The organism is Marinobacter flavimaris (assembly GCF_045057155.1).
Lineage (GTDB): Bacteria > Pseudomonadota > Gammaproteobacteria > Pseudomonadales > Oleiphilaceae > Marinobacter > Marinobacter manganoxydans.
Genome location: NZ_CP171359.1, coordinates 913,161 through 1,374,533, shown reverse-complemented (window position 1 = coordinate 1,374,533; position 461,373 = coordinate 913,161). Strand labels below are relative to the sequence as shown.

General features: G+C 55.9%; 396 protein-coding genes, 8 tRNA genes, 8 pseudogenes and 1 riboswitch (2 of these 413 running past the window's edge). Of the genes and pseudogenes, 176 read left to right on the top strand and 236 right to left on the bottom strand.

Annotated elements, in window-relative coordinates:
* Positions 1-1,401: the 5' end (the start) of a Tn3 family transposase gene (locus ACGK9W_RS06360; protein ID WP_405419755.1), read on the bottom strand. It extends 1,572 nt beyond the left edge of the window; only the first 1,401 of its 2,973 coding nucleotides appear in the window; the start codon lies at positions 1,399-1,401; its stop codon lies beyond the left edge, outside the window.
* Positions 1,402-1,667: 266 nt separating this feature from the next.
* Positions 1,668-2,132 carry an Hg(II)-responsive transcriptional regulator gene (gene merR / locus ACGK9W_RS06355; protein ID WP_194855907.1) on the bottom strand — a complete coding sequence of 155 codons (465 nt, stop codon included), beginning with the start codon at positions 2,130-2,132 and terminating at the stop codon, positions 1,668-1,670.
* A gap of 73 nt (positions 2,133-2,205) precedes the next feature.
* Here merR and merT point away from each other — a divergent pair, with 73 nt between their 5' ends.
* The 9 genes from merT to ACGK9W_RS06310 all read left to right on the top strand — a co-directional run bounded on the left by merT (position 2,206) and on the right by ACGK9W_RS06310 (position 8,835).
* A complete protein-coding gene (merT, locus tag ACGK9W_RS06350; RefSeq protein WP_194855908.1) occupies positions 2,206-2,568 on the top strand; it encodes a mercuric ion transporter MerT in 363 nt (120 codons plus the stop codon).
* Positions 2,569-2,605: 37 nt separating this feature from the next.
* Complete coding sequence (merP, locus tag ACGK9W_RS06345) at positions 2,606-2,881, top strand: mercury resistance system periplasmic binding protein MerP (RefSeq protein WP_202348814.1); 276 nt, start codon at positions 2,606-2,608, stop codon at positions 2,879-2,881.
* A gap of 23 nt (positions 2,882-2,904) precedes the next feature.
* Complete coding sequence (gene merF / locus ACGK9W_RS06340; protein ID WP_202348815.1) at positions 2,905-3,153, top strand: mercury resistance system transport protein MerF; 249 nt, start codon at positions 2,905-2,907, stop codon at positions 3,151-3,153.
* Positions 3,150-4,553 (top strand): mercury(II) reductase, encoded by a 1,404-nt coding sequence (gene merA, locus ACGK9W_RS06335; RefSeq protein ID WP_202348816.1) that lies wholly within the window; start codon positions 3,150-3,152, stop codon positions 4,551-4,553. The genes merF and merA overlap by 4 nt, the downstream gene beginning before the upstream one ends.
* 11 nt (positions 4,554-4,564) lie before the next feature.
* The gene (gene merB, locus ACGK9W_RS06330) at positions 4,565-5,188 is read left to right on the top strand and encodes an organomercurial lyase MerB (protein ID WP_202348817.1); all 624 of its coding nucleotides are present in this window, start codon (positions 4,565-4,567) and stop codon (positions 5,186-5,188) included.
* 1 nt (position 5,189) lies between these two features.
* Positions 5,190-5,621: a MerR family transcriptional regulator gene (locus ACGK9W_RS06325; RefSeq protein ID WP_202348818.1), complete on the top strand. Its 432-nt coding sequence runs from the start codon at positions 5,190-5,192 to the stop codon at positions 5,619-5,621.
* Positions 5,622-5,719: 98 nt separating this feature from the next.
* Positions 5,720-6,442, top strand: coding sequence for a cytochrome c biogenesis CcdA family protein (locus ACGK9W_RS06320; RefSeq protein ID WP_202348819.1), 723 nt, complete (start codon positions 5,720-5,722; stop codon positions 6,440-6,442).
* 671 nt (positions 6,443-7,113) lie between these two features.
* Positions 7,114-8,418, top strand: a complete 1,305-nt coding sequence (locus ACGK9W_RS06315; RefSeq protein WP_288944747.1) for a Glu/Leu/Phe/Val dehydrogenase — start codon at positions 7,114-7,116, stop codon at positions 8,416-8,418.
* A 51-nt stretch (positions 8,419-8,469) separates the two neighbouring features.
* Positions 8,470-8,835, top strand: a complete 366-nt coding sequence (locus tag ACGK9W_RS06310; protein ID WP_194855916.1) for a group III truncated hemoglobin — start codon at positions 8,470-8,472, stop codon at positions 8,833-8,835.
* A gap of 337 nt (positions 8,836-9,172) precedes the next feature.
* Here ACGK9W_RS06310 and ACGK9W_RS06305 read toward each other — a convergent pair whose 3' ends face one another.
* Positions 9,173-10,162: a site-specific integrase gene (locus ACGK9W_RS06305; protein ID WP_405419745.1), complete on the bottom strand. Its 990-nt coding sequence runs from the start codon at positions 10,160-10,162 to the stop codon at positions 9,173-9,175.
* 195 nt (positions 10,163-10,357) lie between these two features.
* On the opposite strand from ACGK9W_RS06305, the gene ACGK9W_RS06300 reads away from it, so the two are divergent.
* Complete coding sequence (locus ACGK9W_RS06300) at positions 10,358-11,413, top strand: DNA-binding protein (RefSeq protein WP_202348823.1); 1,056 nt, start codon at positions 10,358-10,360, stop codon at positions 11,411-11,413.
* A gap of 150 nt (positions 11,414-11,563) precedes the next feature.
* Here the strand turns inward: ACGK9W_RS06300 and ACGK9W_RS06295 are convergent, their stop codons facing one another.
* Positions 11,564-12,232, bottom strand: coding sequence for an AAA family ATPase (locus tag ACGK9W_RS06295; protein ID WP_288367513.1), 669 nt, complete (start codon positions 12,230-12,232; stop codon positions 11,564-11,566).
* Positions 12,233-12,424: 192 nt separating this feature from the next.
* Between ACGK9W_RS06295 and ACGK9W_RS06290 the strand changes: the two genes are divergently transcribed.
* Both ACGK9W_RS06290 and ACGK9W_RS06285 read left to right on the top strand, forming a co-directional pair.
* Positions 12,425-13,324, top strand: coding sequence for a DNA replication terminus site-binding protein (locus ACGK9W_RS06290; protein WP_058341907.1), 900 nt, complete (start codon positions 12,425-12,427; stop codon positions 13,322-13,324).
* A complete protein-coding gene (locus ACGK9W_RS06285) occupies positions 13,305-13,781 on the top strand; it encodes a hypothetical protein (RefSeq protein ID WP_288367494.1) in 477 nt (158 codons plus the stop codon). Before ACGK9W_RS06290 ends, ACGK9W_RS06285 begins: the two co-directional genes overlap by 20 nt.
* Before the next feature lie 248 nt (positions 13,782-14,029).
* Here the strand turns inward: ACGK9W_RS06285 and ACGK9W_RS06280 are convergent, their stop codons facing one another.
* Together ACGK9W_RS06280 and ACGK9W_RS06275 are read right to left on the bottom strand one after the other, a co-directional pair.
* Complete coding sequence (locus tag ACGK9W_RS06280; RefSeq protein ID WP_228704081.1) at positions 14,030-14,470, bottom strand: acetyltransferase; 441 nt, start codon at positions 14,468-14,470, stop codon at positions 14,030-14,032.
* Positions 14,471-14,549: 79 nt separating this feature from the next.
* Positions 14,550-14,852 (bottom strand): DUF1778 domain-containing protein, encoded by a 303-nt coding sequence (locus ACGK9W_RS06275; protein ID WP_072678555.1) that lies wholly within the window; start codon positions 14,850-14,852, stop codon positions 14,550-14,552.
* A 525-nt stretch (positions 14,853-15,377) separates the two neighbouring features.
* Here ACGK9W_RS06275 and ACGK9W_RS06270 point away from each other — a divergent pair.
* From ACGK9W_RS06270 to ACGK9W_RS06250, 5 genes and pseudogenes are all read left to right on the top strand, one after another.
* Positions 15,378-15,602, top strand: coding sequence for a hypothetical protein (locus ACGK9W_RS06270; protein ID WP_273134862.1), 225 nt, complete (start codon positions 15,378-15,380; stop codon positions 15,600-15,602).
* Between the two features lie 32 nt (positions 15,603-15,634).
* Positions 15,635-16,852 (top strand): BCCT family transporter, encoded by a 1,218-nt coding sequence (locus tag ACGK9W_RS06265; RefSeq protein ID WP_405419737.1) that lies wholly within the window; start codon positions 15,635-15,637, stop codon positions 16,850-16,852.
* A 402-nt stretch (positions 16,853-17,254) separates the two neighbouring features.
* Positions 17,255-17,365 (top strand): annotated as a pseudogene (locus tag ACGK9W_RS06260) (IS5/IS1182 family transposase); the annotation flags it as partial.
* A 347-nt stretch (positions 17,366-17,712) separates the two neighbouring features.
* The gene (locus ACGK9W_RS06255) at positions 17,713-18,705 is read left to right on the top strand and encodes a TolC family protein (protein WP_049756875.1); all 993 of its coding nucleotides are present in this window, start codon (positions 17,713-17,715) and stop codon (positions 18,703-18,705) included.
* On the top strand, positions 18,662-19,276 hold the full coding sequence (locus ACGK9W_RS06250) for a substrate binding domain-containing protein (protein WP_227716182.1): 615 nt from the start codon (positions 18,662-18,664) through the stop codon (positions 19,274-19,276). The genes ACGK9W_RS06255 and ACGK9W_RS06250 overlap by 44 nt, the downstream gene beginning before the upstream one ends.
* 15 nt (positions 19,277-19,291) lie before the next feature.
* Here ACGK9W_RS06250 and ACGK9W_RS06245 read toward each other — a convergent pair whose 3' ends face one another.
* The 4 genes from ACGK9W_RS06245 to ACGK9W_RS06230 form a co-directional block, all read right to left on the bottom strand.
* Positions 19,292-22,342, bottom strand: a complete 3,051-nt coding sequence (locus ACGK9W_RS06245) for an efflux RND transporter permease subunit (protein WP_008172293.1) — start codon at positions 22,340-22,342, stop codon at positions 19,292-19,294.
* A 1-nt stretch (position 22,343) separates the two neighbouring features.
* Positions 22,344-23,498: an efflux RND transporter periplasmic adaptor subunit gene (locus ACGK9W_RS06240; protein WP_008172291.1), complete on the bottom strand. Its 1,155-nt coding sequence runs from the start codon at positions 23,496-23,498 to the stop codon at positions 22,344-22,346.
* A gap of 23 nt (positions 23,499-23,521) precedes the next feature.
* Positions 23,522-23,836, bottom strand: a complete 315-nt coding sequence (locus ACGK9W_RS06235; RefSeq protein WP_405420975.1) for a hypothetical protein — start codon at positions 23,834-23,836, stop codon at positions 23,522-23,524.
* A 75-nt stretch (positions 23,837-23,911) separates the two neighbouring features.
* Positions 23,912-24,058 carry a TetR/AcrR family transcriptional regulator gene (locus tag ACGK9W_RS06230; RefSeq protein ID WP_264752498.1) on the bottom strand — a complete coding sequence of 49 codons (147 nt, stop codon included), beginning with the start codon at positions 24,056-24,058 and terminating at the stop codon, positions 23,912-23,914.
* 454 nt (positions 24,059-24,512) lie between these two features.
* On the opposite strand from ACGK9W_RS06230, the gene ACGK9W_RS06225 reads away from it, so the two are divergent.
* Positions 24,513-25,595: an alkene reductase gene (locus tag ACGK9W_RS06225; RefSeq protein ID WP_405419730.1), complete on the top strand. Its 1,083-nt coding sequence runs from the start codon at positions 24,513-24,515 to the stop codon at positions 25,593-25,595.
* 144 nt (positions 25,596-25,739) lie between these two features.
* Here the strand turns inward: ACGK9W_RS06225 and ACGK9W_RS06220 are convergent, their stop codons facing one another.
* From ACGK9W_RS06220 to ACGK9W_RS06190, 7 genes are all read right to left on the bottom strand, one after another.
* The gene (locus ACGK9W_RS06220; protein WP_053115241.1) at positions 25,740-27,143 is read right to left on the bottom strand and encodes a TolC family protein; all 1,404 of its coding nucleotides are present in this window, start codon (positions 27,141-27,143) and stop codon (positions 25,740-25,742) included.
* The gene (locus ACGK9W_RS06215; protein ID WP_008172276.1) at positions 27,136-30,327 is read right to left on the bottom strand and encodes an efflux RND transporter permease subunit; all 3,192 of its coding nucleotides are present in this window, start codon (positions 30,325-30,327) and stop codon (positions 27,136-27,138) included. The genes ACGK9W_RS06220 and ACGK9W_RS06215 overlap by 8 nt, the downstream gene beginning before the upstream one ends.
* 10 nt (positions 30,328-30,337) lie before the next feature.
* Positions 30,338-31,513 carry an efflux RND transporter periplasmic adaptor subunit gene (locus tag ACGK9W_RS06210; RefSeq protein WP_008172274.1) on the bottom strand — a complete coding sequence of 392 codons (1,176 nt, stop codon included), beginning with the start codon at positions 31,511-31,513 and terminating at the stop codon, positions 30,338-30,340.
* Positions 31,514-31,789: 276 nt separating this feature from the next.
* On the bottom strand, positions 31,790-32,122 hold the full coding sequence (locus ACGK9W_RS06205) for a tRNA-binding protein (protein ID WP_008172270.1): 333 nt from the start codon (positions 32,120-32,122) through the stop codon (positions 31,790-31,792).
* 16 nt (positions 32,123-32,138) lie between these two features.
* Positions 32,139-33,038, bottom strand: a complete 900-nt coding sequence (locus ACGK9W_RS06200) for a DMT family transporter (RefSeq protein ID WP_008172268.1) — start codon at positions 33,036-33,038, stop codon at positions 32,139-32,141.
* 89 nt (positions 33,039-33,127) lie between these two features.
* A complete protein-coding gene (locus tag ACGK9W_RS06195; RefSeq protein ID WP_273073374.1) occupies positions 33,128-33,766 on the bottom strand; it encodes an AraC family transcriptional regulator in 639 nt (212 codons plus the stop codon).
* Positions 33,767-33,923: 157 nt separating this feature from the next.
* On the bottom strand, positions 33,924-35,087 hold the full coding sequence (locus ACGK9W_RS06190) for an iron-containing alcohol dehydrogenase (protein WP_008172264.1): 1,164 nt from the start codon (positions 35,085-35,087) through the stop codon (positions 33,924-33,926).
* Between the two features lie 166 nt (positions 35,088-35,253).
* Here ACGK9W_RS06190 and ACGK9W_RS06185 point away from each other — a divergent pair, with 166 nt between their 5' ends.
* A complete protein-coding gene (locus tag ACGK9W_RS06185; RefSeq protein ID WP_008172262.1) occupies positions 35,254-36,141 on the top strand; it encodes an AraC family transcriptional regulator in 888 nt (295 codons plus the stop codon).
* 14 nt (positions 36,142-36,155) lie between these two features.
* On the opposite strand, the gene ACGK9W_RS06180 is transcribed toward ACGK9W_RS06185, so the two are convergent.
* The 4 genes from ACGK9W_RS06180 to ACGK9W_RS06165 all read right to left on the bottom strand — a co-directional run bounded on the left by ACGK9W_RS06180 (position 36,156) and on the right by ACGK9W_RS06165 (position 38,708).
* Positions 36,156-36,884 (bottom strand): LysR substrate-binding domain-containing protein, encoded by a 729-nt coding sequence (locus ACGK9W_RS06180; protein ID WP_405419722.1) that lies wholly within the window; start codon positions 36,882-36,884, stop codon positions 36,156-36,158.
* Between the two features lie 12 nt (positions 36,885-36,896).
* Complete coding sequence (locus ACGK9W_RS06175) at positions 36,897-37,106, bottom strand: LysR family transcriptional regulator (RefSeq protein WP_405419719.1); 210 nt, start codon at positions 37,104-37,106, stop codon at positions 36,897-36,899.
* A 134-nt stretch (positions 37,107-37,240) separates the two neighbouring features.
* A complete protein-coding gene (gene trxA / locus ACGK9W_RS06170) occupies positions 37,241-37,564 on the bottom strand; it encodes a thioredoxin (RefSeq protein ID WP_008172259.1) in 324 nt (107 codons plus the stop codon).
* 118 nt (positions 37,565-37,682) lie between these two features.
* Positions 37,683-38,708: a lipid A deacylase LpxR family protein gene (locus ACGK9W_RS06165; RefSeq protein WP_053115234.1), complete on the bottom strand. Its 1,026-nt coding sequence runs from the start codon at positions 38,706-38,708 to the stop codon at positions 37,683-37,685.
* A 292-nt stretch (positions 38,709-39,000) separates the two neighbouring features.
* Between ACGK9W_RS06165 and ACGK9W_RS06160 the strand changes: the two genes are divergently transcribed.
* Positions 39,001-39,252 carry a hypothetical protein gene (locus tag ACGK9W_RS06160; RefSeq protein ID WP_008172254.1) on the top strand — a complete coding sequence of 84 codons (252 nt, stop codon included), beginning with the start codon at positions 39,001-39,003 and terminating at the stop codon, positions 39,250-39,252.
* An 88-nt stretch (positions 39,253-39,340) separates the two neighbouring features.
* Here ACGK9W_RS06160 and ACGK9W_RS06155 read toward each other — a convergent pair whose 3' ends face one another.
* Entirely contained in the window at positions 39,341-40,450 is a 1,110-nt protein-coding gene (locus tag ACGK9W_RS06155) for an alcohol dehydrogenase family protein (protein ID WP_008172251.1), read from the bottom strand.
* Positions 40,451-40,610: 160 nt separating this feature from the next.
* Here ACGK9W_RS06155 and ACGK9W_RS06150 point away from each other — a divergent pair, with 160 nt between their 5' ends.
* The gene (locus ACGK9W_RS06150) at positions 40,611-41,477 is read left to right on the top strand and encodes a LysR family transcriptional regulator (protein ID WP_008172249.1); all 867 of its coding nucleotides are present in this window, start codon (positions 40,611-40,613) and stop codon (positions 41,475-41,477) included.
* Positions 41,478-42,142: 665 nt separating this feature from the next.
* Here the strand turns inward: ACGK9W_RS06150 and ACGK9W_RS06145 are convergent.
* Positions 42,143-42,631: a DUF6560 family protein gene (locus ACGK9W_RS06145; RefSeq protein ID WP_008172247.1), complete on the bottom strand. Its 489-nt coding sequence runs from the start codon at positions 42,629-42,631 to the stop codon at positions 42,143-42,145.
* Positions 42,632-42,795: 164 nt separating this feature from the next.
* Here ACGK9W_RS06145 and ACGK9W_RS06140 point away from each other — a divergent pair.
* Positions 42,796-43,319, top strand: a pseudogene (locus ACGK9W_RS06140) (transposase); the annotation flags it as partial.
* 225 nt (positions 43,320-43,544) lie between these two features.
* Here the strand turns inward: ACGK9W_RS06140 and ACGK9W_RS06135 are convergent.
* Positions 43,545-44,861 carry an IS1380 family transposase gene (locus ACGK9W_RS06135; RefSeq protein ID WP_104272564.1) on the bottom strand — a complete coding sequence of 439 codons (1,317 nt, stop codon included), beginning with the start codon at positions 44,859-44,861 and terminating at the stop codon, positions 43,545-43,547.
* Between the two features lie 98 nt (positions 44,862-44,959).
* Here ACGK9W_RS06135 and ACGK9W_RS06130 point away from each other — a divergent pair.
* The 4 genes and pseudogenes from ACGK9W_RS06130 to ACGK9W_RS06115 all read left to right on the top strand — a co-directional run.
* Positions 44,960-45,160, top strand: a pseudogene (locus ACGK9W_RS06130) (IS3 family transposase); the annotation flags it as partial.
* A gap of 660 nt (positions 45,161-45,820) precedes the next feature.
* Entirely contained in the window at positions 45,821-47,344 is a 1,524-nt protein-coding gene (gene ltrA / locus ACGK9W_RS06125) for a group II intron reverse transcriptase/maturase (RefSeq protein ID WP_405416933.1), read from the top strand.
* Between the two features lie 80 nt (positions 47,345-47,424).
* Positions 47,425-47,901, top strand: a pseudogene (locus tag ACGK9W_RS06120) (IS3 family transposase); the annotation flags it as partial.
* A gap of 16 nt (positions 47,902-47,917) precedes the next feature.
* Positions 47,918-48,127, top strand: a pseudogene (locus tag ACGK9W_RS06115) (IS110 family transposase); the annotation flags it as partial.
* 531 nt (positions 48,128-48,658) lie between these two features.
* Here ACGK9W_RS06115 and ACGK9W_RS06110 read toward each other — a convergent pair.
* The 13 genes and pseudogenes from ACGK9W_RS06110 to ACGK9W_RS06050 form a co-directional block, all read right to left on the bottom strand.
* Entirely contained in the window at positions 48,659-49,117 is a 459-nt protein-coding gene (locus ACGK9W_RS06110; RefSeq protein ID WP_008172243.1) for a hypothetical protein, read from the bottom strand.
* A gap of 207 nt (positions 49,118-49,324) precedes the next feature.
* A complete protein-coding gene (locus ACGK9W_RS06105) occupies positions 49,325-51,832 on the bottom strand; it encodes a heavy metal translocating P-type ATPase (protein ID WP_405419712.1) in 2,508 nt (835 codons plus the stop codon).
* A complete protein-coding gene (locus ACGK9W_RS06100; RefSeq protein WP_405419709.1) occupies positions 51,832-52,059 on the bottom strand; it encodes a hypothetical protein in 228 nt (75 codons plus the stop codon). Before ACGK9W_RS06100 ends, ACGK9W_RS06105 begins: the two co-directional genes overlap by 1 nt.
* A gap of 27 nt (positions 52,060-52,086) precedes the next feature.
* Positions 52,087-53,442, bottom strand: a complete 1,356-nt coding sequence (locus tag ACGK9W_RS06095) for an APC family permease (protein WP_104272405.1) — start codon at positions 53,440-53,442, stop codon at positions 52,087-52,089.
* A gap of 23 nt (positions 53,443-53,465) precedes the next feature.
* Positions 53,466-53,750: pseudogene (locus tag ACGK9W_RS06090) on the bottom strand (hypothetical protein); the annotation flags it as partial.
* 165 nt (positions 53,751-53,915) lie between these two features.
* Complete coding sequence (locus ACGK9W_RS06085) at positions 53,916-55,019, bottom strand: ABC transporter permease (RefSeq protein ID WP_008172526.1); 1,104 nt, start codon at positions 55,017-55,019, stop codon at positions 53,916-53,918.
* A complete protein-coding gene (locus tag ACGK9W_RS06080) occupies positions 55,019-56,113 on the bottom strand; it encodes an ABC transporter permease (RefSeq protein ID WP_008172528.1) in 1,095 nt (364 codons plus the stop codon). Before ACGK9W_RS06080 ends, ACGK9W_RS06085 begins: the two co-directional genes overlap by 1 nt.
* A complete protein-coding gene (locus tag ACGK9W_RS06075) occupies positions 56,110-57,840 on the bottom strand; it encodes an ATP-binding cassette domain-containing protein (RefSeq protein WP_104272407.1) in 1,731 nt (576 codons plus the stop codon). Before ACGK9W_RS06075 ends, ACGK9W_RS06080 begins: the two co-directional genes overlap by 4 nt.
* A gap of 6 nt (positions 57,841-57,846) precedes the next feature.
* The gene (locus tag ACGK9W_RS06070) at positions 57,847-58,809 is read right to left on the bottom strand and encodes an HlyD family secretion protein (protein ID WP_405419704.1); all 963 of its coding nucleotides are present in this window, start codon (positions 58,807-58,809) and stop codon (positions 57,847-57,849) included.
* Between the two features lie 175 nt (positions 58,810-58,984).
* Positions 58,985-60,340: an MBL fold metallo-hydrolase RNA specificity domain-containing protein gene (locus ACGK9W_RS06065; protein ID WP_405419702.1), complete on the bottom strand. Its 1,356-nt coding sequence runs from the start codon at positions 60,338-60,340 to the stop codon at positions 58,985-58,987.
* Between the two features lie 188 nt (positions 60,341-60,528).
* Positions 60,529-60,769 (bottom strand): annotated as a pseudogene (locus tag ACGK9W_RS06060) (MarR family transcriptional regulator); the annotation flags it as partial.
* Between the two features lie 406 nt (positions 60,770-61,175).
* Positions 61,176-61,808, bottom strand: a complete 633-nt coding sequence (locus ACGK9W_RS06055; RefSeq protein WP_008171127.1) for a protein tyrosine phosphatase-like domain-containing protein — start codon at positions 61,806-61,808, stop codon at positions 61,176-61,178.
* A 47-nt stretch (positions 61,809-61,855) separates the two neighbouring features.
* Entirely contained in the window at positions 61,856-62,011 is a 156-nt protein-coding gene (locus tag ACGK9W_RS06050) for a hypothetical protein (RefSeq protein ID WP_008171128.1), read from the bottom strand.
* Between the two features lie 197 nt (positions 62,012-62,208).
* On the opposite strand from ACGK9W_RS06050, the gene ACGK9W_RS06045 reads away from it, so the two are divergent.
* The gene (locus ACGK9W_RS06045) at positions 62,209-62,802 is read left to right on the top strand and encodes a Spy/CpxP family protein refolding chaperone (protein ID WP_139043662.1); all 594 of its coding nucleotides are present in this window, start codon (positions 62,209-62,211) and stop codon (positions 62,800-62,802) included.
* 405 nt (positions 62,803-63,207) lie between these two features.
* Here ACGK9W_RS06045 and ACGK9W_RS06040 read toward each other — a convergent pair whose 3' ends face one another.
* The 3 genes from ACGK9W_RS06040 to ACGK9W_RS06030 form a co-directional block, all read right to left on the bottom strand.
* On the bottom strand, positions 63,208-63,618 hold the full coding sequence (locus ACGK9W_RS06040; protein ID WP_008171134.1) for an ACT domain-containing protein: 411 nt from the start codon (positions 63,616-63,618) through the stop codon (positions 63,208-63,210).
* 196 nt (positions 63,619-63,814) lie between these two features.
* Entirely contained in the window at positions 63,815-65,551 is a 1,737-nt protein-coding gene (locus tag ACGK9W_RS06035) for an isocitrate/isopropylmalate family dehydrogenase (protein WP_008171135.1), read from the bottom strand.
* 29 nt (positions 65,552-65,580) lie between these two features.
* Entirely contained in the window at positions 65,581-67,050 is a 1,470-nt protein-coding gene (locus ACGK9W_RS06030) for a malate:quinone oxidoreductase (protein ID WP_405419695.1), read from the bottom strand.
* Between the two features lie 277 nt (positions 67,051-67,327).
* On the opposite strand from ACGK9W_RS06030, the gene ACGK9W_RS06025 reads away from it, so the two are divergent.
* From ACGK9W_RS06025 to ACGK9W_RS05990, 8 genes and pseudogenes are all read left to right on the top strand, one after another.
* Positions 67,328-68,512, top strand: a complete 1,185-nt coding sequence (locus ACGK9W_RS06025) for a thiamine pyrophosphate-dependent dehydrogenase E1 component subunit alpha (RefSeq protein WP_008171137.1) — start codon at positions 67,328-67,330, stop codon at positions 68,510-68,512.
* Between the two features lies 1 nt (position 68,513).
* Positions 68,514-69,491: pseudogene (locus ACGK9W_RS06020) on the top strand (alpha-ketoacid dehydrogenase subunit beta).
* A 26-nt stretch (positions 69,492-69,517) separates the two neighbouring features.
* The gene (locus ACGK9W_RS06015; RefSeq protein ID WP_405419692.1) at positions 69,518-71,128 is read left to right on the top strand and encodes a dihydrolipoyllysine-residue acetyltransferase; all 1,611 of its coding nucleotides are present in this window, start codon (positions 69,518-69,520) and stop codon (positions 71,126-71,128) included.
* Positions 71,129-71,137: 9 nt separating this feature from the next.
* Entirely contained in the window at positions 71,138-72,976 is a 1,839-nt protein-coding gene (locus tag ACGK9W_RS06010; protein WP_405419689.1) for a protein kinase domain-containing protein, read from the top strand.
* Positions 72,977-73,264: 288 nt separating this feature from the next.
* Complete coding sequence (locus tag ACGK9W_RS06005; RefSeq protein ID WP_008171143.1) at positions 73,265-74,230, top strand: ABC transporter substrate-binding protein; 966 nt, start codon at positions 73,265-73,267, stop codon at positions 74,228-74,230.
* 256 nt (positions 74,231-74,486) lie between these two features.
* Positions 74,487-76,352, top strand: coding sequence for a methyl-accepting chemotaxis protein (locus ACGK9W_RS06000; protein ID WP_405419684.1), 1,866 nt, complete (start codon positions 74,487-74,489; stop codon positions 76,350-76,352).
* Between the two features lie 116 nt (positions 76,353-76,468).
* A complete protein-coding gene (locus ACGK9W_RS05995) occupies positions 76,469-77,347 on the top strand; it encodes a peptidoglycan-binding protein (RefSeq protein ID WP_227507772.1) in 879 nt (292 codons plus the stop codon).
* Between the two features lie 288 nt (positions 77,348-77,635).
* On the top strand, positions 77,636-78,961 hold the full coding sequence (locus ACGK9W_RS05990) for an IS1182 family transposase (protein ID WP_053112091.1): 1,326 nt from the start codon (positions 77,636-77,638) through the stop codon (positions 78,959-78,961).
* A gap of 462 nt (positions 78,962-79,423) precedes the next feature.
* Here ACGK9W_RS05990 and ACGK9W_RS05985 read toward each other — a convergent pair whose 3' ends face one another.
* Together ACGK9W_RS05985 and ACGK9W_RS05980 are read right to left on the bottom strand one after the other, a co-directional pair.
* Positions 79,424-79,576, bottom strand: a complete 153-nt coding sequence (locus ACGK9W_RS05985) for a hypothetical protein (protein WP_008171150.1) — start codon at positions 79,574-79,576, stop codon at positions 79,424-79,426.
* 171 nt (positions 79,577-79,747) lie between these two features.
* Entirely contained in the window at positions 79,748-79,999 is a 252-nt protein-coding gene (locus ACGK9W_RS05980) for a YdcH family protein (RefSeq protein WP_008171152.1), read from the bottom strand.
* Between the two features lie 167 nt (positions 80,000-80,166).
* On the opposite strand from ACGK9W_RS05980, the gene ACGK9W_RS05975 reads away from it, so the two are divergent.
* Both ACGK9W_RS05975 and ACGK9W_RS05970 read left to right on the top strand, forming a co-directional pair.
* Complete coding sequence (locus tag ACGK9W_RS05975) at positions 80,167-81,135, top strand: beta-ketoacyl-ACP synthase III (RefSeq protein ID WP_092032703.1); 969 nt, start codon at positions 80,167-80,169, stop codon at positions 81,133-81,135.
* A gap of 147 nt (positions 81,136-81,282) precedes the next feature.
* Complete coding sequence (locus ACGK9W_RS05970) at positions 81,283-81,555, top strand: YebG family protein (RefSeq protein WP_008171158.1); 273 nt, start codon at positions 81,283-81,285, stop codon at positions 81,553-81,555.
* A 30-nt stretch (positions 81,556-81,585) separates the two neighbouring features.
* Here ACGK9W_RS05970 and ACGK9W_RS05965 read toward each other — a convergent pair whose 3' ends face one another.
* The gene (locus tag ACGK9W_RS05965) at positions 81,586-84,042 is read right to left on the bottom strand and encodes a YbcC family protein (protein ID WP_008171160.1); all 2,457 of its coding nucleotides are present in this window, start codon (positions 84,040-84,042) and stop codon (positions 81,586-81,588) included.
* The gene (locus ACGK9W_RS05960) at positions 84,039-85,658 is read right to left on the bottom strand and encodes an NADH-quinone oxidoreductase subunit L (protein ID WP_008171162.1); all 1,620 of its coding nucleotides are present in this window, start codon (positions 85,656-85,658) and stop codon (positions 84,039-84,041) included. The genes ACGK9W_RS05965 and ACGK9W_RS05960 overlap by 4 nt, the downstream gene beginning before the upstream one ends.
* Positions 85,659-85,758: 100 nt before the next feature.
* Here ACGK9W_RS05960 and ACGK9W_RS05955 point away from each other — a divergent pair, with 100 nt between their 5' ends.
* From ACGK9W_RS05955 to ACGK9W_RS05940, 4 genes are all read left to right on the top strand, one after another.
* On the top strand, positions 85,759-86,670 hold the full coding sequence (locus ACGK9W_RS05955; protein WP_014577006.1) for a LysR family transcriptional regulator: 912 nt from the start codon (positions 85,759-85,761) through the stop codon (positions 86,668-86,670).
* 84 nt (positions 86,671-86,754) lie between these two features.
* Positions 86,755-88,245 carry a flavin-containing monooxygenase gene (locus ACGK9W_RS05950; RefSeq protein WP_405420973.1) on the top strand — a complete coding sequence of 497 codons (1,491 nt, stop codon included), beginning with the start codon at positions 86,755-86,757 and terminating at the stop codon, positions 88,243-88,245.
* A gap of 87 nt (positions 88,246-88,332) precedes the next feature.
* Entirely contained in the window at positions 88,333-89,010 is a 678-nt protein-coding gene (locus ACGK9W_RS05945) for a FadR/GntR family transcriptional regulator (protein ID WP_405419674.1), read from the top strand.
* A 3-nt stretch (positions 89,011-89,013) separates the two neighbouring features.
* Positions 89,014-90,009, top strand: a complete 996-nt coding sequence (locus ACGK9W_RS05940) for a bile acid:sodium symporter family protein (RefSeq protein WP_053115301.1) — start codon at positions 89,014-89,016, stop codon at positions 90,007-90,009.
* A 14-nt stretch (positions 90,010-90,023) separates the two neighbouring features.
* On the opposite strand, the gene ACGK9W_RS05935 is transcribed toward ACGK9W_RS05940, so the two are convergent.
* On the bottom strand, positions 90,024-90,668 hold the full coding sequence (locus ACGK9W_RS05935) for a J domain-containing protein (protein WP_405419670.1): 645 nt from the start codon (positions 90,666-90,668) through the stop codon (positions 90,024-90,026).
* Between the two features lie 131 nt (positions 90,669-90,799).
* Between ACGK9W_RS05935 and ACGK9W_RS05930 the strand changes: the two genes are divergently transcribed.
* From ACGK9W_RS05930 to ACGK9W_RS05920, 3 genes are read left to right on the top strand one after another with little or no spacing between them, the layout of a single operon-like run.
* Positions 90,800-92,950, top strand: coding sequence for a TonB-dependent siderophore receptor (locus ACGK9W_RS05930; protein ID WP_039881866.1), 2,151 nt, complete (start codon positions 90,800-90,802; stop codon positions 92,948-92,950).
* A gap of 32 nt (positions 92,951-92,982) precedes the next feature.
* Positions 92,983-93,975, top strand: a complete 993-nt coding sequence (locus tag ACGK9W_RS05925) for an ABC transporter substrate-binding protein (protein WP_405419667.1) — start codon at positions 92,983-92,985, stop codon at positions 93,973-93,975.
* Positions 93,968-95,911, top strand: coding sequence for an ATP-binding protein (locus tag ACGK9W_RS05920; RefSeq protein WP_273082285.1), 1,944 nt, complete (start codon positions 93,968-93,970; stop codon positions 95,909-95,911). The genes ACGK9W_RS05925 and ACGK9W_RS05920 overlap by 8 nt, the downstream gene beginning before the upstream one ends.
* 38 nt (positions 95,912-95,949) lie before the next feature.
* On the opposite strand, the gene gorA is transcribed toward ACGK9W_RS05920, so the two are convergent.
* The 11 genes from gorA to gspE all read right to left on the bottom strand — a co-directional run bounded on the left by gorA (position 95,950) and on the right by gspE (position 105,845).
* Positions 95,950-97,311 (bottom strand): glutathione-disulfide reductase, encoded by a 1,362-nt coding sequence (gene gorA, locus ACGK9W_RS05915; protein WP_104271022.1) that lies wholly within the window; start codon positions 97,309-97,311, stop codon positions 95,950-95,952.
* Positions 97,312-97,337: 26 nt separating this feature from the next.
* The gene (locus ACGK9W_RS05910; RefSeq protein WP_008171182.1) at positions 97,338-98,009 is read right to left on the bottom strand and encodes a GNAT family N-acetyltransferase; all 672 of its coding nucleotides are present in this window, start codon (positions 98,007-98,009) and stop codon (positions 97,338-97,340) included.
* A gap of 56 nt (positions 98,010-98,065) precedes the next feature.
* Complete coding sequence (gene gspM / locus ACGK9W_RS05905) at positions 98,066-98,596, bottom strand: type II secretion system protein GspM (protein WP_008171183.1); 531 nt, start codon at positions 98,594-98,596, stop codon at positions 98,066-98,068.
* 3 nt (positions 98,597-98,599) lie between these two features.
* Positions 98,600-99,904, bottom strand: a complete 1,305-nt coding sequence (gene gspL / locus ACGK9W_RS05900) for a type II secretion system protein GspL (protein ID WP_405419661.1) — start codon at positions 99,902-99,904, stop codon at positions 98,600-98,602.
* A 2-nt stretch (positions 99,905-99,906) separates the two neighbouring features.
* The gene (gene gspK, locus ACGK9W_RS05895) at positions 99,907-100,911 is read right to left on the bottom strand and encodes a type II secretion system minor pseudopilin GspK (protein WP_405419658.1); all 1,005 of its coding nucleotides are present in this window, start codon (positions 100,909-100,911) and stop codon (positions 99,907-99,909) included.
* A 6-nt stretch (positions 100,912-100,917) separates the two neighbouring features.
* Positions 100,918-101,697, bottom strand: a complete 780-nt coding sequence (gene gspJ / locus ACGK9W_RS05890) for a type II secretion system minor pseudopilin GspJ (RefSeq protein ID WP_008171186.1) — start codon at positions 101,695-101,697, stop codon at positions 100,918-100,920.
* Positions 101,694-102,068: a type II secretion system minor pseudopilin GspI gene (gene gspI, locus ACGK9W_RS05885; protein ID WP_008171187.1), complete on the bottom strand. Its 375-nt coding sequence runs from the start codon at positions 102,066-102,068 to the stop codon at positions 101,694-101,696. Before gspI ends, gspJ begins: the two co-directional genes overlap by 4 nt.
* Positions 102,065-102,595, bottom strand: coding sequence for a type II secretion system minor pseudopilin GspH (gspH, locus tag ACGK9W_RS05880; RefSeq protein WP_053115299.1), 531 nt, complete (start codon positions 102,593-102,595; stop codon positions 102,065-102,067). Before gspH ends, gspI begins: the two co-directional genes overlap by 4 nt.
* A gap of 6 nt (positions 102,596-102,601) precedes the next feature.
* The gene (gene gspG, locus ACGK9W_RS05875; protein ID WP_008171190.1) at positions 102,602-103,054 is read right to left on the bottom strand and encodes a type II secretion system major pseudopilin GspG; all 453 of its coding nucleotides are present in this window, start codon (positions 103,052-103,054) and stop codon (positions 102,602-102,604) included.
* Between the two features lie 67 nt (positions 103,055-103,121).
* Positions 103,122-104,333, bottom strand: coding sequence for a type II secretion system inner membrane protein GspF (gene gspF, locus ACGK9W_RS05870; RefSeq protein ID WP_008171191.1), 1,212 nt, complete (start codon positions 104,331-104,333; stop codon positions 103,122-103,124).
* Between the two features lie 3 nt (positions 104,334-104,336).
* On the bottom strand, positions 104,337-105,845 hold the full coding sequence (gspE, locus tag ACGK9W_RS05865; protein WP_053115298.1) for a type II secretion system ATPase GspE: 1,509 nt from the start codon (positions 105,843-105,845) through the stop codon (positions 104,337-104,339).
* A 166-nt stretch (positions 105,846-106,011) separates the two neighbouring features.
* Between gspE and ACGK9W_RS05860 the strand changes: the two genes are divergently transcribed.
* The 5 genes from ACGK9W_RS05860 (at position 106,012) to ACGK9W_RS05840 (ending at position 112,235) form a co-directional block, all read left to right on the top strand.
* Complete coding sequence (locus tag ACGK9W_RS05860) at positions 106,012-106,662, top strand: type II secretion system protein N (RefSeq protein ID WP_053115297.1); 651 nt, start codon at positions 106,012-106,014, stop codon at positions 106,660-106,662.
* Positions 106,663-106,670: 8 nt separating this feature from the next.
* Positions 106,671-107,333: a transglutaminase-like cysteine peptidase gene (locus ACGK9W_RS05855; RefSeq protein WP_008171198.1), complete on the top strand. Its 663-nt coding sequence runs from the start codon at positions 106,671-106,673 to the stop codon at positions 107,331-107,333.
* A 123-nt stretch (positions 107,334-107,456) separates the two neighbouring features.
* The gene (locus ACGK9W_RS05850) at positions 107,457-109,061 is read left to right on the top strand and encodes an FAD-binding oxidoreductase (protein WP_273045255.1); all 1,605 of its coding nucleotides are present in this window, start codon (positions 107,457-107,459) and stop codon (positions 109,059-109,061) included.
* A 26-nt stretch (positions 109,062-109,087) separates the two neighbouring features.
* Positions 109,088-110,686, top strand: coding sequence for a glycerol-3-phosphate dehydrogenase/oxidase (locus tag ACGK9W_RS05845; RefSeq protein ID WP_405419650.1), 1,599 nt, complete (start codon positions 109,088-109,090; stop codon positions 110,684-110,686).
* Complete coding sequence (locus tag ACGK9W_RS05840) at positions 110,676-112,235, top strand: FGGY-family carbohydrate kinase (protein ID WP_405419647.1); 1,560 nt, start codon at positions 110,676-110,678, stop codon at positions 112,233-112,235. The genes ACGK9W_RS05845 and ACGK9W_RS05840 overlap by 11 nt, the downstream gene beginning before the upstream one ends.
* Here the strand turns inward: ACGK9W_RS05840 and ACGK9W_RS05835 are convergent.
* A complete protein-coding gene (locus tag ACGK9W_RS05835; RefSeq protein ID WP_008171203.1) occupies positions 112,216-113,436 on the bottom strand; it encodes a D-amino acid dehydrogenase in 1,221 nt (406 codons plus the stop codon). The genes ACGK9W_RS05840 and ACGK9W_RS05835 overlap by 20 nt on opposite strands.
* Positions 113,437-113,599: 163 nt before the next feature.
* Positions 113,600-113,692, bottom strand: a riboswitch (glycine riboswitch).
* Positions 113,693-113,797: 105 nt separating this feature from the next.
* Here ACGK9W_RS05835 and ACGK9W_RS05830 point away from each other — a divergent pair.
* Together ACGK9W_RS05830 and ACGK9W_RS05825 are read left to right on the top strand one after the other, a co-directional pair.
* On the top strand, positions 113,798-114,895 hold the full coding sequence (locus tag ACGK9W_RS05830) for a DUF3336 domain-containing protein (protein ID WP_405419644.1): 1,098 nt from the start codon (positions 113,798-113,800) through the stop codon (positions 114,893-114,895).
* Between the two features lie 124 nt (positions 114,896-115,019).
* A complete protein-coding gene (locus ACGK9W_RS05825) occupies positions 115,020-116,726 on the top strand; it encodes a bifunctional diguanylate cyclase/phosphodiesterase (protein ID WP_092032665.1) in 1,707 nt (568 codons plus the stop codon).
* Between the two features lie 11 nt (positions 116,727-116,737).
* Here the strand turns inward: ACGK9W_RS05825 and ACGK9W_RS05820 are convergent, their stop codons facing one another.
* Genes ACGK9W_RS05820 through ACGK9W_RS05805 form a run of 4 tightly spaced genes read right to left on the bottom strand, consistent with a single transcriptional unit; the run spans position 116,738 to position 122,407 of the window.
* Entirely contained in the window at positions 116,738-117,307 is a 570-nt protein-coding gene (locus ACGK9W_RS05820) for a condensin complex protein MksE (protein ID WP_092032662.1), read from the bottom strand.
* On the bottom strand, positions 117,300-118,700 hold the full coding sequence (locus tag ACGK9W_RS05815) for a hypothetical protein (protein ID WP_405419639.1): 1,401 nt from the start codon (positions 118,698-118,700) through the stop codon (positions 117,300-117,302). The genes ACGK9W_RS05820 and ACGK9W_RS05815 overlap by 8 nt, the downstream gene beginning before the upstream one ends.
* A complete protein-coding gene (locus ACGK9W_RS05810; RefSeq protein WP_405419636.1) occupies positions 118,693-121,632 on the bottom strand; it encodes a hypothetical protein in 2,940 nt (979 codons plus the stop codon). The genes ACGK9W_RS05815 and ACGK9W_RS05810 overlap by 8 nt, the downstream gene beginning before the upstream one ends.
* Positions 121,625-122,407 carry a hypothetical protein gene (locus ACGK9W_RS05805; protein WP_104271080.1) on the bottom strand — a complete coding sequence of 261 codons (783 nt, stop codon included), beginning with the start codon at positions 122,405-122,407 and terminating at the stop codon, positions 121,625-121,627. Before ACGK9W_RS05805 ends, ACGK9W_RS05810 begins: the two co-directional genes overlap by 8 nt.
* Before the next feature lie 112 nt (positions 122,408-122,519).
* On the opposite strand from ACGK9W_RS05805, the gene ACGK9W_RS05800 reads away from it, so the two are divergent.
* The 5 genes from ACGK9W_RS05800 to ACGK9W_RS05780 all read left to right on the top strand — a co-directional run bounded on the left by ACGK9W_RS05800 (position 122,520) and on the right by ACGK9W_RS05780 (position 124,811).
* Positions 122,520-122,744 (top strand): addiction module protein, encoded by a 225-nt coding sequence (locus tag ACGK9W_RS05800; protein ID WP_008171217.1) that lies wholly within the window; start codon positions 122,520-122,522, stop codon positions 122,742-122,744.
* Positions 122,744-123,034, top strand: a complete 291-nt coding sequence (locus tag ACGK9W_RS05795; protein WP_008171220.1) for a type II toxin-antitoxin system RelE/ParE family toxin — start codon at positions 122,744-122,746, stop codon at positions 123,032-123,034. Before ACGK9W_RS05800 ends, ACGK9W_RS05795 begins: the two co-directional genes overlap by 1 nt.
* Before the next feature lie 85 nt (positions 123,035-123,119).
* Positions 123,120-123,380: a hypothetical protein gene (locus tag ACGK9W_RS05790; RefSeq protein WP_008171221.1), complete on the top strand. Its 261-nt coding sequence runs from the start codon at positions 123,120-123,122 to the stop codon at positions 123,378-123,380.
* Between the two features lie 79 nt (positions 123,381-123,459).
* Entirely contained in the window at positions 123,460-123,996 is a 537-nt protein-coding gene (locus tag ACGK9W_RS05785; RefSeq protein ID WP_008171223.1) for a CIA30 family protein, read from the top strand.
* Positions 123,993-124,811: an SDR family oxidoreductase gene (locus ACGK9W_RS05780; protein WP_008171225.1), complete on the top strand. Its 819-nt coding sequence runs from the start codon at positions 123,993-123,995 to the stop codon at positions 124,809-124,811. The genes ACGK9W_RS05785 and ACGK9W_RS05780 overlap by 4 nt, the downstream gene beginning before the upstream one ends.
* On the opposite strand, the gene ACGK9W_RS05775 is transcribed toward ACGK9W_RS05780, so the two are convergent.
* The 10 genes from ACGK9W_RS05775 to ACGK9W_RS05730 all read right to left on the bottom strand — a co-directional run bounded on the left by ACGK9W_RS05775 (position 124,804) and on the right by ACGK9W_RS05730 (position 143,495).
* On the bottom strand, positions 124,804-126,126 hold the full coding sequence (locus tag ACGK9W_RS05775; RefSeq protein WP_405419629.1) for an NADH:flavin oxidoreductase/NADH oxidase family protein: 1,323 nt from the start codon (positions 126,124-126,126) through the stop codon (positions 124,804-124,806). The genes ACGK9W_RS05780 and ACGK9W_RS05775 overlap by 8 nt on opposite strands.
* 4 nt (positions 126,127-126,130) lie before the next feature.
* Positions 126,131-127,246: an FAD-dependent oxidoreductase gene (locus ACGK9W_RS05770; RefSeq protein WP_273082249.1), complete on the bottom strand. Its 1,116-nt coding sequence runs from the start codon at positions 127,244-127,246 to the stop codon at positions 126,131-126,133.
* A gap of 55 nt (positions 127,247-127,301) precedes the next feature.
* On the bottom strand, positions 127,302-127,928 hold the full coding sequence (locus ACGK9W_RS05765) for an SOUL family heme-binding protein (protein ID WP_405419626.1): 627 nt from the start codon (positions 127,926-127,928) through the stop codon (positions 127,302-127,304).
* Positions 127,929-128,187: 259 nt separating this feature from the next.
* The gene (locus ACGK9W_RS05760) at positions 128,188-132,036 is read right to left on the bottom strand and encodes a DUF3427 domain-containing protein (RefSeq protein WP_273045274.1); all 3,849 of its coding nucleotides are present in this window, start codon (positions 132,034-132,036) and stop codon (positions 128,188-128,190) included.
* A gap of 139 nt (positions 132,037-132,175) precedes the next feature.
* A complete protein-coding gene (locus tag ACGK9W_RS05755; protein WP_349677125.1) occupies positions 132,176-134,560 on the bottom strand; it encodes a DNA/RNA helicase domain-containing protein in 2,385 nt (794 codons plus the stop codon).
* Positions 134,561-134,569: 9 nt separating this feature from the next.
* Complete coding sequence (locus tag ACGK9W_RS05750; RefSeq protein ID WP_273045276.1) at positions 134,570-134,917, bottom strand: nucleotide pyrophosphohydrolase; 348 nt, start codon at positions 134,915-134,917, stop codon at positions 134,570-134,572.
* A 107-nt stretch (positions 134,918-135,024) separates the two neighbouring features.
* Positions 135,025-137,664 (bottom strand): AAA family ATPase, encoded by a 2,640-nt coding sequence (locus tag ACGK9W_RS05745; RefSeq protein ID WP_405419621.1) that lies wholly within the window; start codon positions 137,662-137,664, stop codon positions 135,025-135,027.
* Positions 137,661-138,782, bottom strand: a complete 1,122-nt coding sequence (locus ACGK9W_RS05740) for an exonuclease SbcCD subunit D (RefSeq protein ID WP_405419618.1) — start codon at positions 138,780-138,782, stop codon at positions 137,661-137,663. Before ACGK9W_RS05740 ends, ACGK9W_RS05745 begins: the two co-directional genes overlap by 4 nt.
* Positions 138,783-138,897: 115 nt before the next feature.
* On the bottom strand, positions 138,898-141,768 hold the full coding sequence (fdhF, locus tag ACGK9W_RS05735; protein ID WP_405419615.1) for a formate dehydrogenase subunit alpha: 2,871 nt from the start codon (positions 141,766-141,768) through the stop codon (positions 138,898-138,900).
* An 11-nt stretch (positions 141,769-141,779) separates the two neighbouring features.
* A complete protein-coding gene (locus tag ACGK9W_RS05730) occupies positions 141,780-143,495 on the bottom strand; it encodes an NADH-ubiquinone oxidoreductase-F iron-sulfur binding region domain-containing protein (protein WP_405419612.1) in 1,716 nt (571 codons plus the stop codon).
* 212 nt (positions 143,496-143,707) lie between these two features.
* Here ACGK9W_RS05730 and ACGK9W_RS05725 point away from each other — a divergent pair, with 212 nt between their 5' ends.
* Positions 143,708-144,691 carry a ribose-phosphate diphosphokinase gene (locus tag ACGK9W_RS05725; RefSeq protein ID WP_405419609.1) on the top strand — a complete coding sequence of 328 codons (984 nt, stop codon included), beginning with the start codon at positions 143,708-143,710 and terminating at the stop codon, positions 144,689-144,691.
* Between the two features lie 64 nt (positions 144,692-144,755).
* On the opposite strand, the gene ACGK9W_RS05720 is transcribed toward ACGK9W_RS05725, so the two are convergent.
* A complete protein-coding gene (locus tag ACGK9W_RS05720) occupies positions 144,756-145,262 on the bottom strand; it encodes a hypothetical protein (RefSeq protein WP_405419607.1) in 507 nt (168 codons plus the stop codon).
* A gap of 245 nt (positions 145,263-145,507) precedes the next feature.
* Between ACGK9W_RS05720 and ACGK9W_RS05715 the strand changes: the two genes are divergently transcribed.
* The 10 genes from ACGK9W_RS05715 (at position 145,508) to ACGK9W_RS05670 (ending at position 161,057) form a co-directional block, all read left to right on the top strand.
* Positions 145,508-147,004: a DUF3375 domain-containing protein gene (locus ACGK9W_RS05715; RefSeq protein ID WP_405419604.1), complete on the top strand. Its 1,497-nt coding sequence runs from the start codon at positions 145,508-145,510 to the stop codon at positions 147,002-147,004.
* A gap of 6 nt (positions 147,005-147,010) precedes the next feature.
* A complete protein-coding gene (locus ACGK9W_RS05710; protein ID WP_008174489.1) occupies positions 147,011-147,754 on the top strand; it encodes a DUF4194 domain-containing protein in 744 nt (247 codons plus the stop codon).
* Positions 147,751-151,074, top strand: coding sequence for an ATP-binding protein (locus ACGK9W_RS05705; protein WP_008174487.1), 3,324 nt, complete (start codon positions 147,751-147,753; stop codon positions 151,072-151,074). Before ACGK9W_RS05710 ends, ACGK9W_RS05705 begins: the two co-directional genes overlap by 4 nt.
* The gene (locus ACGK9W_RS05700; protein WP_092032614.1) at positions 151,058-152,212 is read left to right on the top strand and encodes a Wadjet anti-phage system protein JetD domain-containing protein; all 1,155 of its coding nucleotides are present in this window, start codon (positions 151,058-151,060) and stop codon (positions 152,210-152,212) included. Before ACGK9W_RS05705 ends, ACGK9W_RS05700 begins: the two co-directional genes overlap by 17 nt.
* Before the next feature lie 139 nt (positions 152,213-152,351).
* On the top strand, positions 152,352-152,588 hold the full coding sequence (locus tag ACGK9W_RS05695) for a type II toxin-antitoxin system Phd/YefM family antitoxin (RefSeq protein WP_053115272.1): 237 nt from the start codon (positions 152,352-152,354) through the stop codon (positions 152,586-152,588).
* On the top strand, positions 152,588-153,022 hold the full coding sequence (locus tag ACGK9W_RS05690; RefSeq protein WP_053115271.1) for a type II toxin-antitoxin system VapC family toxin: 435 nt from the start codon (positions 152,588-152,590) through the stop codon (positions 153,020-153,022). Before ACGK9W_RS05695 ends, ACGK9W_RS05690 begins: the two co-directional genes overlap by 1 nt.
* Before the next feature lie 670 nt (positions 153,023-153,692).
* Complete coding sequence (locus ACGK9W_RS05685; RefSeq protein WP_405419598.1) at positions 153,693-156,749, top strand: hypothetical protein; 3,057 nt, start codon at positions 153,693-153,695, stop codon at positions 156,747-156,749.
* A 271-nt stretch (positions 156,750-157,020) separates the two neighbouring features.
* Positions 157,021-157,971 carry a hypothetical protein gene (locus tag ACGK9W_RS05680; protein WP_405419595.1) on the top strand — a complete coding sequence of 317 codons (951 nt, stop codon included), beginning with the start codon at positions 157,021-157,023 and terminating at the stop codon, positions 157,969-157,971.
* On the top strand, positions 157,961-159,625 hold the full coding sequence (locus ACGK9W_RS05675; RefSeq protein ID WP_405419592.1) for a S8 family peptidase: 1,665 nt from the start codon (positions 157,961-157,963) through the stop codon (positions 159,623-159,625). The genes ACGK9W_RS05680 and ACGK9W_RS05675 overlap by 11 nt, the downstream gene beginning before the upstream one ends.
* Positions 159,626-159,647: 22 nt before the next feature.
* Positions 159,648-161,057, top strand: a complete 1,410-nt coding sequence (locus tag ACGK9W_RS05670) for a hypothetical protein (protein WP_405419589.1) — start codon at positions 159,648-159,650, stop codon at positions 161,055-161,057.
* Positions 161,058-161,087: 30 nt separating this feature from the next.
* On the opposite strand, the gene ACGK9W_RS05665 is transcribed toward ACGK9W_RS05670, so the two are convergent.
* Both ACGK9W_RS05665 and ACGK9W_RS05660 read right to left on the bottom strand, forming a co-directional pair.
* On the bottom strand, positions 161,088-161,339 hold the full coding sequence (locus ACGK9W_RS05665; protein ID WP_405419586.1) for a hypothetical protein: 252 nt from the start codon (positions 161,337-161,339) through the stop codon (positions 161,088-161,090).
* A 106-nt stretch (positions 161,340-161,445) separates the two neighbouring features.
* Positions 161,446-161,940 carry a hypothetical protein gene (locus ACGK9W_RS05660; RefSeq protein ID WP_405419583.1) on the bottom strand — a complete coding sequence of 165 codons (495 nt, stop codon included), beginning with the start codon at positions 161,938-161,940 and terminating at the stop codon, positions 161,446-161,448.
* Positions 161,941-162,493: 553 nt separating this feature from the next.
* Here ACGK9W_RS05660 and ACGK9W_RS05655 point away from each other — a divergent pair.
* From ACGK9W_RS05655 to ACGK9W_RS05630, 6 genes are all read left to right on the top strand, one after another.
* Positions 162,494-162,868 (top strand): DUF4870 family protein, encoded by a 375-nt coding sequence (locus ACGK9W_RS05655; protein WP_405419580.1) that lies wholly within the window; start codon positions 162,494-162,496, stop codon positions 162,866-162,868.
* Positions 162,869-162,880: 12 nt separating this feature from the next.
* Positions 162,881-163,276 (top strand): hypothetical protein, encoded by a 396-nt coding sequence (locus ACGK9W_RS05650; protein WP_405419578.1) that lies wholly within the window; start codon positions 162,881-162,883, stop codon positions 163,274-163,276.
* 73 nt (positions 163,277-163,349) lie between these two features.
* Positions 163,350-164,453 carry an ankyrin repeat domain-containing protein gene (locus ACGK9W_RS05645; protein ID WP_405419575.1) on the top strand — a complete coding sequence of 368 codons (1,104 nt, stop codon included), beginning with the start codon at positions 163,350-163,352 and terminating at the stop codon, positions 164,451-164,453.
* A gap of 114 nt (positions 164,454-164,567) precedes the next feature.
* Positions 164,568-166,073: an IS21 family transposase gene (gene istA / locus ACGK9W_RS05640; protein ID WP_082640780.1), complete on the top strand. Its 1,506-nt coding sequence runs from the start codon at positions 164,568-164,570 to the stop codon at positions 166,071-166,073.
* Positions 166,060-166,800, top strand: a complete 741-nt coding sequence (istB, locus tag ACGK9W_RS05635) for an IS21-like element helper ATPase IstB (RefSeq protein ID WP_053112996.1) — start codon at positions 166,060-166,062, stop codon at positions 166,798-166,800. Before istA ends, istB begins: the two co-directional genes overlap by 14 nt.
* 10 nt (positions 166,801-166,810) lie before the next feature.
* Positions 166,811-167,743 (top strand): hypothetical protein, encoded by a 933-nt coding sequence (locus tag ACGK9W_RS05630; RefSeq protein ID WP_405419572.1) that lies wholly within the window; start codon positions 166,811-166,813, stop codon positions 167,741-167,743.
* Positions 167,744-167,810: 67 nt separating this feature from the next.
* Here the strand turns inward: ACGK9W_RS05630 and ACGK9W_RS05625 are convergent, their stop codons facing one another.
* Positions 167,811-168,305, bottom strand: coding sequence for a hypothetical protein (locus tag ACGK9W_RS05625; protein ID WP_405419569.1), 495 nt, complete (start codon positions 168,303-168,305; stop codon positions 167,811-167,813).
* Between the two features lie 282 nt (positions 168,306-168,587).
* Here ACGK9W_RS05625 and ACGK9W_RS05620 point away from each other — a divergent pair, with 282 nt between their 5' ends.
* Entirely contained in the window at positions 168,588-168,809 is a 222-nt protein-coding gene (locus tag ACGK9W_RS05620) for a hypothetical protein (protein WP_405419566.1), read from the top strand.
* 42 nt (positions 168,810-168,851) lie between these two features.
* Here the strand turns inward: ACGK9W_RS05620 and ACGK9W_RS05615 are convergent, their stop codons facing one another.
* From ACGK9W_RS05615 to ACGK9W_RS05520, 20 genes are all read right to left on the bottom strand, one after another.
* A complete protein-coding gene (locus ACGK9W_RS05615; protein ID WP_405419564.1) occupies positions 168,852-169,469 on the bottom strand; it encodes a hypothetical protein in 618 nt (205 codons plus the stop codon).
* A gap of 583 nt (positions 169,470-170,052) precedes the next feature.
* A complete protein-coding gene (locus tag ACGK9W_RS05610; RefSeq protein WP_405419561.1) occupies positions 170,053-171,027 on the bottom strand; it encodes a hypothetical protein in 975 nt (324 codons plus the stop codon).
* 86 nt (positions 171,028-171,113) lie between these two features.
* Positions 171,114-171,923, bottom strand: a complete 810-nt coding sequence (locus ACGK9W_RS05605; RefSeq protein WP_405419558.1) for a hypothetical protein — start codon at positions 171,921-171,923, stop codon at positions 171,114-171,116.
* Positions 171,920-172,888, bottom strand: coding sequence for a hypothetical protein (locus ACGK9W_RS05600; RefSeq protein ID WP_405419556.1), 969 nt, complete (start codon positions 172,886-172,888; stop codon positions 171,920-171,922). The genes ACGK9W_RS05605 and ACGK9W_RS05600 overlap by 4 nt, the downstream gene beginning before the upstream one ends.
* A complete protein-coding gene (locus ACGK9W_RS05595; protein WP_405419553.1) occupies positions 172,885-175,626 on the bottom strand; it encodes a hypothetical protein in 2,742 nt (913 codons plus the stop codon). The genes ACGK9W_RS05600 and ACGK9W_RS05595 overlap by 4 nt, the downstream gene beginning before the upstream one ends.
* Entirely contained in the window at positions 175,623-175,946 is a 324-nt protein-coding gene (locus ACGK9W_RS05590; RefSeq protein ID WP_405419550.1) for a hypothetical protein, read from the bottom strand. The genes ACGK9W_RS05595 and ACGK9W_RS05590 overlap by 4 nt, the downstream gene beginning before the upstream one ends.
* 58 nt (positions 175,947-176,004) lie before the next feature.
* Positions 176,005-176,874, bottom strand: coding sequence for a glycerophosphodiester phosphodiesterase (locus ACGK9W_RS05585; protein ID WP_405419547.1), 870 nt, complete (start codon positions 176,872-176,874; stop codon positions 176,005-176,007).
* A 210-nt stretch (positions 176,875-177,084) separates the two neighbouring features.
* Positions 177,085-177,987, bottom strand: a complete 903-nt coding sequence (locus tag ACGK9W_RS05580) for a hypothetical protein (RefSeq protein WP_405419544.1) — start codon at positions 177,985-177,987, stop codon at positions 177,085-177,087.
* 361 nt (positions 177,988-178,348) lie between these two features.
* Positions 178,349-178,882, bottom strand: coding sequence for a hypothetical protein (locus tag ACGK9W_RS05575; protein ID WP_405419541.1), 534 nt, complete (start codon positions 178,880-178,882; stop codon positions 178,349-178,351).
* Positions 178,882-182,376, bottom strand: coding sequence for an AAA family ATPase (locus tag ACGK9W_RS05570; RefSeq protein WP_405419538.1), 3,495 nt, complete (start codon positions 182,374-182,376; stop codon positions 178,882-178,884). Before ACGK9W_RS05570 ends, ACGK9W_RS05575 begins: the two co-directional genes overlap by 1 nt.
* 38 nt (positions 182,377-182,414) lie before the next feature.
* Positions 182,415-182,591 (bottom strand): hypothetical protein, encoded by a 177-nt coding sequence (locus tag ACGK9W_RS05565; protein ID WP_405419535.1) that lies wholly within the window; start codon positions 182,589-182,591, stop codon positions 182,415-182,417.
* Positions 182,592-182,860: 269 nt separating this feature from the next.
* On the bottom strand, positions 182,861-184,177 hold the full coding sequence (locus ACGK9W_RS05560; RefSeq protein WP_104272564.1) for an IS1380 family transposase: 1,317 nt from the start codon (positions 184,175-184,177) through the stop codon (positions 182,861-182,863).
* Between the two features lie 78 nt (positions 184,178-184,255).
* Positions 184,256-184,510: a hypothetical protein gene (locus ACGK9W_RS05555; RefSeq protein WP_405419533.1), complete on the bottom strand. Its 255-nt coding sequence runs from the start codon at positions 184,508-184,510 to the stop codon at positions 184,256-184,258.
* An 81-nt stretch (positions 184,511-184,591) separates the two neighbouring features.
* On the bottom strand, positions 184,592-189,799 hold the full coding sequence (locus ACGK9W_RS05550) for a tetratricopeptide repeat protein (protein ID WP_405419530.1): 5,208 nt from the start codon (positions 189,797-189,799) through the stop codon (positions 184,592-184,594).
* 26 nt (positions 189,800-189,825) lie between these two features.
* Positions 189,826-190,245, bottom strand: a complete 420-nt coding sequence (locus ACGK9W_RS05545) for a hypothetical protein (protein WP_405419528.1) — start codon at positions 190,243-190,245, stop codon at positions 189,826-189,828.
* 118 nt (positions 190,246-190,363) lie between these two features.
* Positions 190,364-192,595: an ATP-binding cassette domain-containing protein gene (locus ACGK9W_RS05540; RefSeq protein WP_405419525.1), complete on the bottom strand. Its 2,232-nt coding sequence runs from the start codon at positions 192,593-192,595 to the stop codon at positions 190,364-190,366.
* On the bottom strand, positions 192,592-196,167 hold the full coding sequence (locus ACGK9W_RS05535) for an AAA family ATPase (protein ID WP_405419522.1): 3,576 nt from the start codon (positions 196,165-196,167) through the stop codon (positions 192,592-192,594). The genes ACGK9W_RS05540 and ACGK9W_RS05535 overlap by 4 nt, the downstream gene beginning before the upstream one ends.
* A gap of 16 nt (positions 196,168-196,183) precedes the next feature.
* Positions 196,184-196,354 carry a hypothetical protein gene (locus tag ACGK9W_RS05530; RefSeq protein ID WP_405419519.1) on the bottom strand — a complete coding sequence of 57 codons (171 nt, stop codon included), beginning with the start codon at positions 196,352-196,354 and terminating at the stop codon, positions 196,184-196,186.
* Positions 196,354-197,358, bottom strand: a complete 1,005-nt coding sequence (locus ACGK9W_RS05525; RefSeq protein ID WP_405419516.1) for a phage regulatory CII family protein — start codon at positions 197,356-197,358, stop codon at positions 196,354-196,356. Before ACGK9W_RS05525 ends, ACGK9W_RS05530 begins: the two co-directional genes overlap by 1 nt.
* 8 nt (positions 197,359-197,366) lie before the next feature.
* Positions 197,367-197,867, bottom strand: a complete 501-nt coding sequence (locus ACGK9W_RS05520; RefSeq protein ID WP_405419513.1) for a hypothetical protein — start codon at positions 197,865-197,867, stop codon at positions 197,367-197,369.
* Positions 197,868-198,272: 405 nt separating this feature from the next.
* Here ACGK9W_RS05520 and ACGK9W_RS05515 point away from each other — a divergent pair, with 405 nt between their 5' ends.
* Complete coding sequence (locus ACGK9W_RS05515) at positions 198,273-198,575, top strand: hypothetical protein (protein ID WP_405419510.1); 303 nt, start codon at positions 198,273-198,275, stop codon at positions 198,573-198,575.
* 349 nt (positions 198,576-198,924) lie between these two features.
* Here ACGK9W_RS05515 and ACGK9W_RS05510 read toward each other — a convergent pair whose 3' ends face one another.
* Genes ACGK9W_RS05510 through ACGK9W_RS05495 form a run of 4 tightly spaced genes read right to left on the bottom strand, consistent with a single transcriptional unit; the run spans position 198,925 to position 202,357 of the window.
* Positions 198,925-199,710, bottom strand: coding sequence for a hypothetical protein (locus ACGK9W_RS05510; protein ID WP_405419507.1), 786 nt, complete (start codon positions 199,708-199,710; stop codon positions 198,925-198,927).
* A gap of 14 nt (positions 199,711-199,724) precedes the next feature.
* Positions 199,725-200,897: a hypothetical protein gene (locus tag ACGK9W_RS05505; protein ID WP_405419504.1), complete on the bottom strand. Its 1,173-nt coding sequence runs from the start codon at positions 200,895-200,897 to the stop codon at positions 199,725-199,727.
* A 3-nt stretch (positions 200,898-200,900) separates the two neighbouring features.
* On the bottom strand, positions 200,901-201,755 hold the full coding sequence (locus tag ACGK9W_RS05500; protein ID WP_405419501.1) for a hypothetical protein: 855 nt from the start codon (positions 201,753-201,755) through the stop codon (positions 200,901-200,903).
* A complete protein-coding gene (locus ACGK9W_RS05495; RefSeq protein ID WP_405419499.1) occupies positions 201,752-202,357 on the bottom strand; it encodes a hypothetical protein in 606 nt (201 codons plus the stop codon). The genes ACGK9W_RS05500 and ACGK9W_RS05495 overlap by 4 nt, the downstream gene beginning before the upstream one ends.
* Before the next feature lie 261 nt (positions 202,358-202,618).
* On the opposite strand from ACGK9W_RS05495, the gene mobI reads away from it, so the two are divergent.
* On the top strand, positions 202,619-203,053 hold the full coding sequence (mobI, locus tag ACGK9W_RS05490) for a conjugative transfer protein MobI(A/C) (protein WP_405419496.1): 435 nt from the start codon (positions 202,619-202,621) through the stop codon (positions 203,051-203,053).
* Between the two features lie 114 nt (positions 203,054-203,167).
* Here the strand turns inward: mobI and ACGK9W_RS05485 are convergent, their stop codons facing one another.
* From ACGK9W_RS05485 to ACGK9W_RS05460, 6 genes are all read right to left on the bottom strand, one after another.
* A complete protein-coding gene (locus tag ACGK9W_RS05485; protein ID WP_405419493.1) occupies positions 203,168-206,509 on the bottom strand; it encodes a DEAD/DEAH box helicase family protein in 3,342 nt (1,113 codons plus the stop codon).
* A 10-nt stretch (positions 206,510-206,519) separates the two neighbouring features.
* Complete coding sequence (locus ACGK9W_RS05480; protein ID WP_405419490.1) at positions 206,520-209,903, bottom strand: site-specific DNA-methyltransferase; 3,384 nt, start codon at positions 209,901-209,903, stop codon at positions 206,520-206,522.
* Between the two features lie 45 nt (positions 209,904-209,948).
* Positions 209,949-210,539 carry a DUF4276 family protein gene (locus tag ACGK9W_RS05475; protein WP_405419487.1) on the bottom strand — a complete coding sequence of 197 codons (591 nt, stop codon included), beginning with the start codon at positions 210,537-210,539 and terminating at the stop codon, positions 209,949-209,951.
* Positions 210,539-211,639 (bottom strand): AAA family ATPase, encoded by a 1,101-nt coding sequence (locus ACGK9W_RS05470; protein WP_405419484.1) that lies wholly within the window; start codon positions 211,637-211,639, stop codon positions 210,539-210,541. Before ACGK9W_RS05470 ends, ACGK9W_RS05475 begins: the two co-directional genes overlap by 1 nt.
* A 143-nt stretch (positions 211,640-211,782) precedes the next feature.
* Positions 211,783-214,656 carry an SNF2-related protein gene (locus ACGK9W_RS05465; protein ID WP_405419481.1) on the bottom strand — a complete coding sequence of 958 codons (2,874 nt, stop codon included), beginning with the start codon at positions 214,654-214,656 and terminating at the stop codon, positions 211,783-211,785.
* Between the two features lie 85 nt (positions 214,657-214,741).
* Positions 214,742-217,075: an AAA family ATPase gene (locus ACGK9W_RS05460; protein WP_405419478.1), complete on the bottom strand. Its 2,334-nt coding sequence runs from the start codon at positions 217,073-217,075 to the stop codon at positions 214,742-214,744.
* Between the two features lie 538 nt (positions 217,076-217,613).
* On the opposite strand from ACGK9W_RS05460, the gene ACGK9W_RS05455 reads away from it, so the two are divergent.
* The 10 genes from ACGK9W_RS05455 (at position 217,614) to ACGK9W_RS05410 (ending at position 230,097) form a co-directional block, all read left to right on the top strand.
* On the top strand, positions 217,614-218,687 hold the full coding sequence (locus ACGK9W_RS05455) for a hypothetical protein (protein WP_405419475.1): 1,074 nt from the start codon (positions 217,614-217,616) through the stop codon (positions 218,685-218,687).
* Positions 218,688-219,801: 1,114 nt separating this feature from the next.
* On the top strand, positions 219,802-222,054 hold the full coding sequence (locus ACGK9W_RS05450) for a hypothetical protein (RefSeq protein WP_405419472.1): 2,253 nt from the start codon (positions 219,802-219,804) through the stop codon (positions 222,052-222,054).
* Between the two features lie 219 nt (positions 222,055-222,273).
* Complete coding sequence (locus tag ACGK9W_RS05445; protein ID WP_405419469.1) at positions 222,274-222,534, top strand: hypothetical protein; 261 nt, start codon at positions 222,274-222,276, stop codon at positions 222,532-222,534.
* Position 222,535: 1 nt separating this feature from the next.
* Positions 222,536-223,807 (top strand): hypothetical protein, encoded by a 1,272-nt coding sequence (locus ACGK9W_RS05440; protein ID WP_405419467.1) that lies wholly within the window; start codon positions 222,536-222,538, stop codon positions 223,805-223,807.
* 93 nt (positions 223,808-223,900) lie between these two features.
* Complete coding sequence (locus ACGK9W_RS05435; protein WP_041333254.1) at positions 223,901-224,137, top strand: type II toxin-antitoxin system Phd/YefM family antitoxin; 237 nt, start codon at positions 223,901-223,903, stop codon at positions 224,135-224,137.
* Entirely contained in the window at positions 224,137-224,571 is a 435-nt protein-coding gene (locus tag ACGK9W_RS05430) for a type II toxin-antitoxin system VapC family toxin (RefSeq protein ID WP_405419463.1), read from the top strand. The genes ACGK9W_RS05435 and ACGK9W_RS05430 overlap by 1 nt, the downstream gene beginning before the upstream one ends.
* Before the next feature lie 5 nt (positions 224,572-224,576).
* Positions 224,577-225,851, top strand: a complete 1,275-nt coding sequence (locus ACGK9W_RS05425; RefSeq protein WP_405419460.1) for a hypothetical protein — start codon at positions 224,577-224,579, stop codon at positions 225,849-225,851.
* Complete coding sequence (locus ACGK9W_RS05420) at positions 225,844-226,437, top strand: condensin complex protein MksE (RefSeq protein ID WP_091848202.1); 594 nt, start codon at positions 225,844-225,846, stop codon at positions 226,435-226,437. The genes ACGK9W_RS05425 and ACGK9W_RS05420 overlap by 8 nt, the downstream gene beginning before the upstream one ends.
* A complete protein-coding gene (locus ACGK9W_RS05415) occupies positions 226,434-229,205 on the top strand; it encodes a hypothetical protein (RefSeq protein WP_405419456.1) in 2,772 nt (923 codons plus the stop codon). Before ACGK9W_RS05420 ends, ACGK9W_RS05415 begins: the two co-directional genes overlap by 4 nt.
* Positions 229,206-229,215: 10 nt before the next feature.
* Positions 229,216-230,097, top strand: a complete 882-nt coding sequence (locus ACGK9W_RS05410; RefSeq protein WP_405419453.1) for a hypothetical protein — start codon at positions 229,216-229,218, stop codon at positions 230,095-230,097.
* A gap of 153 nt (positions 230,098-230,250) precedes the next feature.
* On the opposite strand, the gene ACGK9W_RS05405 is transcribed toward ACGK9W_RS05410, so the two are convergent.
* Both ACGK9W_RS05405 and ACGK9W_RS05400 read right to left on the bottom strand, forming a co-directional pair.
* A tRNA-Cys gene (locus ACGK9W_RS05405) sits at positions 230,251-230,324 on the bottom strand.
* A gap of 60 nt (positions 230,325-230,384) precedes the next feature.
* Positions 230,385-230,460: transfer RNA gene (locus ACGK9W_RS05400), tRNA-Gly, on the bottom strand.
* Between the two features lie 224 nt (positions 230,461-230,684).
* Between ACGK9W_RS05400 and ACGK9W_RS05395 the strand changes: the two genes are divergently transcribed.
* From ACGK9W_RS05395 to ACGK9W_RS05380, 4 genes are read left to right on the top strand one after another with little or no spacing between them, the layout of a single operon-like run.
* Positions 230,685-231,851: an MlaE family ABC transporter permease gene (locus tag ACGK9W_RS05395; protein ID WP_405419451.1), complete on the top strand. Its 1,167-nt coding sequence runs from the start codon at positions 230,685-230,687 to the stop codon at positions 231,849-231,851.
* 11 nt (positions 231,852-231,862) lie between these two features.
* Entirely contained in the window at positions 231,863-232,687 is an 825-nt protein-coding gene (locus ACGK9W_RS05390; RefSeq protein WP_405419448.1) for an ABC transporter ATP-binding protein, read from the top strand.
* A 2-nt stretch (positions 232,688-232,689) separates the two neighbouring features.
* Complete coding sequence (locus ACGK9W_RS05385; protein ID WP_405419445.1) at positions 232,690-233,628, top strand: MlaD family protein; 939 nt, start codon at positions 232,690-232,692, stop codon at positions 233,626-233,628.
* Positions 233,625-234,278 carry an ABC-type transport auxiliary lipoprotein family protein gene (locus tag ACGK9W_RS05380; protein WP_405419442.1) on the top strand — a complete coding sequence of 218 codons (654 nt, stop codon included), beginning with the start codon at positions 233,625-233,627 and terminating at the stop codon, positions 234,276-234,278. Before ACGK9W_RS05385 ends, ACGK9W_RS05380 begins: the two co-directional genes overlap by 4 nt.
* On the opposite strand, the gene pgsA is transcribed toward ACGK9W_RS05380, so the two are convergent.
* From pgsA to ACGK9W_RS05355, 5 genes are all read right to left on the bottom strand, one after another.
* The gene (gene pgsA / locus ACGK9W_RS05375) at positions 234,211-234,789 is read right to left on the bottom strand and encodes a CDP-diacylglycerol--glycerol-3-phosphate 3-phosphatidyltransferase (protein ID WP_405419439.1); all 579 of its coding nucleotides are present in this window, start codon (positions 234,787-234,789) and stop codon (positions 234,211-234,213) included. The two genes, ACGK9W_RS05380 and pgsA, sit on opposite strands and share 68 nt — an antisense overlap.
* Positions 234,790-234,796: 7 nt before the next feature.
* Positions 234,797-236,659, bottom strand: coding sequence for an excinuclease ABC subunit UvrC (gene uvrC / locus ACGK9W_RS05370; RefSeq protein ID WP_405419436.1), 1,863 nt, complete (start codon positions 236,657-236,659; stop codon positions 234,797-234,799).
* Positions 236,643-237,305, bottom strand: a complete 663-nt coding sequence (gene uvrY, locus ACGK9W_RS05365; protein ID WP_008174467.1) for a UvrY/SirA/GacA family response regulator transcription factor — start codon at positions 237,303-237,305, stop codon at positions 236,643-236,645. Before uvrY ends, uvrC begins: the two co-directional genes overlap by 17 nt.
* Positions 237,306-237,404: 99 nt before the next feature.
* Entirely contained in the window at positions 237,405-237,656 is a 252-nt protein-coding gene (locus ACGK9W_RS05360) for a hypothetical protein (RefSeq protein ID WP_008174466.1), read from the bottom strand.
* An 84-nt stretch (positions 237,657-237,740) separates the two neighbouring features.
* Positions 237,741-239,360: a methyl-accepting chemotaxis protein gene (locus ACGK9W_RS05355; RefSeq protein ID WP_405419432.1), complete on the bottom strand. Its 1,620-nt coding sequence runs from the start codon at positions 239,358-239,360 to the stop codon at positions 237,741-237,743.
* A 168-nt stretch (positions 239,361-239,528) separates the two neighbouring features.
* On the opposite strand from ACGK9W_RS05355, the gene ACGK9W_RS05350 reads away from it, so the two are divergent.
* Positions 239,529-240,233, top strand: coding sequence for an AzlC family ABC transporter permease (locus ACGK9W_RS05350; RefSeq protein WP_273018066.1), 705 nt, complete (start codon positions 239,529-239,531; stop codon positions 240,231-240,233).
* The gene (locus ACGK9W_RS05345; protein ID WP_273069343.1) at positions 240,226-240,555 is read left to right on the top strand and encodes a branched-chain amino acid transporter permease; all 330 of its coding nucleotides are present in this window, start codon (positions 240,226-240,228) and stop codon (positions 240,553-240,555) included. Before ACGK9W_RS05350 ends, ACGK9W_RS05345 begins: the two co-directional genes overlap by 8 nt.
* 11 nt (positions 240,556-240,566) lie before the next feature.
* Here ACGK9W_RS05345 and ACGK9W_RS05340 read toward each other — a convergent pair whose 3' ends face one another.
* A complete protein-coding gene (locus ACGK9W_RS05340; RefSeq protein WP_014576954.1) occupies positions 240,567-240,971 on the bottom strand; it encodes a DUF1330 domain-containing protein in 405 nt (134 codons plus the stop codon).
* Positions 240,972-241,132: 161 nt separating this feature from the next.
* Between ACGK9W_RS05340 and ACGK9W_RS05335 the strand changes: the two genes are divergently transcribed.
* From ACGK9W_RS05335 to ACGK9W_RS05325, 3 genes are all read left to right on the top strand, one after another.
* Entirely contained in the window at positions 241,133-241,594 is a 462-nt protein-coding gene (locus ACGK9W_RS05335) for a 2Fe-2S iron-sulfur cluster-binding protein (protein ID WP_273157321.1), read from the top strand.
* A complete protein-coding gene (locus ACGK9W_RS05330; RefSeq protein ID WP_273082221.1) occupies positions 241,591-243,924 on the top strand; it encodes a molybdopterin cofactor-binding domain-containing protein in 2,334 nt (777 codons plus the stop codon). The genes ACGK9W_RS05335 and ACGK9W_RS05330 overlap by 4 nt, the downstream gene beginning before the upstream one ends.
* A 152-nt stretch (positions 243,925-244,076) precedes the next feature.
* Positions 244,077-245,024: an AEC family transporter gene (locus tag ACGK9W_RS05325; RefSeq protein WP_053115083.1), complete on the top strand. Its 948-nt coding sequence runs from the start codon at positions 244,077-244,079 to the stop codon at positions 245,022-245,024.
* Here ACGK9W_RS05325 and ACGK9W_RS05320 read toward each other — a convergent pair.
* Entirely contained in the window at positions 245,021-245,794 is a 774-nt protein-coding gene (locus tag ACGK9W_RS05320; protein WP_405419425.1) for a fructosamine kinase family protein, read from the bottom strand. The genes ACGK9W_RS05325 and ACGK9W_RS05320 overlap by 4 nt on opposite strands.
* Before the next feature lie 85 nt (positions 245,795-245,879).
* Here ACGK9W_RS05320 and ACGK9W_RS05315 point away from each other — a divergent pair, with 85 nt between their 5' ends.
* Complete coding sequence (locus ACGK9W_RS05315) at positions 245,880-246,155, top strand: acylphosphatase (protein ID WP_008174451.1); 276 nt, start codon at positions 245,880-245,882, stop codon at positions 246,153-246,155.
* Here ACGK9W_RS05315 and ACGK9W_RS05310 read toward each other — a convergent pair.
* Positions 246,152-246,745: a GNAT family N-acetyltransferase gene (locus tag ACGK9W_RS05310; RefSeq protein ID WP_405419422.1), complete on the bottom strand. Its 594-nt coding sequence runs from the start codon at positions 246,743-246,745 to the stop codon at positions 246,152-246,154. The genes ACGK9W_RS05315 and ACGK9W_RS05310 overlap by 4 nt on opposite strands.
* Positions 246,746-246,773: 28 nt before the next feature.
* Between ACGK9W_RS05310 and ACGK9W_RS05305 the strand changes: the two genes are divergently transcribed.
* Positions 246,774-247,376 (top strand): DUF938 domain-containing protein, encoded by a 603-nt coding sequence (locus ACGK9W_RS05305; protein ID WP_405419419.1) that lies wholly within the window; start codon positions 246,774-246,776, stop codon positions 247,374-247,376.
* A 77-nt stretch (positions 247,377-247,453) separates the two neighbouring features.
* Here ACGK9W_RS05305 and ACGK9W_RS05300 read toward each other — a convergent pair.
* Positions 247,454-247,544, bottom strand: a tRNA-Ser gene (locus tag ACGK9W_RS05300).
* 205 nt (positions 247,545-247,749) lie between these two features.
* Between ACGK9W_RS05300 and ACGK9W_RS05295 the strand changes: the two genes are divergently transcribed.
* Positions 247,750-248,280, top strand: coding sequence for an isochorismatase family protein (locus ACGK9W_RS05295; protein WP_008174446.1), 531 nt, complete (start codon positions 247,750-247,752; stop codon positions 248,278-248,280).
* Positions 248,281-248,346: 66 nt separating this feature from the next.
* Complete coding sequence (locus ACGK9W_RS05290) at positions 248,347-249,006, top strand: cupin domain-containing protein (RefSeq protein ID WP_405419416.1); 660 nt, start codon at positions 248,347-248,349, stop codon at positions 249,004-249,006.
* A 28-nt stretch (positions 249,007-249,034) separates the two neighbouring features.
* Here the strand turns inward: ACGK9W_RS05290 and ACGK9W_RS05285 are convergent, their stop codons facing one another.
* From ACGK9W_RS05285 to ACGK9W_RS05260, 6 genes are all read right to left on the bottom strand, one after another.
* Positions 249,035-249,400 (bottom strand): hypothetical protein, encoded by a 366-nt coding sequence (locus tag ACGK9W_RS05285; protein WP_104271048.1) that lies wholly within the window; start codon positions 249,398-249,400, stop codon positions 249,035-249,037.
* A gap of 110 nt (positions 249,401-249,510) precedes the next feature.
* On the bottom strand, positions 249,511-250,410 hold the full coding sequence (locus tag ACGK9W_RS05280; RefSeq protein ID WP_405419413.1) for a LysR family transcriptional regulator: 900 nt from the start codon (positions 250,408-250,410) through the stop codon (positions 249,511-249,513).
* A 20-nt stretch (positions 250,411-250,430) separates the two neighbouring features.
* Positions 250,431-251,048 carry a flavin reductase family protein gene (locus ACGK9W_RS05275; protein WP_405419411.1) on the bottom strand — a complete coding sequence of 206 codons (618 nt, stop codon included), beginning with the start codon at positions 251,046-251,048 and terminating at the stop codon, positions 250,431-250,433.
* Entirely contained in the window at positions 251,048-252,244 is a 1,197-nt protein-coding gene (locus tag ACGK9W_RS05270; RefSeq protein ID WP_405419408.1) for an MFS transporter, read from the bottom strand. Before ACGK9W_RS05270 ends, ACGK9W_RS05275 begins: the two co-directional genes overlap by 1 nt.
* 3 nt (positions 252,245-252,247) lie before the next feature.
* Positions 252,248-253,075: a protein-glutamate O-methyltransferase CheR gene (locus ACGK9W_RS05265; protein WP_405419405.1), complete on the bottom strand. Its 828-nt coding sequence runs from the start codon at positions 253,073-253,075 to the stop codon at positions 252,248-252,250.
* A 37-nt stretch (positions 253,076-253,112) separates the two neighbouring features.
* Positions 253,113-254,042: a chemotaxis protein CheV gene (locus tag ACGK9W_RS05260; protein ID WP_405419402.1), complete on the bottom strand. Its 930-nt coding sequence runs from the start codon at positions 254,040-254,042 to the stop codon at positions 253,113-253,115.
* A 188-nt stretch (positions 254,043-254,230) separates the two neighbouring features.
* On the opposite strand from ACGK9W_RS05260, the gene flgA reads away from it, so the two are divergent.
* The 3 genes from flgA to ACGK9W_RS05245 all read left to right on the top strand — a co-directional run bounded on the left by flgA (position 254,231) and on the right by ACGK9W_RS05245 (position 255,910).
* Positions 254,231-254,932 (top strand): flagellar basal body P-ring formation chaperone FlgA, encoded by a 702-nt coding sequence (gene flgA / locus ACGK9W_RS05255; RefSeq protein ID WP_008174432.1) that lies wholly within the window; start codon positions 254,231-254,233, stop codon positions 254,930-254,932.
* Between the two features lie 173 nt (positions 254,933-255,105).
* A complete protein-coding gene (gene flgM, locus ACGK9W_RS05250) occupies positions 255,106-255,432 on the top strand; it encodes a flagellar biosynthesis anti-sigma factor FlgM (protein WP_008174429.1) in 327 nt (108 codons plus the stop codon).
* 7 nt (positions 255,433-255,439) lie between these two features.
* Positions 255,440-255,910, top strand: a complete 471-nt coding sequence (locus ACGK9W_RS05245) for a flagella synthesis protein FlgN (RefSeq protein WP_008174427.1) — start codon at positions 255,440-255,442, stop codon at positions 255,908-255,910.
* A gap of 38 nt (positions 255,911-255,948) precedes the next feature.
* On the opposite strand, the gene ACGK9W_RS05240 is transcribed toward ACGK9W_RS05245, so the two are convergent.
* Positions 255,949-256,698, bottom strand: a complete 750-nt coding sequence (locus ACGK9W_RS05240; RefSeq protein ID WP_053115040.1) for a hypothetical protein — start codon at positions 256,696-256,698, stop codon at positions 255,949-255,951.
* A gap of 227 nt (positions 256,699-256,925) precedes the next feature.
* On the opposite strand from ACGK9W_RS05240, the gene ACGK9W_RS05235 reads away from it, so the two are divergent.
* The 3 genes from ACGK9W_RS05235 to ACGK9W_RS05225 all read left to right on the top strand — a co-directional run bounded on the left by ACGK9W_RS05235 (position 256,926) and on the right by ACGK9W_RS05225 (position 260,146).
* On the top strand, positions 256,926-257,537 hold the full coding sequence (locus ACGK9W_RS05235) for a peptidylprolyl isomerase (RefSeq protein WP_405420970.1): 612 nt from the start codon (positions 256,926-256,928) through the stop codon (positions 257,535-257,537).
* A 4-nt stretch (positions 257,538-257,541) separates the two neighbouring features.
* Entirely contained in the window at positions 257,542-259,440 is a 1,899-nt protein-coding gene (mnmC, locus tag ACGK9W_RS05230) for a bifunctional tRNA (5-methylaminomethyl-2-thiouridine)(34)-methyltransferase MnmD/FAD-dependent 5-carboxymethylaminomethyl-2-thiouridine(34) oxidoreductase MnmC (protein ID WP_405419398.1), read from the top strand.
* 73 nt (positions 259,441-259,513) lie between these two features.
* Positions 259,514-260,146, top strand: coding sequence for a CBS domain-containing protein (locus tag ACGK9W_RS05225; protein ID WP_405419395.1), 633 nt, complete (start codon positions 259,514-259,516; stop codon positions 260,144-260,146).
* Positions 260,147-260,158: 12 nt separating this feature from the next.
* Here ACGK9W_RS05225 and ACGK9W_RS05220 read toward each other — a convergent pair whose 3' ends face one another.
* From ACGK9W_RS05220 to ACGK9W_RS05200, 5 genes are all read right to left on the bottom strand, one after another.
* The gene (locus ACGK9W_RS05220) at positions 260,159-262,909 is read right to left on the bottom strand and encodes a hypothetical protein (protein ID WP_405419392.1); all 2,751 of its coding nucleotides are present in this window, start codon (positions 262,907-262,909) and stop codon (positions 260,159-260,161) included.
* 144 nt (positions 262,910-263,053) lie between these two features.
* Positions 263,054-265,090: an NAD-dependent DNA ligase LigA gene (gene ligA / locus ACGK9W_RS05215; RefSeq protein WP_405419389.1), complete on the bottom strand. Its 2,037-nt coding sequence runs from the start codon at positions 265,088-265,090 to the stop codon at positions 263,054-263,056.
* 73 nt (positions 265,091-265,163) lie between these two features.
* The gene (gene zipA / locus ACGK9W_RS05210; protein WP_104271056.1) at positions 265,164-266,177 is read right to left on the bottom strand and encodes a cell division protein ZipA; all 1,014 of its coding nucleotides are present in this window, start codon (positions 266,175-266,177) and stop codon (positions 265,164-265,166) included.
* Between the two features lie 122 nt (positions 266,178-266,299).
* Entirely contained in the window at positions 266,300-269,794 is a 3,495-nt protein-coding gene (smc, locus tag ACGK9W_RS05205) for a chromosome segregation protein SMC (RefSeq protein WP_405419386.1), read from the bottom strand.
* A 1-nt stretch (position 269,795) separates the two neighbouring features.
* A complete protein-coding gene (locus tag ACGK9W_RS05200) occupies positions 269,796-270,479 on the bottom strand; it encodes a GntR family transcriptional regulator (protein ID WP_008174408.1) in 684 nt (227 codons plus the stop codon).
* Between the two features lie 284 nt (positions 270,480-270,763).
* Between ACGK9W_RS05200 and ACGK9W_RS05195 the strand changes: the two genes are divergently transcribed.
* A complete protein-coding gene (locus ACGK9W_RS05195; protein WP_405419381.1) occupies positions 270,764-271,690 on the top strand; it encodes a GGDEF domain-containing protein in 927 nt (308 codons plus the stop codon).
* Between the two features lie 3 nt (positions 271,691-271,693).
* Here ACGK9W_RS05195 and rluB read toward each other — a convergent pair whose 3' ends face one another.
* The 13 genes from rluB to sdhC all read right to left on the bottom strand — a co-directional run bounded on the left by rluB (position 271,694) and on the right by sdhC (position 286,794).
* Entirely contained in the window at positions 271,694-272,680 is a 987-nt protein-coding gene (rluB, locus tag ACGK9W_RS05190; protein WP_288367413.1) for a 23S rRNA pseudouridine(2605) synthase RluB, read from the bottom strand.
* Between the two features lie 39 nt (positions 272,681-272,719).
* Positions 272,720-273,358, bottom strand: coding sequence for an SMC-Scp complex subunit ScpB (gene scpB / locus ACGK9W_RS05185; protein ID WP_286804031.1), 639 nt, complete (start codon positions 273,356-273,358; stop codon positions 272,720-272,722).
* A gap of 42 nt (positions 273,359-273,400) precedes the next feature.
* Positions 273,401-274,234, bottom strand: a complete 834-nt coding sequence (locus tag ACGK9W_RS05180) for a ScpA family protein (protein WP_092032874.1) — start codon at positions 274,232-274,234, stop codon at positions 273,401-273,403.
* A gap of 59 nt (positions 274,235-274,293) precedes the next feature.
* Positions 274,294-275,469, bottom strand: coding sequence for a tryptophan--tRNA ligase (locus tag ACGK9W_RS05175; protein ID WP_008174397.1), 1,176 nt, complete (start codon positions 275,467-275,469; stop codon positions 274,294-274,296).
* Between the two features lie 159 nt (positions 275,470-275,628).
* On the bottom strand, positions 275,629-276,501 hold the full coding sequence (gene sucD / locus ACGK9W_RS05170; protein WP_008174394.1) for a succinate--CoA ligase subunit alpha: 873 nt from the start codon (positions 276,499-276,501) through the stop codon (positions 275,629-275,631).
* Positions 276,501-277,667 carry an ADP-forming succinate--CoA ligase subunit beta gene (sucC, locus tag ACGK9W_RS05165; RefSeq protein ID WP_008174392.1) on the bottom strand — a complete coding sequence of 389 codons (1,167 nt, stop codon included), beginning with the start codon at positions 277,665-277,667 and terminating at the stop codon, positions 276,501-276,503. The genes sucD and sucC overlap by 1 nt, the downstream gene beginning before the upstream one ends.
* Positions 277,668-277,703: 36 nt before the next feature.
* Entirely contained in the window at positions 277,704-279,146 is a 1,443-nt protein-coding gene (lpdA, locus tag ACGK9W_RS05160) for a dihydrolipoyl dehydrogenase (RefSeq protein WP_008174390.1), read from the bottom strand.
* Between the two features lie 35 nt (positions 279,147-279,181).
* Complete coding sequence (odhB, locus tag ACGK9W_RS05155) at positions 279,182-280,411, bottom strand: 2-oxoglutarate dehydrogenase complex dihydrolipoyllysine-residue succinyltransferase (protein ID WP_405419376.1); 1,230 nt, start codon at positions 280,409-280,411, stop codon at positions 279,182-279,184.
* A 25-nt stretch (positions 280,412-280,436) separates the two neighbouring features.
* Positions 280,437-283,274, bottom strand: a complete 2,838-nt coding sequence (locus ACGK9W_RS05150) for a 2-oxoglutarate dehydrogenase E1 component (RefSeq protein ID WP_008174385.1) — start codon at positions 283,272-283,274, stop codon at positions 280,437-280,439.
* A gap of 312 nt (positions 283,275-283,586) precedes the next feature.
* Positions 283,587-284,291 (bottom strand): succinate dehydrogenase iron-sulfur subunit, encoded by a 705-nt coding sequence (locus tag ACGK9W_RS05145; protein WP_008174383.1) that lies wholly within the window; start codon positions 284,289-284,291, stop codon positions 283,587-283,589.
* 14 nt (positions 284,292-284,305) lie between these two features.
* Positions 284,306-286,078, bottom strand: coding sequence for a succinate dehydrogenase flavoprotein subunit (gene sdhA, locus ACGK9W_RS05140; RefSeq protein ID WP_008174382.1), 1,773 nt, complete (start codon positions 286,076-286,078; stop codon positions 284,306-284,308).
* 3 nt (positions 286,079-286,081) lie between these two features.
* Complete coding sequence (gene sdhD, locus ACGK9W_RS05135; protein WP_008174380.1) at positions 286,082-286,426, bottom strand: succinate dehydrogenase, hydrophobic membrane anchor protein; 345 nt, start codon at positions 286,424-286,426, stop codon at positions 286,082-286,084.
* Positions 286,420-286,794, bottom strand: a complete 375-nt coding sequence (gene sdhC / locus ACGK9W_RS05130) for a succinate dehydrogenase, cytochrome b556 subunit (RefSeq protein WP_008174377.1) — start codon at positions 286,792-286,794, stop codon at positions 286,420-286,422. Before sdhC ends, sdhD begins: the two co-directional genes overlap by 7 nt.
* Positions 286,795-287,271: 477 nt before the next feature.
* On the opposite strand from sdhC, the gene gltA reads away from it, so the two are divergent.
* Both gltA and ACGK9W_RS05120 read left to right on the top strand, forming a co-directional pair.
* Positions 287,272-288,546 (top strand): citrate synthase, encoded by a 1,275-nt coding sequence (gene gltA, locus ACGK9W_RS05125; protein ID WP_008174375.1) that lies wholly within the window; start codon positions 287,272-287,274, stop codon positions 288,544-288,546.
* A 116-nt stretch (positions 288,547-288,662) separates the two neighbouring features.
* The gene (locus ACGK9W_RS05120; RefSeq protein ID WP_008174372.1) at positions 288,663-289,535 is read left to right on the top strand and encodes an NAD(P)-dependent oxidoreductase; all 873 of its coding nucleotides are present in this window, start codon (positions 288,663-288,665) and stop codon (positions 289,533-289,535) included.
* 60 nt (positions 289,536-289,595) lie between these two features.
* Here ACGK9W_RS05120 and topA read toward each other — a convergent pair whose 3' ends face one another.
* The 3 genes from topA to fadB form a co-directional block, all read right to left on the bottom strand.
* Positions 289,596-292,238 (bottom strand): type I DNA topoisomerase, encoded by a 2,643-nt coding sequence (topA, locus tag ACGK9W_RS05115; RefSeq protein ID WP_405419369.1) that lies wholly within the window; start codon positions 292,236-292,238, stop codon positions 289,596-289,598.
* A 272-nt stretch (positions 292,239-292,510) separates the two neighbouring features.
* Positions 292,511-293,686, bottom strand: coding sequence for an acetyl-CoA C-acyltransferase FadA (fadA, locus tag ACGK9W_RS05110; RefSeq protein ID WP_062784509.1), 1,176 nt, complete (start codon positions 293,684-293,686; stop codon positions 292,511-292,513).
* Between the two features lie 33 nt (positions 293,687-293,719).
* On the bottom strand, positions 293,720-295,867 hold the full coding sequence (fadB, locus tag ACGK9W_RS05105) for a fatty acid oxidation complex subunit alpha FadB (RefSeq protein WP_008174367.1): 2,148 nt from the start codon (positions 295,865-295,867) through the stop codon (positions 293,720-293,722).
* Positions 295,868-296,303: 436 nt separating this feature from the next.
* Here fadB and ACGK9W_RS05100 point away from each other — a divergent pair, with 436 nt between their 5' ends.
* Positions 296,304-297,122, top strand: coding sequence for a hypothetical protein (locus ACGK9W_RS05100; RefSeq protein ID WP_008174364.1), 819 nt, complete (start codon positions 296,304-296,306; stop codon positions 297,120-297,122).
* Between the two features lie 152 nt (positions 297,123-297,274).
* Positions 297,275-297,706: a universal stress protein gene (locus ACGK9W_RS05095; RefSeq protein ID WP_008174363.1), complete on the top strand. Its 432-nt coding sequence runs from the start codon at positions 297,275-297,277 to the stop codon at positions 297,704-297,706.
* 61 nt (positions 297,707-297,767) lie between these two features.
* Here the strand turns inward: ACGK9W_RS05095 and ACGK9W_RS05090 are convergent, their stop codons facing one another.
* From ACGK9W_RS05090 to ACGK9W_RS05065, 6 genes are all read right to left on the bottom strand, one after another.
* Positions 297,768-298,436, bottom strand: coding sequence for a DUF6901 family protein (locus tag ACGK9W_RS05090; protein WP_108018886.1), 669 nt, complete (start codon positions 298,434-298,436; stop codon positions 297,768-297,770).
* Positions 298,433-300,385: an ATP-binding cassette domain-containing protein gene (locus ACGK9W_RS05085; RefSeq protein WP_273083763.1), complete on the bottom strand. Its 1,953-nt coding sequence runs from the start codon at positions 300,383-300,385 to the stop codon at positions 298,433-298,435. Before ACGK9W_RS05085 ends, ACGK9W_RS05090 begins: the two co-directional genes overlap by 4 nt.
* A gap of 8 nt (positions 300,386-300,393) precedes the next feature.
* Entirely contained in the window at positions 300,394-301,188 is a 795-nt protein-coding gene (locus tag ACGK9W_RS05080; RefSeq protein WP_273157390.1) for an MOSC domain-containing protein, read from the bottom strand.
* 135 nt (positions 301,189-301,323) lie between these two features.
* A tRNA-Gly gene (locus ACGK9W_RS05075) sits at positions 301,324-301,399 on the bottom strand.
* A gap of 58 nt (positions 301,400-301,457) precedes the next feature.
* A complete protein-coding gene (locus ACGK9W_RS05070; RefSeq protein WP_008174355.1) occupies positions 301,458-302,174 on the bottom strand; it encodes a murein L,D-transpeptidase catalytic domain family protein in 717 nt (238 codons plus the stop codon).
* A gap of 145 nt (positions 302,175-302,319) precedes the next feature.
* Entirely contained in the window at positions 302,320-302,922 is a 603-nt protein-coding gene (locus tag ACGK9W_RS05065) for a DUF924 family protein (RefSeq protein ID WP_008174353.1), read from the bottom strand.
* A gap of 103 nt (positions 302,923-303,025) precedes the next feature.
* On the opposite strand from ACGK9W_RS05065, the gene ACGK9W_RS05060 reads away from it, so the two are divergent.
* The 3 genes from ACGK9W_RS05060 to ACGK9W_RS05050 all read left to right on the top strand — a co-directional run bounded on the left by ACGK9W_RS05060 (position 303,026) and on the right by ACGK9W_RS05050 (position 304,571).
* On the top strand, positions 303,026-303,400 hold the full coding sequence (locus ACGK9W_RS05060; protein WP_008174352.1) for a sirohydrochlorin chelatase: 375 nt from the start codon (positions 303,026-303,028) through the stop codon (positions 303,398-303,400).
* Positions 303,401-303,453: 53 nt separating this feature from the next.
* The gene (locus ACGK9W_RS05055) at positions 303,454-304,380 is read left to right on the top strand and encodes a TIGR01777 family oxidoreductase (RefSeq protein ID WP_008174349.1); all 927 of its coding nucleotides are present in this window, start codon (positions 303,454-303,456) and stop codon (positions 304,378-304,380) included.
* 115 nt (positions 304,381-304,495) lie between these two features.
* Positions 304,496-304,571: transfer RNA gene (locus ACGK9W_RS05050), tRNA-Glu, on the top strand.
* A 51-nt stretch (positions 304,572-304,622) separates the two neighbouring features.
* Here the strand turns inward: ACGK9W_RS05050 and ccoM are convergent.
* A complete protein-coding gene (gene ccoM / locus ACGK9W_RS05045; protein WP_405419359.1) occupies positions 304,623-304,775 on the bottom strand; it encodes a cytochrome c oxidase subunit CcoM in 153 nt (50 codons plus the stop codon).
* 239 nt (positions 304,776-305,014) lie between these two features.
* Between ccoM and ACGK9W_RS05040 the strand changes: the two genes are divergently transcribed.
* Genes ACGK9W_RS05040 through pta form a run of 3 tightly spaced genes read left to right on the top strand, consistent with a single transcriptional unit; the run spans position 305,015 to position 310,839 of the window.
* Positions 305,015-307,426, top strand: a complete 2,412-nt coding sequence (locus tag ACGK9W_RS05040; RefSeq protein WP_405419356.1) for an EAL domain-containing protein — start codon at positions 305,015-305,017, stop codon at positions 307,424-307,426.
* Between the two features lie 26 nt (positions 307,427-307,452).
* Entirely contained in the window at positions 307,453-308,649 is a 1,197-nt protein-coding gene (locus ACGK9W_RS05035) for an acetate/propionate family kinase (RefSeq protein WP_273018099.1), read from the top strand.
* 27 nt (positions 308,650-308,676) lie between these two features.
* Positions 308,677-310,839 (top strand): phosphate acetyltransferase, encoded by a 2,163-nt coding sequence (gene pta, locus ACGK9W_RS05030; RefSeq protein ID WP_041645185.1) that lies wholly within the window; start codon positions 308,677-308,679, stop codon positions 310,837-310,839.
* Between the two features lie 21 nt (positions 310,840-310,860).
* On the opposite strand, the gene der is transcribed toward pta, so the two are convergent.
* The 13 genes from der to trmJ all read right to left on the bottom strand — a co-directional run bounded on the left by der (position 310,861) and on the right by trmJ (position 323,581).
* Positions 310,861-312,282 carry a ribosome biogenesis GTPase Der gene (der, locus tag ACGK9W_RS05025; RefSeq protein ID WP_296934690.1) on the bottom strand — a complete coding sequence of 474 codons (1,422 nt, stop codon included), beginning with the start codon at positions 312,280-312,282 and terminating at the stop codon, positions 310,861-310,863.
* A gap of 9 nt (positions 312,283-312,291) precedes the next feature.
* On the bottom strand, positions 312,292-313,464 hold the full coding sequence (bamB, locus tag ACGK9W_RS05020; RefSeq protein ID WP_405419351.1) for an outer membrane protein assembly factor BamB: 1,173 nt from the start codon (positions 313,462-313,464) through the stop codon (positions 312,292-312,294).
* Positions 313,464-314,120 (bottom strand): YfgM family protein, encoded by a 657-nt coding sequence (locus ACGK9W_RS05015; RefSeq protein ID WP_405419348.1) that lies wholly within the window; start codon positions 314,118-314,120, stop codon positions 313,464-313,466. Before ACGK9W_RS05015 ends, bamB begins: the two co-directional genes overlap by 1 nt.
* Before the next feature lie 52 nt (positions 314,121-314,172).
* Positions 314,173-315,426 (bottom strand): histidine--tRNA ligase, encoded by a 1,254-nt coding sequence (hisS, locus tag ACGK9W_RS05010; protein ID WP_008174334.1) that lies wholly within the window; start codon positions 315,424-315,426, stop codon positions 314,173-314,175.
* A 76-nt stretch (positions 315,427-315,502) separates the two neighbouring features.
* Positions 315,503-316,621 carry a flavodoxin-dependent (E)-4-hydroxy-3-methylbut-2-enyl-diphosphate synthase gene (ispG, locus tag ACGK9W_RS05005; RefSeq protein ID WP_008174332.1) on the bottom strand — a complete coding sequence of 373 codons (1,119 nt, stop codon included), beginning with the start codon at positions 316,619-316,621 and terminating at the stop codon, positions 315,503-315,505.
* A 35-nt stretch (positions 316,622-316,656) separates the two neighbouring features.
* Complete coding sequence (locus ACGK9W_RS05000; RefSeq protein WP_273083747.1) at positions 316,657-317,664, bottom strand: RodZ domain-containing protein; 1,008 nt, start codon at positions 317,662-317,664, stop codon at positions 316,657-316,659.
* 19 nt (positions 317,665-317,683) lie between these two features.
* Complete coding sequence (pilW, locus tag ACGK9W_RS04995) at positions 317,684-318,445, bottom strand: type IV pilus biogenesis/stability protein PilW (protein ID WP_405420967.1); 762 nt, start codon at positions 318,443-318,445, stop codon at positions 317,684-317,686.
* Between the two features lie 86 nt (positions 318,446-318,531).
* Positions 318,532-319,644, bottom strand: coding sequence for a 23S rRNA (adenine(2503)-C(2))-methyltransferase RlmN (gene rlmN / locus ACGK9W_RS04990; RefSeq protein ID WP_405419343.1), 1,113 nt, complete (start codon positions 319,642-319,644; stop codon positions 318,532-318,534).
* 63 nt (positions 319,645-319,707) lie between these two features.
* A complete protein-coding gene (gene ndk, locus ACGK9W_RS04985) occupies positions 319,708-320,136 on the bottom strand; it encodes a nucleoside-diphosphate kinase (RefSeq protein ID WP_069184985.1) in 429 nt (142 codons plus the stop codon).
* Between the two features lie 68 nt (positions 320,137-320,204).
* Entirely contained in the window at positions 320,205-321,353 is a 1,149-nt protein-coding gene (locus tag ACGK9W_RS04980) for an IscS subfamily cysteine desulfurase (protein WP_405419340.1), read from the bottom strand.
* A gap of 22 nt (positions 321,354-321,375) precedes the next feature.
* The gene (iscR, locus tag ACGK9W_RS04975; protein WP_405419337.1) at positions 321,376-321,873 is read right to left on the bottom strand and encodes a Fe-S cluster assembly transcriptional regulator IscR; all 498 of its coding nucleotides are present in this window, start codon (positions 321,871-321,873) and stop codon (positions 321,376-321,378) included.
* 78 nt (positions 321,874-321,951) lie between these two features.
* Positions 321,952-322,725 (bottom strand): serine O-acetyltransferase, encoded by a 774-nt coding sequence (gene cysE, locus ACGK9W_RS04970; RefSeq protein WP_273072528.1) that lies wholly within the window; start codon positions 322,723-322,725, stop codon positions 321,952-321,954.
* Complete coding sequence (gene trmJ / locus ACGK9W_RS04965; RefSeq protein ID WP_075267705.1) at positions 322,718-323,581, bottom strand: tRNA (cytosine(32)/uridine(32)-2'-O)-methyltransferase TrmJ; 864 nt, start codon at positions 323,579-323,581, stop codon at positions 322,718-322,720. Before trmJ ends, cysE begins: the two co-directional genes overlap by 8 nt.
* Positions 323,582-323,764: 183 nt before the next feature.
* Between trmJ and ACGK9W_RS04960 the strand changes: the two genes are divergently transcribed.
* Positions 323,765-324,565 carry an inositol monophosphatase family protein gene (locus tag ACGK9W_RS04960; RefSeq protein ID WP_053115017.1) on the top strand — a complete coding sequence of 267 codons (801 nt, stop codon included), beginning with the start codon at positions 323,765-323,767 and terminating at the stop codon, positions 324,563-324,565.
* 83 nt (positions 324,566-324,648) lie between these two features.
* Here ACGK9W_RS04960 and secF read toward each other — a convergent pair whose 3' ends face one another.
* The 18 genes from secF to ACGK9W_RS04870 form a co-directional block, all read right to left on the bottom strand.
* On the bottom strand, positions 324,649-325,602 hold the full coding sequence (gene secF / locus ACGK9W_RS04955) for a protein translocase subunit SecF (protein ID WP_053115016.1): 954 nt from the start codon (positions 325,600-325,602) through the stop codon (positions 324,649-324,651).
* The gene (gene secD, locus ACGK9W_RS04950) at positions 325,595-327,469 is read right to left on the bottom strand and encodes a protein translocase subunit SecD (protein ID WP_092032821.1); all 1,875 of its coding nucleotides are present in this window, start codon (positions 327,467-327,469) and stop codon (positions 325,595-325,597) included. The genes secF and secD overlap by 8 nt, the downstream gene beginning before the upstream one ends.
* 95 nt (positions 327,470-327,564) lie before the next feature.
* Positions 327,565-327,927 (bottom strand): preprotein translocase subunit YajC, encoded by a 363-nt coding sequence (gene yajC / locus ACGK9W_RS04945; protein ID WP_053115014.1) that lies wholly within the window; start codon positions 327,925-327,927, stop codon positions 327,565-327,567.
* A 29-nt stretch (positions 327,928-327,956) separates the two neighbouring features.
* Positions 327,957-329,078 carry a tRNA guanosine(34) transglycosylase Tgt gene (gene tgt / locus ACGK9W_RS04940; protein WP_053115568.1) on the bottom strand — a complete coding sequence of 374 codons (1,122 nt, stop codon included), beginning with the start codon at positions 329,076-329,078 and terminating at the stop codon, positions 327,957-327,959.
* Positions 329,079-329,092: 14 nt separating this feature from the next.
* Complete coding sequence (queA, locus tag ACGK9W_RS04935) at positions 329,093-330,196, bottom strand: tRNA preQ1(34) S-adenosylmethionine ribosyltransferase-isomerase QueA (RefSeq protein WP_053115013.1); 1,104 nt, start codon at positions 330,194-330,196, stop codon at positions 329,093-329,095.
* Between the two features lie 35 nt (positions 330,197-330,231).
* A tRNA-Leu gene (locus tag ACGK9W_RS04930) sits at positions 330,232-330,318 on the bottom strand.
* Between the two features lie 82 nt (positions 330,319-330,400).
* Complete coding sequence (flgL, locus tag ACGK9W_RS04925; protein WP_405419331.1) at positions 330,401-331,639, bottom strand: flagellar hook-associated protein FlgL; 1,239 nt, start codon at positions 331,637-331,639, stop codon at positions 330,401-330,403.
* Positions 331,640-331,657: 18 nt separating this feature from the next.
* On the bottom strand, positions 331,658-333,730 hold the full coding sequence (gene flgK, locus ACGK9W_RS04920; RefSeq protein ID WP_273083738.1) for a flagellar hook-associated protein FlgK: 2,073 nt from the start codon (positions 333,728-333,730) through the stop codon (positions 331,658-331,660).
* Positions 333,731-333,735: 5 nt separating this feature from the next.
* Positions 333,736-334,722 (bottom strand): flagellar assembly peptidoglycan hydrolase FlgJ, encoded by a 987-nt coding sequence (flgJ, locus tag ACGK9W_RS04915; RefSeq protein ID WP_273083736.1) that lies wholly within the window; start codon positions 334,720-334,722, stop codon positions 333,736-333,738.
* An 8-nt stretch (positions 334,723-334,730) separates the two neighbouring features.
* Positions 334,731-335,828 (bottom strand): flagellar basal body P-ring protein FlgI, encoded by a 1,098-nt coding sequence (locus ACGK9W_RS04910; RefSeq protein ID WP_405419327.1) that lies wholly within the window; start codon positions 335,826-335,828, stop codon positions 334,731-334,733.
* The gene (gene flgH / locus ACGK9W_RS04905) at positions 335,825-336,526 is read right to left on the bottom strand and encodes a flagellar basal body L-ring protein FlgH (protein WP_008174297.1); all 702 of its coding nucleotides are present in this window, start codon (positions 336,524-336,526) and stop codon (positions 335,825-335,827) included. The genes ACGK9W_RS04910 and flgH overlap by 4 nt, the downstream gene beginning before the upstream one ends.
* 19 nt (positions 336,527-336,545) lie before the next feature.
* Complete coding sequence (flgG, locus tag ACGK9W_RS04900) at positions 336,546-337,334, bottom strand: flagellar basal-body rod protein FlgG (protein WP_008174295.1); 789 nt, start codon at positions 337,332-337,334, stop codon at positions 336,546-336,548.
* Between the two features lie 86 nt (positions 337,335-337,420).
* Positions 337,421-338,173, bottom strand: coding sequence for a flagellar basal body rod protein FlgF (locus ACGK9W_RS04895; RefSeq protein WP_273083732.1), 753 nt, complete (start codon positions 338,171-338,173; stop codon positions 337,421-337,423).
* Between the two features lie 76 nt (positions 338,174-338,249).
* Positions 338,250-340,139 (bottom strand): flagellar hook protein FlgE, encoded by a 1,890-nt coding sequence (locus tag ACGK9W_RS04890; RefSeq protein WP_117616909.1) that lies wholly within the window; start codon positions 340,137-340,139, stop codon positions 338,250-338,252.
* A gap of 27 nt (positions 340,140-340,166) precedes the next feature.
* Positions 340,167-340,844 carry a flagellar hook assembly protein FlgD gene (locus tag ACGK9W_RS04885; protein WP_117616908.1) on the bottom strand — a complete coding sequence of 226 codons (678 nt, stop codon included), beginning with the start codon at positions 340,842-340,844 and terminating at the stop codon, positions 340,167-340,169.
* A gap of 18 nt (positions 340,845-340,862) precedes the next feature.
* Positions 340,863-341,312: a flagellar basal body rod protein FlgC gene (flgC, locus tag ACGK9W_RS04880; RefSeq protein WP_117616907.1), complete on the bottom strand. Its 450-nt coding sequence runs from the start codon at positions 341,310-341,312 to the stop codon at positions 340,863-340,865.
* Between the two features lie 34 nt (positions 341,313-341,346).
* The gene (gene flgB, locus ACGK9W_RS04875) at positions 341,347-341,745 is read right to left on the bottom strand and encodes a flagellar basal body rod protein FlgB (RefSeq protein WP_405419321.1); all 399 of its coding nucleotides are present in this window, start codon (positions 341,743-341,745) and stop codon (positions 341,347-341,349) included.
* Between the two features lie 238 nt (positions 341,746-341,983).
* Entirely contained in the window at positions 341,984-342,535 is a 552-nt protein-coding gene (locus ACGK9W_RS04870; RefSeq protein WP_014576882.1) for a nitroreductase family protein, read from the bottom strand.
* A 155-nt stretch (positions 342,536-342,690) separates the two neighbouring features.
* Between ACGK9W_RS04870 and ACGK9W_RS04865 the strand changes: the two genes are divergently transcribed.
* On the top strand, positions 342,691-343,002 hold the full coding sequence (locus tag ACGK9W_RS04865; RefSeq protein ID WP_053115004.1) for an Mpo1-like protein: 312 nt from the start codon (positions 342,691-342,693) through the stop codon (positions 343,000-343,002).
* Position 343,003: 1 nt separating this feature from the next.
* Entirely contained in the window at positions 343,004-344,443 is a 1,440-nt protein-coding gene (locus ACGK9W_RS04860) for an adenylate/guanylate cyclase domain-containing protein (protein WP_053115003.1), read from the top strand.
* Between the two features lie 30 nt (positions 344,444-344,473).
* Here the strand turns inward: ACGK9W_RS04860 and queF are convergent, their stop codons facing one another.
* Genes queF through ACGK9W_RS04845 form a run of 3 tightly spaced genes read right to left on the bottom strand, consistent with a single transcriptional unit; the run spans position 344,474 to position 347,027 of the window.
* Positions 344,474-345,292, bottom strand: a complete 819-nt coding sequence (gene queF, locus ACGK9W_RS04855) for an NADPH-dependent 7-cyano-7-deazaguanine reductase QueF (protein WP_053115002.1) — start codon at positions 345,290-345,292, stop codon at positions 344,474-344,476.
* Positions 345,293-345,306: 14 nt separating this feature from the next.
* Positions 345,307-346,080 (bottom strand): ABC transporter permease, encoded by a 774-nt coding sequence (locus ACGK9W_RS04850; RefSeq protein ID WP_014576878.1) that lies wholly within the window; start codon positions 346,078-346,080, stop codon positions 345,307-345,309.
* On the bottom strand, positions 346,077-347,027 hold the full coding sequence (locus tag ACGK9W_RS04845) for an ABC transporter ATP-binding protein (RefSeq protein ID WP_014576877.1): 951 nt from the start codon (positions 347,025-347,027) through the stop codon (positions 346,077-346,079). The genes ACGK9W_RS04850 and ACGK9W_RS04845 overlap by 4 nt, the downstream gene beginning before the upstream one ends.
* Before the next feature lie 261 nt (positions 347,028-347,288).
* On the opposite strand from ACGK9W_RS04845, the gene ACGK9W_RS04840 reads away from it, so the two are divergent.
* Positions 347,289-348,404, top strand: coding sequence for an organic solvent ABC transporter permease (locus tag ACGK9W_RS04840; protein WP_405419314.1), 1,116 nt, complete (start codon positions 347,289-347,291; stop codon positions 348,402-348,404).
* Here ACGK9W_RS04840 and ACGK9W_RS04835 read toward each other — a convergent pair.
* From ACGK9W_RS04835 to ACGK9W_RS04825, 3 genes are all read right to left on the bottom strand, one after another.
* The gene (locus ACGK9W_RS04835) at positions 348,394-349,701 is read right to left on the bottom strand and encodes an HD-GYP domain-containing protein (RefSeq protein ID WP_053114999.1); all 1,308 of its coding nucleotides are present in this window, start codon (positions 349,699-349,701) and stop codon (positions 348,394-348,396) included. The genes ACGK9W_RS04840 and ACGK9W_RS04835 overlap by 11 nt on opposite strands.
* 176 nt (positions 349,702-349,877) lie before the next feature.
* Positions 349,878-350,333 (bottom strand): hypothetical protein, encoded by a 456-nt coding sequence (locus tag ACGK9W_RS04830; protein WP_273156565.1) that lies wholly within the window; start codon positions 350,331-350,333, stop codon positions 349,878-349,880.
* A 211-nt stretch (positions 350,334-350,544) separates the two neighbouring features.
* Positions 350,545-350,823: a PilZ domain-containing protein gene (locus ACGK9W_RS04825; RefSeq protein ID WP_008174275.1), complete on the bottom strand. Its 279-nt coding sequence runs from the start codon at positions 350,821-350,823 to the stop codon at positions 350,545-350,547.
* Positions 350,824-351,010: 187 nt separating this feature from the next.
* On the opposite strand from ACGK9W_RS04825, the gene ACGK9W_RS04820 reads away from it, so the two are divergent.
* Together ACGK9W_RS04820 and ACGK9W_RS04815 are read left to right on the top strand one after the other, a co-directional pair.
* A complete protein-coding gene (locus tag ACGK9W_RS04820) occupies positions 351,011-352,027 on the top strand; it encodes a Fe(3+) ABC transporter substrate-binding protein (RefSeq protein WP_039882044.1) in 1,017 nt (338 codons plus the stop codon).
* A 155-nt stretch (positions 352,028-352,182) separates the two neighbouring features.
* The gene (locus tag ACGK9W_RS04815; RefSeq protein ID WP_008174273.1) at positions 352,183-353,871 is read left to right on the top strand and encodes an iron ABC transporter permease; all 1,689 of its coding nucleotides are present in this window, start codon (positions 352,183-352,185) and stop codon (positions 353,869-353,871) included.
* A 5-nt stretch (positions 353,872-353,876) separates the two neighbouring features.
* Here the strand turns inward: ACGK9W_RS04815 and ACGK9W_RS04810 are convergent, their stop codons facing one another.
* Together ACGK9W_RS04810 and ACGK9W_RS04805 are read right to left on the bottom strand one after the other, a co-directional pair.
* A complete protein-coding gene (locus ACGK9W_RS04810) occupies positions 353,877-354,362 on the bottom strand; it encodes a thioesterase domain-containing protein (protein ID WP_008174272.1) in 486 nt (161 codons plus the stop codon).
* A gap of 131 nt (positions 354,363-354,493) precedes the next feature.
* The gene (locus tag ACGK9W_RS04805; protein ID WP_288367919.1) at positions 354,494-356,161 is read right to left on the bottom strand and encodes an AMP-binding protein; all 1,668 of its coding nucleotides are present in this window, start codon (positions 356,159-356,161) and stop codon (positions 354,494-354,496) included.
* A gap of 241 nt (positions 356,162-356,402) precedes the next feature.
* Here ACGK9W_RS04805 and ACGK9W_RS04800 point away from each other — a divergent pair, with 241 nt between their 5' ends.
* The 12 genes from ACGK9W_RS04800 to ACGK9W_RS04745 all read left to right on the top strand — a co-directional run bounded on the left by ACGK9W_RS04800 (position 356,403) and on the right by ACGK9W_RS04745 (position 368,021).
* The gene (locus ACGK9W_RS04800; RefSeq protein WP_008174270.1) at positions 356,403-357,377 is read left to right on the top strand and encodes an ABC transporter substrate-binding protein; all 975 of its coding nucleotides are present in this window, start codon (positions 356,403-356,405) and stop codon (positions 357,375-357,377) included.
* Between the two features lie 66 nt (positions 357,378-357,443).
* Positions 357,444-358,346, top strand: coding sequence for an ABC transporter permease (locus tag ACGK9W_RS04795; protein WP_008174269.1), 903 nt, complete (start codon positions 357,444-357,446; stop codon positions 358,344-358,346).
* A 9-nt stretch (positions 358,347-358,355) separates the two neighbouring features.
* On the top strand, positions 358,356-359,150 hold the full coding sequence (locus tag ACGK9W_RS04790) for an ABC transporter ATP-binding protein (RefSeq protein ID WP_092032790.1): 795 nt from the start codon (positions 358,356-358,358) through the stop codon (positions 359,148-359,150).
* 402 nt (positions 359,151-359,552) lie between these two features.
* Positions 359,553-361,691, top strand: coding sequence for an adenosylcobalamin-dependent ribonucleoside-diphosphate reductase (locus ACGK9W_RS04785; protein ID WP_405419306.1), 2,139 nt, complete (start codon positions 359,553-359,555; stop codon positions 361,689-361,691).
* A 27-nt stretch (positions 361,692-361,718) separates the two neighbouring features.
* Positions 361,719-362,414 carry an NrdJb gene (locus tag ACGK9W_RS04780; RefSeq protein WP_273045864.1) on the top strand — a complete coding sequence of 232 codons (696 nt, stop codon included), beginning with the start codon at positions 361,719-361,721 and terminating at the stop codon, positions 362,412-362,414.
* A 271-nt stretch (positions 362,415-362,685) separates the two neighbouring features.
* Positions 362,686-363,060 (top strand): hypothetical protein, encoded by a 375-nt coding sequence (locus ACGK9W_RS04775; RefSeq protein WP_273045861.1) that lies wholly within the window; start codon positions 362,686-362,688, stop codon positions 363,058-363,060.
* A gap of 148 nt (positions 363,061-363,208) precedes the next feature.
* Positions 363,209-363,487 (top strand): type II toxin-antitoxin system RelE/ParE family toxin, encoded by a 279-nt coding sequence (locus ACGK9W_RS04770; protein ID WP_405419302.1) that lies wholly within the window; start codon positions 363,209-363,211, stop codon positions 363,485-363,487.
* Between the two features lie 10 nt (positions 363,488-363,497).
* Entirely contained in the window at positions 363,498-363,785 is a 288-nt protein-coding gene (locus ACGK9W_RS04765; protein ID WP_036148342.1) for a HigA family addiction module antitoxin, read from the top strand.
* Between the two features lie 173 nt (positions 363,786-363,958).
* Positions 363,959-365,827, top strand: coding sequence for a phospholipase effector Tle1 domain-containing protein (locus ACGK9W_RS04760; RefSeq protein WP_405419167.1), 1,869 nt, complete (start codon positions 363,959-363,961; stop codon positions 365,825-365,827).
* On the top strand, positions 365,817-366,434 hold the full coding sequence (locus tag ACGK9W_RS04755) for a DUF2931 family protein (RefSeq protein ID WP_075267703.1): 618 nt from the start codon (positions 365,817-365,819) through the stop codon (positions 366,432-366,434). Before ACGK9W_RS04760 ends, ACGK9W_RS04755 begins: the two co-directional genes overlap by 11 nt.
* Positions 366,435-366,573: 139 nt before the next feature.
* Positions 366,574-367,506 carry a hypothetical protein gene (locus tag ACGK9W_RS04750; protein WP_141201878.1) on the top strand — a complete coding sequence of 311 codons (933 nt, stop codon included), beginning with the start codon at positions 366,574-366,576 and terminating at the stop codon, positions 367,504-367,506.
* 23 nt (positions 367,507-367,529) lie between these two features.
* Positions 367,530-368,021 (top strand): ATP-binding protein, encoded by a 492-nt coding sequence (locus tag ACGK9W_RS04745; protein ID WP_008169492.1) that lies wholly within the window; start codon positions 367,530-367,532, stop codon positions 368,019-368,021.
* Positions 368,022-368,143: 122 nt separating this feature from the next.
* On the opposite strand, the gene ACGK9W_RS04740 is transcribed toward ACGK9W_RS04745, so the two are convergent.
* Positions 368,144-368,623 carry a nucleoside deaminase gene (locus ACGK9W_RS04740; RefSeq protein ID WP_008169494.1) on the bottom strand — a complete coding sequence of 160 codons (480 nt, stop codon included), beginning with the start codon at positions 368,621-368,623 and terminating at the stop codon, positions 368,144-368,146.
* Positions 368,616-369,422, bottom strand: a complete 807-nt coding sequence (locus ACGK9W_RS04735; protein ID WP_254775473.1) for an FMN-dependent NADH-azoreductase — start codon at positions 369,420-369,422, stop codon at positions 368,616-368,618. The genes ACGK9W_RS04740 and ACGK9W_RS04735 overlap by 8 nt, the downstream gene beginning before the upstream one ends.
* A gap of 42 nt (positions 369,423-369,464) precedes the next feature.
* On the opposite strand from ACGK9W_RS04735, the gene ACGK9W_RS04730 reads away from it, so the two are divergent.
* The 16 genes from ACGK9W_RS04730 to ACGK9W_RS04655 all read left to right on the top strand — a co-directional run bounded on the left by ACGK9W_RS04730 (position 369,465) and on the right by ACGK9W_RS04655 (position 378,790).
* The gene (locus ACGK9W_RS04730; RefSeq protein WP_254775482.1) at positions 369,465-370,310 is read left to right on the top strand and encodes a LysR family transcriptional regulator; all 846 of its coding nucleotides are present in this window, start codon (positions 369,465-369,467) and stop codon (positions 370,308-370,310) included.
* Positions 370,311-370,369: 59 nt separating this feature from the next.
* A complete protein-coding gene (locus ACGK9W_RS04725; RefSeq protein WP_053114986.1) occupies positions 370,370-370,657 on the top strand; it encodes a DUF1330 domain-containing protein in 288 nt (95 codons plus the stop codon).
* Between the two features lie 63 nt (positions 370,658-370,720).
* On the top strand, positions 370,721-371,200 hold the full coding sequence (locus tag ACGK9W_RS04720; protein WP_008169502.1) for an acyl-CoA thioesterase: 480 nt from the start codon (positions 370,721-370,723) through the stop codon (positions 371,198-371,200).
* A gap of 150 nt (positions 371,201-371,350) precedes the next feature.
* On the top strand, positions 371,351-371,671 hold the full coding sequence (locus ACGK9W_RS04715) for a hypothetical protein (protein ID WP_014576852.1): 321 nt from the start codon (positions 371,351-371,353) through the stop codon (positions 371,669-371,671).
* A gap of 1 nt (position 371,672) precedes the next feature.
* The gene (locus tag ACGK9W_RS04710) at positions 371,673-372,170 is read left to right on the top strand and encodes a hypothetical protein (RefSeq protein WP_053114985.1); all 498 of its coding nucleotides are present in this window, start codon (positions 371,673-371,675) and stop codon (positions 372,168-372,170) included.
* A gap of 29 nt (positions 372,171-372,199) precedes the next feature.
* Positions 372,200-372,520 (top strand): DUF2834 domain-containing protein, encoded by a 321-nt coding sequence (locus ACGK9W_RS04705; protein WP_008169507.1) that lies wholly within the window; start codon positions 372,200-372,202, stop codon positions 372,518-372,520.
* Positions 372,521-372,618: 98 nt separating this feature from the next.
* Positions 372,619-372,885: a DksA/TraR family C4-type zinc finger protein gene (locus ACGK9W_RS04700; RefSeq protein WP_008169508.1), complete on the top strand. Its 267-nt coding sequence runs from the start codon at positions 372,619-372,621 to the stop codon at positions 372,883-372,885.
* Positions 372,882-372,974, top strand: a complete 93-nt coding sequence (locus ACGK9W_RS04695) for a ChaB family protein (protein WP_075267801.1) — start codon at positions 372,882-372,884, stop codon at positions 372,972-372,974. Before ACGK9W_RS04700 ends, ACGK9W_RS04695 begins: the two co-directional genes overlap by 4 nt.
* Before the next feature lie 37 nt (positions 372,975-373,011).
* Entirely contained in the window at positions 373,012-373,464 is a 453-nt protein-coding gene (locus ACGK9W_RS04690; RefSeq protein WP_008169509.1) for a GNAT family N-acetyltransferase, read from the top strand.
* Positions 373,465-373,509: 45 nt separating this feature from the next.
* A complete protein-coding gene (locus ACGK9W_RS04685; RefSeq protein WP_008169510.1) occupies positions 373,510-374,106 on the top strand; it encodes a glutathione S-transferase family protein in 597 nt (198 codons plus the stop codon).
* A gap of 100 nt (positions 374,107-374,206) precedes the next feature.
* Positions 374,207-374,539, top strand: a complete 333-nt coding sequence (locus tag ACGK9W_RS04680) for a YnfA family protein (RefSeq protein WP_288365739.1) — start codon at positions 374,207-374,209, stop codon at positions 374,537-374,539.
* Between the two features lie 219 nt (positions 374,540-374,758).
* Complete coding sequence (locus ACGK9W_RS04675; RefSeq protein ID WP_405419291.1) at positions 374,759-375,670, top strand: serine hydrolase domain-containing protein; 912 nt, start codon at positions 374,759-374,761, stop codon at positions 375,668-375,670.
* 75 nt (positions 375,671-375,745) lie between these two features.
* Entirely contained in the window at positions 375,746-376,165 is a 420-nt protein-coding gene (locus tag ACGK9W_RS04670; protein WP_405420962.1) for a DUF4399 domain-containing protein, read from the top strand.
* 113 nt (positions 376,166-376,278) lie between these two features.
* Entirely contained in the window at positions 376,279-377,025 is a 747-nt protein-coding gene (locus ACGK9W_RS04665; protein ID WP_008169520.1) for an SDR family oxidoreductase, read from the top strand.
* 22 nt (positions 377,026-377,047) lie between these two features.
* The gene (locus tag ACGK9W_RS04660) at positions 377,048-378,367 is read left to right on the top strand and encodes a serine hydrolase (protein WP_039881762.1); all 1,320 of its coding nucleotides are present in this window, start codon (positions 377,048-377,050) and stop codon (positions 378,365-378,367) included.
* A 30-nt stretch (positions 378,368-378,397) separates the two neighbouring features.
* Positions 378,398-378,790 (top strand): hypothetical protein, encoded by a 393-nt coding sequence (locus ACGK9W_RS04655; RefSeq protein WP_008169524.1) that lies wholly within the window; start codon positions 378,398-378,400, stop codon positions 378,788-378,790.
* 88 nt (positions 378,791-378,878) lie between these two features.
* On the opposite strand, the gene ACGK9W_RS04650 is transcribed toward ACGK9W_RS04655, so the two are convergent.
* The 6 genes from ACGK9W_RS04650 to ACGK9W_RS04625 all read right to left on the bottom strand — a co-directional run bounded on the left by ACGK9W_RS04650 (position 378,879) and on the right by ACGK9W_RS04625 (position 385,408).
* Positions 378,879-379,601 (bottom strand): amino acid ABC transporter ATP-binding protein, encoded by a 723-nt coding sequence (locus tag ACGK9W_RS04650; RefSeq protein WP_008169527.1) that lies wholly within the window; start codon positions 379,599-379,601, stop codon positions 378,879-378,881.
* On the bottom strand, positions 379,598-380,251 hold the full coding sequence (locus ACGK9W_RS04645; protein ID WP_273083696.1) for an amino acid ABC transporter permease: 654 nt from the start codon (positions 380,249-380,251) through the stop codon (positions 379,598-379,600). Before ACGK9W_RS04645 ends, ACGK9W_RS04650 begins: the two co-directional genes overlap by 4 nt.
* Entirely contained in the window at positions 380,251-380,916 is a 666-nt protein-coding gene (locus ACGK9W_RS04640; protein ID WP_008169533.1) for an amino acid ABC transporter permease, read from the bottom strand. Before ACGK9W_RS04640 ends, ACGK9W_RS04645 begins: the two co-directional genes overlap by 1 nt.
* Positions 380,917-381,069: 153 nt before the next feature.
* Positions 381,070-381,888: a transporter substrate-binding domain-containing protein gene (locus ACGK9W_RS04635; protein ID WP_008169535.1), complete on the bottom strand. Its 819-nt coding sequence runs from the start codon at positions 381,886-381,888 to the stop codon at positions 381,070-381,072.
* A 309-nt stretch (positions 381,889-382,197) separates the two neighbouring features.
* On the bottom strand, positions 382,198-384,765 hold the full coding sequence (locus ACGK9W_RS04630) for an ABC transporter permease (RefSeq protein WP_053114981.1): 2,568 nt from the start codon (positions 384,763-384,765) through the stop codon (positions 382,198-382,200).
* Positions 384,755-385,408, bottom strand: a complete 654-nt coding sequence (locus ACGK9W_RS04625) for an ABC transporter ATP-binding protein (RefSeq protein WP_206076561.1) — start codon at positions 385,406-385,408, stop codon at positions 384,755-384,757. The genes ACGK9W_RS04630 and ACGK9W_RS04625 overlap by 11 nt, the downstream gene beginning before the upstream one ends.
* A gap of 165 nt (positions 385,409-385,573) precedes the next feature.
* Here ACGK9W_RS04625 and ACGK9W_RS04620 point away from each other — a divergent pair, with 165 nt between their 5' ends.
* Both ACGK9W_RS04620 and ACGK9W_RS04615 read left to right on the top strand, forming a co-directional pair.
* Positions 385,574-386,770 (top strand): CoA transferase, encoded by a 1,197-nt coding sequence (locus tag ACGK9W_RS04620; RefSeq protein WP_273083692.1) that lies wholly within the window; start codon positions 385,574-385,576, stop codon positions 386,768-386,770.
* 39 nt (positions 386,771-386,809) lie between these two features.
* Positions 386,810-387,721, top strand: coding sequence for a histone deacetylase (locus tag ACGK9W_RS04615; RefSeq protein WP_405419284.1), 912 nt, complete (start codon positions 386,810-386,812; stop codon positions 387,719-387,721).
* Positions 387,722-387,747: 26 nt separating this feature from the next.
* Here the strand turns inward: ACGK9W_RS04615 and ACGK9W_RS04610 are convergent, their stop codons facing one another.
* Both ACGK9W_RS04610 and ACGK9W_RS04605 read right to left on the bottom strand, forming a co-directional pair.
* A complete protein-coding gene (locus ACGK9W_RS04610; protein ID WP_405419281.1) occupies positions 387,748-388,851 on the bottom strand; it encodes a histone deacetylase in 1,104 nt (367 codons plus the stop codon).
* Between the two features lie 16 nt (positions 388,852-388,867).
* Entirely contained in the window at positions 388,868-389,410 is a 543-nt protein-coding gene (locus ACGK9W_RS04605) for a GNAT family N-acetyltransferase (protein ID WP_405419279.1), read from the bottom strand.
* A gap of 177 nt (positions 389,411-389,587) precedes the next feature.
* On the opposite strand from ACGK9W_RS04605, the gene ACGK9W_RS04600 reads away from it, so the two are divergent.
* The 3 genes from ACGK9W_RS04600 to ACGK9W_RS04590 all read left to right on the top strand — a co-directional run bounded on the left by ACGK9W_RS04600 (position 389,588) and on the right by ACGK9W_RS04590 (position 393,579).
* Entirely contained in the window at positions 389,588-390,712 is a 1,125-nt protein-coding gene (locus ACGK9W_RS04600; RefSeq protein WP_405419276.1) for a hypothetical protein, read from the top strand.
* Between the two features lie 13 nt (positions 390,713-390,725).
* Entirely contained in the window at positions 390,726-391,391 is a 666-nt protein-coding gene (locus tag ACGK9W_RS04595; RefSeq protein WP_405419273.1) for a DNA-3-methyladenine glycosylase I, read from the top strand.
* 88 nt (positions 391,392-391,479) lie between these two features.
* A complete protein-coding gene (locus ACGK9W_RS04590; RefSeq protein ID WP_405419270.1) occupies positions 391,480-393,579 on the top strand; it encodes a TonB-dependent siderophore receptor in 2,100 nt (699 codons plus the stop codon).
* Between the two features lie 51 nt (positions 393,580-393,630).
* Here the strand turns inward: ACGK9W_RS04590 and ACGK9W_RS04585 are convergent, their stop codons facing one another.
* A complete protein-coding gene (locus ACGK9W_RS04585; protein ID WP_230706904.1) occupies positions 393,631-393,867 on the bottom strand; it encodes a DUF1289 domain-containing protein in 237 nt (78 codons plus the stop codon).
* Positions 393,868-394,156: 289 nt separating this feature from the next.
* Here ACGK9W_RS04585 and ACGK9W_RS04580 point away from each other — a divergent pair, with 289 nt between their 5' ends.
* The 4 genes from ACGK9W_RS04580 (at position 394,157) to ACGK9W_RS04565 (ending at position 399,871) form a co-directional block, all read left to right on the top strand.
* Complete coding sequence (locus ACGK9W_RS04580; RefSeq protein WP_273083684.1) at positions 394,157-395,176, top strand: sodium:calcium antiporter; 1,020 nt, start codon at positions 394,157-394,159, stop codon at positions 395,174-395,176.
* 14 nt (positions 395,177-395,190) lie between these two features.
* Positions 395,191-395,886, top strand: a complete 696-nt coding sequence (locus ACGK9W_RS04575) for an aspartate/glutamate racemase family protein (RefSeq protein WP_008171988.1) — start codon at positions 395,191-395,193, stop codon at positions 395,884-395,886.
* A 93-nt stretch (positions 395,887-395,979) separates the two neighbouring features.
* Positions 395,980-398,172: an OsmC domain/YcaO domain-containing protein gene (locus ACGK9W_RS04570; RefSeq protein WP_008171990.1), complete on the top strand. Its 2,193-nt coding sequence runs from the start codon at positions 395,980-395,982 to the stop codon at positions 398,170-398,172.
* 139 nt (positions 398,173-398,311) lie between these two features.
* Positions 398,312-399,871, top strand: a complete 1,560-nt coding sequence (locus ACGK9W_RS04565) for a glutamate synthase-related protein (protein ID WP_008171991.1) — start codon at positions 398,312-398,314, stop codon at positions 399,869-399,871.
* Here the strand turns inward: ACGK9W_RS04565 and ACGK9W_RS04560 are convergent.
* A complete protein-coding gene (locus tag ACGK9W_RS04560; protein ID WP_008171993.1) occupies positions 399,841-401,919 on the bottom strand; it encodes a hypothetical protein in 2,079 nt (692 codons plus the stop codon). The two genes, ACGK9W_RS04565 and ACGK9W_RS04560, sit on opposite strands and share 31 nt — an antisense overlap.
* A gap of 162 nt (positions 401,920-402,081) precedes the next feature.
* On the opposite strand from ACGK9W_RS04560, the gene ACGK9W_RS04555 reads away from it, so the two are divergent.
* A complete protein-coding gene (locus ACGK9W_RS04555) occupies positions 402,082-403,095 on the top strand; it encodes a class I fructose-bisphosphate aldolase (protein ID WP_008171996.1) in 1,014 nt (337 codons plus the stop codon).
* A 30-nt stretch (positions 403,096-403,125) separates the two neighbouring features.
* Here the strand turns inward: ACGK9W_RS04555 and ACGK9W_RS04550 are convergent, their stop codons facing one another.
* The 9 genes from ACGK9W_RS04550 to ACGK9W_RS04510 form a co-directional block, all read right to left on the bottom strand.
* Complete coding sequence (locus tag ACGK9W_RS04550; RefSeq protein WP_008171998.1) at positions 403,126-404,118, bottom strand: MBL fold metallo-hydrolase; 993 nt, start codon at positions 404,116-404,118, stop codon at positions 403,126-403,128.
* Positions 404,119-404,244: 126 nt separating this feature from the next.
* Entirely contained in the window at positions 404,245-405,216 is a 972-nt protein-coding gene (locus ACGK9W_RS04545) for a tRNA-dihydrouridine synthase (RefSeq protein WP_008171999.1), read from the bottom strand.
* 137 nt (positions 405,217-405,353) lie between these two features.
* Complete coding sequence (gene katG, locus ACGK9W_RS04540; RefSeq protein WP_008172001.1) at positions 405,354-407,525, bottom strand: catalase/peroxidase HPI; 2,172 nt, start codon at positions 407,523-407,525, stop codon at positions 405,354-405,356.
* Between the two features lie 365 nt (positions 407,526-407,890).
* On the bottom strand, positions 407,891-408,109 hold the full coding sequence (locus tag ACGK9W_RS04535; protein WP_092031786.1) for a DUF2835 domain-containing protein: 219 nt from the start codon (positions 408,107-408,109) through the stop codon (positions 407,891-407,893).
* Positions 408,110-408,115: 6 nt separating this feature from the next.
* On the bottom strand, positions 408,116-410,008 hold the full coding sequence (htpG, locus tag ACGK9W_RS04530; RefSeq protein ID WP_405419262.1) for a molecular chaperone HtpG: 1,893 nt from the start codon (positions 410,006-410,008) through the stop codon (positions 408,116-408,118).
* A 248-nt stretch (positions 410,009-410,256) separates the two neighbouring features.
* A complete protein-coding gene (locus tag ACGK9W_RS04525; protein WP_008172009.1) occupies positions 410,257-410,691 on the bottom strand; it encodes a PaaI family thioesterase in 435 nt (144 codons plus the stop codon).
* Complete coding sequence (locus ACGK9W_RS04520; protein ID WP_014576817.1) at positions 410,688-411,158, bottom strand: PaaI family thioesterase; 471 nt, start codon at positions 411,156-411,158, stop codon at positions 410,688-410,690. The genes ACGK9W_RS04525 and ACGK9W_RS04520 overlap by 4 nt, the downstream gene beginning before the upstream one ends.
* Before the next feature lie 18 nt (positions 411,159-411,176).
* A complete protein-coding gene (locus tag ACGK9W_RS04515; RefSeq protein ID WP_053114965.1) occupies positions 411,177-411,917 on the bottom strand; it encodes a DUF599 domain-containing protein in 741 nt (246 codons plus the stop codon).
* Between the two features lie 47 nt (positions 411,918-411,964).
* Positions 411,965-412,090 (bottom strand): hypothetical protein, encoded by a 126-nt coding sequence (locus ACGK9W_RS04510; RefSeq protein ID WP_008172013.1) that lies wholly within the window; start codon positions 412,088-412,090, stop codon positions 411,965-411,967.
* A gap of 25 nt (positions 412,091-412,115) precedes the next feature.
* On the opposite strand from ACGK9W_RS04510, the gene ACGK9W_RS04505 reads away from it, so the two are divergent.
* The 4 genes from ACGK9W_RS04505 to ACGK9W_RS04490 all read left to right on the top strand — a co-directional run bounded on the left by ACGK9W_RS04505 (position 412,116) and on the right by ACGK9W_RS04490 (position 416,253).
* Positions 412,116-413,393 (top strand): M48 family metalloprotease, encoded by a 1,278-nt coding sequence (locus ACGK9W_RS04505; protein WP_405419257.1) that lies wholly within the window; start codon positions 412,116-412,118, stop codon positions 413,391-413,393.
* Positions 413,394-413,566: 173 nt separating this feature from the next.
* Complete coding sequence (locus tag ACGK9W_RS04500; RefSeq protein ID WP_008172020.1) at positions 413,567-414,112, top strand: hypothetical protein; 546 nt, start codon at positions 413,567-413,569, stop codon at positions 414,110-414,112.
* The gene (locus tag ACGK9W_RS04495; RefSeq protein WP_014576813.1) at positions 414,112-415,299 is read left to right on the top strand and encodes an iron-containing alcohol dehydrogenase; all 1,188 of its coding nucleotides are present in this window, start codon (positions 414,112-414,114) and stop codon (positions 415,297-415,299) included. Before ACGK9W_RS04500 ends, ACGK9W_RS04495 begins: the two co-directional genes overlap by 1 nt.
* A 171-nt stretch (positions 415,300-415,470) precedes the next feature.
* Positions 415,471-416,253, top strand: coding sequence for a substrate-binding periplasmic protein (locus ACGK9W_RS04490; RefSeq protein ID WP_405419253.1), 783 nt, complete (start codon positions 415,471-415,473; stop codon positions 416,251-416,253).
* 12 nt (positions 416,254-416,265) lie between these two features.
* On the opposite strand, the gene ACGK9W_RS04485 is transcribed toward ACGK9W_RS04490, so the two are convergent.
* Positions 416,266-418,752: an ABC transporter permease gene (locus ACGK9W_RS04485; RefSeq protein WP_405419251.1), complete on the bottom strand. Its 2,487-nt coding sequence runs from the start codon at positions 418,750-418,752 to the stop codon at positions 416,266-416,268.
* Positions 418,752-419,471: an ABC transporter ATP-binding protein gene (locus tag ACGK9W_RS04480; RefSeq protein ID WP_041645164.1), complete on the bottom strand. Its 720-nt coding sequence runs from the start codon at positions 419,469-419,471 to the stop codon at positions 418,752-418,754. The genes ACGK9W_RS04485 and ACGK9W_RS04480 overlap by 1 nt, the downstream gene beginning before the upstream one ends.
* A 62-nt stretch (positions 419,472-419,533) precedes the next feature.
* On the opposite strand from ACGK9W_RS04480, the gene ACGK9W_RS04475 reads away from it, so the two are divergent.
* Entirely contained in the window at positions 419,534-420,163 is a 630-nt protein-coding gene (locus ACGK9W_RS04475; protein WP_008172029.1) for an arylesterase, read from the top strand.
* 7 nt (positions 420,164-420,170) lie between these two features.
* Here ACGK9W_RS04475 and ACGK9W_RS04470 read toward each other — a convergent pair whose 3' ends face one another.
* Positions 420,171-421,040, bottom strand: coding sequence for a YheT family hydrolase (locus tag ACGK9W_RS04470; RefSeq protein WP_227507749.1), 870 nt, complete (start codon positions 421,038-421,040; stop codon positions 420,171-420,173).
* A gap of 168 nt (positions 421,041-421,208) precedes the next feature.
* Between ACGK9W_RS04470 and ACGK9W_RS04465 the strand changes: the two genes are divergently transcribed.
* Positions 421,209-421,284, top strand: a tRNA-Asn gene (locus tag ACGK9W_RS04465).
* 56 nt (positions 421,285-421,340) lie between these two features.
* Here the strand turns inward: ACGK9W_RS04465 and ACGK9W_RS04460 are convergent.
* Complete coding sequence (locus ACGK9W_RS04460; RefSeq protein ID WP_219119869.1) at positions 421,341-422,630, bottom strand: M18 family aminopeptidase; 1,290 nt, start codon at positions 422,628-422,630, stop codon at positions 421,341-421,343.
* 121 nt (positions 422,631-422,751) lie between these two features.
* Between ACGK9W_RS04460 and ACGK9W_RS04455 the strand changes: the two genes are divergently transcribed.
* Positions 422,752-423,237 carry a hypothetical protein gene (locus ACGK9W_RS04455; RefSeq protein WP_014576806.1) on the top strand — a complete coding sequence of 162 codons (486 nt, stop codon included), beginning with the start codon at positions 422,752-422,754 and terminating at the stop codon, positions 423,235-423,237.
* Between the two features lie 107 nt (positions 423,238-423,344).
* Positions 423,345-423,953, top strand: coding sequence for an outer membrane beta-barrel protein (locus ACGK9W_RS04450; RefSeq protein WP_014576805.1), 609 nt, complete (start codon positions 423,345-423,347; stop codon positions 423,951-423,953).
* Between the two features lie 50 nt (positions 423,954-424,003).
* Here the strand turns inward: ACGK9W_RS04450 and rlmKL are convergent, their stop codons facing one another.
* Positions 424,004-426,178, bottom strand: a complete 2,175-nt coding sequence (gene rlmKL / locus ACGK9W_RS04445; RefSeq protein WP_053114959.1) for a bifunctional 23S rRNA (guanine(2069)-N(7))-methyltransferase RlmK/23S rRNA (guanine(2445)-N(2))-methyltransferase RlmL — start codon at positions 426,176-426,178, stop codon at positions 424,004-424,006.
* Between the two features lie 319 nt (positions 426,179-426,497).
* Here rlmKL and rmf point away from each other — a divergent pair, with 319 nt between their 5' ends.
* Positions 426,498-426,710 (top strand): ribosome modulation factor, encoded by a 213-nt coding sequence (gene rmf / locus ACGK9W_RS04440; protein ID WP_008172042.1) that lies wholly within the window; start codon positions 426,498-426,500, stop codon positions 426,708-426,710.
* A gap of 136 nt (positions 426,711-426,846) precedes the next feature.
* On the opposite strand, the gene ACGK9W_RS04435 is transcribed toward rmf, so the two are convergent.
* Positions 426,847-427,902 (bottom strand): quinone-dependent dihydroorotate dehydrogenase, encoded by a 1,056-nt coding sequence (locus tag ACGK9W_RS04435; protein WP_405419245.1) that lies wholly within the window; start codon positions 427,900-427,902, stop codon positions 426,847-426,849.
* 409 nt (positions 427,903-428,311) lie between these two features.
* Here ACGK9W_RS04435 and ACGK9W_RS04430 point away from each other — a divergent pair, with 409 nt between their 5' ends.
* A complete protein-coding gene (locus ACGK9W_RS04430; protein WP_008172046.1) occupies positions 428,312-429,472 on the top strand; it encodes a cation diffusion facilitator family transporter in 1,161 nt (386 codons plus the stop codon).
* Positions 429,473-429,491: 19 nt separating this feature from the next.
* Here the strand turns inward: ACGK9W_RS04430 and ACGK9W_RS04425 are convergent, their stop codons facing one another.
* Positions 429,492-430,991: a RimK family protein gene (locus tag ACGK9W_RS04425; protein ID WP_405419241.1), complete on the bottom strand. Its 1,500-nt coding sequence runs from the start codon at positions 430,989-430,991 to the stop codon at positions 429,492-429,494.
* 201 nt (positions 430,992-431,192) lie between these two features.
* On the opposite strand from ACGK9W_RS04425, the gene rimI reads away from it, so the two are divergent.
* Positions 431,193-432,311, top strand: coding sequence for a ribosomal protein S18-alanine N-acetyltransferase (rimI, locus tag ACGK9W_RS04420; RefSeq protein WP_008172052.1), 1,119 nt, complete (start codon positions 431,193-431,195; stop codon positions 432,309-432,311).
* Here rimI and uvrB read toward each other — a convergent pair whose 3' ends face one another.
* Complete coding sequence (uvrB, locus tag ACGK9W_RS04415; protein ID WP_053114954.1) at positions 432,312-434,372, bottom strand: excinuclease ABC subunit UvrB; 2,061 nt, start codon at positions 434,370-434,372, stop codon at positions 432,312-432,314. It lies immediately after the preceding gene.
* 183 nt (positions 434,373-434,555) lie between these two features.
* Here uvrB and ACGK9W_RS04410 point away from each other — a divergent pair, with 183 nt between their 5' ends.
* Positions 434,556-435,740, top strand: coding sequence for a pyridoxal phosphate-dependent aminotransferase (locus ACGK9W_RS04410; protein ID WP_008172055.1), 1,185 nt, complete (start codon positions 434,556-434,558; stop codon positions 435,738-435,740).
* 70 nt (positions 435,741-435,810) lie between these two features.
* Positions 435,811-435,886: transfer RNA gene (locus ACGK9W_RS04405), tRNA-Asn, on the top strand.
* A 651-nt stretch (positions 435,887-436,537) separates the two neighbouring features.
* Here the strand turns inward: ACGK9W_RS04405 and ACGK9W_RS04400 are convergent.
* From ACGK9W_RS04400 to purU, 14 genes are all read right to left on the bottom strand, one after another.
* The gene (locus ACGK9W_RS04400; RefSeq protein WP_008172057.1) at positions 436,538-437,572 is read right to left on the bottom strand and encodes an IS110 family transposase; all 1,035 of its coding nucleotides are present in this window, start codon (positions 437,570-437,572) and stop codon (positions 436,538-436,540) included.
* A gap of 469 nt (positions 437,573-438,041) precedes the next feature.
* Complete coding sequence (locus ACGK9W_RS04395; protein WP_053112091.1) at positions 438,042-439,367, bottom strand: IS1182 family transposase; 1,326 nt, start codon at positions 439,365-439,367, stop codon at positions 438,042-438,044.
* Between the two features lie 95 nt (positions 439,368-439,462).
* Positions 439,463-440,173, bottom strand: coding sequence for an orotidine-5'-phosphate decarboxylase (pyrF, locus tag ACGK9W_RS04390; protein WP_405419235.1), 711 nt, complete (start codon positions 440,171-440,173; stop codon positions 439,463-439,465).
* Positions 440,174-440,205: 32 nt separating this feature from the next.
* Positions 440,206-441,375: a lipopolysaccharide assembly protein LapB gene (gene lapB, locus ACGK9W_RS04385; RefSeq protein WP_288365754.1), complete on the bottom strand. Its 1,170-nt coding sequence runs from the start codon at positions 441,373-441,375 to the stop codon at positions 440,206-440,208.
* Complete coding sequence (locus tag ACGK9W_RS04380; RefSeq protein ID WP_008172060.1) at positions 441,375-441,677, bottom strand: LapA family protein; 303 nt, start codon at positions 441,675-441,677, stop codon at positions 441,375-441,377. The genes lapB and ACGK9W_RS04380 overlap by 1 nt, the downstream gene beginning before the upstream one ends.
* Before the next feature lie 59 nt (positions 441,678-441,736).
* Positions 441,737-442,033, bottom strand: coding sequence for an integration host factor subunit beta (locus ACGK9W_RS04375; protein ID WP_008172061.1), 297 nt, complete (start codon positions 442,031-442,033; stop codon positions 441,737-441,739).
* Between the two features lie 134 nt (positions 442,034-442,167).
* Entirely contained in the window at positions 442,168-443,862 is a 1,695-nt protein-coding gene (gene rpsA, locus ACGK9W_RS04370; RefSeq protein ID WP_008172063.1) for a 30S ribosomal protein S1, read from the bottom strand.
* 130 nt (positions 443,863-443,992) lie between these two features.
* Complete coding sequence (gene cmk, locus ACGK9W_RS04365) at positions 443,993-444,673, bottom strand: (d)CMP kinase (RefSeq protein ID WP_008172064.1); 681 nt, start codon at positions 444,671-444,673, stop codon at positions 443,993-443,995.
* Positions 444,673-446,901, bottom strand: a complete 2,229-nt coding sequence (locus ACGK9W_RS04360; protein WP_008172065.1) for a bifunctional prephenate dehydrogenase/3-phosphoshikimate 1-carboxyvinyltransferase — start codon at positions 446,899-446,901, stop codon at positions 444,673-444,675. The genes cmk and ACGK9W_RS04360 overlap by 1 nt, the downstream gene beginning before the upstream one ends.
* A 1-nt stretch (position 446,902) precedes the next feature.
* Complete coding sequence (hisC, locus tag ACGK9W_RS04355; RefSeq protein ID WP_405419228.1) at positions 446,903-448,027, bottom strand: histidinol-phosphate transaminase; 1,125 nt, start codon at positions 448,025-448,027, stop codon at positions 446,903-446,905.
* Positions 448,028-448,072: 45 nt separating this feature from the next.
* On the bottom strand, positions 448,073-449,170 hold the full coding sequence (gene pheA / locus ACGK9W_RS04350; RefSeq protein WP_008172067.1) for a prephenate dehydratase: 1,098 nt from the start codon (positions 449,168-449,170) through the stop codon (positions 448,073-448,075).
* A 2-nt stretch (positions 449,171-449,172) separates the two neighbouring features.
* Positions 449,173-450,255, bottom strand: a complete 1,083-nt coding sequence (gene serC / locus ACGK9W_RS04345) for a 3-phosphoserine/phosphohydroxythreonine transaminase (RefSeq protein ID WP_008172068.1) — start codon at positions 450,253-450,255, stop codon at positions 449,173-449,175.
* 51 nt (positions 450,256-450,306) lie between these two features.
* Complete coding sequence (gyrA, locus tag ACGK9W_RS04340) at positions 450,307-452,937, bottom strand: DNA gyrase subunit A (RefSeq protein WP_008172069.1); 2,631 nt, start codon at positions 452,935-452,937, stop codon at positions 450,307-450,309.
* Between the two features lie 126 nt (positions 452,938-453,063).
* The gene (gene purU, locus ACGK9W_RS04335; protein WP_008172070.1) at positions 453,064-453,918 is read right to left on the bottom strand and encodes a formyltetrahydrofolate deformylase; all 855 of its coding nucleotides are present in this window, start codon (positions 453,916-453,918) and stop codon (positions 453,064-453,066) included.
* Positions 453,919-454,061: 143 nt separating this feature from the next.
* Here purU and ggt point away from each other — a divergent pair, with 143 nt between their 5' ends.
* Genes ggt through ftsH form a run of 3 tightly spaced genes read left to right on the top strand, consistent with a single transcriptional unit; the run spans position 454,062 to position 458,024 of the window.
* Positions 454,062-455,825 (top strand): gamma-glutamyltransferase, encoded by a 1,764-nt coding sequence (gene ggt, locus ACGK9W_RS04330; RefSeq protein WP_008172072.1) that lies wholly within the window; start codon positions 454,062-454,064, stop codon positions 455,823-455,825.
* Between the two features lie 40 nt (positions 455,826-455,865).
* Positions 455,866-456,114 carry a thiamine-binding protein gene (locus ACGK9W_RS04325; protein WP_014576785.1) on the top strand — a complete coding sequence of 83 codons (249 nt, stop codon included), beginning with the start codon at positions 455,866-455,868 and terminating at the stop codon, positions 456,112-456,114.
* Positions 456,111-458,024: an ATP-dependent zinc metalloprotease FtsH gene (ftsH, locus tag ACGK9W_RS04320; protein ID WP_104271406.1), complete on the top strand. Its 1,914-nt coding sequence runs from the start codon at positions 456,111-456,113 to the stop codon at positions 458,022-458,024. Before ACGK9W_RS04325 ends, ftsH begins: the two co-directional genes overlap by 4 nt.
* Positions 458,025-458,039: 15 nt before the next feature.
* Here ftsH and ACGK9W_RS04315 read toward each other — a convergent pair whose 3' ends face one another.
* The 3 genes in view from ACGK9W_RS04315 to ACGK9W_RS04305 are tightly spaced (at most 35 nt apart) and all read right to left on the bottom strand, a layout consistent with a single transcriptional unit that may run on beyond the window.
* Positions 458,040-458,759: a ZIP family metal transporter gene (locus tag ACGK9W_RS04315; RefSeq protein WP_062784806.1), complete on the bottom strand. Its 720-nt coding sequence runs from the start codon at positions 458,757-458,759 to the stop codon at positions 458,040-458,042.
* Between the two features lie 35 nt (positions 458,760-458,794).
* Positions 458,795-459,661: a universal stress protein gene (locus ACGK9W_RS04310; RefSeq protein ID WP_405419219.1), complete on the bottom strand. Its 867-nt coding sequence runs from the start codon at positions 459,659-459,661 to the stop codon at positions 458,795-458,797.
* Positions 459,654-461,373 carry the 3' portion of a Lon protease family protein gene (locus ACGK9W_RS04305; RefSeq protein ID WP_405419216.1) on the bottom strand. The gene runs 680 nt beyond the window's last position, so 1,720 of the gene's 2,400 nt are visible here — the last part of the coding sequence; the start codon falls outside the window, past its right edge; it ends in the stop codon at positions 459,654-459,656. The genes ACGK9W_RS04310 and ACGK9W_RS04305 overlap by 8 nt, the downstream gene beginning before the upstream one ends.

Here is a 461,373-nt window from a genome sequence, read left to right as displayed (position 1 = left end):
GCCCAGCTCGAAATACTTCCGGTAGACCATGCCGGGCGGTAGCTGGCTTGGCCCCGCCCCCAATACCAAACGGCGCCAACGCTCCGGTAGCCAGGACACGTCGACGGGTTGAGTGCTGAGCACAAGGCATTCCTTACGGCTGTGCCGGTGCTTTTTCAGAGTCGCAATCGCCTCAATCAAGGATTGATCGTGGCTGGTTGCCGCCAGATCCAGTAGTTCAAGGCAATTGAATAACAGGGGGCGTAACGGGCGGTAGGGTTGCAGCATGAACGGGATGAAGTTATTGCCAGCATAGGCCATGTGTTCCTCACACTCGGCCAGTAATTCATCAGGATCACTCTGGATGGCAGCCGCCACTCGGGCACCTCGCTCAGAATCCGTTGGCGCTTCCTGGACGGCGGTCAGTACGTCACGCAGTTGAGCCACCAGCTTGTCCATGCGCTTCATATGATCCAGGTGATATTGGTTCAGGTTGGCTTCTGCCTTGGTCTTGATGTTGCGCATCTTGCGGACAAAGATGTCGACCGCATCGTCCATCGCGCGACGCAATTGGGCATGGACCAGCAGAACCATCAAGGCATAGCGTTTGGTGCTTTGCATGGCCTTGATGTTGGCCGCGCCCAGCGCTCGTGCTTCCAGTATGAAGTGGTGATACTTGCCGGCAGGAATGTGATCAACAGCGGGCAATCGTTGACACCAGCCCTGAAGCCATTCCAGATGCTGAAGATACTTCTTCACTTCTGTATTGGTCGGTTTTTTGGGTTCTTGTTTCAACATATGCCAACTGGTGTGAGGGGAATCGTCCGGCACGTGCAGCAACTGGTCAAATTCGTTTTTTTGATGCGCTGTCAAACCCGCATTGAGCGTCCGGAAGTAACTGGTATTAACAGTGCTGCGAGCCTGACGCGCGGACCTTTGCAGCGTTGAAAAACCCGGTAGCTCAAAACGTTGGCGCACCAGCTCTTCGATCACCACATTGATGATGTCCGCCAGGTCCTGCTTGGTGGTGGCCGCTTCACGCGCCAGTTCCCGTACAATTGCCTTGCCTTCAACGGTGAACGCCTTGATGTTCACCTGTTGACGAACCGTGTCCAACATCCGCTGACGGGCGCCGCCATTGCGGTCGTAGACCCTGAGCTGGCTCGCTGCGAGATGTGAAAGGTCGTCGCACGCCAGAATGTGCGTTGTAATGGATTGGGGAACGGCTATGAGGTGGACAAAGTAGCCCAGGCGCTGCACTGTTTTCAGGAGAATGAGCAGGGCGCCACGAGCAGCCGGAGTTCGACCGTGCTTTCGGGCAAAGGATCGTTCCTGGGCAGAGGGTGTATAAATTTCTGCCAGTTCTTGATCCGAGACCTCCGCCTTCAATCGCGGATAGGCGGTTTCATGGAGACTACTCATACGCAGTCCTTTGCTATGGGGTTCCAGTGAGAGGCGTTAACTCACAGTACGTTCGCTCTTGAAGGAGGCATTGCTTATAGTAGGCAGCAATTCGTCAAGACCAAAGGAACCGCCCCTTATTTCGTGAACGCCACGGTCCCGATCGTCGCTCGCTACGTGCTAATAGCGCCTCTGTTTGGGGCTGTTACCCAAAAACTTCCCCGCCGTACTCTGCTGGTCACACTGGACATTCTGAGGGCCTGCGTGGTTGCTATTCCGCCCTTTTGTCACTGAGGTTTGGCAGGGGTCCCACTCTGGCTAGGGTAGGTACTGACTTTTCGCCCAACTCCTTCATGTAATGACGCAATTAAGGGGCACGAGATATTGCCCTCGTAGGCGCAGCACCGATCAACCATGTCGCTCAGCAAAGCCTCAATTTGCTGTAGCTTTTCGAGCTTCCCACGTACGTCGTGCAACTTACGCTCCGCGAGAGTGCTGGCTTCCAGGCAGTGAGTACCATCATCCAATTGAAGCAAGTCGTGTATCTCATCGAGACTAAAGCCTAACTGCTGCGAGGTTTTCACAAAGCTCAACCTGCCAATATCGCTGGCACCGTAGCGCCGAATACCCCCGAGAGGACGCTGGGGCTCAGGTATTAACCCACGTCGCTGGTAGTAGCGGATGGTCTCAACTGAGACGTTCGTCGCCTTAGCCAACCCCCCGATGGTCAATGAGTTCATTTCATCCGACATTCACCTTGACTCCGTAGTTGACTACGGCTTTAAGCTTAACTTATCGAACAAGGCCATAAAAGGTGCAATCGCAATGTCAGAGTTGAATTCAGAGTCAAAATCCGGTCGCGGGTCGTTAATCGCAGGCGGGGTTGCAGCGCTGCTCGCGTCGGCCTGCTGTCTGGGTCCCCTGGTCCTGATCGCCCTAGGTGTTTCCGGTGCCTGGATCGGCAACCTGGCCGCCCTGGAGCCCTACCGTCCGTGGTTCATTGGTGCTGCGCTGGTGGCCATGGTGTTTGCCTGGCGCCGGATATACCGGCCCGCGCAGGACTGCGAACCGGGCGAAGTCTGCGCGGTACCGCAAGTGCGCACTGCTTATAAAGTCGTGTTCTGGATCGTTGCGCTGCTGATACTGACGGCGTTGGCGTTCCCTTTCGTCTTACCGCTGTTTTACTGAAACCTGATCCACCCTATTGACTGAGAGGCACTACACCATGAAAAAGTCCCTGATTGCTGCCGTACTGTTTACGCTGTTCAGCCTGCCTGCCCTGGCGGCGCAACAAACGGTGACCTTGTCCGTTCCAGGCATGACCTGTTCGGCCTGCCCGATTACGGTTAAAGCTGCCCTAAAGCGGGTCGACGGCGTGAGCGCTGTGGATGTCCGATATGAGGAACGTGATGCGACGGTTACCTTTGACGATGAGAAAACCTCCGTTGAGGCGCTGACTCAGGCCACCACCAACGCGGGTTATCCGTCCACCCTGAAATAAACCGGGACGACAAACGAGTAACCATGAAAGATCCCAAGACCCTGTTGCGAGCGAGTGCAATTGGCACGGTCGTGGTCGCGCTGTGCTGCTTCACGCCGATTCTGGTGGTTTTACTCGGATCCGTCGGTCTGGCCGCACTGACCGGCTACCTGGATTACGTGCTGTTGCCCACGCTCGCCATTTTTATCGGCCTGACCTGCTACGCCGTATGGCGCAAAAAGAAATACGACGCCTGCTGCGATAGCCCATCTACCAAGGAGTCACATGAATGAGTAACGACAACCTGCATATTGCTGTGATTGGCAGTGGCGGCGGAGCCATGGCCGCCGCTTTGAAGTCGGCGGAACGCGGAGCCCGGGTAACGCTGATCGAACGTGGCACCATCGGTGGCACTTGCGTCAATGTCGGCTGCGTGCCCTCGAAGATCATGATCCGCGCCGCTCACGTGGCCCATCTGCGCCGCACCAGTCCGTTCGACGAGGGCATTGCGGCGGTCGAGCCTTCTATTAACCGGCCCCGGTTGCTGTCCCAGCAGCAGGCCCGGGTTGATGAACTTCGTCACGCAAAATATGAGGGGATTCTCGAAGACAATCCGGCGATCACTGTCCTGCAGGGTGAGGCCCGTTTTACCGATGCCAATACGCTGACAGTGACGGGAGCCGACGGCACGGAACGCGAAGTACGCTTTGACAGAGCATTCATTGGTACCGGTGCGCGGCCTACCATCCCCCCGGTTCCGGGCCTGTCCGATACGCCGTACTGGACGTCCACCACGGCACTGGCCAGCGACACCATTCCAGACCGGCTGACTGTCATCGGGGCGTCCGTCGTGGCCGTGGAGCTGGCACAGGCGTTTGCCCGGCTGGGCAGCGAGGTGACCATCCTGGCGCGTAGCCGGCTGTTTTCCCGTGAAGACCCGGCTGTTGGCGAGGCCATTGAAACCGCGTTCCAGGCCGAGGGCATCAAGGTTCTGAATAACACGCAGGCGAGCCAGATCCGCTATACCAATGAGGAGTTCGTTCTCGCTACGAACGCGGGGGAACTGCGGGCCGATCGGCTGCTGGTGGCCGTGGGACGCACACCGAACACAGACAGACTGAACCTGGAGGCTATCGGCGTCGAGACTGCACGCGGGGCGATTTTAGTCGATGACTGTCTGCGTACCACCGTGCCCGACATCTATGCTGCTGGGGACTGCACCGACCAGCCGCAGTTCGTTTATGTCGCCGCTGCCGGTGGCAGTCGGGCAGCGGTCAATATGACCGGCGGCGATGCCCGCCTGGATCTCAGTGCCATGCCGGAGGTGGTCTTTACCGAGCCACAGATTGCGACCGTCGGTTTATCCGAAGCTGACGCCGAGGCAAGAGGCTACGTCACCGACAGCCGTACCCTGACCCTCGACAACGTGCCACGGGCCCTGGTCAACTTTGATACCGGAGGCTTCATTAAAATGGTCGCGGAACGGGAAAGTGGACGGCTACTGGGTGTGCAATCCGTCGCGGGTGAGGCCGGCGAACTGATCCAGACTGCGGTGATGGCGCTACGCGCCCGCATGACCGTCAACGAGATTGCCGATGAGCTGTTCCCGTACCTGACGATGGTTGAGGGTCTGAAGCTGTGCGCTCAAACCTTTACCAAGGATGTCAAACAACTATCCTGCTGCGCGGGATAAGGCAAGGCCCCATGAATGATGTGCGAGAAATCGTGAATCGGCTGGGCCTGACCAGAGAAGCGGAGGCCGCGCTTCATGTGGCGCTATTGCGTGAGCTGGTCCAGGGTCGTTCGGTCACTCTTGAGCGGCTTGCAGCGTCGCTCAACTGGACGACGGACCAGGTGGTGCAGGTGCTGGAACAGCTGCCTTGCGGAACCGTCGAGTATGACGGTCAGGGACGGCTGGTCGGCTCCGGCATCACCCTGCGTGAAACGCCGCATGCGTTTGTGGTAAACGATCAGCCGCTCTACACCTGGTGTGCACTCGACGCTTTGATGTTTCCCAGTGTCATTGGCGAACCCGCACAGGTTCGGTCGCGTTGTCCCCACACCCACAAGCCGGTCACCTTGACGGTCACGCCACAGGAGGTGCTTTCGCTTCAGCCAGAAGACGCGGTTCTCTCGCTGGTGTCCGTGGCCACGGAGGGCGACATTCGCAGTGCCTTCTGTTGCGATGTCCACTTTTTTGCTTCTCGATCTGCCGGGGAGGCGTGGTCCCGGGACAAACCGCACGCAAGCATTGTGGCTGTCCAGGAAGGTTTCGAACTGGGTCAGGGTATTGCCCGGCAATTGCTCGACAAAGCAGGGAGCGACTGACATGACGGTGAATACCCTAATAGCGGAACCTGACGTTGAACGCGGGCCGGAAACACAAAGCCAAGGCTATGTCATTTCCGAGGCGGCCCGTCGCTGTGGTCTGTCGGTGCCTCAGATTCGGACATACCTGGATATGCGACTGGTGCACGCCTGCGGAAAAACCTCGGGGGGCTTTCGCTTGTTTGATGACCGCTGTCTGGAACGGCTGAAGTTCATTGGGGCTTGTCGTGAGGCAGGCCTGGGGCTTCCGGAGATCGCCGAGTTTGTTCATTCGCTCGACAACGGGGATGAGCAGCAGTGCCGCACAGCAAAGCGGCAAATACAGGATACGATTGCCGTTAAGAGGGCGGCGCTGAATCGCTGTACCCAAGTGCTGACAAAGGCAGAGCGTGGAACCGGGAGATCTGAGAGTGGCGGTCCAGGGATTCGGTAACGGTGCCCTGGTGGCTATCACAGCCGTTATGCCAGCTCTTTTACCAGAGGAGTATCACCCGGCAGGAGTGCGCTACTGGCAAAATGCCAGGAGGCTAAATGCTTGATCTTCCAACCTGGGGAATTGCCGCGGCGTTTGCCGGTGGTCTCGTGTCGTTCTTCTCACCCTGCACTTTACCCTTGGTTCCCGGCTACCTGTCGGTCGTTACCGGAGGCGCTCTAACCGAGGCTTCGAATCGATTGAAGGCGTTCTGGTTGAGCCTGTGTTTTGTGATGGGGTTCAGTCTGATCTTTGTTGCCTTGGGGGCAAGCGCCAGTGTCCTCGGGCAATGGTTGATGGCTTATCGTGAAGAGGCCAACCGGGTAGCTGGCGTACTCATCGTGCTGATGGGGTTGTTTATGCTGGGCTGGTGGAGCCTGCCGGCTTTACAGAGGGACTGGCGTATTGGGCAGTCACTTGAAGGTGGGCGCCCCACTGCCTCATTTATGCTGGGCATAGCGTTTGCCATTGGCTGGACACCCTGCATAGGCCCCATACTCGGGGCCATATTGGCGCTCAGTGCCACACAGGCCAGTGCTGAAGCGGGCATGCTGTATCTTGCGGTTTATTCGCTGGGATTAGCTCTCCCCTTCCTCGCAACCGCTCTGTTCATTGAACACTTTCGCCAACGAGTACGCTGGCTAAGTCGCTGGAGTCGATGGCTGAGAGCGTTTGCAGGCCTGCTGCTCGTTGTCATGGGAGTGTTGGTGCTCACCGGCCAGATGACTCTATTCACGTCATGGATGTTGTCGATGTTTCCAGTTCTCGGAAAGCTTGGTTGAGTTACCGCAGCCAAACTATAGGGAATGGTTCATGGATTTATTCTCAAACACTGCATATGAACAGGCTTCATGAACAGAAGAAGCAGCCTCGCCAGTTAACGCATTGTTTTTAATTGGTGCGTAGCTCAGCACATTTGATGAACTGAAGACACAGCGCATAAGTTAAACGTCACGCACTGTATCTGTTCGTGTCAGTCTTCGATTACCTCTTGACTCTTTTGCCCAACACCTTCATGCAATGACTGAATTAGAGGACAAGAGATGCGGATGGTTTCGACTGGGACGTTAGCCGCCTTGGCCAGGCTCCAGATGGTAAATGAATTCGCTTCCTCCGACATTTGCCTTGACTCCGTAGTTGACTACGGCTTTAAGGTTAGTCTATCGAACAAGTTCATAAAAGGTGCTATTGCAATATGAGCTGTTTCCGTACCTGACGGTGGTTGAGGATCTGAAGCTGTGTGCTCAAACCTTTACCAAGGATGTCAAAAAACTATCCCGCTGCGCGGGATAGGCAAGGCAGCCGGGAATGGCTTGCGCGACAGCATGAAGCGGCTGAATCTGAACGGATAACTGAATGCTACAGCCATTTTGCCGGTTTTCGAAACGAGCACCACTTATCAAGTCAGAATTGAAAGCATAGTAACTTTCCCTATCGAGACATTGAGGTAACCATGAGCAGCAATACCCATCACTTACTCGAAGATGCCCAATCCCGAATGGCTGACATTTACGAGTGGCTGGAGGTGGCGGACGATAGTCGCCACCGCCTGGGGCAACCTAAACGCATCCATCAGGCCAGTTTATCGGTGCGCATGGATGATGGCTCGCTGCGTGTCTTTCCCGCCTGGCGCGTGCAGTACGACGATACCCGCGGACCCACCAAGGGTGGCATTCGCTTCCACCCCGATGTCACCGAGGATGAGGTCGCGACACTGAGTTTCTGGATGACGTTGAAGTGTGCTGCGGTCGACCTGCCGTTTGGTGGTGCCAAAGGGGGTATCTGTGTCGATCCGAAGACCCTCTCCCGTATGGAGTTGGAGCGATTGTCCCGTAGCTATATCCGTGCTTTTCACGATGTAATTGGTCCCGAACGCGATATTCCGGCCCCCGACGTCAACACTAACGCCATTGTCATGGGCTGGATGGTGGACGAATACGCCCAGATCGAACGTCGGCACGTGCCTGGAGTTATTACCGGTAAACCCCTGGGACTGGGAGGCTCCATCGGCCGTGAGGAAGCCACTGGTGCAGGCGCGTTGCAGGTGTTGGACCTGTGGGTAAAACGGCAGCACCAGGAACCGGGAGATCTGAGAGTGGCTGTCCAGGGATTCGGTAACGCTGGCCAGCATTTTGCGCGCCTGGCGCACCATGCCGGTTACAATATTGTCGCGTTGTCCGACTCCCGGGGCGCCATCTACAGTGAAGAGGGATTGAACCCTGGGCCCATCCTGCGTCACAAGAACCGTACCCGTGAACTCAAGGGCATGGTCTATTGCGACGATTCCGTGTGTGACGCCGCGCAGACGCAGCCCCTTAATGGCGATGAGTTGCTGGAACTGGACGTCGATGTTCTGGTGTTGGCCGCGCTGGAAAACCAGATAACGGACGCCAACGCGGACCGGGTCCGGGCCAGGGCGATCATGGAGATCGCGAATGGCCCCATCAGCACCGGCGGTGACCGCGTCCTGCAGGATCGTAATATCCCCGTGATTCCTGACATCATCGCCAATGCCGGCGGCGTGATAGTCAGCCATCTGGAATGGGTTCAGAACCGGATGGGCGATTACTGGTCAGGCGAAGCCGTGGAAAAGCAACTCAGGCAGCGTCTTGAGCGTGAAGCGAATGCCTGTTTCAACCTGGCGGAGGAGAAAGCCATACCCTTACGCACAGCCGCCTATATCCAGGGTGTCGGGCGGATTGTGGATGCCATGGCACAACAGGGCACCCAGGGCTATTTCAATGATCATCACGGGTAAAGTGCAAAACAACCGTGGCGATCATCTCTTGATTGCTGGAGTGTCCTCCGCATGCGTGAACTGAACTCGCCCGATGCCATAACCGAACTCGTCGATGCCTTCTATGGAAAAGTCTTGGCTGACGACGTACTGGCGCCGGTGTTCCAGGGCATCGATCTGCCCCGCCACAAACCAAAGATTTACGCCTACTGGCGGAAGATGTTGCTCGGCGAGCATGACGCGTACCGACGTAATATGATCGCCCGGCACCAGGCGCTCCATAGCCGGCACTCCTTGCAGCATCAGCACTTTCAAAGATGGTTAGCGCTGTTTCTCGACACCGTGGACGAGCGCTTCAGCGGAACCATCGCCGATCGGGCCAGACGCCTCGCGCCTATGATCACCACCAACCTGCAAAAAACCCTGCTGAGAACCTGACTATTAGTATTTTTGGGTATCCGGTTGTTGAGTGTCTGGAGTATCTGGTTGATTTCGAGGGTTGGCAGACAAACGTGGAAAATCCGCCACATGCCATCCAACCCTAATTCTCACAAAGCGTGGGCCGAAGTCGATGTTTGCGAGCTCATTGGCATCAGAGGTGAGCCGGTTCGCAGCTAATCTGGGCCCAACCGGGTGCCCGTTCTCACCCAATGTGGTCCCACTGCTCGGGGTAATTGCGGGCCCGACAGATTAGCTTTGTGAGCCACTACAGATACCTGTCCATCGTGCTCTGAGTGCTTCCGGGCAGCGTAGCCAGCCGCGACCACGCTAACCATTAGTCGGTGTCCCGGATCAACCTGGCGACTTTGGTCAGTAGAGTGCTTGCGGCGTTGTCCGTAAATTGCTGCCCTTCCTCGATGTAGCCCCGCACCGTTCCGTCATGCTTCCAGCCGCCCTGGCGCTTGATCTGCGCAAAGTCGACCTTCTCCCGCGCGGCGGCGGTGGATAGACCGCGCCGGAAGCTGTGACTGCTCAGGGTCGGCACGAAGTCCAGGCCGCAGGTTCCCCCGAGCGCCTTCAGGATACGGTTCACCGACCCGCCTGAGAGGGCGTGGGGTTGCAACCGATCCCAGCGGTTGACGGCTCGAAAGACGGGGCCTTCATGAATATCGGCATGCTGTAGCCAGTTTTCGAGGGCACTGACCGGGCAGACCGGTCCGTTGCCCCGAGGCAGGGCCCGCTTCAGGCCTTCACCGTGAGGGTCTGTTTTGGAGCGTGGCAGAGTCACCACCAGTCCTTCCGGCTCCCACGACAAGTGCTTCACCTCAATCGTCACCAATTCACTGCGGCGAAACGCCCCAAAAAAACCGACCTGCAGCAGGGCCCAGTCGCGATGCTTCTTGAGCGAGTCAGGCTGCTGCTGGAGCGTTTGCAGGAAGGCCGCAATGTGTTCGAGGCGCAGCGCCCGGGCTTGCCGTTTCGGCCGGCCATGGGCGCGACGAATCCCTTCCAATGTTTTGCGCACGCCAGGGTCCCTAGCGGGATCACGCAATCCCTGAGTCTGGTGCCAGCGCCCCAGGGCTGTCAGGTAGACATCCAGCGTGCGAGGATTAAGCGCGGCGGCCTGATCGGACAGGTAGGCCGCCAGGGTCGCCGGCTGTGTCGGGAGGCGTCCGCCCCAGCGCTCAATGCTGCGAATGGCCGCACGGTAGGTCCGGCGCGTGTTGTCGGTGGTGGCCATGTGGATGTACCGATTAGCCGAATCGGCCAACACGGTCTTGTCCGCATTACGTAATGGGGACCTGGCGGTGGGTTTTGGATCCATGACCGCTCCAATTCGAGGCGTGCTTTCAAGAGCCGCTGATGTACCGGCGTTACAGGGGCAGGATAGAACAGACCACACACTAACGCACGTTAATGCTCTTTAACGTGCGTTATGTTTCTTAAATTAACTTTGTTAATTATCTCATAAATAACGTAATATTACATATCACGTTATATGAAAAAAATGAGGCATGTCATGGCCCGCGCCGGAATTACCTACCAGGATGTCGCCAACGCTGCGCAACGCGTCCGCCAACGCGGTGACGAGCCTACTGTCGACCGGGTGCGATCGGAACTCGGTACCGGCAGTCGCAGCACGCTTGGGCCAATGCTGAAACGTTGGAAAACAGGCAGCGAAGCCGCAGCGCATCTGAACGGACTCCCGGCTGACTTGGTGGCCGCCGTGAAAGCCCTGCATGAGCGAGCTCAATACGCGGCCGATGAACGTATTACGCAGGAGCGCGAAGCGCACCAGACGCTGGAACAGCAATGGCGCACCGAGCTGGAAGAGGTGCGGCAGCGGTGCGAGTCACTGGAAGAGCAACGCTGCGGACTGGAGAAGGCCAATGAAGCGCTTCGCAACGAAAGCGATGCCCAGGCCCACGCTCTGCAACAGGAACAGCACCGGGCGGCCTCACTCACGTCCAAACTGGAGGCAAGTCAGGAGAAACTCAGTGAGACCACTGCAACCGTCCAAGAGATGAAGCAGGAAAACCGCGATATCCGCAGCCATTTCGAGCACTACCAGCAGGAGATTGCCGAGGATCGCCGTCATGAACGGGATCAGTTTCACAGGACCCAGTCAGGACTGGAGGGTCAGGTGGATCAGCTGACGCAGCAGCTCCGTTCCAGCGAACAGGACCGCGACACGCTGAGACAACATCGCGACCAAATAAACCAGCGCTATGAGGCCAGTCAGGATCACGCTGAAAACTTGAAAGAAAAGTTGCACGCGAGCCAGGCCGTCATAACACAATGGGCAACGCGAACAGAAACGCTGGAAGCGACAGTCGACCGCCTCCAGCTGGAGCGAGATAGCGACGCCGAACACCGGGAGAAGCTTGGTGCGGCCCTAACGGATTCTGAAAAACATCTCGCGGCCTGCCAGCAGCGGATCTCCGACCTCAGAGAGCGCGTGGCGGCGGTTGACGACCGAAACCAGTTCCTCAACGATCAGAATCGCGAATTACTGCAGGAAAAAGCTGTCCTCCAGGGTCAGTTGAAACAACTACAAACAAGCCTGGCTAAATAGCCCGCTATTGTCTCGGCCTGATCATCCCTGAGAGTTGCGAGTAATGCCAATCGCGCAAGGAGAAGTTAGATGTCTACAGTGATCTTTAGCAGGCTGCGATAGTTTAGGGTTTGTAAAACAGATGGTTAACGGGCTTTTTGGAGGATTTCGTCAGAATCGTTGCCGTTCCTGCAATTCCGCTAACGTCAATCCCCGAACGGCTTGCGTGCGTTCCATGAGCGCTGTGAGTTGCTGACGGGTGTGAGCCAGAGCTACAACAGAGAGACCTTTGGCGCTCAAGGAGGCCGCAAGAGTTGTGATGAGGTAAGTCTTACCCACGCCGGCAAAGCCTTGAATGGCCATGGGTTCGTCCGGCTCGGCCTCGATGGCTCGAATCAAACGGTCGTGCTCAGTCGACAGTGACACATTCCGCTGCAGACCTAGGATGTTACGTTTGATGAACACCTGGTTGAACTCTTTCGAGCAACCGTAACGCCATCGGTTTTTTTGTTCCAGGTAACTTTTGTTGGCAACGTCCGAGACTGACATGAGAAAGAACATGTCGCTGTTGCCCGGAGCCAGGTCAGAAAAGTGCTCCACTCGATCCTGTACCAGGTCCTCAATTTCTGATCTGGCCTCTTGAGAATCACCAATCAGCTGGAGGCTTTCCGCAAGGAGACGTTCACTCGCAGGGCCATTAAAGGGTTTTGATGAGTTGGCCAGTTTAAACAGGGTAAACAAACCCGCCAGCTCAGCATTGGTTAAGCCGGAGAGTCTTGTCCGGTCTTTATCCATCTCTTGTAACGTCTCAAGGCTTAGTGGGATCGCAAGTTTCGTCATGGTGTCCAATTCGTGAGTTCAGGCAATCTCAAGGATCTTTTGCTTAGGTGCAACCAAGATACCGTCAGAGTCTGGTATTGGCTAATGAAGAGATTCGTCTGCAGGAATATATGGTATAATAAATCAGGTCTTTGATTTTGTTTGTGTTCACATAGTGTCCGTGCCGTACTCTGATATTGGGAGATCCAAAACATGTTGAACTCTGATGTTGGCGATGTCCCTGTCCCGCGTGACTTGATCGAGGAGCTTTCGACTGCTTATCAATCCCTCGTCGATCATTGTGAGGGGCTAAAGAAGCTATCAGAAGCGGATCATGCCAGAAATTTTGAAGTGTATATCCCAACTTTTGGCGCCACTGAAAAACAGCGCTATACCGCGGATGCGCGCAGAGCTGCGATTATAGATGCGGTTGGGCTGACCATTGACGATACTCACAACAGGAAATACGAAGCGGGCATTATTTGTGCTTCAGATGCGACAGTGTCGGCGGTCGAGCAGCTAAATGCAGCTAAAAGTCACTTCAAGGAAACTGTTCTGAAAATCCGGAACCTTTCCCTTGAGAAGCGCGGGGTATCACGAGAAACGGTGCTAAAGAACGCTCTGAAAAGTGCCGGAATTCAGACGCTTGATCTGCGGGAGTGTTACCGACAGATCCGGATCATGCCTCGTAATTTGGATTCAATCTCCTGGACCTGGGCAACCAGTCACGCCCGGATCCAGAAACTCAGCTTTGATGAGGCCATGGCGCTTGCCGAAGGACTCAGGGATCGCGATGTGGAGTTGGCAGACACCGCCGTAGATGTCCTGAGGCGAAAATGTTCACCCGATCAGCCTTTGGTCCGCCGAATCACTCTGCCGAATCAATTGCGAGCAAACTACGCCTATCGCGAGGCGGGCAAGGTCCTCCGGAAGAGTTGCCCGATTTCGGGAGTAGTTATTGCACAGCAGGAGACTCTCCCGAGGTTGGCTTGGCGTGAAAATCCAGCATTTCGTAATGAGGTTCCAGTTCGACTCCAGCGCGAATCCAAGATAGAGCCAGAACCTGTCATTCAAGCATTGAGCATTCATCGCTATGTCGACGGTCAAGCCTGAACACCCTGCTCTCCAGGCAAAGGTACGCTGTTTCGGTTCAAAGGCGGCTCTCACTGCAGAGGCGACCTACATCACCCAAGAGGGTGGCGTGCCGCTGGCTGCACTGAATTTGGAAGTCGCACCACGCCAAGGTGAACGCGTTGAATGGAAGAGGAAGATTGTTCTCCAATTGGGCGAGGACGACCTACCACTTCTTTGTTGTGTGTGTCTGGGCTATCTACCCAAGGCCGAGTTTAAGAGGCCAACAAAGGGGATAACGATTGAGCGCCAGCCCGGCAGGATTTACCTGACTGCAAGCCAAGGATCAGGCACCGGATACGCCCTACCCCTGCCCATTTCACAAAGTTTTCGGCTTGGCGCACTGGCTCTCGCACAATTAAAGAAACAGTCCGTTTGTGACGACGAGCAATTGGTATTGGCAGCGCTAAGAGGGGCGGCAGCACTGTATAAAGGTTAGGTAGAATGCCACCTGCAGCTCTCTTGGGGCTTGACTCACCCGCCAGAGATCGCGGACTCGGCGGTTTGGTATGTGGAAAGGAGCTCCAGCCCTGCCTGAGAGCACCGCCAGACTTCATACCCCTTATGCTGATGACGGACTGGCAGCGAGAGCATTCATTTTATGAATGGAACCAAAATCTCACTACAGGCCCGTTATCCAAAACTTTGAACGCTCGTTCGGGCGACAATTCCTGGTTGCGACCATTCTCAAGATGGAAGATCAATCAGCTGACCAATTGTACCCATAGGCAAGTAAAGCGACTGCAGATCTCCGAATTGCCTTCCCATAGGCAGGAAGCCGTAGCGCTTAAAAAAACGATCACTGCTCTGGGTAAGAGGGTCCGTTACAACCGCTATTCCCATGCCAGTGTATTGAACAATCCGATACGCCTCTTCCAACGCCTCAAGAACTATCGTTTCACCGTATCGGTGCTCGGATCCGTGTAGTTTGCTATCCACACCCAGCCACGCAAGCTTGATCACTGGAATGGGATAGGCCGGGTATCGGCTACGGGTCTCCTGATCTGGCAGCTCATCACGCACTACGGTTGCGCTGGTCAGGGTGAAATACCCCAGGACCGGAACTGGCAACACATTTGTAGGTTCATCATCCACCAGCACCCAGGTGCGATTAATTTTCTTGTCCATCTGCTTGCGAGCTTCTCGCCTAAGGAACTCATTTACCCGTTCCAGCCCACAATCAAACGATTTCCGGTCATGCGACTTCTTATCTAATGGCTCTAACCTCAAGGTCACCGTTTTCCATCCTTTTACTCCGGCGACGTTTCGCCCTCAGCAATGCCTCGTTCGGTGCTGGAGCTGCTTCGCAGGCTGCTACAAAAGCATCAAACGACTGGCTGTTCAGGCGATACACCTCAGCCTCCTCGATCACGCGAACCGACTTCTCCCGGATTGCCTGGATGACAAACTCTGAGAGACTGTGACTCCCGGTCAGAGCTGAAGCGCGCGCCGCCAATTCTTTAATAGCCGGATCAATTCGTAAATCCAGCCGCGCGCTTGTCTTTGACATGCGGTGTTCCTCTTTCAACTGGCTGGCCAATCGGCCAGAACCTCTGTTTTGGTGTTTTCCATTATGCTGCACTACTGGCTTAAACCTAGAAGCCATAATGTACGGAAAATAACCGTACATTAACTATCGGCTAAAGCTATCCCAATGTCAACGGGGCTTAATCCACTGAAACGCCGTATTGTAGAACAATTACAAAAAGTGTGATCACAGAAGAAACCGCTCATATGCTATGAGCAAGTCTGTATAGCTGCCCAACCGCTATCCTGGAACGCACTTCGCAAGGTGAAACATTGGGATACGAATCATTACATCGATTAAGCCTGGCCCCGGCGGGTGCGGAAGGTTTAACTGGTTGGCAGAAAATCGCACCCTGTCCGCAAAAAACCAGCGACTGATTTCACGACCCCTCGCCCATTCAACGGAACAACGTATTTGTTCCGCAAAAGAGTGACCGTTCGATGAGCCCCCTTTGGATGAGATCGGAACAAGCTATTGGTACTCGGTATGGTCGCAAAGCGAACATTCATGCCGCTGCTACTCACCGACGTGTATGCCATCCACCGTGATTTCGGCACGGCCAGCGCCGAACCCATACCTAAACTGACCGTCGCCGAAGTTGGCGGTATTTGTGGCAAGTTCGAAGATTTCTTGGCAATTCTCAACGGAAGGTCTGGCACAAGAGTCGTAAGTGGTGACGGCAAGCGCGCCCGCTATGAACTTATTAAGGTCTCGAACCAGGCTACGAAGTAAACCGGGGTCGATGACTTCCTCTTCCACGATTTTTGCCTAACCGGCCATCAGGCTTTCATCAGTGGGCGAACTTCGCAATCGTTGGGTTGGCTATTGCCTACGTACGGTTTCGAATGCAACGCCCGGGCTTGATCAGCGAGACCTTCCGCTCATCAATCGGTCACCACGTGGATGGTGGCATCGGACATGGCATCAATATCCTGGCCGTTGTTTCGACAGTGTTTGGTGTTGCGACGACATTGGGGCTCGGGGTTATCCAGATAAATAGCGGGTTGGTATACGTGGGCGACATTGGTTTTGGAGCCGATCAGCAACTTTTCATTCTCGGCCTGACCGCTGTCGTTTTCCTACTCTGCGCCTTAGTTCCACTGGAAAGTGGCGTGCGCTACGTCAGCGACGCCAATATGGCGCTAGCCGCTTTCCTGCTCATCTACGTATTTTTCTTTGGCCCCACCGACTTCATTACCGCAGCCATGACCAACGCTATCGGCGACTATTTCGCCAATGTGATGGGTATGAGTTTGGTAATGACGCCCTATACTGGCGACGATTGGGTCGAGCGTTGGACCATATTCTACTGGGCATGGGGACTTTCCTGGGCTCCATTTGTAGGCAGTTTCATCGCACGAATCTCCAGGGGCAGAACCATCCGTGAGTTCGTCCTCGGCGTGATTGGAACACCTGTACTACTGAGTACTTTGTGGTTTTCCACTTTCGGCGGCTCAGCGCTTTACTTCGAACTCTTTGAAGGTGCCGCTCTTGGCGAAGCTGTTAGCAAAGAGATGAGCTCTGCTCTCTTCGCCACCTTGGATTTCCTGCCGGGTGCAAACATAATCAGTATCCTCATGCTGGTATTGATCGTGTTATTCGTCATCACCTCAGCCAACTCAGCAACCTTTGTACTTGGAATGTTCACCAGCAAGGGGGTACTTACCCCGAAAAACTGGCTGCGGATAGTCTGGGGCCTGGTGCAAGTCATGGTTGCAGGGGTGCTGCTGATGAGCGGCGGTCTGGCTGCACTCCAGACTATTTCAATTTTGGCTGCGTTTCCATTCATGGTGCTGATGATATTCATGGCGATATCCCTTCTAAAATCATTACGCGATGAGCAGCGACAGATAGAACTCCATGAGGCCCTTACCCGTGGACGCATCATGCGGTTGCTGGAGGAAAACGATAAGAGGCAAGCCGATCAGATAGATGAAGAAGGGCCTGCTAGGTCCAAACTTGAAGATCATGAGAGTGGTTAATCACCCTACCCAACTCCCCACTGCTGGTATAATTCGACAGCTTTCCTCCGGACATCCATGGCGTCTCCTGTGTAGTGGTCAACTAATCCCGGACACATCCTAAGGCTTTTCTCAGCTGCGGCGGGAGGAATTCCATCGCTGAATGTGTGAGGTCGCTGCCGGTTGTAATAGTCCATCAGATAGCCACCAACACCTTTTTGGCCACAGGCAGCTTCCTATATCCCATGCCCGGTATCCATTGGAAGTGCGCATCTTTAGAGGTAGATCGCGAACGTTCGCTTTTGTTTAGCTGCTACGGTCGCAAAGCGAACATTCAGCTTGGAAGATAGCGCCAGCCTAACGGGCCGATTCGTGGAATTGCACTGGAACACTCTGGTCCAGTTGACGGACTTTTTGAACTCGGAGCATCCCTTTCGCACCATCAAGCGGCAGTTAAGTTATGCCAAAGTCCGCGATCGCAGCCTGTCGAAGAACACCAACCTGTTCTACCTGTTCGCGGCGCTCAGCAACATGCGGAGTGACAGGTTCGCCGTTTTTAAGCCATTTTATGCGTCCTTCACCGCAGTAGTTCTTGTACTCTTCCGCCACGTCGGGGCGGCGGCTGCTTCGAATGCTTCTTTGGTCTTCGTGACACGCGCATGGCCCTGTTCTTCATGGAGCATCCATTGGTCGTCGCCGTAGATAATAGGCAGGTCCATGAAGGTCTTAACCCTCCATTAACCACCTCCTAGATAGTCTGTATCCCGTCGTTTACCGCAGATTTGACCGCGCCCGAATGGACTTTACCTATGTATCGCTTGCCCTGCTCGAAAGTAGTGCTGACTGCTTTATGCTGCCTGGTTATTGCAGGCTGCAGTTCGTTGTCCACGAGAACGGACTATCTCGCTCAGGCCGATTCCGAGCGTCAGAACGTCGTCTCCAAGTTTGAGATGGAGGTTGGTCTCGAAACAGCCTACCTGAATGAGCTGGTCAACAGCCATGACCTGGACGCGCTTATTGTCGAAGCGCGCGCGGCCAATCCTGATTTCCAGCAAACACGGCTTTCACTCCAAATTCTCCGTGCTCAATACCGAGCGACTCAGGCGGATCAACTCCCCGACGTCGAGGCTGGATTCGTCGCGAATAACACTGACGGTCTAGATACTGCCTACACCGGCACCGTCAGCATCAGCTGGGAGCTGGATTTGTGGTCGAAGATTTCTGATGAGGCGTCGGCTGCCGCCAGTGACGTTGCTGAACAGCTGGCTCTCTACCAAGCTGCGCGGGATACGCTCGCAGCCGAGGTCATGCAGGGCTGGTTGAAACTGGTGAATCTGAATCGCTCCGTTGCCATCGAAAAGCAACGCGCGGAGCTATTGGAAAAAAACGAACAGTGGATTCTTCAGCGTTACCGCTCGGGACTGGGTGACCTTGAAGATCTGGACAGCGCCCAAAGCTCTGCGGCCAGTGCCAGGGCGACATTGATTGCAGTTCAGGAATCCCTGCAGCAACAGCAAAGGGCGTTGAACCTGTTGCTCGGGCGAAGCCAGGCTAGCACGGTCATTTCCGCCGACTATCCGCAGGTTCTTTTACCCCTGTCCGACCTTGCAGAGCAAACATTGCAGCGTCGCCCGGACCTTAAAGCGGCCTATATGGCTATCAGGGCAAATGATTTTCGAACGTCCGTTGCCTACAAGGACATGCTGCCATCCATCAACCTGGAAACAGCGCTTAGCGAAACAGGCACATCGCCCAGTGACGCCCTATTGCGCAACCCGGTGTGGTCATTGCTCGGTCAGCTACCGCGTTGTGCCCTGGATCGACGAATTGATGGCAACGCATCCAGGTTTGAATCTCAGAGTTCAGATTACTGACACCAACGTGGACTTTTACCGGGATTCGGTCGACATGGCGCTTCGCTACGGCGCGCCCAGTGACACCAACCTGTATGGCTTCAAAATTTGCGATGTGCCGCGCCTGCTTTGCGCATCTCCTGATTACCTTTCGCGTCATGGTCGCCCCATTCATCCTGATGACCTTGAGAACCACAACGGACTGTTCTATCAGTTGCAGGACATCCCATTTGACCTCTGGACGTTCAAACGGGGAGACGAGGAATATCGAGTCAAAATGACGGGCGATCGCGCCTCAAACGATGGCGATCTGGTTCGCCGGTGGTGCGTCGCTGGTCGCGGTCTTGCGATAAAATCGTGTCTTGATATGTCGGATGATCTGCTTGCAGGCCGTGTCACCACAATCATGCCGGACTATGCGCCGCCGGTATCCGAGCTGTGGCTGATTTGTCCTACCCGACAGTCAATAACGCCGGCAATGAGGTTGTTGAGGGATGACCTGCGTGCAAAAGTAGGCGAACTGATGAATGCAATGATTGCCGGAGGCTTTTTTCCTCCGGATCGCTTGTCCGGAGGAAAAAAAGACGCCTGAAAAACAGCGGGTGCGTTATTGATGATAAGAAATTCTCATTAACGTGCAGTACACCACTGGCAGCACCACTAACGTCAATACCGTTGCAACACCCAAACCGAACACGATAACCACCGCCATGCTCGCGAAGAAGGCATCGCTGAACAGAGGAATCATTCCCAACATGGTGGTTACGGCCGCCATAAGCACAGGTCGTACCCGGCTTACCGCGGCCTCAACCACCGCAGTGAATGCATCATCCTGCTGTTCTAACTGAATATTGATCTCCTCAACCAGCACAATGGCATTCTTCAGTACCATACCGATCAGACTCAGAGTCCCGAGCAGCGCCATGAATGTAAAAGGCGCGCCGAGCAATACCAGTCCACCAATGATTCCAATCATCATGAGAGGAACAATCATCCAGATAGACAGAGCCTGTCGGAAGCTACCGAACAACAGCATCGAAATAATGAACATCCCCAGCAGTCCAAGAGGCAGCGAGGAGAAAAGCGAAGTCTGAGCTTCGGATGAGGTCTCGTACTCTCCACCCCACTCAATCGAATAGCCGTGGGGAAGCTCCAGCGCGTCGACCTGCGGGCGGATCCTCTCCAGCACACTCGCCGCCGTCTCCCCCGACAAAGGCATGGGTTCGGCATAAACCGCCAACATCCGCTCCCTGTTTCTGCGTTTTATCAACGGATCCCGCAGTTCCGTATTGATGGCATTGATGACGTTGCCCGCGCTGACATAGCGGCCCTGCTCTTCACTCCAGACATTGATCGAGGTAAGGTTTTCGATGTCAAAACGCTGCTCCTCTCTTGACCGCATAATGATCGGAATGAGGTCGCTCCCCTCACGGTACACTCCAACCTGCTGCCCCTGATTATTCAGCAACAACGCCTGGTGCAGTGATTCGCGAGATACGCCAAGGCGCCGGGCCTGTTCTTCGAGGAACTCCGGTACGATCACGGCTTCCCGGTTACCCCAGGACAAGCGCACGCTGTCGGCCAGAGGTTCATTTTCAAAAATTGCCTGCACGCGCACACCGATTTTCCGGAGTTCTTCGGGATCTTCTCCAAAGATACGAGCTTCAAGACTGGCTTTGGCTGAGGGCCCCACCTGCAAAGCCTGCACTTTGTAATGCACGTTCGGGAAGTCTGTACGCAGTTGCTCAATGACTTCCTCCATACGGGCCTCTCTCGACGCCTTATCCCGGGTCTCTACGATCAATTGGCCAAAACTGGCGTATCGCTGCTCCGGTGAATACGTCAACGTAAAACGCTGGGCTCCGCCACCGGTGACACTGGTCACCTGAACGACCTGGTCCATGTCATTCACGCGCGATTCCAGCCGCTTTACGGTCTCTTCGGTTTGCAAGATGTCGGCGCCCTCGGGCAACCAAAGGTCAACAAAGAAGAGTGGCGTTGTGGCATTCGGGAAGAAAGCATTCTTAACCTGTCCCGAGAACGATAGAACCCCAGCCAGAAGCGCGATCGCAAGTGTTAATGTCACGAAGCGATAATGAATCGCGTAGGTCAGCAGGCGGCGGAAGACGACGAAAACAATTCCCTTATAGGGGTCGTTATCGGATGACTGCCCGACACTCTCGAGCTTGTCGGGATAGAACATATCAAAGAAAAACGGGGTCAGAGTGAGTGCCGTCAGCCAGCTCAGGAAAAGCGAGTAGCACAGAACCCAGAACAGGGAGCCAATGAATTCTCCGGTGGTGTCTGGTGAAAGGCCGATAGGAGCAAAGGCCGTAATGGCAATCACGGTAGCGCCGAGCAGCGGGTACCGGTTCTGCGAGACCACTTCTTTGGCTGCCTGCCTTTTGGACTTGCCCTTGGAAAGGCCAATCATCATGCCCTCGGTGACGACGATGGCATTATCGACCAGCATCCCCAGCGCAATGATCAGCGCACCCAATGAAATCTTCTGGAGCTGAATACCGTGTATTGCCATAAGCACGAATGTACCCATGATGGTAATCAGCAGGATCAGCCCCATGAGCAGGCCACTTCGCAGCCCCATGAACAGCAAAAGCACAATAATGACAATGCCCACCGCCTGAGCAAGGTTCATGAGAAAAGCAGATACTGCCTCCTCGACTACTTCAGGCTGGTTATACACTGTGTTCAGTGTCATGCCGATGGGTTGCTGTTTTTCCAGGCGTTTCAAAGCCTCATTGAGACTCTCACCTACATCAACAACGTTGGTGCCCTCTGCAAATGACACGCCGATGGTCAAAGCAGGCAATCCGTCAGAGTGGTAAAGCAAGGCGGGTGAGTCATTGGTCACCCTGCGAACTTCGGCCAGATCGCTGAGCCGGATAATACCCGAATCAGCGCTTCCAACTGCCAGTTGCTCAAGTGCCTGAACGGAATCAAGCTGACCGGTTGGCTGAACGGATAACGACAGCCCTTCACTGCGCAGGTGGCCAGCGTTGCCCACCGTATTCTGCGCATTCAGAAGGCTTGCCAGGTATTCTGGCGAGATGCCAAGAGCACGCATACGGTCACGGTCCAGTGACACGATCATCTGCTCGTCGACACGACCACCGATACTGACTTTTGCGACGCCCTCCAACAATCGCAGTTCTCGCTGAATGAGATCCGCATGGTCACCAAGATCTTTCAGCGAGTAGCCGTCACCACGCAACGTGAGCAGCAGGCCGAAGACATCGCCAAAGTCATCGTTCACGATGGACGTGTTCACGCCTGGTGGCAGACCAGGCTGGGCATCATTAATCTTTCGCCGAAGGATATCCCAATACTGGTCTAACTCCCCTTCTCTGACCGTCTTCTTGAGTTGGACAGTAATCTGCGACAAGCCGTCCGAGTTCACCGAAGTAATGTCATCGATGCCCGGCATCTGCTGGATCGCTTTTTCCAGAGGCAGCGTAACCTCCTCCTCGACTTCAAGAGGCGTTGCTCCGGGATATTGGGTGGTCACCAAGGCGGAACGTAACGTGAACTCCGGGAATTCAAGCTGGCCAAGACCCAGAAACGCGAACATGCCCCCAACCCCAAGCAACAGCGTGACCATCCAGCTGATGGACTTCCGATCAAGAAAATAATCGACCATCTCAGAGCCCGCCCTCTTTTTCCCAGGGACGGACCGAACGATCCCTGTTCATCCGGTGAGCGCCGGCAACCACGATTCTGTCGCCCGGGCTGAGCTCTCCCCGAACAAGCACGCCATCGTTCATTTTCTTACCCGGCTCGACATCCACCGGCTCGACGCTGCCCGTGTTATCGCCATTCTCACCATCGGCAGCAGCCACGTATCGCCAAACCACGCTAGTGCCGGGTTCTGCGTCAGGTGTTACAAGCGCCGCGGTTGGTATCAGCCACGACGGGGCGCTCTCTCCAGCCAATGTGCCGTAATCAAGCAGAACGGTCGCGCTCATCCCCGAAAGCACTGTGATGTCCTCGGGTTCAGGGAGCGTTACGGTAACCTCATAACTGAGCGACCCCTGAGAGGCATTGCTGTCATGCTCTTTGTAGCTCGCGGCGTAGCGTTTATCGGGAAGCTCGGGAAACTGTACCCACGCGATAGTGTTGCCATTGGCGCGAACGTTCCTGGATCTCTGTGGTTGAAGGCGGCGGACCTGTTGTTCAGGCATCTGGAACGAGACGTCGATAGAGCCGGGCCGTTGCAGTTCGGCAATGGCCTGCTGCGCTGATACAACCTGAAAGACATCCACCGGCACCCGTGAAATGACGCCATCAAATGGCGCTTTGAGAACGGTATAGGAAAGTTGGTCCTCCGCGCTGGCCAGTTGCGCTCTGGCAGAGAGGTACTCGGCCTCGGCCTCATCGAAACGGGCCTGACTGATGGCCTGGCGCTCCAACGATATTCGCATTCGCTCGAAGGTGGCCTGTGCCAGATTGAAATTTGACCGGGCGTTTTCCAGGCGGGTTCTTGCGTCCCGATCGTCCAGGCGGGCAACGACCTCCCCTTTTTCCACAGTGTCGCCTGCTTTAACGGCCAGCTCCGTCAGCTCTCCTCCCACTCTGAAAGAGAGTTCTGAATGGTCAGACGCCGAGACTCTGCCCGGATACTGATTGAGCGTGCCTGACTGCGCCTGCTCCAGCGTCATGAGCTTTACCGGGTAGACAGTTTGCTGTGTCAGAGGGGGCGCCTCCGCCGAACATCCCATCACCAGGAGGCTCGAAAGCATTGCAAGCGCTTGTAGGCCTCTCAAGGGCATGGCGGTACTGACCATCTTGAATTTCATAACGCGTCACTCTCCAGAAAAAATTAGGTATTCCGACGATCGGCAACCGCATCCCAAGCCATATTAAACGCTAATTCGATATGCTCATCGGTACCTTCGAACGACCCTTGCAGGCATCGTTGAACGAGGTGGTAAATCGGGCGGAACATAAACGTTTCGAGAAGTGGAAAAGGTACCGGTTTGATCAGCCCGGATTGCTTTCCCTGATCAACTGCATTCAAAAGATTTGCGGCTCGGCTTTCGTTTCGTGCCTGGATCTCGGGAGTCATCCAAGCAGAATGCGTGAACGTCTCGTGGTAGCGGAATAGTTCCGGACGCTCAAGGCCGATCCGGAACAGTGTGTGCCACTGGCGTCGCAGTCCTTCACGCAGATCTTTCCCGCGAGAAAAACTGTCCAGCGCCGCATCAATGACCTAATCGCTGACGTAATAAAATGTCGCCAATAAAAGCTGTTCTTTATCTTCGTAATAGATGTACAGCGTGGCTGGTGACAAACCCGCAGCCTTGGCTATCTTGCCAACCGAGGTTGCTGAAAAACCGTGATCTGCTACTTCCCTCACGGTAGCTTCCAGGAAGGCTATTCGTTTCGAGTCGTCTCTTTGCCGCATTTGTCTGCTCAACGCTTCAAATTGGTCGGCCTAAAATAAATGAACGTTCACTTATTTTCAAACCGAAAATATAGGCGTATACCGAAGTAGGTGCCCTACTGAAGTGCGCGGGGTTCAGGCAAAAATCAGGTTGGTCTGCAGGCTCTTTGCAACCAGCCGACCACGAAAACCCATCACAGGCTCTAGCCAGGTCCCGAACGCAATAGACGCAGATCGAGCAGGATTTCGAGACGATGATGCGCGATGGCTACGTCATCATCGAACCTGTCCCCAAGGGAAACTTGCGAAGGCGGATTCCAGCCTGTCGCATCAGCCAGGATGATGATTGATATATCTCATCCGAATTAGTCCGCCCGGCCCACGGGCGGATAGTTTATGGTTTTGCACAATATTTCCCGAGGATGCTATGAACACACTTTTTACTCCCCTGAAAATGGGCGCCAGTGAATTGGCCAATCGGGTCTTCATGGCCCCCCTCACCCGCGTCCGTGCCGACGCTGATCACGTTCCCACGGACATGATGGTTGAGTATTACGCTCAGCGTGCGTCTGCCGGCCTGATCATCGCCGAGGCGACCATGGCCATCGAAGGCAATTCAGCCTTCTGGCGCGAGCCTGGCATCTATTCCGAGGCGCAAGTTGAAGGCTGGAAGAAAGTCAGTGATGCGGTACACGCTAAAGGTGGCAAGATTTATCTGCAGATCTGGCACGGCGGCCGCGCCTGTCACCCGGTGTTAAACAACGGGAAGGATCCGGTAGCGCCCAGCGCCATTGCCATCACCAGCGATGAAGTGCACACACCGGAAGGCAAGAAGTCCTACACGGTTCCCCGCGCACTGGCTGACAACGAAATCCCGGCCATCATCGACGGTTTCCGCACCGCCGCCGAGAATGCCAAGCGCGCCGGCTTTGACGGTGTTGAGGTTCATGGCGCCAACGGCTACCTGCTGGACCAGTTCCTCCGTGATGGTTCCAACCATCGAGAAGGCCCTTACGGTGGCCCGATCGAAAATCGCGCCCGACTGCTGCTGGAGGTGATTGAAGCCGTATCCGGAGTGTTCGGTTCCGAGAACGTCGGTGTTCGACTGAGCCCGCTCAACAGTTTCCAGAGCATGAAGGACAGTGATCCGGTCGGCCTGGTCACCTGGCTCGCCAAGCGTCTGAACGACTACGGCCTGGCCTTTGTTCATTTAATGCGCAGCGACTTTTTTGGGGAGCAGCAAGCAGACGTGATTACCCCGGTCCGCGAGCACTTCAAGGGCAAGTTGATCCTCAACATGAGCTACACCGGTGAAGAAGCAGAACAGGCCATCGAATCCGGATTGGCCGACGCTGTCGCCTTTGGTGTGCCCTTCATTGCCAACCCGGACCTTCCGGAGCGCCTGAAGCTTGGGGCCGAGCTTAATGAAGCAGATCCCTCGACTTTTTACACCCAGGGAGCGGAGGGGTATATTGACTACCTTTACCTCGAAGAAATAGCCGAAGCATAGTATTGAGTCGGAGCATAGTATAGAAAGGGGGCTTTTAGCCCCCTTTTTCGTTGCGGAGAAAACATGACCTTTGAAAGCGCCATTTCCTTTCTTGCCGCTAAAGCCCGGAACTTCCCCTTTTTCAGCTAAACCATACCCTCTTCCTCAAGACTCGCCACCCGTTGCCTTCAGCATTCGCCGGTGCGCCTCCGACGACCAAACCCCACTGAATTCCTCAATCACCCCAAGCTGGGCCGCCGCATAGGACAATCTGGCGGAAAGCCGGTCCTGCTGAGCGGAAATGAAGGTTCGGTTGGCGTCCAGTAAATCCAGATAGCCGATGGCACCCTCACGATGCATAGTTCTGGCGATGGTGAACGATTCGTTGGCTGCCTCAAACGCCCTGCCCGTTGCCTGATCAGCCTCCAAGGCCCGCCCGTAAGCAAAGATCGCAACCCGAGCACTGGCGACCGCATCAATGATGGTTTGGCGATAACGGATGTAACTTTCTTCCGAGACTGCATTCTGGCTTTCGACCCGTTGCAGTATCACCGGATAACTCAACAGAGACCAGGAGATGCGAGGAGCGATGCTGCCGGTACCCTCAAAGCCATCGGACACTTCCGCCACGTTGGTCAAGCCCAGAAATCCCTCGACCGAAAACTGGGGATAGAGTTCTGCCCGAAGGGCGTTGCCAACCGCCACATCCCGGGCCAGTGCTGCGAGCGCACCGCCGATATCCGCACGCAACTGCATGGCTTCGTTCGCCCGCCCGGCCGCCGGCACGCCAAAGGAGGCGGCCAGTGCACCTGAGGCAGGCTTCAGGACCAGCGATTCGGAATCTTCATTGACGAGCACGGACAGCACCGCTTTGGCCCGATAGAGCTGGGCTCGCGCGTCAGGAAGCTTGGCACGCTGCTGTTCCAGCAGCGTGTCTGCGCGGGCGAGATCAAGATTCGGCGAAATGCCTTCCTCCACGCGCAGGGCCATGACTTCCCGAGTGTCTTCCAATGCCCGGATGTCCGCCTTGATCAACTGGACCCGCTGGCGAGCGGCTTCCCACTCCAGATAGGCTCGGACAACGCCAACGGTGACTTCTTTCAACACCGCTCGTTGGTTGTTCAGAGCAACCTCAAGATTGGCTTCACCGGCATCGATCAGCGCTCTCAGCCGGCCAAACAAGTCCACTTCCCAGGTGCCCGCCAAACCGACGGCAGAGGATTCCTGAACACTGTTTCGATCGATCGCCTCGTATTCGCCGGTTACTCCGCCCTGAGGGAGCAACCGTTTCTCGTCCGCACCCAGGTCCGCAAGCGCCTGACGGACCCGTTGCCGGGTTGCCAACAGATCGAGGTTAGCGGCCTGCGCAACCTCGACCAGTTGATTGAGTTGGTCATCCTCGTAGCTCTTCCACCACTCCGCTGTGGTGGCGTCTGTGCTCTGAACACCGAAACTGAGGCTGTCGAGGTAACGTTCGTTCGCCTCCTGTTGGGGCTCATAATCCGGGGTTGCAGCGCAGCCAACCAGCAGCGCAGACCCCAGCAAGACACTAACCGCCCGTTTATGCATGGTCATTCTCCGTGATCTGTTCAGGTATTTCCTTGGTGTTGGCGGGCGTCCTGGTATCGGCCTTGGCACGCTGAATCACCGCGTAAAACACCGGGGTGAACAGCAAGCCGAACACGGTGACACCAATCATTCCCGAGAACACCGCTATCCCCATGGCGTGACGCATCTCCGCACCCGCTCCGGTCGCAAGCACCAGCGGTACCACACCTGCAGTGAAGGCAATCGAGGTCATCAGGATCGGCCGTAAACGCAAACGGCAGGCCTCGACAATGGCCTGATAATGACTGTGTCCCTGGAGATTGAGGTCACGGGCGAACTCCACCATCAGGATGGCGTTTTTACTCGCCAATGCCACCAGAACAATCAGACCAATCTGGGTGAACATGTTGTTATCACCATCGGTCACCCATACCCCGGCCAGAGCCGACAGCAAGGTCATCGGCACAATCAGAATAATTGCAAACGGCAGTCGCAGACTCTCGTACTGAGCGGCCAGCACGATGAATACCAGCAAGATAACCAGTGGGAACACATAGACCATGGTGTTGCCGGCGAGTTTTTGCTGATAAGTCACCTCGGTCCACTCAAACGCCATGCCCTCGGGCAGAGTCTGTGCTAGAACCTCTTCGATAGCAGCCTGAGCCTGGTCCGAACTGAAGCCCGGGGCCGGAGACCCGTTGAGCTCGGCCGTTGGATAGCCGTTGTACCGCATCACACGATCCGGGCCGATGGTCGATTCGACACTCATCACCGCGGACAGCGGGATCATCTGGCCCTGCTGGTTGCGAACCTTCAGATTCAGAATGTGCTCCGGATCAAGGCGCTTGTCGGACTCGGCCTGGGCAATCACCTGATAGGTGCTGCCGAACATGTTCACGTCATTGACGTACACCGACCCCAGATACACCTGCAGTGTGTCGAACACGGACTCCAGCGGAATGCCAAGCAGCATTGCTCGCTCCCGATCTATATCCAGGTCAAACTGGGGTACCTGAACCCGGAAGCTGGAGTAAAGACCCGTCAATGCCGGATGCTTGCGAGCTTCGTTGATGGTGGTTTGCAGGGTATCGAACAAGGCTTCAAACCCTTTGCTGCTTCGATCTTCGATCTGCAGCTTGAACCCACCCGTGGTGCCCAGGCCCAGGATCGGTGGTGGTGGGAACACCGCCACAAACCCTTCGTCGATGCTTGAAAAGGCGCCGTTTAACTTGCCTGCAATCGCACCCGCACTGAGTTCCGGGGACGTGCGCTCGGTGAAATCGGTCAGCGGCAGGAACACGATGCCGCTGTTCGGACTGTTGGTGAAGCCGTTCACGGACAGGCCCGGGAACGCAATGGTGTTTGCCACGCCCTCGGTCTCCAGCGCGATCTGCTGCATTTCGTTGACCACGTCCACGGTCCGGTCAAGGCTCGCCGCATCCGGCAGCTGGGCAACTGCGACCAGGTATTGTTTGTCCTGCTGCGGAATGAAACCACCCGGTACCGCGTTGAACAGGCCTCCGGCGAAAACGGTCAATCCGACATACACCACGCCAACGATGGCGCTGTAGCGGATCAGCTTCTTGACCAGGACTTCATAGGCATTACCTGTGCGGTCAAAGAACCGGTTGAACGGCTGGAACACAAAGCGACCAAACACCTTTTCCAGGCCGCGGGAAAGCCGGTCGGGCTTCTCGTCGTGGCCCTTGAGAAGCAACGCGGACAGCGCCGGCGACAGGGTCAGCGAGTTCAAGGCGGAGATCACGGTTGAAATCGTGATGGTCAATGCGAACTGCTTGTAAAACTGACCGGAAAGACCAGAAATGAAGGCCGTCGGAATGAAGACCGCACACAACACCAGTGCAATGGCAATGATCGGGCCGGTTACTTCGTTCATGGCCACTTTGGTGGCTTCACGAGGCGATAGCCCCCGATGAATGTTCCGCTCCACGTTTTCGACCACCACGATGGCATCATCAACCACGATACCGATCGCTAGCACCATTCCGAACAGCGACAGCGTGTTGATGGAAACACCCAACCACTGCATCACGGCGAAGGTGCCCACCAGTGATACAGGCACCGCAACGAGCGGAATAATGGACGCCCTCCAAGTTTGCAGGAACAGCACCACCACCAGCACAACCAGTAAAATCGCCTCCAGCAAGGTGGTGATAACCGCGTCGATGGAACCGCGAACAAACACGGTGGGGTCGTAGGCAATTTCATACTCGACGCCCTGCGGGAAATCCTGGGACAACCGCGCCATGGTTGAACGAACATCGTCAGAAAGCTGGATAGCGTTAGCCCCAGGGCGCTGGAAAATCGGCATGGCAACCGCCGGCTTTCCATCGAGACCCGCTTCAAGGGCGTAAGTGTTCTGGCCAAGCTCGACTCTCGCAACGTCAGAGAGCCGCGTGATGGCCCCGTTATCACCAATTTTCAAAACAATGTCCCGAAACTCATCCAAGGAGGTCAGGCGCCCGCGGACGTTCAGCATCAACTGGAACTGGTTGTCGTTCGGTGCCGGCTGTGCGCCAAGGGTACCGGCCGCAATCTGACGATTCTGGGCACGCACGGCGTTCACCACATCCGAGGCGTTGAGATTCCGGGCGTCCAATTCATCCGGCTGCAGCCAGAGACGAACCGCAAATTCACCGCCACCGAACAACTGAACGTCACCAACGCCGCCAAGGCGGGAGAGTTCATCTTTCAGATTCAGCTCGGCGTAGTTGGCCAGATAGGTAATGTCCCGGCTCTCATCCGAAGAATGAACGTGAACAACCATGCTCAGGTTAGGGGATGATTTCTCAGTCACCACTCCCAGGCGCTGCACCTCTTCCGGCAAACGCGGCAGCGCAATATCAACCCGGTTCTGGACCTGAACCTGGGCTTTATCGAGATCAGTACCCAGCGCAAACGTTACTGTGAGGGTCATGCGGCCATCGGCCGTTGCCTGGGACGACATATACAGCATGTTTTCCACGCCGTTGATCTCATCCTCAATCGGCGACGCGACCGTTTCTGCAATCACCTTTGGGTTTGCGCCCGGGTAGTTGGCCGTGACCACCACTGTGGGCGGGACCACTTCCGGATACTCACTGATCGGCAACTGGAACAGAGAGATGCCACCCCCGATCAGAATGATCAGAGACAGCATGGAGGCGAATATTGGCCGGTCTATAAAAAAATGGGGAAATTTCATCACTCAGGCCTCAGAACTTTACGACAGCGGTCTGCTGGACTTCTGGTGCGTGTTCTTCAAGCGTGAAGGCCACGTCGGACGGTGCCTCTGACAGCATGACCGGAGCGATGGTCATGCCCGGACCTACCTTGGCCGTCCCGTTCGCCACCAGTACATCGCCTTCGGCAATGCCCTGCTCAACCACACGGAAGGTACCGAAACGCTCACCGACGGTTACCGGGGTGTAGCTCGTCTCCCCCTGCTCGTTGACCGTCAGCACGAAGCGGCTGTCGAGATCGGTTGCGATGGCACGATCAGGAACCATGATCTTCTGCTCGGTTGCGGCCACGGCAATTTTCACACGGGCAAAGGCACCCGGTACCAGAGCCTCTCCGGAATCGGCCAATACCGCGCGCAGACGCAGGGTGCCCGTGTTGGTATCGATGGTGTTATCAACGAAGTCGATCTCGCCCACGTGGGGGAAGTCCTGCTCTCCGGTGAGCTGAATACGCACCGGCGAGCCCAGGGCGTGATCGCGGGCGCGGAAGAATCGATACCAGGTGCCCTCATCCATATCGAAGTAGGCGTACCGGTTCTGATTCGAGGCGATGGTGGTCAACCGGCTTTGGTTCGCGGTTACGGTATTTCCCGCGGTAATGTTTGCCCGGGAAATAACCCCGTCAATTGGCGAGCGGATCGTGGCATAGCTCAGCTGCAGTTCCGCCTCCTTGAGCTGGGCGTTGAGTGAGGAAACCTCGGCCTCGGCCTGCTGGCGCGCGGAATCCCGCAGCTCAGCCTGTTCTTCAGAAATGGCGTTGCTCCGCAGCAGGCGCCCTGCCCGTTCGGCTTCCGCCTTGGCCTGATAGAGGGCCGCTTTTGCGCGGGACAGTTCGGCATTAAGTTGCTCCACTCGGGCTGTCAGGTGACGGTCATCCAGCTGGAACAGGATGTCGCCTTTGCTCACCTTCTGACCTTCTACGAAGCGCACCTCATCAACCACACCGGACAGTCGGGGCCGCAGCTCGACGTTTTCTGGGGCTTCAATACGGGTGGTGTAGGTTTTCTGGGGCTGAACCCGGGCACTGGCGGCGGCAACCACCTCTACCGAAGGCGGCTCCGGCTGGCTCGCGGTGCCCTGAGCTGCGCTTTCGCAGCCGGCAAGAACAAACACGGCCGCGCTGAGCACGGCAAGAATTCGATAAGCCATGAGCTTGATCCTTAATCGTTCGTGATGGGGACTTCCGAGCCGGCGCGGTGAGGTTGGACCTCGGACCCGCGCCGGAGTGGTTCGTGGAGGGAATTATCTTTGCTCAAGCAGGGTAAATATAATCACCATGCGGTATTGCACTCATCATCACTGGTGATAATGCTCAGGATTCATGCAGGAGGGGGATTTGGAGAGCCAGAACGTCCTCAGAGTCAGGGCGCTGATCGACTCTCTAGGAGAGAAAGCCCGGGAACGCAGCGAACCGCACTCTTTAGATTAAAACAGCCGTTCCCCATTCTCGACCTCAGAATCAGGGCTTACCAGCGTTACCACGCCTGTTTCGGTTTTGAACCCGGTTACGAGACACTCAGAGACGAACGGACCGATCTGCTTCGGAGGGAAGTTCGTGACAGCCAATACCTGCTTGCCCAGCAGGTCCTCCTTCGAATACAGCTCCGTAATCTGGGCACTGGACTTTCGCACGCCCACTTCCGGGCCAAAGTCCACTTTCAGTTTGTAGGCCGGTTTTCTAGCTTCAGGGAACGGCTGCACTTCAATAATGGTGCCAACTCTTAATTCCACTTTTTCAAAATCTTCCCAGGAAATCATTCTTCATCCTCCGTTGTTACACAGCTTCATGATTTACAGTTTTGGCAGTCTCTGTGTTTCGGGTTTTTCCAGCTACCAGTGATCCGGACACAATCAGCGTGCTGGCACCTGCGACGGCCATGGTTGCCTCGCCGAAGCCAAAAACGATGAGCAAGATGACCGAAATGAGGGGTGCGCTGTATGCCAGGGTTCCCAGCAGCTGGATGTTCCCGTGTTTTACCCCGTAATCCCAGGTGAAAAAGGCTATGCCCACGGGACCAAGGCCCAGCCCGACCACTCCGACCCATTGGCTTGCGCCATCCGGCCACACCGTTTGCTCCCACATCAGGTGGCACATCCAAGCCAGGACCGCGGTAACACCACAAAACCAGCCAACAGCATCGGTAGGCACAGATTTTACCAGACGGCTGAGCACCGAATAGGACGACCAGATCAAGGCGCAGGCGAACGCCACTAAGTAGCCATCCAGATTCTGGGCACTGAAGCCGCTGCTATTCCGACCGATCAGCAACCAGCAGCCAACCAGTGCCATCACCGCCCCGGCGATGTGCTGTGCCCGCAAGGACTCGCCCGGCAAGAGCGCCGAAAACAGGACAATGAACAGCGGCCAGAGATAGGCCAGCAGGCTGACCTCGACCGCCGGTGCCAGGGTCATGGCCTTGAAGTAGGCAAAGTGATAGCCGAACAGGCCCACCACACCGATGGTCCAGGCAAATGCGGATTGCTTCGCGAAGCGGATGCCCGAGTGCCCGCCCTTGAACCAACGGACACACATCAGTGCAAAAGCCAGTGTAAAGGTCATGGCCATGAGCTGAAATTCCGGAATCTGCCCGCCGGTAAGCTTGGTCAGCAAAGCCAGGGTGCCCCATAAAAGCACAGATATTGAGCCAATCCAGGTGGCGGATGCCGCGGTCATAGTTGCGTCCCTCTAAGTCAGAGATCAATCAGTTCAGACGCAACAGCTTATTGAGCCGGTGATGGGCAGGCTTCCAGAATTCGGAAGGGTTATTTAGAAAGTCGGCGAAAATGACTGGGAGAATGCCCGAAATGTTGGGCGAATCTATCACTGAAGGCTGACAGTGAGCTGTACCCGACGGCGTCGGCGATATGCTGGATCGACAGGTCACCCCGCTCGAGAAGTTGCCACGCCGTCTGCATGCGCAACTCCGTCAGGTAATGATGGGGGGGCAAGCCCACCTGCTCCCGGAACAGCTGGTTCAGTTGCCGCACACTCAGGTGCGCGATGGTGGCCAGTTGATTAACGGTGATCTTTTGGTGGAAATGCTCGTCGATGAAGCGTTTCGCCACGTCCACTCGACGATCCAGCCGTAAACGGTCTCCAAAGCGCTCCTGCAGCAGCTGGATCAGCAACAGCAACATCTGGTGCTGAGTCTGGGAGCCTTCCGCGCCCTGTTGCAACTGGGCATGGAGAAACTGCACGTAATGCTCCAACCCGGCATCGAGCTGCACGAAACAGGGCAGCCGGTCCAGCATCGGAGCCAAGCCATCTGGAACGTCTGCGACCACAAACCGGTTGTCATCCCGGGCTTCGAAATCGTGATCCTGACCGGCGGCGATGATCGCCGCTCTGCCCTCAGCCACTTCCCCGGCCCGACTATTTACCGACAGAGAAAGTTTTCCCACCAAGGGCAGCACCAACTGATGATGATCATGGGCGTGTGTTTGCCCATGATCGCTGTAACTCTTCAGTTGGATTTTTGATCGCGCGTTCTTCATGGTTTCGCATCATACAGAACAGCGTTCACTTCGGGCAGGTTATCGATCGATGCTCCGGGATTTCTCACTCACTGAAGGCATCGATCAAAACCTGGTGGCTGATCTCTGGTGTCATGTCGCCCCGCTCCGAGAGCTCGGTCATACCATGGGCTTTCAACGCCTCGACGATGTCGGCCACCTGATTTTCTTTGACCCCGTATTGATCCAGTCGCGTTGCAACTCCCAGACTTTCGAAAAAGGCTCTGGTCTGGGCGATGGCCTGATTGATGCGCTCTTCCTCAGAGCCGTCGACGATGCCCCATACTCGCTCGGCGTACTGCAGGAGTTTTTCCCGCTTCTGCTCTTTACGGAGTTTCCAGACCGACGGCAGGATAATGGCGAGACTCTGCCCGTGATCGATGCCGAACATGGCGGTCAGTTCGTGCCCAATCATATGGGTACTCCAATCCTGGGGAACGCCCACGCCAATGTAGCCATTCAGCGCGGAGGTAGCCGCCCAGACCAGATTTGCACGGGCATCGTAGTCCTCCGGGTTGGCCAGGGTGACCGGGCCCACCTCGATCAGGGTCTTGAGAATACCTTCAGCGGTGCGGTCCTGAATCTGCGCGTTGACCGGATAAGTTACATACTGTTCAACCACGTGCACGAAGGCGTCGACCACGCCGTTGGCGACCTGCCTGGTGGGCAGGGAGAAGGTCAGCGACGGGTCCAGGAACGAGAACGTCGGATACAACAGCGGGCTCATTACCGGCCATTTCCCACCCTTATGGGAGACGACGGCGCCCATGTTCATTTCAGAGCCTGTCGCCGGCAGGGTGGCGACGGTGCCGAGTGGCAGTGCCTGTTCCACTGGAAGGCCGGCAAAGCCATGCTCCAGCAGACTTTCCTCGTCGCCCTCAAACGGCGCAGCCGCGGCCACGAACTTAGTGCCGTCCATCACCGAGCCACCGCCAACGGCCAGCAGGAAATCGACGCTTTCACGGCGGACAAGATCCACCGCTTCCATCAGGGTTTCGTAGCGCGGGTTGGGCTCAATGCCGGCAAACTCGAACACCGTCCGATTACCCAGGCCGGCCAGAACTTTATCGAGGGTACCGAACCGCTTGACGCTGCCGCCACCGTACAGAACCAGCACCCGAGAATTCTTGGGAATGAGCTGATCCAGCTCCTGCAGACGGTCTTTGCCGAAAACAATACGGGTTGGATTGTAGAAATCGAAATTTTGCATAATCCTCTCTCCTCATCAAAGCGTGGAGAGATTGTATCGCCGCAAGACCAAATCAGAATGGGCATTTCGATCACTGGCATGCCTTTTCCTATCATTAACGACACGACTAGGCATTTTAATGCATCGCAGGTAAGATGGCGTCTTCACCCATTCAGGAGACCGACCGATGCCCACACTCGCCCAACTGCTGGCCCCACTTGCAGCGACCGAGGGCTACAACCCAACACCGATTGAGGGCGTCGGGGTCTACCGAAGCAACGAAACCACGGGCAGAGAGCCGCTCTGTTACAGCCAGGGCATCATTATCATGGCCCAAGGCACCAAACGGGTGTTTCTCGACAACCAGGTGTACGAGTACAACCCCGACAACTACCTTGTGCTGACCCTACCCACGCCCGCTGACTGCGAGGCAATCACGCCACCCGACGGTCCCCTGCTCTCCCTGGTCATGGACCTGGATCTGTCGGCATTGCATGAGCTGGTGCGGATTTTTGATGAGTGCCGGCAGACCGGCGGCGCCAACGCTCCTTCGTTGAATGCGCACACCTTGTACGTGGCTCCGGCCACTCGCGCCTTCAACGCCAGCGTGGTGCGGCTTGCCGAGGCGCTGAATGACCCGCTGGCGGCCAAGGCCCTCGGACCGGGCCTGAAAAAGGAACTGTTGCTGCACGCGCTCCGGGGCCCGAACGGCGCCTCGCTGGTAGATCTGGTGCGGCATAACACCCAACTTTCCCGACTGGAGCCGGTGCTCAAGCACGTTCATGCGCACTTTTCGGAACCGCTGGATGTCGAACAGCTGGCCGCTCTTGCCAACATGAGTCCGGCGACCTTCCACCGCAATTTTCGGCAGGTGGCTGCGCAGTCCCCCATCCAGTACATCAAACGCATCCGGCTCACCCGAGCCCGGGAGTTGCTTTCAGATCAGGGTGTGAAGGTGAGCCAGGCCGCATCCCTGGTGGGCTACGAAAGCGCGAGCCAGTTCAGCAGGGAATTCAAGCGGTTTTACGGGCAGCCACCACAAGCGGTCACTATGGCGCTGCAAACCACCGCCTGAAACGCTGCATCGACTCAGACAGCCTTCAGCTGGTGCCGTCCACAGGGAGAATTGACCATAATGTCATGCCACCGTTCCTGGAGCAGATTCTCCATCTTCTCCCGGAGCCAAACGACTCCGGGGTCGCGGTCATGACGGGCGTGCCAGATCAGGTATAGACTCGTCGGATCGACGTCGAAGGGAAGCTCACCCATCCATAGGCCGTTCACGAAACCACAATCCTGGCTGATCAATTCTGGGACAGCAGCAATGAGGTTGGTTTCTCTGAGTACTACCGGAACTGTTGAGAAATGATTAACAGTCGCCGCTATCCGGCGGCTCATACCCTTCTGATCGAGATAGCTGTCCACGAAGCCATGGGCATCGCCTGACATACTTACCAGAAGATGTCGCGCCTCAAGGAATTCTTCCATGGTAATCTGTCGACCGGCCAGCGGATGGTCGGCGCGCATGGCGAGCACGTAGCCCCCCTCGAAAAGCCAGGTGCTTCGCAGGCTGTAATCGTGTTGAGATAAAACGCCCACCGCCACATCAACATGGGCTTCTCTCAGATCGGCGTGGGTGCCTTCGGGTGTGTAAGGCACCGCGTGTACATCAACACCGGGCGCTTCGCTTTCAAGCATTTGCACCAATTGACGCCAGATCATTTCAACAATGGCATCCGTGACCGCAACACGAAAGGTGCGGTTTGACGTGCTCGGATCAAACTGGGTTGCGCTGACCGCGTTGGTCAGTGCAAACATGTGATCGCTGACCTAGTCCCAGAGGCTTAATGCATAGGACGTGGGTTCAATCTGACGCCCTTTTCGCACAAAAAGAGGATCGTTCCAGATCTGACGCATTCGCGATATAGCATTGGAAACCGCCGGCTGCGTCATGGCGAGCCGGTCTGCTGCGCGTGTCACCGACCGCTCGGTCATGATGGCGTCAAAAATATACAACAACTGTAGTTCTTGTGTTTTCATTCCATATACCTGGGGCGATTGAACCGGCATAAGTCTGGCCCGGATTACACACAACCGCAATTGCGGTATTCCTGTAGACCTTTTGCCGCCCACAGAACGCAGAAAGCCTCCGCTAGGGAGGCTTTGGTTCCGGTTTACAGATGTCCTTTTACAAAGGTTCTCAGTTCACCCAGGCTTCCGGCTCCGGTTTTCTGGGCGATCATTCCGCCGTCATCAAAGAGAGCCAGCGTCGGAATGCTCCGGATACGCATTCTTGCAGTAATCTCGGGGCTGTCGTCCACGTTGACCTTGGCGATGGTTAGCGCCTCGCCGAACTCATCGGCGATCTCCTCTAGCATTGGTGCAACAGTTTTGCATGGCCCACACCACGGTGCCCAGAAATCCACCAGCACCGGCTGCTCGCTTTGCTCGACCGCTTCTTTAAAGTTTGTATCGGTTACTTCGATGATCTTGCTCATTTCACAGTCTCCTTTGCCCTGTGGGTTAGTGAAAGAATGAGGCCTTCACGGGGTTAAAACTAATTCCGGTGCGGTATATGTTCCATTCAGTGATCTGATGAATGGTCACCGGCGGCCTTCACAGCCGCTTGCTAAACACAATGCCACCCCAGGCGAGCGTGCGGTTTCCCGTACCAGATTTAATTTCGGAGCTTTGAACTCGCAGCACGTAACTGATTTCGCTGCCGCCGAGAAAACTGTGGGTGTAGCCTCCCCAGACTTCAGCCAGCAGAATGTTCAGATCATTGGCGGTCAGCTCGTGGTCTGAATCGCGAAACTGCCCCTGAAGAAATGCGTTGTACGCCCGCGCTTTTACGGACAAACCGCCCCAGAAATAGCTCTCACGGCCACCTGGTGCCGAAACACCCGGCGCTCGTTCGCCATAAGCCATCAGCTCAGGGTTAAAACGGTTGTCTGGCGAGGAAATCAGTCCATCACGGAACACCAGCGCCGCGCCGAATTCCGTCAAATAGCCCACTGATCCAAAATAGGTCACTTTGTATTGCTGATCGGGTTGGCTGGCGTCCAGGTACTGGTGATACGCCGCTGAGTATCGGAACGTCGGCTCACCGCCCTCCGAGATCTGATGATCCCATCCGTTTGCGCGATCGCTACCCACCACCTTGTGCACAGCATTTTGCCCGGCTTTGAACGCGTCGAGCCCGAGAATCCCGACGGTCATCGACGTTGTCCAACCGGAGCCTGCACCGGGGGATTCATAACTCTGGCTAGACGACATATAGACCAGGCTGCTGTATGGCCGATCACTTCGATCAATGTCCGATGCGCTGATCTCCTCAGGGGTAAAACCATAAGCACCGAATTCAAGCGCGGCGCTTTCGGGGATTTCGACGCTGCCCCCCACAATAGGTAGCAACAAACCGTCCAAGCCTTGGCTCACCTGGGACACGGGGTTATCAATGAATTCTTGTGAGTTGGATGAATAGGTAATGGCGAGACCCGCTGTATAGTCTCTGTCTGTTTGTGTCGGCGCAAACAGGTCATTGTCTGTCGAAAGCGCAAGTACCGAGTCGCCAGGCTCTGCGTGCGCAAAAGGAGCGAATACAACTGTTGCGAGGGAAGCAATTAGTAAACGACGAAACATAGCCAACTCCGAATTCAGATCGGTCGAAAAGTTGGCTGCTATTTTTCAAGTAGCGGGCTGGCAGGACTAATTATGGATTGATATTCAAAACATCATTGAGGGTTATGTATAAGCATAAATACGGCCACTAAATGTGCGGTTGCCCGTTAGTTACATCACGGAAAATGATGTTAGCCATACCGTTTAAGAATTATTCCTTCGGCAGCCTTCGCCTCCATAATTCTCCCATCTGATGCCCGAACAGCTTTTGCCGCGGGATCAGCTGAACCCACTCAATGTTTGGAGAATTGAAATGCGTAAAGCTGCACTGATTACCCTGGCTTCACTCATGGCTGCGACTGCCCTTCCCGCTCACGCAACTCTGGCAGACCGAAAGTCAGACCAGCCGAGCACCGAAGAGGCCCATCCCGCGCCCTACAGCGGCCAGGTCGTTATTCGTGGTGAAATTCAGGACCGGAACGCGAACCATGAAAACGCAGAGCCGGCCCCTTACAGCGGTCAGGTTGTTATCCGTGGCGAGGTGCGCTCCGAAAGCCACGGTTGAGGCATTCCTGTTTCAGAAGTTTCATTTGCGTCTTGGCACCAGGGACGGTGCGTTTTTATCAGCTTTCTCTTCCTACCTGCTCTCTTGTTCAGTGATTCTGTTCGGCAACTTCAATCGCGAGTTTGCCGGAGAAGCGCTTGGTCATAAAATCTTGCTGAGCCGTTACCACATCACGCAGAGCGTATCTTTTCGCTACTACGGGCCGGATTACATCCCGCTCAATGTAGCCAATCAGATTCTCGAACACCTTTTTGGGCTGCCAGGTGGAACCCAACAGGCTCAGATCTTTCAGGTACAGAGTACGAACATCCAGCTCCACCATTGGCCCTGCAATGGCCCCCGAGGCGACGTAACGACCGCCTCGGCTAAGCACCTCCAATAACTCCGGCCACTGCGGGCCAGCGACCAGATCCGCCACTACCTGAACGCTGTCCTGCTCCAGTACTTCCAGCAGCGATTCCCCCCTGGGAACGACCTGGTCAGCGCCCAGCAAACGCACCTCGTCGAACTTGGATTCACCGCACACGGCGATGACCTCGGCACCCCGGCGTTTCGCCAGCTGAATTGCTGCTGATCCAACGCCGCCGGAAGCGCCTGTGATTAGAATCCGTTCTCCGGCTTTCAGGTCGGCTCTGTCCAGCATGCCTTCAGCGGTTGAGTATGCACAGGGAAAAGACGCCAGCTCGGTGTCGCTCAGTGTGCTGTTAACCGCAAACACTTCGCTGGATCTCGCCACGGCATACTCGGCGTAGCCGCCATTGCACTCGGAACCAAATGTGATGAGGTTGTAGGAGGACGGGTTATCAGGCGACTGTTGCATGGGGCGAACCAGCACTCGCTCGCCGATCCGTCCCCGGTCCACTGCCTCACCGACCGCAACGATGGTTCCGCACACATCGGCTCCCTGAATACGCGGAAAGCTCAAGGGCTTTCCGGACCAGGTACCGTCTTCCTCGCTGGCCGTCTCAAATCCGGATGCCGCTCCTTGATCCGTTCCCGTTGTCACGCCCTTGGAATACCAGCCTGTGCGGGTATTTATGTCGGTGTTGTTAATGGCACTAGCACCGACCTTGATAAGCACCTCTCCCACCCCGGCCTTGGGCACGTTAAGGTTCTCCCGGAATTCGAGTTTATCCAAACCGCCATGCCCGGTGAGAACAACTCCTGTCATGGTCTCAGGGATATCGATGTGATTCATGGTGTCATCTCCTCGTTCGTGCCAGACCCATTGGCCTGATCACTAAATCGTCAATTGCAATGAATATGGCGACATCATAAAAGTGCAGAGTAGTTCAATCAAACGAATATTGCTGATATGATAATTTAGGTTTTGTGATACATGAACGAAGACGAATCCTATGAAACCCTTACTGGATCTGGACCTATTGAACACCTTCGCCGCCGTGGTAGAGGCAGGCGGTTTTAAAGAGGCATCGAGTCGCTTGTACCGCTCGCAAGCAGCTGTCAGCATGCAGATCAAGCGCCTGGAAGAACAGCTGGGGCAGCGACTTCTTGAACGGAGTAACCAGGGCATCAAGCTTACGGAGCCCGGTAAAACGTTGCTGAGTTACATTGACAGACTGCTGCGTCTGAACAATGAGACGCTGAGTGCGCTTAGCGCGGAGCCCCTGCGAGGGCCGGTGCACTTCGGAATACCCACAGATTATGCCCACCCGTTCCTAAAGCAGTTCATTCCTCGCATTCGGAAGGCCTTTCCCGAGCTGGTGCCCCGGATTACCTGTGGCCGCAGCCGTAAACTCCGGGAACTGGTAACCACCGGGGATCTGGATGTGGCCATTGTTACGGGCGAGCCTCAGTTCTCCCCGGAGAAAAACTTGTGGTCGGAAGCTCTGTACTGGTATGCCCCGGCCGGGCTACCGATCAATACAGAGGAGGCACTCCCGGTTGCCTTGCTGGAAAGCGACTGCGCGTTGCGGGATCTCGCTGCCTCGGATCTGAGGCAGTCCGGCTTGGACTATCATCCGGTACTGACCAGTTCGGACATGGCAAACCTATACTCGGCGGTCGAATCTGGACTGGCAGTGGCCCTTTTGCCAGAGTCGTCGATTACGTCCTCAAGGGTTCGCCCTTTCCAAATCGATCAGCTACCCGGGCAAAGGCTGCTGACCATGAATATAATTGACGCAGGCACCCTGAGCCCCAATTTCATGCAGCCCCTTCAGGAATGCGTCTTGTCGGCTGCCCGGGCCCTTGTCAGAGGTTGATGACCAGGCACACAGACCAAGCCGGTATGACTGAAAAAACCAGGGCACACCCCGATATTCTTTAAATACTTCGCCTCTCCGCGATCAGTAGGAACGGATCATTGGACATCAGGTGCCAATGTTATTAGATGATCGCGAGGAGGAGGCATCGAGAATCCTTTTATTTAGAGTAGTTGGGAAGGCGTAGGCGGTCGCAAAGCGAACATTCGGATAAGGCGACCAATGCCAATGGAGTTGTCTCCGTTTTGGACTTACCGCGATGCATATGACACACCTCAGCCTCAAACGGAGGCCTTTTCAAAGGCCTCGGGACTAACGGGATTGGTTAAGTGACAGCACTGCTGAACATTCCGTACGACGAGAGACCAAATAACGTGAGTGGTAGGACAATATATGCAACTGCATCAGAATACCCCCAACGAGACTCGCGCTTGCGTTTTGAACGCAGCTTGCAAACGGAATATCCGAATAAGGCAAATATGCACGCCCCAGCGTAAGGCATCCAAACTACCTCCTCAGAAGCCAGCAACGACACCGGAATTAGGGGAGACAAGCACCATAGAGTTGCTACGAAATGGGCTCCATCTACCAACTCAACGACTCTGCTCATGTCAATTAACGCCTTGCGCATCAGTTGGAAGTCCATGGCGAGGTTGATGCGTTGGTTAGGTTTGGTCATTTCTTGATATTGAGCGAACATAATTATAAAACTCAATGCTACCCGCCATATGAAGGAAGCATTCAACTTTTTGTCCCTTCGCCCCGACTATTTTAAACGAGGACCCATACCGGCCACGGCTTATGGACACGACTTCCGAAAGCGGTAATCTGACTCTTTTGCCGAAAGCTGATTGGTAGTAAATCATCTTTTCATCGAACCAAATTTTTCGACGAAAGACCTCATTCAAGCTCACTAGCCCTACTCCGACGATAGAGAAAAGAAACCAGTAAACTACTTGAATAACTCTCTCTTCTTGAATTGCAGAATATAAAACAAGGGAGAAAAACAAAGTGAATACGATCACAACTACCTTGAGTACCCAGCCATATTGAACAACCAGCCAACTTCTATCTATCGAAACCTTACCGCTAAGTATAATCCAAAAGAACACAATTTGAGCAAGGAATAGAAGTACATTGTAGAGATACTCCATTAAAACACCTAACGAATGATATAAGCTTCCCCTGCTCCCCAGGCATCGATGTGCCACATTGAAGGTGTCTGACGTCTTCAGCCAGAGCAGGAGGGGTTGTAGTGGTTCAATGATTCCGGACACCAACGTAGGTGGTAATATCGCCACCATAAACGAGGTGTCTGATGACCAGAAAGCGACGTTCTTTTTCTCCTGAGTTCAAACAGGAAGCAGCCAGCTTGGTGCTGGATCAAGGTTACACGATTCCCCAGGCGAGCGTGTCTCTGGGAATTGGTGAAAGTGCTATCCGGCGCTGGGTTAACCAATTGACCGAGGAGCGTGACGGTGTCACCCCGAAGGGCAAGGCGTTAACCCCGGAGCAGCGCCGTATTCAGGAGCTGGAAGCCCGCTGCAAGCGCCTTGAACAGGAGAAAGACATACTAAAAAAGGCTACCGCTCTCTTGATGTCGGACGACATGAATCGTACGCGCTGATAGACCAGTTGAGTGAGCGAATACCTGTTGAAATGGTCTGCAATGCGTTTGATATCAGTCGTTCTAGTTACTACGAATACCGCCAACGGCGGAACCGTGTGGATGTTGAGCGTCTGGCCCTGAAGGCCCAGGTAAACCGGCTGTTCACGAAGAGCCGCAGCTCTGCCGGCAGCCGGACAATAAAGGGCTTACTCAGCGAAGAACCTGAATCAGTGACTCCGCTCGAATATAGCACCCTGAGCCTTGGTTGGCTCACGCCTAACTCATTTTTGAAGCCAGTCCGGTTATGTTGAGAGCACGACTGTCAGTTTACCGATTGAAACACCTGCAAACCGGTCTTGCTTTGGCCGAATATTGATCAAGCTGTAACTCTCAGGCACGGGCGATCTGCCCAACAAGATGATCGGGGTGAGATCAAGCAACGAAGCGATCCGGGTTGTCTACCCGGGAGACGCAAGACCGCGATAGAGGTCACGGTAAACGGCAAAACCCGGGCAATGGCGGCCAAAGCGCAGGAACCGTTGCCTACTGCTGTGGATCAGGCGACAGGCCATGTACATCAGCTCCTGCATCACGGTTCTCAGGCGGCGGCGCTTGGCCGGGTGGCGCACAGGTGCATCGGGGCCGGTGAGCCTCAGTCCCATCCAGCGCAGTACGTTGTAGCCCAGCGTTGCAAACGTCATCACCAAGTTGTTGGTGGCGAATTTGCCTGAAGGCAAGCGCTCCAGATCCAGATCGGTTTTGAACTCACTGTGGAACTGCTCACTGGTGGCATGATCGCAATACAAGTCTATAACCTGCTGGTTGCTGGCAACACTCACTGGCAGCGATGTCACCCAGCCTTCCAGGCTGACGTCCGGTTCCAGATATAACTGGCCCTGCGCATCACTGGTACGGACCGTCACTTTGACGATCCGGCGAATGCCGGGTTCGTCCGGTAGCTCTTCCGACAGAACCGCTTCCATTTTGCCGTAGCGGCCCAGCGTCCAGACTTGCTGCTCCTGAGCTTTGTCGGCCCAGACCAGAGGGTCTTGTTTACGAGGATTCCACTTGATCAGGAAATCCACTTGTTCTTGCTGACTCAGAAAATCCCGGTTGTCGCGGGCATCGTGGGCACTGTCCAGACGCAGCAGGATGGGCGAACCAGTCAGTGACCGGGCCCGGGGTAAGACGCGTTTCAACGTTTCCAAAAAACCGTTATTGGCGTGTTGGCTGCCGGGGCGCAGTTCACACCCTAGACACCAGCCTTCCTGACCAAGGTAAGCAGCAATGGGCGCATAGCCGTCGTGCCCCTTGTAGGTGTAACTGACGCCTTCCTTGCTCGTCTGGCTGTTATCCATAGGGAAAACGTCCATGTCTAAGGCCACATGCCCCATCTTCAGGGGAGAAACCGGCGCTTCGACGGACGTCAAAAACTCACAACTGGCATCCTCCAATAAGGGCGTGAGCGCCTGGGCATCTTCATCAAATCGCTGCCGTAATCGGGCCGAGGAGGGCGATTGTTTGATCCCCATGGCGGATTTAAAAAAGGGATCTGTACGCGCTGACTCCACGGCCTCGAAATCGCTCTTGCCGAGCGTGATCAAGCCCAGATAGGTCCGGATCAGGTCGATGTTCGGAATACCGTGACGCTTGACCACGGTGCGGGCGGTTTGGGGCAGCGACGTGTGCCGATTCAGGCAGTGGCCCACCAGAGCCAGTCCGCCGTGGGGAGTGTAGACTTCGGTCTTTGATTGCTGGAGGGTGAAGGTACGCATGGGCCGGTGCACTGACTGGGTGAATGGATGTCAGGTGCGATTATATCGCCTCAGGCCTTGCGGTTGCAGGTCTGGGGATTAAATTAGACCGTGTGAAGTCACGGATTCAGGAAGAAGGCATTGTCGTCGGGCGCTTCAAGGTTCGACGTCTGATGAGCGAGTTGGGGCTGATCTGTAAGCAGCCAGGCCCTCACGCTTACAAGCAGGCCACGGTCGAACGACCGGATATCCCGAACCACCTGGCCCGCGAGTTCACGGTAGACCGGCCCAATCAGGCTTGGTGTGGTGACATCACCTACGGTGTGCCCGGAGTCCAGGGCGAGCATGGAAGCTCAAATGGACCACGAGTCTATCTGGAATATTGAACCGGTAATTCAGGAGGAAGTAACCAATCAATCCCACCCACTGTGAGGGTGGTGAGCCTGAGCGGCAGTGACCTGCGGTATGCCCGCAGGGTGATGTAACCCGCTGACAACGGGGATTGAGGCGAGGTCACTAAGCCAAGATGATCCTCAAGGCTGAGTACTGAAAGGCTGAAGAACATGAACCCATTCATCCGCCTCTGTGGGTTGAAATGTCACCACGGCTTACGTGACCTGATAAGCCGTACGGGAAGGTTGGGCAGCATGACGCATAGGCGCTGCCAAACGAAGAAGTCCAAATTGGTAGCTCGGGCTTCGGTTCAGCAGTATCCATCACAGATTGGACTGCTGCTTCCTGTCAACTTGCGGCAAGCAAGGGTAAAGAGTGCGATGGGCAGCCTCCTCAGCATGCTGGAGTCCAGATAGGTAAACCGGGGAAGGTCAATATTGGATGCCAAGGGGGCATGACCCCGATGCCAAGTTGACTGGCGGAGCTCCCGTAGTAGTCCGCGATGGGGAAAGCCCATTACATGGCGAAGGGGAGCAGTTTAAACGTGTTTGCCAAGCAAACTACCTGACCAAACAAGGTGAAGACCTTTGATAATCAGCGAAATGCAACGCAAGCTAGCGACCTGGACAACAACCGACCCCACCCGCCGGGTGGACAGGTTGTTGCGCCTGATAGCACAGCCTGACTGGCTCGCAGAAGCGGCTCGGGTCACTCTGTCTTCCAAAGGGGCAAACACGCCCGGGATAGACGGAGAGATCAAGCTGACTGTGCAGGACAGGCTGCCGGCTATTCTTCAACAGATCAGGAGTGATTTACTCTCCGATGTTTACCAGCCGTTACCGGCCCGAAGGGTGTATATCCCAAAGGCCAACGGCAAGCAACGACCACTGGGTATCCCGACCCTACGCGACCGCATCGTTCAACGGGCCATGTTAATGGCGATGGAGCCCATGTGGGAGAGCGACTTCCATACGCTCTCCTACGGGTTCCGACCGGAGCGGAGCGTTCATCACGCGATCCGTACAGTGAAACTGCAACTGACGGACAATAAGGAAACGCGCGGACGCTGGGTCATTGAAGGGGATCTGTCCAGCTACTTTGATACCGTGCATCACCGGCTTCTGATGAAAGCTGTACGTCGCAGAATCAGGGACCGACGGTTCCTGAACCTTCTCTGGCGATTCATAAAAGCCGGTCATATTGATGCAGGTCTTTTCCGGGCAGCAAGTGAGGGCGTACCTCAGGGCGGTGTTATATCGCCACTGCTATCGAATATCATGTTGCATGAGTTCGATCAGTACCTGAATAGGCGCTACCTCGGCAAAAAGGCCCGAAAGGATCGATGGTACTGGAACCACAGTATCCGAATCGGTCGAAGCTCAGCCATCCGAGAGAACCGACAATGGAAGCCAGCCGTCGCCTACTGCCGCTATGCCGATGACTTTGTGGTTATCGTCAAGGGCACCAAAGCCCAGGCAGAGGCGATTAGAGAAGAATGCCGGGAGATGCTGGAAGGAACTCTCAAGCTGACACTGAACATGGATAAGACCAAGATTACCCATGTGAATGACGGCTTCGTGTTCCTGGGGCATCGCATCATCCGCAAGCGGAGCCGCTATGGCGACATGCGGGTGGTGACGACAATCCCCCGGGATAAGGCACGTAACTTTGCAGCATCTTTAACCGCCAAGCTGTCAGGCAATTATAGTGAAAGCAAAATCGACATGGTCGAATCCATCAACCGAAAGCTGAAAGGCTGGGCGGCGTTCTACCAGTTCGTCGATTACAAAGCGAAAGTCTTCAGCTACATCGATGGTGTCGTGTTCTGGAAACTGGCCCATTGGCTGGGCCGCAAATATCGCTCCCGGCTCAAACCGCTGATGCGTCATTGGTTCAAAGCCCCGGCTTCAGGTCAAAGTAAGACTTGGGTGCTGTATGGCAAAACCAATCAGGGGCTATTCAGTGGCGCCATCCTGTACCGACTCGTCGGTCACGGGAAAAAGCGATTCCGTTGGCGTCTTCCAGAGGGTAATCCCTACCTGAGGACAGAGTCCAGAAACACGTGGACCTCTCGCTTTCCCGAAGTTGCTATGGCCTTCGCCAGCGTTTAAGCGGAGAGCCGGATGCGCTGAAAGGTGCACGTCCGGTTCGGAGAGGAGAGGCAGGGAGATAGTTCGACTACGCCCTGCCTCTTACTCTACTCTGGAGCGGCCAGCGGTGGAGTTATCTGGCTGTCGTGCTGGATCTGTATGCTCGCCGCGTTGTTGGTTGGGCGTTGTCATCCAGTCCGGATGCAGATCTGGTCGTCAAAGCTCTGGACCACGCCTGGGAACTGCGCGGTCACCCAGAGAAAGTTATGTTCCATTCGGACCAGGGAAGCCAGTATGCAAGCCGTAAGTTCCGTCAGAGACTATGGCGCTATCGAATGACACAAAGCATGAGCCGACGTGGCAACTGCTGGGACAACGCACCGATGGAGAGGCTGTTCAGGAGCCTGAAATCTGAGTGGATACCGGCCTTGGGATATCGGAACCTGCCTGAGGCCAAAAAAGATGTTGGTGGCTATCTGATGGACTACTACAACCGGCAACGACCTCACACGTTCAACGGTGGTATTTCTCCCGTTGCCGCTGAGGAAAACCTTAAAATACTGTCCGGGATTAGTTGACCACTACAGGGTCATCATGAATGTTACAACCATTGGCATTGATCTGGCGAAAACTGTGTTCAGTATTCACGGCACCAATCAAGACGGCAAGGCCGTGGTTCGTAAACGGCTCAATCGCCCTAAGCTGCTGGCGTTCTTCGCGTAACTGCCACCGTGCCTGATCGGCATGGAGGCCTGTTCCGGTGCCCATTACTGGGCTCGGGAGTTAACCAAACTTAGCCACGATGCTTGGATCACGTACTCACCAATGTTCGCTATTGTTTAATTGCGTCCCCTGCTTACAAGGCTTGTTGTTTGCCTCCAATCTTTCCGTTCCAGCGAGACTATTCCAAACTCCGAGTCGGACGCCGAATTTAGCACTTTGTGTGGAAGCCCAGGCCAGCGCCCTATTCTAGAATCAACTTTAAGTTTGTTTAGCACTTTGTGTGGAAATCGTGCCGTAACCCTCTGATTCTCTGTTTCACGGGTTTAGTACTTTGCTTGGTCGTCTATTCGGCCAACAAGGAACCCGCCGCACGCGGGTCCCCCCCTTGTTTAGCCACTGGCTATGACACAGCCTGTAATGCCATGCGTTCGCCCGTATCCCTTGTGCCACGTGGCTTTCAGGGGTTTTCAGGCTTGAATACTGGGCCGTAATTTAAGGGGGGCGGCCGATTTTGGAGTTTGTACCCCCCCCTATTAGACGGAGGGTGGTTGGCCGAGATTCAGTGTTAACAAGTGGTACTGAGCTGCGCACTGTCGCAGATATCAAACACAGTCAGAAATCATCCATACGGCCAATCTGGCGGGCCAGGCGCTTGGTTTCATTCTCTCCCAAGGTCAGGAGCGACTGGAGCAGCTCCCGTGCTTCGGGAATTTCGGCTTTTTCGACAAGGGTCTGATAGAGATCAAGAATTTGCTCGTGGACGTCGAACACTTCACGGCAGATGCCAGCAATATCAAGCCTCACGTATGGCTCGTCGCAGGTCCGATGGGTTTTTATGGGATCATGAGATAGATAATCGTAAACGCGACTCTCCAATGCCTTCGCATCTCCCTGGCGCTCAAACTCCCTCACAATGCGCTCGATTTCAGATTCATGGGTGGCCAGATAGTCCAACAGGGCCCTTGCCTGCTTGTCTTCGTGCTTTGTTTCACAATGGGACAGACACCGCGCCAAGTGCGAGTGGAGCTTGCTCGTCCAGTCAATTAGCTCTCCGAGTGTTTTGATATCCATACGGGCTCATCCCTCGCGGAAGGTATACTTTAAAAAATACACTTAAACGCTGTTTCCGAACAGGGGCCTTTACTCGACTCCAATGCACTCCACCGGGCATAGCGAACGCAATGACCCCCGCACCCAGGCCGATGCAGCCAATGGCAAATTGTTCGCTCATCACCGCGCTTTGCACTGCGTCCGGCCCAGCAGCAGAGCTCATCCGGCCTACCGGTGATCCTTCTCGTAACGCCGACGCAGTAACATTGAGTTACCAATGACCGAGAGCGAGCTGACAGTCATCGCCACTACACCAATCATCGGATGCAGCAGCCCCGCCGCAGCTATAGGAATAGCCGCAGCGTTGTATCCACTGGCCCATAGGAGGTTCTCAACGATCTTTTTGAAGGTCGCACGTGACAGCACCATGGCGTCAACAACACCAGATAATTCGCCACGGACCAGGGTAACGTCAGCAGCTTCGATAGCCACATCCGCACCAGCGCCTATGGCAATGCCTACGTTAGCCTGTTTGAGTGCCGGGGCGTCGTTAATGCCATCACCCACCATGGCAACATGATTGCCGTACTTTTCCTGCAGTTCCCGAATGGCATCCACCTTACCTTCCGGCAACACCCCGGCGCGAACCTCGTCGATGCCTACTTCGCGGGCAACCGCGTTGGCTGCACGCTCGTTGTCACCAGTAATCATCACAACATACAGTCCTTGCTCGTGCATGGCCCGAATGGCGGCCACCGATTCGTTCTTGAGCGTGTCGGCTACCGCGACAATGCCGTAGGCCTTGCCGTCACGGGCAACAATAACGGCAGTTCTGCCCTGATCCTCAAGGTCGGAAAGACTCTTGTCCAGGGCCTCCAGTCCATTAACGCCCTGCTCTTCCAGCAAGAGGCGGTTACCAATCAGCACGGTGCTCTCACCGACCCTTCCCGAAACACCTCTGGCGCCGGTGGAGCGGAAATCAACAACGTTCCCGGGTTTGATTCCACGTTCCCGGGCACCGTCCACAATGGCACGGGCGATGGGATGCTCAGAAGCATTTTCTACCGCGGTGGCAAGCTCCAGCAGTTCGGTCTCCGAAACGCCGTCGGCGGGTACTACATCGGTAAGCTTCGGCTCACCCCTGGTAATGGTGCCCGTTTTATCGAGGACCATTACCTTGACGTCCTTGAAGGTCTGAATGGCCTCTCCAGAACGAATCAGGATGCCCCGCTCGGCGCCGACGCCCGAACCCACCATCAGCGCAGTCGGCGTTGCCAACCCCAATGCACAGGGGCAGGCAATTACCAGCACAGCAATAGCCGCCAGGATAGCCAGCACCGGCGTGGCCGCCGTCGGGTCTACCCACGGCAGGAAAGCGGCGCCCCATTCAAGGATTGGTCGGAGTGTATCGCCTGCAAACAGCCAGACCACAAGACTGCCCAGGGCAATAACAAGAACCAGCGGCACGAAGCGACCGGTCATGCGGTCAGCAAACTCCTGGATTGGCACCCTGGAGCCCTGAGCCTCGTCGATCAGTTTCACCACCTGGGCCAGAAAGGTATCACCACCAACACGGGTAGCCTTGACTCTCAGGCGACCTTCCTTGTTGATGGTGGCACCAATAACCGTGTCTCCCGTGCTTTTGTATACCGGGACAGACTCGCCAGTGGCAATGGATTCATCCAGATGACTCTCACCATCCACCACTTCACCATCAGTGGGCACCTTGTCACCGGGCCGGACAATCATGATGTCGCCTGGAGCCAAATCCTTCACGGGAATTTCGACCTCTTCCCCTTCCCGTTCCACGCGGGCGGTCTTAGCGCCGAGGGTGAGCAATTTCCGGATGGCCTCCGAGGCCTTGCCCTTGGCTTTTGCTTCCAGGTACCGACCAAGCATATGGAAGGTCATGATGGTAACGGCCATTTCGATGAAAGAGGTCATCGGATAGACAAAGCCCACCAGACCAATCAGGTAGGGGGGAAGGCTGCCCATGGAAATGAGCACATCCATGTTGAAGGTGCCATTCTTCAGTGAACGCCAGGAAGCCTTGTGGGTAGCGGCACCGCCATAAAAAAACACTACCGGGAAGCCGAGCACTGCAATAATAGCCAGATACCCCGGAATGGGCTGCCAGAACATATGAAACATCATCAACACCATGATCAGTGTTGTCGGTACCGCAGCGATCCAGAACCTGCGTAATGCAAGCTTCAGATAGGCCTCTTCAACGGCCGAGTCCTCCTCCTGACTGGCATCTCCCTCAAGAGCGACAGCAGCAACATCATATCCGGCGCCCTCTATCAGCTCTTTCAGCTCATTTTCTGTCGGCCCATCCGAGCCGACTACCACGCTCACTGTGTGATTGGCTATGTTGGTTGACGTCGTCTGCACGCCGTCGTGTCGCGCAAGCGTACTCTTGATAATACCCGCACAATGGTCGGACCCCATTCCGGGTACCGTGACCCTGAAAGTCCTGCCACCCACTTCCCTCACGGAGGCCACATCGTAACCGGCACCCTCCACAGCGTGTTTTAAGGCTTCCCCGTCAGGCCCCGACGCAAGGGAGCGAACACTCACCTTATGTTTGGCAATGTTAGTCTCTATCTGGTCGATTCCGTCCAAGCGGCCAATCGTTTTGTTGATAATGCCGGCGCAGTGGTCTGACCCCATTCCCGGCACAATCAGCTCAAGGTCCCTTTGCCTTTGCGGTGCCTGTGTTTTCGTACTGTTCATCAAGATCTCCCGTCATTGTTTCTGTTGCTTGGCCAGTCACTGAACGCTATGAAATAAAGTAATACGAGATTGACGACGGGAATCAGTATCAGGAAGCCCATCCAGCCCGGATACCCGGTACGCTGGCAAATACGCCAGGCCGGAATCACAACTACAATGGCAATCACCAGCATCCACAGCCAGTGCCCTGCCCACATGGTGTTGCCAAACATATTATCTTCCATCATAGCACTGCCCTCCACGTCGAATGCCGGTTAATGGTGATCATGAGCATGAGATTCCTCATCTCCCGATTGCCGGGAATTCTCGGACTTTTTCAAAAAAATCTGCTCTGCCACTGCAATAACGATCATGGTGGCCACCGCAACACCGATGACAAACGGGTCCGTATTCAGCTTGACCCACACAAAGCCCCCAAGAACGAGCAAATCCAGCAAAATGGCCATGACTGGCACCCAGGCGCTGGCCTTCACGTCTTCGCGTAGATAACGAAGAACACCCCAGTGAATCGCAACATCCATTACCAGGTAGAACACGATACCCAGCGCAGCAATCCGGGAGAGGTCAAAAAAGGCCGTCAGGACCAGCCCCAGGACCACTGTATAAACCAGGGTGTGCTTCTGAATACTGCCTGGCATGCCGAAATGCCGGTGGGGGACCAGTTTCATTTCCGTCAGCATCGCCAGCATCCGGGACACCGCAAAAATGCTGGCCAGAATGCCTCCGGCAGTAGCCATCATGGCAATGGCAACGGTGAACCACACGGCGTACTCCCCCAGTGCCGGGCGGGCGGCGGCGGCAAGGGAGTAGTCCTGTGTCTCGATAATCTCGGCCAGGGACAAGTTGCTGGCAACAGCAAAACCAACCAACGTATAGATCACCACGCAGGCTGCAATGGAAATAATGATCGCCCGTCCTACGTTCCGCTTGGGGTCTATTACTTCGGAGCCGCTGTTGGTAATGGTGGTGAAGCCCTTGAAAGCTAGAATTCCGAGCGCGGTTGCTCCAAGGAAGTTGCCCACAGTTCCGGCCTCTCCGGGATTCGAGAAGTCAACCGATATGGAGTCGGCGACCCATACCCCCACCAACCCGAAAATCAGTATGCCGCCGATTTTCAGGACGCCGATAAAGGAAGCCACACCCTGAATCATCCGGTTACCCAGCAGATTTATGAGAAACGCTGCCAGGATCAGTGACACCCCGAGAATGGGCACCATTCGCCCGCTTTCGTCGCCACCGAAGAGCTGCATGGTGTAGGAGCCGAACGTGCGGGCCAGAAAACTCTGGGCGATCACCATGGAAAAGTACATCAGCAAGGCGTTAAATGCGGTCGGCAGCCGGTTTCCGTAGGCCTTGTGTAAGTACATGCCGATACCGCCCGCAGACGGGTACGCATCGGAAATTTTGATGTAGGAATAAGCACTGAAGCTGACGATCACGGCGGCCGCCAGAAACGCCAGGGGGAACAGAACGCCCGTCATCTGTGCCATCTGTCCGGTCAACGCAAAAATACCAGCGCCTATCATGACGCCGGTACCCAGCATGACGGTTCCTGGCAGGGTGAGACTGCCTTCCTGATAGCGAGTGGTTCTGTCTTGCTCCCTGCTCATTCAACCTCCGGTTATTGTCGTTTCTATTTACGCTTCATAGGTGGGATTTTGGAACAGCAAAACGGATCATGTTTTGCGTTGGCCCGAACATTGTCGTCTGTAAACCGACACCACGCCAGTTTCCGCTGGGTCCACCACCCGGCCTGCAACCCGCCTCCGTGGGTTTTGATCAGTTCCATTAACTCGTCAAGAGACCAATGGGTTCCATCGTAGACGACATGCAGCTGGTTGTTCGGTTTGCGCTCGGCAAAATCAACACAGGGATGATGGTTGAGTTCATGGATGAAATCGCCCCACTGACTCTCGCCAAATCACTCACCATTTTGGCACGTAGATGCCGGTGAGGTGAGGAGGAGTCCATCCCATTGATTCAGGTTACTGATGAAAATGAATAATCACGGTAATCCTGATGCCTATGCGCCGTATCCTCTTGGCCGTGTAGCGACAAACGTCAGGCACTCACCCAACCGATCTCATTGTACCCGGCGTCGAAAGACCCAAAGGGAGAAAATAAACAGCGTGACACCGATTACCAGCAAGGCGAGAGCCTCATCCCAGAGAACCGCCAGGCCGGCGCCTTTGAGGAAAATACCGACGATGATATCCATGTAATAACGCAGTGGACTCAGCAGGGAGAGGCTTTGCAGGAAAGGCGGCATGGCTTCTACCGGCGTCAAACTGCCCGACAGGAACATCAGCGGGAAAAGTCCGAAAAAGGAGAGCAGCAACGCCTGCTGAAGGGTCCGGCTGTAGGCGGCAATCAGTACGCCCAGCGCAATCGCACTGAGCAAAAAGATGGCGGTCAGCACCAGAAATAAAAGCAGACTGCCCTGAAGGGGCACATCAAAGACTCTGACAATCACCAAACTCGGAAAGATGGACAGTACGCCCATGATCAGCGTGGGTGTGACCTTGGCCAGGAACAGTTCCAGGGTGGAAATGGGCGTCACCAGCAGCTGCTCGATAGTGCCTCGCTCCTTTTCCCGGACAATAGAGGCGGCCGGGTGAATAACGCCCACCATCATACCGGCCAGAGCAATCATCGATAACACGATAAAACCCGATGTTGTCAGATCGGGGTTATACCAGATACGGATCAGGGGTACCGCGACCCCCTTCTTCCCGGCAGCAGGGAGCGCTTCGCGCTCCTGGCGCTGGACGATCTGCAGAGCATCATTGACGGCATTGGCGGCAATGTTGGAATTGGTGCCGTCCTGGAGCAACTGGAGCTGAGCACTCTTGCCAGCGAGAAGAGCACCTTCGAACCCGGCGGGAACGACCAACACCATGGTGGCATCGCCTTTCTCCAGGAGGTCAGTGGCGGTTGCCACACGGGTTTCCTGAAATTTCAGGTCGAAGGTTTCGCTCACCGCAAATTTCTGGATCAACGAGCGACTCAAGGCGCTGCGATCCTCGTCCACCACCGCCAGGGGCAGGTGGCTTACATCAAAACTGAGCGCAACGGCACAAATGACGACTTCAATGGTGTAAAGCCAAAGTATCAGGGTCAGTATCAACCGGTCACGAAAGAACTGCACGAGCTCCTTGCGCAACAAACCAAATAAGGCAATTCCCATCAGGCCACCTTCTGCTTCATTCGCCAGGCCGCGAAGACAAATACCAGGACCGTATAGACGATCAACATCATCAGATTTGGCAGAACGGCTTCAAGGCCGGCTGATTTCAGTACGATGCCCCGGGAGATTTCCATAAAATAACCGGCAGGGAAAAGCCAGCTATACAGTTGCAGGGCAAGAGGCATGGTGAACAGAGGGAACAGAAAACCGGAAAACAAAAACGACGGCATCAAGGTGACAATCAGCGTTATCAACATGGCCGCCAACTGGGTACGGACCAGGGATGAGACCAACAGGCCGATACCCACCGTGGTCAGCACATAAACGAAAGCGGACGTCAGCAGCAGTATCGGGCTGCCGGCAATGGGGACCTGAAACCAGGCAAACCCCACCACCATGACCATAAGAATCTCCAGGAAAGCCACCAGACCGTAGGGCACCAGCTTGCCGACAACAAACTCGGTTGAGGTGACCGGCGATGCATAGATCTGCTCAATCGTACCGGTCTCTTTCTCACGCACGATCGCCAGGGCGGTCAGCAGGGGTGGGAACGCCATCAGGATCACGGCAAATAACCCGGGGATGACGAAATTGACGCTGCGCAGGGAGGGATTGAACCAGACCCTGGCCTGGACCCGGACGGCGCTCTGACGCGGGGCGGGGAAATTTGCGATTACCGCCTCGGCATAGGCCGATGCCAATCGACCCAGAACAGGATAGCCGCCGTCCACGATCACCTGGACAGGCGCCTCGTCGCCTCTGAGCAGTTGCCGGGCCAAGCCGGCTGGAATCACCACGCCCATGCTGATGGTCGAGCTTTGCAGTGCCGACTCCAGATCGCGGAGATCGGTCGTTTTCTGCTCTAATTGAAAATACCGCGAGCTGTCGAAACGGGCTGACAGGTCGCGGCTTGCCGGCGTGTTGTCCAGATCGTAAATGCCCACGGCAACCTGTTCCACATCCAGATTGACCGCATAGCCGAACAGAAAAAGCATGATCAGCGGCATGATCACGGCCAACGCAATGGTAACCGGGTCGCGAATCAGCTCGCGACTTTCCTTGACGATGAGGGCTCCAAGCCGATGAGCCTTCATGGTCCCAACGCCCGGGAATTGGCCGTTCCCGCCTGTTCTATGGCCGCCGTGAAGAGCATCTCCACCGTGGCGTCGGCTTCGAGGCCGAGCGAATGATTCAGCGATGATCGGCTACCGTGTGCAAGCAGCCGCCCGTCCAGCATTAACGCCAAACGATCACAATAGGCCGCTTCCTCCAGGTAGTGGGTAGTGACCAGCACGGTCATACCGCTGGCGGCCAGCTCACGGATAACCCGCCAGAAAAGGTACCGGGCGACGGGATCGACACCCGAGGTGGGCTCATCAAGGAACAAGACCCGGGGCCGGTGAAGCAGGCTGCAGGCCAGCGCCAGACGCTGGCGCAAGGCACTTGAAAGATCACCGGTGAGCTTGTCGGGAATATCTGTCAGCCCCGTTACTTCCCTGGCCCAGTCGATCGCAGCCCGCGCCGCGCCTCCGGCCAGGCCGTAGGCATTGGCAAAGAAGCGGAGATTCTCCCAGGGGGTCAGTTCCAGATAGAGTGAAAACCGTTGTGACATATAACCAATTTGCCGGCGCAATGCGGTGCTACCCCCGCCGGAGCTCACCCCGGCCACCCGGGCGTTGCCCTCATCGATGGCCACCAGCCCGCACAAGGCCCTGATCAGGGTTGTCTTGCCCGCCCCGTTGGGCCCCAGCAGCGCAAGCAGTTCGCCAGATGGCGCCTCGAAACTCACCCGGTCAACGGCCTTGAAATGTCCGAAGCGGACGCTCAGGCCGGTGGCCACCAGCCCTTCCTCTTTTCCCCTGTCTTGCCGGGCCAATTCCGGAAACTGCTGCTCGCCGGCCCTCCTGTCCGTCCGCAGCACAAACAGATCCTCGAGCCGGGGCTCGGCCGCCGCCAGGTGGGTTCCCTCGGGCAATAACTCGGCGAGCTGGTTTTCAGCGATGTCCGCGTTCATCACCAGTCGCAGGTGATCCGGCAACCACTGCACTGAATGGACGCTGTCAATTTGAGCCAGGATGCCGGACAACTCCCGCAAGCCTCGTCCGGTATCTCCAGCATTTACAGTGAACACCCTTCCGGCGGCGGGCCTCAGCAGCTCTTCCAGCGACCCATCCGCAAGAACGCGGCCCTGTTCCAGCAGCAGTATCCTGTCGCAGCGCTCCGCCTCGTCCATGTAGGAGGTAGCCACAACCATGGTCAGGCCCTGCGACCGGAAGCGGTCGAGCATGGTCCAGAGATGGCGCCGGGACAGGGGGTCGACGCCGAGCCCCGGTTCGTCAAGGATCAGCAGCTCCGGTTCATGGACCAGATTGGTACATAGCGACAACTTTTTCCGCATGCCACCGGACAGTTTGGCGGCGGGCCTGTCAGTAAAGCGGCCAAGCCCCGACATGGATAGCAACCTTTCTGAACGCTCCCGATAGAGTTCGTCGGGCACATCCCGGATGCGAGCGGCAAAGCTCAGGTTTTCCTTGACGCTGAGTCGATCGTAAAGCGTAAATCCCTGGGACATATAGCCAATCCGGGCAGCAACCTGCTTGGCCTCACGACGGGTATCGAAGCCCAGGACCCGGCATTCCCCCACAGTGGGGTCCAGGATGCCAGCCAACATCTGTAACAGCGTCGTCTTGCCAGCGCCATCAGCACCGACAATGCCCACTCGTTGGCCGCGATCAACGGAAACATCCAGTGGCTCGATGACAACATTGTCTCCGAATTGGCGGCCAAGGCCTTTGGCGACGATGGGTTCCGGGGAAGACATGACGGCTCAGCGCGCCGGAACCGAGAGGGTCGCTGGCCACTCGGCGTCCGGATCCCAGCGAATCCAGGCATCTGCCGGCATACCCGGTTTCAGAGCATCGGCCGGATTATCCAGCACCAGGGTAACGCCATAGACCATCCGAACTCTCTCGTCGGGCATGTGGACATCGCGGGGGGTGAACTGGGCGAAATCGTCAATCCTGCCGACTTTGGCGGAAAAGTCCCCGGGCAAACCGTCCACGCGGATTCTGGCGGGATCCCCCAAGCTGATCCGGTTGAGGATATCACCGGGGACATAGACCTTGAGTTCGAGCTGCTGCAGATTCACCATCGTGGCCAGCGGCTGGCCGGTATCGACAACCTCTCCCGTCTCCACCGCCCGGATCAGGATGGTTCCGGAGAGCGGCGCGGCAACCTCCGCTTTGTCCAGTTGCGATTCAGCCAGTGCCACCTGCGCCGCCCTTGCAGCCACCTGTTCTTCGGCGGCATCCTTCTGCCGCTGGAGAGACTCAAGTCGGCCCCGGGCCTCACTGACGGCATTTTCCGCCTGATCCAGATCACTCGAGCTGGCCAGATTGCGGGACCGCAAGTCCCGGATCCGCTGCCGTTGTTTCTCGGCATTCTTGAGATGATGATGCCAGGTGGTGATTTGGCTGTCGAAGCCGTCACGGACTTCCCGCGCCGAGGCCAGCTCGGCCTGTGCCGAGCGCAGGCGGTCTCTGGCATCGGCGGGGTCGATCACGGCTACCGTGTCGCCAGCCGAAACCTTGCTGCCTTCCGCGAGATGGTGCTCGATGACCCGACCGGCCACTTCGGCCGCGATCCGCACTTCCCGCCCCTCGATATGGCCATTGCCATAGACGATTCCCTGCGGCAAGGGCTCTTCCCCAAACAGAACAAAAACCCCATAAGAACCGCCGGCGAGCACCAACACCGCTATCAGAGACCAGAGCCAGGATTGGGATTTCACCAAACACTCCTTATGACATTACTGTTCAGGTTGGAGCCGGGATCAGGGCCACTGCCTCTCACTCCAGCCAATGAGATCGCCCACTCTAGCACTCGGCAGCCGCCGCGAGCAAGGTCGTTGCCGGATCTTAAGCGGCTCATTCAGGTCGCCCTCGAAGATGGCCGTCAGGGCATCGTCAAAGACGCAAAATGGATTGGTAGCCTGCCACATCCACCTCAAACCGGGTGTTCTGACGCAAGTGATCCCTCAGCGCCTCCAGCGCCTCCGGATCACCGTGGATCAGGTTGATCGGCGTTTCGGGGGCCAGGTGACTCTGAGCAAGCCACTGTTCAATCTCTGCGAAATCCCCGTGCCCGGAAAGCCCACTCAACACTTCCAATCTGGCTTTGACAGGAAACCAGTCACCGTGGATCTTGATCCTTTCCGCTCCGCCAATCATCTTGGCCCCTCGTGTTCCCCCGGCCTGATAGCCGGCGAAAATAACAGTTGTGCGGTGCTGGCCCAGGAGGCGCTTGAAATGATGAAGTATGCGTCCACCTGTTGCCATGCCACTGCCGGCAATAATTACGTGGGGGTATGCCTGGCCAGCCAGCGCCTTGGAGTCCTGAACACTGCGACTGTAATGAACGGTGCTACACATTTCGTGGCACTCGGAACTGCTCAATCGGTGCTGATCCTCGTAGCGGCAGTAAATCTCGGAAACATCGATTGCCATGGGACTATCGAGGTAAATTGGAAGCACTGGAATTCGCCCCGCCTTCATCAGGGTAGTGAACATATGCTGTAAAACCTGCGCCCTGCCCACAGCAAAGGCCGGAATCAATATATTGCCCCCTTTGTCGACGGTTTCATTAACGATGTCTGCCAACTGCGACAACGGGTCCGCATCGTCGTGGCGACGATTGCCATACGTTGACTCCAGCATCAGCATGTCCAGAGCTGGCAGAGGCGCAGGTGGCCTCATGAAAATATCGTTGAGGCGCCCAACATCGCCGGAAAAACCGATGCGTTTACCTTCCGTCTCAATAATGATGCAGGCAGCACCGAGAATGTGCCCAACCGGCCGAAGATGGAAGCGTATATCACCGAGCTGGACTTCTTCGTAAAAGTCTACCGGCTGAAACAACTCCATACAGGCGTCCGCATCATCCTGGTCATACAGAGGCTCCGGAGTTTCATGTTTACTCAGTTTATGGCGGCCGAGGTAATGCGCCTCCTCTTCCTGGAGATGGCCGCTATCAGCCAGCAGTATTTCACTCAAATCACGGGTAGCGTGGTGGGTATAAACCGCCCCTCGAAACCCCTGCTTGTACAACACAGGTATATAGCCCGAGTGATCCAGGTGGGCGTGGGTCAGAAGCACTGCGTCCAGTGATTCTATATCCAGCGGCAATGGCTGCCGGTTGCGCTTTCTCAGCCACTTGTAACCCTGGAACAAACCACAATCAACCAGAACCCGCGTCTCCCCCGCTTCAATCAGGAACTTGGATCCGGTAACCGTCTCTGCGCCACCAAGGAATGTAATATTCATCGACTCTTACTCCTGTCCTGATTGAGAAAATGCCTGATCGGTGGCGCCAGCAACTCACTGACATCAATACCGTTGGTACTGTGTGGAATGGTGTTGGTGGTCACCAGAGACTGTAAACCCGCAGCCAAAAGATACTGATCCGAAGCCTCGGCAAAGATGCCGTGCACCGCAGCACAGAGAATAGCCTCCATACCCTGCTCCTCGAGGCTGTCAAGCAGGCGGACCAATGTCGGATTCTCGATGGTCATCAAATGGGCTAACTCCCGCTGGGTCAATCCTCCACCACCACGCTGCAGGCAGACCATGGTGAACCATCGAGCCTGGGTAACCCCAAGGTCTTTCAAGCGCTCATCCAGTAAACTTGCGCCAGCGCCTTGCCACCCGAGCACTGGTGAAAGGAAACTGATCTCGAGGGATTTGTGGGTCCATATCGCTGTCCTGCTATTGCTGACTCAGTAACAGTAAATCGTAAGCTAATCATTGAGGCCAACATAAGTCACACATTGATCTGGGATCAGGCTTGCGCCAGATCAATATGCAACATCACGCGGATTCCGAGGCCAGCTAAGGAACTTCTCCTTCCAGTGAGACAGGTAACTCCTCACTTTTTCAGAGACAGGAGGCCTTCAGCGTATTGTCGCCCTGGTAGACACCCTTGCACCGTGACCGGCAACCGGCTTAAAAAAGCTGGCGCCGAGCGCTCCACAACGCTGTAGCATCTTCACTCGAAACCAGCCCGGTCTTCGGCACGACGTCTTCCAGGCAATCCGCATCCGCTAAGGTCAGTCCCCAGTCGGGTAGAGTATGCGGGGTCGACAACAAGGCCAAGTTCCGCTTATCGGCCAGAATGGCATGTACTCGGGAGGTTGGGTGACCAAAAAATCAGTAGTTCAATAGGTTGAGAGTGTTTTTGCGCTATTTTTCGCGTTTGTCTGCCAGCCCTCATATAGAGATACATCTGTACGGCAAAGACGAGGTAGATGGATAAGAACGGCAGAAAAAACCACAACGGCTCGTTGAGATAGTGCTGCATCAAGCGCCAGACTATCATGTTTTCCAGCGCCATACCCATGGGATAAAGCACGATGAAGCCGCTGTAGCGTGCCCAGGCCAGCAAAGGGTTCGCTTTCTCAAGGTAATACAGATACCTCAAGGTATCCGCGCCGACCCAGGCCACGCCCAAAATCACAATCATCCACTGTGGGCCGAGAGGCAGGAATAAAAATAAGAGAACAGATACTGCGATCCGCGCACCGACCTGGATGAGGCTTGGGACAAACGTTGACCCGGTGTTGCCTCTGGCAGCCGACCACACCTCAATCACAGCCAACCCTTGCGACAGGCCGATCGCGGTCACCAAAGCGGAAACGTTAACCGTGCCGGTGACTGATAAGATCAAAACCAGCGAGATCAGTCCCTGCAAACAGAGCTGAACGATGTTGTAGCAATTCATTGCGCTTGGCTGCATGAGATAACCCAGGAACCCTTCCCTCTAATCCAACATAAGATATTCGGCTACCGCCTGGTGTATACATCACCTGTCGGACAGTTGCTGATCCAAATGCACTTGTCCGCAAACTCTGGAACGATGGAGGAGACCAGCGCATTGTCGTCCAGCTTTCCTTCAGCCACGAGTATATCGGTAAGCAGGCCCGTCATCGACTTGGTCATAGACATAGCTCCGTGATTGCCGGCCTCGTCGAGGTATTGACGGGTGCAGACTCGCAGTAAACGATACTGCGCCCAATACGTTTTTACAAAACGACGGCGCGAGACACATCAGCCAATCCTGGAATCAACTCGTATGAACTAGACTCGGGATATGGAATGGGTCCCTCAGTTCATTCACAAAACAGCGAGAACAAAAAATGAAATTCCAGAAAACTTCGCGCAATTGGCTTGCCCTGGCTCTCTCTCTGGGTCTTTCTGCCACCGCTTTTACGGCGCACGCCCACGAAGGCCCGGCTCCGTCTTCATCGGGCCCTGACACTAGCCAACCGAATGGAGGCACCGCGCAGGGAATGCAGCACCACTACTCTCATAAAAATGGTTATCAAGGACACCATGGCAACAGCGCTCACTCGCGCCATCATGGCATGCACAATCAAGGTGGGATGCATCATGGTATGAACGGCTATCAGGGCACGCCTCGTGGCCCTTCGATGGAGCTTGATCTTGACGATGGCCAACTTGAAGAGATTGCTGGGATTGAAAAGGAGCTGCGATCAGATCTTCAGGAACTGAAGGTCCAAAGGTACGAGGAATCGCTCAAGTTACAGGAGCTTTACGCCGAAGATGAGCTCGATGCGGGCGATATCAATGATCAACAGCAAAAGGTTTTCGACGTCATCAAGGAAATAACGGAATTACAGGTTGAAGCCCAACAGGACATTCGCGACCTGTTGACCTCCGAGCAGAGAACTCAGCTTCAGCGTTCAGGTGGCTGGCTCATGTTGAATTGATCTCACTTTTTCAAGCAGAACACTCAGATAATCAACCCGGGGCAGCGTCGCGGGTTGAGAAGTTTCTAACGTCGTCTACGGGTATTTGCATACGTGCAGTAATGGTTTCTGCATACGTCCGTGAAAGCCTCTTTCAAGTACACTAATCATTAGCTTGAACACAATGCATCGACAAACGATGTTTGCCCGCTGCAACTGATCGATGGGAGAAGCCTCTGCAAAACGGAAGCAGGATCCATCGAAAAACCATTGGAGGTTTTCAAACTTATGAACGTCATCCCTGTGATCACCCTATTTGGCGGCTTGGCTGCATTTTTCGCTCTGGCCGTAACACTGAGATACGCCGCCTGCAAAACTCAGGTGGTTGATAAGCAGAACGACAACCAACTCGCTGGCTCATAAAAGCTAGCCACCCGGATTACTGGCAAGCTCTTTAAGCGCTCTCATCGCCTCATCAATGCGATCGCTAGGCACAAACATGTGATCGTGATAGAACCCTGCTATCACGTTAGTGGTAATGCCCCGTTCAGCCAATAGGCTTGTGACGACAGATGTGAGCCCGAGAGCTTCAAGGCTGGAGTGGCCCTCCAGAGTGATGCGACGGAATACTCTGTAGTAGTCCAGGCCTTCGGTCTTGGCCTCATCTAGAGGAATGACCAGGGTAAGGCCTTCCAGTTCGGCAATGCTGACAATGGGCTTGAGGTGTTCCAGTTCACCGTACTTTGCCTTTGGCACCGTGCAGTAGACATAAGTTGTCGAATCCAGTGTTGGCGAGAGCTGCTTGATCAATTCCTGAAGAAATTCGCTTCGCATCATGTTTACTATCCTTTATCGAAAGGTCATGGTCATGGTCATAACAAAAACTTAGCACTTTCTGCAGGCTACCAAAGCAGAATACTCGTTTTTCCTCCCCATTAACTTTTTCAGGGCACCGTTAAGCTTGGCGGCATGCTGATTCAGGGCAATATCGTCAAATACGGTTGGAAAGCCGGCGCTCCGATGATTCAGACGCTCACTGGAGCGCTTTTTCCACCGCCTCCAGAAAGCCAATCATATCCACCACTTGTTCAGACTCCGGATCAACGGTTTTTCCTTTCAGATCGGCAGTAACGATGCCGCTGTCCACCGTGTCGGTTAATGCCGCTTTCAATTGAACGGCGTATTGGCTCAAAGGCTCGTTGCCTTCCCGCTCACCCAGGGTTTCCAGAGCGTTGCCCAGCGCAAAAATCAGGGCCGACGGGTTGAAATGAGCTACCTTACCGTCGCTCTCGAGATACTTCAGGTAAAGATCATGGGCGGTGCCATGGGGCGCCTCGAACAGCATGGTTCCGTCTTTGCTCTCGATGATTGAACTGGCCGTCGCCAGGCTTCCCCCGAGAGCGGCGGAAATGTCCGAGAAGATATCGCCGTCGAGGTTCTGGGAGGGATAAAGCGCATTTCTCGGTGGATCCGTGATCATCTTTTTAAGCTGGCTGGACGGCCGCATGATCATGAACGAGGGCGGCGGTGTATGCTCGCTGGCCAGTTCCCTACGCACTTCGGTAATGACCTCACTGTAGACTTCGTCGTACTCCATGTACTCGCGCTTAAGACCAAAATACACCTCTTTGTCCTTGCGCGAGGCATCCCGAAAGACTTGCAGAACCCAGTCCTTGATGGCTTCACGGTCATTGGACATAAGCAACATTGGATCGCCTTTCCGAACCCGGCGGGCATGCTTCTCGTCTCCGTCGACGATCACCTTGAGAATGCCATCCTCCTTGGCCGCCATGTTAAAGCTACCATACTGGTCGCCGCCGCCAGCGCTCATCCGTGAGATGGACACATGAGCCCCGCGGCCTGGAATGCCGAATTCCTTAAGTTGGTTCACCAGCTTGAGCAGTTTGCGCCCGGTGGTGTTATCCGGCACGCCCCAGAGCGCACGCTCCGGCGGATTGGAAACAATGCGGGCTGCCTGGGCATCAATCAGTTCGTAGTAGTAATTCAGCCCCAGGTCTTCAATCTGCTTCTTGTAGTCACTGTGATAGATGTCCTCGATCACCGAGCGCATGGCCCCATCGTAGCCGGGGATCACCGTATCCTTGAGGCCGAGGTATACGTCTCGTTTTTCTGCGATTGCACGCTGGAAAAAGCGATGCGCCCAGGCTTTCACATCCTCGATGTCATTCGTCGCAAGCAGCCACGGATCGCCTTTGCGAATCTCTCGCCGATGAAGCTCTACCGGGTCGCCGCTACTGCCCACAAACATCAGCTTGACCACGCCGGTTGCCAGGGAAAGCTGGTTAAAGCTGTCCTTGATGCCGCCGAATTCCATGGTATCCACCTCAATATCACGCCCGACCCACTGGGGACGGCGGATGTTGAGGTTACGGAACTGGATGTCCTCGCGGGTAATATTGCCACTGATGCCCTTGCGGATCGCACCATTGGGGGACTTGGTCGCCAGCGGGTGCAGATTTTCGCCATCCACATCCGGGTGTTTCCTGAGCAAGTCCTCCAACTGCTGGCGGTTTACCGTCATGCCAGCGTTCTTTACACCCACTCCGTGGCGTTGGAGCGAATCGATGGCATCAATAACCACCTGGCCATTGGTCAGCAGCCGGTTTTCCGCAGACAGATCGATTTCCTCAAGCTGAATATCAAGCCGTGAGCTCACAAACTTCTTGAGAATGTGTTCAAACGCAACCTGAGCCATCTCGTCGCCGTGAAGGATTACAAGGGGCGAGGTCACACTGATTCTACTGTCCATGAAAATCTCCCTGCTGTTTGTTGGCCTGGTCAGTCCTGCTGCGATGCCGACTGCTTGATCCCTAGCCGTTCATTGACGGCATCCCGGATCTCCCGGTAACGCTCGGGATTTTTCGCCAGGAAATCCAGATTGTCCTCGGGGAATATCTCTTTTTTCTTTTTGCCGGCTTCATCACTGTTAAAAATAGACGGCAAAAGCTGTTCAAGGCAACGTAGCATGACTTCCGGCGATACCGACGCACCAGGCGATGCACCCAGGAGCGTGCCGTAGGTCTTGTCTTTCGAGACGAGGATCTCTGTACCCATTTGCAGATCTCCATCGCGGATGATCTGAACCCGCTGCCCGGCCTCAACCGCTTTCCAGTTGAACTTCTTGCTCATGCCCGGTGCGAAACTGTCCAGCTCCTCGAACATGCTCTTTTCACCCTTGAAGGTCTCTGAAACCAGATATTTGACCAACGGGAAGTGCTCAATGGCGACATTCAGCAAGCTCGGGATATCGTGGAGGCGCATGGATCGGAGGTAGTCCAGGAACCCCCGGCCCCTCTCCAGCACCGGTTTAAACGAGGCAAAAGGACCAAACAGAAGATAATACCTATCATCCGAAACCCGCAGGTCCAGATGGGGAACGGACATCGGAGGCGCACCCACTTTCGCCTTTCCGTAAGTTTTCGCTCTGTACTGCTCGGCCTGTTCGGCGGTGATCTCGGCCTGCAGGAACCGTCCGCCGACGGGAAAACCGGTGAAGCGGCGCGCGAAAGGCAAGTGACTCTTTTTCAGGATCGGGAAGGCACCGCCGCCGGCACCGACGAAAAGAACGTCGGCCTTGTAGCGGCGATCAACGCCCCTGCTCTGGGTTTCCACAAGCCAGCTTCCGGCGGGGCTGCGATGCACTCGCTTGACGTGCGTCCCGTATTCAATTTTCACCCCAAGATCGTCAACAGCATGCTTGGCCATTTGCTCTGTGAGGGCGCCAAAGTTGACGTCCGTGCCCGTCTCGATAACGGTCGCCGCCATTTTCTCGTGTCTGGGCCGCTCCTCCATGGTGTATGGAATCCAGCTCTTGATCTCGTCGAAATCCTCGGAGTAACGCATCTGTTCGAAGAAATGGTGGGACGACATCTCATTGAACCGGAGCTTCAGTTCCTGAATAGACGGCTCGGAGACGATGGTGCAGTGCTTGGTCTGGTTGATAAACGATTTGGGGTCTTTGATGGCCCCTTTCTGGATCAGGTACGCCCAGAACTGCTTGGCCACATTGAACTGAGCGTGAATCTTCACCGCCTTTTCGACTGAAATAACCTCTTCGTCCACCGGCGTATAGTTCAGCTCACAATTCGCCTCGTGCCCGGTTCCGGCGTTATTGAACACCCAGGAGTTGCCTGCCCCGGGGCCGTCCAGTCTTTCGAGAATGGTGATATCCAGTTCCGGTGCCAGTTCTTTCGCGAGGGTCGCGAAAGTTGTGCCCATGATCCCTGCGCCAATGATGATTACGTTCATTAAAACCTACCCACGTGAGTCGAATGTCTGAACAAGGTTGGAAAAGTGTGTGTATTGACGGTAGCACGCTTCGGCAGACACGGAAAACGCGTGCCGAGCGTTCATTAACAAAGGAAATTTCTGAACAGAAGGGTCTACCCCTGTTTCGCAGTTTACGTTAAGGTAAACATGAACTGGCGGGAATCACACCAGATTTCGCCAGGCTGTCTACAATGACATTAACTACACTCCCACAAGGAGTGTTTGTTCCTCAGGCCACTACCCCAGGAAGAGGATTATGACAACAACAAAGTCCAAAGTTGTGTATTCCCCAGTGTTTACCGACGGTGCGGAGTTCCGGATTCCCACCTTCAAACTCCTGAAACAGGACGGCAAGCTCTACAAGAGCGCCAAAGCTCCTGATCTCGACAAAGACAAGGCCCTCCGTATATACCGGGCCATGGTCACTACCCGAATTCTTGACGAGCGAATGCTTGCTGCCCAACGGCAGGGCCGCTTGAGCTTTTACATGCAGTGCACGGGCGAAGAAGCTGCCGTGATCGGCAGTGCCGCAGCACTGGATGATGGCGACATGATCATGGCGCAGTACCGGGAGCAAGGTGCCCTGGCCTACCGCGGCTTTACCATTGATGAATTCATGAACCAGTTGTTCGGCAACGAGATGGACTATGGCAAGGGCCGCCAGATGCCGGTCCACTATGGCTCGAAGAAGCTGAACTACATGACCATTTCCTCGCCGCTGGCCACCCAGATTCCCCAGGCCGCAGGCTATGCCTATGGTCAGAAACTGCGAGGCGAAGGCCTCTGCACGGTTACCTATTTTGGTGAAGGCGCCGCCTCCGAAGGCGACTTTCATGCTGCCCTGAACATGGCTGCGGTTCATCGGGTACCGGTGATCTTCCTGTGCCGCAACAACGGGTATGCCATTTCTACGCCGGCCGCCGAACAGTTTGCTGCCGACGGCGTTGCACCCCGGGCCTACGGCTACAAGATGGACGTGATCCGGGTGGATGGGAACGACATTCTTGCGATGTATCAGGCCACGCAGGAGGCCCGAAAGCTCGCCGTGGAACACAACCGCCCCGTATTGATTGAGGCCATGAGTTATCGCCTGGCTGCCCACTCCTCCTCCGACGATCCATCCGGCTACCGGAGCAAGGATGAAGAAGCCGTGTGGCGCGAGAAAGATCCGATTCTGCGTATGCGCCTCTGGCTGGAAAGCAAGAAATGGTGGAGCGAGGACGACGAAAAGCAGCTCCAGGAAAACATGCGCCGGGAAGTGCTCGAAACCATGAAGCGAGCCCAGAAACGGCCACCACCGCCGCTTGAATCATTGGTGAGCGATGTCTACGACGAGGTGCCACCTGCCCTGGCTGAGCAGTTCGACAAACTAAAGGCGCATATCCGCCGGTACCCGGACGAATACCCGAAGAGTGCCGAACACGCCAAGGGAGGGGCCTGAGATGACCAAGATGAATATGCTCCAGGCCATCAACAATGCCCTCGACACCGCAATGGCGGAAAACGAGCGAGTGCTGTGTTTCGGTGAGGATGTCGGCGTCTTTGGCGGTGTTTTCCGTGCCACCAGCAACCTGCAACAGAAATACGGCAAGGCCCGCTGCTTCAACACGCCTCTAGTAGAGCAAGGCATCATCGGGTTTGCCAACGGCCTTGCGGCCCAAGGGTCGGTGCCGGTGGCCGAGATCCAGTTTGCCGACTATATCTTCCCGGCATTCGATCAGATCGTGAACGAATCCGCCAAGTTCCGCTATCGTTCAGGCAACCTGTTCGACGTGGGTGGGCTGACCATTCGCGCGCCTTACGGCGGCGGCATTGCCGGCGGCCTGTATCACTCACAATCACCGTAAGCCTACTTTGCCCACACCCCGGGTTTGAAAATCGTGGTGCCGCGCAACCCGCATCAGGCCAAAGGGCTGTTGCTCGCAGCTATCCACGATCCCAACCCTACCCTGTTCTTCGAGCCCAAGCGCCTGTACCGGGCCTCGGTGGGTGAGGTGCCAGATGAAGACTACCGCCTGCCTCTGGGCGAGGCCGAAGTCACCAAGGAAGGCACGGATGTAACGATTCTGGGCTGGGGCGCCCAGATGGAAGTGATTGATCAGGCCGTGGAACGGGCCGAGAAAGATGGCATTTCCTGTGAGGTCATCGACCTCAGGACCATTTTGCCCTGGGATGTGGAAACCGTCGCCAACTCCGTGTTCAAGACCGGAAGGCTGGTGGTCACCCACGAAGCTCCCCTGACCGGCGGATTCGCCGGTGAAATCGCCGCCACGATTCAGGAGCGCTGTTTCCTGTATCTGGAGTCTCCGATCGCTCGGGTAACCGGGATGGACACCCCCTTCCCGCTGGTGCTGGAAAAAGAGCACCTACCCAACCACCTGAAGGTCTACGAGGCCATCAGGGCGAGCGTTGAATTCTAGGCTGATATCAGGACAGGAGAGCGACTATGAGTGATTTTATACTGCCCGATATCGGCGAAGGTATCGTGGAATGTGAACTGGTCAAATGGCTGGTGAGCGAAGGCGATGTCATCGAGGAAGATCAGCCAGTGGCCGAGGTAATGACCGACAAGGCCCTGGTGGAAATTCCGGCACCCTACAAGGGCCGTGTGACCCGCCTTTATTACAAGGAAGGCGATATCGCCAAGGTCCACGCCCCGCTGTTTGAGCTGGTGGATGAGAGCGAAAGCGATGGCCAGGCGCCGGCGGCCAGTTCTCCGGAGCCTGCCGAAGCAAAGCCGGCTCCCGAGGCGGAAAAACAGCCGGCCTCCGGCGCCGAATCGGACGATAACGCCACCGAAGACTTTATCCTGCCGGATATCGGCGAAGGCATCGTTGAGTGCGAGGTGGTGGAATGGCGCGTTGCCGAAGGTGACGAAATCGAGGAAGACCAGCCTGTTGTGGACGTTATGACCGACAAGGCCATGGTCGAGATTACCGCACCCAAAGCCGGGCGTGTGACCAAGCTTTACCATCAACAGCAGGCTATGGCCAAGGTTCATGCCCCGCTGTTTGCGTTCATTCCCCGGGATCGTGAAGAGCCGGAGGAAGCTAGAACCAAACCGGAGCCCGCGGTTCAACTCTCAACCGCGACAGCCTCGCCTGTCGCTACGGCCAGCCGACAGCGTATTCCGGCCAGCCCTGCCGTTCGCCGTCTGGTTCGGGAGCATGAGCTCAACCTCTCGGATATTCAGGGATCCGGCAAAGATGGCCGTGTTCTGAAAGCCGATGTACTGGCTCATATCGAGGAAGGCCCGAAACAGGCCCACGTCCAGGCACAGAACCAGGCTCCCGCCGACGATGCGCAAACTGCCACCACCAGCAGTGCCCGCAGGGTGCCTGCCGCCGAACAGGAAGCGCGAGTCGAACCCATCCGCGGAATAAAAGCTGCGATGGCGAAAAGCATGGTCAAATCGGCCACCACCATTCCTCACTTTATCTACAGCGAGGATATTGATGTCACCGATTTGCTCAAGCTGCGGGAACAACTGAAACCGGAGGCAGAAGCGCGGGGCTCAAGGCTGACGCTCATGCCCTTCTTCATGAAGGCCATGGCCCTGGCGGTTCAGGAATTCCCGGTTCTCAACAGCCAGCTCAACGATGACGTCACGGAGATTCACTACCTGCCCCAGTGCAATATCGGTATGGCGGTGGATGGCAAAGCCGGCCTGACGGTGCCGAACATCAAAGGCGTGGAAAGCCTCTCGTTGTTGGGCATTGCCGACGAGGTTGCGCGCCTGACCGAGGCAGCCCGATCTGGCCGCGTCAGCCAGGAAGACCTCAAGGGCGGCACCATTACGATCTCCAACATTGGCGCATTGGGCGGAACTTACACCGCGCCAATTATCAACGCGCCGGAAGTGGCCATCGTTGCCCTTGGGCGCACCCAGAAACTGCCCCGGTTTGACGCCAACGGCCAGGTGGTGGAGCGCGCCATCATGACCGTGAGCTGGGCCGGCGACCATCGCATTATCGACGGCGGCACCATCGCCCGGTTCTGCAACCGCTGGAAGGGCTACCTCGAATCGCCCCAAACCATGCTCCTGCATATGGGCTGACGTTTCATCATGGCGCAGAAGACGCAACTGCAGCAGTTCTACATACCCGAAGAGCAGTCGATCTACCTGCTCAGCCATGATGATGCCAAAAAGCTCAAAGACTGGGTGGCGCTCTGCGCCGCCCAGCTCCGCCAACTCGGCTACCAGAACATAGAGCTGATTGGCAAGGGTGCTTACGGCTTTGTATTCTCAGGCCGTCTGCCCGGCACCGCAGCCGGGGGCCCGGAACATGTTTTCAAATTCACCCGCATCAACCTGCCTCGGCATCTTCAGGACCGGCTTGAAGATGAAGCCTACATTCTGGAGCAGGTCCGCCATCCCAGGGTGCCACGGCTGATTTCCTACCAAAGAGCCAATAACCAGCCGATTCTGGTGATGGAGCGTGCTGCCGGATTAAATCTGGAAGAGGTTTCCCTGCGTGATGGTCGTCTGAAACCACGGCTCATCATGCGCATCGCGGACCAGCTGGCCGACACCCTGCGAAACCTTCGCCGTGAAAATGGACCGGCTGGCAGACCAATCGTTCATGGCGACATCAAACCTTCCAATCTGGTCTTCGACGCCAGCACCGAAAACATTGCCCTGATTGACTGGGGCTCTTCCGTGTTTGCTCAGTTGGACGCCAACCAGCAATTCATCACCGCCAACGTGATGGAGCTGATGTCCGACAACCTCCAGCAAACAAACGCACGGCTCGGGGATGTGTATTTTATCGGCGAGGAACAGCTCAACGGCGGGCTGTCGTCTCCCCGTTTCGATGAACAGGGAGCAGCCGGCACGCTCTATGCCCTGGCGTCAGCCCAATCCTGCCGCTTTGGCCATCGGGCCATCCCGGCCACCTCACTGGGCCTGCCCATGGAATTCGCGCGCATGCTGGATGGCATGCTGTCACCGGATCCGGAAACTCGCCGTAAGGCCGGCGATTACTATCTGACAGAGATGCCGCGTATGGCCCGCACGGTGATGATCGATCTGCCGGAAACCCCGGTCGCGGCCCAGGTACCCGTGTGGGTGCGTGCCTCTGACCAGGAAATTGACACCGTGGTTTACAGCTCGCGTAAATCCTTTCTCAGGGAGGAAGGCGCACCGGAAACCCTCAACGACGTCAATGACGTACAGCTGGACCGCTACTACAAGAATTTCATGCAGGGCATGGGCGAAACCGAAAAGGCGTTTCTGGCAGCCGTGAGCCGGCTCGGGCGCTACCCGGTGGAAGGTGGACTGGCCGTGCGCTGGGAAACCGATGGCATCTACATCGACACTTCCCTGAATCTGCACGATCCTGCCTTGAAGTCGGCGTTTGTGCAGGCCGTCAACAATATGGTTTTCCTGGCCCAGGCCATTTACCGCAAGGGGATTTTCAAAAGCTGTCTGTTCAACGCCCGCAATACCTTGCACGTTGATCGCGATGAACCAACCCACCCCTTTGTTGTATCACCCGATATGAAATTGCACTACGAGGTAAGCCCCGCGCCTGAGGTTGAAGACGAAAGCCGGGTCCACTCTTACTTCGAGGACGGCCCGGACCCGGAGGAATTCCTGGTGTTACCCGACACCATTATTCACGCCCTCGAAGAACTCAACGCTATTCACCACACTGGCATGATCATCTTCGAAGCCCTGCCCCGCCATCTTAAAATCCACAGCCACTATCGGCTACTTGATCCGGACCGGGAACAGGAGTTCCGCCGATTGTTGGACGTAATCCTGTCATCGGTGGAGCAGATTACCGGCCTGGGCGTTTCCGGGTTCACGAAGATGCCCTACAAGGACACCCGCTTCTTCCCTCACATCGAACGCCTCCCTGAGCGGTATTACCCACGCAATCCAAGGACCGAGATCGCGTAAACCTCGGCCCAGACTCGCTTTTCCATGTCCGATTTTTCGGACGCAATTGTCCGGCAAATCAAACACATTCAGCCCAGCACGCCGCCAACTGTCCAGTACACCGGACACTTCACGCTAAAAACGGGAAAGCAAACCCTCCATATCATTAAAAAACTCTTATTTTCAGTGAGTTGGCTAACTGGCACGGTTTCTGTATTCAAGCCGGTCACAATTATAAAAACTGCCTGAAGAACAAATCGTTAAGTATTCGGTTTTTCAACCTTGCTCGGACAATAATAAGGAACAACTATGCGTTTACTCTTCCTGGCTCTTTTGCTGGTCAGTCCCCTGTGTTTTGGCAAAACCGTCGTCGTCATCCAGAGTTACCACCTCGAGTACAAATGGGACGCGGACTATATCGACGCGGTCCGGTCCGTGCTCGGGCAGGATCACGACCTTCACGTGTTCGAACTCGACACCAAGCGCCTGTCGAAACCGGAATGGCCACAGAAAGTGGCTGAAATCCAGAGCAAAATTGCAAACGTTAATCCCGACGTTGCCATTCTGGGTGATGACAACGCCTTTACGTTGATGGCTGACCACCTGGTCGCCCAAAAGATTCCCGTGGTCTTTCTTGGTGTGAATGGTGGCCCCGTTCAGCACCCTACCCTTGAACACCCGCTGGTCACTGGCATCCTCGAACGCCCGTTCTTCTCCGAGAGTATCCGTCACCTGAGAAAGATACTCCGGCAGAAAGAGCGTTTCCTGGTTCTGATGGATGACTCACCTACCATGCGTAATGCGGTGAACGAATACTTTGGTGACAAGCGCCAGGCCACGATCTACGGTTCCGAACTGGACATCGTTCTGACCAACGACAGGGACACCTGGTTGGACACGGTCGTAAATGCCCACGAACGTTATGATGCTGTTGTGTTGGGCACCCACCACACCATCCGTGACAAAGATGGCGAGTACGTCATACCCTACGATCTGCTGAAGGAAGCATTTTATCGGGCTCAGCTCCCACTGTTTTCATTCTGGGATATCTTTGTTGGCGAAGAACAAAGCATCGGCGGATTCACTATCTCGGCCAAACAAGAGGGGCTCACCGCAGCCAGGCTGGCCTCGTTGATCCTCAATGGCATGAGACCCGATCAGATACCGCAGCTTAAATCCCTAAGTGGGCATTACGTGTACAGTGCGAGCGGCCTTGAACACTGGAATCTTGATCTCTCCCCCATGATTGCGAGCCAGGCCAACTTTGTCGAGTAACCGGGGCGCCGCTCAACCAGAGACGGCTGCGCCCAAATGAAACACCGGCCTTAAGGCTTCAGGTTTCAGTAGCGCTGCCGATAATCACTAAAACAACTTACTGAAGGATGACGTTTTGGCTTCCTCTGTCCTCTCATCTATAGAGCGTAAATTGGGTGTCCCAGGGAAACTGTTGATTGCGCCGGTATTCATTCTTTTGCTCTTTGCCTCGGTAACTTTTTTCAGTGTTTATGAATTCCAGGAACTAGACCGTCGAATGAACACCGTCGCCAGGGACTTGGCACCGGACACCTCTATTGGGACCGAATCGGTCATCAGCGTCTATCGGATGCGCCTGCGTGTTTTCGACTATTTCACCACTGGCGATGAAGAAACCCTTGCCCACTTCGGCGAGCTAGAAGCCGAGTTCAATGAGGTGATGGCGAGAGCGCAGGAGAACATCCAGGACCCTGGTGCGGCCAAACTGGTGGATCGGATCAAGACCACCACCGATGAATACATCAAGGCATTCCGGAACGAGCTGGTTCCGGCCAAACGCCAGGTCCTGAAAATTATCAAGGATGAGCTGGACGTATACGGTCCAAATGCCACCAAGGCATTGCGGATGGCCCTTAACGGGGTTGCCAACAGGGAACCCGAAAGCGATTTGAGGGCCGGCCTCGAGCAACTGCTGAACGATGCCATGGTCATGCAATTGACCGCCCAACGCTACCTGACCAACGGCGATGAGGATTCCCGCAAGGCTCTCGGTTGGGCCATCGAAGACCTGACCGATGCACTGGAGCTGCTGCAACCTGAAAATGGCCCGGACTTTGTGCAGGTGTACATGCAAACCGTTGTCGAAGAGCTGGCAAACTATCAGGCTGCAGTTCAGAGAATGGTGGAACAGCAGAATATCGTCGTCAGCGTCAAGGCAGACCGACTCGATGTACTCGGGCCCGAAATCGCCCGCATGGCGCGCGAGTTGGAGGCCAGTATTTTCGCGTCTCTCGAGATGGAAGCGGATGAGGCAACGGCTGCCACTGATCTTGCACTCAAATTCACGCTCATCGCATTTGTGGCTTCTGCGGTTCTCGGATTGATCGTTGCGGTATTGATGAGTCGCTTGATGGGCTCAAGCGTGAAGCGTGCGAAAACAGAAATTCTGGGCTACCTCGACGACATCGCCAACAATAACGGCGACTTGTCCACCAGGCTGACCCCGGGTCGCCCAGACGAAATCGGTGACTTCATCGACGCAGTCAACACCTTCCTGCAAACGCTCGAGGAAACGATTTCCCGAATTGTGACGGCGTCTCGCCAACTGACAGGCGAGTCCGAATCACTCTCCGGCATCACAGAGCGTACAACCGCCAATTCGGAGCAACAGCGCGACCAGATCACGCAGGTGTCTGCCGCCATGCAGGAAATGGTGTCCACCTCCGAAGAGATCGCCTCGAACACCAGCGAAACTGACGAATCGGCCCGTAAGGCCTCATCGCTTGCGGATTCCGGACAGGAAACCGTTGGCTCAGCCATTCGGGCGGTTACCAACCTCGCCAATCAGGTTGAGAAAGGGTCTACCCGGATCCAACAACTGGAGAACGAATCGGCCGAAATCGGCAATGTGCTGGCTGTTATCCAGAGCATTGCTGAGCAAACGAACCTTCTGGCGCTAAATGCCGCCATTGAGGCGGCTCGAGCCGGTGACGCCGGGCGGGGATTTGCCGTGGTTGCCGATGAAGTTCGAGGACTGGCCAAGCGCGTTCAGGAATCGACCGTCGATATCGAGCGGATTGTGTCCCAGCTCCAGAGTGGCGCGGCCGGCGCAGTAGTGGACATGAGCAAGGCCAAGCAGATGGCCGAAGAGGCCAGCGAGGAGGCAAGCAAGTCGGGCGAAGCCTTGACGGATATTCTCGCGGCGGTCAACAGCATCGTTGAAATGACCACCCAGATTGCGAGTGCAACCGAGCAGCAGAGAGCGACCGCCGCGGAGATGACCCAGAACGTGGAAATAAGCAGTGGCGCAATTGAGGAACTGGCCGGAGACATTTCCCAGGTGAATCACTCAAGCCGCTCTCTGGCGAACATGGCTGATGAATTGAATACGCTCGTGCGACGCTTCAGGGCCAGTGAATCCTGAACAGACAATGGTTGCAGATGTTAACCAATTCACGAGAGCGCAGATGATTACCTGATACCTTTGGGTTTCAAGTTACACAATGTAACCGGAAACGGACTGCCCGGAGGTATCCCGCCATGACGCGCTCTCAATCACCCAAGAGGCAAGGCGTTCGCGGCCCTGTCATTGCCATGCTGACAGCGGCTGCCTGCCTCGGCACTGCCCAAGCCGCCGAACCCGAAAAAGTCATTTTCGCCGCCGAAAATGCTCTTTACGGTGCCGGTCATGACATCGGACGCGCGGATGGCTGGATTGATGAGCAACTCCGAGCTGCCATACGCGCCTATCAAGCTCAAAATGGGCTCCAAACCAACGGCAACCTGGATACGGCAACACTGAAAGCGCTCGGCGTGACCAAAACATCCAGCGCAACCATCACTGCAAATTCAGTCGGCAGTCGAAAGGCGTCATTGGCACAGCTCGGTTTGTCCCTCCCCGAGCCCGCGCCCAATACCCCGACCATTGCCAGGGCTGAACCAAAGCCTTCGCCAGAACCTACCCCGGCCCCCATTCAAAAATCTTCCGAACAGGGCGAGCCAACAACTTCGCTCGATGCCGAACCTGATGAAAACCAGATAGATACTGAGGGAACTTCGAAAAAACCTGAAGTGAAGGCACAAGAAAAAGTGGCGGAAGCAGCCCCGACAACACCCGAACCGGTAGCTTCAGAGCCCCCTGCTCCCATTTCAGCTCCAGCTCCCGTGCCGGAACCTGCGGTCGCCGAGGAAACTTCACCAGAAGCCACCAAAGAACCAGCCCCGGTGCTGGCCCAGCTCCCTTCAGAGCCCACCAGTGCGGGCCCTACCGAACCGAAAGCAACGGAAATGAAGAAAGCCCAGCCAGTCGAAGGAGAAAACACTGCATCGAAAAATTCCGCGGTTGCCGATAATTCTCAGAGCACCGGCGGCGGGTTTTTCAGCGTCTTGTTCGATTTCTTTTTTGGCTGGCTGGTCTGAGCGTCAACTCTGCAACCGGTCTTTAAAGACTTTCCAGTCAATCACGTTGCCGTCGGAATCGAAGTGGACGTATCCGCGGAAACTCGGGTCATCTTCCCAGGCCTTCACAAAGCCTACGGTTTCACCGGAGTCTGAGACGATCTCAAAGGCTTCGCTGCGGGCATTGGCAATGTCTTTATCAGGCTCTGTATCTGAACGCTTGAGGCTTACGGAGGAGTCTAGGAGTCTGCGCGGCAGAAGCTACATTCTGGCACAATAGATCAAAATTCTTCAGCAACAGGATGACTGATGGGAACCACTTTCCGCCCGTATTCGCCTGGCCAGGAACTGCTTCTTCCCCCGAGCCTGAACGAGTGGCTGCCTGAGGGGCATCTGGCCTATTTTGTCAGTGATGTCGTCGAGGAGCTGGATTTAAGCGCGTTTTATGCCCGCTACGAAGGCAACGGCCGACGCAACTCGCCCTTCGATCCACGAATGATGCTGAAGGTTCTGATCTACGCCTACGCCACCGGCGTTTTCTCTTCACGCAAGATCGCCCGGAAGCTGGAAGAAGACGTGGCCTTCCGGGTTCTGGCGGCAGGCAACTTCCCCAGGCATCGCACGATCTGTGATTTCCGCAAACACCATTTGGTTGCCTTCAAGGCCGTGTTTATTCAGGTGGTCCGGATTGCCCGGGAAGCGGAGCTGATCACGCTGGGAACACTGGCGATTGATGGCACCAAGGTTCGGGCTAATGCCAGCAAGCACAAGGCCATGAGCTATGGCCGCATGGGCGAGGAAGACGATCGTTTATCGAAAGAGATCGATGCACTTTGTCGTCAGGCGCGTCAGACAGACCAGTCGGAAGACCGACAGTTCGGCCCGGATAACCGGGGTGATGAACTGCCTGAAGAGCTTCAGTACCGGCAGGCGCGGCTGGACAAGATTCGTGCCGCCAAAGAGAAATTGGAAGCAGACCAGAAAGAGCGGGACAAGGCCCGGGGTCGGTCCCCGGACGATGATCGGCGCTCACCTCGCGGGGGCCCGAACTTCAAGCGGGATTATGGGGTTCCGGATGACAAGGATCAGAGCAATTTTACCGATCCGCAAAGCCGGATTATGAAAACGGCGGACGGGTTCCAGCAATGCTACAACGGCCAGTTGGCCGTGGATGGTGAATTCCAGCTGATTGTCGCCAACCACCTGGGCAATAATCCCAGTGACAATGGCTGTCTGATACCACTGCTGGATCAGGCAAAAGACACTCTGGAAACCTATCCGGATCAGTGTCTGGCTGACGCGGGTTACCGTAAAGAAGAAGATCTACAGACCCTGGAAGACAAAAGCATCGACGGCTATGTCTCGCTGCGCCGGGAGGGCAAGAAGAGTTCAGAGATAGACGCGAGCCGTTATCCGGCCAGCGCCCGGATGGCCGGGAAGCTGGCCACGGCAACCGGGCGATCGGTTTACGCTCAGCGCAAGCATCTGGTTGAGGCGGTCAACGGCTGGATCAAGCATGTTCTGGGCTTCCGACAGTTCAGTCTGCGGGGCCTTCACGCCGTGCAGGGTGAATGGGATCTGGTCTGTCTGTCGCTTAATCTCAGGCGGATGAGTTCACTGATGAGGCTGAAATAGAGGGTCCGAGGGATCCTTGGGCGTACTGAGTGATCGGACTACGATAACGCATTCGCTGATAACCGTCTTGACTGACTGAATAGAGAGAATCGAGACTCTATTCGGCTGGATATTGTGGATACGTTCTCGGGCCGAACTGTGATTCGACGCGGCGGGGTCACTTGCTCAAAATACTTCTGCCGCGCAGACCCCTAGGGGCAAGTTGCTTTGAAGGAATTCCTGGATCATCGTCGAGCTCTCCTTTCAGGGTGAACCGGTCTGGTTCTGGAGGTAGCGTAACTATAGGACGATCCGGTAGAAGAGAATACAGATTCAGATCAATTTTCTTAGATTTTTTCGAGATAAAAGGGCTTTAAGAACAATAGGATATTTCATTATTGTGACAGTCTGTAACCTTCTGGACTGATTATTTTTCAACCAGTTCAGAAGGTTACCGAGAGCAGAGTCGATCAGTCACGAGGATCAGAATTTCCAGAACGGAGTGCTCAGTTTCTGTTCAACCAGTTCAGGGGAAAATCCCACATCGTTCAGCAACCGACGATCCATAGTCATCACCAGATGGATAAAGTTGCGCTTCATCCGCCAGCCTTTGTAAAGCGAAGCAGCTCTTTTCATTTCATTACTCCTTGGTCAACCCCAGAATATTGGTCTCCGAAAACCGGGACCTTGTTTAATTAGGGTCCTATTCTAAGCTTGACGAGGAGCTTTCTGAATACTTGGAAACCCCTATAAACAGGGGCTCCAAGCATTATTGGGTGTCAGAATTGTGTACTTTTGATGGCAGTCTTATGACGCCTTGGCGTTTGAAAGTAACACTTGGTAAAGGTCATCTTTCAGCTGTGCGCGTTTCTGCTTCATGCGGTGGAGTTTGTCATCACCGATGGGAGAATCCCTCTTTTCCAGCCCTTCAATTTCGTGGTCGAGATGCGTGTACTCCTGAAGCTTTTCGTTGAACTTGAGATCATTGTTCTTGAGTTCCTGAATCAGTTCTCGGTACTGCGGGAATTCTACGTGAAGCTCATGGCTGGAAATGCCCATCGTATTCCTCTCCTCTTCTTTGCAGAGTGTTGATCAAAGCTGATCACCTTCAGCATAGACGAGCGTGCCAGTTTCTGGGCGTCTTTGACAAATCGCTAATTACGCACGACGTTGCATGGGTATAGCATGGTAGTACGTTATCCAGTTACGCCTCGGGACACTTGCGAATGACCTTTGCACGAATTACCGGCACCGGTTCCTACCTGCCTGAAAACATCGTTACCAACAAAGACCTCGAGAAAATGGTCGACACCACCGACCAGTGGATTCGCGAGCGCACGGGAATCGAAAGACGTCACATTGCCGTCGAAGGCCAGACCACAGTGGATCTTGCTGAGCAGGCTGCAAGGAATGCCATTGATGCCGCGGGCATCAATGCACAGGACATCGATCTGATCGTGTTTGCCACCTCCACCCCGGACAAGATTTTTCCGAGTTCCGCATGCATCCTGCAGGCGCGTCTTGGCATCCATGGCTGCCCCGCGTTCGACATACAGGCGGTATGCAGCGGATTTGTATACGCCCTCGCAACAGCAGAAAAATTCATCAAAACCGGAAGCAGCAAGAAGGCCCTGGTTATCGGCGCCGAGGTGTTCTCCCGCATCATTAACTGGGAAGACCGTGGTACGTGTGTCTTGTTCGGCGATGGCGCCGGCGCGGTGATCCTGGAGGCCGACGAAGAAACCGGCATCCTTTCCACCCATATCCATGCCGATGGCCAGTATGCCGATTTGCTGCACGTTCCCTGCGGTATTGCCGATGGCTACGACCAGGTCAAGGCCGGGCGAGCGTTTGTGGAAATGAAAGGCAACGAAGTGTTCAAGGTGGCGGTCAACACCTTGGGCAAGATCGTTGACGAAACCCTGGCAGCCAACCAGATGCAGAAATCCGAGATCGACTGGCTGGTTCCGCACCAGGCCAACCTGAGAATCATCTCGGCCACGGCAAAGAAACTGAACATGTCCATGGATCAGGTTGTCGTGACGGTGAATGAGCACGGCAACACGTCCGCTGCATCTATCCCCCTCGCCCTTGATGTGGCTGTGCGAGATGGGCGGATTAAGCGCAACGAGGTGCTTCTCCTTGAGGCTTTTGGCGGCGGATTTACCTGGGGCTCTGCACTGCTCCGTTACTGATCGGCCAGCTTTCTGATCGCCACTCGTTTTGAACCAGAGGCGGGCTTCAGCTTTTGTTGAAGCCCGTTTTTCATTGTGTTTACCGCACCCTGTCAGATAGACTGTATTTTTATACAGTACCAATAACGCTCACTGCGAGGAATAACCATGGCAGTACAAGCAGTCTACTTTTCTGATAGGGACGGCCTGGATATGGCACTGAAAAATCCTGAGACGATGCTGTTCACTTCAAAAGCCGAAGCCGACGCCCGGGACAAAGTGCTCGAACTGGCGGAGGAAATTCAGGTATTCCTTGGCCGCAAGGTTGAAGGCCTGGGCGACGATCTGGCCGAACGCTGTGCCATGGCCATAGCGGAGGACAAAGACCTGTTCCAGAAAGCTCTCAAAAAGCCAGAGCTGCTGAACGCAGAACAGGAATAGCAGGACAGGGGCGGCGCCGCCGCCCTTCTCTCATGCCACGGCTACCCAGTTGCCATTGTCGTAACGCGCTACGCCCCGGCCAGACATCCGGTGCAGACTGACCCACTGGTTTTCCACCAGAGCCGCCACATCTGGCTGGCGACGCAACACAGATTCGATCCGATCTTCCGGCGCATCAATCAGAACAGTAAGACGAACCGGTTCATGGCGCCAATGAGTACCATCGTGAACCGACTGCAGCGGCAGGCCAATTCTCAACCGTGCGTTATTACCTTCGACAACGCCGACATTCCCGCCAACCACGGAGTGCAGGAGCTTGTTACCCGAGCCATACACTTCGGGAACCGTTACCGAAGCAAAGTACTGAAGGTTGATCCAGTTGGCGACGATCATTGGTGCCGCCAGCAAAGCCTCCAGAAGACCGCCATCTTCGTCCAGAGTCGGATCGTAATCGTGCAGGAATACGCGGCCGGACAGGTTGCAGCCCCGGGTCCTGCTGCGCTTCGCGAAGATGATTGCCGCGTTATTGGCCAGCCCCCACTCCGGACGAACCTCTGACCAGTCCCGGGTCCGGGTTTCCATGGCCTGCTTGAGGTTATCGTCGTCCAACCCGTTCAATTTCAGCGGCGTTGCCCGCTCTTTTCGAGCCCGGATGCCGGCTGTTTCGAATCCGGCTTCCAGATCTGCCAGGTGCTGCATGTGCGAATCCGGGATAAGATGGCGATCAGCAATCGTTACCTTGTCCGTCGCGGTGCAGTGCTCGGCAGCGACCGCCCAGGTGAAGTCCGGAATTCTGATACCTTCGTCGGCAAGCCCCGCCCTGACCTGTGGATCATTGACCAGGCTTGCTGCAAGCCGGGCGTTCACGCCGCCGCTCTGGCCGCCACATGCACCACAGTCGAGACCAGCCTGGTTCGGGTTGTTATCGGTATGACAGCCATGGCCAACAAGTACCAGCAAAGGCGCGAAACCACTGGTCAGAGACATCCCGCGGAGCATATTGGCCGCCAGCGCAACCCTCTCGGCATCAGAGAGCGGGTCGCCTCCGTGGCTATGGACCAGACGCCCCTCTACACTTTGGTCAGGGCGGGTTTTGTGGCCCTTTTTCAGAGTGTCTTTCACCAGTTTCCAGGCCCAGGCCAAACCGGTGGTCTCAACCAGCGTGAACGTCGACAAGCTGGTGTATTTCGCCTTTCTGACTGATTCACGGGCGATCTCTCTCTGATCGAGAGAGCGATTCACTGCCAGATCCTCTCGCAGGCTGCCCTTGGTATCAATCAACCGGAAAGACGCGGGCAACAGGCCCGGCAGTCGGCGGGCCGGGGCAAGCGGTCCGTGTTGCTGATGATCGATTGGCATTCCGAAAAAACCGGCGAATCCGAGCGTCTGCACGTCGGGGCACACTGCTTCAAGGTGGCGTCGCATCACTTCGGAGCGAACATCGATACAGAAAACCGCCTGGACTGCAGGAATGCCACGCCCGGAGTCTGGCAACGCCTGCTTGAGCGGCGCAGATTCAAGTGCCTGCCACAAGGTGCGCTGGTAACCAATCTCGAAGGCACGCTGCCACACCCACAGCCTGCTGCGGTCATCGTAGGCGCCCCTGCGACTCGCGCGGGCTCTCTGCCTCTGCCACTCTGCTTTCTGTGCCGTCGAGGCGAAGGCTACCCCTGCGGACTCCCAGACCAGCATGATCGCCAGAATGTCCTCACACCGATCGGATGAACGCCCCTCAAGGCCTGCCCGCCAGTCTTCTCCGCGACACCAGGAGGCCCAGCCGTTCACTCTCAACAACAGGCTATGGCACAGCGCTTCCAACTCATCTCCACGAGCGCCGATCCGATTCAGCGCCTCCTGTACTGCCTGATCCCTGCCGTCCGGAACCGTCTTGAAGAACGCACGGCCCCCTTTCAACCCGGTCGTAAAATCAAGCGCCAGATCCTGCCTGACTGATTCAAGCCAAAAACCGAACAACCCCCCATTGGCCTGGTTGCCCGAAACGGACCATCGGCTCTGGCGCTGATCGAAAAAGGCGCCGCAAACGCGAGAAACCTGGTCGCAAACGATGTCAGTCAGAACACCGGCCTCCTCGTGGGCATTCGCAACCGCAACGGTATCCAGAATGGAACCGCGCATTGGCGCAGTTATCGCCCCCTTTCGACCCAGCCAATCAAGGTACCAGGCGGTATTCCGCTCATCGCCGCGCTCCGCAATACTTGCCCTCAGATCGTCTTCCCGAATCCGGCCACCTTCCCAGGCTTCTCGATAAAACTCGGTTGGCATAAGCATACTGAAACCCGCGCGCTCGTTGAGCACCTGATCAACCCGCGGGGCCGGAAAATGTCTCAGCCCCCAGAACGGATTCACCGCTATCCACTGATCGAGAGGCCAAACAGGGGCGATCAGGTCGCAGGCCTGTTTAACCGGTTTACGCCAGTCATCGCTCAGCCACTGCAGTTCCGGTAACGGGGCGCTTACATCGCTCATGATCTCTCCTCCAGTCTGAACGGATGATGCGGAACCCTGCGGAACATGGCCGGCACCTTCAAAGCCTCCGCCGCCAGGAAGCGGGTCAACCGATCAAAGGGCAATTCCAGGTAAAGCCCCTGAAGAAAATGAACGCCCAGAGCGCGGGTGGCCGGGAAGCGAGCACCGAATACAATCATCAAAGAGCACACGGCGAGCAGCGTTACCAGAGTGGCGCCCGTTCCCAGAGCAATGCCGGGGATAGCAAACCCTTCCTGCTCGGGAACGGCCGGGCCGATGAGAAAGTGCAACAATGAGTACAGCGGAACCAGGAGCACTGCCAGTCCCGCAAGCTTCAGCTTCACCGCTTTGGTTGCTCCGGCCGGGATGCCCATGGCGGCCGCCGATACCGCCAGCACCAGCAATGCTCCGAAAACCGGATTGTTTTCCACGATCCACGGGAACTGAACCAGGATCGCCGCCGCCAACAGGCCGGTAAGCCCGGCCCAGGAGAGCCGGTTAGCAGAGGGAGATTCGGGAAAACGCGTTGCTGCCGATACCGCCACCGTGCGACCAGAAGCCAGGAACGAATGCGCCTTGTACAGCGAATGGGCCAGTAGATGCAGCAGTGCCAGTGTGTAGGCCCCCATGCCGATTTCGAACAGCATAAAGCCCATCTGCGCACAGGTTGACCAGGCAAGAGCATGTTTGACCGAGTACTGGGTCATCATGGTGAGAACCGCAACGACCGCCGTCATGCCGCCGATCACGAGCAGAATCATGTGGCCGGCCGTAAAGCCATCGAACACCGGGAATAAACGGAGCCAGAGGAAACCGCCAAGATTGATAACCCCGGCATGGAGCAGCGCAGACACGGGCGTGGGAGCCTCCATAACGCGGATGAGCCAGCCATGAAAGGGAATCTGGGCGCACTTGAGAACCGCCGCCAGAGCCAGAACCACCGAGGCAACTGTCAGCGCTGTTGAGCCACCGGCTCGGGCGCCCTCATTCTGGATGATGTCTGGCAGGTAAAAGGTGCCGTAATGCAGGTAGAGCGCCACCACACCAAAGACCACCAGCGCATCCCCCACCCGGCTGACGATGAACTTCTGAACCGCCGCCATTCGCGCCTGGGGCCGGTCCTGATAGAGGGTGAGCAAATGATGCAGGGCCAGACTGACACCAATCCAGGCGCCTGCCAGAATCAGCAGATGGTTGGTAAACACCAATACCAGAACAGAGGCAACCGTCACCAGAAACCATGGAAGAAAACGGTCACGGCCAGGGTCCTGGCTGAGGTAGTTGTCTGCAAACCGAAGAATAACCCAGCCAATAAACGCCACCATCGTGGCCATCCAGACCGCTATCCCGTCTGGATACAGGCCGAAGCGCCCACCCAGGGTGGCTAAACGATTGCTGTCGCCTCCTGTATAGGGCTGAATCAGGAGGAGGATTCCCATCACGACCGAAACAGCCATGGAAGCCAACAATGCCCACCCGGCAAGTCGCCAACAGTGGTTCACTTTCAGTGGATTCTTCAGCCAGCCAGTCAAACCGGCAAGCAGGAAGAGACCGACCGGCAGCAGCAGCCAGAGTGCGAGGATCGAGAGCAATGAAAATTCGGCGATTGGATTCATACTTGCAAACCTCCTGATTGCAAGTACTTTGCCGATCCTCGTCACATATAAAAAATGGTTTATACTTATCAGATCATTCGTTTTTAGAGAACGAAATCACATGAAGCTGAATTACCATCACCTTTACTACTTCTGGAAGGTCGCGCGAACCGGTCACCTGACGCGGGCAGCTGACTCGCTGCATATTTCCCAGTCGGCGCTGTCGGGTCAGATACGCAAGCTGGAAGACAGCCTGGGACACGACCTCTTCATTCGCGAGGGGCGGCGCCTCAAGCTGTCTGAAGCCGGGAGAATGGCATTCTCCTACGCCGAGGAGATCTTCCGCCAGGGTGAGGAACTGACGGCATTGTTCGCCTCCGGCGCTCAACCAAACCGCGAGATACTCCGGATCGGGGCGGTGGCCACCCTCTCCCGTAACTTCCAGGAAGGCTTTCTTCAGCCGCTGCTGAACCGCGAAGACCTTGAGTTGAGCCTGCAAAGTAGCCACATGGATGAGCTGCTAAGACGGCTCTCGGCGCATCGACTGGACTTGATCCTCGCAAACCAGGCGGTACAGGGAGATGAACAGAATCCCTGGCGGTCACGGCTGATTGCCAAGCAGCCGGTCAGCATCATCGGGCCGCGGGGAATAGACGTTCAGGGCGATTTTGTCGACGTACTGCGTGGCCGAAGCCTGATTGTGCCGGGCCCGGACAACAACATACGCCAGGCCTTCGACCAGTTGTGCGAGTATCACAGGCTGCGTCCCAACATCGCCGCCGAGGTGGATGATATGGCGATGATGCGACTTCTCACCCGGGATACCGGTCATTTCGCCATCATGCCTCCGGTGGTCGTGCGCGACGAAATGAAGAGCGGAACCCTTGCAGACTACGGCGCCCTGCCAGGCGTCTTCGAGGAGTTCTACGCCATCAGTATCCGGCGCCAGTTCGAGACGCCGGCACTCAGGGAACTGCTATCCCAGACTCAGGACAATTACCTGACCCGGACGCCGATTGGTCATTCTGACTAGCCCGAGTGGCGAAAAATGTCATCCATAAGGCTGACTTACATCCGTATACTGAAGCGGAAAGACCACAATAATAACGCCGGACATATGATCATGAGCCAAGCCAGCCTGCGAGAACACCCGTCCATTCTGATTATCGGTAGCGGTTTTGGTGGTCTGGGCATGGCCATCAAACTGAAACTGGCCGGATTCAATAACCTGACCCTGCTGGAAAAAGCCGACCGGGTTGGAGGTACCTGGCGTGATAATACCTACCCCGGTGCCGCCTGCGATGTGCAATCCCACTTTTATTCATACTCCTTCGAACCCAAGCACAACTGGTCGCGGAAATTCGGATTGCAGCCCGAAATACTCGGGTATATGGAGCACTGCGTTCAGAAATATCGCCTGGGCAGTCACATCCGGTTTAACTCCGAGGTGCAGGAAGCCGCGTTTGACGACGAAACAAATCAATGGTCGGTGACTCTCGCAAACGGTGAGCAGCTGACCGCCAACGTACTCATCACCGCCACCGGACAGCTCAATCAACCTGCCTGGCCAAACCTGAAGGGCCTGGACCTTTTCCAGGGCAAGATGTTCCATTCAGCCCGCTGGGATCATGATTACGACCTCTCCGATAAACGAGTGGCGGTCATTGGAACTGGCGCGAGTGCCATTCAGTTTGTTCCGGAGATTGCATCGAAGGTAAAGCAGTTGGACCTGTTTCAGCGCTCGGCGGCCTGGGTCCTGCCCAAGCCGGATCGGCCTTTCAAGCGCTGGGAGCAGACGCTGTTCCAGAAAGTGCCGGCCTGGGATCGCCTTTATCGATACCTCATTTATTGGAAAAACGAGAGTCGCGCCCTCGCTTTCACCAAATTCAGTGGCCTTCTCGAGTATTACGCGAACATGGCAAAGCGGGAGGCCAGAAAACAGGTCACAGATCCCGCCAAGCTGAAAAAGATCATTCCAGACTACAAGATCGGCTGCAAACGGATTCTGATTTCCAACGACTGGTATCCGGCCATCAACCGGCCGAACGTGAATCTTATTACCGACCCTATTGACCACATTGACGAGTCCGGCGTCATTACGCACGAAGGACACCACCATGAAGTGGACGCAATTATCTGCGGCACTGGTTTTCGGGCCTCGGAGTTCCTGTCACCCATCCGGATAACAGGCCGGGGCGGAAAGACCCTGAACGAGGCCTGGCAGAACGGCGCCGGCGCCTTCAAAGGCATTACTGTCAGCGGCTTCCCGAACCTGTTCATGCTCTATGGGCCGAACACCAATCTGGCTCACAACTCCATCCTTTACATGCTCGAATCCCAGTTCCGATATGTGCTCGAGTGCCTGGAAGCGCTCGAGAAATACCCGGGCTCGGCCATGGATGTGCGCCAGGATCGCCAGGACCGCTTTACTCATGTGGTGCAGGAAGGCCTGGAAGACACGGTCTGGAGTTCCGGCTGCACCTCCTGGTACCTGGATGCCAATGGCCGTAATACCATCAACTGGCCGGGATTCACCTTCACATACCGGTTTGCCACCCGGCGGGTGGACACCGCCGATTACCAGTTTCTGTACCCCGGCCAGGCATAGAGGCGAGTGGCCTGCTGGAGTTACCTCTTGAAGCTCGCAGCTATTCATAGGATGCTTGGGTAATCGGTTTGAAGGATGATAAACACCATGCTGGAACGTATCCGCAAAGGGTCTCTGGTGGAGACCGCCATAGAAAGCCTCAGAAATGCTATCGAGAAGGGGGATTGGTCCGTTGGCGATCGCCTGCCCGTCGAATCAGAACTTTCCGAATCCCTCGGAGTAAGCCGCAACACGGTTCGTGAGGCGGTTCGGGTGCTGGTACACGTGGGGATGCTGGAAACCCGCCAGGGGGATGGCACATACGTACGAGCGACACGGGACGCCGGGGAGACACTGCGGAGAATTGCCCGCACCCAGCTGGCGGAGCAGCTGGAGGTCAGGATCATGCTGGAAACGGAGGCCGCCAAGCTGGCAGGGCACCGGCGGACAGAACAGGATCTCCGGCACATGACCACAGCCCTCGATGCTCGCGCCAAAGCGGGAGAGGACCTGCAGGCTCGCATCCGGCACGACGAAGCCTTCCATCATGCCCTGGTTGCCGCTTCTCATAACTCAGCGCTGATCGAGCTCTACGACTACTTTTCCCACGCTGTCAGCCAGACCATCGAGCAGACCGAAACCGACGCAGACCTGCCGGAACCCTCCCAGGAAGACCATGAACTCCTGCTCGCGGCGGTCCGGCGTCAGGATGAGGGCAAGGCAGAATCCCTGGCAAGGGCGCTTTTGAAACCCAGCCTCCAGGCCTTGAAGCGTCGGGAGTCCTGATTCATGAAGTTCCGGATCGACACCTTTACCCTGCTGCTCCTGGGCGCCATCGTATTAGCCACCTTTCTGCCTGCAACTGGCCAGGCAGGCGAGGCACTGGCCACCGCCGGAACGGTCGCCGTCGCCCTGCTCTTCTTTTTCCATGGCGCAGCGCTGTCCCGGGACCAGATTATTGCCGGTGCCACCCACTGGCGGCTGCACATTCTGATCACTTCGCTCACCTTCGTATTTTTTCCACTTGCGGTGCTGCCGATTAACGGCCTCAGCAATATCGCACCATCCTGGATGCCGAAAGATCTTGGTTTGGGGTTTCTTTACCTGGGCGTCCTGCCGTCGGCGGTGTCCTCTTCCATCGCCTATACCGCGATGGCGCGGGGCAATGTTCCGGCGGCAATCTGCAGCGCAGCCGCCTCCAATGTCTTTGGCATGATGCTGACGCCATTCCTGCTGTTGCTGTTGGTAAGCACGTCCGGCGGTGGGGATTTCTCCGTAGCGGAAGCCCTGAAAGACATCGTTCTGCAACTGCTGCTGCCTTTTGCGGTTGGGCATGCGCTCCGACCATGGCTCGGCGGATTTCTTGGCAGAAACGAAACACTGATGGCCCGATACGATCAGTGCGTGATCTGGCTGATCGTCTACTCCGCTTTTTCACATTCGGTAGAGAGCGGACTCTGGGAGAATCTGCCCCTGCAGGCCATCCTTTTCGCCATTGCGCTGTGCCTGGGCTTGCTGCTGCTATTCATGGTGTTTGCCAGGTTCCTGGTACGGCGATTCGGGTTCAGCCTGGAGGATGAAGCCGCGGTGGTGTTCTGCGGCTCCAAAAAGAGCCTGGCGTCTGGTCTGCCCATGGCCAAGGTCCTGTTCTCAGGGCACCCGGGCTTCGGCATGATCGTGTTACCGATCATGTGCTACAACCAGATACAGGTTATCGTCGGAGCCTTCCTGGCCCAGAAGTACCGGGATAAAATTGAAAGGGCGAATGCAGAGAAAACGGGTTGATCCGGGCGGCGAAATCAACCGCCACCCATTCCGCCAAAGAGTGTGGCAAGAATCGCCAGCCCTACAATCCAGCCAATCACCGCCGGCCAGAAATTGACCATTTGCGGTGGCTGTTCGCCCTGCTCTTCAGCCATATCGGGTTCCGGGTAATTCCGATCGTCGGCCGCCTCAGGCGCCTGCTCCACAGTGAACCAGTCGAACCACTCACCGAGAAACTGGGCCACCGGCGCCGGAAAGGTACCGTTTTCCGCCATCGGCCGTATCTGGGGCTCCAACTGGCGACCAATCTCGCGTCGCAACCGCGGCTGATCGGCGGGCGGCTCGTCCAGAATGGCTTTCCAGATGCCCGGGTTCTTGCTTCTTGAGGAGTCATTGAGCAAGGCCTTGATCTGGATAACCACCTCACGAACCACCTGGCCCTCGTTGGCATCCAGCGGACGATCAGGCTCCTCGTCCTGCACCTCGCGATGCGGTTCAGTCTGAACCGTGTCAGAAGCCTGCTTTACCGGGCCCGGATCGTCCCCGACTGCCTCCCGGAAAGCCGCTTCCAGGCTCTTTGCCTCGTCTTCCGAAGCAAACTTGAGCTGTTGCTCATACGCATCCTGGATCTTCCGGCGATCGCCGGTCGGCTCAATTCCAAGGATTTCCCAACAATTCATAAAGCTGCAACTCCCGGGCCTAGATTTATTACATTTCAGAGAGACAAACTGTCTGTAGTCCCTTACGATAGGACCTAATCATAATAAAACCGCTTTATCCTTTTTTCTCGGCAGATTATAGAACGTCAACCATGCATCAATCGACAAAAACGGCAGGAATGGGTGACCGCCGCCCTCTGGCAACCTGCTTCGGCATCAGCCTTGCCCTGTCCGCCCTGCTTCCGGCTACCGCGCTCGGCCAAACTGACACACCTGATTTCATGCCCGGCTTGCTTGCCCTCGAAGGCGAACAAAGCGAAATCCCCGAAGTACTGACTACGACACGATTGCGCCAGTCAAAACTCAGGGTTCCCGGCACCACCACGATCATCACCGGCGACATGATCCGTGACCTCGGCATCATGAACCTCGTAGAGGCATTCCGGCTGGTTCCGGGCATGGTGGTTGGCCACTGGGGAAGTACCAACCCGGTGGCAACCTATCGCGGTACTTCCCAATACGAGCAACGCCGCCTGCAGGTTCAGATTGACGGGCGAACCGCCTACAGAATCAGCCTCGCAGACGTAGATTGGCTGGGCATGCCGGTGGCACTGGAAAATATCGAACGTATTGAAGTGAGCCGGGGCCCAAATTCCGCCGCCTATGGCATCAACGCGTTTCTTGGAAGCATCAATATCATTACCCGCTCACCGCAAGACACGGCGGGGGTGGAAGCCTACACCTCGGTTGGGTCCCGTGGTCACCTTCGCACGTTTACCTCCGTGGGCGATACCGATGCCGACAAAAGTTGGCGGTTGTCGTACGAGAAGCGCAAATCCAACGGCTTTGATAGTCAGATTGATGGCGGCCAGGAGATCCCCTTTCACGATGGCCACGACATCAACAACTTCAATTTCGACAGCGTATTCCGAATTGACCGCCAGCATTCGGTTGACGTGCGAGCAGGCGTTCTGGATGGCGTAAATGAAGAAGATCTCGAGAAGTCCGGAAAGCTGGGCGCCACCACAAACCCGGACATTATCATGGATGACTACTACCTCCATGTCCGGTTCGACGGAGCGACCTCGCCCGACCACTTCTACCATATCCAGGCGAGCTATCAGAATCAGCGACAGAGGCAGCGGTGGACCGTTTCCGCGCCTGCAGCGGAGATCAATGCCCTGCTGCCGACAGGGTTCCCACCCTTCCCCGAGGATCAGGGTCCGTTCATCGCTGACCTGAACGAAGACCTGGAAGAAACCCGGCAGGAAATTGAATTCCAGGACACCATTATTTTCAGTGACCAGTTCAAGCTGGTCTCCGGTGTGGGCTATCGCAAGGACTCGTTCAATTCCGAAACCTTCTTTAACGGTAAAGGGGACAATTACCAATCCCGGGTATTCGCCAACGCTGAGTACTCGCCCTTTCGGTGGCTGACCTTCAACGCAGGCGGCAACTGGGAGCGGACCACGACCACCGATGAAGACTATTTTTCCCCCAGAGCCGCGGCAAATTTTATCCTGAACAACAACCACGCGCTGCGGTTTGTCTTTTCCCGGGCGGTCCGCACACCGGATGCCTTCGAGCAGAATCCGGACTGGTCCTATACACCGACCAACGTTCAGCCACCCTTTGAAGCACTGGATGGCCAGAGAATCAAAGTGGAAGACATCCTGGACCCGACTACGTCCACTTACGGGCAGGAGTTGGAAGAGGAGTGGATCACCTCCCGGGAGATCAGCTACTTTGGCCAGTTCCATCTGGAAAGTGCCCTGCTCTCGGTGGAAGTGCGCTACTTCAACGACGATTTCCATGACATGATCAGTGGCGTCATCAACGAAGAAGAATGGTATATCGCCAACAACGTTGATCTTGAGCAGGAAGGCGTCGAGCTGGAAACCTCGCTGGAGTTTTCCGGAACCAAGCTCCGGGCTACCTACGCGTATCTTGAGCAGGAAGGCAGATACACTGGCGACCCGGCCGCGCTTCCGGTCGACAAGCAGGAACGTGCCGTAGATCTTATGGGCCGTCTCTCCGCCCGTGACTCCGGTAGTTTTGCCTGGATCCAGGATCTGCCAATGGGCTTCATGACCTCAGCGGCCATGTACTGGACCAATGAAGTGCGCAATACCCGGTTCGAGCGGGCCGATTTCAGGCTCGCACGTCGGGTGGACAGAACCAACTACAGTTATATGCTGGCACTGACGATCCAGCATTACCTTAACCCCAAGCCATGGATCAGCCCTGACAACCGGATTGAGGATCAGAACCAGTTTTTTGTTGAAGCTGGGATTCGTTTCTGAATTTAACAAGGAAAGCGTGAGCCCTGGACGGTATGGAGCGAAGTACAGGCAAGGCAGATCAAAAACGGTCCATATGTGGAATCCGGAGTCTTTTCCCCAAGACCCTGTGCATTCTGCTGCTGACCGTTTTTTCCGTGTTTTCCGGCGCCCAGGAATCGCAAGGCCAGGAATCGCAAGGAAGAGTGGTTTACTTTGCGGGTTCGGGCAATGCCCCTCTCGACCAACACCTGATTCAGCTGCTGAGAGGAGAGCTGGCTCCAGCAACATCCCTGATAGAAATTACTGATGATCAGCTGGCCACCCTTGATTCCGGGCCGATCATCAGCGTGGGGCCCGCCGCCTTCTCCCGGGTCCGTCAGGCAAACCGCTCGGCACCCATATTGGCCATGCTGGTGGACAAGTCCTTTATCTCGGGGTTTGCAGAGCGGTCTCCGGGCCAGATCACCGGGGTGCTGTACAACGTACCCCTGATCCGCCAGGCCCTGACAGGGAAAGCCATCCTGCCCCAGGCCAACAAGATAGCCCTGCTGGCAACCGCAGACTCGGTGGAACTCTACGAACCGCTGATTGATGAGCTGCCGGCCTATGGCATGTCCGCCAGAATTTTTCTGGTCGAAAGCAACGATAAACTGATTCCAACTCTGGTTCGGGCCCTGGGTTATGGAGATTTTCTGTTGGCCGCCCCAGACAGTGCCATATACAACCCCAGAACCATCAAACATATTCTGCTGACCGCCTACCGCCGTAACCAGATCGTCATCGGCCCCACTCAGGCTTATGTCAAGGCAGGCTCCCTGGCCTCCAGTTACGCTCCGTTCCCTGAAATGGTTGAGATGGCTGGCAGCTTTTTATCGACCTTTTTCGAAACTGGTGCATATCCGGAACCCTCGTATCCGGAAGAGTTTCGGGTCGAGGTCAATGCCCAGGTTGCACGTTCTCTGAACATTCCCTTGCCGAGCCGTGAGGATATTGCCACACGGGTGGATCGACAATTAGCGATTAATGGGGAGGCGTCTGATGAATAACAGCCACAGACAACAGCGCCCCATGTCCCGAAAGCTGCTGCTCCTCGGAGCTCTGCCAGCCATAGTCATGTTTATCGTGCTGATGGTGTTCTTCACGTCTGTGCGCCTTGAGGATGCGCGCCGGGATCTCTCCGACAGCAGCCAGATGCTTGCCGACAGCCTCGCCCCTGCCCTGGAATACGCCGTTGTCTCTGGCAACACTCTGGCACTGGACCAGATCCTTTCCCAGTCGCTGCGTCGCAGCAAAGCCGACTGGATCCGGGTTTCTGACGTTATGGGAGACCAACTCGGCTTCGTTTCCCACGAACCGATCAACCCGGGTGAAACACCCGAGCGCTACCAGATCTACGAAGCCGAGATTCTCCAGCAGCCCCTGGAATTTGGTTCGGAGCGCACTGCGGAGTGGTTTGAGCCAGACTATGGCTTTGGTTCCGGTTCTCTGAGGGTTGGCACTGTTCAGGTTGGCGTAAGTCAGGATGTTCTTGCCGAAAGGCGGCAGGATATTCTCTGGACATCGATCGCCGTTGGCGTGGCCCTGCTGCTGTTCAGCATTCTGATCATCAATCATTTCCTTGGAGCAATTCTGGCACCGATACGGGACCTCGCCGGGCGAATCGGTCAACTCACCGATGGTGACTACCAGGAACGTCCCCTGAATACTCACCAGAGTTCGAAGGAGATCGTTGCCATTGAAGAGCAACTCAACCAGCTGGCTCATCACCTGGCCGGCCTGAAAACAGCACGGGACCAGACCCTCGCCGCCTCCGAAGGTGCCCGGGAAAAGGCCGAGATGGCAAATCAGGCAAAATCCGAATTTCTGGCAACCATGAGCCATGAGTTGCGTACGCCCCTGAACGGGGTGCTTGGGATGGTCGATCTGATCCAGGAAGAACCGCTTACCCAACGCCAGCGCGAATACCTCAACACTGCCCGCCAGTCCACCGAGGATCTGTTGACCGTCATCGGGGACATCCTCGATTACTCGAAGATGGACAGCGGCACCCTGAAGCTCGACAGCCAGGAGTTTAACCTTCGGGAACTGATTTCCAACTGCACCGCCACCTACCGACACCTCGCCGAGCAACAGGGCCTAGCCCTCAACCTCAAGTTCTTTGGCGACTGGCCGGACAACCCCGTTGTCATCGGTGACCCCGCACGTCTGCGGCAAATTCTGGCGGGGCTGGCTGACAACGCCATCAAGTTTACCGGCGATGGCTTTATCAATATCCAGGCAGGCTTTTTCGCCCTGGAAGACAACTGCATCATTCTGAATTGCTCGGTCAGCGACTCCGGGTCCGGCATTCCGACCGAGCGCCTTCACGACATTTTCAACTCCTTCGAACAGGTCGACGGCGGAAACAGCCGGCTATACGGGGGCACCGGGCTTGGCCTGTCCCTGGTCCAGCGGCTGGTTGAACTCATGGGCGGACACATTCAGGTGGAAACGGATCTGGGCAAGGGTTCCTCGTTCCGGTTTGAGCTGCCCTTCGAGTTGGCGGATCGACCCAGCGAGCCCGAGCCCTCTGGTACACCGCCAAGGGAAACGATTAATGGCACCAGCCATGCCCTGGTGGTGGAAGATAACCCGGTAAACCAGCGCGTTGCCACGGCTATGCTCAAGCGGTTGGGTTTCCATACCGATTCCGCCAACAACGGCAAGGAAGCACTGGACAGGGTGACCACTAACCACACGGGCTACGACATCATACTGATGGACTGTCAGATGCCCGTGATGGACGGATACGAGGCCACCCGCTATATCCGGGAATGGGAACAGAGCAACGGCCAGATAGGGACACCGATCATTGCACTAACGGCAGACGTTCTGCCCGGGACAGAAAAAACTTGTCTCGACTGCGGCATGAACGACTATCTGGCCAAGCCTGTTCGCAAGGAAATGCTGCGCGAAGTGCTCAGCCGCTGGATCAAGCTCTAGAAGGGTTCCGGCGCCCTGAACCGGACGCCGGCACTGAATCACGCCACCGGCTCGCGCATGGTGACAAACTCCTCGGCAGATGTCGGATGAATGCCCAGGGTGGAATCAAACTGGGCCTTGGTCGCACCAGCCTTGATGGCAACCGCCAGCCCCTGGGTAATTTCACCAGCGTCCGGACCCACCATGTGGGCACCCAATACTCGATCAGTCTCGTCGTCTACCACCAGCTTCATCAAGCTCCGTTCGTCACGACCACTGAGGGTGTATTTCATCGGGCGGAACTCCGAACGGTAGATCCGCAGTCGATGCCCCGCTTCCCGGGCCTCTTCCTCGGTCAGCCCAACCGTCCCGATGTTTGGCTGGCAGAATACGGCCGTTGGAATCGCCGAATAGTCCATTTCACCTTTGCCATCGCCGAACAAACGTCTGGATAGCACCATGCCCTGTGCCAGGGCAACCGGCGTAAGCTGAGGAGTTCCAATGACATCACCCAGCGCAGTAATTGAGGGCACGGCAGTCTGGAAGTGATCATCCACGACAACATGACCCGAGGCGCTGAGCTGAACGCCAAGATCAGTCAGACCAAGACCGTCAACCAGGGCACGACGACCGGTTGCCGCCATCACCAGGCCGGTCTCCAGGGTTTCGCCATTGTTAAGTTGAACCCGGTAATGGGCGTTTTCGGCCTCAACCGATTCAATGGTCACCCCGAACTGCAGGTTTACGCCTTTTTTCCGCATTTCCTGTTCGGTAAACCGTCGGATGTCGACATCAAACCCGCGCAGGAACAGATCACCGCGATACAGCAAGGTTGTATCAACACCCAACCCGGCCAGGATGCCGGCAAACTCCACAGCGATGTAGCCACCGCCCCAGACCACGGCCTGCTTCGGCAGCTGCGGCAGGTAGAACATCTCGTTGGACGTAAGAATGCATTCCTTGCCGGGCACATCCGGAATCACCGGCCAGCTGCCGGTGGCAATCGTGATGTGTTTGGCCCGATAGGAGGTATCCCCGACGACCACGGTATTGGCGTCTGACAATGACGCCGTTCCTTCGATGATGGTCACACCGGCGTTTTCCAGCAACCGGCCATAAATGCCATTCAGACGCTCGATCTCGGCATTCTTGTTGGCAACCAGCTTCGGCCAGTCGAAACTGACATCGTCGAGTGGAACCTGCCAACCGTAGCCGGCTGCATCTTCCAGCTCATCGTGAACGTGAGCGCCGTACACAAACAGTTTCTTGGGCACGCAGCCAACGTTTACGCAGGTTCCGCCAAGATACCTGGATTCAACCACGGCCACCCTGGCGCCCCGCTGGGCAGACATCCGCGCGAGGCGAACGCCGCCGGAGCCGGCTCCGATAACGATCAGATCAAAATCCTGCTGGTCAGACACAGCTTCTCCCGTTACACATTTTAAAATCAGGTTTGGCCGGAGGTGGCCGTTTTGGTTTCCGGATGCACTTCCCTGAACAACACGTGATCTTCAAAATCGCCGAGCTGAATCTTGCCAAGGCTCCGGAAGCCCTCGGATTCGTAAAACGGCAGATAACGGTTGTTACCCGTATCGAGCACCAACCCGCTGCCACGCGGGTTCTCGGCACAGAGTTTTTCAACGGTTTTCAGCAGCAAACGGCCGTAGCCGCGATTCTGGTATTTGGGATTAACCCCCATCATGGGCAACTGATGCGCCAGTGGTTGTGGCAACATGTCGCGAATTTTCTCGTGGTAGTCCAGATACCGACGTGTAGAGGCAAACCCCGTCGTCAGCACCATACGAATCCGCCAGCTGATCTGATCAGCCAGGTTCATCCTTAATTCGGGATCCCCGATGAACGCAACGGCCACAAGCGTGTCGTCAACCATCACGCCAATGGCATCCTGTTCGAGCTCAAAATAAAGGTCTATCAGCTCCCTTATGGTCGCCCTCACCCTCTGATCGTAGCCGGGGCGCCGGTGATCAAACAGGTACTGGAACGTCGGTTCGTTCCGGTAGGCGTGAAACAGAATGGATCTGGCTTCATTCCGCGCCGTTTCGTCCAGGCGAACAATGGCTGGCTCGGATTTGTTCTTGTTGTCGCTGCCGTTACTCATCGCTTCCCTCTCCTGCGTCAGTTCCGGACAAAAGGCCCGGAATCTGGTTTTCAGAATCAGATGGCTAGTGTGAGACGAACGGAAACCCGCCCTGGCTCACTGGCCCTGTCCATGGCCGCCTGGTCAATGACGACACCATGGTTGCCATTCAATCGCTCTAACCAAGCGGCAACCTCTGCAAAAGGCACATTCTCAAGCCAGACTCGGATGGCGTCTTCACCGCTGGGCTCAAAGCGCTGAAGTGACAGACCCGCCTCCCCGGCGGAACGGGTCACCAGCGCCATCAGGGCACGGCCATCCGCAGGTTTGTCTGCCGACGCCGTGGTGCTGGCACCGCCTGTATTGCCAAGACGCTGAATTGTCCGCTGGTTTGCCTGCATCCAGGCCAGCAATTCGCCGGCATTGTCTCTGGCAGCTTCCGCCTGGTCGTAGAACCCGGCCGCCGGTCGCCAAACGGCAAAATACAGAAGGCCAAGAAACACAGCGATGGCCAGCACCACCAAAGCCTGCTGGTCGCGACGGGGCAACTGGTCGTATTGCGCAATGAGTTTGCCGACCGCCGGCTGATCCTTGATTCGGGAAAACATACCTTAACCTCCTGAGACCGTCAGGCGGCCGCGGGCGCCGCTCGTTTCGTTCACCACCGAACCAATCTGCGCCTCCAGCCCCTGGTTCGCGAGGCCGTTGCGCAGAGCGCTCAAACGGTCATAACTATCGGCTCTCACGTCTACGACCAGCTCACCCCGTGAGCGGCTGTAATTCACTGAATTGAAATTCACTCCCTGGCTGCCCGGCAAACGGGAATACTGTTGTCCGGTGTATTTCATCAGGGTAATAAAGTCCACTTCCGGCCCACTTGCGCCGGCAACCCGCAACTGGCCTTCGATCACGCGCCGGACGTTGCCGGCATGGGTACGCCGGTCATTCGGAAACGCATCGCGATAGATTGCCATGGCCTCGTTTCGCAGTTTTTCTGCCTGATTCTGATAGTAGAATCCCATTCCGGCATTCAACGCCACCTGAACCACGAACCAGACGGCGGCAACTGCGATGAGGGGTTTCCATGGTTTGAGCGGACTCGCCTTGCCCGATTTGGACGAGAACATGCCCTGGCACAGGTTTACCGGTTCGCACAGATGATGGTGATGGGCGTAGGCCAGCAGTTCCAGAGGCATGAGTTCAAGAACTTCCTTGCGAACCGCAAGCCGACCAGAACCGTTCAACTCCGAGATGGCCGTTTGCTGGAGATCAAATTCTTCAGCGGTGCCGTAAAGCGTGACCGGAATTTCAGCCACCACTTCCTCCGCAGACGGTGCAGCCAGCGTGTGAGCAAACATTCCCAGGTTCGCAGACTGCATACTCAGCCACTCGCCGCGTTCGCTCACCATCATTGCCGTTTCGCCATCCAGGCAGACCGACCAGCCGCCTTCGGTGCGCGGCAACAATGAGGCATCCGGAAAAATCGCTTCCAGGCGAACATGCTCCCAGCCGCTGAACAGATTCACCCACTGCCCCATCCGTTCGCGATCAATGGCCGCTACGCGGTAGCCGTGATCGGTATGGGCGCCCAGCGCCAGATGAACAGAATCAATGTCCTGGGCAATCTGCTCCTCGACAGCGTAGGGCAACGCCTGATTGATAAAGCGGCTTTGCTTCGCGGGAATATCAGCCAGACAATAAATCGCTTCTTCGCCGGGGATAAGGCCGATCAACAGAACATTATCCAGTGCATTCTGGCCGAGGGTATGCTCGATGGTTTCCCGACTGTCGCCTGCGCCGCGAGCCTGCGCATCGCCACTGGCATCGTGCAGGACCCAGTTGAACATCTGGGCACCGGGGTCCTGGTCAGCGTCCGCAAACGGCGGTATTGGGCGGACGTAAAGGCGATAAGACATGATTATCCTTCTGAAATTGTGAAAGGCTCTTTGGTGATTCGGTTTTTCTGCCCGATATCCCTGTTAACCGTCTGGACTTCGCCTTCCGGAGTCCGGAACACGGTACTGACCATATTCACGACACGGTTATCGTAGGTAATCCGCGAGGCAACTTCAAAAAACCGGGTCTGCAACCCCAGTCCAACCGACTTGAGCCCGAGCCCGGCGAACTCTGATAACGCCAGAAAGTCCTGGAGGTTCTCGAACCGTTCCTCTTCCCGCTTCTCAAGAATAGACGCAGCCTGGGCGTCCGTCAGCTCTTCATGGAGAGAGCGGATCACCATGGCCGTCGCGGTGTTCACGTTGATCCCCGCACCATTTACAGGAAGTGCCGCCACGTGGGGCCGCAGGGCCCGATAAATCTCTTCGGTCATGCCTTCGATCAGGCGCAATTCGGTCACCGTGGTAAACGGCTGGTTGGCAGCCCGGTAACCCTGCTCAGCCATCAGATACTGGCCATCCTCTGCGCCGTACGCCGTGACGGTCTGGTCGTTGGGGTCGATCCAGTCCACCAGCGAATCCACGGAAACTGCAGTAATCCCCAGTGCGGCAAACAGCTGAACGAAACGATCTCTGACGATGGGATCCACCTGGCCATTGGCGCCGACCAGGTCGTTCAGATTAAGCCGGCCTCCAAGGTCGTCAATCTGGACCTCAGCCACACCATTGTCATCCAGCGGCAGAACGGCTGCATTGGCGGCCCAGAACTCGTCAAGGCTATCGACCATCAGGTTTTCTTCCTTGTCCTCGTCATAATCCCTGCGCAGGATCTGGCGGGCGAACGCCTCGGCGCCAAGTGCGATACTCTGGCCCTGCTGTTGAGCCAGATAATGTCCCGCCTTGAACACTCGCAAGCTCTGCTGCTGGGTCATCCCCGAAGCAAGCATGACCACCAGAGCCATGGCCAGCAGCACCATGATCAGAGCAACGCCGCGCTGACGATTCGATAACCTCGGGGTCTGGCCCATCGCTACCTAGCCTCCCTGCCCCGTTGCACCGGTATTCTCTCCGGTTTGTTCTCCGGTAGCCTCTTCTTCTGTGCTTTCTTCTTCCGCTTCGCTGGCAGCCTGGTTGGCCTGGTTTACTGCACCCTGGGCAACGGCCGGATCAAAATCCGGTAATGCAAACGTCCGCACCAGCGTTCCAAAACGCTCATGTTCCAGAGTCACTTCCATGCCCAGCGGCAGTGGAATATCAGGGCGGCTACCCGGGGTCAGTCCGGCCATCACCTCATCGGTTGGCCATTGCGGTTGCCAGCTCCGGTTGGCATCCAGAAACCTTATTTCCAGGCGCTTTACGCCTTCCAGCAGCAGCACGTCGCGGCTGTCATCTTCCTGGCCCTGATCCACCATGGGCCAGTACCGGCGCCGCAGTTCGCTGCCAGTATATTCCCAACCGACACGCTGCAGGCCACTGCGGCGAATGCCCAGGGGGTTACGCCAGCCCTGCCGGGTCAGCAACAGGGAAAAGTCGTCCGCACGGCTGGAGAGCGCTGGCTGGAAATCCCCGTAAATGTCCCTGGCCGGCCGGTTGACCACCTGCATGATATCCCGCTCAAGCAGGAGCATGGACCGCTGCAAACCGTCGAACTGTTCCGCCAGTTCGTTCACCCGATCGCGGGAATTGACCACTCCGTTGATAACCTGCCAAACGCCAAGCCCGATAACGGCGGTGATGGTAACCGCGATCAAAACCTCCAGCAGGGTAAAACCACGTTGTTGCGGATGGCAGCTGTGTGCGGACGGGAACCTCATTGTGCCCCCACGAAAGCCGACAGGGTATGGATCGGCTCCGGCGTCGCGCCTTCCTCGCGATAACGGGCAACCGTAACCTCCACACGACGCATCTTCGCCTCGGCGGTTGCAAGAATCGCGGTGGTCACCCGCCAACGATACGGCCCGAAGTCGGTATCCTTGGAGTTCTCGGAGATGCCCGGAATGTTTTCCTGCAGTCGAATTTCGTTTATTCGGTTATCTGCCAACCAGCTCGCCAGGGTTTTGTCCCGAACCCGTTCGTAACTGGAAATGTACTGGCTTCCAACTTCGGCCGCAGCCGTTGCAATCAGGCCGAACACAAGCAGGGCAATGAGTACTTCGATCAGGGTAAACCCTTTCTGCGTCCTCACCCGCTGCTCCCCTCATCGCCCGGTTTGCGCCAGTCCATGGGCGACACCCCATCCGAGGCCAGAACGTGCATCGTGTCTGACCCGTTTCCGATAGTGAACTCAAGCTCGAACGGCGTTGTCTCGCCACTGGAGAAAAAAACGACGTCCGGCAACAGGGTAGCTTCGGATGATGCCAGCCTGGGCGCGTCGCTTTCGATGAACTCGGTGACAGTGAGCCACTCCGGCAGGCTCCGGGCCCGGAACATACGCTCACCGGAGGCCTTCCAGTCGCCAGTCTGATCCTGGTAAGCCACGAACTGGTAGCCGTCTTCCTCCAGCTTCAGGCCCAGCTCCAGGTTATTCAGAACCGCCTGCTCCGAGGCTGTCTGCATAAGCAGGTACAGCTCCCGGACCTCATTTTCCAGTTCGCGCTGCTGGGAGCTTCCCCCCATGGTAAACACGGCAAGCGAAGCCAGCAGACCCACAACCACCAGGACCACCAGTATTTCAATCAGGGTGAAACCGGTCTGTCGGGATCTGACCTGCACAGTGATTTAGCCCTCGGTGTCCCAGACGCTGATATCCGCAGCGTCGCCGTCGCCACCTTCCTGGCCGTCAGAGCCATAGGAATACAGATCGTAGGGACCTTCGGTACCCGGGCTTACGTACTGGTATTCAGAACCCCAGGGATCCTCCGGCACGCTCTTCAGGTAACCGTCGGAATTCCAGTTCTTGGGCTCCGGGCTGCCACTTGGCTTGGAAACCAGCGCCTCAAGACCCTGCTGGGTGGAGGGATAATGGCTGTTGTCCAGGCGATAAAGGTCCAGCGCATTGGCAATGTTGCTCAACTGGGTTTCCGCCACGGTGACCTTGGCCTGGTCACTCCGACCCATGATGTTTGGAGCCACGATGGCCACCAGCAGGCCCAGGATCACCATCACCACCATGATTTCAATCAGGGTAAAGCCGCGGTTACGGTTGCGTGAATTGAGGTTCTTGGTCGTCATTGTCTCACTCGTTATTGGCATGGATTGCTTTGGTCCGGGCTCGTCAACTGACGCTCCGGCGCGGGTTTCATCCCACGAGATTACTCATATTCAGAATCGGCAGCATGATGGCCAGCACGATGATCAGCACCACCACGCCCATCACCAACAGCATCATCGGCTCGAACAGCCCCACAATCGCAGCGATCTTTGATTGAAGGGTGTTTTCCTGCATGCGCGCGGTTCGTTCCAGCATGCTGTCCAGCTCACCACTGGCCTCCCCGCTGGCGATCATGTGCAGCATCATCGGCGGAAAATACCCGGTCTGATCGAGGGAACGGTGCAATGAGCCGCCTTCGCTGACCTTTCTGGCTGCATCCCGCAGTTCCTGCCGCAGAAAATCATTGGATAACACCTCACCGGCAATGCGCATTGCCTCGACCAGCGGCACGCCACTGGTCGTCAGTATGCTGAGGGTGCTGGCATATCGGGCAGTGTTAACGCCACGAACCATCCCTGAAAACAAGGGGAGATGTAACAGACGTTTGTGAAACCGCAGTCTAAACCCGGGCTTGGTCAGGAAAAAGCGGAACACCATCAATGCGGCGACCAGCAGTATAAATAGATAGACACCGTAATCCGCCAGAAATTCCGACACCGCAAGCATGGCCATAGTCAGCGTTGGCAGCTCCTGCCCCTGCTTCAGAAACACATCAATGATATCCGGCACCACGTAGGTCAGCAGGAACACGACGATGGCAATGGCGACGATACTGAGAATGATGGGGTAGATGGCCGCCAGCTGAATTTTCTGGCGAGCCTCCTGACGGTTTTCGGTGTAATCCGCCAGCCGGTTCAGAACCAGATCGAGATGGCCGGCGTGCTCACCCGCAGCAACGGTAGACCGGTACAGCCTCGGGAACGCCCGGGGAAACTCACCCAGGCTGTCCGCCAGGGTGTAGCCTTCCATGACTTTCGCGCGAATGGCGATCAGCATGCTGCGTATTCTGGGTTTCGGTGACTGCTGAGCGGCCGCCGAGAGCGCCTGCTCGATGGGAATGCCGGACTGGATCAGGGTTGCCAGTTGGCGTGTAACCAGTGCAAGATCGGCCGCGGCCAGCGAACCCCGGCTGCCCAGGGGATTGCTCCTGGCCTGTTTCTCGGCGGCCGGTTCGACGGCCAGCGGCGTGAGGCCTCGCTCCCGAAGTTGCTGGCGAACGGCTCTCGGCGCATCGGCTTCCACGACACCTTGTTTCTGCTTGCCTCGGGAATCGAGCGCCTTGTATTCGTATGCTGGCATGGTTTACTGACCCCGGTGCGTAACGCGGAGTACTTCTTCCACCGTGGTCACACCATCCAGGATTTTCTGCACGCCGTCTGCGTGAATACTCGGGCCATGCTGGCGAGCCACCTTTTCCAGGTCCAGCTCCCCGGCACGTTTGTGGATCAGAGAACTGATTTCCTCGGAGATCTCCACCACCTCATAGATACCAATACGCCCACGGTAACCGAGCTGGTTGCAATGGCTACAGCCGGTTGCCCGGTAAATGGTGGGCGGGTTGGCGGGATCCTGCTGCAGAAACTCGCAGTGCTCTTCTGTAGGTGTATACGGCTCCCGGCATTCCTTGCACAGAACCCGAACCAGCCGTTGGGCAACAATGCCCACCAGGCTTGATGAAATCAGGAAGGGCTCGATACCCATATCCATAAGCCGGGTAATCGCGCCAACGGCGGTATTGGTGTGCAACGTGGAGAGGACCAGGTGGCCCGTCAGACTCGCCTGTACGGCAATTTCTGCCGTTTCCAGATCCCGAATCTCACCGATCATAACCACGTCGGGATCCTGACGCAGAATGGCACGAAGACCCCGGGCAAAGGTCATGTCCACCTTGGTATTCACCTGGGTCTGGCCGATGCCCGGCAGGTTATACTCGATGGGGTCCTCAACAGTCAGGATGTTGCGGCTACGATCGTTGATTTCCTGGAGCGAAGCATAGAGTGTGGTGGACTTACCGGAACCCGTCGGGCCAGTGACCAGCAAAATGCCATAAGGCCGGTAAATCAGCTTGCGCAGAACCTTCAGGTCCTGCCCCGCCATGCCAAGGGATTCCAGCCGTATGGCACCTGCCTGTTTGTCGAGCAAACGCAGAACCACGCGTTCACCGCTAGAAGACGGCATGGTCGACACACGAATATCCACTTCCCTACCAGCGACCCTCAGCGCAATACGGCCATCCTGGGGCACCCGTTTCTCAGCGATATCCAGCTTCGCCATAACCTTGATCCGGGACACCAGCAGCGGGGCCAGTGCGCGCTTGGGCTCTACCACTTCACGCAACACACCATCCACCCGGAAGCGAACCACAAGGCGCTTTTCATAGGTTTCAATGTGAACGTCCGAGGCGCTGGTTTTCACTGCTTCAGTGAGAATGGCATTGATCAGACGGATGATTGGAGCATCGTCTTCCTGCTCCAGAAGATCCTCGGTTTCCGGCACGGAGTCAGCGAGCGAGGCCAGGTCCATGTCATCGCCGATGCCTTCCACCATCTGCATCGCTTCCGCAGAATCGTTCTGATAGGCGGAATTCAGAGCCTGGTCGAACCGGTCCGGATCGATGGTGGCAAAACGGGCACGACCGCCACTGATACGGTTCGCTTCCGCCAGCGCAGAATGGGACGCACCGGGACGCACCAGAATAACCGGCTCGCCGGCGTCCGAACGGGTCAGGATTACTCCGTTGCGCTTGGCAAAAGTAAACGGAAGACGGCCCAGCGGAGCATCCTGCGGCTGAAGTTCAGTGTCTGTGGTCAAGGTCGTCCTCGTTCGTGAAACCCTTTTCGATTCAACTAATTCAGAAAGGCTACCACAGGATATGGACCCGCTGAATAACTCTATACACTATACTCCCAATAAAACGTTGCAGTCTGATAACCTGTGAGCTTTTTCCCGGCCCACAAACTTGCATTCAGGATGATCAATGCTCCTAAACAATGAACGGTTTCCCCTGATTCTCGCGCTCGTGGCAGGGGCGGCCATGGTCGCTCTGACAGCCTGGCAGGGTTACCGTTTCTGGCAAATGGAAGGCCAGCAGGGACAGTACGATAACGTGCAGCCACTGGTCTCCGACCCGGCCGCCGGTCGTGAGCCACCCAGTGTGGACCTTTCCTCCCTGGATCTGTTCGGAGCTGCATCCGGCGAAAGCGAGCCGGTAGAAATGGATACCGAGAATCTCCCTGAAACCAACCTCCGACTGTTCCTTCGGGGCGTACTGGCCGCGGATGGTGATTTCCCGGGCAGCGCGCTGATCGAAGATGACAAAAGTAAAACCGAAGCCTACCTGGTGGGTGACGAACTGCCCGGTAATGCCACACTGCGCTCGGTACATCCGAACCGGGTGATCATTGAACGTTCCGGCAAACTCGAAAACCTCTACTTCCCGGAATCCGAAGACCGCAGCGGCATATCCTTTACGGCCGACCAGCAGGCAGAGCCTTCGCCCGCCGTCCAGCAGGCTGCATCCCCCTCACCCTCGAGAGCGCCCGCTTCCGCCACCAGCGATGAGCAGCGCCGGGAGGAAATCCGCCGGCGCCTTGAGCAGCTCAGGGAACGCCTACGGAACAATAACTGAGGCGCGCTATGGAAACGGCCGCCCTTCAGATTCGCCGCCGTTCCACTCTTCTGCCTGCGTTATTGCTCGTGGTCTCTCTTGTGAGTGCCTTCGAGCTGGGCTCCCGTCTGATGAACTATGTTCAGGAAGAATTCGGAACCGAAGCCCACCAGCGTCTGGAAAACTGGCAGCGCCTGCATGCTCTTGCCGCAAACGCCCCCATCGACCGGCAGCTCCGGCTTGTGAACTCCTTCTTCAATCGAGTCACGTTTGTCAGCGATATCCGCCACTGGGGCGAGGAAGACTACTGGGCAACCCCGGTAGAACTGCTGACCACCAACGGTGGTGACTGTGAGGATTTCTCAATTGCCAAATACCTGACCCTCAAGTCCATGGGCGTGCCCGATGATCAGCTCCGGATCGTGTATGTCAAAGCGCTGGAACTGAACCAGGCCCACATGGTGCTGGCGTGGTACCCGGAGCCAGACGCCGATCCGTTGATTCTGGACAATCTCATAAATGACATTAAACCTGCCTCTCAACGCACTGATCTTGAACCCGTTTACAGCTTCAACGGCGAAGGCCTTTGGCTGAACCAGTCCGGCGGAGCGCGCACCCGGATCGGCGAAGCGGGCAAACTCTCACGGTGGCAGGACCTCAACAGCCGGCTGACGGAATCGCTCCGACCCTGAGAGGGTTGCAAAAGCCAGCCACTGGCGGCAAATGACAGGAACCATGGCGCCAAGCGACAGCGGCGAACGAAGCAGAGCCTATAGAATGCGCCACATTCGTTTTTAATCTGGAGAATAAAGCACATGCGACGCTGGAACGGCTGGGGCGACGAGGGATTCAATCTGGCAATGCCGGAACAGGGCCAGGACTTTCTGGCATCACGCATCGGTAGTGGCCGGCCTCTGGCGGACGCGACCCTGGATTCTGTTTGCGCCAAAGTGCCAGAAACCCGCCTTACCCGGCCGGCAGAGCTGGAATCACTGATCGATACAGGCCCGGAAGCACGAGTGCGGCATGCCCGCGGCCAGAGTCTTGCGGACTGGCTGGCCATGCGCAGCGGCGAGTTTGGTGTGTTCCCGGATGGCGTGGCCTACCCCACCACGAGCGAAGAGGTTCAAACCCTGCTCTCCTGGGCCGCGGAGCAACACATTCACCTGATTCCCTACGGTGGCGGCACCAGTGTGGCCGGGCACATAAATCCGGTGGATAAAGGCCAGCCAGTACTGACTGTGGACATGAGCCGGATGAATCGCCTGATCGACCTGGACACGGACAGCCAGATCGCGACGTTTGGTGCGGGAACACCCGGGCCACTCGTTGAGTCCCAACTCCGGGCCCATGGCTACACACTGGGGCATTTCCCTCAGTCTTTCGAGCTTTCCACCGTCGGCGGCTGGGTGGCATCCCGATCCAGTGGCCAGCAATCCCTGCGCTATGGCCGCATTGAACAACTCTTTGCCGGGGGCCGGGTCGAAACCCTGAAAGGCACCCTTAACCTGCCCACCATACCGGCCTCCAGCGCCGGTCCGGATATCCGGGAAATGATTCTGGGTTCGGAAGGCCGTATCGGGCTGATTACCGAGGTGAAGGTGCGGGTTACTCCGCTGCCCGAACACGAGAGCTTTCATGTGGTCTTTTTTCCGGATTGGGAGAGCGCCCGCACGGCCAGCCGCCTGCTGGTGCAGAACCGAACCCAGTTATCCATGCTCAGGCTCAGCAATGCCTTAGAGACCGAGACCCAGCTCGCGCTGGCCGGCCACCCCCGGCTTATCGGCATGCTCGAGCGTTTCCTTTCGCTGAGGGGCGCTGGTGAGGGCAAATGCATGATGACCTTCGGGATCACCGGCTCCCGACTGCAGACCCGAAACGCCCTGAAAGAGGCCCGAAGCATCTGCAAGGCCCAAAATGGCGTCTATACCGGCACGCGGCTCGGCGACAAATGGGCGGCCAAGCGTTTTACCATGCCCTATCTGAGAGAGGCCCTCTGGCAGATGGGCTATGCGGTCGACACTCTGGAAACGGCCACTGACTGGGACAACGTCGACAATCTGCTGGGTCTGATCGAGACCAGCCTGCGTGACGGGCTGAAAGACCAGAACGAGAACACCCATGTGTTCACCCACCTCTCCCATTTCTATAGCCAGGGCTGCAGCATTTACACCACCTATGTGTTCCGGGTGGGCGACAGCTACGAGGAAACACTCGCGCGCTGGCAAACGCTCAAAACCAGCACCTCCGAACTGATCGTGAACAACCGCGGCACCATCAGCCATCAACACGGTGTCGGTAAGGATCACGCCCCTTACCTGCCGGTGGAAAAAGGCGAACTGGGCATGTTGGCGATACGCTCCCTGTGCAGCACCTTTGACCCGGACGCGATCCTGAACCCGGAAACACTGGTCAAATGAGCGCAACGCCCAAAGGGAGCCCCAATATGAACCGGACTGACATTCTCAATGCGCTGCGCTCAGGGACCAACAAATTTGATGTGGTGGTGGTCGGCGGCGGAATTACCGGCGCTGGCGTGGCCCGGGAAGCAGCAGGCAGCGGGCTGCGCACGCTTCTGGTGGAACAGAAGGACTTTTCCTGGGGTACCTCCAGCCGGTCCTCAAAGATGGTGCATGGTGGCCTTCGGTACCTGGGCAGCGGGCATTACGGTCTTACCCGGGACGCCGTGCGCGAGCGGGAACGGTTAATGGCGGAAGCACCGGGGTTAATTGAGCCCCTGCGCTTCATCATGCCGCACTTTAAAGGCCAGTTCCCCGGACCGCGCCTGTTCCAGACACTGCTTCGGGTTTACGACTTTATTGCCCGCAACCGAAGCCGCCACTTTCTGACCCCGGCCGAATCCATGCTCTGGGTGCCGGGCCTGACGGGCGAAAAACTCGCCGGCGCCAGCGGTTTTACCGATGCAGTCACCGACGACTCGCGCCTGGTCCTGCGCCTGATTGCCGAAGCCCGGCGGGACGGAGCCATGTGCCTGAATTACACAAGAGCCGGTGAAATAAAGCGCAGCAACGGCGATGTATCCGGCTTGCTGATTCAAGCAGAGGAAAACGATACGCCCATTGAGGTCTTCGCGCCCCTGGTCATCAACGCCACCGGTGCCTGGGCAGATCGGCTGCAGTCCAGCGAGACCTCTGAAGACACCATGCACATCCGGCCCCTGCGTGGCAGCCACCTGGTGCTGCCCTGGTCCAGTCTGCCGGTGTCCTGTTCGGTTTCCCTGTTTCATCCGGAAGATGGCCGCCCGGTGTTTGCCTTCCCATGGCTGGGCACTACAGTTCTCGGCACCACCGATATCGACCATGAGGGAAACCTGGATCAGGAGCCGGTGATTTCTGAATCCGAGACCGCCTACCTGCTTGAAATCGCCTCACGATTGTTTCCGGGCAGCCCCATTACCCGAAGCGACATCCTTTCAACCTGGGCCGGTGTAAGGCCGGTGGTAACCGATGGTACGGGTAAGGCGCCGTCCAAGGAAAACCGGGAACACGCACTTCGGGTGAATCGGGGGCTGGTCAGCATTGCCGGCGGCAAGCTCACCACCTTCCGGGTCATCGCCCGCGAGGCACTCGTCCCGGGGCTTGGAGAAGACGCCAGCAAGGTTCTGCGGCCCGCATCCAAACCGGTGTTTCAGGGCACAGATCACCCCTCAAGGCCAGCCACCATTAGCCACCAGTGCTGGCAGCGACTGCAGGGGTTCTATGGCCCCGAGCTTGATCAACTGCTTGCTTCGGGCCCACTGGAGCCTGTCACTCCAAATCGGGCTTCCAACCTGCTCTGGGCGGAGCTTTGCTGGGCGTGCCGGAGAGAAGATGTGCAGCATCTGGATGACCTGCTTCTGCGACGAACGCGGTTAGGCATGGTACTACCGAATGCCGGCGAAGCCCTTCTCCCGCAGATTCGTAACCACTGCCAGCCGCTGCTTGGTTGGGCTGACCAGCGTTGGGAGGAGGAACAGGCCCGCTATCTGTCGATCTATCACAACGCCTATTCGCTGCCACCGCAGGAGGCCTCCGATGCCAGCTGAGCCGCTCATCCTGGCCATCGACAATGGCACCCAGAGCGTTCGGGCGCTGCTCTTCGATACCAGTGGCAATCTGGTGGGCAAAGGCAAGCAGGAAATCGAGCCCTATTTTTCGAGAGAGCCCGGCTGGGCCGAGCAGCACCCGGACTACTTCTGGGAGCAGCTCGGGGAAGCCTGCCAATTGCTCTGGAACTCCACAGACGCGACACCGGATCAGGTTGCCGGCGTTACCGTGACCACCCAGCGCGGCACCGTCATAAATCTGGATGAAAATGGACAGCCTCTACGCCCGGCAATCATCTGGCTCGACCAGCGCCACGCAAAGGTCGAAGGCCCCGTCAGAGGGCCCTGGGGATGGCTGTTCAAAGTTGCCCGTCTGGCAGACACTATCAACCGGTTCCGGGAAAAAACCCAGGCCAACTGGATCGCTCAGAATGAACCCGAGATCTGGGCCAAAACCCGGCATTTCCTGTTGCTGTCCGGCTATCTCAACTACCGACTCACTGGAGAATTCCGGGACTCGACCGGCAGCCAGGTGGGATACCTGCCATTCGACTATAAAAAGCATCGCTGGGCCGGCCGGCGGGATTTCAAATGGCAGACGATGCCAGTCGAGCCTTCCATGCTGCCTGAGCTGGTTGCACCCGGCGAAACACTGGGCCATTTGACCGACGAAGCCTGCAAGCACCTGGGCCTGGCAAAAAGCCTCCCAGTAATCGCCGCAGCTTCCGACAAGGCCTGCGAAATTCTCGGCTCCGGCGGGCTGACACCCGATATCGGCTGTATGAGCTATGGCACCACTGCCACCATCAACACCACCAGCCAGCGTTACGTCGAACCGATCCGGCTGATGCCGCCCTATCCGTCTGCGTTGCCCGGCCATTACTCGACGGAGGTCATGATCTACCGGGGTTTCTGGATGGTGAGCTGGTTCAAGCGGGAGTTCGGGCTGAGAGAACAGAAACTGGCCGAGGAACGAGGTATCGAGCCGGAAGCGCTGTTCGATGAACTGGTCAAGGCAGTGCCACCAGGATCCATGGGCCTGATGCTTCAGCCCTACTGGTCACCCGGCGTGCGCCAGCCGGGGCCGGAAGCGAAAGGCTCGATCATCGGGTTCGGGGACGTTCACACCCGTTCCCACATTTATCGCGCCATCCTCGAAGGTCTGGCCTACGCGCTCAGGGAAGGAAAGGAAAAAATCGAGAAGCGAAGCGGCGTGAAGATCAGGAAATTGCGAGTGGCCGGCGGTGGCTCACAGAGCGATGCGGCGATGCAACTCACCGCCGATGTGCTCGGGCTGCCGGCCGAGAGGCCTCACACCTATGAGACCTCCGGGCTCGGCGCCGCCATTGATGCCGCTGTCGGGCTAGGGCTGCATCCGGATTTCGACACCGCCGTGGCGAAGATGACCCGGGTTGGCGACGTTTTTCATCCCAACGAAGAAACCCGGGCTCTTTACCAGCGGCTGTATTCCGAGGTTTATCTGAAGATGTACCCTCAGCTTCAACCCCTGTACCGGAAAATCCGCGAGATTACCGGCTATCCCCGGTAACGCTCTCAGCGACCAACTCAGCGGTAATCGCAGAGAGCGTCCAGCCCAGGTGACCGTGACCGGTGTTGTAGAACACGGTCGGCAGGCGACCTGGCCCAACCCTTGGCATCATGTTCGGCAGCATTGGCCGCAAGCCTGCCCAGGGCACTACCTTGCGAGTACAGACACCTGGGAAGCACTGCTCAACCCAACGGGTGAGCGGGCGGATGCGGTCGTCCTTGATATCGCGGTTGTAACCGCTGAACTCGGCGGTACCGGCAACCCGGAAACGACCATCGCCCAGGCGACTGGTGACGATCTTGGTAGCATCGTCCAGCAAGCTGACGGTTGGTGCCGCCTTTTGCGAGGCTTCGTCGTCCAGCTCCACGGTAATTGAGTACCCCTTAACCGGATAGATATTCACCCGGTCACCCAGCTTTTTCGCGAGCCCGCGGCTGCCGACGCCGGCACAGATCACCACGCCGTCAAATGTGTCCCGGGACTGTTCGGTGCCATCGTGGGCGGTCACCCAGGCATTACGCTCATCGGCGCTCAGCTCGGTCACCGTGTGGCCATAACAGGTTTTAACGCCCAGCCGCTTGATGGCATCCGCCAGTCCATTGGTGAACTTGTGAATATCACCGGTGGAGTCACTCTCTGTGAAAAACCCGCCGTAATAGTTGCCGGCCAGGGTCGGCTCGATGGATTTCATTTCCTCCGGGGTCACCGAACGGCGCTCAAGGCCACCAGCCGCCAGCAGGCGCGATACCTTTTCAGCGTGGTCAAACCCGGCCTTGTCCCGGTAGATGTGCAGGATACCCTGCTTCTTCAGATCGAAATCGATGCCTTCTTCCTGCGCCCAGGCAAACAGGTGATCGCGGGCGGCAATAGCCAGGCGAGCGGTTTCCGTGGTGTTTTTCTCGTACTGGGGAATAGCGGCAATGAACTCGGCGAACCAGCTCAGCTTGTGCCAGGACGGCTTGGGATTGACCAGCAGTGGCGCATCCCGGCGGGACATCCACTTTATGCCCTTCATCACGGTCTGCCAGTTGTTCCAGACCTCTGCGTTGGAAGCAGAGAGCTGTCCACCGTTGGCGAAGGAGGTTTCCATCGCCGCATAGCGATGCTTCTCGTAAACCGTAACGTCAAGCCCGCGCTTGGCAAGGGTGTAGGCCGTGGTAATACCAGTGATACCACCGCCAATTACTGCGATTCGCTTCATTCCAATCTCCGTGAGCGCCAAGGGTTTCCTCCCTGCTCGAAATGGCAGAAAGCACCCCTTCCGTCACGGGACCTGAGAGATTCACGAGCCGTTTTAACGAAAACGGTCGTTTGCTCCTTCGGTGTGCCGACTGACGCGATTGTCGACAGCTCTTCGGAAAGTATTCATGCCAGCGGTCCTTTTGCCTGAGAGTTTCCGGGGCAGTTGCTCCTTCGGCGCTGATCGCAAGGGATTCAGTCTCTCCCGCAGACATGTCTGATTGGTAATAAAACCCAACCCACGGGCCTAAACATAGCAAATAACCCGGAGCCAGGAAACCAGCCTCTGCACAGCTTGGGCCGTATGGGTTAAGGTAAAAAGCATGAAACACGCCTTGAAGACCCGAAAACAGCTCCAGCAGCAACTGGAACAGGCCCACGACTACGAGCACTGGTGCGAGGCCGCTACCGCGCTCGATGACATGGACGGGCTGCTGGACTGGCGCGAGCAGGAAGAGACCGGGATGCTGCATGAAAGCCTGATGCGCAAGCACATGGGCCTCATGGACCATTGCCGGCAGAATGGCGACACGCGGCGACTGATCCGGATCCTTCAGGAGAGCCTCTACCGTCACCTGGGCGAATTATCCTATCCCGATCTTTACACCGTGGCGCGCAGCGGCACCAATCGGTTGGTGGGTGAATTCCTGGATGCCGTAGAAACGTCCATGGAATTCATTTGCGACCACCCTATTCCGGAAGTGACAACTGCCCGAAAACTGAAAATGTTTCGGGACGCCGAGCGGGTCTATGGCCGGCCGGCCCTGATGCTCAGCGGTGGCGCGGCCTTCGGCATTTACCACATCGGTGTTACCCGGGCGCTCTGGCGCCAGGACCTTCTTCCGGACGTTATGGCCGGCTCCAGCATGGGAGCGATCGTGGCCGGTGCCATCTGCACCCGCGACGAGAACGAATTAGCTGACTTTTTTAACCGACCCGAGCGCATCCACCTCAACGCCTTCCGCTGGCTTGGCGTCACGGAAGGCCTGAAGGCCGGCCATGCCATGGATCCGCGCCAACTGCAGGAGCATATTCAGCACAACCTGGGCAGCGTCAGTTTCAAGGAAGCCTATGAGCACAGTGGCCGAACACTGAATATCTCCGTCTCCCCCACCCGCACCCAGCAGAAGCCACGGCCACTCATCGAGCAGGCCTACGCCATGACCAGTCAGCAATACCTCGGGGACATCAACATCCATTTCCCGCCCAAGGCGTCCCTTTACCGAAAGGTCCTCTCCAACCCGACCCCTGAAGATCTCGAGATGTATATCAATCTCGGTGAACAGGCCACATGGCCACGGCTGGCCATGATCAAGGACCAGACCAGGATCAGCCGGGCATTCGATCGCTGTATCGCCAGGCTGGAGCAAGAGCTGGAGCAGGAGCAGGAAACCGCAGAGCAGACTGCAACGCCGCTCTAGAGACAGCACCGCCCTACCAATCAGTAAACCAACTAGATAACCCTGGGATCCCGAACTATTCTCATTCTATTGCATCATCGCTTCGCGAAACGTTTATCGCTAATCATGAGGATGCTGACCCGCAATGGATATTGGACAAGGAAGTCGATCGGCTACCGAGGACAGTGAAAACAGGTTTTACGAGCTGATCGAGAGTCTGCCCATGGTGGCTGTTCAGGGATACGACAGACACCGCCGGGTAATTTATTGGAACGAAGCAAGCGCGCGCATTTATGGCTATTCCCGGGATGAAGCGCTGGGAGAGCTATTGGAAGACCTGATCATTCCCGATCACATGCGCACCGGTGTGATCGAAGCGCACCGCAATTGGCTTGAGAAAAACATCAGCATTCCCTCCGACGAACTCGAATTGAAGCACAAAGAAGGGCACCTGGTCCCCGTCTACTCCAGCCATGTAATGATCAAACAGGACAGCGGCGAATGTGAGATGTTCTGCATCGACATCAGCCTGGAGGAGCAGAAACAAGCCAGAGACGAGCTTTACCGGCGCGCGAGTTTTGACGACCTGACCGGATTACCCAACCGGCATTTCATGGAAGCCGAGTTGTCGAGCCGACTGGATGAAGCAGATCGCCTGCATCAGGAAGTAGCGGTTGTTTTTATCGATCTGGACAATTTCAAAATCATCAACGATACCCGTGGCCATCATCATGGTGACAGCCTCCTGATAGCGGTGGCCGAAACTTTGAGGGCCGAACTTCGAGGCGGAGACCTGTTGAGCCGCTTTGGCGGGGACGAGTTTGTCTTGCTGATCTTCGATTTCGAAGGCCCTGAAGGTATTCACGAACTTGTTTGTCGGTTGATAGACGCTCTGGAACACAGAGTGCATCTGGAGGGCGATTGTTACCAGGTTACCGCCAGCTTCGGCGTGAGTCTTTTCCCGCATAATGGCACCACCGTGGCCGAGCTGATGGGCAATGCAGACGCGGCCATGTACCAGGCCAAAGAAACCGGCAAGAACGGCGTGTGTTTCTATACCCCCGACATCAACGACAGGCTGGTCCATTATCAAGAAATCACCAACCTGCTCAGAGACGCCTTGAATAACGATGGGCTGGAATTGTTTTTCCAGCCCCAGATCAGCCTGGCTGATCGAAAAAGCGACTCCTGCGAGGCACTTCTCCGCTGTTTTCACGGTCAATCCCGAGCAGTGTCGCCAGCTACTTTCATTCCAGTGGCTGAGAAGTCCGGTCTCATCAACCGGATTGGCGAATGGGTTATCGAAGCAGCCTGCAAGCAACTCGACGCATGGCAGGAAACCCCTCTGAAAAACCTGCGGGTTGATATCAACCTATCGGGACGACAGCTCACCAATCCACACCTTGCGAGCCATATTCTCGAAACGGTGGAACGTTACAATCTTCAGCCTCACCAGCTTGGGGTGGAGCTGACTGAAAACGAGGTTTTCGGCAGCGATGAAAACCAAACCAAACAGTTAGAAAAACTGAAACAGGCAGGCGTGCACATTTCGATCGATGACTTCGGTACCGGGCACTCCTCTCTCGTCTATCTCAGAAAACTCCCGGTTTGTGGAATCAAAATCGACAGGAGCTTTCTGCAACATGCGATGCAGGATAGCGCCGACATGGCCATCATGGAGGCAATGGTTACCGTTGGCCACAGCCTGGGCCTAAGCGTGCTGGTCGAAGGTGTTGAGACGGATGAACAGGCCCAATTGGTCACCGAACTGGGTTGTGATCTCGCTCAGGGTTTTCTCTATGCCAAGCCCATGCCGGCAAACAAAGTTGAAGAATTCCTGACCAGCTTCTGATCAGGAAAACACTACCCTTGTTCAAACTCCCGAACCAGCTCCTGCAGAAAATACAGCCCCGCCGAACTCAGGAAACAGCGCCCCGCACCCGCGCGAAACAGCAGATGGCGTTTTTCCAGGTAATCCAGCGCTTCCGGCACGCCCTTTTCAAAACGGGCTGCACGCAGAATTTCCTGATATTCCTCATCGCTAGCCAGGGAAGAGAGGTCTTGCTCATTCAACCCGGCATCGGGCCGGCCAAGGTATTCAAGATCCCGACCGCTGCGTGCGAAATAACGCCCGATCAGCAGCAGGATTACCTGCACCCGGAAGGCGTTCTCATCGTGCTCTTCGTTCTCCTCTTCGCTGCTTTCCTTGAGAAAGAAAAACGCGCCGGTTTCGTTGAACACCAGCTCACTGCCCAGGTGCTCATAGAAGGTCCGGAAATGGGACAGATGGTTATAAAGCAGGTTGTAGAGCGGATTGGCACGCAACTCGGAGCGGTTGCCGTCCCACACATCACGCACAATCACCCGGCCGGCCTGGAATTCCCGGTAGATTGCGGCGCTGTGGGCCGGGAGGATTTCTTCAAATTCAGACATTCTGTTGCTCCAGGCGACGCTTTCGGTAGACAAACTGTTCACTGTCGGATGACTGATCGAGGATTCGGAAGCGATTGGTAGTCACCACCTGCAAGCCCTCGGGGGGCGAGTTTACCAGCCGGTTCAACGCCGCCAGCAGGTCCGGGAAGCGATAGCCGGGGATAAACCCGTCCAGGCGCCCGTGAAGCTCACGTACCAGATCGGTTGTTGGCCGCAGCTCCAGGGTTTCCAGCCATTGATACAGCTGGTTGATGCGCTGGACATCAATCCGGGTATGGCGACCACTGCCATCCACTTGCTGCAGAACCGGCACTTCAGCCTTGCGTCGGAGGTCGTTCAGGCGCAGCTCCAGTTCGCTGAACAACAGCTGGTAGTAGCTGGACGATTCACCGAAGGCGTAGTGTTTCGGTCGTTGCTGGGCCCGAAGGCCGATCAGAAAACCGGTGCTGCGGGCAAAGTCTCCACCTTCCAGCCATTTTCGTTTCAGGCTGAGGGTCTCGGTTTCCCCCTTGAGTTCCTGCAGCTTGCCGTAGAAATGCTCCATGGCGTTGTACTGGACCATGCCCTGGCGCGTCTTGCGCAGGAAGTGCTCCACCTCCTGGGCCACCGCCTGAATGGGTTTGTACAGGGCGTTCAAACTAATGGAGGAACGGAACAACTGATCTGCCAGGCTGTGATCGCCGTGATTTTCCAGCAACCGCACCATCGCTTCCAGGGTTTCGAACAGGTTGCTGCCATCCGGCAGCCGCGTATCCGGGTTCAAAAACACCAGGGTCGGCTTGATGTGGCGCTCGTACAGGGTAACGATCTGCTCAAACAGGTTCTGGCGGAACTCAAGGAATTTCTGGGGCGCCCGGCTGGCGTCGCCGGAGAGATCCGCAAGCTGCGCACTGATGGTCTGCATGCGCAGGACATTCTGGCGCAGCAAACCGATGAGCTGGCTCACCCGCTCGTTCAGATCATCCCTCAGTTCGGTGTAGTCCGGATCGGCGTCGCTGAAAGAGCTGGTCTCGAGCCGATTGCGCACGTCCCGAAGGGTTACAAGATGGCCGCGAAGCCGAGCATCCGTCAGTTCCTGGTACAGCGACGCGTTGCAGGCACGCATCAGGTTGATCAGGGCATCCTGAAACACCAGGCGCCGCTCACCTTCGGCCTTGATGATGTCGATCACCAGGCCGCTGCGGAACAGATTGTCGGTATTCAGCGCAAAACGCACCCGATCCCGATCGGCGTTGCCAAGGGTGCGGGTATAGTCCATCACCTCGGCCACCAGATCGCTCTCACGGATATACCGGGCTTCGTTCCGGTCCATCCGTTCGATCATCCGGAACAGGATCTTCGGGTGCTCGAACAGCAGCCGGGTGGTCTCCAGGGTGCTGAACCGTTTACTCATCCACCTGCTCCATCAGGCTAGCCTGGGTCTGATCAGCCCAGTGGCTCATGGCCTCGCCGTTGGTAAAGCCCTCCGCTCCACCCCAGAACACCAGGGTACGTTGCGGGCTGTAAGGCTTCGCGGTGCGCATCTGCCCTACTTCCAGGTGTCGGCCGATCAGGTAAATCACTTCCGCGCTGGCGCTATGAGTGGCGGCAGAGAACAGGTTGAAGCCCTGCTTGCGTAACCGCTCCAGCAGCGAGGGCATCTGGCTGATGTCCACGCTGGCCAGCTCATCCAGCACCATGGGGAACGACAATTGAACGCCCGGGTACAACACCCGTTTCAGCAGCCGGTACACCAGTTCCAGATTGATCAGGGCCGTGGTGGAGGTGGACTGGCCCTTCTTGTCGAGGCTTGTGGCGTTTTCCTTCCGGGTTCTGTAGGAAATGCCGGTGATCACCTTGTCCATGGTCAGGCGCTTGCTGCCGCCCTCCCCGAAAAAGTCCGCCACGAACACCCGCAAACGGTCATAAAACGCGTCCGACTGCAGCTGGTTGCCATAGGGGTCGATGTTGTTCGCTTCTTCCACCAGATTGCGGAATTTCGGATCGGTATGAATATCCACGCGGATTTCCACCAGATCGTTGATGCGCACCCCTTCGAGCTCACGGTTCAGTTGCGCCTCGAAACGGGCAATGTGCTCGTGGTTGGATTTCAGGGCCTGCCGGTAGCTGGCCACGGTTTCATTGTGGATGCCCACCTGCTGCTCAAGCACATTCCAGCGCTCTGCCATGCCGGCAAACAGATCTGAGAGACCTTTGAACGTTTCCCGGATAGCCGATGACGCGGGGCTGTCTTTCTGCAATTCGCCTTCGGTGTCGTCGTGGATGCCCAGATACACGAACTGACGAAGGTGGTCGAGGATACTGCGACGGCGCTCCTCCAGGTCGTCCAGCTGGGTTTGAAGGTCATCAAACGCCGCCACAGACACCTGCTCAATGTCCAAAGGCTGTTCCGCTTCCACCGCTTTCAGATGCGGGAACCGGTGCTCTACCGTGCCAACACTCCGGCTGAGGCCCGCCAGTTCCCGTTCCCGCTCCTCGATCCGCTCTTTTTCAGCCCTGGCTTTGGCCGCCTTCTGCTGCACCGCATCCTGCTTTTCCTGCTCCAGCCGGGCCTGCTCTTCCAGTTTGGCCAGCTGTTCCTCTGCTGCCTGCTTTTCGTCGGTGGCGTCCCGAAGAGTGGTCGCGGCGGCCGGGAAACGCTGCAGCGTTTCCAGATCTTTCTCAATGGCACGGATTTCTTTCTCGGTGCGCTCGATCAACCGTGGCCGATCGTGTTCCTGGTTGGCAGTGTCCGCCAGCTCGGCCCGCTCCTTCTCCAGCCCATGAAGCTCACCTTCAATATGCCGGCGCTGCTCTGCAAAGTCGGTCTGCCGCGCTGGCTGGGCCTGATATTCGGTATCGAACCAGTCAAAGCCTTTATCGGTGGGTACAAACAGCCGGGCGAATGCCTCGATGGCCGCCTTACTGTCGGCGTCCAGGTCCTGGCCGGGGCTCGCCATCACCAACCGGGGGTCCACCGCCCGCAGCGGCGCGGCAGTGGCCTCGTCCAGCTGGTTCTGAAGCTGCCAATGTTGCTTGCTTTCCCGTTCCTTCAGGGATTCCAGCTTGCGCTCAAGCTCCTGCTTCTTTTTCTGGATCTGTTCCAGACGGATCTCGGCCTGGGCGGCACTTTTCAGGGCGGCCAGGTGCCCTTTCTTGCTATCGAGTTCCTCTTTCTGGATCTCCTCGATTTCCTGAAGCGTCATCTCGCCGTATTGGGAAACCAACAGATCGCCATCTTTCTGATTCTGCTCGGCCTGCTTGATACGCCGATCGGCCGAACGGATCTCGCCCTTCAGGCCACTGGCGTCCTGCTCCAGTTTTTTCAGAGCCTGGAGCACATGGCGCAGGGTCTCGTTCTGTTCATTGAACGCCTCTACTGCGGCTTTACGCCTGGCGCCAATATCCTGCAAGGCATGGGTGACGCCATCCCGGAAAGCCGCAAAATCGTGCTGGCTGCGAAGCAGGGTTTGGTAGGCCTGATAATCCCTTTGCAGCTTCTCGAACCGTGAACGCTCTTTTTCAATCTGATTAAGCTGGATTTGCTGTTGCTTCAGTTGATCGTGCCGGTTGAGAAACTCATCGATATTGAAATCGAAGGCATCGTCGGCAAACTTCTTGTCCGCCTCGATAATGCTGGCCACCGCGTTGGACATGGCCTGATCGTCTGCCTTCATTTCAAACAGCAACAGGATCAGCGTGCGCAGCGACTGCACCCGGCGCTCGTCGGACTCACCCAGGGGCAGCACCGAATAGCGTACGGCATCGGCGTTCATTAGCTCGCTGCTGTACAACATCTGTTTAAGCTTGGCCGGTTCATTGACCAGTCGGGTATCTTTGGAGAACTTTTTCAGCGCCTCGGACAAACGGCTGAACGACAGCTCCGGCACCGCCTGGCCGATTCCGTCCTCACCATCGCCATTCCAGAACAGCGGCCGTAGCTGGTCGTAACCAACCGGCACGAAAGCGCGGGCATAACTGAGCTGGCTGGCGCTGTCCCGGTACAAAATCTGGCAATGCACCCCCGCCGGGTTCTCCGCTTCCATGATCAGGAAGCTGAACTGACTGGGGAAATAATGCTGGTAGCTTTCCTCGTTAGAGTAGAAGCTGCCGGCACTGGCATTGCGGAACGCGAATTTCTTGCGACTGTTCTTGAAGTTGTTTTCCGGCAGCAGAAACAGACGCAGGGAATTCAGCAGACTGGACTTGCCCAGATTGCCCGGGCCCAGGATCAGGCCGTGGTTATCCACCGGAATTTCCACGTAACAGAAGCCGGCGGAATCCACCAACACCAGACGGCGAATACCAAAATTGAAATTGCCTGGGCTCCCCTGGGAGTCACTCATCCAGAATCATCTCCTGTTCCATAAATTTGCCGGTAGCTCGAAACGCCTCTGCCAGGGGTACAAAACCAAGCCCCTCTGCCAACGAAATCGCCCTTGTGAATCGTTCGGTGGTGTCCGGTAGTTTGCGGAACCGGCCCAGCCATGGCTGCCAGTCGGGCGGCTGAACAAAGGTGGCTTTGTCACCGAGCGAGGCTGCGATCGTCGAGAACATTTGCAGACCACCCGCATCATAATCGAATGCGCAGAATACTTCTTCATAGCCCTGCAACCAGTCGAGAATCGCGCGCCGGGTCACCCGGTTACCACTGCCCAATACCACATCGCAGTCCGCCAGATGCAAGGCCCAGCCAAGAGCCTCACCGGTAAACTTCAGCATCTGCTGATATTGGTAGAAGTTACGCTCGTTTTCTATTACCAGCACGGAGCCGGCGCGCTGAAAACCGATGTCAACAGAATCGCTCTTGATAACAACCACATCCGGACGGCTGGATGCCAATACCCCATGGTAAACCAGAAGAAAACTTACCTCAGTACCATGGCGATGAGAGTCACCTTTTCTAGCGGCGTCTACTCTGTTTAAGGGAGCCTCCGCGACGTTCTGCAGCTCCGCGAAAGCGGTTTCATCCCGGACCGTGACCAGCCATCGGTTGGACTGGACCTTTTCTGTGGCAAACATGTCCCGATGGCGCCGGCGAAACTGCTCCGGAAGCTTTTTCAGGAAGGCTTCATAATTAATCGGTTGGCCACGCAGGATTTTGTCGAGATAGTCGTTCAAGGGCGTACCACGGTTATTCTTGGATTTGCGTATGGGCTGGGAAGCAAAATAACTCATAAAGCGTTAATATGGATACCGTACTTGGCCCCTCACCACTCTTGGAGCAAAAAATATGCGCCTTCAGGATTTAATTGACGAGGCTAGCGCTCTTCCCGTCGACGAACGAGCGCTGGTTATAGAGTCATTATTGAAAAGCCTAAACCCAAACGAAGCCAGTATTGACGAAAAATGGGTAGAAGTTGCCAAGTGCCGCCTGGACGACCTGGATTCCGGCAGGGTGAATCCTGTGCCCGGCGATGAGGTTTTCAGAAAGATTCGGAGCAGGCTGCAGAAATAATGGATTATTCCTTTCACCCCGCAGCGGAAGCGGAATTGAATGATGCAATCGATTACTACGAATCAATTCAAACTGGCCTCGGAGTAGATCTCGCCGAGCAAGTCGAGCAAGCAGTAGCCAGAGCTGTCAAATTCCCCCAGGCCTGGAGCTTCATTCGAAAGCCTGTTCGTCGCTCACTCGTCAAACGATTTCCCTATGGCGTTCTTTACGTTGAAAAGAAGAACAGCATTTTCATTCTTGCTGTTATGAATCTTCATCGCGAGCCAGATTATTGGGAAAACAGGCAATAACCGAGGATTCCTCGGTAGTTACCGATAATTCCCGGAACACAGAAACAGCTGCACACCCATTGCACTTATCCTGGTGCCAAGAGGCATGTCCGTCACCAAGGCCGCCGACTGGAGTATTTTCAGCAGCTTGCCGCAACCATTGATGGCCATTCCCGCTTACCTGTTCGTAAGTACCTTCAAACCCATGCTTCCCTTCGGCCTTGGTTTGGCTGCGGGTGCTATGATCTGGATGGTGTTTGCCGAGCTTCTGCCGGATGCTAATAAAAAGCTGGAGCCGGCTTCAGTTGGTGTTGTGATTGTACTGGCCTTTCTGGGCATGATGGTTTTCCAGCTCGCCATCCACTGACCGCGGAAGTACTGGATAGCCAGTAAGCTATTGCGGCGAACGACACTTAATACGTTTTTGAACTATCGAAGGTAACTCTATGCAGAACCGGGATATTTCCGGGAACGCCACGCAAAACCCGATACTTGTCTCGTTCCATTCAGAGGCAAGCCAGTTAACCTGGCAGCCCCTCGGTGACCGCGTGATGGGCGGGCAGTCTAACGGCACCGTTGATCTTGCAGAGGGCGGCGTTGGCGTCTTTCACGGCACTGTGCGACTGGACAACGGCGGCGGATTTTCGTCTGTGAAAGCTGACCTGCCGGAACCTTTCGATGCAGCTGACTACACCGGTATCGAGCTTCTTGCTCGGGGCGACGGAAAAACCTACAAGATCGGCCTTCGCAACAGCACCAACCGGCGCAGCATTGTGTACCAGCATGCATTCACACCAGGTACAGAAGAATGGAGCCGCATCCGACTCCCCTTCAGTGATTTCATCCCTACCTGGCGCGGCAAAACATTGACCGATGAGGCAGCACTGAATCTTTCGCACCTGGCTTCGGTCAGCCTTTTTGTTTCCGGACGACAGGCTGGTGAATTTCAGCTGCGGATGCAGGATTGGAGGTTGATCCGATGACCAAACTCGCTCTGATAACCGGTGCCAGCGCCGGCATTGGCCGTGAAGCCTGCGCCCTCTTTGCCCGGAAAGGCTACAGGGTGATCGCCCTGTCCCGACAGCCAGCTGGTGTCGAGTCTGCCGATCTGGAGCTGGCGCTGGATCTAGAGTCCTTTGACCAGATCGAAGGGCTTGCGGGCGCTCTGGACACGGAAATTGCAGCAGCCGAGCGGGTGATTCTGGTCAACAACTCCGGTTACGGGCAATTCGGCGCGCTTCGCGATCTCTCCGAACCCATGTGGCAAAAGCAGTTCAGTACCCACGTATTCGGCCCCATCAAGCTGGCTGCTGTCTGCCTGGGGCTCTGCGAACAGCACGGTAAACCCTTGCGGGTCATCGCGGTTAGCTCCGTTCTCTCCATCGCGCCCCAGAAAATGAAAGGCGCCTACTGTGCCGCCAAATCCGCGATGAACACGGCCCATGAGAGTTTCTGGTTTGATGAACAGGGCAGCAACAGCCTGGAAAGTATCTCGCTGGTGCTCCCGGGCCCCGTGGTGACCCGGTTCAGAGAGCATGCCCTGGCCGCGTTGCAGCCCGTGCTTGGCCAGGCCAGCGCCGTGCACCGGGAAAAGTACAAGGCAATGGAAGCAGCGCTCGCGCCAGGCGCCAGAATCAAGCCCTTTACAGCCAGTGCGTCGGACGTCGCGAAAAAGATTGTCAGGGCAGCAGAGGCGACACGACCCAAGCCTCGATACCTGGTTACACCCCAGACCTACGCTGCCGAATTTATCACCCGGTTTATTCCCCGGTCGATCCAGAGAATCATCTTTAGGTAAGGCGGGCCTTCTTCACCCGCCGGGACCGGCTCAATTCATCCTTAACAAAAGCCCCGACGGCCTTGAGGATACCCAGGTCCGGATCAGCCTCTTCGCCATCCGCTAGCCGGAAAATCTGCTGGTAGTACCACGCCTGGCCGCCCAACACGTTAATGACTTTGATTGGCATCAGCGGACTCGCTGGTGAGAAAAACCCTCGTTGAGCAAGTTTGACGTAATCTTCGTAGCAAACCGTCTTATCGATGCGGCCATCAAGCAGATCTTTGGGCGTATCGGGATCCGTGCAGAGAGGCCGGCCAAGGCCAATCACGTCGGTTTCGCTACTGGCAATCGCCTCTTCCATCAACGTGCGCGTACGGAATCCACCGGTGACCATCAGCGGGCAATCGCACACCTCTCGAATCGTCTGGGCATAATCCAGGAAGTAAGCCTCCCGCTTGCGAGTGCTTTCCCGCATGGCCGGCCCCTCGCTCGCCGTGTCGGCATCACCACTGTACCCGAGCAGCCGCGGCTGTTCGTAGGTGCCGCCAGACACCTCCAGCAGATCAATACCCTCCTCATTGAGCCAGCGCACCACGTTCACAGACTCGTCGAGCGTAAAGCCGCCTTTGCGGAAATCGTCGGAATTCAGCTTTACCGCCACCGGAAACTCCGGCCCCACCGCAGCGCGCGTCGCCCGCACTACCTCGATCAGGAAACGGGCGCGATTTTCCAGCGACCCACCCCAGCAATCGGTGCGCTGGTTGGTAACCGGCGACAGAAAAGACGACAACAGATACCCATGAGCCCCGTGCACCTGAACACCGGTGAACCCCGCCTCTTTGGCGATCCGGGCCACATTGGCAAAACGCTGGATAAAGTCCAGAATCTCCGGCTCCGTGAGTGCCCGTGGGCGAGCGTAGTTGCCCATCAGCGATAGCTGCACCGCCGAAGGCCCCATTGGGCGTGTGGTCACGTAACGCGGCGACTGCCGACCGGCATGGGAAATCTGCATCCACAAATGGTTGCCCTTGCGGGTGCCCGCTTCGGCCCAGGCACGCAACTGCGCCATACCCTCCGGCTCGCCTTCGGCCGGCGCCGGATCAATCGCCACGTTACCCGGCCGCTCCAGCACACGGTGATCAATCATCACATTGCCGGTAATCAACAGCCCCGCTCCGCCCTCGGACCAGCGCCGATACAGGGTTTCATGGCGGTGGGTAGCGTGGAGCTGATCGTCTGCCAGCCCTTCGGTCATGGCGGCCTTGGCTAGTCGGTTCGGCAGAACTGCTCCGCATGGGAGCTTCAGGGATTGGGCAAGCGGTGATTCGGGCATGGCATCATCCTGATGGTTTGAGTTTTTTGTATTCTAAACCGCGATTTACTGCGTCAATAGCGCCGGCGAGATAGCCCGTAAACTCACGTGACCACTCACTGCCAATGCCGGTTAATCGGTCAGCCCATGCACCTGAGCTCGGCGACAAGGCAGGCATAGGGTGATCGCCAGAGGATCTCTGATCCCTGTCGGTGGCGGTGTGAATCTCTTTAGCCCAGTCCTTGATAAATTCTGATTCTGGATTCTCCGCTTGCGAACCAAACAGTCGCACGAACTGTGTGCGGCAAGCAGTAATAAGCTCTTCCTCAGAAACACGACTGCGCACGTCAGCAGGCACACCCAGGAAACCAAACAATGCCGCCTGCCCTCCCGGAGTAGAAGCATCATGGATCTCAACCATTGGCCCAACGGCACTTCGAGCCTCCCCGGACAACCCTTGATCTCGCCAGAAAGGCCGATCGAACACGGCAATGTATTTTGCGTGCGGAGCCATCCAGGTATCTGTCTCTCGCCACTGTCTTGCAAGCTCATTCGGCAAGGCGGGCGAAAACGTAAGCTGAGACTCAACTAATCGGGGCGGCATGGCCAACAGCACGTGTTCTGCAAAGTGGCTAAAGGTTTCTCCTCTCGCATTTTCGCTCACTAGCTCGACATGTGGTTCTGACATGCGCAGATGACGAACCGCCTGGCCCGTCAGAACTCGCGCTGAATCAATCCGCCGGTATAACGCATCAATCAACGAATACATGCCACCGGCGATGCGCATAGAAGGCGGAGAATTGACGTACCCACGTGTTCGCTCAGGCGGCTGATTCGATGAACGCTCCAGAAGCATGTCGCCGGTTTCAAATTGCTGGAAGGTCTCCAACTCGAGTTCATCTACCAGTCGCGCCATATCGGTCTGGAATGCGGGCCAGAACCAGGAGGGCCCGAGATCGAACCCCACAACGCCTGACGCATCCGGTTTACCATCAGAGTGGATCGTAGAAGCAATCCGCCCACCAAGAATCTCCCGGGCCTCAAGAACGACATAGTCTTTGATGCCCTTCTTCTCAAGTGAATAAGCGGCGTACAAACCCGCCAGGCCGGCGCCAACAATGGCGATGCGAGCGTTTTGCATGAATAAACTTCCTATGATGATCGTGATGCCTGGGTGAGTAGACTGATACGCGCCATCACTGCAAATTGTTTATTGGGATCAAAATTTCGTTTCGCCTCAAAAACCAGGGCATGAACGGTGCGTTATATCGCGCCCAGACTGGCTTGCCCTGAATAATGAATCCCTTTTTGTTGATCCATTCTTCCAACTTCGACTTGTTCTTTTGATAGCTCGATTTGCTCCAAAACCCGGAGTACTCGATGGCTGCCATCGTCCGCTCGGGCACTTGGCGTATGGTGATCCTCTCGTCCCTGGGTTTCGGAGTGGTCTGCATCGTAAAGGATCCCGGCATCATAAAACTGACCGCCCATTTCCCGTCGACCTGCGTCTGGCCTACCGGTGCTGTCATGTCGATTTCCTGGCCCTCAGCCACCTGACCAACGGGCGCGGTCATGGCGATTTTCTGCTGGGATTGGTTATTGCCGGAAATGTATTTAAACAAACGACCAAACGCTTCACTGCCCGCGTCTTCAAATTCCGTATCGACGACTGTCTCTGCAACAATATGCGGCTCGTAAAGACGTACTTCCGAGTTCTCCTCCTTCAGGAGGACTGTGTATTCCGCTTCTTCTGTCGCCATGGTGGTTGCCGATAGGAACACTGAGCAAAGGGAGATAACGAACGCTGCCTGCCGTTTAAGCATGATCTTTCCTTTAATGCTTGCCTTCCATCCCGAGGTCTACCCTCACGAGGGCTTCGTCACTCAAATTCAGGATATCGATGATCGAGCGGCCACAATGATCAGGGGCCTCTCGTAGCGTAAACAAGACAATTTTATTGGTGTTTGAATCCACAAAAATCTCGCTTTGTGATCTGCAAATTGAATTGCAAGATTGATCTGGCCTTAATGCCCATGGATTCAGCCAAGGTGCTTAACAGGAAATATCTCCAGTCATGGCGCTTTAGTCTGACGAACTAAGCCTGAATGTCACGCTCATTGGCCTACTCCCCTCATGGCTCTGATACTCAACCGGGCCGAAATAAGTGAAAGGAGCAGCTTTACCATTACGCAGCTTATTTTCTCGGACAAATAAGTGCACGGAGAGACCGAGCTTTTTGTGGTTGATCAATTCCCGTCCCCGCTTGCTCTCAGGCGTAGCCGAGTTTTGGCTCTGCCAGTGGAATGTGTGTTCATCAATCCAATGATCAACATAGCGGTGCTGAACGCCTTTGCCCTGTTTGTTTAAAGTCACAAGCAAAACGTGCGCATTGGCATCTTTCAGAAAAACGTGACCGCTTTGCCAATTTCCAGGATTAAACGTCGCTCCGAATAATTCCGGAATTTCCTCTCTCGGGATTTCCTGTCCGAGAGCCATTTCCAATGGATCTATAATCTCGCAAAAGCGTGCGAACGTTCGAAACTGCTCAATCAGTTCGGGAGTGACAATAATGTCTTCATACTCTGGGTTAGCAGCTTCGAGCCGATATTCCCCGACAGGAGACTTACGAACTGTACGAAGAAGGTATTGTGTGTCACCTGCCTCATCCAGCCGCTCAATTGCGAGAGTTTTACCTGTGATCGCTCCAGCTTGATTGGGATTGATCTGCTCAAGCAACAAATAATCACCGTCTTGAATCGGCTGCTTTCCGCCATTCATGGAGTTACCCGATGCTCGGGCGATAAAATGACGATTCGGCTCTATTCGCCCGTGCCCCAACCCGATGGACCTGTACTCCGGTTCTTCGGCGTTACTGCTCCTGAAATGGCCACAAGCGATCTTCAAGGATGGGAAGTAAGGCAGTTCCGTTCCAGAAGGAGTGATCGGGACAAAATTTTCACCAAATTGCTGCTCTTGTTTGGATGACTGTCGCGCTTCATAGGAAGCCAGCCGATAATCAATTAACTCCTGCACCATCTCCTCGAAAGGCGGTATCTGTTCACCTTCCAGAACAATGACAGGCTTAAACTGTTCGTTCTCGATCTCGAAAATAGCTGGAGACTTATTGGTCCAATGATCGACCGGGTTCTTCTTCCAGTAGTGCTGCCATTGCGCCGAAGAACCATCCACCTCCTTTACCGAAGTTGCGATTTCTTGATACAGCCTGGGACGGCGTTTCAATGTTTCCCAGGATGTCTGGGCCAGTTTGGAAAGCTTTGGTGGACTACGCCATCCACCTAACTGCTGGAAGGCGTCTAGCAAAATCATTTTGAATGATTTGCTCATAGCTGTTGTTTCAACTTCCAGCAAAAAGCTTTCGTAGCGGGACAAGAGTTCTGACTGAATCTCGGTGAGATCGTTCATGTCCCGAACCAATCCAAACCAGCCTCCGTGCATTTTGCGAGTTTTAGCGATACTCGCACCGAAGTGGTAGTACTCGGTAAGTGTTGGGCGACGGCCCAAGGTATCTTTTAATACTTGATAATCTTTTTCAGCGCCCTGATGATCAAGGCCTTTAAGGAAGTCGATCACCTCCAGGTCATAATTGATAAAGCATCCGTCTGGCAGGTCCAACTGATTCTTCTCAGCCTTCCTAGCAAACTCTGCTAACTGTCTGTGATTCATCGCCTGACCAATGAGCGCCTGAGGTTTATGCAGGAAACTCTGATGGTTACCAACGAAATCCAGAATCACAAGCTTGTCTTTGCCAGTGGCCGCGCTTTTCCGTAGGCCTCGACCGATCTGCTGGAGGAAAAGGATCTTGGATTCCGTTGGGCGCAAGAGCAGCACCGTATCAATAGCGGGCAGATCGACACCCTCGTTGAACAGGTCAACGGAAAAAATCACATCAAGCTGACCGTTCTCCAACTTCTCCAAGGCCTCGCCACGGGACATCTCTGATCCACCGTGGACGGCTGCAGACCTTACGCCCTTTTTAGAGAATTGGTCTGCCATGAAATCGGCATGAACCCGCGAAACACAAAACGCCAAAGTCCGGCTTTGCTTCTGCTCGCCCCATACCCTGTGGACGTGTTTGGCGCGCCCGTACGTAGCCAGTTTATTCGCGAGCAGATTTGGATCGAACTTTCCATTACGCCAGGGGATCTCGGTGTAATCGACAGTCTCGTCATAGATGCCGTAGTAGTGGAACGGCACCAGGAATTGTCCCTTAACACCCTCGAACAGCGGATACTCGAATACCAGGTTGTCATCGCATAACGACAAGATATCGGAGCGGTCCGTGCGATCAGGCGTCGCCGTTAATCCCAGCAGGAACTGGGGCGCGAAATAACTCAGAAGCCGATGGTAGACAGGCGCGGCGGCATGGTGGAACTCATCGACAACGATGTAATCGAAATGCCGTGGGTCGAATCGTTCCAGATGGGTTTCTTTACCGAGTGTCTGTACCGAAGCACAAAGGATATCCACCGTCCGATCGCGCTGCTTACCCATATAAAAACCAACGCGGCTATTCGGTTTGATCCGCAAATAGGTTTCTGCCGCCTGATAAAGAATTTCTTCGCGGTGGGCGACAAAAAGAATCCGACGCGCACCCACTTGAACGGCATCAAAGGCAGATAGCCAGGTTTTACCCAAACCTGTTGCTAGAACGACCAACCCCCTTCGATAGCCTTCTAAGCGGGTAAGATCCAAAGCCTCAAGCGCTTCCTGTTGCACTTCATTCGGTGTTGGAACTTCCTGTTTCTCATCACTACCTGGCTCCACTGACTGTTCTGGCGGCTTCCGCCGTTGCTCGTACTCATCAATCCAGTTGTCAGTGAGAGGCACGACATTGGGATGCTGAAACAGTTCATCGAACCTGCTGGCAGCCTCGAGGTACCCAGAGTCTGGCGGGAAATCCACCTGATAGTTCCATTCCAACCCGTCCTGAAGCGCTTGTCGGCTGATATTGCTGGAGCCGATAAATGCCTTGCCCCACATTTGCTGGTTCTCAACATAGCCAGCAAATAGATAAGCCTTTAAATGAAAGCTACTTCCCTGGCTTTGGTAAATACGGACCTGGGCTCCATGATCATGCAACAGGACAAGCTTTCTTAGCGCCTCCGTATCGGTGATATCCAGATAATCGCTCGTGAGAATGCGAATTCGCGCCGGATCAGATTCTCGCTGTAGGGCACCTACTAAATCAGGGAACAATAGATTCAAGCCAGTGGTTTTAACAAACGCTACGGCCATATCTATTCGATCAGCAGCTTTAATGGCTTGGCACAATTTCGGTAGAAAATGATGATCTTTGCCGCCGGTTGTTAACTTTTCCGGCGATGCAGGTGCCTTATTCAGAAGAATATTCAACCACTGGTCATCTCTATCGGGTCGTCGATCATCAGTTCGCCACATCCGACAGGCTTCCAATCCTGTTAGATCCTGGACCCACCGCTCGGCGATCGACTCGTCAGCATCAGTAAAGTGTCGGCCATTGTGGATGCGTTCTCCTGTACCGATTTTGAAGCTCATGTAGAAAACGCCATCGGGTTTCAGAGCATGCCATAACCGGCCGATAGCATCCGGTACTTCGACAAGCGGCAAATGCAGAAGGCTTGCGCAAGCCCATATACCGTCATACGTACTGGATTCATGAATATCCGAGAAATAGCGATGCTGAACCGATAAGCCGGTCTTTTCGCGAGCTAAGGAGGCGATGGCTTCTGAACCATCAAAGGCGGAAACACGATAGCCATTCTTATCGAAAAACAACGCATCCCGACCGGAGCCACAGCCGGCATCGAGGATATACCCACCTTCGGGGATTAGCGGCAGGAACTCCTGGTAAAGCTCTTCCATGCTGATTTCAAATGTTGATTCAACAAACGCATCGGCATTGTTGTTGTAATAGGCCAGCGTATCCTGCATCAAATGGTTCCCTTGCGACTAATTAGCCTGAGGTCTATCTGGACCAGGCTACCAGGCGGGCACGTTGTCGCCAACAAACTCCTCGGATCTACTTCCGAACTTTATTTCAATGAGCAGGACTGTTTTCTATTAACTAGCTTCAGGCCAAAACCGCGACAAACTCTCCAACGACTCTCAAGTCGTGAAGATCATCGTCTTCAATAACGATATCCCGATAACCATGAGCGCTAGTGACGGGCATTAAGATAACTTTTTCGTTAACGAGTTCATCGCCAGACATCGTTTTTTCACTGCGATACAGTTTAACGGTGAGGCAACTGCCGTTATCAGGGTCTTCAATAGCCCGATGTTGCACCAAGACTATCTTGCCATTTCGCGTTCCTCCTGGGTTCGCGTTAAAGAGGCACCAAGCGCCATTGGGTATGCGCTTATTCATAGATTCGCCAACAACCTGCGCAACAAACTGACCCGGCCTGGTGGCAAAATGTTCAGGAAGATTTACCCACTGAACCTCTTCGGCGGGCAACTGGAATTCACTAAATTCGCCAGCTGCTGCCTGAAGGTCATATAAAGGCACAAAACCGTCATAAGGGGTTGCTGATTCATAATCAACCACCTCATACGGAACTGGCTGGGCAGAAACTTCATCCGTCTGTTCAGTGATCTGGGTTTCGGCAAAGCTACGAAAATGCTCTCTGGTTTCTGCATCTGCAGAGTAGACGTAACATCCTTTCATACCCCGGGTCATCAGGGTGCGATAGGTGTTCTTGATGATCATGTCAGCATCCGCCAGGGCGCTCTCCCGATCCTCTTTCAGCCTTTTTTTGTATCCACGAACAGACCGATCCGATTTTGAGCGGGCGCCAGCGTTTGTAACCGCAACGCCATCCCGGATTACAAAATCATCTCCAATAATCACGCCTACGTAATCGAGTTCCAGCCCCTGGCAGGTATGGATACAGCCAATCTCACTTATCGAATCCTGAGCGATGAGCCATTTGGCGCCGTGCTTGTCCAGATTCCATCTTGCCCTGAAATCATGCTCAGGGAGTTCAATATCAAAACTGCCTGGATCCTTCTTGCTCTTCCAGTCCCAGCAATATCCGGCTACCAGTCGTGCCTTGTTAGCGCGGCGATTTCTCTGCTCAATAACGTTTCGCAGCTCATTCGGATCGTCAAAAACCCGAAAATCATAATCGATGCCATCCAGCGTTGTATTTGCGGTTTCCCTGACCTGAAGAACATGATCAACCCACGCCAGATAACCGTCAGAACCATTGCAGCGGAATTGGGAACTCAATTCGAGGACAGTTATCTCTGAACCCAATTGCTTCGCAAAATACTGAATCTCTTCCACTGTGCCGATATCCGAGAGCGTGACGCGCTGATCTTCATCAATAAAGAAGATCGAGGTTCGGGCGCTGGTTATCAGCTCTTTTATCTGGTTCTCCCCCAGGTTCCCGTAAAGGCCAGATTTTTCGTTTAACCTGTGGGCCTCATCAACGACCAGCAAATCAAAGAAGTTATTCTCGGTGTCTGTATAGCCCCCAGAACCGCGAAACAGGTTATCGATGTGGGTTTTGCGCATAGTACCTGTCAGGCGTGCCTTGAAAACTTCCCGGGGTGCGGCGTTCTTGCTAACAAACTGGGTCAGCATCTCCCTATTGGTTGCTTCAACGATAAGGTTAATTGCAACAACCGATTTACCCGTACCCGGTCCACCCTTCACAATGAACGTCTGTTTTGGATTTTCGCGCCCTTTTTCCGCTAGCTCCAGCGCGGTCTCGTAAACGAGTTTTTGCTCATCAAGTAGAATGAATTCCCTATTCCCACGAAGCATTGAGGCAAGGGCGTCAGCAAGCCCTTTTGACGGTTTGATTACACCATGTTCAATTCGATACATGATGTTGTCGCTGTCGCCATACCGGATATTTCGCCTGAGAAAATCCGACAACTTTTTCGCATCGCTTGAAATGTAAACCGGCGCTCTTTCGGTGTGCTCAGAATAGCGAGAATCGTTAATGGCAAGACCACTATCCATATTGTGCAGATAGGCGCAGGGCTGAAGGCCGATGCGTTCTTCCCTGACCGTTTCGTTATAGTCCTCAATCAGAGCTGAATATGACCAAGCCTGGTAGGAAGGATGGTTTACTTCGCGGATGGACCCGTTCAGGAACGTTCTGACAATTGCGTCTTTGTCCGTAACCTCTGCTTCGGACCACTGTTTCAGTTCAACGATTATTGCAGTGTCATTGCGTGCTGCATCTTTGCCCGTAAGGATAAAATCCACTCGGCGATTGGTTAGTGGAATCGTATATTCAATCGCAACACCGGCAGACGGTGGTATCCCCTGATCCAACAATGCGTTGAACATGCACTGGAGCGAATTCTTCCAGGAGGCAATTTCAGATTTCGGTGTCTTTCGTTTGAGCTTTCTCCAGACCTCTTCCTCGATAACCTTCTCGATCTGATTGAACCTCACGTGTTCAACAAATTCCGCCTTGGAAGCCGAATAAACGATCACAAATACCTCCTACAACTCGTTATATTTATTCGACCTACCTTTAGCTTTGGCAACAGGGTATTTAAGAGCGTTTGCCTCTATTTTCCGGGCGGATTCTTGAGCAATATCGACGCCCAAAGAATCTGCCAGGAGAACAAGATACAGCTGGATGTCAGCAATTTCGTCTTTGACTGCTGCCAAATGTTTTTCACTGAGGTTTTTCGAGTCGTCTTCGCTAAGCCACTGGAATTGCTCCGACAACTCACCTGCCTCACCACAGAGGGCCATGGTCAGGTTTTTCGGTGAGTGGAACTGCCGCCAATCTCGTTCTTCAGCAAATTGCTTTAATTTCAGGCGCAACTCTTCCAGCGAATCCATTTTGGCTAAACTCCCCTTTCTCATGAAAAACCATTTGCTTTCGATCTATTTGCACATTAACCAAACCCAAGTGCACCGGTCCACATAATCCACAATGAACATACTAGCTAAGCACTCAGCTCCTTCGAAGCCTGAATATCCACCGGCGGTACCCCCAAGTCCTGCCACTTCTCCGGATGGCAAGTAAACAGCAATATCTGATGCCGGCTGGCCGCATCAAACAGGATGCGTTTCATGTCTTCCAGGCGGTCGCTGTCACTGTGCACCAGGGTGTCGTCCAGTATCACCAGTGTTGGCCTGCCGGCTTCCCGCAGCAGATCGGCATAGGCCAGGCGGCTGATAAGGCCCATCTGTTCCCTGGCGCCAAAACTCAGTTCGGTAATCTGCCCCAGTTCGCTGCCCCGGCTGAAGGTGCCGGGCCGGAGCTGTTCGTCGACTTCCAGGGAGGCTTCGGGGAAAAGCACCGACAGGTAATGGTTGAGGTGCTTTTGCAGCGGTGCCTGCAGGCGGCGTGTGAGGGCCTGGCGTTTTTCTGTGAGCAGGTTCAGCAGCAGATCCAGGGCCTGGGCGCGGCGGTGCAATTCCTGATAGCGGCGATTGCACTGGTCGTACTCCGCCTCTTTCTCATTGAGCTGTTCTTCCAGCCCTTCGGCACCCCAGGCTTCAAGCCTGACTTTGATATCCCTGAGCTCACGCCCGCGGTTTTCCTGGGTCTGGCGTAGTTGATTGACCGCATTCTGGTAGCGTTCGATGTCTTGCTTGAGAAAGTCCGGTCGGGCTTCGCGGATTTCCCGTTCGCGGCGTTCGAGGCTGGCTTGCAGCTCGGCCTGTTGTTTTTCGAGGTTCGCCAGGTCGGTGGTGATTTGCTGAAGCTGCTGTTGCCGTTCCGGGCTCTTTTCTTCATCCGCCAGCCGCTGCCATTCGGTTTTAGCGTTGTCCCGCGCCTGCTTCAGTGCCGACCGCTTTGCCTGGTGCTCACGCTCATCGGATTCGGCCTTGTCCAGCGCGGTGCCGGCCTGAACGAAAGCGGCTTCTGCCTCCTCCAGGGCGGGTACGTTCTCTTTCTGGTCCGGTTCTGGCGTGGCCTGCAACTGGCTTTTGGCTTTCGCCAGTTCGCTTTCCGCCTCGCTCTGTTCGGAGACAAGTTGCTCAATGCCGGCCGGTGCCACGGATTTCAGCAAATCTTCGGCGTGCTTCTGGGCTCTTCCGGCACTTTCGAAGGCTGAAAGCCGGTCTTCGGCCTGTTCCACGGATGTCACGCCGAGGGTCTTCAGCTGTTCGGCGAAGCTGTCCTCAAGGGTTTTAAGCTTCCGGCGGGTGCTGGCAAGCTCTTCGCCGCCGGGGGTTATGCCCAGGGTACCCACGCCCGGGATAACCAGGGTGGATTCTTCCAGAAGCTGCTGCTCGCCCTGCCCGGTGAGTTGCTCGTTGTTCAGTGTTAATGATGCATTGGGCTCCAACTGCCAGCTCAATCGGGTGGCGATGGTTCGTGAACGGATGGTTTCTTCGTTCAGCTGGTTCGCGGTGGCTTTCAGGTTTTTGACCGCGGCGGAATCAATGCGGTTGTCTCTGGCCTGCTGCCTGGCCTGCTCCAGCTGCTGGTGGTATTCCTTTGCTTTGGCGAGGTTCTGGGTCAGCACTTGTTTTTGCTGTTCAAGCCGGCGGACATCCTGCTCCAGCCTTTGTCCCGTTTGCAGCAAGCCCGCCAGTTTGCGTTGCTTTTCCGCTTGCTCATAGGCGGTTCTGGCTTCGCTCAAACGGCCTGCAATCATCGGAGTTTGGGCTTCTGCGGTGGAGAGGTCTCGCTCCGCTCGGTCCAGTTCGGCTTCTCGGCCTTCAAGCTGGCGGCTGAGCCCTTCCAGGTGTTCCTTATTTTGCTGCAACAGGCGGTGGTTTTGCTGCAGCTGACTGAGCGTGGCTTTCTCCTGGTTCTGTTGCTGCTCCAGGCGCTCAACCTGCTGATAGCGCACCCGGGCCTCCTCCAGCTGTCGCTGGGCGTCTTCCCATGGGCGCTCCGCCTCGGCCTGATCATAATCCTGGGTCAGTTTGCCAAGCCGGTCGACCTGTTCCTGGTATTTGTGCACCCGCTCCTTCAGCTCTTCAATTTCAAGTTCATATTGAGCGCGGTCTTTTTCCAGTTTCAGGTAATCGCCCCGGGGCTTGCCGGTTCCGGTAAGCAGGGTGTCCCGCTGGCTACGGACGGTCTCGATCAGGTCATCGCCGCCGGAACTGGCCACCTCTCCCACCATGGAATTCAGTGCAGACTTCAGATGATCGCCGGCATGCTCTATGGCCTGTTCGATGTCCTGCCCGGTGCCCTGCTCCACCCACAACAATCCCGGTATGCCCCAGTGTTCGGCTTTGCTGGCGCCCCGTTTCGGGTACTGGTAGCCCAGTAATTCAGCCAGTTTTTCTTCGGCGTCGTCTTCACTGTAGGTCTCGGTGCCGACAACCAGATCGCACCGTTTGCGCTGAAGAAAGCTTTTGGTGAGGCGCCAAACGCGACTGTCGTGCTCGAAATTCAGCTCAATGGTGGGCGCCGCGGCGGAGTCGCCCCACGGGCGCAGGTCGTCTACGGCCGTTGAACGGTAACGCTCGAAAAACGCGGCGCGGATGGCACGTACCAGGGTGCTTTTGCCGGACTCGTTGGGGCCGTGGATCAGGTTGAGGCCGGGTTGCAGGTTGTCCAGAACAAAGGGTTTGCGGAACTGGCGCAGCTGTTCAATGCGCATTCGCTGCAGCTTCATTGCCCCACCTCCTGTTCCCGCTCCCTGAGCAGCCCCGCCAGAATGGCCAGCGCATCCCGGGCGACATCATCCTGGGCCCCTTCCTGCCGCTCACGCAGGCTTTCAACCACCTCGCCCACGTAGCCATCCGCTTTCAGGGCCGAGATGTCTTCATCGGTGGGTGCAAGCTGAAGCCTGCTCCGCTCGCAACGAAGGCTGCGGAATCGCGCTTCGGCAACCGACAAGGCCTTCAAAAGGGTTTCTTCGCCGGCCAGGGTCACCGAGCCCTCAAGGCGCAGATCAACAACGGCGGATTCCGGCAAGGCGTTCAAACGCTCCAGCAGCTGCTCAAGATCGGAGTTGACGGCCAGGGTTTCCCGCCACTGGTGCCACTGATACCGCCCCGTTGGGAGTGAGGTTACTGTCGGGGTTGCCCCGGGTTCGGACACTTCAACGATCAGGGCATTCCCCGCTTCGTTGTTCCGGAACCGTTCCGGCTCGGGGGTTCCGCTGTACCAGGTGCGTTCATCGATCTGTTTGGTGCCGTGCCAGTCGCCCAGGGCCAGGTAATCGAGCCTGCTCGCTTCCGCCCGGCCTGGTGCAATCGGGTTGGTGGAATCAATCTCGTCCGGCAGCAGACCCTGGACGCTGCCGTGGGCCAGGCCGACTCTCAGAAAACCTTCAGGTGTTTCGTAGCCGCTGAATGGCTCAGTCAGATCGCCGTAGGTATGGCGCTGAGTCAGCGGCGCGCAGAGGATGCTGAGGCCCGGGTCTTCCAGATCAATCACGCCAGGTTGAAGCGCGAGATGGACGTTCTCCGGCACCGCACCCAGGCGTTGGGCTCGTGTCCATACGCTTTCTGCCAGGGCGGCATCGTGGTTGCCTGGCAGCATGACCCAGGGACCGGTAAACCCCTTGGTAGCGTTGAATACCCGCCGGATCGTGCGATCGGAGACCGTTTGTGCATCAAAGACGTCACCGGCCACCAATACCGCATCGCACTGATGTTCGTTGGCCAGCTGTGCAAGCGTTTCAATGGCCTCAAACCGGGCCTCGACCAGGGCTGCGCCGTCTTCGGTCTCGAAACGGGTAAAGGCCCGGCCCATCTGCCAGTCTGCCGTATGCAAAAACTTTGGCATTTTATCTACCTGAAAGATCTGGAAATTTTGGCGTTATTCTAGACTACCCGCGACAACTTTACAGAGGCGGTACGACAAAGAACGTCGTTCTGGAGGAGTCTGTTTGCCTGGGAAGCTACGCCGGGCTCAACTTGCAGGCTGCATACTTGAACTCCGGGATCTTTCCGAAGGGGTCCAGGGCCGGATTGGTGAGCACGTTCGCTGCCGCCTCGACAAAGGCGAAGGGAACAAACACCATGCCCTCCGGCATGGTCTGGTCGGACCGCGCCGTCAGGGTGATGGTGCCGCGCCGAGTGGCAATTAGAATGTCATTGCCCGGTGCTACGCCCAAGCGATCCAGCTCCGCTGGTGCCAGGTAGGCTGCCGCTTCCGGCTCCCGCTCATCCAACACCCGGCTGCGACGGGTCATGGCGCCGGTGTGCCAGTGCTCAAGCAATCGCCCGGTGGTGAGCACGATGGGATAAGCCTCATCCACCGGCTCGTCCGGTGGCAGCGGGCTGGCCGGTGAGAATCTGGCACGGCCTCCTGCGCGCGGGAAGGCATCGGAGAAGACAACATCCTGGCCCGGGGCGCCATCCGCGGGGCATGGATAGGTGACGGACCCTTCGCGCTCCAGGCGAGACCAGGAGATATGATCCAGTGAGTGCATGCCCTGCTTCATTTCTTCAAACACTTGCTCGGGGCCGGCATAGTTCCAGGCCAGCCCGAAACGCCGGGCGATTTCCTGAACAACCCACCAGTCAGGCTTTGCCTCCCCCGGCGGCGCCAGTGCGGCACGGCCCATTTGCACCTGGCGGTTGGTGTTGGTGACGGTGCCGGATTTTTCCGACCAGGCGGCGGCAGGCAGGATAACGTCGGCAAACTGGGCGGTCTCGGTGGCGAACAGGTCCTGTACCACCAGGTGCTCAAGGGCAGCGAGCGCGGCCCGGGCGTGGGTCAGGTCCGGGTCGGACATCGCGGGGTTTTCGCCGAGGATGTACATGCCCTTGATGGTGCCTGCCTTGATGGCGTCCATAATCTCCACCACGGTGAGTCCTGGCTTCGGGTCCAGTTCGGCGTTCCAGAGCTCTTCGAAGGCGGCGCGCAACTGGGCATCCCCCACCGGTTGGTAATCGGGCAGTACCATGGGGATCAAACCGGCATCGGAGGCGCCCTGCACGTTGTTCTGCCCCCTCAATGGGTGCAGGCCGGTACCGGGCCGGCCAGTGTGGCCGCATGTGAGCGCCAGGGAAATCAGGCATCGGGCGTTGTCGGTGCCGTGCACATGTTGGGAGATACCCATGCCCCAGAAAATCATCGCTTTATCAGCCTGGGCGTAGGCTCGGGCCACTTCACGAATGGTGTCGGGCTCAACGCCGCAGACCGGGCTCATCACCTCCGGTGTCATGCCCTCAACGCTGGCCGCCAGCGCCTCAAAGCCTTCGGTATGGGCGTCAATGTAGGCCTGGTCGAAGAGTCCTTCGCTGATAATCACATTGAGCATGGCGTTGAACAGTGACACGTCGCCACCCGGCGAGAAACGCAGGCTGCGCCAGGCATAGGCATCCAGCGCCTGGCCCCGAGGGTCGATAATGATCAGTTTGGTGCCGCTTCGTGCCGCCTGCTTGAAGTAGGTAGCAGCCACCGGGTGGTTCACGGCCGGGTTGCAGCCGGTGAGGATGACCACATCCGCCTCGAGTGCCTGCATAAAGGAAGCGGTCACCGCGCCAGAGCCCAGGCACTCCATCAATGCGGCCACGGAGCTGGCGTGGCAAAGCCGCGTGCAGTGATCAACGTGGTTCGAACCGAAACCCGTGCGCACCAGCTTCTGGAACAGCCAGGCTTCTTCGTTGGAACATTTGGCGCTGCCGAATCCGGCCAGTGCATCCGGTCCGTGCTGGGTTTTAAGTTGGGTTAAGCCCCCTGCCGCAAGATCCAGCGCCTCTTCCCAACTTGCCTCCCGGAAGTGCGTTAACGGATTGGCCGGATCAAAGTCCGGGTCGAGCCCCTTGGGGACGCCCTCCCGGCGAATCAGCGGCCGGGTGAGCCGCGCCGGGTGCGAGGGGTAATCGAAGCCAAAACGGCCTTTCACGCAGAGCCGGCCCTGGTTTGATGGGCCGTCTTTGCCTTCCACAAACAGGATGCGTCCTCGCTGCTCGCCTGTTTCTGATTCGGCAGGCGCAGGCTCGTCTTTCACGTGATAGGTCAACTGGCAGCCCACCCCGCAATAGGGGCAAACGGAGTCTACAGTGCGGTCGGCGGTGGCGGAGTCTCCGCGGCCCTGGGCATCGATCAGGGTGGCGGGCATGAGCGCGCCCGTCGGGCAGGCCTGCACGCATTCGCCACAGGCAACGCAGGTGCTGTCGCCCATGGGATCATCGAAATCAAACACTACCTTGGACTCTGCACCACGGTGCGCCAGGCCGATCACATCATTGCCCTGCACTTCGCGGCAGGCGCGCTCGCACAATCCGCAGGTGATGCAGGCGTCCAGATTCACGTTCATGGCAGAGTGAGTGGCGTCATGGCCTCGTGCGTGGGCCAGCGAATCCGATCGCGGCGCAACATGGTGAACCGTTGGCTCGTCACGCTCTGAACGAGCCGGCAGACGTTGGCGCACCGCGCCGGCATCAATGGCCAGTTGATCCGCCGTTTCCCACAGATGGCTTGAACGATCGGGGCTGCTCTCTCGCGCAGGTTGATCGGCCAGCAGCAATTCCAGAACACCTTTCCTGGCTTCCTGGGCTCTGGTGGAACCGGCACTTCGCACCACCATGCCGGGCTTGGCCTCGCGGATACAGCTTGCGGCGAGCACCCGCTCACCCTCCACTTCCACCATGCAGGCACGGCAATTGCCATCCGCTCGGTAACCCGGCGCGTCTTTGAAGCACAGGTGGGGGATGGTCTCGCCGGCGCGCTTGGCCACCTGCCAGAGGGTTTCGCCGTGGTAGGCCTGAACTTCCACGTCGTCCAGTGTCAGGGTAAAGCTTGTGCTGGAATGGCTCATGGCTGCCTCCCCTAACCCTTCGCGATCAGGTTGCTGCTGGCGAGTTCGCTGCGGAAGTCCCGCAGCAGGCTCAGAACCGGATTGGGTGCGGCCTGGCCGAGACCACAGATGGACGCATCCGCCATCACTCCGGCCAGCTGCTGGAGCGTCCGCTCATCCCAGGCATCCCGCTCCAGCAAGGTGAGCATTTTCTCGGTGCCCACGCGGCAGGGCGTGCACTGCCCGCAAGATTCGTCCGCGAAGAAGCCCAACAGGTTGGCAGCCGCAGCCTGCAAATCGTCCTGATTCGACAGAACGATCACGGCAGCAGAGCCAATGAAACAGCCGTGTTCCTGCAGGGTGTCGAAATCCAGCGGAATGTCGGCTTTGCTGGCCGGCAGTATGCCGCCGGAGGCCCCGCCGGGCAGGTAGGCCAGCAGGCGATGCCCTTCGGCCATGCCGCCACAGTATTCCTCGATCAATTCATGGAGGGTGATGCCAGCGGGTGCGACATGCACACCGGGCCGCGCGACCCGGCCGGATACCGAAAAGCTGCGCAGCCCCTTGCGACCATGCCGCCCCTGGCTGGCGAACCAGTCGGCGCCCTGGGCGTGGATGCGGGAAATCCAGTAAACGGTCTCGACGTTGTTAACCAGGGTGGGCTGGTTAAACAATCCCTTCTGGGCCACGAATGGCGGGCGATGGCGTGGCTTGCCGGGTTTGCCTTCCAGGGACTCGATCAAGGCGGATTCTTCGCCGCAGATGTACGCGCCTGCGCCCCGGCGCAGGATTACAAAACCGGGTTCTATGATGCCGGCAGCTTCCAGTTCGGCAACGGCGTCTTTCAGCACACCGAGGAGGCCGGGATATTCATCCCGCAGGTAGATGTAGAGGGCCTTCGCCTCAACCGCCCAGGCGCTAACCAGCGCGCCTTCCAGGAAGACGTGGGGTTCTCGTTCCAGGTAATAGCGATCTTTGAAGGTACCCGGCTCACCCTCGTCGGCATTGATCACCGCGTAGCGCGGCCCGGGTTCGGCCCGCACGGCCTGCCACTTGCGGTACGTGGGGAACCCGGCGCCGCCCAGGCCGCGCAGGCCAGCCTGCTGAAGTTCTTCCGCAAGCGACTCGACGGTAATCCGACCGTCGCGGCATTCCTTCAGCAACTGGTAACCACCTACCGAGCGATAATCCGCCAGCTTCTGCCAATGGATCTCGTCGGGTTGAACCTGCTTTTGTTCGACTGCCGCGCATACCGTCTGAACAGTGGCGTTGCCTGCATGATGTTGTCCCACGGCCACCACAGGTGCTGTATCGCAGCGGCCCATGCAGGGCGCATGGACCACACGCACCTGGCTCGGGTCAGCCCCATCAGCCAGTGCCTCGTGCAGTGCCCCTGCGCCCGCCAGTTGGCAGGAAAGCGAATCACACACCCGCAGGGTTATCTCAGGCGGCGGGGCTTGTTCATCGTGAATAACGTCAAAATGGGCGTAGAACGTAGCCGTTTCATAGACGGCGGCCATGGGCAGGTTCATGAATGCCGAAAGGGCCCGAAGGCGGGCCATGGAGAGGTAACCGTTAGCGTCCTGCAGTACATGCAGGTGCTCGATAAGGCGATCGCGGTCTCGCAATGACGAATCGACACGTTCGTCACCGATCAGGTCCCGCAGCTCCGACAGTACCGCCGGTTCCAGTTGACGGCCACGTAGAGCAGAGCGCCGGCGTTTGACCATCTTATCGTCTGTGCTCATTGTTGTTGACCAGGCGCCGAGGTATCAAAGACAGCCTTGTTAGCTGACTTGACTAGTTACTGATCATTGAAGCATATGAGACTGGGATTACGCCAGACGATGGCAAGCGGGATGAAGAGATCGAAAACTCGGCCTCGTATATCTTTATCCGCATTTTGACTAGAGTTAAAAGAGCAGTTGATACCCTCAGCCAAAGCGAACGGACTTGCCCCATGAAACCGGATGACCGAATAGCACTCTTCAGTCTTGATTGCGGCAGCGACTTTGCCTCGCAAGTGGCCGCCCACCTGGGCGTACCCCTGGGCAAACATGAGGAACGGGATTTCGAAGACGGCGAGCACAAGATCCGCACGCTGGAGACGGTTCGCAACCGGGATGTATTCGTGGTCCAGTCCCTCAACAGCAGCGATGGCCTCAGCACCAACGACAAGCTCGTGCGTCTGCTGTTTTTACTGGCCAGTCTTCGGGACGCTGGCGCCGGCCGAATCAATGTCGTGGCGCCCTACCTTTGTTACTCCCGCAAGGACAGGAGAACCAAGCCCCATGATCCTGTCACCACCCGCTATGTCGCCCAGCTCTTCGAGGCTGTGACGATCGACACCATGGTGACCGTGGACGTTCACAACCGCGCCGCTTTCGAAAATGCCTTTCGCTGCCCGACAGTGCATCTGAGCGCCAGAGAAGCGTTCATCGACTACCTCCTGCCGGAACTCGGGGACAGGGAAATCACCGTAGCGTCCCCGGATATAGGGGGCGTAAAGCGTGCGGAACTGTTCCGCGAGTCATTGGCGAATCGGCTGGAGCGCCCCGTCGGCAGCGCATTTATGGAGAAGCATCGCAGCCAGGGCGAAATGAGCGGTTCTGCCGTGGTTGGCGATATCCGCAACCGCACCGTGCTGATCCTGGACGACCTGATCGCAGGAGGAGGCACCATGCAGCGGGCTGCGGAAGCGTTCAAAGACCAGGGCGCGGAGGACGTGATCGCCATCGCCACGCACGCTGTGTTCACTCAGGGTACCGGGGAAAAACTGTCTTCGCCGGCATTGTCCCGGGTGATTCTCGGCAATACGGTCACTCCGTCACTGCCGTCCAAATCACTGAAGACCAAGGTTGAGCTGGTGGATATTACTGCCGGCATAGCCGATACCATCACTGCATTGCATGAAGGCAGGGATGTGACAGATCTGGAGTCCTGAATCCGGGTTTCTTGGGCGCCATCGCTTCAGCCGCCAGCACCTTTGCCGAAATCGGAGGCTATGTTCAGGTAATCCAGCGCTTTTTGCCGCCATGGCCCGCGCCTCTCGCGGAAATCGTCGTCCAGGTGCCAGATCGCCAGCTTGGCCCGTTCTGTGGCTCGGTCAGGCAGACATGCTCCGGCCGCAAATCACCATGGGCCTCAACGAGGATGCCGGCCTTTGCGCGATCCGCAAAGACCGCCGAGTGTTTTTCAATCAGTGTCATTTGCTGGTCACGGACCCGTTTGACCCTGTCCTCCGGAAGGGAGTAATCAATCAACTGTTGGTAGTGATCGTCGATGCCCTCCCGCAAGCGCTCCAGGTACTGGTTCCCCGAGAGCCGGACGCTTGCGGCATCCAGATAAAAACGGGCAAGCAAGTCGGCCGCCGCCGTGACGCGCTGGTATTCCACGGCTGAGGACTTGATCTGTTTTTCCAGCATCGCAGTCCCTGGCAGGCGATGCATGACCACCAGCCAGTCGACGGGAATGCCCTCCGTGCCCAACCTCAGCTCACCACCTGCCTCAATCACAGACTCTAGCAGAGTATGTGACCCGGGTGGATAATGACAAGGGCGGCCTGGTGTCGGCCTGGAGAATAAAGGTGGCACCGGATAACAAAGCGCTCTGGTGAAACCGCCCCTGTGGTGGTCTGATGGGTATTAAGTTGTTACGGTCGCTATCACACCGGTACTATTATGAACGCCATATAAATGCCATTATCAGGCCCTGTTTGCTGCCACCCGTTATCCAGATACCAGATAAAAGCACACTGCCGATGGACGAACAAACCCACCTGAGAACCCGCTCCTACCTGGTGGCCCGTCACCAGCATCCGGCCTGGAAGCTTCTGTCTGCCACCCGCGGGCCCCTGGTACTTAGTTGCCTGCAGGCACTGATGGAAACAAACCGGGAAGAAATCCTGTTCGAGGATGCCCAGCAAATGCTGACGGATATCCTGCGTGAACACGCCAACAGCGACGACCTGAAGCTGTCCCCCGACGACCCGGCAGCCGATGCCAGGAAAGAACTACGTTCCTGGATTCGCAAAGGGCTGATAGTGGAACGGGACGGCCGGCTGATGGCCACCGATGCCCTGCAAAAAGCCCTGGCCTTTGTTGAGGGCCTCGATGAAAAGATCATGACGTCCACCGCCTCTCGCCTCGCCACGGTACAGCGGGAAATTGAAAACCTGGAAACCCGTCTGAACCCGAATGCCCAAAGCCGTGCGGACCATATACGCCGCAAAATAAGAGACCTGGAGCACGAACTGGCCGACGTGGAAGCCGGTCGATTCAAGGTGCTGGAGGGAGCCGAAGCCGCAGAAGGCATCCGCGAAGTCTACAATCTTGCCACCAGTCTGCGAGCGGACTTTCGCCGGGTGGAGGACTCCTATCGGGACGCAGACCGTCAGTTACGCCAATCCATCGTCAGCGAACAGCATCACCGTGGCGAAATCGTTGACCGCTTGCTGGACGGCCACGACACCCTGCTGGAAACCGCCGAGGGCAAGGTATTCCACAACTTCAGTGAGCAACTTAGCCGTTCCATCGAGCTGGACAACATGAAACACCGGTTGCGTACCATCCTGAAGAATCCGGCAACCCGCCACGCCCTGTCCCGACAGCAACAGGATGAATTGCGCTGGCTCGTGATCCGGCTGATACAGGAGTCCGCTGCTGTCATCCGCGCCCGGGCCCGCAGCGAAAAAGACGTCAAAGGGTTCCTGAAAACCGGGCTGGCCGCCGAGAACCACAGAGTCGGCGAACTGCTCAATGGTATACTGAACACCGCACTTAACATCGACTGGTCCAGCCACAAGGTCCGCAAAGGCGACACGCCTCTGCCGCCAATTGCCGTGGCGGTTTCCAGCCTGCCGCTGGTTGAGCGGCTCAGATTCAAGTCCGCCACTGAAGAGCAGGCACAAGGCCTCGAGTTGACCGATCAGGGCGTCAACCTCGACGACGTCGACGAAGAGTTCTGGCGGGCATTTGACGGTCTTGACCGGGAAGCCCTGTACCAGGAAACCCTGGAACTGCTGAAAGTCACCGACCGCCCCATGAGCATCGGCGACCTGGCGGCTCACCTGCCGCCCACTCACGACCTGGAAACCATTGCCCTGTGGCTGGCCATGTCCCGTGAGGCGGAGGTGGAAATCACCGACGACCGGGAAGCCGTGGATATTACCGACAGCAACGGACACCGGCTGCGCTTCCACGTGCCGCAACTGGCGCTAACCCGACAAGACGCAGAAGCCATCGACTGGGAGCTGTAAACCCGCATGTCTGACTATTTTGACCGCCTGACAAGCCAGGCAGACGACCAACAAGGCCGGGACGAGCCGCAACAGACATCAGAGGCACTGGCCCATGTCGATCAGCAAACGCCTCTGACGGAGGCCAGCCACTACACGCCCGGCAATGTGAAAGCCACCGCCCAGGAGCTGCTGAAATACGGGTTGCTGGAAGCAGACCGTAAGCCCAACCTCTACCAGGTTGCCACCACCCAGACCGCTGCGATCAACCAGATCCTGGAACCGTTCGACCTGCGCCTGAAAGTGGACGACGTACGTGGACTGGCTTTCCTTGTCGTGTCAGACCGGCTCTTCAGCGAAGGCCAAGAAAACGACGACGAGTGGTCCCACCCCCTGGTGCGCCGCCAGCGTCTGACCATGGAACAGTCCCTGCTGGTGGCCATACTACGCCAGCACTTTATCGCCCACGAACAGGAAACCGGTCTCGGTGCCGGCGAAGCCACTGTGGAACTGGATGAGCTACTGCCCCAACTGCAGCTGTACCTGGGCGACACCGGCAGCGACACCCGCGACCAGAAACGCCTGCGCAGCCTGCTGGACAACCTCAAGAGCCACGGCATTGTCTCGGACATCGACGCCAACGACCAGGTGGTCGTTCGCCCTATCATCACCCACCTGGCGAACCCGGAAAATCTGCAGAACCTGCTCCACCATTTCCGACAAATGGCCGGCCAGTCCGCCCCGCAAGACGCTGACGGAGAGGATGTATGAGCCTGCCCCAGACCGACCTCTTTGCCGCTGACATCCTGCCGCCCACGGCCTATATCCTGACCCACCTGGACCTGTATAACTGGGGGCCCTTCGGTGGACGGCACTGCGCGGAGATCGACCCGAAAGGCACCGCCATTATCGGCCCCACCGGCAGCGGCAAGACCACGCTGGTGGACGCGTTGATGACCCTGTTGACTCACCAGCCCCGGTACAACCTGGCCTCCACTGGCGGCCATGAAAGCGACCGTGACCTGATTTCCTATATTCGGGGCGTATCCGGTGCCGGTAACAATACCGGCGACAACAGCCATATCGCACGCGCTGGTAAAACCGTAACAGCCGTGAGCGCCCGCTTCTCCAACGGTAACAACGCTATTCGCATCGGGGCGCTGTTCTGGATCGACGGCAGCAGCTCTGCCGCCAGCGACCTGAAACGCCTATGGCTGTTTTCAGAAAGGGATGACCAGAGTCTGGACAACTGGCTGGCCATTCACCACGAGGGTGGCGCCCGGGAGCTCAAGCAACACGCCGGGGATAACCCAGGCTTACAGGCCAACGACAGTAAGAAAGCCTACCTGGCCCAAGTACGGCGATTTTTTGAAGTGGGGGAAAATGCCTTCACTCTGCTCAACCGCGCCGCGGGCCTGAAGCAGCTCAACAGCATCGACGAAATCTTCCGGGAACTGGTGCTGGATGACCACTCGGCGTTCGACCGGGCGGCAGAGGTGGCCAGTGAGTTTGACGACCTGGCCGCGATCCACAGCGAACTGGAAACCGCCCGAAAACAACACCAGTCGCTGCTACCCATAGCGGAAACCTACGAAAAGCACCAGAGTGCCACCAGAGAGCTTGACCAGCAGCTGTTATTGAAAGACATCCTGCCGATCTGGTTCGCACAAACCGGCTACGAGCTGTGGAGCACCCGCAAACAGGACCTGGAACGCCAGCTTGATAAGGGCAGAGAAACCCTCGAGTCATTGAGCAGCAATGTTAAGCAACTCAACAGCAAAGCCGATACCCTGAAAGACATATACCTGCAGGCCGGTGGTGCCAGCATAGAGCAGCTAAAGGAGCAGATCTCCCAACAGAAGCGCTGGGTAGGAGAACGGGGCCGACACGCCAGGGACTACCAGACCCTGACCGGCAAGCTTGACCTGGACAGCACACTGAGCTCCGAAGCACTGGCCCGGAACCGCCAGCTCGGTGAGTCAAAGCTGGCCGAACTGTCCGAACTTGCGGACACTCAGGACGAATTCCTGCTCGACCTGCGTTTTCGTCACGGTAAGCTCAATGAAACCCTGACGGAAATCACCGAAGAAATCGACCGCATCAAGGCCCGGCCCGGGTCCAACATCGACGGACGTTACCAGGAATTCCGCAGCGAACTGGCCCAGGACCTGAACCTGGACGAAAGCATTCTGCCGTTCGTGGCAGAACTGGTGGAAGTCAAAGCCGAAGAACGTGACTGGCGTGGCGCCATTGAACGGGCTATCGGCGGGCACCGCCTGCGCCTGCTCGTGCCACCGGCCGCCATGCAATCGGCCCTGGACAGGGTCAACAGCCGTGACAACCGCCTTCATGTGCGACTGCTGGAAGCCCAGGCACCCCAGGCCACGGCACAGTTCATGAAGGATGGCTTCACCCGCAAGCTGAACTTCAAGGACCATCCTCACCGGGAAGCCCTGAAACAATTGTTGGCCGAAATCGACCGACACTGCGTGGACTCTCCCGAAACCCTGCGCCAGACACCCCATGGCATGACCCAACAGGGCCTGATGTCCGGCAAGAAGGGCTATTTTGAAAAACGGGACAACCAGCGGCTCGACAAGGGCTGGATGACCGGCTTCAACAACCGTGACCGTCTCTCCGCGCTCAACAACGAACTGAGCGAAACCCGTAAGAAAGCGGACGCTCTGGGGCGGCAACTCGAATCAGCCCGCCGTAATCTCAGGGACACAAATGATCAGATAAGGCTTTACGAACTCCTGGGCGAAACCGAGTTCAGCACCATCAACCTGCCCAGCGCACAACGTGAACTCGATGCCCTGCAAAGCCGGCTGGAAGCACTGACCGCTCCGGACTCGGATGTGGAAAAAGCACGGGGGGAATTTGAAGCGGTTCGCCAGCAACTAGAAGAAGGCCGACAACAGCTGTCGAACCAGGAAACCGCCCTCGCCCTGCTGAAAGAAAAGCGCAACCAGGCCACGGACCGCTGCACAGAACTGCTGGACCGGCTTGGCGATGGCCTCACAGACGACCAGCAAAGCCTGGCAACCAGACACTTCCGCACCCCGAAAGCGGACCAGTACGAACGACTGGAAGCCCTGGAGCGGGACCAGCGAGAGCAACTGGACAAAGTCATTGGGAAGCTGGGCAAACAGATCCAGAGTTTTGAACTCAGCCTGACCCAACTGATGGAAAAGGCGCTCACCATTGATACCGGGGCGCTGATTGAAACCGGCAGTAATATCCAGGACATTCCGGAATACCTGGAACGCCTGCGGGTACTGGAGGAAGAAGCCCTTCCCCAAAAGCTGGAGCGATTCCTCAGCTATCTGAACCAGTCGTCGGATCAGGGCGTGACCCAACTGCTGGCTCACATACAGAACCAGGTGGCCATCATTGAAGAACGTATCGCCGATCTGAACGCCACACTGCGGCGGGTCGACTTCCAGCCTGGCCGCTACCTGCGCCTGGAGCCCCGCCGGGTTACCCATGAATCCCTCCGCAGGTTGGAGCGCGCACAACGGCAGCTGCGGGCGGATGCCCTGAAAGGCGACCAGGGCGAAAGCCATTTCAAGGCTCTGCAAAACATGGTGGCCTTGCTGCGGGACGCGGCAGACAACAAGCGCACCGTGGGTGCCCGGGCTCTGCTGGACCCGCGCTACCGGCTGCAGTTCGAAGTTTCGGTGCTGGAACGCGAGTCCGGCTCGGTGATCGAGACTCGCACCGGCTCCCAGGGGGGCAGCGGCGGCGAAAAGGAAATCATCGCCAGCTACATTCTTACCGCCTCCCTGAGCTATGCGCTTTGTCCGGACGGCGCCACCCAGCCACTGTTCGGAACCATCGTGCTGGACGAGGCCTTCTCCAAGAGCTCCCACGCCGTAGCCGGCCGCATCATCTCGGCTCTCAACGAGTTTGGCCTGCACCCACTGTTCGTCACGCCCAACAAAGAGATGCGACTGCTACGGGCCCACACCAGCTCTGCCATCCTGGTTCACCGCAAGGACCTGCGGGCCACCCTTACCTCACTGAGCTGGGAAGAACTGGAGGCCCACGCGGAGAAAATGACCCGGAAAGCCCATGAAATCCCCGGCTGAACTGGCAAGCCGCCTGGCCCGCCAATGGCAGAACGCGGACCTGCGCGAACAGCGCCTGCTCCGGCCTCAGGGCTGGCCATTAACCCTCCCCATCGGCAAGCCCACGGGCGCGACGGTACGGGAGAAGGTCACACAGGTACGAGAACACCTGCGGCAATGGCGGGAGGTCACCACCGGGCAGGTCCAGTGGCAGCTGGTCCGCTTCAAGAGCACCAGCGAAGCCATCGACATTCCCACCCACTGGACACTGGACACTCCCAGCCAGTGGGTGCAGGCCGCAGGCAGCAGTGAAGTCAGGCGGGAATACGACACACTCAGCCGTCTCGCCTCTGTTCTGGACCCGCGATTTCACTCACTGATCATACGCCGGCGCAGCCTGGTCATGGATAAGCCGGAAAGCGACGTTATTCGCAGCGGCAAGGTTGCCCTTCAGCTCCAGCCAGGCTGCGCCGAAGGAAAACCCCTCAGGGCACTGTCTATTGCCGGCACCGACAGCAAGTTCTTCGAGCGCAACCGCCAGCTTGTAACGCTGATGCTGGACATTCTGTTCGACGGCCAGGCCAGCGAAACCGGGCTGGAAGCCTTTCTGGGCGCTGAAGACGACGGCCACCACTGGTTACTGGTCGCCGACCTTGATGGCTCGTTGTTGCCCTTCACGCAAATGCGGGTCCGGGCCCACGAACTCCAAAGCACGCCTTTACCTGGCGAACGGTTGATACTGGTTGAAAACGAACGCTGCCTTCACCAGTTGCCCAGGGTCTCCGGTACGGTCTCGGTACTTGGGTCGGGCCTGAACCTGTCCTGGCTCAACGCAACATGGCTGAAAGATCGGGCGACCGCCTATTGGGGCGACATCGATACCTGGGGGCTGACCATGCTGGCCAGCGCCCGGAAACACCTCCCGCTTCTCACACCACTGCTGATGGACAGGATTACCTTCGACACGTTCGCCGACGCAAGTGGTGTTGAAGAACCACAGCCTGCCCCCTCGATCACTCCGCCAGGATTGACCGGAAGCGAGGCTAAGCTTTACCAACGTCTGAGACAGGCAGACCGGGGCCGGCTGGAGCAAGAGTTTCTGCCGGTCTGTGTTGTTCATAGGGCCATTGGAGACTGGGTCGATCGCTCCGCAGAATAACATCAACAAAATAGTCCAACGCGCTCAAGATCTTGCGCAGTGCTCACATGTATCAGGTTTTAACGATTCTTCGGCGTTGAATTGCAAGCCAAAACTCTATCGGTGTACACTGCACGTGTACACAAAAGAAGGAGAAAGCATGCAGACCATTAATGTCCGGGAAACGCGGGAAAAGCTTTCCAATCTATTAGACGCGGTAGCCGCTGGAGAAGAGATTGTTATCCTTCGCCATGGTAAACCAGCAGCGCGGCTGACGGCAGCCTATCCGGAAACTATTCAGTTTCTGGATCGTTCAGGGCTAAGAGCTTCGCTACCGCCTTCTCGAGAAAGTTCTGCACAGACGGTGCGAGAGCTCAGAGACGAAGAGCGCTATTGATGTACTACTTCGACACCAGTGCCGTTCTACCCTACTACCGCCAAGAGCATGCTAGCGATAGCATTCAAGCCTTGCTTGAATTGCAGACCAAGCCAGTTCTGATCAGTCATTTAACAGAAGTGGAAGTTGCAAGTGCCTTGGCCCGTTGGGTTCGCATGGGGGAGCTTAGTGAGCCCCAGGCAAATCGCATCGAAAGTGCCTTCCATGATGATGTCAGCCACGGCCGCTTCACCCTCTGCTCTATTGAATCAGACCATTACCGTCGAGCCGGGCATTGGATCGGGACACGAAAGACAAGTCTGAGGACATTGGATGCACTCCACCTGGCCTGCGCGGAGTCTAATCAGGCTTGTTTGATCAGTGAGGACGAAGCGTTGCTGAACGCGGCCGTTTTTTTTGGCATAGACGCGCGCCTTGCCTCAAATGGCAGCTGAGCACTATGGGCAGGAAGCTGAGTCTACTTAAGCTGCTGTAACAACACGGAAATAAATTGGAGGCGCGGGTCGGAATCGAACCGGCGTACACGGAGTTGCAGGACGAACTTTATGAATCAATTTTCTGCAATAAATACAGAAACTTACCGACTCTTTCTCATAAACTCTGCACTCTCAGTTGCGCATCATAAAGTCATTTACAATCAATCAGTTATATTTATATTTTTTGGGTGATTTTCACACCATTAAATTGTTCACCTTAAGAAATGCTCGCAGCTTTCTCTTTCCGATATCCCTGCCTCACCAACTGTCGGACAACCATTGCACAACTCGAAAATCGACCTCGTCCTATCTGGGTGTCAACGATGTGATGTTTTGCCAAAGCTCACGTGGATTTGATACTCGGTCACTCGCACACTGCATTGGCCAAAGTTCATTCAGCGTTGAACGAATGGGCATCTTCAACGTTCGGCGCTGTCGATCTGAGAGCTGAAACAAGAGCGAGGAAAGCTCACATACAGGAGGGATAAAGCGTGGTTCGCACCCGATAAATATCGTTACAGAATAATTCTCACTTTTTACAAAGGGTTGGCGGTTGATCTGCTCTAATTCAAGAACAGAAAAACAAACGCTTTGTTGGGATAGCAAAGAAACTGGCACTGGAGCTTTTATGCCGAAATTAAAGTATTCAACCAAATTGATGCCATTCGTCATGGCACCCCTTCTCGCAGCCTGTGGCGGAGGAAATTCAAGTACAGCAACAAATGAGCCGACTCCGGATCCTGTCACAATTTCAGGCCAAGTCATGGATGGCTATCTTCAGGATGCCAGGGTTTTCCTCGATTTGAATAACAATGGACTGCATGACGAATCAGAACCCGAGACTCGATCAGGGGCGAATGGGGAATTCAGCCTCTCAACGGCAGAAACCATTCCAGACGACGCCACTGTGATCGCAGAGGCTGTTGCCGGTGTCACCATTGATCGGGATGACGATCAGACGATTCCTCTCGGTTACACTTTGCGATCGCCACTGATCAAGACTACGGGTGGGGTTTCAGCTGCAAATGCGGGCAATGCCCAGGACTTAGATTCCTACACCTCAATCGTTTCTCCTCTAACCAGTCTGATTAGTTGGGAAATGATCGCCAATGGCAGAACTTTCGAGGCCGCTGCTGATCAGGTAGCTGCAGATCTTGGGCTCAGCATCTCGCCAGAAGAGAATTACATCAAGCTGAAAAAAAGCAATGATCCTGAAATCGCAGCCAATGCCGAGCGCGCTCATCGCATTTCCCAGGTGCTAGCACGCATTCAGGCAAAGCAAGAGTCGCAATTCTCTGGATTTAATTTTACCGTTGACGGAGCGAACAAACTTTCTTTCCTCAATACGCTTTCCGAAAACATACAGGCCGTTGTTTCGTCGGTAGTCGCTGATGTAAACCTTTCGCTTCAATCGGAAGATCCTTTCGACCCCGATTCTTTAGCTGACCAATCAGGGAGTCAGCTGGTCACCACCATCGTTGCTGGTCCCGACACCTCATCGAATATATATAGCGGTGAGGTCACTTATGTCGGCTTCGTTGAGGGCGCCACAGTTTTTATCGATCGCAATTTGAACGGTGAACGTGATCCAGGTGAGCAATTCACGGTAACAGATGAGAATGGCAAATTCGCCTTTACCACTGGCACTGGCCTGGAGGGAACAGAGATCGTTGCCAAAATCACTCCGGAGACCAGCTCTGATTCGACCGGAGCAATTATACCCGGTGAATTCACCCTCTATAACCCGATCGGGCTGTATTTCGATTATGAGAAGTTCGAGTTTGGCGTTGGAATGCTCGTCAATACCCAGCTTAGCCCGGCGCTGAACCTTGTACCCCGCAATCCGGATCAGGAAGCTTCCGAATCCCTGTTTGCCGAGGCTATTGGCACGGACCGTGAATCTCTTCTCTTTTACGCACAGCAAGCCCTTAGCCCCAATTCGGGAATTGCAGCCGAAGGTTTGAAAGTCAGTCGAATCAATGCAGAAATTGCCGAGCTTCTTGTTCGGCTTGATGATCTCTACGGTGAAATCGACCTTGCAGCCAATAACCTGACGGACAACCAGTACAGACTCACTCTTCGCTCTTATGTCACAGGAAACCTGCCGGAAATTGTATCGTTGATCGAGAATTCATCGGTTGACCAGGTTGTGCCGGGTGCGGTCCTTGATTCGTTGAACTTAGATCTGAAAATTCCTGGGCTCTACGAACTGATTAATCCAGAAGATCCAGTAAATGAAGATCCCGGAAGCGAAGAACCCGGCAACGAAATCCCGGGCAACGATGTGGTTCGTCCAGACTACACCCCGAGGCTTCGCTTTGTTTCATTAACCACCGATTACACCCAATCGTGCGTGGTCTCCGGCGAGCGTGTCGACATTCATGATGCCGATATGAATCTCGTCGAAACCCGAACAACAGATAGCTCCGGAAGCATTGATTTAAGCGATATTCCGCAAAGCCATTATGTGACGGTATATGGATCATCCATCGGTTATGGCGACGTACCAGTAACCCATAGCTACAGCTATGAAAGGAGCTTTATTGATGCACCGTATACCCTTCAGTTACCGGCTGAACGCTTATACGAAGGCTCTTTGACAAACTGCGAGCCGATGCGGATGGAGGCTCCTGATGACCCTAACGACTTCGAATTCAATATCAGTGTTTCCAACGGTGGAAGCTTTACGTCCATCGCAGGTTCAGTCTCCGGTAGAGGATACGTGCCCTATTCAGAGGCACCGGCAGATGGGATCTTTCTGGAATCAACGACTCTGGACAGCAGTGCAACCATCTTGCTCGTCGGAAACCAGGTTGCCGACGGCGAGCTTAACAGTCAGCCAACCTTCTACTCTTATCTGGAGGATGTGGATATCACCAGCGGCCTGGTGCAGGCAACGATTGCAAGCCCTGTTGAAAGTATAAGCAAACCCATCGAGCCCACCCTTACTCAGATTGCGTCTATGTTGAAGCCGTTGGATTCCGACTCGTTTCTAAGCTCTGTTACCATGATTACTGGCAGGGACGAGGCCAGCACCAGGATCTCCGTACCCACGGTCGTTCAGGGTCAGGGCTTGCTCCAGATCAGTCGCAGTTACCGAGAGAGTTCATACCCAAGCACTTGGGGCAATACGATTTTTGAGCCTCTGCAGAACGATGGAAGAGCGCTTTCTGCCAGCGCCTACGCGGATCTTCAACCCTTTTCGATGGTGGACACAGACGCGGATACCAATTCCATAAGTTACACGTTGGGAGATGTCCCGTTCGATGCCTTCGCCCTTCAACTGTACAGATCTGACGATGTTTACCTGACAGCTGATCTCTCTATCGACAACCGCAGTGTTGAGCGGTTTGATCGAACAGTTCTCACAAGCAACATGAGCGGCAGAATCAATTTCCCGGACATCGTTACAGACGATGTATATTTGGGAACGAGCAAGTATCTGACCGTTTTTGCGGCCGAGAACGCCAACAGTCTCCCCTACCCACTGACTGGGCAATACGTGATAACGGCGGGCGTGATGCCTGGGCTCTTATACGACCTGGACTACATAAAACAGCCGGAATACGAAGGATATGCTGACTACAATGAGCGAAATCAAGCCTATATAGAACGTCGATATATTGAGTCAACTTTCCAAAAAGTACATGGTTACAACGACCCTTTGGTCTTTAACCCTCAATAGTCAAGAATAGAGAGCCAGCCCTAAGAGCTGGCTCTCTCATTTCAGGTAACTAAAAGCCCAAAATCCTCGCCTCCTTGCAGAAAAAAACGCGAAGTTACGCACCTTTACATTTCACAAGCGGAAATTTGTGTAGCCTCTATAGACGGTAAATACTGCCACTAGACATTCGCTCAAGCGTCATGTGAGAAACGCCCAATACTCACGCAGACAAGAGCAAAGACAAACAACATTCTGGCATGGTCAAAGCGCTTTCAGAGGAACTACAACGCACATGGAAAAAGCCAGTACGAAAAGAATCTGCAGTACGCTTCAATTTTTGTCAGCAGGCTCCCTGGCACTTCTTCTTATTGGCTGCGGAGGTGGAGGCTCCGGCGGGGATACGAGTAGCACTGGGGAGAAACAGTCAATCCAACCTCCAACGCTTGAAAACACCTACTACACGGTCGACGAAGGTGTTCAAACACCACTGGCAGGAAACCTTCATGGCGCAGAGATCGAAAGTTACGCTTTGGAAGAAGATATCAACCTGACCTTGTCCGCCTCGCCAGATGATACTGGCCTTATTCTTTCAGCTCCGTTCGTGAATGCGCCGCGGCTTGTAAACCTGCTTGTTACCTTCAACACCGATGGCGCCACTTACGAGCGATCCTTGGCGATCCAGATACGAAACACTTCAGCCCGGGAGCTTGAGGAAAAAACCCGACTCATCATGAACGATGCGTCTTCCCTGTTAAGCCTTGGGCAGGACCTGGCGCTTTATCATTTTTCCGTCGATACCGCGTATCTATATGGCTTGATCCCTCACTCAGAAAAACTGCGGCTGCTTGATGAATTCTCGCCGGAGAGCTCGCCTGTTTACTCACAACTTCAAACCCAACTCGATGAACTCAGCACTGCATTCTCAGAATACGAAAAAGGCGTTGTTGCTGACTCAGAGCTAAAACAGCAGATTGATGTCATTGATGCTCTGGCAGAAGCCCATGGCGAGTACGGCGTTCAACAGCTGATCGACGTGTCCGATTTCAGCGAGGCAGTAGTACCGGCGCTAACCTACGGCACTTTTCAGTTTTCTGAGGACGCCGGCTTCTTTTCCCGATTCGTAGGGAACAACGATTACGGCAGTTGGCAGGATGGCAAGTTCAGTCTGAACGAATCTTACGCCCCAATTGCCAGCCTCATTCGAACCAACCTGTCACAGGATATTCGCTGCGATGCTTTTTAATAGACACTCTTTTGCTCTCGTTGCGCTCTCCCTAACGTTTGTTGCCAGTGCCGACGAAGCGCCTCGCAAACTGCCACAAAACAGTCCGGCCGAGCCGAAAGAAGAAAGCGTTTCTCTGGTTGTGCGCTACGGGACAGACCAAGTTTCCGCTCAAAGCGTCGAGTCCCCTCGTCAACGCGTTGAAGTAGTCTCTATACCTGAGAGCGACGCAGAGGCCTATGCTGCCTTTCTTAAGCAGAATCCTGGCGTTCTTTCAGTTGAACCGAACTACCCCGTTTCAAATCCAAGGATGCCCTCGCCACCCATAACCATGCCCCCCGGCGTTACTAGCGCGCAGTCCCTTACGAACGCGCCAAATGATCCAGCCTTTATCGATCAATATGCGTGGCAGCCCCCTACTCAGCGGTATCCTGGTGTGCATGACATTCTTGAGGCCGCAAAGAAATCACCACAGAAACGCAAAGTCAGAATCGGAGTAACAGACTCTGGTTTCCATCAAGTGTCTGATCTCGTCTTCACCGGAGGCTACAATTTCTCAACAATTGATGGACCCGGTTTGGATTTCTACACGCCACAAATAGATCCCTCCTGCACTGATAGCCATGGTACCGCCGTTGCGGGAATTATTGCCGCAACCACCAATAACTTCGAAGGCGTTGCGGGCATTATTGACGCAGAGCTCTATGCGGCCCGCGTGATGAGCTGTGGGACCGGCTTATTGAATGATCTTGCAACGGGTATCTATTGGCTCTCCGGCCAGGCGACAGGATCGGCGCCTACCTTGTCTTCGCCGGTAGACATCATCAATGTGTCAATGGGCGCACCCGCACCGAGTTGCCCAAGCTATCTTCAGGATGCCATTGATTATGCGGCATCTAAAGGAGTTCTTATTGTCGCCGCCGCTGGCAACGAAAGTCTGGATGTCAGTAATTACACGCCGGCTAACTGTGACAAGGTGATCACCGTAGGTTCAGTTGGCCGCAGCGGTACCCCTTCAGACTTCTCCAATTACGGCGACGGTATCGATGTCGCTGCGCTTGGTGAACTGGTTCGCACGCTGAACGGCGACGGTAAGGAAAGCTATTGGTTCGGTACTTCATTTGCAGCGCCGAACGTGGCTGGTGTTGCGGGGATTCTTAAACAACAAGCTCCGGGCCTGTCTTCAGAGCAAACAGTGGTGCGCATCAAAGAGTCTGTTCGCTATCCTGAGATTTTCGATACCGGAACGTTCTGGGGGGGCATTCTAGATGCTAATAATCTGGTGACCAGATTTCAGGCTGAACTTGAAGAGGCCCATCCAGAGTTCAAACCCGCTTTGGCTGCTCAAGAGCGTTGTCATCGTACTGCCTACCAAAACACTTCCCCAGCTCCATTAGACTTTGCGACACTTTATGAGCTTACAGCGGATGGAACTTTGCTCCACGCTGCCGATGAATTTTTTACAGTTTTCCAGCGAGAGAACGGACAAAGCATTGAAGATGCACAACTGATTGCATCAACCCGGGAATCAACCTTTCTGGTAGAGCAAGTCGATTCCGATAACATTTACGTTTTTGACGTCTGCCAACAAAATGGATCTGCCTGCAAGTATGGAAAATCCATAGTGCTTGGTATTGAAGAGTCTGGGATGAGCAATTCGGCCTGTAAGAAATAATGGAATATTTTGAGACTTCATTATGAGCTTCCTGAACGCTTTACGTCTTTCCTCGGCAGGTGCCGCGCTCATATGGGCCCTCACGCCGATGGCTCTGGTCTATTTTATCGTTGATTTTATCAACACTTATTTTCTAGGAACGATCAAGTCGATACTGTGGTTGTTCATGTTGTTGTTCGGCGCTTTCGTGGCAGGAGTAATCTCGAACAAAATCCTGGATCGCTGGATGAAACAGACAGCTCTGGTCACCCTGCTGATTGGTTGGTTTTTTTCCGCATTTCTCATTTATTCTGCAGTTGATCTTACCTTGTATGCTATTGACCACGATCAACTGAGCTCAAACTACATTATCTTCAAACTGTCTGTTTTTGTTCTCTTCTCTCTTCTGAGCATTTTCATGTCAGGACAGGTCCAAATGTTCCAGCCTTCGGGCGACGGCATGTTAAGCCTGTTCGTGGCGTGCATTCCCGCACTTTTCTTTTTCACACTTTCCCTGTATCGGATCATCGAAACCTGCTTCACCGGGATCTGTGCGCCGTTTCAACTCGATATGGTGAATATTCATTACGCCTCGACCGCAATAATGGCACTATCTCTGGCGTTATTCCTGTTTCTAGCAAACGGCTATTGGGAAGATAAAACACTGTACCTTGGAGAGCTGACCTCTTTGGCACTGCTGATCGCCTTCGTCACCATTAGCCCTGAGTTCGCAAAGGCCGACAGGATTCTGGTAGCCCTTTGTGGCACGTTATTTTTTTTCATCTTTATGTTTCTATCGCTGAGTCCGCTTTGCGAACAAAAAGGGCTCGGGATGAGAGACATCAGAACTCGATACGTGCCTTTGGTAAAGAAAATTCGACGATCACTGACCAACAATTCCCGAAAGCTCAAAATCGCATTATCTCTCACAATCATTGCGGGAGTGCTTAGCACTGCTGCCCTGACGTTGCCGCCTTATTTTCTAGTTGATAGAACCATTAGCAGCGCTGAAATTCGTGACAAAATTAATAAACAACTGCCAAAATCAAAATCTGGCATCACTATCCAGTCAATTGAAGCCTTTAATTTACTACCTAATGGTCGCGCGGAAATGGATTTTCTGGTCGAAGCGGAAAGATACGGAGACAGATTTCCCATAGCAATCTCCGCATCTGTCGCAGTAAAAAGCGATCTCGAGGCCCGGATCATCTATATTAGTGGATTAAAATTTGAACGTTTCGAATCAGGTTACCGTGGCAGATCTACTATTGGACACGTTTTTGAAGCGGTCACAATGAGCCTGGAAGACCAAACCAAGCGTATAATTGGACAAAATATCTCCAGAACGGTATACGATTTCCAAGACAACCTATACGAGCGCTTTCTATCCCGGTTTATCAGGCAAATCGACGTTGGTGACGGCATCATTACAATAAGATTCCAAAAACGCTGAGCCAAGCGTTTCGTCACCTGCGATGGGTGATTACTGCTCCTTGTCTGCCCTCACTGTTTTATCAATGAATCGCGCCATCTTAATTGCTGTTGCAACCGATTCTTTAATGTCCTCGTTTGAAATAGGTCCGGAAGCCTGACCTTTAGCCGTTATCCGAGCCGCTAAAATCCGTGTTGCCGCATCCAGGAGGGATCGCTCGCTCTCTTGAAGCGACACGCCAACTCGATCGTCCACAGGCTCCTCACCAAAATAAAAATCTTCGGACTGTTCATCAAACTGCATTTTTTCTACACCTCAGACAAAAAAGCAGCGTCGGGAGGATTCGCCAAACGACGCCGCTTTGAGTGAAAGAAAGTAAGGCATTCTGGAGCCTTAGGCCAACAGAAAATCAAAGAGGCCGCCAACCATTCTCTGACTCGACAAAGTAAAACGTCTCCTCCTCCACATAGGTGTCGCCCTTTTTCCATTCGCCAGTGACAGCGGACATCAACCCGAGAGCAAATTTTTCGACACCCCTCGTTTTGCTCTCTACCTCCTTATAGCTCTGTGTGAACTTTGCGGTATAACGAACATCAACAGCATAGTCACCGTCTTGATCAATATATCCATCCAGACGTTCAACTTTGGTAATCTTTATATACTCGTTCTCATACAGTTGCTTAACCCGGTCCTCCACGAGATCATCACTAGGGCGGTTAGAGCAACCGGCAAGCGTCAAAATCAGAAAAATTAATGCAGAAACTCGGACAAATTGCCTCATAAAATTCTTCCTTTTATCGTTTTTCATCGTTCGTGCATAAGCACCATGCGTTGCTAAAAGCTGCCATGCCCGCCCCACAGGTTTCCGGAAACCGAAATAGCACGGTGACCAGCCCTCAGCCACCCAATACTGTTTCGGGTGTACTTATGTCGAATACAGACCAAACCTGATTCGTGAGATCTCCTGACAACTCACAATCGACCGCCTGCCTTCGAAATACTGCGACAAAAAAAACCATAGCGCACCGTCAACGAGCCCAAAAAAACTAAACTTTGCAGTCTTTTACATTTCATAATGCGGAAGTTGTGTAACCTGCCGCTAAGAGCAGTTATTTGACAACAGAATCTATGTAAAGATCATGTGAGAAATGCTCAATTTTCACGAAGACACCAGATCGGGGATCCCTCAGGCTTGGTTAACGAATTATTCACTGGAATCGAATCCCATGTGGCTGCGACTTGTGACAAATCTTTACGCAGATTTACGTGCCAGGTCCCTCTCCAGAACTACAATGTTCAGAGAAAGTTAAATCATTAATTTTCGATTTGATCAAAAATCAAACAACCTCTACCTATGTATGCGGTTACATTTGAAAACAGCGACAGCAGGCATGGACTAGTTATTTTGAACGGAACCCAAAACGCTCAGAACGAGCATAACTGAAGAAGGAAATAGAATGGAAAATACCGACCTCGCAACACCCAACAAACAGTCTGCTGAACCTAAAAACGGTATTGATCAGTCAGAAAAACAGTTTGCACTGATTGTCTACATTCTGCAGGCAGTCAGTATTTTCATAGGCGTTACCAGCATAGTTGGTGTAATCATGAACCATGTAAAGAGCGGTTCATTGACTGATCCTGTTATTAAATCGCACAACAGCTGGCAGATTCGTACATTTTGGTGGATGTTGCTGTGGAGCGCTCTCTGCATGATTTTGGCTACGGTCACTCTAGGTCTCGGAGCCATTCTGATGCTCGTGCCACTTGTTTGGTACATCTACCGGATTGTCAAGGGCGTGATGCGTCTCAATGATGGAAAATCAGTTTAAGGAGCCAACCGAATGAATATCACAACAAACATCTCGTTCTGTCTCAAAACAGTAACGGCGTTATTCCTGGCACTATTCCTCTCTGCTTGCTCCGGTGAGTCCGGCCCATCGTCTTCTGATATCAAGGATCTCTTGAACGACGCTCTCGAGAAAAAGGGAATAGATGCCATCTCAACCACTGAAGTTGACATTCTTGAAGCCAAGACTTCAGACGATAAGAATGTTTACGGCGTTAAATTTAACGCTTCGTTTGCCCTTCAAAAAGACTATGACGCCCTTGACTATAATGAGCAGAGACATGTGCAACGTATTTTTAATGGAAAGGAAAGCAAAAAAGGCGATGTGGTAACTGAGGAGATACAGACCGTCTTCACAAAGAAGGATGGCAAATGGGTCGGAAGGCTTTAACCTGTTCGTTCCTTACCAATTAAACCGCCTCTATGGGGCGGTTTTTTGATGTGGTGAATTAGGAAAAGTAAAAATGGGCTTATTTAAAGCGAGTAGTATTTATCTTAGGCACCCAAAGGTATTTTCTACCTTCGGAGTTATCGGCGCGGTTGCGGGAACAATACAAGATGTCTTTATAGAGTATGCATCATTTGGCAACCTGATTGCCCTGAGCTCTATCGGCTTGTTCATTTTAATTGCCACCGCATCCGCACTCGGTGCCGACACCATCGTTAAACGAAAAGTCGGGGCTGACTGGCCAGGCGTTGGCTTGGCGGCGACTGCGCTCTTTTCCTTGCTCATGGCGGGAACCTACTACTGGTCGGAGAACAATCAGGACTCCGGCGGAGTTCTCGCATCAAACTTCGAGAGTATCGAAACCTTTCAGGCCGGTATTGATGCCATGATGGCCGAGCTAGGCGTGATCAAGAAGGATCTTGAAGCTCTCAAAGCAAAGACAGAAACCATCGCAAAAGACACCCAAATCATACGAGAATCGTCTGAAGAGATTAAATCAACCACTTCAAATATTCGCGATCGCATCGAACGGGACCCTGAAACCATCCTCAAAGACCTGAACCTTACGCTGACAGCGAAAGGCTACGCTAGCCTGCTTGAACGGAATTATGATGCTGAAATCCTCTACCCGCTGCTAGAAATATTTGCCGCTCATGACTTCACTCTTAGCATGGACGCTTCCTCGATGCCCGGAATGATGGAGTTTTGGTCAGGCTATCGCCAAGAGCGTCTCGGCCACTGGCCATCCGGCGTTAGTCTTATTGGTGTCAGGCTATTTCTCGGCAATCTCGATGGGCCAAACCTGAAGAGAGCTCTTCTGTGGGAGATTGATCAAGGCATAAGAGAGAAAGGTGAAACGGAAACCTCTCCTTTGAGTACTTATCAACAAACTTACAGCTCATGCGGCAGATTCCCTACTAGCTGTTTTGCCACTCATTTAGTGCGTTATCGAAATGAGCAGGATTTCTTTAATGCCACATTTACACTTGCTCACTGGGCTGCGCTCGGTGGAAGAGAGCAGAGCCTGGAATGGTTGGCATCAGTTAACGAACCACTCAACGAACGAAATAATGCCGGATATACCCCTTTTGATATCGCTGTTAGTGGCCAATTAAAATGACCCACTACTGGCCATTTATTTTGACCCACCCCCGGGTGGCCGTCAGGCCACAGAACCAGCTACTGTCCCCCGCTTTTATCGATAGCCGGGGGCATGTCAGTGAAGGAGTGGGTTGTGATACACAAAATCAAGGCACTGCACGATAACGGCAAAGGGTTGTCGATCCGCGCCATCAGTCAGGAACTGGGGCTGTCCCGCAATACCGTCCGCAAGTATCTGCGGATGAATGAGAACGCGATTTCAGAACAGATTGAAGATCCCTCACGCACCAAGCGCCTCGATGATCACCGGGATTATCTGGTGCATTTGCTCAAGCAATTCCCCAAGCTCAGCGCCGTCAAGATTGCCCGTAAGCTTCAGGCAAAGGTCGGCGACTTACCGGCCTCAGACCGTTCCATTCGCCGTTATGTGCGAGTGCTCAAGGAGGAAGTGGCCTCGGCCCAGATGCGCTATTACGAGCCCATTCTGGAGGATGTGCCCGGTGTTCAGTGTCAGGTGGACCCCGGTGAGTTGCGCGGCGTGCTGATCGGTGGCGAAGAACGCACGCTGCATTTTGTGGTGTTCGTGCTGTCGTACTCGCGGTTGATGTACGTGGGCCTGGCCTTCCGCCCGCTGGATACCCAGACGTTTATCCAGCTCCATGACGAAGCCCTGCGGTACTTCGGTGGCCTGCCGGATGAGTGCGTTTACGATCAGACCAAGCTGGTGGTGATCAACGAACAGTACCGCGAACTGACGCTCAACCAACGGTTTCATGAGTATGCCACCACGGCTGGATTCCGGATCCATGCCTGCGAAGGCTATGACCCGGAGAGCAAGGGCAAGGTGGAAGCCGGTGTTAAGTACGTCAAGCAGGATTGCCTCTACGGTGAAGTCTTCCGGGATCAGGAACACGTGCGTCAGCACGTGCAGGACTGGGTTGAGAGCGTGGCCAATGTCCGCATCCACGGCACCACCGGCGAACCACCGCGGGAACGCTTCGAACGGGATGAGCGAGAACATCTGGAGGCCTACCTGTCACCGGCTTGCGTACAGCCTGTGGCCCGCGAGACACGGCAGGTGGACAAGACCGGCCTGATCGCCTGGAAGGCCAACAAGTACTCCGTGCCCATGGCCTGGCAGCAGGCCCGGGTGGGCGTTCTGGAGTCCGGCAGTCAACTCCATATCAGCGACCTGAACACGGGCGAAGTCATTGCCAGTCATGCGCTGTGCGCCGACAAGGGCAAGGTGATCAAGAACACCCATCACTACCGGGATCATGCCCAGCGCGTGAACAAGCTGGAAGCTGGTATCAACGCCCTGATCAGCGACGAGACCGGGCACCGGTTGTGTCAGCAGCTCAAGCGCTCCGAGCCCAAGATCTACAAGGATCAGTTGGTGGCTGCCCGTGACCTGCTCAAGCGCCATGCGCCGGTGGATCCAGAGTTGATCACAGCGCTGGCAGAACGCCCCGGCATGACGGCCACACGACTGCAAAACTACCTGGAAGCAGCCCAGGCGGCCGTTCTGCGGGAGCGACAGCCGGAATCGTTACCGGAACCCAAGCAGGCATTGGATCTGAGCGCCTACCAGCGTCTTGGCCGCTCCAGTGGCCAGGGGGTGACCCATGAGCCAGCTTGAACAGACTGTAGCCCGTTACCGCAGCCTGCGCCTGAGCGCAGCCGCCGATGAACTAATCAACCTGCTGGCCGAGGCAGAAGCCAACGAGATGTCCTATCTCAGCTTCGCGGATCGGCTTGCCGAACACGAACTGGTTCAACGGCAGGACAAGCGCATCCACCGGAATCGGAAGATGGCCGCGTTCCCCGCCGAGAAGCGCCTTGAGGGCTTCGACTACCGGCACCAGACCACCATTAATAAACGCCAGGTGAACGCCTTGCTGGACTTCCAGTTCCTCGACGAACGGAACAACCTGGTGTTCATTGGCCCGCCGGGTGTGGGCAAGACCCACCTGGCCATCGGTATTGGCCACAAGGCAGTGGAAGCTGGTTACCGGGTATTGTTCCGCAATGCCCTGGATCTGGTGGAAGAGCTGGAACTGGCCGAGATGAAGGGTGAGCTGAAAAAACGGGTCAGCGCCCTGGCCAAATACGACCTGCTGATCATTGATGAGCTGGGTTACCTGCCCATGACCCGGCAGGCCCGCTACAATCTGTTCCAGTTGATCAACAGCCTGTACGAATACCGGTCGATCATCTTGACCACCAACAAGGACTTCACCAGTTGGGGCGAGTTCTTCCACGACGACAACGTGGCGGTGCCGATCATTGACCGGGTCATCCACCATTCGCACATCTTTATGTTGGGAGGAGAAAGCTATCGACTGAAGCAAAAAGCCACAAGATAGACTATGAAAGGTGGGTCAATTTTATTGGCCAAAGGTGGGTCAAAATAAATGGCCATTGACAATCGCCATCGAGACCAATAATCCGTCAGTAGCAATGTGGTTGCTCGCTAACACCGATGAAGAGTTCAAAGACCCACAGGGCATTTCTTTTGAAATCCTTGCTCTCAAAGCCTTTGATGGGGTTGATACCAATATCAGTCCTTATGCCGCCCAAACAGAAACTCAGGAGTTGATGTTGTGGCACGATTCTATAAAAGCCAGAATTAAGCAACATCAGTTGCTGATCAATAAGATCGGACGCCCCTCCAATGCCAGTGCTATCGCCCAACGGATCGAAAAACTGATCGCCCCTCATTATCAGCAATGTGTTGATGCGGTGTCTTATGGGCAAGAACAATTCGACCTTACATTAGCTGCCGAAGAACGAACACAAAACCAACAACAGTATGGCTACGAAAACGTAGAATCACTGAGCCGAGTTCTGACCAATGCGAAGAACAGGCTTGAGGAGACTCTAAGCAGCATAGAAAAATCCAACCAGGAGAGCGAGCAGCTAGAACAAAAGATCAACGCCCAAAAGTCAAAGCAAGCACGAGCAGAACAAGCTCTTCTTGCGATTGAAGCAAAACGTAAGCGTCTCAATATTCTGAGCAAGGAATACCGTGCCACCTATGAACCGGAGCGTGATGCAAAAGTTGCAATCATGAAAGCAGACTCAGAAATCAGTATGGCAGAGTATTATCTTCAGTCTAATCGTCGTTATATTGAAAAAGCTAAACAACTGATTCCGGATCTGCAATCTGAAGTCAAAGATTTAAGTGAGAAACATCGATTAATGTCCGGACAGAAAACGACTTCAACTCCAGTTCCTCGCCCGCTCCTTAATTTGGCCTCAACCTGCGACGCCATCAAGAGCCACCTGGAGTTTGTTCTGCTTAATTGAAGCCTGATAGGAGGACTGCAAGATCAATCAGGGAGCACTTTGTGCTCCCTGATTGAATCCTGGCGACTTAGATGGCGTTGGGATTCTTTGTGTAACGTCTCAAGAACGCCGCACCAAATAGAGACATTCCGGATAGCACATTAACTAACATTCCCCATGCAATATAATTAAAGACACCCATTGGTCCCGAGCCAGAACTATACCGGAACAAGTGCTTTACTCCGAAATAATCGATCAGCATTGCAAAATACGAGTAATAGAACATCAATATCAATACCAGATAGATTAATGTTGCAATCCTGACAATAAACCGGGACGCTCCACCATAGAAAGCGATCATGTTTACAATCAGAATACCGAGAATCGCCGGGCCAATATTCTGATCCATAATACTCGCTGAACCGCCAAGATTTGAATCCATAACCGGTAGGTAAAGCGAAACAATTGCTGTGATTGATACAACGACGCCCCGCACATTATGAAATCCGCCATTAAATAAACTGACCAATTTATCCGGGAAACCGCGATTTTCTTGGGCAAGCTCTTTATTTGATTCGTTCATCAGATATCCTTAGAAATTAGTATTATTTGAAAATCAGACTTTTACATTTATAGGCAAAGGTTACCAGTGCCCCCACGCATCAAATCGTCAAAACTGAAAATTTTAACAGTTGAGGTCGAAATGCCGTCAATGGCCGTCAACGTAAGAATTGTATGATCGTTACCTTTCAACAAATACGTGAATTATCTTCGATTCTCACATCAAACCTCGTCAGCCCTATCTAGTCCAATTTCTTCCGGCCATCCCCCCCCGAGCAGATTGAGCGTCTCTGCGAAGTCACAGGTGGGAGAGACCAGCCATTCCTGCACATTCCTGGCCATCGTTTGTGAACATGCCATCGAAGAGCTCGAACAGGCCAAATGTGCTCAGGTATCCAGAACTGTCATCGAGTGGAATTTTCGAGGCTTCGAAGGTGGAAATCCGTTCCTGGATCTCATGGATCTCATGGATCTCATGGATGATAAAAGTGAAAAAGAAGGGCGTGGGTCAAAGAAATCCCACTAACTTTTGGGTAGGGGCAACGAGATAGGTTGCCCCTACTTACTTCTAAGAGTTCGAGTCAGCTGTTGCCGCAGGCTGAACGCTGTCCTCGCGATAGATATCAGCCAGAGCTTTCCACAGAGAATTGTTAGTCTCTTGCTTGATAAAAAAGGGCACGAAGAAAGTGATTATCCCCAAGAGCACAACAATTGCCCAACCTGAAATGATATCTGAGAAGTCCATTCTTCCCATGAACCCTCCAGTCTGCTCGTTTAGGTTCGTTAACTCAGTTATGACGTCGTAGAACGGGGAGCAAAAGCTGAGTAATGAAAACGCAAGTAGCGTTTTAGCAACTAGCTTGGGTGCTCCAATGGCAAACGAGGCGGCGGCCAAGAACAGCCAGAAATGGAAAAGTCCCAGCGAAAGCCCACCCTCGCTTTCCATTTCATAGATACTGACGGTCTCTCCAAAGATGGATAGTACTGGCAGCCTCAATGAAAGATATGCGATCAGGAGGATGATGAGTGTTTTTACATTGCAGAGTTTCGCGAAGGGAAATGACTGCTGCCATGGTTTGTTTGCAATCGTCTTAACTTTGCGAGTGGCATAGTCTACGAAGCCGTATTGTTCAGCCGAATAGCTATCATTTTTATTGATATCTTTGTCAGTCCGAGGATCTGTCATTGAATGAAATTCCTTTTATTAGGCAATCGTACTCGCACAGCCTGCCTTTGGCCTTCCAGAGAAAACTTCTTGAGCTTGATGTTTTGTTCAGTCCAGCGCATGCCGACATGTGCATATCCATTTACATAGTAGTTAATCAGAAAAAATTGAGTAGAAATATCGCGTTACGAAGTGAAGCACTTTGCGTACTTTTGTATACACCCGGGTCAAAGTGACAGCGGACGTGGCTGCAAAATAATCAGGGCAATCAAATCATTTTGCCTCCGGTCATCCACCGTAGATGATTGTAGTACCTCGTCGATCGATCTCAATATTCTTAAAAAACAAATTCAGGAGTGAAAACCTAAATATTTTCTTAATCATAAACGCGAGTGTCCGTAAGAGCGCAATGAAGATTACCGAGTGTAACGCTGACCATTCCGAAAAGTTGAACTGAACCATTAACGAGCGTGTTTCCGGGAACAGAAGATTATGTGAACACATAGCTGGCTTCACAACCTCGATTGCTTCCTCTTCCGGAATAAAAAGGACGTCTGCAAGAAAGCCCGCGGTATGAAATTCCCTATAAGTGGGTAGCCATTTATTATTGTTGCGGCCTACATTCACTTCGAAGAAGCTCAGAAGTCAGGTTCCGGGAGAGCTGTTGATAGACCCTGGCCTCCTTTAAACGTTGGTCCACGACTTTCTCACAGTCTGAATAACTGCATCCAAAATTGTTTTCAAGTTCCTTAAAAAAATCGTCGCATGCCAAAGTCTCGTATCCTGATTCCATTCCATGGTTGTCACGGAACTGAGAGCAACTGTAGTACTTGGAGTATCGGTCAGATGAGTTGGTGGCCTCAGCTGCCGCTTTAACATTAATGCCAGCGGTAACCATCATAGAAAACATTTTTTGGGTGTCGCGAGTTACGTAATCTATCCCTTCGAGAAGGCATTGTGCTGGTGTATAGAGGGGCGAGGTTTCATCAATAGAGGCAGCTTCCGCAATAAGCGTGAGAGCGGCTGAGGGTGATTTGGTGGCCTTAAACTCCAAGGCAGGTTTCAAAAGCTTGCCTGCATCTTTGGTCGCTCCAAAAACGCTATCAAACAATGAGATTTTTTCCATAAAACCCGTGAGTGGGGTGCCTCCTGCTTCAACCTTAAAATACCCAGCTATCTGCCCAGAAGGATGTATGATCTCGCAGTGTTCCATGTTTTCATTGCACTGCCCTTGTCCAATGGTGTCATTGCCGCCTCTGGTAACATCGTTATCGAGGAAAACAAGTGATTTCGGGAATTCAGCGCCCGTAAGAGACAGCGCATAGACGTAACCAGAACTATTTTTGTAGCTGCTTACGTACTGATAGAACATTTCACGAAATGGGCCACCGTCAATCGATACAAAGACCTCAGGTTTTTTGAAGAGCTTACCACCTGCGTCCCAGTCCAGAATGTGCCCCTGATCATTTGGCTTTGTCGTATTGATGCTTGCGGTCAATGTTATTTCTTCACTGTGCACGATCGAAGAGAAAACGAAAGCCAATGTGAGCAAAACCCAGCGCGAAACCATTTTTTCCATTATGAATCCTATGACAGGGACGTTGACACGAAACCCTTGCAAGAATAACTGGGGGGTGAGCATACCCCCCCAGGATACTGGGCTACTTAGCGACCGCGCACGGCCTTTTTATATTTCTCTTCGGCCTTTCTCCCAACAGTGTCTACCTCAATAAACTTCATCCCGGTTTGAGCGAAAAGATGTAAAAGCTGCGCATTATTGAGAACAACATCAGCGTCTTCGCTAAATGTCTCGGCATAAGCAAAGCTTTTTTCTGTGCCTGGCTGATAAATTCTTATCTCTGTAGGCAGGCCCGCTGAATAACCGCGGGTATCGTAGATGTAAGTTTCAGGATCAGATGACACTCCGTCAAAGCGAACGAAAAAATCTAGCAATGTTGCTTTAGTTTTTTTGCCGCCATCTTTTGTCTTTTGAGAGTCAGCGTGCAGATAAACCCCAATAGGCTGGCCGAGTTTAGCTATGGTTTCGCGGCTTTCAGTCATCGGATGCGCCAGCGAGAAGAGAATATCGTCAGGCAGGGGAGCGGCCTTGAAACCCTCAGCAATAAGCTTGGTTGTAGCGCCATCGCCTGAGTACACAGCGTTCTTGTACGCGTTCATGATTTCAGGGAATGGAGCCTGCACCTTGGTGACTGGGACGCCGTTAACGACTGCATGGGCCTGGCAGTCCGAATCGTAGACCTTGATGTTATCGCCGATGGTTTCCCGCAGGTCCGGGTTCAGCGAGAGGTAGGTGTGACCGGTGAGCATCAGGTCTTCAACATCCTTACCGGCTTCAATGTCGGCCACGAATGGCCGCAGGTCGTAGAGACGCTTGTCATCTTCACAGGCGTTGGCATTGGCGGCAGCAAACGGCAGCACAGCGGCGGCGGTCAGCATCAGTATCTTCTTTTTCATGAACGGCACTCCTGAGGTTTGAAGGAAAGATCACGGTCAGTATCAAAGAATGGATTGGGCGGATTTGGATACCGGCTGTCTTTGTCAGCTTTGATCTCTTTCTCGGTAACAGGCTCCTGCAAAGCCAGATCGAATCGGTAGCCTGTCTCGTAAAGAACCCCAACGTTGTCGAGGAAATCTTTCAGCTCACCACCAGCCAGTGTCTGATCAACAAACATCTCCCGAGCGGGATTAGTCGGCGTCTTGAAGCACTTGCCGTCGTATCCTTTTTCATAAGGATCAACAAAGAACGTCATGCCATTGAGCATGGAGGCCATGGCAGGAGCCAGTTCGTCGGCATAGATGGTATCGAAGCCCATGTACTCCGCACCCATATCCAGAAGAGCGTCAGAGTTGAACCCCAAAAGGTCCAGACCATCTTCTTTCACCAGGAAGAGCGGGAAGTAGTAACGGATATCCATCGGTGCGACCGTAACCTGGGAGTTGATCGTGGCCAGCGCCGAATCACCGGAGCCATCTTCATAGGCGTTGATCGCCATAGAGATCGCTTCCTCGAAAGGAACCATGGGAACGCCCTGCACTTCACCGTCATAGACGTAGTAGTTCCGGCAGTCCATGGACTGAATCGCCACATTGGTACCGAGAATGCCCTTCACGTCCGCTGGCAACTGCTTGTAGGACCTGTAGGTCATACTCACAGGCTCTTCCAGAGAGCCGCTGGCAGCCGCCGTCAGAAGGCCCTCAGGGTCGGAAGCCAGACGCGGGTCGTCCCCATAGCTGCACCCGAAACGGCCAGAGTACTCGTCGATGTAGTGATTCCATGCCGCCCTCTGGTAGTCGGTAAGCGCCGAGCCCTCGAAAGGTTCGACTGAGAAGTCGGCATAACTCATACCGGCTCCTGCCATACCAACGAACAGAGCCGCACTCTTCACGAGGCATCGGGTCTTGTCGTTGTGGTTGATCATAAGAGTTTCCCTATCACTCCTTTCACGTTGGTGTCCCTTGTGGGGAAGCCCTCAATCGAGCGCTCACCCTCGGAGACGAGGTAGATCGGCCGCTGCATCATCCCTTCAACCGCTGGGTTGGAATCGTCTTTCATTTCCTTCGCCACCGGCACCGGGAGATGGATCGCGTCCACGAAATCCCACTGCTGAAGCCGCTCCGCGACAGCCTGCTGCACGTTTCGGTTGTGCATGAACATGTCACCGCTGTCTTTCTTCGCGTCGGCTCTGAGCGCCTTACGGTTCTCACGGATTTTGCGATAGGCCATCAGACTTGAGATTTGCTCTTTGCCACGGGGGTCATGCAGGTAATGAATCCCGAAAGAGCGTGGTTCATCGCCTAGACACTCAACCGCATCCAGTGATTCAGAGGTGATGTGAACCTCCGCTGCCTCAAGCATCTCAGCCTGTTCGATAAGAGGCGTCAGTTGCATGCACCGGTCAAATCCGTGTTTAGGCAACGCAAGGTTGAAGGACACAATGCCCTGCTGAAGTAGCGGTTTATTCCGGGCGATGAAATCCGCAAGCGGCTGGCCACTGATTTGCCACTGATCGAAGTCGTGATTTGTGACAGTCAGGGAGACGCCATCGGCACCAGCCTTCAAGCTTTGCTCAATGTGCGCTGTTGCCGGAATGGTCTGGGCCGGGTTCAGACTGCCCTCGTCCGCCAGCATCAGATAGGCCTCCGGGAAGGTGAACGCCGGAATCTGATCGTGTTCAGGATCGAGGCTGGCGGTACTAAGTTCGCCTGACGTTTGAGACTCAGAACGCGGGCTAACCTCTGCGTTGTCCGCCAGCACAGACTCAGAACGCGTTGGCTGATCGAGACTTTGCTGGGCAATGTTGTCCTCAGCCTCTTCAGGCTCTTCGTAAGGAATGGGTGGGACAATGGCGGACGCAACGCTGCCGATCGCATACAAACGCGGCTCCGTGTTGATGACCCAGTTGGTCAGGTAGTAGGCGCTGCTGCCCTGGGCCTTCTTGAACTCATCGGAGATGATCTTCAGGCCCTGGAACTGAGACAGGCTGACCGAGTACGCCACCGGGGCGATGAACAGAGCGGCCACCAGTACGCCGTTAACACTGAGTGTGACCCACCATTTCGCCTTAATGATCTTGGAGAGGACAGTGCCAACGATACCGATGAAGTTGAGAACACCGAACAGCAGCGAGAAAGACAGCGCCACAGTCGGCACAATCAACGCGGTGACATAGGCCTTGCCATCTTCTTCGCGGGAACCCCCATCACGGAATTCCTGAGCATTCTCTTCGAAGCGACGTTTTTCATCATCAATCTTGGAGAGAATGGCAGGCTTCACGTAAGTCGCGCTGAACTCATCAGGTGCGAGATCGATACGGACAAAGTGGCCTTCGTCGCTGACTTTTAGTGCCTCGCGGAGCGGGTCTTGGACAATAGGCAGTTTGGCGAATTCAGCCGTATTCAGGCCGGGAGGGATCGCATAACCGGTCTCTTCCTGGGTACGGCGCATGAACTCCTCACGAGCCCCACCACCTTTCTGGTCGATAACAGCAGAGATGAATCCTTCCTTGTCGTCCAGTGTCCAGTTGGCCGGTAGTGTCACGCCTTCCTTGCGCAGCTCTTCCCGGACCATATCGATAACTTCAGGCTTCTCTTTGAACGCCTGTAGGCTTTCGGCATGACCAAGGGCTTCACGCAGACGTTTCTTCAGGTGCGTCACGGTGAGAGGTGAGCAGTCATAGACCCGTTTGCGCTCGGTCTTCATCCGGCCGTTCACGAATTTGGTGATGGACGTCATCTTCGAGCCAAGGCACCAGAAATTCGGATCCATCTCTTTTCCAACGACATCGGTTATTCGAGTGTCGTAATAGTCGCTAAGACGCTCGAAGCACTTCCGGTCATTGGTCGCCTCACACTTCTCGCGATCAATGTAATAGTCGGGCAGCGAGTTACGCAGTCTCACGGACTTCTGGGCAAGGGCCGCATCGGAAAGCTTCTTTGCGATGACCTGATATTCGTTGTAGAGGCGTTGCCCCATATCGTTCCACGCTTTCTCAGCCTCTACCCGGAGATTCTTGGTCCGGGCGTGGTACTGGCTCTTGGCATCGTCATAGCGGGCCCAGGCACTTTCAATCTGGGTCTGTGCTTGCTGATAATCACTGTAGAGGGCCGGGAGGCGTTTCGCGGCTTCTTGGTCCGCAACCCGGTCCAGGACCTCGTCCGTTTTGCCCTTGAAGTGGTCGACAACGTCGTCAGAGAAATAGGTCAGAAGGCCGATGATCGAGATAAAGGTTTTGAACTCGGGCGAGTCCAACTGCTCCTCGGTCACTTCAATGTCATGTAGCTGAAGACTCTTGGTAGCCAGGCCCCGCTTGAACAACGCCAGGTATTGCGCATTCATGCGCTCTTCGACAGTGGTCTGGTCAACCAGATGATCCACGAGCATTTTCTGGCCGTGAAAGCCCGCAAACCATGTCACCCCCAACACCACCAGCGCGATCGAGTAGGTTTTAACGGCTGTGAGTTTGGACGCCGGGACAAGTTTCAGCGCCAGCAAGGCCATACCCAGTGCCGACAAGGCCCTGCCATAGGTTTCATAGGCGTGAACCATTTCCATGGGAGGGACAATGTTGGCGATATCGAGCAACCGGGCGTTGAACGCCAGCTCGAACACCAGATAGATCGCACTCAGTGCCAGAAGCAGGTATCCATAAAACGTCACTTGCGATCCTCCAGTTCAATCACGATGGGTTTCTTCCGGTCTTCGTTCTCTGGAATGGCCTGCTTCTCGATAGTGAGGACTGTCGATTTGTAGGGTGTTTCCGTGGCATCGCTCTGGGAGAGAGATTTGATGGTTCCATCGACACTCAGGTAGCTATCGGAGGACACCAAGGTGAACTGATCACTTCTACGCTTCACATCAGCGTCATCAGGCAACCGAACGCCTTCAACGGTGTAGAGATCCTCCCGCATATCGGACACATTGGCTTCACACGTCGGAGTTGGATCCTTGATGCACTTGGCCTTCGCAATTGTGTACATCAGGTAACTCGGTTGCCCTGCCTGAGCCGCACCACAGAACATCAGGGTTACAAGGAGCTTACTTGCAAAGGTTTTTGATACTGGCATCTGAAATCACCGCGTCTGGAAGAATTTTTCGATCTGTCATTTCCCGATACTGCTGAACCTGTTTGCCGGGGCTGTCCAAGCTGTAGGCGACCAACGCCTCAAGGCCTTCACGCTGGGCCGCCTCGTAGGCGTAGCCGTAATCCAACAACGACCGGGCATCGAGGTGCAGGCCTGCTCGGGGAGCAAGATTCCGTGCGGACCATTCAATCAAGTTGCGGGTGTTGTAGCTTTCTCCGCCCATAGCGCTGAAATCGCTTACATGCGCATCCATATCGGCGGGGGTAAAGAACTTGTAAACTCGATTGGCGAGCTTGTATCGGTCGTCTTCCTGGAGGTGGACTTTGTGCGGCATCGCAACCAATGCCATGTAGATGTTGGTGTCTAGTGATCGGGCACATCGGAGCGTCCGCTTGCGCATTGAGGAAATGCGAATCTGACTTGGGTTGAGATAGCGTTTCGCCTCACTGACAAGGTTGCCTACCCTTGGGCAAGAGACGTTGCCTTTGATTTCGAGATTCAGATGCTGATCCTGAGAGGCTGACCGTGAAAACGCCTGCAAGGCTTCGGTGAGAAATGGGGGTCTTTGCTTGGTTCCCTTGAAGTACACGTAATCCCAGTCGTCACGAGTCATGCGGTAGATTCGCTTTTCCCTGAGACCCGTTTCAGTGACATCGCCTGGCGTTTCATCGTGGTGAAGAACCCACGTCCCATCGTTCAGTGTCCTCACATCCACTTCGACACCATCAAACCCGCCAGCCAGAGCAGCTTCAATGCCTTCAATGGAATTTTCGGTCCCTACCCCTCGATGGGATTCGATCAATGTGTCACAGCTTGATGCCATGACTGTCGAGCAGCCAACACTCAAAACCAAACATGCGGTCAGTCGTTTGAAAAACATTCTCAGTCCTCTAACTTCATTGATCCCAGGCGTTCATCGAGAGCGAACCTGCATGGACTGCTCAGGGAGACGGGCGTAACGAGTTTGCGACCAGAACCCCTTTCCCAAAAAAAATCATTTGGGAATTAAGGTTGCGAGCGCTCTGAGACAACTTCATGAGCCAGCCGAATCCAGATTTGCGCAAGTACCCTTGAACACGCTGAGTTCACCCAACTCGATGTGGTTGATAAGCTTCTGGCCGATTGCAAGCGATTTGTTGCGGATGTTGTCGCAACTGTCGTTAGAGCAGCTCCATTTCTCACGTAGTGCGCTGCACTTTGCTTCGTCATAGTTCCCAAGCCGACACTGCACGTCGATTAAAGCCATGTTGTCTGACTTGATCAGATTCAGAGTGCCAAAAATATTGCCTGCGGTATCAGGCGTCGCTTCAACAAGGAATTCCAGCTCGCCGGTCGCGACGCCCAGCCCTTTAGCAATGCAGTCGGCGGCTCGACTTCCTGTCCAATCAGAAACAAATTGACTGGCTTGACCGACCAGCGACATGATCGCACTCGGGCTCTTTGTGCGAAGAGCCAGCTCGGACGTTGCCGACAACTTCAGCATGTCGCGCTTCATTTTTAGCTTTTCAATAACGCTAACCGTGAAAGGCTTGTCATCCCGCGCAACATACAAAAAACCAACCACTATATCGGGGTCTTTTGCGCTTTTAATGTCACAGGGATTTTCAAGCGTGCAATTGCCGGATGCTGTGCCAACAGGATCGCTCAACCATTCATCTACTTCATGAATGTAAAACTCAGCAGGGATGGGCCCCCTGGCTTTTATTGAGCAGGTATCACTGATTAGATTGGTACACCTGCCGGCCGCAGCATTTCCTTTGCCACCTGGGAAGACAACGAAGTCCGGGCCGCCAACGGGATCCCACTTCTTCCCATTCGGTTTGACGTTTTGCACTTCAAATAGGATGTAGTATTCGTCGTCCAGAGAGGCGGCTAGCCCATCTGGTGCCCATACCACGGTAAAAACCAGAAGTGCAGTCAGTAGCTTGAGCAACATAGGTTCTCCTCTGATTTTTTTCTTAAAAGCGAGCGGCATCATGCTGCTGCACAGGATGTATTGGACGCAAAAAACCACATACGCAGGGCATGACCACTGGCGGCCTGGGACCAAACTTTTCAGGACTGTTTATTGACTGGGAGATAGATCGCGAAAGCAGGTGGTGCCGGGGAAAATCCGTTGCCGTACATAGACATCCTTATCAAGCTGTTATCGTTAAGTCAGTTTTACCAGACCGACGTGTCGCGTTGCACCGGAGTTTTGTGTCTTTTGGTAAGACACATCTGCCCGAGAGCGCCATCGCACTGTGCCTAATTATTTTTTTATTCGACATCAGGAAATTTGTCTCTGCATTTATGAACTATTCTTTCAGCTTCCGGAAAACTAGCGGGCTTTTATAGTCAATGGCTCGATCGTTGAGAGAAATCAACTCGAGGATAGCTGCAGCAGGTGTTTCAAGAGACACGGTAAATTTGTCTTCGTCGACCGTTCCCTCAATGGCTTCACTCTCGACTTGTCGAGTAAAAAAGTCTATCTCGGGGCCCCAGACATAAGCCTCGCCCCTGTGCAGTTTGATCTCACCGAAAAGATACTCCCCGGGCTGATCCGGGTAGGCTAACGTACTGACGTAGAGCGTATCGTCGCGCTTGCTGAAATACAGCCGCCTTTTAACAAGATGAAATTCATCATCTTCCCATACGACCCTGACAACCCATGGTGTCCCTTTGCTGTTGAAGCGCACATAGACCAACTCTTGTTCATCAAGCAACCATGTCCCAGCAATCCTCGCCTGCTCTTCTGCAGAAAGCCTCGTATCGGGAAACGGTTCCTTTATGACCACACTGGAGCATCCGGCCATGACAACGAAGCAAAACATTGCAACGATGAGCCTCATTACATTTCTCCGAATTCGAATAGGGACTTACGCCCAACCAAATCAAGAAACTCACTACCTTCCATAGACTCATGCTCATTAAGAAACTCGGCTACCGCCGTTAGATGCTCCCTGTGCGTACTCAAAAGCTCGAAACACTGCTCTTCCGCTTCTGCCAGCCAGTGACGCAGCCGCTCCGTAACAAGACCCGACAGCTTGCCAGACACTGGCCCGGCGACATTAACCGTTACAGGTCCTACCCCCTCGTCCAGCCCGCATTCTGTAATGGCGTGATAAGCCAGTTCATTAGCTCGACTAAGATCGGATGTCGCACCGGTAGACATTCGCTCTGCCCCGAGCAGAATTCGTTCAGCCTCTCGCCCGGCCAGGAACACGATCAAATGAGCCTTGAGTTCTTTAGCGGCCATACTCATTGCGCCGCGAGGGTTGTCAGAGCCTTCCCGGTACGCAACAAAACCCAGGCTATCGGTGCGAGGCTGTATGCTGAGGTAGTCCAGCTTTTTATCGGGCATGATCAAGTGGGTGGCAAGGGCATGCCCTGCTTCATGACATGCAGTTGACCATTTCTCGTCTTGCGCGAGCTTAAGATCGGTTCTTATGGAACCGTACACCACCCGGGCACAGGCTTCTTCGATATCCTGTCCAGTCGGCTCCCTACCCTCACTCACGGCGTGGTAGATGGCTTCCCGGATCAGCGCATCAATATCTGCCGCCGAGGAGCCCTGGGTTCTCATTGCAAGGGATTCTACTTCCTCGCTACTCGCATCCAGGCCTACCTTTTCGTATCCCCGGCGAATCATTTCCAGCCGTGCCGATTTATTGGGCAAATCACACACGATGACTTCGTCGAACCGCCCTGCCCTCAATAACGCTGGATCCAACCGCGAGCGGTAGTTGGTTGCCGCAAGAACGAGTACGGGGTGTTTGCGGCTATCGAAGCCGTCCATTTCCGAGAGCAGCGCATTGATTCCCGAAACCTCCGGCCGCTGCTCTTTATCCCTCGACATGGCAAAGGCATCAATTTCATCAATGAAGATAATGCTCGGTGCATATTGGCGAGCTTTGGCAAACAACTCCCGGACAAGCCGCCCTGATTCGCCATAATATTTCTGGACAAAATCTGCACCGTTCACGCTGAAGAACGGAAGGCCACACTCGCCGGCCACAGCTTTAGCGAGGAACGTTTTTCCCGTGCCTGGTGGCCCTTCCAACAGGTATCCGCTGGGAGGACTAATACCAAACTTTCCGATCTCCTTGGGTTTCGAGAGCCAACCAACCGCCTGGAAGATCTTTTTCACGGCACGCTCATTACCTACCACGTCAGCGATACGTTCAGTAGGCACCTGCCCGAGGCCGGCCACACCACCGATATCCTCTGCCGAAACAGCCTTCTCGAGGCGGGTCAGATCTGGCGACATCACAAGCTGGCCATTCTCCAACCACCCTTTCCAGGAGAAATTGAGGCGCTTCTGGCTGCGTCGCAACTCATTGACAAGTCGTGCGCACCTGAGCAGTTCCAGGTGGGAATTCACCCACCGGACAAAGCCTTCAGGTTTATCTGAGCGATACGCAAACACACCAGTAACACCCTGGAAGTTCTTGGCCAGATGGAAGAGGCGATGATTCTCGGCCGATTTTTCCAGATTCAGGCCAAACACCAGCATTGGTACACCCGGGAACTGGGTCCGCAGGTCAATTGCCTGCTGCAGCGCCACCTTTTTAGCGCTATTGCCCTCATCAGGGTCCCCAGAAATTACAAGGTCAAGGAGAATCAGGTCTGGCCGGGCATCGCCCACAAGGTCAAATACCTGGGAAGAGTGAGACGCCACACGAATTTGGGCAGAAACCAGCTCGTTTTCCAACAAGGATCTGGTTTTTGTATCGTCGTCGATTAAAAGAACATTCAGGGGGGCCTGAAGATCATATTCTTTTGAGAATTCAGTCAGTAACTCCCTGACCCCTTCTATTTTCGCCCCCGCAGACTCCAAATCTTGAGCGCCCGCTGAAGATGCATCGAACTCTTCCAGGGCACGATCTAGATACTCAACAACGTCTTGCTCAGGTGCCGACGAAGCTGCCCGGGCAGACAGGGATGGAAGGTGAGTCAGCAGATGAAGGGTTGCGAGCTCAATTGAGCAGAACGGCACAGATGTTTCGACAAGAGCATCATTTGCGGAGGCATTCCAAGCGTTAGCGTAGATTTCAATGAGGCTGGAAGCGGGCAGCTCCTCGAAAACAAGAAATTTGCCTTTACCTGCGCGGCTCAGAAACTCTGGTGACAGTCCTCTGGGGTTGTCCTTGTTCTTTTGGAGAATACCTGCAACATTCTGGGCATCCAGAGTGCCGAGCACTTGCCCGGAATCCCGGCGTTTCTCCAATACTTGCTGCCCGAGATTGGTGGTGAAAAATATAAAGGCTTGGGAGAAATCGGCTTCTTTTAATGATGTCTCGTCTTTTCCAATGCCCCTATCCAACACGCCCAGAAGACTCTGAATGACCTCTGAGTGAGCCTTTTCTATTTCATCGAAGATAATGATGGATTTAGGGACATTGCGCACTGCGTCCGTCAGCTGGCCCAATGCAGCTCCAGAATAGAAATTGCCATTACCAAATAGCGCCGAGTTGGCATCGCTGTCGTTAAACTGCTCCATGCTGAACTTTAGTATCTGGTAATCTTCGCCCTCTATTCGAGGTAGAGCCTTTGCAAAGGTTTCTGCCAAAAAAGTTTTTCCGGTACCCGGTGCCCCAAGGAGCATGAATATACCGCGCGGGCCAGAAGACTTTCTCAGTACGCTCTGGGCATATGCATCGCATACGCCATCGATTGCGGCATCCTGGCCTTTCACGCTCTCAGACAGGAGCGTTCGCAGACGGGCGGCAGCCTCACGGAAAGATCGATAGCTGAGCGGCTTGTGATTCTCTTTCAACCAATGGGTAAAAGCCTCGTTCGTTTCCCTGGCTGACGAAAAGGTTCTCAGAAATTCCTCAAAACCATCTTTAAGCAACGAACTCATGAAGGACTTGTCGACCCACTCCGCAAGCTTCTTTCCCTCATCGCTTTGAAGCTGAAAGGTATACCAATCAGCATAACTCTGATCGCCCGGCGGCTTGTTTGTGACGGAATCCCTGAGGTGCTGTCGAAGCAAGGCAATGTGCTCTCCCTCGTAAAGCAATGAGGCAGGCCTGCCCAACCAATTGGCTAGCTGTCTCCGTAACTCCGGCACCTGCATAAGGGCCAGGAGAGCAGGAAAGGTATCGTCCTCCATTTTCACGCCCTGCGCATTCATCGCTGATCGAACAAAAATCAGCTCCTGCTTGAAACTGTCAAAGCGCTTTCTCTCGGACTTCGAAACTTTCTTTTTCGGTTCGGTCTGCACAGTTTTTTTACTAGCTCCTGCTGGAGTTGCACCAGAGGTCTCCTGAGAAGCCTTCTTTTTAGACCTTTCGAACTCGAGTAACTCCTGCAGTACCGATTTATTCTTATCTGCCGACATGGTTGCTCCGCATTAGCCGTTATGGGTGCACAAATTGTTCAGAAATTGTCTTGATCCGAGAGCTTCCGCTCCAGGTCATCGGTTGTTTTGGCAACATTGAGTAGAACCTGCCTCAAGCGCTGTGGACTGGCATTGGCGTCGACATTGGCGCCAAAAACCAGCGCTACTGTCTCGTTATCGGAATCAATCTGAAGCTTCCAGCTGCCTATCTTCACGCCATTGTTCTGCTTGAGACAGTAAGCAAGTACCTGAATCAGTGACTCCGCTCGAATATAGCACCCTGAGCCTTGGTTGGCTCACGCCTAACTCATTTTTGAAGCCAGTCCGGTTATGTTGAGAGCACGACTGTCAGTTTACCGATTGAAACACCTGCAAACCGGTCTTGCTTTGGCCGAATATTGATCAAGCTGTAACTCTCAGGCACGGGCGATCTGCCCAACAAGATGATCGGGGTGAGATCAAGCAACGAAGCGATCCGGGTTGTCTACCCGGGAGACGCAAGACCGCGATAGAGGTCACGGTAAACGGCAAAACCCGGGCAATGGCGGCCAAAGCGCAGGAACCGTTGCCTACTGCTGTGGATCAGGCGACAGGCCATGTACATCAGCTCCTGCATCACGGTTCTCAGGCGGCGGCGCTTGGCCGGGTGGCGCACAGGTGCATCGGGGCCGGTGAGCCTCAGTCCCATCCAGCGCAGTACGTTGTAGCCCAGCGTTGCAAACGTCATCACCAAGTTGTTGGTGGCGAATTTGCCTGAAGGCAAGCGCTCCAGATCCAGATCGGTTTTGAACTCACTGTGGAACTGCTCACTGGTGGCATGATCGCAATACAAGTCTATAACCTGCTGGTTGCTGGCAACACTCACTGGCAGCGATGTCACCCAGCCTTCCAGGCTGACGTCCGGTTCCAGATATAACTGGCCCTGCGCATCACTGGTACGGACCGTCACTTTGACGATCCGGCGAATGCCGGGTTCGTCCGGTAGCTCTTCCGACAGAACCGCTTCCATTTTGCCGTAGCGGCCCAGCGTCCAGACTTGCTGCTCCTGAGCTTTGTCGGCCCAGACCAGAGGGTCTTGTTTACGAGGATTCCACTTGATCAGGAAATCCACTTGTTCTTGCTGACTCAGAAAATCCCGGTTGTCGCGGGCATCGTGGGCACTGTCCAGACGCAGCAGGATGGGCGAACCAGTCAGTGACCGGGCCCGGGGTAAGACGCGTTTCAACGTTTCCAAAAAACCGTTATTGGCGTGTTGGCTGCCGGGGCGCAGTTCACACCCTAGACACCAGCCTTCCTGACCAAGGTAAGCAGCAATGGGCGCATAGCCGTCGTGCCCCTTGTAGGTGTAACTGACGCCTTCCTTGCTCGTCTGGCTGTTATCCATAGGGAAAACGTCCATGTCTAAGGCCACATGCCCCATCTTCAGGGGAGAAACCGGCGCTTCGACGGACGTCAAAAACTCACAACTGGCATCCTCCAATAAGGGCGTGAGCGCCTGGGCATCTTCATCAAATCGCTGCCGTAATCGGGCCGAGGAGGGCGATTGTTTGATCCCCATGGCGGATTTAAAAAAGGGATCTGTACGCGCTGACTCCACGGCCTCGAAATCGCTCTTGCCGAGCGTGATCAAGCCCAGATAGGTCCGGATCAGGTCGATGTTCGGAATACCGTGACGCTTGACCACGGTGCGGGCGGTTTGGGGCAGCGACGTGTGCCGATTCAGGCAGTGGCCCACCAGAGCCAGTCCGCCGTGGGGAGTGTAGACTTCGGTCTTTGATTGCTGGAGGGTGAAGGTACGCATGGGCCGGTGCACTGACTGGGTGAATGGATGTCAGGTGCGATTATATCGCCTCAGGCCTTGCGGTTGCAGGTCTGGGGATTAAATTAGACCGTGTGAAGTCACGGATTCAGGAAGTACTTTGGCAGTTGGCAGTTCACCTGTGTACGCAGGGGAAAAAACCTCCCGGAACTCCTGATCATCGTACGTATAGGTGCGAGAACTGATAAATACCGTTTGGCTTCGGCCTTCTTCCCAGCCGCTGATCACCACGATCGCGTCGCCGTCATCATCAATTCGGAATTTGAGTTCTGCCAGTTCGAGCATTGCGGGTATGCGTGGATCTGGTTTGCTCATGGCTTTTCCTCTTTATACTAGGCGCTTTTATATCAAGGTTGACCTCCTGTTAATGGGTTAGTCTGATCAAGTGACGGATAATCATCCGCCCGATGCTTCAGCATTCTCGATATCCTTTCGAGTAGCACTGAGGCCTTTCGCGAGATCTTCTAGATCATGGTCGTGAATAAGCTTTTCCGCCTCTGGCAACAGAGCTTTGGCAGCAAGAATGTCGCCAGCCTGATAAAAGGTCAGTATCTGAAAGCATAATGACCAAGCTTTAACGAAATGCCTTTCAGGGTGCTCTGTAGCTTCCATGTCAGTTAACACTGTCTCTATCGAATTGAGCTCTAATAGCGCCTCTGAGAAACGCTTCATATCCCTGAGCAGGCGCGCAGAAAACATTGTCGAATCCAACCGCAGATCAAGTCGATAATCATCAGCAAAAAATGCACAATTAACTGCAAGTCCTTTTGCCTCTCGCCAAATCTCAAGCGAACTTGCTGGGTCTTCGGCTTTTTCCAAGGTTTTCGCCAGGTTACACAGGCCGACCGCGTACTCATCGGCCCAGCCCTTAGGATCCGACGCATAACACTCCCGGAGAACCGACCGCCTTTCTTCGTATAATGGAAGTGCATCGAACGTCCGATTCTGCTCGTTGTAAGTAGTAGCCATTTTTTTGAGGTTGGCCGAAAACTCGCGGGCCCAGCGATGAGGGTCTTCAATATAGTTTTTCCTGTAGGTCTCGAGAGCCTCTTCAATGAGGTCTTGGGCCTCTTTTTCCAGGCCCCATTTAATATTTATGCGAGCATATCTAATCAAACAACTCGGAAAATTGCTGAGATCCGATAATAAGGTAACGGCGTCTTTCCCACCGCGTGCTACCAACTCTTTCTTTGCCTTACGATATAGCTCAATATGCTCTTTAGAATACTCTAAAAATTTTTCAACCGGACCTCTATCGGAATAGAAAAGTGATAGAGAATCTAAACATATATGATATGAATCTATCCAATGCGCTAGCTCTTTTTTTTCTTTATCATTTAGCGTTTCTTGCCGATATTCCAAACTTTCGGTCATTGAAAAAAACCTTTCTCTGCAGACCAATAATGCTTCCTCGTAAAATAAAACCGAATCCCTTAGATTACCCGCTTTTCTGGCTTTGGTCAGAAGGGAGCTTTCTAACTTCAAAGCGCCCTTGCGAGGCAAAACATAATATAATTTTCTTAATAGCTCCATGCGTTCATTTTCTAAGATTGAGAACTCACTGCTATTATTCTCGCACCAAAAATAATCAAGATATTCTCCGAGACAAGCTTCATATGCTTCCGCCCATTTATCGGGCATTTTGGCAAACTCTGCTCTACAGCTTGATAAAACTTCCTCTCGGAGCCTTAATGCCTCTTTGTTGTCTCCGCATCGATAGTAAGCTACTGATAGATTTGCTTTTCGAATGGCATATTCGAATGAAAATTCGTGAGAGCCACCATGTCGATCAAAATATAGATTGAACGCTTCTCTACTAAATTCCAGAACCTGCTCTTTCAACCCTTGCGTTTTATAAAAAAGAATCAAAAAATCCAGGTTATCTGAGTAGCGTTTCGTCCAATAGGCCGGAGATTCCTCATAGTGATCCCTGCATATTTTTAGCGATTGGAGGCAAAAATCAGCAGCCTCTTTCATATTACCCAAAAGATCATGCACTACTGCTACTGCATAAAGGTCTGTTGCGTACGCCTTCGAATATATCCTTGGGGCACTTTCATAGTTTTCACGACTTATATTGAGCGCACGTTTCTGCAGCTGAAGGGCTTGAGAATAGCGCTTAAAGGAACTATGAACTCTAGCCATACCGCGCAAAGCACGAGGCAGGAAATGGGATTTCGCAAATTTGCTCTGCAACCCTTTCTCACATACCGCGCATGCTTTCTCCCAGTAAAGATTTGCTAGGAGCTCCATCTTTCTAGCCTTTGCCAAATAAGCACTTAAATCAAGAATATCCAGATATAAAACCTCCCAGGTCTTTGGACAAACCTCATATCCTGAAGCCGTTAAACTCAGAGCCTCTTCTGCGAGAGCTGCGGATTCTTCTAACTCACTTATTTCTAGCAATTTTTGCGCAAGCTGAGCTAAGCTAAATGTATAATTGTATTTCCATTTTTCGGATTTACACTTATATTTCTCCTTCGACAGTGAGAGCTTGTTCCGAAGGACATCAACAGCGCGTTCAAAATCCCCCAAACGACTATGAGTATTCGCTAAATTACCCAGAATACTGCAAGTCACCTCTACCCATACGTCCAAAGAGGAGCCGCATCCCTCTTGAGTAATTTCCAATGCTTTTTGCAGCGTCAACATTGCCTTATTAACATTTAGATTATCATTAAGATTAAGTCCGTAGTTGTTAAGACATATTGCAAAATTAAGGGCGGACTCGGCGTTATTTGAACCCAATTCTTTTAAATATTCGTAAGAAAATCCGGTCAAATTCACAAAGAAGCTATTGCGCTCCTTATCCAAATTGGCTCCCGACCCAGCATCTTCGGATGCACTCTTCTCAAGCAAATCAAACCATTGATCACCCAGTGTGGCTACCTGCTCTACTAACTGCACCACCCCTCTTTCGAGCTTTTCAGCAGATGGATAAACTCGGTTTAGCAAATACGTAAACTGTCCCAACAAGAACTGCCGTAGCAGGCTGTGCTGGTGCGCGTATTTGCCGGTGTTTTCCTCGAGCCGCCGGATAATCTCATAGGCACGTTCCAGTATTTCGTACTGGGCCGGTTCTAGACCGCCCTGCGCCTTTGCCTGCAACTCTTTCAGGAAGGGCGCCATCTCAGGATGCTCTTGCGGCGAAAGCTGTTGCAGGTCGTCAAGCACATGGCGCACTAGGCCGCTCTCGAACGGGCTGCCCAGCAGGGCCGAGAACAGCAGGCTGTAGCGGGCGGCGCCCCCATAGTCTCCGAAGTGCTGTTCAATCAGGTGCAGCCGCTCCTCCAGAATGGCATAAGAGGCCAGGTTGAAGCCGGCACCGCGGGTGCCCTGCTCGCTGTCGATCAGATAGCTGGCCTGATAGGTGTCCGTCAGCTTTTTAAAGACCTCGCCCAGGGCCTGGGTGAGACTAGTGCTCTCTGGTGCGAAGAATCGGTAGCGGTCAGTACCCTCCGGTTTGATCAGCAGAGGCAGCTCGGCGTTACGACGGTAAAACTGTGGGTCGCTGATTACGTTCAGAGTTTCGATGGCGAACAGGGTGATGATGTCCGAGGCACCCGCTTCGCTAGCCAGGTTGCTTATGACTGCGGCGGAGAATTGTTTGGACTGCTCGGCAGTGATGCCCCGATAGGTCAGGTAGATCAGGTTGGCCAGCATGGGCTGGTCCATGCCCTTCAGGTCTACTTGGCCGGCCAATGAAAGTGACGTTTCAAGTCGTTCATCCGGGCTAAGCGTTGCGGTGTCAATCACGCAAAGCTCGGCGAACAACGAGTTCCTATGGCGGTTCGAGCCCCGATGCACCCTGGATTCCGTCACGGCGGCAAAGCTATCCGAACCCCGGGCAGTGGCGATCACATACACCGGTAGGTTGGCCGGCCATTCGTTCATCAGAAATTCAGCAGTAAAGTCATCCATCCATTGCAGGTCATCGATCAGGAGAATCATTGGCCGTGTTTTTTCAGCCAGCTGGTCGTCCGCGTCTGGCAAGCATTTGTGCGCCATCTGGCTCACTTCGTTGAGCGCCATTCGCATCAGTTCGTATTGCTCATCCTTCTGGTTCGCTTTGGACGACCGACCGAATTCATCCTGGCGCAGGCTGCTCATTTCGTCCTGCTCTCTCCAGGATTTGGCGCTTCGTGCAACTTCGATCGCCGAATCTACGCCTAACAGTTTAAAGATCACTCTACCGAGCTTTGTCCTTACCCTCTTTTTGACTTCCGGATCATCCGATCGGGCATCGTTTGCCAGAGTCTCGGCTCCCTCTTTTAATTTTTGGCCAGTTCTATCAAACCATCCCACGTTTTCTTCATAAATCAGGTTGAACCGGCGAAGCTCGTCTACGAGCGAGTTCTTGAGCGAAGCCAGGCCCGTGGCCTGGGCACTGTGCCCCGTCTGGTTGAGCATTCGAAGGATAGGGATGCTCAACCTGCCCGGATTATCGGTGTCGGAGCGAACCTGCTGGATGAAGCGGTTAGCGAGGGCGGTTTTACCGGTGCCTGGCTCGCCTTTGATCAGGGCCCAGGTCTGCACACCTTCACCGCCTGAACCCGTACAAATCCGATTCCAGTCCTGCCAAAGGCTGTTGAGTTCCGCTTCCCGACCCACGAAGGTGCTGGCGCGAACCGCCGGTACTGGAATATCGGAATCCAACCGTTCCAGCAGGTTGTAGCGGGAGGCCATCATGCGCAGTCTTGAGATGGCTCGTAGCTTCTTTTCGGTGACGTTGTTCTCGACTGAGTCGTGGGGCTGCGGGCCGGTAAAGGCGAGCACCACGCTAATGCCGGCCGTTTGCGCTCTACCCTGATCCGCTTCCTCATTATGGTTTAACTGTCTTAGATCCTTTTCTACCGACACCAGCATGGCCAGCAGAGCCAACGAGGCCTCATCCAGTTGCAGAGGATCTTTAACCACGATAACTTTTGGAGCGCCCTGTGCACTAACCAGCAACATTTCCAGCGCCAACTGCAGGGTTTCGTGACTGGTGGCCTGTTCACTGAGCCGGGGCGCCAGCTCTTTCAGGCGCTTCCGGGCGGGCCTGGATAGATACATTTCGTTATCTGAAGAGAAATACCCGGTCACCGCTTCTGCGCCCGTTTCGCCCGCGGTTTCCAGCAGATCACCACTCTGCTCGGCCGCCGTTTCTACGCCCTTCTCAAACGCAGAAGCTATGAAGTCTGATGCACTGCCTGTCCATTCGGCCAGGTAATCCATCATTTTCTCGGCACCTACACTCAGGCTCTCGCTTACTGCGTCTCCAACACCACCGCCCAGAGCCTGGCCCAGGCCAAAACCGGCGAGTTTTTTAAGGATCTCTCGTTTATGCAAGTCATCGAACTCTTCATCCAAGCTATTAAGCAATGCCCCGAAAATGGATAGAGGAGCCTGGCCTTGCGCTTCACCTACCATCAGCACGTTGGTTTTTCCGCTTTTGATCCCAACATCAAAAACCTTCGCACTGGCATTACAAACCGTTTTGAGCGCATCGTCATTCTGACCGGACAAAGATTCCAGATCGCTTTGTAGAACCTCGATCAGCAGGGCCTGCTGCTTGGCTTTTGAAAGGTCTTTAATCAGGTTGGACAGGCGGTTTTCTGACATGGGCGCACTCCGGCGTTTATTATCGATTAATCAGCAGATGCGGTTTGGAAGTCATCGTAGTCAAGGGTTCTGGCAGCAGCGGTCACGATGTGATCAAGCTCAGGAACCTCCGCAAAAAGAGCTTGAACAAGCTCGAACATCACAACCCTTTCATCCTGATTACTCATAAATTTACGAGTGAACGATTTGAGGTCTAATTCATTCAGCGGCTCAGACCTCTGGATCTCCTCCACCAGATTGAGGGCTGGCCCTGAAACTCCGGAACGCCGGATGCCGTCTACGCTGAACATCCAGTCTGCCGAGCCAAGAAAAGACTCCGGAACAAAGCCCCATTCCGAGTCGGGGTCTTGTATCGCAAACAGCGTGCAGTTCGATGTCTTCGCAACCCGAAGTGCCTCTGTAGCAAGGGCTAGTATTTGAGGTGGGTAATACTTTTGTTCACTCATAGGTTGTCCCTGAATCTTTCACTACGCTATGGGCGGCTAGAGGGCAAAGAGCGCATAATCGAAGGCTACCATTGGGCTATTGCTGAATCTTCGTGATAAATAACGATCCCTCACACCCTCACTCCGGTTTCTCCACACATACCGCAACCGCCCTAAAATCAGTCACCGGATAGGCCGTAGCGATCTGGTTATTCATTAGAACGTTGTCTTCGGGTATCGGGCGGTTGGCGTTGCTCAAATCGAGAGCCCAGAGCACATCTCTTCGTCCCCGATAGTTGCTTCCGGTCCAATACACGGTTTGGGCGAGGTCGTGTGTGCGATTGAACAGTTCAGCAACAATGCTTGCTTCCGCCAGCGAACGGTTTTCGCGAGCACAGAAGTTCTGTGCTTCGTTGCCTGTCAAACTGGTAGGCGACAGGATTGCTTCACCTGCCGTGCGCTGCTGCGCCTGGGCATCGCCGCTTTCTGAGGAGACAAGGGCTAGCCCATAAAGGCCCAATACAAGTGTTATCTTCGCGGCATTTCTGGCGCCCGCCCGGTTCCGGTAATCTTTTCGCACATCAATTACTGCCAGGCCAAAAAACAGAATTCCAAAGCCCAGAAGCACAATGCTATTCACAACATAAGTTTCGGAACCATCAACCGTCTCTGGCAACACCACGTCTAGCCAGTCGGGGCTTTCCTGCCCCATACCTCTAGCAAGAAAATCACCCGGTTGCCGCAGGTCCATCTCAGAGACTTTAATATTCCTCTCCAGATCGTGTTCGCTTGCGTATTGATAGTTCAACGCCATCCCACCTTCGTACAACCACGATGCGGGCATGGGCTTGGCGAGCAGTGGCATCTGACCGCCTTTGTCTTCCCAGAGGTAGATTTCCTCGCCCATATTGGAAAACGGTAAAAGCGCCCCGCCCAGCACAATTTGTGGAATAAGCACGAGCGGTATCAGGTTGTAGGCACTGATTGCGGTCCTCGCCCAGATGGAGATGAACAGGCCAATCACGATGCTCAAAACTATCGCCGAGAACATCACTCCGAGATTCGGTAGAAAGTACGGCATCGCGTCCAGGGTATAAAACGCAACACTGGTAAACAGCAATGCCTGCAGCGCGCCAAAGCCGGTGAGTACCAGAAACTTTGAACAGAAATAGCTGGTCATGGAGAGGCCGCGGAGTGACTCCCGGTACAACATGTCACGGTCCCGGATAATCTCTCCCACACTGGAGACCATGCCAAGAAAGAAGCCGCTGATGATCATCATGAACAGGAACTGGCCGAACAGGGCGTTGTCCTGAAAGTTGTAACCCTGCCCCGGGGGCGAGTATTTGAAAACGACGGCAATCAAAAAACCGAGGAAAGGCGGCGCGGCATAGGTAAGGAGCTGACTGAGTTTGTCCCGAGCTTTGATTCGAACCTGACGGGTTGTCAGTGCCCGAAAATCTTTCAGGCTTTCAAGGGGAGAACGGAGCAGCGGAACTTTTTCAAATGTCTCAGACTTCGACGGCCGACTTGCATTCAGAGGCCCCCGGATATTCCCGGCATTCACAGCGTCCAGCAGGGCGTCAGGAAACAGTGAGTCACACGCTGTACAGACAAGGTCTTTGAACTTCAGCCTTTCCTGATTGGCCTCGTAAATCTCTTTCAACGTGCCGGATGCCACACACTCACCGCGACCGCCAGCGCCCAGGGCTTTAAGCAGCAAGAGCTTGTTGAAGAGCTGAAAAATAGCGCTGGAGGGTTGATGAATAATAACGATGACAATTTTGCCCTGTTCAACGGCCAAGTGCTTCAGATACCGCATTACCTCGAGGGAGTCCGAAGAGGACAGACCGCTAGTCGGCTCATCGATGATCAGCACAGTCGGGTCGTTGATCAGCTCCATAAGCAAGCTTGCCCGCTTTTTCTGGCCGCCGGACAATTCTGGGGGGCGTTTATTCGCGATTTCTGGGGAGAGATTGGCTCTCTTTATCAGCTGGTCAATCCTCTCATCAACTTCGCTGGACGAGAGTTCGGAGTCGACTGCGATGGTGTGGAAGTAACGAATATTTTCGCGAACAGTCAGCTCATCAACGAGGATATCCTTCTGAGGCACAAATCCAACCTGGTTCTTCACACATGACAATCCCTCGTCAGTCACATCCTGGCCGTTGATGAATATTGTGCCCTTTCCCTCTTCGATGGTCAGTTTGCCGAGCAACGCGTTCAATAACGTCGATTTACCGCTACCGGATGGCCCCATAATCGCCATCATCTCGCCAGCATTTACCGAGAAATTTATGTTATTCGTTATGTATTTCTGTTTGGTGTTGTAGCGGGCGCTCATGCCCTGACAGGCAATGTTCTTGATCATGCAGCAACGTCCGGCAATAATTTTTTGATCTCGGCCTGGTCCAGGCTCTCCTTCCGATAAAGGTTTTCAGCCAGGCTCTGTAACTCCAGTTTGTGGGCTTCCAAAAGCCCCCGGGCCCGTTGCTCACACTCAGCCAACCAGGCCCGGCAACGCGATGTACATAGCGCCGCCAGCGCAGGGTCGGCTCTCAGATACTCTGTATCCAACGCCATTGGGCCGAGCTCCTCATCCAGCCCCCAAGCCATCACAGCCTTGCGTACAAGAGCATTAGCCCGGCGGAGATCATGACCGGCTCCGGCAGACATGCCCTTTTCACCAAGCAGCAAACGCTCGGCTTCGCGTCCAGCCAGGGCGACCGTAACATCTGCCTCGATTTCTGAGCGGGTCATGGACAACCCGCCCGCAGCATTGATGGAATCTTCTCGATGGGCGACAAAACCGAGGCTGCCAGTTCGCGGTTGTATGGTGATGTAATCAATACGTCGCCCAGGGAACTGGTAATGAATCGCCAACGCATGGCCGGCCTCATGACAGGCGACGGCCCACTTTTCTTCACGTGCCAGAGACAGGTCCTCGCGGACGGTGCCATACACCATTTGATAAATTGCGGCTTCGAGATCAGCGACCGTCGGGTCTCGATTGTCACTATCCGCAAGATACACGGCTTGCCGAGTTGCGGCCTCTATGGCCGCTGCAGACTCTCCCTGAGTGCGGAGAACCAGTTGCTCAAGCACCGATCCTGTCAAATCGATCTTCAGCCGCTCGGCTGCTTTTATTAGCAAATGCCCTCGGGCCGGCGCATTGGGCAAATCGCAGATAATTTCCTCGTCCAGACGGCCCGGTCGCTTTAAGGCAGGGTCAAGCATCTCGGGAAAGTTCGTCGCCGCAAGCACCATCACAGGCCGTTCGTGGCCACCAAAACCGTCCATTTCAGACAACAGGGTGTTGATCAGGCCCTGGTGACTGGCACTGCTACCGCGAGCAGCCGCAATGGCGTCGATCTCATCGAAGAAGATAATCGCCGGGGCCAATTTTCGGGCGTTGGCGAAAAGCTGCCGGAGTTGAGCCTCTGCCACACCGATTCTTGGGTTTAAGAGTTCCGCTCCATTAATGCTGAAAAATGGCAGCCCGCACTCCCCCGCTGCAGCCCGAGCCAAAAACGTTTTCCCTGTTCCCGGTGGCCCGGCCAGCAGATATCCCGCTGGTGGCCTGAAACCGAAACGCCGGACCCTGCCTGGCTGCTTCAACCAACCAAGTGCCCTTGAGATTTGCCTTACGCCTCGCTCATTGCCTACTACGGCATCGAGTGTCAGGTCTGGAATCTCACCAAGACCAAACATCTGGCCCTCAACACCCGGCGATAATAAGGGTTCAAGGCGAACCATCGAGGGCGATGCGGTTACCAGCTTATCGGTTTCGTTAATGCGCCAATTGAATAGCAACCGCTTGCGTTCCCTGAGCAGTGCGCGAATCAGCTTCCCGGTTTGTTGCTGCTCAAGATGCGTTTTGACGCTCTGGACCAGCGACGATGGGGCATCTGTGCTGAAATGAACCACCTCGGTAACACCCTCGATGGCTCTGGCAGCCTGGATCGCATTTTGTGTGCTGATATCGTTTTTCGGGTTCCGGCAAAATCCGATAATCGGCGTTTCCGGCAGGCTTTCCCGCAATTTCAGAATTCGATGCAAGGCCTGGGTGGTTCTTTGTTGGCTGCTATCGTTGTCGATGAAAAGGTCGATCAGTACCAGATCGAAACTACCCTCTGGTTCTCTCAGCCGGTCGATTAGTTGAGATTCAGGTTCCAGTGAATCAATCTCTATCTGAGCATTAACCTCGTTACTCAACAATTGAAATGTCTGGTTGTCATCATCAATCAACAAAAGCCGGGCGGGCATTTTCAGGTTCCGCTCAACCAGCATTGAGTCAAACAATGCTTCAATTCCCTGAAATCTGGTTTGCCGTGGCTCCTCGAAAGATTCACGCTGTGCCTCGGGAGTCGAGCCCTCAATCAGGCTCCTCATGCAGTCCACCATATCCATTTCAGTTGCGGAGGCAGCCGTGCGGGCAGACAGATCTGGCAAACGCTTCATTAACTGCAGTGCCGCTAGCGCGGTCGTGCATTCCGGTAGCTGAATGGAACTAGCGCTTAATTCCTCACGCCGAGCATTCCAGACGGAAGTGTAGATACCCAGAAGCTTCTCGGGCTTTAATGGCTCGAACACCAAAAAGCGCCCTTTGGTGAGCCGATTGATGAATTCCGGCGAAAGCCCGTTCGATGAAGATTCGCCCGGCTCTCTCTGTAAAAGTGAACCAAGGGTGGCGTTATCCAAAGTCCCAAGCACCTGTGATGCGCTACGCCGGTCTGCAAGGTGCTGGCTACCAAGGTTTGTTGTGAACAGGATAAACGCCTGAGAAAAATCGACCCACTTCAGCGAAGCGTTATCCTGACAGTGGCCTCGATCCAGCACACCCAGTAACGACTGAACAACCTCCGGCCGTGCCTTTTCAATTTCATCAAACAAAATAACGGATTTTGGATAATTTCTTACCTGGTCAGTCAACTCACCCAGTGTTGCATCGGAATAAAAATGGGAGCTTCCAAATAAAGCTGCGGAGGCTTTCTCATCCGTAAATTGCTGCATATTGAAGCGCAGAAATCTGAAGGCCTGCCCCTCTACATCGCTTATTTCCTGCGCAAAAGTCTCCGCAAGTAACGTTTTCCCGGTCCCAGATTCGCCCATCAGGGTGAAAATACCCCGCGGCCCCGGCCCTGCACGAAGAAGCGACTGAGCATAGCCATCGCAGATAGCTTCAAGGGCCCGATTCTGTCCTTTAACAACTTCTCCTAGGGCAACCTTCAGCTGTCGTGATCGTTCCAGGTGAACCCCATAGTCGTCTGTTTCAAGGTTCTTTTCCCACCACTGTAGGATCACCCTTTCACTATCTGCGCTTGCAAGAGTTGCGAGGGTTTCTCGCATAAACCCGGGCAGAGTATCGGCCACTAATGCCCGTCCAAATTTCTGAGCAAAGTCTTGAAAAAATTCGTCAATGGAGACTTTGTCGTTTCTTTCCTGATAGTCGTACCAACAGTATTTATCCTGGTCGCCAGGCGGCTTCCGCGTTACCGCTTGCTGGAGTTGGCGGCGAACCGCGAGTAACGGTGGGGTTTCGACGATCAAATTCGCGGGTCGATGATTGAAGCAAACAGAGAAGACCTGTCTCATGAATGGCAATTGCAAAAGCGCCACGATTAAAACGGCGCCTGCTTCGGACTCTATATCACGCAGCGCGGCACTGAAGTACCGAATTTCTTTATTGAATTCCCAGACAACCTCTTTTTTTTCTGCCAGATCCATTCGGCCGGTCAGTTCTTTCAAAGCCGCACTCATAGGGAGAGTGATAGCAAACCTGAAGAAGGTTGCTATTTCTTCTTCGCCACGTTGATCGCGATCTTGCGGTTCATCAGAAAGCTCAAGAAAGGGATTGTCATCAGAGAATTCCTCTGGATCCAGAAAATCGAGATCCTCATCCCATTCAATATCGTCTGAGCCATTTTTATTATCATCAGTCATCGGGCTTCATGCCTCGCTATTGCTTCTGTTGCGGTTTCTCTGAGTTGAGAAGATTCAACTCTTCCCTGATGCGCTGCTCCTTGAAGGCCAGCATAAGGCTCTCATCCTTTCTGCCAGCTAAACGGCACCAGAGCTTTCTGATCTTCAATTTCCATAAATCGCTGCGGGTGGTTTTCGTTCCAGACATCAAAAATCCTCGCGCTTGGCACGGTGGGGCAAGGCACCGGAATTCATCACAAGGCTAACCTGGGCCTGATGCTCATCAACCAACTCCTGATAGATTTCACTCAGTTCTGCCTGGGTTATCTGGCGGTCGCGAAGAGCATTACTGATTTTTTCTGCCGTATCCGCCTGCCGAGACTCCAGCTGAGAGTAGGACTGGATCAGATCCTGTCTTTCTGGCTGCCAGTCCAATATTGGAAGCGGCCCCAACCGATACCCAAGACTTTCAGCAAATGCTTTTACTACGCTGCGACTCTGGTCGAGAAACAACAATTTGAGAAAATTTGGGACAGACAACTGGGTGTATCCATCGGACTCCAAAGCGGCTTTCAGAACACGGCTGGACAAGTCCTCAAGAGATGAACCTTGCTGTTTGAAGTCTTGCAGCTTTGCGTGGACGCTATGCTGGAAAACTTCATAGCGCTGCCTCCAGTCTGCATCGCCACCAACAAGCTTCGCCCCCTGCCCGGCGAGGCATGCCTGCTCAAGTTTGAACAATAGAGACAGGCTTTCACAAAAGTCTTCGTAGATTTCTCTAAGGAGGGATTGGCGGGCACCATCTACCGTCTCCTTCGTTGTCCTGTTGATAACCGAGACAAGAAGGTGTTGTGTTTCGGCTAATTCGCCGTTGCGATCACTGAAAGCCCCGAGCAGGTCCGCCTGAGGATCCTCGGAAACACGGGGTAAGGGTGCAATGAGCAAATCCAGTTGCCGGCAGATCGAATGCAGTACAGGTTTGTTGTCGATAAGATCCAGAACAGCCCAGAACTCGTCGAGTCTTAAATGATGGGTATCGGTGGAAGGGGTGAGAGCGTTTTGGAAAGAACCGGAAGAAGTTCGCACGGGCCGCCCTTGCTGCAACATCTCACGATGCAACGCTGCAGCCTTCCGACCACAAGAGTTCAGCGCGGTTCTAAGCTCCAAAGATACCTGATAGTGCCATTCGTCCAGCGTAGCCCAGGTAAGCATAAGTACACCTACTTTGTTCTGGGTAGAAGTTCAAATACCTGTTCTATGTACCTGCGCTCCGCGTCCACGATTCGGCGAGCAAACATTTCATCTGCCCCACCAACCATATCGGCAGGACAGGTGGCGGCAATTTCCAAGCATGCCTGGAAGAGCTTGTCCCGATCGTAAAGCGAATCATTTTTTGCCTTCCCTTCGGCATTTCGAGCGCCAAGAAGCTCACCAGCCACTTCAAAAAAAGGCCGTAGTGTGGTCGGATCCGGTTTTTGAGCGACAAATGTTCTGTGAAAAATGTCCCTATCTGCCTCAGAGACAACTTCCATTCCTCCTGCGAGTTCTGCAAGCGCGCGGCAGTGGTCCTGTATGATCGCTTTAAGCTTTGCGCGCTCTGGAAACTGATTTCGACCATCTGCCCACATAACCTGAACAACAGGAAGAACCGGGGCAAGGTAGATCAACGAAGGCGGGAGATCGTGTTGCGACAGCAACGCTGCAAAACGGGATTGCGGCATTCGTAAATTCCTTTTGTGAAACTGGCCAACCCTAATCGCTCTTGATTAACGAAGGTTAACACTAGAGCAGATAAGCTCCGTTTCAAAGCTGAAATCCTGTTCTTTTTCAAAAAACTACAATTCGAATAAAAATATTGACCAACTCCCCTCCTGAAAAACTGAATGGGCCATATGAGCCGGCTCTGCTCCGTTACTGCTAACCATCTGGCCCTACCACTTCACGAAAAATTCTGACTGCATTACGCGGCTATTTTTGTGAAGGCGTGTTGTCAGTGCTGCGTCTTGCAAACCGTTACCTTCGTCACTGCACATTTGGGACGTCTATTTCCAGCATCCGGCTGACACCAGATTGCCGGCAAATTTGTTAACTGAAGAATCATCTGAAGATTTTGGAGTGGCACAAAAATGGCTATCGAAAAAAAGGAACTAAAATCGCATTACGCCTGCATTCCGAACGGGACATTGGAGGATCCCCGCCTATCACTTGATACCAGAGGATTACTTGCATTTCTTTTATCCAAGCCCGAGGACTGGATCATAAGAGCCAGCCAAATCAGGCGAGAGTTTGGGATCGGAAAAGTGGTGCAACAACGAATCTTTCGGGAACTAGAGCGCGCGGGGTATTTGGAACGTAAAGTTCTTCAAGGTCGAGATGGGCGCTGGACCACTGGAATTATTATCCACAGGGAATCTCTTAATCCACTTTGAACCGAGGACGGATTACCCGGCAACGGTTCTCCCGCCATCGGATTATCCGACACCCGACCATAAGGCCCCTTACTAAGAAACTTCAGACTAAGAAGTAGTGAACTAATGAAGGTAAGCACAAACCGGCAACCAGCTGATGCACTCCTTCACCAAAAATGTCACAATCATCCTGATGAAATTCACGCTGCTTGGGAAAAGTGGAGGACCCGCCCAAATGTCGATCGAGATAGGAGTTTTGACCGCCATGGCCATCGGCATCCTCGGTGCAACCATCCTCACCGGATGGTGCCTCCACTCTCGCAATCGAGAACGTAAAAACCCCGATTAATCCCAGCGTCAGAAACGCCGGTCAGTAATCCAACCCGACGTATTTAGACGTGTTCTCCTCATAATTGAACGGCGCCAGAGGATAAATCACGGCAGCACCAGAGGCTGCCCCCGCCCAACATCCTGAGTCTTCCAATCCCAAAGTATTTGGCTTTCCGACTGAGTGATATTGTATGTATGCGCGGTAGTCTTTCGCGACCTGAGAGGTTCTCTCCAGGCCAGCCAGCATTTTATCAATTTTGTATGTCGTATCCTGAGGCGGAACGTTTCCACTGCAACGCATTGCGGCGACTTTCCCTGCTCGGGCATCGTAAGTGAGGACAGCCAGGTCTGGTCCAAAGCCATTTTTTTGAATCAATTGCTCGCCGATTTGTTCCGCAGCTTGGTAGTAAAGCGCCGCCCTCCAGTACCTGCGATTCCATAGGGAGAACGTACCCTGCAGCGCATAAACCATCAGAGTGACCTTCGACGCGTGCTTTCTCGACACATACATTAAATTGGAGTAGATGTCGTCATGGTCAAGCCACTGAATATACAGCTGCTTCGGATCTTTTGATGGAGGCAACTGGAACTCATAACCATCGAAAATCGTATCTAGCCGCTCATCCAGCGCCATTGCAACAAGAAGTCGGGCCGGAGCATCGCCGTCATTTGCAGCTCGGTCCATGATGTCTCGTGCCCGAGTCTTGTCAAAGTCCCATCCGGACGCTGGGAGAGATACCGCCAGCAGCATGGCCGCCATAATGCCGCACACGCACTTCGTCATACCAATACCTTCTCGTTGCCGCTTTGAAAAAACCAATCTCATTATCCCGCCACCCTCTATTTCAAGTACTTCAACAGCAACTGCTTAAAAATCGCATTTGCATCTGAATCATCTGCTGAATCGTCGTCTAGCAAATAGCAATCATGTTCGCAGACGTGGTTTCCATACAGGCTAAGCTCAGCTTTTACACCACGCTGCATGATCTCTATCACCTCAGCTTCGTTGGCTGCCTCAAACGGAATTTTCACTGTGAAACGTTGCCCACAGTAAACTGCCGATGCGCCTTGCTCGACAGAGCCGCATTGCAGGTCGGATTTTCGTTTATCGATTTTGGCGTCACCGCCGACGACATTGCCCTTTGTCAGCGATATCTCCCCTCTGGTTGCCTGTGATCGCTGGTAGCCCGTCTGCGCGGAATCCTCGGTCATTGGTTGAGCGGATACCAGCAGAGCGTTTTTATACAGAATGAAGTTCGAGACGTTCCGGCCAACTGATAGGCGCACCGGCAGAGGGTGAGCGAGATCGTATCGCAGGCTTTTATCCACTCGTCGACTCGAGACAAGATTCACGGCGGCAGTATTGTTGAAAACCTTAAGGGGGCCTTCCGGTATTACCTGACTGCCCTGAGGAATAAGCGTATAGACCAGCCGGTAGTAGGTGTCCCACCAGGACTGATTCACAATGATATCTACATAGATATGGCCTTTGATCTGGTGAGCGTCGACAGCCGAAACATAATAGGATCGGAGAACGATGGCATATCCAGCGTTCAGTTGATGCCGCGGGCCAACCAGAAACTCATCCAGGAGACGCCGATACTCGCCGATCGACTGCTGAGCCTGATCCCAACTCCGCACATCCTCAATTCGCTGATCCCACGTTTTTATCTCCTCCGGTACGATTACGGCGATATCTTTCTCAGTCAGAGTCACCTGCAGACGCACATGCACCCCATCAAAGATTTCACGCTCTTCTAAAAGTTCGTAGCTGTGGACCCGGCCACTGGTAACAGCGGTGGCCATTGAATGAAACTGGTCGCCATTCATTGTTGTCACGGAAAAAACCTGACTACCTAGCGTCTCTACCAAGGCCCTACTCAAGGCCGACTCAATAGCGGAGTCCCGATCCGACCCTGTAGCACCCACGGTGACAACGGTGTTCGCAACGGCGAAAACCGGCAGGATGAGAGCAGCTGCCACGCTGATCAGAAATCTCAGCATCACATTCATGAATCAGCCCCCTTTTACCCAGCCGAGGAGGAAGCTCTCAGCAACTGCCTCGTCGCCTTCCCACCAAACTCGTTCAGCAACAACTTCCGACCGCACGAATCCTGTAGCGCTGGAGTGACTCATGTTGACTTGTTGACCGGACTGCACCGCAACGGCCCTTATGGACGCGCCTTTCAAACGATTAACGAGAGCAACTCTTCCCGTATGCCGAGCCTTGCGTCGCGCTTTGTATTCCACAGAAATTCGCAGTTCGTTTGATCCGCGCAGGGCGGACGCTTGCTCCTGAACAACCGCGTAACGGTAACCGTTGACTCCATTGCCTCTAGACAGCCCTGCCAACCGGTAAGCCTCAATCTTCCGAAGAACCTCTGCCCTGTGCGCGCGAGCCACTTCATTACGCGCAGCCTCAACAGACTCGATCGGAAGGCTGAAACGAAAATAACCGTTCACAGCATTGCCGGAGGAGTGAGCAACAAACTCTGAATCACCGCCCTGAAAAAAACCTTGCGATGCACTGTCGGTATAGCGTTCCCCCGCCACTGAATATTGGGCGATGCCGCCTTCATCTGTCTGTGTGGATTCCACAAGCTTCTGACTAGTAATCACACGTCCGCCGACCGCCAGTAGGAACTGTGCTTGGGCATCACTTCGTGCCCGGGTCTTTGCCTGCGCGATCGAGCCTCCCTGCCCGATTCCCACAAACACCATGCGCTTGCCATCAGGCTCCCGAAATTGAGTTTGTGAGGTCCACGATGGAAGCTCAGAGGTCTTGAGGACAAATGTATCGTTTGCGCTGGCCAAACCAGGTGCCATAAAGAGAAGACTGATCGTGATTAGAAGAACACCTCTGTTCATCATTCGTCCTCCTCTAACCGACGCATATCTTCCAATTCACCGGACCTTTCAACATGAAGCGAGTTCATCGTCATGGAGGCCTGAACAAATGCGTTGAAGAAGGTTTTGCCGGTTCGGCTATCCAGCCATTGCTCAAATCGAGAATTGTCCACTGTCATTGAGTTCACGGCGTGAACAGACAGCTGCTGCGTAATCCGGTTCAGCTCCTGAACCGGATCTTGTACCCCACTCTGCGTATTAGCTCCGCTTTCAATTCGCTCGACCTTGTCCTCGACCTGGCTGGAAAAATAGTTAGCGATCAGGCGGCGAGCATCATCCATGGCAGCATCTCGCGCGCCCTTTTGCGTGCTGTGCCGGTTACTCATCCCGACCACACGGACAGCCTGGTCTGCTGAATCTTTTCTTGCAGCCGGCATAAGTGTCCACGCTGGACGAGCGCTTTCTCCGTCCGATGTCCAGATTAGCTTGTCGGCGACCACGGGAGGCTCGTAGGTAGTAGTGCAAGCGGTCATAAAAATGACCAGAGAGAGTGTCGCAGAGAGAGGAATGGTGGGTTTGAAATTTACCATTTTGCACCTTGTCGCAATTGAGGGATCAGCTTTCATTCTCCTGATCATTTCCTAAGTGCAACCCCGGGCCCGAACCTGCTAGTTATTCATTCAAAAAAACTCAACCCACCAGCTATAGGCCAACTCCGTCGATAACATTTATTTGAATCGCAAGCTTGCAAAACGCAGGGGTAAAAATGGGGGGCGTTATGTCAGTCGCAAGAGGATCGATTCTTTAATCTGTCCTTAATCCAGGGAACACAGCTCAAACCCATTCCTGGAGAAGAACAAAATTGACTGATTGAGGAATTACTATCTATGACAATTCAGGAAATAATCGCAGCCCTACATCTTAAGATTGAAGAGCTAAAAAAAGAGGCACAAAAGATTGCAGATGAGCATTGGCAATTCCACTATCGGAACAACGCACTACTGCTTCCAAGGGAAAAGGGTCGGCTTAATGTGTGGGTCCGCATGCGTCAGTATCGCCTTGAAATCTATTGGACTTACTTCAAGTTTTTCAAACGCGCTAACAGTGATAAATCCGGAGTTTACTCAAACTACATCCCAAAAGGCAGAGGAAATCAATATCGCGCAAAAAGCCTGGCACTTCGAGCAGAGCCGTGGGAAATCGATAAAGTTTTGGAGGTAGAGGGGAAGATGGCTGAAATCCGTGCTGAATATGCTGATATTAAACGTGCGATCACTGCACTGAAACGAGCAGAGAAAAACGCAGTTGAGCGCAGCTCTTAAAAACTAACCTGATTATTCGAATATTCTAGTCCGCAAAAACGAGTAATTGACGAGTCGCCAGGGATTTGGCCGGCGACTCGCCTTTTCTTACTCTCACCTAATTCGTCGTCCCGATCAAGTCACCGCCTTGACCAGCTTCTCAACATACCCAACATCTTCATCACGGAATAGTATATTCCAGCTTTCCATAAGCTCCCGAGTGACTGCATTGCCTGTCGTATCCTTCCACTGGCTGACAAGTTGTGAAGAATGGGTTTCTGAAATAAGGAACGCATGCAGCTCAATTCCTGCATTTTCCGGGCGCTGCTTGCGAAGGTCAGACTCAATCTCCTTTATCGTCTCATGGAAGCGAACTTTGGGATCGTCCGGTTTGTGGTGGCGCAGGCCTTTCGGATCAACGAAGACGACTTTCTGGGACTGGCCCTTGACCAGCCAAAGGATAAAGTCCGGATAAAAGCCACCATCCACGAACACGCCGACGGCTCCTTGTCCGGTCTGGTTGCGAAGCAAGTAAACCTCGTAGCCCTCAAACGCACCGGCTTTGGTTGCTGCCTGGATATCGCGAACGAAATCGGCCTCCCCTTTGTTCAGGGATACTGGAGTCACCTGAAAATCCAGACCCTGGGTAGACGCAAGTAGTGGCTGATAGAAGTGTCTCTCACACCAGATAAACTCCAGTCCCTCTGCGATCTTGCCATTCCAGACATCCACCTCACCGTTGGTGATACTCTCTCTCAAATTTGAGAGCTGTTTGATCAGCGACTGATGGCGAACCCGGTCAAGAGTGACCATGTAGCTGCCCTCTGGTGTGGCTTCACTTACACCCGGGAGATACTTCCGGTTTTCAGTAATAGGCCTATACTCAAGCTTGTCTGCCTCCCACTGCTTACGGCGGAAACCATAGAACAACTCACAGTACTTTCTGAGGAGGGATATCGCCATGTCATGCCATAGCGCCATCTTCTCCAGTCGCCCCAGCTCCATGGCCTCATCCGGGGCATAGAGCCGGTACCAGTCGTACCGGTTATCAGTCAGGAGTTTTTCAACCACATCCGGGGTGATGGTCAGGTTTGACCAACGCTTGTCCCGCTTGAATGCCAGCAACTCGAAATAAAGGCGCTGCATATCCAGCAGCGCAATGTGAGTGGGCTTTAGACGCTGAATCTTGGCTCCGGTGTTCTGAACGCCCTTCTTGTCGGTTGCGAACAGTCCAACCTGGGGATAGAAATCCAGGCTGACCCTCGACGGATTGCAGAAGTAGTCGATCTCAGTAGGCTGCAACTCACCTGGAGCCTTCAGTACCACCTGTTCGGCAAGTTCCTGAAATGCTGTACCGGAACCACCAATGGCCTTATTGGCAATGCTTTCCTTAACACGAACAACATGGAGGTCCTTGCGCAGATCCTTCATCGGCTTGAGTGGAAGCACGAATTCTTCAAGGCCCTCGTTAACCGGGATCTCTTCGTCGTCCAGCTCCTTCCGGAACTGAGCGATGTAATCGGCCTTCACCCCAAAGATGTTAAGGGTCTCCATGACACCAATGTGGTCAGGCCGCTCAATGCCGGCCTCTTTCAATCCAGTGGCAAGCTCGGCAGAGCGCTTAAGTGTTGTTTTCCAGCCTTTCAACCGAACACCACGGCCGAACAGCTGGATGATCTGGGCACCCTCATTCTTGCCGACGTTCATCAACGTCATGTTGGAAACGCGCCAACTACTCCAACCCTCAGTGAACTTCTTCGAGCCCAACAACAGGTTGACCGGTGAGCTGTCGGTGTTAATGCCATGGAACAGGCTTTCGCTAAAGCGAGATTCCTGAGTGAACAGATCATGCTTTTCGCAGAGCTTGACCAGCTTTGCATCATCCCCCACGTTGATGACACCGAACGGCGTGTCCGACGTGCCAGCGCGAAGCGCGATTTCACCAGGAATACCGGTAATATTTTCAATGTGGAGGCGGCCACCACTGCTGTTGAATACCCTGTCCAGCAGGTCGTGGTAAAGCGCATCCCCACTCTCACCCAGCTCTTTCAGGTAATTGAACCGACCATGGAGCAGATCGGTACCGCCCTTGGCAACCATGCCGCGTTTCAGCAGGTAATCTATCGCGGCAACCGTTTCCTCCTGCTTGTGTAATACCTGGTCGATAAACGCCAGCACCTGAACCGTGTCTGAAGCTTCACCGCTGGACAGCGTTGCCGTTACCTTTGAGCTGACAAATACCCATAGGGGCTTTTCCAGGTTGAAGGGCTTGAAGCTGAGCTTTTGCTCTTCGAACAACCGTAGTTGCTGGTAGTAACTCAGTAACGAGGCAACCAGATATCGAAATTCATCCTGGGCATTGGGATTTGCTTGCAGGTTCAGGATCTGAGATTGCTTACCGTAGCCATCCCCGTAAAAATGCCGGTACGAGTAGTCGAATAGAATGGCCTTGGTATAGGTCTGGCGCAGGTTCTCATGTTTGGAGCCTGACTGGGCAAACGTTGCGGAGTATTCGAAGGAGAAACCCAGCGAACACAATTTTTGCCGGTAGTCGTACCAGCTGCCACCACCACTGGCCGTTCCACGATGGCCCTCGTCCACCAAGAGCAGGTTGCGGGAACCAAAGGAGTCGACTGCAACCGTCTTCTTCTTCTCGCTATCGCGGAGCTTGTTGATGTCGATGACAATCACATCCTGGGCGAACAGATCACCACCACGGGCGGAGAACTCACTGGCCCTGATTCCGGATTTGTCCAGGTCACGCAAGTGTTGCTGGGTAAGCCCCTCGTTGGGGGTCAGCAGAATAATCTTGTTGATATCCCCTGCTTTGCCATACCGTTGCAGGTAGAAGCGATACTGCAGGATGTTGGCGTGCATGATCAGGGTTTTACCGGAACCGGTCGCGCTCCAATAGGCCACCATGTTGAGCTGCGGCCAAAGATCGTCTTCCGGGTTGAGTAAATCCAGCGGTTTGTGATTAAAGGCCTGCTCCACAACCCAGTGGTCATTCCAACGCTCAATCTGTTGGTTGAGCGCCTCCAGCAACTCATCCGGTTTGGTGAACAGATAGTCCAGGTAGATCTCGGTGAACAGGAGCATCAAGTACTGGAAGTACTTCCATTCAATCGGCTCCTCACCGGAGGCCAGGCGCGCGTTATTGATGGTATCCGTCAGTTGCTTTATCCGGCGGTCGTACTCCAACAGTTGCTCATCGCTCAGCTTCGCGTTTTCGTTGAGGTTTTCCCGCATTCTCTGGATCAGCAGGTGCTCCCCCTCGGCATTGCGGCCGCTGGTTTCACCGATCAGCTGGAAACGATCGCGAAACGCTTCAAGCGTTGGCGCTTCCCGATTACCCACATCAAACTGACCACTGAGCGAGTCGAAGCCGAACAGGGAGAACAACCACTGGTTGAGCACCAGGTGATGGCGGAATGGCAACGTCTGCTTGCTGCCCTGGGCGGATTTCCTTGCTGCCATGATGTTCCCCTTAGTGAACCGCCTCAGTGTCAGCGAACATCAGCCGATGGAAAGCTTCCTCGATCAGCTGGATACGCGCGTGCTCCATGGGTTCACCCTTGCGGGATCGGGGAATACTGATGTTGTGGTCACCGTTCACGTACAGCACATCTATTTCGTCGTCCTGGCTTTCGGTCATGCGAATAGAAAGCTTCTCGATCAGTACCGCATCCAGCACGGCATTGTCCTTCTGGATGCCAACGGCCTCGCCATCAATTACCGAGGGAAGGTTTCTCCATACCACCAGCACCTGCTGCCCTGCACGGTTCGTGCCGTAGACGGTCCTGAACCACCACTTGCCAGCTTCGCTACGTTTAACCTTTGCTTGCCAGCGGCCGTATTCGCCTTGGTACACCTCCGCTTCGAAATGAATAGGTGCAGCAATATGCTCTACTTCCAAGCCCAACAAATAATTGAAGGTCTCAAGGAGATCGACATTGACCGGTTTAACTTCATCGCCCCCGGGAGATAAAACATTAAGTTTATAGTTTGCCGGGTTGATGAATTTCTTCGCATTCAGCAAAGACTGTGAATCTCGAGTTTCCACCTCAAGCATGTAATTTAAGATATAGGACCCACGGGAAGCACTATTGCCAACTGTATCTTCAGTATCGAGCAGGTTCTGCTGGGCCTTCGAGCGGCTTAACTCAAGATTCCCTAAAGTGTCCTCATAACTCTCTAAAGTTAAATACTTAAAAATATGGGAAATACCACTACCATTCAACTCTGGAACCCCCGAACTCCAAGAGCTGGAGTAAACAGCTTTCTTCACTCTGGGCTTTGTAACGATATCAAAATAATCGCCCATCTCAACTAACAAATATCTAAAGCTTTGACCTTCACGCGTTAACTCAATTGCTGCGTGAGCCGTGGTTCCAGAACCAGCAAAATAATCCAAAACTAAAGGGCTTTTCGACTCGTTAGCTGAAATCCTTATACAGTCTTTGACAGCATATATTGATTTAGGATAAGTAAAAATGTTGTATTCAGTAAAAAGATTTTTCAAAAATCCAGTCCCATGCTCTGTCGAGGAGTACTTAGCGTCAAACCAAGTAGTCAATGGGAGAACTCCATCGGAGTTGGGCCTAAACTTATAATATACAATTATTTCGCCGTTTTTTATTTCGGCTTTGTAGTTATCCGGTGTAGAAATTAAACTTTCAGGCTTCCCTCTCCATCTCCTCAATACACCACTGGAATCTACTGGGTAAACTACAGACTCATTAGTTTTGGGCTCATCTTCCAAAATCCACTCTCTTGCATCAATATCCCATGTCATTTCCGGAACACGAACTAAGCCATCATCACTAATAAAAAGAGGGTAATAGAGCGAGGGTCGATCCTTTTTTTCAGAATTAGAGCCCCTCTTTCGGAATAGTTCCCACATGTAAGCGCCATCGCTATCACTATGCCGGTAACGCGCCATTTGCTTTTCACTTCTTGGAAGCAATCCTACGTATGAGGCATGGGTCTTTCCATAAAAAATTGCATACTCATGGGACTGAGAGAATCCACGAGGCACCGGCCTTCCGGACGGGTTATTCCTGATCGTTACGGTTCCAAGGTAGTTTGAGGTGCCATAATTATTACTTAATATATAGTCGAACTCTTTTTGTTGATAGTCGTCGATTGTTGCACAAATAACCCCACCGCCTGAAAGAAACTCTCTACCAACAGATACACGATCATTGATCATAGAATTCCAAGAACTAACTTTATACCCATTTTTATAAATTATCGGACCAGCATCGGTATTGTAGGGCGGATCTATGTAAATAGAATCAACCTTCTCTTTATACCTACTCTTCAAGAGGTTCAACGCTTGAAAATTTTCTGAATTCACCAACACTCCACTGCAACGAGAGTCTAGGCCATCAATTCTTGAAATCAGCTTCTCTTTGAAGGCTGAATTAAAATGAACTGTATCCACGATCATGTAGCGATACTGTGGCTTTGCTATAAGCTCTTCCCAAGAAAGATTGTCACGACTTCTTTTTAGCTCGGGTAAATCAACCTTATATAAAGACTCCCACTCTCTCAGCTGATTTTCGTTGCGGAAAGCTTCCTCCAAAATATCGGGATACCCCTCTAGATTATCTAAGGTTATACCGTAGTTCGATGACGTAACAAATTTCTTTTTGACCCACAATTTCTTTTGGAAATTCTCAAGCTGAGAAAGAAAAGTAATGATCTTCTCTGCAAGTGACCGAATCACTTCAATCTTGCTCAACAACGGGGCGAGTCTCGACGTATCGTTCTTCAACGAGGCAATATCGTTCCAATCCAGCAGTTCATTCTTGATGTAGAAGTCGAGCTCCCGAGTCAGGAACCCACCAAGGTCCTTGTGGATGAAATAATCAAAGGTGTTCTTCTTGGTGTAGTTGTTCAGCTGTCCAGCCAGCATTGAATAATCAGCTTGGTTGCCATCGGCTTTACGGTAGGGCTTTGCCAACGCACTCTTCCAGGGCTCGGGCAAATCAGAGGCTGCCCCAAGAAGCCTTTCTTCAGCGATTGCTCTGAGCGCATCTTGTGTCGGTGGTTTCTTCTGGGCCGCAGCCGTTACCTTCTTTTTCTCGGCTTCCGTCCAGTCACTTTCCGTTGCCGGCCGGAACATGAACCGACATTGCAGGTCAGTATACTTCTCACCGTGCTCGGTTGCTTCGCCTTCTATCAGCTCAAACGGATCCTCCACGTCCAGCACGAAGACCCGGCGACTATCAGCGGACTCCTTGTTGTTGTCTTTGGCACCGGCTTCAGCATCCACCAGCTTAAAATGAACGCGCATTGGATCTTCGCCGGGGCCGGCATATGGGTTCAGGCGGAAGCTGTAATCCCGCAAGGTTTCGCTGCTTTTGATGTAGTACTGGTCTTTGTTGGCCCAGTGCAGCACTACCTCTTCCCCCTGGTAGGGGATTGCGTAGGTGCCGTCTTTGTATACCCGGCGTGACAGGAAGTCACCCTCGTTGTAGTAACGGTTAAAGAAGGTGACCAATGCGTCGTAGACTTCGCCCTCTTCCCGCGCGAGATCAAACCCACCCTGCAGTTTTTGCTTGAGCTCCTGCACTTTGGGAATCGCGTCTGGGTCCATACCCAGCCCTTTCGCGCTCTTGATATGCTCTTCCAGTTCGGCTTCCATCTGAGCCTGATCCTGGCTGGCGTATTGGCTGAATGCTTCCTGAGTGATCCTCGGCAGGTCCTGCTCAATAAACCGGTTAATATCATCTTTACGGGCATGCATAATGCGATAGAGCCCAAAATCCAGTTCCGGCTGATTCAGCTGAAACATCTCGCGCAAAAGGTCGGCAAATTTCTGTCGACGTTGCTGGGCTTTTAACTGCTGTGTCGCGTTACTCATGGTATTCCCTGTTTAAAGATCAAACTTGGCAGGCTGGGAGTAGATTCAGGCCAATTCGAGGAGGCTTGAAACCCAAGCGTTAAATCTGGGGCACTGATTGCGTACGGCATCCAGTGATTGTTCAAGTATTACCGGGCCGTGGAGCTTTTTGTCGTAGGCGGCTGCCAGGCCTTTAAGTCGGCGGGAGGGACAGGTTTCATAACCATCGTTAACGTTTTCGGCACCGCCAGCTATGGTCACGATGTCCCTGAGCTGATTGGCCAGGCCTGCCACTCCCAGAGTATGTTCGGCCTGGTCCGGGGCGGCCAAAACCAGTGCCTCGAATTCGTAGAGCTGGACATATGGGATCAACAAGCGACGCTGTTCTGGGTCAACAAGCTCCAGAATTGAGCGTTCAACGGCTTTTACTCCGCCCTCAGGGCGTTTATGAAAACCGTAGTAGTCATAAAAAGTCGTTACGTAGTCAAAGGTTGGGATGAGCCGTTTGAGCTCATTACCAATTCGGTCCAGCGATACTTTGCCTCGCATATCTACCGGGCTGGCGAAGATACCATGCTGGCTCAAAAACGGATCGAGAACTTTAGTGACAAATTCCCGCTCCGTTGCGCCCTCAACGCTAACTGCGAGCCTGGTCATCAGGGCGTACCTCCGAGGAGATTTTTCTCCCAGAGATCGCCCAGGCGATAGTCTTCCAACCAGGATTCAAATGCCTTTGGGTCCAGTCGCCTGAACTGAGAATTGTTGTCTCTGTGTTCCACGACAATCACATTCTCAGGCTCAAACTCATTGGCCAGGGTTACAGACTGGGTGGAGGCAATAATCTGTGTGCTCTCGCTTGCAGAGCGCAGCATGGAGCCCAACAGTTGGATAGCATAGGGGTGCAGACCCAACTCTGGCTCATCCAGCAGAATCACTGATGGAAGTCTCGGCTGAAGCAGAAGCGTTGTCAGGCAGATAAAGCGCAGTGTGCCGTCTGAAAGCGAGTGTGCGTCAAAGTAGGCATCGTTGCCCTTGTGCTTCCAACGAAGGCGTATTTGGCGCTCGTTATGAAGATCTCGCTCCAAGATAAAGTCGTGAAAAAAAGGCGCCGCACGTTGAATTGTTGAGACAATACGCCCGTATGACTCCGGCTCGTATTCCTTGATGTGATACAGGAATGCAGCCAGGTTTTCACCTTGCTCCCTCAAACGACCGGCATCCGCTATGTTACACGGTTGCTTTACCGGCGCCGATTGGCTCGTGTCATGAAAGTGGTAAACCTTCCAGTCTTCAATATAGCGAGCAACATGGCCGGGAATAGACTTAGTATTTGGTGAAGGTAGGCCTGACTCCTCTGCCCCAGGAGACGCAAGTTTCACGGCTTTTGTCCCGCCATGATATTCAATCCGTTCCGCATTAAACCGGCACTTTTCAGCTTTGAACACCAAGCGGCCATCGTTGGTTGGTACGAGGGCACAGTCGTAAGCATTTGGCTCAAATTGAAGACTCGCCTCGAGTGCTGGTGTTTGCTTCCGCCCGAAATGCAAAATGGCATCCGCCCCTCCCTGTTCAGCCACATAGAGCTGGAGGTCTTTCTGAAGTAGCTTGTTCATGAAGCGGAAGAAGTTAATGAAGTTGGACTTCCCCGCACCATTAGGCCCGATCAGGACGTTGAGCCTACCGAGGGGCAGGTCCATTTCCTTTATTGAGCGAAAACCACTCAACTTGAGATGGTTCAAATAACCTAGCTTGGGCATGATTAACCGTTTCCCGTCAGATACCTACATCCATTAAGGACACATCCACATTGGCCAGTTGGTCTGGCTTGCCGGTAGCGTTCAAATGGCCGGGATTCTCCCACAAATGCCGGGGTAATCTCTAATTTGTTTTGAAGATGATTCTATTCCAGCCGCCAACGAATGCGAAATAGATGATGGGTACTGCTGCTTTGGTGCATCTGGCGTTCCAGTGCATCAATCAAGGCATCCCGGCGGGCTTCTATCTCGTCTTCCACATCGAATATTTCCTGTCGCTGCCGGCGCTGCAACTTACTGAGACGCTTGATCGCCTCCTGCGCGTCCTTCTGGTCTTCAACGCTTTCTGCCAGACGGGACTGGCGCTTTGCTTCCTTGATTTGAGCTTTTGTGTCCTCGAGCTTTTGCTCTGCACTCAACAATTGATCATCAGCCCAGGCTTCGAGCTTGGTCCGCTCACGCTGGAAGTATTCGTTGTTCTCGTCGAGCAATCGGCTGAGCCGGGCATCCAGCTGCCTGATAACGGTTTCACTTAGCTGTCGCCCAGATTGCTGATCGGGGCCGCCAGCGTCATTGCTCAGCACCTCGCCCTGCAGCCGGAAAATGAGCTCGCATTGCTCTTCATCCAGCAGCTGCCCGTCATCCATGACTGCGGTAAAAACCAGGTGCTCTTCGCGCTGAAAGCTTTGCAGCTCAAGCAAATTCAGTTCAAGCCAGCCGGATTTTTCCGGCAGATTCTGGAGTGCGGAAAGTTTCGCCTCGTGACCAGTCAGATTGAACACCATTTCCGTTACCGGTGTTTCCAACCTACGGCCAGTGTCCAAAACGTACTCACCGAGGGGGTGGCTTAACCGGTATAGGTGGGCGTGCTCTGACGGTTTCTCGCCCTTTCGGATCAGCTCATATGCACCGGTGGGCACCTTGGTTAACGGACTTTCGTTCAACTCAAATGCCAGGCGCTTCTCATCGAAGGTTGCGAAGGGGGCAAGTTGATGCCTGGTGAGCTGCCAGAAGAGGCGACTTACCCGGTCGAGCTGCTGCTCTGCTCTCTCGCGTTGGATCTTCAGCAAGTCATGGATTTGGGCATCGAAATGCTCCAGAAGCTTTTCCTGAGTCTCTTGCATTCGCCGGTTGATGCTTTCTTCCAACTCCTTTTGAAGATCATTGAAGGCCTGTTCGATTTCGGCCTGAGACCGGCAAGTGTCGTAAATGGCCGCTATGCGCTTCTCGAAGTCGACACCGGACTCGATTCGGCCTAGCACTTCGTCTGACGCGCCAAACAGGCCATCGAACAAGTGAAACTTCTCACTGAGCAGTTCAAGAACCCGCCGATCTGCCTCATTCTTCTGGTTGAGGAAGTTGATGACGACGACATCAAATTTCTGACCGTAGCGATGGCAGCGCCCGATGCGCTGCTCTACTCGCTGAGGGTTCCAGGGCAGATCATAATTGACGACAAGGCTGCAGAACTGAAGATTAACGCCTTCTGCAGCAGCTTCGGTGGCAATCAGTATTTCTGCATCGTCCCTGAAATGATCGATAATGGCGGTCCGCCGATCAACCGCCGGGCTGCCCGTAACCTGATCAGAACCTTCGTTACGCGTGAGCCAGCGCTTGTAAATCGCCTGTGTAGTGCTGGAATTGTTGGTACCACTGAATGTGGCGACCTTACCAAGGTAGCCATGCCGTTCCAGGTACTTGAGCAGATAATCCTGAGTTCGCCGGCTTTCGGTGAAGATGACGGCCTTACGCTCCGCGCCCATTTCCGTCATGTGGCTGAAGCCCTGCTCCAGCGCATTCAGCAGAGCTGCAGATTTAGCGTCTTCAGTGATTCTGTGTGCCAGATCCAGATACTGTTCCAGTTCAGCAATCTCTCCACGGAGGCGGTCCAGCTGTATGGGCTCATCCGGTTGCTCAACCTGGTATTCGCCCTCCCCGTCAGCGGCTTCATCAAGGAGGTCCTCTTCTACATCCTCACTACCGATCAGTTTTTCCAGCCAGTTGTCTTCATCTTCTTGAGTTTGCTCCAGCCTTTTCAACCGATCGATCATCGTCTCAATCGTATTGATAATGGCACTTGTAGAGGATGCCAGCAGTTTTCTAACCACCAGAGTGACCAGGTGCCGCTGTTGATGGGGGACACCGTAACTATTCTCACGCTGCAGGTAGGCTGACACTAAATGATAAAGCCGCAGTTCATCTTCCGATGGAGCAAAGGGAATCGTGATGGCACGTCGTTGTGTGTAGCGGATGTACTCCAGAACCTGTTTACGCAAGGTCCGTTTGGTGAACTCCTGAAGCCGTTCTTTCAGTCCTTCCAGGTCTTCTCCACCGCGCAGATATTGGCGACGGAAACTGAGCGCATCACCAAACAGTTGGCTGTCGATGACCGTCGAAAGACCGTACAGCTCCATCAGGGAATTCTGTAGTGGCGTTGCCGTAAGCAGCAGCTTGTTGCAAGCGCCGAAGGCTTCTTTGATAGCCTGACCAGTACGATGACTTTCCCGGTGGGCGTTACGGAGTTTGTGGGCTTCGTCGAATACCACCAGATCCCACGGTGTAAGCCGTAGTTTCTCCGACATTCTCGCGGCAAAATTGTAAGAAATGACGTTAACACCGGGCTGGTCGAACGGGTCTGCCACCCCCTGCTTCCGCAGCTCCCTGTACGTTCGGGCATCCAAAACCTGCGATGGCAGATGAAACTTCTCCGCCAGCTCGTTTGCCCACTGCTTACGCAAAGCCGCAGGGCAGACAACAATCAATCTTCGTCTACGTTCTGCCCAGTACTGTGCCAGCACCAGGGCAGCCTCAATGGTCTTGCCCAGGCCGACCTCGTCCGCCAGGATCACACCTTTTACCAAGGGGTTCTGCAAAGCGAAGAGCGCTGCATCGATCTGGTGGGGGTTCAGGTCTACTGAGGCATCGAACAGCGACTGGGTCAGACGACCAACGTCACCACCACGGCGTTGCCTGGTGAGTTCGTAGGCAAAATACTTGGCGTGGTAGTCCGTTATGGGCATTGGTTACTTCCTTATTTACGACAAGAATACTCAAACTGTAGCCTGCTAACGGCAGGAATCAATAGTACCGGTCGCTTACCCAGAATCACTGTTGCTGTATGCTCGCTACCAAGCCTTTGTAGTGCCCTTCATCCAAAGCTTGCATGAGCTCCAATAGGTCAGAGAACACCTGGGGAGCTTCGCTGAGAGTTGAGAGGTCGTGCTCCGGATCAGCAACACGATCGTGATGGGAATGAACATGTAAAAAACGCAATAGGCGGGTTTTCTTTGCCGGATCAAACTCAACCTTAGACATCAACAAACCAAGAGCGGGTTTTCCACCTGGAAATTTGAAGCTTAAGAAGGTTTCCAATAGCCGCCGGCCCACGTTGGGAAGCACGTAGTACTGTTCGAGAGGCGCGGCCTCTGTACTTTGAGCGACGGACCAAATCTGCTTAAAGAGATAATGGTACTCGGATTCGTAATTAGCGAGTAAAGGGTCAAGCGGAACCAGCGACGAGGACCGGTTTCCGTCGGCCCATTTGGGTTCGAGAAGGTACATGTGAGCATTCAGCGCATTTTTCTTCTTTCCTCGGTTCATATGGTCGAACCAATTTCGAACTAACCGGAAGAGCTGAAAATTATGTGTGAGAATGAACAGTTGCGCGGCTTCTGCTGTTTTCGTTTTCATGAAACTGAAAGCGCTATACAGTGAGTTTGCATCCAAACTCGATATTGGATCATCTATCACGATTATCGCTTCTGTAAGATCCAAGCTCTCATCCTCGAGCGTTTTCAGAAAATACATGAAAGCTATAGCAGTCCTCTCGCCCTCGCTCAGATGATAAGCCGGTTCTCCATGGCGAAATAAACGATACCCAGAGTCAGACGTCTCGAATGTCAGTTCTTGCCGCCCAAGGTATGCCGCCACCTCTTGGTTTAATTCCTCGGCAGCTTTTAGGTGATGACGCATCTCTTCTTCGAGCTGCCTCATTCGGGCTTTTTTCCTATCGCGTTCGCTCCTTTTGTCCTGAAGGCTGGCATCCAGCTGCCGCAAATCGTCCTTATATTGTTGGTACTCATCGAGCGTCGAGAGAACCATGTCGTCCGCCACGCGATTCATCGCGGCCTGGACTTCTTGCTCGAATGATGAGCTGTGCCGATTGTGCTCGTCGATCAATTTATTGATCCGCTCGATGACCTCGAGGCCAAACTGTGCTGCGATATTCTGGGAGGCATCCAACGCCATGCTAGCGGTTTTGAGTAGCCAGTTAGAGTCTTTTGCCGCTGTCGAGAATGCGAATAGATAATCCCGAAGCTCCATTCGCTTAAAGGGGTTTTCACGCTTTGTCTTGAGCGCCGATACCAGGGTGTTAAGGAAATTAACAACACTCAGTTTGCTGGACTTCCACCGTCCCGCGCTTTTTTCGAAGTCAGCCTGAAGGTGTTGATAGAGTAACCCAGCAGCCGGAAGCTCGAAGTCATTAATCGCGCTGATCGAAGACTCGACACTCTGAATTTGGTTGTCCAGTTCCTCCTGAAACCGATTAAGCTCATCGTTGAAATGAGCTTCCAGATCGTCCAAACGTCTTTCCGGGAGGCTCTGGTTACAGAACAGGCAGCGGTCTGTTTCGAAATGGTGTTTATGCAGATTTAGGCCGGTTTGAACCCACTGGCCTAGCTTGGGGTTGTCGCGAAGCTCCTCGATAACTGATGCCGTTACAGACCTTTCCAGCAAAAGCTCGACCCTTTGGGTCAATTCCATGAATTTAATCGAAGGCAGTTTCACGTTAGCAACCGTTTTCATGAGTTGCGCATGTGCAACTCCCAGAAGCTGCTCTCTTTCGGTCTCCTCCAAGCGGGTACCACTAGAAGCCAACAGCTCTTCTACTCGGCTTTCAAAGGCTGGCCGATTGTAATTATTAAATCTCCCGCCAGGCCGCGTGAGAGCATTTTTTATGCTGGATGCGCCTTCACTGCAGAACTTGTCGAATCCTTTCTGCTTGGTACTGTTTTGGGATTCGAGCGACTTGAGATCTTCAACAATAGTTTCGACCTGAGACCTTAACTCAGAGATTTCCTTCTGCTTTTCAACGGAGTCCTCACCCAGGTAAAAAACCGGAGCCAACTCCCGTTGCGCAGGATCTTCAAAGATAGCGTGTTCAATAAAGCTTCGGTTGAATACCCGGACCGGCGGGATGGAGGCGGTTTGAGGCGACCTTGCGTCTACCATTTTGTCACCGAACTCAAAGTGCAGTGACGATGCGCTAGTCGGGCGCCGATGCTCCAGATCAGAGAAAATGCTCGTCAATGTTGTTTTACCGCTTCCGTTTAAGCCATAGAGCAAGTTGAAGCGAGCAAAGTCATCAAGGTTCTCTGGCCAACTGAAGTCTTTGAAAATTCGGAACCCTTTGATGTCCTTGATTTTTGTTAAATGCATCCTGCCCTTCCAGAGTGTACTGCCAGTCCTGTAAAGATGTGCCACATATACTGAACGAATCGCTCATGGAAACCAACGTCGTATGCCAAATCCGGCCGTAGCGAATTGATCACCGAGCATACAAGGGAAAGTTGCCTAAAATCTCTGAAGATCTATAAGGGGAATAGTCCATGGATTCAGGTTCAGACAATAGGGAGCTCGACGAAGAGCGAGAAGAGCTTTTTTTCCTTGTTTGGTCGATGCCTAGTTGGCAGGTAGCCGAAAAGCTTGGGGTTTCAGCGGCCGCACTAAGGAAACGGTGCTCCAAACTTGGCATCCCCAGGCCTCCTCGAGGGTACTGGACGCGATTCAACGGAAATTCAGATCGACCTGCCCCACCAGTGACTGCATACCTGGACGTGCTTAGGGGGCAGCTCAATCAGAAGGTTATCCGACCTGGGCTTCATTTGTCTGAGCGGAAAAAGAACTGTTCGAAAAGGCTGCTCAAACTGTCCTGGGTCAGAACTCCGAGTTGGGACTATTCGAGTTTAAGGGATCAATGCTCACGCAAATCGAGCCCCCACTAGCTTCTGCAGTTTTGACCACGGCAATTAAGCGCTTTGAAGAGTTCCTACCAAACACATCATATGTTTCTGCAAGACAGGTTGCCGCCGGCCTATTGGATGCTCTTTTGCCATTGGTCGCCAAGCATGTATTGGTATTCCCGAAATCTGAAAAATACAGCCATCGGGCCGAGAACGAATTCGTAGTGGTCCGCGTTTCCGAGGAACTACTACGGCACCTTGGCAATGCCAAGCGATTTGTTGATGAGCTGCAGCTGGCCTTTTCAGCAATCCCCCTGAATAGTTCAGAGTATTGCCAGAGCGTTCGGTATATCTTTTCGCCGAAATCGTATTGGATCGCCAAAGCCGATCTTTGCGTATCGGGGACACATGCTTGGCTCCGGATTGAGCAACAATCACCCGCCGAGATCTATGAGACGAATCAGGTTCCAATTGATCACCTGGGACCGCTATCTTTTTTACCTGAACGGCAGCGCACTACTCACATCGACCCAGAGGTTCGAATATACCGAGAAGACTGGGATCTGCTTCAAATATTACTGGACGCTGAGGATATGCATACGCTCGCCTCGTCTGTCGTGTACGACCTTCTGGATTCCGACTTACACCAGAAGTTGGCGCGTGCTATGAAGATTTGGTGGCCCAGCGAACAATTCCAGGCGCTGCAGCTACTGCAAGACGGGTTGGCCTCTGCCGAAGAAAAAATCGAGCAATGGGAATCAGAACTTGAAGTTGCCAAACAGCGAGTTTGTGAAAAGATCCTTGGTGCTCGCCGCGGGGATATCTTGCAGGTTATGCAGCAAGGAAAACCCGGACGTATCCAAGTCGAAAGACTGGATGTGTTCAAGTATGAACACAACGTGACCTTTATGGCTCATGGCAAGCTGTTCAGAAAAGACGGGATGGTCGGAAAGCGAAATGAAACATTGTATTTGTCGGTGCCAACGTCCGTCGCTCGTCAACTGACCGGCTATAAAGAGCCACCTCCCTCATCTCCGCAACAAGCCTCACGAACCTATCCATACTGGAAATGGAGTTGGCGACGCTAAGGGTGTACCGCCAGTGAACCCATGGGTACACCCCGCCCGATATCCAAACCCAGTATCTGCCACACCGGTGTACCTGTAGGTTCACTGGGGGTACACCGCTTCCTTCCAACTCAAACTCTGTTCTAAAGTTGGTGTACCTGCAGGTTCACCAGCGGTGCACTATCTCTGGATTGGCCGAACTCGCAGAAATTACGTCTGTACCCACAGGTGCACCAGCGGTTCATTCTTTTACCTAACATATCGCGCCATCTGCCCCTCAATGACGCCTAAGACATGCTAACGAACCCTGCCTCTCAGATGTTTATAAAACAGGTTTGGGAGCACAACGCGGATTCCAAATCAGATTCGCCAGGCAAGCATGGCTCCCAAATCTCAGAGTGATTAAACAAATTCGAGATTTGGGAATTGGGTGAAGTATCCAAATCAGATACGCGGGCCGTGGCACCTATCCAAATCAGGCGACATGGTCACATGATGGAATCTGCTTGATTTGGATTTGAATGAAATTCCCAAAACGGCAGAAAGGTTGGAATTTATGGTTTCAATCGAGTGGTAAAAATAGCTCTACGTAAGCCCACCGAATATCAATCCGCAAAAAAACAGATTTTTCCTCCAACTGCGCTGCCGACGATTTATCTTCGCATCTGTAAATTTCAAAGGGTCCCGATGGGACGATTCAAACAACCAATGAACGGAGATATGAAATGAGCAAGAAACCTTCAAGCAAGCCCATGACCGCCGCAGATGTGGCAAGGATCCAGAGCGCCACCGCCAAGCAATCTGGCGGTGGAGTTAGTAAGGATTCGTTTGTCGCCAGGGCTCAGAGGACTGTTGCAAAAAAGGATTCTAAATAGGCATTACAAGAGGGCGGGCCTTGTGCCCGCTCTCTTGTTGCGGGAGAGTACGATGAAACGAGTAAGCAGCGATAAGGATATAAATCAGTTGATTAAAGAGCTACTTCAGAACGGCTGGCGATATCAGTCTGGCAAAAAGCACGGGAAAATCGAACTACCTGGAGTAGGCAAAGTGGTTATTCCGACGAGCCCCAGCGACCGACGGACCCTACAGAATCTCATTCGAGATATTCGTCAACTTGAGCGCAGGGAGGCGACTCTTGCATAGCACTCCTGCCTATCCGAACCACCTCGAGATCATCAGATCACTTGCACGAGCGTTTGACACAAAGGGATCTGATAAGTGGATTGATGACCATGCCGGTAAATGGGATTTTGATTATAGAGCCATTCCCGTCGCAACCGACAAGGTAGTCTATGAACCGCTATCACGATACATCGGAGAGGACTTCGCGAGAAATGTGGCCACCTGGCTAAACAGGTTCTGCAAAACATACAGTTGGTTTGTCGCGAACCTGAGCCTTGAGGGTTTATCCCACTCAGAGGCTTTAAGAATTCTTTCGAGTCACCTATTCAGCGCCTTCGGAGCTGAGGCCGTGAGAACCGCCTGCAGTATCCTCAATGGGCCACCTCCAGAACAGTATCTGTCGCCCGTCAAGCAAGCTTTTGAAGGTTTGTTCGAATGGATCGAATTATCGGTACCGGGCTGGGACGATTTCTATCACCAGCTTAGCAAAGAAGTGAAGGACCGCATGCGACGGTGGCAAACGGGTACACAGCTACCTGCCCTGAGTTCTCTGAGCGCCCTCTTTTCTCGACAAGACGCGGGCAAATTCTTTGATGAAACACAGAGAACTCGATTGCGAGCGCTGCTTGTTACAGCGAGAGCCGTTGATCATTACCGAGCTCTGCCAATTGGGGAGATCGCAATTGAACGGGCACAGGGTTGTTCCAATACAAACCTGCGCGATATCCATTCGAGAGTTGTTGAGGAGTGCCTGTTAAAAGCTCCCCGGTTCAAGTTGATCGCGGAGCGGAATGTAATGCTCGCGACTCTGCTGCACCCTGGCCGGGAAAAGTCATCCAAGGATCAAGTCTTCGCCCAACAGGCACTCACACACTTTAAGATTTTTCTGCATCAGATCGCCCCCTCAGGCTCGCTTTCTTATTGTCAAAGCTGGCATGAAGCGCGTTGGCTTACCTTATCAGGAAAATTGGATCGTGCCACTGAGACCTACCAGAGAGCGTTTGAGCAGTCGTATTTCCATGCAGGGCCGAATCAGGGTCTCATTATCCAAGAGGCCTTGGCCGTAGCGGCAATGCTCCCATCACCACCCAAGACTTTTCTAAGACAACTTCGAAATGGTCAGGTAGTTCTAGGTCTCGAAGTGCCACTAGATCTCGGCGACAAATCTGGAGTGTCGTCACGATACGACAAGCACCTGGAAAACTGGTTTATTCCTCAGTATCGCGGTCATTTCACAAAAATATTTCCTGCTCACGGCGGGTTCCCCGGGGCAGAATACCCTCAGCAGGAGCCAGACTTGCTCGGGTCGATTTTTGTAACTGATGACGACCTTGCCAAAAAACCATCCTTCAAGGCGCCGAACCGGAAGATAAAAATTGGCCAACTTCGTCAAAAGCGCATACCCCAACTTACCTACTTTGTGTGGAGGGAGAACGCCGACGCGGTACAAAAACTGTTGGACGCTGGAGCCGACGTCAATCAGCTTTCTGAAGCGGGCGACTCTGCTTTATTACAGGCTGTGCAGTTGCTGGATGTAACTACCCCGAACCAAAAGCCAGGTGATGATTCGTTTTTCACTTTGCTGAGTGAAAAGCCACACAAGCCGGAAGTTTTGAATGCAACTACCCAAAAGAAGCGCTTATCACTGCTAACAGCCGCTATCAACACCAACAGGCTCGATGTGCTGCGAAAATTACTTGATATGGGTTGCGCGCCGGATTCCAGAGCCGGCATCGAGCTGAGCACACCCCTTTACTACTGCATTCAAAAAATTGGATTGGTAAAGGGCAAGAGTGAGGTCTTAAGACAGATAACACAGGTTCCCCAAGATCAGGTGCTACTTGAAAGCATCCGGCGATATACCTCAGGGAGTCTTGGTATGACCCTCGAAGCCCAACGGCAGTATCTGGAACGAGTCGCCTCCGACCCTCGGTATAACAGCATCCACCAAGCGGCCGGAAAAATTCTGGTTGAAACAGAGAGAAAGTCGTTTGACCTGGATGTTTTGCGGGCTATGGCCGGACTGCTCATCGAGCAGGGCGCAGACACCAACGCAGAACAGAATTACCCCATTCCAGGCTATACCCCCCTTATGCTTGCAATTGAAAGTGATGAACTAGACCTAGTAAACAGAATGGTCAGCGCCGGTGGAATCCTTGAGAAGACGTACCTTGATCAAAATTCAGGAAAATGGGTGACGCCTTTGCAAATCGCCACTGAGTTCCAAGCCCACTCAGTACTCAAGGAGGTGTTCGGCAAAGGATAGGCCTCGCAGCTAACGATTTGGCTCATCGCCAAAATCCATGCCCTGACACAACAAACCGCTATTACTTGTGCAAAACGAAGGCAATTTTCCGCGGTCGTTTTGCACTTGCTCCTCCCAAAAAAAACATAGAGTAATCTCAATGTCTGATCAGAAGCGCCTCTGAAACAGCACGCTTTTGGGGATCAGATGCGTCCAAACCAGTAAGTTCGGGAGATTGCCATGCGTCCGGTATCGATTGAGGATTTTATAAAGGTCGTTTTTGAATACGACAGCACGCCACCTGCCCCATCAACTATTCGTCGGCTTTGTGCTGCGAAAGACGAGTTCGGACTGGCAGTTATCCCGGGTGCCTTTAAATTGGGGAAAGCCTGGAAAATTGACCTGGACGGGTATTTTCGGGAGATGGAGCGTCGGGTGTCCGGATCGGACACTGCAGAAGACGCCTTTATCCATGACTTGGCAAATAAACTAGCTTCCTAACATGGCACCAAGATACCGCTCTGAAAAACACTCATCGCTGCACAGATACCCTGGCCTCTATCAGAGCGAGGACGGTGTCTACTTCGTTATCCATCCCATTACGAAAAAACGCGGCACCCTGGACACCAGGGACAGGAATCAAGCGATCCGACTGTGGTCAATGCTTAACCATAGGTGGGAGGCCGAAGTCCAAGAAAGGAAAACCAACGCCCTGGCTGAAAAATTGGATAGCCTCTCGATACCAGCAAGCAAGGGGGATCACATCCTGCTCCAGGACTACCTGAAGAAATGGAGAACGGAGGTCCTCGGTCATCAAATAAAGGGCAAGAGCATAGTTTGGTCGGAGTGCCAAGTCCTATCCCTACGAGGACCGAATAAAGGCGCCCCTATCGCTAAACCAACCCGAGTTGATTACGCGAGCGATGCCCGGCAGTTGGAGCAGAGCGACGATGCAAAATTCCCGCTTTCTGATCCGCAAATCCTTCGCAAGATTCGCAAACTGCTTTCCCCATGGCTGCCGATGCCTACCCATTACAACGGTCTCAAAAACACGTTGAACCGGGTGTTCCTCCATGCGGTTCAGGAAGGTCTCATTGACCGAAATCCGATGATCGATATACGTAAAGCCGCCGAAGAAAAACGCCAAGTTCTCATCCCTGATGAGGCCTACCGGAAGATAACTGAACACCTGTGCGTCCATCGTCATAACAAGCGAGATATGGACGGCACGTGGCGTGCGAAGATTTGCGATCTCATTTACATGATGAGTCAGCAGCCAATTGACGTTTTCAATTTGAAGGAAAGCCAAGGTGAGCTCTATGACAAACCCATCGATCGCGGGGACTATTTCGCCTACGGAGTGATCCGCTTTGCTCGCCACAAAACTAAAATCGGCATCGAACTCGAGATGAACGAGGATCTTGCCGATCTGTGGAAGTGGTTTGTGGAGTTCAAGCGGAAGGAGGCCATCATAAGCGAATACCTCCTAGTATACCCACGCTACTTCGATAAGCGCTCCAGAGCTCAACAAGTAAAACACAGAACTATGCAGGCCGCCTGGCGAGATGCCTGCAAGGCAGCAGGCTATGGAGGCATGTACCACCTCAGAGACCTCCGCAAGAAAGGACTGACCGAAGAATTCCTGAGCCAAGGAGAAAACGACAAAGGCGGACATGAAACGCAGGCCATGCGGAATCATTATCGGTTGATCAAGCCGCCTAAGCGGGCGAGGACAACGATCAGATTTGAGCGGGAACAGAAACTTTCTGAGTGAGTTAGATAAAACCGAAAAATCTCCAACGGACCTGATTGCTATAGAACTTCTACTGAGAGTACACTTATTGTGTACACGGATAGGGTGAGAATTATGCAAACGATCAATGTTCGAGAAACTCGGGAAAAGCTCTCAAATCTTCTGGACGCTGTGGCCGCAGGAGAAGAGGTTGTAATTCTGCGTCACGGTAAACCTGCTGCACGCCTAACCGCGGCCTTGCCCGAAAAGATTCAGTTTCCAAACCGTTCGGAACTCAGGGCATCTCTGCCCCCCGTCCGGGAAAGCTCTGCTCAGGCGGTGCGGGAACTCAGAGACGAAGAGCGCTATTAATGTTGTACTTTGATACCAGCGCCGTTCTCCCCTACTACCGACAAGAGCATGCTAGCGATCGTGTTCAGACATTGCTTGAGGCGCAAACCCAACCTGTTCTTATCAGTCATTTGACGGAAGTTGAGGTGGCAAGCGCACTGGCCCGGTGGGTTCGGATGGGAGAGCTCAGCGAACCCCAGGCGAACCGGATCGAAAGTGCATTCCACGATGATGTCAGCCATGGGCGCTTCAGCCTGTGCCCCATTGAAACGGCCCACTATAAACGGGCCAGCCACTGGGTTGGCGCCAGGAAGACAAGTTTGAGAACGTTGGATGCACTTCATTTGGCATGCGCAGAACATCACCAGGCTCAACTTATCAGTGAGGATGAAGCGTTGGTGAACGCGGCGGTTTTCTTTGGCATCGACGCCCGCCTTGCTTCGAAGGGCGACTAAACACCATGGCTAGCCCAAAACACCTCACTCGAACACTTTATGAGCAATGGGAAACTGTCGAGGCACTGGTTCGGGCCACCCGGGAGATGCCGGCGTTCTCCGAGGAACAGGTTCTTGCTGCCATTCGCCAGGCTCAACCGGCCCTGGACGACGTTCAAGTCAGGGAGGCCCTACGTAGGCTTTTTGGAAGTGGCGTAATGGAGACTCAAAGCCGCTCTGAAAGCTTCGTGGTCAATGCCCATGTACTTGAGTTTGTCCGTGGCCTGACGCATGAACACGAACTAGGACTGTCATCAGTCATTCAGGCGCGCATCGAAGCAATTCGTGGCGCGACAGAGACCCTCACCGCGGGTATCGAAGCCGGAGATACCGGTCAGCAGACTCAAGCCATTAACCAACTATCTACCCTGTTCAGAGATATTGCCCGCCAGCTCGAGCAGGACCGCCATGCGATTGCCGAGCTGGCCGAGCAAGCAAAATCAGCAGACACCCGGGCTCCCATTGCAAAACGCTACAAGTCCGTCCTCGACGCGTACGACCAATATGTAGAACCGATGAACGAGATGATGGATTCCGGACCTTCCGGCATTTTCTACCATCACCTCGCCGCAGCGGAAGACGCCCTCGACCTCGGATACAATCGCCTGAATACCAAAGGCGCACTCTACAGCCACCTCAACCGTCTCCGGCACGTTGGTTATCAGGCCAAGGAACTGCGACGACTGGGGCGAATCACGGCTCAGCAATGTGCTGAAATTCTGTTGCCCCTCCGAGAAGAGGCACGCCAACACAACAATCTTTCCTCAGCTATCAGCCGGTTGTTGGGACAGGTTCGCAAAAAAGGGCTCAACCGCACCTTTCGCAAACGCCAGGATCAGTCTTGGCTGCCGGTGTGGCGCGTGAATCAAAGCCGCAGTGTGTCTGTAGGCGACGAAATAAAAACAATCATGGCGGAAGCGAGGAACTTTGAGCCTTCTGAACGGGAGTTCCCGGGCGAAGTCGATGCGGCACCCATAACCATTGCTGAGTGGATTGACGAAGAACAGCTCCGGCAACAGTTGTTAAAGGACCTCCCGGTCGGCAACCTTTTGGAGTGGCTGAAGCACCACTACCCCTCCCTGCCTGACCAGGTTCTTCTGCGGCTCTATCATGACCTGGCACGAGAGGACCTATGGGAGATGGAGCTGGAAGCGCAGCCTACAATATCCGCCCTTTCCCTGATTTCAGTGCACTACTGGCCCTACCGTCTGACACAACCGGTGAATAAAACTCGTGAGTAATACCAGCCAATTCCAACAAATCGCTAGCAACCTGCCAAACCTGGCCCATCTTTTTCGGTGGTTCAACCGGGGCCGGCATCTCAACCGGATCTCAGAACCAGTATTGTGGGAAGAGCTTGAACGCAACCTCGACGATTATGTGGCCATTTTTACCGCACTGGGTTTTGACCTTCGCCTTGATGGCCGGGGCTTCGCCTGGTTCCATCAGGACGACGGCAGCAGCAATACAAACAAAGCCACCCGGCAACTGGCCCTGTTGTTCATGGTCATCTTTGATACTCAAGCGGATGCCGGCATTCCGCTGATGAAATTCGAGCATTGGCGAATCGATCAAACCCTGCTGACAACGGTTTTCGAGCAACACCAGGACTTGCTGAAGGCAGAAGAGCTGGATCTGTCCGGCCTGGCGAGCCTGATGAGAACCGCAGAAAACTTCGGCTTTGCCCGTTACGATAGCGGAGCCTGGCAGCTGTTGCCTGCTGTGTGTCGTTACCTGGATCATTACGAAGAACTGGCCAGCCAGGTGGATCAGGATGAAGATGTTTCCTGGGCTAGCGATCAGGATGACGAGGATAATTCCCTATGAGTTCCGATTACGGCTTCCAGCAGCTGGTACTTCTCAACAGCGCCGGCTATGAGCGCGCAGAGCTCCCTCTGGATGAGTCAGTTTCTCTCATTGCCCCCAACAATACTGGCAAGACCAGCCTGATTAATGCCCTGCAATATCTGCTGATTATCGACAAGCGGCACCTGGATTTTGGTGCCCACGACAAAGACAAAGCGAGACGTTTCTACTTCCCATCCAATAGCAGCTATATCCTGCTAGAAGTCACTTTACCTGAAGCTGGCTCTGTGGTGCTGGGGTGTGTGGGCAAGGGCTTTAGTCATGACTACGCCTATTTTGCCTATCGGGGCCCTCTGAAAATTGAGGAGTACAGGCTGGCCAATGGCAAGCTGGTGACGCAGCCACAGCTGTTGGAGCAGCTGGCTCATCACGGGCGAACGGCCAATTTCTACTCATCGACTGAGTTTGCCGAAATGGTCTACGGTGGTGCCCGAAAGCGGGGACAGTCCAGCTCCGAATTTACCATTTTCCGGCTAGAGAACCGCAAGGATGCAAACGCCTACCGTCAGGTTCTTACCCGCACCCTACGTCTCGACAAACTCAGTTCCGGCGAAGTAAAACGCCACCTGCTGCAGATCTTCAGCCGTCTGTTGCCGGACTCCGTGGTGGATTTCAAACAGGAATGGGATAAGGCTTTTGCCGAGGTGAACCAGGATCGGGAACAATACCGGGCCGCCAAAAACCAGCAAACTCAGATTGACGACCTGGAACGCCAGCAGGACGAACGACTCGCCACCAGAGGCCGAATCATTGCCCGCCGACCGCTCATCGACGATGGCCTGCAACGCTGGCAGAACCATTACCAGACAGAAAGCGAAAGCCTCCAGCATCAGCATGGGAAATTGCACAAGCAGGAAGCAGAATTGCTTCAGAGGGACAGGGAGCAGACCCGCCGCCAGATTGAGCTCAATCAGCAGTTGGAGGCACTGAACAAGGACGAGCAGCGCCGTGACGTACTGGAGAACCGGTTCGCGCTGGTCAATGACCGCAGCCAGCTTGAGCAGCAACTTGCTAGTGCCACCGCAGAACGCGACCGTCAGATTGCTTTACTCGCCAATGCCTATGGGCAGTCTGCGACCGCCACTGATCATCAATTGCGGCGGGAGGAGCAGGAGCTATCAGCACTGCGCAAGGAACAGGAAACACTCTCGGACAATCTTTATCTCACACTTAAACAGCACCTCTCCGAAGAGCAGATCAGTATTCTCAACCGAGGGCTCAACCGCCAACTGCTTACCTTGCCGCCTGGGGACTATCAACTGGATTCGGGCCAGCTGCGCCAATGGCTGCAGGAAATGCGCGAAGATCGGTTTCAACTACCCGGGCTGAATCTGTCTGTTGAACACCAAGCGCCGCAGTATGAACAGCGAACAGACGAAGAGATTGCCCAACTGATTGAGGATTGCCAAGACCGGCACCGGCAGTTGCAGGAACAAAAGGCCGCCACCGAAGAATTGGACACTCAGAAGAAGCGGAAGGTAGAACTGGAGCAGGAAGTAAAACGCCTGGAAAAGGACCTGGAACAGTTTGACGAACTGGCTCAACTTCAGAAATCGCGCCCGGATCGCCTGAAAGCAATGGAGGCAACCAATCAAGAGCTGGCAGAGATAGAGCACGCTCAGAAACAGGCGGGTGCCCAGCAACAGACGCTCAGGGAGCAGATCCAGGAAGTCGCCAAGCAGCGGCAAGCACTGGATACCGCTCACCAGGAGATAGATCGTATCCGCCAGAACCGTGGCGACACCGACGAGCAGTTCAACTGGCTTGCTGACCTGCCCCATACCCCCTGGGTTGGCGACCTGGAGCTACCGCTCGACCAACTGGCGCAAACGCTGCGTAACTATCAGCAGGACTGCTATCAGTTAAAAGAACTGGACCGGGATCTGCAGCACCGACGCATCACGCTGCATAGCGGTGGCCTGACGAAATTCCAGTATGCCCCCAACCCGGAAGAGGAAATCCGGTTGATGGTAGAGTTCCGCCATCATCTGGCCCGAGAGGCAGAAGCCCTGGAAAAGAAAGCCCGCAGTGCCGTGGTCACTGTGACGGCCAGCCTCAGGGATCTTCGGGACAACCTGCAGTCATTCGAAAACGCCATGCATGAATTCAACCGTCTGATCAGCCGCAGGAAACTGTCGGATCTCAAGGTCTTCCGCATTCAGCCGGTTCACGAGAATCACCTTGTCGAAGCGATCGACTTGTTGATCCAAACGGCAGAAAAAGTGGAGTCTGGCGAATCCTTCGAGCTCTTCAACCAATCCAGCGTACTGGACGACCGACAGCTGGACCAAGCCCGCCAGTTACTGATCGACGAAGGTAGCGCTCGACAAGGGCTGAAGGTTGCCGATTTGTTTCGCCTCACTTTCGAGCTGGGCAAAGAAAACCAGGACGTAGAAAGCTTTGACGACATCGACAGCGCAGCTTCCAACGGTACCGTGCTCATGGCCAAGTTGGTGACCGGCCTGGCCATGCTCCACCTGATGCAGGATAAGAGCCGTAATGTTCAAGCCCTTTGCTACCTGGACGAAGCCCTGGCGCTGGATGCTGCAAACCAAAGAAGTTTGATCAAAACCGCTTCCGAATTCGGATTCGCTCTTATGTTCGCTTCCCCTTCACCGTTGATTACCGCTCATTACTGCGTCCCTATCCAACAGTTGAGCAACGGAAAAAACCACATCAGCCGCAAGCACTGGCAGATTCTGCAGCCGCTTGAAGCTGTCGAGGTATGAGCTTTCATCAATGAACAGGTCACTCAGAGAAGCATTGATTAAACTTGAGAATTCCGATGGAGAATGTCTTGGATCACGGTTCACCCCCTCACAGAAGCGCGTTCTTGAGGAGTTTCTCGGCAGAACCGCATGTGTCACCAAGCTGCGTCGGGGCAATGGCTTCGTTTATCGCGTCAGCAACTCACCGGTTTTTGAGCAACACCTTCGGGAGTTGCGGCCCGATGTAAATTCAGCCAACCAGGCGGATCCAGTTCGGGCACAAAACCTCGCGCTTACCCGGTCCACCAAAGGTCGAAAGAGTTCACACGCAGCTTCTTACCGACTACTGAAGGCAACAATACCGGGCGTAATCTGGAATCGTGATGGAGAGTTGCTCGACCTATGGCAGCTGACATTCATCGCCGGCGCCCTCGCCGTCGATATCAGCCAGAATGAAACGCCTCTGGCCACCGACAGCCTCTTGTGGCTGGTGGAGAACCAGGGGTTGCTGGATGACACCAGCTGGGTGCCCGAAGACTTGCACGGATCTGTACTCTATTATCAGGGCCAGCTCAGTGAACGACTGATAGAGTGGCTATGCGGGAAAAAACGAAGTCCACGGATTCTCATGTTTCCAGACTACGATGGCGTCGGACTAGAGAACTATGCCCGCCTGCGCAAAGCGCTGGGTGAGGACGCCGAACTATGGCTAATGCCTGACTGGAAACGCAAACTGGAGCGCTATGGCAATTCTGAGGTATGGCGAAATAATCTTAAATATGTTGCCAATGCCGAGGAAAGTTTAAATTTGGATCAGGAACCGGATGAGGTGCTGGAGCTGATTGAGGCGCTTAAGCTGAGCGGTAAGGCGTTAGAGCAAGAGGCTGTGTTTTTGGTCACAACAGACAACTAATCACGCTTGCTCAAGATGCCCTGCACATTCACTTGTCCGCTCTTATGCCACGGATTGAAGCGGATAATATTTTGGGTTTAATTTGGATATTTTTTGGGTGAGAAAATCAACTAAATGGGGATGAAGTAATTTGTTGATTTTAAAGGGTAAAAATGGAGGCGCGGGTCGGAATCGAACCGGCGTACACGGAGTTGCAGTCCGCTGCATAACCACTCTGCCACCGCGCCGGAAAAGATCGAAGGGATCGGATCTTTGTGCTCTCAGGTGGGCAATGAGAGACTTGAAATTGGAGCGGGAAACGAGATTCGAACTCGCGACCCCAACCTTGGCAAGGTTGTGCTCTACCAACTGAGCTATTCCCGCTCTTTGTTTCCGGGGCATTGCCTCGTCAACGGCTGCGTATTCTACGGATTACCGTTCGGGCGTCAATAGTTTTTTATCAAGTTTTTGTTTTATTGGAGATTGTGGGCAAAGTTTGGCCAATTGCACGGCAGCATGCAAACATGCACCTTCGTCACTGGCAGAGATCCCCCGCACTCTTTAAGCTAGGGATTGGCAGGCAACATCACTCAGGGATTCGACAGAACGTGCCCAGTCCTGATTCATCCGAGCAGACCGATCCACAACAACCGACGTCCAGCCCCGGATCCGTCACCGTTGAAGCCGGCACTCTGAGTGTTAACGGCGACTGGCTGTTGAGCCATTACCGGTCTCTGGCGTCCCTGGCGTCGTCAATGTCACCCAGGGATATGAGTAAACTGTCGATCGACCTCTCGGGGCTGACGCGGATTGATACCGCCGGAGCCTCACAACTGGCCACCCTGATCGGCCCGGAGCATTTGCTCGAAGCCGCCTCGGCCGATAGCGAATTGCCCCGGGAAACATCCGCCCTGATCGCCGCTGTTTGCGAGGCTATGACAAATCAGCCCGAGGCGGATCGGCGCGCGCCTTCCCTCGTTTGGAGCTTTGTGACCGGAACCGGCCAGAAGGTGGAAAGCATCTTCCGGCTTCTGTGGATCCTTGTGGGCTTTATTGGCCAGACGCTCGGCACCCTGGCCTGGAACCTTCCCCGGCCCTGGCGCTGGCGGATGACGCCCTTTGTGGCTGCGGTTCATGACACCGGCCTGAACGCCCTGCCCATTGTGGCACTACTCACATTTCTGGTGGGTGCCGTGGTAGCGTTTCTGGGGGCGACCGTGCTGGATGATTTTGGCGCCACCATCTACACGGTTAACCTGGTGGCCTTCTCCTTCCTGCGGGAATTCGGGGTGCTGTTGGCCGCAATCCTGCTCGCCGGCCGGACCGCCAGCGCGTTTACCGCCCACATTGGCGCCATGAAGGTTAACGAGGAGCTGGATGCCATCCGCACCCTGGGCCTGAACCCCATCGAACTGCTGGTGCTACCCAGGGTAATGGCGATGATGGTGAGCCTCCCCATTCTCACCTTTGTGGGCATGATCTCCGGTATGGTTGGCGGCGCCATGGTCTGTGCCCTGGTGCTGGATATCTCGCCGACGCAGTTCATGGCCATCGTTGAGCGGGACATTGCCCTCCAGCATTTCGTTGTCGGCATTGTGAAAGCGCCAATCTTTGCATTCCTGATTGCTGTGATTGGCTGCCTGGAGGGATTCAAGGTGGCTGGCAGTGCGCAATCCGTGGGTGAGCACACAACGTCCAGCGTAGTTCAGTCCATCTTTATGGTGATTCTGTTGGATTCCATTGCTGCACTATTCTTTATGGAAATGGGCTGGTAATCATGGCGGCTATGACGGCATCCCCGAGTACTGAAGCCAGAAATAAGCCGGTGATTGCGGTGCGGGATCTGTGCAACCGCTTCGGCGAGCATGTTGTGCACGAGAATCTCGACCTGGACCTGCTGCGCGGCGAAATACTGGGCGTGGTTGGCGGGTCAGGAACCGGCAAAACCGTGCTTTTGCGCAGTATCGTTGGGTTGAACACGCCAGCCTCGGGCCATATCCGGGTGTTTGGCGAGGATCTTATCCAGCTTCCGGCACGTGCACGCTCCCGGGTTGAGCAACGCTTCGGGGTTCTGTTCCAGGGTGGCGCCCTGTTTACCTCCCTCAACCTGCAGGAGAATATCGCCGTTCCCCTGATTGAACATGCCGGCCTGAAGCGACCCGAGGCTGAACAGCTGGCCCGGATGAAGCTGGCGCTGACCGGTTTGCCGCCGGATGCAGCGGTTCGTTACCCGTCCGAACTCTCCGGCGGCATGGTGAAGCGGGCGAGCCTGGCGCGGGCCCTGGCACTGGATCCGGAAATCCTGTTCCTGGATGAGCCCACAGCGGGTCTGGACCCGATTGGGGCGGCTGCGTTTGATAGGCTGATTGTGACGCTTCGGGATGCCCTGGGGCTGACCGTGTTTCTGGTCACCCATGATCTGGACACCCTGTACTCAACCTGTGACAGGGTTGCGGTACTGTCACAGCGCAAGGTGCTGGTAGCTGATACGCTGGAGGCTGTTGCCGCGACGGAGGATGAGTGGATTCAGGACTACTTTAACGGCCCCCGGGGCCGGGCTGCGAGCTACGCATTCAGGGACCATTCGAACAAACGGAATCAGGAGCAATAACCATGGAGCCAAGGGCCCACCACCTGATCATTGGCCTGTTTACCATTCTGGCCTTTGCGGCCGCGCTGATCTTTTCTCTGTGGCTGGCGAAATCCTCCGCCGATCGGGATTGGGGCTACTATGAAATCGTCTTCGACCATGCGGTGGGCGGCCTTTCCGAGGGTAACCCTGTGCTCTACAGCGGCGTTCAGATTGGTGATGTGGTGGAGCTGAATCTGGACCCGGACAACCCCGGCCACGTGCGGGTTCTGGTTCGGGTGGATCAGTCGGTTCCCATTCGTGAAAACACCAAGGCCGGCCTGGTGCTCGCCAACATTACCGGCAGCATGAGCGTTCAATTCAGCGGTGGAAGCCCGGACCAGCCAGCCCTGAAAGGCGACAGGGATAATCCGCCAGTTATTATGGCCGAGCCCTCGGCATTCAATAACCTGCTTGCCAATGGCGAACAACTTCTGACCAAAGCAGACCGCCTGCTCACCAGTGCCACGGAGCTGTTATCCGGTGACAACATCGAGAATGCCTCTGCCATCCTGAAAAACACTCGGGAAGCCACGGATGCCCTGCTCGACCGCCGGGACCAGCTGATCGCCCTGCTCGAACAATTCGACGCCGCTGCCATTCGCGCCGAGGAAGCGGCCATCAAGGTGTCCAATGTCTCGGATAACGCCAACGAACTGCTGCAAAACGACGGCCAGCGGGTCCTGGAATCCATGGACCAGGCCCTTGCGGTTATCACCAGCACCATGGCGCGGATTGATGAGCTGACCCGTAACAACCAGGGGGCAATGGATGCCGGGCTCCAGGGCATGGGAGAGCTCGCACCCGCGCTGCGGGAGCTGAGGGCAACCCTGCGGAGCCTGAACCAGTTTACTCATCGCCTGGAGCAGGATCCGACTGGCACCCTGTTCGGCAATGAAACCATGAAGGAGATGGCGCAGTGACATTGAGGTCAATCAGTAACCTGACACTCCTCCTCGGTGCTGCCGTTGCCGGCGGCTGTACGGTGTTTCCGAACCCGGAGCCACCGAGGGTTATGGACCTGGCCGTGGCCCAGGCGGTGCCAGCGGCGGAGCAACCGGTTCAGGCCTCCCTTCGTGTTGATACACCCTACGCCTCAGAGCCTTTTAACGGGTCGCTGATTCTGGCGAAACCCACGCCTCAGGAGTTCCGGGCCTACGAGGGGACCCGCTGGCGGGACACGGCACCGGTGGTGGTCCGGGATACGCTGGTCAGCAGCCTTCGTCAGAGTGGCGCCTACACGAACGTGATTACCGACACCAATCCGGCGCAGGCTGAATTGACCCTGGTCACCGAACTCTCGGCGTTTCATTCGGAAACCCTGGAATCCGGACCGCAGGTGGTTATCGAGCTGCACCTGCAGATGATTCACAACCGTTCAAGGGCCAGCCTGTGCACTCGCACTGAGCGGGTTGTGGAGCCGGCATCAGGCACATCGGTTGACCAGATTGTTGAGGCCTTCGGAACCGCTGGCAGCGATTTGGCCGCCAGGGTGATTGAATGGGCTACGAGGTGTGACTATCCGTCTCGGCTGAGGCCTTCTCCGGAAACAGATCCGCCCAGGCAGCCTTGAGGTAGAGGCCCATGGACCAGAGGGTGAGAGTCGCGGCGATATAGAGCAGCACCAGGGCGACATTGGCCCAGAGAACGCCGGGAGGAAACGCCAGAAGACCCACAATCGCGCACATCTGCGCTGTGGTCTTGATCTTGCCGATGAAGGAAACCGCCACACTGTTGCGGCTGCCAATTTCCGCCATCCACTCCCGCAAGGCGGAAATGACAATCTCACGGCCGATAATAACGGTGGCCGGAATCGTCAGCAGAATCGCCGAGTGCTCCTCGATCAGCACAGCCAGCGCAACGGCTACCATGAGCTTGTCTGCGACCGGGTCCAGGAAGGCGCCGAACGGGGTGCTCTGGTCGAGTTTTCGCGCCAGGTAACCGTCCAGCCAGTCTGTGGCCGCCGCCAAGCCGAAAATCGCCGCGCTCACGAGGTAGCTCCACCCCACCGGAAGATAGAAAATCACCACAAACACCGGGATCATGATGATGCGGGAAAGGGTGAGGATGTTTGGTAAATTCATGCTGTCCTTACTCGTCGTGCAATGCTGCGTATATGGTTTCGGCCAGTGATTTGCTGATGCCCTGCACTTTGGTCATCTCATCAACCCCGGCCTTGCGGAGTTCCTGTATTCCGCCAAAATATCGAATCAGGTCGCGACGCTTCTTCGGCCCCACGCCCTCAATGCCTTCCAGTGTAGACTGCCGGCGCTTTTTGTCCCTCCGGGCCCTGTGCCCGGTAATAGCAAAACGGTGGGACTCATCCCGGATATGCTGGATCAGGTGCAGCGCTGGCGAATCTGCCGGCACCCGGAACACATCCCCGGTCATGGCATCAATAAGCTGCTCCATGCCTGCACGACGGGTCACGCCCTTGGCGACACCGATCAGCGGGATATCGGAAATCTCTAGTTCATCAAAAACTTCCCGGGCAATATTCAACTGCCCCTTACCACCGTCTATGAAGACCAGATCCGGGCGTTTGCCCTCGCCGGCCACCATCCGCTTGTAGCGACGGGAAAGCACCTGGCGCATGGCGGCGTAATCATCGCCGGCCGTAACCCCCTCGATATTGTACAGGCGGTAATCACTCTTCACGGGGCCATTCTCATCGAAAACCACGCAGGATGCGACGGTATTTTCCCCGTGGCTGTGGCTGATATCGAAACACTCCATGCGTGACGGCGTCTCCGACAGCTCCAGAAGACCCCTCAGGGCCAGCAGGCGCCGGTATACGGTCTCCTTGCTCGCCAGGTGCGTAAGCAGGGTCTGGCGGGCGTTGGTCATGGCCAGTTCCAGCCAACGGCGGCGTTCACCGCGAACATTGCCCCGAATCCGGGTTTCCCGGTTCGCCGATTCAGTGAGCGCCTGGGCCAACAGTTCCTGACCCTCCACTTCAACGGGCACCAGGATATCCCGCGGAATCTCCCGCCGGGTGTTGCCGCCGAAATAGTACTGCCCGAGGAAGGCACTGAGCAGTTCGCCCTCGGTCTGCTCGATGGAGTAGCGAGGGAAGTAGTCCTTGGTGCCGAGCACACGGCCACCGCGCACGATGATCACTACGATGCAGACGATACCCGCGTCCTGGGCAATTGCGATGACATCCGCATCGCCGCCCTCACCGTCTACCGACTGCTGTTCCTGGACATGGCGCAGATGATTGATCTGGTCGCGATAGGCCGCCGCTTTCTCGAACTCCAGGTTCTTGGAAGCGGCCTCCATGGCATTCATCAGATCGTGGAGGATCGCAGGGTTTTTCCCCTCCAGAAACATGGTCGCGTGGCGGATGTCCTGCTGGTACTCCTCGGGCGTAATGTATTCAACACACGGTGCCGTGCAGCGGTTAATCTGGTACTGCAGGCAAGGCCTCGTGCGATTCCTGAAAAAGCTTTCACTACAGTTTCTTATGCGGAAAATCTTCTGTAACACATTAAGACTTTCCTTGACCGCACCCGAGCTCGGAAACGGCCCGAACCAGGTGCCGCCACCCTTTTTAGTGCGCCCACGACGGAACGTCAGCGAGGGGTAATCGCTATGCGACGACAAATAGATATAGGGATAGGACTTATCGTCACGGAGCAGGATGTTATAGGGCGGCCGTAACGATTTGATCAGGTTCTGTTCGAGCAGCAGCGCCTCGGTTTCACTGCCGGTAATCGTCACTTCGATAGAGGCAATCTTGCCCACCAGGGCTTCGGTCTTGGGCGCAAGGCCGGTCTTGCGGAAGTAGCTGCCAACCCGTTTTTTCAGGTTGCGGGCCTTGCCCACGTAAAGAACCGAGCCACCCTCGTCGTACATTCGGTAGACGCCGGGCCGCTCGGTCAACTGTTTCAGGAAGCTCTTGCTGTCAAACTCCCCGATGTGGGTGCTCTCAGGGTCAGACCTTGTCGGCATCAAGCAACCCGAGCCGCACTGCCATCAGGGCCAATTCGACATCACTGGAAATTTCCAGTTTCTCGAAGATCCGGTAGCGGTAGCTGTTCACGGTCTTCGGACTCAGGCACAGCTTGTCCGAAATGTCCTGCACCTTCTGGCAATCCACCACCATCATCGCGATCTGCATTTCCCGCTCGGAAAGCCGGTCGAACAGCGAGAGCTCGCCATCCTCGTCCCGATCGCCGCCGCCCAGTTGCTTCAGGGCCATCTTCTGGGCAATTTCCGGGCTGATATAGCGCTGGCCGGTGTGAGCCATACGAATGGCGCGGACCATCTCTTTGATATCCGCGCCCTTGGTGATGTAGGCGGTGGCACCGCTTTGCATGACGCGCGTCGGATAGGGGTCGTCCGCGCAGGCGGTTACCACGATCACGCGAATGGAATCATCAATGCGGAGTATGCGACGGGTCGCCTCAAGGCCCCCGATGCCTGGCATGCGGATATCCATGAGCACGATGTCCGGCCGCTCCTGGCGGACGAAATCGATGGCATCCTCTCCGGATGGCGCCTGCCCGATGACTTCAATGTCCGGGTTGTCAGCCAGCATCCGGGTAATACCGGACCTCACCAGCTCATGGTCATCTACAACCAGTACCCTGATCAAAATTCACCTCGCACACGGCTTTCGGAAAACAGCGCGATTGTAACGTTTAGTTCCTGCCCCGGGTAGGTGCAAACACAAATACCGTGACACACCTGACGCCTAAGCCGGCACACCCAGCCCGGCGGTGTTTTCCACGGGATCGAACCAGACCACCAAATCGCCCCGGCGCACCGCAGACATGACCCTGCTCTGCTCGCCCATGGGGTTTTCAGTGTCGTTCAGTCCGTGGTATCGGGTGCAGTACTCTTCCACCAAGCCCTGAAGCTGGTCTTCGGTCAGCAACTCGGTGTCGACAACGAATTTTTCCTGTCTGGGGTCTTGCTCGGGCTGGTTTTCGGCGCTGTCGGTCATACTACCTCCTTTGACGCCACCATGTTACGAGTTATGGTGGCGAGGTAGAAGCCCGGAGGGGGGATCCGGGCAAACAATCCTTGATCAGGCTGGTTCTGCGGCCGTTCGGAAACGTGCGATCAATTGTCGCATTGAGACCGACTCCTGCCTGAGCGCTTCGCTGATGGTCCGGGTTTGCTCGACGGTTTCAATGAGGAAATCGGCGCTTTCGTCCAGCGCTGTTGAACGGCGGCCTACCCGCCCGATCTCGTCCCGTTGAAACGCAACCGCAGAGCTGATCTCGGCGCTGTGGTTCTCAAGATCCACGAACTGGCCCTGCAGGGATTGAAGGTGTCCCTTGAGGGCAGCCAAATGCTCGCGGTTGCTGCTGCCGGCATCGCGCATTTCCTCCAAAAGCGCATCGACGCTGCTTACGCCGGATACGAGGTCCTGCACCCACTGGGAGATATCCCGGGTAGAGTCGGAGGTGCGACGGGACAGGGTCCGAACCTCATCGGCTACAACGGCAAATCCACGACCGTGCTCCCCTGCTCGAGCCGCTTCGATCGCTGCGTTCAGTGCCAGCAAGTTGGTCTGCTCGGCAATATCGGCAATCACTCCGATGACCTGCTCAATCTTGCCCGTGGATTCGTTAAGGGCATGAATGGATCCTGAAACGCGCGAAATGACATCCACCGTATGTTCCGCGGCGCCCTCGCTGGTGGTGAGTCGATGCTGGACTTCTTCGTTGGCCGCCACCGCCGATTTCACAGTACTGGCAGACTCATCTGTGGCTCGCTCGATGGCCGAGGCCTGGTCCGCAATGGCGGCCATGGATTGGCTGACGTCGTGGATCTGCTTTCGGGTTTGCTCGGAGGCGGACTGGAGGGATTCCGCACCGTTATCCAGGGCGCCGGAACGCTCATCCAGACCACCGGCAGCCGACCGGATGTCTGCGATGAAATGCTCGAACCGGGAAACCAACCCACCCAGTGCATTGGCAACACCAGCCACTTCGTCGCGCCCTTTCAGGACTGGCACCCGTGTAAGATCGGCGTTCTTTTCCATGGCAACCAGATCGTTTTGCATACCCTGCAAGCGCAGAATAACCGACTGCCTCAACCACCAGGTCATGGCGATAACAATAAGCAGAAAGGATACGGAACCGGCAATCACAAAGGTCTGCTGGCCAGCCAGAAACGACAGCAACTCGTCGGCGCCGTCAGATACAGACTTCCTGCTTTGAAACTGGCGACCAGCAATCGCTTCGAGCATCGGCTCCATGGCCGGGAACAGATCGAAATCCACGACCTGGCCGACACGGTAATAGCTTTTCTCTGCAATGCCCTCTTTCATCCGGGCGATAAGCGCCAGTACCCGCTCGAAATCCTCACGATGTGCCTCTGCCCACTCGCTCAACCCCGGATCCGTTTCCAGACTCTGCCAATGTGCCGGCAAAGCGGTCTCCAAACGGCTGAACTCGGTCTCGATTTCATCCCACAGCAGAAGCTGGGCCTTGATCTTGTACGCAAGATCCTGGAGGTGCCTGTGGTCCTGTTCGAGATCCGCCAGTAGCCAGGCTTCGTTGAGGTTGGTCTGGATCAGGGTTTTGGAGGCGTCTTCCGCTTTCAGGATGATGCTCCAGGACAGAGCGGAAAGTCCTGCGACGGCAAAGACCGAGAGAAAAGCGAAAAAAAGGATGCGGGTTCTTACTGTGCCGAACATGACAACTCCAACAGCGGGCTATGCCACGGATGGTATGCCGATTTTGTGACACTTTTATTGCACCCTTAGCGTCAGCTTTTCATCGCTCGCCCTCGTTAATGGTGTTAACCACTTCAAAAAATTCCACCGATTCTCTATCATCGCCGCTTTCTGACCGTTTGGATGCTAATGAACCAGTCCGTCTTCAGACTCACGCTGCCCATCTTGTTCGGCTATCTTCCGCTGGGCATGGCCTTTGGTGTGCTGTTCTCAACACAGCTCGAGTATGCCTGGTGGGCTGCGCCGTTGATGGGAATCGTGATTTACGCCGGAGCCGGCCAGATACTGGCCGTCAGCCTTCTGGCCGTTAACGCGGGCCTGCTGGAAGTCTTCATTGCGATGTTTGTTCTGAACGCCCGCCATCTGTTCTACGGGCTTTCATTGCTGGGCCAGTTCAAGGGTGCGGGCTGGCGAAAACTCTATCTGATTTTCGGTTTGACCGATGAAACCTATTCCCTGCTCACCAGCCGCCCACGAGGAAGCGACCGGGCCCACGAACAGGAGGTCGATTTCCGAATTACCGGCTTTAACCAGTGTTACTGGGTGGCGGGTTGCGCAATCGGTGCATTGCTTGGCGACAATGTCGCCTTTGACAGCACCGGTATTGAGTTCGCGTTGGTGGCTCTGTTCATTGTTCTGACTCTGGAGCAATTCAAAGCCCTGGGAGAAGGCTTCCCGATCTGGCTCGGAGCAGCGGCCGCGGGCGTCGCAATGCTGATTTTGCCACCGGCACATCAGTTGATCGGTGCCATTGCGCTGGTCACTGCCGTCCTGCTGTTCGAATACCGGAAGCATCGCGGGCAGGTACCGGGCGAGGAGAGCAGCCATGGGTGAATCCGGCTATCTGGCGGCATTCATTGCGGTGGCGGCAGTCGCGACTTTTGCCACGCGGGTGATTCCCTTTCTGTTTTTCGAGAGGCACACGGAGCATCCGCTGGTGCGCCATCTGGGGCGCTACCTTCCTGCGGCCGTGATGGCGTTGCTGGCCACGGTATTTCTGCAGCGCTCGGCGGAATGGTCCGGCTCATGGATGGGGTTCGAAGCCCTGCTTCCCGGCGTCCTCGTGGTGATTATTCACCTCTGGCGCCGCAATGCCCTGCTCTCTATCGCCGCAGGAACCATCAGCTACATGGCCATCCAGCAAGCCGGGCTTTGATCCGGCTTTAATTACATCCGTGTTTCAAGGTTGGCGACCAGCCGTGAATCCTGAAGGGCAGCGGTGCGGTGTTTGACCACGCCTTTGTATTCCCGACTTTCGATCATGGCCATGAAGGCATCGATTGAGGGATACCTGACCAGAAGCACCTGATCCCAGGATTCATCCGGGGGCGCAATCAGCGATCCAACACTGCGGCCAGACCAGATGACTTCTGCGCCGACCGATTTTACGCAGGCGGCCGCCTCCTCCATATAGAGCTTGTAGGCTTCGCGGCCGCTTCGCTCCGGCGCCTCTTCCTTGTAATTGGCCCGATCACGGAAGCGCAGCAGATTCAGCATGACAACGGGCTGGTCTTTCGGGGTATCCGCCAGGACTTTTTGCAGCTGTTCGGGGGTGGGATTAACGGCGTCCATCCTTATCCTCTTCTTCTCTTGTTTCCGGGGCCTACTATAGCCCAGGCCCGAGGCGAGCGTGCAAGCGATTTTATTACCTTTCATCCAGATTGCTCTTTTTACTCTGCCAGTTCGTAGGGCTACAGTGAAGGAGACGCAAAACTCACAAACGAGAGGACGTTATGGCTACCCTCACGATCAACGGCGAGCGCTACGAGCTCGACGTCCCCGACGACATGCCCCTGCTCTGGGTAATCCGCGACGTTGTCGGCCTCAAAGGAACCAAGTTCGGATGCGGGATGTCCCAGTGCGGCGCCTGCACAGTTCATCTCAACGGAACGGCAATCCGCTCCTGCGTCACACCGGTCTCTGCGGCCAGTGGCGAGATCACCACCATTGAAGCCATGGCCGACGACCCGGTTGGTAGCAAAGTTCAGCAGGCCTGGCTCGATCTTGGGGTGGCCCAGTGCGGATACTGCCAGGGTGGCCAGATCATGAACGCCACAGCGCTGCTAAAAAGAACACCGAACCCCGAGACCGGGGAGATTGTGGATGCCATGGCAGGGAATCTCTGTCGCTGCGGCACCTACAACCGCATTCTGGCGGCGATTGAACGAGCTTCCGGCAAGGAGGGTGAAGCATGAGCGCCGATGACAACTTGATGATAGCCAACGTGAGCCGCAGGCGCTTCCTGATGGGCCTGGCGGGTGGCTCTGCCCTAGTACTAGCAGCCCGTTGGGATGTGGCCCTGGCTGGCAATGAAAAGGCTCAATTCGGTGCCGGAGCCATGCCCGGCGGATGGGTGGACGACCCGAACGTGTTCATCCATATCGATGCTGATGGCCTGGTTACCATTGTGAACAACCGCTCCGAAATGGGTCAGGGCATCCGGACCAGCCTGGTGATGGTCGGTGCCGACGAGCTTGGCGCAGACTGGGATCAGGTAAGGGTCGAGCAGGCGGAAGGCGATCACGACAAATACGGCAACCAGAACACCGACGGTTCCCGCAGCATGCGCCACTGGTACCAGCCCATGCGCCGAGCCGCAGCGGCGGCCAGACAGATGCTGGAGCAGGCGGCCGCCAATGAGTGGGGCGTGCCGGTTAGTGAGGTGCAGGCTGGCGTACACAGCATCGTTCACACGCCTTCCGGCAAGGAACTCGGCTTTGGGGAACTCGCAGCCAAGGCTCGGGAGCTCGACGTTCCCGGGCGCAATGCACTGGTACTCAAGCGCGACGATGAGCTGCGATTTGTCGGCAAGGAAACCGGCCTCATTAACGGCGAGCTGAAGTCCGCATACCCTAAAGCCATCGACGGTGAGGATATTGTCACCGGTAAGGCGGTGTATGGCGCTGATGTTCCCTTCGAGGACCTGCTCTATGCGGTGATCGCCCGTCCACCGGTTTACGGGGCTACTGTTGGCGATTTCGACGACACCGAGGCCCTCAAGGTGCCCGGTGTTGAGAAGGTACTCAAGGTTGAGGGCACCGGCCAACCGGCGGGCTTCAGCCCGCTCGGCGGTATTGCCGTGGTGGCATCGAATACCTGGGCCGCCATGGAGGGTCGCAAGGCTCTGAAGATCGACTGGAATCTGGAGCCTGCCGGCGACAACGCAAGCTATACGTCGGCCACTTACAGGGAATCCCTTGAGAAAGCGGCGCAGCAACCTGGCAAGGTCGTCCGTCAGCATGGCGATCTGGACACAGCTCTGGAAAACGCTAGCGAGCGGGTCTCCGCCACCTACTACATGCCCCACATGGCCCAGGCTCCCATGGAGCCCCCGGTGGCGACCGTGCGGATCAAGGACGGCAAGGCAGAGGTATGGGCGCCCGTTCAGAATCCGCAGGCGACCCGCGATACCGTGGCCGGGCGACTGGGCCTGGATGCGAAGAACGTGACCGTTCACGTTACCCTGCTTGGCGGTGGCTTTGGTCGCAAGTCCAAACCGGATTTTGCCATTGAAGCGGCCAGTATCGCCGAGGCCTTCAAAGGTCGGCCGGTCCGGCTGCAGTGGTCACGGGAAGATGATATTCACCACGCCTACTATCACGCCGTGTCTGTGGATTATCTCGAAGCGGGACTGGACAACAACGGGCAGGCCACCGGCTGGCTGCACCGGACCCTCTCTCCCAGTATTGGCTCGCTGTTTGCGCCCGACCCGAAACACAAGGGCGAATTCGAACTGGGCATGGGTTTCAACACCATGCCGTTCTCGGTGCCGGCCCTGAGGCTGGAGAATCCACCTGCGCCCGCCCATGTGCGAATCGGCTGGTTCCGCTCGGTCTACAACCTGCCCCATGCCTGGGCGATCCAGAGCTTTGCCCATGAGATGGCTGTAGCCGCCGGCAAGGACCATCGCGACTACGTGCTGGACCTGCTCGGCCCGGACCGGGAGATCCACAATCTCACCGTGGGCGATGGCTGGAATTATGGCGAAGACCCGGATCTCTACCCTATCGACATCGGGCGCATGCGTAACGTAATCGAGCGGGTAACCAGGGAGGCAGACTGGGGTAAATCCACCGGCAAGAATCGAGGGTTGGGCCTCGCCTTCCACCACAGCTTCGTATCGTACACCGCGATTGTCTTTGATGTGGAAGTCGATGATCAGGGCGAGCTCACCATCCATCGGGCAGACATTGCCTTCGATTGCGGCCCGCAGGCCAACCCGGAGCGGATTCGCTCCCAGCTGGAAGGCGCCATAGTGATGGGCATTGGCATCGCGCTGCAAAGCGAGGTGACATTCGAAGACGGTGTGGCGCAGCAGGGTAACTTCGACAAGTACCTGATCCCGCGCATGCCGGATGCACCCAAAACCCTGCGGGTTCACCTGGTCGACAACCCGGATGAGGCCATGGGTGGTGTTGGTGAGCCAGGCCTGCCTCCGGTAGCGCCGGCATTGTGCAATGCGATCTATGCCGCAACCGGCAAACGCATCCGGCGCCTGCCCGTTGGCGACCAACTGAAAGCCTGAAAGTGATCAGGGCCCCTCGGGGCCCTGTTTTTTTTACGGCACTCCCCCTCTCCGCCCCATACCTTCGTGGTATTCCCATAGCATCCTAGCTTTCTCCCCGCTTATAATTCAGGTGAACCCAGTCACTCTCCTCGACCCGACGGCCACTCTTGATGAACCTGATCGATCTGTTCCTGCAAACCATGGAAACGACACTGCCCGTGTTTGCCATGGTCTTTATCGGCCTGGGACTTCGCCGGATCGGCTGGATCGATAACGCGTTTGTGAATACTGCTTCGGCGCTGGTGTTCAAGGCCACCCTACCGACCCTGGTATTCTTGAGCATCATCCGGGCCGATCTGGATACCGCGTTCAATCCCGGCCTTTTGGTCTTCTACCTGGTCGCGACTCTGGGGAGTTTCGCCATCACCTGGCTCTGGGCCCGCTGGCGTGTGGTTCGGGAGGATCGTGGCGTTTACGTGCAGGGCGCGTTTCGGGGTAACTGCGGTATCGTCGGCCTGGCGCTCGCCGCCAATCTCTACGGAGACTTCGGCCTGTCGGCAGGTGGCATCCTGCTTGGCCTGGTGATCATCTCCTACAACATACTGTCGGTGATCGTGCTGGTGGCCTACCAACCGGGGCAAACAACGGACTGGACGAAGATCTTCCACGACATCATCCGCAACCCGCTCATCCTGGCAGTCTTCGTGGCGATTCCCTTCGCTGCCCTGGATATCTCACTGCCGGGCTGGGTCATGACCAGCGGCGATTACTTTGCCTCACTCACGCTGCCCCTGGCGCTGCTTTGCATCGGCGCAACCGTATCCCTGAGCGCCATCCGGAGTGACAGCAAAACAGCCTTGGGTTCCAGCCTGTTCAAGATGGTTATACTGCCGGCGCTTTGCACCGCCGCAGCGTGGCTGGCCGGTTTTCGGGGTTCGGAGCTGGGCCTGATGTTCCTGTTCTTCGCCAGCCCGACGGCGGCCGCCAGTTTCGTGATGGTGAAGGCGCTGGGCGGTAATGACCGGTTGGCGGCTAATATCATCGCCCTGACGACCCTTCTGGCAAGCATTACTGTCACTCTGGGAGTCTTCGTGCTTCGCAGTACCGGCCTGATCTAGGCCCTGCCCCGGCCTATTGCTTCAATCGCGGCAAAACCCAGCTGGCAACCCTCCAGGTAACCACCTCCGAACAGGTTGTAGTGGTTCAGGTAATGGTAGAGGTTGTAGACCTCACGCTTGATGCCATAAACCGGTGTACGTGGGTAACACGCGTCGTAGGCCCGGTAGAATGCTTCGCCGAAACCACCAAACATCTGTGTCATGGCGATATCCGCTTCACGATCACCGCAGTAGACGGCCGGGTCAATCAGCCAGGGGCGGTCAGAGCCATAGAGCACGTTACCATTCCAGAGATCACCATGGAGCAGGCTCGGGTGCTCACAGTGGGCGTTCAGCCAGTCCGTCAGCAAGCCCCCGTGCTGGTCCAATACCTGTTCGAATCGAGTCCTCTGGCTGGCGTCACGAATACGTGAGACCTGGTAGCCAAGGCGGTCGTGGACAAAAAACTCACCCCAGTTGTCGCACCAGCGATTGGGTTGCGGTGCCAGGCCAATGTAATTGTCCCTGCCCCAGCCGTATGCCTCCTGCCGCAGGGCATGCATTCTGGCCAGACCTTCACCAAGCACCTCGCGCGCCCGATCTGAGCCACCTGAAGACCGGATGGCGGTGATTTCGAGTTCGGTTTCGTTCACCCGATAAACGTGCGGCACACCGACGTCGGTCACCCCGGCCTCATCAAGTGCGCCTGCAAGGCGCTCCAATCCCTCCGCCTCGCAGACCAGGGCATCGGCATAACCAGTCGCATTGTGTTTCAGGTGGGTGGAGGCCATCGGCGTTCTCTCTCCTTGAAGTGGTCGTGCCCGAACCGGTAGATTGAAATAAAGCCTGACACGACAGAACGAGCGGGAGCAAACCATGGATACCAAACGCTGGCAACTTCTGATATCCGGCCGGGTACAGGGGGTCTACTATCGCGCCTCCACGGAACAGAAGGCCTCTTCCCTGGGTTTGACGGGGTTCGCTCGCAATCTGCCCGATGGACGAGTTGAGATTGTGGCCGAAGGCCCGGAGGAACGCCTGGACGAACTCAGAACCTGGTGCGCCGAAGGCCCACCGGATGCGCGTGTGGATGCGGTGGATATTGCGCCGGAATCGCCAACCGGGGAATTCAGCAACTTCAGCGTTCGTTAGGCAATACGCCTCAGCCAGAACGTCATGGGCTTGGCGGTTTCCGCCGCCTGATCCACATCTTTCCATGCATAGGTGGTGGTCAGCTCCGGTACTTTTCGGTAGCCGCGGTTGTGCCAGAATGAGTCCAGCGGCTGATAATCGGCGGGTCTGAGTGGATGATCTTGAGGCCGCTCGACCGCGCAGAAACAGCAGTGCGTGAAACGGCCCTGTTCCCGGGCATGGCCTTCCCGGTGGTCGAAGAAGGCCACCCCGATGCCCTGCCCCCGGTAATTCGGCAGCAGCACCGACTCACCGAAATAGAAGATCTTGTCTGGCTTATAACCCTGCTCGATGAACGGCCCTTTGAACTCGTCCGTTTCGTGGTCCATCGGGATGCCCGTGGCGGCGCCAACAACCGATTCGCCATCCAGGGCCAGCACGAAGAGACTCTCTGGCGAGCGGGCGTAGGTATCGAGGTACTTGCGCTCGTAGTCCATATCACCGTCGTACAGGTAGGGAAAATGGCGAAACACCTCGATCCTCAGGCGCGCGAGATCATCCAGGTATGGTTTAATCTGGTCACCGCTGAGCCGGCGTATTGAAACCGCCATAAACTACCCCCTGTCGAAAGGTCGGAGCATGCAAAAAGACAAGCCGTTTTCTCAAGCCTGCGAGAATAACAAAGCGCCGATTCTGGAAAAACTTGTCGAGCTTTTCAAACAGCCGGGCACCATTCTGGAGATCGGCACGGGCACGGGCCAGCACGCCGTTCACTTTGCCGCTCACCTACCCCACGTGGTTTGGCAGCCCACCGATCACCCTCAGAACGCCCAGCTTTCCCGGCCGTGGATCGACGATGCCCACCTTACGAATATCAACCCGCCCATTGCCCTGGAGGTGTTGAACGGAGATTGGTCCAGCCTGCCCGCCATCGACGGCGCGTTCTCCGCCAATACGGCGCATATCATGGCCTGGGAAGAAGTGCAGGCGATGTTTCGCGGCCTGGCGGAGGCACTACCCAAGGGCGCAATCTTCTGCCTCTATGGGCCTTTCAGCTATGGCGGTCGGCACACCAGTGAAAACAATGTACGGTTCGACCTGTCGCTGAGAACACAGGCGCCGCATATGGGAATTCGGGATATGGAGGATCTCGAGGCTCTTGGTGAAGCAACCGGGCTGAAGCTTGAAAAGGATTTCGGGATGCCGGCTAATAATCGGTTGTTGGTTTGGAGAAAATCCTAGCTCGAACCCGGGAGGGTTCTTTCTACCCTGCCAATCGGCCAATAAAAAACCCCAGCATTTCTGCTGGGGTTTTGTATTGGCGGAGAGGGAGGGATTCGAACCCTCGAAACGCTATTAACGTTTACACACTTTCCAGGCGTGCGCCTTCAGCCACTCGGCCACCTCTCCAATAAACTGTTTCAAATCAGCAACGTCGTCGCTCATTTGAGGGCGCAAACTTTAATGGTTTTACGGGCGCTTGGCAACTCCCCCGGGGAAAATCGTCAAAAAAATTCGGGCGAGACGGGTTTTCTCTTTACCGGTTGAGCAGATTCAGGACTATCGTTAGTACAACGCCAAGTATAATCATCCAGTTTGTGGGGAGAGACTATTCATGCTGATGAAAGCCGAGCAATCGACGCTGTTGCTCATCGATGTCCAGGAAAAGCTGATGCCGGCCATTAGCCATGGCGACGAGGTGGTGGACCGCTGCATCGTGCTGGCCACCATTGCCGGACTCATGGAAGTTCCTGTGCTGGGCACCGAGCAGCTGCCGGACAAGCTGGGACATAATGTTGAAGCGGTCCGGGAGCTCTGCAACCAGACCCTGGCCAAGCACCATTTTGATGCCTGCCCCGATGGGCTCGTTGACCAGTTGCCGGAGGGCCGGCAGCACATTGTAATCGGTGGCTGCGAGACCCATGTGTGTATGATGCAAACCGCCCTTAGCCTGCTGGATGCTGGTTACAAGGTATGGGTGGTGGCCGATGCTACCGGCTCACGCAACGAGTTTGACCGGGACGTCGCTCTGGACCGCCTGAACGAGAGCGGCGCCAGGATTGTAACGCTTGAGATGGTGGCGTTTGAATGGATGCGTCATTGTAAACATCCGCAGTTCCGGAACATTCAGGCCCTGATCAAATAGAGGCATCCGGAAGGCTGGCGCCCACGTAACTAGTCACTTCAATTTCAGGTGGTTTTGAGGTTCGCAATGCTCAACATGGACTTTTCCAAGAAAGTCATCATCCGCACCGAAGAGCAGGATTGGGTGCCCAGCCCTGCCGGTGGTGTTTTGAGAAAGCCTCTTGCCCGCGAGGAAGCAGAGCGTGGCCATGCGACCAGCGTGGTCCGGTATGAGCCTGGTGCCTCCTTTAACCGACATGAGCACCCCCTGGGCGAAGAAATCTTCGTTCTCGATGGGGTGTTTTCCGACGAGACCGGCGACTACCCGGCCGGCACTTATCTACGGAACCCGCCAGGCAGTGGACACGCCCCTTTCAGCAAGGAAGGCTGCACGCTGCTGGTCAAGCTGCATCAGTTCGACGAACGCGATGGATCCACTGTACGCATAGATACGCGCACTACGCCGTGGCTGCCGGGTATAGGCGGGCTTGAGGTGATGCCGCTGCACGAATTCGAGCACGAGCATGTGGCCCTGGTGAAGTGGCCGGCCAATGAGGTTTTCCAACCCCATCGGCACTTCGGCGGAGAGGAGATATTTGTGCTGTCCGGTGAGTTTTGCGATGAACATGGTCGCTACCCGGCGGGCACCTGGATTCGGAGCCCCCACCTGAGCCAGCATCACCCGTTCGTGGACAAGGAAACAATCATCTGGGTAAAAACCGGCCACCTGCCGATCGAGACGCCATAAAAAAGGGCCCCGAAGGGCCCTGAAGTGGTCAAGAGATCGCTGTGTGTTGCCAGTTCTGCCTGCTGAACGCGTCGTTGCTTGCACCGTTAGATGCCGTATTGAAGAGCTCTTCTTCACCGGCAGGTATTGCAAACACGTGGTACGCCTCAGGGCCAAATGGATCCAGTGCGGTATCGAGGTATTCGAAGCTGTCAGGCACTGGTTCGCCCGAATAAGCGACTCGGAACTGCCGCTCAAGGGTTGGTGTGGTTACGTTCAGGGGCTGCTCCACCCAGAGGTAGACGGCCTTATGGGGCACGATGTATTCGCTGCGCACCACCCTGTAACCCTCTTTGAGCGTGAGCGTGGTCGGCTCTTTGCCCGGTTCCAGACGGAATTTGTGGATGGTCTTCATAGCTGCTGCTCCTCTTTGGTTTGCTGCCTTTCACAACTCCATAATGGACAGGAACAGAGTTCGATAAAATAAGCTTTTGTGAGCTTTTAAGATCGTTATTTTCGATGCAATCAGGCGTCACTATCACCCGTGTGGGCATCGACAATGGCACGGACGCCCTCATGGGCGGTTTTTCGGCCACGAGTGATGGCGAACAATTCATCCATGACGTCTTCAATTGAGGCAATCTGCTCTACCTCATACTGGCGGCAGACCTCCTCGCGGATTGAGGTTGGAGCAGCGAACACGCCATAGCCCTGGCTGCCAAATACCTTGATCAGGGCGCTGTCATCTACCCGGGCGACAAGTTTCATGCGAACCCCGTTCAGGGAAAACCAGTTCATCAGTCGCTCGAAATAGGGTGCATCCGTGGCGTTGGCCAGCAACGGTTGACCATTCAGGGATTCGGGAAACCCCTTTTTGAGCTTTCTTGCCAACTCTGGTGCGGCGAACAGGCTCATGCTGGATCCCGCCAGAGGGTGTACCGTGAGATTGCCGTCCTCCTGCAACCGTGGCACCCGGTCGGTCAGAACCAGATCCAGCTCCTTGCGTTTCAGGCTAAGCACAAGATCTTCGGTGCGCCCGGTTTGGCATTCAAGCTGGATGGACCGCTCGCCCGCCATCGCCGGCTGCAGCAGGTAGTAGGCAATCAGCTTGTGAATCGACGCGGAGACGCCGGCTCGCAGGGTCAGCGGGCGCTCGGAAGGATCAAGCCGCAGGGTTTCGGCAAGCTCACCGGTGAGGGCGAATATGTCGTCGGCGTAGCCGAGGATCAGCCGGCCGTAGTCTGTGAGGATCAGCTTGCGCCTTTCCCGGGAGAACAGGCGCCCACCCACTGAGGCTTCAAACGTGGCAAGCTGGCCACTGAGGGTCTGCGGCGCCAGTTCCAGGACTTCACTGGCTCGGGCGATCGAACCTTCCCGGCTGATCACCCAGAAATAGTAGAGATGGCGGAGGTTAAGCTGTTCCATTCCTTTGCCCTGCCCCCGATTCAGGATGGCCGCGGAATTTTGAGGATTTCACCGAAGGTGACGTATTCGCTTCCCCCGAGACGGCCGATCGGATCAATCGCAGCGCCATTGAAGGTCAGGCGATTCTTGTCATCGTAACGAGCTGCATCATCAGATACCCATACCCGGGTGACTTTTCCGAATACCAGTGACTGGGGCCCGGCACCGATTTCCTTGATGTCGTAGAGCTCGCAGGCAAAAGCCACGTGGCAGTCCTTGAGCCGAGGCAGGCTCGAGCCTTCAAAATCCAACAGCTCCAGATCAAGATTTTTCAGTTCGGATTCGCCATGGGGCAAGGTTCGCGAGGATTCTGTGACCGCCGCGGCGAGATCCCGGTGGGCGATGTGAATGACAAAATTCTTTCTCGCTTCAATGTTTACCCGGGTGTCTTTCGAAACGCCCTCCGCCGGTTTTTTACCAACGGAAATCATCAGCAACGGGGGATTGCTGGTGATCGGCGTAAAGAACGAGAACGGCGCCAGATTGTAGTCGCCATCCGGATTTTCACTCAGCACCCAGGCAACTGGCCTCGGAATCACTGTCTGGGTAAGGATGTGGTAGGCATCTTTCGGATCCATACCCTCGAAATCTATAAGCATTAGTCTCTCCCGTTAACGGCGGGCTCGGGCGCTCGGTCCCGCAACAGCCACAACGTCATCAACAACCCGTGAAGTATCAGGAAGGGCACTGCAACCATGACCAGGCCGCCCCAGCCGAGCCAGCTCAGAATGGCACCTGCAGACAGCGCGGCGGTAGCCTGGGAACCAAAGACCATGATGTCGTTCAGGCCCTGGACACGGAAGCGTTCTGCATCCCGGTAACCTCGGGGCAAAAGCGTTGTACCGCCAACAAACAGGAAATTCCAACCGATACCGAGCAACAACAGGGCGGAAAGGTAATGGTGAAAACTCACGCCACTGGCGGCCAGAGCAATGCAACCCAGATACGCCAGCAATCCCGCAGCCATCATCAGCGGTATGCCAATAACGCGGGTCAGCCAGCCGCTGATCAGCGACGGCAGGTACATGGCCATGATGTGGAGCTGGATGACGCGCTTGGCATCGTCCAGGTCATGCCCCGCCATCTCGGTCATGCTCAATGGCGTTGCCGTCATAATGAAACTCATGACCGCATAGCCAATGGCAGCAGCACTAATGGCGGCCCAGACCAGTGAATTCGACAGAATTTCCCGCAGCGGGCGTCCACCCCCTGGCCGTGATTCCTGTACCCGTTCCGCGCCCGCCCGATAGCCGGCGCCAAGGATCAACAGCGCCGCGCCCTGCACCACCGCCAGCGCAACCCAGCTGATCAGAAACGGATACTGCTCCGCGGCGCCGCTACCCAGGGCGGCCACTTCCGGCCCTAGCCAGGCCGCCACCAGGCCTCCCAGGAGCACACGAGCGGCGGCAGAGCCAGCCATCCCCGGTGCCACGGACTCCATGGCTGCAAACCGGTATTGGTGAACGACAGCAAGGCCGGTACCACCTACGACAGCCGCCAGACACAACAAAGAAAACAGACCGGTCCAGGACGCCGCCGCCCCCATCAGCCCCGCCACGATACCCATGATCGCGCCAAGCAGCATCACACGCTTGCGCCCGATGCGCTCCATCAACCAGGTGGCCGGTTTGATGGCGAGCACGGTGCCAACCACCACCAGACCCACCGGAAGCGTTGCGTATTCAGGGGCCGGAGCGAGCATTCGGCCCTGGATGCTGCCGATAAAAACGATGAAGGGCGCTGTGCACATGGCCAGCGCCTGGGCGGCAACCAGGACCCAGACATTGAGGGGCATGGACTACTTTTTCCTGTAGATGATTCCGGGATGGCACTGCACCATCTCGTAGAGATGGGGCAAACCGTTCAACGACTCGGAGGCACCCAGAACCAGATAGCCGCCCGGATTCAGGGTGGCGTGCATGCGGGTAAGAATGTCCTTTTTCAGATCCGCAGAGAAATAGATCAGAACATTCCGGCACATCACGATATCAAACTTACCGAGCATGTAACGCTCCAGCAAGTTCAATTCCTTGAACTCCACCATGCTCTTGATCTGCGGCTTGATCTGCCAGCCACCATTGAGGGACGGGGTAAAAAACTGCTTTTGTCGCTCCGGTGAAAGGCCCCGGCCAATGGCAATCATCTCGTACTCGCCCTTGCGGGCGACTTCGAGAACGCTTTTGGAGATATCAGTGGCAGTAATTTTCACATCGCGAAGCTTGCCGGGCCTTGCCCGCCGGAACTCCTCCACGATCATGGCGATGGAGTATGGTTCCTGGCCGGTTGAACAGGCCGCCGACCAGATCCGAAGAGGCTGGCCCGAACTGCGTTCAGCGAATTCAGGAAGCAGCTTTTCCTGAAGTATCCGGAAAGGATGATTGTCACGGAACCACAGCGTCTCATTGGTTGTCATCGCATCGATGACCACTTCCTTTAGGCCGCCCCGGCCGGGACGCTTGAGGCGCTCAAGGAGTTCACCCAGGGTGCTCAGGCTGTTCTCTTCGAGAATCCTGCGCAACCTGCTTTTTACCAGGTACTGTTTGTTCTCGCCCAGTAAAATCCCACAGGCATCCTGCAGGAACGATTTGAAGGCTTCATATTCCTGTGGCGTTATTTCCGCTTTCATTGGGTCTCTGTTCTGAGTGAATCTTTGAGCGGCTCCATCAACCCTGGTCGATGATTTCCATCACCCGCTCTGCCAGTTCGTCCGGACTGAACTTTGCCATAAAGTCGTCGGCCCCGACCTTTTTCACCATGGCCTGGTTGAACACACCGCTGAGTGAGGTGTGGAGCATAACAAACATATCTGCCAGGGCCGGGTCACTTTTCACCTTGGTAACCAGGGTATAGCCATCCATTTCCGGCATCTCGACATCGGAGATGATCAATGAGAAGTGATCTTTGGCCCGCGAACCGTCCGCCGTTATTTCTTTCAGATATTCGAATGCTTGCTTGCCGTCATTTTTCAGCACCACTTCCATGCCGATTGCGGTGAGACACCGCTGTATCTGGCGCCGGGCCACGGACGAATCATCCACCACCAACACGGGTAGATGTCCGGGCACGCGCTCCGCGCTCTTACTCAGGACGGCTTCGGTCACGTCCTCCGCAAGCGGAGAAACTTCTGAAAGAATCTTCTCCACATCAATGATTTCAATAAGCTTATCATCTATTTTCGTGACAGCGGTTAGATAGACATCCCTGCCGGCACCTTTGGGTGGCGGCAGGATTTCTTCCCAGTTCATGTTCATGATTCGCTCGACACCGCTCACCAGGAAACCCTGCGTTTTGCGATTGTATTCAGTGATGATGACGAAACTGGTGGAGAGCTCTTCTTGCGGGATACCGGGCAGACCGATTGCCATGCTCAGATCGATAATGGGGATAGTCTCGCCCCGGCTATGGGCTACGCCTCGAACGACCGGGCGGCTGTTGGGCAGGGAGAACAGCTTCGGACACTGCAGAACCTCTTTCACCTTGAACACGTTGATCCCGTAGATCTGACGCCCCCTGAGACGGAATAGAAGCAGCTCGAGGCGGTTCTTTCCGACCATCTGAGTGCGCTGGTTGACACTGTCCAAAACCCCTGCCATTTCGATTCTCCTGGCTTGCCGGAATTACAACGGCATATATCTTGCTGTTCACTGAATAATAGCCTGATCGACGGAAACCCGTCATATCAGGGGTGGGTCAGCCCATTTAACGGCCACTTTTACCGAATCCTTAGCCTGATTCGGGCTTTTCTGCCCTGTTGTTGACAGCATAGGACAAACTGATACGTATGCGCATCACGAATTTCGCCCTACTACTGCTAATGTCTGGCCTGAGCACGCCGCTCCTTGCTGGAACGACGGCCGAACAGATTCAGAAAGCGACCCTGGCGTTTCTGGACAGCTTTGCGTCTGAACAGGCCGAGCATGGCTACACCGTTTCCTTCGAACCCGGTTCCATCGACAGCCGCCTCGCTCTCGCCGAGTGCGAAAAGCCTTTGAGTGTAGAGTTCAGCGGGGATCCATGGAAAAGCACCAGCCCGTCGTTGCAGGTAGCCTGCGAAGGAACCCGTCCATGGCGAATGTTTGTCACCGCTTCAGTCTCTATCCATGGGCCAGCCCTGGTGGCAGCGAGGCCACTCACACGTGGAGAGCGAATAACCGAAGGGCTGCTTGCGAAACAGTCTGTTGAAATCAATTCATCCAGACGTGGCGTGATTACGGACTCGAAGCAGGCAATTGGCATGGAAGTGCGGCGCGCAGTGAATGCCGGCTCGCTCGTTACACCAGACATGCTTTCGGCCCCGAATGCGGTCGAACGGGGCGATCATGTTATCATCACCGCCAAAACCGGTGGATTTTCAGTACGTTCCCGGGGCAAAGCCCTGGCAAGCGCCAGCGTTGGCGAACAGGTTCTGGTTGAGAACCTGCGCTCATCGCGCACGATAAGAGCCAGCGTTGTCGCGCCGGGCCACGTGGAAATTCCGATGTGAGCCGCGTGCGGCAGAGGCTTGCCGGAGCGGCAAGTGAATGCCGCAAAACCGGTCGTAAACGCAGATGAAAAAAAGTGCTAAAAGTACTAAAGGTTTTCGCGGCGCCGCCGTTAAGAAGACATAAACTCGAGTAAGCGCCGCATTCGTGGCGCGACAGGCAAGCAGGTACAGATATGTCAGTTGACTTAAATGGAATTGGCCCCGGCCAGGTCAACACCCAGAGAACCACGGCCGACAAAAGCTCCGGCGCACAGAATACCCAGCCGGCATCCAACGAACAGGCGAAGACACAGGCCCAGGGGGCCCGTGGTGAGAACGTCAGCCTGAGCAATCAGGCCAAGAACCTGAAGCAGCTCGAACAAAAGCTGGGCGATTATCCGGAAATGGATGACGACCGCATCGAGCAGATCCGTTCCGCCCTTGAAAATGGCACGTACAAGATTGACGCCGAGAAGCTGGCCCAGAAAATGCTTGAGATGGATGAAAGCATTTTCGGGTGAGTAGACCATGGCCGCAATTGATGATTTGAAGACCCTTCTTTCCCAGGATATCAGCCAGCTTGAAACACTGGCTGACGTTCTCGGCAAGGAAAAGACCTGCCTTGCGAATTCCGACCTCCGCCAGCTGGACGCCCTGACCAGAGAGAAGAACGATCTCCTCGGTGCAGTCCGCGAACGCGCCAAACAGAAAATCCGAACGCTCGTACAAATGGGATATCGCCCCGAAAGTGGCGAGCCTTCCCGCTTTATTCGCAGCGCCGGATTCTCGGATCTCTTCGAACTCTGGCAGGAAGCGGACCAGAAGCTGCGAACCTGTCAGACGCTGAACCAGACCAACGGTCGCGTAATCAGCCACTTGCAAAAGCGTTTGTCGAGGCTCACAGATATTTTCCGCGGCGCCACCGGCCAGCAAAAGCTGTACGGTGCACAGGGTCAGCAGACCACGGTATCAAGCAGCACGGTGCTCGCCAGCGCCTGAGCCCGGACGCATGGCTCTGCCGAGCCATGCTTTCCACTTCATCGGGTGTAGATGGTCATCTGGGAGTCGGGATGAAACCGGATGTCGTGAATGCTCACGTTGCCCATTGAAGCTCCCTGGCCTCCCGTAACCCGTATATTGTCCATCCGAATTTCCTCGATGCGCTCAGGGAACGCCAGCATCAGGGCGCCATCTTCTCTTACCCGATAACGTGGCTCCCCTTCACGATAATGCACACCGGAAATGCTGAGATCTGAATCCAGGAAGTTCAGAACCGGCACGAAGATATTGGCGGAAAGCTTGAGACCTTCTATAACATCTGCGGATGCCTCGGAGCCCTGCTCCCCATTTCCTGCGGGGTTCTCCGCCATCTTGCTGACAATACCAATGCGCTGCAGCAAGGTCGGATCGCCCTGACCGGAAATCGCCGCCAGCTCGGCTTCGCTCATGGGGGCAAGATTGCCTCTGTCATAAAGTTCGCCGGCTTCCAGTATTGCCTGTGACGCCTCGGCCGAATTGCTGGCCGCAAAGGTTACCAGGGGCTGGAATGGCAGCGTGACCGCTGTTACCAGGGCGGCAGCGTTGCGATAGCGGGACTGGTGCTTGAGGACACGGTGCAGCTCCTTCTCGCTGATCCAGCCCGCCTGGATAAATACCTCACCCAGGCGCTGTCCCGATTCGCGCTGAAGCCTGAGGCCTTCGTTAACCTGCCCCTCAGACAGATACCCACGATTGATAAGCAATCGCCCGAGGCGTGATTTCTCTTCAAATCCCTGACGGATTCTCACCCAGTGTCTCCTTTTAAACAGTGAAAACCGTACAACCCGGCCCGGCCAGTGTGATCCATGACTTCCGATATCGGGAAGGTTAGCCGATCACACAACGATGTGCGTGGATGCAGTGCCCGTTTTACCATCACCATCTGGTAAGATCTGGCACCTGATAACAGAATTCGCCGAATTGTCGCAGGAAACACACCTGCTAATAACACGGAGAACGGCTGCAAATGACAAACATGGTAAAACCCCTGAAAACTGTGACTCCCGTATTGCTTATGGCATTCGCCCTGCTCATGCCGACTGCCGCGGTGCAGGCGCAAACCAATGAGCAGCCGGCCAGTGATCCACTTCCAAAGGTCCGCATGGTGACCAGTGAAGGCGCTATCGAGCTTCAGCTTCGCCCGGATGTTGCGCCCGAAACGGTCGACAATTTCCTGCAGTACGCCGAAGACGGTTTTTTCGACGGCACCATCTTCCATCGGGTTATACCCGGGTTCATGATCCAGGGCGGCGGTTTCACCCGGGATCTCTCCCGCAAGTCCACTCGGGCCCCTATCCGCAATGAAGCGAAAGAGACACTGCCGAACCTTCGTGGAACCATTGCGATGGCTCGCACCAGTGCGCCTGATTCCGCCACGTCCCAGTTCTTTATCAACCTTTCCGACAACGGGTTCCTGAACGCCGGAGTTCGCGGCCCGGGTTATGCGGTTTTTGGCAAGGTGACCGAGGGCATGGGCGTTGTCGATGCCATTGCCCGCAAACAGACCACCCGGAAACAGGGGATGGCCGATGTGCCGGTTGAACCTGTGATCATCGAAACCGTCACCGTGGTCGACCCCAAAGGCTGACACCGTGGACCGTGCTCCCCTGCCGCCCGGAATAGAGCCCGCTGAACTGGCTTGGCACGACGGCGTCCCGGAGTCCATCCGGTTCGGCGATGTCTATTTCAGCCGTGACAATGGTCTCGAGGAAACACGCTACGTTTTCCTGCAACACAACCAGTTGCCCGAACGTTTCGCACAGATTCCCGAGGGCGGCAATTTCGTTATTGCCGAAAACGGCTTTGGAACGGGCCTGAACTTTCTCGCTGCGTGGCAAGCCTGGCAGCGACACGCTCCGGCCCATGCGGCGACGCTGCACTTCGTTTCCGTTGAACGTTTCCCCCTCACCCACGAGGACCTGGCCCGGGCCCTGGCACAGTGGCCCGAACTGGCGGCGCTGGCCAACGAACTGCTTCTGCATTACCCACCCCTGGTGCGCGGGGTACACAGGCTGGTCCTGGGCGGGGGGCAGGTTCGACTGACGCTGTTTTTCGGCGACATTACCGACGCCTGGAAATCCCTGGATTTTCAGGCCGACGCCTGGTTTCTGGACGGGTTCGCCCCGTCCCGCAACCCGGATATGTGGTTGGAAAACATCATCAACAAGATCCGTGCACACAGCAAGCCGGGCACAACTCTGGCGACCTTTACCTCCGTTGGCCGGATTCGTCGGACCTTGATGGAAGCCGGATTCCGGATGGAAAAAACCGCCGGATACGGTCGCAAACGGGATATGCTGAAAGGCATTCTTGTCGAGGAGAACCCGGCACCCATCAAAACGGCTCCCACGGAACAAAAGGAATCGATCGCAATCATCGGCGCAGGCGTTGCCGGCTGCGCACTGGCAAGAAACCTGGCAGACCGGGGCTACCCGGTAACACTGATCGACGCCCATGGCCCGGGTGCAGCGGCCTCCGGCAACGCCCAGGGCGCCCTGTATGTGAAGCTGGGCGTAGAGTTCAACGACCAGACCGAGCTGGCGCTCACAGCCCTCACGTTCGCGCAGCGTTTCTACCACAACTGGCGCGACCAGCACTGGCATCCGACCGGCCTGCTACAGCTGGCCCACAACTCCCAGGAAGCGGACCGGCAGCGGAGGTTTCTCCAAAGGAACGACTACCCCGGGAGTATCTTTTACCCGGTGAGCCGGGAACAGGCCAGCGCCCTGACAGGCGTGCCCACGGAATCCGGCGGGCTCTGGTTCCCCGGCAGTGGCTGGCTCGAACCCGCACACCTTTGCAAGGAACTGGCGAACCACCCGCTGATATCCACACTGTTCCATAGCGAGGTCAACAATCTTCGGCCTTTGGCCGGAACATGGAGCATTTCGACAGAAAACAACAGATCGATCACCGCTGACCGGGTGGTCATCTGCTCGGGCCATCTCAGCCCGGAGCTTATCCCGACAAAGGGTCGTTTCCGGCTGAAAGCCATTCGTGGCCAGGTTAGCCACCTGCCAGCGACAGCTCTCAGAGGCCCAACGGCCGTTATCTGTGGGAACCGGTACCTCAACCCTGCACTGGGCGAGTTTGCCGTAACCGGCGCAACCTTCGATCTACGTGATAACAACCCTTTGCCCACCGTGGAAAGTCATAACGAGAACATCGACGAACTCGGCTCGATGCTGCCTGCGGTGTTTTCCGATGAAAGCGATGCGCTTCGCGGGGAGGAACTCAGTGGCCGGGTTGCCTTCCGATGCACCACCCATGACTACCAGCCGGTGGCCGGACCCGTTTTCGACGGCGAGAGCGGCGATCTCGATAGCCTTTACCTGCTTACTGGCCTAGGCAGCAAAGGACTAACCTACGCACCGCTCCTGGCCGAATATCTAGGTGACTTGCTTACCGGACAACCTCCCTGCCTTCCCGCGAACCTGGCCAAACGCCTTGAAACGCGACGCCTCTATCAGACGAATGTGGTGGTTTCGTAATAAACTCCAGCTGAAGTTTCCGGTCAGACTGCCGATAACCACTGAAATAGTGGCATAGTCACGGAGAGAACCCATGTCCATTTATGTCAGCGAGCCCGGCCGCCCGATCGGAACCAGGCTACCGGAAACATTCCGGGCAAGGCCCGTGGGTGATGTTACAGAGCTGGCAGAAACCCAGAGCATCAATCCTGGCCGAAGTGAGGCAACGGACGCCGAGTTCCAGCAGGCCGCCAATGCCGGTCGCTACAAAGCACTTGAGGAATACGGCGCGGCGGCCGCTGGCGAGCGTCGGGAAGACCGCCCTTATCTGCCGGTATCCAGCATCTCGTCTCAAACCCTGTATTCCGTTCCGGCGTCTGCAACGATTTCTGAGGCTTTAACCGTCATGGACGAGCACCAGGTGCATCACCTTGTGATCATGGCGGATAACAACGTTGCCGGCCTTGTCGACCTGCGTTGGCTCCTGGGCTGGCTTCACGAGAACGAAGCCGATGCCATGAGCCAGAGCCTGGTTCACATCGAGTTGCCCGCGTTCCTGACAGCCTCACCCGAGACCGATGCCCACCAGCTCGCCAGGCTCATGCTGGCCCACCAGCTCAACGCAGCCCTGGTGGTAGATGCCAAAGGCGCCGCCTCCGGAATTGTTACCAGCACGGACTACCTGCGACTTTACGCCAGCGCCGGCCGCCATCAGGGAACGGTGTAGTTCCAACGTCATCTAATTCAGAGGCGTCAACAGCTCTCCCTCTGGACTGAAGAGAAGCACATACCAGTTGTTGCCGACTCGGGTTAATGCAGGTATTTCGTCATCGCGGTAGTTTTCGAGATCCACTATGGCAGAGTCATCGGCCGCAAGCTGGTATCGCCAGTTGTTTCTGAATTCCGACTCTTCCTCTTCCGTCTCCGGTTCTGTAACCAGCGATACCCGGGCAGCGATGCCCTGCTCCATTCCGGACACCACACCGCCGCTGGCGAAGTCGCCGTTCGTGGTACCCGCCACAACCATGTCGCCATCGAAATCAGCCAACCCAAGAAATGCCTCGCTGGACTGATCGTCTTCGTCATTCAGGGTGAAGGCCCGACTGACATTCCCGGCGGCTGAATATCCCAGCAGGAACCCGGCAGCACTGGAAAGCGCCTCCCTCTCCAGAACGGGGTCTTCCTCGTCCTGCTCCAGCACAGAATAGGATCCATCACTGGCACCAATCAGCCAGAGCGTGCTACCGGTATACAGCCCGTTGGAAACCGGTTCATCGCCAGTGGTGCCAACCTGTTTGACATCAAGTTCGCTGGTGGCACTGGAGGCGTTAAAGAAGAAGGCATCAATGCCGCCGATGACTGAAGCGCCTTCCACAGATCCCGCGGCCGAACCAAACAACCCGGGGTTCACTGATTCTGTGCTGCCGCCGGCAACACGGTCATCGGCTGCTGAGCCGGCCTGGCGGGTCCAGGCAACCGCAGGCTGCTGCGTGTTGCCGTCCAGTTCAGTATCAATTCGCTGCAGGAAGCTGTCCCTGCCGCCCGATCCCTGCTGCTGATCAAACACACCTTCCGTTTCCCCGGCCAGAATGACATAGCCGGTGTCACGGTTGATTCCGGCCCAGCGAACCTGATCATCAGCATCCGTTCCGGTCCGGATGGTCCAGGTGGGAACGTATTCGCCACCGTTGGTGGCGGAATCAAACCAGTAAAGCGATGTCACTGAATCCAGGCCGCCCAGACCGGACGTTCCCGCCACAGACTGATCGGTGCTGTAGGCCACGACAAATTCGAACCGGTCTACCTTCGTCCCACCCTCGGTCACCTTCCGTTGCACCACGTTTATGACCGGATCCGGAGCGCTCAGGCTGTCGCTCGCAGAGGATATGTCAACCTGCTGCAACTGAGTGCCTCGTTGGTCAAAAATCCGCACCAGCACCCTGTCGTTATCCTGGGTGTCGTAGCCGGCAACGAACAGCCTGCCGTCATGGCCCATCGAGATGTCTGTGGCCACAAAGCCGTCGCCAGGGTTCAGAGCAAGCGGAGACGTCAGCTCGTTGAGGCTGATCCGGATCAGGTTTTCAGCCTCCGCCCGGGCATAATCCTCTCGACCGGCCTGGAAGTTCTCGTTGAGGCCCAGCAGGATAAACCGGTCGCTGAAGGCCGGGTTCGCATAGCCGGCCTCCGGTACCCGAATCCGGAAAGGCACTTCATCGGTCCCTTCTGGAAAAATCAGTTCGTCATTCTCAACCCAGTTTCCGTCTTCAAGTCGCTCGATAACGAACTCGGATTCGAGACGTGCGGTGGAGTCTTCGGTGTGGCTCAGCTTCGCAAAAATATCCCGGTCTCTGTCTCCAGAGAGTCTCGCGACGTATTCGCGCACAGCACCTACGTTCAGCGTATCCCTGCCGCCACCGTTTACAGTTTCCAGCGACAGAACCGGCTCGTTGTCCTGAATGGACAAATTGGTAACGACACCACCGTTACCGCTGCCAAGACCGGCCAGACCGGATCGTACTTCTGTCAGTGCCAGGCGAAGGGACTCGACGGGCTCGGCAAAGCTGTCCTCGACCACCTCCAATGGCAGATAACACTCGGTAATACCCGGCTCAAGTGTGATCACGCCGCGCGTATAGAAGCCCTGTTCGTCAAGCTCATAGTCGATATAGCCCAGCTCGCTTTCCCCCGTCTCATCGCGAGGCAATGAACTGTTGCTGCCCAACCCGACAATGTCCGTGCCGAGGATCGCATCTCCCGCATTGGAGGCACTGTGATCGCAGTTCTGGTGTGGAGGCGAGAATCCGACGTCGCAACTGGATGCGTCATAGTCAGACAAAAGCTCAAAAGCTACCGCTACCTGGGTTACCGACGGTTGATCCAGGGTAACCTTGACGAAGACGCGGCGCGTCGGAAGTGTCAGCTCCCTGGTACCGGATACGGAGCCGTCATCGTTGTAGAGATTAATGGTAACGCTGTGCTCACCCTCGGTTTCAAGATCGGGCAAGGTGCATTGTTCGCGGTTACTGGCAGGGATTTCCGGGCTTTCACCTTCCGTAAACGGCTCTGCATCCAGAGACATTACATTGTATTTCACGTCAATATCGAACGGCTGGGCGCCGGCCATGCGGCCGTCGGTTGTTACCAGATTGATGCCTTCGGTCTTGCCCAGGTCCGCCTCTCCTCGACTACCGCCGGTGAGACCGGGGACACCGCGCATAATGATGCCCTGGCGAGCCTTGTTACTGGTGTCCTCGAGCGCCAGCCAGGACGGCGCATTGGTCAGGGAATAATCAAGGATATCTTCGCCACCGTAGGCCCCGAAGTTGTAGGAGTATTCAACACCGAGATAGGCGAACACTGGGGGTACGCCAAGGATTGTGGGCTGGTCGGGATACTTTTCCGTCTTGCACGCAGCAAGCCCCAGTGAAAGCAGGGCCAGAACGGCAAGTTGGCGAACAGGATGAATGCGGGAGTGAAAATCGGCGCCCATGAAAAAATCCGTTTCTATCGTTGTTGTTATGGCAGCGACCGCCCGGATGGAACATGAACACCGGGCGGTTTACACACCGTTACAGAACAACGCCATGGTAGCCAATTTGATACGCAGGGGATCTGCGCGAGTTCTCAGATTCGGTTAGCCCGCGCCCTGGCCGTGCTCTTCCAGCAACGCCACCAGCCCGGCTTCATCAAGAACAGGTACCTCTAACTGTTCAGCCTTGGCCAGTTTGGAACCGGCGGCCTCGCCAGCCACCACGCAGGCCGTCTTTTTAGAAACGCTTCCGGCCACCTTGGCTCCAAGGGATTCCAGCTTCTCTTTGGCTTCGTCCCGTGTCATTCCGGAAAGCGTACCGGTCAGCACCCAGGTCTGGCCTTTCAGAGGCTTCTCTCCCTCCCGGACTTCCTCTTCCTGCCACCTCACACCGGCTTCACGCAGGGCATCCAGGGTTTCGCGATTGTGGGTCTGCTCGAAAAAGCTACAGATATGACCCGCAACGATCGGCCCGACATCCGGAACCGTTTGAAGGCTCTCTTCATCCGCTGCAGCAATGGCCTCCAGAGTTCCGAAGTGGCCCGCCAGGGCTTTAGCGGTGGCCTCCCCCACCTCCCGGATGCCAAGGGCATAAAGGAACCGCCAGAGCACGGGGTTTCTGGCCCGATCAATGGCAGCCACCAGATTGGCCGCCGACTTTTCTCCCATTCGCTCAAGTTTCACCAGGTCGTCGGTGGTCAGGCGATACAGATCGGCAACGGTTTCCACCATGCCCTGATCCACCATGATATCTATCCACTTGTCTCCAAGGCCCTCAATATCGAGGGCTTTGCGGGAGGCATAGTGGCGAATGGCTTCCTTTCGCTGCGCGGGGCAGAACAGGCCCCCAGAGCAGCGGGCAACGGCTTCACCTTCGATCTGGATAACATCCGAGTCGCACACCGGGCACTGTCGGGGCAATTCTACTTCCCGGGCGCCTGAGGGGCGTTTTTCGGCCACCACTTTGACTACCTGCGGAATCACATCTCCGGCGCGGCGAATGAACACGGTATCGCCGATATGAACATCCAGTCGGCGAATTTCGTCCATGTTATGGAGGGTGGCGTTGCTCACCGTTACACCGCCCACGAACACGGGTTTTAACCTCGCAACCGGGGTAACCGCGCCAGTACGACCGACCTGGAATTCCACGTCCTCGATAACCGTGAGTTCCTCCTGAGCCGGAAACTTCTGGGCAATCGCCCAACGAGGGGCCCGGGATACAAAACCCAGGGCCTTTTGCTGGTCAAGCCGGTTCACCTTGAAGACGATACCGTCGATTTCGTAGGGGAGTCCGTCCCGTTTGTCCATCAGCTCGCTGTAGGCTTCGAGGCATTCCTCCGCGCCCTTGGCCTTGCGCATCTCGGGATTAATACGGAAACCCCAGCTCTGGACTCTCTTGAGCCCCTCCCACTGGGTATCCGGCAAGAGGCTTTCGTCGGTTACCGCAACGCTGTAGGCGCACATTTCGAGAGGGCGTCTGGCGGTTACTGTCGATTTTTTCTGCCGGAGGCTGCCGGCCGCCGCATTACGGGGATTAACGAAGGTCTTCTCGCCACGCTCCGCCAGGCGGCGATTAAGCTGCTCGAAACCGTCCTTCGGCATGTAGACTTCGCCGCGGACCTCCACCAGATCGGGCACGTCGTCGCCACGGAGCTTCAGCGGCACCGAGGGAATGGTTCGGATATTGGCGGTTATGTCCTCCCCGGAATAGCCATCCCCCCGGGTGGCGGCGGTCGTCAGGGCGCCATTCTCGTAGTGCAGGCTCACCGCCAGCCCGTCCAGCTTCGGTTCACAGACATACTCCACGTCCTCAGTGATACCGAGCCGGTCTTTTACCCGCCGGTCAAAGTCACGAAGTTCGTCCTCGCTGAACGCATTGTCCAGCGACAGCATGGGCAGCCTGTGCACTACCTCCTCAAAGCTGGTTTCCGCGGCGCTGCCAACCCGCCGCGTGGGCGACGTGTCCGAAGCCAACTCTGGATAATCGGTTTCCAGGCCCTGCAATTCCCGGAACAGCCGGTCGTATTCCGCATCTGGAACACGCGGGTCATCCAGCACGTAATAGCGGTAGTTATGGTCATCAATCGCCGAACGGAGTTCTTCAACACGCTGAATGATGTCGGGCGTGGCTTTGCTCATGGACTGGCACTCTCGTCTCTCAAAAAAATGCCCGGAACAAACCGGGCATCTGGCCTTCTTTTACCGCCTGGTTTCAGACTCGCTGGGAACGTTGCTTGCGCTCGAACTCCCGAATCCTCTGACGGCAGTGCTCGATTGTTTGAGGGGTCATCACGCTCCGGCGCTCATCCTTAAGCTCGCCGCCAAGGTTACGAACCACGGCCTGGGCTGTCTCAAGCATGAAGTCAAACGCCTGCAGCGCATTGGTGGGCCCGGGCATACTCATGAAGAAACTGATACCGGGCGTGGCCAGGGTCGGCATATCGCCCGGCTTGAACGTGCCGGGTTCCACGGCATTGGCAACACTGAACTGGACCGGGCTGGTGGTATCGGACTCCTCGTGCCGGTGATAAATGTCCATATCACCATGCTCCAGACCACAGGCTTCGAACAACTTCTTCAGGGCCACCCCCTTGAAGTCTTCACCGCTCTTGGCCAGGACATTGATCACAATCACTTCCCGGGCCTCAGGGCGATTCGCACCTGCCAGCGGCTGACCACTGACCGCTCGGGAAGGTTCACGCCGTGCCGTATCTTCCTCTACTTCGGTTGTTACCGTAGGCGGGACTGCTTCCACTTCATCTTCGATGGCCCCCCAACCTGATTCGAGCTCGGTTTCTTCGGGCTCATGACTGGACAACCCGAAATCGGGATCCGACTCAACCGGTTCATCGTGATACTCGGCAGCCGGTTCGCTGTCCGGCCCAGGATGCAGATCCGGTTCTGGCGACTCCCGATGTTCTTCCTTGGCAGCAGCGGTTACCGGGCGGGTCGGTTTGGGTTTCGGAGAACCAAATCGGCTGGGCTTTTCACGCTTTACATACCCACGCTCTTCAAGTGTGTCGCGGGAGATGGTTCGTGCGCCGCCGTTGGGCAACTCCGGGTTGTATTCGTCATCGAGTGGTGAATCCTCGAGCTCATCGGCGCCCATGCCCGATGAGATTGCCATGGATTCCTTCCGGGCACGCCGCATGCGGCGCACGCCATCAATGACAATGCCGATAATAACCAGGGTACCGATGGCAATTAACCATTCCCTAAGTGACATAGTGCTGCTGTCCTGTTTGCAGATCCCGTAACGTTGCTACTCTAAGAAAAGCCCGTAATGAATACAACGCACACCCGGGCCAGATGGCGTTATTGTCATGGTCGCCTGAATTCTGAACAGCCTCAAGCCTCTGCGAGAGCCGCTGCCTCGTCTACATCGACCGACACCAGGCGCGAACACCCCGGTTCATGCATGGTTACGCCCATCAACTGATCCGCCATCTCCATGGCAATCTTGTTGTGGGTAATGTAGATGAACTGAACCTGCTTGGACATCTCCTTGACCATGTTGGCATAGCGGCCCACGTTGGCATCATCCAGCGGCGCATCCACCTCGTCCAGCATACAGAAGGGTGCCGGGTTGAGCTGGAAAATCGAAAACACCAGTGCGATCGCCGTGAGGGCCTTTTCGCCGCCCGACAGCAGGTGAATGGTGCTGTTCTTCTTGCCCGGCGGCCGCGCCATGATCGCAACGCCGGTTTCCAGAAGATCCTCACCGGTAAGCTCCAGGTAGGCGTTACCGCCTCCGAACACTTTGGGAAACAGAGCCTGCAGACCACCGTTCACCTGGTCAAAGGTTTCCTTGAAACGCTGCCGGGTTTCCCGGTCTATTTTCCGTATGGCGTTGTCCAGTGTTTCCAGGGCTTCCATCAGGTCTTCATGCTGGGAATCCAGGTAGGTCTTGCGCTCACTCTGAACCTGATATTCCTCAATGGCCGCCAGGTTAATCGCGCCCAGGCGCTGAATTCGGTTGCCAATTCGCTCCAGTTCGTCTGCCCAGTCTTTTTCATTCGCACCCTCGGGCAACTGGGCGAGGATATCCTGAAGTTTTACGTCCAGCTCCTTGAGCTGATCGACATGATTCCCGGAACGGATTTCCAGGGCCTGGGACTCCATTTTCAGTTTTTCGAGTCGGGACCGGACTTCCTGAATGCGATGATCGGTTCCGCTTCTGCCCTGTTCCTTTTCCCGCACTTCCCGATCAATCTCTTCCAGCGCGTCGCGAGCAGCGCCCAGCTTTTCCTCTTCCGCCAATCGCCGATCCAGCAGCCCTTCGAGCTGCATCTGCAGGTCTTCGATGGGCTCTTCGGCGCTTTCCCGGGACTCCCTCAGAATCTCCAGGCGCTCGTCGATACGCTCCTTCTGCAACTGCATCCGATCAATCGTCTGCCTGAGGCCGTCCCGTTGACTGTGTAGGGTCTGCAGCTGGAGCTGCAGCTGATGCGCGTGGTCACGGTCGTGCCGGGCCTCCTGGCGAAGCCGGTCCAGGCTTTCGCGCAAGGTATCGCGCTGCTCCAGCAACCGCTCTTTCTCTTCATCGCTGTCTTCGGTGGAAGCCAGCGCCAGTTGCCAGTCTTCCCGGGCATCCTGAAGACTCTCTTTCTGGCCCTCGAGGTTTTCGGACACGTCCTGGATATCGTCCCGGATTCGCTGCAGACGGGCATCAATCTGCTCGGCACGTGCTCGCAGGCCGCTGACCCTGGACGCCAGGGTGCTCAGTTCACGATCTGCCTCGCTCAGACGGGTCTGCGCCTCATCCCGGGCTGCTTCCGAACGCTCTGCCCGCTCCTGAAGCTCTTCCAGCCGTTCGGTAGCCGCCTCCAGCGCCTCCTCCGCCTCGGCCAGCTGCGCGGTCAGTTCCGTCACCTTCTTCTGCCGCTCAATCACACCGACCTGGCCGGCATCAGAGTCCGGCATCAGGACCCACTCCCGGGATATCCAGACGCCCTGGGGTGTCATCAGGCTTTGACCGTCCCGAAGCCCCGATCGCATACCCATGGCGTCAGAGACGGTTTCGACGGTATCGATGCCGCGAAGCAACGAGGCAATTCCCGGCACTCCGGAAACCTTGGCCGCCAACCCGGAACGCTCACTGCCGTCTGTGGCTTCTGCCTCCACCAGCGCCAACCCCTTTGGCGCTTCTTTCATGGCGGACGAGAGCTGATCAATATCGGGAAGGCAGAGACCCTGGGTAAACCGCCCGATAACCTGTTCGACAGCAAACTCCCAGCCATCGGTAATCTGAAGCTGACTGGCCACCCGGGGCATATCGCTGAGAGCGTTCTGTGACAGCCAGGACTGCAGAACATCATCCCCGGCCCCCATCTGCTCATCCAGAAGGGATTGCTGGGACTCCAGGGACGCACGAAGGCTCTGCACCCGTTGGCGTTCTTCAGAGAGCGCCTGCTCGGCATCACGCTGTTGCTGCCGGGCTTCGTAGAGCTCGTCCTGAACGGATGCAATCCGTTCGGCCGCCTCTTCGCGCTTCAGCTCCAGGGTTTCCTGCTGTTCCAGCAGGTCTTCGAGCTCGGCGCGGTCCATCTGACCTTCCAGCAACTCCTGTTCGTCCTGAAGCTTGCGTTGGCGGGCCAGCAGTTGCTCAATGGCATCCTCAAGCGAGCGGATTCTGGACTGGGCCAGCTCTGCCTGGCGCCGCGCGTCCGACGAACGGGCACTGAAGTCTTCCCACTGGTGCTGCCAGTCGCTCATGGCGTCTTCGGCCTGCTGCAACTTCTCACCAGATTCCTCGGAGCGAACTGCCAGCGCTTCCTGCTCCGGCTCCATCATGTCGAGTTCTTCCTGGATTCCCGCAAGCTTGTCCTCATCCTGCTCCAGCTCGCGGGCCAGTTCTCTCTGGTTCGCCATGGCCTGGTCCAGCTCAGCCGCCATTTGCCGGCTCCGTTCACGCTGGTGTTCGAGGCTCTGCTCAATACGGGCGATATCGGCCCCGGCTTCGTAATAGCGTGCCTGTGCCCGGTTGAAATGCTCGGTCCGTTCCTGGTGATTGTCGCGCAGGGATTCCAGGGAGGTCTCCAGGCTGACCCGCTCGGTGAGGTATTTCTCAAGCTCGAGCTCGGTATCCCGGATCTTGCCTCGCCAGGCTTGCAAGTCATTGTCGAGGGATTGCCAGCGAAGCACCGTCAGTTCGGCTTTTTTCTGGCGCTCTTCCTGCTTGTAGGCCTTGTACTTCTCGGCTGCGGCTGCCTGACGCTCCAGGTGTTGCAGTTGGCGGCCCAGCTCTTCTCTCAAATCGGTCAGACGCTCCAGGTTTTCCTGGGTCCGGCGGATACGGTTCTCCGTTTCCCGGCGCCGCTCCTTGTATTTTGAAATGCCGGCCGCCTCTTCAATATAGATCCGAAGCTCTTCCGGTTTGGCCTCAATCAGCCGGGAAATCATGCCCTGTTCGATGATGGCATAGCTCCGCGGGCCGAGACCGGTGCCGAGGAACAGGTCAGTAATGTCGCGACGCCGGCACTTGGAGCCATTAAGGAAATACTCGGACTGCCCTTCCCGGGAAACGCGGCGGCGAACGGAGATTTCGTTGAATTTCACGAATTCACCGGGCGCGGACCCATCGCTGTTATCAAACACCAGTTCGATGGAGGCCTGTCCCACAGGCTTTCTTGCGCTGGAACCGTTGAAGATAACGTCTGTCATGGATTCGCCGCGCAGGTACTTGGCGGAGCTCTCCCCCATGACCCAACGCACCGCATCGATGATGTTGGACTTGCCGCACCCATTGGGGCCGACCACGGCCGTCATGTTGGAGGGGAACGGAACCGTGGTGGGATCTACGAACGATTTGAAGCCGGACAGTTTGATGGACTTCAGCCGCATATCAGGCGCTCGCTTCCTGCCGGAGGATCGTCAACACCTGCTGCCGCTGGTGCTCCCCAAAGGCCTGGATAACGGCTTGCAGCCGCTCAGTGTCGTCGTTGACGGCGGCATCCGCCAGCTGCCGAAAGAAGGTGGCCGTTTCACCGATTTCTTCCCGGAAGTGTTCCAGCGCCACGAAATAGGTGCGGCTGATGGCCGGCCGAAAATTCTCGAGGGTTTCTTCCAGAAACGGGTTCTCAACCAGGCCGTAGGCGTAACGCATAACCCCGAAACCCGCATCAATAACCTGCTCGGCGGCGTCGGCACTGGTGGCGTTCAGGGCATCAATGACTGCCTGCAATTCACGGACCTGACCCATGACACCGCCAAGCTCCCTGCCGGACCAGCGCTCAAGTACCTTCCGCCCCAGCATGCAGAGGAGGTCGATATAGATGTCGTAGAGGCTGTTGACGCTTTCTGGCGTCAGGCTGGACACCACCGCACCCCGACGAGGGAAAATCTCGATCAGATGACGGCGTTCCAGAATGAGCAGTGCTTCCCGAACGGAGCCACGGCTGACATTCAGTTCTCCCGACACCTTCAATTCCTGAATGCGTTCGCCGGGCTTGAGATCTCGCGTGATGATTCGTTGACCCAGATGCTGGGCAATTTGTTCAGACAGACTTTCCGGGGCCTGAAACCTCATAAAGTTGGTCACTCATTCCTGAAGACGGCACGATTTCAAACGCAGAAGTTTACCACAGGGAATCTATAGCCCCACCCCTTGTCTGACATTTTGCACAGCCCGGGAACATCGCGGCAAATCACTGCCGGTTTTTTGACGGCAAATCAGGAACGACAGCCGAAAAATCAGAAACCAAGTGATTTTAGCCTCGTTACTCGCTGTTTTTGTTCATTTTTAATGACTGGGCACGGTTTCTGCTTTGCACACCCAGAGCACTGTAAACTTCTGCGACAGAGTGAACCGTAGTGAAAAACATACCGTCGATCCATCAGTCTCCTTCCCAGCCCCAGAAACTGGCCGCGCTGCGTCAGGCACACCAGGACTGGAACAATACGCCGGATGTACTCACCAGGCTGACGCGCCGGCTGTCTACCACCCTGTCGCTGGAACAGCAGCTGGCGATCCTGGCCGAAGAGCTGGTCGCTATTGTTCCATTCAGTGCGCTCAACTACCGGCACCGGATCGGGAAACAGGATTTCGTCTATGCCACAGGCATGGGGGGCCCACACCGCTGCGAGTACCGGCTGAGTCTCGAAGGTGTCAATTATGGGACCCTGGTACTGCAACGTCGGCAGAGGTTCTCGGAACAGGAGCTGGAAGGCGTCGAAATGGTTCTGAGTGCGGCGATCTGCCCGATTCGCAACGCCTGCCAGTACGTGGCCATTGAGCAGGCATCTCTGACAGATTCCCTGACCGGCATACCCAACAAACGCGCCCTGGACGACGCTCTGCAGCGTGCCAGCCTGTTATCAGAGCGCCATGGCGAGCCCTACTCGCTCGTCCTCTGCGATCTGGACCACTTCAAGACGGTGAATGACACTCACGGCCATGTGGTTGGCGACCATCTTCTGCAATTGGCCGCGTGCGAGATCGAGAAGTCGATCCGAACCTCGGATTCAGTCTACCGCTTTGGCGGCGAGGAGTTCGCTATCCTGCTCCCGCATACCTCGGAGCAGGATGCCAGGGATGTAGCAGAGCGCGTTCGCGAAGCGATCGCCGCTATCCGGGTTGATGGCGGAGAGAAGGAACTGAAGGTCACAACGAGTTGTGGCGTTGCCACCTTCCTGCCCAAGGAGGCGCCCCAGGCCTGGCTGGCAAGGGCGGACGAGGCACTCTATCGCGCCAAACACCAGGGCCGTAACTGCACCCGGGTGTTTGCCACCATTTCGTAACGATCAGCCCCGGGGGGTCTTGCTTCGGGCTCTCTCTGGCCGGGGAGCACGCCCGGCTGGTTTGGCAGGTTTGGTGTCGCTGACAGCCCATTTGTTGCCGGGGGTTTTCTTACCGGACCGGCCAGGACTTTTCCGCCTCTGGCGGTCGTGGGCCGCTTTCTCATTTGGCGTTTTCTGCGGAATCTCAACCGCTTCGAGACCAACCGTGCGGCTCAGGGTGTCTACTGCCCGCTGATCCAGCTCTTCCCATTTTCCTACGGTCAGCCTGCTCGGCAGGAAGATCGGCCCGTAGCGCACGCGCTTCAGCCGACTGACACGAACACCCTGGGATTCCCACAGACGACGCACTTCCCGGTTGCGCCCTTCCAGCAAGGTCACGTGGAACCAGCGATTTATACCGCTACCGCCGGCCGGAGAGATATCGGTGAACTTGGCCATGCCATCTTCCAGGAGAACGCCCTGAAGCAGGCGCTCGATCATCGCATCGTCCACTTCCCCGAAGATCCGTACCGCGTATTCCCGATCAATCTGGTTGGACGGGTGCATCAGGCGATTCGCCAACTCGCCGTCTGTGGTGAAGAGCACCAGACCCGTGGTATTGATATCCAGCCGTCCGATGGAAATCCACCGGTGCTCCTTGAGGCGTGGCAAACGATCAAACACCGTCGGCCGCCCCTCAGGATCCTTTCGAGTGGTAACTTCACCCTCCGGCTTGTTATAGATCAGTACCCGGCGCATCACTTCCGCCGCACCGGACACTTCCAGTCGCTTGCCGTCGAGTTCGAAGCGATCCTCAACAGTCGCTTTTTGCCCGGGCGCCACAGGTTGCCCGTTGACCAGCAGGCGGCCGGCTTCCATCCAGCCTTCAATTTCCCGGCGCGAACCGATGCCCGCGCGGGCAAGCAATTTCTGAATACGCTCTGGCCCACCACCCTGGCTCGCGTTGTCCTTGGCTGGTCTGGCTGGTTTGTTGGGGCGTTCTGCCGCCATGAAATCAATCCTTAGTATCTGACTGACACCCGAATGGCGTCAGTGAAGTGTCTGGCTCGAAGATTCGTCGTCGTTCTCGGCAGTCGTTGATTCGAACTCGATCTCCGCCTGCATGTTCTTTTCAATTTCCCGGCCGATCTCTTCAAGATCGCGGACTTCATTCAGGGGCGGCATCTGATCCAGGCCCGTGAGGTTAAAGTAGTCCAGAAACTGTTTCGTAGTTGCATACATGGCCGGACGGCCGGGAACATCCCGATGCCCAACGACGCGAACCCACTCTCGCTCAAGCAGGGTGCGAATGATATTGCTGCTTACCGTAACACCCCGAATATCCTCGATTTCACCCCGGGTGATTGGCTGCCGATAGGCGATCAATGCCAGGGTTTCAAGCAACGCCCGGGAATAGCGCTGGGGCTTTTCCTCAAACAAACGCCCGACCCAGGGCGCGAATTCTTCGCGGACCTGAATACGGTAGCCACTGGCAACCCTCTTCAATTCAAAACCGCGCCCTTCGCAAGCCGCTTCCAGAAGTACCATGACATGTTCCATTACCTGGCGTGCGGGGCGTTCCTCTTCACTGAACAGGTCCCGAAGCTGGTCGAGAGACAAGGGTTTGCCCGCAGCCAGCAGGGCCGCTTCAGCAATCGCCTGTATTCTCAGCAGGTGTTCTTCGTTCATGGTGTCTGATCCGTATTTCCGTGCTTTGAACGTTGGGAGCCCCTAGCTGGCTGCCCTGGCTCGAACATGAATAGGGCCCAGCACCTCGGCCTGGACAACCTCAATCAGCTGCTCTTTGACCAGCTCAAGCGTGGCCAGGAAGGTCACCACGACGCCGAGCCGACCCTCTTCAATCGTAAACAGGCTTTCGAATGTCACAAAATGATCATCCTGAAGCACCGACAGGATTGCGGACATGCGCTCCCGGGTCGAAAGCCTTTCCCGTTCAACATGGTGACTGGTAAACAGGTCTGCCCGCTGAAGAACGCCTTGCAGAGCCAGCAGCATTTCCCGCAAGTCTACATCCGGATGGGGCTGACTGGAGGGCATCTTCGGCAGCGCGGCGGAGGCGGCAAAGGTATCGCGTTCCAGGCGCGGTAATTCATCAATATCTTCAGCAGCCTGCTTGAACCGTTCGTATTGCTGAAGCCGGCGAATCAGTTCTGCCCGGGGATCAACCTCTTCCTCATCGTCGCTTTCCTGTCGAGGCAACAGCATCCTCGATTTGATCTCCGCCAATGTGGCGGCCATCACCAGGTATTCCGCAGCCAGCTCGAACCGCATGGCCTCCACGGCACCGATGTAATCCATGTATTGCCGGGTAATTTCGCTAACGTCGATGTCCAGAATGTTCATGTTCTGGCGACGGATGAGATACAGCAGAAGATCCAGGGGCCCTTCGAACGCCTCAAGGAAGACCGCAAGGGCGTCCGGCGGAATGTACAAATCCTTGGGAAGATCCACCACCGGCTTGCCGGACACCCGCGCCAGGGGCGACTGCTCCGGTGCAGCGTCCTCGGCTTCGGGCGTGGCCTGATCGGTGGATTCTTCAGTCATAACCTTTCACTCCGGGTCAGCGCACTGGCTGTATGCTCGTGGCACCGACTCCTGCGGATTCAGCGGTAATGAAGCCCCATGGCGGCCCGGACTTCCTCCAGGGTGTCGCGGGCGGCGTCGCGGGCGTGTTCGCGACCTTCCTGGAGAATGGAATGAACCAGATCCGGATTGCCCTCATACTCCCGCGCGCGTTCGTGGAGCGGACGCTGCTCCTCGACAATCGCGTCAATCAACGGCTTCTTGCAATCCAGGCAACCGATGCCGGCACTGCGACAACCGGTCTGCACCCACTCCTGAGTGTCAGCATCGGAATAGATCTTGTGCATTCCCCACACCGGGCACTTTTCGGGCTCACCCGCATCGGTGCGCCGGACCCGTTGGGGGTCGGTCTGCATGGTGCGAACCTTCTGGGCTACGCTGTCCGGCTCTTCCCGCAGACCGATATAGTTGTTGTAGGACTTGGACATTTTCTGCCCATCCAGCCCCGGCAACTTGGATTCCGGCGTCAGCAGCGGTTGGGGCTCCGGCAAAATCACCTTACCGCCACCTTCAATGTAACCGTAAAGACGCTCACGATCGCCCAGGGAGATATTCTGTTGTTCTTTCAACAGAGCACGGGCCGTTTCCAGAGCGTCCATGTCGCCCTCTTCCTGGTAACGCCTCTTGAGATTGCGATAGAGCTTGGCGTTTTTCTTGCCCATCTTCACGATGGCACCTTCCGCCTGCTCTTCAAAGCCTGGCTCACGACCATAGATATGGTTGAACCGGCGCGCGATTTCCCGGGTGATTTCAACGTGGGAAACCTGATCTGCACCAACGGGCACTTTTCCTGCCCGGTAAACCAGAATATCTGCACTCTGAAGCAGCGGGTAACCCAGGAACCCGTAAGTCGCCAGATCCTTCTCCCGCAGCTTCTCCTGCTGATCCTTGAACGTCGGCACGCGTTCCAGCCACCCGAGTGGCGTGATCATCGAGAGCAGCAGATGCAGTTCGGCGTGCTCGGGCACCTGAGACTGGATAAACATCGTGGACGAGCCCGGGTTCACGCCGGCCGCCAGCCAATCGATGACCATATCCCAGACGCTTTGTTCAATGCCGGAGGGGTCATCGTAGTTGGTGGTGAGTGCGTGCCAGTCCGCCACAAAGAAAAAACATTCGAATTCATGCTGGAGTTTAACCCAGTTTTTCAGCACACCGTGGTAGTGGCCAAGGTGAAGCTTGCCGGTCGGACGCATGCCGGACAAAACCCTTTGCTGGGAATCTACAGAACTCAAAGCACGAACTCCTTATTTGGTATTGGAACCGCCATCATAGTTCAGGCGACCCGGCATTATAAATAAAAAACCCCCGCTCTGCAGGGCAGAAACGGGGGTTTTTACTGAAAGAAGGCCAGCTTACCAGCCAGTGACTTCCTTCAGGGCCTGACCGATCTCGGCCAGACTGCGTACGGTGCGAACACCAGCGTCTTCCAGGGCGGCAAACTTATCGTCTGCTGTACCCTTGCCACCGGAGATGATGGCGCCCGCATGGCCCATGCGCTTGCCCGGAGGCGCAGTAACACCAGCGATGTAGGAAACCACCGGCTTGGAGACGTTCTGCTTGATGTAGGCCGCAGCTTCTTCCTCGGCGGTACCGCCGATCTCGCCAATCATCACAATGGCTTCTGTCTCGGGATCTTTCTCGAGCAGGGCCAGAATGTCGATGAAGTTGGAGCCCGGGATCGGGTCACCACCAATACCGATACAGGTGGACTGACCGTAGCCGAAGTCAGTGGTCTGCTTGACCGCTTCGTAAGTCAGGGTGCCTGAGCGGGACACGATGCCAACCTTGCCCTTCTTGTGGATGTGGCCAGGCATGATGCCGATCTTGCACTCGTCCGGAGTGATAACACCCGGGCAGTTCGGACCAATCATGCGAACGCCTTTGCGATCCACGTATTCTTTGGCGTACAGCATATCGATAGTCGGGATACCTTCAGTGATACATACGATCAGCTGAATGCCGGCATCCGCCGCTTCGATGATGGCGTCCTTACAGAACGGCGCAGGTACGTAGATAACGGTCGCTTCAGCGCCGGTTGCTTCAACGGCGTCACGCACGGTGTTGAACACCGGCAGACCCAGATGCTCGGTACCGCCCTTGCCGGGGCTGACGCCACCAACCATCTTGGTGCCGTAAGCAATCGCCTGCTCTGAGTGGAAGGTGCCCTGTGCGCCGGTAAAGCCCTGACAGATAACCTTGGTGTCTTTGTTAATCAGGATGCTCATTATTTACCCCCTGCGGCTTTAACAACTTGCTCTGCCGCATTCGACAGACTGGTAGCGGCAATGATGTTCAGACCGCTCTCGGCGAGTACCTGAGTACCCTTCTCCGCGTTGTTGCCTTCAAGGCGAACCACAACAGGAACCTTGACGCCGACTTCCTTCACGGCACCGATAATGCCCTCTGCAATCATGTCGCAGCGAACGATACCACCGAAGATGTTGACCAGAACCGCCTTCACATTGGAGTCAGACAGGATGATCTTGAACGCCTCGGAAACACGTTCCTTGGTTGCACCGCCGCCAACGTCCAGGAAGTTGGCAGGCTGGCCGCCGGACAGCTTGATGATGTCCATGGTACCCATGGCCAGGCCGGCACCGTTGACCATGCAGCCGATGTTGCCTTCCAGGGCTACGTAGTTGAGCTCCCACTTGGCCGCTTCCGCTTCCCGGGAATCTTCCTGGGAGGGATCGTGCATCTCGTGGATCTTCTTCTGGCGGTACAGTGCATTGCCGTCGACGCCCACTTTGGCGTCCAGGCAGTGCAGATCACCAGCCGGGGTAATAACCAGCGGGTTGATCTCTACCAGTGCCAGATCGCACTCTTCGAACAGCTTGGCCAGACCAACGAAGATCTTGGTGAACTGACCGATCTGCTTGCCTTCCAGGCCCAGCTTGAACGCGAGCTCGCGGCCCTGGTACGGCTGAGCGCCAACCAGCGGGTCGATTTCGGCTTTCAGGATCTTCTCGGGCGTTTCTTCGGCAACCTTCTCGATCTCAACACCACCTTCGGTGGAGGCCATGAACACAATGCGGCGAGTGCCACGATCAACAACCGCGCCCAGGTAGAGCTCCTGGTCGATGTCGGTGAGGGATTCAACCAGGATCTTGCTCACCGGCTGGCCGTTTTCATCTGTCTGGTAGGTTACCAGGTTCTGGCCCAGCCACTTCTCGGCAAACTCACGGATCTCTTCTTTGCTCTTGACCAGCTTTACACCGCCAGCCTTACCACGGCCACCTGCGTGAACCTGGGCTTTCACAACCCATGCATCACCGCCGATTTCACCAGCTGCGTCTACAGCTTCCTTCGGAGTATCACAGGCAATGCCCTTGGATACTGGCAGGCCATATTCAGCGAAAAGCTGTTTGCCCTGATATTCATGCAAATTCATAGTTAATGTCCCGAATTAAAAAATTCCTGGTTTGCGTTACTTCTTCTTGCGGCGGTTGGCGATGTGGATCGCGCCACCACCGACGGCCAGAGCTGCTTCATGCACGGACTCGGACAGAGTCGGATGTGCAAAACAGGTCAGGGCCAGATCTTCGGCGCTGGAACCGAATTCCATGGCGATTACGCCCTGGGCAACGATTTCAGAGGCCTGGGGACCAACTACATGGAAACCGACAATGCGGTCAGTTTTTGCGTCAGCAATGATCTTGACCAGACCGGACGCCGAGTTTGCAGCCATTGCACGACCGTTGGCCGCAAACGGGAAGGTACCTACGTTGTACTCTTCACCTTCTGCCTTCATCTGCTCTTCGGTTTTGCCAACCCAGGCAACTTCCGGGAAGGTGTAGACAACGTTCGGGATGCAGTCGTAGTTCACCTGAGGCTTGTGCCCGGCAATACGCTCCGCAACCATGATGCCTTCTTCAGACGCCTTGTGGGCCAGCATGGGTCCACGAACCACGTCACCGATCGCCCAGACACCCGGGGCTTCGGTTTTACAGTTGTCATCAACAAAGATGAAGCCGCGCTCATCCATCTGGACGCCGGAATCTTCCGACAACAGGTTGTCGGTGTAGGGTCGACGACCAACAGCCACGATCAGCTTGTCGAACTTGGCTTCGTGCTTGCCCTTGGAATCCTCGTAGTTCACGTTCACCAGCTTGCGCTTTACTTCCGCGCCAGTCATACGCGCACCCATGACGATGTTCAGCCCCTGCTTCTGGAACTGTTTCAGGGCATCTTTTGCTACCTGCTGGTCAACGGCCGGCAGGAAGGTGTCCTGGGCTTCCAGAACGGTGACTTCCGCGCCCAGGCGGGCCCAGACACTGCCGAGTTCCAGGCCGATAACGCCGGCACCAATTACACCCAGACGCTTCGGCACCTCGGTGAACTCGAGGGCACCCTCGGAATCCACGATGTATTCGCCGTCGAAGGGCGCGGGCGGAATCTGGATCGGCTTGGAACCGGTGGCCAGAATGATGTTTTCGGCTTCGTAGGTCTTCGATTTGCCGTCCTTGTCGGTTACTTCCACCTTGCGGTTGGCCAGCAATTTGCCGTGCCCATGGATGGAAGTCACGCCGTTGGACTTGAACAGCCCTGCGATACCGCCGGTCAGCTGCTTAACGATGCCGCTCTTGCGCTCCATCATCTTGCCGATGTCCATTTTGACATCCTTCGCGATGATGCCCTGCATCTCGAAATCGTGGCTGGATTCCTCAAACTTGTGGGAAATCTCCAGCAGCGCCTTGGAGGGGATGCAACCAACGTTCAGGCAGGTACCACCCAGCACCTGCGCCTTACCGTCTTCTGAAGTCCAGGACTCGACACACGCGGTCTTGAGACCCAGTTGTGCCGCTTTGATGGCAGCTACGTAGCCCCCGGGGCCTGCACCAATGACAATGACGTCGTACTTATCAGACATACTTTTATCCCGTTTCCGATTCGTTAAATGTCGGCTCAGACGTCCAGCAGAATACGTGCCGGGTCTTCAAGCATTTCCTTGATGGCAACGAGGAACTGCACCGCTTCCTTACCATCAATCATCCTGTGGTCGTAAGAAAGCGCCAGGTACATCATCGGCTGAATTTCCACCTTGCCGTTCACGGCCATCGGACGCTCCTGGATCTTGTGCATGCCCAGGATGGCTGTCTGCGGAGGGTTCAGGATCGGTGTGGAAATCAGCGAACCGAAGATACCGCCGTTGGTAATTGTGAAGGTACCGCCGGTCATATCTTCAATGGCCAGTTTGCCTTCTTTCGCCTTGGTGCCGTACTCGACGATCTTCTTCTCGATGTCGGCCAGACCCATGGCGTCGGAATCACGCAGAACAGGAACCACCAGGCCGCGATCGGTGGAAACCGCCACGCCGATGTCCTGGTAACCGTGATACACCATGTCGTTACCATCGATGGACGCGTTCACCGCCGGGAAGCGCTTCAGGGCTTCGGTGGCAGCCTTGGTAAAGAACGACATGAAGCCAAGCTTGATACCGTGACGCTTCACAAAGCTGTCCTGGTACTGCTTGCGCATCTCCATGATCGGGCCCATGTTCACCTCGTTAAAGGTGGTCAGCATGGCTGCGCTCTGCTGGGCATTAACCAGACGCTTGGCGATGCTCGCACGCAGGCGGGTCATCGGTACGCGCTTCTCGGGACGTTCGCCCTGGCTGACGTTGACTTCCGGCATACCAGACGCAGGCTGGGGTGCGGCAGCACCGCCGGAGGACTTGGCGCTGTCTACGTGGTTCTGAACGTCTTCCTTGGTTACGCGGCCATCTTTACCGGTACCCTTGATGCTGTTCGGATCGACGTTATTTTCCTCAGCCAGCTTTCGGGCCGCCGGGCTCAGGATGGCTTCGCCGGAAGATGCCTCACTCTTGGCTTCTTCCTTCGGAGCCTCTTCCTTGCTTTCTTCTTTCTTACCCTCGGCAGGCTTGGATTCGCCCTTGGCGCCTTCCTTGAACTTGCCGACTACCTCACCACTTTCAACGGTATCGCCTTCGTTCTTGATGATTTCTTCAATCACGCCGTCAGCAGGCGCAACAACCTCAAGAACAACCTTGTCGGTCTCGATATCGACAATCAGCTCGTCACGGGAGCAGGCTTCACCCGGCTGTTTGTGCCAGGTCGCGACAGTACCTTCCGCGACCGACTCCGGGAAAACGGGGGCTTTAATCTCAGTTGACATTACAGATCCTTAGTTCGGTAGCTCGTCAAATTTCAAACGCGTCGTTAACCAGTTTCTTCTGCTCTTCAATGTGGACCGACATATGGCCACAGGCAGGAGCAGCCGAAGCGTCACGACCGGCATATTGAAGGTACAGCTTGGGGTTCAGGCGGTGCAGCGCATTACGCATGTGATGCTGGCTGCAGTACCAGGCACCCTGGTTCATCGGCTCTTCCTGACACCAGACAACGTGCTTGAGCTTGGAGTACTCGCTCAAGAGCTCGTCAAGATCGTCTCCGGGGAAAGGATACAGCTGTTCGATCCGGACAATGGCCACGTCATCACGCTCGTCCGACTTCTTCTTTTCAAGCAGATCGAAATACACCTTGCCTGAGCACAGGATCAGACGGGTGACCTTCTTCGGATCGGACGGTTCTTTCTCGGGCAGCACCGTCTTGAAAGTACCGCTGGTCAGATCATCAAGATCAGACGTCGCTTCCTTATGCCGCAGCAGGCTCTTGGGCGTAATGGCTACCAACGGCTTGCGCAACGGGCGTTTTACCTGGCGCCGCAGCATATGGAATACCTGGGAAGGCGTGGTCGGCACGCAAACCTGGATATTATGCTCTGCACTCAGTTGCAGGAAACGCTCAAGGCGCGCCGAGCTGTGCTCTGGCCCCTGCCCTTCGTAACCATGGGGCAGCAGAAGGGTCAGACCACAAAGGCGTCCCCACTTGTGCTCACCACTGGTCAGGAACTGGTCGATTACAACCTGGGCACCGTTGGCAAAATCGCCGAACTGCGCTTCCCAGACCACAAGGCCATCAGGCGCGGTCGTGGCGTAGCCGTACTCGAACGCCATTACGGCTTCTTCCGACAGCAGCGAGTCGTAAATTTCGAACTTGGGCTGATCTTCCGACAATTCCGCCAGAGCAATATGGGTCGATCCATCTTTCTGGTTGTGAAGGACGGCATGGCGGTGAGAGAACGTGCCACGGCCAATATCCTGCCCCGTAAGGCGGATTGGGTGACCCTCGTCCAACAGCGTCGCATACGCCATGACTTCACCGTAGCCCCAGTTGATAGGCAGGGCGCCGGCGGTCATTTTTTCGCGGTCGGAAACAATCTTGGAGACCTGACGCTGGATACTGAAACCTTCAGGGACCGAGGTCAGTTTCTTGCCCAGCTTCTGGATCGTCTTCAGCGCAACGCTGGACTTGCACTTGGCTGTCCACTCGTGGCCGAGGTAAGGAGTCCAGTCAACGTAGAGCTCTTTGTTGGGCTCTTTGACCAGGGATTTGACCACGTGCTCGCCATTATCCAGGGCGTCACGGTAGTCGTTCTCCATCTGCTTGGCTTCTTCCTCGGTGATAACACCGGCTTCCACCAATTGATCCACGTACAGGTTGCGGGTGGTCTTCAGCTTGCGGATTTTCTCGTACATGACCGGCTGGGTTGCTGCCGGCTCGTCCGCTTCGTTGTGACCACGACGACGATAGCAGACCAGATCGATCACCACGTCGTTCTTGAATTCGTTGCGATAATCCATCGCCATCTGTGTCACGAACATGACCGCTTCAGGGTCATCCGCATTCACATGCAGAATCGGCGCCTGGATCATCTTGGCAACGTCGGTACAGTATTCCGTGGATCGCGCATCTTCCTGCTTGCTGGTGGTAAAACCAACCTGGTTGTTGATCACGATATGAATGGTGCCACCAACGCCGAAGCCGCGGGTCTGGGACATCTGGAAGGTTTCCATCACCACGCCCTGGCCGGCAAATGCTGCGTCGCCGTGCATGATAATCGGAACGACCTTGGTGCCCTCATTGTCGTTACGGCGGGTTTGACGAGCCCGGACAGAGCCCTCAACAACCGGAGAAACGATTTCAAGGTGTGACGGGTTAAACGCCATTGCCAGGTGAACTTCGCCACCCGGCGTCATCACGTTGGATGAGAAGCCCTGGTGGTACTTCACATCACCGGAGCCAGAATCTGCGAGCTTCTTGCCCTCGAATTCGTCGAAAAGCTCCCGCGGATTTTTGCCCAGGGTGTTTACCAGAACGTTGAGGCGGCCACGGTGAGCCATACCCAGGACGATTTCCTTGGCACCATAGGAGCCGGCACGCTGAATCAGCTCGTCAAGACATGGGATCAGACTCTCGCCACCCTCAAGGCCGAACCGCTTTACGCCGGGGTAGCGGGACCCCAGGTACTTCTCGAGGCCTTCGGCGGCCGTCAGGCGCTCAAGGATATGCTTACGGGTGTTATCTTCGTATGCCGGGCGTGAACGAACCGGCTCCATGCGCTGCTGGAACCAACGCTTGATGCGGGTATCCACCACGTGCATGTATTCGGCACCGATGCTTTCGCAATAGGTCTGGCGCAGGCCATCGACAATGTCTCCGAGCTTCATGGTCTCGGAGCCAAGGTTCAGGGAGCCGGTCTGGAATTCGAGATCCCTGTCAGAGTCGGATAGCTCATGAAATTCGGGATCGAGGTCTTCGACCCGGGGACGCTGCCATACACCGAGCGGGTCCAGCTTCGCTTCCTGATGACCGCGGAAGCGATAGGCGTTAATCAGCTGGAGAACACGAATCTGCTTTTTGTCCGCATCAGACGTGGCGCTTGCGGGAACGCCGCCGCTGGCAAGAAAGCGCTGATTGCGGGAAATGTGTTCAAACTGTTCGCGGATGGAAGAGTGGACAATGTCACGGCCCTTGTAGCCATCGACACTGGGAAGCTTGTCGAAATAGCTGCGCCACTCTTCGGGAACGGCGTTGGGGTCTGTCAGGTAGGTTTCAAAAAGCTGTTCAACATAGGCGAGATTTCCACCCTGGAGGTGGGAAGTCTGCCATAACTGCTCCATTATGCTTTCGTGCATCTTGAATAGCTCACCTTGGGCTGGTGCGGGGAGCCCGATATGGTCGGCCAGGAGTATTTCTCAGTCAATACGGGTTTTTACGGGATCGACTTTGGCCACCACACCCGACATGGATGTTTTCCATTCCCCGGTGGTTTTTATACTGAGCAAAACAGGGAGAAAACTTTATAAGTTCCCGCCACGGCTTGCGTAGTGTGCACCCGGGTAAGACCTTTGACTATAAGCCTTTGGTTGAAGGCCCCGCAAACTTGCGAGGCCTTCCGGGTACTAACCTGATCAGAACAGTATAGCGTCTGTCGCAAATCCTGCTGCTTAAGTCGCCCTTTGCAGCAGAAGATTCCGAATGTGGCCGATAGCCCTTGTGGGGTTCAGGCCTTTCGGGCAGACACTTACACAGTTCATGATGCCCCGGCAACGGAATACGCTGAACGGGTCATCAAGGTTGGCAAGTCGCTCTTCCTGGGCTGTATCCCGGCTGTCAGCCAGGAAACGGTAGGCCTGAAGCAGGCCGGCAGGACCGATAAACTTGTCAGGGTTCCACCAGAACGACGGGCAGGACGTGGAGCAGCAGGCACAGAGAATACACTCGTACAGGCCGTCCAGCTTCTGGCGGTCTTCCGGAGACTGCAGCCGCTCGATCGCAGGCGCAGGCTTGTCGTTAATCAGGTACGGCATGACCTTTTCGTACTGCTTATAGAAAAGACTCATATCTACAACCAGATCACGAATAACCGGCAGGCCCGGCAGCGGGCGCAGAACCAGCTTATCGCCCTTCACCACCTGGGAAACAGGCGTGATACAGGCCAGCCCATTCTTGCCGTTCATGTTCATGCCGTCGGAGCCACAAACGCCCTCCCGACAGGAACGGCGATAGGCCATTGAAGGATCCCGCTCTTTGACCAGGTTCAGCACGTCAAGAACCATGAGATCCTTGCCTTCCGGAATTTCGACATCCACGTCCTGCATATAAGGCGCGTTGTCGGTCTCCGGGTTATAACGATAAAGGCTTACTAACATTTTCGGAATCCCCCTTAGTAAGTCCGGACCTTCGGCTCGAACTTGTCCACCGTCTTCGGTGCAAAGTTCACATCACGCTTGCCCACACGCTTTTCCAGCGGGAAGTACATGGAGTGCTTGAGCCAGTTCTCGTCATCACGCTCGGTGAAATCGTTCCTGGCGTGGGCACCACGGCTTTCCTTACGCTCGAACGCGGAAATCGCTGTGGACAGGGCAACCTCATAAAGGTTGTCCAGTTCGAGCGCCTCGATACGAGCAGTGTTAAAGGCGTTGCTGGTATCAGCCAGCTTGGTGTTGCGAACGCGCTCACCAATGGCTTCCAGCTTCTTGAGACCCTCTTCCATGCTCTTGCCGTCACGGAATACACCGAAGTACAGCTGCATACAGTTCTGGAGATCTTTCCGAACTTCCGCAACACTCTCGCCTTCGGAGGCGTTGTTCAGGCGGTCAAGCCGCGCCATCGCGCGTTTGATGTCGTCTTCGCTGGCACCGTCCACTTCAAAGCCGCCACGAAGCTGCTCCTCGATGTGCAGACCCGCTGCGCGACCGAAGACCACCAGATCCAGCAGAGAGTTACCACCCAGACGGTTGGCACCGTGTACCGATACACAGGCTGCTTCACCACAGGCGAACAGCCCGGGGATCGGCTTGTCCTTGCCATTCTCGTCCTGGGTCAGCGCCTGGCCACCAACGTTGGTCGGAATACCGCCCATCATGTAGTGACAGGTCGGAACAACCGGGATCGGCTCTTTCACCGGATCAACGTGTGCAAAGGTGCGGGACAGCTCACAGATGCCCGGCAAACGCAGGTTCAGGGTTTCTTCGCCCAGATGATCAAGCTTCAGCAGCACGTGATCCTTGTCGGGACCACAGCCACGACCTTCCAGGATCTCGATAACCATGGCGCGGGCAACAACGTCCCGGCCTGCCAGGTCTTTCGCGTTCGGCGCATAGCGCTCCATGAAACGCTCGCCCTCGGCGTTGATCAGATAACCACCCTCACCCCGGCAACCTTCGGTCACCAGCGTGCCAGCACCGTAGATGCCGGTCGGATGGAACTGCCACATCTCCATGTCCTGCATCGGGAAACCGGCGCGCAGCGCCATGCCGATACCATCGCCCGTATTGATCAGGGCGTTTGTTGTGGAGGCGTAGATACGACCCGCGCCACCGGTAGCCAGAACGGTTGCCTTGGACTTGATGTAAGCAACTTCGCCGGTCTCGACTTCGATGGCGACCACACCAACGACTTCGTCCTTGCTGTTCTTGACGAGATCAACCGCGTACCACTCGTTCAGGAACGTGGTGCCGCCCTTGATGTTGGCCTGATACAGGGTATGCAGAAGCGCGTGACCGGTACGGTCGGCAGCTGCACAGGTACGAGCTGCCTGAGTCGGGTTATCCGGGCCCTTGGACTGGCCACCGAAAGGACGCTGATAGATACGACCCTGCTCGGTACGGGAGAAAGGAAGACCCATGTGCTCAAGCTCGAACACCGCCTGAGGGCCTACAGAACACATGTACTCGACGGCATCCTGGTCGGCAATGTAGTCCGAGCCTTTTACCGTGTCATACATGTGCCAGCGCCAGTCGTCGTTCGGATCAGCACTGGCAATAGCACAGGTAATACCGCCCTGCGCAGAGACCGTATGAGACCGCGTGGGGAAAACCTTGGTGATACACGCGGTATTGACGCCGGATTCGGTCAGCTGAAGCGCGGCACGCATGCCGGAGCCGCCGCCACCGATAACAATTGCGTCAAAGGACATGGTCTTGATATTAGCCATCGATTAAAGCCCCCAAAGAATCTGAATGCCCCAAACCACATATACGAACATGGTCAGCCCACAAGCTGCCTGCACGATAAACCTGGGACCCATGGCCTTGATGTAGTCCGTGGTCACTGTCCAGAGCCCTACCCAGGCGTGAGCGCCAATTGACAGCAATGCCATCAGGGTAAAGATGCGAAACCAGGTCTGGTCAAACAACGCGTTCCAGGTGTCGTAGTTAACATCGGTCGTCAACATATAACCGAGCAGGAAAATTGTATACAAAGCAAGTACGTAGGCAGTTACCCTCTGGATCAGCCAGTCGAAGACACCACTGCGACCCAGGTTCGTGACGCTATTTACCATACCCAGACTCCTGCCAGAACGATGAGAATGACGGAAACCACAACCGTGATCTTCGAGGCGAGGCGGCCGCTCTCGAGCTCTTCACCAATGCCCACATCCATGAACAGGTGCTTGATACCCGCAACCAGGTGGTACAACAGAGCAGACAAGATGCCCCAGATAATCAGCTTGGCAAGGAAGCTGTCCAGCAGTTCATTGACGCGACTGAAGCCCTCTTCCCCGGACAGGGAAAGCTGAAGTCCGTAAAGCATGAACGCAACACCAACAAAAATGATGATGCCGCTGATACGGTGCAATATGGACGTAATGGCTGGCAGCGGAAAATGAAACTTGCCGAGATCGAGATTTACTGGTCGTTTGCTATTCACAGCGCTCTCACACTCTCTCTTGGTTCCGCGGGACCGGAAAACCGGATGCGGATGGTTGGTATGTAAGGATCGGCGTGCAGATACGAAACCGGCACACGATTGGCTCAGAAGGGAGGAAACCTCACCGGCAACCCGCTATTTACAGGCAGCGGGAAAAGGTTTATCCCCGATTCCGGGCTAGGGATTATAAGGAGTACCCTAACCAATTACAAACGTGCAACGTCGCTCAGGCCGCGTATTTCAGGGGGTTAAGCCAGCTATAAGGAGGATTGACAAATCCTTTTCCTGCCCGAATCCGTTGTCATTCGGGATATCCCTGATTTACAGCCAATGTCAAATTATGGGTTTTCCCGACTCTTCCATTGACAAAAAAAGCCAACGCCCTATATTTTGCCGCCAGTTTTGCGATAATACGCGCCTTCTAGCGCATCTATAACTGTAGATAAAGCTGTCAAAGCTGATAAATAGGAGAGCACCATGACCGACAGGAAAGCCACGCTCTCGGTGGGGGACAAGTCCATTGAGCTACCGGTTTATTCAGGCACCGTCGGCCCTGACGTTATCGACGTACGAGGCCTAGTCCAGGAAGGCGTTTTCACATACGATCCCGGATTCGTATCCACAGCAGCCTGCGAATCGGCCATTACCTACATCGACGGAGCAAACGGCGTTCTCCTGCACCGCGGCTACCCGATTGAGCAACTGGCCGAACATTCTGACTACCTTGAAGTCTGCTACCTCCTCCTTCACGGCGAACTCCCGAGCGCCGAGGAAAACCAGAAGTTCCACGACACCATCAAAAACCACACCATGCTCCACGACCAGATGCGGAACTTCTTCCAGGGTTTCCGTCGTGATGCACACCCGATGGCGATCATGTGTGGTGTAGTCGGCGCTCTGTCCGCCTTCTACCACGGCGAGATGGACGTTGCCAGCCAGGAGCAGCGGGAAATTACCGCGCATCGCCTGATTGCAAAGATGCCGACCATTGCCGCCTGGTGTTACAAGTACGCCATTGGCCAACCTTTCATTTATCCGCGTAACGACCTCTCGTACTCCGAGAACTTCCTGCAGATGATGTTTGGCGTTCCTTGCGAGGAGTACAAGCCGAACCCGATCCTGGCCAAGGCCATGGACAAGATTTTCATCCTGCACGCGGATCATGAACAGAACGCCTCAACGTCTACGGTGCGCCTGGCCGGCTCTACCGGCGCCAACCCCTACGCCTGCATTGCCTCCGGCATCGCGGCTCTGTGGGGACCCGCTCACGGCGGCGCCAACGAAGCGGTTCTGGACATGCTGGCCGAGATCGGCGATGAATCCAACATCGAGAAATTCATTGCCAAGGCCAAGGACAAAGACGATCCGTTCCGCCTGATGGGCTTCGGCCACCGGGTATACAAGAACTTCGACCCGCGCGCCAAAGTAATGGCTGAAACTGCCCACGAAGTGCTGACCGAGCTGGGCCTGGAAAACGACCCGCTGCTGAAGATCGCCCAGCGTCTCGAGAAGATCGCGCTGGAAGACGAATACTTCGTCAAGCGCAAGCTCTACCCCAACGTGGATTTCTATTCCGGCCTGATCCTCAAGGCAATCGGAATCCCGACGTCGATGTTCACCGTTATCTTCGCTCTGTCGCGTACCATTGGCTGGTTCTCGCACTGGAACGAAATGGTAAGCGGCGACTATCGCATCGGCCGTCCGCGTCAGCTCTACACCGGCTCGGATTCCCGGGATTATCCGGCCAAATAAGTCTGACTTGCCGGGTAAAACACGTAAAGGCCGCTGATTCAGCGGCCTTTTTTATTGCGTGCTGCCCTGCCCTTATGTGCTAAGTTAACCCGATAAAAACATAAGAGGAGAAAGCGATGACTAAAGCAGCATTTATCGGCCTGGGCGTCATGGGTTACCCGATGGCCGGCCACCTGGCGAAGGCGGGGCTCGACGTCAGGGTCTGGAACCGGACCAATGCCAAAGCCGAGCAGTGGGCAAGCGAATACTCGGGAACCAGCTGCACCACCATTGCTGAGGCCGTGAGGGGCGCGGATATTGTTTTGACCTGTGTTGGGGCCGATACCGATCTTATGGCCGTTTACGAGGGTGATGAAGGTATTCTCGCCAATGCCTCTGAAGGCGCTGTGCTGGTCGATCACACTACGGCTTCTGCCGGCATTGCCGAGTATCTCGCTGAAGCTGCCAGCAAAAACAACATGGGATTTGTAGACGCGCCTGTATCCGGCGGCCAGCAAGGCGCTGAAAACGGCAAACTGACCATCATGTGCGGCGGCTCGGAACAGGACTATGCGAAAGCCGAGCCGGTTATGGAGCACTATGCGCGGGCACTCAATCGAATGGGCCCGGCTGGCAGTGGCCAGAAAACCAAGATGGTGAACCAGATCGCGATTGCCGGTCTCGTCCAGGGGCTTTCAGAGGCCCTGCACTTTGCCGAGCAGGCTGAACTGGATGTGGCGAAAGTGGTGGACGTGATTTCAAAAGGCGCAGCCCAATCCTGGCAAATGGAAAACCGCTCGGGAACCATGATTGCAGGAGAGTTCGAACACGGCTTCGCCGTTGACTGGATGCGCAAGGACCTCGGGATTTGCCTTGAGGAGGCGAGAAAAGTGAATGCGTCTCTGCCGGTGACCGCACTGGTCGATCAATTCTATGCGGATGTCCAGTCGATGGGCGGTAAACGGTGGGATACCTCATCTCTCATACAGAGACTGAGGAAATTCCGCTAAGGTATTGAATCCGGGGTCGTTTGACGGCAATCAGCCCACGACCCCGGAAACCAGCAGACGTTACTTTTTCTTGTCCTGTGGTTGCCACTTACCGTTCACATACCACGCAGACCAGCCCGTCGCCTTGCCATCCTTTTCAGACATGACGTACTGCTCCTTGCTCTTACGGCTGTAGCGAATCACCGTCGGATTACCCTCGGGGTCACGCTCGGGCGCATCCATCAGGTAATCGTACTTCGGATCAATCTCCTTGCGGTGCGGTTTAATCTCCATCACCAGCGGTGGCCGCGTTTCCCGGTTTTTCGGGAATTTGCTGGCAGCCAGGAATAAACCGGACGCACCGTCCCTGAGAACGTAAGTATCATCGACTTTCTGACATTGGAGCTCGGGCATTGGCACCGGGTCCATTTTGGGCGGAGCGGGCTCGCCATTTTTCAGCAACTTGCGGGTATTCTTGCACTCGGCATTGGTGCATCCGAAATACTTGCCAAAACGCCCGGTTTTAAGCTGCATCTCGGAGCCACACTTATCGCACTCAAGAGTCGGCCCATCGTAGCCCTTGATGCGGAAGGTGCCCTTTTCCACCTCGTAGCCAGAGCAATCCGGATTGTTACCGCAAACATGCAGCTTGCGGGTTTCGTCCACCAGGTAGCTGTCCATGGCGGTGCCACACTTGGGGCAGCGACGTTTCTTGCGCAGCAGACGGGTTTCGCCCTCACCCTCGACGTCATCGTCGGCGCTGACAACCTCATCACCGGACACGAGGTTAATGGTAGTCTTGCAACGCTCTTTCGGTGGCAAGGAATAGCCAGAGCAACCCAGGAAAACACCAGTGCTGGCAACCCGGATCTGCATGTTCCGGCCACAGCTCGGGCATGGAATGTCCGTTTCAGTCGGCGTGTTGGCCCTCATGCCGCCGTCTTCACCACTCTCGGCTTTTTCCAGCTGCTGCCGGAACCGACCGTAAAAGTCATTCAGGACTTTCTTCCACTCGACATCGCCCTCGGCAATCTCGTCGAGCTCATCTTCCATCCTCGCGGTGAAATCGAAGTCCATCAGGTTCGGAAAAGATTCCGACAGGCGCTCGGTAACGATCTCGCCCATCTTCTCGGCGTAGAACCGACGGTTCTGCAGCCTCACATAGCCGCGATCCTGAATCGTGGAAATAATCGATGCGTAGGTCGACGGACGGCCAATGCCCCGCTTTTCGAGCTCTTTGACCAGGCTCGCCTCGGTGTACCTGGGCGCCGGCTTGGTAAAGTGCTGCGTAGGATCCAGTTTCTTGAGATCCAGCACTTCATCCACCTTAATGTCAGGCAGAGCAATGTCTTCATCTTTCTTCGCGGCCTGGGGTGCTGCCTTCAGGAAGCCATCGAATTTGATGATCCGGCCCCGGGTACGGAGTTCATAATCGCCGTTGGCCACCACGATGGACGTACTCAGGAATTCGGCGTCGGACATCTGGCAGGCAATAAACTGACGCCATATGAGGTCGTAGAGCTTCTCGGCATCCTTCTCAAGGCCACTGATATCCGCCGGCCGACGGCTGACTTCGGTTGGGCGAATGGCCTCGTGCGCCTCTTGGGCGCCCTCTTTGCTGCCGTAGACACGGGGCTTTTCGGGCCGGTATTTGTTGCCGAACTGCTTTTCGATATACGCACGGCAACTGTTGATCGCATCCTGACTCAGATTGGTCGAGTCCGTACGCATGTAGGTAATGAAACCGGCCTCATAAAGACGCTGGGCCAGCATCATCGTCTTCTTGACGCTGAACCCCATCCGGTTACTGGCAGCCTGCTGCAGCGTAGACGTAATAAACGGCGCGGACGGCCGCGAACGGGTCGGCTTGTCTTCCCGCTTGGCAACCTTGAACGTACCCGCCTTCAGCCGGCTGACGTGGTCACTGCTCTGCTGCTCATTGACCGGACGATAGGGCTTGTCCTCGTGGCGAGTCACCTCGAAACGAACCGGTTGATCGGCCTTGGCAGACGCCAGATCGGCGTGCAACTGCCAGAACTCCTCCGGAACGAACTTCCGGATTTCACGTTCACGCTCGACTATCAGCCGCACCGCAACGGATTGAACACGGCCGGCGGAGAGGCCGCGGGCAAGTTTGGCCCAAAGCAGGGGCGACACCATATAGCCAACAACCCGGTCGAGGAAGCGACGGGCCTGCTGTGCGTTAACCCGGTTATTGTCGAGAGTGCCTGGATCCTTGAACGCTTCCTGAATCGCACGCTTGGTGATTTCGTTGAACACCACGCGCCGGTACTTCTCAGGTTCGCCACCAATGGTCTGCTGAAGGTGCCAGGCGATGGCCTCCCCTTCGCGGTCCAAATCCGTTGCCAGATAGATATGGTCTGCTGATTTGGCCAAACGCTTGAGTTCGCTGACCACCTTCTCTTTGCCGGGAAGGATCTCGTAACGGGCACTCCAATCCTGGTCCGGGTCGACACCCATCCGGGCAACCAGCTGCTCGCGGGACTTGCGCTTTTTATGAACCGCCTTCTCTTCAGGGCTCATCTTCCGGGTGATAGCAGCCTGCTTGGCACGCTCTTTGGGATCGGACTGGGATCCGCTGCCACTGACGGGAAGATCACGAATGTGCCCGACGCTCGATTTGACGATGAAGTCAGAGCCCAGGTACTTGTTGATGGTCTTCGCTTTCGCTGGTGACTCGACAATTACGAGACTTTTACCCATATCGGAGTTCTGTATCCTTGGCGATAAATCGGTCAATAAATCAGCAAACCGTAAACTCGCTGTAAAATCAGTCGGCTAGAAAACACAAATACGCCGCTATTTTGTATAGGCTCACTGTTTTACAGGGTCAAGAATAGCAAGACAACCCATTCTTTGGTTTCAATCCTGCTTTTTTTCACATTCGGGAACCCTGTTGGGCCCGCCTGCTGAAACAGAAAGGCCCGGCATTTGCCGGGCCTTCTGAAACCGCGAAATGCAATCCGGTTACTGGATTACAGACGCTCCCAGACCGTTGCAATGCCCTGGCCCAGACCGATACACATGGTGGAAACACCAAGCTTACCGCCTTTGGCCTGCATTACATTCAGCAGGGTTGTAGAGATACGTGCACCAGAGCAGCCCAGCGGATGGCCCAGGGCAATCGCGCCGCCGTTCAGGTTCACTTTTTCTTCCATAACGCCCAGAAGCTTCAGGTCCTTCAGGACAGGCAGGGACTGGCCGGCGAAAGCCTCGTTCAGTTCCCAGAAGTCGATATCCTCGACTTTCAGGCCTGCGCGCTTCAGGGCTTTCTTGGTGGCCGGCACCGGGCCGTAACCCATGATCGCGGGATCACAGCCGGCAACGGCCATGCTGCGGATCTTGGCAATCGGCTTGAGACCAAGTGCCTCTGCACGCTCTGCAGACATCAGCACCATCGCTGCCGCACCGTCGGTCAGCTGGGAAGACGTACCGGCTGTTACGGTACCGTTCTTCGGATCGAACGCCGGCTTGAGCTGGCTCAGGGACTCGGCCGTGGTCTCGGGACGAATGGTCTCGTCTTCCTCGATCAGCACCTTGAAGCCGTTCTCGTCGTGACCTTCAATGGGCACGATTTCGTTCTTGAAACGGCCTTCTACGGTCGCTTCATGGGCCAGACGGTGGGACCGAGCACCGAACTCGTCCTGCTGCTCACGGGTAATCCCGTGCATTTTGGCCAGCATTTCCGCGGTCAGGCCCATCATGTTGGACGCTTTTGCGGAGTACTTGGACGCAGCCGGGTTGTGGTCGAAGCCTTCGGTCATGGGTACGTGCCCCATGTGCTCAACACCACCCACGAAGAACACATCACCGTTGCCGGTCATGATGGCCTGGGCTGCAGTGTGAATCGCGCTCATGGCAGAGCCACACAGGCGGTTCACGGTCTGAGCGGCAGACTCGTGGGGAATGCGGGTCAGCAGGGAAATCTGACGCGCCACGTTGAAGCCCTGCTCCTTGGTCTGGTTTACACAGCCCCAGATAACATCTTCAACTTCTTTCGGGTCGAGCTTCGGGTTGCGCTCAAACAGTGCTTCGATCAGATTGGCGGACAGGGTCTCTGCACGCACGTTCCGGAAACAACCGTTTTTGGCACGACCCATCGGAGTCCGCACGCAATCGACGACGACAACGTCTCTCGGATTAAGGCTCATAGATCTTTCTCCGTTCGGAAATCTCGTTCAGGGTTAGCCAAAGAACTTTTTGCCAGTCTTGGCCATTTCACGCAGCTTCTCGGTCGGGTGATAAAGAGGACCAAGGTCTGCAAACTTGTCTGCCAGTTCGACGAACTTGTCTACACCCATATCGTCGATATAGCGCAGGGCACCACCACGGAACGGCGGGAAGCCGATACCGAAAATCAGGCCCATATCAGCATCTGCCGGATCTTCGACAATGCCGTCTTCCAGGCAGCGAACGGTTTCCAGGCAAAGAGGAATCATCATACGGGCGATGATGTCTTCTTCGCTGAACTCGTTCTTACCCTGAACAACAGGCTCGAGCAGCTTGTAGGTCTCTTCGTCAACAACCTTCTTCTGCTTGCCCTTGCGGTCCAGTTCATACTTGTAGAAGCCCTTGTCGTTCTTCTGTCCGTAACGGTTGTTATCGAACATTACGTCAATGGCGGTTGTACCTTCGTGCTTCATCCGATCCGGGAAGCCGTCTGCCATTACTTCGCCAGCGTGCTTGCCGGTATCCATGCCGACCACGTCCAGCAGGTACGCAGGACCCATGGGCCAGCCGAACTTTTCCATAACCTTGTCAACGTGCTGGAAGTCGGCACCGTCACGTACCAGGCCAATAAAGCCGCCGAAGTACGGGAACAGAACACGGTTGACCAGGAAGCCCGGGCAATCGTTTACAACGATCGGGGTCTTGCCCATGGCCTTGGCGTAGGCCACCGTGGTTGCAATGGCGCGATCACTGGTCTTCTCGCCACGGATTACCTCAACCAGCGGCATCATGTGCACCGGGTTGAAGAAGTGCATGCCGCAGAAGTTTTCCGGACGTTTCAGGTTCTTGGCCAGCAGGTCGATGGAAATCGTCGAGGTGTTGGAGGTCAGGATGGTGTCCTCGCGAACCGCATCTTCGGTTTCACGCAGAACCGCATCTTTCACCTTCGGGTTTTCAACAACCGCTTCAACCACCAGGTCTACATTCTTGAAGTCGCCATAGTTCAGGGTCGGCGTGATGCTGTTGAGCACGTCGGCCATCTGATCCGGCTTCATCTTTCCTTTTTCAACACGCTTGGACAGAAGCTTCTTGGCTTCTTTCAGACCCAGGGCGATGCCGTCCTGGTTGATGTCCTTCATGATGATCGGCGTGCCTTTCAGGGCAGACTGGAATGCAACACCACCACCCATGATACCGGCACCGAGAACGGCAGCCAGGTTCACGTCGTTAGCTTCTTTTTCCCAGGCCTTGGCCTTCTTCTTCAATTCCTGATCGTTCAGGAACAGGCCAACCAGGCAGGCCGCCACATTGGTCTTGGCCATCTTGGCGAAGCCTTTGGCTTCGACTTCGATTGCCTTGTCGCGGGTCATGCCGGCATGCTTCTGCATGACCTTGATGGCCTCGACAGGAGCCGGGTAGTTCTTGCCAGCCTTGCCGGCAACAAACGCCTTGGAAATCTCGAATGCCATCATGCTTTCCATGGCATTGAGCTTGATCTTGCCCTTCTTCTCTTCACGACGGGCTTCGTGGTCCAGCTTTCCTTCGTTGCACTGGTTAATAATGGCAACAGCAGCATCGACCAGCTTGTCGGACTCGAGCACGGCATCGACAGCGCCGACTTTCAGAGCGACATCAGCACGGTTCTCGGTACCACCGCTGATCCACTCGACGGCATTGTCCACGCCGACCAGACGGGACAGACGCACGGTACCGCCAAAGCCCGGGAAGATGCCAAGCTTCACTTCCGGAAGACCAACCTTGGCCTTCTTGTCCATCACGCGGTAGTCGGTTGCAAGACACATTTCGAAACCGCCACCCAGCGCCATACCGTTGATCGCGGTAACGGTGGGGAACGGCAGATCTTCAACAGCGTTGAAGACTTCGTTGGCCTTGAGGTTGTTGGCTACCAGATCCTCTTCCGAGCCTGCAAAAAGCTCGGTGAATTCGGTAATGTCGGCACCAACAATGAAGCTGTCCTTGGAGCTGGTGACTACCAGACCCTTCAGGTTCTTCTGCGCTTTCAGTGCGTCAGTCGCGGCGCGGAGCTCTTCAATAGTAAGACGGTTGAACTTGTTTACTGACTCGCCCTGCAAGTCGAAGTTCAACTGAGCGATCCCGCCTTCGATCTCTTTAACCGTGATGGCTTTACCTTCGTAAATCATCAACTGATCTCCAGTCTGTGTTTGGAACTGCTTCCAACCGGGCGGTACTTTTGATTTACCGGCGCGGCTGTTTGTGCAGCGAGATTTCGGTCACTGCCCGATCATCCGATCCAAAAATTCATACAGTCGTTTGAATCGTGAGGGCACACGATGAAAAAAAACGGCGCATTTGTCAATTTGTTTCTTTCGGGAGGGCTGCAAAAGTCCCCGAAATACCGGGGGCAACCGAAGAAAATTGGAGCGGAATTGTTATGTTTCAGTGAACTGGAAGCCACTGCTCAGAAAAAACCGGAACTTCGTCACGCAAATTTCAAAGTTATTTACATTTACGGGCTCCACCGCCGCCAAAACTGCTTGATTGGCTGACGGAGTTACTTTACCTTCGATCTACGACTTTGGTCCACAAGAATAAAACCGCATTACGGAGACCCATCCGATGAAAGACGCAAACCTGCGGATACGTTCCCTTGTAGCCGCACTGATTCTCCTTGCACTCACGTCCATGGGTGCCCGCGCTCAGGACAGTGCCGACGGATTTCTCTCCGATCTTCACAATTTCCGGGTCAGCAACTACATGGCTCTGGACGCCTACTACCGTTTCAGCGGAACCGGTGATACCGGCACCCTGAACGAGATTGTGCAGGGCATCAACTCGGCCAATGATTCCATGAACTCCATCGCGGGCAGCGATTCAGGCGTACTGTCAGCCGAGGAAGTTGAGGGGCTGAACCAGGAATTCGACAAGTTCAAGAACCTGATGCGGGACAACATCAACGATGTGCGCAACCAGGGCTACCCCGATTTGCGGCTGGTCTCAGACATGGCCAACCAGGCACTCACGATGAACGAGAAAGCCACCGAGCTATACAAGGTGGCCCAGGAAAGCTCACAGACCGAGACCAACCCAAGGGTCGAAGCGGCCCGTTCGGCGGCCGTAAAAATGGCTCAGATGATGGCGAAATACTCGGTCAGAACAAACTCCTCTGTCGCCCAGACCTTCCAGGGCTCCTCAACCGAAACCCCGCTGGATGAACAGGCCCGGGAGCTGGACCAGTTGCTGGCATCCGTTATACAGGGCCAGGGAACACCTGAGCTCAAGGACGCGCTTAACGACATTTCCGCCAAATGGCAGTTTATCCGCGGCTCCTACATTAACTACAACGAAAACAACGTGGGCTTTGTAATCGATCGCTATTCCAAGGGTATCCTCAAAGGACTTGCGACAACCATTGAGCTGCTCAAGGGCAACGCCTGACCGCCCTGCTCTTTCTGGCAGGCCTAATTGCCTGCCAGAAAAGCACTTTTCCGCCTCTGTTTTTGATACCCGTCAGTTTCCCGCTACACTTTCCCGACCCGATTTAAGGTACTATCATCAGAATAATATCCCGTGTGCGAAGGAGCGATACGATGTCTGCCTATAAAAAGATGCTTGTTGCGATTGACCTGACAGAAGAAGCCCCACAGGTACTGGACAAGGCAAAGGCCATAAGCGAAGCCCATGGTGCGGAGCTAATGCTGGTTCATGTGGTTGAGCCTGTCGGCTATGCCTATGGTGGCGATATTCCGATGGATCTGACTGAGCTACAGGACCAACTCGACAAAGCAGCTCGCGAGCAATTGGGAACCTACGGCGACAAATACGGTGTGGCCAAAAACAACCAGGTGGTGACAGTCGGGCGCCCCGAGTCCGAAATCCACAGGCTTGCGAAGGAACAGGAAGTAGACCTCGTGATCGTGGGAAGTCATGGCCGGAAGGGTTTTCAGCTTTTGCTGGGCTCCACCGCAAACGGGGTTCTGCATGGAACCGAATGCGATGTTCTGGCCGTTCGCATTCATTAAGGTTTGACCAACAAAAAGGCCCGGGGCGTGGACCCGGGCCTGCTGAGAACGAAAGCCGCGATCAGCCCCCTTCCCCCTCCATTTTCGCCTCAAGTTTGCGAAGCTGACTTTCCAGCGAGAAACTGACACTCGAGGCCATCGAGAAGAAGTTCAGTAGTGCCTTCAGATTGCTGTCACCCTTGCAGACTGAGTGTATTCTCTGCCACAGGGCCTGATTCACCAGCTGCAGCCTCTGATTCCTCTCCACCAGCCCCTTCAATTCCCAGTCTGGGGTCTGATGATTCCGTTTCGCGAAGTATTGCTGCAACAGGTAATGGGAAACGCTGCGCATAATGAATTCATCGGTGTTTGCAAACGGCAGGTGATGGACCGCCATGGGCTTGAGCTCTGACAGAACCGGGCACCCGCTGGTCGCCATTTTCAGCCCGAGCAACGATCGAAGTGCCTCCTCAAGCGCCGTCTGCTTCTCATAGCTTCGACGATCATCGGTTACCTTCACTTCCACCTTCTGGTAGGCATCCTCATCCCGAAAGGCCTCCACAACCGGCAATATCTCGGTTGCCGCGGGACAGTGGGAGGATTCGGAAGCCTTCAAAGGACAGTTGCTACACTGGCAATGTTCCAGCTGTGTCCAGGACGGAAGTTTTCCGGAAGGCCGGGACGGCTTGTCCGTTACTTTAAACTCAACCCTACGGCCGTCCTGAAATCTGAAATCGTAATGTACATTCATTGATTTGCCCGTTCTTCCAGCTCCATCCACCGCTCAATGACCTGCTCCAGACGGCTTTCCTTTTCCGTCAATGCTTCCAGAGTGGCCGAGACTTCATCCGGTGGGCCTGAATAAAAATCAGCCTGGGAAATTTTTTCCTGCAGGCCGGCGACTTCCTGCTCAAGCTCCTCGATCTGCCCTGGTAACTGCTCCAGCTCGAGCTTGAGCTTGTAACTCAGTTTCACGGGCTTGCCCTTTTCAGGTTCTGCCCGCGGTTTTGCGTTCTCTGCCGGTTTCTTTGCTACGACCTTTTCGGTGATCCCGGATGTCTTGCCGTTTTTATCCTGCTTGTCCGGCCGGTTACCCGTGGCTTCTGAGGGGAAGCAACCGCCCTGCCGACGCCAATCCGTGTAACCGCCAACGTACTCACGCACTTTGCCCGAACCGTCCAGGAAAACCGTTTCGGTGATCACATTATCGAGAAACTCACGGTCGTGACTGATCACGATCACTGTGCCGGCAAATTCCGCCAGCTGTTCTTCCAGCAATTCCAGTGTTTCAACGTCCAGATCATTCGTCGGTTCGTCGAGCACCAGGATATTCGCGGGCTTGCTGAAGAGCTTGGCCAGAAGCAACCGGGCCCGTTCGCCACCAGAAAAAACACTGACCGGAGATCTGGCTCGCTCCGGGGTAAACAGGAACTCCTGCAAATAGCCGAGAACGTGCTTGCTCTGGCCATTGATGTCGATGAACTCCCTACCCTCGGAGAGGTTGTCCAATGCGTTCCGCGTCAGATCGAGCTCTCCGCGCAACTGATCGAAATAGGCAACCTGCAGATTGGTACCAAGACGAATGGATCCCTCGGTTGGTTCCAAATCCCCCAACAGGAGTCGAACAAGCGTGGTCTTGCCTGTGCCGTTTTCCCCAACAAGCCCGATCTTGTCCCCTCTCAGAATGGTGAGATTCATGTCTCTGATGACCGGAGTGCCGTCGGGATAAGCAAAGCCCGCATCCCGGGTTTCAACCACAAGCTTTCCTGAGCGCGCCGCGTCCTCCACCGCGAAAGTTGCGGTTCCGCCCCGCACACGACGCTGCCTGTGCTCCTCACGCATGGCCTTCAGGGCACGAACACGCCCCATATTACGAGTCCTGCGAGCCTTGATGCCCTGCCGAATCCAGGCCTCTTCCTGCTTGAGGCGCTTGTCAAACAGCGCGTTCTGCCGTTCTTCTTCCTCCAGCGCTTTTTCCTTGAGGTCCAGGTAGCGGTCGTAGGTGGCAGCGAAGCTCACCAGCTTCCCGCGGTCCAGCTCTACAATCCTGGTCGCCATCCGCCGGATAAACGCCCGATCATGGCTGACAAACAACATGGCGCCGCGAAATTGGCCCAGGGCCTCTTCCAGCCAGGCGATCGCGGGGACGTCCAGGTGGTTTGTAGGCTCATCCAGCAACAGAATATCCGGGTCGGCAACCAAAGCTTTTGCCAGGAGAACACGGCGCTGCCAGCCTCCCGAGAGGGTATCGAGGGTTTGATCGGGATCAACGCCATACTGACCAAGAATGGTGGTTACCTTCTGATCCAGTCGCCAGCCGTCCAGGGCTTCAAGACGCTCCTGGACTTTCATCAACCGGTCCAGGCTCGCCTCGTCGCCCTGCTGGGACAACTGGTGGAACTCTGCCAGCAACTTGCCGGTTTCAGGAAAGGCCCCGGCAACCACTTCATAGGCCGTGCGGGTGTCCTCGGAGGGCAGGTTCTGCGGCAGCACCGCCAGAACAGCGCCATCATCGAGACGAACCACGCCACCATCGGGTGTCACTTCGCCACTGACAATCTTCAGCAGGGTCGATTTTCCCTCGCCGTTTCGTCCCAGCAAACACACACGCTCTCCGGCATCGATAACCAATGAGGCCTGATCAAGCAGCGGATGCATTCCATAAGCCAGGGAGACTGAGTCCAGCGTTAACAGTGGCACGTTTGGTTTTACTCCGATTGATTAACAGTAACGGGTTCACCAACCCGGATAAGTCCTGGTGATTCATGAATCGCGTTCTGGCCGAAGATCACGCCCTCACCGGTCCTGCGATAGCGGGACAGGGTTCTGAGCGGCTGCACGGCAGCATCCTTCAGGCCGGTCGAGGGGTCGACGGTCGTCATTACGCAGCGTGAACAGGGCTTTACGATGCTCAGACGGTTATTGCCAATGCTCAAGCTCTGCCAATGGTCCTCATCCCAGGCGTCCGCGCCCTCAACGACGATGTTGGGACGGAACCTCCGCATCTCCACGGGCACCTCCAGCCGGGTGTTGAGCTCTGCCAACGAGGCAGTGTTGGTAACCAGGAAAGGAAAACCATCAGCAAAGCCCACACGCCGGTACTCATCGACCCTGCCCGCATCAACGCGGCGGAAGGAGCTGTCCGGCATGAATACCAGGCTAACAGGCTTGCGGCAAAACCGACTCAGAGCATCACTGGCTTCTCGCAAGCCTGCCAGAGCCTTCACCCAGTCCCGCCACACCAGTACGCGAAGCTCGTCGTTGGAGGCTGTCAGACCAAACTCACCTTCACCAGGAATGTTGATAACAACCCTATCGCCATCCAATTGCGTTTCCACGCGGGCGAGTTCGGGATGCTCTCTCTGGGTGACAAAACGCCGCTCATCATCAACGATCATCCATCGCCTGTCTCCGACTGGGCCGAACTCGTCGGTATGAAAACTGGTCACCTCAATACCGGAAAGGGATTTGACAGGGTATACGAACAGCGAATGGACCTTCATGGAGGCAACCTCCCACAGGGAATCGGGACTCGAAACAGGCTGATGAGTATACCTGACCGCAACCCCCGGCGCCGAGGTTGCAGGTGCCCGAAAACGAAAAAACCCGGCCCTTTTCAGGACCGGGTTTTCGAAATCTGGAGCGGGAAACGAGATTCGAACTCGCGACCCCAACCTTGGCAAGGTTGTGCTCTACCAACTGAGCTATTCCCGCAATGCTGTTCGGCTGTTGCCGACAACGGAGGCGTATTCTACGGATCCCGACGGAACCGTCAACCACTTTTTTTAAGGTTTTTTCCTGCCAGTGTCCGGTTATCACATTTCAGGAATCCGGAACTGTGCAGCCACTCCTGATCCGGATAGTACTTGAACACCAATTGCCCCCCCTTAAGGTTGTCGACAACACGCTTGATGATCTGGTTATCAACGGCCGGGCACCCGTGACTACGCCCGATGCGGCCGTATTTACTGACCCAATCATCATTCACGTAATCCGCCCCATGTATAACGATGGCGCGCTGCCGGGCAAGATCGTTGATCCCGGGCTCGAGACCATCCAGCCTGAGCGAATAGCCGTGCTTGCCGTAATAGGATTCCCGGGCCTGGAAAAGCCCGATACTGGACTGGTAACTACCTTCCACGTTGGAGAAAGCGGTCGATTTGAAATTCCCGGAATTTTTGCCGTGAGCAACCAGGTCCCGAAGCAACAGCTCGCCCTTCTCCAGATCGAAAATCCATAGCCTTTCCTGACTGGACGGCAACGAGAAATCAATCACCGCAAGCCGCTCGGGCATCTGAACACCACTGGAGACAGCGCAGCGAGAGGCGCTGATTGCGGTCCTGAGGACCTTTGTATCGAGCTTTGGAGCGGCGGCACTCAGGCGACCGAAAAGGTCGTCGTCCAGAGAGGCGCCAACCGATGAGAGTGGTAGCCACGCCCAAAAAGCCAGTAGCAGGCCTGCGGGTAAAAGCCGCCGCGTCTTTTTCATTCCAGATCCCCGGTAAAATGATTGCAAGCCAAAGAAGGATCGCTATCCCGTGCAATCTCAGTGTTGCGCAGTTTATCAGGGAAAAGTGCCAACCCCGTCCGAATGTACGTTTTCTATACAAAACTTTAAGGAAAGCGCGATTGCGCTACTGGCCGAAACGGCGACCACCGGCCAGGTACTCCCGCTCTTCCGCCGTTGAGGTTCTGCCGAGTGCCTTGTTGCGGTGAGGGAATCGTCCGTACTTTTGATTGATCGCCCGGTGATCCTTTGCGGACTGCAGAAAGCTACCCATGAAATCGGAAAGGATTCCTTCAGTTGATCGCGCCAGTTGCTCGTAGCATTCCACGGACATGTCCTGGTCGTCCTTGAGTTCCGAATGCTGGAGCGGCATGTAGAGAAACGCTCGGTGCACGGGCGGTAGCATCGTATCCTGCCCTTTCTGCATCGCTTGCCGGCATAGCTTGCGCGCCTGGCGATCCTGATCAAACGCCATGGCACCGCCGCGGAAGATATTCCGCGAAAACTGGTCAAGCAGAATGATCTCGGCAAGTATACCGCCGGCCTCACTCCGCCAATGGTCCAATCCCTGCTCGGAAGCAAACAACACCATTGAAAGGAAACGACGGCGTATCTCCTGGTCAAACCTGCGGTCCGATCGGAACCACTTGTTCCGGTGGTCGCTGTCTGGCAGCCCATGTTCGTCAAGTTCGCCAAACCAGAAATCCAGAATCTCTTTCCAATCGAACATTCACCGTCACCCTGTTACTTTATATGGTACCGGCCCTCTCTCATGAGGCCGGCTTTCCCGACTTACGACAGGCCCTAACAAATTGACTACTTCAGGAGCGGCAATGAGCAGCCCCCGCATTATTCTGTTGGCACATGGAAGCAGTGACAAGCGCTGGTGTGAAACCTTCGAAAAGCTTGCAGCGCCGACTCTCGCGTCTGTCGACAACGCCAGGGTCGCCTATATGGAACTGGCGGAACCATCCATTGATACGATCATCATGGACGGTGTGGCTGAGGGCATCACCGAGTTTACGATCGTTCCTTTGTTCCTGGCGGCCGGCCGCCACTTGCGCAAGGATGTTCCGGCAATGATCGAAGAACTCGAAAAAGCCCACGGCGTATCCATTCAGCTCGCACCTCCGATTGGGGAAAACCCTCTCCTGGGACAGGCAATTCGCGATGTTGTTATGCTTCAACTGGACGAGACACCCGCCTGAACCGGGCGTTCTGAGACAGCGCCAGAGGCCGGTGCGCGACAGGAGTATCGATTATGTCGAAAAGGATTCTGATTACCGGAGGAACCGGGTTTATTGGCCACGTGCTCTGCCGTGAATTATTGGCACGGGATTACGAACTGACGGTTTTCAGCCGGCAACCGGCCGAAACGGTCAAATCAAGCTGCGGACGGGTCGAGGCAATCCGTGATCTGCAGCAGCTTCGTTCCCACCCCGGATACGATGCCGTTATCAACCTTGCCGGAGAAGGTATCGCGGATAAACGCTGGTCGGAGTCCCGAAAGCAGGAACTCCGTGACAGCCGCATTGGCGTCACCGAAACCCTAGTCGAGGTCATCCGAAGTTGGGATCAAGCGCCGAATGTCGTCGTTTCGGGATCGGCTGTTGGCTTTTACGGGGACCAAGGATCAGCCACGGTCACCGAAAGCACCAGCCCGAATGACGAATTTACGCATCGGCTGTGCCGCGACTGGGAAAACGCCGCCAAACCACTTGGCGATGACGGCGTTCGCCTGTGCTTCTCCCGGACAGGCGTCGTGGCAGGCCCGGATGGTGGCTTCCTGGAGCGGATGCTCCTGCCCTTCAAACTGGCACTGGGCGGACGCCTGGGTAGCGGTACCCAGTACATGCCTTGGGTCCACAGGGACGATGTAGTCAGCGCACTTATCTGGATGATGGAAAACCCGGACGCATCAGGCCCATACAATGTCGTAAGCCCGAACCCGGTAACGAACGCAGAATTCACCCGCAGCCTGGGGAGGGTTTTACACCGCCCCACCCTCTTTCCGGCACCTGCTCCGGTGCTCAAGGTGGCTCTGGGTGAAATGGCGAGGCTTCTTCTGACGGGCCAGCGGGCTATTCCGGAGAAGCTGGTCAGCCAGCAATTCCAGTTCCGGTATCCGGACCTGGATCAGGCATTGACCCAATCCGTTGCTCCAGGGGCAGCCGGACAAAAAGGATGACCCAAGGGGGCCTTATCAAGCTCCCCTGATTTTTTTCACAAAAGACGTTGACAGCGTTTCGAAGCTTTCTTAATATACGCGCCACCTCGACGAGGCAAGGTGTTGAAAACGTTGCGTCCCCTTCGTCTAGTGGCCTAGGACTCCGCCCTTTCACGGCGGCAACAGGGGTTCGAACCCCCTAGGGGACGCCAATTCTTTCTGCGCTGATGGGTCAGGGAAACCGAAGTTTCCCGACTTCATAGTCAAACCGGATTATGTCCGTGCTTCCCTTCTTTTCTATCCTGGTGTCCGTGCTCCTTCTGATCTTTCATCACGAAGATGCCAACACCTACAAAAAAGCCAAGCATCAGCAGTACAGTGGCAATACCTGCGATCACAACGGCGTCCATATACATTTTGTTTCTCCTTCCGGCAATTAACTTGATTAAACTCAGGTTACGCCCGGGCCGCCCGCAAGGTATTGATCCAGGTCAACGTATTTGTCAGACCGCATGTACGCATAAATACTGAACCACAACACATTTCCTTCGATTTTTCCTGTATTTGCAAGGCATTCGAAAGAAACTGCTGCTATAGTCGGAAACAAAGGAAGTGTCCGATCTCCTAACCGGTCTGGGTGGCTGAAGTTCAAGACATGCCAAAACTGTCGACGCATCTTCAACGTTTTCGCACAGGCTCGCCCCTGTCTTTCAGGCTGTTGGCGTGGATTCTGCTATTCAGCTCGGCCTTTACACTGGTGGCATCCGCGCTCCAGATCTACTCCGATTATCGAAAAGATCTCTCGCAAATCGACAACCGCATGCAGGTTGTAGAGTCGGGCTACGCCTCTAGCCTTGCCAGAAGCTTGTGGGCCCTGGACCAGAAGCTCCTGCAAACCCAGATGGAAGGCATACTCAGCTTGCCGGATGTGGTGCACCTTCGCTTGCGAATAGAACCCGATTCTGAACTGGTGATGGGCGAGATACCCAGGGACGCGAAAACCACCTCTCACAGCTTCAGCCTTGTCCACCAGGGCGATGAAATGTTCAAGCTGGGCGAACTGACGGTGACCGCAGACCTTGATCGCGTCTACGACGAACTGAAGCGCAAGGTGGGCGTCATTCTGCTGACCCAGTTCCTGAAGACGTTCTTTGTTTCGATACTGATTATCTGGATATTCCAGCATTTCGTTGCGCGCCATCTGACCACCATGGCGAACTACGCCCGCGACTTCTCACTGACGACAACGTCGAAGCCACTTACCCTGGAAAGGCCCAACACGCCGTCTAACCGGAATGATGAGCTCGGCCGTGTCACGGACGCCATCAACCAGATGCGTGAACGTCTCAACGCGGACATGGAACGCCAACAAAAGGATGCGGCGGAAATCCGCAAGTTTTCCAAGGCCATTGAGCAGAGCCCCTCCTCGGTTCTGATCTGCGACCGCCAATGGCGTATCGAGTTTGCCAACCAGAAATTCACCCAGTTAACCGGTTATGAGGCTGCCTCCATCATCGGCAAACACCCTGGCGCACTGGGTGACAACGACATAGAGAACCGTGATAGCCGACACTTGTGGCAGTCCATCCGCTTGCAGGTGCAACGAGTCGGAGTCTGGCAGGGTGAAGTGAACAGTGTGCGCCGGAACGGAGAACGCTTCTGGGAGCAACTGATTGTTACCCCGATCAAGGACGAGGCCGGCGGCACCACCGGGTACCTCATCCTCGGTGAGGACATCAGCATCCGGAAACGCTATGAACAGCAACTTCTGCGTCAGGCCAATTACGACATCCTTACAGGGCTGCCTAACCGGATGCTTGCCCTGGACCGGCTGAAGCTTGCACTGGCCCAGGCACGCAGGGAAAGCACGCTTGTGGGCGTCATGTTCCTGGATCTCGACAACTTCAAGCACATTAACGACACCCTTGGCCACGATGCCGGCGATAACCTGCTGATCGAGGCGGCCCGTCGAATTTCAAGTTGCCTTCGCGGTACCAGCACCGTTGCCCGCCTGGGTGGCGATGAGTTCCTCGTGATCCTGCCAGGCCTGACTGGCCCCGAGGCTTCCTCGCAGGTCGCAGAGCGTATCCTGAAGACCTTCTCGCCACCGTACATTCTGAATGGGCAGGAGGTGTTCGTAACGACGAGTATCGGCATCGCCATTTTCCCGACGGACTCCGACAACAGCGGTACGCTCCTGCAGCACGCTGATGCCGCCATGTACCAGGCCAAACACAAGGGCAAGAGCTCGTTTGCCCATTTCGCGCCGGAAATGACCGAAGTCTCCCATGAACGCCTGAAGATGGAGTCCAGCATGCGCAGGGCTCTGGAGCTGAAGGAGTTCGAGTTGTATTTCCAGCCAATTGTTAATACCGACTCGGGCACGCTTTGCTCGGTTGAGGCGTTGCTGCGGTGGAACAATCCGGCCATGGGCATGGTAATGCCGGATCGATTCATTCCCCTGGCCGAGGAAACCGGCCTGATTACACCGATCGGTGAGTGGGTTCTCCTGGAGGCCTGTCGAGCCGCCATGGGCTGGAAGGAAGCCACCGGGAAAGACATTGGCATTTCCGTCAACGTCTCGCCCCGTCAGTTCCGCGATCCCGGTTTTACCGAGGCTGTGATGCACGCCCTGGCAACCAGTGGCCTGGCGCCGGAACAGCTGGAACTCGAAATTACCGAACGGCTCATTCTGGACAACTCGATCGAAACCGCCGAAATCCTGCGCCAACTGGACAAAGCCGGCATCCGGTTGTCGGTAGACGATTTTGGTACGGGCTATTCAGCGCTCAGTTACCTCAAGAGCTATCCGTTTGATACCCTGAAAATTGACAAGTCGTTTGTTCAGGACGTCATGAAGGAGCCTGAGGACGCCTCACTGGTAAGAGCCATCATCAATATGGCTCATAGTTTGGGCCTGCGTGTTATCGCCGAGGGGGTTGAGGAAGAGGCTCAGACCCACTTCCTGAAGAAGGAAGGCTGCGACTTCTCCCAGGGGTATTTCTACAGTCGTCCGCTGCCGGCGGCGGACTTTGATGCCTGGCTGGCCAACAATCACCGCGTATAACTTGAAACCGTTGGACGCCCATTCCCATGGAAGACACCGTACTTGTCGTGAACTGCGGCAGCTCATCCCTGAAACTCGCACTGTTCAACAACCAACACAGGAAACTGCTGTCCGCTCTGGCCGAGCGCCTGGGCCAGAACGATGCATTTGCCCACATTGACGGCCAGGAAGGAACGATCCCTCTGGACGCTGGCGCCGGCCATGATCAGGCGCTAGATACACTGGTCACGGCTTTCCGGGACCTGGGACTGATGACAACGGCTCCCTCGGCCATAGGTCACAGGGTCGTTCATGGTGGTGAGACCTTCCATGAGGCCGTACTCATTGATGGCGATGTGCTCAAGGCCATTGAAAGCTGCGCAGGCCTTGCCCCTCTTCACAACCCGGTCAACCTGTCCGGGATTCGGGCAACCCTGGCACAGTTTCCCGATGTACCGCAGACGGCCGTTTTCGACACCGCGTTTCATCAGACCCTGCCCAGACGGGCCTTCCTCTATGCGCTTCCAGAGGCCTGGTACCGCGACTGGGGGATCCGGAGATACGGATTCCACGGTACCAGTCACGCCTTTATGGCATCAGAAGCCGCCCGTTTGCTGGACAAAACGCCGGCAACCACCTCGGTCATATCGGCCCATCTGGGCAACGGGTGCAGCATTACCGCCATCCGTGACGGAATCAGTGTGGATACCAGCATGGGCCTGACGCCACTTGAGGGTCTGGTAATGGGCACCCGTAGCGGGGATGTCGACCCCGGCCTTTTCGACTTTCTCCGCAGCAAGGGCATCGCCGCGGATGAGGTTCATCGGGTTCTGAATCAGGAGAGTGGCCTCCTTGGACTGTCCGGCCAGACGAACGACATGCGCTCACTCTGTGAACTCGCGGACCATGGCCATGAACCATCACAAACCGCTATTGATGTGTTCTGCTTCCGCCTGGCCCGCTACGTTGGCGCGATGATGGCGTCCCTGAGCCAGCTGGACGCTCTGGTTTTCACCGGCGGCATCGGGGAAAACAGCCCGCGGATCAGGGAAGAGACCATTCGCCATCTCAAACTGACGGGATTCGAGCTCAGCCGGGACCTCAACATCCATCATGGCCAATTCAGCGACGGACATATTGAAAGCCCCGACTCGCGATTTCCGGTTTTGGTGATTCCCACCAACGAAGAGCTGGTCATTGCCCGGGAAGCAGCTCGGCTTGCAGGCTCTGACATTCAGGCCTGACCCAAACGCATCATCAGGAATACCACTATGGCAAAGAGTCTCTTTTTTGCACCGACTTCCATGGACTCAGGCCTGACCTCCGTTTGCCTGGGTCTGTTGCGCGCCCTTGAACGGGTAGGCGTCAGCGTTGGCTTCTACAAACCCTTCTGCCAGGCGGTTCACCGCGCAGAATCCATGCACAACGCTGGCCAGGACTCGTCGGTGGCGTTTGTGAGGGCCAGCAGCCACCTGAACCCGCCAGACCCGATTGCCCTCAAGGAAGCGCAACAACTGCTCAACAGAGGCAAAGCCGACTACCTCCTCGAAACAGTCGTGGGTGAATACCAGAAGGTTGCCCGGGATGTGGATGTGGTGATCATCGAAGGCCTCGTCCCAGACCGCAGCGAAGCCTATATCGCCAGGCTGAACGTGGAAGTTGCCCGCAACCTCGGTTCCGAGGTAATCCTGGTGAGCACGCCCAAAGACCTGGACGCCAGGCAACTGGATGAAGAACTGGACTTCTCGTCGCGCCTGTTTGCCAGTCCCAGTGATCCGGACGTTATTGGCGTCATCCTGAACAAGGTTGGGGAGCCCGAGCAGTCGGGCCTTGAGCCTCGTTCCAACAACAACCACCCTGCCCCCGTCACTGTCGACTACCAGACCGAGTGCACGGTATTCAGCGAGGGCCGCTTTCACCTCTTAGCCGAGATTCCATGGCAGGCGGATTTGCTGGCCCCCAGGGTATCCGACATTGCCAGGGAACTCGGGTTACCGGTCCTCAATGAGGGGCAGATGCACGCCAGGCGGGTCCAGAAGGTATCGGTTTGCGCCCGTAGCATTCGGAACATGACGGAAACCCTCAGGCCTGGCACACTTCTGGTCACGCCCGGAGATCGCGAAGACATCGTGGTGGCCACAGCTGTTGCCGCTCTCAACGGGGTTCCCCTCGCCGGCCTGATGCTGACCGGTGGCCTGATACCCGACCAGCGAGTGATCACCCTGTGCCACAGGGCCCTGGAAACAGGCCTTCCGGTTCTGGGGTCAGACGCCAATACCTATGAAACTGCTCATATGCTGGCCAACCTGTCGGCGGCCATCCCGATTGATGACCCCAACCGGATTGAAAAGGCGATGGAAGCGGTGGCAACCCGTATCGACACCAACTGGTTGCAACAGCATCTCAAGGTTGCCCGGCAGGACAGGCTTTCCCCTCCCGCCTTCCGATACCAGCTGTCCGAGCGGGCCCGGGCCGCGAATAAGCGCATCATATTGCCGGAGGGCAGCGAGCCAAGAACCGTACAGGCCGCCATCATCTGCCATCAACGCAGGTTGGCAAGGTGTGCCTTGATCGGGAATGCGGCAGAGATAAAACGGGTAGCGGATTCCCAGGATCTGGAACTGCCCGGGGATATCGAGATCATTGATCCAGGGGAGGTGCGACAACGCTACGTCGCTCCGATGGTAGAACTTCGCAAGCATAAAGGACTGACATCAGACATGGCGGAAGCCATGCTCGAAGACAACGTCGTTCTCGGTACCATGATGGTGGCTCTGGATGAAGCTGATGGACTGGTATCCGGTGCCATTCACACGACGGCGAATACGGTGCGCCCTGCCCTGCAACTGATCAAGACCCATGAGCATGCAAAGGTAGTCTCTTCCGTGTTCTTCATGTTGTTGCCGCAACAGGTGGTGGTCTACGGGGACTGCGCCATCAATCCAGACCCCAATGCCGAGGAACTGGCCGACATCGCCATCCAGAGTGCGGAGTCTGCGGAAGCCTTTGGTATCGAGCCGCTGGTCGCCATGATCAGTTACAGCACCGGAGAGTCCGGCAGCGGCCAGGATGTCGAGAAAGTCAGGGAGGCGACGAGGATCGCTCGCGAGCGCAGGCCGGATCTGCTGATAGACGGACCACTCCAATACGATGCAGCGGCCATCGAAAGCGTCGCAAGAAGCAAGGCGCCGGACAGCAAAGTTGCAGGCAAGGCAACGGTCTTCGTATTCCCGGATCTGAACACCGGCAATACCACTTACAAGGCGGTTCAGCGAAGTGCCAATGTGGTCAGTGTCGGGCCAATGCTTCAGGGCTTGCGGAAGCCGGTGAACGACCTTTCACGTGGGGCTCTGGTGGAGGATATCGTGTTTACGGTTGCGTTAACCGCTGTGCAGGCCAAGCAGGTGGAAAGTGCGGGGCCGGACCAGGAATAAGTCCTGAGCCCGGCCACTCACTCAGCGCTTGAGGCTCTTCTGACGCTGTTTTTTCGGACGACGGCCTTTCTTCTCGTCGTTGTCCTTCTTGACCTTCTGACGCGGAGTCAGCCGATCCACTTTGCCGGCAAACGGATTTTCACCCGATTTGAACTCGAAGCGGATTGGTGAACCCGTTACCTTCAGAACCTTACGGAAGGTATTCTCAAGATATCGTTTGTATGCTCCAGGCAGGGAATCCACTTGGTTACCGTGAACCACAATCACAGGGGGGTTGGAACCGCCCTGGTGCGCGTAACGCAGCTTGATCCTGCGACCGTGCACCATGGGTGGCTGATGCTGGGCAATAGCATCCTGCAGAATCGCAGTCAGGCGGTTGGTTGGCCATTTCGCCATCGCGGACTCATAGCAGGCTTGCACCGACTCATACATCACGCCGACGCCGGAGCCGTGAAGCGCCGAGATATAGTGCTTATCGGCGTAATCCAGGAAGTCGAGACGACGCTGCACCTGCTCTTTCACCCGAACACGGTCTTCCGGGTCCATGCCGTCCCACTTATTGACGGCGATCACCAGCGAGCGGCCGGCATCAAGGACAAACCCGATCAGGTGAAGGTCCTGATCCACGAGGCCTTCCCGGGCATCAATGACCAGAATAACCACATGTGCGTCATCAATGGCCTGCAGCGTCTTGATAATGGAGAACTTCTCCACCACTTCACTGACGTTCTTTCGGCGACGGACACCAGCGGTATCAATCAGCGTGTACTGACTGCCCTGACGCTCGTACGGGATATAAACGCTATCCCGGGTAGTGCCCGGCATGTCGTAAACCACAACGCGCTCTTCACCCAGCATCCGGTTGACCAGGGTGGACTTGCCCACGTTCGGCCGGCCAACCACTCCGATGCGGATGCCGGGGTAACGGTCAGCCCGGTCCTCTTCCTCCCGCTCCTCCTCTGAGGGCAGAAGGATTTCGAGCATCGAGCGGATACCCCGGTTGTGGGAGGCCGCAATCAGGAAAGTGGATTCAAAGCCAAGGCTGTAGAAATCCGAAGCCGCAATGTCCGGATCCTGGCCATCGGTCTTGTTCACCACCAGGTGGGCCTGCTTGCCGGACCGACGAAGACTGTCTGCAATAAGTTCATCGCCTGCGGTCAGGCCGGCACGACCGTCCACCAGGAACAGTACAATGTCCGCCTCTTCTACCGCCTGCATGGACTGGCGGGCCATTTCGAGATCAAGGCCCTGCTCGTCGCCGGTAAGACCACCGGTGTCTATGACGATGAAGCGCTGCCCTTCGTAGCTGCCCTCACCGTATTTGCGGTCTCGGGTAAGCCCCGGAAAGTCCGCAACCAGGGCATCCCTGGAACGGGTCATCTGATTAAATAATGTCGATTTGCCGACGTTAGGGCGTCCGACAAGGGCAATAACTGGGGTCATAATGGGGGATCAATCCTGCGGCTTAACCTGGAATACGGCCATCTTTCCGCTGTTGCCAAAAACCAGCAGGTTACCATTGGCGAGGCGCTGTGCCGGTACGCGGATACCCTCATCGTCGAACTCCAGCTGGCCAACCAGCTTGCCGTTCTCACGGTCAATGACATGCAGGTAGCCTTCAAAATCGCCGACCACCAGATAGTCTTCATAAACCATTGGCTGGGTCAGCTGCCGCCAGGCCAGACGATCCTGGGTCCAGACTTCCCGACGATCAGAGCCTCTCAGAGCAACAATGTCGCCATTGGCCGAGGCCAGATAGATCTCGCCGCCACCAATCATCGGGGAATAGAGGCTGGATGCCTTCCGGCTCCAGATCTCCTGCCCGGTACGAATATCAACGAGGGCAAGTTTGCCCTGGTAGCCAACCACCATGACGGCGGTCTCAATGACCAGGGGTTGCCCCGTCACGTCAACCAGCCTTTCAAGCTCGGTGCGCCCCTGAGGCTGGCCCACTTCATACTGCCACATGGGCTGCCCCGAGGCTGCCGCCAGAGCGATCAGTTTGCCACTGGCAAAGGAGGCAATGACAACGTCTCCACCGACCAGCGGCGCCGCAGCAGCCCGCATCGAAAGGACCGGAACGGTTCCGTCATACTGCCATAGCTTCTCGCCATCAGCGGCGCTGAAGCCGAGAACCTTGCCATCAGTGGTCTGGGCAACAACGAGCGAGCCATTGGACTGGGGCGCTGACAGTACTTCCGTCGGCAGAGGCTGACGCCAGACCTCGGAGCCGTCCTCACGGGAAAGGGCTACCAGATCCGCGTTCTCGGTGGTCAGGTAAAGATACTGCCCATCACCGCCGAGACCAGAGAAGATGCGCTCCTCAAATTCTGATTCCCAGACAACCTTGCCGGAATCCGAGGCCACTGCGTAAAGCTCACCATCTGCCGATGCGGCGTAGATCAGATCACCGGTATTCAGGGGTGCCAGGTAGAGAAAATCACCATCATGACCGTCGCCCACGGACATGCTCCAGACTCTCTTGAATTCGGCGGTCGCCTCAATCTCGGGAACCGGAACAGGTTGTTCGAAAGTATCCGTGGTGCTACACCCGGAAAGTGCCGCCAGCATTGCCAGCGCCATCAGCAGTCCGCGTTTTGAGATCCTGTCGCGGATAACCGGCATCAGGCATCCTCCCCGACACCGAGGTCTGCCAGTTTCAGTTCCAGAATACCGCTACGACCCTGCTGGCTCTGCTCACGGGCAGCAAGATAGGCCTCACGTGCGCCCTCCCGGTCGCCCTGCGCCAACAGGATGTCGCCACGGAGCTCGGAGTACATGGCATCAAACGCATCGGCATTACCGGCGCCGTCGATGGTGGCCAGAGCATCTTCGTACTGGCCTGAGGAAAACTGGGCGCGAGCCAGACGATTACGGACCACAAGCGCCAGTGCCTCATGCTCTCCGGTTTTTTCCAATGCCCACTTCAGGGAATCAATGGCGGCTTCGGCGTTGCCCTCCTGCATCAACTGCTGACGGGCGAGGATCAGGTTACCGTAGACCGCATAGGCGCTATCCGTGTAGTCCTCCCGCAGGGTCTGCGCGACGAAAGCGACGGTCTCGCCGCTGGTTTCATCGGCCTGGTCACTAAAGGCATTGAGGAGGTTGGCAAACTGGTTGGCTGCCTCGGTGCGTTGCTGCGCCTGATGGTTCTGCCAAGCCTGCCAGCCGAACACAATGGCCAGGGCTGCACCAATGCCGATCAGCAGAGAACTGCCGTTTATCTTCCACCAGTCCTTGATCGCCTGGACCTGTTCTTCTTCGGTGCGCAACTCTGCCATGGGGACTCCTGTTGTCGAATTTTTGCTTTTGTATCAGTAAATTTGGTCAGATTCAGTTGGCCAGCGCCGCTGCCAGAGTGTCCGCAAGCTTGTCCTGGGCGATCTCCGCCTGCGGCTCGTCGGCTCGCAAGGGTTTAAGCCCGGCGGTGCCGTTGGCCACTTCGTTCTCGCCCAGAATCACCGCGTACCTGGCACCACTGCGGTCTGCCTTTTTCATCTGGCTTTTGAAACTGCCACCGCCACAATGGGAAACAATCACACGCTCTGGCAGGGCTGCCCGGAGCTGTTCAGCCAGAACGAGCGCAGGCGCCAATGCGCCCTCGCCCATCGCCGTTACGTAGACATCGGCATTGCTGTTTACGTGCTCAGGAACCAGTTCCAGCGTTTCCAGCAGCAGGATAAGGCGCTCAAGGCCCATTGCAAAGCCCACTGCAAAGGTCGGCTTGCCACCCAGCTGTTCCACCAGGCCATCGTATCGACCACCTGCACACACCGTACCCTGGGCGCCGAGGCTGTCGGTAATCCACTCGAACACCGTCTTGCCGTAGTAATCGAGGCCCCGCACCAGCGCTGGATTCACTGAATAATTCACCCCTGCAGCCTCAAGAAGCGCCTTCAGGCGCTCGAAGTGCTCGCGGGATTCTTCGTCGAGATAGTCGTCAAGGCTGGGCGCGTTTTCGAGGATTTTCCGCGTGGAAGGATCCTTGCTATCCAGAATGCGCAGGGGGTTCGATTCGAGGCGACGCTGGCTATCGGCATCCAGGTCTGCCTTGAACTGACCGAGGTAATCCACGAGGGCGGACCGGTAAACCCGACGGGACTCCGACGTTCCGATGGAATTGATCTCAAGCCGGGTATGCTCGGCAAGCCCAAGCTCTTTCCAGAGCCTTGCCGTCAAGATGAGCAGTTCGGCATCAATGTCCGGACCGTTCATGCCAAAACATTCCACGCCAATCTGATGAAACTGGCGATAGCGGCCTTTTTGCGGACGTTCGTGCCGGAACATCGGGCCGGTGTACCAGAGACGGCGGGTCTGATTGAACAGAAGACCGTGCTCTTCGGCGGCCCGAACACAACCGGCGGTGCCCTCCGGGCGGAGGGTCAGACTGTCACCGTTGCGGTCTTCAAAGGTGTACATTTCCTTTTCGACGATGTCGGTCACTTCACCAATCGAACGCTTGAACAGATCGGTCTGTTCCACAATCGGCATGCGGATTTCCTGGTAGCCATACTGGGCCAGTACTCTGCGAACCGTGGATTCCACAAACTGCCAAACCGGCGTCTGCTCCGGCAGGATATCGTTCATCCCGCGAATTGCCTGAATCTTTGCCAATGTTAACCCTTAACTTTTTCTGGATGGTTATGCCGGGAACTGGAAACAATCAGTTGTCTGACCGGGCAATAATCGAATCTTCCTGTTCCTTGCGCCGTGCCACTTCCTCGCGAATCAGGCGCTCCAGATCATCCGTCAATGTCGCGTTGTCCAGCTTCTGGTTCGGCTTTCCCGCCATGTAGAAGAGGTTCTTGGGGCTCCCGCCGGTAAGTCCGAGATCCGCCACTTTCGCCTCACCCGGACCGTTTACGATGCACCCGATGATCGCCACATCCAGAGAATCGTTTACATCCTCCAGACGAGCTTCCAGATCATTCATGGTCTGGATGACATCGAAATTCTGCCGGGAACAGCTGGGACAGGCGATGAAGTTTATACCGCGACTGCGCAGGCGCAGGCTCTTCAGTATATCGAAGCCCACCTTGATTTCCTGCACGGGGTCCGCTGCAAGCGATACCCGGATGGTGTCACCGATGCCGTCCATCAACAGCATGCCAAGGCCAATGGAGGACTTCACGGTTCCGGATCTCAAACCACCGGCCTCGGTGATGCCAAGGTGCAGGGGCTGCTCAATCTGCTGGGCAATCTTACGGTAGGCATCGACCGTCATAAACACTTCCGACGCTTTCAGGCTAACCTTGAAATCCTGGAAGTCATGACGATCCAGGATATCGATGTGGCGCATGGCGGACTCCACCAGCGCGTCTGCCGTCGGCTCGCCATATTTGCGCTGGAGAGACTTCTCCAGCGAACCGGCGTTCACACCAATGCGAATGGGAATGTTGCCGTCCCGGGCCGCACTGATCACGGCACTGACGCGGTCATCGCGGCCGATATTGCCAGGATTGATCCGGAGACAGTCAACACCCAGTTCTGCTACCCGAAGAGCGATTTTGTAATCGAAGTGGATGTCGGCAACCAACGGCAGGGAAACCTGCTCCCGAATCTTCCCGAACGCCTCAGCGGCGTCCATGGACGGAACGGAAACACGCACTATGTCCGCACCTGCCTCCTGCAATGCCTTGATCTGGCCAACGGTGGCCTCTACGTCACAGGTTTCGGTGTTGGTCATGCTCTGCACCGCAATCGGCGCGTCACCACCCACAGGAACATTGCCCACCATGATCTGGCGGGATTTGCGTCTGATAATCGGGGAATCCTGTTTCATGTCTTACTGACCGATATGGAAAATTTGATCAAATTTCAGATTGTCAGGGTGAATTCTGACCGGTTGTTAACAACCCGGTAGCCACCGATATCCACTGGCTCGCCCTGGAAACGGATGGATTCAACCGCATCGACTGCGCCAATCACAACCCTCAAGGGCGTCGGCCCCTCGATATCAATCAGATCCCCGTTACGCTGGAGCGAATTCACCAGGCGGTTACCGGCTGCGTCACTGATCTGCACCCAACAATCGTCACTGAAGCGAATCTGGAGTCGACCGTTGTCCGAAGCATCCGACAGCCCATTCGGGTCTTCCAGAACCGGCTCGGGGGTCTGGACGACCGCAGGAATCTGATCGGTAACAGGCTCGGTTGCATCAGCCGCGCCATCGTCCGTAGCCAGTGTGTTTTCAGGCAACTGATTTTCACCAACGTCAGTTTCAGGCGCTTGAGCCTCAGTTTCTGTTTCAGACTGCTGCACGGTAGGCGCCTCCGCCTCCATAACTGCCGATTCCGACTCTTCAGCACTGGCAACAAGCACAGGTTCGGAGCGCTCTGGCTCGGCCAACGCAGCCGATTCCTCGGCTTCAGCAGGAGCAGGCTCCTCCGGCACTGATTCCGGTTCTGTCGTCGGCTCGGAAGGCGCCGGGCCCTGTGAAGGAGCCAGAAAGGTGAAAGCAAGGTATCCGGCAATGCCCAGCACCACCAGGAAAAACAGAGCCTTGGCAAGCTGACGTTTACGACGTCTGCGACGTTCGATGTCTACCAGCGGATTGGCTTCCTGCTCCTGTTCCCGCTGTTGCCGAATGGGTTCCAGTTCCTGGTCGAGGTCGGCAATCACTGCATCTGCGTCCAGCCCAACCTGTTTTGCATAAGCCCTGACATACCCTTTCAGAAAGAGTTCACTGTCAATCTGGCTGTAATCTCCCGACTCGATCGCCTGGATTACCGAAGGACGCAAATGCTGCGCTGCTGCGACATCACCGGTACTCAGACCGGTTTTCTCCCGTGCCTTTTGAAGCTGCCGCCCTACGGGCTCCTTCATAGCTGGCTGTGAGTTTTCTTCAGTTGCCATTAGAAATCAGCACCTTATATTGTTGGTATTCGACTGACTCCGGAAATTTGTTTCTGAGTTGAAGCGCAAGGCTCGCCTCCTGGTTTTCATCACTGTAGAAGCGGGCAATGCGGATTCCGGTAAGAAGGCTCTCCGGTGAGTGGACCAGACGCTGATTTCGCTGCATCAATGAAATCAGTCGCGAGTAATAGCGTGCCGCGTCGTCGTAGTCGCCAGTCTCTACGGACACCCGGGAGAGCGCCAGCAGGGAACGTGCATCGCCTCGTGTCAGCTCCACTGCGCGGCGATAGGATGTGGCCGCAGCTTCCAGTTCTCCGAGGCGCTCCTGGGTCATGCCCAGGTTAAAGAAAACCGAGCCGCGATCCTGATAACCGGTATCCCGGGACGCAGCACGGAATTGGTCGCGAGCGTCTTCCATCCGATTCTGACCGAACAGGAAGGCGCCATAGTAGACCCGCGCCCTGGTGTAGCCCGGGTCCTCGGAAATGGCCTTTTCGAAATTACGCTCGGCCAGCTCTGGCTCGCCTTCGGCGTTATAGACAAGGCCCATTGCGGCCCTTGCACCCGGGTCATCGGAATCCAGCTTGAACGCCCTGTCGAGGTGATGACGCGCACGCTCAAGGTTGCCCTGGCCGATATAGGCCGTGGCAAGTTTCACATAGTTATCGAGGGCTTCCTGGCGATCTGCTTCCCGTGAGAACCGACTGTCAGTGGTGGTAACGCAACCTGTAACCAGCAGGGTCAGCAGCATAACGGCCAACACGGAAAAACGTCGGTTTGCTGGTGTTGTTATCACGGGTGTCCCCTTCCTCGATTGGGCTGCAAGACGTTCCTGGCTCAGGGATTCACCTGCTGAACCTGAATGTACCTCTGGCTCCGGCGAGTTCTGTCCTCAACCCGGCCCACCAACTGACCACAGGCGGCATCGATATCGTCACCGCGGGTAGTCCTGATAGTGGCAATATATCCTGCTTCGTTCAGGACGGCCTGGAACCGACGTGTCGCGTTCATGCTCGGCCTCCGGAAATCGCTCTCCGGGAACGGGTTAAAGGGAATCAGATTGATCTTGCATGGCAAATCCCGCAACAGCACCGCAAGCTCACGGGCATGTTCCGGCTGATCGTTCATTCCTTCAATGACGGTGTACTCGATTGTCGCCTTGCGCTTGTCCGGCAGGCGGGCGAAGTAACGCTTGGTCGCGGCCAGCAATTCGGCAATCGGGTACTTTTTATTCAACGGAACCAGTTTGTTACGCAGTTCATCATTCGGCGCATGCAGGGAAATGGCCAGTGAAACATCGGTAACTTCCGACAGGCGGTCCAGAGCCGGCACAACGCCCGAGGTACTGAGGGTAACCCGACGCTTGGAGATCCCGTAGGCCAGATCCTCCATCATGAGGTTCATGGCATCCACGACGTTGTCGAAGTTGAGCAGCGGCTCGCCCATGCCCATCATCACCACGTTCGTGATCGGGCGATCCGGACCTTGCTCAAAGGGCATAAAGGCCTTGCGCGCAACCCACACCTGCCCGATCACTTCCGCCGCGGTGAGATTGCGATTGAAGCCACGCTTGCCGGTGGAGCAGAAAGTGCAGTCCAGGCTGCAACCAATCTGGGAGGAAACGCAGAGCGTGCCGCGCTCGCCATCGGGAATCAGCACTGTTTCGACGCTGTTGCCGTTGTCCATGCGCATCACCCATTTGCGGGTGCCGTCCTTGGACGTTTCGTCGTATACCACCTCAGGGCCACGGATCTCGGCCACCTTTTTGAGCTTTTCCCGCAGCGCCTTGCTCATATTGGTCATTTGATCGAAGTCATCAGCACCGCGCTGATGAATCCACTGCAAAACCTGAGTGGCACGAAAACGCTTCTCCCCCAGGGACTCAAAAAAAGCTTCAAGCTTTGCTTTCGGCATCCCGAGAAGGTTGGTTTTTTCAGCGGCCGCTGTCATTTCATAACCTCGATCAAATAACCAATTCGGAGGCGACCGGATGATCGCCTCCGATCAACGCAATCAGCCCCGCGGGCAGATCTCGTTGTCATTGAAAAAATATGCGATTTCGCGCTCTGCGGAAGCCGCGGAATCAGAGCCGTGAACGGCATTGGCATCGATGGAAGACGCGAAATCCGCACGGATGGTACCAGCGTCGGCTTCCTTCGGGTTGGTCGCGCCCATCAGATCACGGTTCTTCAGGATGGCACCCTCGCCTTCCAGAACCTGGACAACCACGGGGCCGGAGGTCATGAAAGCAACCAGATCGTTAAAGAACGGACGCTCTTTGTGCTCTGCGTAGAAGCCTTCTGCCTGCTCCTGGGTCAAGTGCATCATTTTGGCCGCAACAATGTTCAGGCCAGCTTTCTCGAAGCGGCTGTAAATTTCGCCAATCACGTTCTTCGCTACGGCGTCGGGCTTGATAATGGAGAGCGTGCGCTCAGTTGCCATGGTCTTTCTCCAGTTTGTGGATGGTAAAAATTCTGGCCTGCGATTATACGCAGTCCGGGGCAAACTTCCTACCGCACTGCACGGAGGCGGCTAACAACATCAACTATTTGCGAACTGGCAAAGACCACTTCCTCTTCCGTGGTGTAACGGCCGAGCGAAAAACGCAGCGCCCGGTGGGCCTGTTCATCATTCAATCCAATTCCGCGGAGAACGTAGGACGGTTCGACCGTGGCCGAAGCGCAGGCCGAACCGGAAGAAACCGCCAGATCACGCAGACCCAACATCAACGATTCGGCATCGACACCGTCAAAGGAAAGATTCACGATACCGGGAACCCGTTGGCTTTCGCTGCCATTGAGCGTGACACCATCGAGGGATTGGAGGCCTGAGAGGAAAGTCTCGCGAAGTGTCTCGAGTTTACCGATTTCCTCCTCAAGTCCGGCCTGGGCCATAGCGAAGGCCTTTCCCATTCCAACAATCTGGTGGGTCGGCAGGGTTCCGGAACGCATTCCTCGTTCATGCCCACCGCCGTGAATCTGCGCCTCGATCCGAACATCCGGCGAACGCCTTACGTACAGAGCGCCGACGCCCTTCGGGCCATAAACCTTGTGCCCGGAGAGCGCCAACAGATCCACTGGCATGGAGCTGACATCAATGGCCATCTTGCCGCCGGCCTGGGCCGCGTCCACATGGAAAAGAACGCCTCGCTGACGTAATTCGGCACCAATGGCGGCGATATCGTTGATGGTTCCCAGCTCGTTATTTACCAACATCAGGCTAACGAGCATGGTATTTTCCTTCAGCGCACTCACCACCTGATCACAACTGATCGTTCCATCGGCGGCGGGATCCAGCCAGGTCACTTCAGTACCCTGGTGCTCCAGCCACTTGCAGGTATCCACAACCGCCTTGTGCTCAATCTTCGAGGTGACAATGTGAGCATCCTTACGGCCGGCAACGGCGCCCTTGATCGCCAGGTTATCCGACTCTGTGGCTCCTGACGTCCAGACAATTTCACGGGGGTCAGCATGAATCAGCGCGGCAACCTGCTTGCGTGCGGTTTCTACAGCAGCTTCCGCCTGCCAGCCGTAAGCGTGCGTGCGGGATGCAGGATTGCCGAACACGCCCTCCAGGGTAAGGTACTTCATCATTTCATCGGCAACGGCAGGATCAACGGGCGTGGTGGCCGCGTAGTCCATATAAACGGGCTTTTTCATGGATTCCAGGAACTTGTTGGTATCAGGCCGGCGCCTGATCAGACAGGCGTTCGGTGTTGATGGTTTCAGAGCCGTTGTCGGACTGGCGACGTTTTTGCCGATCCGCAACCTGGCGAATTTCGTGTTTTCTCATCAGATCCCCGAGGCTGATCTCGCTCAGAAACTGATGAATCTGATCGCTCAGATCAGACCAGAGGTGGTGGGTCAGGCATTTCTCGCCATTCTGGCAATCGCCTTTATTGCCACACCGGGTAGTGTCCAGCGATTCGCTGACGGCATCGACAACTTCGGCGATGTACAGATCTGCCGCCGGACGACTGAGCCTGTAACCACCACCGGGGCCACGAATGCTGACAACCAGTTTCTGGCGGCGGAGACGGGAGAAAAGCTGTTCCAGGTAGGACAGTGAGATTTCCTGACGAGCCGAAATATCGGCGAGACTCACCGGCCCCTGGTCTCCATGCAGAGCCAGATCAAGCATTGCCGTAACGGCATAGCGGCCTTTGGTGGTCAACTTCATAGTGTCAGCCCCATGACGGGATTGAATCTCAAAAATGCAGAACAGAGTATGAATTGACCAACCATTTCAGTCAAGTATTCAGCGACCCACCTCATCGTCGTCGCGGACGCAATCAAAGTCCTCCTCGTGCAGTGGCGGTAACTCTCCGTTCTGGTATTCACTGTTCACCTTGCGAAGCGCCTTGCACATATTCTCGATGCGGTCGTCCACCGCATGCATGTGATCAAGCAGCGAACGCATGGCCCGAGCTACAGGATCCGGCATTTCTTCCGTTACACCATAGGCGTCGAAGCCCATGCGCTCTTCCATCTCTTTGCGGCGCGCATCCTCCTCACCCTGGCGCTTGACGATGACACGTCCGGGAATGCCCACCACCGTTGCACCCGCCGGTACAGCCTTGGTGACCACAGAGTTGGAACCGATCTTGGCACCCTCGCCTACTTCAAAGGGACCGAGAATCTTCGCTCCGGCACCAACCACCACACTGTTTCCGATCGTGGGATGTCGCTTGCCCTTGTTCCAGCTGGTTCCGCCAAGGGTTACGCCCTGGTAAAGCGTAACGTCATCGCCGATCACCGTGGTCTCGCCAACCACGACACCCATGCCATGATCAATGAAGAATCGGCGGCCAATCGTTGCACCCGGATGAATCTCAATGCCGGTAAGCCAACGGGCGATCGTCGAAATGGTCCTCGCAAGCCATTTCAATCCCAAACTCCACAACCAATGGGAAAACCGATGGAAAAGCAGTGCGTGCAAACCGGGATAGTTGGTGAGCACTTCAAAGGTATTCCTGGCGGCGGGGTCCCGATGGAACACGCTGTTAATGTCTTCCCGCAAACGCTCAAACATGGCCATTGTCCTGTTCCGTCGCCGCAGTATCGGCCTCGGTTGATTTGCTGTTGTTCCGTGTGCCCGACGCTTTCTGCACAGCGGTGAGGATGCCCCGGAGGATATTGATCTCCATCTGATCAAGTCTGGCTCGCTGGAACAGCCGCCGCAAGCGCGTCATAAGCTGCCTGGGGTTCTCCCGCCGATGGAAATCAACATCGATAAGCACCTGCTCAAGATGCCCGAAGAAGCCCTCAACATCGTGGACTTTCGCCGGCGGCACATCCCATCCTTCGTCCCCGGGCCGGGTCATCGACTTTAAGTATGGGCTTCCCTCACCGCCTTCAAGGCTTCGGAGGTAATACATCCGCAATTCATAGCACATGACCTGCACCGCCATGGCCAGGTTGAGAGAGCTGTAATCGGGATTGGAGGGAATATGAATATGATAATGACAACGCTGCAGCTCATCGTTGCTGAGACCATGGTTCTCCCTGCCGAACACCATGGCCACCGGGCCACTGCCGGCGTGCTCTGCGGCCGCGGCCGCAGCCTCGGGCGGGGCGCACACCGGCCAGGGGACTTTTCTGCCCCGGGCACTGGTACCCATTACCAGAACGCAGTCGGCAAGCGCCTCATCGAGCGAAGACACCACGTGGGCGCTATCAAGCACATCTGAAGCCCCCGCCGCACGGGCGTATGAAGCCTCGTCCGGAAACGAAGACGGGTTGACCAGCCACAGGTTGCCGAGCCCCATATTTTTCATGGCACGGGCGACTGCGCCGATATTGCCTGAATGGGATGTCTCAACCAGAACGATCCGGATCTGATCCTGGAATGTTTCCGTCCCTTCCTGTGGAAGTGCGCTTTTATGCATTGTTAGCAGGCCCAAGGTTATTGATCAGGGCGGCAATGATAGCAGAAAGCAAAGGCACCCTGCCCCTCCGGAGTACCCGTAACCTCTGGTTATTCGTGCTATTGCTGAGTCAAAAAACATACAAGCGGGGTGATCTTTTGCTATGATACCCGGCCTTCACACACCCGGATAATGAACACTCAGATGCAACCAGCTATTAAAATGGCCCTGCGCGTCGCGCGTCAGGGGTCTGATTATCTGAAAGCCCATTTCGAGCGCCAGGAACCTACCGGCAAGGACGACTCAGAACGCCGTCGTCAGCTGGAACGGGTTGAGCAATCTATTTATGACAATTTTGCCGAACAGCTCGAAAAAGCCTACAAGGACCACAGCATCGCGCCCCTGAACGAAGCGGATGCCGGAACCAGCGAAAAGAGCTGGCATATTTTCCCTGTCCTGGGCCGTGAAAATTTCCTGCGGGGCATTCCGGAGTTCGCTCTGGCCCTGTCCCAGAAAAAGAATAACCGAACTGAAAACCTGCTGCTGGTTAACCCCGTTACCGGCGAGGAATACTCGGCCAGCCGAGGCCATGGTGCGGCGCTCAACAGCCGCCGCGTGCGCGCTTCGGAAATCAAGCTTCCGGAGAAAGCCGCCATCGCTACCAACCTGCTGGACCAGGCTCGAAAGAGCGAGGATCCGATGCTCTGGGGCGAAATGGCCGCTGTACTGGCCAGGGATTCCGGTATGTTCCGTACCTCCGGCTGCGTGGTGCTGGATATCGCCCGTGTGTCCGCCGGATTGATGGACGCAGCCATCATCTTCCGTCCGGAAGCAGCCGAGCTGGATCTTGGCGTCACTCTGGCCATGGAATCCGGTGCCCTGACCGGTGATTTCTCGGGCAATCCGTCCACCGGGAACGCCCGCCAGCTGGTGGTTGCAAACCCGAAGCTGTTCCGCGAAGTGCTCAAGGTCCTGCATCCGTTCCGGGGCCGTCTGCCCCGCTGAACTCCCGGGCTCTCTGAGACACAAAAAAACCGCCACATTGTGTGGCGGTTTTTTTATGCCCGGAAATCGGGGAACAACTACGATTACATCCGGTTCAGCCACTCCGGCGGCTGCTCTTCTTCTTCGGCATTTTCCGCGCCTTCTTTTGCCGGCACGATCAGGTCATCTCGAGACACGCCCATCACCATCAGCAGATTCGCAGACACGTATATGGAAGAGTAGGTACCGACGACCACACCAATAATCAGAGCCAGGGCGAAGTTGTTGATTGCCTCACCACCCAGGAAATACAACGCAAAAAGCACGACAAGCGTTGTCCCGGATGTATTGATGGTGCGTGCAATGGTCTGATGAATGGATTCGTTGATGATATCCCAGGGCTCACCCACACGCATTTTGCGGAAGTTCTCCCGGATGCGGTCAGCAACAACGATGGTATCGTTCAAAGAATAACCAATGACCGCAAGCAACGCAGCCAGAACGGTAAGATCGAAGGTCCACTGGAATAACGCAAATACACCCAGAACGATAATGACGTCGTGAGCCAGAGGCACCACCGAGGCAATACCGAATTTGAACTGGAAGCGCATACCCACGTAAATCAGCACCACTGCAAGGGCAATCAGCAATCCAAGGCCACTGTCCTCCTTGAGCTCCTCACCAACCTGGGAACCGACAAACTCGGAGCTTACCAATTCCAGCTCCGCGCCCCCCTCCTCGAGGGTTCGGGTAACTTCAGGTGCCAGTTGATCATTGTCAGCTTCAGCCATGCGCACCAATACCGTGGTGTCAGCCCCGAAGTTCTGAACAGAAAACTGTTCGTAGCCGGCAGCCGTCAGCCTGGAGCGGATTTCATCCAGTTCCGGAGCCTCTGCATATTCAAATTCAACAGAGGTGCCGCCGGTGAAATCCATACCCAGGTTCAAGCCACGGATGGCCAACAGCGCGATAGACACAACGATCAGCGAGATGGAAATTACGGAAGCAATCTTCCGCAAACCCATAAAATCAAACGGTTGCTTTTGATCTTCAGACATTGGCGAGCTTTCCTCCGATCGACAGCTTCTCGACCCTGCGGCCGCCGTAAATAATGTTAACGATGCTCCGGCTGACCATCAGGCCAGAGAACATCGACGTCAGAATCCCGATGCAGAGTGTCACCGCAAACCCTTTCACGGGGCCGGAACCCATTGCGAAAAGAATCACGGCAACCAGCAATGTGGTGATGTTTGCATCAAAGATGGAAACAAAGGCTCGGGAATAACCGGAGTTGATGGCCGTCTGGGGCGGCACGCCCGATTTCAGCTCTTCCTTTATCCTCTCAAAGATAAGCACGTTGGCATCCACCGCCATACCGACGGTCAGAACGATACCGGCGATGCCTGGCAGGGTCAGTGTCGCCGAGAGGATCGACATGCACGCAACGAGCAGCATCAGGTTCAGTGTCAGCGCAATGTTCGCTACCACGCCAAATCCGCGGTAGTAGACAAGCATGTAGAGCAGCACCAGCCCGAAGCCAAGCGCAACGGACATCATGCCGGCGTCTATATTTTTCTGGCCGAGGCTCGGACCAATGGTCCTCTCCTGAACAAAATACATCGGGGCGGCAAGTGCACCGGCGCGCAAGAGCAGCGCCAGTTCTGCGGCTTCCGGAATGGAATCAAGCCCGGTGATCCGGAAACTGCTGCCCAGAGCGGATTGCACTGTGGCAAGGCTGATTATGCCTTTCTCCACAACGCGGTTCTCCACCTCCTGAGGCTCGCCGTCTACCATTCTGGTTTCGGTTTCCGTGCGGTACTCGATGAACAGCACGGCCATCCTGCGGCCAATAGCATTGCGGGTGGCCCGGTTCATCAGGTCGCCACCGACGGAATCCATGGTGATATTGACCTGGGGTTGGCCGTTTTCGTCAAACGCCTGCTGGGCATTGGCCACGTTGTTACCGGTCGCGATCACCTCCTGCTCGAGGCGCGCGGTGCGCTGTGGCTGATCCCGGAAACCAAACTCCTCGGTCTCGCTGCTGGGGGCGTCCTGGCGGGCCTCCATGCGGAACTCAAGGTTCGCGGTTGCACCAAGTACGCGCTTGGCCTGTGCGGTGTCCTGTACGCCAGGCAACTCAACAATAATCCGGTCGGCACCCTGTTGTTGAACGAGGGGCTCAGCAACACCGAGCTCATTCACCCGGTTACGGATCGTTGTGAGGTTCTGCTCCAGAGCATAGTCCTGAATCGCAGTGACCTCAGCCTCGGAGAGCGTCAGGACGAGGAGGAATTCATCACCCTCAGTCTGCTCATCGAGAAGGAATTCGTTGTACTGGTCACGCACCATGTTGAACGCTTCGGTGCGGGAGGCTTCATCACGAAAGCTGAGAACGATCTCGCGGTTATCCTGAACATCTCCGCCACGATAGCGGATCCGCTCTTCCCGCAACTCCCGCTTGATCTGGCCAGACATGGCATCCAGACGCTGGCTGACTGCGGTTTCCATGTCGACTTCCAACAGGAAGTGGACACCGCCACGAAGGTCCAGACCCAGCTTCATCGGGCCGGCACCCAGGCTCTTCAGCCAACCGGGCGTGGAGGCGGCCATATTCAGTGCAACCAGGTATTCGTTTCCAAGAGCAGCCTGCACCAGGGGACGGGCCTGCAATTGGTCTTCAGAGTTGGTGAGACGGATCAGAGCATCCCGATCCTGAAGAGTACTGCTTTTCACCTCGATGCCCCGGCTTTCCAGCACACCAACGGCCCTGTCGAGCACACCGGCATTCACCGCGGTGCTACTGCGGGCGCCGGTAATCTGGATGGCGTAGTCGTCGGGGAAGAGGTTGGGCAAAGCGTAGATAAACCCGATCACGAGCGCGACCAGGATAACCAGGTTTTTCCAAAGCGGATACTTGTTCAGCATGGGATCCCTTGTAGCCGGCCTAGCGGCCAGACTTGGTGTTTCAGCCAGGAAGATTCAAACCGGCCACCAGGGATGGCCGGCTAAATGGCCCCCGCTCAGATGTCCTTGAGCGTGCCCTTCGGCAGCGCCGCAGCAACGGCTACTTTCTGGACCTTGATCTCTACGTTGTCAGCAACTTCCACAACGATGAAATCGTCAGTCACCTTGGTAATTTTGCCGGCAACACCACCAGAGGTCACAACTTCATCACCTTTATTCAGGCCGGACATCAGAGCCTTGTGCTCTTTCGCACGCTTGGACTGCGGGCGCCAGATCAGGAAGTAGAAAATCAGGATGAAGCCGGCGAAAAAGATCACCTGGCCCATAACACCCATTCCCTGAGCAGCCGGGTCCTGCGCCATGGCAAGAGCAGGCATCAGAGCCAAAAGGCCGGCAACGAGCATTTTAATAGCTTTCATTGAATATCTCCGTTGGTTTAGCGAATAGATCAAACATTGCCCAGGGGCGGAACGGTCTCTCCGCGCAGAGCATAGAAGTCGGTTACAAAGTCCGACAATGTACCTGCTTCAATGGCCCCACGCAATCCAGCCATCAGGTTCTGGTAGAACCGGAGGTTGTGGATGGTATTCAGTTGTGAGCCAAGCATTTCTCCACATTTATCCAGATGATGGAGATAACTTCTCGAAAAATTCTTACAGGTATAACAGTCGCAGCGATCGTCCAGCGGCGCGGTGTCATGACGGTGCCGGGCATTGCGGATTTTTACGATCCCGGTTGACGTAAATAGATAGCCATTCCTGGCATTGCGGGTAGGCATTACACAGTCGAACATGTCGACACCGCGACGTACCGCCTCGACGAGATCTTCCGGCCGGCCCACGCCCATCAGGTACCGCGGCTTGTCTTCCGGCATTTTCGGCGGCAAGTGGTCGAGAATCCGGATCATGTCTTCCTTGGGCTCGCCAACCGACAGACCGCCAATGGCGTAGCCATCGAAGCCGATCTCTGTAAGCCCTTCCAGAGAGCGGTCCCTCAGGCCTTCGTACATACCGCCCTGAACGATGCCGAACAACGCCGCAGGATTCCCCTCGTGGGCATCTTTGCTCCGTTGCGCCCATCGCAGCGACAGTTCCATGGAATCTTTTGCCTGACGCTCGGTGGCCGGATAAGGCGTACACTCGTCAAATATCATAACGATGTCCGACCCGAGATCCCGCTGCACCTGGATCGCAATCTCCGGTGACAGCTCCACCGGCGAACCATCTACCGGAGAACGGAAGGTAACCCCGTCCTCGGTGATCTTGCGCATCTCACCCAGACTGAACACCTGGAAACCGCCGGAGTCGGTCAGGATAGGCCCATGCCATTGTGTGAAATCGTGAAGGTCGCCATGGGCCTTGACCACCTCAGTACCGGGCCGAAGCATCAGGTGAAAGGTGTTCCCCAGAATGATTTCAGCACCGATTTCGTGGATATCGCGGGGCAGCATACCCTTGACCGTGCCGTAAGTGCCGACAGGCATGAACGCGGGGGTCTCAACGGTTCCGCGGGGAAACGTCAGCCGGCCACGGCGGGCGCGCCCATCCTCGCCCAGTTTTTCGAACGACATGAAACAGGTTTGTGTCACAAAGCCTCCCCGGCATTATCGTTACCGGCTTCATTGGATTCCACGGTCGCCCCGAGCAACATGCCCCGGCTGGGTTCCTGACCGTTGATAAACATGGCGTCACCGTAACTGAAAAAGCGGTAGCGTTCCTTTACCGCTTCCCGGTAGGCCGACATGACGTTGTCATAGCCGGCAAACGCGCTGACCAACATGATCAGGGTGGATTCCGGCAAATGGAAGTTGGTGATCAGGGCATCCACGGTCTGAAACCGGTAACCCGGGTAAATGAAGATGTCGGTCTCGCCCGTGAACGCCCTCAGGCGACCACCACGGCTGGCCGACTCAAGGGAACGAACCGACGTGGTACCTACGGCAACCACACGCCCTCCCCTTGCACGGGTTCGTTCGATGGCGTCGACGGCATCCTGGGGAACGTTCACCACCTCACTGTGCATGGTGTGATCCTCGATTTTATCGACCCGTACCGGCTGGAATGTGCCGGCACCGACGTGCAGGGTCACAAAGGCACTTTCAATGCCGCAGGCGGCCAGTTTCTCCAGCAAGCCCTCATCGAAATGCAGACCCGCCGTGGGGGCGGCTACGGCGCCTGCTTCCCGGGCGTAAACGGTCTGGTAGCGTTCCCGATCGGTGGATTCGTCCGGACGGTCCACATAGGGCGGCAGTGGCATGTGGCCAATCCGCTCGAGCACCTCAAGCACTGGCTCCTCAGACTCACAGACGAGATGAAACAGCGCTTCGTCCCGCCCCGCCATTCTCAAAGAAGTGCCATCCTCAAGGATAACCTTCTGCCCCTGTTTCAATGCTTTTGAGGCTCGAACATGGGCGATGATGTCATGTTCTCCGGTTACCCGCTCAACCAGAACTTCTACCTGCCCACCGGTCTCCTTCTTGCCAAAAAGGCGCGCAGGGATCACCCGGGTGTTGTTAAACACCAGCAAGTCGCCGGGTTGAAGCAGCTCAGGGAGTTCACTGAATATTCGGTGGTCAAGCTTGCCAGAGAGGCCGTCGAGACAAAGCAGCCTGGACGCGCTGCGATCCTTGAGTGGATAGCGGGCGATCAATTCGTCCGGCAGGTCAAAATGAAAATCGGAGACATTCATGGAATGGACTGTTAACGACGCCGAAGAAAAGAAGATGGTAGCGGCGGGCGGACTCGAACCGCCACGGGTTTTACCCCAACGGATTTTGAATCCGTCGTGTCTACCAATTTCACCACGCCGCCATCGGAGAGTGTTGGGGATTATACTGAGCTAAATCGCGAAAGCAATAAGCCAGCGGACACAACTGCCCGCCGGCTCAGAGTTTTACAATCGATCGAACAGTGACAGCTGCGAAACCTGGGCAAACGACTGCTGGGCCGCCTGCAACACGAAGCTCTGGAAACTCAGGGTGCTGATGGCCTCTGCGTAGTCCACATCCTGCAGCTGGGACCGTATTTCATTGCTGTAGACCGACGAATCCTCCAGGAATGACTTGGTCGATTCCACCGCGTTCATCCGGCCTCCCAACTCCGTCTGCTTGAGGATAATGCTTTCCTGGGCGTTATCGAGGTTGATCAGGGAATTAGCAATCAGGTCGTCGTACTGGGCCTGCCCATCCGGACTGCTCTTGTCGATGTTGTTCAAACCGGAAATCAGGTTCTCAATGGTGCCGAACACCGACTGTTTTTCGTTGATCTTCAGCGTAAACACATCCCCCGCACCAGGCACAGCATCAGTAATTGTTGCCTCTACACCCGCAACTGTGAACGGCTCGCCGCTCTCGTAAACAAGGGGATCAACCGACAATGGATTTCCTTGGCTATCAAACGCCCTTAACTCCGGTGGATTCGGCGCTCCAACGTCGACGACCTCCACTGTAATATCGTCCGGGAACGAGTTGGGGTAGGCGGCAGCCAGATCTGCCTCGTTAACCAGCTTGACGCCTGAAATAGAAGCGCCCGGCGTGCTCACCGTGCTGTGTTCGCCGGCGATGGCCGCAGGAACTCTTACGAAAATGTCCTTGCCGTTATCGCTGATCGGAACGGTGACACCATCATCAATTTCGAGGACTCGCTGGCCCTCGTCGCCCTGGTAAATCCAACTGCCTGAGGGATCCTGCTCAAAGGCCTTTACCGAGCCCTGGAATCCACTAAAGATGTATTCGCCGGAGGCATCACGGGTATTGGCAATATTGGCGAGCTGCCCCAGGCGTTCCTCCAGCTCCGAAGAAATCGACCGCCGGTCGTTGGCCGACAACGACCCATTGCCCGCCTGCACCGTCAGTTCGCGGATGCGCTGGATCACGTCAATCGAGCTGGCCAACGCACTCTCTTCCTGCTTCAGGCGGTTGTCAGCCAAAGTGGCGTTGCGCTGATAGGTCTCGACCCGCGACAATTCCTGATCCAGTTTTAGAATACGGGCGGCCGCCACGGGATCATCTGAGGGCTTATTCACCCGTTTGCCAGTGGAGATTTGCTGCTGGGTGTTATTCAGGCTGGTATTGAGCTCCTGAAGGCGGTTGATGCCGCCGGAAAAAATCTGTTGTGATGAAATTCTGATCATGTCACATCACCTCAACCGTTACCGGAAACTCTGTAACAGGGTATTGAACAGGTCCTGAGCCACCGACATCACCTGGGCTGAGGCATTGTATGCGGCCTGGTATTGAATGAGCCGGCCGGCTTCCTCGTCCAGGTTGACTCCGGACACCGATTCCCGCTGGTTGGTTGACTGCTCCAGCAGGGTTTTGCCGGCATCCACATCCAACTGGCTCTGACGGGTTTTTACCCCGATGTCTTCCACCAGACCGGCATAACCCTCGGTAAAATTCTGGCTGCCACCATTCATGGTGTTCTGGGTACCCAAAGCCGCAAGCAGCTCGGCGTTGCGATTGTCGGATATGCCATTGTCGTTGTATTCAACAGTAAAAACATCGCCATTGGCGGGCTCACCCGTCATCTCGAACTGATAGCCCTGGTAAAGGGTACCGGCTGACGTGTCAGCGCCAAAAACCAGATTGATCCTCTGGGGATCATAAGGCACCCCTGTTGGGTAATCAGAGGCACTGATTTCCGTGTCAGACCCGTCGTAAACCCGGTACACGATGTCGGTACCGTTATTTTCGAATGCGATTTTCATCGGCCCATTCGCCAACTCGCCGCTATTCCTGAACCCCTCAAGCAATCCATTGGTATTAGGATTGCGGACGCTCAGCATCCTGCCCTGGTTGATCTGCCCGGTGCCCAGGTTATTTTCCCGAGTTTCAGTTGTATCGGGGTTATACCCCCCCTCCCTCGCCCGGATCGGACTGGCAAGCGCCAAGTCTTCCTCGCGCCTCACTTCCAGGCCAATACTCTCCGCCGCATTCCGGCCGGGCTGGATCAGGTATTTGTCACCGGCGCTGAAGGTGCCGCCCTCCACCCGGATGTTGAACCCGGGCATACTGATTTCGGACTGCACCGGATCCGGCAAACGGCCCTGGCTTTCGGTCCTGCCGGTTTCCTGATTGATCAGCTCATAGCTCCGGCCGTCACCGCTGAACTGTAATGTCCATCGGCCGGCTGGCAGCGCGGAACTGTCGGTTATTTCCACCGCCAGCTGGCCAGTGCCGGACACCTGATTGTTGCCATTGGGCACTACTCTGCCACGCTGGGCTTCAATTGAGTTGATATCGGTGAAGAACAGCCCTCCCAGGTCGCCCTCCAGATCCATACCGATTTCATGCTGTTGGTTCATGGTGTCCGACAGTGCAATGGCAATCCGGCCCAGCTCATCAAATGCCGGCTTGAGCCCCTCGTTATCAAACCGCAGGAGACCTCCCAGTTTACCCCCGGCAATCTGTTCGTCGACGTTCAGGGTGCGCCCGCCATTACTGAGAATAAATTCCAGGCGCGTCGGGTCCTCGGCATTTGACCGGGTTCCTAAGGCTGCCGCGCTGTTGCCCACCACCAGGGACAGGCCGTTCGAGAGCGACACGTTCACCTGGCTGCCATCCGCAGGTGTCACCTTGATATTGACCAGTTCCGAAAGCTGGCGCAGTTTTTCGTCGCGCTTGTCCAGCAAGTCGTTAGGCATTCTGCCCTGGGCGATACCCGGGGACTCGGATATCGCCAGGTTCAGCTCTGCGATGCTCCTGATCAGGGTATTGGCATCCTTTACACCCTGCTGCATCTGAGTCTTGATGGACTCCCGCTGCTGGATGAACTCCTGGTTCAGCGCCTGGAACCGGTTAACGACCTGCTGGGCCTCGCTCAGCACCAGTTGGCGCTGAGGCAAAGACGTCGGGTCCTCGGCGGCGTTCTGGAGACTGGCAAAAAAGTTGTTCAGGGCTGTGCTCAGGCCGGTGGATTCACCACCCAGCAGGTTATCAAGCCGGGAAATCTCTGAATTGAGAGCTTCCTGTTCACCATAAAGGGTGCTGTCTTCCCGCACCTGCTGAACCAGATACTCATTGGCAAGGCGGCGGATATTGGCGACGTTAACGCCACTACCAATGGTCCCGGCTCCGGTGCGCCGGCCTTCTTGGGTTTCAAACTGGACTTCCTGTCTGCTGTAACCAGGTGTGTTGGCATTTGTGATGTTGTTGCCCGTGGTATTCAGCGCCGCCTGATTACTGAGGATGCCGGTCAGACCAATGCCTATCAGCCCTGCCATAACGTTTACTCCTTGATCCCGTCACTGCCCCTGGACAGGGTCATCAGTGAATCACGGCTCATGATCTGGCGGATTTTACCGCCATAGTTCGGGTCGGTTGCGTAGCCGGCTTCCTGAAGTTTCTCTGCAAACACTTCAGGCTTGTCCGCCGCCGACAGCACTTTCCGGTAACGGGGGTTGGATTCCAGGAACGAAACATAGTCCCGGAAGCTGGATTCGTAGTCCCTGTAGGCCCGGAAACTGGCTTGCTCTTTCATGGGCAGACCTTCGCGGTATTCGGTCGTGGTAATGGAAACAGCGTCTCCTTCCCAGCGGCTGTCAGCCTTGATTCCAAACAGGTTGAAACTTGGCTCGCCCCGCTCTCCCCGGATCATATGCCGGCCCCAGCCGGTTTCCAGGGCCGCCTGGGCCACCATCAGTTTCGGGTCGATGCCGGAATCCCGGCTGATTCGCTTCGCTACCGGAAGCAAGGCACTCACGAAATGCTCCGGTGAGTCGAACCGGTCCGGCAATTCGGACACGTTTTTTCCCGGGACCACGGCAGACTCTTGTGCCACCGAGGCGACTTTCTGAACCTGCCCGGGCAAGCTTGCCGAAAGCGCCGGCAAACTCCGGTCATAATCCGCGAGAGAAGCCTTGTGGCCAGCCAGCTTATCGCCTTCACTGTCCAGGCCGGGAATTTGTCGGCTCAGTTGCCGGACCAGCGCCTCGGCGAGACCGGTTCCCTGCCCACCGGCCATGGTCAGACTCATCTGGTTGTCGAACATGTCGCGATACAGATCCGACTGATTGCTTTTCAGATAATTACCTTCGGAAAGCACGTCACCGGCCTTGCGCATGGACTTCAGCATCTCAGAAAGAAACAGGCTCTCGAACTGGCGTGCAACTTCTTCCAGCGCCGCCCTCTTGTCGGTTCGGGCCTGCGTTTTCAGCGCGTTCAGGCCGCTGAAATCGGTATACACCCGGGCCTGCTGAAGCGAATAGTCCTGCATCATGCCACCTAGATAACAATCAGCTCGGCACGCAGCGCACCGGCCTGTTTAAGAGCTTCAAGCACCGCCATAACGTCCCCCGGAGCGGCACCCACCTGGTTCACCGCCTGAACAATCTCGTTCAGGGTGACAGCCGGACCAAACTTGAACATCCTGGCCGGCTCCTCGGTGATTGCAATCTGGCTATCCGGCTCAAGGGCGGTGTCACCGCCGGCAAACGGATTAGGCTGTTTCACTGCGGGATTTTCCTGAATGGTCACCGTCAGGTTGCCGTGGGTCACCGCTGCCGGGCTGACTTTGACATTCTGCCCGACCACGATGGTGCCAGTGCGGCTGTTGATCACCACTTTGGCGGCATCCTGGGCCGGGGCGACCTCAACGTTCTCAAGTATCGAAAGAAAGCTTACCCGCTGGGACGGATCCCGCGGCGCACGCACGGAAACCGATGTCGCATCGTGAGCGTACGCCATGTCCGGGCCGAGGCGTGCATTCACAGCCTCGACCACACGGCGGGCCGTAGTGAAATCTGGGCGCAGAAGGTGGAAGGTAATGGTGTCGCCCTGACTAAAAGGCGAGACCACTTCCCGCTCGATAGTGGCACCGTTGGGAATCCGGCCGACGCTCGGTACGTTCACGGTAATTCTGGAGCCATCCTGCCCCTGGGCACCAAAACCGCCAACCACCAGACTGCCCTGAGCCATGGCGTAGACGTTGTTGTCAGCGCCCTTCAGCGGGGTCATCAGCAGGGTACCGCCGCGCAGGCTGTCGGCGTTGCCGATGGAGGAAACCGTGATATCAATCTCCTGCCCGGCTTTGGCAAACGGTGGCAATGTGGCACTCACGGTTACGGCGGCGACGTTGGTGAGTTTCGGGTTCACGCCTTCAGACAGAGTGATACCGAACTGGTTCATCATGTTCCGGAAGGTCTGATTGGTGAACGGTGCCTTGTCGCCGGTCCCGTCAAGGCCAACCACCAGTCCGTAGCCCACCAGCTGGTTGTTCCTTACCCCTTTGATGCGGGACAGGTCCTTCAGCCGGTCCGCCATCACCGGTGCCGCAACCGCCGCCAGAGCAAGTACCCAGGCAAGAAAACGCCGCATGCTCATAGCGGCCACCACTCACTGTTAAAGAAGCGGGCAAGCCAGCCCATCTGGTTTGCCTGGTCGAAATCACCGGTACCGCCATAGGCAATACGCGCATCAGCAATACGGTTTGAGGCAACAGCGTTGTCCGGCTGGATATCCCGGGGGCGAACCAGCCCGGTCAGGCGGATGTACTCGTCGCCATTGGTCAGTGACAGCCATTTCTCACCCCGGATCCGCAGCACGCCGTTGGGCAGCACCTCTGTGACCGTGACGGTGATGCTGCCAGCAAGACTGTTGCTCTGATCAGCCTCAGCCGTGCCTTCAAAATCGCGCTCGTTGTTCAGTGAGGTGCCGATCCCGAAGTTGTTCTTACCCAGAATGTTCGGCTCCGGCAGCGTGATTTCGTTGTCCTTGGTGATGCTGGTTTCGGCATTCTTGCTGGCACGGGTGGATTCCTGGAGATTCACTGTCAGTACATCACCCACATTGAGCGCGATGGTATCCCCGTAAAAGTTATAGTTTCGGGAAACCTGGTAAATCGAACCAGACGCCCTGTCTCTCTGTGTCATGGCCTCAGGGCGTACCGGTGCAAACTCAGGATCATCCGGCATCGCCCGGGGCCGGCTCATGGCCGTGCAACCCTGTAGCAGGATCAGTACCACCAAGGTCGCCAGGGTACTGGCGCCCCGGGTTATCCGGCTGGATGTCATCGGATTCATGACGTCACCTCTGGCGGCGTTAGCCAATGTTGTTGGTAATGAACTGGAGCATCTGGTCCGTCGTGGAGACCACCTTCGAGTTCATTTCGTAGGCGCGCTGGGTGGTAATCATGTTCACCAGTTCTTCCACCACTTCAACGTTGGAAGCCTCCACGGAACCCTGTTCGATGGTGCCAAGCCCGAGCAGACCCGCCTCCCCCTCAACGGGGTTGCCACTGGCAATGGTTTCCTTGAACAGGTTGTTTCCGATGGCCTGCAGGCCCTGGGGATTGATGAAATCCACCAGGGTGATCTGGCCAAGGTTTACCGGCGCCGCCTGGTCATCCGTTACCGCCGTTACCGTGCCGTCCTTGCCAATGGTGATATTGGTGGCGTTATCGGGAATATTGATGGCCGGCTCCAGGGGGTACCCGTCCGGATTCACCACATCGCCGTTGGAGTTCAACTGGAACTGGCCGTCCCGAGTGTAGGCAATCTGGCCATCCGGCTGCAGAATCTGCAGAAAACCCCGGCCATTGATGGCCATGTCCAGCGGTTGCTCGGTAATCTGGAGATTGCCCTGGGAGAACTGCTTGACCGTGCCCACAACCCGGACACCCGTACCCAACTGCAAGCCGGAAGGCAGTTCTGAGTTCTGGTTGGTGAGGCCACCGGGTTGTCGGTTGATCTGGTACAGGAGGTCCTGGAAGACCGCCTTGTCCCGTTTGAAGCCGGTGGTGTTGACGTTGGCCAGGTTGTTGGAAATGGTGGACATGTTGGTGTCCTGCGCGCTCAAGCCGGTCTTGCTGACCCAAAGTGCTGGATTCATGCTGCTTACTCCATACCGGGGGGGGGCAATCAGGCGGCCAGTTTTTGCCGCTTCAGGCCCGCCAGGCCAATGTGTTCGGTCGTTACTTAAAGGTTCTGCAACAGCCGTGCCGTTGCTTCGGAATTCTCGTTGGCGGTGGTCATTACCTTCACCTGCATTTCGTATTGCCGGGAAAGCTGCAGATTGGAAATCATCTCTTCCACCGCATTCACGTTGGAGCTCTCAAGAAAACCCGAGACCACTCTGAGATTTGCATCCGGGGGCTCAGGGCCATCGATTGCCTGGTCCGGTTTGCGGCGCATATGCCCGTCTAGCCCCTTCTCCAGAGCGTCCGGTGGCGGGTTGACCAGCTTCAGACGATCCACCTCAACCAGCTGATTCGGCGGGCCGCCAACAGGAACAACAGAAATCGTGCCGTCAGCGCCGATTTGCACGTTGTCGAAAGGCGGCAGCGCAACCGGTCCACCATTGCCAAGTACAAGTTCACCATTGGCCAGGCGCACCAGACCATTCACATCAACCTGAAGACTGCCGCTGCGGGTAAACACCTCTTCGCCCTGATCGTTCTGGATGGAAAGCCACCCTTCACCTTCAACCGCCACATCCAGTTTGCGGCCGGTGTCCATCAGGGCGCCTGCGGAAAGGTCCGTGCCGGGTCGCTCTGCCATGGCATAGGCCCGGGTGGGATGGTGTTCCCCGAAGACAGGCATGCTACGGGCCTGGGCGAAGTCCTTCTTGAAGCCGGTGGTGCTGACATTCGCCAGGTTGTTGGCATGGGCTTGCTGGGCCAGCATGTTCTGCTTGGCGCCAGACATACCGATGTAGAGGGCTTTTTCCATGGGAAAACTCCTGCCGGAATTTTGACTGTTTCCAGTCTTCTAGCAGGAGTCATGCCATGTTCGCTAGCTCGCGAACTTAACGGAGGTTGATGATGGTCTGGGTGACCGCATCGGAGGTTTCAATGGTCTTGGCGTTCGCCTGATAGTTGCGTTGCGCAATAATCAGATTTACCAGTTCAGCAGACAGGTCCACGTTGGATTCCTCGACGGAGCTTGACGCAATCGAACCGAGGGTACCGGTGTCCGGCGCGCCAATGACAGGCTGCCCTGATTCAAAGGTTTCGACCCAGGAGGTATCACCCACCGGAGACAGGCCATCGGTGTTGCTGAATGTGGCGAGCGCCACCTGACCAAGCGCATTGGATTGCCCGTTGGTATACCGGGCGAATATGACACCATCATCCGACACATCCAGCCCGGACAGGCGACCCGTGGTATAACCATTCTGCTGCTGGTCATTGACACCGAATGCCGCGCCGTATTGGGTGGCATCGCTCAGATTCAGAACGAACGCGGAGCTGGTGGGTGGCTCCGGAATCGGGCTCACGACCGAGGTGGGATCTGCCGGAGGACCGTCCGCCCCATTAGGGTCACCGCTGGGATCCTTGGGAATCCAGTCAGCCACGATAATCTCACCACTGGGATTACCGTTGATGGAAGCCAGGACACCGTCCTGATCGAATATTGCAGTGTAAGGAGTCTGATCCGTGCCACCTACCGGCTCGCCGTCTACCTGAAGGTAAACAGACCACTGACTCTGGCCAACACCATTCCCGGGCGATGGCTCTTTGACATAGAACTGAGTCATCTCATGGGCGTTGCCCAGACTGTCGTAGATGGTGGTTGATGTGGCGTGGTTGTAAGTACGCTGATCAATGGGGTTGAAAGCGTTGATGCGCGTGGGCTGCGTGTTGTTATATGTCGCCACGAACTGAGAACCCACGGCGTCAGAGGCCACAGTATCCACACTGCGATTTGTGCTTACCGCGATCTCTCCAACGGTGTTCTCAATCGGGTTCGTACTACTACCGTCTCCCCACTGAACCTCAAGCGGTTCACCCGAACTGTCCCGGACTAAAAGGTTGTCGCCATCCACATTGGCTGAGATGGAGTTATTGCCGAAGCTGGAAATAACGTTCGCCAGCTCATCCAGTGTCGTCACAGCGCTTACATTCAGGGGCTGACCATTGATTGAGAGCTCCAGGTTGCGAGACGCAATCGTATTACTGAGAGTATCACCGGTCGAGACGCCATTGGCCGTAGAGTCTATTTCAGCTGTTGTGATACCGGAAGCACTCACGCCGGAGGCTGCGGAGATCGCATCGGCAATCTGGCCCGCGGAGTTTATCGGGCTGGGGATCACAACAGTCTCATCGGCTGAACCGTCAGAATAGGAAAAAGTCAGCGTTTCACCCGCCGTAAAGTCACCGGTCTGCAGGGAAAGGTCTCTCACCCTGCGTTCCAGCACGGATTCACGGGAATCCAGATTCACATCGGTCTGCAGGTTCGTGGTCCTGCGCGGAGCCAGGTTGGCGGTCTCAATCTGCAGGTCACCACGCACACCGGACAGGTTGCCATCACCATCAGCGGTATAACCCTGCACCTTCATGCCCTGGTTGTTGACCACAAAGCCGTCTTTGTCTACTCCGAACTGGCCGGCCCGGGAGTATCGCACTTCGCCGCCATTGTTCAGAATAAAGAAGCCATCACCGTCAATCGCCATATCCAGGCCGCTATCGGTGAAGCTGATATTGCCCTGACCGAACGACTGCTTCACGCCCTGAACCCGGACACCGTCCCCGATCGGATTGGTGCCTGCGCTCAGGAAACCACTGGCATAAAGATCGCCGAACTGGGCCTTGCTGCCTTTGAACCCCACGGTACTGGCGTTGGCAATATTGTTACCGGTGACGTCCAGATCCACCGATGCCGCGCGAAGACCACTCAAACCCGTATTAAATCCCATGGTTCACCCCTTGGTGTTTCACCGGTATCAGTTAATTTGTTTTACATCAGACAGGGCGATGGAGCCCATACCTGCAAGATTCAGGGTAATGGAGCCACCCTGGCCCAGGGACACGCTGTCAACATTGGCACTTACCATCGTACCCAACTGCTGCGGCCCATCCGGGTAGGAAGCCTCGGCTACAATCTGGTAGGGTCCCGGCGGCAAGGGATTGCCGTTGCCGTCCTGGCCATCCCAGCGGAACGATGTCACCCCCGCCGGACTACTACCCATGTCAATCTGGCGAACCCGTTCACCATTCTGACCCTGAATCGAAAGCCGAAGCCCGCCGGTCGATGCCGGCACTTCAACGGTGCCACTGATCTCACCGTCCGCACCCAGAATCCCGATCTGGGAAGGGGCAAGCACGGTTTTGCCGACCATGGCAGAGGCCTGCAGCGCCTGGGTGGAACGGAACTGGCCCGCCACATCCTCAACCGTACCGGAGAGGTTCTGCATCTCCTCCAGCGAGCTGAACTGGGCCAGTTGGGAGATGAATTCACCGTTGTCCTGGGGTTCCAGCGGGTTCTGGTTTTTCAGCTGTGCCAGCATCAGTTCCATGAACTCATTCCGGCCAAGCTCACTGGTGCCCTGGCCGCCATCCTGTTGCTTCAGCTGGTACTGGCTCAGAACATCCGACGCGTCTGTTGCATTTACTGCAGTCATGTTGTGCTCCTCACCGTATTACTGCTGACCAAGGGTCAGAATGCGCTGCATCATGGACTTGGCTGTGTTCATGACATCCACATTCATCTGGAAACTTCTGGACGACGACATCATGTCAGCCATCTCCTCAACCACGTTCACGTTGGGATAGAAGACATAACCGTCTTCATTGGCCGCCGGATGGTGGGGCTCGTAGCGCATCTGTAACTCCGCATCACTCTCAACAATGCCTTCAACCCTGACGCCGGCACCGGGACCTTCATCGGCAGCCATCGGCATGCCACCCTGCCCCGGGTTCAGGAGTGATTGCTGAACGGCTGAGAACACCGGCTTTCTGGCCCGGTAGGTTTCACCGGTACTGGAGCTGGCTGTTTCGGCATTGGCAATGTTGGACGCGGTTGTATTCAGCCGCAGCGATTGCGCTGTCATGCCGGAACCGGCGATATCAAAAATGCTGCCCAGTGACATGATAATTCTCCTTCGCTAACCCTGTGACTGCGGCTTATTCGCCCTTCAGGGCTTTGGTCAAACCGCTGAACTTGCTGTTCAGGAACTGGAAACTGGCCTGGAAGTCCATGGCGTTACGCATGAAGCGCGACTGCTCCTGCTGGGCATCCACAGTATTGCCGTCGACCGACGGCTGATGTGGCATCCGGTACAAAAGGTCGCTGTCTGAGGCAGACCGGGAGGTATCCATGTGGGCCTCGTTCGTTTTCGCCATCTGGAATCCGCTGACCTGCTCCTGGGCCTTCTGCATCATGGCCTGGAAATCCAGATCCCGCGCCTTGAAACCCGGGGTGTCGGCGTTTGCCAGGTTGTTTGCCAGAACTTCGGCGCGTTTAACACGCGCTTCAACCGCGTGTTGATGAATGCCCAGAGCCGAATCAAACGTAATTGCCATGTTGCCTCCCGAAAACTGCACTGGTATGCCGAGCTGTTTTTGCCGGCTGTGCTCTTTGACAGGACTAAAGCAAGCTGAATGCCAGATTTATGGTCAGGTGTTAATTTGTCAGGAAACCCAGTGTTGGCAGGCCCTGCAGAGAATCCGAGTAGCGGTTACGGGAAAGGAGAAAGGAAAAGGGCAAGAAAAAGCGGCAAGCTGCTTCCCCCGGCAGAAGCCGGGGGTATTCAACAAGGTCTCAGGGCCAATGACTCACAAACTCGTCCACCGCCGGTCTGGGCACAGACGGCTTGGATGCCGAGACCGTACCGGTGTAGAGAAAGCCAACAATCTGTTCATGCTCTTCCAGGCCCAACCCCTGGTGAACCGAGGAGTGGTAGGCAACGCCGCCTGTTCTCCACATCACGCCGAAACCGGCATCCTGAAGGGCAAGCTCAACAAAACTCATGCCGGCAGCTGCCGACATGACCTGCTCGATTTCCGGTACTTTGGGATGCGTCCTCGGCGACGCGATACCAACTATGACCATGGGTGCGCGAAGGGGGGCACGCCGGAGCTTCTCGATTTCTTTCTCATCGCTGTTATTGGCACAGGTGGACGCAAACAGCTCTCCCAGGGCTTCAAGGCCTTTACCCTCGATCACCAGATAGCGCCAGGGCCTGAGCAGTGCATGGTCCGGTGCACGCGCCGCGCAGGAAAAGGCCCTTTCGAGGGTTGTCGAATCCGGCGCGGGTGATTCCAGCCTCGGTTCAGAGGAGCGGTTCAGGAGGAAATCGGTAACTGCGGTCATATCTGCTCGCTGTTTAAAGACTGTTGAAATATAGGTACGAACACAATTCATGGCTGTGAATTGTGGGTTCTACGTAATGCTGTTAACCTTTAGTCGTAGTCGGGTCTACCAACAATTATAAATGACGCGGTCGTACAACGTTGAGTGGCAACACAATGAGCAACCAGCAAACCTTCAATAACTTTTCCGAATTTTATCCGTACTACCTCGAAGAGCACAGCGACGTCACCTGTCGCCGTTTGCATTTCGCTGGAAGTCTCCTGGTCCTGATAGTCGCCGTATGGGCTCTGGCTTCGGGCAAGCTGTTGTGGCTTCTGGCCTTGCCGGTCATAGGCTATGGCTTTGCGTGGGTTGGTCATTTCAAGTTTGAAAAAAATCGCCCCGCTACCTTCAAATATCCACTGTACAGCCTTATGGGTGACTGGGTCATGTTCCGCGACATGCTCATTGGCAGGATCCGTTTCTGAAATGATGAGTGCCCCGGCAGACCTGCGTAATGCCAGTAGCTCAGCTGGCAGAGCCCTCTCGTCCGAGGCGGCGGGCAACCCGATCGCCATTCCCCCGATGCCCGATTACAATGGCCGGGTACTGGCATACACCTCAACCGCCGCCATTATCGTAACCGGCGTTCTCCAGGGCGCCTTTCCGCAATGGCTTCTCTGGCTGGTTGCCGGGGCCCTCACCTGGCCCCACATCGCCCATGCCCTGACTCGCCGCACTTTCCTCAGGAATTCGCCACGCATCCGTCAGAAAATGCTGATATTTGATTGCGTGGTTGGTGGCGCTTTCATTGGTTGCATCGGGCTGATCGTCATCCCCTCCCTCGCCGTTGCACTGATGCTGATGTTCAGTTGCCTGATTGTTGGTGGTATCCGTCAGTGGGTCCTGGGCACCGGCTTCATGGCGGCCTCCATTGCGGGGGCGGTTGCGATCGTCGGCCCGGCAGACGGACCACACTCGCCCCTGCTGACCAGCATCGTGTCGATTTTATCCACCGGGCTTTATATTTGCGTTACGGCTTACTATTCCCACCAGCAGGCACGGGCGTTGATGCTGGCAAAGACCCAGATCCAGAACCAGCGGGAGCAGTCCATCGCGCTTTCACACAAACTGTCCAAATATCTCTCGCCTCAAGTCTGGCAGTCGATCTTCACCGGTGAGCGGGACGTGAGACTGGAAACCCAGCGCAAGAAACTGGCGGTGTTTTTCTCTGACATCAAAGGCTTCACGGAGCTGTCCGAGGAAATGGAACCCGAAGCACTGACCGAACTGCTGAATCACTACTTCAATGAAATGTCGGAAGTTGCTCTCAAGTATGGCGGCACCATCGACAAGTTCGTTGGTGATTCCATCATGGTGTTCTTTGGCGATCCAACCAGCCGTGGCCAGAGGGAGGACGCATTTGCCTGTGTCTCCATGGCCATCGAGATGCGCAAGCATATGAAAATCATGCGGCAGAAATGGCGCAGCCAGGGCATCAAGACCCCGCTGGAAATCCGCATGGGAATAAGCACCGGTTATACAACGGTTGGTAACTTTGGCGCCGAGAACCGGATGGATTACACGATTATCGGCAAGGAAGTAAACCTGGCCAGCCGGCTTGAGTCCCTGGCGGAGCCGGGCGAAATCCTCGTTTCCTACGAAACCTTCGCGCTGATCAAGGACAAGATCATGTGCAGAGACAAAGGCGAGATTACCGTGAAGGGCTTTGTCAAGCCGGTGCCTATTTACGAAGTGGTCGACTTCCGGCGCGACATGGGGCCCAACCGAAGCTTCCTGGAACACGAACATAGCGGCTTCGCCATGTATCTCGATTCGGACAAGATCACCGAGAAAGAGCGGCAGGCCATCCTGACCGCTCTGGAAGATGCTGCAGATCGCCTGCGGCGGGAAGAGGATGTTTCCTGAGGCGCTTCCCTGCGCTCAAACAGAATCCTGCTACTGACGTATCAACCTTGGGCCGGCATCCCCGCCGGTTTCCGTGCTTCGCCACGGATTTATATCCAGCCCGCCCCGCCGTGTATACCGGGCAACCACGGTAAGCGACTCCGGGTTGCACCGCCCCATCAGATCGGTAAACACGGTTTCCACGCAATGCTCGTGGAAATCCTGTTTCTGCCGGAAGCTCACCACGTAACGCAACAAACCGCCCCGATCGATTTTCGGTCCGGTGTAGCTTATGAGGAGTGTCGCCCAGTCAGGCTGACCGGTTACCGGGCAGTTGCTCTTCAGCAGATGGGAGCAGAGCCGTTCTGTCACCACCTCCCCACTCGCTGAAAGCGCCTCAGGCGCGTATTCAAAAACCACTTCGCTGACCGGCTCGTCATCAATGAGCTCGAAGCCCTCCGGCCGGCCAATCGCTTCACCGGATTCGTCGACGCTCAACAGATTCACCTGAACAGCACCGCCGCAGGCGCTGGAAAGATCCTGGGTAATCACCTCCGCGACCTGCTCCCGAGAAGAGTAGACCGCCTGGTTCAACGAGTTCAGGTACAGCTTGAGCGATTTGGACTCAATGATTGCGGGCGAGGCCGCCGGAAAAACAATCTCCGCCCAGGCCACTTCCGGCACGCCGCTTGGACGCAGCCAGGAGATTTCCCAGGCCTGCCACAGATCCTCGCCAAACCAAGGCCAACGGCCATCCTCCAGACCAATGCGGCGGCGATTTTCCTCTCTCGCCACCGGGAAAAGCAGCCCAGGATCGTAGCTGTCCGGGTAGTCGCTTGTCTTGCCAAGCGGAGCGTCGTTAAGTGCCATAGTGGTTCCTGAAATCAGTGGCGAATGCCTTTACCACGCTCCAGCATTCTGAGAGCGATGAATGCCAGTACGGAGATGAAAACCAGAATCATACCAAGAGAAACAAACGGATTAACGTCTGACACGCCCAGAATGCCGTACCGGAAGCCGTTGACCATGTAGAGGATAGGGTTGGCCATGGATACGCCCTGCCAGAACCCCGGCAGTAAATCGATGCTGTAGAACACGCCGCCCAGATACGTCAACGGCGTCAATACGAACGTGGGCACAATGGAGATGTCATCAAACTTGGTCGCCAACATGGCGTTGATAAAGCCACCCAGGGCAAACAGTGCCGAAGTCAGAAATACCGTCAGAACCATCATTGGCAAGTTGTGGATGGACAGGCGGGTAAACGCCAGTGACAACAGCGTGACAATCAGCCCGATGCCAAGGCCTCGCGCCATGCCACCTGTCACATAGCCGGCCAGGATCACCCAGTTCGGCACCGGCGACACCAGAAGCTCCTCGATACTGCGCTGGAACTTCATGGAGAAAAATGAAGACACCACATTGGCGTAGGAACTGGTGATCACCGACATCATGATCAGCCCCGGCACAATGAAAGACATGTAGTCGAAGCCGCCCATCTCCCCAATTCGGGAGCCGATGAGGTTGCCGAAAATAATGAAATACAGGGTCATGGTGACCGCGGGCGGCAACAGGGTTTGCGCCCAGATGCGGGTAAACCGCCGTATCTCCCGGACAACGATGGTACTAAAGGCGGTGAAGAGCGCTTGTGGAGTCATGCTGCACCCTCCACGGTTTGAGTTGACTCCGCAGCATTCTCTTCGACCATGCGAATAAACAGTTCCTCCAGCCGGTTGGCCTTGGTCCTCATGCTGACCACTTTGATGCCCAACCGTTCAAGCTCCACGAACACCTGGTTGAGCCCCTGCCCTTTCTGCACTTCCACCTCGAGAGCACCTTCTCCGTCCAATCGAGTCGGGAAACCATTCAGTTCAGGCGCGGCATCAAGGGTCTTCTCGGTGTCCAGAACAAAGGTTTCCAGGCTCAGTTGCTGCAGCAGGGCCTTTTTGCTGGTGTTTTTCAGAATCTTGCCGTGATCAATAATAGCAATATTGCGGCAAAGGGCTTCCGCTTCCTCCAGATAATGGGTCGTCAGGATAATGGTGGTGCCCTGACGATTCATTTCTTCCAGAAAGGTCCACATGGACCGGCGAAGTTCAATATCTACGCCAGCAGTCGGCTCGTCCAGGATCAACAGTTTGGGCTCATGAACCAGGGCCCGGGCAATCATCAGACGACGCTTCATACCTCCGGAGAGCATGCGTGCCGGGGTGTCCCGCTTCTCCCAGAGTCCGAGCTTTTTCAGATACTTTTCAGCCGACGCCGAGGCCTGTTTAAGAGGAATTCCGTAGTAGCCGGCCTGGGTGGTGACAATGTCGAAGACCTTTTCGAACTGGTTGAAGTTGAACTCCTGCGGCACAACACCAAGGTTCAACTTGGCATCCGAGAGATGGGTGTCGGTGTCATATCCGAACACCCGCACCTTTCCCGCTGTTTTGTTTACCAGGGAGCAAACAATGCCCAGGGTGGTCGATTTGCCGGCCCCATTGGGCCCCAGCAAGGCGAAGAAGTCCCCCTCGGCGACGTGCAGATCAATCCCCTTGAGAGCCTTGAAGCCGTCACCATAGGTTTTGGTGAGGCCCTCAATTTCCAGTGCATTGGTCATAACTCATCCCGATTCGGTGAAAAACGGCAATGAACGGCCCTCGCCGCCAGCCAGAATTTAGATTGCTATTTATTGTGACAAAGTCGCTGATTTCAAGGCCCTTATCGGCCGGAGGCATCCCCGGACCAATAACGGAAACTGCGACAGGAATCCCGATATGAGGCAAATCACGCCCCTATAATGCGGTTACAACAATTTACAAAAGAGGCTGCTGCACCCCGGGTGCAGGCGCGCTGAAACGAAGGGAATGTACGTTCAACCATGAGATCCGTTCACCGCACCCGACTTACGTTCACCCTGCTGGGCACACTTGCTCTCTCCGGCTGTCTGGATGACGGCGGAGGCTCCGGCGACGACAGGAGCACCGGCCGAGTCAATTTCAATGGTTTTAACGGTCTTTCCTATCAGACTGCCAGTCAGTCCGGCACCACGAACACAGCGGGAGAATTCCGCTACTACCCCGGCGAAACCCTCACGTTCAGGGTTGGAGACCTGCCGCTGGTTAGCGATGTACCGGCCAGGCAATACGTAACCCTGCTCGATTTTTTCGAGACCACCCGCACAGGGCTGCAAACGCCAATGGTGGATGATGAGGGTTTGAGCACCCACACGCTGACTGAGCAAAACGTTCTGGAGAATACAACGCTGATGAATCTGTCCCGGTTCCTGATGCTCCTGAACTGGAGCCAGAATGTCGCTGAGGGCGACGGTATCGATATCCGCGACCGGGTTATTACGCAGTTGAACGCGGCCCTTCCGGGCCTGACAGCGCCGATTGATTTCAGTGTCAGCGAATCCGAATTCACGGCCAACAACCCGATGTCCCCCGCCAACCAGCTGCTTGCCGCGATCTGTTTTTACCCCGAGGACGATGAACTCTGTGAAGAGCCGCCAACCCAGGAGGAAATCGACAACGCACCGCCACGACCGGAGAATGATGAAGATCGCGATCCTGACATTGAATACAGTGAAGACCTGCAGGCCAAAAAGGACCGAATCGAAAACGCCGTGCGAACCATGGAAGACATCGATTCGGAGGATGCCCAGACCTATCTCACCCGGGAACTCAAGGCGATCAGTACAACCGTCGCAAACCGATATTTCCTGGATGAAGACGTTGCCAGTCATCCGGCCACTGATACAGCTTTGAAGCAGGTTGCGGTTCGGAAAATCTGGGGCGGACTTTCCCTGGCGGAGCTGGAGGCCATCAGCACACGCCCGCAGGATATCCAGATAAATTCAGCCGACTGGCAGAGCGGAGAGGTTGAGTATTTTGTCGCTGGTCCCTCCGGCGGTGAGTCCGAGCTGCTGCTCAGCTTCCGTCCGGAGGATACCTATCGGTGGGTTCGCAAACAGCTGCGAGTGCTTATCCGCTGATCAGGCGCGAGAGGCTCCAGCGTGATTCCACGCCGGTCACGTCGTAATAGGAAGGATCGAGGCCTTCCGTACCGTGCGGCAGACAATCGCGAACCCGCACGGTTTCTGGCGCTTCCTTGCCTTCGTTATATCTGGCCAGATCAATAATTTTGGCTGTTTTCAACGGCCTTGAGGCAGCATCGGTCATTACCATTACCCGCGGCCACAAACGGCGCTCAGGGGAATGGGAAACCACAATACCGCGCTGACCATCGGTCAGCTCGACCAGACTCCCGGTGGGATAGATACCGATCGCCTGGATGAAATTCTCGACCAGGTCCTCCTGGAACTCGATATTGCGCATCTCATAGAGCAGCGTGACCGCTTTTGCCGGTGTCATCGGCTCGGCATGAGACCGGGGCGCTATCAACGATTCGAAAAATTCCGCGATACCGGCAACCTTGGCCAGCAATGGAATCCGATCGCCGCGGACACCCTCCGGAAAGCCGGAACCGTTATGACGTTCCCGATGCCCCTGAACCACACTCAGCACGGCACGGGAGAGCCCGCCGTTTTCAAGCATCCTGACTCCACGGCCAACGTAACTCCGGTAGGTCAGATACTCCTCTGAGCTTAACTGGCCTTCCCGCGCCAGCAACTCGGCAGGCAGCGTGGTCTTGCCCACCTGGGACAGCAGGCAACCCAGGCCCAAATGGTTCAGCAGCCCCTCGTTCAACCCGAGATGGCGTCCACACACCAGGGCCCAGACAGAGGTATTCAATGCATGCCGGTACAGGTAGCTATCGTGGGCACGGGTGCGACTGAGCCACAATAGAGCGTCTGGCTGGCGAACAACGCTACTCACCATTTTGCTGGTGATCGCAGCGATCGGCCGGAGATCGGGCACGCCATCGGCACGAAGTGTCTCGAAAAGCTGATCCAGCGCGCCTTCCATATCGTCAAGCAGGCGCTTTGAGGTTTTCATTTCCTTCTTGAGACTGGTAACGGTTTCATACGTCACTGGCTCGCGAATACTCAGGGGCGGCAACTGGAGTTGCTCCCGCCCACCCCTGCGCTTGCCTTGCAATGTTCCGAAAGCCGGCTTGCTTCCGCCTTTTACCTCTTTGGATTCCCTTGCTTCCGCCACATCGACCAGAACCCATTTGCAGTGGGATACCAGTGCACGAATGTCATCCTGGGACCGGATATGGAAACCCTGAATCGGAAAGGGGGTCTGATGCCATGGCCTGTCCAGATCAGACACGAACATGCCCACTTCCAGATCATGAACTGCGACTTTTTTCTGTTGGACACCCACGGGCCACCTCACACAACAAACTTTTCGATAGCTACCATTCTGACCGAACCGCCGGAAGACACAATTACAATATCGTATCGCCAGGTAACCCAAACGCGACAAAACGTAACGCTAATGTTCAACAGGAAACAAAATGTAGCAACGTGATGGGAGTCACATATCAACGTCAGAAAGTGTCACTCTGCGTCACATACCGATTCATCAAATTCAGGCAATCGGGACCGCATTGAACCCCGCGGCGCCTTCCGGACATAAACCGTGTACGGAACTGATGATGCTCGCAGATAGTCAAGGTTCAGGGCGTCATCACCCTCACCCTCTGCCAAGACGGCAGGGGTACAGGACACCAGCAACTCCAGTTTCCCTTCTATTTCTGCAATACGGGCATCCGGATCCGCCGGATTGATGGACATGCAGCGGGTTGAGCCGCTTGCCGGCTGCCCCGTCTGCGCCACCAGATCCCGGCCCGCTTCGCCACAGGCACGAATACCCTCGCCGCAGGCACTCGCCTCTTCGTCATCGCGGAGGCGCCAGACACGGTCGCTGCACTGGGTTTCCAGCTTCACGGGCGTGGCTTTATCGCCGGCAAACCACCAACCAGGATACTCCGCGCTTTGCCAGGACAGCCGCACGTGTCTTGGCTCACCGGATGAATTCTCAGCCGGAAACATCGCAAAATGTGAGTAATAGCTCGCACAGCCCGATACGGAAACCAGGACAAGGCTTGCAATAATTGGCTTGTAAGCTCTGGAAAAGACTGAAAAGATCATCTGGCTGTTGCATCCCTGACAGCGGTTGGTTGAACACTGCCATTATCCACGGCAGGGGCATTCAATCCGTCTATCAGTCACCATTTTGATCAAACTGGAGGCCGTACCCGTCGTTGGTTTTGCGCACGACCACCATTTCAAGTATCGGTGCTGGAACAGGTAGCCCCTGCACCTGCACGGTAACTGTGTCGCCGAGGTTTGGCGCAAATGGCTCAGTGTCCACAACGATGAAAACACCGCCGTCGGAGATATCGCGGGTCGAGAATATGAACTCGCCCAGCTCCTCGTGAACCACCTTTACTTTCGCACTCATTGCCGTGCGTATGTGCTCTCTTCGATCGTTCCCATCCATTTGAGGATTCCACTACTTTTTGCATAGTTTTTATAGTCTTCCGAAGCATAACACCATTTTCAGAAAAATATGCCAACGGAGAGATTGACTCTGGAGTCAATGGAAATGAGAATGGTTGGCGTTTTTAAAAACTTGCCGATCCTGGCAAAGGCAAATTAATACCGGAAACACCCGAAAGGATGGGAATATGCGAATGAAACTGGCTGCTACCGCAGCAATCGCCCTCTCTGCCATGCCCATGGCCGCCTCCGCAGATGGCGAGGTCAATATCTACTCATACCGTCAGGCATATCTGCTCGAACCCCTGCTGAACGCTTTTGAACAGGAAACCGGCATCCAGAGCAACGTGGTCTTTGCCAAACAGGGTCTGGCCGAGCGACTGGAGCGCGAGGGTCGCAACAGCCCGGCAGATTTGGTAATGACCGTTGATATTTCCCGCCTCAACGAGCTGGTAGAACGTGATCTCGTTCAGAACGTCGACAACGAGACTCTGGAAGAGAACATTCCGGAAAACCTGCGCCATCCCGAGGGCAAGTGGTTTGCCCTGACCACCCGCGGGCGCCTGATTTTCGTGTCCAAGGACCGCGTGGAAGAAGGTGAGATCACCACCTACGAGCAACTGGCAGACGACAAGTGGAACAACCGTATCTGCACTCGCAGCGGCAAGCACCCATACAACATCGCCCTGTTCTCCTCCATGATCGCACACCATGGTGAAGCCGAAACCGAGAAGTGGCTGGAAGGCCTGAAAGACAATCTGGCCCGCAAACCCCAGGGTGGCGACCGCGACCAGATCAAGGCTATTGCCGAGGGCGTATGCGACGTCTCCATTGGCAACAGCTACTACTATGGCAACATGCTGCAGGATGAGAACCAGCGGCCAATTGCCGAGCAGGTACGGCTTGTATTTCCGAACGCCGAAGGCCGGGGCACTCACGTGAATATCAGTGGTATTTCACTGACCAAGAGCGCGCCGAACCGAGAGAATGCCATCAAACTGATGGAATTCCTGTCTTCACCGAAAGCCCAGCGTATCTACGCCGAGGCAAACACGGAATACCCGGCAAACCCGGAAGTCAAGCCTTCCGGACTGGTTGCCGAGTGGGGTGAGATCAATCCCGACAACCTGTCACTGCAGGAGATTGCAGATAACCGCAACGCCGCAGTCAAACTGGTTGACCGCGTCGATTACGACGGCGAGTAATCGCCAACAGTGAGGGTGGTTTGACCACCCTCACATGCCCTTTGGCGGGCGCTTCCCTCTTCCGGTATGACACCAGTCGTTGCAGGCATCAGGTCAGGTGACTACAATCTGCAGCCTTCAATTGGACAGACTCCACATCCAGGCGCAGGGACACTATGAGCGAGGCCGCAACCAGCGTTAATCCAGGGCTATCCCAGCCCCTGCTGGCTAAGCGTACCTCTCCAAAATGGATGATCAGCGCACTACTGACCACCGCCATCGTCGCCCTTCCGGTTCTCTCCGTTATTTTTCTGGCGTTTTTTCCCGAAGAGAACATCTGGCCACACCTGATCGAAACCACCCTTCCCCGGTACCTGACAACCACGCTCAAACTGATGATTGGGGTGGGCGCCCTTACCCTGGTTATAGGCCTGGCGTCGGCCTGGGCGGTCACCATGTGCGAGTTCCCGGGCCGCAAATTCTTTGAGTGGGCGATGCTGCTACCATTTGCAGTGCCCGCCTACGTTATTGCCTATGTGTACACAAGTCTCCTGGACTACGCTGGCCCCGTTCAGGGTGCCTTGAGAGACCTGTTCGGCTGGAGCAGTGCCGCAGACTACTGGTTCCCGGAAATTCGCAGCCTCGAAGGCGCCACGCTGATGATCGGGCTGGTGTTGTATCCCTACGTTTACCTTCTGGCCCGCGCCGCCTTTCTGGAACAGTCCCCGTCTCTGTTCGCGGTCAGCCGCAGTCTCGGCCACTCCGCGCTGAGCACGTTCTTCAGGGTGGTTCTGCCCATCGCCCGGCCGGCGGTAGCCGTCGGCCTTTCCCTGGTGCTGATGGAAACCCTGAACGATTTTGGCACCGTGGACTTCTTTGCCGTCCAGACCCTGACCGCTGGCCTGTTTGATACCTGGATGAATCTGGGCAACCTCGGTGGGGCCGCTCAAATAGCCACCACAATGCTGATCTTCGTGGTGATCCTGGTTACCCTGGAACGGTATTCCCGAAGACGCCAGCAACAGTTCGCAGCGCGGGACAACCGTGAGCCGATCCAGCGCTTCACCATGTCCTTCCCGCGCCAGATGATTTGCGTAGCGGTTTGCGCTTTGCCGGTTCTGTTCGGTTTCGTGATTCCCGGTGCAACCCTCGGGCTCTATGCGTGGGAATACTTCGGTGAAAGCTGGAACCCGGATTTTGTCCGAAACACCTTCAACAGCCTTTTCCTCTCTGGCACGGCAGCCCTCACTACTCTGCTGATTGGTGTTACGCTCGCCTACAGCCGCCGACTGCACAACACTCGCAAAATGCAGGTACTGATGCGCCTTTCCAGCCTGGGCTATGCCATGCCCGGCGCCGTGCTGGCTGTGGGTGTGATTGTGCCCCTGGCAGGTTTTGACAACTGGCTGGATAGCCTGATGCGGGACGTATTCGGAATCAGCACGGGCCTATTACTGAGTGGCTCGGCCTTCGCCCTGGTGTTTGCCTACACCGTGCGATTCCTTGCCGTTTCGGCCGGTAGCGTGGAGAGTGCGTTGCAGAAGATTACCCCGAGCATGGACATGGCGTCCCGCTCTCTGGGCCACACCCCGGGCAACACCCTGGTCAGGGTTCACTTGCCAATGTTGCGAGGCACATTGGTAACAGCGGCCCTGGTGGTTTTCGTCGATTGCATGAAGGAATTGCCGGCCACCCTGATACTCAGGCCGTTCAACTTCGAGACACTGGCGACCTACGTGTACCAGTTCGCCTCTGACGAGCGCCTGTACCACAGCGCCCTGCCCGCCCTGATTATTGTTCTGGCTGGCATCATTCCGATTATTCTGATGAGCCGCTCAATCTCCAACAGCCGGTCAATTGCCTGACCAGCTCAGAACGTTACCCGGGATTTCACATCCTGAACCACGAACCGCCCCTGGAAAACCGCCACAGGATCCCCCTCAGGCATTGTGTTTGGTTCGCCGCAAAAAACCTCTGCCGTCAGATCCAGCCGTCCCTTGCCATGCCGGGCCAGACTCTTGCGAAAACGTTCCGGTACCTCCTCACCGGGCAGGCGGCAGATCACATAGAAATCGGAAGACACGGGCTCGAGGTAGTCGATATTCCCGCTCTGCACCACCACATTGCCCTTTAAGCCAAGATCCCATAGTGCCAATTCAGTCAGGCCCCAGGCCGCAGTAACCGCCGCAGAGTACACGCTGCCTCCGAACCCCGTACCCTGGTGGTTCTTGTTGGGTTCCAGCGGCGCACTGAGCAGCAGCGAATGGCCATCCCAGGAATGCAATTGAATCCCCAACGCCCGGGAAAGGGGAATTTCGTCCTGGATACGCTTCTGGAAAAGGGACAACTGGCTCATAACATCCTCCTGATATTCATCCAGTTTAGGCCCGCTTTCTCCTTTTCCCTATGCGACTTACGTCGGTTTTCTTCCGGCAAAAAAAGCCCGGCAGAGCCGGGCTATAACATCTTCATTTCGAATCGGGCGTTTTACTGCCAGATAACCGGCTGACGCTGTGCATACCAGTTGTCCACTTGCTCCTGATACGCATCCTCAACCACGTTGCGCTTGAGCTTCATGGTCGGCGTGAGGAAGCTGTTCTCGATCGACCACTCGTCGCTCATTACGGTGATGAACGCCAACTGTTCGTGCGGATCCACGGTCTTGTTCACATCAGCAATCAGCTTCTTGAAGCTTTCTTCGATTTCCTTACGGAAGGCTTCATCCGCCATTTTCGGCCGGGACTCCTCGGCCAGCATCACCAGCGCGTGGGGCTGGGTCTGATTGGCACCGGAGACACACACCATCTCGATGGCATCGTGGGACATCAGACGGTTCTCAATGGGTGCAGGCGCAATATACTTGCCCTTGCTGGTCTTGAAGATTTCCTTGATGCGACCGGTGATCTTGAGCCGGCCCATCTCATCAATTTCACCCTTGTCGCCAGTCTTCAGGAAGCCATCCTCGGTGAAGGTCTCCCGGGTTTTCTCTTCGTCCTTGTAGTAGCCCATCATGGTGGCCGGGCTCTTGATCTGAATCTCTCCCTCCGGGCTGATGCGGGTTTCAACCCCCGGCGCGGACTCACCAACGTAACCGGTTCTTGAGCGCCCTGGCTTGCTCATGTGGGAGTAGGCAAAGTTTTCAGACATGCCATAGCCCTCAAGCAACTCGAGGCCGAGGTTGCGGTACCAGTCCAGAACGTCGCTCGCGAGGGGGGCTGAGCCACTGCCTGCCAGCTTGACCTTGTCCAGACCAAGGCCCTTCAGGATTTTCTTCTTGATCAGTTTGTTGACCACCGGAATCTTCAGCAGCCGGTCCAGCTTCTTCTTCGGCAGCTTCTGGAGCACACCGTGCTGGAATTTCACCCACAGGCGCGGTACCGAGAGGAACAGCGTTGGCTGCGCACGCTGCAAATCCTGCACGAAGGTGTCCAGAGATTCTGCAAAATACAGGTGGAAACCCGCATAGAGCGAGGCCAGCTCAACAAAGGTACGCTCGAACACGTGAGCCAGCGGGAGGTACGACAACATGCGCTCCTCGGAGCTCACACCGAGTACCTCCATGCCGCCCTCTGCCGCATAGGCCATGTTGTAAAAGCTGAGCATGACGCCCTTGGGTTTACCGGTGCTGCCTGAGGTGTAAACGATGGTGGCCAGTTCGTCGGCATCACGCTTAACATTTTCTTCCAGAGGCGGATACTTGGCGACGATATCGTCCCAGGTTTCGAAATCATTGGGAGGGCTCAGCGGGAAGGAGATGCAACGCACGGATTCCGGCACGCCCGGTTTCATCATGTCCCAGTCGTCCAGCTTGCCGACAAACACCACCTCGCACTCGGCGTGGTTCAGGATGTAGTTAACGGTGTCGGCATTCAGGGTGGGATACAGCGGAACGGAAATGTGACCGGCCATCCAGATGGCCCAGTCGGTCATGATCCAGTGGGCGCAGTTCTTGGAGATCAGGCCGATGCGGCTCTTTTCGGGGAGATTCAGCGATTTGAGGTAAGACGCCATGCGCCGCGCCTCATCCACCGCCCGACCCCAGGTGTAGTCGACGGTTTTGCCGTCGCCAATGGGCTGGGTCATGTATACGGAGTTCGCCTTGGCCTTCTCCCAGTGATCAACCATATCCAGGGGAAGCTTGTTTGTTGTGTCCATGGACCTTCCTTGCAGTTCGTTATTCGAGTTATAGATGATTTATTATTAGACTTTCGTAGGGTATTTCAACATAGTATGAGCGGTCAAAACGTGACACAAGCAAAATAATTTCCAACTGCATCTATTGCAACCAAAACGCCGCCACCGGCAACATCCCCTACCCCTTGAACCCCTTGCCTGTGGTAAACTTCCGCCCCTTCAGATTCGCAACATATCAGTTAACCTACCCGGAGATGGGCATATGGCCAAGACAACCCTGCGCACCCTGTTCGGTGCCACCCTGCTGGCGCTGGCAACACTTGTTCAGGCACAGGAACCCCGCGTTGTAGCCATCACACAGATTGTGGAACACCCGGCACTGGACGCCGTCTACCAGGGCATAAAAGATGAACTCGCCGAGCGCGGCTTCAAAGAGGGCGACAACCTCGAAGTGATGCACGAAAGTGCCCAGGGCAACTCTGCCATTGCTTCCCAGATTGCTCGCAAATTCGTTGGTGAGAGTCCCGACGTGATCGTGGCGATTGCAACGCCTTCCGCGCAAACCGTTGCCGCTGCGGCCCGCAATACACCGGTGATTTTCTCCGCTGTGACCGACCCGCTTGGCGCCAAGCTGGTAAGTAATCTGGAGGCGCCTGGCGCCAACATTACCGGCGTAAGCGACATGCTGCCCATCGACAAACACCTGGACATGCTGCAGCGCGTAATGCCCGATGCCAAACGCATTGGCACGGTGTACAACCCGGGCGAAGCCAATGCCGTCTCCCTGGTGGAACTGCTCGAAGAGCGCCTCGCGGCGCGTGGCCTTGAACTGGTAAAAGGTGCTGCCACCAAAACTTCCGAGGTTCTGGGCGCGGCCCGCTCCCTGGTGGGTAAAGCAGACGCCATCTACCTGACCACAGACAATACCGTGATCAGTGCTGCCGAAGCCGTCATCTCTGTTGGTGAGCGCGCCAGCATTCCGGTATTCGCGGCAGACACCGCTACCGTTGAGCGCGGTGCCGTTGCAGCACTCGGGTTTGATTACTACGACCATGGCCGCCAGACCGGCGTGATGGTTGCCCGGGTATTGAATGGCGAGAAACCCGGCGAAATGGCGGTTGAAACCATGGAGAAGCTGGACCTGTTCGTGAACCCGGCCGCCGCAGAGCGCATGGGCATCACCCTGTCAGATGATGTAATCGCAGACGCGAAGAAAGTGATCGACAGCGCCAAGTAATCCCCCTGAACCCAACGGGCGGCCCTCACGAGGGGCTGCCCGTTTTATCATTGGTGATACCCGACCATGCTGAGTAACATCGCTCTTTATGGTGCCATTGAGACCGGACTGATCTACGGCCTGGTCGCCTTCGGCATCTACCTCTCCTTCCGGGTGCTGGATTTCCCGGATCTCACTGTAGATGGCAGCTTTCCCCTCGGTGCTGCCGTTGCCGCCGTACTGATCATTGAAGGCTGGAACCCGTGGTTAGCCACAGGCTGTGCCGTCATGGCCGGCATGGCCGCAGGCGCGGTAACAGCACTGCTGAATGTGAAACTCAACATTCTTAATCTGCTTGCCTCGATCCTGACCATGATTGCGCTCTATTCAGTCAACCTGCGCATCATGGGCCGCCCGAACGTGGCCCTGCTGACCGAAGAAACCGTGCTGACGCCCTGGTACGACCTGGATCTGGCCTACCATCAGGTACCGGTGCTTCTGTTCGTTATTGTGGTCTTTGTTGCCCTTATCCTGCTGTGGCGTTTCATGAAATCCGAAACCGGTCTGGCCATGCGAGCCACTGGCGCCAACGCCAGAATGGCCCGGGCACAGGGCATCGCCACCGGCGCCATGATTGTTCTCGGCGTTGCCGTTTCCAACGGCCTTGTCGGACTTGCCGGTGCGCTCTTTGCCCAGAGCCAGGGTGCAGCCGATGTCACCATGGGCGTAGGGGTGATCGTCATTGGCCTTGCCTCCCTGATTGGCGGTGAAGCCGTGGTGACTCCCTCGACCGTGGTACGCGCGCTCATCGCGTGCGTGGTGGGCGCAATCATCTACCGACTGGCCATTGCCTTCGCTCTGAATGCGGATTTCCTGGGACTGCAGGCCCAGGATCTGAACCTGATTACCGCGGTTCTGGTTACCCTGGCCATCGTTTTGCCCGGCGTACGTTCATCCATTGCCGGCAAACTTTCCCGTAGCAAGGCCTAAGGAGGCGACATGATCAGTGCAACCGATCTCCGGCTTACCTTTGGCAGGGGCACACCGCTGGAAAACCCGGCCCTTCGGGGTATGAGCCTGACCGTTAACCAGGGTGAGTTCGTCACCGTGATAGGCAGCAACGGCGCCGGCAAATCCACCTTTCTGAATGCCCTCGCCGGCGAAGTGCTGGTAGACAGCGGCCAGATCATCGTGGACAACCTGGACGTCACCAAACTGCCGACCCACAAACGGGCCGGCCGTGTTGCCCGGGTATTCCAGGACCCACTGGCCGGTACCTGCGAGGGCCTCAGCATCGAGGAAAACCTCGCCCTGGCCATCAAACGTGGCCAACGCCGCGGCCTCACCAGCGCCGTGAAGAAGCAGTACATGGAAAAATTCAGGGACAGCCTTTCGTCCCTGAATCTGGGCCTGGAAAAACGTCTTGGCGACAAGATGGGCCTGCTCTCCGGGGGTCAGCGCCAGGCCGTGAGCCTGCTGATGGCGAGCCTAACGCCCTCGAGCATCCTGCTGCTGGACGAACACACGGCCGCGCTGGACCCGAAAACCGCTGCATTCGTGCTGGAACTCACCACCAAGATCATCGAAGAGCAGAAGCTCACGGCACTGATGGTAACCCACAGCATGAAGCAGGCACTGGAAGTCGGCAGCCGCACGGTAATGCTGCACCAGGGCCAGGTGGTATTCGATATCGCAGGCAAAGATCGGGAAGGTCTGGAAGTGAAGGATCTGCTCGGGCTGTTTGAAAAGCAGCGTGGGCTGGAAGTGGACGACGACAGCCTGTTGCTGGGCTGATAAAAAAACGGGGCCAGACTGGCCCCCGTTTCCCCTCCGGGCCCGCTTGTTTTTGTCACTTTTCGACCGGAATCGCACAATTCGCTATTGACACCACATCCTCACAAAACCACAACATGTAGTGGTTTTGAACCTTTAGCCCCAAACCGCTGTTTTAGAAAAAATTTCCCGGATTCAAGTCGGTTTTGATTGATTTTCTTTGCCCCGAAGCGTCTATCAATAGTTGCGTTCTTATTCACAGAACACTATATCCTGTTATACTCGTTTCAGATTCAGCCCATATATAGTGGTTAAAAAGAAAACAGGCCCAAGGCCAATCAGACGATTCTCAAGGGGTATGGCGCCGCCGGTATAAGGACTGGCGCCATCAAAAGAAGACATACCGGAAGACAGAGGGTGGAAATGAACGCTAAGGCACAGGCAGTGGTAACGACAATCCCGATGCAGGAAGCCTCGATCGACATCTGGCACAGTAAATATCAGCTGAAGACCAAGACCGGCGAGCCCGTAGACAAGGACATCAACGCAACCTACGAACGTGTTGCCAAAGCCCTTGCCGAGGTGGAAAACAAATCCGTACGCACCCAGCACATGAAGAACTTCATCTGGGCCCTGCAGAACGGCGCCATTCCCGCCGGCCGGATTACCTCCAACGCCGGTGCCGAAGCACACAAGCCGGCAACCTCCACCATTAACTGCACCGTTTCCGGCACCGTTCAGGACTCCATGAACGACATCCTGGAAAAGAACCACGAAGCCGGCCTTACCCTCAAGGCAGGTTGTGGTATCGGTTATGAATTCTCCACCCTGCGCCCGAAAGGCGCGTATGTGGCCGGCGCCGGGGCAACCACCTCCGGCCCGCTGTCGTTCATGGATATCTTCGATCGCATGTGCTTTACCGTGTCCTCTGCCGGTGGCCGCCGTGGCGCCCAGATGGCCACCTTCGATGTGCACCATCCGGACGTGATCGATTTCATCCAGGCCAAGCGTGAAGACGGTCGCCTGCGCCAGTTCAACCTTTCGCTGCTGATCACCGAAGACTTCATCGAAGCCGTACGCAACGGCGACGACTGGCACCTCTCCTTCCCTGTTACCCAGAAGGAAGTGGAAGACGAAAAGCTGGACCTGAGCGACGAGAGCCAGTTCGTATACCGTGATTTCCCCGAACAGAAAGGCTACGTGGTGAACGGGGAAGGCAAGGTTGCCTGCCGCATCTACCGCACCCTGAAAGCCCAGTTCATCTGGGACACCATCATGACCAGCACCTACGACTACGCCGAGCCGGGATTCATCCTGATCGACAAGGTCAACCAGATGAACAACAACTGGTTCTGCGAAGACATCCGCGCCACCAACCCCTGCGGTGAGCAGCCCCTGCCCCCGTACGGCAGTTGCCTGCTGGGCTCGGTGAACCTGACCATGTTCGTGGACTACCCGTTCACCGACAAGGCCAGCTTCAACTACGAGAAGTACCGCAAGGTGGTGGGCATCTTCACCCGCATGCTGGACAACGTGGTAGAGATCAACGGCCTGCCGCTGGCCGAGCAGCGCCACGAAATCACCTACAAGCGCCGCCACGGCATGGGCATCCTGGGCCTGGGTTCCACCCTCGCCATGCTGCGCATGCCCTACGGTTCTGCAGAATCCGTACAGTTCACCGAAGAAGTCGTGCGTGAAATGGCCGTGGAAGGCTGGCGCCAGTCCCTCGCCCTGGCCGAAGAAAAAGGCGTTGCGCCAATCATGGACGACGAGTTCGAAATTACCCCGAAAATGCTCACCAAGTGCCCGCAGCTGTCTGAAGACGGCTACAAACTGGGCGACAAGGTGAAAGGCCGCATCCTGCACGCCAAGTACAGCAAGTACATGCAGCAGATTGCCAACGTGGAACCGAAGCTGGTGGAAGAACTGGCCGACAAAGGTGGCCGCTTTACCCACCACACCTCCATCGCGCCGACCGGCACCATCAGCCTGTCACTGGCCAACAACGCCAGTAACGGCATCGAGCCGAGCTTCTCGCATCACTACGCGCGTAACATCATCCGCGAAGGCCGGAAGACCAAAGAGAAAGTCGACGTATTCTCCTTCGAGCTGCTCGCATATCGTCATATGGTGAACCCGGGCGCCATGCCGTTCTCCGATGACGAGGACAAGAAGCTGCCGGCCTACTTCACCACCTCCGACGATGTAACACCGTCGCAGCACGTGGACATCCAGGCCGCCGCCCAGAAGTGGGTAGATTCCTCGATTTCCAAGACCGCGAACGTTCCGACAGACTTCGCCTACCAGGACTTCAAGGACATTTACCTCTACGCCTACGATAAGGGCCTGAAGGGTTGCACCACTTTCCGCTTCAACCCGGAAGCCTTCCAGGGCGTACTGGTTAAGGAAAAAGACCTCGAGAACACAATGTACGAGTTCACCCTGGACGATGGCAGCAAGGTCACCCTCAAGGGCAACGAGCAGGTAGAGTACGACGGCGAAATCCACAACGCCGCCAACCTGTTTGACGCGCTTAAAGAAGGCACCTACGGCAAGTACTGATCCGGGAACCGACACAGGAAAACGAACATGACAGTTAAAATCAGCAACAAAATCGTCGGCTACCGCGTAAAGAAGGTCGACCCCGAAGCTACCGAACACCAGGCACCGGTGCACGCAGAAACCAAGCCCGTTCAGATGAACGAATACATCGAACGGCCGGACTTCCTGCTGGGCACCACCTACAAGATCAAGCCGCCGGTGGCTGAGCACGCGATGTACATCACCATCAACGACATCCTGCTCAACGAAGGCACCGACCACGAAAGCCGGCAGCCGTACGAAGTGTTCATCAACTCCAAGTCGATGGAACACTTCCAGTGGGTCATCGCCCTCACCCGCGTTATCTCTGCGGTATTCCGCAAGGGTGGCGACGTAACCTTCCTGGTGGAAGAGCTGCGTAGCGTGTACGACCCCAACGGCGGCTACTTCAAGAAAGGCGGCGTGTTCATGCCGTCCCTGGTCGCTGAAATCGGCGCCGTGATTGAGAAGCACCTGAAGGCCATCGGCCTGCTGGAAAGCGAGGAAATGAGCGAAACCACCAAGCGCATCCTCGCTGAAAAGCGCGCCGAGTTCGAAGCCAGCCACAGCACGGCCACGAACGACGAAAAAGCCGACGACTACCCACCCAACGCCACCATGTGCGGCAAGTGCAGCACCAAGGCGGTGATTGTGATGGACGGCTGTGCGACTTGCCTCTCCTGCGGCGATAGCAAGTGCGGTTGAGGTGATTGACTGCAATGAGTGACGGAAGGCCTGGAGTGAAAGCTTCGGGCCTTTTTATTTGGTGGGCTGGAAAAGTGATCGGTTTGATCGAAAAGTCGGTGATACCAGGAAACCGGTCGTGGTGATCGTTTTTATCGAAGCTCTGAGAAAGGTTTGGACTTCAGGGCATTGAATCTGAAGCACTTTTGGTTAGAGTCGGAAGTGGTCAGAGCGGATATTTGGTCGGGGAATATGATCATCGCGACCACTATACAAATGTTAGGCAATCGTCATGATGAAATGGATCCCTGTTCTTTTGCTCTCTACTCCTGCCATTGCAGTAGCAGAGACTGAGCTGGAGTTTCACCTGTGCTCACCCTATGTGCAGAAATCAGCAGTAGGGGAACAGACAGATCTTGGTGGCTGGCCTGTTTTCGTCAAGTTGACAGAAATTGGTGCCGCGAGTTTTGAGACGTTCACGGCAGCAAACAGCGGTAGAATGAGTCGCATTGTTGTCGATGGTCGCGAGTTTTTGAGGGCGACAATGTGGGCGCCAATTTCTGGTGGAAGCTTAAAGGGGACATTCAGTTCCCAGGAAGTTGCAACGGCATGGCAGCGAGCTCTGGCCGACAAATTACCAGCATCTCCATGCGGTGCGAGGAACTGAAAAATGCCTAACCAAGTGTGCCAGTTCGTTCCGGGCCTGGCGGCCCTCCACCGGACAGCCTTGTCGCCGCTTCGCTCTGCCAAGGCTGCCGCTGAACAACGGCGTTATATGTTTTGACACCTGATACGTTGCAGGGTACATTCAAGGAATGATTCGAAGCTTCAAACACAAGGGCTTGGCAAAATTCTTCAAGTCCGGCAGCACTGCAGGGATTCAGGCCGCTCATGAAAAGAGGCTTCGGCTCATTCTCGGTAGATTGAATTCAGCATCGAATGCCAAAGATATGGACTTACCCGGTCTTCGCTTGCACGAGCTCTCTGGCAATCGTGCCGGAATCTGGTCAGTGACCGTCAGCGGTAACTGGCGAGTGACCTTTCGATTCGAAGACGGAGATGCCGAGATTGTGAACTACGAAGATTATCACTGAGGTACCGCCAATGTTAATGCACAACCCTCCACACCCGGGTGAAGTGCTGCGAGAGCTTTGTCTTGAGCCCCTTGGCCTTTCTGTCACAGCAGCAGCAGAGGCATTGGGCGTTAGCCGCAAAACGCTGAGTGCCGTGTTGAATGGCAAGGCCGGCATCAGTCCAGAAATGGCGATCCGGCTCTCTATCGCTTTCGATACCTCGGCAGAAAGCTGGCTAAATCAGCAGTCCCAATATGAACTTTGGCATGCTGAACAACACCGCAAAGAGCTCAACGTGAAGAAGCTTGTTGCAGCCTGAAGCAGCACATAACCAGGCCATGCACCGGATGCCAAAACCTCCGCTTCGCTGCGGTTCTGTCACCGGTGATGTCGGGCGTTATGTGGTGCCAACCATGCTAAAATTGCCGGTTTTGAACAATGTTTAATCACGGATAGCCAGGACGCTACTTATCACAGAAAGGAACTCTCACCATGAGCAATCTGATTGCCGCCTGCGTCGGCGATATGCACGTTTGCCCGATCAAAGGGCACGGCTCTTCCCCCATCATGCCAAACGGCTCCAGCATCCTTGTTGAAGGTAAACCTATCGCTCGCGTTGGTGATGTCACCGGCTGTGGTGCGGTTATTACTCAAGGCTACCCGTTGGCGTTAGCCGATGGTATGCCGGTGGCATACCTTGGCAGCCCCACCAGTCATGGTGGTTCCATTGTCAGCGGTAATCCACGAGTGATTTTGGGTGTCGCCACGAATACGGCACCGGTTGTGGACTTCGCCATGGCTGGTGCGCTGGATGACAAAGGCCAGCTTACCCCTGCCGCCAAAGAGTTGCTGGACAAAGATCCGCAGGAGTTTGTGCGCAAAGCTGCGCAGAAAGGCGCGTTGATTGACGAAGGTGTTTCTGACGAATCGCCAGAGGATTCGCCCGAAGAAGAGAACCGTCCTAAGGTCCGGGTGGAGGCTGGCATCTTTTTCGATGGCACCGGCAACAACCGCGATAACACACAGACGTACCAGCGACAGATGGACGATTGTCTTACGGCCAATGCGGCTGGGGCCATCTCCGAGGACGAGTGCAGTGCCGAACTGTCGCAGGTGATGGAAGGCAGTTACCTCAGTGCGGAAACCAATGTCTCCAAGCTGGAGCGAATGTATCAGCAGGGTCAATTCCAGAGTGAGGAATGGAAGGAAGCTCACCGCATCTCGACCTACGTTTCCGGTGTTGGCACCAAGTCCGGCGAATCGGATGATGGTCCCAGCATGGGGCTTGGACTTGGTGAGCAAGGCATACTCAAGAAAATTGACCAAGGCAGCGAGGCGCTGGCGGCTGATATCATCCGTTTTGTGAGTGACCCCATCGACGAACTCGTGCTTGACGTTTTCGGCTTCAGCCGTGGCGCGGCTACGGCCCGCCATTTCATCAGCCGGGAAGTTCAGGATGAAGGCGGTGCGCTGGCCGCCGCGTTTAAACAGCAGGGCATACCCTGGGCGAAGAAGATCACCGTTCGCTTTGTAGGTCTTTTCGATACCGTTGCGGGGATTGCCGATCTCGGCAATTTGGACTTCTCTGCACACGATGCAGAAACCGGACGCATCAACGTCAACCTGCGGCCGGAGGATGCTGAACGGGTGGTTCAGTTTGCCGCGCGGGATGAGCGCCGGCACAACTTCTCACTGAACAGCCTGCGAGGTGAATCCGGCGATTTGCCGGAGCACTTCAGCGAATGGGTGCTTCCGGGTGTTCACTCTGATATTGGCGGCGGTTACCCGGATCGCTTTCGAGAACGGGTTGAAGTTCGTCCGCCCTTGGTTGTCAAAGGAAAGGATCGCCGCAATCCCGAAGCCAGTTTTGAATTCTCCCGCATGTTGCAGGAACGTGCGCTGATCAAACACGAGGGTTGGATCGGGCCACTGAACCCACTCGCCACACTTGAAATTGAACAGGAACGCCCACCCGGTTTGCGTGGTGGCGACATTACGCTTCGCCTTTGGCTGGACCGCGAGGTTCTTAGTGAGTACTCCCGTATTCCGCTGTATCTGATGCACAAATTGGCGGTGGATGCTGGTGTGCCATTCGATCCTATACCTACGGAAAGCCCTCAGCTGGTTTTGCCGCCGGAACTAATGACTATCGCCAGAAATCTCGCGGCCCACGTCTGGCATGGCAGCCCGCTATTGATGACTCCGGAATCTAACGCGCTACTGAAACAGCGATATATTCATCATTCCGATCACTATCTGCAGCTTGGCCCGTTGTACCCTTTCAAGCCCGGCAAGTATGGCCGTCGAACTGTCCATCCGAATAAAGGGCAATGGAGTGAGGGGCAATACCATGAGTGTTAAAACGCTTGCCATTAGCTTCTGTGTTCTGGTGCTACTGGGGTGTTCGGATCAGAGCAAATCGGAAGGACCAGCGTATGGCCCAGACCCTACTTACCGAAGTATCTCCGTTGTCGTACCTCAGCACTACGATGCGTGGGTTGAGACCTTTATCCTGGAATCGGTATCGGGGGAAATCGGTTGGCGGGCACCTATCGGGATAATCACCTGCTGTTGGAAACATCCGTCGGGCAAAAACGCGGAGTGGCAGGCAATGCCGGGGCTTGTGCTCATCAAGTGGTTCTCGTTTGCTGAGCAGCAATCTTACCGGGCGTTGATCCAGCTTGAGAATGCCCGCGAGATTGAGGAGAAAATGAAAGAAATCGCTCCGATTGAACGCTACGGTAAAACCTTTGACATGCCTCTCAACGACCTGACGTTTGGTCTGGCGCCGGGCGGCACGGTGGTTGTCTGGATCATGAACGGCGCGGAAAATGCGATTGAGGTGGGGCGTTACGAGGCCTCAGAAATAGAAACACACCCAGAGCATTACCGTGAAATCACTGAACGCTATAATCGTGACAGTCGAGATTATATTGAGAAGCACGGTATACCGATTGATGGCTGGTAATTGTCCGTCATCGGTTGAGGTTGGGAGTAAGTCACCACATAACCAAGCGCGTCAACGGGACCGCTTTGTTCCGCTGCCGCTCCACAAATCGGGCCGTTACGCCAGCGTTATCTGCATTAGGTGTTCTATGGAGATCAGTTTGGACGAGAAAGTAAAGCGGTGGGTAGAGAAAGAAGGGTACCCATTAGAATTTTCAACTGCCCACAAGTTTAAGAAAAGAAGGTTCTCCGTTGAGCAGAGTTATTTTGCAAAAGATGAAAATGGCAAAGCCCGAGAGGTTGATGTTCTAGCAACTGCCAATGTTCCAATCGGCCGCTCTTTTCTCCGAATTAAGCATGTAGTTGAATGCAAATGGAGTAAAGACAAACCTTGGGTGTTATTTAAAGACGAAAAACGTTTTGCCACTTCCGCTTTGGCAGCTCAGCTTATCTCTTCATCGGCTGGCCAAGCGATAGCTTGGGCCGCCGCTGGCAATGAGGAATTTAAAGAGCTGGGCATGTTTAAGGGGGAGGGATTTTCTTTTTCAGGGCGACAAGCCTTTTCAAAAGGTAATGACCTTTTTTACCAAGCTGTTCAGGGGGTTGTATCCAACTGCCTAAATATTACTAGGTTTTATGACGAGTACGAATTTGCGCCAGAAGATCATATGCTGGCAGTCATCACTCTTCCATTAATTGTGATTGAGGGAGGTCTTCACGAAGCTACATATGCTCCTGAAAGCGACGAATTACAACTGAATAGTATTAATCATGCTCGATTGCGCTGGAAAGGAAATGAAAGGCGGCAATTGAATACGGTAATTGACGTAGTAACATCAGATTACCTTGATACTTTCCTTGATACTTTCCTTGATACCCGTGAAAAAGAGTTAGAGGTTCTCGTTAGTTGCTTCGGAGAAGCCTTACAGCAACTGATTAAGTGTTTCCAAGAAAAAACTGAGAAATATTTAGTAGTTAGAGAAGGTGCTAGGGGTATTTCTGGTAGGCCAAACTTATTACGGAAGCTTAGCAAGCTATCAACACCTAACAAAAAGCTGCAAACGGACGCATCTGACGATGCGCCGTTCAGCTAGGCGTTATACCCAAGGATTAAGCAATGAGTTCGTACGGAACGTTGATCTTCTTCTGTGGGAAGATGGGAGCCGGCAAAAGCACCCTGTCTGGCAAAATCGCTCGTGAGCGGGGAGCCGTGCTTATTTCAGAGGATGAATGGCTGGCCGCTCTGTTCCCCGGCGAGATCAATGATTTCAATGATTACATTCGTTACTCATCTCGGCTCAAGCCAGTGCTGAAATCACACGTCGAGCAAGTGCTCTTGGCTGGCACCTCTGTGGTCCTGGACTTTCCTGGCAACACCCGCAAGCAAAGAGCCTGGTTCAAGGATATCTACTCGCAACACGGCATACCTCATGAGCTGTACTATTTGTCGGTAGACGATGAAGTTTGTTTAAAACAGCTGAAACAGCGACAGAAAGAACAACCTGAACGAGCACAGTTCGACACGGAGGAGGTCTTTAGAATGGTGACGGGTTACTTTGAACCGCCTGAAGAGTCGGAGGCATTCAACCTCCAGATTGTTACGGGCTAGTCCGCATAACGAGTGACTGCTGCAGGATCCAACTGCGTCGGCGCTCCGTTTCTATCCAGACAGACCTGGAAATGCCAGCGTGGCGGCTCTGGTTTGAGCCGCCACGCCATTACCCGCTCCTCTCAATCAATCAGACCCATTTTGGCCATCTGGAATGGGAGGAACTTCCTTTCGTTAACCAAAGTCACAACATCGAGCTCATTAATGAGGCTGGGGTTCAAATACCTGTAAGTCCACCGATAATCGAACCCGTTTTCTGCCGCCTCATAGCGATCCAACAAGATACGGACATGCCCAATGCCGGCCATACGGATCGCCATGTAACAGAGAGCGCAAGGCTCTCCTGAAGCAATCAACGTCGCCCCTTTCAAAGAGACGCTATTTTCATTCCGTGAAGCGTCCCTTATCGCCTGTATTTCTGCGTGTGCGGTACAATCCAGATGGTCGGCAACCTGATTTACCCCCTTGCCGACAACGTCTCCATCTTGATTGACGATCACAGCGGAAAACGGCAAACCACCGGCTTTTACATTGCTAATAGCCAGATCAATGGCGCTTTCGCCACAGGTTGCCAGACGCTCTTCATCAATTCGGTCACGCATCGGTGACCTCATTTCTTGACGATAACGCCGGGGCTGAAAGGCTCAGCTCTGAAGCAAGGCTCTCGGCTCGAGCTTTGGCGTTGGCGACTGACACGCGGTGCCGCTCGTCGCCAAATTCCTGATATTCAGCGGTGACTTCGTAAATGGTGTCCACCCCGAGGTATTTGCTCAACGTTCTGAGGTGCGGCACCAGGTGGCCAGACTCTTCTCTTATTCCGCCTTTTTCAAAGCCAAACTCTCCGCTGGAGGTCACGATGATCAATGTCTTACCGGAGAGCAGAGGCTGCAGCGGGAAGTCCCCTCGTTCGAGATCGAAATCAAACGTTTTGCCGATACGTACGATCTGATCGAACCAGGCTTTTAGCTGAGCCGGCATACCGTAGTTGTACATGGGTGAGGAGATCACAATAACGTCGGCTGCTGAGACCTCAGCGATAAGTGTATCAGAGAGTGCCAGTGTCTCCTGCTGCGCCGGGGTCCTATCTTGCTCCGGGGTAAACACCGCGCCAATCCAATCCTGAGTGATGAAAGCGGGTGGGTTCACGCCAACATCACGATAGATATATTCATCCTCAGGCCGGTTCTGTTTCCAGGTATCAATGAATCGGCGGGCGACATTTTTCGAGATGGAATCGTGATCCGGGTTCGGGTTTGTCGCGGCTCTGACGCTTGAATCAATGTGTAATAGTGTGCTCATATTCATTTCCTTGGCTGATTGATGACAGGAGCTAGTTTGTGGCGCTGGATGGACTTGCACAAACGGAAAAATTACACTTGCAGATGAATTAAACTCATCCAAACGTTCATGAACTCGTGATTGACCTGGAGATTCACATTGCAGGTGTCATTACAGGCGCTGAAAGCCTTTGAGTCGGCTGCCCGCCGGGGTAGTTTCAAGTTGGCGGCAGAAGAACTTTCGCTGACGCCGACAGCCATCTCACACCATATTGGCAACCTGGAAAACCGATTGAATGTGAGCCTGTTTCATCGGCAAGGAAGACGGATATCCTTGACGGGAACGGGTATCCGATTAGCCAAAGCGACCTCGGAAGGGTTTCGGAAAATCGACAGCGCTTTGGAAGAGGTGGTGAAGGCAGGCAATACAGTCAGGGTGACGACGACATCATCCTTGGCAGCGATGGTGCTGATCCCTTCCCAGCACGATTTCGAACAAGCCAACCCCGAGATTTCTGTGGAAATATCGACCGGCGAGTCGGTCGACAGCCAATCCTACATCATTCCCATTCGATTCGGGGATGTCTCAGTTGCTGAGCCTTCTGATGTCATTCGATTTGAGTCATTCAATGTATTTGGTGCCTATGGAATGACGCCTCCCTCCTGGGAAAATGCCCCTTTAACCCTTTTTACCACGGAGTGGAAAAACCAAGCGTTACCGGCCCCTCCCCTCGCCGATTGGTTAGAAAAAAATGGACTGCAGGGGGCAAATATCCAACTCAAAACGTTTGATCAGGAGCTTTTCGGGATCCAACAGGCTATGGCAGGCAACGGGCTGGTGTTCTGCTCTACAACGCTCGTCGAACGGCTGTTGAAGGCCAACGTTCTGCAGCACTTCGACACGCAATCGGTAACATCAGATTTGTGCTATTACGTTCCAGGTAGGGATAGCTTCGAAACGAGGAGTGCGGCCAAATTCCTGAATTGGATCGAAGATATCCTGAACCAGTAATACATACAGTCATTTTCATTTTTCATGGACATCAGCCCAATAAAAACCGGAGAACGCCAATGACCGCCTACGTGATCGGCAACATCACCGTAAAAGACCCCGAGAAATGGGCAGAATACCGCAGCCTTGTTCCGGAAACGCTGGTTCCCTGGGATGGGGAGCTGGTGCTTCGGGGTACACGGGCAAAGGTGCTGAGTGGGCAATACCGGCACACCGATACGGTGGTTATCCGCTTTCCCAATGCGGATTCCGCCACCGATTGGCACAATTCCCCTGCCTATCAGGCATTGGTGCCGTTACGCACCCAGGCAGCGGATGTGGATCTGGTGACTTTCGAGGCCGATTAATAACTACTGCCACCACCAGCACCCTGGCGCCTATACTGGACAGCAAACCAACAGAGAAGCGCCATGGAAAACAATTCAACAAGCCTGAGCATGACCGTCCTGATGACGCCGGACAAAGCCAATTTCTCTGGCAATGTGCACGGCGGCACCCTGCTGAAGTACCTGGATGAAGTCGCCTATGCCTGCGCCAGCCGTTACGCCGGGACGTATGTCGTTACTCTGTCCGTCGACCAGGTGATGTTCCTCCAACCCATCCAAATTGGCGAGCTGGTCACCTTTCTGGCCAGCGTGAACTACACCGGCCGTACCTCCATGGAGATCGGCATCAAGGTGGTTACCGAGAACATCCGCGACAAGTTGGTTCGCCATAGCAACAGCTGCTTTTTTACCATGGTGGCGGTTGATGACAACGGTAAAGCCGTCGCCGTGCCGCAGCTGGTTCCACGTACCGATGATCAGATCCGGCGATTTGCCAACGGTAAGGAGCGCCGCGCCATTCGTGCCGAACTGGAGGAACGCTACAGGGAGCTGCATAAAAAATGAGTCCGGCGCAAATAACTGAAGCAGATCTATTTTTTCGAATTTGAACGTGACTTGGTCGCAGTAGATTTACTCGCTCTCGCAATGATCATTTGCTAACGTGCAAAGCGTCCAGGAGGACGTGATCTCTCAGTAAACAAAAGGAATTGGATCATGGATCACAGTGACCGTGAGTATGTCTCCGCTGCCATCAACTTTTTCTGGGGCGATGGCACGGCCTCACCTGAATCCGTCAATGAACGATCCGCTGAGGTCGTCTATACCGCAGTAACCGAGTCGCAATCGTGCTCAGCTTCCATGGACCTGGTTCCCAGACCGAGCGGCGGCAAGCCAGGAATCTCCTATATCGTGAAACAAGTGGCTGGCATCGGTAAAAACATCGCTTCCGGTAACAGTCAGACTTATTACATTTGCAAGCTGCAAGTCAGCCAGAATTTCCGCTCTGAAATCCACATGGCACTAAAGGGAATTTGAGATGTTCAAGATTGGATTGATCGCTGTTGCTTTAAGTTTGTCCGTTGCTGTTCATGCCGGTAACCGAATCGAGCTTTTGTACTCGGACTTGAGATTCAGCATTCCGGCAGGTTTCGCCGCTGTTGGCGATATTGGCGACAGCCAGAACATGTTGATCTTCCGATACGGCGACGAGCTAGGTAAACGATTCCTGGCATTCGCAGACATGACCCACGATGAAACGTTGGAATACGGCTGCCCAGCGGCCACTTTCTTCGAGGCTGTTTTCTTTGAGACAGCTGCAGCCGATTGTGACCAGACGTTGATCGGGGCCGTGCACGAGAATTTTGTCAGCGGCAGAGATGTCGCCACCTGGACGCAGGATTCCTATTCACTCGCCTACTCCGACCACGGGAACAAAGCCTTCCTCTTTGTGATCGGCAAAGATGCAAAGCTGCTAAAGATTGACTCCGATTTTCTTGATGGCGAATCCCTCAAGCGCATCGCTGAAGACATTTAATTCCAGCAACAAATAAATCAAGGAAGATTATGAGACTATCCCCCCTCCCCCTCGTCGTTCTCTGCCTGTTTATGGGCTTCACCTTCTGGGTGATGGCCGGCGCCGAGCAATCGCTCCTCGCATTCGGCGCCCAGTTGATGTCGAGCCCCGATACCGCACAGGTTGTTATCGATCTCTACATTCTCGCGGTATTGGCTTGCATCTGGATGTACCAGGATGCCAAACGTCGAGGCAAAGGATTGGGTTACCTGGTTCCGTTTTTCGTTCTGACAGCAGTGTTTGTCTCCGCAGGGCCCTTGCTGTATCTGGTTCTTCGAGGTGGGCGCGAGACTGAAGCCGGTAGGCTTTAACCGTTCGCATCAGCCAAATCAGCGTCGGCCATCTTTGAGCACCCGAGCTACAATGCTAACGTTGAGTGGTTTCAGTCAGCCAGACTTCGGAGGGCCCCATGGCAGGCGGATGGTCTCGTGATGGTGCGGTTCAGGAACAGATCGACGCAAGCGTTGAGGATGAAATCCAGCGCGCACGCAGCCAGTTGGCCAAAGGCGAAAGTGCCGAGGAATGTGATGAGTGCGGAGCACCAATTCCAGAGGCCCGGCGCAAGGCCATTCCCGGTGTTCGTTTGTGCATTGACTGCCAGTCGGCCCATGAAAAGGAGCGCAGCCAGTCTGGCGGCATCAATCGCAGAGGCAGCAAGGACAGCCAGCTGCGATAGAGACGGCCCACAAAGTAGCCTGGGCGGCGGTTAAAGAGGAATATCGCAAGGAGGGCGACAGGTGGGTCAAAGGCAAATCCCAAGAATGAATCGCCATAGCACACCCTCCCGGACTAGCGTTTGAATATGGACATTTCAATCGAACCGGGGCGGGCTGATCATCTTGATGGCATTCACGCTCTGGTCCTCGAATGGGGTTACACAGCCAGCAGGCTCCGAACGAAAGCATGGCTCGAGGCAATCGCTAACTCTCCCGACCATCAGCTTTTCGTCGCCCTTTCCGGGGGTTCGGTCGTTGGATGGATAGCAGTGGAAAAGCGCCTGTTCCTCAGCGAGCTGTTTGTCGCGGAAATTACAGGCCTGGTTGTAGGCTCCCGCGCACGGAGGGCTGGTATCGGCCAGCTATTGGTCCAGTCTGCTGAAGACTGGTCCAGCTCTATGGGACTCCCGCGGGTGGTGGTACGCTCTAATGTAACGCGCCTTGAGTCTCATGGCTTTTATCCGGCGGTTGGTTATACGCAATCCAAAACAACGCATGTCTACACCAAAGACCTCAAGCAGCCCGGATCGGAGCCCTGAACGCCCCGGCCTGAAAAACGGCGCTCTCCCAGCAAAGGAAACTGCATGAAAATCTATGGCGATACCCAATCCGGGAACTGCTACAAGGTTCAGCTCGTTTGCCAACTGCTGAACATCGACCACCAGTGGATTGATGTCGACATTCTGGCGGGCGACACAAAATCCGATGATTTTTTGAAAAAGAACCCGAATGGCAAGATTCCTCTGCTGGAGCTGGATAGTGGCGAGACGCTGTCAGAGTCCAACGCCATCATCAACTACCTCGCGTTCGGCTCTGATCTGTACCCGAATGACCGCCTCGCTCAGGCCCGCGTTCTGCAATGGCAGTTCTTCGAACAATACAGCCATGAGCCGTTTATCGCCGTTGCGCGCTTCATCAACAAGTACCTGGGACTGCCGGCAGACAAAGCCGACGAGTATGCCGCCAAGCAAACCGGCGGGCACAAGGCCTTGCAGGTGATGGAGCAACAACTGGCAGAGACGCCATTCCTGGCGGGTGAGAAGGTCACTACTGCAGATATCTCACTCTATGCATACACCCACGTCGCGGATGAGGGTGGTTTTGAGCTGGAAGCCTACCCTGCGATTCGCGCATGGCTGGATCGGGTTGCGGCATTACCGAATTTCAGGCCTATGGTTTAGAAGTGCGCGGTAATTACTCTCCTATCCCCATGTAAATCGTAAAGACTGGTTCACAAAGCGTCATAAATACGGCTTTTTATCGGTACAAAGGAAAATCCCCGTGCCTGAACTGAAAACCATCGGTCTGTTTCTCGTTACCGCGCTGGCTGAAATCGTTGGCTGCTACCTACCCTATCTCTGGCTTCGCGAGGGAAAGAGCATCTGGCTTCTCGTACCCGGGGCCCTGAGCCTGGCGGCATTTGCCTGGTTACTTTCCCTGCATCCTACTGCCGCCGGTCGGGTTTATGCGGCCTACGGCGGTGTGTATATCTTTATGGCCATTCTCTGGCTTTGGGCTATTGATGGTATCCGGCCAACCGTTTGGGATCTGGTGGGATCCGGCGTAGCCCTGCTCGGCATGGCGATCATCATTTTTGCGCCTAGAGGCGCATAAATCTGCATCGCGTACCCGATAATCACCACAGATCTGATTAAGCCGTGACCTCCTCTCGGCGCGCTGACGTACAGTAGTCATATGATCGACGTTCCACTTACCAAAACGAAGACGCTAGCGCCTCCTTACACTATGCAACGCTTTTCATATTGGCTTTTCGCACTGCTGCTCCTGGTGACCCCGCCAAGCCACTCAGAGACGGCCGACTGGCAAACAGAGGTGTCCAGAGAGGCTGCAAACCTTGAGCGACTTCACTCCTTGATTGTTGTCCATGAGGGCCAGGAAGTTCTGGCATTGGATTTGAAAAGTGCCGGGCTCGACACGCCAACCAACATCAAATCTCTTTCAAAGACAGTACTCGCCGCGCTGGTGGGTATCGGCATCGAAAAAGGTGTGTTCGAGGGAACCAATCAACCGGTTATTGAAACGCTCGGTGACCGCGTACCCGCCTCCGCCACCAAGGGCGTGGACCGGATAACTCTGGCGCACCTGCTGTCTTTGCAGGCCGGGTTGCAGCGGACATCTGGCCGTTACTATGGCACCTGGGTGAACAGCGATAACTGGGTTCACCATGTGCTCACCCGGCCGTTCGTGGATGAGCCGGGCGGTCGCATGCTCTACTCCACCGGCAGCAGCCACCTGCTCTCGGCGGCGCTCACTGAAAGCGCCGGGCGCAGCACGCTCGACCTGGCGCGGGAATGGTTGGGCGAGCCACTGAATATAACCATTCCTGCCTGGGACCGGGATCCCCAGGGGATCTATTTTGGTGGCAATAATATGGCTCTTTCGCCAAGGGACCTGGCAAAAATCGGCGAGCTTTATCGCAATGAAGGCCGCCTTGGTGATCGGCGCCTGTTTCCGGAAAACTGGGTGCGGGAGTCCTGGATTGAACGCGGAAGGTCCGCCTACACAGATGATCCCTATGGCTATGGCTGGTTCCAGCAGCCGCTCGCCGGCGAAATGGGGTATTACGGGCGTGGGTACGGAGGCCAGGTACTGTATGTGATGCCCGCTCGCAAACTGACCGTGGTGATGACCTCTGACCCTACCCCTCCCTCGCCGGGTTCAGCCTTTTTGCGCCGCCAGTTCCAGTTAATTGAGGAGCACATAATTCCTGCCGTGGAAAACTGAAGCGGCCGTCACGCATAAGTTTCCTCAACTATACTCACTGGTGGCGAACACCAAGGAGGAAACGAAATGAACAGGATCGCAATTACACTGTTTTCAGCTCTGTTGATCGCGCCAGTAGCAGCGATTGCAGAGAGCATGAAGTCTGAGGCGCCGGCCAACGCTGGCGTGTATTTCGTGCAACCAACTGACGGCGCAACCGTAAACGAAACCTTCAAAGTCGTCTTTGGTCTGCGGAACATGGGCGTAGCACCTGCTGGCGTGGAAAAAGCAGGCACCGGACACCACCACCTGCTGATCGATACCGACGTACCGTCCGATCTGAGCAAATCCCTCCCGGCAACGGATCAAATCAGACACTTTGGTGGCGGGCAAACCGAAACCGAGATCACGCTATCACCGGGTAAACACACGCTGCAGCTTTTGGTCGGTGATCACATGCATGTGCCGCACAACCCGCCAGTGGTTTCCGAGAAGATCACAGTAATGGTGGAGTAACGTTCTACCCTGAACGGAATGGCCAGTGCAGAGTTGCATTTCAGTCAATCCCCTGGGCGTTCGATCATGGTACTGTGAGCGCAAATAATCCGAACGAATCCAGGGGATAGCTGATGCGAAAGAACATTCTGATTACCGGTGCCAGCACCGGTCTCGGGGAAGGCATGGCTCGCGAATGGGCGGCCAAAGGCTGTAATCTGGCGCTCTGTGCGCGCCGGGCAGACAAGCTGGAAGCTCTCCAGCGGGAATTGCAGCAGGCTCATCCGGATATCCGGGTACTCGTCCGAGGCCTTGATGTCTGCGATTACGATCAGGTGTTCGAAGTGTTCCGGGGCTTCCGGGATGAGCTCGGTAGTCTTGATCGGGTGGTGGTTAATGCAGGTATTGGCAGCTCACAGCCCATCGGCCGTGGGCATTTCGCTGCCAACCGCCACACCGCCGAGACCAACTTCATCGCTGCTATTGCCCAGAGTGAGGCAGCCATGGAGATCTTCCGCGAGCAGAACAGCGGTCACCTGGTGTTAATGTCGTCTGTCAGTGGTGTTCGCGGCTTCCGTGGTCCACTGAACGTATACGCTGCCACCAAGGCCGCCGTAGCCTCTTTGGCGGAAGGTCTGCAGCTCGATACCAAGGGTAAGCCGATCAACGTCAGCAACATTATGCCCGGCTACATTCTCACGGATATTAACCGGGACACTAAAAGCGCGCCCTTCCGTGTGGATCTGGAAACCGGTGTAAAGGCCCTGGTGAAAGCCATCGAATCGGAGAAGCGCCGGGCCTACGTGCCCTGGTGGCCATGGACGCCGCTAAGCTATGTATTAAAAGCCCTGCCTTTTGAAGTCTTCTCCAGAGCCATGTGATCAATCGACAAGGTGAATGGACATGTCCGCTTTCAATCCTGCTTATGTCCTTGTGCTACTCGCTTTAAGCTGCCCGAACGCGTGGGGGAGCACCCACGGCTCTGCCCCGCTGAGCGCAGAGGAATCGGACCCTCAAGCACTACAGTGGATGACCGGTTTCCCGCCGCCCGACGACAAGCTGATCGCCCACCCCCAAAGCAATTACTTCAGCTTCCCTAAACTCCGCTGGACTGTCTGTCATATCCGGGAACTGCTGCCGACCACTAGGATCAGCCGCGGCATCGGTGCACCCGATCCACTGCCGTACGCACTGGATAATGGGATCAACGACATTTCGTTCATGCCGATGGGTAGCGACACCCAAATGAACTGGCGCGAGTCTTTGGCTGCGAACTACACCGACGGGTTGCTGATTCTTCACAAAGGCAAGATCGTATACGAATATTACAACGGCTGCCTGAGCGAGACCGGCAAACACGCTGCTATGTCGATGACCAAGTCCCTGACCGGCCTACTGGCTGAAGTTCTGGTGGCCGAAGGCAAACTGGACGATGAAGCAACTGTGGACAGCCTTGTGCCTGAGCTGAAAAACAGTGCTTTTGGTAGTGCCACCGTGCGGCAAGTTATGGATATGACCACCGCGCTGGATTACAGCGAAGACTACGCCGATCCTGAGGCTGACATCTGGCAATACTCTGCGGCAGCCAGCCCCTTGCCAAAGCCTTCTGATTACAGTGGACCGGAGGGTTATTTCGAGTACCTGCAAACCGTTGAGCAAAACGGCGACCACGGCGATGCGTTCGGCTATCGGACTGTCAATTCTGATGCCCTCGGTTGGATAATCGCCCGGGTAAGCGGTAAGAGCGTGGCGAATCTACTTTCTGAACGTCTCTGGAACCCCCTTGGCACCGAACAGGATGCCTACATGACGATCGATGCCAAAGGCACGCCTTTCGCGGGTGGTGGACTGAGCGCAGGGCTCAGGGATCTTGGCAGGATAGGCCTGTTGATGCTGAACAAAGGCAAGTACAAGAATCGGCAACTGTTCCCTGAATCTGTGGTGAATGCAATCCAGGCCGGCGGCGACAAAAAGGCCTTTGCCAAGGCTGGCTACACCACCCTTCCCGGCGGAAGCTATCGCAGCATGTGGTGGATCTTCAACAACGCCAATGGCGCTTATGCCGCTCGAGGCGTTCACGGGCAAACCATCTACATTGACCCCACCGCCAACATGGTTCTGGTACGCTTCGCATCGTTTCCCAATGCCAGTAACAGCAAGATCGACCCAACCTCTCTGCCACTATATCAAGCCGTCGCAGACTACCTAATGAACAGGGATTGAGGAACGCTTGACCACAATGGAATACGCTCAATGATCAAATCCTTTGCCCTGGCAGCGTTGATTGCTGTTCTGCTGGGGTTCCTTGGCTTTCAATACTACATCACCTCCGTGCCGGATCTGGCAGAGCCCATTACCGTGGAGGAAACCCGATTCATCGAGCAGGACCAATCCCTCCTGTTAACGCTACGGGGTGGCGAGGGCCGCCAGTTTACCGTAGGCCTGCGCGGAGACATCGCCAACGATCCGGAACAAACCGCCTTGTTCTTTATCAGCAATCCAGATCTGGTGCCCTATGTGTACTGGCCGGGTCTTCGGAGCAACGACGAAAAACGGGTACTGGAGCTGCTGGAAGATATGGTTGAAAAACAAAAGCAGGAGGAAGCGGTCAGGCAGATTTATGAGGTGCTGAAGAACCGGAACTGAAGCCGCCGGATTCTGGGCGGGCTGGAAAAATGGCTGGGGAAGCGGGTCCAAGAACTCCCCCAGCCAGCACCACGGTTGTGGCGACTTTCTAGCGCACTTTTGAGAGGAACTTCTGGGTGAGCGGGTTCTGCGGATCGGTTATTACCTGCCTGGCTTCCCCGATCTCTGCAATAACGCCTTCATGGAAATACGCGACGCGATCAGAAACATCCCGTGCGAAGCCCATTTCATGGGTCACGCAGATCATGGTCATCCCCTCTTCCGCCAACAGGCGCAGTGTGTCCAGAACCTCGCCGACCAGCTCCGGATCGAGCGCAGAGGTTACCTCATCAAGCAGCATATAATCGGGCTTCATGGCCAGGGCACGGGCAATGGCCAGGCGCTGCTGCTGGCCGCCGGACATTTTCGTGGGATAGACGTCGAACTTGTCACCCAGGCCAACGTGCTCCAGCTCTTTCTTGGCGATCTCGATCGCCTCTTCCTTGCTCATTTTCTTGACGATTCTGGGAGCCAGGGCCGCATTCTCCAGCACCGTCATGTGAGGAAAGGAGTTCCATTGCTGAAAGACCATACCCAGTTTCTGGCGCAACTTGTCCTTGTTGGTCTCCTTGGCATGCACATCCACATCATCAACGAGGATTTTGCCCCTGTTGATAGGCTCAATAGCATTGATGCAGTACAGAAGGGTTGACTTGCCACTACCGGAGCCCCCGATAACGCTCACGACCTCGCCTTTTTTGACATCAAGGCTGACGCCTTTCAGAACTTCAAGATCGCCAAAGGATTTATGGACATTCTGTACGCTGATCATATTGCCATTTTCCTCTCAACATACCGGCCGTAGTGGGACAGCGGGTAGGAAATAATGAAGTAAAAGATACCAACACCGATCAGGATCTCGAGCGGTTGCTGGGTTCTTGAGATAAGCTGTTCAGACGTTCGCAGCAATTCCATGTACCCGATCACCGAGACCAGGGCCGAGTCCTTGATCACGCTGAGCGAGACACCCAGCCAGGACGGGAACACGGCGCGCAAACCAATCGGTAACCGGACATGGTAGATGGTTTGCCACTTGGTCATACCGAGTGAGCGCGCAGCTGTCTGCATCGAGGGGCTCACACTCTCAAAGCCACTGCGAAATACCTCGCTCATGAAGGCCATGGTGTACAGCGAGAGCACGATGGAGCCCGCGACAAACGGTGCCAATGGGTTCCCCATCGCACCGACAAAGGTGGAGAACAGAATAAGCTGGATGATCAGGGGAACACTTCTCAGCACGTCGAGCACGCTACCGAAAAGGATGTTGACGGCCTTGTTGCTCTCGGCACGGAGAAAGCCGACGATCAACCCCAGAAGAGTGCCCACCACAATGGCGACAACGGAGATGATGATGGTATTCCAGACGCCGGTCAGGATTAGACCGCTATCGCTCCAGGACAGGGGTGTGAATAAGGAATTCATCAGATTTCCCCCTTGAAGAGTCTACGCGCAAGCAGTGATGATCCGAACAACACGAGTTTGGTGATGACGAAGTACATCACGGCCGCCACAATGAAGAACTCCAGCGTTCTGAACGACAGTGACTGCAAACGCTGAGTCGTTCCAGAAAGCTCGCTCATACCCACGAGAATGCCCAGAGAGCTCATCAGGATGGACCAGACAAACTGGTTGGTCATCGGGTGGTAAATGCGTCTGAGCATCTGCGGCAAGATGATGTATCGATAAGTCTGGATGCTGGTCATGCCCAGGGATTTGGAGGCGCTGTACTGGGTGCTCGGAATCGACTGAAAACCACCCCGAAATGTCTCCGTCAGGTAGCCCGCATTAATGAAGACCAGTGCGCTCAGTACCGCCACATAGGGGCTGAGGTGGATACCAAATGCTCCAAGGCCAAAATAGGCCATGTAGATCTGGAACAGGGCCGGCGTATTCCGGGCGATCTCGACCCAGACCGTAGCAACCTGGCTGAAGAACTTTGTGTTATTCATTTTGGCGATCGCCAACAGTATTGCGATCACAACGCCCAAAAGCATCGCCAGAACGGATACGTGCAGGGTAACGAAGGCACCGTTCAGCAGCTGGGGCATGTTCTGGAACACAACGTTCCAGTGAAATTCGTAGTCCATACCTTGGCCATTTTATGAATGGTAGGAAACTCGACCAGAGCCCGGTGAGAAGGGCCTTGATCAGAATTTTAGGTCAGGACACGCGAGGGTGAGTGCCCGACCCGGGAACCAATGCAATGACGGCCGCCTGTTTGGCGGCCGTCGGTTCGGCGCTTACTTGTTGTCCCGGAGGGACTTGATCAGATCGGCCGGCGCATCGGTACCGAAGTGCTTGTTGTAAGCTTCGTTCATGTTGCCGTCCCGAATCTGGCGTACCAGGAACAGGTTCAGGTAGTTGATCCAGGCAACCTCATCACGCTTGGCGATGATGCCCACAACGTCGTCGTAGTTGGGAACGTAGGGGCCCGCTTCAAAGTCTGCGAACTCTTCGCTACGCAGTTTGGTCGCGATGTTGGTGTTGGTAGAGATGATTGCGTCGACCTTGCCCTGGTAAAGACCCAGGTACGCATCGTTCTCGGATTTGAAGGAGGTGTAGTTGTCCTTGCCCCAGCCCTGTTGCTCGGCATACGCGAGGTATTCGGTTTCGTAGGTGGTGCCGAGTGCCGCACCGACTTTCAGGTTCTTCAGGTCGTCGAAGGATTCAATGTTCTTGTCCTCGTTGGCGATAACCTGGAATTTGAAGACGAAGTACGGGTAGGTGAAGCCAACGGTCTTGGCGCGCTCCAGTGTATCGGAGGTAGAACCGATAACCACATCAGTCTTGCCGGACACCAGGGAGGGAATCCGCTCGCCCCAGGTCAGGTTGAGAACATTGACGTCTACGCCGAGCGCCTCGCCCAGGTCGTTACAGTAATCGACGTCGAAGCCTGCAGGCTCGTTGTTCTCGTCAAAATATCCCATTGGTGGGAAATCCAGAACCACGCCACAGTTCAAAGTGCCACGTTGAATCACGGTGTCCAGCTGATCGGCTGTCGCGCTTACGGAGGTTACCGCAGCACAAGCGAATACAAGCGGTGCTAGTTTGCGAATCATAGTTATTCTCTCTTTTTCTTTCGTGGGCGAAAAGTGTGTGTCCGTTATGCCTACACAATAGGAGTTATGTGCAAAAAGCATACGTAAAAATACTACCGTAGATTATTTAGTGAAAATTTTTGAAATTTGCCATTTGGTAGGCAATTTTCCTTAATTTCCTCAATATAACCGGATTTTTTGAGCCTGCAACTCGTGATAGCGGCCAAAAAACGAACAAACAGTCATTTTTCATATTCTTAGGTCTATGATTTAACTGATGTTTACACCTCCTTAATCAAAAAGACGAATTTATTACGATAGCAGGCCATTTTAACGGTCTCTGAGCAACACCGCGGGGTTTAACCGCATTGCCCTGAGCGTGGGCAGGAGTCCACCCAGCAGCGCCAGCGAACTGACACCTCCGGCAACCAGTGTCCCAATCCACCATAAATCGCCTGCCGGCAGCTTCAGGGCCAGGTCAGCTACAGGTAAAGCAATTAGCGCACCAAGCGCTGTCGCGAAAACCGTTGCCAGAAAGGTCAGCAAACCGGTTTCCAGCAGCATGGATTGGCGGATCGCTCCGTGACGGGCGCCAAGGCAGTGCAACAGGTTGGCCTCGTAAAGCTGCCGCCTGCGGCTGACACTGACCACGCTGGAAAGCACAAGCAGGCTGGCGAGAAGACTGACCGATGCCACAGCCGCCAGGCCCGCGGCTGCCTTGTTCAGCAGATCGCCTGCGGTTTCCAGCCAGTCAGCGGTGCGCAGCGTGATTACATTGGGGATGGTCTGTGCCAGCCATTGCTGGGATTCCCTGGCCGCCTCATCGCTTTGGTAGACCGCACCAACGTAAAGGCTGATCAAGTCGTCCAGTGCGCCTTGCTGCAATATGCCCTCGAACCAGAATCGGGTCTGCAGCCCTTTTTGCCGGTAAATTGCACGGATTTCGACGTCGATGCTCTTATCCTGTGCAGTAAAGGTGAGCTGGTCGCCCACCCCCAGTCCAAGCTGGTAAGCCTCCCGATCCTCCATGGCCATGTAAGCGGGCTCCCCCTCGGGGGCCGGCGATTCCCACCAGTTGCCCTCCACCAGTTCCAGTGCTTCGGGGTTTCCCGAGAGATAACTCAGTTTGTATTCATCTCCCATGGCTTCTCGCCGAGCTTCGGCGTTATCGGCGAGAACCTCCGCAATCGGCTTCTGGTTAATAGTGTCCAGACGGGATCGGACCATCGGGAGCAACTCGACGCGGCTGGAAGCATCCAACGCTTCCAGGCCGTTTTGCAGCGGTTCCATCTGGTCCGGGAACACTTCATAGAGGATTAGCGCCGGAGACTGTTCCGGTATGGTGGTTTCAAGCGCCCTCAGGAGCGTGGTAACCATCAACGTGCAGGCCACCACAAGCGTCAGTGCGGTACCCAGTGACAGCAGGGTTGCCCGGAGCGGCGAATCCGGCCGGTGCAGATTGGCCAGGGCCAACCGCCGGGCAAACCTGCGGTCGGCAAAACCGCCGTTTTCCAGGGCTTTGGCTCCACGGCGCAACCCCTTGATCAAACCTTCCAGGAGGCCCCAAAGCAGCGTAACCGCCAGCAGGAACAGAAAGCCCAGATGAGGCGATGGGAGCCAGAACAGAGTAGCGCCGATGTAAACGGCCAGCAGCAGATAGCTGGCGATCCGCCAGCTGCGAGGCTCGTTTGGAGCCGCCTCGACCTGTCCCCGGAAAAGCCCGGCCGGCGCAGCAGCCAGGGCTCGAGCGAGTGCCGGCAGTGCAAACACGTAAGCAGTCAGAACAGCGAACAGCCAGCTCAGCAGCAAGGGAACCAACCACAAGGACAACCAACCGACGGCCCCATCGGGCCCCGCCAGAGCAAAGGCATCGCCCGCCAGGCTGATCGCCAGGGCGGAAAGCCCCAGCCCGATACTACCGCCAATAAGCCCTGCAAGGCTGCCCAATACACCAATCTGCAGGAGGTATATGCCGACAAGCGGTTTGCGACGCAGGCCAAGTGTTTGCAAGGTGGCAATTGTGCCCAGCTTTTCATCGAGGTAGGCGTGGATGCTGTTGGCAACGCCGAGGCCACCGATGAATAATGTAGTGAAAGCGATAAGGATGAGTGCTGTGGCAATCTGGTCCAGACGCTCGGAAATCCGTTCGCTGCGCTCGGCAAACGTAGTGATTTCCCATCGCGCATCCGGGAATGCCTGCTCGAATTCCTCAAGCCAGGTGTCGAGATTCTGTTCGGTTTGTACCCGGTATTCGTAATCCACGCGGCTACCCGGGCGAATCAAACCGGTTGCCTCCACGGCCTGCTCGGAAATCATGATCGGCAGACCTCGCCAATTGGCGTTCAGGCTCCGATCCGGTTGCTTCTCGATAAGGCCGCTGATTCGAAAGGTGGCGGCGCCAATCTCAATCTGGTCACCCACCGACTGGCCCAGGCGTTCGGCCAGCAAAGGATCGATGATAGCCCCCCACTGCCCTTCCTTCTGGTCTGTAAGCGCCCCCAGAGATTCATCCGGCGTTAGCTCCAGCTCGCCGTAGAGGGGATAGAGAGCATCCGGAACCAGTATCTCCGCCCGGAAGAAGCCGTCGCCGCCGCTTCCGCTGACGATGGTATCGAATTCCCGAACCAGTGAAATTTTGCCGGTAGCCCGAATCCATTCGAGCGCATCATCGGGCAGCGGCTCGCTGGTATCCAGCTCCACATCGCCACCGAGCAGAGCGCGGGTATCCGCCAGCAAGCTTTGCTCGATCACCCGGTAGAGGCTGGCTGTCGCAGCCACAAGGGTAACGCCGAGAATCAGGCAGGCCAGGAAAATCTTCAATGCAGAGATACGTGACCGCAGGTCGGTGATCGCGAATCGGAGCATCCAGAGCGGGTTTGTGGAGCGTTCAGGAGGCATAAAGACGCCCACCGTCCATCCGGACCCTGTGCTGACAACGCTCGGCAACGCGCTCGTCGTGAGTCACCAGTACCAGCGTGGATTTGCTGTCCTTGTGCAAGTCGAACAGCAGAGAGAGCACTTTCTCACCGGTTTCGTGGTCCAGATTGCCTGTGGGCTCATCCCCCAACAACAGGCTTGGCTGATGAACCAGAGCCCGCGCGATCGCTACCCGTTGCTGCTCGCCGCCAGAGAGCTGCCCCGGGTAGTGCTGCAGCCGATGGCTGAGACCAACTGCCTCCAACATGGCGAGAGCTCGTTCCCGCGGCCTGGCCTCGCCGGCAATCTCAAGCGGCAGACTCACGTTTCCCAGGGCCGTGAGGCCAGGCAGCAGGTGAAAGGACTGGAAAATAATGCCAAGGTGCTCACTTCGCCAGTCGGCCAGAGCATTGGCGTCCATGTCGCCCAGGCGTTGATCGCCGACCAGAATTTCACCACTGGTCGGTCGCTGCAGGCCGGAGAGCAACAAAAGCAGGGACGTTTTCCCGCTACCAGAGGGGCCTGTGATTGCCAGTGTTTCTCCCGGGGGCACCATGAGGGAGGCATTTTTGAGTACAGCAACCTTGCCGGACTCTGTGGGGTACTCGAGAAAAATGTCGGTCATTTCAACACTGGTGGACACTGGCGCTCCTCTGGTTTGATGAATTTCCTGCTCTGTTGCGTACTGGTAAATGATCGGCATCCGCATAAAGTTTAGAGTACGAACCCTTTTTAAGAGTGGCGCACTCACGTTTTTTGGCGCCTCCAAGGAAAAACAGGAGTCCTGACCATGACCGGACCGCTCGATGGCATCCGCATTATCGATCTGACAGCCATGATTTCCGGGCCTCTCGCGACCATGATACTGGCGGATCAGGGTGCCGAGGTTATCAAGATCGAGAATCCGGCGGGTGGAGACTTTACTCGCTCCGCGGCCAATCGGCAGGGCGATATGTCGGCGCTGTACCTCAACAACAACCGCAACAAGAAATCAGTGGCACTGAACCTGAAAGAAAAGGCAGGACGCGACGCGCTGCTTCGACTGGTGGCGTCGGCCGATGTCTTTGTGCAGAACTTCCGGCCGGGCGTCATTGAGCGGATGGGACTTGGCGAGGAGAAGCTGCGCAAGGTGGCCCCGAATCTCGTGATGGTATCAATCAGTGGCTTCGGTGATACCGGCCCCTATTCCCAGCGACCGGTTTACGATCCGCTGATCCAGGGCCTCTCCGGATTGGCCACCGTGCAGGCCGGCGCCGATGAATTGCGTCCGCAACTGGTTAGGACCATCCTGCCCGACAAGCTCACCGGTGTAACCGCAGCCCAGGCGATTACCGCGGCTCTGTTCGCCCGGGAACGCACCGGGGAAAGCCAGCATGTCCGGCTGTCCATGCTGGACGCGATCATCGCGTTTCTCTGGAGCTCCGACATGGGCAGCCAGACCTTTGTTCACAGTGAGGTGCCACAGCAGGAGGCTGCGAGCCTTCAGGATCTCATCTATGAGACCACAACCGGCTACATCACCATTGCGGTTCAGAGCGATCGAGAGTGGCAAGCCCTTATTCGTGCTGTGGACCGCCCGGAGTGGGCGGAGGATCCAAGGTTCCTGACTGCCCGGCTGCGCCAGGAGAATATTGATGCGAGGCTGGAGCTGATCCAGTCGGTCATCAAAACCGATACGGCCGAACACTGGCTGGCAAGGCTTGAAGCCGAACAAGTGCCCTGTGCCCCGGTGTTGACCCGCACTCAGGTGCTCGACCATCCCCAGGTGCTGGCCAACGATCTGCTCTCACACTACGACCACCCCCAGGCTGGCCGACTGCGCCAGGCCAGGGCCCCATCGCGATTCTCGGCCGCACCGGAGCAGCACTGGCAGGGAGCTCCGCGCCTCGGCGAGCAAACCGGCGAACTGCTGGCAGAGTGCGGGTATTCCGCCGAAGAAATCCAGTCGATGTGTGATTCTGGCATCGCAGCCGTGCCTGCCAAATAACATTCTGACGTCACAAATCCACTGCAGCCGGACGATCAAATGCCCGTACCCGTGGTTCACCATCCAGACTACAGCTTCCCATTCCCGGCAAAGCACCGATTTCCCATGGAAAAATTCGGGCTCCTTGCCGATTACGCCCGCTCGAGAGGGCTTCTCACTCAAGCCAATAGCTTTCGCCCTGCCCCATGCCGGCAGGCGTGGCTGACCCGTACCCACTGCCCGGATTACCTCGCCCGTTTCGCCGGCGATCAACTCTCGGCGCGGGAGAAACGGCAGATGAATCTGCCCTGGAGCAAGGGCCTCGTCCGACGCACTTTCCTGGCTCCTTCAGGCACGGTTCTGACAGCGCAGTTGGCCCTTCAGCATGGCATTGCCTGTCACCTGGCCGGTGGTACCCATCATGCCCATTACGATTACGCCGCCGGCTTCTGCATCCTCAACGATCTGGCGATCGCCGCCAATGTGCTGTTGCAACAGGAGGGCATTGAACGTGTGCTTATCTTCGATGTGGATGTGCATCAGGGTGATGGTACCGCTGCTTTGTTGGCGAATGAGCCGAATGCCTTTACCTGCTCGATTCACTGTGAGCGCAACTACCCGTTCGAGAAAAAGATGAGCGATCTCGATGTCGCCTTACCGGATGGCCTCGAAGACGGGGCCTATCTTGAGGTTGTCAGCGAAACGCTGCACAAAGCACTGGCGTTATCGCGGCCGGATATCGCGCTCTATGACGCAGGCGTGGATGTATTCAGGGATGACCCCCTCGGCCGGCTAAACATTTCCGAACAGGGAATTTTTGAGCGGGACTTTCAGTTGCTCAGTGAATTGAAACGTCGGGACATTCCGGTAGCGACGGTGATTGGCGGCGGCTACGATGATGACCGGGTGAAACTGGCCAAGCGGCATGGGATTGTTGTGGAAGCCGCCAGCCGGGTGTTTTCAACCAGCTAACAGTGTTACTCGTGTTCAAAGCGGGCTCAGTCCTCATCACTGAAGGCAGACCGATGGAACTCAGCTGCCTCCTCGGCCTCCGGCACGCCGATCTCATGAACTTCCGGCACCTTCCCTCCGGCCAGCACTTCGAGCACGGCGTGCACCCCCTTGGACAGCGAACTCAGGCTGTAGCCACCTTCCAGAACCAGCGCTAACCGTCCCTCACAGTGTTTGTCGGCAATCGCCTGGACAATGCCCGTGATTACTTTGAAGCCATCGTAAGTGAGGTTCAGGGCCATGTCGTTTCTGTGCGGATCAAAGCCGGCAGAGACCAGCACCAGATCCGGCTTGAAGTAATCCGCCGCCGGCATCAGGATCTCCCGGAACACTTTCTCAAAGGCAACGTCGCCAGCCGTCTCCGGCAGTGGCACGTTTATGGTGTAGCCCTCCCCCAGTCCATCACCGATCTCTTCCAGGTGACCGGATCCGGGATAGAATGGCGCCGCGCAGTGGGTATCGAAAAACAGGACATCGGGGTCTGCCCAGAAAATGTCCTGGGTACCGTTGCCATGATGGGCATCCCAATCGATGATCAGAATCTTCTCACAGCCGAGTTTGGCCTGGGCATGGGCCGCAGCAATGGCCACATTATTGAGCAGGCAGAATCCCCGTGCCCGAACCGGTTCCGCATGATGGCCGGGCGGGCGGATCAGGGCAAACGCGCTGTCACACTCCCCTTTCACAACGCTTTCAACGGCGGCAATGGCGTTGCCGGCCGCAGCCGTGGCTGCTTTGATGCTGTCGGGTGACACCGCCGTAGTGTCTTTATCAAGCCACGCCCGTTTCCCGTCCAGTGAGAAGATGTGGTCAAGGTAGGAGGTGGTGTGTACCCGGGCCAGCTGATCGTAGGTTGCGGCAGCCGCACCCGATTTGAATTGAGTACCTGCCACAGGGTTTTCATCCAGATACTCCTTGATGGCGCTGATCCGCCCGGGGTGCTCCGGATAGCTCCATTTGAAATCCAAGCCCTGAAGAATGGATCGCACTCGCTTTTCCACCCGGCTGGGCATGAACGGAAGATCCACCTCGGGGTTATGCCCGAGCATGATCTCATCGTAAAACACATTCACACTGCGATCGCCGATCATGGCCTGTTTCCTTTTCTTATCCTTGTGATTCCGCCAGCGCCTGCTTAACCACCGAGGTGAATGCCGCCGCGCGAACCCCAGTCGGTTTGAAACCCAGCTTGGTCCAGGCAGCCTTGGCTTCCTTGTTTGAAGCAGAGTATTCGAGGATCAGCTCCGAGGCGTGATGCTCCTCCGCGAAATTGACAAGATCCCGCAACAGTGCCTTCAGGATACCAAGCCCCCGGAAGTCCGGCTCTACCCAGATATCATCAATAACGCCGGACTTGAATTCTGCCGCTTCCGACTGCTCCCAGATGCCCTGGCTTCTCCAGATATAAACATAACCCATGCCCACGAGAGCCGAGTTCTTACTTTCCGCCACAAGCAACAGTTTGTTGGGGTCGTCCAGCGAGGAGTGCAACGTTCGCAGAAGCCGTTTACGCTCGCTTTCCTTGAGCTCATGAGGGGGTGCGCCCGAAACATGCAGGGCCAGTTTGGCGAGGAAGCCCACCATCTCGGGCAGATCCTCTTCCCGGGCCTCTCTGATCACAAATCCACGCTTCGCTTGATTTACCGCCACTTGCAACTCCAGTTCGACCTTCGCCAAAAGCATGCCAGCCCAATCCCGGAATGATCTGCATTTTCGGGGCGTATACATTTGCGCTACTCTCCAAAGCGTAGTCGCTGGTTGATCGAGCTACAAAAGCGGCAACCCCTACACGGTTCTTTGACTCATTCCTGCCCGGGGTAAGTTTCGATGAGAAAACTCCTGTTGATTCTGGGGATTTCGGTGATCGTTGCATTGTTGTCGACGGTCACATCCCGGCCCATGCTGATTGAAGAGCGGCTGATCCAGATTCAGGCGGAAAATACTCTCCGGGAATTCCCCCGGATCGAGAAAGAGCCACTGGAAGTTCAGGCAGCCTTGCTGGATATGGCAGACGACGAACTGCTGCTACTGAAGGCCCGGGCAGCGTATTTGCGATACCCGGCGATGACACGCGAAGTATTTCCCCTATATGGTCCCGAACCGGAATTCCGGGATATTCTCCGGCTGTATGGCGAAAACATTCTTCCGCCGATCCACTATTTCCTGAGCAACCCGATTGGCTCGATCGAGCTGATGAACGATCTTGCCACTCAATACCAGGCGACCGTAGAGTTCTTTACCGGGAGCGGAAAAACAGACACCAATGCAGCCCCCCAGCAAAGCACGCCCAGAAAGGAGAAGCTGACTCGGGAAGAGCGCGGGTGGTACGCCGTGCGATTTATCCAGGAAGAAGGACACGACTTCCTGGGTCAGTTTGTTGTGAACGATCAGGGCGAAATCATCTGGGTTCGAACGGAACGGGTGCTGGAGAACATCAATCAGTTTTTCGCCAGTGGCATTCGCAATCTCGAGATTCAGCACCGCACAGGTGACGATATATCCGCCGCCGATATTGGCTGGGCTTCCGTGGATGTGCTGGTTTTTGCCAGCGCCTTGAAAGTACTTCGGGTGGGACGGGCCGTTGCTGTTTCTTCCAGAGGCGCTGCCAGGGGCACCCGGTCCGCCGCACTGGCTGCTCGCCTTAGCACCGGTGGACGCATGTTGATGACGACCGCCCGCTACGCAAAATGGCCCGCCGTGATTGGCGTCGGCTACCTGGTGGTCACACACCCCGGTATCATCAACGACTTCCTGGCAGAGGTAGCGGAAGTGCTGGGCTACCCGGTAAAGCTGGTGCAGTTTCTCGGATGGATTCTGATACTGCTGCCCGCGTTGTACATCGGCAGTTGGGTATTCCGGTTGATTGTACGCCCCGCCCTCGGGTTGCTCGGAACCCTGATTACTGGCCTGTCGCACATTGGCCGGAGAAAATCCCTTAACAGACTGGAGTGATTCAGAGACCGCTATGTCCTTTTCCCGCATCTATGAACAGGCCGTTCTCCAAAAAGGCGGAGAAAGTGAAGTTCGCGCACGGCTGCCCAGAGTGGCTAGCCCTCAAGAACTGGAAGCTCTCGGGGACGATCGATACCTTTCAGAAATCACCCGGTGCATCTTCAAGGCCGGTTTCGTCTGGCGGGTGATCGAAAACAAATGGCCGAAGTTTGAAGAGGCGTTCGAAGGTTTTGTACCGCTTTACTGGCAGCAGGTTCCTCCCGAAGTGCTTGAGCGTTTGGCGGGCGACGAACGCATCGTCAGGAACGCTCAGAAAATTCAGACCGTTCCCGAAAATGCGCGGATGATTGTCGATGCCTCCCGGGAACACGGCAGCTTTGGCAAGTTCCTCGCCGATTGGCCCAGCAGTGACCAGGCCGGCCTGCTGATGTGGCTTAAACGCAACGGAGCGAGGCTCGGTGGCAACAGCGCCCAGTACTTTTTGCGGCGAGTGGGTTGGGACGGCTTTATCCTTTCACGGGATGTTATTGCCGCGCTGCATAGGGAAGAGGTTTTGGATGCCTCACCCACCAGCAAGAAAGGGCTGATGCAGGCGCAGGAAGCGTTTAATCTCTGGCATGAGGAGAGTGGCCTGCCCTACAGCCACCTCTCGAGAATCCTCTCGTTTACTATCGACTGATCTTGTCACGCGATTTCATTACCTCTTGTTTATTTAATGATAATTGTTATCATTCGCATCCGCATTAACAACGGAGGCGTATTTTTGTATGATAGTCATTCGCTCCCGACGCTGCAGCTCTGCAGCACTGGTTTCACTCCTCGGCGCAAGCTCTCTGGCCATGGCGCAATCGCAAACCAACGACGCGACCACACTCGAAGCTCTCGATGTGGTTTCTGATGCGATTACCGCTCCGGACTATATGCCTCTGGAAAAAACGCCGGCCGTTGGAAAACTGAACGTTCCGGTTGAAGAGCAACCCTATTCGGTCTCAATCGTCGATCGCAGCTTCATCGAAGATTTCGGAGCCAAGAACATACAGGATGCCCTGCTCTACACACCGGGGGTCTACGCAGGCAACTTTGGTTTTGACACCCGAATCGATTCTGCAAAAGTTCGTGGTGTTGATGCCGGGCGCTATCTGGATGGTCTGCGTCAGATCTACGGTTCCTACAACACCGTGCGCACCAATGTGTACGCACTCGAGAGCATCGAAGTGCTCAAAGGCCCCTCGTCCATGCTTTATGGACAGAGTGACCTGGGCGGCATCATCAATGGGGTATCCAAGCTCCCGGAAGAGGAACAGGGCGGCGAGATCTGGGCCCAGTACGGCACGTTTAATCGTAAGCAGCTGGCCGTGGATGTAACCGGCCCCGTCAACGAGAGCGGTGATTTGCTGTACCGTTTTATCGCACTGGGACGCGATAGTGACACCCAGGTGGATTATGTGGAAGACGATGGCTACGTGCTCGCCCCTTCCCTGACCTGGCGCGCAACCGATGACACAAGCGTTACCCTGCTCCTCAACCGCCAGGAGAACAAAGGCCAGGTATCCGCTCAGTTCCTGCCACAGGCCGGCACCCTGGAGCCAGGATCGCAAGGGTTTATCGGCTCTGAGCGATTCGTTGGGGAGCCAGGATGGGATCGTTATGATCGGGAGAAGACCGAAGCTACCCTGTTTGTTGATCATCAACTGAATACCAACTGGGCGCTTTCCGCCACTGCTCGCTACAGCCGCTCCAGTACCGAAAACCGCGAACACTGGATAACCATTCCAAGCGTTCCCGACGCCAATGGCGAAGTGCCGCGTACCATTTACACGGCAGATGCTGAAACCCGCATTTTCAACATGGACGCTCGCCTTGAGGGTGATGTTGAGCTGGGCATGACCCGCCATCGTCTGATTATCGGCGCCGACCGCCAGGACGCGCTCTGGAAACAGGACAATTACTTTTACGGTTATGGCCTGGGTGGCACCTTCGATGTATATGATCCACAGTACGGCAACCTGAACGACGGTGCCATCAATCCGACCGACCGGCCGGACAACGAGATTGAGCAAATCGGCCTCTACATTGCCGATCACATCGAGATCGGCAACGTCGTCGTGTCGGCCGGCCTTCGCCACGACTGGGCCGAGAACCGCCGCCTGGCCGTCTCCGGATCAGATACCGTCAGCGACGAGGAGGCCACCACTGGTCGGGCGGGCTTGATGTACCGATTCGAAAACGGGATCTCCCCGTACATCAGCTACGCTGAAGCCTTCAGCATGAACCTCGGTACCGATGGCACCGCCGCGGCCAACACACTGGAACCCACCACCGGCGACCAACAGGAAGCGGGCGTGAAGTACGTGTCCCAGGACCAGTCCCTTGGCATTACTGCAGCCTACTTCGATATTACCCAGGAGAACCGGATCAGCGACGGCAGCACCCCCGGAGGTGTTGAGCAGACCGGCGCGGTGATCGACGGCTGGGAGCTGCAGGTGAACAAGCGGTGGCAGCGTTTCGAAACCCAACTGGCCTACACCGATCTGAATGCCAGGGATGACGCCTCTGGCAACCGGCTCCCCTATGTGGCCGAGCGTCAGGCTTCCTGGTGGAACCAGCTCTACATCGCCAACAACTGGCGGGTCGGTGCCGGGGTGCGCTACGTGGGTGACAACGTTGGCTCAGGAGGCGGGCCCGTCGTTCCTTCCGTTACCCTCTACGACGCCATGATTGGCTACACCTGGCAGAACTGGGACTTCACCGTAGATGCCAAAAACCTGGCCGATGACGAGTACATCACCTGGTGCCGCTCCGAAGGTGCAGACTGCGGATACGGCGAGCGGCGCACTGTGAACGCAAACGCCAAGTATCGTTTCTAACACTTCACCCTGAGGTCTCTGATCGCCGCAACCCGAACATTTCCGCGGCGATCAGCTCTTCTTTTTCTTCTTTTTGGCCTTCTCGTACAACTCGCGCAATGCCTTGGGATTCTTTCCTTTACCCGAGCCGTGAGACTCCAAAATACGTGTCCAGATCGCCTGCTTCTGTTCCGGTGACAGCTGTTTCCACTCTTTCTTCTCCTGACGGGTTCGGCCGCAGGCTTTGCAGATGGCCTTCTTGTTGAACTCGCAGACGTCGATACAGGGTTTCTTGGTGACGGGCTCCATGGATACTGGCTCCCCTCCTTCTTTGAGAAGTGGCTCTACTTAACACTGTAGACATCGACACCTGGATACAAGGCGTGGCATCAGTGGAAAACCGAAACAGGCCCATCTCACCGAAGAAAATCCAGGGACCGACCATTTTCCGATTTGCTCTGAACCTGTTACCGGTGCTTCCTGCAGCCAATATAGAAGCCAGAATACTTCTGCGGGCATCGATATCCGCCCTGGCCATTCCCGGGCCGCTATAGTTACCGTAAGAAATTCATGCAATCACAACAGTCTGGGGCCTTGAGTGTTTCCATCACTGACTACCGGGATCATCGCTTTTGCCATCGCATCCGTCGTTATTGTGACAGCTGGCAGCCGGCTTGCCCGGGTGGCGGATGAGCTGGCCGATCGAACGGGCCTTGGAGAGGCGTTGTTCGGGATCTTTCTGCTGGCTGGAGTAACGTCACTACCGGACTTCGCCGCCACCCTCAGCGCTGCGCTGGATTCAAGGCCGGATCTGGCCATGAGCAATGTCATGGGCAGCATGGCTGCGAACCTGGTGTTTCTGGGCATTGCCGACATCATGTACCGGAAAGCCAACCTGGAGCACGCGGCTGCATCGTCCACCAACCTTATGCTGGCTGCGTTGTTGATCGTTTTGCTCACCTTGCCACTCCTGGCGATTGCCAGCCCACCGGTTTCCATATGGGGCATTCACCCAATCACTCCCGTGATTACGGCAGCGTATCTTTTCGGGCTTCACCTGGTTCGCAAAACAGACAGTAAACCCATGTGGTTTCCCCGACTGACCCGCCAAACCGTTCCCGACAAGCCTGACCATTATCTTCGCGGTGGCCTTGTCCAGGCCTGGGTCAGCTTTATTATTCTGGCCGCAATTACAGGCGTCGCCGGCTGGGTTTTGATGGAGGGGGCCAAGGTAATCAGCGATGAAACGGGCCTGTCCGATACCCTGATTGGCGGCCTGTTTACCGCGCTCGCTACCTCCTCACCCGAGCTGGTCACCACCATTGCTGCCATCCGCAGGAACGCGCTGACCCTGGCGGTAAGCAATATATTCGGCACCAACTGTTTTAATATGCTGGTGATCGCTTCAGCCGATGTGGGCTACCCTGGCGGTTCCATCTATCACGACATTACCCCGATACAGATGACCTGGGGGCTTGTCAGCATACTGATGACAGCCACGTTGTTAATGGGAATGGTCCGGCGCCAACGCTATGGAATTGGCAAGATCGGGTTTGAAAGCGCCCTGATGCTCTCGGTCTATGCAGTGGCGCTGATTATCGTGACAATTAGCGGATAATAAGGAGATTACCCATGAAAACGATTGGCCTTCTCGGCGGCATGAGCTGGGAATCCACCCAAACCTACTACCGACTCCTCAACGAGGGGGTCAAAGGCCGACTGGGCGGGCTGCATTCGGCGAAGCTGGTGCTCTTCAGCGTGGATTTCGCCGAGATCGAAGCGCTTCAACACAAAGGTGATTGGCCCGCTACTGCCGACATTCTTTCCGACGCCGCCTTGTCATTGCAGAGGGCCGGCGCGGATTTCCTGGTGATCGGCACCAACACTATGCACAAGGTTGCTCCTGAAATTGAACAGGCGATCGAGATCCCGTTGCTACACATAGCAGATGCCACAGCTCAGGTGCTGAAGAATGATGGAATCAACCGGGTAGGCCTGCTGGGCACGCGATTTACCATGGAACAGGCGTTCTACAGGGACCGACTGGAGGCCGCCGGTATCGACGTTCTCACGCCGGATGAAATCCAGCGGGACGAGGTGCATCGTGTTATCTACGAGGAGCTTTGCCTGGGAGAGATCAAGCCGGACTCGCGCGACATCTACCTCGATATTGTCAGCTCGCTTTCCGAGCGCGGCGCGCAGGCGGTGATCCTGGGCTGCACCGAGATCGGCTTGCTGATCAAGCAGGCGGATACCGGGGTTCCCCTCTACGACACCACGGAGATTCACGCAGCTCAGGCCGTCGAGCTGGCGTTACATCATCCGTAGAAGACCGACCAAGACGAACGCCTGCAAAAACTGGATAATGGCCGCCATTAAAAACCATGGCGCGCCAAATTCTCCGATCCAGGACTCTCTGCAATGGAAATCAACGTCAACTTTCTCGAGAACCTCAGACTTGAAGCCAAGTTTGACGATTTCACGGTCGTAACGGACCAGCCGATTCGCTACAAGGGCGACGGCTCGGCGCCCAGCCCGTTCGATTACTTCCTGGCGTCCTCTGCCCTGTGTGCGGCCTACTTTGTTCGGGTTTACTGTCTCGCGCGGGACATTCCCACCGAGAACATCCGCCTGTCCCAGAACAACGTCGTGGACCCGGAGAATCGCTACAACCAGATCTTCAAGATTTCCGTGGAGCTGCCCGAGGACATTTCGGAGAAAGACCGCCAGGGCATCCTGCGCTCGATCGACCGCTGCACCGTGAAAAAAGTGGTCCAGACCGGCCCGACCTTCGAGATTGAAACCGTCGAGAACCTGGACGCGGACGCCCAGGCACTGCTGATGACCCAGCCGGAAGGCGGCACCCAGACCTTTATCGAAGGCAAGGACCTGCCCCTTGAACAGACCATTGCCAACATGACTGGCATTCTCGAAGAGCTGGGCATGAAGATCGAGATTGCCTCCTGGCGCAACATTGTGCCTCACGTGTGGTCCCTGCACATTCGCGATGCCGCCTCACCCATGTGCTTCACCAATGGCAAGGGTGCCACCAAGGAAAGCGCCCTTTGCTCTGCCCTGGGCGAATTCATCGAGCGGCTCAGCTGCAACTTTTTCTACAACGATCAGTTCTTTGGTGAGGACATCGCCAACAGCGACTTCGTCCACTACCCGAACGAAAAGTGGTTCAAGCCGGGCCCCAACGACGAGCTGCCGGAAGGCATTCTGGATGACCACTGCCTCGCCATCTATAACCCGGACGGCGAGCTTGGCGGCTCCAATCTGATTGATACCAACTCCGGCAGAGCCGACCGGGGCATTGTCTCCCTGCCCTACGTGCGAAAATCGGATGGCGAGGTGGTGTATTTCCCCTCCAACCTGATTGAGAACCTGTTTCTCAGCAACGGCATGAGTGCGGGCAATACCCTGAACGAAGCACAGGTTCAGTGTCTGTCGGAGATTTTCGAACGGGCGGTAAAGAAGCAGATTATCGAAGAGGAGATTGCCCTTCCGGACGTGCCCCGGGAGGTACTGGAAAAATACCCGAACATCCTGGAAGGCATTGAAGCCCTGGAAGCCCAGGGTTTCCCGACTCTGGTAAAGGACGCCTCCCTCGGCGGCCAGTTCCCGGTAATGTGCGTTACCCTGATGAACCCGCGAACGGGCGGCGTGTTCGCCTCTTTCGGCGCTCACCCGAACTTTGAAGTGGCCCTTGAGCGAAGCCTGACGGAACTCCTGCAGGGCCGCAGCTTCGAGGGCCTCAACGATGTGCCGGCGCCCACCTTCAACAGCCTGGCAGTGACCGAGCCAAACAACTTTGTGGAGCACTTTATCGATTCCACAGGCGTGGTGTCCTGGCGGTTTTTCAGCGCCAGGTCCGATTATGATTTCGTTGAATGGGATTTTTCCGGCACCAACGCCGAGGAAGCCGAGTGTCTGTTCGGTATCCTCGAGGAACTGGGCAAGCAAGTGTATGTCGCCGTTTACGAGGAACTGGGCGCGCCGGTCTGCCGAATCCTGGTTCCAGGCTATTCCGAGGTGTATCCGGTGGAAGACCTGATCATGGACAACACCAACATGGCTTTGGACTATCGGGAAGACATCCTCAACCTGCACCGCCTGGACGATGAGCAACTGGCCGATCTGGTGGAACGCCTGGAAGCCAGCCAGCTGGACAACTACATGACGATCATCACCCTGATCGGCGTGGAGTTCGATGAAAACACCATCTGGGGCCAACTCACGATCCTTGAGTTGAAGATCCTGATCTGCCTTGCCCTGCAGTGGCATGAAGAAGCCCTGGAATTCGTCGACATGTTCCTTCAGTTCAACGACAACACCGTTGAGCGCGGTCTGTTCTACCGAGCCATGTATGCGGTTCTCGAAGTCACCCTTGACGACGAAATGGAGCTGGACGACTACATCACCAACTTCACCCGCATGTTCGGCGAGGAAACCATGGAAGCTGTTGTTGGCTCAGTGGATGGCAGCGTTCGTTTCCACGGCCTGGAAGCCACGAACATGCAACTGGATGGGCTGGAGAAGCATCAGCGGTTGATCGAGAGCTACCGGAAGCTGCACGCGGCGCGTGCAGCCAGGGCGGGCCTGCAGCCGTAATCGGACGCCGAGCGAGCCGCGCCGCATTGGCGGCGCGGTCAGTCCTGATCCACACTTGATCATTACAAGTAGCCTATTTGCGTTTAATGCCCGTACACCCTTGTACATTTGTGGCATACGCCAAACAAGGAGCCTTGCAATGAGCAATCCGGTGATCGCTGATAACAAGCCCAAGAAAGTCAGCCTGAAAAAAGGCGAGGAATACGCCTTCTGCGTTTGTGGCCGTTCCAACAACCAGCCGTTCTGCGACGGTTCCCACGGAGATACGGGGTTCAAGCCCAAGGTCTTCAAGGCCGAAAAAGACGAAGAGGCGGTTCTGTGCCAGTGTAAACAGACCGGAAGCGCGCCTTATTGTGACGGCACTCACCAGCAGTTCAGCGATGACCAGGTTGGCAAGGAGGCGCCGGAGTCAGACGATGATGGCGACGAGGAATCCGGTGATGCGCCGAAGGCCAAATCCACCAAAGAAGAACCCACCGTTGAATTTATTCATCAGTTGGCCCGTGAGGGGCTGAGCAGTATGGGCCACCATGGTCCGACAACTGCCATGGGCGTGCCCCGCCACACCCTGCCCCACTGGGACGACCTCCAACTGATGGTGGCGCAGATGGCCAGTAAGCCGCTGGCAGACGACGCCGACGTCTCGACCGAACTGGTAATCGGGCCTGAAGCCCGCAAGCCACTGACACTGAGCATGCCGCTATTCGTTTCCGACATGAGCTTCGGCGCGTTGTCGGAGGAGGCCAAGATTGCCCTCGCTCGTGGCGCCGAGCTAGCCGGCACCGGCATCTGCTCTGGCGAGGGCGGCATGCTGCCCGAGGAGCAACAGGAAAATTCCCGATACTTCTACGAGCTGGCCAGCGCCAAGTTCGGTTACAAGGAAGAATTGCTCAAGAAAGTGCAGGCGTTTCACTTCAAGGGTGGCCAGGGCGCCAAGACCGGCACCGGTGGCCATTTGCCGGGCAACAAGAACACCGGCAAGATCTCAGAGGTGCGCAATATTCCTGAGGGCGAACCGGCCAACTCCCCACCCACTTTCGACGATTTGCGCTCAGTTGAGGATTTCCAGCGCTTCGCCAGCCATGTTCGGGAAGTGACCGGAGGTATTCCCGTCGGCTTCAAGCTGAGCGCCAATCACATCGAGCGGGATGTGCAATTCGCCCTGGATGCCGGCGCCGACTACATCATTCTCGACGGCCGTGGCGGCGGCACCGGCGCTGCACCCGAGATCTTCCGTGATCACATCAGTGTGCCCACCATTCCTGCCCTGGCGCGTGCGCGGCGCTATCTGGATGACCGCGGCGCAAGCGGACGGGTCACATTGATCGTTACCGGTGGCCTGCGGGTCCCTATCGATTTTGTGAAGGCCATGGCGCTGGGCGCTGACGGTATTGCCGTTGCCAACAGTGCCATGCAGTCCATCGGCTGTGTTGCAGCCCGTATCTGTAACACCAACAATTGCCCGGCAGGCATTGCGACCCAGAACAAGGACCTGCGCCAACGGTTGAACGTCGACCAGTCTGCCAAACAGCTGCGGAACTTCCTTGAGGCCTCTGTCTCACTGATGCAGGTGATGGCACGAGCCTGTGGCCACGACAGCCTGAGCAAACTGAACATAGATGACCTGTCCACCTGGCATCGGGAGATGGCCCTGCTCAGCGGCGTTCGCTACGCCGGTGTGCTTGATCCTTCTGCCTGAGGTGCTTCTTCGCTGGCCGCCAGGACTCGAACCCGTTCGAAGTCCTCCTCGGTGAACACACCGTTCACCCCGGAAATGGCGGCCAGCTTCATGCCATGCTTCAGCCCCAGCTTGTAAATCTCCCGCACTTTTTCCCACTCGATATTCCGCCCGAGAGTGAAGTTCTCGAAACGCGCTTCCAGAGCAAGCACGATGGTTTCCGCCAGGCAGGCATAGGCAATGCCTTTCGGAAGCCCGATGTCTTTCATATGCACTTCACCCGGTAGCTGAATCTCGCCAGATTCGATCACCAGCACATCCGGCCGCTTGGCGACATCCTCCGCCGGGATATCCAGTGGGCGGGCGACGTCGGTTATGACGCAGCCCGGCTTCACTTTCATGATATCCAGGATACGTTTGCCGGCCCCGGAGGTGGCGGTCACGATCATGTCCATGTCGGCCAGATCGCGTTCGGCAGAGCCGGCAACATGTACGATGGCACCCGGCGTTTCCTGTTCGATGCTTTCCTTGAGAGCCAGCAGTTTGGCCGGCTCCGGTGCCGCCAGATAAATCTCGTCCACTGCCTTGGCCAGCAATCTGGCGCAGACCGACCCGATAGCACCCGTAGCGCCCACCACCATGGCCTTGCCGGCCGCTTTGCCACTGGGCCCAATACTCACCCGCCCTATTTTCTTCATGGCGTCATGGGCCGCCCACAGGGCACCGGATGCGCTGTAGCTGTTGCCGGTCGTGATCGGCAGCGGCGCCCGCTTGGCCACCGTTATACCGGCATCACCCACGACCTTGGTAAACGCACCCAGGCCCATGATCTGGGCGCCGAGTTTCTTGGCCAGTTTGGCCGCCTGCAGCAACCGGGCGTAGGTAAATTCCGGCCCGTGGGCCATGATCTCCCGAGGGGTGCCACCAACGGTAATGAGCCAGCCCTCCACCTCATCGCCATTGGGTGACCGGATTCCGGATACCTTGGAGTAGATGAACGGTGGCGAATACGCGATGGCCTTTTCCACCAGGTTCATCACCACAGGCGGCGATACGTTGGCAACCCAGTCCAGGGGCGGTGTTTTGGTGAGGTATTGCTGCGACAGGGGATGAATGACAAACGCAAACCGGTTAACCCGGCGATAACCGTTCGGGTAAAGGATTCGCGGCTCAATCTGCAGGCTCTGAATAACATCCAGATAGTCATCGGGGCCCAACTGGTCCGGCGTCCTGGAAAGCGCCGCACTGATCATCGCCTCCATCACATTCACGCCAACGGGGCGGCCCTCCAGCCAGGGACTGTAATCCACTACCATGGCAACCTTGCGCGAACGCATCCAGTCCATGGCCGCGTCCGTTACCCGCGAGGTAATCACGGTTTTTCCATCCAGCTCTTTCGCCGTGAAATTCTCCAGGTCGCCAATCGAGGCCACGATGACATGGGCCTCGGACACCGCGTGATGGAGCGAACCTTTAACCAGGTTCTCACCCAACCGATACAGCGGTGTTCGGAGAATGGTTTCAACCGCTTTCACCGCCGCAGGCCTGAACATGATGGGTGCAGTAAGCGAGGTATAGGTTTCCAGCTGTTTCAGGGAAGTCAGCAGCCTGGGCACTCCGAAATCCGTGTAAGGATCGGCAAAGAAGAGATTCTCGGTATGTTCGGAAAGGGCCCTGGCAATCCGGTAACCGGCCTGCCCATTCAAAAAGAGCACCCGGGCATTGTCGAAGAAATGCCCGAGCTCAGACTGGGTATGACGCACAGCCCATTCCTGCAGGATAGCCCGCAACCCGGCACCGGTGGTTACCGGCTTATCCGGCACACAGGCCTCAAGGCGGGCAGTATCCGGGTGTTCAAGCTGCTCCCGGCCCACCTCGTAATGATCGTGTACCATGCTCAGACCGATGGCATCTGCCTGCGGATGCACGGACTCCAGAACCGCCTCGGCCCGGGAAAGATCGCCGTCTGTACCGATCCGGATAATCCGGAAAGGCTGCCCAAGAAACGACGTCTCGATATCATAATCGTACTCACCAGATCCCTGGCTGACGCTGACAACGGTTTTCATATTCAGGTCTTCCCGTTTTCCTGTTGTTATCATTTACAGCCTAATTCAGGAGATCGGTTTCTGCCTTAGCGCAGATCAAATTCCAGACCGCTATTCAACGTCTACAATAGAGTGGCGGGCCGAACGACCATCAGACTTTCAAGGATCAACCAGGAGCTCACCATGACCATTCAGGAAGAACTCAACTCTACCGTCCGGGAACTGGTTCAGCCCGGCAAGGGAATTCTCGCCGCTGATGAAAGCCACCCGACCATTGCCAAGCGTTTCAAGGCCGTTGGCGTGGAGTCGAGCGAAGATATGCGCCGGGAGTACCGAAGCCTTATTTTCTCGGCTTCCGGGCTCGGAGAATTCATCAGCGGGGTCATTCTGTTTGAAGAGACTCTCGGCCAGCAGAGCCTGGATAATGTTCCCATGCCAAAGCTGCTGGCCAGCAAAGGAATTGTGCCGGGCATCAAGGTAGACAAGGGCAAAGGCCCTCTTGTGAATGCCCCCGGTGATGAAATCACCTTTGGCCTGGATGGTCTGGAGGACCGCCTGGAAATCTACAAAAACCAGGGGGCCCGGTTCGCCAAGTGGCGGGATGTGTTCCATATATCGGACACCCTGCCCTCACGGCAGGCGATCGAGGCGAATGCCGAGGTTCTCGCCCGCTATGCGGCGATCTGCCAGTCCCTGGGTATCGTGCCGATCGTTGAGCCGGAAGTACTGATTGATGGCAACCATTCCATCGAGCGCTGCGCGGAAGTCAGCGAGGCGGTGATTCGGGAGGTGTTCCACGCCCTTTACCGACACAAGGTGGCACTGGAATACATGATCCTCAAACCCAGCATGGTGACGCCGGGCAAGGAAAGCCCGAAGGCATCCCCGGAAGCCGTGGCGACAGCGACTCTCGATGTTTTTCGCAGGGCGGTACCGGCTGCGGTACCCGGCATTTTCTTCCTCTCGGGCGGCCAGACACCGGAAGAAGCCACTCTCAATCTGAACGCCATGAACAGCATGGGCGCGCAGCCCTGGGAGTTGAGCTTCTCTTACGGACGGGCTTTGCAGGAACCGGCACAGAAGGCCTGGGCCGGCAATCTGGACAATGGTCCGGAGGCTCAGGCAGCAATGCTGAAGCGGGCCCGCCTGAACGGTGCCGCTCGCGCGGGCCATTACCGACCGGAGATGGAAGACTGACCGGCAACAGCCCTGCGTGCCCGAGTTCCCTTAGTTGCAGCCGGAGACGCAGCTCGCCATGCCATTGAACGCCATGGTGCGGCCACTGAGGGGCACATGAACCGGCACTGTCACTGAATCCCGGAACAGAGCCGTGCGCGTTCCTTCCTGCACCATGCCACCGGAGGTCGCAGGTTCGTTGGCGTGGGAGGCGATAACCGCCTTCGGTTGCACGAGGTCATTGATTACGTAGGCGGCCTGTTTCGGTCCGGTGGTGAACGTATCACCGATGTTCATCACCACAAGTCCCGCACCGTAGTGATCCTTCACGACCAGCTTTTGCTCGGCAGTAATGCCAGTGTCACCGGACAGGTAGACCACCAGGCCGTTGGAGAACCTGAGCACGTAGCCCGTGGGTGGTCCGACACTGGCGCCAACACCCGCGGCAGCCAGATACTCTGCCAGTGGCCCGGTGAGGAACGAAGGCGATACGCCATTGCTGTGCACAGCCGGCACGGTCGTAATTGCCACTCCGCCAACCTCACGCTCGCCACCGAACCGAACCAACAGCGAGTTTGCAGGATCACCGCCGGCATCTTTCAGCTTGGCGGCAAAGAAGGCGGGCATTTCGCTACCCGTAACAATTTTTGAACCGTGTTTTACCGCAATATCAACAGTGTTGGATTGTGGCAATGTTGAAACGCCGGTGTCTGGAGATCCGCACGTGCCCTGATTGGTCTTGCTGATGCGCTGATCACCCACATGGTCCCCATGCATGTGGGAAACCAGAACAACATCAATTTTGCCCAGTCGGGGATCATCCGGACCGGCGACCGTTCTGCCGGCGTCATAGAGAATTCGGGTGCCATTGGGATCTTCAAAGACCAGCGCCCGGTCCCGGCCACAGAACTCACCATCGTGGCTTCCCAGGGGTGTGACTTTCACCACGTGGTCGTCGGCGGCAGCCGGCATAGCGGCGCCCACTAGCATACCGACTGACACTCCGGCAAAGGCCATCGTGTTGCGCAAACCTGCTCTGAACATGTTGTTCGTCCTCCCACTCGTTTTTTATTGGTACCGGTATTGATACGAACGACAATCCCGTTGATACCAGTTTAGGCGGCGGGAAGGTCAACGCGTGGGGATTGAGTCAGTGCGCTTGAATGAGGATCAGGCAGCGCGGGAGTCCGTCAGGATAACCCGCTGTTCCAGGCATGCCATCATGGGCGCCACCTGACGGATTTTCCGGGCCTCGGGCCAGAGCGCCTCTGCCTCGGCGAAACCCTGGCGGAGAAAGTTAAGCCATTGTTTGATACGACCGGTCACATAGCGGTCCTCAAGCCAGCCCTGAAGAACCGTAGCGTACTCACGAACCAGGGCGACAGCTTCCGGCCAGGTCATATCCGGCACCGTTTTGCCCTGCTGGCTGGCCTTGATCTGCCGGGCGAGGTCTGGCCGGGCGATCAGGCCACGGCCAATCATCACGTCATCGCAGCCGGACACCTCACGGCAACGCCAGTAGTCCGCGACACTCCAGATTTCGCCATTGGCAATTATGTGGGTTTTGACAGCTTCCCGGGCCCGGGCGATTTCCTCCCAATAGGCCGGCGGCTTATACCCGTCTACTTTGCTGCGGGCATGAATGACAATCTCTGCCGCGCCTGCCGCTTCCAATGCCTGGGCACAAGCCACACCCATGGATCGGTCGTCATACCCCAGCCGCATTTTGGCTGTGACCGGCACATGCGCTGGCACAGCCTGACGCACAGCAGCCACGATCTCATGCATAAGCTCCGGCTCGCGCATCAACACACAGCCACCCTTGTGCTTGTTGACCGTTTTGGCCGGGCAACCAAAGTTGATATCCACCTGGGTGGCGCCGAGTTCAGCCGCACGCACGCCGTGGCGCGCCATCTGGTGAGGGTCTGAACCCAGCAGCTGAACGGCAACGGGGGTGCCCACTTGAGTGAGCGACCGGTTGTACAATTCGGGGGCGTATTTGTAGAACACTCTCGGTGGCAGCATGCCATGGGTGACACGAACGAATTCCGTTACGCAACGGTCGATGCCGCCTACCCCGGTAAGGGTTTCACGGATGGGTGCGTCAACCAGCCCTTCCATTGGGGCGAGAATGATGCGCATGAGTGCTCCAGCAATTACAGGGTCTGTTCGGGGTGAGACTGATCAAAAATCACACGGAGCGGATTGTAAGGAATTTGGCGGGAAGTTGATAGACGGACACCCCGAAACCGGGGTGTCCAATCGCTTGCTTACAGGTCTTATTCGACGTCGAACCGGTCGGCGTTCATGACCTTGCTCCAGGCTGCAACGAAGTCTTTCACGAACTTCTCTTCGTTGTCGTCCTGGGCATACACTTCTGCGTAGGCACGCAGGATCGAGTTGGAACCGAACACGAGATCAACACGGGTCGCAGTGAACTTGGTATTGCCACTGTTGCGATCCACGATGTTGTACGAGTTCTTGCCAGTCGGCTCCCAACGATTCGACATATCAGTCAGATTGACGAAGAAATCATTGGTCAACTGGCCAACGCGATCGGTGAATACGCCGTGCTTGGTGCCGCCGTAGTTGGTACCGAGCACCCGCATGCCACCCAGCAGGACGGTCATTTCAGGCGCTGTCAGTCCCATCAGTTGGGCACGATCCAGAAGCATTTCTTCCGGCTTGACCACGTAGTCCTTCTTCTGCCAGTTGCGGAAGCCATCCGCCAGCGGCTCCATCGGATCGAAGGATTCGGCATCCGTCATCTCGTCGGTAGCGTCACCACGTCCCTTCAAGAAGGGTACGTGAACCTCGTGGCCGGCTGCTTTGGCTGCCATCTCGATGCCAAGGTTACCGCCAAGCACGATAACGTCAGCAACGCTGGCGCCAGTGTCAGCCGAAATCTGCTCGTAAACCTTCAGCACCTTATCCAGACGATCGGGCTCGTTACCCTCCCAGTCCTTCTGGGGCGCCAGGCGAATCCGCGCACCGTTTGCACCACCACGCATGTCTGAGCCGCGGAAAGTACGGGCACTGTCCCACGCGGTGCAGATCAGCTCGTTCAGGCTCAATCCGGCCCCGGCAATCTTCTGCTTGACCACTTCCTCAATGTAATTGGTCTCGCCCTGGGGAACAGGATCCTGCCAGATCAGATCTTCATCAGGCACACCCGGTCCGATATAGCGGGACTTGGGCCCCATGTCGCGGTGGGTCAGCTTGAACCAGGCACGGGCGAAGCAGTCTTTGAAGTACTCGGGATCTGCCATGAACTTCTCGCAGATTGCGCGGTACTTCGGATCGACTTTCATTGCCATGTCGGCATCGGTCATCATCGGCTTGCGACGGACGGACGGATCAGTCGGATCAACCGGCATGTGCTCTTCTTTGATGTCGATCGGCTCCCACTGGTTTGCACCAGCCGGGCTCTTGGTCAGCTGCCACTCGTAGCCAAACAGCAGATCAAAGTAGCCCATGTCGAACTTGGTCGGATTCGAGGTCCAGGCACCTTCGATGCCAGAGGTAACCGCGTTGGTCGCCTTGCCGTCGAGGTTCGGGTTCATCCAGCCAAAGCCCTGGGTTTCAACGTCAGCCCCTTCCGGCTCCGGGCCGAGGGCATCGGCGTCGCCATTACCGTGAGCCTTGCCCACCGTATGGCCGCCAGCGGTCAGCGCTGCGGTTTCTTCATCGTTCATCGCCATGCGGGCAAAGGTCGTTCTCACCTGCTCCGCGGTCTTCTGCGGATCCGGCACACCGTTCACGCCCTCAGGATTCACATAAATCAGGCCCATTTGCACTGCAGCGAGCGGGTTCTCCATGGTGTCGGGCTTGTCGACGTCTTCATAACGGCTGTCAGACGGCGCCAGCCACTCTTTTTCCGCGCCCCAGTAGATGTCTTTTTCCGGATGCCAGATGTCCTCGCGGCCATAAGAGAAACCGAAGGTCTTCAGGCCAAACGACTCATAGGCAACATTACCGGCCAGGATAAACAGGTCGGCCCAGCTCACCTTGTTGCCGTATTTTTTCTTAAGCGGCCACAGAAGGCGGCGTGCCTTGTCGAGGTTGCCGTTGTCGGGCCAGGAGTTCAGCGGAGCGAACCGCTGGTTACCGGTGCCGGCACCACCACGACCGTCGGCCAGGCGATAGGTTCCAGCGGCGTGCCACGCCAGTCGAATCATCAGGCCGCCGTAATGCCCCCAATCGGCAGGCCACCATTCCTGACTGTTGGTCATCAGCTCGTGCATGTCTTTTTCGAGGGCTTCGTGATCAAGCTTTTTCACTTCTTCCCGGTAGTCGAAGTCTTCACCGAGAGGATTGGTTTTGCGGTCGTGCTGATGAAGGATGTCGAGATTGAGGTTCTCAGGCCACCAGCCAGCTACGTCGGCTTTTTCCTGAGTGTTTGAACCGTGCATTACGGGACACTTTCCGCCCGCACTGTTGTTGTCTGTCATTTTTCTCTCCTCATTGGGGTTGGCAAAACGACACTGCTTTGATTCAGGCACTTCTAACTATAGGACACACCCAATAATCTGCTCTGAGTATTTCTTATGTCCCGGATAGCGTGCGCCTATAGGATTTCCCGCAATGTTTGCGGGTTCTCTGCCTTACTGGGCACAAGCGTAATCACTTGAATATCTCGCCAGAATGTCTAAAAAGTCCGGCCATGCGATTGAACGACTGAGTGACATTACATTGGACATGGATCTGCTCCTGCCTAACGAGAACAGCTCCACCGTAGCGCGGGACCGATGGCGTAATACAATTAATTAAAAATAAATTTGTGAGAGTTTTTATTTATGGATGAAGCTCTGGTCGGTCAGAGCCGCTCAATGGATGAAAACTTGCCGGCTTCGTCAAAGACGATGCGGAAACTGCCGCGAATGCCATCGCGAAGATAAAAACGGGAGAGGATACGGGCCGGGAATCGGACAGAGCGTCCGTCCCGGGCCGTGGTGTGAACATCTGTGGCAACGCCCTGATAGAGCTTGATCCACTCATCAGGGCTGATGCTGATATCCACAATAATCTGCTGCATTGGCGATCAGTTCGCCAGTTCAAGCAGCAGGCGGTTCAGACGGGTGACATAGGCCCCGGGGTCCGGGAGTTGCTCACCGCTGGCCAGGGTGGCCTGGTCCAGGATAACCGCTGAGAGCTCGTTGAACCGCTCTTCGCCCTTCTCGCTTTCCAGTCGCTGGACCAGCGGATGATCAACATTGATCTCGAAGATCGGTTTGCTGTCCGGTACTTTCTGGCCGGCAGCTTCCATGATCTTCTTCATCTGGGCGCCCATATCGAAATCGCCTACCACCAGACAGGCCGGTGAATCGGTCAGGCGGTTGGTTACACGCACCTCCTGCACCCTGTCGCTCAGGGCATTCTTGATGCGCTCCAGAAGGTCCTTGTGCTCTTCAGCCGCCTCTTCCTTGTGCTTCTTGTCTTCCTCGGTCTCGACCTCGCCCAGGTCCAGGTCGCCACGGGCAACATCCTGCAACTGCTTGCCGTCGTATTCGCTGAGGTAACCCATCATCCACTCGTCGATGCGATCTGTAAGGATCAGCACCTCAATGCCCTTTTTGCGGAAGACTTCCAGATGCGGGCTGCTCTTGGCGGCTGTGAAGTTGTCGGCGGTGATGTAGTAAAGCTTTTTCTGCCCTTCCTTCATCCGGCCGATGTAATCATCCAGCGACACGTTCTGTGCGCTTTCACCGGTGTGAGTGGAGGCGAAGCGCAGCAGGCCGGCAATTTTCTCGCGGTTGCTGAAATCTTCCGCCGGGCCTTCTTTCAAGACCGTGCCGAACTCGCCCCAGAACTTCTGATACTGCTCGGAATCCTTCTTGGCCAGCTTGGACAGCATATCGAGGACCCGCTTGGTGAGAGCGGTGCGGATACTTTCCACGGTGCTGTCGTTCTGCAGGATCTCCCGTGACACGTTGAGGGACAGATCGTTGGAATCAATCACACCCTTGGCAAAACGCAGGTACAGCGGCAGGAACTGTTCGGCGTCGTCCATGATGAACACGCGCTGCACGTAAAGTTTCAGGCCACGGGGCGCTTCACGGTTGTACAGATCAAACGGTGCACGGGCCGGGATATAAAGCAGGCTGGTGTAATCCAGCTTGCCTTCCACCTTGTTGTGGGACCAGGTGAGCGGGTCTTCAAAATCGTGGGCGATGTGCTTGTAGAACTCCCTGTACTCCTCGTCCTTAATCTCGGTACGGGGGAGTGTCCATAGCGCTGTCGCATCGTTAACGGTTTCGTACTCGTCCTTCTTCTCACCTTCGTCGGATTCGGCCTTCATGACAACCGGGAAGGAAATATGATCCGAGTACTTCTTCACCAGACTGCGCAGTTTCCAGCCGTTGGCGAATTCCTTGGCGTCTGGCTTCAGATGCAGGACGATCTGGGTGCCGCGGTTATCCAGATTGACCTGCTCGATGGAAAACTCGCCGTCACCCTTGGACTCCCAATGCACACCTTCTTCTGCAGGCGCACCCGCGCGGCGGGTAAATACATCCACCTTGTCGGCCACAATAAACGCCGAATAGAACCCAACACCGAACTGACCGATCAGCTTGGTGTCCTTCTTCTCATCGCCGGACAACTGCTGGAGGAATTCAGCCGTACCGGAACGGGCAATGGTGCCAAGATTCTGGATAACATCGTCACGGGTCATACCGATACCGTTGTCGGTGAGCGTGACGGTATTCGCCTCTTCGTCAAAATCCAGGCGAATCTTCAGCTCAGGATCGCTTTCATACAGGCTGTCGTCCTTCAGCGCTGCGAAACGCAGTTTGTCTTCGGCATCTGAAGCGTTGGAAATCAGCTCACGAAGGAAGATTTCCTTGTTGGAATACAACGAGTGAATCATCAGGTGAAGCAGTTGCTTCACCTCGGTCTGGAATCCAAGCGTTTCTTTATTGGCTTCAACCGTCATGGCGTTTTAGTCTCCTGAAACGAATAAACAGGCACGGCGTTGTGCCCGAGTTACCTCATAGTTTTGAGAGTGAGCGCGGAGGCCGTTCCGAAACCGTGCGGAGCCATGGATGGCGGAGCCGAGCGTACATGGACGTATTCACAGCGTGTTTCGGAACGGCCTCCGTGCTCGCTCCTGCACAAAAATCTCAGTCTGAGCAAAAAGTGGGGGCACACCGGGGCATTTCAAGCCCCGGAGTATAGGCAAGATCAGTCTTCGAGGAGGAAGTGCGCCCTGGCAGTCGCAATGGGTTGCGAGCGGGATTTCTGCCAGGCGCTGACCATCACGTTGGCAACGCGGTTGCCCTGGCGGGTCAGGCGGCATTCGGCGTAGGTCTCGCGATTGAGACCGGCCCTGAGGTAATCCAGGGAAAAGTCGACGATACGGGGCATGCGCAGACTTTCCTGGGACATGATCAGGTAGATGTTGGCAGACATCTCCATGAAGCCACCGATCACGCCACCGTGGATGGCCGGCAGGATGGGATTACCCAGGTTGGAGTCTTTGCAGGGCAGACGGAAAATCAGGTCGTCTCCAAACTGCTCACACTGAAGACCAATCCAGGTGGCATAGGGAATGCTGCTGAGCATGCGGCTGAAGTCACCGGTCTCCTGGGTGTAACGCAGGATTTCAGGATCGGTCATTCTTCACCTCCGGTAATCAGGTCCCGGTAATGTTTCGGGCTGGCATCCTTCCCGATACGCATGAAGGTGGCCACGCAGTTGGCAATGGTTTCACCGCCTTCCTGGTACGCCTCACAGCGGGTAAAAATGATGTTCCGGGTTACCCGGTAGGTTTCAGCCCGGGCATAAACCGGCTTGCGGGGCTGGGCCGGGCGCATGTAGTCCACGCGCAGGTCCAGCGTCGGGCAGAGCTCAAAATCTTCCAGGGCACAGAGGATCACGCACCCTGATGTGGTATCCATCAGTGTGGTGATGGCCCCACCGTGAATCACCCCGGTGTCCGGGTTACCGATAATGCGGTCACTGTAGGGCAGGCACAGTGTCAGGCTGCCTTTTGTGGCCTCGGTAACCGACAGACCAAGCTCGTTGGCCTGGTTGAGGGTGGCTATAAAACGGCTAACCCGTTTCCGTCGGATATCATCGTTCATTCAGATTCAACCTGTGGATCAGCTTTTAGGTTTTGGGCTGTTTTCCGCCTTGCCGGGCAGCGGCTCCTCGAAGACCTTCCCCGCCCTCAATGCTTCCAGTGCCGTCGAACAGAACTCGCGTCGATAGAGAACGACAACAACCAGAGTGGACGCCGCCATGAAGACAATCGGGTGAATAAACCAGCCTACCACGGCAAGTGCGTAATAGTAGGACCGCAGCCCAAGGTTAAAGGCATCGCCGGCAAGATTGCAGATGTTGCCGGCACTTCGTGCAAACGCCTCCCTGCCAGCGGGGCTGGTTTTGGTGTCGTCTGGCGGAGGGGCACTGCCCACCATCACCGACACAAAGTTGTACATCCGCATGGACCAGGTGAATTTGAAAAAGGCGTAGATAAAGACCACCAACAGCACCACCATGCGAAGTTCCCAGATTTCCCGGGTCGGCAATGTGGCGAAGGGCATGGTACTGAATACTTCCATGACTTCCTGGGTGTAGCCGAGGGCGGTGATAATACCCGCGAGAATCAGCAGGCAGCTGGAGGCGAAAAACGCACCGTTGCGCTCCAGGTTTCCGACCACAGACGCATCGGCAATCCGGTTTTCCCGCCGCAACATGACGCGCATCCAGTCCTCCCGGTAAAGGTCGAGGGTGTTGGACAGGCAGGGACGGTCCGCGGCACGGCGTTTCGAGTATTCGGTATAACCCAGCCAGCAGACGAGGAACCAGAGCAAAGCGATCAGTTCGAGTAAATTACTCATGGGTTGCCTTGGGTGCGAAGTTGGTGAAACAGAGCGGGAACAGACGCTTATGATACGCCAAGGGCCTGCTCGTCACCACCGCCGGGCAGGTTGCGGTAATCCACTGATGGCCGATCATGTGCTATAAACTGCCCATTCAGGAAGCGGGCAACTGTTTTGAACGAACCCGACATCGCATCATCCAAAAGGGAGCTTACTGTGAACCTGTCTGCCATCAAAAACAGCCTGGTAGCCATTGCGCTGGCACTGACACTCAGCGGCTGCTCGGTCAATCCGGTTACCGGGGAAAATCAGCTTTCGCTGATCGGTGAAAGCCAGGAGCTCGCCATGGGCGCCGAGCAGTACGTGCCCACCCAGCAAACCCAGGGCGGTCGGTTTTATGTGGACCCGGAGCTGACGCTCTATGTGAGCGAGGTTGGCCAGAAAATGGCCAGGGTCAGTGACAGACCGGACCTGCCCTACGAATTCGTGGTTCTGAACAGTAGTGTACCCAATGCCTGGGCCCTTCCCGGAGGCAAGATCGCTATTAACCGTGGCCTGCTGACAGAGCTTGACGACGAGGCTCAGCTTGCCTCGGTTCTGGGGCACGAGATTGTTCATGCGGCAGCCCGGCACAGTGTTCAGCGCATGCAGCAGGGAATGCTGATCAGCGCCGGCGTTGCCGGACTTGGTTTTGCCCTGTCGGACAACGAATGGGCCGGTCTGATCATGGGTGGTGCTGCCCTTGGGGCGCAACTTGCGCTGGCGCAATACAGCCAGGGCGATGAACTCGAATCCGACCACTACGGCATTCTCTACATGAAAGAAGCCGGCTATGACCCACAGGCGGCGGTGGAGCTTCAGGAGCTGTTCCTGAAACTATCTGAAGGGCGTCAGTCCAGTTTCATTGATGGCCTTTTCGCGACCCATCCTCCCTCAGCGAAACGCGTGCAGGAGAACCGCGAACTGGTGCAAAAGGTTGGCGCGGGCGGCTACCGCGGTGAGGACGTCTATGAACGCAAGATGGCCAAACTCCGCTCGCTGCAACCGGCTTACGATGCCCATGACAAGGCCATGGAGCTGGCCTCCAAAGGCGAGATGAAGCCCGCGCTCGACAAGATCAACGAAGCCATCCGTCTGCTGCCACGGGAAGCCATGTTCTATGCCCTTCGCGGCCGCATTTATCAGGAGCAGAAGGAAACAGAGAAGGCCGCGGCCGACTTTGAAAAGGCGGTGGAGCTCTACCCCGAGATGTTCAAGTATCGCCTTTACAATGGCCTGAATGCTCTGAGGCTCAACAATCTGGACAAGGCCAGGGAGAATCTGACCAAAGCCAATGAAACCGTCCCCACTTCCATTGCCTTCCTGCGACTGGGCGATGTTGCGGTAAAACAGAATAACCGGAGTGAAGCCATTGCCTATTACAGCAAGGCCGCCGAAGCCGGTGGAGACGTAGCTGAAGAGGCCAAACGTAAACTGGCGGCACTCACGCAATAATTGCCGCCGGAATCGTTGACTTTAGAAGGCCGGAGTCCCGAGGGGTTCCGGCCTTTTTATTGCCCGGGATCAAGATTGCCGGTCTGACGCACATCTTCTGTCATCGCCTCCATTGACTTTTAGAGCAATAACTCTAAAAATCAGATGACATCAACAACGATTGGATGACGGACATGCTAGCGAAACGTATCCAGCCCATGGTCTTCCAGGCGCGCCGACTGTACGTGGAACTGATGTTCCAGGTGATGGGGCGAGCCCTGCAGGCTGTGAGCGAGGTGGACGAGAAGGTTCAGAACGAAGCCCGGGCACTACCTGACGGTTTCCTGTTTGAGATGATGGTGATGCCGGATGGCTCAAAGTTGATCGTCGAACATACCGGCCAGGGGCGTTTCCGTTACCACGGTGACAAAGCCCCACGGCCGATCGACCTGTCGATTCAGTTCAAGCACATCGCCCACGCTTTCCTGGTGCTGTCTTTCCAGGAAAAAACATCAGTGGCTTTCGCCAATGACCGCATGCTGGTGGATGGCGACATCAGCTATGCCGTGCGGATGACGCGGGTACTGAACCGGCTTGAGTCCTTCATCCTGCCGAAAATGGTCGCCGAGCGCGCCGTAAAGGAATACCCGGCCGACCTCCACCTGCCGGAAAAGCTGATCAGCGCCGCGCGCATTTACCTGAAAGTTGCCACCAATTTCGTTGAGACAGTGAGAGCGTGATGACCAATAAATACTATGAGTTCTTCTGCCCGGTAAAAGTCATTGCCGGCAAGGCCGCCCTTGAACACATCCCTTACGAGCTGACCGGAATGGCTGCCAAACGGCCAATGATCGTAACCGACAAGGGCGTGCGGGCTGCGGGCCTCCTGGAACCCGTGATCGCAGCTTGCGAGGAAAGCGGGCTGGAAATAACCACCATCTATGATGACGTTCCTCCTGACTCCTCGACCACGGTGGTACGCGATATCGCCGGCATCTATCGTCAGGAAAAGTGCGACTCCATCATCGCCGTGGGCGGCGGTTCGGCGATCGATACCGGCAAGGCCGTCAACATCCTGGTTTCCGAGGGTGGTGACGATATCGCCAAGTACAGCGGTGCCGGTGTGCTCAAGCATCCGCTCAAGCCCTTCTTCGTGGTGCCGACAACAGCCGGGACCGGTTCGGAAGTTACATCGGTTGCGGTCATCACCGATGAAGCCAAGGGCGTCAAGCTGCCCTTCACGTCGTCGTTCCTGCTGCCAAACGCGGCCATCATTGACCCGCGCATGACCCTCACCCTGCCGCCGCACATTACTGCCGCGACAGCCATGGACGCCATGACCCACGCAACCGAAGCGTTCACCTGCATGGCGAAAAACCCATTGAGTGACGCCTACGCGACCGCGGCCATCAAGAAAATCAGCCAGTCGCTCCTTCAGGTCATGGACAACCCGAAAGACAGCGACGGACGACTGGAGCTGGCGCAAGCCTCGACCATGGCCGGCATCGCCTTCTCCAACTCCATGGTGGGTCTGGTGCATGCCCTGGGGCACGCCACCGGCGCCGTCTGCCACCTGCCCCACGGCCTTTGCATGAGTCTTTACCTGCCCTACGCCCTGGAGTACAACCTTGAAACCATCCGGGAACCCCTGGGTGAACTTTTGCTGTACCTCGAGGGCCCCGAAGTCTTTGCAGCAACACCGGCAAGCCGCCGGGCAGAGGCCAGTATTTCCGCGATCCGGAAGTTGCGGGATGCCTTGTACAAGCGCTGCCAGCTGCCCCGGACACTCAAGGAAACCGGTAAGGTGACCGAGGCACAGCTGGACCATATCGCTGAGATGGCATTGGATGATGGTTCCATCATGTTTAATCCGAAGGAAGTAACGCTGGAGGATGCCCGCTCGGTTCTGCGCCGCGCCTGGGCGTGACTGTTTCTTCGCCGGGGACCCTGCCTGGGCCCCGGCGTTCGCCTTGTGTGAAGATAGACTTCACATCATTGAAATTGATCAAGCAAGAGAGGAGAATTAGCCAATTCTGGCAGGGATGATAGCCGGGTTCATTATCCACCTACAGTACTGTTCCGTAGAGAGCCCCACCGCATGCAAAACCGATATCCCCGCCCTGTTAATGCCACTCTTGGTGTCCTTCTTCTTGTACTGACTGCACTTTCCTCGCCAGTTTTTGCCTCACAAGATACCTCTGGCGAACAAAAGGTTTTTCGTTTCAATATTTCGCCCAATGGTTACCCACCCTATCTCATCGGTGACCAGAGCCAACCATCAGGAATCATGTGGGATGTGGTGTCCGAGGTAGCCCAGAGGCTTGGATACCGGGTAATCGCTGAGCAAATCCCCCGTAAACGTGTAGATCAGATGCTGCTTGATGGATACATCGATGCCACACCAAGGGCTCGGGAGTGGGCGGACGACCCGGAGAAATTCCTGTTTACCGATGCGGTAGTCGACATCGAGGAAGTGTTTTTTGTACCAGTAAAATCCAGCTTTCACTACGAGAGCCCGGACGATCTGATCTCCAAAACCATTGTCACCCATCTCGGCTACCGATATCCGCTGCTTGAGCCCTACTTCGAGGAAGGTCGGATTCGCCGCTTTGATGTTTCCAGAGACAAGGACATGTTCACCTTCGTACTGCACGGTGACCGCTTCGACGCCGCGGTCGCCGACCGGCTCGTCGGAAAGTGGATTCTCAGAAACGAGGGGCTGCGGCAGCATTTCGACATCAGCAACGAAAGCATCAGCAATTACGGGTTCCGGCTAATGCTGCGGAAAGACTGGCAGTCCTTTGCCAGCCAGTTCAACGAAGAACTGGCGAAGATGAAGGCGAATGGCGAGCTGGATGCGATTCTCGCCAACTACCGCTGAAGCCGCCCGGCGCTACTCGAGGCGTCGCAACAACAGCATCGGCGATACACTCAACACCGGCCGTAGCTGCCAGCGGCCGAACAGGGCAAGAACAACGGCGCTGACGATTGGAATCGGCAACACCACGTGCCAGTGCCACTGGAACGTGCCCTCGAACATCCTGAACTGAAGCGCCCAGACTGCCGCCTCGGCGGCGACCACTCCAAGCACACCTGCGAAACCACCCAGCAACGCAAATTCGAGCATGGTACTGCGAACCAGCAACCTCTGGCGTCCGCCCAGGGTTCGCAGCAGCGCACCTTCCCGCTGTCGATCCTGAAGCGTCGCACTGACGACTGCAGCCATCACCACCAGCGCGGCGGCAAGGATCAACGCCAGAATGGCTTCAATCGCCTGGGTGACCTGACGGACAATCTCCTGGATCCGCTCAATCACATGATCAATTTCCAGAACGGAAACCGTCGGGAACTGCCGGGAAAATTCGTTCAGGGCATCTTTCTTGTCCTTGGGCAGGTAAAAACTGGTAATCCAGGTCGCGGGCATCTCGGTGAGCCCGCCCTCCGGCGGGAACGCCATGTAGAAATTGGGCTTCATGCTGTCCCACTGGACCGTCCGAATACTGGTGACGGCTTCTGTCACCTTTTCCGAGCCAATGGTGAACGTCAGTTCGTCGCCCAGTGACAGTCCCAGCTTTCCGGCCAGCTCCGCTTCCACCGAGACACCTTCCTTCTGGTTTTCACCAAACCAGGCGCCCTCGACTATCTCGTTGTCGTCCGGCAAGGCAGACATCCAGGTCAGGTTCAGTTCACGGTTGAGAGCGTTAACATTCTCATCCTTGCTGACCGTTTCCTTGACCGGCTGACCATTGAGTTCGGTCAAGCGTCCTCGAACCATCGGGTAAAGTTTGTCCAGTGGCTGGCCACGCTCCTGCCAGAACGCATCGACGTCCTCGACCGCTTCCGGTGCAATATTGATCAGGAAATGATTGGGCGCGTCATCCGGCAACTGGGCCTGCCAGTCTGTCAACAAAGAGGTACGCACCAATATCAGCGTGGCCGCCAGCATCAACGTCATCGCAAATACAGCAATCTGGGAAAGACTGGCCCGGCGATGCCGGTACAGCCCCACCAGGGCCAAACGCCAGGCGTTACCACCGCCGCGAACCTTGCGCAGTGTTGCCACCAACAGCCAACCCACCAGGCCAAGTGCCCCGAGCAGCAACGCAAGCCCCCCCAGAAGGGAAACCACCAGGGCAAGTTCGCCCGCATACATCCACACAAGCCCGAAAACCGCCACAATGGCAATTATCATATCCGGCAGGGCCTCGCGCCCGGTTTCACCGGGCTGGCTGCGCAGTACACGCATCGCCGGAACATTGCGAAGCCTGCGAACGGGAGGATAGGCAAACGCAAACAGAGAGACCAGTGCCGTCAGCAAGGCGGGCACCAATGCAGACGGATCGAGCTGAAATTCCACCGGGCGCTCAAGCACCTGGCTCAGCATGTGAATCAGCAACCAGTACAGCGGCATCGCGACCAGCAGTCCGCCCACGATCCCGGTGACACCCCAGAGCGCGAGGCGCTTGAGGTACAGACCGCCAATACCCGCACCGCTGAGCCCCAGCGTTTTCAGAAGTGCCACGGTATCGCGCTGGGAAAGGGCATACTGACGACTCGCCACAGCCACGGCCACGGCGGCAAGCAGGACTGCAAGACTGCCACCCAACAGCAGGAATCGCTCGGCTCGCTCGAGTGAGCGCGAGAAGGTCTCGCCATCCCGGACACCCGCCCATTCATGACTGGGTTCGAGTCTGGGTTCCAACCATTGGTAGTACGATTCCAGCGCAGCTTCATCACCGGCAAACAGGTAGACGTATTCAACCCGGCTGCCCTCCTGGATGACCCCGGTGGCGGCCACATCATCCACATGCATCATCACGCGGGGGGCCAGTGCCGACAGCCGGAAACCGCCGTCCGGCTCCCGGATGAGCAGGCCGGACACGGTAAGATTCAGATTACCAACTTCAAGCGAATCGCCGACTTCGAGATCCAGCAGCCTGAGCAAACGCGGGTTGATCCAGACCTCTCCCGGCCCGGGCCCCTGATTTACCAGCTCCCGGGTACCTGTCGGGTCCCGCTGGATTTCGATATCGCCGCGAAGCGGATATTCATTGCTCACGGCCTTGACTGACACCAGCTGGAAATTCTCGTCACCGAACACCATGGTGGAGAACTCCACCATTCGACCGGTTTTCAGGCCCTGTTCGGCGGCTTCCTGAAGCCAGGCGTCCGGAATCGGGCGGCCATTCTCTGCCTCGAGCTGGCGATCCGCTGCCAGGAACGAGCTGGCTGAAGAAACCAGGGTGCGTTGAAGCTGACTGGCAAACAGGGCAATGGTGGCGACAGTGGCAACGGCGATGATGAGAGCGGCCAGAACGACGCGAACATCCCGTTCCCGCCAGTCCCGGCGAACCGACATAAGTTTTTTTGCAGCTGCCATCAGTGCGCCATCTCCTGCGCTGCTTCCGGTTCGGTCAGAACGCCGGCTTCAATATGGAACTGCCTATTACAGCGAGCCGCCAGGTGTTCATCGTGGGTTACCATCACCAGCGTTGTGCCCTGCTCCCGGTTCAACGCCATCAAGAGATCAGATACTGCCTGACCGGTGCGGTTATCCAGGTTACCCGTCGGCTCGTCAGCGAACAGGATCAGCGGCTCAGACGCAAATGCCCGCGCGATGGCAACCCGCTGCTGCTCACCACCGGAGAGCTGTCTGGGTGTGTGGGTCAGCCGTTCGCCAAGCCCAACCCGTTCCAGTAGCTCACGGGCCCTCTTCTCCGGCGATGCCATGCCGGCAAGTTCCAGCGGCAACATAACGTTCTCGAGCGCGGTTAGCGCCGGCAAAAGCTGGAAAGACTGGAATACAAAGCCAACCCGGTGTGCGCGGAGTTTTGCCCGCTCATCCTCGCTGAGCTTGCTGATCACCGAGCCGTCCAGCTCCACCGTCCCCTCGCTGGGCGTATCAAGACCCGCCAGCAAACCCAACAGAGTGGTTTTACCAGAACCGGAGCGCCCGACAATGGCTACGGATTCTCCCCGATTGATTTCGAGAGTGACCCCTTGCAAGATCGTGAGCGTATCGGTTTCAACACTGACGCGGTGGGTCAGGTTATCTACCCGTAACATTGGGCTCTGGCTATCCGGGTTAACATTGGTCATCTGATTCACGGAATCTCCCGATCCTGGGTCTCGAAAACGGCTTAAAGGTGTATTGGTTGTCTATGCATACGGCATTGGTGTACGTCAGATCAATTCTTTTTCTCGTGTTTGCCGTGCTGGCGCTGCCGGCAGTGGCCAGTCAAAACACGCTGCTCATCGTAGGTGACAGCCTCAGTGCGGCCTATGGAGTGCCCTCCGAAACTGCCTGGGTGCAGTTGCTGAGAAACCGGCTCGAGAGCAAAGGGTTGAGCGACTGGGAAGTGGTCAATGCCAGCATCAGCGGAGAAACCACGGATGGCGGTGCCCGCCGGCTGCCTGATCTCCTTGAGGAGAACGAGCCCGACGTCGTGGTCATTGAATTGGGTGGCAATGATGGCCTTCGCGGCTTCCCACCCAACGTAATCGAATCCAATCTCGCCTCCATGATCGAAAAGGTGCAGACCTCGGGTGCTCGCGCCGTACTGGTGGGCATGCAAATACCGCCCAACTACGGACAGCGCTACACAGAGATGTTTGCCGAAATCTATCCGAAGCTGTCTGACCGATACGACACCGCGTTGGTTCCCTTTTTCCTGGACGGCATCTACAACCAGGCCGGGTTGATGCAGGACGACGGGATTCACCCGACCGAGGAAGCCCAGGGCAAACTGCTGGAGAATGTCTGGCCGGTGCTCAAACCGATCCTGCAATAAAGATGGTTCAGGTCAATCCCTGGAGGAATGCCAGCGCACGGCGCTCTGACCAGTAAAAGCCATCTTTCGAATGCTCGACAAACCCGACGTGGCCGCCCCAACGAGGAGCTTCGAGGCGCACATGAGCGCCCAGCTCCCGCCGGGATTCCGGGAAACAGCGCGCCGAGAGAAACGGATCGTCGGCGGCGTTCACCATCAGCGCCGGCACGCGGATATCTCGCATGCGCCCCAATGCTGAACACTGGGCCCAGTAATCCCGGGCATTGCGGAAACCGTGCAGAGGCGCGGTGTAGCGGTCATCAAACTCGTGAAAGCTGCGAATGGCATCAAACCCTGAAATATCAATCAGGTCGGGAAACCTCTCCGCCTTCTCCTCCATTTTCACCTTCAGATCCCGGAGAAAGCGCTGCATGTAGATCTTCCTGCTCGGCAATGCCAGCATATCTGCGCTACCGGCCAGGTCGCAGGGAACCGAATAGGCAACGGCTCCGCAGATCCGGCTATCAACACGCTCGCCCTGTTCGCCCAGATATAGCAGCGTCAGATTGCCCCCCATGCTGAACCCGGAAAGAAACAGGGTGTCGTACGCACCTGACAAACCGTGATTGACCACCAGGCCGAGATCCTCGGTGGCGCCGCTGTGATAGAACCTCGGTTGCCGATTCATAACCCCGCCGCAAGAGCGGAAGTTCCAGGCAAGAACATCCCAGCCTTCCCGAAGCAGGGCGCGAGTTAAACCGAGCACGTAGGGCCGCCTGCTGTGACCTTCCAGACCGTGAGACACGATGGCCAGGCGATCGCTACCCTGCCGGTACCAGTCCAGGTGCAGTTCGTCGTCATCCGGTGTGGCGATCACTTCCGGCTCCGGTTCTACCATCGGGACTTTGCGAAACAGTGTGGGCCAGACAGACTGAACGTGACCGTTGCGCAACCACGGCGGGGGCCGGTAGTGAAGAGTCCTGCTTTCGTACAATTTTTAGCCTTTCATATCAGGGGGTTGACCCCGTAAACCAAAGCGCTTAATATGCGCGCCACTTGATGCTGTTCCCCGATAGCTCAGTTGGTAGAGCAACGGACTGTTAATCCGTTTGTCGCTGGTTCGAGCCCAGCTCGGGGAGCCACTTATTCCGAAATGCCGCTGATTCTTCTGAAGCAGCGGCATTTTTCGTTTACGGCCTCAGAAAATCTGCTCGCGCTGCATGAATTCGGTCAGCACGCGGAACAACGTGAACCCATCCTCGGTGCCAATCAGCTCCCGAATGGAATGCATACCGAACTGGGGCACGCCAATATCCAGCGTGGTTACACCCAGGTTCCCCGCCGTCAGGGGCCCAATGGTGCTGCCACAGCCCATATCGCTCCGAACCACAAAGGTCTGGTGAGGCAACCCCAGCTCGTCACTGATGTGCCGGTAAACTGCTGCCGATCGACTGTTGGTGGCGTACCGCTGGTTATGGTTGACCTTGATCACCGGCCCCTGATTGAGAATCGGGCCATGATTCTCATCATGTTTATCCATGTAATTCGGATGAATGCCATGGGCATTGTCCGCCGACACCATCATTGAGTTGGCAATAGCACGAGCCTTGCCAGCGCCGACCCAGCGGTCCAGAACCGCTGTCAGGAACGGCCCTTGTGCACCTTCGGCAGACATACTGCCAACTTCCTCGTGATCGTTGCAGACCAGCAACGCGGCTTCGTCGCCGGAGGTTTTCAGCAGCGACTGGAGACCAATGTAACAACTCAGAAGGTTGTCCAGGCGAGCCGAGGCGATGAAATCATCACGCAATCCGACAAACGAGGCTTCACGGGCATCGTAGAAACTGAGCTCGTAACCCAGGACCTTGCGGACAGTGAGCCCGGTCTCGGACTTGACCTGCTGGGACAATAGATCCACGAAGCTGGTGGTATCGCTCTCAGGAACCTGCATCAGAACCGGTGGCAGATCGGTCTGTGGGTTAACCGTGCGATTGCTGTTGGCCTCTCGATCAAGATGGATTGCCAGGCTCGGAATGAATGCCACAGGCTTACGGAAATCCACCAGGGTGTCCCGTACCTTGCCGTCTTCATCCAGCACCGTCACCCGACCGGCCAGGGAAAGATCCCGGTCAAACCAGGGATTCAGCAGCACACCACCGTAAACTTCGACACCCAACTGAAAGAAGCCCTTGCGGCGGAGCTCAGGGTTCGGCTTGACCTTCAGGCAGGGGCTGTCGGTATGAGCACCCACCATGCGGATTCCCGAGGTGGTGACATCTTTGCTGCCAGTTCGGAAGGCGACAATTGAGGAGCCGTTGCGGACAACGTAATAGCCCTGGTTGCTCACCAGCGACCAGTCTTCCCGCTCATCCAGCTCCTGAAACCCGGCCACACTCAGCCGTTGTTTCATGGTGTCGACCGCATGCCAGGGTGTGGGGGAAGTGTTCAGAAACTTCAATAAATCTTTGTTAAATTCAGCGTGTTCCATGATGTCCCTGATTAAAAGATAATTGCGCCAACAGTATGGCATGAAGCCGTAAAGCCTCATACTGCGTCAACGGACATTCCCTATAACCGGGTCACAAATCAACCATCACCGGGAGCCCAACGTGCCAGCACCGAGATTTCTCGACATTGAATACTGCCAGACCGACGATGCGCTGTTTCCCACCGCCATGGCCTGGTCGCTGGAAGACGGCCGAATGAAAACCGTGGTTATCGCCCCTTCCGACGACTGGCTCCCGGAAGATGGTGACCTGGGTGATGTCGACCTTCTCTACCTTGAAGAACAGGGCGTGCCCCTGATCGAGCTGGCCCGGGAACTGCACCAGGATCTGCCCGACCAGACCGTCTTCGTGGACGGCCTCGATCCAGACGAGATTCTGGTAGACCTCATTTTCACGGCCGTGGCACAGGAGGCCCCGTTCGAAATCGCACCCATCAGTGAGCTGATCACAGGCCTGGACAGCGAAACCCTGGAAGACCGCCGCCGCCAGCTCCTGTTCGAGGAAAGCCTGGAACCCCAGTTGCCTGAAAATGGCGTTTACGCACTGCTGCTGATGGCGCGGGAAGAGGGCCTGTTCGACGAGGATTGAGAAACAGCAGGAATTGACAGGGGGAAGTGTGACACGGGTCGACGTAACAAACGGTTACACGAGGCAGAATCAGCCCGTATTCGCCCATGTCAGGAAGCCCGATAACAATGAACAAGGTTGTGCGAACGCCCCTCGTCTGTCCGCTTGTCCCTGCCCTGCTCCTCGCATCCCAGGCCGCCCTGGCCCAGGAAACGCCAAGGGCCGACAAACACTACATCGGGCTGCTGGCAACCACCTACAACCACCGCACCATCGGTGAAAACACCAAGGAAACCGCCTGGGGCACAGGCGGAACACTGGTGGTGGGTGGCCACATAACCGATCTGTTTCACGCCGAGCTGCGGGCCGGTGGCGGCTTCAAAGACGCCGAGGTACCGGACAGTGACCTGACGCTGAGCGTTGACTACTACGCCAGCTGGTACATGGGCCTGCACTACCCGATCACCGACTATGCAAACCTCTACGGCCAGTTCGGCTTTTCCTATATCCACGGCGAAGGCGAGATCAGCGATCCCGCAAATGATCGCAACAACCCCTACCTGGATCTCGAAGGCGAGTTCCCGGACAGCGGCTTCTCCATCAGCTGGATTGCAGGGCTTGATTTCGAAGTGATGGACGATACGTTTCTGGTCTTCGAAGGCGGAAAGCTTTTCGAAGACACGGGAACGGATGTGAACACCTTCCAGTTTTCCGGCGGACTGCGCTACGAGTTCTGAATGGCCGGCCGGATCTCGTGTTGCCGATCCGACCCGCTACCAGATCGCCATTAAGCCTTGTGGCGAATATGCCAGCACCGGTGAATCCGGGCGTTGCGTTGAAAATCCTTGTCCAGGGTATCCCGCGTCACTTCAGCAACCTCGAACTCGCTTTCCAGTGTCTCGTCCAGCTTGAAGCGTCGGAAATTGTTGGAAAAGATCAGCAACCCGTCGGAACTCAACCTTGCCATGGCCTGCCTGACCAGCGTGGGATGATCCTTCTGGATATCCAGAACGCCGGCCATACGGGCAGAGTTGGAAAAGGTCGGCGGATCCATGAAGATCAGGTCAAACCGTTGGTCCGCCGTTTTCCGGTCTGCCAGCCAGGCCAGGCAGTCTGCCTGCTCTACCCGATGCTTCTTGGGGTCGGCTCCGTTCAGTGCAAGGTTCTCCTCAGCCCAGCCGACATACGTCTTTGACATATCCAGACTGAGCGAGCGGCTGGCGCCTCCAACAACAGCGTGAACAGTGGCCGCGCCGGTATAACAGAACAGGTTCAGGAATCGCTGGTTTGCCGAGTGCTGCTGAATCCAGTGCCGCACCGGTCGATGATCCAGAAACAGACCCGTGTCCAGATAATCCTTGAGGTTCACCTTCAACACGCAGCCGTGTTCGTGAACCCTGAAAAACTCGCCACTGACTGCCTGCTTCTCGTACTGATTGGTGCCGGTTTGCCGCTGGCGCTGCTTGCACACCATATCCTCCGGCTCCACTCTCAGTGCTTCGGGAATGACTGCAAGGGCCTCCGCCAGGCGTTCTCGAGCAGCACGCTCATCCACCGATTTCGGGGCCGCATACTCCTGCACGTGCACCCGCCCCTCATAGATATCGATCGCCAACGCAAACTCCGGCATATCGGCATCGTAGAGGCGGTAGCAACCAATGCCCTGCTTTCTTGCCCACTGCCCAATGGTCTTCACGTTCTTCTTGAGGCGATTGCGCAACATGGCCGCGCGTTCCTCATTGGCAATCCGAGGGGTGACCTCACCGGGAATATCCGGGGTCCTCGGTGTCATGGCGCTCACTTCATTTATCTCGAACAGCAGCAACTGGGCGGGCAGCTTGCCGTTGAAAAGCCGGTATTGCTTGTAACTTCTCAATCCGATGGACTTGCCGAATTCCGGGGCTCCGGTAAATACACCGAGGCGCCAGCCTGGAACGCAGCGTTTAACCGCGTCGCCCAGTGCCTGGTACAAGCCGCCCAACTCCCTGCGCTCACTCAACCGCTCACCGTACGGGGGATTGGTGAGGACCAGCCCCCGATCAGACCAGTCGCCTTCCAGTTCCAGGGCATCGACTGCGCGAGCCTCAACGTGCACAACATTCTCCAGACCTGCCCTCTGGATGTTTTTCCAGGCGGTCCCGATGACCCGGCTATCCTGGTCAAAGCCCGCCATTCTCGGGATCCGCCCTTGCTTGCCCTCGTGGGCGCGACGCTCCGCCTCCTGGCGCAGCGATAACCAGAGCTCCGGCTGATGGCCCGGCCACTTCTCGAAACCGAACCGTTCCTGCTTGCGGCCGGGCGCCATATCCAGCGCCATCATGGCAGCTTCAACCACAAGGGTGCCTGAACCGCACATCGGGTCCACGAAATCGCCGCCGGCGGCGGCAATCTCCGGCCAGCCCGCTCGCATCAGCAATGCCGCGGCCAGGTTTTCCTTCAGGGGTGCCAGGCCCTGATCCGTACGATAGCCGCGCATGTGCAGACTGTGCCCGCTCAGATCAATGCCCAGGGACAAGCGGCCACGATTGAGTCGCGCGGAGACAATGACATCCGGGTTCTTGGCATCCACTGAAGGCCGCGGTCCGCCATTGGCCTGAAACCGGTCCACAATGCCGTCCTTGACCCTTTGAGCGCCATATTGCGTATTGCGGATGGCCTCGTTCTGACCGAGGAACGTAACGCGGAAACTGCCATGCACAGGAATGTGCTGCTGCCAGTCCATGTGAACAACGCCATCATAGAGCTGATCGCCGCTGTTGGCGTCCACTTCATCAATGTGAAGGATCACCCGGTTGGCGAGACGCGACCATAGACAGGCGCGATAACCACCCTCCAGAGAACCCTCCACCCAGACCCCGGCCGGGGCATTGCGTACGGTATCCAGACCAAAGGTGCTGAGCTCGTCCGCCAGTAGGTATTCCACCCCCTTCGGGCAGGTTACGAAAAATACAGATTTGGACAAGTTCAACTCCTGGTTCCTGGACGGCTTGAGGTAAGTTTCCGGAATAAAGGCTATTCCGAAAATCGCAGTAAAATTTTTAGTTCATATAACTATAAAAAAAGCGTCACATAGATGAAATAATTAGTGTACATCGGCTAAAGGTTCGACTTACCTTGTAAGTGACGCGTCGTTCCGGAAGGGTGCAAACCTTCCGTTAACAGGATCCTGACTGCTCTGGCTTGAGCTGACAATAGTGGGTTATCCCGGAGCGGATAACACTGGTCGCAGCCACTGCAGATGTGTACACGCTTGTTCTGTTAATCCATCAGTGAGGAACGGCATGAAAAGACAGAAAAGAGACATGTACGCTCGTGCATTCAAGCGGGGTTATCTCGCTGGCGTGTCCGGAAAATCCAAAGACAGCTGCCCGATTGAACAGGCGGAAGTTCGCCAGGAATGGCTGAACGGGTGGCGAGAAGGCCGCACAGATCAATGGGAGGGCATGACCGGCGTATCCGGCATCCATAAACTGGCTAACGTTACGACAGCGTGACGCCTCAACTAACCCCGATTCTTAATCTGATCTTTTTACATACAATTTGACGCAGTACTCAGAGCAACCCAAACGGGGCCTCCCGCCCCGTACCATGCGATGAAGCGCCACGGGGTTCATTCCCCGCTCGGGCCCGCTAAGCGGGCCCACCTTCGTTATGGGGCGCGGTAAAGCACTTGACCTGCCGGATAGCCTCAACAGCCTCTTTAATAAGTTCAGGCCCCCGGTAAATAAAACCGGTGTAGATCTGGACCAGCTTGGCACCGGCCCGGACTTTCTCGGCCGCACTTTCACCGTCCATAATGCCGCCGACACCAATAATCGGTAGTGATTCCCCCAGTTCCGCGTAAAGCCCCCGGATAACCCTGAGAGAAGGCTCCCGCACCGGTGCACCGCTGAGGCCACCAGCCTCGTCGGCATGGGTATGACCTGCCACGGCATCCCGACTGATCGTTGTATTGGTGGCAATCACGCCATCAAGACCCGTCTCACGCAGGGCGGATGCCACGAAGCGGATACCGTCATCGTCCATGTCCGGGGCGATCTTCACAGCCACAGGCACGTACCGACCATGCTCCGTCTCACACTGGAACTGTTCGTCCTTGATGGCCTCCAGGAGGCCTTTCAGAGAGTCTCCAAACTGCAAATCCCGAAGACCGGGCGTGTTGGGCGAGGACACATTCACCGTAATGTAATCGGCCCGACTGTAAACCGCCGATATCCCCTTCCGGTAATCGGATTCGGACTGGTCGTTGGGCGTGTCCTTGTTCTTGCCAACATTGATTCCAAGCACGCCCTTGTAGCGGCGCTGATCCACACGGGCCAGCAAGTGGTCCAGCCCCTGGTTGTTGAAACCCATCCGGTTAATGATGGCCTGATGCTCCGGCAGTCTAAACATCCGTGGTTTGGGGTTGCCGGGCTGCGCCAGAGGCGTCACGGTACCGACTTCAATAAACCCGAAGCCCAGGGCGCCAAGCGCATCGAGGTGATCGGCGTTCTTATCCAGACCTGCGGCAAGCCCGACGGGGTTCGGAAAATCCAGCCCCATAACATTCACTGGCAATGAATCTATCTTTGGTGAAAAAGCGCTCAAAACGCCTAATCGGTGCGCAAGATCGAGACCATTCAATGCAACATTGTGAGCTTGCTCCGCTGGAAGACGGAAAAGCAGATTGCGGATAACGCCGTACATCTGAAAAAACTCCCCTGATCCAAGTGGGCGGAGTATACCGGAAGTTTTCCACAGCATCCCGGGATAGAACCAAATCAGCTGTAAATGACTGTATCATGGCACTCTCATGACCTTTTCCACGGAATCTGTGGATAAACCTGTTGAAAATCGCGGGGCAACGGTTGCCATCCCTTGATAACTGCGCCAATCTACAAATTGATTATTTTTTGACCAGTTATTTTTATGTTTATTTTCAATAGGTTATATATTTTTCTCATGGCTGTCGACAAATACTAAACAAAATGTTACCCAGTCATCGTTCTGCAATGATGTGCATAAATCACTTGAAATCCCCTCTTTTAGCCACCCCTGCCAAAGCCCGTGAGAATAACGTTATACTGGCACCTGTCTTCTGATCTGGAGTGCATCAATGCAAGAGCCGATTTCACCCGCCCAACAGCACCGGGAAAACCTCGCGGGCGAAATGAAGGCGGCCTCGCGCGTGACCATTATCGGAATGATTCTCGATGCCGTACTCGGGGTCATAAAAGTCATTGGTGGTGCTCTTTTTAACTCCCAGGCCCTGCTGGTGGATGGCATTCACTCCTTTACGGATGTTGCCTCTGATCTGGTTGTTCTTGGCGTCATGAAGGTATCCCGCCAGGAGCCGGATGACGACCATCCTTACGGCCATCAGCGAATCGAAACCTTCGGCACTCTGGTTCTGGGCAGCATCCTGATTGCCGTTGGCGCCGCCCTGGCCTGGGAAAATACCCTACGCCTGATAGAGGGTGGCGTGGATACTGTGCCTGGCTGGCCGGTTCTGGTGGCAGCTGCAGCGTCTGTTGCGGGCAAGGAATGGATTTTCCGATACACACGCCACGTCGGCCTGAAGATCCGCTCGGATCTGATTATCGCCAACGCCTGGCACAGCCGAACTGATGCGTTCTCCTCAGTCGTGGTTCTGGTGTCCACGGCCGGCGCCATGCTTGGCATGGTCTGGCTTGATGTGTTCGCGGCGGTGGTGATCGCAGGCATCATTATCCACATTGGCTGGAAGTTTACCTGGGACAGCGTCAAGGAACTCGTGGATACCGGCCTCTCCCAGGAGGACACGGAGATGCTCAAGAGTATCGCCCGGGACACGGACGGAGTGCGCAACGTGCATGAGCTTCGCAGCCGTCGTATGGGGCACGACATTCTGCTGGATATTCACCTGGTGGTTCGTCCGGAAATCAGCGTATCGGAAGGGCATCAGATCGGCATGCAGGTTGTCTCGGGAATGCGGGATGCCCTGGACAACATCCGGGACATCAACTTCCACATCGACGCCGAAAACGACGAAGATCAGCCGCTGACCTCCGAGCGCCTGCCCTCCCGTGAAGACATCCGGGCCATCCTGGCCCGACACCTGGGAGAGTTGCCGCAACACAGCCGGCTCCGGCTGCACTATCTGAAAAACAAGGTGCATCTGGAGCTGTTCCTGGACAGCCCCGAGGGTGAAACCGTCTTCTCATCCTCAAACATCAGGGAAGAGCTCGGTGATTACCCCTGGTTCGGGAGTGTCCGGGTATGGGTGGCCGGCCCCTGAAAGCCGCCGGCCATAGAACCTAGCGACGCCTGTTCTCTTCCATCCTTGAAAGAAACTCCCGCATGATCAGAGTGTAGAGCTCGCCCCCCAGGAAGCGGTCTTCCACGCCCGCATCAATGCTCGGGTTGTCGTTGACTTCGATGACGGCAACCCGGTTGCCTGACTGTTTGATATCCACACCGTACAGCCCGTTGCCGATCAGTCTGGTGGCATTCAGGGCCGCCTGAATGACATTCCTTGGCACCTCATACGTGGGCATGGTCTCAAAGCCACCGCTCTCACTCTCGGATTCGCTGTGCTGATAGATCTGCCAGTGGCCTTTCACCATCATGTACTTGCAGGCGTAGATGGCCCGCCCACCGAGCACACCAATACGCCAGTCGTAATCGGTGTAAAGGTATTCCTGAGCCAGCACCAGGGCGGACTGCTTGAACAGGTCTCTCAGCCCGGCACGGAGGGTCTTCTCGTCTTCGGCCTTGGTTACGCCGCGGGAAAACGCACCATCCGGGATCTTGATAACTACCGGAAAACCCAGCTCACTGATGACCTGCTCGACAGCGTTCTTCTGATCTTTCGACAGGATGAGTGTCTTGGGCGTGAGAACCTTGTTGTTCTTCAGGAGATCTGCAAGGAACACCTTGTTGGTGCACTTGAGGATCGACACCGGATCATCAATGACCACCATGCCCTCAGCGGCCGCCTTGCGGGCAAACCGGTAGGTGTGATGATCAATGGCAGTGGTCTCACGAATGAACAACCCATCGTATTCCGGCAGGCGCATATAATCCCGCCGGGTAATCTGCTCAACGTTGATACCCAGCTTGCGACCGGCTTTCTCGAAACGCTTCAGGGCAACCTTGTCACTCGGCGGCATCTCCTCATCGGGATTGACCAGCACCGCCAGATCATAGCGGTAACGGCGTCGGGTCCGTGGCTTACGCCAGACCATGCTGCTGAAACGATCCAGGGCCGCCGCGAACACGTCCTGCTCCTGCTCACCCAGATCCGCCGGAGCCGCCGGCTTCATGGACTCGATTTGCCACTGCTTGCGGCGCTTGAAAACAATTTCAAGAATCGGACAAGGGAACCGCTCGAACAGCGCCCGGGCGACCGGCTTCAGATCCGGGTGCTCGGCCTGGCCAAAGTAGGTCCGAATGCGCACTTCATGGGTGGCCGCGCGCTCATCACTGGCAGGGTCAATAGCGGAACCCGCCGCTTCGAGCCAGTTGATGACGCTTTCATCAAGCTCTTCCAGCTCAAGTGAAAACAGTCCTTTGCGGCCGAGATCATTGAGCGTCATCACCGAGGGTACGACATGGTGACCACGGGCCTCTGCCAGGAGTGAACAATAATACCCCTTGCTCAGGTAACGGGCGCTCTGACACAGGTTGATGACCCTCACCCGGCTGGCGGGCGGAGCTGAGAACTGGAGGTACTGATCAAACGTCAGCACGTCCTCACTGGGGTAATAAGGCGCCCAGTCTTTGGCGCGGTCCACTACGATAAGCAATCGGGACATTGAAGGCATTCCTCCCTGAAAGGTCTTGCCTGTGGTAATTGAGGCCACAATACGCCGGTCACAATCGCTGCACAATCGGCGCATAATGCGTGCTTTTACGCATCCTTGTGGTCTTTGCGTTACCCTGACTCTCACACATAATAGCGGAGTACGGGAAGCCCACCAGCATGCCCTCCTCGCGTTTTTCAAGGCCGTCTCTCAATGCCTGATTTCCAGCTCCGACAAGCCTCCAGCAAGGACCTCGACGCCCTGGTCTTGCTCGAAAACCGGTGCTTCACCGAAGACCGCCTCTCTCGGCGGAGTTTTCGTCGCTTTCTGGAAATGCCCAGAGACCGCTTGATTGTGGCCGAGGCCGATGGCGAGCTGGTGGGCTACTGCCTGGTTCTGATGAGCGCTGCCACCCGGCTCGCCCGGATCTACTCCATTGCGGTGTCGCCAGCTGTGCGTGGCCAGGGCGTGGGCGAGAAACTGGTACGGGAAGCAGAATCGGAGGCGGTGGAGGCTGGCCGTATTATCATGCGCCTGGAAGTCCGCGAGGATAACAGAGGCGCCATCAACCTCTACAAGCGCCTGGGCTATCGCCAGTTCGGCACCTACCGGGACTATTACGAAGACCACGGAGACGCCCTTCGCTTCGAGCGAAGGATTCTGTTCTACGAGCCTTCAAGAGAATTTCCGGCCGTTCCCTACTATCCGCAGACCACGGATTTCTCCTGCGGGCCGGCGGCGCTAATCATGGCGATGGCAGCTCTGGATGAACAGCAACCACTCACAACCCTGGAAGAACTCAGGCTTTGGCGAGAAGCGACCACCATATTTATGCTCGCCGGCCACGGCGGCTGCGGCCCTCATGGACTGGCGCTCGCAGCGTGGAATCGGGGTTTTGAAGCCAGCGCCTGGATCAGCATGGAAGGAGCCCTTTTCAAGGACACCGTCAGAAGCGAGGACAAGAAGCGGGTACTGGAGCTGGTACACGAGGGCTTTTTACACGACATCGGCAAGACAGGCATTCAGCTACACCATGACCCGCTGACCCTCGAAGCGATGGAAGAAGCCCTTCACGAAGGCAGAATTCCGGTCATCCTGATCAGCACCTGGCAACTGAATCGCAGCCGCGTGCCCCATTGGGTCACCGTCTGCGCGATTGACGACCAGTTCGTGTACCTGCACGACCCGGAAATCGATGCTGAACTCGGCGAAACCGTGGCCGACAAGCAGTACCTGCCGGTCGACCGCCGGGTGTTCAGCCAGATTTCACGGTACGGCAGGAACCAGCCATTGCAGGCTGCGATCATCGTAGGGCCCAAGCGACCGGCCTGATCAGCCGGTCCGCAGTGCCGCCTCTTTCAGCTCGGCGATATCATCACGCAGGCGCGCAGCCGTCTCGAAATCCAGTTCGGAAGCGGCCTTGTACATTTCATCCTCAAGCCGGGACACCTCCTTGAGGACCTCCTCCGGCGATCGATTGCCAGCCTTGGCCCGATACTGTTCCGCCTCTTCGGCTGCTTTCTGCCCCGGGCGCTCGGCCTTGCGACGGCCACGGCCGCCGCCTCCGGCACCTTCCATGATGTCGGCAATCTTCTTGTTCAGGCCCTGCGGGGTAATGCCCTGTTCCAGGTTGTGAGCTTCCTGCTTGGCCCGGCGACGCTCTGTCTCATCAATAGCCCGCTGCATGGAGCCTGTAATCCGGTCACCGTAGAGAATGGCCTTGCCGTGGACATTCCGCGCCGCACGACCCATGGTCTGGATCAGTGAGCGCTCGGAGCGCAGGAAACCTTCCTTGTCAGCATCCAAGATGGCCACCAGCGAAACCTCGGGCATGTCCAGACCTTCCCGCAGCAGGTTGATGCCCACCAGCACATCGAATTCCCCCCGCCGGAGGTCCCGGATGATCTCCACGCGCTCGACGGTGTCGATGTCCGAGTGCAGATAGCGAACCTTGATGTCGTGTTCCATCAGGAAGTCGGTGAGATCCTCGGCCATACGCTTGGTCAGCGTGGTCACCAGAACCCGTTCCTTCACCTTCACCCGCGTGTGGATTTCCGAGAGCAGATCGTCCACCTGGGTAGACGCGGGACGCACCTCGATTTCCGGGTCCAGCAGGCCGGTGGGGCGCACCACCTGTTCCACCACCTGACCCGCATGCTCGGCCTCATATGTGGACGGGGTTGCGGATACGAAGATCATCTGGGGCGCAATTCGCTCCCACTCTTCAAACTTCATGGGTCGGTTATCCAGCGCCGATGGGAGGCGGAAACCGTACTCAACAAGGGTTTCCTTCCGGGACCGGTCGCCCTTGTACATGGCGCCGATCTGGGGAATGGTCACGTGGGATTCATCCACCACCAGCAAGGCATTGGGCGGCAGGTAATCAAACAGTGTCGGCGGAGCCTCACCTGGGCGGCGACCCGAGAGATAGCGCGAGTAGTTCTCGATGCCGTTGCAATAGCCCAGTTCCAGCATCATTTCGATGTCGTACCGGGTGCGCTCTTCCAGGCGTTGTGCTTCCACCAGGCGGTTGTTGTCCCGCAGCTGCTGCAGCCGCTCATCCAGCTCAACCTTGATATGCTCGACCGCATCCAACACCGTCTGCCGGGGCGTCACATAATGCGATTTCGGGTAGATGGTGACCCGTGGCACTCGGCGCAGGACCTCACCGGTCAACGGGTCGAAATAGCTGAGATTCTCAACCTCGTCATCGAAGAGCTCGATGCGGATAGCTTCCTTCTCGGATTCCGCCGGGAATACATCGATCACATCGCCCCGAACCCGGTAATTGGCCCGGTGGAACTCGATATCGTTCCTGGTGTACTGAAGTTCGGCCAGGCGCCGGAGGATGTATCGCTGATCGATCTGATCGCCCCGGTCCAGATGCAGCATCATCTTCAGGTAAGACTGGGGGTCACCGAGGCCGTAGATAGACGACACCGTCGCCACAATAATGGCATCCGGTCTTTCCAGCAATGCCTTGGTAGCAGACAGACGCATCTGCTCAATGTGCTCGTTGATAGAGGCGTCTTTCTCGATAAACGTGTCCGACGAGGGCACGTAAGCTTCTGGCTGATAGTAGTCGTAGTAGGAAACGAAATACTCAACCGCATTGTCGGGAAAGAACTCCTTGAACTCACCATAGAGCTGGGCGGCCAGGGTCTTGTTATGGGCCATGATGATGGTGGGCCGCTGGACCTGCTGGATGACATTGGCGATGGTGAAGGTTTTACCGGAGCCGGTTACCCCCAGCAACGTCTGGTGTGCCAGACCGGATTGGATACCATCCACCAGCCCCTCGATTGCCTTGGGCTGATCGCCCGCTGGCTGGAACGGTGAATCAACCTGGAACACACCCTCTCTGGCGGAAACGTTTGCCTGATTACTGGCCATAACTGGCGGAAACCTCCGGTAAAACCGACGCAGGGGCGAAACAGCCCCTGCCATTCGAGAAATTTAGCGATACACTGGCTTCATGATACCATCAGTTCGATCGACGGCTGGGCGTAAATCAGCCAGCAGCTCTGGCACCCCGCGGTCGCAGCCCTATCAGACGCAGCTTTAAGGAGCGCAAGTTTGGACCTTCAACTTTCCAGCCGAGTACAGGCTATCAAGCCCTCTCCCACCCTCGCAGTCACCAACAAGGCCGCGGAACTCCGCGCAGCAGGCCAGGATATTATCGGCCTGGGTGCCGGCGAGCCGGACTTCGACACACCTGATCACATCAAACAGGCAGCCATTGAAGCCATCAATAACGGCCAGACAAAATACACTGCCGTGGATGGTACGCCAGCCCTGAAAAAAGCGATTATTGCGAAGTTCAAACGGGACAACGGCCTGGATTACGAAGCCAACCAGATACTGGTAAGCAGTGGTGGCAAACAGAGCTTTTTCAACCTCGCACTTGCCACACTGAACCCGGGTGACGAAGCCATCATCCCTGCTCCGTACTGGGTTTCCTACCCGGATATGGTGCTGGTGGCTGAAGGCAAACCCGTGATTATCGAAACCGGTGCTGAAACCCGCTTCAAGATCACTCCGGAGCAGCTGGAAAACGCGATTACCGAGCGTACCCGCCTGTTCGTGATCAATAGCCCCTCGAACCCGAGCGGCATGGCCTACACCCTCGAAGAGCTGCAGGCCATCGGCGAGGTGCTGAAGAAGCACCCGAACATCATGATCGCCACCGACGATATGTATGAGCCGATCCTCTGGACCGGCAAAGCGTTCTGCAACATCCTGAACGCCACGCCTGAGTTGTATGACCGCACCTTCGTCCTGAATGGCGTATCCAAGGCCTACTCCATGACTGGCTGGCGTATCGGCTACGCCGCGGGCCCGGCGAAAATCATCGGTGCAATGAAGAAGATCCAGTCCCAGAGCACCTCCAACCCGGCCTCCATCTCCCAGGCAGCGGCACAGGCTGCGCTGGATGGCGATCAGGGCTGCGTGGGCGAGATGGTCAAGGCCTTCAAGGAACGCCACGACTGGCTGGTAGAAGCACTGAACAAGCTGCCAGGCGTTGAATGCCTGAACGGCGACGGTACCTTCTATGTGTTCCCCAGCTTCCAGGGCGCCATCGATGCGGATTCCAGCGTCAGCACCGACGTTGAATTCGCCGAGAAACTGCTGACCGACGCCGGCGTGGCACTGGTCCCGGGTTCCGCCTTCGGTTGCCCTGGCCACATGCGCCTGAGCTTTGCGACCAGCATGGAAAACCTGGAAAAGGCTGTCGAACGCCTTCAGAAAGCGCTTGGCTAAAAAGTTCTGGCCAGGGGTTGACGGGGCGGTATTGCCAACTTAATATACGCGCCTCGTCACACGACGACGTTCCCCGATAGCTCAGTTGGTAGAGCAACGGACTGTTAATCCGTTTGTCGCTGGTTCGAGCCCAGCTCGGGGAGCCACTATTCTGAAAGCCCGCTAATTCTCTGAGTTAGCGGGTTTTTTATTGCCTTCTCTTTTGCATTACGTTTTTTGACCACATCTTGAGTGGTGGTGCGTGCTCCTGCCCTAGCCTGCTGCATTCGGGGCTGGCGGTGTGGGGTCGCCCTCCCAAAAAACGCTACGAGCACGTCCATGTGCGCTTGACTGTGGCCATCCATGGCCACAGACATTTTTGGGAGGGCAACCCCACACCACCGATCCAGACCCAACGATATACTCCCGACTTATTCGCTGAGTTTCCGAAAGGCACCTAAGGATATGCGGCTAGAATTTGCACCTAAATGTAGGTCGGATTGGCACAGCATAATCCGTATATGGTCTCCTCCCCGTTTGCAAGGTCTCAGCACTCAATGTCAGGGACAGGTTTGCGCCCGTATATCCGGCCTGTTTGATGAGGCGGCTTTGTCGCCTCTGGCCTTGATGGAAGATCCGCGCCTGCCGTCCTTATCGACCTAACGGCCTCTGGGGCCCTTGGATTAGTCAGGTTTTCGGCAGGCCGGTCTGACCTGTTATGCCATCGATTGCTGTGACCCTCGCAACCTGCGGGAAGGGTAACCGCTTTACTTTCCGACGTCGCGTCGGTGATTTAGCTCAGTCAATCCCTGACTTATTCATACCGCCAGCCGTTGCTCCGATGGCTGGTAGTGCTCGCCTCGGGCGATAATCACCCAGGCAATGCGAACCAACTTGTTGGCCAATGCGACGGTTGCCTTGTTGAACCCTCGCTCTGCCTTGAGTCGCTGGATCCATCGGCTGAGGCGGTCCATTTTCCCGTCCGCACGGGCAACCACCGCTCTCGCCCCGTGAACCAGTTGGGCGCGTACGTACGGGTCGCCTCGCTTGCTGATTCCCAGTAAGACGTCTTTGCCCCCGGTGCTGTTCTGACGGGGGATCAGGCCCAGCGCTGCGCCAGCGTCTCGGCCTCGCCGGAATTGGCGGCCATCACCCATCCAGCCCTTCAGCAGACTGGCGACGACTTCACCAACGCCCGGTATCGCTTGCAGGCGCCGACAGGTCTCATCCTGTCTCGATCTCTGCTTTACTTGTTGGTCGTACCAGGCCAGTTCCTGCTCTACTTCCAGAAAACGCTGATACTGGCGGTGCAACAACTGCCGGGCCCGCTCGCTCAACCCGTTGTCAGCGTCTTCCAGTGCCAGTGGCAGCTCCCGGCGCAGCGCCGCTATTCCCTGGGGCATGATCACACCGTACTCGGCCAGCAATCCTCGAAGCTGATTGCTGATTCGTACCCGATCCTTGCTCACGCCCTGGCGCAGCTTGTGCAGCATCTGATCATCCTGCTGCTCGACCTCTTTGATCGGCACCGGGCGAATTCGCCCATGTTCACTGGCCTCCGCAATGGCCTGAGCATCGTTGTAATCGTTTTTCTGACCTCGAAGATAGCCCTTCACATGTTGAGGCGGTAACAACTCAACCTGATGCCCTAACGCTCGTATCTGGCGAGCCCAATAGTGCGAGCTCCCACACGCCTCAAGAGCGACTGTGCAAGGCTCCAAACGCACCAGCTGCTCCAGCAACTGCTTGCGGCGCACTTTGCGCTTCCACCCGCTGTGACCTTTAGGGCCCAGCCCAAAAAGGACAAACGTGTTCTTTGCGAGATCAATGCCAACCGTTGTAACCTTACTCATGGTCTCCTCCCACTCGTTTCTGATAGGAAAATTCTCCTTCCCTATCCTGGCGCATTGCGACGCCGATTAGGAGGGGAGGAGACCATCTCATCGACCTAAGCCTGCATCTGTCTTTCGGGAAAATGCGGTCAACTGGAAGGTCTAAACGGGACAGCTGGCAGGGCATTCCAAAACTGTAGAGGGCCATGGACGGCCCGAAACAAGCGCACACGGACGTGCTTGTAGCGTGTTTTGGAAAGCCCTGCCAGCTGTCCCTGCCACCATTACTCAAAGGCTAGGGGTCTGCGCGGCAGAAGTATTTTGAGCAAGTGACCCCGCCGCGTCGAATCACAGTTCGGCCCGAGAACGTATCCACAATATCCAGCCGAATAGAGTCTCGATTCTCTCTATTCAGTCAGTCAAGACGGTTATCAGCGAATGCGTTATCGTAGTCCGATCACTCAGTACGCCCAAGGATCCCTCGGACCCTCTATTTCAGCCTCATCAGTGAACTCATCCGCCTGAGATTAAGCGACAGACAGACCAGATCCCATTCACCCTGCACGGCGTGAAGGCCCCGCAGACTGAACTGTCGGAAGCCCAGAACATGCTTGATCCAGCCGTTGACCGCCTCAACCAGATGCTTGCGCTGAGCGTAAACCGATCGCCCGGTTGCCGTGGCCAGCTTCCCGGCCATCCGGGCGCTGGCCGGATAACGGCTCGCGTCTATCTCTGAACTCTTCTTGCCCTCCCGGCGCAGCGAGACATAGCCGTCGATGCTTTTGTCTTCCAGGGTCTGTAGATCTTCTTCTTTACGGTAACCCGCGTCAGCCAGACACTGATCCGGATAGGTTTCCAGAGTGTCTTTTGCCTGATCCAGCAGTGGTATCAGACAGCCATTGTCACTGGGATTATTGCCCAGGTGGTTGGCGACAATCAGCTGGAATTCACCATCCACGGCCAACTGGCCGTTGTAGCATTGCTGGAACCCGTCCGCCGTTTTCATAATCCGGCTTTGCGGATCGGTAAAATTGCTCTGATCCTTGTCATCCGGAACCCCATAATCCCGCTTGAAGTTCGGGCCCCCGCGAGGTGAGCGCCGATCATCGTCCGGGGACCGACCCCGGGCCTTGTCCCGCTCTTTCTGGTCTGCTTCCAATTTCTCTTTGGCGGCACGAATCTTGTCCAGCCGCGCCTGCCGGTACTGAAGCTCTTCAGGCAGTTCATCACCCCGGTTATCCGGGCCGAACTGTCGGTCTTCCGACTGGTCTGTCTGACGCGCCTGACGACAAAGTGCATCGATCTCTTTCGATAAACGATCGTCTTCCTCGCCCATGCGGCCATAGCTCATGGCCTTGTGCTTGCTGGCATTAGCCCGAACCTTGGTGCCATCAATCGCCAGTGTTCCCAGCGTGATCAGCTCCGCTTCCCGGGCAATCCGGACCACCTGAATAAACACGGCCTTGAAGGCAACCAAATGGTGTTTGCGGAAATCACAGATCGTGCGATGCCTGGGGAAGTTGCCTGCCGCCAGAACCCGGAAGGCCACGTCTTCTTCCAGCTTCCGGGCGATCTTGCGTGAAGAGAAAACGCCGGTGGCGTAGGCGTAGATCAGAACCTTCAGCATCATTCGTGGATCGAAGGGCGAGTTGCGTCGGCCGTTGCCTTCGTAGCGGGCATAAAACGCGCTTAAATCCAGCTCCTCGACGACATCACTGACAAAATAGGCCAGATGCCCCTCAGGCAGCCACTCGTTCAGGCTCGGGGGAAGAAGCAGTTCCTGGCCAGGCGAATACGGGCGGAAAGTGGTTCCCATCAGTCATCCTGTTGCTGAAGAATTTTGATCTATTGTGCCAGAATGTAGCTTCTGCCGCGCAGACTCCTAGGTCAGGATTCGAGGGCCGGATAGGGCTAGAGTCCAATCACTTCGGAGTGAATAGCCTCCAAGGAAGCCAGCGGGTCAGACGCCTGAATAATCGGACGGCCGATCACGAGGTAATCGGAACCGGCTTTGAGGGCATCTGTGGGCGTCATGATGCGCTGCTGGTCGCCTTTATCGGCCGTCAGGGGGCGGATACCCGGTGTGATCAGTTTGAAGTCGGCGCCCTGCTCGACTTTAAGCTTCGGTGCCTCCTGGGCGGAGCAGACGACGCCGTCGAGGCCGCAATTTTTGGTGAGGGTTGCCAGTCGGGACACCTGTGCTTCCGGGGAATCGGTGATGCCGATGCCGACGAGGTCGTCGGCGTTCATACTGGTGAGGACCGTGACGGCGATCAACAGCGGGCGATCCGCGCCAAAGCTTTCCAGACGTTCCCGACAGGCGGTCATCATTTTCTCGCCACCAGAGGCATGCACATTGACCATCCATACACCGAGATCGGCGGCAGCTGCAACGGCAGCTGAGGTGGTGTTCGGGATGTCATGGAATTTCAGATCCAGGAATACGTCGAATCCACGCTTCTGAAGCCCTTCAACCAATTGCGGGCCGGAACGGGTGAACAGTTCCTTACCCACTTTCAGGCGGCATTTGCTCGGGTCCAGTTTGTCGACCAGCTCAAGGGCAGGATTCTGGGAGGGAAAATCGAGGGCGACGATGATCTTGGGATCGTTAGCGGTTTGCACGTTCACTTGTCCTGCGGAAATTCGGTAAAGGTTTATTCGGCTTCAACACCCTGGATCGGGCGCACGGTTTCCCATTGCTTGCAGCTTGGGCAAAGCCAGTGCAGCTGACGGCCAGAGAAACCACAGCTGACACAACGGTAGACGGGACGATTGGCGAGAATCAGGTGGCCAATACGGCTCACCAGCCTGCCCTCATCAGTGGTCATGCCCTTCTCATAGCCGGCCATTTCCACCAGCCTGAGCAAGCCACGGACACTCGGGCGGGTTTCCAGTTCCTGCCTGAGCAAGTCGATGGCAGCCGGTCGCCCCGAGGCACGCTCGACGGACTCCACCAGAGCCAGCAACAAACTGGTGCTCGGGTAGTTTTCGTAAAGCTTGCGCAGTTTTTTCGCCAACCGGCCAATGTCGCCGTGCTCATGCTCAAGTTTCATGAGCCGGTCGATGGCTTCCGGCCCAAACTCCGGGTTCTGTTCGAATACTTTCAGGCACTGGCTGCCTGCCTCGCGATAGCTGCCCTGCCGAACCAGCAGCTTCATCATAATAAGATTGGCCCGTACGCAAGAGCGATCGTACTCAAGCGCCTCCTTGGCCAGTTTCTGGGCAACCCAGCGGTCGTCCTGTTTCAGGGACTCTTCCGACAGCTCGCATGTCAGGTAGGCCAGCACTTTGAACATTGCCGGGTCGGCGTCTCCACGTGTCAGCGTCCGGGCAACTTCGGCAGCCTTCGCCCATTCCTTTTCCTGTTGGTAGAGGTCGATGAGCTGCTGGGAGGAGTGCCGACCATAATCCTTGTCGCCCATCAATTGGTGCAACAATGCCTCGGCGCGGTCAAGCAGCCCCGCGTTCAGGTAATCGCGGGCAAGCTCGAGAGTCACCTGCGGGGAGAATCTCGGGGGTAATTCGGGCCTGGCCAGAAGGTTCTGGTGGATCAGTATGGCGCGATCGGTTTCGCCCTTGTTACGGAAATGGCTGCCAATGGAGAGGTGGAGACTGACAGTATCCTTGTTGACCGCAAGGGACTGGACGAAATTCTCAACCGCCTGGTCGGAGTAGTTCGTGAACAGGAACTGGAGACGGTCCTTCACCGATTCCTCATCGGAAATCGTTTTGCCGGATCGCCTGTCACCGCTTCCCAGCCGGCCCACAAGCCAGCCAACGGCGACTGCAACTGTTAGCAGCAGCCACTGTAATACGATATCCATTAAAGAGTCCGGTCGTTCTGGGCCCTGGATTTCTCCAATGCCTGCTCGGCGCGATCAAGTCGTTTCTGAAGGGTTCGCCGGGACACCGAGTTGCGAACGGTGGCCAGCATGGTCATCAGCACGCCAACAAGGGCACCGACAACAAATGCCATGATAATCCAGACGGCAACACCATGGGGCTGGGTTTCAAACAACAGAAAGTTGAGGGAGACTGCCATTTGATTGTTGAGCGAGAATACCAGTGCCAGCAGAACCAGGACCAAAACCAACAGAATAATGAGGATCTTCTGCAATCCTGCCATAGCGATAGCACTCCCAAAGGGCATTGATGCCCGAATTATACGCGTTCCCTGAGCAGCTGTTAAAAGCCTTTCTTCAAGCTGTCGTTGACCTGCTCTCTCAATTCCTTGCCGGGTTTGAAGTGCGGCACATATTTGGCTGGCAACTGAACAGCCTCACCGGTTTTCGGATTGCGCCCGGTACGCGCGGCCCGGTGATGAAGGGAAAAACTGCCAAATCCCCGGATTTCTATTCTCTGACCATCGGCAAGCGACTGGGACATGTGCTCGATGATGGTTTTTACAGCCAGTTCGACATCTTTAACGGAGAGCTGAGTTTGCTTGGAAGCAATCAGCTCGACCAGTTCGGACTTCGTCATGAGGCGTTTCCCTCTTTCATTTTTATTTGGCCGTCGGTTACCGGATTCCCATGACTACCTAGTTTAGCCAAACCAGAAAAAAACACAAAAAAAACGGGCTCTTAGAGCCCGTTTTTTTCGTACCAACCGGAAGATTAGTCCTTGTTGGCGTTTTGCTGCTGCATCTGCTCCTTGATGAGATCACCGATGGTGGTCGCACCAGAGGAAGTTTCCGCAGTTTTGGTCCGCACGTTTTCCAGTGCCTGCTTGTCGTCCTCAACATCTTTGGACTTCACAGACAGGTTGATGATGCGGTTCTTGCGATCGATGCTGATGATCTTCGCTTCAACTTCTTCGCCTTCTTTCAGCGCGTTGCGTGCGTCTTCAACACGGTCACGGCTGATTTCAGAGGCTTTCAGTACCGCTTCAACTTCGTCGTTCAGGGCAATGGTAGCTGCCTTGGCATCAACTGCAGACACGGTTCCCTTAACAATAGAGCCCTTGTCGTTCAGCTGCACAAACTCGGCGAACGGATCGCTTTCGAGCTGCTTGATACCCAGGGAGATACGCTCACGCTCCGGATCAACAGACAGGATAACGGTTTCAACTTCGTCACCCTTCTTGTATTCACGAACCGCTTCTTCGCCAGTCTCGTTCCAGCTGATGTCAGACAGGTGAACCAGACCGTCGATGCCGCCATCCAGACCGATGAAGATACCGAAGTCAGTGATTGACTTGATCTTACCGGAGATGCGGTCGCCCTTGTTGAAGTTGCTGGAGAAGTCTTCCCACGGGTTGGATACACACTGCTTGATACCCAGGGAGATACGACGACGCTCTTCGTCGATATCCAGAATCATCACGCCCACTTCGTCGCCAACCTGGACAACCTTGGACGGATGGATGTTCTTGTTGGTCCAATCCATTTCAGATACGTGAACCAGACCTTCAACACCCTCTTCCAACTCAGCAAAGCAACCGTAGTCAGTCAGGTTGGTAACGCGTGCTGTAACCTTGCTGCCTTCCGGATAACGACCCTTGATATCAACCCAGGGATCTTCGCCCAGCTGCTTCAGGCCGAGAGAAACACGGTTGCGCTCACGATCGAACTTCAGAACCTTGACGCTGATTTCGTCGCCAACATTAACGATTTCGCTCGGATGCTTGATGCGCTTCCAGGCCATATCGGTAATGTGCAGCAGGCCGTCAACACCACCCAGATCCACGAACGCGCCGTAGTCGGTCAGGTTCTTGACGATACCCTTGATTTCCATACCCTCGGTCAGGGTTTCCAGCAGAGCTTCACGCTCGGCACTGTTCTCAGCTTCCAGAACGGCGCGGCGGGAAACAACCACGTTGTTACGCTTCTGGTCGAGCTTGATAACCTTGAATTCGAGTTCTTTGTTCTCCAGGTGCGCGGTGTCGCGAACCGGACGAACATCTACCAGCGAGCCAGGCAGGAAGGCACGGATGCCGGCCAGATCGACGGTGAAGCCACCCTTGACCTTACCGTTGATGATACCTTTAACCACTTCCTCAGCTTCGAAGGACTTCTCGAGTACCTTCCAGGCTTCTGCACGCTTGGCCTTTTCACGGGACAGACGGGTCTCACCGAAGCCGTCTTCAACAGCGTCGAGAGCTACATCGACAACGTCGCCGATAGCAATTTCCAACTCGCCTTTTTCGTTAAGGAACTGGGAGGCGGGGATAACGCCTTCGGACTTCAGTCCGGCGTTAACGGTGACCCAGTCGTTATCGACGTCTACAACGGTTCCCTGGACGATGGAACCCGGTTGCATGTCAATTTCTTTCAGGCTTTCTTCAAAAAGATCCGCAAAGCTCTCGCTCATTATGAGTCCTATATGATCAACGCAAGTGTACTCCGTGCCACCAGCAACACGGTCTGTTAACAAGTTCCGGATTAAGCCTGTGGCTGGCAGATAACGCTACATCCGGCATTTCAACGACAAAAAGGTGTAGTCAGGCCTGACCTGCTGCGGCCATACACCTGTCTAACACCTCTTCTATACTCAATCCCGTAGAATCAATGACTTGCGCATCATCTGCGGGCTTGAGAGGGGCTGCGGAACGGTTCATATCCCGTTCATCACGAACCCGTATCTCCTCTAAAAGGGCGTCAATATTAACATCGACACCCGCGTCCTTCAACTGGCTATAGCGCCGTTGAGCCCTCTCCTCGGCGCTTGCCGTCAGGAAGATTTTTACCGGCGCGTCCGGAAACACCACGGTCCCCATATCACGGCCATCGGCCACAAGGCCCGGCGCCTGCCGGAAGTCCCGCTGGCGCTGCAAAAGGGCGTCACGGACCGACTGGATCACAGCCACCTTTGAAGCATTGTCGCCCGCCGATTCTGTACGTATATCTGCGGTCACGTCCTGCCCTGCCAGAACGACTTTTACCGGCTCACCTGCCGGCGTAGGCTCAAACGCCACATCCAGTCCGGCGGCGACTTTTACCAGCCCGCTCTCATCATCCATGGACACGCCCTGGCGAGCCGCGGCCAGCGCCGTCAGCCGATAAAGAGCACCACTGTCCAGAAGATGCCAGCCCAGCTTTCGGGCCAGCATCTGGGTAATCGTGCCTTTGCCGGAACCCCCGGGACCATCCACGGTGATCACCGGCGCACTGCTATCAACCATTATTCAGCCCCCTCGGCCGAGATATTGATTCCCGTTCCTTGCGCAAGTTCCACAAAACCGGGGAAAGACGTAGCCACATTGGCACAGTCGTTCACTGTAATGTCACCCGCAGCGCGCAGGGAAGCGACCGCAAAGGACATTGCGATGCGGTGGTCGCCGTGACTGTTCACGGTACCGCCACCGATGGTCTGACCACCATCGATAATAATGCCGTCCGGGGTTACGGTAGTGTCCACGCCCAATGCAGCAAGGCCATCTGCCATCACCTGGATCCGATCGCTTTCCTTGACCCGGAGTTCCTCAGCGCCACGCAAAACCGTGCGACCATTGGCGCAGGCCGCGGCGATGAATAGCACCGGAAATTCATCGATGGCCAGGGGCACCTGATCCTCAGGGATGTCGATACCCTGCAGCTCCGCCGAGCGGACCCGAAGGTCAGCAACCGGCTCACCACCGATTTCGCGCTCGTCCAGAATCTCGATATTGGCGCCCATCTGATTCAGGATGTTGATCACACCAACCCTGGTCGGGTTCATTCCAACGTGGCGAAGGATCAGATCGGAGCCCGGGGCGATACTGGCCGCGACCAGGAAAAATGCAGACGAAGAAATATCGGCAGGGACGTCAATATTGGTCGCCGTCAATTTGCCGCCGCCACTAACACTGGCGGTCGCGCCGTCCCGGTGGACGTGGTAGCCAAAGCCCGCCAGCATGCGCTCGGTATGATCGCGAGTAGGCGCCGGCTCGGTCACCGATGTACTGCCCTCGGCATAAAGCCCGGCCAGCAGAAGACACGATTTGACCTGGGCACTGGCCACCGGCATTTCATAGTGAATACCGGACAGCTTCTGGCCACCACGGATTTTCAGTGGCGGGCGCCCCCCTTCTGCGGTATCGATAACGGCGCCCATCGCCCTGAGAGGATCGGCAACCCGCCCCATCGGGCGACCGGAGAGACTCGCATCGCCGGTCAGCTCGGAATCAAAGGGCTGGGCCGCCAGCAAACCGGCGAACAGCCGCATGGCGGTTCCCGAGTTACCCAGATACAGAGGCCCGCGGGGGGCCTGAAGCCCGTGCATGCCAACACCATGGATGCGAACAAAGCCGTCGTCCGGGCCTTCAATGGTAACGCCCATATCCCGGAATGCCTGGAGCGTCGCCAGGCTGTCTTCACCCTCCAGAAACCCTTTCACTTCGGTTACGCCATCTGCCAGAGCACCCAGCATGATGGACCGGTGCGACATTGACTTGTCGCCGGGCACCCGGATATCACCGGTGATCGCGCCACCGGACTGAAGACGGAACGTTACCTGCTTTTCACTGTTGTTTGTCACGTAAGCCTGTCCTGAGAGCATCTTCGAAAAATGTTCACGCGCCGCCTTGGCGCGACTGAAAACCCGCAACAACGTGGCACTGTCCTGATTGGCAATGGCAGTGCGCAGTTGTTCGAGGTCGTGGGTAAAGTGGTCAATGACACGAAGAACCGCATCACGGTTCGACAGAAAAATATCGTGCCACATCACCGGATCGCTGGCCGCAATCCGGGTGAAATCCCTGAAGCCACCGGCGGCGTACCGGAAGATGTCCATGTTCTCATCTTCACCCGCCAGGGTATCTACCAGGGAGAACGCGATCAGGTGAGGCAAGTGGCTGGTGGCTGCCAGCACCTCATCGTGATACGCCACCGACATGGTCAGCACCGTGGCACCGCAGCCCTCCCAGAGCCCTTGCAGGCGAGCCAGGTGGGGCTGGCTGACATTGTCCGGCGGCGTAAGGATGACCTTGTGGTTGGCGAAAAGCTCGGGATTTGCCGCCCGGATGCCACTCTTCTCGGAACCGGCAATGGGATGACCGGGAATAACCAGAGGCGACAAGCCGCCGAACACGGCCTCAACATCGGCTACGAAGCTGGATTTGGTACTACCGACATCGGTGAGTATCGCGTCCGGCTCCAGAGACGGGCGAATCTGCTCAAGAACCGCGCGTGTTGCTCGTACCGGAACGGCAAGCACAACCAGGTCCGCGCCACGAACTGCATCAGACACCGTTGACGCCGCCTGATCGATCACACCCAACTCTTTACCGAGCTGCAGTTCCTCAGTGCGATGATCCGCACCAACAACCGTACCCGCAAGCCCATTGCGACGGATCGCGCAGGCCAGGGAGCCGCCAATCAGCCCCAGGCCAATCACCGCTACCCGTTTAAACAGAGGCTCGGACGGCGCCATATCAGTCGCTCAACCCCGAGGCCGCCAGGGCCTGCGCCAGTGCATCAATAAAGCGCTCGTTTTCTTCCTGAAGCCCGACAGAAACCCGAAGATGCCGGGGCATACCATAACCGCCGATGGGCCGAACAATCACGCCGTGGGCCAGCAGGGACTGGTACACGCCCATGGCCTGCTCCCCCACTTCCACGGCAACAAAGTTCCCGGCTGACGGGATGTAACTGAGCCCCATCCGGTCGAATGCCTCCTGCAACTGACGCAGACCGGCTGTGTTCACATCCCGGGAACGCTGGAGATAGTCTTCATCCTCAAGCACAGCCGTGGCCGCAGACAGGGCAACCGTATCCACGTTGAATGGCTGACGCACCCGGTTAAGAATGTCTGCGATGGCCGGCGAGGAGATACTGTAACCTACCCGCAGAGCCGCCAGCCCCCAGGCTTTGGAGAACGTGCGGCAAACGATGAGATTCGGGAAACGGGCCAACAGCTCGACACCGTCCGGGTATTGCTCTCCGGTCAGGTATTCGCAGTAGGCCTCATCCAGGACCACAAGCACCTTCTCCGGAATCCTGTTCAGGAACGCCTCAATGGCATCCGCCGTGTGAACCGTGCCCGTGGGGTTGTTCGGGTTGGCGACAAACACCAGGCGAGTGCGATCGGTAACCGCCGCAGCCATGGCATCCAGATCATGCCCCCACTCCCGGGCAGGCACAGACACACCCATGGCGCCGATGGCCTGAGTCACCAGGGGATAAACGGCGAACGCGTACTGGGAGAAAACGACCTCGGAATCTGCATCAGCGAAACAACGGGTAATGACTTCCAGTACATCGTTGGAGCCGTTACCAAGGGTAATCTGATCCATCCCGACGTTCAGACGCTTCGAAAGCGCCTGCTTCAGGTTGAATCCGTTGCCATCGGGATACAGACAAAGCTCGGAGAGGGCCTGCCGCGCGGCCGACAGCGCTTTTTCGCTCGGCCCCAGCGGGTTTTCGTTGCTCGCCAGCTTGATGATCTCTGCCGGATTGAGGCCAAGCTCACGGGCCAGCTCTTCAATCGGCTTGCCCGGCTGATACGGTGAGAGGGCCTGTACGCCGCGAACCGCCAGGCTCTGGTAATCAATGGCCATAAATCGTCCTCGACACTCTTTGCTCAGAAACGCAGGTGCAGATACTTACAGAACGCCAATCGGGTAGGAACCCAGGCGTTTGAGCTCAACGGCCTCTTCATCCACTTCTGCCAGAACCTTCCGGACCTGTTCGTCTTCCATATGTCCCTCAAAATCGATGTAGAACACATAGGCCCAGGTGCCACTTGGCGAGGGCCGCGTTTCGATTCTGGTCAGGCTGAGCCCGTGACGATGGAACGGCTCGAGGAGCTGATACAGGGCCCCCGGTTTGTTGCGCATGGACACCAGGATAGACGACTTGTCGTGGCCACTGGCAGGCACTTCCTCCCGGCCAATGATCAGGAAGCGTGTGGTATTGTCCGGGCGATCCTCAATACTGTTCGCCAGCTTCTGCAGGCCATAGAGCTCGGCCGCCATATCACCGGCAATAGCCGCCGTGCCGGGCTCCTCGGCTGCGCGCCGGGCCGCTTCCGCATTGCTGGAGACGGTAACCCGCTCGATGCCGTAGCGGTGGGTGTCCAGCCATTGCCGGCATTGGGCAAACGATTGCTGATGGGAATAAATCCGTGTGATTTCCTGGTCGCCATGCTTCGGAGACACAAGCAGGTGATGGTGAATCCGCAGCTGAACCTCGCCGCAGATCTTCAGCGGCGAGGACATGAACATATCCAGGGTGTGGTTGATCATACCCTCGGTCGAGTTTTCGACCGGCACCACGCCGTAATGAGCAGCGCCGGATTCGACCTCCCGGAATACCGCATCAATGGCCGGCAAAGGCACGCTGACCACCGAGTGACCAAAATGCTTGAGCGCTGCCGCCTGTGTGAAGGTGCCAATCGGACCCAGGAAGGCAATGTGCATGGGCTTTTCCAGCGCCAGGCAGGCCGACATGATTTCCCGGAACAGACGGGCCATTTCCTCACCCGACAGCGGCCCCGGATTCTGTTCCTTGATGCGGCGAAGCACCTGGGCCTCCCGCTCGGGGCGATAGAAAAAGACGTCCTGCCCCGGATTGGCGGTCATTTTAACGTGCGCCACTTCCTGGGCACAGGCGGCCCTGGCACTGATCAGCTCCATGATCTTCTGATCAAGTTGATCGATCTCGTCCCGCAGCTCTCCGAGCCGAACCTGCTCATCACTCATGATCAGCCACGCTCCTTCGCAAATTCGGTCATGTAGTCGATCAGTGCATCGACACCGGCTTCTGGCATCGCGTTGTAGATGCTCGCACGCATTCCGCCAACCGACCGGTGGCCGGCCAGGTTCAGCAGGCCACGGGCATTGGCACCCTTCAGGAATTCACCGTTCAGGGCATCATCCGCCAGCGTGAATGGTACGTTCATCCAGGAGCGGAAGCGCGGATCAATCGGGTTGGCGTAAAACTCGTTGGTATCGATGAAATCGTAGAGCTTGCGGGCCTTGCGCAGGTTGATTTCACCCATGGCCTTCACACCGCCCTGCTCTTTCAGCCACTTGAACACCAGACCGGCCAGATACCAGGAATAGGTCGCCGGCGTGTTGTACATGGAGCCGTTATCTGCGATCACCTGATAATTCATCATGGTCGGGGTCTCCTGGCGGGCCTTACCCAGGAGATCCTTGCGGATAATGACCACTACCAATCCCGAGGGACCGATGTTCTTCTGGGCACCGGCATAGATCACACCGAACCTGGAGACGTCCACCGGCCTCGACAGCATTGATGAGGACATGTCGGCAACCAGCGGCGCGCCCGGGCTATCCGGAATAAAACCGAATTCCAGGCCACCGATGGTCTCGTTGGGCGTGTAGTGCAGATAAGCCGCGTCGGCACTGGTCTGCCACGAGGATTGATCCGGAATCGTGGTAAAGCCACTGTCTTCCGAACTCGCCACCACGTTCACCTTGCCATAGCGACTGGCCTCGGCAATGGCCTTCTTGGACCAGATGCCAGTGTTCACGTAGTCCGCAGAGCCTTTTTCGCCCAGCAGATTCAGAGGAATGGTGGAAAACTGGCTGGACGCCCCACCCTGCATGAAAAGAACCGCGTAGTCGTCCGACACGCCGGCCAGTTCACGCAGATCTTTTTCTGCAGTTTCGGCAATCTGGACAAACTCGTCGCTGCGATGGCTCATTTCCATCACCGACATGCCGGTACCGCGCCAGTCGAGCATTTCATCCCGCGCCTGACGAAGCACGCTCTCCGGCAAGGTGGCCGGACCTGCACAAAAGTTATACGCCCTGCTCATGTTGCTGCTTTCTCTCAAGTCTTGCTGAATCTGTCCGTGGCAAGTGCCGGCTTATTCGTCGCCGGCACTCTCGCCTTCTTGGCCTTGCTGGCCTTCTTCCGGGCTCTCGTCGGCAACAATCGGATTGCCTTCACTGTCGAGCTCTTCGTCGTCGGTTTCCGCAATCCGCTCAACGCCAACCAGCCGCTCGTCTTCTTGGCTCAGCTTGATCAGGCGCACGCCCTGGGTATTCCGGCTAAGAACCGACACTTCGTCTGTCCGGGTACGCACGAGCGTGCCCTTGTCAGAGATCAGCATCATTTCGTCACCGTCGAACAGCTGCAGGGCTGTCACCAGGTTACCGTTACGCTCGGAGCACTGCATGGCGATAACGCCCTGGCTGCCACGGCTGTAGGTCGGGAACTCGTCAATGGCGGTACGCTTGCCGTAGCCGTTTTCGGAGGCAGTCAGGATAACCCCACCGTCCTGCGGGATGATCAGCGACACCACATGGTGACCCTGCGGCATCTTGATACCGCGAACACCACGGGCTGTCCGGCTCATGGGACGAACGGCTTCTTCGTTGAAGCGCACCGCCTTGCCAGCGGTCGAGAACAGCATGACCTCGGCATCGCCTTTGGTAATGGCTGCACCGATCAGGGTATCGCCCTCATCCAGTGACAGGGCAATCAGGCCGCTGCTGCGCGGACGCGAGAAGTTCGGCAACGGCGTTTTCTTGACCACACCGGCAGAGGTGGCCATCAGCACGAACTGGTCTTCCGGATAATCCCGAACCGGCAGGAACGTGGTAATACGCTCGCCTTCGTCCAGCGGCAGGATATTCACCATGGGCCGACCGCGGGAGGCACGGCTGGCGCGTGGAATCTCGAACACCCGCAGCCAGTACACCTTGCCACGGTTGGAGAAACACAGAATCGTATCGTGGGAGTTGGCCACCAGCAGCTTCTCAACGAAGTCTTCGTCCTTCATAGAGGTTGCTGCCTTGCCCCGACCACCACGACGCTGGGCCTGGTAGTCTTCCACTGCCTGGGTCTTGGCGTAACCACTGTGGGAAATGGTCACCACCAGGTCTTCTTCATCAATCAGGTCGGCGATGGTCAGGTCGCGACGGGAGCTGGTGATTTCGGTACGACGCTCGTCACCAAACTCGGTAACGATGGCTTCCAGCTCTTCCCGGATCACCTGGAGCAGCCGCTCGGGGTCGCCCAGGATGTCCAGCAGATCGGCAATCTTGTCGAGAATTTCCTTGTATTCGTTCTGGAGCTTCTCGGTTTCCAGACCGGTCAGGCGGTGCAGACGCAAGTCCAGAATGGCCTGGGCCTGTTCCGGTGACAGATGATACAGACCTTCACGCAGCCCATAGATCTCTGGCAGGTCGTCCGGACGGCAGGCGTCCTGACCGGCACGTTCCAGCATGGCCATGACATCGCCCGGTGACCAGCCCTTGGCAATCAGCTTTTCCTTCGCTTCGGCGGCGGACGGCGAGGCCTTGATCAGCTCGATAATCTCGTCGATGTTGGCCAGGGCAACCGTCAAACCTTCCAGAATATGGCCACGTTCACGGGCTTTACGCAGTTCGTAGATGGTCCGGCGGGTCACTACTTCACGGCGGTGACGAACGAACGCATCCAGCAGCTGCTTCAGATTCAGGGTTTTCGGCTCACCGTTGATCAGGCCAACCATGTTGATGCCGAATACAGTTTCCAGCTGGGTCTGGGCAAACAGGTTGTTGACCACAACGTCCGGGTTCTCACCCCGACGCAGTTCGATCACCACCCGGATACCTTCCTTGTTGGATTCGTCCCGCAGCTCGGAGATACCTTCAAGACGCTTTTCTTTTACCAGCTCCGCGATCTTCTCGATCAGGCGGGCCTTGTTCAGCTGATACGGCAGCTCGGTGATGATGATGGCATCGCGATTGGTCTTGTTGTCGTGCTCGATCTCGTGGCGGGCACGAATATAGATACGACCACGGCCGGTACGGTAGGCCTCAACGATGCCGGCACGGCCGTTGATGATGCCCTCGGTCGGGAAATCCGGGCCCGGAATGAATTCCATCAGCTCATCGATGGTCAGATCCGGATTATCAATCAGCGCCAAGCAGCCGCTTACGACTTCCGTCAGGTTGTGGGGCGGAATGTTGGTAGCCATGCCCACGGCAATACCGGAGGAACCATTCACCAGCAGGTTGGGCACCCGGGTGGGCAGAACCTCGGGAATCCGCTCGGTACCGTCGTAGTTATCGACGAAATCGACCGTTTCCTTGTCCAGGTCCGCCAGCAGGGAGTGGGCGATCTTCTCCATGCGGATCTCGGTGTAACGCATGGCAGCCGCGTTGTCACCGTCGATGGAACCGAAGTTACCCTGGCCATCAACCAGCGGATACCGCAGGGAGAACGGCTGGGCCATACGTACGATGGTGTCGTATACCGCAGAGTCACCGTGGGGGTGGTATTTACCGATAACATCACCCACCACACGGGCGGACTTCTTATAGGCCTTGTTCCAGTCGTTGTTCAGTTCGGACATGGCGAACAGAACGCGGCGGTGAACCGGCTTGAGGCCATCCCTCACATCCGGAAGCGCCCGCCCGACGATCACGCTCATGGCGTAATCGAGGTAGGACTGTTTTAACTCGTCTTCAATATTGACCGGCAGGATCTCTTTGGCTAACTCACCCATCGAGAAAGGTTCCTTTGCGTTATCTGGAAGTCGTATCGGGGCCGTTTCCGGGCCCCATAGTTATTCTTCAACAAGCCGCCAAGTCTACCACAGTCGCACCCTTTCCGGGGCAACTGTGAGGCAGCCTTAATCAAACACCACTGTCTTGTTTTCGTAGGTGATCACCCGGTCTTCAATGTGTGAGCGCAGGCCCCGGGCCAACACGTTCTTTTCCACATCCTTACCCAGGCGAACCATATCCTCGATAGAGTCGCTGTGGGTGATCCGGATAACGTCCTGCTCGATGATCGGGCCCTCGTCGAGGTCCTGAGTCACGTAGTGGCAGGTGGCACCAATCAGCTTAACACCGCGGCTGTAGGCCTGGTGATAGGGGCGTGCACCGGCGAAAGACGGCAGGAAGCTGTGATGGATATTGATCACCTTGCCGGAGTATTTCTCGCAGAGCTCGCCAGGAAGGATCTGCATGTAGCGCGCCAGCACCACCACATCGGCCTCATATTTCTGGAACAGCTCATCAATATGGGCGAAAGCTTCCTCTTTGTTTTCCTTGCTTACCGGCACGTGGTGGTAGGGAATCTCATGCCACTCCACCATCCGGCGCAGGTCGTCGTGGTTGGAGATGACCGCCACGATCTCGGCATTGATCTCCTTGCTGTGCCAGCGGTGCAGCAGATCAGCCACACAATGGGATTCCTTGCTGCACATCAGGATGACTTTCTTGGGCTGGGCCGAGTCGGCAATGTGCCAGTTCATATTGAATTCGCGGGCAATCGGCTCAAACGCGGCGCGGAACTGGTCCAGACCGAACGGAATCGAGGTGGCCTTGATCTCGTGCCGCATGAAAAACCAGCCGGTTTGCGTGTCGGAATGGTGACTCGCCTCGGTAATCCAGCCATTGTATGTCGACAGAAAATTACTCACCTTGGCGACAATTCCCACCCGGTCGGGGCAGGAAATCACAAGACGATAGGTATGCTCCATGAAAGCCTTTCCTTAACTGAAATCCGGGAAAGCAGGTGCGTCGGGGAATCACCGCCGACATTAACGGCAGGTTAACGGTACGCACCTATGAAAATGACCGGCTATCATAGCCTATCTGAACGCCAGAAACGAGGAATGGAGATATGGACAGAGGCCTCTACCAACGCACAATCAAAAACCTCGCCACGGGGCGCTCAGGCCGCCTTTCGATTGCGGCCGCCTTGACCTTTTTCATCACCACCGCGCCGGCCTTCGGACAGGCCATTCTCGAGGGTGAGCGGTTTCACCCGGTTACCGCAACCCAGGGCATGGTTGCCACCAGCCATACACTGGCCACCGAGGTGGCTCTGGAAGTGCTGAAAAACGGCGGCAATGCAATCGATGCAGCCGTTACCGCCGGTTTTGCACTCGCTGTCACCCAGCCCCGTTCCGGCAACATTGGCGGTGGCGGTTTCATGCTGATTTCCAGGGGCGACGGATCAGATCCGGAAGCCATTGATTATCGCGAAAAAGCGCCCGCTGCCGCCACAGAAACCATGTTCCAGGACGAATCCGGCGAGGTGGTCAGGAACCGCAGTCGTTTTACCCACCTGGCCGCAGGGGTTCCGGGCACAGTTGCCGGCCTTGCACTGGCGCTGGAGCGGCACGGCACCATTACCCTCAAGCAGGCACTGGCGCCGGCCATCAAACTGGCCCAAGACGGTTTCGTAGTGCCCCAGCGTTTTACTGAAGGTCTGGAGCAGGCCCGGGAGAGACTCGAGCGATGGCCCGCCACCCGTGACACCTTTTATAGGGAAGACGGCAGCGCCTGGCAGCCCGGGAAACGCTTTCGACAGCCGGAACTGGCGGCAACACTCCAGCGCATTGCCGACAACGGCGTGAAAGGCTTTTACGAAGGCGAAACCGCCGATCTGATTGCCAGCGAAATGGAACGGAATGGCGGCCTCATCACGCACCAGGACCTGAAAGACTATCGCCCGGTTGTCCGGGCGCCGGTTCACGGCAACTATCGCGGGTACGATATTTTCTCGATGTCGCCGCCCTCCTCCGGCGGCACGCACATTGTCCAGATCCTGAATATCCTGGAAGGCTTCCCGATGGCCGAGTTTGGCCATAACTCCGCTGATGCGATTCATCACATGGCCGAAGCCATGAAACTGGCCTACGCGGACCGTTCAAAATACCTCGGCGACACGGATTATGTGGAGGTGCCGCTGGCGGGGTTAACCAGCAAAGGCTACGCAGAAGAACTGCGCAAAGGCATTGATCCAGACAGGGCACGACCGGCCAGCGACATCAATCCCGGCCAGCCAGCTGCCTGGGAAAGCCCTGAAACCACCCATTTTTCCGTGGTGGATAAATGGGGCAACGCCGTGTCCAACACCTACACAATCAATTTCAGTTATGGATCCGGCATTACGGTGGAAGGCGCTGGATTCCTGCTTAACAACGAAATGGACGACTTCAGTGCCAAGCCCGGTGTGCCCAACGCTTATGGCCTGATCGGTGGCGAAGCCAACAAGGTCGAGCCCGGCAAACGCATGCTGAGCTCCATGTCGCCCACTATCGTTAAGAAGGATGGCAAGAACGTTCTGGTGACCGGCAGCCCCGGAGGCTCCCGGATCATTACCACCACCTTGCAGGTGATCCTCAATGTGATTGATCATGGAATGAACATCCAGACCGCCGTGAGCGCTCCGCGCATGCACCACCAGTGGCTGCCGGATGAAATCCGGATCGAACAGGGCATCAGCCCCGACACCATCCGGCTTCTGCAGGAGCGGGGGCACACGGTGGTCGGTGGATCAGCCATGGGCGCCATCCAGAGCATCCTGATTGACGAAGAGGGTGTTCTCAATGGTGGCGCGGACCCGAGGAGGAGCACTTCGTCGGCCATGGGCTATTAACGGGCAATTGACCAGGGTCACTGACCTGAATGGAGGCTTTATGTATCTTTCTGTACAACTGAGCTGCTATCCCCTGAAAGAGGAGTACAAGCAGCCAATCAAAGACCTGATCGCGCGCCTGGAGCAGACCGGACTGGAAGTCTATCCGGGGCGAATGAGCACCGAGATTTTCGGCGACTATGATGAGGTTATGGGCGTGCTCTCGGACACCATGAAATGGTCGTTCGAGACCTACGGCAAATCTGTCTTCGTGGCGAAGATCATGGAGGGCGACCGGAGACCGAAATGACAGCACCGAGTGGGCCAGACAACCAGCAACAGAAACCGGATCAGAACCAACAACCGGTCATTCCGAACCAGTATGCGTTCCTTTGGCTGAGCGCTGCCATCTTCCTGATGGTGCTCTGGCTGCAGGATGGCGGACAACCGCGGCTTCAGGACCTCGCCTACTCGGAATTCAAGACGGCTGTTGTGAACAATCAGGTGGCAGAAGTCACGTTGAAAGAAGAAGCCATTACCGGCTTGTTCACCGACAGCGGTGCAGCCGATTTCAGCTCTGACAGCCCACCCCACACCAGCACGCCCGGTTTCCATACCATCCGCCCGCCCATGGAAGACCCGTCGCTGCTCAACCTTCTTGAAGAGCACAGTGTCACCATTCGGGCCACGCCATCAGGTCTGCCCTGGTGGCAGGAAATGATTCGCGGCTTCCTGCCCTGGATCCTGCTGCTGGCGCTGATGTTCTGGTTCTGGGGTGCGGCGCAGAAACGCATGACACAGGGTGGCGGCCCGTTTGATTTCAGCCGCTCCAAGGCACGGCGGGCCCACAAGGAAACCTCTACCGCCACCCTGGATGACGTGGCCGGCATTGAATCCGCCAAGCGGGAAATTGCCGAGATCATCGATTTCCTGAAATCTCCCGAAAAATACCGGGCACTGGGTGCCGTCATGCCCAAGGGCGTGCTTCTGGTCGGTCCGCCGGGCACCGGCAAAACACTACTGGCCCGGGCCATCGCCGGCGAAGCCGAAGTGCCCTTCTACAGCATCAGCGCCTCGGAATTCATCGAGATGTTCGTGGGTGTCGGCGCCGCGCGGGTTCGGGACATGTTCAAGGAAGCCCGGAAAGACGCGCCGGCGCTGATTTTCATCGACGAACTGGATGCCATTGGCCGATCACGTGGTGCGGGCCTGGGTGGTGGCCATGATGAACGAGAGCAGACACTGAACCAGATCCTCACGGAAATGGACGGTTTCGAGGCTCACGAAAATGTTCTGGTACTGGCTGCCACCAACCGGCCGGACGTACTCGACAGTGCCCTGCTCCGCCCGGGCCGTTTTGACCGCAAGATCACTCTCGACCGCCCCCACAAGGAGGCCCGCGCGGCGATCCTGGCCGTTCACGTGCGAAAGGTCCCCCTAGCGAATGATGTCGACCTGGATCAACTGGCCGCACGCACCATCGGCTTTTCCGGGGCGGATCTCAAGAACCTCGTAAATGAAGCGGCGCTCACCGCAGCCCGCGAAAGCCTGCATGAGGTGAATGCCCATTGCTTTGATCTGGCCCGGGACAGAATTATTCTCGGTGAAGAACGGGATACCAAGCTGAACCCGCAGGAGCGTGAGGCCGTTGCCTACCACGAGTGTGGCCACGCCATCATGGCCTACTATATGCCGAACGCGGACCCGCTTACCAAGTTGACCATCATTCCTCACGGCATGGCCATGGGAGTGACGGAACAAACCCCCCGGGAAGATCACTACACCTACACCGAAAGCTACCTGAAGGATCGCATCAAGGTGATGCTTGGCGGTCGCTGCTCGGAAAAGCTGATCTACGGAGAAGTCAGTACCGGCGCCCAGAACGACCTCAAGGAGGCCACCGCGCTGATACGCAAGATGATCGGCCAGTGGGGCATGAGCGAAAAGATCGGCCCGCTGGGCCTGAACATCGGCGAGGAACATGTTTTCCTGGGCCGGGAGATGGGCATGCCGAGGGAGTTCAGCGAAAAGATGGCTGAAATGATTGACGAGGAAATCCAGTCCCAGCTCCTGGCCCTCGAGAAGGCAACCCTCGACTTCCTGACCGAGCACCGAAACCAGTTGGACGCATTGGCCAAAGCCGTGCTGAAAAAGGAAACGCTGTCAGCAGAGGACGTCGAGGAAATCCTGCGCAAGGAAGATGCACGGAAGATTGCCTGATACTCAAGTCATGGCCTAGATCACCAGGTCATGACTGAACAGGGTAATACAGAACCCAAGGACCGCTCCCAGAGGTGGCCCCCAATGCCGGTCAAGCCTCGACTGAGGAGCGATGTCCTGGAAAATCAGGTACAGAATACCCCCGGAAGCCATCAGCATCAGTGAGCCCAGTAATACGGGGCGCTCCGACAAGAAGAAATAGCCAAACAGGCCGGCCACCGGACCTGTGATCACCAGGCTACTCATAAAGACCAGCGTCTTTCGTGAGCTATGGCCTTTCAGGTAAAGCAACTCCCGATAGGCGTTGAACCCTTCCGGCAAGTTCTGCAAGGCAATGAGTAACGCCATGAGCAGCGCAATCTCGGTGTTCACCACGGCGAGCCCGCCCAGCGCGGCAGCTTCCGGAATAAAATCCAGCATCACGCCCAGGAGCTGCGGAGATTCACGGCGTTTCAAACCGAGAACCCGCTCTATCAGGAAGAATATGAGCCCGCCCGCAAGAATAGCCGGAATCGCAAGAAGGGATCCTCCCATGCTGGATCGGCCTTCCGGAATAAAAACCACAGCGACCGCGCCAAGCAGGATGCCGCCACCGAGCGCGATCACGAAATGGCGAAACTCCTGCTCCAGCCAATTGGGTCGGATCCGTTCAAAGCTGGCGAGCAGTCCGCCCAGTGGAATGCAGGCGCCGGCAAGGACGGTCAGTCCAACAATGGAGAGAACATCTATAAACATCAGCTAATAAAGACCTATGGAGCAACCGATGGGATTCAGGGCGTGACCGTGACGGGAAGGTTCAGGGCCACCAACAATCGCTCTGCGCCGGGCTCCTGGAGCAGTGTGCATTCCCGGCTTAGCACCAGCTCTACCGCCCTTTCCTGTCGTAGAATTCCGGCCACAACAGCCGGATCCGTTGATGGCAGAGACCTTACACGAAGCTCCGATTCCTGAATACCCAGGTCCTGCGCGACGCCTTTAAGATCGTCGGCTGAGACCGTCGAGTCAGCGCCCAACAGTAGTGTCACGGGCCGGTGGGAATGACGAACCACCTCAGCGGTTGCCTGGACAGCGCGGCCGTTAGCGCCATGATGGTCATTGAGAAACACCACAACCCTGCCCAAAGGTTCGGCCCGACTTTCACGCCAGAGCAAGACCCTTCCCCGGGAACGACGAACCAGCCCTTTTGCCGTCGAGCCCAAGCGCGCACCGGGCTCGGAGGACCAACCAACGCGGCCCAGCACCAGAAGATCCTGAGGGCCGGCGAGCGCCAGCACCTCATCAATCACATGGCCCCGGGCGACACTCAGGGATTGCCTGCCACCGTATGACGCGACGGCACCGGCAAGAGCACGGCGGGCTTCGCTCGCCAACCTTTGCATGCGCTGTTCAACGTCGCCAGCAGCCAGGGGGCGGCTGATACCGGACGAACCGCCCACTTCGCGGGCAAAACCATAGCCGGCGCTTCGCAGCTGATTCAGCTCCTCAACAAACACACCGAGCACATCGGCACCGGTATTCGCGGCAATCCCGACCGCAGCCTGCAAGGCGGCGTAACTCATCCTGGAACCATCGAGAAGTACCAGTACACGACCGGTTGTGGTGCCGGGATCAGCCTGGTCTGCTGGACTATCAGTCACGATCCTTGCCTCCGCTGCTGTTCGCTTCTCCGTTCTCGTCCCGTTTCTTGCTGGCCTCCGCGAACTTCTCCAGGCGTTCGGCAACCCGGTGATTGAAGCTGTTCTCGGGGAACTCGCCATTACTATCCGGTTCTCCGGGCTCAAGACCGGTTAGCAGCTCAATTGCCTCATTGATGCCTGAAATCGGATAGATCCGGAACCGGTCTTCAGCGATCGCCTTCCTTACATCGGCTCTCAGCATCAAATGTTCAACATTGCTTGCGGGCAGCAGAACGCCCTGCCCGCGGACATCGCCGGCCCCCTTGCAGACATCGAAAAAGCCTTCGATCTTCTCGTTCACGCCACCCACAGCCTGAACTTCACCATGCTGGTTCATGGACCCTGTCACCGCGAAGGATTGTTTGAGTGGGACTCGGGAAATGGCAGACAGCAACACACAGGTTTCTGCCACCGAAGCGGAATCGCCCTCGACACCACCGTAGGATTGCTCGAAGGCCAGGCTCGCCGAAAGCGACAGTTCACCATCGCCTGCATACCGGCTCGCCAGGAATCGGGACAATATCATCACGGCCTTACTATGAATGGGGCCGCCGAGTTTGGCCTCCCGCTCGATATCCACCACCTGCCCCTTACCGGGACGGGCCGTGGCGGTAATCCGGGTAGGCTGCCCGAACATCGACGCCCCAAGTCTGAGCACCGAAAGGCCATTTACCTGAGCCACCTCCTCGCCGGTGGTGGCTATCATCACCACACCCCGGCTGATTTGCTCGCGACTTCGTTCCCGGACCCGGCTGGCCCGGTATTCCCGTTCATCAATGGCCTGCTGGAGATGGCTGGCTTCAACCGTATCGGCCCCGGCCTGTCCCGCCCAGTGGTCTGCCTCGCTCAGAATGTCGCGGAGCACCCGGTCGTGGGCGGTCAGTTTGCGCTGGTCTGCTGCCAGCCGGCTGGCATGTTCAATCAGCCGGGCCACGGCGCTTCGCTCCAGCGGTCGCATTTTCAGGCCCCGGGCCATGGTGGCGATCATGCGCGCGTAGAGTTCGTAGCATTCTTCATTGCGGTCCAGGTCGTCCTCGAAATCCGCTTCTACTTTGAACAGGTCCAGAAAGTCCGGATCATAGTGGGACAGCAGGTAATAGAGCATCCGGTCCCCGAGCAGAACCACCTTGACCGACACCGGAATAGGCTCCGGCTGCAGGCTGACGGTACTCACCAACCCGTAAAGCCGCTCCAGTGACTCGATTCGAAACTCACCGGAGGACAGGATCCGCTTCAGGCTTTCCCACGCCATCGGCTGTGTCAGTACCCTGCGCGCATCAATGATCAGATAGCCGCCACTGGCCCGGTGCATGGAACCGCCACGAATCAGCGTGAAATCGGTATAGAGATTACCCTGCCGGGCCCGATGTTCAATCTGCCCCGCCAGATGCTGATGGTTCGGCAGGTCCTCGTAGATAACGGGCGCTCCGGCCGTCTCGGCATTATCGACCAGCAAATTGACCTTGTACCTTGCCAACAGGCCCGCCGGAGGCCCGTTATCGGTATCCTGAAAAGCCTCGGCGTGCTCGACCACATCCTCACGAACGGCATCCAGGTACTCGGCGATATCCTGCAGGTGGGACCATTTTTCCCTCAACTCCCCAATCGGGCCGCCCAGGGTCAGCTGCACCATTTCTTCATTCAGGGCATGGACTCTTTCCCTGACCTCCTTC

Excerpts from the sequence above, each read along its gene's own strand:
- gyrA (WP_008172069.1), bottom strand. The coding sequence starts at position 452,937 with ATGGGTGAGTTAGCCAAAGAGATCCTGCCGGTCAATATTGAAGACGAG.
- pta (WP_041645185.1), top strand. The coding sequence starts at position 308,677 with ATGGCAAAGAGTCTCTTTTTTGCACCGACTTCCATGGACTCAGGCCTG.
- ACGK9W_RS04565 (WP_008171991.1), top strand. The coding sequence starts at position 398,312 with ATGAGCAATCCGGTGATCGCTGATAACAAGCCCAAGAAAGTCAGCCTG.
- ACGK9W_RS05605 (WP_405419558.1), bottom strand. The coding sequence starts at position 171,923 with ATGAAAAAGAAGATACTGATGCTGACCGCCGCCGCTGTGCTGCCGTTT.
- ACGK9W_RS04760 (WP_405419167.1), top strand. The coding sequence starts at position 363,959 with ATGAGCAATCTGATTGCCGCCTGCGTCGGCGATATGCACGTTTGCCCG.
- ACGK9W_RS05425 (WP_405419460.1), top strand. The coding sequence starts at position 224,577 with ATGGCTAGCCCAAAACACCTCACTCGAACACTTTATGAGCAATGGGAA.
- ACGK9W_RS05845 (WP_405419650.1), top strand. The coding sequence starts at position 109,088 with ATGAACCGGACTGACATTCTCAATGCGCTGCGCTCAGGGACCAACAAA.
- ACGK9W_RS05175 (WP_008174397.1), bottom strand. The coding sequence starts at position 275,469 with ATGCGTCCGACCGGCAAGCTTCACCTTGGCCACTACCACGGTGTGCTG.
- ACGK9W_RS06150 (WP_008172249.1), top strand. The coding sequence starts at position 40,611 with ATGAAACCCTTACTGGATCTGGACCTATTGAACACCTTCGCCGCCGTG.
- ACGK9W_RS06105 (WP_405419712.1), bottom strand. The coding sequence starts at position 51,832 with ATGAACAGTACGAAAACACAGGCACCGCAAAGGCAAAGGGACCTTGAG.
- ACGK9W_RS05000 (WP_273083747.1), bottom strand. The coding sequence starts at position 317,664 with ATGAAGGAGCCCGTAGGGCGGCAGCTTCAAAAGGCACGGGAGAAAACC.
- ACGK9W_RS05060 (WP_008174352.1), top strand. The coding sequence starts at position 303,026 with ATGAGCAGCCCCCGCATTATTCTGTTGGCACATGGAAGCAGTGACAAG.
- ACGK9W_RS04575 (WP_008171988.1), top strand. The coding sequence starts at position 395,191 with ATGAAAACGATTGGCCTTCTCGGCGGCATGAGCTGGGAATCCACCCAA.
- ACGK9W_RS04980 (WP_405419340.1), bottom strand. The coding sequence starts at position 321,353 with ATGAAAAAGCCCGTTTATATGGACTACGCGGCCACCACGCCCGTTGAT.
- ACGK9W_RS05095 (WP_008174363.1), top strand. The coding sequence starts at position 297,275 with ATGTCTGCCTATAAAAAGATGCTTGTTGCGATTGACCTGACAGAAGAA.
- merA (WP_202348816.1), top strand. The coding sequence starts at position 3,150 with ATGAGTAACGACAACCTGCATATTGCTGTGATTGGCAGTGGCGGCGGA.
- ACGK9W_RS04685 (WP_008169510.1), top strand. The coding sequence starts at position 373,510 with ATGAAAATCTATGGCGATACCCAATCCGGGAACTGCTACAAGGTTCAG.
- ACGK9W_RS06025 (WP_008171137.1), top strand. The coding sequence starts at position 67,328 with ATGACAACAACAAAGTCCAAAGTTGTGTATTCCCCAGTGTTTACCGAC.
- ACGK9W_RS05290 (WP_405419416.1), top strand. The coding sequence starts at position 248,347 with ATGCTCAACATGGACTTTTCCAAGAAAGTCATCATCCGCACCGAAGAG.
- ACGK9W_RS04860 (WP_053115003.1), top strand. The coding sequence starts at position 343,004 with ATGATGAGTGCCCCGGCAGACCTGCGTAATGCCAGTAGCTCAGCTGGC.
- katG (WP_008172001.1), bottom strand. The coding sequence starts at position 407,525 with ATGACAGACAACAACAGTGCGGGCGGAAAGTGTCCCGTAATGCACGGT.
- ACGK9W_RS06110 (WP_008172243.1), bottom strand. The coding sequence starts at position 49,117 with ATGGATATCAAAACACTCGGAGAGCTAATTGACTGGACGAGCAAGCTC.
- ACGK9W_RS04485 (WP_405419251.1), bottom strand. The coding sequence starts at position 418,752 with ATGGCAGCTGCAAAAAAACTTATGTCGGTTCGCCGGGACTGGCGGGAA.
- ACGK9W_RS06215 (WP_008172276.1), bottom strand. The coding sequence starts at position 30,327 with ATGAAATTTCCCCATTTTTTTATAGACCGGCCAATATTCGCCTCCATG.
- ACGK9W_RS05825 (WP_092032665.1), top strand. The coding sequence starts at position 115,020 with ATGGATATTGGACAAGGAAGTCGATCGGCTACCGAGGACAGTGAAAAC.
- pilW (WP_405420967.1), bottom strand. The coding sequence starts at position 318,445 with ATGCTGCTGACCCTGCTGGTTACAGGTTGCGTTACCACCACTGACAGT.
- ACGK9W_RS04460 (WP_219119869.1), bottom strand. The coding sequence starts at position 422,630 with ATGGAACACGCTGAATTTAACAAAGATTTATTGAAGTTTCTGAACACT.
- ACGK9W_RS05975 (WP_092032703.1), top strand. The coding sequence starts at position 80,167 with ATGACCTTTGCACGAATTACCGGCACCGGTTCCTACCTGCCTGAAAAC.
- ccoM (WP_405419359.1), bottom strand. The coding sequence starts at position 304,775 with ATGTATATGGACGCCGTTGTGATCGCAGGTATTGCCACTGTACTGCTG.
- ACGK9W_RS05570 (WP_405419538.1), bottom strand. The coding sequence starts at position 182,376 with ATGTCGGCAGATAAGAATAAATCGGTACTGCAGGAGTTACTCGAGTTC.
- ACGK9W_RS06030 (WP_405419695.1), bottom strand. The coding sequence starts at position 67,050 with ATGAACGTAATCATCATTGGCGCAGGGATCATGGGCACAACTTTCGCG.
- ACGK9W_RS04785 (WP_405419306.1), top strand. The coding sequence starts at position 359,553 with ATGAACGCTAAGGCACAGGCAGTGGTAACGACAATCCCGATGCAGGAA.
- ACGK9W_RS04810 (WP_008174272.1), bottom strand. The coding sequence starts at position 354,362 with ATGAGCCAGTTGTCCCTTTTCCAGAAGCGTATCCAGGACGAAATTCCC.
- ACGK9W_RS05980 (WP_008171152.1), bottom strand. The coding sequence starts at position 79,999 with ATGGGCATTTCCAGCCATGAGCTTCACGTAGAATTCCCGCAGTACCGA.
- ACGK9W_RS04910 (WP_405419327.1), bottom strand. The coding sequence starts at position 335,828 with ATGAGCATGCGGCGTTTTCTTGCCTGGGTACTTGCTCTGGCGGCGGTT.
- tgt (WP_053115568.1), bottom strand. The coding sequence starts at position 329,078 with ATGTCGTTCGAAAAACTGGGCGAGGATGGGCGCGCCCGCCGTGGCCGG.
- ftsH (WP_104271406.1), top strand. The coding sequence starts at position 456,111 with ATGACAGCACCGAGTGGGCCAGACAACCAGCAACAGAAACCGGATCAG.
- ACGK9W_RS05945 (WP_405419674.1), top strand. The coding sequence starts at position 88,333 with ATGCTGGAACGTATCCGCAAAGGGTCTCTGGTGGAGACCGCCATAGAA.
- ACGK9W_RS05460 (WP_405419478.1), bottom strand. The coding sequence starts at position 217,075 with ATGCATTTAACAAAAATCAAGGACATCAAAGGGTTCCGAATTTTCAAA.
- ACGK9W_RS05765 (WP_405419626.1), bottom strand. The coding sequence starts at position 127,928 with ATGCTTAAACGGCAGGCAGCGTTCGTTATCTCCCTTTGCTCAGTGTTC.
- lapB (WP_288365754.1), bottom strand. The coding sequence starts at position 441,375 with ATGGATATCGTATTACAGTGGCTGCTGCTAACAGTTGCAGTCGCCGTT.
- ACGK9W_RS04890 (WP_117616909.1), bottom strand. The coding sequence starts at position 340,139 with ATGGGATTTAATACGGGTTTGAGTGGTCTTCGCGCGGCATCGGTGGAT.
- ACGK9W_RS05310 (WP_405419422.1), bottom strand. The coding sequence starts at position 246,745 with ATGGCGGTTTCAATACGCCGGCTCAGCGGTGACCAGATTAAACCATAC.
- ACGK9W_RS05120 (WP_008174372.1), top strand. The coding sequence starts at position 288,663 with ATGACTAAAGCAGCATTTATCGGCCTGGGCGTCATGGGTTACCCGATG.
- ACGK9W_RS05035 (WP_273018099.1), top strand. The coding sequence starts at position 307,453 with ATGGAAGACACCGTACTTGTCGTGAACTGCGGCAGCTCATCCCTGAAA.
- htpG (WP_405419262.1), bottom strand. The coding sequence starts at position 410,008 with ATGACGGTTGAAGCCAATAAAGAAACGCTTGGATTCCAGACCGAGGTG.
- ACGK9W_RS05650 (WP_405419578.1), top strand. The coding sequence starts at position 162,881 with ATGAATATCACAACAAACATCTCGTTCTGTCTCAAAACAGTAACGGCG.
- cmk (WP_008172064.1), bottom strand. The coding sequence starts at position 444,673 with ATGGTTGATAGCAGTGCGCCGGTGATCACCGTGGATGGTCCCGGGGGT.
- ACGK9W_RS05430 (WP_405419463.1), top strand. The coding sequence starts at position 224,137 with ATGTTGTACTTTGATACCAGCGCCGTTCTCCCCTACTACCGACAAGAG.
- ACGK9W_RS05090 (WP_108018886.1), bottom strand. The coding sequence starts at position 298,436 with ATGAATGTACATTACGATTTCAGATTTCAGGACGGCCGTAGGGTTGAG.
- ACGK9W_RS05790 (WP_008171221.1), top strand. The coding sequence starts at position 123,120 with ATGTCCGTCACCAAGGCCGCCGACTGGAGTATTTTCAGCAGCTTGCCG.
- ACGK9W_RS06305 (WP_405419745.1), bottom strand. The coding sequence starts at position 10,162 with ATGGATCCAAAACCCACCGCCAGGTCCCCATTACGTAATGCGGACAAG.
- ACGK9W_RS05850 (WP_273045255.1), top strand. The coding sequence starts at position 107,457 with ATGCGACGCTGGAACGGCTGGGGCGACGAGGGATTCAATCTGGCAATG.
- yajC (WP_053115014.1), bottom strand. The coding sequence starts at position 327,927 with ATGAAAGCTATTAAAATGCTCGTTGCCGGCCTTTTGGCTCTGATGCCT.
- ACGK9W_RS05930 (WP_039881866.1), top strand. The coding sequence starts at position 90,800 with ATGCATCAATCGACAAAAACGGCAGGAATGGGTGACCGCCGCCCTCTG.
- gspJ (WP_008171186.1), bottom strand. The coding sequence starts at position 101,697 with ATGAGGTTCCCGTCCGCACACAGCTGCCATCCGCAACAACGTGGTTTT.
- queA (WP_053115013.1), bottom strand. The coding sequence starts at position 330,196 with ATGAATGTCTCCGATTTTCATTTTGACCTGCCGGACGAATTGATCGCC.
- purU (WP_008172070.1), bottom strand. The coding sequence starts at position 453,918 with ATGGAGCATACCTATCGTCTTGTGATTTCCTGCCCCGACCGGGTGGGA.
- ACGK9W_RS04400 (WP_008172057.1), bottom strand. The coding sequence starts at position 437,572 with ATGAGTAAGGTTACAACGGTTGGCATTGATCTCGCAAAGAACACGTTT.
- ACGK9W_RS04885 (WP_117616908.1), bottom strand. The coding sequence starts at position 340,844 with ATGACTGCAGTAAATGCAACAGACGCGTCGGATGTTCTGAGCCAGTAC.
- ACGK9W_RS04560 (WP_008171993.1), bottom strand. The coding sequence starts at position 401,919 with ATGAAAACCGTTGTCAGCGTCAGCCAGGGATCTGGTGAGTACGATTAT.
- ACGK9W_RS05505 (WP_405419504.1), bottom strand. The coding sequence starts at position 200,897 with ATGAATGTGATGCTGAGATTTCTGATCAGCGTGGCAGCTGCTCTCATC.
- ACGK9W_RS05835 (WP_008171203.1), bottom strand. The coding sequence starts at position 113,436 with ATGAAGCGAATCGCAGTAATTGGCGGTGGTATCACTGGTATTACCACG.
- ACGK9W_RS04780 (WP_273045864.1), top strand. The coding sequence starts at position 361,719 with ATGACAGTTAAAATCAGCAACAAAATCGTCGGCTACCGCGTAAAGAAG.
- ACGK9W_RS05780 (WP_008171225.1), top strand. The coding sequence starts at position 123,993 with ATGACCAAACTCGCTCTGATAACCGGTGCCAGCGCCGGCATTGGCCGT.
- ACGK9W_RS04610 (WP_405419281.1), bottom strand. The coding sequence starts at position 388,851 with ATGATCGGCGATCGCAGTGTGAATGTGTTTTACGATGAGATCATGCTC.
- ACGK9W_RS04360 (WP_008172065.1), bottom strand. The coding sequence starts at position 446,901 with ATGGCGCCGTCCGAGCCTCTGTTTAAACGGGTAGCGGTGATTGGCCTG.
- ACGK9W_RS05775 (WP_405419629.1), bottom strand. The coding sequence starts at position 126,126 with ATGCCCGAATCACCGCTTGCCCAATCCCTGAAGCTCCCATGCGGAGCA.
- merT (WP_194855908.1), top strand. The coding sequence starts at position 2,206 with ATGTCAGAGTTGAATTCAGAGTCAAAATCCGGTCGCGGGTCGTTAATC.
- ACGK9W_RS05705 (WP_008174487.1), top strand. The coding sequence starts at position 147,751 with ATGAGCCTGCCCCAGACCGACCTCTTTGCCGCTGACATCCTGCCGCCC.
- cysE (WP_273072528.1), bottom strand. The coding sequence starts at position 322,725 with ATGTTTGAGCGTTTGCGGGAAGACATTAACAGCGTGTTCCATCGGGAC.
- ACGK9W_RS05200 (WP_008174408.1), bottom strand. The coding sequence starts at position 270,479 with ATGAGGTTTCAGGCCCCGGAAAGTCTGTCTGAACAAATTGCCCAGCAT.
- ACGK9W_RS06165 (WP_053115234.1), bottom strand. The coding sequence starts at position 38,708 with ATGTTTCGTCGTTTACTAATTGCTTCCCTCGCAACAGTTGTATTCGCT.
- ACGK9W_RS04585 (WP_230706904.1), bottom strand. The coding sequence starts at position 393,867 with ATGGAGCCCGTCACCAAGAAACCCTGTATCGACGTCTGCGAGTTCAAC.
- ACGK9W_RS04600 (WP_405419276.1), top strand. The coding sequence starts at position 389,588 with ATGAGAAAACTCCTGTTGATTCTGGGGATTTCGGTGATCGTTGCATTG.
- flgC (WP_117616907.1), bottom strand. The coding sequence starts at position 341,312 with ATGTCACTGGGCAGCATTTTTGATATCGCCGGTTCCGGCATGACAGCG.
- ACGK9W_RS06275 (WP_072678555.1), bottom strand. The coding sequence starts at position 14,852 with ATGTCAAAGACAAGCGCGCGGCTGGATTTACGAATTGATCCGGCTATT.
- ACGK9W_RS06300 (WP_202348823.1), top strand. The coding sequence starts at position 10,358 with ATGGCCCGCGCCGGAATTACCTACCAGGATGTCGCCAACGCTGCGCAA.
- secF (WP_053115016.1), bottom strand. The coding sequence starts at position 325,602 with ATGTCTGAAGATCAAAAGCAACCGTTTGATTTTATGGGTTTGCGGAAG.
- flgL (WP_405419331.1), bottom strand. The coding sequence starts at position 331,639 with ATGATCAGAATTTCATCACAACAGATTTTTTCCGGCGGCATCAACCGC.
- ACGK9W_RS05700 (WP_092032614.1), top strand. The coding sequence starts at position 151,058 with ATGAAATCCCCGGCTGAACTGGCAAGCCGCCTGGCCCGCCAATGGCAG.
- ACGK9W_RS06155 (WP_008172251.1), bottom strand. The coding sequence starts at position 40,450 with ATGAATCACATCGATATCCCTGAGACCATGACAGGAGTTGTTCTCACC.
- ACGK9W_RS06205 (WP_008172270.1), bottom strand. The coding sequence starts at position 32,122 with ATGATTTCCTGGGAAGATTTTGAAAAAGTGGAATTAAGAGTTGGCACC.
- rluB (WP_288367413.1), bottom strand. The coding sequence starts at position 272,680 with ATGGCGGCAGAACGCCCCAACAAACCAGCCAGACCAGCCAAGGACAAC.
- ACGK9W_RS04790 (WP_092032790.1), top strand. The coding sequence starts at position 358,356 with ATGATCAGTGCAACCGATCTCCGGCTTACCTTTGGCAGGGGCACACCG.
- ACGK9W_RS05645 (WP_405419575.1), top strand. The coding sequence starts at position 163,350 with ATGGGCTTATTTAAAGCGAGTAGTATTTATCTTAGGCACCCAAAGGTA.
- ACGK9W_RS04770 (WP_405419302.1), top strand. The coding sequence starts at position 363,209 with ATGATTCGAAGCTTCAAACACAAGGGCTTGGCAAAATTCTTCAAGTCC.
- ACGK9W_RS05220 (WP_405419392.1), bottom strand. The coding sequence starts at position 262,909 with ATGGGCGCCGATTTTCACTCCCGCATTCATCCTGTTCGCCAACTTGCC.
- ACGK9W_RS04570 (WP_008171990.1), top strand. The coding sequence starts at position 395,980 with ATGGAAATCAACGTCAACTTTCTCGAGAACCTCAGACTTGAAGCCAAG.
- ACGK9W_RS05415 (WP_405419456.1), top strand. The coding sequence starts at position 226,434 with ATGAGTTCCGATTACGGCTTCCAGCAGCTGGTACTTCTCAACAGCGCC.
- ACGK9W_RS04545 (WP_008171999.1), bottom strand. The coding sequence starts at position 405,216 with ATGCGCATCATTCTCGCCCCAATGGAAGGGCTGGTTGACGCACCCATC.
- secD (WP_092032821.1), bottom strand. The coding sequence starts at position 327,469 with ATGCTGAACAAGTATCCGCTTTGGAAAAACCTGGTTATCCTGGTCGCG.
- ACGK9W_RS05525 (WP_405419516.1), bottom strand. The coding sequence starts at position 197,358 with ATGCTTACCTGGGCTACGCTGGACGAATGGCACTATCAGGTATCTTTG.
- hisC (WP_405419228.1), bottom strand. The coding sequence starts at position 448,027 with ATGGCCATTGATTACCAGAGCCTGGCGGTTCGCGGCGTACAGGCCCTC.
- merF (WP_202348815.1), top strand. The coding sequence starts at position 2,905 with ATGAAAGATCCCAAGACCCTGTTGCGAGCGAGTGCAATTGGCACGGTC.
- ACGK9W_RS05695 (WP_053115272.1), top strand. The coding sequence starts at position 152,352 with ATGCAGACCATTAATGTCCGGGAAACGCGGGAAAAGCTTTCCAATCTA.
- ACGK9W_RS05815 (WP_405419639.1), bottom strand. The coding sequence starts at position 118,700 with ATGAGTAAACGGTTCAGCACCCTGGAGACCACCCGGCTGCTGTTCGAG.
- ACGK9W_RS05345 (WP_273069343.1), top strand. The coding sequence starts at position 240,226 with ATGGGTGAATCCGGCTATCTGGCGGCATTCATTGCGGTGGCGGCAGTC.
- ACGK9W_RS05860 (WP_053115297.1), top strand. The coding sequence starts at position 106,012 with ATGCTCCTAAACAATGAACGGTTTCCCCTGATTCTCGCGCTCGTGGCA.
- ACGK9W_RS05830 (WP_405419644.1), top strand. The coding sequence starts at position 113,798 with ATGAAACACGCCTTGAAGACCCGAAAACAGCTCCAGCAGCAACTGGAA.
- ACGK9W_RS05055 (WP_008174349.1), top strand. The coding sequence starts at position 303,454 with ATGTCGAAAAGGATTCTGATTACCGGAGGAACCGGGTTTATTGGCCAC.
- ACGK9W_RS05180 (WP_092032874.1), bottom strand. The coding sequence starts at position 274,234 with ATGACTGAAGAATCCACCGATCAGGCCACGCCCGAAGCCGAGGACGCT.
- ACGK9W_RS06250 (WP_227716182.1), top strand. The coding sequence starts at position 18,662 with ATGGCAACGCATCCAGGTTTGAATCTCAGAGTTCAGATTACTGACACC.
- ACGK9W_RS06160 (WP_008172254.1), top strand. The coding sequence starts at position 39,001 with ATGCGTAAAGCTGCACTGATTACCCTGGCTTCACTCATGGCTGCGACT.
- ACGK9W_RS04630 (WP_053114981.1), bottom strand. The coding sequence starts at position 384,765 with ATGCCTCCTGAACGCTCCACAAACCCGCTCTGGATGCTCCGATTCGCG.
- ACGK9W_RS04550 (WP_008171998.1), bottom strand. The coding sequence starts at position 404,118 with ATGTTCAGAGCAGGTTTGCGCAACACGATGGCCTTTGCCGGAGTGTCA.
- ACGK9W_RS05910 (WP_008171182.1), bottom strand. The coding sequence starts at position 98,009 with ATGAGTAACGGCAGCGACAACAAGAACAAATCCGAGCCAGCCATTGTT.
- ACGK9W_RS04635 (WP_008169535.1), bottom strand. The coding sequence starts at position 381,888 with ATGATTCGCAAACTAGCACCGCTTGTATTCGCTTGTGCTGCGGTAACC.
- ACGK9W_RS05390 (WP_405419448.1), top strand. The coding sequence starts at position 231,863 with ATGACGGCATCCCCGAGTACTGAAGCCAGAAATAAGCCGGTGATTGCG.
- ACGK9W_RS06270 (WP_273134862.1), top strand. The coding sequence starts at position 15,378 with ATGCCGCTGCTACTCACCGACGTGTATGCCATCCACCGTGATTTCGGC.
- ACGK9W_RS04470 (WP_227507749.1), bottom strand. The coding sequence starts at position 421,040 with ATGGTAGAACCGGAGCCGGAAGTGATCGCCACACCGGATGACGACGAA.
- ACGK9W_RS06065 (WP_405419702.1), bottom strand. The coding sequence starts at position 60,340 with ATGAATATTACATTCCTTGGTGGCGCAGAGACGGTTACCGGATCCAAG.
- ACGK9W_RS05955 (WP_014577006.1), top strand. The coding sequence starts at position 85,759 with ATGAAGCTGAATTACCATCACCTTTACTACTTCTGGAAGGTCGCGCGA.
- ACGK9W_RS05065 (WP_008174353.1), bottom strand. The coding sequence starts at position 302,922 with ATGTTCGATTGGAAAGAGATTCTGGATTTCTGGTTTGGCGAACTTGAC.
- odhB (WP_405419376.1), bottom strand. The coding sequence starts at position 280,411 with ATGTCAACTGAGATTAAAGCCCCCGTTTTCCCGGAGTCGGTCGCGGAA.
- ACGK9W_RS04615 (WP_405419284.1), top strand. The coding sequence starts at position 386,810 with ATGCCCGTACCCGTGGTTCACCATCCAGACTACAGCTTCCCATTCCCG.
- ACGK9W_RS04435 (WP_405419245.1), bottom strand. The coding sequence starts at position 427,902 with ATGTACGGCGTTATCCGCAATCTGCTTTTCCGTCTTCCAGCGGAGCAA.
- scpB (WP_286804031.1), bottom strand. The coding sequence starts at position 273,358 with ATGAACGAAGAACACCTGCTGAGAATACAGGCGATTGCTGAAGCGGCC.
- ACGK9W_RS05545 (WP_405419528.1), bottom strand. The coding sequence starts at position 190,245 with ATGAGTGAACAAAAGTATTACCCACCTCAAATACTAGCCCTTGCTACA.
- ACGK9W_RS05275 (WP_405419411.1), bottom strand. The coding sequence starts at position 251,048 with ATGCTTATAGATTTCGAGGGTATGGATCCGAAAGATGCCTACCACATC.
- mobI (WP_405419496.1), top strand. The coding sequence starts at position 202,619 with ATGACAATTCAGGAAATAATCGCAGCCCTACATCTTAAGATTGAAGAG.
- flgG (WP_008174295.1), bottom strand. The coding sequence starts at position 337,334 with ATGAATCCAGCACTTTGGGTCAGCAAGACCGGCTTGAGCGCGCAGGAC.
- ACGK9W_RS04645 (WP_273083696.1), bottom strand. The coding sequence starts at position 380,251 with ATGAATTCCTTATTCACACCCCTGTCCTGGAGCGATAGCGGTCTAATC.
- ACGK9W_RS05555 (WP_405419533.1), bottom strand. The coding sequence starts at position 184,510 with ATGAGCAAACCAGATCCACGCATACCCGCAATGCTCGAACTGGCAGAA.
- ACGK9W_RS04705 (WP_008169507.1), top strand. The coding sequence starts at position 372,200 with ATGAGACTATCCCCCCTCCCCCTCGTCGTTCTCTGCCTGTTTATGGGC.
- ACGK9W_RS05340 (WP_014576954.1), bottom strand. The coding sequence starts at position 240,971 with ATGGACGCCGTTAATCCCACCCCCGAACAGCTGCAAAAAGTCCTGGCG.
- ACGK9W_RS04510 (WP_008172013.1), bottom strand. The coding sequence starts at position 412,090 with ATGTCGGGTTCGTTCAAAACAGTTGCCCGCTTCCTGAATGGGCAGTTT.
- ACGK9W_RS06050 (WP_008171128.1), bottom strand. The coding sequence starts at position 62,011 with ATGACCAAGTCGATGACGGGCCTGCTTACCGATATACTCGTGGCTGAA.
- ACGK9W_RS06240 (WP_008172291.1), bottom strand. The coding sequence starts at position 23,498 with ATGAAATTCAAGATGGTCAGTACCGCCATGCCCTTGAGAGGCCTACAA.
- ACGK9W_RS05145 (WP_008174383.1), bottom strand. The coding sequence starts at position 284,291 with ATGTTAGTAAGCCTTTATCGTTATAACCCGGAGACCGACAACGCGCCT.
- sucD (WP_008174394.1), bottom strand. The coding sequence starts at position 276,501 with ATGAGCATCCTGATTAACAAAGACACCAAGGTTATCTGTCAGGGCTTT.
- ACGK9W_RS05330 (WP_273082221.1), top strand. The coding sequence starts at position 241,591 with ATGAGCGCCGATGACAACTTGATGATAGCCAACGTGAGCCGCAGGCGC.
- ACGK9W_RS05435 (WP_041333254.1), top strand. The coding sequence starts at position 223,901 with ATGCAAACGATCAATGTTCGAGAAACTCGGGAAAAGCTCTCAAATCTT.
- ACGK9W_RS05800 (WP_008171217.1), top strand. The coding sequence starts at position 122,520 with ATGCGCCTTCAGGATTTAATTGACGAGGCTAGCGCTCTTCCCGTCGAC.
- ndk (WP_069184985.1), bottom strand. The coding sequence starts at position 320,136 with ATGGCAACTGAGCGCACGCTCTCCATTATCAAGCCCGACGCCGTAGCG.
- ACGK9W_RS04765 (WP_036148342.1), top strand. The coding sequence starts at position 363,498 with ATGTTAATGCACAACCCTCCACACCCGGGTGAAGTGCTGCGAGAGCTT.
- ACGK9W_RS04475 (WP_008172029.1), top strand. The coding sequence starts at position 419,534 with ATGCATACGGCATTGGTGTACGTCAGATCAATTCTTTTTCTCGTGTTT.
- ACGK9W_RS05410 (WP_405419453.1), top strand. The coding sequence starts at position 229,216 with ATGAACAGGTCACTCAGAGAAGCATTGATTAAACTTGAGAATTCCGAT.
- ACGK9W_RS04640 (WP_008169533.1), bottom strand. The coding sequence starts at position 380,916 with ATGGACTACGAATTTCACTGGAACGTTGTGTTCCAGAACATGCCCCAG.
- ACGK9W_RS06095 (WP_104272405.1), bottom strand. The coding sequence starts at position 53,442 with ATGAGCAGGGAGCAAGACAGAACCACTCGCTATCAGGAAGGCAGTCTC.
- ACGK9W_RS05970 (WP_008171158.1), top strand. The coding sequence starts at position 81,283 with ATGGCAGTACAAGCAGTCTACTTTTCTGATAGGGACGGCCTGGATATG.
- ACGK9W_RS05445 (WP_405419469.1), top strand. The coding sequence starts at position 222,274 with ATGCGTCCGGTATCGATTGAGGATTTTATAAAGGTCGTTTTTGAATAC.
- ACGK9W_RS04480 (WP_041645164.1), bottom strand. The coding sequence starts at position 419,471 with ATGACCAATGTTAACCCGGATAGCCAGAGCCCAATGTTACGGGTAGAT.
- ACGK9W_RS05285 (WP_104271048.1), bottom strand. The coding sequence starts at position 249,400 with ATGAAGACCATCCACAAATTCCGTCTGGAACCGGGCAAAGAGCCGACC.
- ACGK9W_RS05080 (WP_273157390.1), bottom strand. The coding sequence starts at position 301,188 with ATGAAGGTCCATTCGCTGTTCGTATACCCTGTCAAATCCCTTTCCGGT.
- ACGK9W_RS05485 (WP_405419493.1), bottom strand. The coding sequence starts at position 206,509 with ATGGCAGCAAGGAAATCCGCCCAGGGCAGCAAGCAGACGTTGCCATTC.
- ispG (WP_008174332.1), bottom strand. The coding sequence starts at position 316,621 with ATGAAACAGGATTCCCCGATTATCAGACGCAAATCCCGCCAGATCATG.
- ACGK9W_RS04535 (WP_092031786.1), bottom strand. The coding sequence starts at position 408,109 with ATGCAGCAGATTATTGTGGATATCAGCATCAGCCCTGATGAGTGGATC.
- ACGK9W_RS04395 (WP_053112091.1), bottom strand. The coding sequence starts at position 439,367 with ATGGGAACCACTTTCCGCCCGTATTCGCCTGGCCAGGAACTGCTTCTT.
- ACGK9W_RS06285 (WP_288367494.1), top strand. The coding sequence starts at position 13,305 with ATGTCGACGGTCAAGCCTGAACACCCTGCTCTCCAGGCAAAGGTACGC.
- sucC (WP_008174392.1), bottom strand. The coding sequence starts at position 277,667 with ATGAATTTGCATGAATATCAGGGCAAACAGCTTTTCGCTGAATATGGC.
- ligA (WP_405419389.1), bottom strand. The coding sequence starts at position 265,090 with ATGAGCAAAGCCACGCCCGACATCATTCAGCGTGTTGAAGAACTCCGT.
- ACGK9W_RS04845 (WP_014576877.1), bottom strand. The coding sequence starts at position 347,027 with ATGACCAATGCACTGGAAATTGAGGGCCTCACCAAAACCTATGGTGAC.
- ACGK9W_RS06010 (WP_405419689.1), top strand. The coding sequence starts at position 71,138 with ATGGCGCAGAAGACGCAACTGCAGCAGTTCTACATACCCGAAGAGCAG.
- ACGK9W_RS05615 (WP_405419564.1), bottom strand. The coding sequence starts at position 169,469 with ATGACAGATCCTCGGACTGACAAAGATATCAATAAAAATGATAGCTAT.
- ACGK9W_RS04700 (WP_008169508.1), top strand. The coding sequence starts at position 372,619 with ATGGCAGGCGGATGGTCTCGTGATGGTGCGGTTCAGGAACAGATCGAC.
- ACGK9W_RS05520 (WP_405419513.1), bottom strand. The coding sequence starts at position 197,867 with ATGCCGCAATCCCGTTTTGCAGCGTTGCTGTCGCAACACGATCTCCCG.
- ACGK9W_RS05335 (WP_273157321.1), top strand. The coding sequence starts at position 241,133 with ATGGCTACCCTCACGATCAACGGCGAGCGCTACGAGCTCGACGTCCCC.
- ACGK9W_RS04525 (WP_008172009.1), bottom strand. The coding sequence starts at position 410,691 with ATGACCGATCCTGAAATCCTGCGTTACACCCAGGAGACCGGTGACTTC.
- ACGK9W_RS04625 (WP_206076561.1), bottom strand. The coding sequence starts at position 385,408 with ATGACCGACATTTTTCTCGAGTACCCCACAGAGTCCGGCAAGGTTGCT.
- hisS (WP_008174334.1), bottom strand. The coding sequence starts at position 315,426 with ATGAACGATATCCTGCCGGAGCAGACGCCGGTTTGGCAGTTTGTGGAA.
- ACGK9W_RS05585 (WP_405419547.1), bottom strand. The coding sequence starts at position 176,874 with ATGGCATCAAGCTGTGACACATTGATCGAATCCCATCGAGGGGTAGGG.
- ACGK9W_RS05535 (WP_405419522.1), bottom strand. The coding sequence starts at position 196,167 with ATGACTGATGATAATAAAAATGGCTCAGACGATATTGAATGGGATGAG.
- ACGK9W_RS04650 (WP_008169527.1), bottom strand. The coding sequence starts at position 379,601 with ATGATCAGCGTACAGAATGTCCATAAATCCTTTGGCGATCTTGAAGTT.
- ACGK9W_RS05590 (WP_405419550.1), bottom strand. The coding sequence starts at position 175,946 with ATGTACACAATTGCGAAGGCCAAGTGCATCAAGGATCCAACTCCGACG.
- ACGK9W_RS05360 (WP_008174466.1), bottom strand. The coding sequence starts at position 237,656 with ATGACCGACAGCGCCGAAAACCAGCCCGAGCAAGACCCCAGACAGGAA.
- ACGK9W_RS05625 (WP_405419569.1), bottom strand. The coding sequence starts at position 168,305 with ATGAACGAATCAAATAAAGAGCTTGCCCAAGAAAATCGCGGTTTCCCG.
- ACGK9W_RS05675 (WP_405419592.1), top strand. The coding sequence starts at position 157,961 with ATGCTTTTTAATAGACACTCTTTTGCTCTCGTTGCGCTCTCCCTAACG.
- ACGK9W_RS05740 (WP_405419618.1), bottom strand. The coding sequence starts at position 138,782 with ATGCCAAAGTTTTTGCATACGGCAGACTGGCAGATGGGCCGGGCCTTT.
- ACGK9W_RS04590 (WP_405419270.1), top strand. The coding sequence starts at position 391,480 with ATGATAGTCATTCGCTCCCGACGCTGCAGCTCTGCAGCACTGGTTTCA.
- ACGK9W_RS05965 (WP_008171160.1), bottom strand. The coding sequence starts at position 84,042 with ATGAGCGATGTAAGCGCCCCGTTACCGGAACTGCAGTGGCTGAGCGAT.
- ACGK9W_RS04755 (WP_075267703.1), top strand. The coding sequence starts at position 365,817 with ATGAGTGTTAAAACGCTTGCCATTAGCTTCTGTGTTCTGGTGCTACTG.
- ACGK9W_RS05235 (WP_405420970.1), top strand. The coding sequence starts at position 256,926 with ATGGTAAAACCCCTGAAAACTGTGACTCCCGTATTGCTTATGGCATTC.
- ACGK9W_RS06280 (WP_228704081.1), bottom strand. The coding sequence starts at position 14,470 with ATGGACAAGAAAATTAATCGCACCTGGGTGCTGGTGGATGATGAACCT.
- ACGK9W_RS04720 (WP_008169502.1), top strand. The coding sequence starts at position 370,721 with ATGGAAAACAATTCAACAAGCCTGAGCATGACCGTCCTGATGACGCCG.
- ACGK9W_RS05925 (WP_405419667.1), top strand. The coding sequence starts at position 92,983 with ATGGAGCGAAGTACAGGCAAGGCAGATCAAAAACGGTCCATATGTGGA.
- ggt (WP_008172072.1), top strand. The coding sequence starts at position 454,062 with ATGGACAGAGGCCTCTACCAACGCACAATCAAAAACCTCGCCACGGGG.
- ACGK9W_RS05470 (WP_405419484.1), bottom strand. The coding sequence starts at position 211,639 with ATGCCCAAGCTAGGTTATTTGAACCATCTCAAGTTGAGTGGTTTTCGC.
- ACGK9W_RS06075 (WP_104272407.1), bottom strand. The coding sequence starts at position 57,840 with ATGTCTTCCCCGGAACCCATCGTCGCCAAAGGCCTTGGCCGCCAATTC.
- trmJ (WP_075267705.1), bottom strand. The coding sequence starts at position 323,581 with ATGCATAAAAGCGCACTTCCACAGGAAGGGACGGAAACATTCCAGGAT.
- flgJ (WP_273083736.1), bottom strand. The coding sequence starts at position 334,722 with ATGCAGGACTATTCGCTTCAGCAGGCCCGGGTGTATACCGATTTCAGC.
- ACGK9W_RS05440 (WP_405419467.1), top strand. The coding sequence starts at position 222,536 with ATGGCACCAAGATACCGCTCTGAAAAACACTCATCGCTGCACAGATAC.
- ACGK9W_RS04865 (WP_053115004.1), top strand. The coding sequence starts at position 342,691 with ATGAGCAACCAGCAAACCTTCAATAACTTTTCCGAATTTTATCCGTAC.
- ACGK9W_RS06310 (WP_194855916.1), top strand. The coding sequence starts at position 8,470 with ATGCGTGAACTGAACTCGCCCGATGCCATAACCGAACTCGTCGATGCC.
- gspG (WP_008171190.1), bottom strand. The coding sequence starts at position 103,054 with ATGACGACCAAGAACCTCAATTCACGCAACCGTAACCGCGGCTTTACC.
- ACGK9W_RS05810 (WP_405419636.1), bottom strand. The coding sequence starts at position 121,632 with ATGAGTGACTCCCAGGGGAGCCCAGGCAATTTCAATTTTGGTATTCGC.
- rmf (WP_008172042.1), top strand. The coding sequence starts at position 426,498 with ATGAAAAGACAGAAAAGAGACATGTACGCTCGTGCATTCAAGCGGGGT.
- ACGK9W_RS05785 (WP_008171223.1), top strand. The coding sequence starts at position 123,460 with ATGCAGAACCGGGATATTTCCGGGAACGCCACGCAAAACCCGATACTT.
- ACGK9W_RS04555 (WP_008171996.1), top strand. The coding sequence starts at position 402,082 with ATGACCATTCAGGAAGAACTCAACTCTACCGTCCGGGAACTGGTTCAG.
- ACGK9W_RS05725 (WP_405419609.1), top strand. The coding sequence starts at position 143,708 with ATGAAACCGGATGACCGAATAGCACTCTTCAGTCTTGATTGCGGCAGC.
- ACGK9W_RS04490 (WP_405419253.1), top strand. The coding sequence starts at position 415,471 with ATGCAAAACCGATATCCCCGCCCTGTTAATGCCACTCTTGGTGTCCTT.
- ACGK9W_RS05985 (WP_008171150.1), bottom strand. The coding sequence starts at position 79,576 with ATGAAAAGAGCTGCTTCGCTTTACAAAGGCTGGCGGATGAAGCGCAAC.
- ACGK9W_RS06290 (WP_058341907.1), top strand. The coding sequence starts at position 12,425 with ATGTTGAACTCTGATGTTGGCGATGTCCCTGTCCCGCGTGACTTGATC.
- ACGK9W_RS04850 (WP_014576878.1), bottom strand. The coding sequence starts at position 346,080 with ATGACTCCACAAGCGCTCTTCACCGCCTTTAGTACCATCGTTGTCCGG.
- ACGK9W_RS05600 (WP_405419556.1), bottom strand. The coding sequence starts at position 172,888 with ATGATCAACCACAACGACAAGACCCGATGCCTCGTGAAGAGTGCGGCT.
- serC (WP_008172068.1), bottom strand. The coding sequence starts at position 450,255 with ATGAGCAGGGCGTATAACTTTTGTGCAGGTCCGGCCACCTTGCCGGAG.
- ACGK9W_RS04745 (WP_008169492.1), top strand. The coding sequence starts at position 367,530 with ATGAGTTCGTACGGAACGTTGATCTTCTTCTGTGGGAAGATGGGAGCC.
- merR (WP_194855907.1), bottom strand. The coding sequence starts at position 2,132 with ATGTCGGATGAAATGAACTCATTGACCATCGGGGGGTTGGCTAAGGCG.
- ACGK9W_RS05530 (WP_405419519.1), bottom strand. The coding sequence starts at position 196,354 with ATGTCTGGAACGAAAACCACCCGCAGCGATTTATGGAAATTGAAGATC.
- queF (WP_053115002.1), bottom strand. The coding sequence starts at position 345,292 with ATGGCACTTAACGACGCTCCGCTTGGCAAGACAAGCGACTACCCGGAC.
- ACGK9W_RS05680 (WP_405419595.1), top strand. The coding sequence starts at position 157,021 with ATGGAAAAAGCCAGTACGAAAAGAATCTGCAGTACGCTTCAATTTTTG.
- ACGK9W_RS05770 (WP_273082249.1), bottom strand. The coding sequence starts at position 127,246 with ATGCAAAACGCTCGCATCGCCATTGTTGGCGCCGGCCTGGCGGGTTTG.
- ACGK9W_RS05690 (WP_053115271.1), top strand. The coding sequence starts at position 152,588 with ATGTACTACTTCGACACCAGTGCCGTTCTACCCTACTACCGCCAAGAG.
- ACGK9W_RS05280 (WP_405419413.1), bottom strand. The coding sequence starts at position 250,410 with ATGGAACAGCTTAACCTCCGCCATCTCTACTATTTCTGGGTGATCAGC.
- ACGK9W_RS04375 (WP_008172061.1), bottom strand. The coding sequence starts at position 442,033 with ATGACGAAGTCCGAACTGGTCGAGCTGATTGCTTCCAAGCAAACTCAG.
- ACGK9W_RS05670 (WP_405419589.1), top strand. The coding sequence starts at position 159,648 with ATGAGCTTCCTGAACGCTTTACGTCTTTCCTCGGCAGGTGCCGCGCTC.
- rlmN (WP_405419343.1), bottom strand. The coding sequence starts at position 319,644 with ATGACAGCGGCCGCTGAAAAAACCAACCTTCTCGGGATGCCGAAAGCA.
- flgM (WP_008174429.1), top strand. The coding sequence starts at position 255,106 with ATGTCAGTTGACTTAAATGGAATTGGCCCCGGCCAGGTCAACACCCAG.
- ACGK9W_RS05730 (WP_405419612.1), bottom strand. The coding sequence starts at position 143,495 with ATGAGCACAGACGATAAGATGGTCAAACGCCGGCGCTCTGCTCTACGT.
- ACGK9W_RS05455 (WP_405419475.1), top strand. The coding sequence starts at position 217,614 with ATGCTCACGCAAATCGAGCCCCCACTAGCTTCTGCAGTTTTGACCACG.
- ACGK9W_RS05265 (WP_405419405.1), bottom strand. The coding sequence starts at position 253,075 with ATGAAAGCGGAAATAACGCCACAGGAATATGAAGCCTTCAAATCGTTC.
- ACGK9W_RS05495 (WP_405419499.1), bottom strand. The coding sequence starts at position 202,357 with ATGAAAGCTGATCCCTCAATTGCGACAAGGTGCAAAATGGTAAATTTC.
- ACGK9W_RS04620 (WP_273083692.1), top strand. The coding sequence starts at position 385,574 with ATGACCGGACCGCTCGATGGCATCCGCATTATCGATCTGACAGCCATG.
- ACGK9W_RS04870 (WP_014576882.1), bottom strand. The coding sequence starts at position 342,535 with ATGACCGCAGTTACCGATTTCCTCCTGAACCGCTCCTCTGAACCGAGG.
- der (WP_296934690.1), bottom strand. The coding sequence starts at position 312,282 with ATGACCCCAGTTATTGCCCTTGTCGGACGCCCTAACGTCGGCAAATCG.
- ACGK9W_RS06325 (WP_202348818.1), top strand. The coding sequence starts at position 5,190 with ATGACGGTGAATACCCTAATAGCGGAACCTGACGTTGAACGCGGGCCG.
- iscR (WP_405419337.1), bottom strand. The coding sequence starts at position 321,873 with ATGAAGTTGACCACCAAAGGCCGCTATGCCGTTACGGCAATGCTTGAT.
- ACGK9W_RS04425 (WP_405419241.1), bottom strand. The coding sequence starts at position 430,991 with ATGTCCCGATTGCTTATCGTAGTGGACCGCGCCAAAGACTGGGCGCCT.
- ACGK9W_RS05840 (WP_405419647.1), top strand. The coding sequence starts at position 110,676 with ATGCCAGCTGAGCCGCTCATCCTGGCCATCGACAATGGCACCCAGAGC.
- gltA (WP_008174375.1), top strand. The coding sequence starts at position 287,272 with ATGACCGACAGGAAAGCCACGCTCTCGGTGGGGGACAAGTCCATTGAG.
- ACGK9W_RS06035 (WP_008171135.1), bottom strand. The coding sequence starts at position 65,551 with ATGGACAGTAGAATCAGTGTGACCTCGCCCCTTGTAATCCTTCACGGC.
- ACGK9W_RS05350 (WP_273018066.1), top strand. The coding sequence starts at position 239,529 with ATGAACCAGTCCGTCTTCAGACTCACGCTGCCCATCTTGTTCGGCTAT.
- ACGK9W_RS04500 (WP_008172020.1), top strand. The coding sequence starts at position 413,567 with ATGCTAGCGAAACGTATCCAGCCCATGGTCTTCCAGGCGCGCCGACTG.
- sdhA (WP_008174382.1), bottom strand. The coding sequence starts at position 286,078 with ATGGCTAATATCAAGACCATGTCCTTTGACGCAATTGTTATCGGTGGC.
- ACGK9W_RS05500 (WP_405419501.1), bottom strand. The coding sequence starts at position 201,755 with ATGATGAACAGAGGTGTTCTTCTAATCACGATCAGTCTTCTCTTTATG.
- ACGK9W_RS06225 (WP_405419730.1), top strand. The coding sequence starts at position 24,513 with ATGAACACACTTTTTACTCCCCTGAAAATGGGCGCCAGTGAATTGGCC.
- pheA (WP_008172067.1), bottom strand. The coding sequence starts at position 449,170 with ATGAGTGATGAGCAGGTTCGGCTCGGAGAGCTGCGGGACGAGATCGAT.
- ACGK9W_RS05710 (WP_008174489.1), top strand. The coding sequence starts at position 147,011 with ATGTCTGACTATTTTGACCGCCTGACAAGCCAGGCAGACGACCAACAA.
- ACGK9W_RS06000 (WP_405419684.1), top strand. The coding sequence starts at position 74,487 with ATGAACACCGTCGCCAGGGACTTGGCACCGGACACCTCTATTGGGACC.
- ACGK9W_RS06005 (WP_008171143.1), top strand. The coding sequence starts at position 73,265 with ATGCGTTTACTCTTCCTGGCTCTTTTGCTGGTCAGTCCCCTGTGTTTT.
- zipA (WP_104271056.1), bottom strand. The coding sequence starts at position 266,177 with ATGTCACTTAGGGAATGGTTAATTGCCATCGGTACCCTGGTTATTATC.
- gspM (WP_008171183.1), bottom strand. The coding sequence starts at position 98,596 with ATGTTTTCCCGAATCAAGGATCAGCCGGCGGTCGGCAAACTCATTGCG.
- ACGK9W_RS05580 (WP_405419544.1), bottom strand. The coding sequence starts at position 177,987 with ATGTTGCTCAAGCTACTGACTGCACTTCTGGTTTTTACCGTGGTATGG.
- ACGK9W_RS04805 (WP_288367919.1), bottom strand. The coding sequence starts at position 356,161 with ATGGACACAACAAACAAGCTTCCCCTGGATATGGTTGATCACTGGGAG.
- ACGK9W_RS04450 (WP_014576805.1), top strand. The coding sequence starts at position 423,345 with ATGAACAAGGTTGTGCGAACGCCCCTCGTCTGTCCGCTTGTCCCTGCC.
- ACGK9W_RS06210 (WP_008172274.1), bottom strand. The coding sequence starts at position 31,513 with ATGGCTTATCGAATTCTTGCCGTGCTCAGCGCGGCCGTGTTTGTTCTT.
- ACGK9W_RS05515 (WP_405419510.1), top strand. The coding sequence starts at position 198,273 with ATGGCTATCGAAAAAAAGGAACTAAAATCGCATTACGCCTGCATTCCG.
- ACGK9W_RS04895 (WP_273083732.1), bottom strand. The coding sequence starts at position 338,173 with ATGGAAAAAGCCCTCTACATCGGTATGTCTGGCGCCAAGCAGAACATG.
- ACGK9W_RS04515 (WP_053114965.1), bottom strand. The coding sequence starts at position 411,917 with ATGAGTAATTTACTCGAACTGATCGCTTTGCTCTGGTTCCTCGTCTGC.
- ACGK9W_RS04710 (WP_053114985.1), top strand. The coding sequence starts at position 371,673 with ATGTTCAAGATTGGATTGATCGCTGTTGCTTTAAGTTTGTCCGTTGCT.
- ACGK9W_RS06200 (WP_008172268.1), bottom strand. The coding sequence starts at position 33,038 with ATGACCGCGGCATCCGCCACCTGGATTGGCTCAATATCTGTGCTTTTA.
- flgH (WP_008174297.1), bottom strand. The coding sequence starts at position 336,526 with ATGAATCCGATGACATCCAGCCGGATAACCCGGGGCGCCAGTACCCTG.
- ACGK9W_RS04800 (WP_008174270.1), top strand. The coding sequence starts at position 356,403 with ATGGCCAAGACAACCCTGCGCACCCTGTTCGGTGCCACCCTGCTGGCG.
- ACGK9W_RS05150 (WP_008174385.1), bottom strand. The coding sequence starts at position 283,274 with ATGCACGAAAGCATAATGGAGCAGTTATGGCAGACTTCCCACCTCCAG.
- uvrB (WP_053114954.1), bottom strand. The coding sequence starts at position 434,372 with ATGGCCAGTAATCAGGCAAACGTTTCCGCCAGAGAGGGTGTGTTCCAG.
- ACGK9W_RS05320 (WP_405419425.1), bottom strand. The coding sequence starts at position 245,794 with ATGGCCTCCACCCACCTGAAACACAATGCGACTGGTTATGCCGATGCC.
- ACGK9W_RS04690 (WP_008169509.1), top strand. The coding sequence starts at position 373,012 with ATGGACATTTCAATCGAACCGGGGCGGGCTGATCATCTTGATGGCATT.
- ACGK9W_RS05245 (WP_008174427.1), top strand. The coding sequence starts at position 255,440 with ATGGCCGCAATTGATGATTTGAAGACCCTTCTTTCCCAGGATATCAGC.
- ACGK9W_RS05225 (WP_405419395.1), top strand. The coding sequence starts at position 259,514 with ATGTCCATTTATGTCAGCGAGCCCGGCCGCCCGATCGGAACCAGGCTA.
- ACGK9W_RS06045 (WP_139043662.1), top strand. The coding sequence starts at position 62,209 with ATGAAATTCCAGAAAACTTCGCGCAATTGGCTTGCCCTGGCTCTCTCT.
- ACGK9W_RS06180 (WP_405419722.1), bottom strand. The coding sequence starts at position 36,884 with ATGTTTGCACTGACCAACGCGGTCAGCGCAACCCAGTTTGATCCGAGC.
- ACGK9W_RS05540 (WP_405419525.1), bottom strand. The coding sequence starts at position 192,595 with ATGATCAAGAACATTGCCTGTCAGGGCATGAGCGCCCGCTACAACACC.
- ACGK9W_RS04655 (WP_008169524.1), top strand. The coding sequence starts at position 378,398 with ATGATCAAATCCTTTGCCCTGGCAGCGTTGATTGCTGTTCTGCTGGGG.
- ACGK9W_RS05355 (WP_405419432.1), bottom strand. The coding sequence starts at position 239,360 with ATGTTCGGCACAGTAAGAACCCGCATCCTTTTTTTCGCTTTTCTCTCG.
- ACGK9W_RS05260 (WP_405419402.1), bottom strand. The coding sequence starts at position 254,042 with ATGGCAGGGGTTTTGGACAGTGTCAACCAGCGCACTCAGATGGTCGGA.
- ACGK9W_RS04315 (WP_062784806.1), bottom strand. The coding sequence starts at position 458,759 with ATGTTTATAGATGTTCTCTCCATTGTTGGACTGACCGTCCTTGCCGGC.
- ACGK9W_RS05040 (WP_405419356.1), top strand. The coding sequence starts at position 305,015 with ATGCCAAAACTGTCGACGCATCTTCAACGTTTTCGCACAGGCTCGCCC.
- ACGK9W_RS05100 (WP_008174364.1), top strand. The coding sequence starts at position 296,304 with ATGAAAGACGCAAACCTGCGGATACGTTCCCTTGTAGCCGCACTGATT.
- ACGK9W_RS04725 (WP_053114986.1), top strand. The coding sequence starts at position 370,370 with ATGACCGCCTACGTGATCGGCAACATCACCGTAAAAGACCCCGAGAAA.
- ACGK9W_RS06055 (WP_008171127.1), bottom strand. The coding sequence starts at position 61,808 with ATGCAGCCAAGCGCAATGAATTGCTACAACATCGTTCAGCTCTGTTTG.
- ACGK9W_RS04715 (WP_014576852.1), top strand. The coding sequence starts at position 371,351 with ATGGATCACAGTGACCGTGAGTATGTCTCCGCTGCCATCAACTTTTTC.
- ACGK9W_RS06190 (WP_008172264.1), bottom strand. The coding sequence starts at position 35,087 with ATGCAAAATTTCGATTTCTACAATCCAACCCGTATTGTTTTCGGCAAA.
- topA (WP_405419369.1), bottom strand. The coding sequence starts at position 292,238 with ATGGGTAAAAGTCTCGTAATTGTCGAGTCACCAGCGAAAGCGAAGACC.
- ACGK9W_RS05760 (WP_273045274.1), bottom strand. The coding sequence starts at position 132,036 with ATGCAGGATACGCTGGCCTATTACAACAACAATGCCGATGCGTTTGTT.
- ACGK9W_RS06100 (WP_405419709.1), bottom strand. The coding sequence starts at position 52,059 with ATGATGGAAGATAATATGTTTGGCAACACCATGTGGGCAGGGCACTGG.
- ACGK9W_RS05665 (WP_405419586.1), bottom strand. The coding sequence starts at position 161,339 with ATGCAGTTTGATGAACAGTCCGAAGATTTTTATTTTGGTGAGGAGCCT.
- ACGK9W_RS06185 (WP_008172262.1), top strand. The coding sequence starts at position 35,254 with ATGCCCACACTCGCCCAACTGCTGGCCCCACTTGCAGCGACCGAGGGC.
- trxA (WP_008172259.1), bottom strand. The coding sequence starts at position 37,564 with ATGAGCAAGATCATCGAAGTAACCGATACAAACTTTAAAGAAGCGGTC.
- merP (WP_202348814.1), top strand. The coding sequence starts at position 2,606 with ATGAAAAAGTCCCTGATTGCTGCCGTACTGTTTACGCTGTTCAGCCTG.
- ACGK9W_RS05940 (WP_053115301.1), top strand. The coding sequence starts at position 89,014 with ATGAAGTTCCGGATCGACACCTTTACCCTGCTGCTCCTGGGCGCCATC.
- ACGK9W_RS04840 (WP_405419314.1), top strand. The coding sequence starts at position 347,289 with ATGAGATCCGTTCACCGCACCCGACTTACGTTCACCCTGCTGGGCACA.
- ACGK9W_RS05935 (WP_405419670.1), bottom strand. The coding sequence starts at position 90,668 with ATGAATTGTTGGGAAATCCTTGGAATTGAGCCGACCGGCGATCGCCGG.
- ACGK9W_RS05750 (WP_273045276.1), bottom strand. The coding sequence starts at position 134,917 with ATGGATTCGCTGGAAGAGTTGCGCCTGAAATTAAAGCAATTTGCTGAA.
- ACGK9W_RS06315 (WP_288944747.1), top strand. The coding sequence starts at position 7,114 with ATGAGCAGCAATACCCATCACTTACTCGAAGATGCCCAATCCCGAATG.
- ACGK9W_RS04740 (WP_008169494.1), bottom strand. The coding sequence starts at position 368,623 with ATGCGTGACCGAATTGATGAAGAGCGTCTGGCAACCTGTGGCGAAAGC.
- rimI (WP_008172052.1), top strand. The coding sequence starts at position 431,193 with ATGCCTGATTTCCAGCTCCGACAAGCCTCCAGCAAGGACCTCGACGCC.
- ACGK9W_RS05610 (WP_405419561.1), bottom strand. The coding sequence starts at position 171,027 with ATGGAAAAAATGGTTTCGCGCTGGGTTTTGCTCACATTGGCTTTCGTT.
- ACGK9W_RS04795 (WP_008174269.1), top strand. The coding sequence starts at position 357,444 with ATGCTGAGTAACATCGCTCTTTATGGTGCCATTGAGACCGGACTGATC.
- smc (WP_405419386.1), bottom strand. The coding sequence starts at position 269,794 with ATGCGGCTGAAGTCCATCAAACTGTCCGGCTTCAAATCGTTCGTAGAT.
- ACGK9W_RS05015 (WP_405419348.1), bottom strand. The coding sequence starts at position 314,120 with ATGGCAGAGTTGCGCACCGAAGAAGAACAGGTCCAGGCGATCAAGGAC.
- sdhD (WP_008174380.1), bottom strand. The coding sequence starts at position 286,426 with ATGGTAAATAGCGTCACGAACCTGGGTCGCAGTGGTGTCTTCGACTGG.
- ACGK9W_RS05560 (WP_104272564.1), bottom strand. The coding sequence starts at position 184,177 with ATGCGTACCTTCACCCTCCAGCAATCAAAGACCGAAGTCTACACTCCC.
- ACGK9W_RS04520 (WP_014576817.1), bottom strand. The coding sequence starts at position 411,158 with ATGAACGATGATATCCGACGGAAACGGGTTAGCCGTTTTATAGCCACC.
- ACGK9W_RS05795 (WP_008171220.1), top strand. The coding sequence starts at position 122,744 with ATGGATTATTCCTTTCACCCCGCAGCGGAAGCGGAATTGAATGATGCA.
- ACGK9W_RS05855 (WP_008171198.1), top strand. The coding sequence starts at position 106,671 with ATGGAAACGGCCGCCCTTCAGATTCGCCGCCGTTCCACTCTTCTGCCT.
- ACGK9W_RS04775 (WP_273045861.1), top strand. The coding sequence starts at position 362,686 with ATGATGAAATGGATCCCTGTTCTTTTGCTCTCTACTCCTGCCATTGCA.
- ACGK9W_RS05465 (WP_405419481.1), bottom strand. The coding sequence starts at position 214,656 with ATGCCCATAACGGACTACCACGCCAAGTATTTTGCCTACGAACTCACC.
- ACGK9W_RS04325 (WP_014576785.1), top strand. The coding sequence starts at position 455,866 with ATGTATCTTTCTGTACAACTGAGCTGCTATCCCCTGAAAGAGGAGTAC.
- ACGK9W_RS04380 (WP_008172060.1), bottom strand. The coding sequence starts at position 441,677 with ATGGCAGGATTGCAGAAGATCCTCATTATTCTGTTGGTTTTGGTCCTG.
- fadB (WP_008174367.1), bottom strand. The coding sequence starts at position 295,867 with ATGATTTACGAAGGTAAAGCCATCACGGTTAAAGAGATCGAAGGCGGG.
- ACGK9W_RS06040 (WP_008171134.1), bottom strand. The coding sequence starts at position 63,618 with ATGATGCGAAGCGAATTTCTTCAGGAATTGATCAAGCAGCTCTCGCCA.
- ACGK9W_RS05820 (WP_092032662.1), bottom strand. The coding sequence starts at position 117,307 with ATGTCTGAATTTGAAGAAATCCTCCCGGCCCACAGCGCCGCAATCTAC.
- ACGK9W_RS06245 (WP_008172293.1), bottom strand. The coding sequence starts at position 22,342 with ATGGTCGATTATTTTCTTGATCGGAAGTCCATCAGCTGGATGGTCACG.
- ACGK9W_RS04960 (WP_053115017.1), top strand. The coding sequence starts at position 323,765 with ATGCAACCAGCTATTAAAATGGCCCTGCGCGTCGCGCGTCAGGGGTCT.
- ACGK9W_RS05995 (WP_227507772.1), top strand. The coding sequence starts at position 76,469 with ATGACGCGCTCTCAATCACCCAAGAGGCAAGGCGTTCGCGGCCCTGTC.
- flgA (WP_008174432.1), top strand. The coding sequence starts at position 254,231 with ATGCGCATCACGAATTTCGCCCTACTACTGCTAATGTCTGGCCTGAGC.
- ACGK9W_RS05920 (WP_273082285.1), top strand. The coding sequence starts at position 93,968 with ATGAATAACAGCCACAGACAACAGCGCCCCATGTCCCGAAAGCTGCTG.
- gspF (WP_008171191.1), bottom strand. The coding sequence starts at position 104,333 with ATGCCAGCATACGAATACAAGGCGCTCGATTCCCGAGGCAAGCAGAAA.
- lpdA (WP_008174390.1), bottom strand. The coding sequence starts at position 279,146 with ATGTCTGATAAGTACGACGTCATTGTCATTGGTGCAGGCCCCGGGGGC.
- ACGK9W_RS05295 (WP_008174446.1), top strand. The coding sequence starts at position 247,750 with ATGCTGATGAAAGCCGAGCAATCGACGCTGTTGCTCATCGATGTCCAG.
- ACGK9W_RS05550 (WP_405419530.1), bottom strand. The coding sequence starts at position 189,799 with ATGTCAGAAAACCGCCTGTCCAACCTGATTAAAGACCTTTCAAAAGCC.
- ACGK9W_RS04825 (WP_008174275.1), bottom strand. The coding sequence starts at position 350,823 with ATGGATGGGAACGATCGAAGAGAGCACATACGCACGGCAATGAGTGCG.
- ACGK9W_RS05685 (WP_405419598.1), top strand. The coding sequence starts at position 153,693 with ATGCCGAAATTAAAGTATTCAACCAAATTGATGCCATTCGTCATGGCA.
- ACGK9W_RS05070 (WP_008174355.1), bottom strand. The coding sequence starts at position 302,174 with ATGAAAAAGACGCGGCGGCTTTTACCCGCAGGCCTGCTACTGGCTTTT.
- uvrC (WP_405419436.1), bottom strand. The coding sequence starts at position 236,659 with ATGCCGACAAGGTCTGACCCTGAGAGCACCCACATCGGGGAGTTTGAC.
- istB (WP_053112996.1), top strand. The coding sequence starts at position 166,060 with ATGAGCCAGCTTGAACAGACTGTAGCCCGTTACCGCAGCCTGCGCCTG.
- fdhF (WP_405419615.1), bottom strand. The coding sequence starts at position 141,768 with ATGAGCCATTCCAGCACAAGCTTTACCCTGACACTGGACGACGTGGAA.
- ACGK9W_RS04665 (WP_008169520.1), top strand. The coding sequence starts at position 376,279 with ATGCGAAAGAACATTCTGATTACCGGTGCCAGCACCGGTCTCGGGGAA.
- ACGK9W_RS06145 (WP_008172247.1), bottom strand. The coding sequence starts at position 42,631 with ATGGAGTATCTCTACAATGTACTTCTATTCCTTGCTCAAATTGTGTTC.
- ACGK9W_RS04495 (WP_014576813.1), top strand. The coding sequence starts at position 414,112 with ATGACCAATAAATACTATGAGTTCTTCTGCCCGGTAAAAGTCATTGCC.
- ACGK9W_RS06320 (WP_202348819.1), top strand. The coding sequence starts at position 5,720 with ATGCTTGATCTTCCAACCTGGGGAATTGCCGCGGCGTTTGCCGGTGGT.
- ACGK9W_RS06080 (WP_008172528.1), bottom strand. The coding sequence starts at position 56,113 with ATGAAGGCTCATCGGCTTGGAGCCCTCATCGTCAAGGAAAGTCGCGAG.
- ACGK9W_RS05575 (WP_405419541.1), bottom strand. The coding sequence starts at position 178,882 with ATGAGGCTCATCGTTGCAATGTTTTGCTTCGTTGTCATGGCCGGATGC.
- ACGK9W_RS05990 (WP_053112091.1), top strand. The coding sequence starts at position 77,636 with ATGGGAACCACTTTCCGCCCGTATTCGCCTGGCCAGGAACTGCTTCTT.
- gspL (WP_405419661.1), bottom strand. The coding sequence starts at position 99,904 with ATGTCTTATCGCCTTTACGTCCGCCCAATACCGCCGTTTGCGGACGCT.
- ACGK9W_RS05715 (WP_405419604.1), top strand. The coding sequence starts at position 145,508 with ATGGACGAACAAACCCACCTGAGAACCCGCTCCTACCTGGTGGCCCGT.
- ACGK9W_RS04595 (WP_405419273.1), top strand. The coding sequence starts at position 390,726 with ATGTCCTTTTCCCGCATCTATGAACAGGCCGTTCTCCAAAAAGGCGGA.
- bamB (WP_405419351.1), bottom strand. The coding sequence starts at position 313,464 with ATGCCGGTTATCCGCGACAGGATCTCAAAACGCGGACTGCTGATGGCG.
- ACGK9W_RS05745 (WP_405419621.1), bottom strand. The coding sequence starts at position 137,664 with ATGAAGCTGCAGCGAATGCGCATTGAACAGCTGCGCCAGTTCCGCAAA.
- ACGK9W_RS04815 (WP_008174273.1), top strand. The coding sequence starts at position 352,183 with ATGAGCGAGGCCGCAACCAGCGTTAATCCAGGGCTATCCCAGCCCCTG.
- ACGK9W_RS06085 (WP_008172526.1), bottom strand. The coding sequence starts at position 55,019 with ATGGGAATTGCCTTATTTGGTTTGTTGCGCAAGGAGCTCGTGCAGTTC.
- pgsA (WP_405419439.1), bottom strand. The coding sequence starts at position 234,789 with ATGAATTTACCAAACATCCTCACCCTTTCCCGCATCATCATGATCCCG.
- ACGK9W_RS05305 (WP_405419419.1), top strand. The coding sequence starts at position 246,774 with ATGCAAAAAGACAAGCCGTTTTCTCAAGCCTGCGAGAATAACAAAGCG.
- ACGK9W_RS05510 (WP_405419507.1), bottom strand. The coding sequence starts at position 199,710 with ATGAGATTGGTTTTTTCAAAGCGGCAACGAGAAGGTATTGGTATGACG.
- ACGK9W_RS04660 (WP_039881762.1), top strand. The coding sequence starts at position 377,048 with ATGTCCGCTTTCAATCCTGCTTATGTCCTTGTGCTACTCGCTTTAAGC.
- ACGK9W_RS05475 (WP_405419487.1), bottom strand. The coding sequence starts at position 210,539 with ATGACCAGGCTCGCAGTTAGCGTTGAGGGCGCAACGGAGCGGGAATTT.
- ACGK9W_RS04820 (WP_039882044.1), top strand. The coding sequence starts at position 351,011 with ATGCGAATGAAACTGGCTGCTACCGCAGCAATCGCCCTCTCTGCCATG.
- ACGK9W_RS06135 (WP_104272564.1), bottom strand. The coding sequence starts at position 44,861 with ATGCGTACCTTCACCCTCCAGCAATCAAAGACCGAAGTCTACACTCCC.
- ACGK9W_RS05960 (WP_008171162.1), bottom strand. The coding sequence starts at position 85,658 with ATGAATCCAATCGCCGAATTTTCATTGCTCTCGATCCTCGCACTCTGG.
- ACGK9W_RS06175 (WP_405419719.1), bottom strand. The coding sequence starts at position 37,106 with ATGAAAACACAAGAACTACAGTTGTTGTATATTTTTGACGCCATCATG.
- merB (WP_202348817.1), top strand. The coding sequence starts at position 4,565 with ATGAATGATGTGCGAGAAATCGTGAATCGGCTGGGCCTGACCAGAGAA.
- flgK (WP_273083738.1), bottom strand. The coding sequence starts at position 333,730 with ATGGCAGGGCTGATAGGCATTGGTCTGACCGGCATCCTCAGTAATCAG.
- ACGK9W_RS06295 (WP_288367513.1), bottom strand. The coding sequence starts at position 12,232 with ATGACGAAACTTGCGATCCCACTAAGCCTTGAGACGTTACAAGAGATG.
- ACGK9W_RS05385 (WP_405419445.1), top strand. The coding sequence starts at position 232,690 with ATGGAGCCAAGGGCCCACCACCTGATCATTGGCCTGTTTACCATTCTG.
- flgB (WP_405419321.1), bottom strand. The coding sequence starts at position 341,745 with ATGGCAATTACGTTTGATTCGGCTCTGGGCATTCATCAACACGCGGTT.
- ACGK9W_RS06220 (WP_053115241.1), bottom strand. The coding sequence starts at position 27,143 with ATGCATAAACGGGCGGTTAGTGTCTTGCTGGGGTCTGCGCTGCTGGTT.
- ACGK9W_RS04430 (WP_008172046.1), top strand. The coding sequence starts at position 428,312 with ATGCAAGAGCCGATTTCACCCGCCCAACAGCACCGGGAAAACCTCGCG.
- gspK (WP_405419658.1), bottom strand. The coding sequence starts at position 100,911 with ATGGGCCAGACCCCGAGGTTATCGAATCGTCAGCGCGGCGTTGCTCTG.
- ACGK9W_RS05655 (WP_405419580.1), top strand. The coding sequence starts at position 162,494 with ATGGAAAATACCGACCTCGCAACACCCAACAAACAGTCTGCTGAACCT.
- ACGK9W_RS05325 (WP_053115083.1), top strand. The coding sequence starts at position 244,077 with ATGAACCTGATCGATCTGTTCCTGCAAACCATGGAAACGACACTGCCC.
- ACGK9W_RS06015 (WP_405419692.1), top strand. The coding sequence starts at position 69,518 with ATGAGTGATTTTATACTGCCCGATATCGGCGAAGGTATCGTGGAATGT.
- fadA (WP_062784509.1), bottom strand. The coding sequence starts at position 293,686 with ATGAGCCTTAATCCGAGAGACGTTGTCGTCGTCGATTGCGTGCGGACT.
- ACGK9W_RS05315 (WP_008174451.1), top strand. The coding sequence starts at position 245,880 with ATGGATACCAAACGCTGGCAACTTCTGATATCCGGCCGGGTACAGGGG.
- rpsA (WP_008172063.1), bottom strand. The coding sequence starts at position 443,862 with ATGAGCGAGAGCTTTGCGGATCTTTTTGAAGAAAGCCTGAAAGAAATT.
- ACGK9W_RS05270 (WP_405419408.1), bottom strand. The coding sequence starts at position 252,244 with ATGCCCCTCAATGTCTGGGTCCTGGTTGCCGCCCAGGCGCTGGCCATG.
- ACGK9W_RS05480 (WP_405419490.1), bottom strand. The coding sequence starts at position 209,903 with ATGAGTAACGCGACACAGCAGTTAAAAGCCCAGCAACGTCGACAGAAA.
- ACGK9W_RS05950 (WP_405420973.1), top strand. The coding sequence starts at position 86,755 with ATGATCATGAGCCAAGCCAGCCTGCGAGAACACCCGTCCATTCTGATT.